The sequence below is a fragment of the Acinetobacter sp. QJM3NY_42 genome (assembly GCF_056173745.1).
The window spans coordinates 2,670,344-3,030,399 of the sequence record NZ_CM149689.1; the positions used below are offsets into that span (position 1 = coordinate 2,670,344).

General features: G+C 43.0%; 308 protein-coding genes, 10 tRNA genes, 6 rRNA genes, 5 pseudogenes and 1 riboswitch (1 of these 330 cut by a window edge). Of the genes and pseudogenes, 139 read left to right on the plus strand and 190 right to left on the minus strand.

The window, feature by feature from the left end; translation table 11 throughout:
- Together AC0VYT_RS12745 and AC0VYT_RS12750 are read right to left on the minus strand one after the other, a co-directional pair.
- A protein-coding gene (locus AC0VYT_RS12745; protein WP_005018321.1) for a dicarboxylate/amino acid:cation symporter crosses the window boundary here: on the minus strand, positions 1 to 174 show its 5' end (the start). Its footprint begins 1,074 nt before the window's first position; only the first 174 of its 1,248 coding nucleotides appear in the window; it begins with the start codon at positions 172 to 174; its stop codon lies off the left edge, out of view.
- A 143-nt stretch (positions 175 to 317) separates the two neighbouring features.
- Positions 318 to 1,190 (minus strand): acyl-CoA thioesterase, encoded by an 873-nt coding sequence (locus AC0VYT_RS12750; RefSeq protein ID WP_005018314.1) that lies wholly within the window; start codon positions 1,188 to 1,190, stop codon positions 318 to 320.
- A gap of 289 nt (positions 1,191 to 1,479) precedes the next feature.
- Here AC0VYT_RS12750 and plsB point away from each other — a divergent pair, with 289 nt between their 5' ends.
- Entirely contained in the window at positions 1,480 to 4,047 is a 2,568-nt protein-coding gene (gene plsB, locus AC0VYT_RS12755; protein WP_005018312.1) for a glycerol-3-phosphate 1-O-acyltransferase PlsB, read from the plus strand.
- Positions 4,048 to 4,086: 39 nt separating this feature from the next.
- Here plsB and AC0VYT_RS12760 read toward each other — a convergent pair whose 3' ends face one another.
- Positions 4,087 to 4,896, minus strand: coding sequence for an NAD-dependent epimerase/dehydratase family protein (locus tag AC0VYT_RS12760; RefSeq protein WP_005018311.1), 810 nt, complete (start codon positions 4,894 to 4,896; stop codon positions 4,087 to 4,089).
- Between the two features lie 23 nt (positions 4,897 to 4,919).
- Here AC0VYT_RS12760 and recG point away from each other — a divergent pair, with 23 nt between their 5' ends.
- Together recG and AC0VYT_RS12770 are read left to right on the plus strand one after the other, a co-directional pair.
- On the plus strand, positions 4,920 to 6,965 hold the full coding sequence (recG, locus tag AC0VYT_RS12765; protein ID WP_005018310.1) for an ATP-dependent DNA helicase RecG: 2,046 nt from the start codon (positions 4,920 to 4,922) through the stop codon (positions 6,963 to 6,965).
- Complete coding sequence (locus AC0VYT_RS12770; protein ID WP_005018309.1) at positions 6,952 to 7,587, plus strand: ComF family protein; 636 nt, start codon at positions 6,952 to 6,954, stop codon at positions 7,585 to 7,587. Before recG ends, AC0VYT_RS12770 begins: the two co-directional genes overlap by 14 nt.
- On the opposite strand, the gene AC0VYT_RS12775 is transcribed toward AC0VYT_RS12770, so the two are convergent.
- Entirely contained in the window at positions 7,584 to 7,985 is a 402-nt protein-coding gene (locus tag AC0VYT_RS12775) for an NUDIX hydrolase (protein ID WP_005018308.1), read from the minus strand. The genes AC0VYT_RS12770 and AC0VYT_RS12775 overlap by 4 nt on opposite strands.
- A 9-nt stretch (positions 7,986 to 7,994) precedes the next feature.
- On the minus strand, positions 7,995 to 8,576 hold the full coding sequence (locus tag AC0VYT_RS12780; RefSeq protein WP_005404596.1) for an LOG family protein: 582 nt from the start codon (positions 8,574 to 8,576) through the stop codon (positions 7,995 to 7,997).
- Between the two features lie 164 nt (positions 8,577 to 8,740).
- Between AC0VYT_RS12780 and AC0VYT_RS12785 the strand changes: the two genes are divergently transcribed.
- The gene (locus tag AC0VYT_RS12785; RefSeq protein ID WP_005018301.1) at positions 8,741 to 9,754 is read left to right on the plus strand and encodes a magnesium and cobalt transport protein CorA; all 1,014 of its coding nucleotides are present in this window, start codon (positions 8,741 to 8,743) and stop codon (positions 9,752 to 9,754) included.
- Positions 9,755 to 9,788: 34 nt separating this feature from the next.
- Here AC0VYT_RS12785 and AC0VYT_RS12790 read toward each other — a convergent pair whose 3' ends face one another.
- The 8 genes from AC0VYT_RS12790 to dxs all read right to left on the minus strand — a co-directional run bounded on the left by AC0VYT_RS12790 (position 9,789) and on the right by dxs (position 18,603).
- Positions 9,789 to 10,079 carry an STAS domain-containing protein gene (locus tag AC0VYT_RS12790; RefSeq protein ID WP_005018299.1) on the minus strand — a complete coding sequence of 97 codons (291 nt, stop codon included), beginning with the start codon at positions 10,077 to 10,079 and terminating at the stop codon, positions 9,789 to 9,791.
- Between the two features lie 23 nt (positions 10,080 to 10,102).
- Positions 10,103 to 10,741: an MlaC/ttg2D family ABC transporter substrate-binding protein gene (locus AC0VYT_RS12795; protein ID WP_005018297.1), complete on the minus strand. Its 639-nt coding sequence runs from the start codon at positions 10,739 to 10,741 to the stop codon at positions 10,103 to 10,105.
- Between the two features lie 17 nt (positions 10,742 to 10,758).
- Entirely contained in the window at positions 10,759 to 11,421 is a 663-nt protein-coding gene (gene mlaD, locus AC0VYT_RS12800; protein ID WP_005018295.1) for an outer membrane lipid asymmetry maintenance protein MlaD, read from the minus strand.
- Positions 11,421 to 12,197: a lipid asymmetry maintenance ABC transporter permease subunit MlaE gene (mlaE, locus tag AC0VYT_RS12805; RefSeq protein ID WP_005018292.1), complete on the minus strand. Its 777-nt coding sequence runs from the start codon at positions 12,195 to 12,197 to the stop codon at positions 11,421 to 11,423. The genes mlaD and mlaE overlap by 1 nt, the downstream gene beginning before the upstream one ends.
- Positions 12,194 to 13,012 (minus strand): ABC transporter ATP-binding protein, encoded by an 819-nt coding sequence (locus AC0VYT_RS12810; RefSeq protein ID WP_005018284.1) that lies wholly within the window; start codon positions 13,010 to 13,012, stop codon positions 12,194 to 12,196. The genes mlaE and AC0VYT_RS12810 overlap by 4 nt, the downstream gene beginning before the upstream one ends.
- 347 nt (positions 13,013 to 13,359) lie before the next feature.
- Positions 13,360 to 15,216 carry a DEAD/DEAH box helicase gene (locus AC0VYT_RS12815; protein WP_005018282.1) on the minus strand — a complete coding sequence of 619 codons (1,857 nt, stop codon included), beginning with the start codon at positions 15,214 to 15,216 and terminating at the stop codon, positions 13,360 to 13,362.
- 525 nt (positions 15,217 to 15,741) lie between these two features.
- Entirely contained in the window at positions 15,742 to 16,572 is an 831-nt protein-coding gene (locus AC0VYT_RS12820; protein ID WP_005024392.1) for an inositol monophosphatase family protein, read from the minus strand.
- A gap of 117 nt (positions 16,573 to 16,689) precedes the next feature.
- Positions 16,690 to 18,603 (minus strand): 1-deoxy-D-xylulose-5-phosphate synthase, encoded by a 1,914-nt coding sequence (gene dxs / locus AC0VYT_RS12825; protein ID WP_005018270.1) that lies wholly within the window; start codon positions 18,601 to 18,603, stop codon positions 16,690 to 16,692.
- Between the two features lie 302 nt (positions 18,604 to 18,905).
- Between dxs and ribA the strand changes: the two genes are divergently transcribed.
- The 4 genes from ribA to aroE all read left to right on the plus strand — a co-directional run bounded on the left by ribA (position 18,906) and on the right by aroE (position 22,045).
- Positions 18,906 to 19,508, plus strand: coding sequence for a GTP cyclohydrolase II (ribA, locus tag AC0VYT_RS12830; protein ID WP_005018269.1), 603 nt, complete (start codon positions 18,906 to 18,908; stop codon positions 19,506 to 19,508).
- 134 nt (positions 19,509 to 19,642) lie between these two features.
- Positions 19,643 to 20,584 (plus strand): oxygen-dependent coproporphyrinogen oxidase, encoded by a 942-nt coding sequence (gene hemF, locus AC0VYT_RS12835; protein WP_005018268.1) that lies wholly within the window; start codon positions 19,643 to 19,645, stop codon positions 20,582 to 20,584.
- 339 nt (positions 20,585 to 20,923) lie between these two features.
- Positions 20,924 to 21,130, plus strand: a complete 207-nt coding sequence (locus tag AC0VYT_RS12840; RefSeq protein WP_005018267.1) for a hypothetical protein — start codon at positions 20,924 to 20,926, stop codon at positions 21,128 to 21,130.
- A 123-nt stretch (positions 21,131 to 21,253) separates the two neighbouring features.
- A complete protein-coding gene (gene aroE / locus AC0VYT_RS12845; protein WP_005018266.1) occupies positions 21,254 to 22,045 on the plus strand; it encodes a shikimate dehydrogenase in 792 nt (263 codons plus the stop codon).
- 53 nt (positions 22,046 to 22,098) lie between these two features.
- Here aroE and AC0VYT_RS12850 read toward each other — a convergent pair whose 3' ends face one another.
- Entirely contained in the window at positions 22,099 to 24,489 is a 2,391-nt protein-coding gene (locus AC0VYT_RS12850; protein WP_476496666.1) for a hypothetical protein, read from the minus strand.
- Positions 24,490 to 24,732: 243 nt separating this feature from the next.
- Here AC0VYT_RS12850 and AC0VYT_RS12855 point away from each other — a divergent pair, with 243 nt between their 5' ends.
- A complete protein-coding gene (locus AC0VYT_RS12855) occupies positions 24,733 to 26,556 on the plus strand; it encodes an acyl-CoA dehydrogenase C-terminal domain-containing protein (RefSeq protein WP_005018256.1) in 1,824 nt (607 codons plus the stop codon).
- 93 nt (positions 26,557 to 26,649) lie between these two features.
- Here AC0VYT_RS12855 and AC0VYT_RS12860 read toward each other — a convergent pair whose 3' ends face one another.
- On the minus strand, positions 26,650 to 27,312 hold the full coding sequence (locus AC0VYT_RS12860) for a hypothetical protein (protein WP_227592471.1): 663 nt from the start codon (positions 27,310 to 27,312) through the stop codon (positions 26,650 to 26,652).
- 350 nt (positions 27,313 to 27,662) lie between these two features.
- Between AC0VYT_RS12860 and AC0VYT_RS12865 the strand changes: the two genes are divergently transcribed.
- Entirely contained in the window at positions 27,663 to 27,932 is a 270-nt protein-coding gene (locus AC0VYT_RS12865) for a PspC domain-containing protein (RefSeq protein WP_005018251.1), read from the plus strand.
- 77 nt (positions 27,933 to 28,009) lie between these two features.
- Here AC0VYT_RS12865 and AC0VYT_RS12870 read toward each other — a convergent pair whose 3' ends face one another.
- Positions 28,010 to 29,116, minus strand: a complete 1,107-nt coding sequence (locus AC0VYT_RS12870) for an HPP family protein (protein WP_005018243.1) — start codon at positions 29,114 to 29,116, stop codon at positions 28,010 to 28,012.
- Between the two features lie 208 nt (positions 29,117 to 29,324).
- On the opposite strand from AC0VYT_RS12870, the gene AC0VYT_RS12875 reads away from it, so the two are divergent.
- The 6 genes from AC0VYT_RS12875 to AC0VYT_RS12900 all read left to right on the plus strand — a co-directional run bounded on the left by AC0VYT_RS12875 (position 29,325) and on the right by AC0VYT_RS12900 (position 35,288).
- Positions 29,325 to 29,783 carry a hypothetical protein gene (locus tag AC0VYT_RS12875; RefSeq protein ID WP_005018242.1) on the plus strand — a complete coding sequence of 153 codons (459 nt, stop codon included), beginning with the start codon at positions 29,325 to 29,327 and terminating at the stop codon, positions 29,781 to 29,783.
- Positions 29,784 to 30,044: 261 nt separating this feature from the next.
- The gene (glyQ, locus tag AC0VYT_RS12880) at positions 30,045 to 31,034 is read left to right on the plus strand and encodes a glycine--tRNA ligase subunit alpha (protein ID WP_005018241.1); all 990 of its coding nucleotides are present in this window, start codon (positions 30,045 to 30,047) and stop codon (positions 31,032 to 31,034) included.
- Complete coding sequence (gene glyS / locus AC0VYT_RS12885) at positions 31,034 to 33,103, plus strand: glycine--tRNA ligase subunit beta (protein WP_005018240.1); 2,070 nt, start codon at positions 31,034 to 31,036, stop codon at positions 33,101 to 33,103. The genes glyQ and glyS overlap by 1 nt, the downstream gene beginning before the upstream one ends.
- A 581-nt stretch (positions 33,104 to 33,684) precedes the next feature.
- On the plus strand, positions 33,685 to 34,122 hold the full coding sequence (locus AC0VYT_RS12890) for a hypothetical protein (protein WP_005018239.1): 438 nt from the start codon (positions 33,685 to 33,687) through the stop codon (positions 34,120 to 34,122).
- Between the two features lie 71 nt (positions 34,123 to 34,193).
- On the plus strand, positions 34,194 to 34,583 hold the full coding sequence (locus AC0VYT_RS12895; protein WP_005018238.1) for a hypothetical protein: 390 nt from the start codon (positions 34,194 to 34,196) through the stop codon (positions 34,581 to 34,583).
- Between the two features lie 219 nt (positions 34,584 to 34,802).
- On the plus strand, positions 34,803 to 35,288 hold the full coding sequence (locus tag AC0VYT_RS12900) for a hypothetical protein (RefSeq protein ID WP_248130349.1): 486 nt from the start codon (positions 34,803 to 34,805) through the stop codon (positions 35,286 to 35,288).
- A 149-nt stretch (positions 35,289 to 35,437) separates the two neighbouring features.
- Here AC0VYT_RS12900 and AC0VYT_RS12905 read toward each other — a convergent pair whose 3' ends face one another.
- The 3 genes from AC0VYT_RS12905 to AC0VYT_RS12915 all read right to left on the minus strand — a co-directional run bounded on the left by AC0VYT_RS12905 (position 35,438) and on the right by AC0VYT_RS12915 (position 38,176).
- Positions 35,438 to 36,391, minus strand: a complete 954-nt coding sequence (locus AC0VYT_RS12905) for a 2-hydroxyacid dehydrogenase (protein WP_034669880.1) — start codon at positions 36,389 to 36,391, stop codon at positions 35,438 to 35,440.
- 96 nt (positions 36,392 to 36,487) lie between these two features.
- Positions 36,488 to 36,706 carry a hypothetical protein gene (locus tag AC0VYT_RS12910; protein ID WP_005024353.1) on the minus strand — a complete coding sequence of 73 codons (219 nt, stop codon included), beginning with the start codon at positions 36,704 to 36,706 and terminating at the stop codon, positions 36,488 to 36,490.
- Between the two features lie 201 nt (positions 36,707 to 36,907).
- Positions 36,908 to 38,176: a hypothetical protein gene (locus AC0VYT_RS12915; RefSeq protein ID WP_248130352.1), complete on the minus strand. Its 1,269-nt coding sequence runs from the start codon at positions 38,174 to 38,176 to the stop codon at positions 36,908 to 36,910.
- A 125-nt stretch (positions 38,177 to 38,301) separates the two neighbouring features.
- Between AC0VYT_RS12915 and AC0VYT_RS12920 the strand changes: the two genes are divergently transcribed.
- Positions 38,302 to 39,084 (plus strand): class I SAM-dependent methyltransferase, encoded by a 783-nt coding sequence (locus AC0VYT_RS12920; RefSeq protein ID WP_248130348.1) that lies wholly within the window; start codon positions 38,302 to 38,304, stop codon positions 39,082 to 39,084.
- Between the two features lie 34 nt (positions 39,085 to 39,118).
- On the plus strand, positions 39,119 to 39,700 hold the full coding sequence (locus AC0VYT_RS12925; RefSeq protein ID WP_034671862.1) for a hypothetical protein: 582 nt from the start codon (positions 39,119 to 39,121) through the stop codon (positions 39,698 to 39,700).
- Positions 39,701 to 39,839: 139 nt separating this feature from the next.
- On the opposite strand, the pseudogene AC0VYT_RS12930 reads toward AC0VYT_RS12925, so the two are convergent.
- Positions 39,840 to 40,400, minus strand: a pseudogene (locus AC0VYT_RS12930) (hypothetical protein).
- A 143-nt stretch (positions 40,401 to 40,543) separates the two neighbouring features.
- Positions 40,544 to 41,014: a Holliday junction resolvase-like protein gene (locus tag AC0VYT_RS12935; RefSeq protein ID WP_034671864.1), complete on the minus strand. Its 471-nt coding sequence runs from the start codon at positions 41,012 to 41,014 to the stop codon at positions 40,544 to 40,546.
- 123 nt (positions 41,015 to 41,137) lie between these two features.
- Here AC0VYT_RS12935 and AC0VYT_RS12940 point away from each other — a divergent pair, with 123 nt between their 5' ends.
- The 3 genes from AC0VYT_RS12940 to sodC all read left to right on the plus strand — a co-directional run bounded on the left by AC0VYT_RS12940 (position 41,138) and on the right by sodC (position 43,686).
- Positions 41,138 to 41,782 (plus strand): ParA family protein, encoded by a 645-nt coding sequence (locus AC0VYT_RS12940; protein ID WP_034671866.1) that lies wholly within the window; start codon positions 41,138 to 41,140, stop codon positions 41,780 to 41,782.
- A gap of 127 nt (positions 41,783 to 41,909) precedes the next feature.
- A complete protein-coding gene (locus tag AC0VYT_RS12945; protein WP_005024339.1) occupies positions 41,910 to 43,028 on the plus strand; it encodes an AI-2E family transporter in 1,119 nt (372 codons plus the stop codon).
- Between the two features lie 109 nt (positions 43,029 to 43,137).
- Positions 43,138 to 43,686 carry a superoxide dismutase family protein gene (gene sodC / locus AC0VYT_RS12950; RefSeq protein ID WP_034669868.1) on the plus strand — a complete coding sequence of 183 codons (549 nt, stop codon included), beginning with the start codon at positions 43,138 to 43,140 and terminating at the stop codon, positions 43,684 to 43,686.
- Between the two features lie 72 nt (positions 43,687 to 43,758).
- On the opposite strand, the gene craA is transcribed toward sodC, so the two are convergent.
- The 3 genes from craA to AC0VYT_RS12965 form a co-directional block, all read right to left on the minus strand.
- Complete coding sequence (gene craA, locus AC0VYT_RS12955) at positions 43,759 to 44,988, minus strand: chloramphenicol efflux MFS transporter CraA (protein WP_101159799.1); 1,230 nt, start codon at positions 44,986 to 44,988, stop codon at positions 43,759 to 43,761.
- Positions 44,989 to 45,396: 408 nt separating this feature from the next.
- Entirely contained in the window at positions 45,397 to 45,762 is a 366-nt protein-coding gene (locus AC0VYT_RS12960; RefSeq protein WP_005024332.1) for a hypothetical protein, read from the minus strand.
- 78 nt (positions 45,763 to 45,840) lie between these two features.
- Positions 45,841 to 47,250: an FAD-binding oxidoreductase gene (locus AC0VYT_RS12965; RefSeq protein ID WP_005018206.1), complete on the minus strand. Its 1,410-nt coding sequence runs from the start codon at positions 47,248 to 47,250 to the stop codon at positions 45,841 to 45,843.
- A gap of 400 nt (positions 47,251 to 47,650) precedes the next feature.
- Between AC0VYT_RS12965 and serA the strand changes: the two genes are divergently transcribed.
- The 3 genes from serA to AC0VYT_RS12980 all read left to right on the plus strand — a co-directional run bounded on the left by serA (position 47,651) and on the right by AC0VYT_RS12980 (position 50,874).
- The gene (gene serA / locus AC0VYT_RS12970) at positions 47,651 to 48,883 is read left to right on the plus strand and encodes a phosphoglycerate dehydrogenase (protein ID WP_005018205.1); all 1,233 of its coding nucleotides are present in this window, start codon (positions 47,651 to 47,653) and stop codon (positions 48,881 to 48,883) included.
- Between the two features lie 108 nt (positions 48,884 to 48,991).
- Positions 48,992 to 49,897 carry an EamA family transporter gene (locus tag AC0VYT_RS12975; protein WP_005018203.1) on the plus strand — a complete coding sequence of 302 codons (906 nt, stop codon included), beginning with the start codon at positions 48,992 to 48,994 and terminating at the stop codon, positions 49,895 to 49,897.
- 95 nt (positions 49,898 to 49,992) lie between these two features.
- Positions 49,993 to 50,874 carry an EamA family transporter gene (locus AC0VYT_RS12980; RefSeq protein WP_005404603.1) on the plus strand — a complete coding sequence of 294 codons (882 nt, stop codon included), beginning with the start codon at positions 49,993 to 49,995 and terminating at the stop codon, positions 50,872 to 50,874.
- A 46-nt stretch (positions 50,875 to 50,920) separates the two neighbouring features.
- On the opposite strand, the gene AC0VYT_RS12985 is transcribed toward AC0VYT_RS12980, so the two are convergent.
- From AC0VYT_RS12985 to truB, 3 genes are all read right to left on the minus strand, one after another.
- Positions 50,921 to 51,376, minus strand: coding sequence for a hemerythrin domain-containing protein (locus AC0VYT_RS12985; RefSeq protein WP_005018199.1), 456 nt, complete (start codon positions 51,374 to 51,376; stop codon positions 50,921 to 50,923).
- Between the two features lie 192 nt (positions 51,377 to 51,568).
- Entirely contained in the window at positions 51,569 to 52,345 is a 777-nt protein-coding gene (locus tag AC0VYT_RS12990; protein WP_005018198.1) for a sulfite exporter TauE/SafE family protein, read from the minus strand.
- Between the two features lie 37 nt (positions 52,346 to 52,382).
- On the minus strand, positions 52,383 to 53,288 hold the full coding sequence (truB, locus tag AC0VYT_RS12995) for a tRNA pseudouridine(55) synthase TruB (protein ID WP_005018197.1): 906 nt from the start codon (positions 53,286 to 53,288) through the stop codon (positions 52,383 to 52,385).
- A gap of 149 nt (positions 53,289 to 53,437) precedes the next feature.
- Between truB and AC0VYT_RS13000 the strand changes: the two genes are divergently transcribed.
- The 3 genes from AC0VYT_RS13000 to AC0VYT_RS13010 all read left to right on the plus strand — a co-directional run bounded on the left by AC0VYT_RS13000 (position 53,438) and on the right by AC0VYT_RS13010 (position 56,954).
- A complete protein-coding gene (locus AC0VYT_RS13000; protein ID WP_005405231.1) occupies positions 53,438 to 54,466 on the plus strand; it encodes a lipase secretion chaperone in 1,029 nt (342 codons plus the stop codon).
- A 428-nt stretch (positions 54,467 to 54,894) separates the two neighbouring features.
- On the plus strand, positions 54,895 to 55,881 hold the full coding sequence (locus AC0VYT_RS13005) for an esterase/lipase family protein (RefSeq protein WP_005018195.1): 987 nt from the start codon (positions 54,895 to 54,897) through the stop codon (positions 55,879 to 55,881).
- A gap of 101 nt (positions 55,882 to 55,982) precedes the next feature.
- Positions 55,983 to 56,954, plus strand: coding sequence for a lipase family alpha/beta hydrolase (locus tag AC0VYT_RS13010; protein WP_265776544.1), 972 nt, complete (start codon positions 55,983 to 55,985; stop codon positions 56,952 to 56,954).
- A gap of 59 nt (positions 56,955 to 57,013) precedes the next feature.
- On the opposite strand, the gene rplS is transcribed toward AC0VYT_RS13010, so the two are convergent.
- The 12 genes from rplS to ispH form a co-directional block, all read right to left on the minus strand.
- Positions 57,014 to 57,388 (minus strand): 50S ribosomal protein L19, encoded by a 375-nt coding sequence (gene rplS, locus AC0VYT_RS13015; RefSeq protein ID WP_005018193.1) that lies wholly within the window; start codon positions 57,386 to 57,388, stop codon positions 57,014 to 57,016.
- 174 nt (positions 57,389 to 57,562) lie between these two features.
- Positions 57,563 to 58,312 (minus strand): tRNA (guanosine(37)-N1)-methyltransferase TrmD, encoded by a 750-nt coding sequence (gene trmD, locus AC0VYT_RS13020; RefSeq protein WP_005405233.1) that lies wholly within the window; start codon positions 58,310 to 58,312, stop codon positions 57,563 to 57,565.
- 43 nt (positions 58,313 to 58,355) lie between these two features.
- A complete protein-coding gene (rimM, locus tag AC0VYT_RS13025; RefSeq protein WP_005405234.1) occupies positions 58,356 to 58,904 on the minus strand; it encodes a ribosome maturation factor RimM in 549 nt (182 codons plus the stop codon).
- Positions 58,905 to 58,924: 20 nt separating this feature from the next.
- On the minus strand, positions 58,925 to 59,182 hold the full coding sequence (gene rpsP / locus AC0VYT_RS13030) for a 30S ribosomal protein S16 (protein WP_005018185.1): 258 nt from the start codon (positions 59,180 to 59,182) through the stop codon (positions 58,925 to 58,927).
- A gap of 143 nt (positions 59,183 to 59,325) precedes the next feature.
- Complete coding sequence (locus tag AC0VYT_RS13035) at positions 59,326 to 59,769, minus strand: type IV pilin protein (protein WP_034430461.1); 444 nt, start codon at positions 59,767 to 59,769, stop codon at positions 59,326 to 59,328.
- Positions 59,756 to 60,241 carry a pilin gene (locus AC0VYT_RS13040; protein ID WP_373867495.1) on the minus strand — a complete coding sequence of 162 codons (486 nt, stop codon included), beginning with the start codon at positions 60,239 to 60,241 and terminating at the stop codon, positions 59,756 to 59,758. Before AC0VYT_RS13040 ends, AC0VYT_RS13035 begins: the two co-directional genes overlap by 14 nt.
- 64 nt (positions 60,242 to 60,305) lie before the next feature.
- Complete coding sequence (locus AC0VYT_RS13045) at positions 60,306 to 64,226, minus strand: PilC/PilY family type IV pilus protein (protein ID WP_005405237.1); 3,921 nt, start codon at positions 64,224 to 64,226, stop codon at positions 60,306 to 60,308.
- Between the two features lie 21 nt (positions 64,227 to 64,247).
- Complete coding sequence (locus AC0VYT_RS13050) at positions 64,248 to 65,027, minus strand: PilX N-terminal domain-containing pilus assembly protein (RefSeq protein WP_005405238.1); 780 nt, start codon at positions 65,025 to 65,027, stop codon at positions 64,248 to 64,250.
- Positions 65,027 to 66,076 (minus strand): PilW family protein, encoded by a 1,050-nt coding sequence (locus tag AC0VYT_RS13055; RefSeq protein WP_005405239.1) that lies wholly within the window; start codon positions 66,074 to 66,076, stop codon positions 65,027 to 65,029. The genes AC0VYT_RS13050 and AC0VYT_RS13055 overlap by 1 nt, the downstream gene beginning before the upstream one ends.
- Positions 66,077 to 66,649 (minus strand): type IV pilus modification protein PilV, encoded by a 573-nt coding sequence (gene pilV / locus AC0VYT_RS13060; protein WP_005405240.1) that lies wholly within the window; start codon positions 66,647 to 66,649, stop codon positions 66,077 to 66,079.
- Positions 66,646 to 67,077: a pilus assembly FimT family protein gene (locus tag AC0VYT_RS13065; protein WP_005405241.1), complete on the minus strand. Its 432-nt coding sequence runs from the start codon at positions 67,075 to 67,077 to the stop codon at positions 66,646 to 66,648. Before AC0VYT_RS13065 ends, pilV begins: the two co-directional genes overlap by 4 nt.
- Before the next feature lie 152 nt (positions 67,078 to 67,229).
- Positions 67,230 to 68,180: a 4-hydroxy-3-methylbut-2-enyl diphosphate reductase gene (gene ispH, locus AC0VYT_RS13070; RefSeq protein ID WP_005018168.1), complete on the minus strand. Its 951-nt coding sequence runs from the start codon at positions 68,178 to 68,180 to the stop codon at positions 67,230 to 67,232.
- Between the two features lie 133 nt (positions 68,181 to 68,313).
- Here ispH and gmk point away from each other — a divergent pair, with 133 nt between their 5' ends.
- The 6 genes from gmk to bfr all read left to right on the plus strand — a co-directional run bounded on the left by gmk (position 68,314) and on the right by bfr (position 73,258).
- Complete coding sequence (gene gmk, locus AC0VYT_RS13075; protein ID WP_005018152.1) at positions 68,314 to 68,937, plus strand: guanylate kinase; 624 nt, start codon at positions 68,314 to 68,316, stop codon at positions 68,935 to 68,937.
- Positions 68,938 to 69,013: 76 nt separating this feature from the next.
- Positions 69,014 to 69,295, plus strand: a complete 282-nt coding sequence (rpoZ, locus tag AC0VYT_RS13080) for a DNA-directed RNA polymerase subunit omega (protein WP_005024277.1) — start codon at positions 69,014 to 69,016, stop codon at positions 69,293 to 69,295.
- Positions 69,296 to 69,499: 204 nt separating this feature from the next.
- A complete protein-coding gene (locus AC0VYT_RS13085) occupies positions 69,500 to 71,599 on the plus strand; it encodes a RelA/SpoT family protein (RefSeq protein ID WP_005024275.1) in 2,100 nt (699 codons plus the stop codon).
- Between the two features lie 88 nt (positions 71,600 to 71,687).
- Positions 71,688 to 72,071 carry a RidA family protein gene (locus AC0VYT_RS13090; protein ID WP_005024272.1) on the plus strand — a complete coding sequence of 128 codons (384 nt, stop codon included), beginning with the start codon at positions 71,688 to 71,690 and terminating at the stop codon, positions 72,069 to 72,071.
- Positions 72,072 to 72,292: 221 nt separating this feature from the next.
- Positions 72,293 to 72,487: a bacterioferritin-associated ferredoxin gene (locus tag AC0VYT_RS13095; protein ID WP_005018142.1), complete on the plus strand. Its 195-nt coding sequence runs from the start codon at positions 72,293 to 72,295 to the stop codon at positions 72,485 to 72,487.
- Between the two features lie 306 nt (positions 72,488 to 72,793).
- On the plus strand, positions 72,794 to 73,258 hold the full coding sequence (bfr, locus tag AC0VYT_RS13100) for a heteropolymeric bacterioferritin subunit Bfr (protein WP_248130346.1): 465 nt from the start codon (positions 72,794 to 72,796) through the stop codon (positions 73,256 to 73,258).
- A gap of 64 nt (positions 73,259 to 73,322) precedes the next feature.
- Here bfr and AC0VYT_RS13105 read toward each other — a convergent pair whose 3' ends face one another.
- The 15 genes from AC0VYT_RS13105 to AC0VYT_RS13175 form a co-directional block, all read right to left on the minus strand.
- Positions 73,323 to 73,805, minus strand: coding sequence for a pilin (locus AC0VYT_RS13105; protein WP_248130345.1), 483 nt, complete (start codon positions 73,803 to 73,805; stop codon positions 73,323 to 73,325).
- 200 nt (positions 73,806 to 74,005) lie between these two features.
- Positions 74,006 to 74,566, minus strand: a complete 561-nt coding sequence (locus tag AC0VYT_RS13110; protein ID WP_248130344.1) for a TPM domain-containing protein — start codon at positions 74,564 to 74,566, stop codon at positions 74,006 to 74,008.
- Complete coding sequence (locus AC0VYT_RS13115; RefSeq protein WP_034671891.1) at positions 74,560 to 75,624, minus strand: TPM domain-containing protein; 1,065 nt, start codon at positions 75,622 to 75,624, stop codon at positions 74,560 to 74,562. The genes AC0VYT_RS13110 and AC0VYT_RS13115 overlap by 7 nt, the downstream gene beginning before the upstream one ends.
- A gap of 21 nt (positions 75,625 to 75,645) precedes the next feature.
- Positions 75,646 to 76,236 carry a LemA family protein gene (locus AC0VYT_RS13120; RefSeq protein WP_005018078.1) on the minus strand — a complete coding sequence of 197 codons (591 nt, stop codon included), beginning with the start codon at positions 76,234 to 76,236 and terminating at the stop codon, positions 75,646 to 75,648.
- Positions 76,237 to 76,456: 220 nt separating this feature from the next.
- Complete coding sequence (locus AC0VYT_RS13125; protein ID WP_005405249.1) at positions 76,457 to 77,320, minus strand: metal-dependent hydrolase; 864 nt, start codon at positions 77,318 to 77,320, stop codon at positions 76,457 to 76,459.
- 372 nt (positions 77,321 to 77,692) lie between these two features.
- Positions 77,693 to 79,114 (minus strand): FAD-dependent oxidoreductase, encoded by a 1,422-nt coding sequence (locus AC0VYT_RS13130; protein ID WP_005018072.1) that lies wholly within the window; start codon positions 79,112 to 79,114, stop codon positions 77,693 to 77,695.
- A gap of 72 nt (positions 79,115 to 79,186) precedes the next feature.
- The gene (gene gltB, locus AC0VYT_RS13135) at positions 79,187 to 83,656 is read right to left on the minus strand and encodes a glutamate synthase large subunit (RefSeq protein ID WP_005405250.1); all 4,470 of its coding nucleotides are present in this window, start codon (positions 83,654 to 83,656) and stop codon (positions 79,187 to 79,189) included.
- A gap of 468 nt (positions 83,657 to 84,124) precedes the next feature.
- Positions 84,125 to 84,988: a hypothetical protein gene (locus AC0VYT_RS13140; RefSeq protein WP_005024218.1), complete on the minus strand. Its 864-nt coding sequence runs from the start codon at positions 84,986 to 84,988 to the stop codon at positions 84,125 to 84,127.
- A gap of 7 nt (positions 84,989 to 84,995) precedes the next feature.
- Positions 84,996 to 86,081 (minus strand): 3-dehydroquinate synthase, encoded by a 1,086-nt coding sequence (gene aroB, locus AC0VYT_RS13145; protein WP_005404624.1) that lies wholly within the window; start codon positions 86,079 to 86,081, stop codon positions 84,996 to 84,998.
- A gap of 18 nt (positions 86,082 to 86,099) precedes the next feature.
- Positions 86,100 to 86,651 (minus strand): shikimate kinase AroK, encoded by a 552-nt coding sequence (aroK, locus tag AC0VYT_RS13150; protein ID WP_005024215.1) that lies wholly within the window; start codon positions 86,649 to 86,651, stop codon positions 86,100 to 86,102.
- Positions 86,652 to 86,687: 36 nt separating this feature from the next.
- Entirely contained in the window at positions 86,688 to 88,868 is a 2,181-nt protein-coding gene (locus tag AC0VYT_RS13155; RefSeq protein ID WP_005024212.1) for a type IV pilus secretin PilQ, read from the minus strand.
- 17 nt (positions 88,869 to 88,885) lie between these two features.
- A complete protein-coding gene (locus AC0VYT_RS13160) occupies positions 88,886 to 89,413 on the minus strand; it encodes a pilus assembly protein PilP (protein ID WP_005018049.1) in 528 nt (175 codons plus the stop codon).
- On the minus strand, positions 89,410 to 90,120 hold the full coding sequence (locus AC0VYT_RS13165) for a type IV pilus inner membrane component PilO (RefSeq protein ID WP_005404626.1): 711 nt from the start codon (positions 90,118 to 90,120) through the stop codon (positions 89,410 to 89,412). The genes AC0VYT_RS13160 and AC0VYT_RS13165 overlap by 4 nt, the downstream gene beginning before the upstream one ends.
- Positions 90,117 to 90,776, minus strand: coding sequence for a PilN domain-containing protein (locus AC0VYT_RS13170; RefSeq protein WP_005018044.1), 660 nt, complete (start codon positions 90,774 to 90,776; stop codon positions 90,117 to 90,119). Before AC0VYT_RS13170 ends, AC0VYT_RS13165 begins: the two co-directional genes overlap by 4 nt.
- On the minus strand, positions 90,776 to 91,834 hold the full coding sequence (locus AC0VYT_RS13175; protein WP_005024205.1) for a pilus assembly protein PilM: 1,059 nt from the start codon (positions 91,832 to 91,834) through the stop codon (positions 90,776 to 90,778). The genes AC0VYT_RS13170 and AC0VYT_RS13175 overlap by 1 nt, the downstream gene beginning before the upstream one ends.
- Before the next feature lie 161 nt (positions 91,835 to 91,995).
- On the opposite strand from AC0VYT_RS13175, the gene ponA reads away from it, so the two are divergent.
- Positions 91,996 to 94,542, plus strand: a complete 2,547-nt coding sequence (ponA, locus tag AC0VYT_RS13180; RefSeq protein ID WP_034688125.1) for a penicillin-binding protein PBP1a — start codon at positions 91,996 to 91,998, stop codon at positions 94,540 to 94,542.
- 46 nt (positions 94,543 to 94,588) lie between these two features.
- Here ponA and AC0VYT_RS13185 read toward each other — a convergent pair whose 3' ends face one another.
- The 8 genes from AC0VYT_RS13185 to AC0VYT_RS13220 all read right to left on the minus strand — a co-directional run bounded on the left by AC0VYT_RS13185 (position 94,589) and on the right by AC0VYT_RS13220 (position 103,829).
- A complete protein-coding gene (locus AC0VYT_RS13185; protein ID WP_005018037.1) occupies positions 94,589 to 95,395 on the minus strand; it encodes a putative RNA methyltransferase in 807 nt (268 codons plus the stop codon).
- Between the two features lie 66 nt (positions 95,396 to 95,461).
- Positions 95,462 to 96,580: a phospho-N-acetylmuramoyl-pentapeptide-transferase gene (gene mraY / locus AC0VYT_RS13190; protein WP_005018035.1), complete on the minus strand. Its 1,119-nt coding sequence runs from the start codon at positions 96,578 to 96,580 to the stop codon at positions 95,462 to 95,464.
- Entirely contained in the window at positions 96,580 to 97,986 is a 1,407-nt protein-coding gene (locus tag AC0VYT_RS13195) for a UDP-N-acetylmuramoyl-tripeptide--D-alanyl-D-alanine ligase (RefSeq protein ID WP_005018033.1), read from the minus strand. Before AC0VYT_RS13195 ends, mraY begins: the two co-directional genes overlap by 1 nt.
- An 8-nt stretch (positions 97,987 to 97,994) precedes the next feature.
- On the minus strand, positions 97,995 to 99,494 hold the full coding sequence (locus AC0VYT_RS13200) for a UDP-N-acetylmuramoyl-L-alanyl-D-glutamate--2,6-diaminopimelate ligase (RefSeq protein WP_005018031.1): 1,500 nt from the start codon (positions 99,492 to 99,494) through the stop codon (positions 97,995 to 97,997).
- A 12-nt stretch (positions 99,495 to 99,506) separates the two neighbouring features.
- Positions 99,507 to 101,330 carry a penicillin-binding protein PBP3 gene (gene ftsI, locus AC0VYT_RS13205; protein ID WP_005018029.1) on the minus strand — a complete coding sequence of 608 codons (1,824 nt, stop codon included), beginning with the start codon at positions 101,328 to 101,330 and terminating at the stop codon, positions 99,507 to 99,509.
- A gap of 10 nt (positions 101,331 to 101,340) precedes the next feature.
- Positions 101,341 to 101,688, minus strand: a complete 348-nt coding sequence (gene ftsL / locus AC0VYT_RS13210; protein WP_005018026.1) for a cell division protein FtsL — start codon at positions 101,686 to 101,688, stop codon at positions 101,341 to 101,343.
- A gap of 11 nt (positions 101,689 to 101,699) precedes the next feature.
- On the minus strand, positions 101,700 to 102,611 hold the full coding sequence (gene rsmH, locus AC0VYT_RS13215; RefSeq protein WP_005018024.1) for a 16S rRNA (cytosine(1402)-N(4))-methyltransferase RsmH: 912 nt from the start codon (positions 102,609 to 102,611) through the stop codon (positions 101,700 to 101,702).
- Positions 102,612 to 102,812: 201 nt separating this feature from the next.
- A complete protein-coding gene (locus AC0VYT_RS13220; RefSeq protein WP_005018022.1) occupies positions 102,813 to 103,829 on the minus strand; it encodes a sulfate ABC transporter substrate-binding protein in 1,017 nt (338 codons plus the stop codon).
- A 497-nt stretch (positions 103,830 to 104,326) separates the two neighbouring features.
- On the opposite strand from AC0VYT_RS13220, the gene AC0VYT_RS13225 reads away from it, so the two are divergent.
- From AC0VYT_RS13225 to AC0VYT_RS13245, 5 genes are all read left to right on the plus strand, one after another.
- The gene (locus AC0VYT_RS13225) at positions 104,327 to 104,626 is read left to right on the plus strand and encodes a hypothetical protein (RefSeq protein WP_373865823.1); all 300 of its coding nucleotides are present in this window, start codon (positions 104,327 to 104,329) and stop codon (positions 104,624 to 104,626) included.
- Positions 104,627 to 104,739: 113 nt separating this feature from the next.
- On the plus strand, positions 104,740 to 106,251 hold the full coding sequence (gltX, locus tag AC0VYT_RS13230) for a glutamate--tRNA ligase (protein ID WP_005018016.1): 1,512 nt from the start codon (positions 104,740 to 104,742) through the stop codon (positions 106,249 to 106,251).
- Between the two features lie 56 nt (positions 106,252 to 106,307).
- Positions 106,308 to 106,383: transfer RNA gene (locus AC0VYT_RS13235), tRNA-Ala, on the plus strand.
- A gap of 33 nt (positions 106,384 to 106,416) precedes the next feature.
- Positions 106,417 to 106,492: transfer RNA gene (locus AC0VYT_RS13240), tRNA-Glu, on the plus strand.
- Between the two features lie 106 nt (positions 106,493 to 106,598).
- Positions 106,599 to 106,937: a zinc-ribbon domain-containing protein gene (locus AC0VYT_RS13245; RefSeq protein WP_005018014.1), complete on the plus strand. Its 339-nt coding sequence runs from the start codon at positions 106,599 to 106,601 to the stop codon at positions 106,935 to 106,937.
- A gap of 13 nt (positions 106,938 to 106,950) precedes the next feature.
- Here the strand turns inward: AC0VYT_RS13245 and AC0VYT_RS13250 are convergent, their stop codons facing one another.
- Together AC0VYT_RS13250 and ettA are read right to left on the minus strand one after the other, a co-directional pair.
- Positions 106,951 to 107,877, minus strand: a complete 927-nt coding sequence (locus AC0VYT_RS13250) for a cation diffusion facilitator family transporter (RefSeq protein WP_005018011.1) — start codon at positions 107,875 to 107,877, stop codon at positions 106,951 to 106,953.
- A 232-nt stretch (positions 107,878 to 108,109) separates the two neighbouring features.
- Positions 108,110 to 109,771, minus strand: a complete 1,662-nt coding sequence (gene ettA / locus AC0VYT_RS13255; protein WP_005018007.1) for an energy-dependent translational throttle protein EttA — start codon at positions 109,769 to 109,771, stop codon at positions 108,110 to 108,112.
- A 284-nt stretch (positions 109,772 to 110,055) separates the two neighbouring features.
- Between ettA and AC0VYT_RS13260 the strand changes: the two genes are divergently transcribed.
- Positions 110,056 to 111,333 carry an O-acetylhomoserine aminocarboxypropyltransferase/cysteine synthase family protein gene (locus AC0VYT_RS13260; protein ID WP_005018004.1) on the plus strand — a complete coding sequence of 426 codons (1,278 nt, stop codon included), beginning with the start codon at positions 110,056 to 110,058 and terminating at the stop codon, positions 111,331 to 111,333.
- A gap of 410 nt (positions 111,334 to 111,743) precedes the next feature.
- Positions 111,744 to 112,631, plus strand: coding sequence for an SDR family NAD(P)-dependent oxidoreductase (locus tag AC0VYT_RS13265; RefSeq protein WP_005018003.1), 888 nt, complete (start codon positions 111,744 to 111,746; stop codon positions 112,629 to 112,631).
- A gap of 59 nt (positions 112,632 to 112,690) precedes the next feature.
- On the opposite strand, the gene AC0VYT_RS13270 is transcribed toward AC0VYT_RS13265, so the two are convergent.
- From AC0VYT_RS13270 to AC0VYT_RS13280, 3 genes and pseudogenes are all read right to left on the minus strand, one after another.
- A complete protein-coding gene (locus AC0VYT_RS13270; protein WP_005404630.1) occupies positions 112,691 to 114,877 on the minus strand; it encodes a SulP family inorganic anion transporter in 2,187 nt (728 codons plus the stop codon).
- Between the two features lie 219 nt (positions 114,878 to 115,096).
- Positions 115,097 to 117,073, minus strand: a pseudogene (locus tag AC0VYT_RS13275) (DUF2075 domain-containing protein).
- 84 nt (positions 117,074 to 117,157) lie between these two features.
- The gene (locus AC0VYT_RS13280; protein ID WP_005017993.1) at positions 117,158 to 119,515 is read right to left on the minus strand and encodes a Tex family protein; all 2,358 of its coding nucleotides are present in this window, start codon (positions 119,513 to 119,515) and stop codon (positions 117,158 to 117,160) included.
- Positions 119,516 to 119,851: 336 nt separating this feature from the next.
- On the opposite strand from AC0VYT_RS13280, the gene ompR reads away from it, so the two are divergent.
- From ompR to AC0VYT_RS13295, 3 genes are all read left to right on the plus strand, one after another.
- Positions 119,852 to 120,616, plus strand: coding sequence for an osmolarity response regulator transcription factor OmpR (ompR, locus tag AC0VYT_RS13285; RefSeq protein ID WP_005017991.1), 765 nt, complete (start codon positions 119,852 to 119,854; stop codon positions 120,614 to 120,616).
- Positions 120,617 to 120,826: 210 nt separating this feature from the next.
- On the plus strand, positions 120,827 to 122,284 hold the full coding sequence (locus AC0VYT_RS13290) for an ATP-binding protein (protein ID WP_005017989.1): 1,458 nt from the start codon (positions 120,827 to 120,829) through the stop codon (positions 122,282 to 122,284).
- A gap of 202 nt (positions 122,285 to 122,486) precedes the next feature.
- Positions 122,487 to 124,001: an acetyl-CoA hydrolase/transferase family protein gene (locus tag AC0VYT_RS13295; protein ID WP_005017988.1), complete on the plus strand. Its 1,515-nt coding sequence runs from the start codon at positions 122,487 to 122,489 to the stop codon at positions 123,999 to 124,001.
- 71 nt (positions 124,002 to 124,072) lie between these two features.
- Here the strand turns inward: AC0VYT_RS13295 and AC0VYT_RS13300 are convergent, their stop codons facing one another.
- The 4 genes from AC0VYT_RS13300 to AC0VYT_RS13315 all read right to left on the minus strand — a co-directional run bounded on the left by AC0VYT_RS13300 (position 124,073) and on the right by AC0VYT_RS13315 (position 125,603).
- A complete protein-coding gene (locus AC0VYT_RS13300; RefSeq protein ID WP_228127195.1) occupies positions 124,073 to 124,540 on the minus strand; it encodes a hypothetical protein in 468 nt (155 codons plus the stop codon).
- 244 nt (positions 124,541 to 124,784) lie between these two features.
- Positions 124,785 to 124,860, minus strand: a tRNA-Phe gene (locus AC0VYT_RS13305).
- Positions 124,861 to 124,983: 123 nt separating this feature from the next.
- Positions 124,984 to 125,059: transfer RNA gene (locus AC0VYT_RS13310), tRNA-Phe, on the minus strand.
- 166 nt (positions 125,060 to 125,225) lie between these two features.
- A complete protein-coding gene (locus AC0VYT_RS13315; RefSeq protein WP_005017967.1) occupies positions 125,226 to 125,603 on the minus strand; it encodes a GNAT family N-acetyltransferase in 378 nt (125 codons plus the stop codon).
- Positions 125,604 to 125,707: 104 nt separating this feature from the next.
- Here AC0VYT_RS13315 and hisB point away from each other — a divergent pair, with 104 nt between their 5' ends.
- The 6 genes from hisB (at position 125,708) to AC0VYT_RS13345 (ending at position 130,678) form a co-directional block, all read left to right on the plus strand.
- Positions 125,708 to 126,301, plus strand: a complete 594-nt coding sequence (gene hisB, locus AC0VYT_RS13320) for an imidazoleglycerol-phosphate dehydratase HisB (protein ID WP_005017966.1) — start codon at positions 125,708 to 125,710, stop codon at positions 126,299 to 126,301.
- The gene (gene hisH, locus AC0VYT_RS13325) at positions 126,301 to 126,918 is read left to right on the plus strand and encodes an imidazole glycerol phosphate synthase subunit HisH (RefSeq protein WP_005017963.1); all 618 of its coding nucleotides are present in this window, start codon (positions 126,301 to 126,303) and stop codon (positions 126,916 to 126,918) included. Before hisB ends, hisH begins: the two co-directional genes overlap by 1 nt.
- Before the next feature lie 168 nt (positions 126,919 to 127,086).
- Complete coding sequence (locus AC0VYT_RS13330; RefSeq protein WP_005017961.1) at positions 127,087 to 127,620, plus strand: DUF805 domain-containing protein; 534 nt, start codon at positions 127,087 to 127,089, stop codon at positions 127,618 to 127,620.
- A 73-nt stretch (positions 127,621 to 127,693) separates the two neighbouring features.
- A complete protein-coding gene (locus tag AC0VYT_RS13335) occupies positions 127,694 to 128,350 on the plus strand; it encodes a 3'-5' exonuclease (RefSeq protein ID WP_005017959.1) in 657 nt (218 codons plus the stop codon).
- Between the two features lie 422 nt (positions 128,351 to 128,772).
- Entirely contained in the window at positions 128,773 to 129,513 is a 741-nt protein-coding gene (hisA, locus tag AC0VYT_RS13340) for a 1-(5-phosphoribosyl)-5-[(5-phosphoribosylamino)methylideneamino]imidazole-4-carboxamide isomerase (protein ID WP_005017957.1), read from the plus strand.
- Between the two features lie 217 nt (positions 129,514 to 129,730).
- Positions 129,731 to 130,678, plus strand: a complete 948-nt coding sequence (locus tag AC0VYT_RS13345; protein WP_005017954.1) for a DMT family transporter — start codon at positions 129,731 to 129,733, stop codon at positions 130,676 to 130,678.
- A 29-nt stretch (positions 130,679 to 130,707) separates the two neighbouring features.
- On the opposite strand, the gene AC0VYT_RS13350 is transcribed toward AC0VYT_RS13345, so the two are convergent.
- From AC0VYT_RS13350 to AC0VYT_RS13360, 3 genes are read right to left on the minus strand one after another with little or no spacing between them, the layout of a single operon-like run.
- A complete protein-coding gene (locus AC0VYT_RS13350) occupies positions 130,708 to 131,103 on the minus strand; it encodes a DUF4870 family protein (protein WP_005017951.1) in 396 nt (131 codons plus the stop codon).
- Between the two features lie 31 nt (positions 131,104 to 131,134).
- Complete coding sequence (locus AC0VYT_RS13355) at positions 131,135 to 131,752, minus strand: DUF1294 domain-containing protein (protein ID WP_026443912.1); 618 nt, start codon at positions 131,750 to 131,752, stop codon at positions 131,135 to 131,137.
- Positions 131,753 to 131,760: 8 nt separating this feature from the next.
- Positions 131,761 to 132,711: a homoserine kinase gene (locus AC0VYT_RS13360; protein ID WP_005017941.1), complete on the minus strand. Its 951-nt coding sequence runs from the start codon at positions 132,709 to 132,711 to the stop codon at positions 131,761 to 131,763.
- A 112-nt stretch (positions 132,712 to 132,823) separates the two neighbouring features.
- Here AC0VYT_RS13360 and hisF point away from each other — a divergent pair, with 112 nt between their 5' ends.
- Entirely contained in the window at positions 132,824 to 133,582 is a 759-nt protein-coding gene (gene hisF, locus AC0VYT_RS13365) for an imidazole glycerol phosphate synthase subunit HisF (RefSeq protein WP_005017939.1), read from the plus strand.
- An 87-nt stretch (positions 133,583 to 133,669) separates the two neighbouring features.
- On the opposite strand, the gene AC0VYT_RS13370 is transcribed toward hisF, so the two are convergent.
- Positions 133,670 to 134,314, minus strand: a complete 645-nt coding sequence (locus AC0VYT_RS13370; protein WP_005407181.1) for a sterol desaturase family protein — start codon at positions 134,312 to 134,314, stop codon at positions 133,670 to 133,672.
- Between the two features lie 101 nt (positions 134,315 to 134,415).
- Here AC0VYT_RS13370 and AC0VYT_RS13375 point away from each other — a divergent pair, with 101 nt between their 5' ends.
- Complete coding sequence (locus tag AC0VYT_RS13375) at positions 134,416 to 135,414, plus strand: AraC family transcriptional regulator (RefSeq protein ID WP_005407079.1); 999 nt, start codon at positions 134,416 to 134,418, stop codon at positions 135,412 to 135,414.
- 2 nt (positions 135,415 to 135,416) lie between these two features.
- Here the strand turns inward: AC0VYT_RS13375 and AC0VYT_RS13380 are convergent, their stop codons facing one another.
- Both AC0VYT_RS13380 and AC0VYT_RS13385 read right to left on the minus strand, forming a co-directional pair.
- The gene (locus AC0VYT_RS13380; RefSeq protein WP_005024144.1) at positions 135,417 to 135,662 is read right to left on the minus strand and encodes a hypothetical protein; all 246 of its coding nucleotides are present in this window, start codon (positions 135,660 to 135,662) and stop codon (positions 135,417 to 135,419) included.
- Between the two features lie 81 nt (positions 135,663 to 135,743).
- Complete coding sequence (locus AC0VYT_RS13385) at positions 135,744 to 136,811, minus strand: DNA/RNA non-specific endonuclease (protein WP_005017930.1); 1,068 nt, start codon at positions 136,809 to 136,811, stop codon at positions 135,744 to 135,746.
- A gap of 262 nt (positions 136,812 to 137,073) precedes the next feature.
- Between AC0VYT_RS13385 and AC0VYT_RS13390 the strand changes: the two genes are divergently transcribed.
- Positions 137,074 to 137,724 carry a hypothetical protein gene (locus AC0VYT_RS13390; RefSeq protein WP_005017929.1) on the plus strand — a complete coding sequence of 217 codons (651 nt, stop codon included), beginning with the start codon at positions 137,074 to 137,076 and terminating at the stop codon, positions 137,722 to 137,724.
- Positions 137,725 to 137,846: 122 nt separating this feature from the next.
- Here the strand turns inward: AC0VYT_RS13390 and AC0VYT_RS13395 are convergent, their stop codons facing one another.
- Positions 137,847 to 139,724, minus strand: coding sequence for a potassium transporter Kup (locus AC0VYT_RS13395; RefSeq protein ID WP_005017928.1), 1,878 nt, complete (start codon positions 139,722 to 139,724; stop codon positions 137,847 to 137,849).
- 120 nt (positions 139,725 to 139,844) lie between these two features.
- Between AC0VYT_RS13395 and AC0VYT_RS13400 the strand changes: the two genes are divergently transcribed.
- From AC0VYT_RS13400 to AC0VYT_RS13410, 3 genes are all read left to right on the plus strand, one after another.
- Positions 139,845 to 139,934: transfer RNA gene (locus AC0VYT_RS13400), tRNA-Ser, on the plus strand.
- Between the two features lie 452 nt (positions 139,935 to 140,386).
- Positions 140,387 to 141,445: a type II asparaginase gene (locus AC0VYT_RS13405; RefSeq protein WP_005017926.1), complete on the plus strand. Its 1,059-nt coding sequence runs from the start codon at positions 140,387 to 140,389 to the stop codon at positions 141,443 to 141,445.
- Positions 141,446 to 141,582: 137 nt separating this feature from the next.
- Positions 141,583 to 141,658: transfer RNA gene (locus AC0VYT_RS13410), tRNA-Thr, on the plus strand.
- A 27-nt stretch (positions 141,659 to 141,685) separates the two neighbouring features.
- Here the strand turns inward: AC0VYT_RS13410 and AC0VYT_RS13415 are convergent.
- From AC0VYT_RS13415 to AC0VYT_RS13425, 3 genes are all read right to left on the minus strand, one after another.
- Positions 141,686 to 142,522 (minus strand): SAM-dependent methyltransferase, encoded by an 837-nt coding sequence (locus tag AC0VYT_RS13415; RefSeq protein ID WP_005017924.1) that lies wholly within the window; start codon positions 142,520 to 142,522, stop codon positions 141,686 to 141,688.
- 6 nt (positions 142,523 to 142,528) lie between these two features.
- Entirely contained in the window at positions 142,529 to 143,827 is a 1,299-nt protein-coding gene (locus AC0VYT_RS13420) for an FAD-dependent oxidoreductase (RefSeq protein ID WP_005017923.1), read from the minus strand.
- Between the two features lie 428 nt (positions 143,828 to 144,255).
- A complete protein-coding gene (locus tag AC0VYT_RS13425; protein ID WP_005017922.1) occupies positions 144,256 to 145,674 on the minus strand; it encodes an iron-containing redox enzyme family protein in 1,419 nt (472 codons plus the stop codon).
- A 660-nt stretch (positions 145,675 to 146,334) separates the two neighbouring features.
- Between AC0VYT_RS13425 and AC0VYT_RS13430 the strand changes: the two genes are divergently transcribed.
- The 5 genes from AC0VYT_RS13430 to AC0VYT_RS13450 all read left to right on the plus strand — a co-directional run bounded on the left by AC0VYT_RS13430 (position 146,335) and on the right by AC0VYT_RS13450 (position 151,485).
- Positions 146,335 to 146,805 (plus strand): CinA family protein, encoded by a 471-nt coding sequence (locus AC0VYT_RS13430; protein WP_005017921.1) that lies wholly within the window; start codon positions 146,335 to 146,337, stop codon positions 146,803 to 146,805.
- A 52-nt stretch (positions 146,806 to 146,857) separates the two neighbouring features.
- Positions 146,858 to 148,981, plus strand: a complete 2,124-nt coding sequence (gene katE / locus AC0VYT_RS13435) for a catalase HPII (protein WP_005017920.1) — start codon at positions 146,858 to 146,860, stop codon at positions 148,979 to 148,981.
- Between the two features lie 313 nt (positions 148,982 to 149,294).
- A complete protein-coding gene (locus tag AC0VYT_RS13440; protein ID WP_005017918.1) occupies positions 149,295 to 149,939 on the plus strand; it encodes a hypothetical protein in 645 nt (214 codons plus the stop codon).
- Positions 149,940 to 150,215: 276 nt separating this feature from the next.
- Positions 150,216 to 150,542 (plus strand): hypothetical protein, encoded by a 327-nt coding sequence (locus AC0VYT_RS13445; RefSeq protein WP_005017916.1) that lies wholly within the window; start codon positions 150,216 to 150,218, stop codon positions 150,540 to 150,542.
- Between the two features lie 76 nt (positions 150,543 to 150,618).
- Entirely contained in the window at positions 150,619 to 151,485 is an 867-nt protein-coding gene (locus tag AC0VYT_RS13450) for an SDR family oxidoreductase (RefSeq protein WP_005017912.1), read from the plus strand.
- 145 nt (positions 151,486 to 151,630) lie between these two features.
- Here AC0VYT_RS13450 and ssb read toward each other — a convergent pair whose 3' ends face one another.
- The 3 genes from ssb to AC0VYT_RS13465 form a co-directional block, all read right to left on the minus strand.
- Positions 151,631 to 152,215, minus strand: a complete 585-nt coding sequence (ssb, locus tag AC0VYT_RS13455) for a single-stranded DNA-binding protein (protein WP_005017910.1) — start codon at positions 152,213 to 152,215, stop codon at positions 151,631 to 151,633.
- A 51-nt stretch (positions 152,216 to 152,266) separates the two neighbouring features.
- Complete coding sequence (locus AC0VYT_RS13460) at positions 152,267 to 153,631, minus strand: MFS transporter (protein WP_005017908.1); 1,365 nt, start codon at positions 153,629 to 153,631, stop codon at positions 152,267 to 152,269.
- Positions 153,632 to 153,779: 148 nt separating this feature from the next.
- The gene (locus tag AC0VYT_RS13465) at positions 153,780 to 154,862 is read right to left on the minus strand and encodes a DUF475 domain-containing protein (protein ID WP_005017906.1); all 1,083 of its coding nucleotides are present in this window, start codon (positions 154,860 to 154,862) and stop codon (positions 153,780 to 153,782) included.
- A 240-nt stretch (positions 154,863 to 155,102) separates the two neighbouring features.
- Here AC0VYT_RS13465 and tenA point away from each other — a divergent pair, with 240 nt between their 5' ends.
- Both tenA and uvrA read left to right on the plus strand, forming a co-directional pair.
- A complete protein-coding gene (gene tenA / locus AC0VYT_RS13470) occupies positions 155,103 to 155,777 on the plus strand; it encodes a thiaminase II (RefSeq protein ID WP_005017903.1) in 675 nt (224 codons plus the stop codon).
- A gap of 107 nt (positions 155,778 to 155,884) precedes the next feature.
- Positions 155,885 to 158,716, plus strand: coding sequence for an excinuclease ABC subunit UvrA (gene uvrA, locus AC0VYT_RS13475; protein WP_005017900.1), 2,832 nt, complete (start codon positions 155,885 to 155,887; stop codon positions 158,714 to 158,716).
- 249 nt (positions 158,717 to 158,965) lie between these two features.
- On the opposite strand, the gene AC0VYT_RS13480 is transcribed toward uvrA, so the two are convergent.
- Positions 158,966 to 160,663 (minus strand): GGDEF domain-containing protein, encoded by a 1,698-nt coding sequence (locus tag AC0VYT_RS13480; protein ID WP_005017898.1) that lies wholly within the window; start codon positions 160,661 to 160,663, stop codon positions 158,966 to 158,968.
- Positions 160,664 to 162,047: 1,384 nt separating this feature from the next.
- Between AC0VYT_RS13480 and omp33-36 the strand changes: the two genes are divergently transcribed.
- Complete coding sequence (gene omp33-36 / locus AC0VYT_RS13485) at positions 162,048 to 162,977, plus strand: porin Omp33-36 (protein ID WP_262451551.1); 930 nt, start codon at positions 162,048 to 162,050, stop codon at positions 162,975 to 162,977.
- Positions 162,978 to 163,037: 60 nt separating this feature from the next.
- Here omp33-36 and AC0VYT_RS13490 read toward each other — a convergent pair whose 3' ends face one another.
- Positions 163,038 to 165,005, minus strand: coding sequence for a BCCT family transporter (locus AC0VYT_RS13490; RefSeq protein ID WP_005017893.1), 1,968 nt, complete (start codon positions 165,003 to 165,005; stop codon positions 163,038 to 163,040).
- Between the two features lie 165 nt (positions 165,006 to 165,170).
- Positions 165,171 to 165,866 carry an ion channel gene (locus AC0VYT_RS13495; protein ID WP_005404650.1) on the minus strand — a complete coding sequence of 232 codons (696 nt, stop codon included), beginning with the start codon at positions 165,864 to 165,866 and terminating at the stop codon, positions 165,171 to 165,173.
- A gap of 346 nt (positions 165,867 to 166,212) precedes the next feature.
- On the opposite strand from AC0VYT_RS13495, the gene AC0VYT_RS13500 reads away from it, so the two are divergent.
- Positions 166,213 to 167,253, plus strand: coding sequence for a hypothetical protein (locus AC0VYT_RS13500; protein WP_005017888.1), 1,041 nt, complete (start codon positions 166,213 to 166,215; stop codon positions 167,251 to 167,253).
- A gap of 48 nt (positions 167,254 to 167,301) precedes the next feature.
- Here AC0VYT_RS13500 and AC0VYT_RS13505 read toward each other — a convergent pair whose 3' ends face one another.
- Both AC0VYT_RS13505 and AC0VYT_RS13510 read right to left on the minus strand, forming a co-directional pair.
- Positions 167,302 to 169,017, minus strand: coding sequence for a cation acetate symporter (locus tag AC0VYT_RS13505; RefSeq protein WP_005017886.1), 1,716 nt, complete (start codon positions 169,015 to 169,017; stop codon positions 167,302 to 167,304).
- A 1-nt stretch (position 169,018) separates the two neighbouring features.
- Positions 169,019 to 169,363 carry a DUF485 domain-containing protein gene (locus tag AC0VYT_RS13510; protein ID WP_005017884.1) on the minus strand — a complete coding sequence of 115 codons (345 nt, stop codon included), beginning with the start codon at positions 169,361 to 169,363 and terminating at the stop codon, positions 169,019 to 169,021.
- Positions 169,364 to 169,555: 192 nt separating this feature from the next.
- On the opposite strand from AC0VYT_RS13510, the gene AC0VYT_RS13515 reads away from it, so the two are divergent.
- Together AC0VYT_RS13515 and AC0VYT_RS13520 are read left to right on the plus strand one after the other, a co-directional pair.
- Positions 169,556 to 173,053: a hybrid sensor histidine kinase/response regulator gene (locus AC0VYT_RS13515; RefSeq protein ID WP_005017883.1), complete on the plus strand. Its 3,498-nt coding sequence runs from the start codon at positions 169,556 to 169,558 to the stop codon at positions 173,051 to 173,053.
- 396 nt (positions 173,054 to 173,449) lie between these two features.
- Complete coding sequence (locus AC0VYT_RS13520; protein WP_005017882.1) at positions 173,450 to 174,217, plus strand: hypothetical protein; 768 nt, start codon at positions 173,450 to 173,452, stop codon at positions 174,215 to 174,217.
- Positions 174,218 to 174,277: 60 nt separating this feature from the next.
- Here the strand turns inward: AC0VYT_RS13520 and AC0VYT_RS13525 are convergent, their stop codons facing one another.
- Positions 174,278 to 174,928 carry a response regulator gene (locus tag AC0VYT_RS13525; protein ID WP_005017881.1) on the minus strand — a complete coding sequence of 217 codons (651 nt, stop codon included), beginning with the start codon at positions 174,926 to 174,928 and terminating at the stop codon, positions 174,278 to 174,280.
- Positions 174,929 to 175,295: 367 nt separating this feature from the next.
- On the opposite strand from AC0VYT_RS13525, the gene msuE reads away from it, so the two are divergent.
- Both msuE and sfnG read left to right on the plus strand, forming a co-directional pair.
- The gene (msuE, locus tag AC0VYT_RS13530; RefSeq protein ID WP_005017880.1) at positions 175,296 to 176,033 is read left to right on the plus strand and encodes an FMN reductase; all 738 of its coding nucleotides are present in this window, start codon (positions 175,296 to 175,298) and stop codon (positions 176,031 to 176,033) included.
- A gap of 20 nt (positions 176,034 to 176,053) precedes the next feature.
- The gene (sfnG, locus tag AC0VYT_RS13535; RefSeq protein WP_005017879.1) at positions 176,054 to 177,163 is read left to right on the plus strand and encodes a dimethylsulfone monooxygenase SfnG; all 1,110 of its coding nucleotides are present in this window, start codon (positions 176,054 to 176,056) and stop codon (positions 177,161 to 177,163) included.
- Positions 177,164 to 177,351: 188 nt separating this feature from the next.
- Here the strand turns inward: sfnG and AC0VYT_RS13540 are convergent, their stop codons facing one another.
- On the minus strand, positions 177,352 to 178,536 hold the full coding sequence (locus tag AC0VYT_RS13540) for an acyl-CoA dehydrogenase family protein (RefSeq protein WP_005404652.1): 1,185 nt from the start codon (positions 178,534 to 178,536) through the stop codon (positions 177,352 to 177,354).
- Between the two features lie 118 nt (positions 178,537 to 178,654).
- A complete protein-coding gene (gene acs, locus AC0VYT_RS13545; RefSeq protein WP_005017877.1) occupies positions 178,655 to 180,601 on the minus strand; it encodes an acetate--CoA ligase in 1,947 nt (648 codons plus the stop codon).
- A 299-nt stretch (positions 180,602 to 180,900) separates the two neighbouring features.
- Here acs and AC0VYT_RS13550 point away from each other — a divergent pair, with 299 nt between their 5' ends.
- Together AC0VYT_RS13550 and AC0VYT_RS13555 are read left to right on the plus strand one after the other, a co-directional pair.
- On the plus strand, positions 180,901 to 181,464 hold the full coding sequence (locus AC0VYT_RS13550) for a DUF805 domain-containing protein (RefSeq protein WP_005017876.1): 564 nt from the start codon (positions 180,901 to 180,903) through the stop codon (positions 181,462 to 181,464).
- A gap of 98 nt (positions 181,465 to 181,562) precedes the next feature.
- The gene (locus AC0VYT_RS13555; RefSeq protein ID WP_005017875.1) at positions 181,563 to 182,555 is read left to right on the plus strand and encodes a mechanosensitive ion channel family protein; all 993 of its coding nucleotides are present in this window, start codon (positions 181,563 to 181,565) and stop codon (positions 182,553 to 182,555) included.
- Here AC0VYT_RS13555 and AC0VYT_RS13560 read toward each other — a convergent pair.
- The 4 genes from AC0VYT_RS13560 to AC0VYT_RS13575 form a co-directional block, all read right to left on the minus strand.
- On the minus strand, positions 182,529 to 183,242 hold the full coding sequence (locus tag AC0VYT_RS13560) for a 16S rRNA (uracil(1498)-N(3))-methyltransferase (RefSeq protein ID WP_005017864.1): 714 nt from the start codon (positions 183,240 to 183,242) through the stop codon (positions 182,529 to 182,531). The two genes, AC0VYT_RS13555 and AC0VYT_RS13560, sit on opposite strands and share 27 nt — an antisense overlap.
- 12 nt (positions 183,243 to 183,254) lie before the next feature.
- Positions 183,255 to 184,532: a 3-deoxy-D-manno-octulosonic acid transferase gene (locus AC0VYT_RS13565; protein ID WP_005017863.1), complete on the minus strand. Its 1,278-nt coding sequence runs from the start codon at positions 184,530 to 184,532 to the stop codon at positions 183,255 to 183,257.
- Positions 184,533 to 184,619: 87 nt separating this feature from the next.
- The gene (locus AC0VYT_RS13570) at positions 184,620 to 185,675 is read right to left on the minus strand and encodes an alkene reductase (RefSeq protein ID WP_005017862.1); all 1,056 of its coding nucleotides are present in this window, start codon (positions 185,673 to 185,675) and stop codon (positions 184,620 to 184,622) included.
- Between the two features lie 42 nt (positions 185,676 to 185,717).
- A complete protein-coding gene (locus AC0VYT_RS13575; RefSeq protein ID WP_005017861.1) occupies positions 185,718 to 186,023 on the minus strand; it encodes an ArsR/SmtB family transcription factor in 306 nt (101 codons plus the stop codon).
- Between the two features lie 288 nt (positions 186,024 to 186,311).
- On the opposite strand from AC0VYT_RS13575, the gene AC0VYT_RS13580 reads away from it, so the two are divergent.
- Entirely contained in the window at positions 186,312 to 186,767 is a 456-nt protein-coding gene (locus tag AC0VYT_RS13580; protein ID WP_005017860.1) for a GNAT family N-acetyltransferase, read from the plus strand.
- 305 nt (positions 186,768 to 187,072) lie between these two features.
- Complete coding sequence (locus AC0VYT_RS13585) at positions 187,073 to 187,618, plus strand: VTT domain-containing protein (protein WP_005404655.1); 546 nt, start codon at positions 187,073 to 187,075, stop codon at positions 187,616 to 187,618.
- A gap of 72 nt (positions 187,619 to 187,690) precedes the next feature.
- On the opposite strand, the gene prfB is transcribed toward AC0VYT_RS13585, so the two are convergent.
- Positions 187,691 to 188,786 (minus strand): peptide chain release factor 2 gene (gene prfB, locus AC0VYT_RS13590; RefSeq protein WP_100067877.1). Its coding sequence is split into 2 segments (ribosomal slippage): positions 187,691 to 188,713 and positions 188,715 to 188,786, totalling 1,095 coding nucleotides; the frame shifts between segments, so codons are not numbered across the junction.
- Positions 188,787 to 189,346: 560 nt separating this feature from the next.
- Between prfB and AC0VYT_RS13595 the strand changes: the two genes are divergently transcribed.
- Positions 189,347 to 190,132, plus strand: coding sequence for a putative porin (locus AC0VYT_RS13595; RefSeq protein ID WP_005017857.1), 786 nt, complete (start codon positions 189,347 to 189,349; stop codon positions 190,130 to 190,132).
- 142 nt (positions 190,133 to 190,274) lie between these two features.
- Here AC0VYT_RS13595 and recJ read toward each other — a convergent pair whose 3' ends face one another.
- The 10 genes from recJ to AC0VYT_RS13645 all read right to left on the minus strand — a co-directional run bounded on the left by recJ (position 190,275) and on the right by AC0VYT_RS13645 (position 203,818).
- Positions 190,275 to 191,987 carry a single-stranded-DNA-specific exonuclease RecJ gene (gene recJ / locus AC0VYT_RS13600; RefSeq protein WP_005017856.1) on the minus strand — a complete coding sequence of 571 codons (1,713 nt, stop codon included), beginning with the start codon at positions 191,985 to 191,987 and terminating at the stop codon, positions 190,275 to 190,277.
- Positions 191,988 to 192,641: a pyridoxamine 5'-phosphate oxidase gene (gene pdxH / locus AC0VYT_RS13605; protein WP_005017855.1), complete on the minus strand. Its 654-nt coding sequence runs from the start codon at positions 192,639 to 192,641 to the stop codon at positions 191,988 to 191,990. It lies immediately after the preceding gene.
- Positions 192,642 to 192,644: 3 nt separating this feature from the next.
- On the minus strand, positions 192,645 to 193,991 hold the full coding sequence (gene glmM, locus AC0VYT_RS13610; protein WP_005017854.1) for a phosphoglucosamine mutase: 1,347 nt from the start codon (positions 193,989 to 193,991) through the stop codon (positions 192,645 to 192,647).
- A 140-nt stretch (positions 193,992 to 194,131) separates the two neighbouring features.
- Entirely contained in the window at positions 194,132 to 195,598 is a 1,467-nt protein-coding gene (gene guaB, locus AC0VYT_RS13615) for an IMP dehydrogenase (RefSeq protein WP_005017853.1), read from the minus strand.
- Positions 195,599 to 195,771: 173 nt separating this feature from the next.
- Entirely contained in the window at positions 195,772 to 196,134 is a 363-nt protein-coding gene (locus tag AC0VYT_RS13620; RefSeq protein WP_005017852.1) for a YkgJ family cysteine cluster protein, read from the minus strand.
- Between the two features lie 92 nt (positions 196,135 to 196,226).
- Positions 196,227 to 197,024, minus strand: a complete 798-nt coding sequence (locus AC0VYT_RS13625) for an oxygen-binding di-iron domain-containing protein (protein WP_005017851.1) — start codon at positions 197,022 to 197,024, stop codon at positions 196,227 to 196,229.
- Between the two features lie 179 nt (positions 197,025 to 197,203).
- Complete coding sequence (locus AC0VYT_RS13630; protein ID WP_005404657.1) at positions 197,204 to 197,779, minus strand: TMEM165/GDT1 family protein; 576 nt, start codon at positions 197,777 to 197,779, stop codon at positions 197,204 to 197,206.
- A 90-nt stretch (positions 197,780 to 197,869) separates the two neighbouring features.
- A riboswitch (yybP-ykoY riboswitch) is annotated at positions 197,870 to 198,027 on the minus strand.
- Positions 198,028 to 198,155: 128 nt separating this feature from the next.
- Positions 198,156 to 200,195 carry a 2-oxo acid dehydrogenase subunit E2 gene (locus tag AC0VYT_RS13635; RefSeq protein WP_005017847.1) on the minus strand — a complete coding sequence of 680 codons (2,040 nt, stop codon included), beginning with the start codon at positions 200,193 to 200,195 and terminating at the stop codon, positions 198,156 to 198,158.
- A gap of 5 nt (positions 200,196 to 200,200) precedes the next feature.
- Positions 200,201 to 202,918, minus strand: coding sequence for a pyruvate dehydrogenase (acetyl-transferring), homodimeric type (gene aceE, locus AC0VYT_RS13640; RefSeq protein WP_476496667.1), 2,718 nt, complete (start codon positions 202,916 to 202,918; stop codon positions 200,201 to 200,203).
- 213 nt (positions 202,919 to 203,131) lie between these two features.
- Positions 203,132 to 203,818: a M23 family metallopeptidase gene (locus AC0VYT_RS13645; RefSeq protein WP_005017838.1), complete on the minus strand. Its 687-nt coding sequence runs from the start codon at positions 203,816 to 203,818 to the stop codon at positions 203,132 to 203,134.
- A gap of 106 nt (positions 203,819 to 203,924) precedes the next feature.
- Here AC0VYT_RS13645 and AC0VYT_RS13650 point away from each other — a divergent pair, with 106 nt between their 5' ends.
- On the plus strand, positions 203,925 to 204,365 hold the full coding sequence (locus AC0VYT_RS13650) for a DciA family protein (protein WP_005017837.1): 441 nt from the start codon (positions 203,925 to 203,927) through the stop codon (positions 204,363 to 204,365).
- Positions 204,366 to 204,463: 98 nt separating this feature from the next.
- Here the strand turns inward: AC0VYT_RS13650 and lpxC are convergent, their stop codons facing one another.
- The 7 genes from lpxC to murG all read right to left on the minus strand — a co-directional run bounded on the left by lpxC (position 204,464) and on the right by murG (position 212,585).
- Positions 204,464 to 205,366 (minus strand): UDP-3-O-acyl-N-acetylglucosamine deacetylase, encoded by a 903-nt coding sequence (gene lpxC, locus AC0VYT_RS13655; RefSeq protein WP_005017836.1) that lies wholly within the window; start codon positions 205,364 to 205,366, stop codon positions 204,464 to 204,466.
- 130 nt (positions 205,367 to 205,496) lie between these two features.
- Positions 205,497 to 206,681: a cell division protein FtsZ gene (gene ftsZ, locus AC0VYT_RS13660; protein ID WP_005404658.1), complete on the minus strand. Its 1,185-nt coding sequence runs from the start codon at positions 206,679 to 206,681 to the stop codon at positions 205,497 to 205,499.
- Between the two features lie 165 nt (positions 206,682 to 206,846).
- On the minus strand, positions 206,847 to 208,109 hold the full coding sequence (gene ftsA, locus AC0VYT_RS13665; RefSeq protein WP_005017834.1) for a cell division protein FtsA: 1,263 nt from the start codon (positions 208,107 to 208,109) through the stop codon (positions 206,847 to 206,849).
- Between the two features lie 67 nt (positions 208,110 to 208,176).
- Positions 208,177 to 209,034 carry a cell division protein FtsQ/DivIB gene (locus tag AC0VYT_RS13670; RefSeq protein WP_005017833.1) on the minus strand — a complete coding sequence of 286 codons (858 nt, stop codon included), beginning with the start codon at positions 209,032 to 209,034 and terminating at the stop codon, positions 208,177 to 208,179.
- Between the two features lie 3 nt (positions 209,035 to 209,037).
- A complete protein-coding gene (locus tag AC0VYT_RS13675) occupies positions 209,038 to 209,973 on the minus strand; it encodes a D-alanine--D-alanine ligase (protein WP_005017821.1) in 936 nt (311 codons plus the stop codon).
- Positions 209,974 to 210,025: 52 nt separating this feature from the next.
- The gene (gene murC / locus AC0VYT_RS13680; protein ID WP_005017818.1) at positions 210,026 to 211,474 is read right to left on the minus strand and encodes a UDP-N-acetylmuramate--L-alanine ligase; all 1,449 of its coding nucleotides are present in this window, start codon (positions 211,472 to 211,474) and stop codon (positions 210,026 to 210,028) included.
- Between the two features lie 13 nt (positions 211,475 to 211,487).
- Positions 211,488 to 212,585: an undecaprenyldiphospho-muramoylpentapeptide beta-N-acetylglucosaminyltransferase gene (gene murG, locus AC0VYT_RS13685; RefSeq protein WP_005017811.1), complete on the minus strand. Its 1,098-nt coding sequence runs from the start codon at positions 212,583 to 212,585 to the stop codon at positions 211,488 to 211,490.
- A 410-nt stretch (positions 212,586 to 212,995) separates the two neighbouring features.
- Here murG and AC0VYT_RS13690 point away from each other — a divergent pair.
- A pseudogene (locus tag AC0VYT_RS13690) lies at positions 212,996 to 214,192 on the plus strand (MFS transporter).
- Positions 214,193 to 214,228: 36 nt separating this feature from the next.
- Here the strand turns inward: AC0VYT_RS13690 and gshB are convergent.
- The gene (gene gshB, locus AC0VYT_RS13695; protein ID WP_005017805.1) at positions 214,229 to 215,173 is read right to left on the minus strand and encodes a glutathione synthase; all 945 of its coding nucleotides are present in this window, start codon (positions 215,171 to 215,173) and stop codon (positions 214,229 to 214,231) included.
- 309 nt (positions 215,174 to 215,482) lie between these two features.
- The gene (pyrE, locus tag AC0VYT_RS13700) at positions 215,483 to 216,133 is read right to left on the minus strand and encodes an orotate phosphoribosyltransferase (RefSeq protein ID WP_005017804.1); all 651 of its coding nucleotides are present in this window, start codon (positions 216,131 to 216,133) and stop codon (positions 215,483 to 215,485) included.
- A 39-nt stretch (positions 216,134 to 216,172) separates the two neighbouring features.
- Here pyrE and AC0VYT_RS13705 point away from each other — a divergent pair, with 39 nt between their 5' ends.
- Both AC0VYT_RS13705 and AC0VYT_RS13710 read left to right on the plus strand, forming a co-directional pair.
- Positions 216,173 to 216,994, plus strand: a complete 822-nt coding sequence (locus tag AC0VYT_RS13705; protein WP_005017802.1) for an exodeoxyribonuclease III — start codon at positions 216,173 to 216,175, stop codon at positions 216,992 to 216,994.
- Between the two features lie 447 nt (positions 216,995 to 217,441).
- Positions 217,442 to 217,798, plus strand: a complete 357-nt coding sequence (locus AC0VYT_RS13710) for a Spx/MgsR family RNA polymerase-binding regulatory protein (protein WP_005404660.1) — start codon at positions 217,442 to 217,444, stop codon at positions 217,796 to 217,798.
- 64 nt (positions 217,799 to 217,862) lie between these two features.
- Here AC0VYT_RS13710 and AC0VYT_RS13715 read toward each other — a convergent pair whose 3' ends face one another.
- Positions 217,863 to 218,300 (minus strand): DUF2147 domain-containing protein, encoded by a 438-nt coding sequence (locus AC0VYT_RS13715; RefSeq protein ID WP_005017798.1) that lies wholly within the window; start codon positions 218,298 to 218,300, stop codon positions 217,863 to 217,865.
- Between the two features lie 159 nt (positions 218,301 to 218,459).
- Here AC0VYT_RS13715 and AC0VYT_RS13720 point away from each other — a divergent pair, with 159 nt between their 5' ends.
- On the plus strand, positions 218,460 to 219,371 hold the full coding sequence (locus tag AC0VYT_RS13720; protein ID WP_005017796.1) for an alpha/beta hydrolase: 912 nt from the start codon (positions 218,460 to 218,462) through the stop codon (positions 219,369 to 219,371).
- 159 nt (positions 219,372 to 219,530) lie between these two features.
- Here AC0VYT_RS13720 and AC0VYT_RS13725 read toward each other — a convergent pair whose 3' ends face one another.
- From AC0VYT_RS13725 to AC0VYT_RS13735, 3 genes are all read right to left on the minus strand, one after another.
- Positions 219,531 to 220,298 (minus strand): transporter, encoded by a 768-nt coding sequence (locus tag AC0VYT_RS13725; protein ID WP_005017790.1) that lies wholly within the window; start codon positions 220,296 to 220,298, stop codon positions 219,531 to 219,533.
- Positions 220,299 to 220,312: 14 nt separating this feature from the next.
- A complete protein-coding gene (locus AC0VYT_RS13730; RefSeq protein ID WP_005017789.1) occupies positions 220,313 to 220,855 on the minus strand; it encodes an ankyrin repeat domain-containing protein in 543 nt (180 codons plus the stop codon).
- A 118-nt stretch (positions 220,856 to 220,973) separates the two neighbouring features.
- Complete coding sequence (locus AC0VYT_RS13735; RefSeq protein ID WP_005017781.1) at positions 220,974 to 221,327, minus strand: HPF/RaiA family ribosome-associated protein; 354 nt, start codon at positions 221,325 to 221,327, stop codon at positions 220,974 to 220,976.
- A 694-nt stretch (positions 221,328 to 222,021) separates the two neighbouring features.
- On the opposite strand from AC0VYT_RS13735, the gene AC0VYT_RS13740 reads away from it, so the two are divergent.
- On the plus strand, positions 222,022 to 222,759 hold the full coding sequence (locus tag AC0VYT_RS13740; RefSeq protein ID WP_005017779.1) for an outer membrane protein OmpK: 738 nt from the start codon (positions 222,022 to 222,024) through the stop codon (positions 222,757 to 222,759).
- Between the two features lie 100 nt (positions 222,760 to 222,859).
- Here the strand turns inward: AC0VYT_RS13740 and parE are convergent, their stop codons facing one another.
- Positions 222,860 to 224,740 (minus strand): DNA topoisomerase IV subunit B, encoded by a 1,881-nt coding sequence (gene parE / locus AC0VYT_RS13745; protein ID WP_005017778.1) that lies wholly within the window; start codon positions 224,738 to 224,740, stop codon positions 222,860 to 222,862.
- 15 nt (positions 224,741 to 224,755) lie between these two features.
- Positions 224,756 to 225,343: a YqiA/YcfP family alpha/beta fold hydrolase gene (locus tag AC0VYT_RS13750; protein ID WP_005017776.1), complete on the minus strand. Its 588-nt coding sequence runs from the start codon at positions 225,341 to 225,343 to the stop codon at positions 224,756 to 224,758.
- A 224-nt stretch (positions 225,344 to 225,567) separates the two neighbouring features.
- Between AC0VYT_RS13750 and AC0VYT_RS13755 the strand changes: the two genes are divergently transcribed.
- Positions 225,568 to 226,899, plus strand: a complete 1,332-nt coding sequence (locus AC0VYT_RS13755) for a PGAP1-like alpha/beta domain-containing protein (RefSeq protein WP_005404662.1) — start codon at positions 225,568 to 225,570, stop codon at positions 226,897 to 226,899.
- Positions 226,900 to 227,035: 136 nt separating this feature from the next.
- Here AC0VYT_RS13755 and AC0VYT_RS13760 read toward each other — a convergent pair whose 3' ends face one another.
- Both AC0VYT_RS13760 and gshA read right to left on the minus strand, forming a co-directional pair.
- Entirely contained in the window at positions 227,036 to 227,560 is a 525-nt protein-coding gene (locus AC0VYT_RS13760; RefSeq protein ID WP_005017773.1) for a disulfide bond formation protein B, read from the minus strand.
- A gap of 23 nt (positions 227,561 to 227,583) precedes the next feature.
- Positions 227,584 to 229,161, minus strand: a complete 1,578-nt coding sequence (gene gshA, locus AC0VYT_RS13765) for a glutamate--cysteine ligase (RefSeq protein WP_005017771.1) — start codon at positions 229,159 to 229,161, stop codon at positions 227,584 to 227,586.
- A gap of 206 nt (positions 229,162 to 229,367) precedes the next feature.
- On the opposite strand from gshA, the gene AC0VYT_RS13770 reads away from it, so the two are divergent.
- The 5 genes from AC0VYT_RS13770 (at position 229,368) to AC0VYT_RS13790 (ending at position 234,533) form a co-directional block, all read left to right on the plus strand.
- Entirely contained in the window at positions 229,368 to 229,907 is a 540-nt protein-coding gene (locus tag AC0VYT_RS13770; protein ID WP_005017768.1) for a DUF924 family protein, read from the plus strand.
- Positions 229,908 to 229,959: 52 nt separating this feature from the next.
- Positions 229,960 to 230,526, plus strand: coding sequence for a CC0125/CC1285 family lipoprotein (locus AC0VYT_RS13775; protein WP_005017767.1), 567 nt, complete (start codon positions 229,960 to 229,962; stop codon positions 230,524 to 230,526).
- A 32-nt stretch (positions 230,527 to 230,558) separates the two neighbouring features.
- On the plus strand, positions 230,559 to 231,860 hold the full coding sequence (locus AC0VYT_RS13780; RefSeq protein WP_005017764.1) for a DUF445 domain-containing protein: 1,302 nt from the start codon (positions 230,559 to 230,561) through the stop codon (positions 231,858 to 231,860).
- 33 nt (positions 231,861 to 231,893) lie between these two features.
- A complete protein-coding gene (locus AC0VYT_RS13785; RefSeq protein WP_005017762.1) occupies positions 231,894 to 233,048 on the plus strand; it encodes a methionine aminotransferase in 1,155 nt (384 codons plus the stop codon).
- A gap of 117 nt (positions 233,049 to 233,165) precedes the next feature.
- Complete coding sequence (locus AC0VYT_RS13790; RefSeq protein ID WP_005017760.1) at positions 233,166 to 234,533, plus strand: MATE family efflux transporter; 1,368 nt, start codon at positions 233,166 to 233,168, stop codon at positions 234,531 to 234,533.
- Between the two features lie 86 nt (positions 234,534 to 234,619).
- Here the strand turns inward: AC0VYT_RS13790 and AC0VYT_RS13795 are convergent, their stop codons facing one another.
- Positions 234,620 to 235,471, minus strand: coding sequence for an SDR family NAD(P)-dependent oxidoreductase (locus AC0VYT_RS13795; protein ID WP_005017759.1), 852 nt, complete (start codon positions 235,469 to 235,471; stop codon positions 234,620 to 234,622).
- Between the two features lie 198 nt (positions 235,472 to 235,669).
- On the opposite strand from AC0VYT_RS13795, the gene AC0VYT_RS13800 reads away from it, so the two are divergent.
- The 3 genes from AC0VYT_RS13800 to phoR all read left to right on the plus strand — a co-directional run bounded on the left by AC0VYT_RS13800 (position 235,670) and on the right by phoR (position 238,664).
- A complete protein-coding gene (locus AC0VYT_RS13800; RefSeq protein ID WP_005017757.1) occupies positions 235,670 to 236,347 on the plus strand; it encodes a TetR/AcrR family transcriptional regulator in 678 nt (225 codons plus the stop codon).
- Between the two features lie 238 nt (positions 236,348 to 236,585).
- On the plus strand, positions 236,586 to 237,296 hold the full coding sequence (gene phoB / locus AC0VYT_RS13805; RefSeq protein ID WP_005017756.1) for a phosphate regulon transcriptional regulator PhoB: 711 nt from the start codon (positions 236,586 to 236,588) through the stop codon (positions 237,294 to 237,296).
- Positions 237,297 to 237,305: 9 nt separating this feature from the next.
- A complete protein-coding gene (phoR, locus tag AC0VYT_RS13810; protein ID WP_005017755.1) occupies positions 237,306 to 238,664 on the plus strand; it encodes a phosphate regulon sensor histidine kinase PhoR in 1,359 nt (452 codons plus the stop codon).
- Between the two features lie 46 nt (positions 238,665 to 238,710).
- On the opposite strand, the gene asd is transcribed toward phoR, so the two are convergent.
- The 5 genes from asd to AC0VYT_RS13835 all read right to left on the minus strand — a co-directional run bounded on the left by asd (position 238,711) and on the right by AC0VYT_RS13835 (position 244,047).
- Positions 238,711 to 239,562: an archaetidylserine decarboxylase gene (asd, locus tag AC0VYT_RS13815; protein WP_005017748.1), complete on the minus strand. Its 852-nt coding sequence runs from the start codon at positions 239,560 to 239,562 to the stop codon at positions 238,711 to 238,713.
- Positions 239,559 to 240,404: a sulfurtransferase gene (locus AC0VYT_RS13820; protein ID WP_005017747.1), complete on the minus strand. Its 846-nt coding sequence runs from the start codon at positions 240,402 to 240,404 to the stop codon at positions 239,559 to 239,561. The genes asd and AC0VYT_RS13820 overlap by 4 nt, the downstream gene beginning before the upstream one ends.
- A 115-nt stretch (positions 240,405 to 240,519) precedes the next feature.
- A complete protein-coding gene (gene pncB / locus AC0VYT_RS13825) occupies positions 240,520 to 241,728 on the minus strand; it encodes a nicotinate phosphoribosyltransferase (RefSeq protein ID WP_005017746.1) in 1,209 nt (402 codons plus the stop codon).
- Between the two features lie 172 nt (positions 241,729 to 241,900).
- Entirely contained in the window at positions 241,901 to 242,326 is a 426-nt protein-coding gene (locus AC0VYT_RS13830; protein ID WP_373867497.1) for an ankyrin repeat domain-containing protein, read from the minus strand.
- Between the two features lie 200 nt (positions 242,327 to 242,526).
- On the minus strand, positions 242,527 to 244,047 hold the full coding sequence (locus AC0VYT_RS13835; RefSeq protein WP_005017744.1) for a catalase: 1,521 nt from the start codon (positions 244,045 to 244,047) through the stop codon (positions 242,527 to 242,529).
- Positions 244,048 to 244,247: 200 nt separating this feature from the next.
- Between AC0VYT_RS13835 and dtd the strand changes: the two genes are divergently transcribed.
- Positions 244,248 to 244,688: a D-aminoacyl-tRNA deacylase gene (gene dtd, locus AC0VYT_RS13840; RefSeq protein WP_005017742.1), complete on the plus strand. Its 441-nt coding sequence runs from the start codon at positions 244,248 to 244,250 to the stop codon at positions 244,686 to 244,688.
- A gap of 51 nt (positions 244,689 to 244,739) precedes the next feature.
- Here the strand turns inward: dtd and AC0VYT_RS13845 are convergent, their stop codons facing one another.
- From AC0VYT_RS13845 to serB, 3 genes are all read right to left on the minus strand, one after another.
- Positions 244,740 to 245,219, minus strand: a complete 480-nt coding sequence (locus AC0VYT_RS13845) for an SCP2 sterol-binding domain-containing protein (RefSeq protein ID WP_005017739.1) — start codon at positions 245,217 to 245,219, stop codon at positions 244,740 to 244,742.
- Positions 245,220 to 245,371: 152 nt separating this feature from the next.
- Entirely contained in the window at positions 245,372 to 245,707 is a 336-nt protein-coding gene (gene aciT, locus AC0VYT_RS13850) for a ciprofloxacin tolerance protein AciT (protein ID WP_005017736.1), read from the minus strand.
- A 412-nt stretch (positions 245,708 to 246,119) separates the two neighbouring features.
- A complete protein-coding gene (gene serB, locus AC0VYT_RS13855) occupies positions 246,120 to 247,340 on the minus strand; it encodes a phosphoserine phosphatase SerB (protein ID WP_005017734.1) in 1,221 nt (406 codons plus the stop codon).
- A 59-nt stretch (positions 247,341 to 247,399) separates the two neighbouring features.
- Here serB and AC0VYT_RS13860 point away from each other — a divergent pair, with 59 nt between their 5' ends.
- From AC0VYT_RS13860 to glmS, 8 genes are all read left to right on the plus strand, one after another.
- On the plus strand, positions 247,400 to 248,683 hold the full coding sequence (locus AC0VYT_RS13860) for a hypothetical protein (RefSeq protein ID WP_005404669.1): 1,284 nt from the start codon (positions 247,400 to 247,402) through the stop codon (positions 248,681 to 248,683).
- Between the two features lie 282 nt (positions 248,684 to 248,965).
- On the plus strand, positions 248,966 to 250,087 hold the full coding sequence (gene ribBA / locus AC0VYT_RS13865) for a bifunctional 3,4-dihydroxy-2-butanone-4-phosphate synthase/GTP cyclohydrolase II (RefSeq protein ID WP_005017730.1): 1,122 nt from the start codon (positions 248,966 to 248,968) through the stop codon (positions 250,085 to 250,087).
- Between the two features lie 11 nt (positions 250,088 to 250,098).
- Positions 250,099 to 250,569, plus strand: a complete 471-nt coding sequence (gene ribH / locus AC0VYT_RS13870) for a 6,7-dimethyl-8-ribityllumazine synthase (RefSeq protein ID WP_005017729.1) — start codon at positions 250,099 to 250,101, stop codon at positions 250,567 to 250,569.
- A gap of 3 nt (positions 250,570 to 250,572) precedes the next feature.
- On the plus strand, positions 250,573 to 251,022 hold the full coding sequence (gene nusB, locus AC0VYT_RS13875) for a transcription antitermination factor NusB (protein ID WP_005017726.1): 450 nt from the start codon (positions 250,573 to 250,575) through the stop codon (positions 251,020 to 251,022).
- Between the two features lie 12 nt (positions 251,023 to 251,034).
- On the plus strand, positions 251,035 to 251,952 hold the full coding sequence (gene thiL, locus AC0VYT_RS13880; RefSeq protein WP_005017724.1) for a thiamine-phosphate kinase: 918 nt from the start codon (positions 251,035 to 251,037) through the stop codon (positions 251,950 to 251,952).
- 22 nt (positions 251,953 to 251,974) lie between these two features.
- Positions 251,975 to 252,451 carry a phosphatidylglycerophosphatase A family protein gene (locus AC0VYT_RS13885; RefSeq protein ID WP_005404828.1) on the plus strand — a complete coding sequence of 159 codons (477 nt, stop codon included), beginning with the start codon at positions 251,975 to 251,977 and terminating at the stop codon, positions 252,449 to 252,451.
- A gap of 21 nt (positions 252,452 to 252,472) precedes the next feature.
- Positions 252,473 to 253,837, plus strand: a complete 1,365-nt coding sequence (glmU, locus tag AC0VYT_RS13890) for a bifunctional UDP-N-acetylglucosamine diphosphorylase/glucosamine-1-phosphate N-acetyltransferase GlmU (RefSeq protein WP_005017718.1) — start codon at positions 252,473 to 252,475, stop codon at positions 253,835 to 253,837.
- 11 nt (positions 253,838 to 253,848) lie between these two features.
- The gene (gene glmS / locus AC0VYT_RS13895) at positions 253,849 to 255,687 is read left to right on the plus strand and encodes a glutamine--fructose-6-phosphate transaminase (isomerizing) (protein WP_005017717.1); all 1,839 of its coding nucleotides are present in this window, start codon (positions 253,849 to 253,851) and stop codon (positions 255,685 to 255,687) included.
- 75 nt (positions 255,688 to 255,762) lie between these two features.
- Here glmS and AC0VYT_RS13900 read toward each other — a convergent pair whose 3' ends face one another.
- Complete coding sequence (locus tag AC0VYT_RS13900; protein ID WP_005017716.1) at positions 255,763 to 256,671, minus strand: DMT family transporter; 909 nt, start codon at positions 256,669 to 256,671, stop codon at positions 255,763 to 255,765.
- A 112-nt stretch (positions 256,672 to 256,783) separates the two neighbouring features.
- Here AC0VYT_RS13900 and AC0VYT_RS13905 point away from each other — a divergent pair, with 112 nt between their 5' ends.
- Positions 256,784 to 258,196: an aminotransferase-like domain-containing protein gene (locus AC0VYT_RS13905; RefSeq protein WP_005017715.1), complete on the plus strand. Its 1,413-nt coding sequence runs from the start codon at positions 256,784 to 256,786 to the stop codon at positions 258,194 to 258,196.
- A 356-nt stretch (positions 258,197 to 258,552) separates the two neighbouring features.
- On the opposite strand, the gene AC0VYT_RS13910 is transcribed toward AC0VYT_RS13905, so the two are convergent.
- The 3 genes from AC0VYT_RS13910 to mhpT form a co-directional block, all read right to left on the minus strand.
- The gene (locus AC0VYT_RS13910; RefSeq protein ID WP_005017714.1) at positions 258,553 to 259,515 is read right to left on the minus strand and encodes a bile acid:sodium symporter family protein; all 963 of its coding nucleotides are present in this window, start codon (positions 259,513 to 259,515) and stop codon (positions 258,553 to 258,555) included.
- 118 nt (positions 259,516 to 259,633) lie between these two features.
- Positions 259,634 to 260,278 (minus strand): bifunctional nicotinamidase/pyrazinamidase, encoded by a 645-nt coding sequence (gene pncA / locus AC0VYT_RS13915; protein ID WP_005017712.1) that lies wholly within the window; start codon positions 260,276 to 260,278, stop codon positions 259,634 to 259,636.
- A gap of 145 nt (positions 260,279 to 260,423) precedes the next feature.
- Positions 260,424 to 261,626 (minus strand): 3-(3-hydroxy-phenyl)propionate transporter MhpT, encoded by a 1,203-nt coding sequence (mhpT, locus tag AC0VYT_RS13920; RefSeq protein ID WP_005017710.1) that lies wholly within the window; start codon positions 261,624 to 261,626, stop codon positions 260,424 to 260,426.
- A 708-nt stretch (positions 261,627 to 262,334) separates the two neighbouring features.
- Between mhpT and dapA the strand changes: the two genes are divergently transcribed.
- Genes dapA through purC form a run of 3 tightly spaced genes read left to right on the plus strand, consistent with a single transcriptional unit; the run spans position 262,335 to position 264,609 of the window.
- On the plus strand, positions 262,335 to 263,231 hold the full coding sequence (dapA, locus tag AC0VYT_RS13925) for a 4-hydroxy-tetrahydrodipicolinate synthase (RefSeq protein WP_005017708.1): 897 nt from the start codon (positions 262,335 to 262,337) through the stop codon (positions 263,229 to 263,231).
- A gap of 13 nt (positions 263,232 to 263,244) precedes the next feature.
- Positions 263,245 to 263,853 carry a hypothetical protein gene (locus AC0VYT_RS13930; RefSeq protein ID WP_005023954.1) on the plus strand — a complete coding sequence of 203 codons (609 nt, stop codon included), beginning with the start codon at positions 263,245 to 263,247 and terminating at the stop codon, positions 263,851 to 263,853.
- Positions 263,854 to 263,889: 36 nt separating this feature from the next.
- Entirely contained in the window at positions 263,890 to 264,609 is a 720-nt protein-coding gene (gene purC / locus AC0VYT_RS13935) for a phosphoribosylaminoimidazolesuccinocarboxamide synthase (RefSeq protein WP_005023952.1), read from the plus strand.
- Positions 264,610 to 264,729: 120 nt separating this feature from the next.
- Here purC and AC0VYT_RS13940 read toward each other — a convergent pair whose 3' ends face one another.
- From AC0VYT_RS13940 to AC0VYT_RS13960, 5 genes are all read right to left on the minus strand, one after another.
- Complete coding sequence (locus tag AC0VYT_RS13940) at positions 264,730 to 266,301, minus strand: histidine-type phosphatase (RefSeq protein ID WP_106438837.1); 1,572 nt, start codon at positions 266,299 to 266,301, stop codon at positions 264,730 to 264,732.
- 357 nt (positions 266,302 to 266,658) lie between these two features.
- Positions 266,659 to 266,895: a DUF378 domain-containing protein gene (locus AC0VYT_RS13945; protein ID WP_005023947.1), complete on the minus strand. Its 237-nt coding sequence runs from the start codon at positions 266,893 to 266,895 to the stop codon at positions 266,659 to 266,661.
- Between the two features lie 529 nt (positions 266,896 to 267,424).
- Complete coding sequence (locus AC0VYT_RS13950) at positions 267,425 to 268,696, minus strand: replication-associated recombination protein A (RefSeq protein ID WP_005023946.1); 1,272 nt, start codon at positions 268,694 to 268,696, stop codon at positions 267,425 to 267,427.
- 143 nt (positions 268,697 to 268,839) lie between these two features.
- Complete coding sequence (locus AC0VYT_RS13955; RefSeq protein ID WP_034669716.1) at positions 268,840 to 270,012, minus strand: PQQ-dependent sugar dehydrogenase; 1,173 nt, start codon at positions 270,010 to 270,012, stop codon at positions 268,840 to 268,842.
- Positions 270,013 to 270,142: 130 nt separating this feature from the next.
- The gene (locus tag AC0VYT_RS13960) at positions 270,143 to 270,547 is read right to left on the minus strand and encodes a MerR family transcriptional regulator (RefSeq protein ID WP_005023942.1); all 405 of its coding nucleotides are present in this window, start codon (positions 270,545 to 270,547) and stop codon (positions 270,143 to 270,145) included.
- 72 nt (positions 270,548 to 270,619) lie between these two features.
- Between AC0VYT_RS13960 and AC0VYT_RS13965 the strand changes: the two genes are divergently transcribed.
- Complete coding sequence (locus tag AC0VYT_RS13965) at positions 270,620 to 271,237, plus strand: cation efflux transmembrane domain-containing protein (RefSeq protein ID WP_005023940.1); 618 nt, start codon at positions 270,620 to 270,622, stop codon at positions 271,235 to 271,237.
- 46 nt (positions 271,238 to 271,283) lie between these two features.
- Here the strand turns inward: AC0VYT_RS13965 and AC0VYT_RS13970 are convergent, their stop codons facing one another.
- Complete coding sequence (locus tag AC0VYT_RS13970) at positions 271,284 to 271,736, minus strand: YcgN family cysteine cluster protein (protein WP_005023938.1); 453 nt, start codon at positions 271,734 to 271,736, stop codon at positions 271,284 to 271,286.
- Between the two features lie 189 nt (positions 271,737 to 271,925).
- Here AC0VYT_RS13970 and AC0VYT_RS13975 point away from each other — a divergent pair, with 189 nt between their 5' ends.
- From AC0VYT_RS13975 to ahr, 8 genes are all read left to right on the plus strand, one after another.
- Entirely contained in the window at positions 271,926 to 272,084 is a 159-nt protein-coding gene (locus AC0VYT_RS13975; RefSeq protein ID WP_005017692.1) for a DUF1328 domain-containing protein, read from the plus strand.
- A 179-nt stretch (positions 272,085 to 272,263) separates the two neighbouring features.
- Entirely contained in the window at positions 272,264 to 272,998 is a 735-nt protein-coding gene (locus AC0VYT_RS13980) for a dienelactone hydrolase family protein (RefSeq protein WP_248130419.1), read from the plus strand.
- Between the two features lie 85 nt (positions 272,999 to 273,083).
- On the plus strand, positions 273,084 to 273,449 hold the full coding sequence (locus AC0VYT_RS13985) for an HIT family protein (RefSeq protein WP_005017690.1): 366 nt from the start codon (positions 273,084 to 273,086) through the stop codon (positions 273,447 to 273,449).
- A 211-nt stretch (positions 273,450 to 273,660) separates the two neighbouring features.
- Positions 273,661 to 274,692 carry an A/G-specific adenine glycosylase gene (mutY, locus tag AC0VYT_RS13990; RefSeq protein ID WP_005017689.1) on the plus strand — a complete coding sequence of 344 codons (1,032 nt, stop codon included), beginning with the start codon at positions 273,661 to 273,663 and terminating at the stop codon, positions 274,690 to 274,692.
- 51 nt (positions 274,693 to 274,743) lie between these two features.
- The gene (locus AC0VYT_RS13995) at positions 274,744 to 275,280 is read left to right on the plus strand and encodes a M23 family metallopeptidase (protein ID WP_005017683.1); all 537 of its coding nucleotides are present in this window, start codon (positions 274,744 to 274,746) and stop codon (positions 275,278 to 275,280) included.
- A 9-nt stretch (positions 275,281 to 275,289) separates the two neighbouring features.
- Complete coding sequence (locus AC0VYT_RS14000; protein WP_005017680.1) at positions 275,290 to 275,535, plus strand: hypothetical protein; 246 nt, start codon at positions 275,290 to 275,292, stop codon at positions 275,533 to 275,535.
- A 34-nt stretch (positions 275,536 to 275,569) separates the two neighbouring features.
- A complete protein-coding gene (locus AC0VYT_RS14005; RefSeq protein WP_005017678.1) occupies positions 275,570 to 276,163 on the plus strand; it encodes a DNA-3-methyladenine glycosylase I in 594 nt (197 codons plus the stop codon).
- Positions 276,160 to 277,188 carry an NADPH-dependent aldehyde reductase Ahr gene (gene ahr / locus AC0VYT_RS14010; protein WP_005017676.1) on the plus strand — a complete coding sequence of 343 codons (1,029 nt, stop codon included), beginning with the start codon at positions 276,160 to 276,162 and terminating at the stop codon, positions 277,186 to 277,188. The genes AC0VYT_RS14005 and ahr overlap by 4 nt, the downstream gene beginning before the upstream one ends.
- On the opposite strand, the gene AC0VYT_RS14015 is transcribed toward ahr, so the two are convergent.
- Positions 277,185 to 278,612, minus strand: a complete 1,428-nt coding sequence (locus tag AC0VYT_RS14015) for an aminotransferase-like domain-containing protein (protein ID WP_005017674.1) — start codon at positions 278,610 to 278,612, stop codon at positions 277,185 to 277,187. The genes ahr and AC0VYT_RS14015 overlap by 4 nt on opposite strands.
- Before the next feature lie 89 nt (positions 278,613 to 278,701).
- On the opposite strand from AC0VYT_RS14015, the gene AC0VYT_RS14020 reads away from it, so the two are divergent.
- Entirely contained in the window at positions 278,702 to 279,076 is a 375-nt protein-coding gene (locus AC0VYT_RS14020) for a hypothetical protein (RefSeq protein ID WP_005017672.1), read from the plus strand.
- On the opposite strand, the gene AC0VYT_RS14025 is transcribed toward AC0VYT_RS14020, so the two are convergent.
- Positions 279,055 to 279,963, minus strand: a complete 909-nt coding sequence (locus AC0VYT_RS14025) for a LysR family transcriptional regulator (protein ID WP_005017670.1) — start codon at positions 279,961 to 279,963, stop codon at positions 279,055 to 279,057. The genes AC0VYT_RS14020 and AC0VYT_RS14025 overlap by 22 nt on opposite strands.
- Positions 279,964 to 280,073: 110 nt before the next feature.
- On the opposite strand from AC0VYT_RS14025, the gene dkgB reads away from it, so the two are divergent.
- Positions 280,074 to 280,877, plus strand: a complete 804-nt coding sequence (gene dkgB, locus AC0VYT_RS14030; protein WP_005017667.1) for a 2,5-didehydrogluconate reductase DkgB — start codon at positions 280,074 to 280,076, stop codon at positions 280,875 to 280,877.
- A gap of 6 nt (positions 280,878 to 280,883) precedes the next feature.
- A complete protein-coding gene (locus AC0VYT_RS14035; protein WP_005017665.1) occupies positions 280,884 to 282,050 on the plus strand; it encodes an MFS transporter in 1,167 nt (388 codons plus the stop codon).
- 40 nt (positions 282,051 to 282,090) lie between these two features.
- Here AC0VYT_RS14035 and AC0VYT_RS14040 read toward each other — a convergent pair whose 3' ends face one another.
- Positions 282,091 to 282,744: an START domain-containing protein gene (locus AC0VYT_RS14040; RefSeq protein WP_248065551.1), complete on the minus strand. Its 654-nt coding sequence runs from the start codon at positions 282,742 to 282,744 to the stop codon at positions 282,091 to 282,093.
- 67 nt (positions 282,745 to 282,811) lie between these two features.
- Complete coding sequence (gene dapB / locus AC0VYT_RS14045) at positions 282,812 to 283,633, minus strand: 4-hydroxy-tetrahydrodipicolinate reductase (RefSeq protein ID WP_005017661.1); 822 nt, start codon at positions 283,631 to 283,633, stop codon at positions 282,812 to 282,814.
- Between the two features lie 296 nt (positions 283,634 to 283,929).
- Here dapB and AC0VYT_RS14050 point away from each other — a divergent pair, with 296 nt between their 5' ends.
- The gene (locus tag AC0VYT_RS14050) at positions 283,930 to 284,289 is read left to right on the plus strand and encodes a hypothetical protein (protein ID WP_005017659.1); all 360 of its coding nucleotides are present in this window, start codon (positions 283,930 to 283,932) and stop codon (positions 284,287 to 284,289) included.
- Between the two features lie 111 nt (positions 284,290 to 284,400).
- On the opposite strand, the gene dnaJ is transcribed toward AC0VYT_RS14050, so the two are convergent.
- The 4 genes from dnaJ to AC0VYT_RS14070 all read right to left on the minus strand — a co-directional run bounded on the left by dnaJ (position 284,401) and on the right by AC0VYT_RS14070 (position 290,370).
- Positions 284,401 to 285,513 carry a molecular chaperone DnaJ gene (gene dnaJ / locus AC0VYT_RS14055; RefSeq protein WP_005017657.1) on the minus strand — a complete coding sequence of 371 codons (1,113 nt, stop codon included), beginning with the start codon at positions 285,511 to 285,513 and terminating at the stop codon, positions 284,401 to 284,403.
- Positions 285,514 to 285,616: 103 nt separating this feature from the next.
- Entirely contained in the window at positions 285,617 to 285,994 is a 378-nt protein-coding gene (locus AC0VYT_RS14060; RefSeq protein WP_005017647.1) for a hypothetical protein, read from the minus strand.
- Positions 285,995 to 286,138: 144 nt separating this feature from the next.
- Complete coding sequence (locus AC0VYT_RS14065; RefSeq protein ID WP_005404825.1) at positions 286,139 to 289,267, minus strand: efflux RND transporter permease subunit; 3,129 nt, start codon at positions 289,265 to 289,267, stop codon at positions 286,139 to 286,141.
- Entirely contained in the window at positions 289,264 to 290,370 is a 1,107-nt protein-coding gene (locus AC0VYT_RS14070) for an efflux RND transporter periplasmic adaptor subunit (protein WP_005404824.1), read from the minus strand. The genes AC0VYT_RS14065 and AC0VYT_RS14070 overlap by 4 nt, the downstream gene beginning before the upstream one ends.
- 145 nt (positions 290,371 to 290,515) lie before the next feature.
- Between AC0VYT_RS14070 and AC0VYT_RS14075 the strand changes: the two genes are divergently transcribed.
- The 4 genes from AC0VYT_RS14075 (at position 290,516) to AC0VYT_RS14090 (ending at position 296,637) form a co-directional block, all read left to right on the plus strand.
- Complete coding sequence (locus AC0VYT_RS14075; protein ID WP_005404691.1) at positions 290,516 to 291,148, plus strand: TetR/AcrR family transcriptional regulator; 633 nt, start codon at positions 290,516 to 290,518, stop codon at positions 291,146 to 291,148.
- A 151-nt stretch (positions 291,149 to 291,299) separates the two neighbouring features.
- The gene (gene ppc / locus AC0VYT_RS14080; protein WP_005017643.1) at positions 291,300 to 293,984 is read left to right on the plus strand and encodes a phosphoenolpyruvate carboxylase; all 2,685 of its coding nucleotides are present in this window, start codon (positions 291,300 to 291,302) and stop codon (positions 293,982 to 293,984) included.
- A 363-nt stretch (positions 293,985 to 294,347) separates the two neighbouring features.
- Positions 294,348 to 295,643 (plus strand): solute carrier family 23 protein, encoded by a 1,296-nt coding sequence (locus tag AC0VYT_RS14085; protein WP_005017642.1) that lies wholly within the window; start codon positions 294,348 to 294,350, stop codon positions 295,641 to 295,643.
- Positions 295,644 to 295,731: 88 nt separating this feature from the next.
- Complete coding sequence (locus AC0VYT_RS14090; protein ID WP_005017641.1) at positions 295,732 to 296,637, plus strand: LysR substrate-binding domain-containing protein; 906 nt, start codon at positions 295,732 to 295,734, stop codon at positions 296,635 to 296,637.
- Here AC0VYT_RS14090 and AC0VYT_RS14095 read toward each other — a convergent pair.
- The gene (locus tag AC0VYT_RS14095; RefSeq protein WP_005017640.1) at positions 296,634 to 297,377 is read right to left on the minus strand and encodes a sulfite exporter TauE/SafE family protein; all 744 of its coding nucleotides are present in this window, start codon (positions 297,375 to 297,377) and stop codon (positions 296,634 to 296,636) included. The genes AC0VYT_RS14090 and AC0VYT_RS14095 overlap by 4 nt on opposite strands.
- A 184-nt stretch (positions 297,378 to 297,561) precedes the next feature.
- Here AC0VYT_RS14095 and AC0VYT_RS14100 point away from each other — a divergent pair, with 184 nt between their 5' ends.
- Positions 297,562 to 298,308: an HAD family hydrolase gene (locus tag AC0VYT_RS14100; protein WP_005017638.1), complete on the plus strand. Its 747-nt coding sequence runs from the start codon at positions 297,562 to 297,564 to the stop codon at positions 298,306 to 298,308.
- Positions 298,309 to 298,372: 64 nt separating this feature from the next.
- Here the strand turns inward: AC0VYT_RS14100 and AC0VYT_RS14105 are convergent, their stop codons facing one another.
- Together AC0VYT_RS14105 and ilvD are read right to left on the minus strand one after the other, a co-directional pair.
- Complete coding sequence (locus AC0VYT_RS14105; RefSeq protein WP_005017634.1) at positions 298,373 to 299,677, minus strand: hypothetical protein; 1,305 nt, start codon at positions 299,675 to 299,677, stop codon at positions 298,373 to 298,375.
- Between the two features lie 74 nt (positions 299,678 to 299,751).
- Positions 299,752 to 301,437, minus strand: a complete 1,686-nt coding sequence (ilvD, locus tag AC0VYT_RS14110) for a dihydroxy-acid dehydratase (protein WP_005017626.1) — start codon at positions 301,435 to 301,437, stop codon at positions 299,752 to 299,754.
- A 315-nt stretch (positions 301,438 to 301,752) separates the two neighbouring features.
- On the opposite strand from ilvD, the gene fmt reads away from it, so the two are divergent.
- Both fmt and rsmB read left to right on the plus strand, forming a co-directional pair.
- The gene (gene fmt, locus AC0VYT_RS14115) at positions 301,753 to 302,715 is read left to right on the plus strand and encodes a methionyl-tRNA formyltransferase (protein ID WP_005017623.1); all 963 of its coding nucleotides are present in this window, start codon (positions 301,753 to 301,755) and stop codon (positions 302,713 to 302,715) included.
- Positions 302,712 to 304,019 carry a 16S rRNA (cytosine(967)-C(5))-methyltransferase RsmB gene (gene rsmB, locus AC0VYT_RS14120; RefSeq protein WP_005017620.1) on the plus strand — a complete coding sequence of 436 codons (1,308 nt, stop codon included), beginning with the start codon at positions 302,712 to 302,714 and terminating at the stop codon, positions 304,017 to 304,019. Before fmt ends, rsmB begins: the two co-directional genes overlap by 4 nt.
- A gap of 23 nt (positions 304,020 to 304,042) precedes the next feature.
- Here the strand turns inward: rsmB and zupT are convergent, their stop codons facing one another.
- The 3 genes from zupT to AC0VYT_RS14135 all read right to left on the minus strand — a co-directional run bounded on the left by zupT (position 304,043) and on the right by AC0VYT_RS14135 (position 306,557).
- Positions 304,043 to 304,852 carry a zinc transporter ZupT gene (zupT, locus tag AC0VYT_RS14125; RefSeq protein WP_005017619.1) on the minus strand — a complete coding sequence of 270 codons (810 nt, stop codon included), beginning with the start codon at positions 304,850 to 304,852 and terminating at the stop codon, positions 304,043 to 304,045.
- A gap of 89 nt (positions 304,853 to 304,941) precedes the next feature.
- Positions 304,942 to 305,070: a methionine/alanine import family NSS transporter small subunit gene (locus tag AC0VYT_RS14130; protein ID WP_005017618.1), complete on the minus strand. Its 129-nt coding sequence runs from the start codon at positions 305,068 to 305,070 to the stop codon at positions 304,942 to 304,944.
- Positions 305,071 to 305,078: 8 nt separating this feature from the next.
- Positions 305,079 to 306,557 carry a sodium-dependent transporter gene (locus tag AC0VYT_RS14135; protein ID WP_005017616.1) on the minus strand — a complete coding sequence of 493 codons (1,479 nt, stop codon included), beginning with the start codon at positions 306,555 to 306,557 and terminating at the stop codon, positions 305,079 to 305,081.
- A 537-nt stretch (positions 306,558 to 307,094) separates the two neighbouring features.
- On the opposite strand from AC0VYT_RS14135, the gene AC0VYT_RS14140 reads away from it, so the two are divergent.
- The 3 genes from AC0VYT_RS14140 (at position 307,095) to AC0VYT_RS14150 (ending at position 309,726) form a co-directional block, all read left to right on the plus strand.
- Positions 307,095 to 307,787: a TIGR04219 family outer membrane beta-barrel protein gene (locus tag AC0VYT_RS14140; protein ID WP_005023885.1), complete on the plus strand. Its 693-nt coding sequence runs from the start codon at positions 307,095 to 307,097 to the stop codon at positions 307,785 to 307,787.
- Positions 307,788 to 307,859: 72 nt separating this feature from the next.
- Positions 307,860 to 308,945 (plus strand): zinc-binding metallopeptidase family protein, encoded by a 1,086-nt coding sequence (locus tag AC0VYT_RS14145; protein ID WP_111282697.1) that lies wholly within the window; start codon positions 307,860 to 307,862, stop codon positions 308,943 to 308,945.
- 235 nt (positions 308,946 to 309,180) lie between these two features.
- Positions 309,181 to 309,726 (plus strand): type 1 glutamine amidotransferase domain-containing protein, encoded by a 546-nt coding sequence (locus AC0VYT_RS14150; RefSeq protein WP_248130420.1) that lies wholly within the window; start codon positions 309,181 to 309,183, stop codon positions 309,724 to 309,726.
- Between the two features lie 107 nt (positions 309,727 to 309,833).
- Here AC0VYT_RS14150 and rrf (AC0VYT_RS14155) read toward each other — a convergent pair.
- The 14 genes from rrf (AC0VYT_RS14155) to AC0VYT_RS14220 form a co-directional block, all read right to left on the minus strand.
- Positions 309,834 to 309,948 (minus strand): 5S ribosomal RNA (gene rrf / locus AC0VYT_RS14155).
- A gap of 190 nt (positions 309,949 to 310,138) precedes the next feature.
- A 23S ribosomal RNA gene (locus AC0VYT_RS14160) occupies positions 310,139 to 313,028 on the minus strand.
- 361 nt (positions 313,029 to 313,389) lie between these two features.
- Positions 313,390 to 313,465, minus strand: a tRNA-Ala gene (locus AC0VYT_RS14165).
- A gap of 55 nt (positions 313,466 to 313,520) precedes the next feature.
- Positions 313,521 to 313,597: transfer RNA gene (locus tag AC0VYT_RS14170), tRNA-Ile, on the minus strand.
- A 61-nt stretch (positions 313,598 to 313,658) separates the two neighbouring features.
- Positions 313,659 to 315,195, minus strand: a 16S ribosomal RNA gene (locus AC0VYT_RS14175).
- The 16S, 23S and 5S rRNA genes sit together here with 2 tRNA genes alongside, the layout of an rRNA operon.
- Before the next feature lie 831 nt (positions 315,196 to 316,026).
- On the minus strand, positions 316,027 to 316,878 hold the full coding sequence (locus tag AC0VYT_RS14180; RefSeq protein WP_075041420.1) for an alpha/beta hydrolase family protein: 852 nt from the start codon (positions 316,876 to 316,878) through the stop codon (positions 316,027 to 316,029).
- On the minus strand, positions 316,875 to 317,312 hold the full coding sequence (locus AC0VYT_RS14185) for a MarR family winged helix-turn-helix transcriptional regulator (protein WP_005017607.1): 438 nt from the start codon (positions 317,310 to 317,312) through the stop codon (positions 316,875 to 316,877). The genes AC0VYT_RS14180 and AC0VYT_RS14185 overlap by 4 nt, the downstream gene beginning before the upstream one ends.
- 311 nt (positions 317,313 to 317,623) lie before the next feature.
- Positions 317,624 to 317,938 (minus strand): ankyrin repeat domain-containing protein, encoded by a 315-nt coding sequence (locus AC0VYT_RS14190; protein WP_248130451.1) that lies wholly within the window; start codon positions 317,936 to 317,938, stop codon positions 317,624 to 317,626.
- Between the two features lie 436 nt (positions 317,939 to 318,374).
- Positions 318,375 to 318,489 (minus strand): 5S ribosomal RNA (gene rrf, locus AC0VYT_RS14195).
- A 190-nt stretch (positions 318,490 to 318,679) separates the two neighbouring features.
- Positions 318,680 to 321,569, minus strand: a 23S ribosomal RNA gene (locus tag AC0VYT_RS14200).
- A gap of 363 nt (positions 321,570 to 321,932) precedes the next feature.
- Positions 321,933 to 322,008, minus strand: a tRNA-Ala gene (locus AC0VYT_RS14205).
- A gap of 55 nt (positions 322,009 to 322,063) precedes the next feature.
- Positions 322,064 to 322,140, minus strand: a tRNA-Ile gene (locus AC0VYT_RS14210).
- A gap of 61 nt (positions 322,141 to 322,201) precedes the next feature.
- A 16S ribosomal RNA gene (locus AC0VYT_RS14215) occupies positions 322,202 to 323,738 on the minus strand.
- Between the two features lie 436 nt (positions 323,739 to 324,174).
- On the minus strand, positions 324,175 to 324,744 hold the full coding sequence (locus AC0VYT_RS14220) for a peptidylprolyl isomerase (protein WP_248130402.1): 570 nt from the start codon (positions 324,742 to 324,744) through the stop codon (positions 324,175 to 324,177).
- Between the two features lie 99 nt (positions 324,745 to 324,843).
- Here AC0VYT_RS14220 and AC0VYT_RS14225 point away from each other — a divergent pair, with 99 nt between their 5' ends.
- Positions 324,844 to 325,509 (plus strand): acetoacetate decarboxylase family protein, encoded by a 666-nt coding sequence (locus AC0VYT_RS14225; protein ID WP_046206183.1) that lies wholly within the window; start codon positions 324,844 to 324,846, stop codon positions 325,507 to 325,509.
- 75 nt (positions 325,510 to 325,584) lie between these two features.
- On the opposite strand, the pseudogene AC0VYT_RS14230 reads toward AC0VYT_RS14225, so the two are convergent.
- Both AC0VYT_RS14230 and AC0VYT_RS14235 read right to left on the minus strand, forming a co-directional pair.
- Positions 325,585 to 326,379, minus strand: a pseudogene (locus AC0VYT_RS14230) (alpha/beta hydrolase); the annotation flags it as partial.
- Between the two features lie 80 nt (positions 326,380 to 326,459).
- Positions 326,460 to 326,655, minus strand: a pseudogene (locus AC0VYT_RS14235) (esterase); the annotation flags it as partial.
- Between the two features lie 205 nt (positions 326,656 to 326,860).
- Between AC0VYT_RS14235 and AC0VYT_RS14240 the strand changes: the two are divergent.
- Positions 326,861 to 327,160, plus strand: a complete 300-nt coding sequence (locus AC0VYT_RS14240; protein WP_248130400.1) for a hypothetical protein — start codon at positions 326,861 to 326,863, stop codon at positions 327,158 to 327,160.
- 452 nt (positions 327,161 to 327,612) lie between these two features.
- Here AC0VYT_RS14240 and AC0VYT_RS14245 read toward each other — a convergent pair whose 3' ends face one another.
- On the minus strand, positions 327,613 to 327,897 hold the full coding sequence (locus tag AC0VYT_RS14245) for a molybdenum ABC transporter substrate-binding protein (RefSeq protein ID WP_248130399.1): 285 nt from the start codon (positions 327,895 to 327,897) through the stop codon (positions 327,613 to 327,615).
- A 612-nt stretch (positions 327,898 to 328,509) separates the two neighbouring features.
- Between AC0VYT_RS14245 and grpE the strand changes: the two genes are divergently transcribed.
- The 3 genes from grpE (at position 328,510) to AC0VYT_RS14260 (ending at position 331,690) form a co-directional block, all read left to right on the plus strand.
- Complete coding sequence (grpE, locus tag AC0VYT_RS14250; RefSeq protein WP_248130398.1) at positions 328,510 to 329,064, plus strand: nucleotide exchange factor GrpE; 555 nt, start codon at positions 328,510 to 328,512, stop codon at positions 329,062 to 329,064.
- A gap of 117 nt (positions 329,065 to 329,181) precedes the next feature.
- Positions 329,182 to 331,128 carry a molecular chaperone DnaK gene (gene dnaK, locus AC0VYT_RS14255; protein ID WP_005023873.1) on the plus strand — a complete coding sequence of 649 codons (1,947 nt, stop codon included), beginning with the start codon at positions 329,182 to 329,184 and terminating at the stop codon, positions 331,126 to 331,128.
- Positions 331,129 to 331,294: 166 nt separating this feature from the next.
- Positions 331,295 to 331,690 carry a hypothetical protein gene (locus AC0VYT_RS14260; protein WP_005023870.1) on the plus strand — a complete coding sequence of 132 codons (396 nt, stop codon included), beginning with the start codon at positions 331,295 to 331,297 and terminating at the stop codon, positions 331,688 to 331,690.
- Positions 331,691 to 331,754: 64 nt separating this feature from the next.
- Here the strand turns inward: AC0VYT_RS14260 and AC0VYT_RS14265 are convergent, their stop codons facing one another.
- From AC0VYT_RS14265 to AC0VYT_RS14280, 4 genes are all read right to left on the minus strand, one after another.
- Positions 331,755 to 333,038 (minus strand): lytic murein transglycosylase, encoded by a 1,284-nt coding sequence (locus tag AC0VYT_RS14265; protein ID WP_248130397.1) that lies wholly within the window; start codon positions 333,036 to 333,038, stop codon positions 331,755 to 331,757.
- 662 nt (positions 333,039 to 333,700) lie between these two features.
- The gene (locus AC0VYT_RS14270) at positions 333,701 to 334,822 is read right to left on the minus strand and encodes a 5-(carboxyamino)imidazole ribonucleotide synthase (RefSeq protein ID WP_248130396.1); all 1,122 of its coding nucleotides are present in this window, start codon (positions 334,820 to 334,822) and stop codon (positions 333,701 to 333,703) included.
- Positions 334,823 to 334,837: 15 nt separating this feature from the next.
- A complete protein-coding gene (purE, locus tag AC0VYT_RS14275; protein WP_005017582.1) occupies positions 334,838 to 335,350 on the minus strand; it encodes a 5-(carboxyamino)imidazole ribonucleotide mutase in 513 nt (170 codons plus the stop codon).
- 184 nt (positions 335,351 to 335,534) lie between these two features.
- Entirely contained in the window at positions 335,535 to 335,885 is a 351-nt protein-coding gene (locus AC0VYT_RS14280; RefSeq protein ID WP_005404700.1) for a DMT family protein, read from the minus strand.
- Positions 335,886 to 336,157: 272 nt separating this feature from the next.
- Here AC0VYT_RS14280 and mpl point away from each other — a divergent pair, with 272 nt between their 5' ends.
- Positions 336,158 to 337,522 (plus strand): UDP-N-acetylmuramate:L-alanyl-gamma-D-glutamyl-meso-diaminopimelate ligase, encoded by a 1,365-nt coding sequence (gene mpl, locus AC0VYT_RS14285; RefSeq protein WP_005017578.1) that lies wholly within the window; start codon positions 336,158 to 336,160, stop codon positions 337,520 to 337,522.
- A gap of 39 nt (positions 337,523 to 337,561) precedes the next feature.
- Here the strand turns inward: mpl and AC0VYT_RS14290 are convergent, their stop codons facing one another.
- The 4 genes from AC0VYT_RS14290 to AC0VYT_RS14305 all read right to left on the minus strand — a co-directional run bounded on the left by AC0VYT_RS14290 (position 337,562) and on the right by AC0VYT_RS14305 (position 344,315).
- Positions 337,562 to 339,220: an AMP-binding protein gene (locus AC0VYT_RS14290; protein ID WP_005017575.1), complete on the minus strand. Its 1,659-nt coding sequence runs from the start codon at positions 339,218 to 339,220 to the stop codon at positions 337,562 to 337,564.
- Between the two features lie 177 nt (positions 339,221 to 339,397).
- Entirely contained in the window at positions 339,398 to 341,200 is a 1,803-nt protein-coding gene (locus AC0VYT_RS14295; RefSeq protein WP_005017573.1) for an acyl-CoA dehydrogenase C-terminal domain-containing protein, read from the minus strand.
- A gap of 318 nt (positions 341,201 to 341,518) precedes the next feature.
- The gene (locus tag AC0VYT_RS14300; RefSeq protein WP_005017571.1) at positions 341,519 to 342,892 is read right to left on the minus strand and encodes a hypothetical protein; all 1,374 of its coding nucleotides are present in this window, start codon (positions 342,890 to 342,892) and stop codon (positions 341,519 to 341,521) included.
- Between the two features lie 145 nt (positions 342,893 to 343,037).
- Positions 343,038 to 344,315, minus strand: coding sequence for an MFS transporter (locus AC0VYT_RS14305; protein ID WP_476496668.1), 1,278 nt, complete (start codon positions 344,313 to 344,315; stop codon positions 343,038 to 343,040).
- Between the two features lie 458 nt (positions 344,316 to 344,773).
- Between AC0VYT_RS14305 and AC0VYT_RS14310 the strand changes: the two genes are divergently transcribed.
- The gene (locus AC0VYT_RS14310; RefSeq protein ID WP_005017565.1) at positions 344,774 to 345,547 is read left to right on the plus strand and encodes an enoyl-CoA hydratase; all 774 of its coding nucleotides are present in this window, start codon (positions 344,774 to 344,776) and stop codon (positions 345,545 to 345,547) included.
- Positions 345,548 to 345,562: 15 nt separating this feature from the next.
- On the plus strand, positions 345,563 to 347,080 hold the full coding sequence (locus tag AC0VYT_RS14315) for a 3-hydroxyacyl-CoA dehydrogenase (RefSeq protein ID WP_005017563.1): 1,518 nt from the start codon (positions 345,563 to 345,565) through the stop codon (positions 347,078 to 347,080).
- A 57-nt stretch (positions 347,081 to 347,137) separates the two neighbouring features.
- Here AC0VYT_RS14315 and AC0VYT_RS14320 read toward each other — a convergent pair whose 3' ends face one another.
- A complete protein-coding gene (locus tag AC0VYT_RS14320; protein WP_005017561.1) occupies positions 347,138 to 347,419 on the minus strand; it encodes a GNAT family N-acetyltransferase in 282 nt (93 codons plus the stop codon).
- Between the two features lie 385 nt (positions 347,420 to 347,804).
- Here AC0VYT_RS14320 and AC0VYT_RS14325 point away from each other — a divergent pair, with 385 nt between their 5' ends.
- From AC0VYT_RS14325 to AC0VYT_RS14340, 4 genes are all read left to right on the plus strand, one after another.
- Positions 347,805 to 348,761, plus strand: a complete 957-nt coding sequence (locus AC0VYT_RS14325; protein ID WP_005017558.1) for a TerC family protein — start codon at positions 347,805 to 347,807, stop codon at positions 348,759 to 348,761.
- Positions 348,762 to 348,883: 122 nt separating this feature from the next.
- Positions 348,884 to 350,209 (plus strand): guanine deaminase, encoded by a 1,326-nt coding sequence (gene guaD, locus AC0VYT_RS14330; protein WP_005017555.1) that lies wholly within the window; start codon positions 348,884 to 348,886, stop codon positions 350,207 to 350,209.
- A 216-nt stretch (positions 350,210 to 350,425) separates the two neighbouring features.
- Positions 350,426 to 350,953, plus strand: coding sequence for a hypoxanthine phosphoribosyltransferase (gene hpt, locus AC0VYT_RS14335; RefSeq protein WP_005017552.1), 528 nt, complete (start codon positions 350,426 to 350,428; stop codon positions 350,951 to 350,953).
- Positions 350,954 to 351,159: 206 nt separating this feature from the next.
- Positions 351,160 to 351,429, plus strand: a complete 270-nt coding sequence (locus tag AC0VYT_RS14340; RefSeq protein WP_005017546.1) for a GlsB/YeaQ/YmgE family stress response membrane protein — start codon at positions 351,160 to 351,162, stop codon at positions 351,427 to 351,429.
- Positions 351,430 to 351,520: 91 nt separating this feature from the next.
- On the opposite strand, the gene AC0VYT_RS14345 is transcribed toward AC0VYT_RS14340, so the two are convergent.
- Both AC0VYT_RS14345 and dmeF read right to left on the minus strand, forming a co-directional pair.
- Entirely contained in the window at positions 351,521 to 352,234 is a 714-nt protein-coding gene (locus tag AC0VYT_RS14345) for a DsbC family protein (RefSeq protein ID WP_005017545.1), read from the minus strand.
- 98 nt (positions 352,235 to 352,332) lie between these two features.
- On the minus strand, positions 352,333 to 353,310 hold the full coding sequence (gene dmeF, locus AC0VYT_RS14350; RefSeq protein WP_005017542.1) for a CDF family Co(II)/Ni(II) efflux transporter DmeF: 978 nt from the start codon (positions 353,308 to 353,310) through the stop codon (positions 352,333 to 352,335).
- A 52-nt stretch (positions 353,311 to 353,362) separates the two neighbouring features.
- Between dmeF and AC0VYT_RS14355 the strand changes: the two genes are divergently transcribed.
- Both AC0VYT_RS14355 and AC0VYT_RS14360 read left to right on the plus strand, forming a co-directional pair.
- Positions 353,363 to 353,626, plus strand: a complete 264-nt coding sequence (locus AC0VYT_RS14355) for a metal/formaldehyde-sensitive transcriptional repressor (protein ID WP_005017539.1) — start codon at positions 353,363 to 353,365, stop codon at positions 353,624 to 353,626.
- Between the two features lie 145 nt (positions 353,627 to 353,771).
- Positions 353,772 to 354,944 carry an MFS transporter gene (locus AC0VYT_RS14360; protein ID WP_005404705.1) on the plus strand — a complete coding sequence of 391 codons (1,173 nt, stop codon included), beginning with the start codon at positions 353,772 to 353,774 and terminating at the stop codon, positions 354,942 to 354,944.
- Between the two features lie 347 nt (positions 354,945 to 355,291).
- Here the strand turns inward: AC0VYT_RS14360 and mnmE are convergent, their stop codons facing one another.
- The 5 genes from mnmE to rpmH form a co-directional block, all read right to left on the minus strand.
- A complete protein-coding gene (mnmE, locus tag AC0VYT_RS14365) occupies positions 355,292 to 356,647 on the minus strand; it encodes a tRNA uridine-5-carboxymethylaminomethyl(34) synthesis GTPase MnmE (RefSeq protein ID WP_005017533.1) in 1,356 nt (451 codons plus the stop codon).
- A 102-nt stretch (positions 356,648 to 356,749) separates the two neighbouring features.
- Entirely contained in the window at positions 356,750 to 358,504 is a 1,755-nt protein-coding gene (yidC, locus tag AC0VYT_RS14370; RefSeq protein WP_005017531.1) for a membrane protein insertase YidC, read from the minus strand.
- Between the two features lie 5 nt (positions 358,505 to 358,509).
- Positions 358,510 to 358,830 carry a membrane protein insertion efficiency factor YidD gene (yidD, locus tag AC0VYT_RS14375; protein ID WP_005017530.1) on the minus strand — a complete coding sequence of 107 codons (321 nt, stop codon included), beginning with the start codon at positions 358,828 to 358,830 and terminating at the stop codon, positions 358,510 to 358,512.
- Positions 358,831 to 358,838: 8 nt separating this feature from the next.
- Positions 358,839 to 359,231 (minus strand): ribonuclease P protein component, encoded by a 393-nt coding sequence (gene rnpA, locus AC0VYT_RS14380; protein ID WP_005017526.1) that lies wholly within the window; start codon positions 359,229 to 359,231, stop codon positions 358,839 to 358,841.
- A 31-nt stretch (positions 359,232 to 359,262) separates the two neighbouring features.
- Positions 359,263 to 359,397, minus strand: coding sequence for a 50S ribosomal protein L34 (rpmH, locus tag AC0VYT_RS14385; protein ID WP_000831329.1), 135 nt, complete (start codon positions 359,395 to 359,397; stop codon positions 359,263 to 359,265).
- Positions 359,398 to 360,056: the final 659 nt, after the last annotated feature.

Consider the following 360,056-nt stretch of genomic DNA (forward strand, 5'->3'; position numbering starts at 1 on the left):
GCTGAAAATGAGTGGAATGAGCAACATCTTGAGCAAACCAATAAATATACTGCTGGCAATGCCGAGCAGATAAATACTGCTGTCAAAAAAACTGAGGTCAGGGTTATATTTTAAGAAAAAACCGAAAGCCAGCCCGATAATGGCAGCAAATAGAATCTGTGTATTTAGGCTCATTAGAGTAAGTAGTAGTCAAGTAGTCCCTTTCAGGCACTATGCCATGAGCTTCCACAAGAATCGAGGCTATTTATAGGGACTTTTATTAATATTTAAAAGCCACTCCCTGAGGAGGGCTTTTAGAATGTACATTTTAGCAGATATTACTGGGTTTCAATTTCACGTAAACGCATCAGGCCTTCTTGTACAGTACTGCACACTAGCTGGCCATTTTGCCACATGCGGCCAAAGTTTAAACCGCGTGAGCTGGCACTGACTGTTGCCTCCATGTCATATAACATCCATTCATCCGCGCGCAAAGGGCGATGGAAATAAATTGCATGATCCAGACTGGCACATTGCAGACTTGGTGAAAGATAGCTTAAGCCATGTGGACGTAGCGCTGTGGTCATCAAGGTGAAATCAGAATAGAACGCTACAATGGCCTGATGCAGGGAAATTTCATCGACTTCGGTTGCAATCTGGTCATGGGTCCGTAAATAGTGGGCATAATAAGGCGCTTCAGGTTGGGGCTGAAACGGGTTATCTATATTTACCGGACGGATTTCAATATGACGATTCCGCATAAAGCTGGCACGTACATTTTCAGGGATAAAGCTGATTAAACCTTCTTTTAACTCCTGCTCGGCTTTTAGTGTTTCAGGTGCAGGATAACTTGGTTCCTGATGCTGGTAGTTCAAACCTTCTTCCGGTTCTGCAAAAGACACCATCGCAGAAAAAATGGTACGTCCATGCTGAATGGCTCGCACCTGACGACTGATAAAGCTTTTTCCGTCACGCAGACGTTCAACCTCATAAATGATAGGCGCATTAACATCGCCACCAAACAGGAAATAAGCATGCATGGAGTGTGCGGGACGGTCCGCAGTATAAGATGCTGCACGTAAGGCCTGTCCGAGTACTTGGCCTCCAAACACCCGTTTACCGACCAGGTTGCGGCTTATTCCCCTATAGATATTATCTTCTAGCTTTTCCAGGGTTAAAAGCTCAACAAGTTCTTGAGTTAAAGTATTCATAAGATACCTTTAATGAATGGAAGACCGAAACAGCCCCATGAAATGATGAACGAAAACAAGACAGATAAACTATTTTGCCATATTTTCTGAGTAAAACGCTAAACTTTCCTGAGAGCTGCTGCCATATTTACTTTTGGGTTATAATCCCTAAAAATACGATTTTTAACGATAAAAGCTAGCAATTCTCTTCTGTTTTAGCAGAAAATGGCAGACCCGTTTTTCTGTTTGATTTAATACAAAATCAGTCGATGACCGGATACCGGTTTCAGTCGTCTAGCTAGGAGTTTTTATGTCCAAGAGTGGATTTGGTCAGTTGTATCGGCGGCTTTCAAGCAAGCTGCTTGACCTTGTCGTAACCCCCCATGTTATTGGCGAAGTTCCAGGCAAGTCACCGGCTGAAGAGCAGGAATTGGCTGAAGTTAATAAAAAAATTACCTGTTATGTCCTGCAAAACTATTCTCGCAGTAACGCCTTAATTGTAGATGCAGAAACCCGACGTTTACAGCTTGCTCCGGCATTGGACCCGCTGGTCATTGCCGAGCATAAAGAAAAAGCTTCGGTTCTTTTTCTGCAACATCATGATGAAAAAAATCTTTTAAATCCGCCAGCTCATAATTTTCCACCCCGTTTACTTCGTCTGATTGAGCTTCTCGACCAGTATCCACAGTACGATATTGAACTGGTGCCAGTTACTGTGCTTTGGGGCCGCTCGCCAGATAAAGAAGATTCCTGGTTTAAACTTTTATTTACAGATACCTGGGCGACGCCGGGTAAAGTCAAACAGCTGGTTAATATTGGTTTACATGGCCGTGAAACGTATCTGGAATTTCATGAAGGCCAGTCTTTACGTACACTGGTTGAATACGCCAAAGAAAATTATCCGAACCTCTCAGCAGCGACTTATATTATTAGTACCTTAAATGACTATCTGGATTGCCAGCGCGAAGTCGTACTCGGACCAGATTTATCTGACCGTCGCAATGTGATGCAGTCTTTGATCAAATCGCGTGATGTTCAAGAAGCCATTCGCCGTGAAAGCATTCGTGGCAAAATTAGCATGCTGGAAGCTGAACGCCGTGCAATTGGTTACTTGAATGAGATCGTATCAGATTATTCAGCTTCAGCAGTACGGTTTGCCGATATGGCTCTGACCCGCCTCTGGACACAGCTCTATGATGGTGTAGAAGTACATAACTTTAATACTGTTCGTGAACTGGCAAAAGACTATGAAATTATCTATACACCATGTCACCGTAGTCATATCGACTACCTGCTGCTTTCTTATGTGATCTATAAGCGTGGTTTGATGGTTCCGTATATTGCGGCAGGCGACAACCTGAATATGCCATTCGTGGGCCAGCTGTTACGTGGTGGGGGCGCATTTTTTATTCGCCGCTCTTTTCGTGGCAACGCACTGTATACTTCGGTATTTAAAGAATATCTATATAGCATTCTCTCACGTAATACACCGCTTGAGTACTTTATTGAAGGTGGCCGTTCACGTACCGGCCGTCTGCTGCCACCTAAAACCGGCATGCTGGCAATGACTGTGCATAGCCATCTACGTGGACGTGCTAAACCTATTGCTTTTGTACCCACCTACATTGGCTATGAACGTCTTATGGAAGGCGCAACGTATGTAGGTGAAATGCAGGGCAAACCAAAAGAAGCTGAGTCTATTTTTGGAATCTTGCAGACGCTGCGTAAAATCGAACGGATTTTTGGTAAGGTCCACGTAAATTTCGGTGAACCTGTGTTTCTAGATGACTTGCTGAAACAGCACGGCGCCGAAAATATAGTCATCGAGAAAAATGATGATCCGGTTCCTGCAGCAGTTTCAGAAGCAATTAATAGCTCGGCTGTTGCTATTTTAGAAAATATCAACCGTGCGGTGGTAATTAATCCAGTATCGTTATTATCACTCATCTTACTGGCCACTCCGAAACATACACTTGATGAAGAAGTATGTATTAAACAGCTTGATGCTTACCGACGTCTGGCCTCTGCACTGCCTTATGATGAACGTACTCAGGTTACGCCTTTATCTGGTAAAGAAATAATTGCCTATGGCTTGAAACTAAAACTGATCAAACGGGTTCAGCATGTACTGGGGGATATTATTGCAATTGAAGATAATCAGGCAGTCTTACTGACCTATTTCCGCAATAATATTTTGCATTCGTTTGTTTTGCCTTCTCTGGTTGCATCACTGGTTGAGCACAATGGTAAAATCAGCCGCGGCGATCTGATCAGTGTTATCCGTACTTTGTATCCATTCCTGAAGGCCGAGTTATTCCTGAAATGGAATACTGACGAATTAAAAGAGCAGATTTGCCAAAATGCAGATGCTCTGATTCAAGGTGGCCTGATGAGCCAGGATGAAGAAGGTAATCTGATCAGTTCTGCCCCAAATACTGAAGAACATAATCAGCTGGTTGTATTAGCCGCCCCCGTAAAGCAGAGCCTAGAGCGTTATTACATGACCTTGGCCCTAATTACGCAACGGGGTTCTGGCACTATTTCTGCAAAACAGGTTGAAGATTTAAGCCATCTGCTGGGTCAGCGCCTGTCTGTACTTTATGAATTTAACTCACCAGAATTCTTTGATAAGGCCCTGTTCCAGAGCTTTATTAAAGTCTTAACCCAACAAGAATATATCCGTACCAATGAGAATGGCTTAATTGAATTCGATGCCGGTTTTAGCAATATGGCCGAAGGCGCTAAACTGGTACTGGATGAAGTGACCTTGCAAATGTTGCATCACATTACTGACTTTAGTGATGAAGAACTGCAGGAAGCTTTAAATGCAGTGGCTGCACAACAAGCCAAACGCCGCTTGATGCGCAAGAGAAAGTAATTTAAAAAAAGCCGCTAACAGCGGCTTTTTTTAGACTGGTTAAGCTGACTGACTTAACAGGTCAGCATAGACCTGAAAACAGTCAGGATAATTAAGCTGGAAACCACTGTCCAGCATACGGCTGGCATATACCTGTTTACCACTGGCTTGCTGAGACTCAAGGGCCAGTATAGGTAATCCTAGCTGCTGCTGAAACCACTGAATAATACCAGGCAAAGGCAAAGGCCGGTTATCCGTTACGATATAACTCGGCTGCGGAGTTTCAATACAGATTAGAAGTGCCAAAAAACCTACCAGGTCATCAATATGAATGCGGTTGCTATAATGCAGGTCTGGATAAGTCTTTCGGCTCTGGGCCAACTTTTGCATTCGTGCAACCGATGTACCATAGATTCCGGTCGGCCTCACAACTACCACTTGTTCAGGGCAGGCTGCCTGCCATTTCAGCTCCATTAATTGTAATAGAAAGCCCTGTTCATCACATGGATAAACTGTAGTTTCATCATTAATTTCCTGTCCTGCCTGTTCACCATAGACCCGGGTAGATGACACTACTACAATACGTTTTACCGGATGGCCATTTAAAGCAGCTGCTAACGATTCAATTGGAGATACATAGGTCTGTTGATATGCCTCAGCTGTACTTTGGTCTGGACTTAGTAAAATATACACCCAATCAACAGGGGGAATCTGGCTGAAGTCAGCCTGCTGTACATCCTGAATCAGATGAGTGGCATAAGGATCAAATTTCGGACTTCGGCTGATTGTGGTAATTTGGTGGCCTTGCTCAAATAACTGTTTTGCAAGTCTTTGAGATGTTTTACCATAACCAATAAATAGAATATGCATGGTATGACCTAAGTTAGGGGGACATGGCTACAGTCCATCAATTACAGGGTGTCGGTACAGCGTCAGCTGCATTACTCGAGAAACTGAATATTTTTACTACTGATGATCTGCTATTTCATCTTCCGCGTGATTATGAAGATCGTAGCACTATTATTCCCATGAACCAACTTGTCGTGGGCCGTAGCTATTTGCTTGAAGGAACGGTAAGTTCTATCGATTTTCCGCCCGGCAAACGCAAATCTATGGCGGTATTGCTCGAAGATGATTTTGGTAAGGTTACATTGCGCTTTTATCATATCTACAAGGCCCTGACTGATAAAATGCGTAGTGGCAACCGGCTGCGAGTATTCGGTGAAGTTAGAGTAGGCGCACGCGGACTGGAACTTTACCATCCGGAAATTCAGCAAATCAGTGCACAAACTGCTCTGCCTAAAACCCGCTTAACTGCCATTTATCCTTCTACCGAGGGCCTAACTCAAGCCAAGCTACGTGAATACGTACGCCAAGCTCTCGAGCAGCACAGCGAAAATCTTCCTGAACTTTTACCAGAAAAATTCACCAACGGTTACGCCTTAAAAGAAGCGCTTGAATACATTCATGAGCCACCCATTGATGCCAATATGCAACAGTTAATGCAAGGTTCACATCCCGCACAGCAAAGACTTATTTTTGAAGAACTGGTCGCTCATCAGATCAGCCTGTTAACTCGGCGCGCTTATATCCGTGAAATTGAAGCACCCGCTTTTGAACCCAGCACAATACTGGCTAAAAAATTATTGGCTAATCTGCCTTTTAATATGACGGGCGCTCAAAGAAGAGTATCTAAAGAGATCATGATTGATCTCAAGCAGCATCAACCCATGTTACGGCTGGTCCAAGGTGATGTAGGTGCAGGTAAAACGCTAGTTGCAGCAGTGGCCGCCTGTCATGCCCTAGAAGCCGGCTGGCAGGTCGCACTCATGGCACCTACAGAAATTTTGGCTGAACAGCATTATTTAAATTTCAAACGCTGGTTCGAACCACTGGGCATTCAGGTGGCTTGGCTATCAGGCAAACAAAAAGGTAAAGCCCGGACACAGGCAGAAGCAATTATACGGGGTGGACTAGCTCAATTGGTTGTAGGCACTCATGCCCTGTTTCAGGAAAATGTCGAGTTTGCCCGTTTAGGTCTAGTTATTATCGATGAGCAACACCGCTTTGGTGTCGATCAGCGGTTGGCTTTACGTAACAAAGGGGCTGAACAGATGACTCCACACCAGCTGGTGATGACAGCTACACCAATTCCACGTACTCTAGCCATGAGTGCCTACGGTGACCTCGACACTTCGGTGATTGATGAGCTTCCTCCCGGACGTACACCGATTCAGACTGTGACTATACCACTTGACCGCCGTGAAGAAGTTTTGCAGCGAATTGCTACCAACTGTCAGGAGGGCAAACAGGCTTATTGGGTCTGCACCTTGGTAGAACAGTCCGAAACACTGGATGCCCAGGCTGCTGAAGCGACTTATGCAGAAATTAAGGAACGCTTTCCTAGCCTGAATATTGGACTGGTACACGGCAAAATGAAAGCTGATGAAAAGCAGTCAGTCATGCAAAAATTTAAAAACAATGAACTACAACTTCTGATTGCGACTACAGTAATTGAAGTCGGGGTCGATGTACCTAATGCCTCAATTATGGTGATAGAAAATGCCGAGCGCCTTGGGCTGTCACAACTGCATCAGTTACGAGGCCGAGTTGGGCGGGGAGCAAAAGCCAGCTTTTGTGCCCTACTTTATAAAACTCCTCTTTCACAAAATGGACAGGAGCGGCTTTCTATTTTAAGGGAAAGTAATGATGGCTTTGTGATTGCCGAAAAAGATCTAGAACTGCGGGGTCCGGGGGAACTACTTGGAACCAAGCAGACGGGCGATATGGGCTTTCGCGTGGCTAAACTGGAGCGGGACGATCATTTGCTGACTGAGGCACACTATGTAGCCGAACAAGTCCTCAAGGATTATCCTGTAAATGCAGAAGCTTTACTTAAGCGCTGGTTACCTGAGGCACCACGTTATGCCTATGTTTAACCCATCCTCTTTACTCAGACCTATCTCACGGCTGCTACCCTGCCCGCTTTGTAGCAGCAGTTTACAAATGCAGCATGGAGTTTGTCATGATTGCTGGGAACAGCTGCCTTGGTATCGGCAGACTGTAGAACGACAAGAATTAAACATTCATGTTGCCTGTGGCTATCAGTATCCAATAGATCGCATCATCCAGCAGTTTAAATATGAGCAGCAGTTAAACTATCAGCAGCTACTGACTGCATCGATACTAACCCTCAGGTTACCTAAAGTTCAGGCCATTGTGCCTATGCCCATATCAACCGAACGTTTAATTGAACGCGGCTATAATCAGTCACTGGTCATTGCAAAAATTCTAGCCCGTGAGCTGAATGTTCCGGTCTGGCAACCTGTAATTCGGCTGGCTCAGCATTCGCAAAAAGGCTTATCGCGACTCGAACGTCTGAACCAGATTGAAATGCAATTTCAGCCGATCCTCACCGAACGCCGGCGTTACCGCCGGGTATTAATGCTAGACGATGTAGTGACTACAGGCAGCTCACTTTCGGCCTTGGCTCAAGCCCTGACCCAGCTGGGCTGCCAGCATATTTTTGCTGCGTGTATTGCAGCCGCAGAAACAGCCTAGTTTTTTTCCAGCAATTGCTGCTCGCACCAAGGTATAACAATCTCACGAGTCAGCGGAGCAAGCAAAGTGGTCTGATCATCCAGTCTGACCCACTTCATTTCAGCAATTTCTGCGGCAATCCGGGGTGACTGGGCTATAGCAACCAGATATAGGTAACTGATCAGCTCATGGTCAGGCTCATTAGCTGCCTGTGTTTCAAAACGGCCAATAAACTGCTCTACTTGTGCCTCGCAACCAATTTCTTCCTGAATCTCGCGGATAATTGTCTGCTCTGGTGGCTCATCTATTTCCAGCTTGCCACCAACTTGCATAAAATATTGAGTATTTTGCTTACGTACTACCAGTAATTCATACTCTTTATTTAGAATTACGGCAGCTGCCACAGTAATTTTTTTCATCAATTTGCCTTATGGATTTACGCCAGAAGTTCCCCACTTCGGTGCAGGCGGCTGATACTGGTCAAACTGCTGCAAGATTTGTTCGATATTGTCCGAGGCAATTAATTTTTCAACAAACCGGCTATGGGTAAAACCTTTATCGACTGTAAACTGAATCATTTTAAGCAGATCATTATAAAAGCCATCCAAGTTTAAAAAAGCACAAGGCTTCTGGTGAATCCCTAACTGAGCCCATGTCCATTGTTCAAATATTTCTTCCAAGGTTCCAGCACCACCCGGCAGTGCAATAAAACCGTCTGAAAGTTCTGACATTTTAGTTTTTCGCTCATGCATATTCTGAACGACATGCAATTCAGTCAGGTCTGGATGTGCCAATTCACGGTCAACTAGAGCATGGGGAATCACGCCAATCACTGCTCCCCCTGCCTGTAGGGCGCTATCTGCAATAACACCCATTAAGCCGGAACGTCCTCCACCATAAACCAAAGTCTGCCCACGCTGGGCAATTGCCTGTCCGACTGCTTGGGCCGTTTCTAAAAAAACAGGCTCCGTTCCAATGGCAGAACCACAAAAAACACCAATAGCTTTCATAATATGTTGACCATGTTGTAAATTTTTCATATTTTTCAAGTAAGCTTAAAGCAGAATTGCAAAGGAGACTAAAAAAATCTCTGTTGGGGTGTGTTTTTCCGGCAATCCTTGTCTAAAATACTCACCCATCTTGAACGCCAATACTGCGCAAGGGAGCCAAAGATATGCTTGAAGCCTTTTACGCCACAGAGCGCGGTAGTTTGGAAGATGCCACTATTAATGGTGGCTTTGATTTACATCCAGAACTTGTATGGATTGACCTAATTGCGCCCTCACAGGAGGAACAGCAATGGGTCGTAGATGCCTATAACCAAAATTTACCGACTTTAAAGTCTCTAGAAGACATTTCTTCATCAGCACGATTCTACCGCGATGACGATGGAATTTTGCATATCAGTACCTACTTTTTAACGAAAAATAAAAATTACCAAGTCGATAATGAGACTGAAGATGGAATGAGCCGACTGGCTACCGTACAGACTGTGGCTTTTATTTTACATAAAAATCATCTATTCACATTACGTGGCGAAAAACTGGTGGCATTTCGGGCATTCCGGGCACGTGCGCGCCGTAATGACTATGAAATGGATTATAAAGATCCGACTTGGATTTTATTAGGGTTATTAGAAGCCAAACTGGATGAACTTGCGGATATATTAGAAGATATCCACAGGGATCTGGAAAAATACTCTACTGAGGTCTTAAATAATCATCATCGCGAGCAGATTCTGGATCTGGACGACATGATTACGCGGCTAGCCCAGCAAGAAGATACTCTGGGTAAAGCCCAGCTCTGCCTGATTGACCTGCGTCGAGTACTAACTTTTTTATCGCGTCCGCGTGCTCTGAGCAGTCATATTTATGATGCAGATATTCGTGAATTAAGTGAAGATGTACGTTCTTTGGTTGAACATGATGCCTTCCTCTTTCAAAAGGTTCGCTTCCTGCTGGATACAACTTCAGGATTTATTAATACTGAACAGAGCGATACGATCCGTCGCTTCTCGATTTTGCCTAGTATGCTGGCGCCACCGATGCTGATTGCCAGTGTTTATGGTATGAATACTGATGTGCTTCCATTTGCTAAAGGCACTACTAGTTTCATGGTAGTCATCAGTATATTGATTGCCTTTTTTGTAGGCCCCTTAATTTACTTCCGTTGGAAAAAATGGATATAAAAAAAGCACCTTATGGTGCTTTTCTAATTTCAGTTTAGCTGAGCAGTTGCAAGTCATTTTCCAGATGGCAAGCCTGAATGATTTTCATCATCTTGTCTGGCACACTCTTAAATTGCAAACCCTGAGCCTGTGGAGTTTGCCTTAACCAGCGGATCAGCACCGCTAAGGCCAGCGTACTCCCATGCTCTAGTCCAGCCAAGTTAACTATAAGTGGGTAATGCTGCTGAGACTGAATAAGCTTGAGGCCCTGCTGATAATATTGTTCCGCATTAGCGTAATCAATTTTCCCAGTAACCTTAAGCTCATGCCCAATTAATTCAACCACTCTGCACCTGCCCTAACTAAACCTTATTTTTTTGCCTGACTGACTGCAGCATCTGCATCCGGCTGGAAGTTTGCAATCGCTTTATCCAGATTACCACCATTACGTTTTACCGTAGCTGCAAACTGATTACGGAACTGCAAGCCCAAGTCGATACCAGAGACGTTAATATTACGGATTTTCCATTGCGTACCTTTATCTACCAACTGGAAAGAAACCGGAATTTTCTCGCCCTTATTGTTAAAGTCGACAGTAACTACAGGATTTTTGCTGTTAGTGGCTTTATAAGGACGAATGCTGTAAGACTGGTTACTATATTTTGCAAAAGCACTGCCATAATTTTCAATCAGAGTTTCACGGAAATTTTTCTCAAATTGAGCACGCTGGGCAGCTGAACTGTATTGATTGGTTGCGTAAGTACCCATCACAATACGTGTAAATGCCTGGGAATCAATGTAAGGGTCCAGATTTTCACGTACAATCGTTTTAACTGCAGCCGGATTAGTTTGCAGCTTGTTATGGTCAGCTTTTAAACGGCCAATCAACCCATCTGCTACACGTTTAATGAAAGCCGGAGGAGCTTCAGAAGGTGCAGCAAATGCTGTACCTGCCAATAAGCTGGTTAATACACTTGCTGTCAGGGTTTGTTTAAATAAAGTTTTCACTCAATCACTCCTCTACATTACTCGACAAATGAAGTCTGAGCATTATTTGCTTCAGCCGTTTCAGTTGTCGAACTTTCTGATGATTTACCCGCACCACCTGTAATAAATTTACTGATTAAATCTTCCAGATCCATAGTGCCCTGCGTATTGGCAATTGTTTCACCACGTTTGACATAGTTCAGTCCACCGCCTGGAACAACTTTCAGATATTTCTCGCCTAACAATCCATTGGTAGCCACCATAATATAAGCATCTTCATCAATACTGGTGATGGATTTCATGTTACTGATCAGTTGCTGTTCCATAGCTTTTTGTTGTGCCGGTGCTGAAGCAGCATATTCACTACTGTAGCGTAATTCCTCTATTGCATTTTGCTGTACAGTTTTTAACTGCTCAGGATTAAAACCTGTGAGTTTACCATCGAGCTCAAAATCCACCTTGGCCAGACGCGACACTGGATCTAGTGTAATATCGGTTACACGTCCAATTGTGACGCCACTCATGGTAACCTTAGCTCTGGGTTTCAGTCCGTTTACGTTGTCGAACTGAGCACTCATTTCATAGCTGTCACGCAAGTTGGTACCCGCCAGACCACTGACTTTCATGGCAAGAAAAAATAGAGCGATGCCGAAAAGAATAACGAAAATACCTACGGCCAGCTCACTAATACGTGATTTCATCAAACCCCTCCGAACATGACCGCAGTCAACACAAAATCAAAACCTAAAACACATAATGAAGAAAAAACTACTGTGCGGGTGGTTGAAGTAGCGATGCCTTCTGAAGTCGGTTCACAGGCATAGCCCTGATAAACTGCAATCCAAGTACAGATTAATGCAAATACAGTACTTTTGATGATGCCATTCACTACATCATGCCCGAACTGTACACTGCTTTGCATTCCACTCCAGAAAGAGCCTTCATCTACACCCAGGAAATCTACGCCGACCAGTTTGCCACCCAGTATGCCTACTGCACCAAAAATTACGGTAAGCATGGGAAGACTTACTATACCTGCCCATAAACGTGGTGAAACGATCCGTTTAAGCGGATCTACTCCAATCATTTCCATACTGGAAAGCTGTTCAGTGGCTTTCATGAGACCAATTTCTGCTGTCAGTGCAGAACCAGCCCGACCAGCGAATAGTAGCGCCGCCACCACTGGAGCCAGTTCGCGCAGTAAGGTTAAGGCAACCATGGTACCCAGCATGGCTTCACTACCCACATTTACCAGAATTGAATAGCCCTGCAGTCCTAATACCAGTCCAATAAAGAGTCCAGAGACCGTAATAATCAATAGCGACATCACCCCAACCCGGTACATCTGGTAAATAAATAGTTTTACCCCAAGCCAGGTCGGCAATGAAAATATAATCTGCAGCAACATCAAGGTTGCTACACCAATACCACGCACCCGTTCAATAACAAGTCGGCCCAACCAGGCAACGGCATTCATGAACCAACCTCATTTTTCAGATAAGCCTGATGGCTAAATTGGTAATCCACAGGCCCCTCCACAGCACCAGTTAAAAACTGGCGAACAAAGGGTGAAGCATCAGCCTGTAACTGTTCAGGTGTACCCTCACCCTGAACCTTGCCCTCTGCAATCACATAGATATAATCAGCAATTGAAAGAGTCTCAGCAACGTCATGTGAAACCACAATTGTCGTCAGATCTAGTGCTTCACGTAAAGAACGGATCAGCCGGGTAAGTACCCCCATGACAATCGGGTCCTGTCCTGCAAATGGCTCATCATACATAATCAGTTCAGGATCAAGAGCAATCGCACGCGCCAGTGCAACACGACGGTTCATGCCACCTGAGAGTTCAGAAGGCATCATTTGTTCGGCACCACGCAAACCGACTGACTCGAGTTTAAGTGCAACAAGTTCAGTAATCAGGTGCTCGGGCAACTGCGTGTGAGCACGCAATGGAAATGCGACATTTTCATATACAGTCATATCTGTAAACAATGCACCGCTTTGAAACAGCATCCCCATACGAGCACGGGCTGCAAACAGCTCTGAACGCGACATTTTGGCAATGTTATGGCCATCAAGCAATATCTCGCCCTGATCAGGTGTAAGTTGACCACCAATCAGGCGTAGTAAGGTAGTTTTACCTGTACCGGAAGGACCCATGATTGCAGTAATCTGGCCACGACGGATGCTTAAACTAACATTGTCATAAATGATACGTTCCCCACGTTTAAAACTCAGGTTCCTGATTTCAATCAGGGGCCGAGTATCAAGAGAACTTGGGTAATTCATAACTGAGAATTTCCTGCCTTTTTCAGCCCGCCTACTATAGCATCGAACCATTAAAACTTGGTTGTATTTTAACAATTTGTCTTATGAGAGTGCCAAAGGATTAAGAAAAAATGCCAAGATCATTCTATTTGATTCAAATAGCGAGATTTGAAAAGACTTTAAACTTGAAAGCTATAACTTGATATTCAAGAAGTTTAAAATGACATATACAAAATGAATCGTTTGATACCGCTTCTTTTTATTGGTTCATTATTTTATAAAAATAAGATGTTGGCCCATTAAACTTAATTAAATTAAAAGTATAAAAAAAGCCAGTTCAGGAACTGGCTTTTTTATTTTATTACAGCTTAGTCTTGAAATTTACGGCGACGCTCACCGCCAAAGTCTCGACGTGGACGATCTTCACCACCAAAGCTACGCTCGCCACGCGGTTTGTCATCAAAACTGCGGCGTGGACGGTCTCCACCAGCTGGACGCTCACTACGGTCGCCCGCAGCACGGAATCCACCATTACGTGGTTTATAATCTACGCGGTTTCCACGGTTGTCATCATTTGAGTCAAAGCGTGGTTTGTCATTAAAACCGCCTTCACGACGTGGACGATCGCCACCAAAATTACGCTCGCCACGTGGCTTGTCATCAAAGCTACGACGTGGACGGTCTTCACCACCAAAACTGCGTGATTGCGGACGATCACCAAAGCTACGTTGTGGACGGTCTGAATTAAATTCACGACGTGGGCGTTCAGCACCACCAAAGCTACGCTCACCACGTGGCTTATCATCAAAGCTGCGTTGTGGACGGTCACCAAAATCACGGCGGGCTGGACGGTCACCAAAATCACGTTTAGGACGGTCATCACCAAATGGACGTTCGCCACGCGGTCTATCATCAAAACTGCGACGTGGACGATCATCACGACCGCCTTCACGACGTTTGAAGTTTGATTCACCTTCAAAGCGGCGACCACCACCAAAACCACCACGGCCGCCCGGGCGTTTACCGCCACCACCTTCACGACGCGGACGAGCCGGCGGTGGAGATGGCTCTAGGCCTTCAATTTCTGAAACATTCAGACGAGTTTCCAGGTAATCTTCCAGAGCACGGATCTTGCCACGTTCACGGTAAGTTGCCAGTGTAATGGCTTTACCGGTACGGCCAGCACGACCAGTACGACCAATACGGTGTACATAATCTTCATGCTTCATCGGTAAACCGAAATTGATTACGTGTGAAATGGTTGGTACATCCAGACCACGTGCAGCTACATCAGTTGCCACTAGAATTTTAGCTCGGCCTTCACGAATACTGCGCAGACGACGGTTACGCACGGTTTGTGGCATCGCACCATGTAATGCAACAACAGAGTGACCCGCTTCAGCCAGTTCTTCAGCCAGCATGTCGGTATCTTCTTGAGTGCTTGCAAATACAACAGCCTGATCCAGAGTTTCGTCTTCTAACCAGTGAGTCAGCAGTTTTTTCTTGTGCTCAAAACCATCAGTCCAGTGTAATGTCTGGGTGATGTCAGTATTGGTTGAATGACCTGTTTCAATAGCAATACGCATTGGATCTTTCATCATGCATTCAGCAAGACGAATAATACGATCAGCAAAAGTTGCAGAGAACATTAAAGTCTGCTTGCGGTTTAGAGCAAGTTCGCTGATCGCTTCCAGGTCTTCAGAGAAGCCCAAGTCAAGCATACGGTCAGCTTCATCTACAATTAACGCATCAACTTTATCCAGTTTAATCTGGCGACGGTTTACCAAGTCAAGCAGACGGCCTGGAGTGGCCACTACAACCTGCGCACCTTTTAACTGCTGGATTTGTTTACCAAAAGGCATACCGCCCATGATCGCAGCAATACGTACACCTTTCATGTGACGTACCAGCGCGATTGCATCTTGACAAACCTGCTGGGCTAATTCACGAGTAGGCGAAATCACCAGAATATTTGGTTGAGTCACTGCACGCATACGTTCTTTAAACGGCAGGAAAGTATCTTGATCAGCAAGAGCATTTAATGTTGGCAGTAAGAATGCCGCAGTTTTACCAGAGCCAGTTTGGCTTGAAACAAGAAGGTCTTTACCTTCTAAGGCAGCAGGAATCGCCTGTTCTTGTACAGCAGTTGGCGCTGTAAAGCCCAAGTCTGTCAGTGCTTGGGTAAGAGATTCATGTAAAGAAAATTCAGCAAAAGTTTTGCTCATAGAGAGTGTTCACCCTATTTTGGGTGCTCCATTTAATAAATACAAATATGGACATCGGCACAAAGCGGCACAGCGACTAGAAGCTGAAAAAATATAGAATTCAGCAGCGATCCGAATAACGACGATGTGGATTAAACGCACGCATGATTACGGCCGCAACCTGAAAGAATCGCTTAAGCGATTGGGGCGCGAGGAATAGTCCTCTCTATGGACAGTACGCGCATACACAATGATTAGAAGAGAATGTTCAGGCAATGAACGGAAATTTAAGTGCGTGACAGCATGATACCAGAAACATTTTAAAAAGTAATCATTTTTTTCGATTAAATCTAAAATAAAGAGCGGTTTTAGCAGTAATTGACTCATTTTTAACTTAATTTTGATTAATTTTTATACAATTAATTTTTAAAAAACCTTAATTCAGCATTTGTGGAAACTTGTATAGAGAAACAAACCTTAATATATACATCGTACCAGTAAGTAAAAAGCCCTCAATTGAGGACTTTTTAAACGTTATTGCAGAGTTTATTTAGCTGCATCGCCCCAAGCAGGAACTACAGTTTGCATCAACGGTTTTAACATTTTCATTGAAGATGCCAAGACCTGTCCATTTGACATGGATTCAGAACCACCACGCGCATCCACTACAGTACCACCCGCCTCTTTAACCAAGAGCTCACCTGCTGCAATGTCCCACGGCTTCAGACCAACTTCAAAAAAGCCATCAAAGCGGCCAGCAGCCACATAAGCCAAGTCCAGTGCAGCAGAACCGCCACGGCGAATTTGTGCACCAGCTTTAGTCACAGCCAGCAAAGAAGCAAAATGCTGCTCGGCATAAGATACTACTTCACCAGCACGCTGAGTACGGTAAGGATGACCTACTGCCAGGAAGGTATTGTCCAGGCTGTCCTTAACATTTACACGAATGCGGCGCTGGTTCATCATTGCTCCGCGGCCACGGCTGGCAGAGAATAACTCATCTTTTACCGGATCGTAGATTACGCCATGCTGGGTAATCCCTTTATGCTGAACAGCAAGAGAAATACAGAAATGCGGAAAACCATGAATAAAGTTTAAAGTTCCATCCAGCGGATCAATCACCCAGCACCAGTCGGCATCGTGACCTTTTCCTTCCTGAAGACCAAACTCTTCACCCAAGAAACTATGATTTTTGTAGCTTTTACGAAGTGTATCGATAGTTAACTGTTCCAGATAACGGTCTACACGCGTTACTGGACCATCAATTCCTTTTTCTTCCACTTGTAGATCGAGCTTATGACGATTTTGATGCGCTTTTAAAAGCTCTTGACCAACTGTTTGAGCCGCACGCGCAGCCATCACCACCATAGGTTCCATTGAACACCCACTACAGAATAGAAAAATTTTGACAAAGAATAGTGCATAAAAGCGTATTCATTTTATCAAATGAATGCGCTTTTAGGGAGAAAATGTTGTTAAATTTTAGAGCCTGTTTTACGGATGTAAAGTCAGCTTGGCCCAGCACTGCGCAATCGAGCGCTGAATACCGAGTGCATCGAGGCCGCTTTCCTCTAACATTTGCGCATGAGAAGCCTGTGGCATAAAGCTGTCTGCCAGCCCCAGATTTAACACTGGCTTCACAAGAAGGGCCTTGGCCAGGAACTCATTAACAGCACTACCTGCGCCGCCCATCACTGCATGTTCTTCTACAGTTACAAATAATGTGGTCTGTCCGGCCAGCTGTTGAATAATTTCTTCATCTAGCGGTTTGACGAAACGCATATTGACTACACGAACACCAAGTTTGTGCGCAGCGGCCAGTTCCTGTCCTGCTTCGAGTGCAGCCTGTACCCGGCTTCCAAACGCCAGAATACTGATCTGCTGCTCATGATGCGGATTAAACTCAGCCAGTAATTCAGCACGGCCAAGCTCCAGCAAGCTCATTTCCTGCTGAACATCTACCCCTAAGCCTGAACCCCGTGGATAACGTACCGCAGCAGGTCCTGGATAGACATAGGCTGTATGTAGCATCTGACGGCATTCATTCTCGTCTTTAGGTGCCATAATGATCATGTTTGGAATAGTCCGCATATAAGCATAGTCATAAGCCCCTGCATGGGTTGGACCATCTTCACCTACCAGACCGGCCCGGTCAATTCCAAAAGTAACATCCAGATTCTGTAATGCGACATCGTGAATCAGCTGATCATAACCGCGTTGCAGAAAAGTAGAATAAATGGCCACGACAGGCTTGAGGCCTTCACAAGCCATACCGGCAGCCAGCGTAACGGCATGCTGCTCTGCAATTGCCACATCAAAGAAGCGTTCTGGATAGTCCCGAGCAAAATCAACCATACCCGAACCTTCACACATGGCAGGCGTGATTGCCATGAGACGCTTATCTTGCGCTGCCTGATCGTATAACCACTGCCCAAAAATCTCTGAATATTTAGGTGGGGCCTTTTTAGTCGCCAAGGTTGGCTGGGCAGGCAACTTGCTAATAGCATGATAAGTAATCGGATCAGCTTCGGCAGGTATAAACCCTTTTCCTTTCTTGGTATATATGTGAACCAGACGTGGACCTTTGCGTTTTTTCAGGGCATTAAACACCTGAACCAGCTGGTCGATATTATGACCATCAAAAGGACCAAAATAGTCGAATCCGATAGCTTTGAACAGGTTATCAGCTGCACTGGTCGCTGATTGATGCAGACGTGAATTATAAATCCACTGTGGGTGCGGCTGTACATAAGCCTCACCATTTTCATCAACATTGACAAATTGTCCTTTTTCCCAGATTGCAGCTAGATGTTTGGCAAAACCGCCGGTACTTTGCGAGATTGACATGTCATTGTCATTGAGCACTACGATCAGATCAGCATCATGAGCCACTGCGTCATTCATGGCTTCAAAAGCCATGCCCGCAGTCATGGCACCGTCGCCCACCACACATACCACTTCACACGGATTGTTTTGATAACGACGTGCAAGTGCCATACCCAGGCCGGCAGAAATTGCTGTGGATGAATGTCCCACACCAAAAGTATCGAATTCAGATTCATCTCGTGCAGGAAAGGCTGCCAGACCATCTTTGGCACGAATTGTAGTAATTTGTTCGCGCCGGCCAGTCAGTACTTTATGCGGATAGGCCTGATGACCTACATCCCAGATCAAGCGGTCATCTGGTGTATTAAAGCAGTAATGCAGGGCGACGGTCAGTTCAATTACACCTAGGTTTGCACCAAAGTGCCCGCCACTTTGTCCGGCCGCATATAAAATATATTGACGCAACTCATCTACAACCTGAGCCAGTTGTTCTTGGCGAAGCTCACGTAATTGTTGTGGATGATCAATACCCTCTAACAAGGAGATTACGGGGCGTTGAGTGGGAATTTCGGTATACAGCATATGTGGCAAAGCCTTCTAAAGCCGGGCAAATCTAAGCTAGGTAAACGGGTTAAATCGATAAATTATCGAAAGAAATCACCTTCCATCAGCCACATTTCTAGCGACGTAATTTCGAGCATTATCTCATAGGGCGTTGTTTAGTGCACAGGATTATCCTGAATAATCTTACTATTTATCAACTATTATTGTGTGCTTTCTACAAAAAAGAAAATCTTATCAATAATTTCAGTATCGCAATTCTACCAATAGCCGAGCATTAGGCTATACTTTAGCGATTTTCTATGACAAAGACGAGCTGAGCTGTGCCGATTGAATTTGTTGCCACATCCAAATTACCCACCAAGTTTGGTGAGTTCAAGATCAGTGTATTTCAGGATCCGGAGACCGGTGAGGAACATGTGGCACTTTCCAAAGGGCTGGAAACTCCGCCAGATGGCCCGGTGCTGGTCCGTATTCACTCTGAATGTCTTACTGGAGATGCCTTTGCATCACTTAAATGCGATTGCGGTCCACAATTACAGGCGACCCAGCAGTTAATCAATGAAGCAGGTCAAGGTGTGATCTTGTATTTGCGTCAGGAAGGACGCGGGATTGGCCTGACTAACAAGATCCGTGCCTATGCCCTGCAGGATCAGGGTCATGATACTGTCGATGCCAATTTAATGCTAAATCTTCCCGCAGATGCGCGTCATTATGATATGTGTCCAATTATGCTTAATCATCTTGGAGTTAAACAGGTACGTCTGATCACCAATAATCCATTAAAGATTAAATCGCTGCAGGATCAGGGTATAAACGTGGTAGACCGTATTCCATTAACTGTGGGCTTAAATCCATTTAATGAAGAATATTTAAAAACTAAACATAAGCGCATGTCACATCTTTATAAAAAAGATGACTTCTGATTCACTTTCTTTAAACCAGATAAAATAAAAACTTAAGGGATTTTTTCAATATTATTAGAAAAAATCCCTTACTTTTTCTATGTCTTTATGCTTTGATGTGATTAACCTTTTTTATTTCTCCCTCGAGGGTCATCATGCAGAATCCAACTTCAGCTGATATTCAACGTGTTCGTGAATTTCTTCTTGATCTGCAGGCACGTATCTGTGCCGGGTTAGAGCAGCGGGAACAGGCCGGCGGCGGAACGGCGCAATTTGTAATTGATGACTGGGAGCGTCCTGAAGGTGGTGGTGGGCGCTCGCGCGTATTGCAAAATGGCGAAGTGATTGAAAAAGGTGGAGTGATGTTCTCTCACATCAATATCTCCAGACTTCCAGCATCAGCTACCGAACGTCATCCTCAAATTGCAGGTGCCAAAGCACAGGCTCTAGGCGTATCACTGGTCATTCATCCTAAAAATCCGAATGTCCCAACCTCCCATGCAAATGTCCGTCTGTTTATTGCTGAACCAGAAGGCCAAGATCCGGTTTGGTGGTTTGGTGGAGGATTTGACCTTACTCCTTTTTATCCAGATGATGAAGATGTACGGGCTTGGCACCAGAAAGCCTATGATCTCTGCCAGCCTTTTGGTGAAGAGGTATACACCGAACATAAACAATGGTGCGATGACTACTTTTACCTGAAGCACCGTGACGAACAACGCGGAATAGGAGGTCTGTTTTTTGATGACTTAAACCAGTGGGATTTTGAAACCTGCTTTAAATATATACAAGCTGTAGGTAACGGTTACCTTGAGGCAATTTTACCAATTTTCCAAAAAAACCAAGAAAAACCTTATACTGAAGCACAGCGTGAATTCCAGCTGTACCGTCGTGGCCGCTATGTTGAATATAATCTGGTCTATGACCGTGGCACCCTGTTTGGCCTGCAAACCGGCGGACGAATTGAATCCATTCTGGTCAGTTTGCCAAATCTGGCCGCTTGGTCATATCGCCCTGAATGGGAACAGGATTCGCCAGAAAAACGCCTGACTGATTATTATTTAAAACCTCATAACTGGCTGAATGAACTGCAATAATATTCAGCATTTAAATTATGGGAGCTGCTTTATTTGAAGCAGCTTTTTTATGCAATTTTAAATTACATCTTTGCACTTTGTTAAACAGCTTCACATAGTGTTTCATTCATTAGCATTTAAATACTTATAAATTAAAAAATATCAGGTACACTTTATGTACTTGGTCAGGCTATTGATCCTGATTATAGATCAGTTCTCTTGGTGCATATTTGCATGTTTATGAAGAGAATACATTAGCCTATTTCTTTAGGCCCGGTTGTCGCTCTTACCTATGAAAAGGTAATGATATGTCTGCCGAGTTATACTGCTACTATTAAACAGGTTATCTTGAGCAAAATAATGTTAAGAAAATCAAATAATCATACTGTGATTTTATCATGGTGTATTTTCTCTATTCTTCTATGTTCCATCGCTGTAACAATTGTCTCTGATAATACGATCTCAGATGGCGTATCCATAACAGTCAGTGTGATTGCTGGTATTGCACTGGCTTTAAGTCTGGTTACAGTCCTTATTGATGTTATCCGCTCGATTTGTGATCCTTGAGTCAGCTTAAGGATTTTATTCATTTTCAGCTTTCAGTTTTGATTGAAACCGTTTTTAACTTCAGTGGGCAAAAATTACTGATTGACGTATATTGTCTGCATTTCATTTAATGGATACTGTGAGATGAATCAGCAGTTTGCCGTCATTGGTAATCCGATTGAGCAGTCCCGCTCTCCTGAGCTCCACCAGACTTTTGCCCAGAAAACCGGCATTCACCTAAATTATGTCAAACGACTGGCAGCACCTGATGCATTTAAAACTTCGGTTGAAGCTTTTTTTGCACAAGGCGGCCGAGGCATGAATGTGACGGTTCCTTTTAAGGAAGAAGCATTTGCCTTATGTGATGTACTGACTGAACGTGCCAAGATTGCCAAAGCAGTCAATACGTTATGGCGGGAAAATGATCAGCTATATGGAGACAATACCGATGGGCAGGGCTTAGTGGCCGCCATGACTGCTTTGGGCTGGCCATTAAAAAATAGTCAAATTCTGATTATTGGGGCAGGTGGCGCTACTCGCGGTGTAATATATCCTCTGGCTCAGGCAGGTGCCAGAAAGATTGTTATAGCTAACCGTACCTTAAGTCGTGCTGAACAGCTGGTTCAGGATTTGCAGCAAGCCGTACCACAAACCACGTTGCAGGCCATGGCATTAAACGAACTGAGTGGAAACTTTGACTTAGTGATTAATGCAACTTCAGCCAGTTTAACTGGTGAAGCGCTGGTTCTACCTGAAAGTCTGAGCTTTCACTATGCCTATGAGATGGCTTATGGCAAAGCTTCAAGCTTTCTGGACCAAGCCAAAGCACGCGGAGTAAAGTATGCCGATGGGTATGGCATGCTAGTTGGACAAGCAATTGAATCATTTTCAATCTGGCACGGTGTTAAACCGGAATTGCAGGATTTTCTAGATTAAATATAAAAAGAACCTCAACTGAGGTTCTTTTTAGAATAGAGAATTAAACTGCCTTATTTAACATGCTGCTTTAATTTTTGATAAGTCTCTTGGTATAAATCGAAGTCAATATAATCGGCTTGATCTAAAGTCAGCTGCTGAATACTTTTTACTGAAAGATTATTCTGGGTAGTGTCTTTATATGCACGCGCCAGTACTGTTGCGGCTGCTTTCAGAAAGGGACGGCTAGCTGGCTCAACTTCATATTCCTCATCAAAACGCTGTATATAATATTGAATAAAGAGAGCTTGGGACTGTTTGTACTGGCTTGCCAGCTTGTTCCAGTTTTGACGGTCTTCAGCACCTGCAATCACTTCCGAGACCATTTTGTCTACGCTGTTACCCAAAACCTCATCAAACTGGATACTTTCCTTGAGCTGATGTTTTTCCTGCAAGATTTTAATTTTTGCCAGTTCTTGTGTATCTGGTGTATTTTGGTCAGCGCCCTGATAACGATACGCATAAACCTGAGAAATTTCTTGTAATGCCTGCGGACTGTAATTCTTCAGCAGTTCTGGCTGTTGAACTGCCAGTTCCATCAGGAAAACAGTCTGATAAGTTTGCTGGTAAGAGTGAGTACGTGCGTAAGTCTTTTCTGCCAGCTTATGTACCTGCTGCTCAAAATCAGGTATTTCATTATGAGTATTGGTTCTGGATGACTCGTCTTCACCCATAGTGCGCCCCAGTCCTTTAATCAGGTTTTCAAACATTGAGCCTTTACTGACTTCTTCAATCGACTTGGCATTACGCAACTGGGCACGGTCAATTTTGGTAGCATTACCATAATTTAAAATATCCATGTCAGCTTTTATATTCAGTACACCATATTTTTGTGTTGTGTACTGCAAGCCATATTTAATCTGTACTACCCGGCCCTGCTGGTCTAGTCCAACATCCACCTGTAATGGTGTCTGCCGATGAAGCCCCTTCATTGCCTGCTGTATATTGGATTGGTGATTCTTCCATAAACCGGTAAATTCCTCAGCTGTAGTCAACTGCTGTTTTTCATAAGGGGTAAATACCTTCTGTAAATTCAGCAAAGCTTCATTGAGACTATAAAGTGTTCCCTTATCTTTTACATTTTTTTGAAAAGCATCTAAACCATACTCATTTCGGCAAGCATTCAGCTGCCCCATAGCAACCTGCTGAGGCTGTTGAAGCAATGTTTGACATTCCTCTTTAGTTAGGTAACTGCTTGCTTCCTCTTCAGTCGCTGTATACGTCTGCTCTTTAGCAGTATCTAAACGTCCAGAATCTTCTGCCAGTTGGGCTGCATCTCTACAGTCCTTATGGCTGTCTGCTATGCAACTGGTTTCAACAGCACTGTCTGTTGCCATATCAGGATGTTGTAACTGGTTCAAGTGCTCAGTAACCAACTGGGTTAATAATACACGTGACTGGTAAGCTTCTGTTTCGGCACTACCACCTGTTTCAGAAGATAAAATATCCAGTTCTACCTTGTGTGAAAAGTCATCCTTTTCTCTAGCAGTATCGGTTGCTATTTGATTGTCTTTAGACTGTACTGGCATACCTAAGACGGTATGAGATAAGTACTCTTTGTTGAGCTGACTAAACAGACTTGATTGTAAAGAAATAGCTTCAAGAGTGGTATCTAACCGGACTTTCTCAACCAGGCCTTGTTGACGGTCTTGAGCCGTTAGAGCGAGCGAATGTATCTGTTGCGGCTCTGCTAGCAAGTAAGCGACTGCATTCATCTGCTTAATGTACTCAGCCAGTTCTTGCAGGTTTACTTTATTGATATCACTTTTATATTTGGAAAAGTCAATATAGGCAAAGCTGCTCTGACTGTCTTGATTGACCAGATAAGGCATAAGCGCAAAATAATTGCTATAGAACTTATAATCTTTAAAGTCCACGACCATTGGAATTTTGGCTTGTACCAGCAGAGTCGGTTTTTTATAGGTTGCCGTTAGATTAAGAGACGCCAGTTTCTGGCGATAATGTACCGAACCAGCATAATCAAACTGAATATTACTCAGCAGATTTAACGCCCAAACATCAAACTGGCGCCCGGAAGCTGTACTCGCTGCTCTATAACGATCAGCTTCCTTGTACATTGCCTGATAAAGTTGCTGCTTTTGTTGTGTTGTAAGAGAAATATGCTGTTTCTTTAAAAACTGGTCAATCTGCTTTTGCAATGTGTGGTCGAACCGATCCGATTTCTTCTGTTCCTCCTGAGTGTTAGTTATATCTTGTAACGCAGATGCTTTTACTAAGAACTGGCCACGATAATCATAGCTCGAGGTTTCAAGCATGGAATTAAGACCATGTATCGCGCGCTGTCCAGCACTTTTAGCAGCATCCGGACTGGTTTTAATGACATGCTGTGTACACGCCCCCAGACTTAAACCTAACAGACACAAGGTTAAATATTGTAATTTCATGAGGTTTTTCTAAACACCTTATTTATTTATAATTTAAACTAAAAAAACTGCAAATTAATCTGTACAGATAATCCGGCTTATTTTAACAAGCTCGAGTTCCTTTAAGATTGGCAATTGTGCTTAGATTAGCTTTTCTGACATTTTAATTTTGCTGTCATATCAATGTATTTTTATAGAATTTATGAATAATTGAATACATACACCAGATAATCCAAAACAATTTCTAGATTAGGATTAAGACCCATGCCAGCATATAAAGCTCCCCTTCGTGATACACGCTTCTTGATGAACGAAGTTTTTGATTATCCAGCCCATTATCAGACTTTATCCAATGGTGAACTGGCTGATAGTGATACCGTCGACATGATTCTAGAAGGTGCAGCAGATTACTGTGAAAACGTAATTTCCCCCCTGTATCAAACCGGCGATGATGAAGGCTGTCACTGGAACAACGGTGAAGTCACTACCCCTAAAGGCTATAAAGAAGCATATGACCAGTTTGTACAAAGCGGCTGGCAGGGATTGTCTTATCCGGAGCAGTATGGTGGACAGGGTCTCCCTATGTCACTCAACCTGATCAAGTCGGAAATGATGGGCACGGCCAACTGGGCGTTTACCATGTATCCGGGCTTAAGCATGGGTTGCATGAATACTATTTTGCAATTCGGGACTGAAGAGCAGAAAGATATTTACATGCCACCTCTGGTTGCAGGTACCTGGTCAGGGACCATGTGTTTGACTGAGCCCCAGTGCGGTACAGATCTGGGTCAATTAAAGACTAAAGCTGAACCTCAGGCTGATAGTACCTATAAAATAACCGGTACCAAAATCTTTATTTCTGCGGGTGAGCATGACCTGACTGAAAATATTGTACACATCGTGCTTGCTCGTCTGCCAGATGCACCTGCGGGTACAAAAGGTATTTCACTGTTCATCGTACCGAAGTTCCTCCCAACTGCTGAAGGAAGTGTCGGTGAGCGCAATGCAGTGAACTGCGGTTCAATTGAGCACAAGATGGGTATCAAGGCCTCTGCAACAGCAGTACTCAACTTTGATAATGCTACCGGTTATCTGATTGGTGAACAAAATAAAGGGCTACATGCCATGTTTACCTTTATGAATACTGCCCGGATCGGGACAGCAGTTCAGGGTATTGCACATGCTGAACTTTCATTCCAAGGCGCACTGCCTTATGCCAAAGAACGGATGTCAATGCGTGCCCTGTCCGGTAAAAAAGATCCGGAAAAAGTTGCTGATGCGATTATTCATCATGCTGATGTACGCCGTATGCTACTAACACAAAAAGCTATTGCCGAAGGTGGCCGTGCCATGATTTATCATGCTGCACAGCTTGCCGATAAAATGACAGATGCACTGGCCCGCGGTGACAATGCTGAATATGAAGAATATGATGATAAACTCGGTTTTTATACGCCTATTTTAAAAGGCTTTCTGACCGAACTTGGTCTTGAAGCAGCTAACCACGGTATGCAGGTTTTTGGTGGTCATGGTTATATCAAAGAATGGGGCATGGAGCAGATCGTTCGTGATGCACGGATTGCCACCTTGTATGAAGGTACAACCGGTGTGCAGGCACTGGATTTGATTGGCCGTAAAGTTTTGCTGTCTTCTAAAGGTAAAGTCGTTCGTGATTATACCGCTGAAATTTTAAAATTCAGTGGACGTCATGCACGCAACAAATATATGCGCCGTTTTGCCTGGGACCTGACTAAAATCTGTGCTCAGTGGAATGCTCTTACTGTACGTATCATGCTGGCTGCACGTAAAGACCGGGATATTGTTTCAAGTGCCTCTTTTGATTATCTCATGTTCTCTGGATACGCCATGATGGCTTATTTCTGGGCCCAGCAGGCTGCAGTGGCTTCAGAAAAACTTGAATCGGGTGAAGGTAAAGAAACTCCTGAATTCTATAAAGCTAAAATCAAGGTTGCAGACTTCTATTTCGAACGTATGCTGCCACGTGCACAAGGCCATGCTGAAGCCATGGTGAATCCTTCACGTACTATGACTTCTCTGGCAGCTGAACATTTCAGCTTTGACTACTAAGCTCATCATTTCAACATAAGATATTCTTTAAAAAGAGCGCTTAGGCGCTCTTTTTAACTTCAGACTATTATTGATTCTAAATTATTCCAAGTCTTAAAACTCTACTGCATCTTTGACCAGTTTATAGGGCTGTTCAGGTAATGGATGCTGCTGTATAAAAGTCTGTATTATCCGCTGATCATTAGCATGCAAGGTCTTATAGAGATTCATGACCAGATTCTGCTTGGGATCAACACGATAATAAAAATTAACCCCCTCAGCGAGGTGCACAATAATTTCATTCTTAGCCTGATCAACAGACCAATGATCTCTGCGATAAAAACGGCGTTGCGCTGTATCAGGCCTGTCCACGCCAGGTTGCACCCGACCAAATGTAGCAATCATACGGTGGGCACTGCCGTCAGGCAGTAAATTTAAAATATATTCTGCCCTTCCTTTGCCACAATTTACAAAAGCATCCTGACAGGGAACCTGCGTATAGTAACGTCCTGCATACTGTAAATTTGTACTGCGTACTTCTTCATTCTGCTCATTTTGCAGTACTGGCAAAGACGCACGGCCTGCAACCTCAGTCAGTTTTCGGCCTGTCACCAAACTTTCATCAGTATAATTTATATTATTCAAAGAAGGGAGCTGACCCTGACTTAGAGGTGAGCTTTCCCGTGTTTCTGACTGTGAGAGATCACAGCCACCCATCAATGCGCCTAATAACACAATGGTACAGACTCTGGCTAGAACAGGCATTTTTCTATTCATCACTCACTTGTTGGTCCGACGACATTCGGCTTATGCAGGCCAATAAATGTATTTTCAATACACTTTTATCATTAAAATCAGGCGTTTCAATACCATTGTCGCTCAAGTTAAATTAAATACTCAAAAGAGTAGAGAAGGCATACCAATAAAAATAAAGTCGACTTCCTGAGTTGGAAATAACTTTAAGGGTATTTTAGTGGTCAAATTATAGAAATTTGAACTCCTGCTTACATAACTTAACTAAGTTACTGAACATACGTCTTTAAAAGGTATTCACTCATCACTATATAAATATCGAGGGTAATGATTTTTTCGTTATCAGATTTATTTTTTACAGCGAGGAGACTTCGATGTCAGATTCTGGCTTATATCGTTCTAACCGACAAAACATGATTGCCGGCGTAATGGGCGGTATTGCAGAACGTTTTGGCTGGAATGCCAATCTGCTGCGCATCATTTTTGTCTTGATCTCGATTATGAGTGCAGCTTTTCCTGGAATTCTGGTTTATCTGATTTTATGGCTATTGATGCCTAAACGTGATTATCGTCTGGATGCACCGCCACGAAATTATCAGCAGCCAGTACGTACTGTTTATGATGAACATAAGGTGAAACGCTAAATCGCTCTCCTCTCTAACCGGTTTGGTCGCTACGGTTGTGCCCCTAGACAGCCGTAGCCTTTTTATCTATCTATAAATTATGGTTTCTGGCGCAAATGCAGAATTTCTTGCTGCATGGCTGCAATCATATCTGCCCGGCTAATGATTCCAATTAGCTGTTCTGCTTCAACTACAGGTATATAGTTAAAAGATTTTTCTACAAAATAGGGCGCCAAATCTTGAATTGGCTGTTCAGGGTGAACTGTCACCACCTTACGGTTCATAATCTGTTTTACCAGATACTCCCATGATGCCCGGTAATCTGCACCGCGCTTAAACCACTCGACCACATCATATAACGCAAGTGTACCCACCAAATGCTCTGAGGCATTCACTACGGGCAGACTCATTAAATTGACCTGCTTGAACTTGTCTAAGGCTTTATGAATATCATCGTTTTCATGCAGCACAATGACGTCACGGCTCATAATATCACGACAGTGATAGTGTAAAACTATACGTTCATTTGCCCGTTCTTGGGCTTCTAGAATAATTTTTTCCAAGTCATACTGACTGATATCAAGAAGCTCGGTCTGATGCTCAAGTGCCTGCTGGATATCCTGTGGCTGAATGGTCACCTTCTGGGTAGGCGTCGGGTCTTTGGAACGCTCATTTACCTGCCGTGGATAAGGATAATGCCGCCCTAGCAGACGATTAAAAAAAATAGCAAAACCCAGCAATAAAACCGAATTTAGTAATACGGGATAAAATAAAAATTGATAACCCAGATGATGTACACCCTCGCCACCCAAAACTGCCGTAATTGCTACAGCTCCGCTAGGCGGATGTAATGAATCTGTAGTCATCATCAAGAAAATAGACAGACCAACGGCCAAGCTAAACGCAGAAGTAAGATCAGGAATCCATAAAGCACAACTGACACCAATTAATCCGGCAATGGTATTGCCCACCACCATGTTCCAGGGCTGCGCCAGTGGACTGGCCGGCACTGCAAATAATAAAACCGAGGAAGCACCCATGGGTGCAATATACCAAGCATTGATTCCGCCCAGTGTATACCAGCTAATAATTGATGAAATCGCCAGTCCCAGCAGAGCGCCACAACCACAGAGTAAGCGCTCTTTTAAAGGCAGCGTTTTAAAATTAGGTTTAAGGGTGTCTAGCCAAAACTGTGAATTACTCACTGCACAACCTGTTCTTGTTAGATAAAAAACACGGCGAGTATACGCCTAAGCCTTATTAAGGTGCATTGATTTTATATCTTTACAATATTGGTTTTTTTGTAAAGCAGTCACAACGCTTCTTAGCGTTACTTAACTTTTCTCGGCTTTATACTTACTTGGCTCTGTTATTTACTCATAATTGATCAGGGATTAATCAAGACTGGATGATATGAACAATAAAATCTATAGCAATACAGCTTTAATACGCTCTTTGCTTCTGGCACCGATACCAAGCCTGCTGGTGATTTTAATTTTCTCGGCAGCCGCCAATGGTGCAGGCCAGTTATCCTCTGTAGTCAGTATTCTGTTTGTAGCTGTTATGATTTATGCAGTTTACTGTATTTTAGCATTACCGTTTGCTTACGGCTTATCTCAGCTTATACAGCTCAAATTTCATCTAAATCTGGGAATTATTTTAGTCGGCTCTATAAGTGTATGGTTAATTATGCTGACTTTGTTGCAGCTCATACTCAATCATAATATTTCAATGGGCTGGGAACTTTATTTGAGTGGTGGCTATTATATGATGGCTTTATTGACCGGATTCTTTTACTGGTTGCTGCTTAAATATTTTGATTCACAACCTGCCCCAGCAATTGCACATTTTAACAAGTTAAAAACCTACTGATGAATAGTTGAAGGACAGGAATTTCGCTATAGCTGAATCAGGTTTTATGCTGGTTTATTTTCTAGAATCCAGGTTTAAATACCTGTTTGGTGGAATTTTATCTGTATAAAAAAGCTGAACTGATTTTAATAATAAGCCTGGTCTGGCTTGAAAATTCTGCTTTAACTCATGATTCGCACTCTTAAATAGAATTCTTTGCCACTCCCCTGCAAATTCCCTATACTTAGGGACAATTTTTTCTCATATTCTAGTGGATGCTACATGAGTCGCGCCATATCACATATTGATACATTTCAAGGCTTAATTCTTGCCTTACAAAATTACTGGGCCGAGCAAGGCTGCGTCGTATTACAACCTTACGACATGGAAATGGGTGCAGGTACTTTCCACACTGCGACTTTTCTGCGGGCATTAGGCCCTGAAACCTGGAATGCAGCTTATGTCCAGCCATCACGCCGTCCTAAAGATGGACGTTACGGTGAGAATCCAAACCGTTTACAGCATTATTACCAATTCCAGGTAGTGCTAAAGCCTAATCCGGATAATATCCAGCAGCTTTATCTGGATTCATTAAAGGCTATTGGTATTGATACGCTAACCCATGATATCCGTTTTGTAGAAGACAACTGGGAATCTCCAACACTGGGCGCTTGGGGCTTGGGCTGGGAAGTCTGGCTGAACGGTATGGAAGTAACACAGTTTACCTATTTCCAGCAGGTTGGTGGCGTAGAGTGCTATCCGGTTACAGGTGAAATTACTTATGGTCTTGAGCGTCTGGCCATGTACCTGCAAGGTGTAGACTCGGTTTATGATCTGGTCTGGACCAAAGGCCAGTTTGGTACGGTCACTTACGGCGATGTGTTTCACCAGAATGAAGTAGAACAGTCCACTTATAACTTCGAATATGCGCCAGTTGAAAAACTATTTGAACTATTTGATTTTTATGAAACTGAAGCCAGCCGTTTAATGGAAGCAGAACTTCCACTGCCGGCATACGAACAGGTGATCAAAGCTTCACATAGCTTTAACCTGCTTGATGCACGTGGTGCGATTTCTGTGACTGAACGTCAGCGCTATATTTTGCGTGTACGTACACTGGCCCGTGCCATTGCACAGAGTTATGTACAGGCCCGTGCCAAACTAGGCTTCCCGATGGCCGAACCTCATCTGCGTGATGAAGTCTTGGCCCAGCTTAAAGCTCAAGCGGAAAATGATGCTGCTCAGGCAGAAAAATCAGCGGAGAACAAATAATGTCTAAACATACAGTTTTATTTGAACTTGGCTGTGAAGAACTTCCTCCCAAAAGCCTGAAAACACTACGAGATGCCTTACAGGCAGAAACAGTGAAAGGTTTAAAAGATGCTGGTCTGGCCTTTGATTCAATCGAAGCTTATGCTGCCCCACGTCGTTTAGCCCTTAAAATTGTGAATGTCGATGGTGCGCAAGCAGATACACAGAAGCGTTTTGATGGTCCTGCGGTTCAAGCGGCTTATGATGCTGAAGGTAAACCAACCAAAGCTTTAGAAGGCTTTATGCGTGGTCAGGGTATCAGTATTGATCAAGTATCAACATTCCAGGCAGGTAAAGTTGAAAAGGTCTGCTACTTAAAAGATGTAAAAGGTCAGAGTCTGGATGTATTACTGCCACAAATCCTGCAAACTGCTTTAGATCATCTGCCTGTGGCAAAACGTATGCGCTCAGCAGCCAGCCGTACTGAATTTGTACGGCCAGTGAAATGGGTAGTATTACTAAAAGATGATCAGGTCATTGAGGCTACTATTCAAGACCATACAGCCGCTAATGTAACTTATGGTCACCGATTCCATGCACCAGACGCAATTACACTTGCAAATGCTGATGCCTACCTAGATGCACTGCGTGCAGCTAAAGTCGTAGCTTCATTTGAAGAACGTCAAGCCATTATTGACCAGCAGGTAAAAGCTCTCGCTGATGAAGTTAATGCAATTGCCATTGTACCGGCTGACTTGCGTGATGAAGTAACTTCACTGGTAGAATGGCCGGTGGCTCTGCGTGCCAGCTTTGAAGAGCGTTTTCTTGCCGTTCCACAAGAAGCACTAATCACGACCATGCAGGATAACCAGAAATACTTCTGTCTGGTCAACAGCGACCACAAGCTTCAGCCTTATTTTATTACCGTATCGAATATTGAGTCAAAAGCCCCGAAGCAGATTATTGAAGGTAATGAAAAAGTTGTTCGCCCACGTCTGTCAGATGCCGAGTTCTTCTTTTTGCAGGATCAGAAACAGCCGCTGGCTTCACGTTCAGAAAAACTGGCTAACATGGTATTTCAGGCACAGCTTGGCACCTTATGGGACAAGACTGTACGTATCGCAATGCTGGCTGTGGAACTGACCAAGTTTACAGGTGCACAGGTTGCCGATGCTGAAAGAGCCGCCATGCTGTCTAAATGCGACCTGACTTCCGAGCTGGTAGGTGAATTCCCTGAGCTTCAAGGAATTGCAGGGACATACTATGCCCGACTTGAGGGTGAAAATGATGAAGTCGCTGAAGCGCTTGGCGAGCAGTATCTGCCAAAATTTGCAGGTGATGTTTTACCAAAAACCAAAACAGGCACTACGATTGCACTGGCCGACCGTCTGGATACGCTGGTAGGTATTTTTGGAATTGGGCAGGCTCCTACAGGTTCAAAGGACCCGTTTGCACTTCGCCGTTCGGCAATTGGTATCTTGCGCCTGATTATTGAAAATAATCTCAATGTAACGATTGAAGCACTGGTGAACTCTGCCCTGCATGCCTATGGCGCGCTGATTACTGATCCGAATAAAACCCGTAGTGTTGCAGTTGCCTTCCTTGAAGGCCGTTACCGGGCCAAATATGAAGACCAAGGTGTTCAGGTAGATGTCATTCAGGCAGTCCAGGCGATGTCACCTGCTTCTCCGCTTGACTTTGACAAGCGGGTTAATGCCGTTAACCATTTCCGCAATTTGCCTGAAGCTGCTGCATTGGCTGCTGCAAACAAGCGTGTTGCAAATATTCTGGCGAAAGAAGCTGCACCTGAAGGTTCAGTGGTTGAAGCAAACTTGGTTGAAGATGCTGAAAAAGCATTATTTGCTGAACTTGCGAAAATTACGCCTGTGGTTGAGCCATTATTTGCTGCCAAAGACTACACTGCTGCGTTGTCTGCACTTGCTGCTCTTCGTGTGCCAGTGGACGCGTTCTTTGACGGTGTTATGGTGATGGCAGATGATGCTGAGCTGAAAGCAAACCGTTTACGTATGCTTGCACAGCTTCGTGATTTGTTTACCAAAGTAGCTGATATTTCGGTGTTGCAGCACTAAGCTTTAATTAGTTGAAAAGTCTATAGAACCCCGCTATAAGTTAGTGGGGTTTTTATTTTTTTAAATATAATGAAATTATCACAATCGCAAAAAGTTGTAGAATTTTTAAAATCTTACCCAAATCAAAAATTTACATCACGTGAAATAGCTGAGGCTATTATTCAGCTTTTTCCTGAAGACTAGAACAAAAAAGATTAAACCATCGATTTGAATCAAATTCAGATTTTGTACAACAAATTGTTCGTGAAATTAGTAGTAATGCAAAAACTAGTATTTTAAAGGTATCGCCGCATATTCATATACGTGATCAACCTCGTCCAAGACAATTCTGGTTTGATCCTAATTCAACATATGAATTAACACGGGAAATTAATACTATTTTTAATTCTGAAAATATTGATGCTGAAGTTCACTTACCTATTATTAAATTAGATCATTTATCTGAACATGATCTTTATCCAATTCTTATTGAGTTTTTAAATTCTGAATTTAATCTAAACTGCCTTAGAATTGATGAGAAACGTTCAAAAAATTCCCGTGGTCAGAATGGAAATCAATGGCTACATCCTGACGTTGTTGCTATGCAAGTATTAGATAACCGTTGGAATGAATTAATTAGAACCTGTGTAAAACATAGCTCTGGTCAAAATGTTCGTCTATGGTCTTTTGAAGTCAAGAAGGAACTAAATAGCAGTAATATTCGTAGTAGTTTTTTTCAGGCTGTGAGTAATTCAAGTTGGGCTAATGAAGGATATTTAGTCGCAACATCAATATCTACGAGTGAGGTTGAAGAAGAGCTTCGGATGCTTTCTGCCCTCCACGGTATCGGGGTAATACTTCTAATTCCTGAAAATCCAAGTGAAAGTGAAATTTTATTACCTGCTCGTCGTAGACCAGAGGTTGATTGGCAATCCATTAATCGAATATTAAATGAAAATTCTGATTTTAGAAATTTTATAGAACTTGTTTCTATTTACTATCAAACAGGCCGTATTCGTCCTCAAGACTGGAATAGATAATGTATGACTATAGGCATTTCACTATATATTTCATATACTCAAACTAACAACACTCAACAAGAAAGAATCATATGAAATTTAAAACTCTTATTTTGACGGGTCTTGCGAGTATCGCAGTTACAGCCTGTAGCTCAGCCCCAAAAATTCCTCAGCTTGATCTTGGCGTCTTACAGGAAGTACAAAATCTTGAAGTTGTTCCTGCAACTACCAACAATAAGGCAAAACTGACCAAATTCCTTGATAAATGTGTGATTGAATTTACAGGTGATATTGGTGAAAACCGTGTTGTGGAGCAGTGGTCATTTAAAGGTATGGGATTAATGAATGCCGGTTCGGCCACATTCCAGCGTGATGGCACCAGCAAAGCAGAAAAATTTAACCTGCATGATGCGAATGTTCAAAAGAACTTTGTTACCCTGCGCGATCATTTTGCCAAAGAAGCGCTAGATCAATGTAACTAGCAAACTCGCCCTGTTTTTATAAAAGATAGGGCGTCCTCTATGACGTTGCTGCATAAATCGCTGTATAACCCTCTATATCTTTTTTAAATTAAAATAATTATAAGATACTGCAATATTCTTCTTTAGCGATTCTTCACAGGATATTCATTGTTTTTAAAACATCATCCGCTACACTAAAACATTCAGACCGCTCTTTAACAAATTCGAGGTCGATTCTTAATGAATATTAAAACTCCAATACTTTTGCTCATCGCTCTTATGGGCGCTGTACCACTCCTCGCCCAGGCGAATTCTACTCAGACCTCTTCACAGATTACTAAACCGGTCACACCTTATGGTGAGAACCCAAATCTGCTGCATGTATTTGCCTATAAAGCACAAGAAGGCGTAATCAATACTGCGGAGAAAGTGGGAAAGGTGACTGAAAAAGGCATCGCCAGAATTAAACCAGATGTCGACCGCGCCTGGAACAACACCAAATCTGTTGCCTCAGATACTATTCAAAAGGTGGATCAGGGAACACAGCAGGCAGCTCAACAAGCTAACCAGAGAATCCAGAGCTCCCGAGAAGCATGGGGTGGCACACCGCAACAACCGGCGCCTATTATTCAGCAACCTCTAAGCCAATCATCGACAGCTACCCAAACTACAGCGCCCTCACAACCCCATTCAGGCGCTACCAGCTATGCAATCACAGAACTTTAAACTTACATGGAGTTAAATAAATATATTGAGCTAACACTTTTCTTTAAATGCTTAACAGGCTTACACAATATTTGAGCAAAAATATTAAAAGAAATTAGCAGTATGCAGCGCCCATACTTTGGAATGAGCTGGCTGGTTAAAACTCTTTACTAATTGACCTGCCGGATAGGCTGGCCTCGTTTAAAGGCTTCAGTATTTTCAGCAAGCTGCTCTAGCATACGCTGTCGCGCCTGAACACTTCCCCAAGCAGAATGCGGTGTAATAATCAGATTTGGAATATCCTCATTCAGTAAAATATTGCCCTGTTTAGGTGGCTCAACGGTGAGTACATCGCTGGCAGCTCCGGCGATTTCACCATTTTTTAAGGCTTGGACCAATGCTGTCTCATTCACCAGTCCACCACGTGCACAGTTAATGAGAAAGGCGGTAGGTTTCATCTGTTGCAGCTCTGCTGCTCCAATCAGGTTTTGGGTCTGTTCGGTCAAAGGACAATGCAGACTCAGAAAATCAACTTGCGGCAGCAGCTCCTTTAATGGAATCCGATCAGTTCCCCCCGGACGACACGGTAAAGAGGCAATCTTGACCTGCATGCCAAATGCCTCTGCCAGCCGGGCTACAGCCTGTCCAAGTTCGCCATACCCTACAATTCCTAAAGTCTTTCCAGCCAGTTCAACAATCGGGAAGTCGAGCAAACAGAACTGCTCGGCCTTGTTCCATGCACCGGTCCGTACCGCACGGTCATATTTTAAAAAGGAGGTTGCCAGACTCAGCATAAGCAATAAGGTATGCTGAGCAACAGCCGGTGTGCCATAGCCCTGACAGTTACAGACCACGATGTTATGCTCACGGGCCGCACTCAGATCTACATTATTGGTGCCGGTAGCAGAAATCAGAATCAGTTTTAACTTGGGAAGCTGACGAATCAGTTCGGCATTTACTCTGACTTTATTGGTAATAATGACATCGGCATTCTGTACACGCTCCAGAATTTCATCTGGTGCAGTAACTGCATGTAAAATCAGCTGGTCAAACTGCTGTTGAAGACGACTGATCTCCAGATCATTTTGGTTCAGTGAATTAAAGTCTAGAAATACGGCTTTCATTGGATTCATCTCCTGCGACTCTACTCCATTTAAACAGCTCGTCCATGTTTATTCCAGAGCAGTGCAAGAGATGATCCTTAGCCTACAGTTTTAGTGTTAAATTTCAGGTGACAGCAATTTGCGTTTTTTAATCACTGGTTTGTGCTGATGGCTTTTATAAAATTGCCAGGCCTCTTTTAAGACATACAGCGCGAAAGTCAGCACTACCATGACTCCCAGACCAAAAACCAGATGCGGTGTATGTACTGCACCCGCATGAGCGAAGCCAGGGAATAAAAATATTAAGCTAAACAGCAAAGATGGATAAACATTCACATCTACACTCCTTATCTTTTTTCTTTAAATTTAGGTATTTACAAAAAACCTATTACTGAATCCCGACTATAGCCCACATACAGAATAAAGCAAGTTTGTAAGATCAGGTAACTTTCATATTTAAATTCCAGCTATTTACAGACCTAAAAAAGCCGGGCTAAACCATGAAGGCTTAGCCCGGCTAACAGATTAAGCTGGCCTTTAGATCACCACAAATTTCTCTGTATTTTGAACGTGTTCTACAGAAAAATGGCAATTGCCATATTCATCACAGCTCAGGTTCAGGTTTTTATAACTGAGTACATAAAAATCCGGATATTTTTTTAGAACAATCGGACTCATGTCTGGAGAAAGTGCATCTTGCTCTTTTACCAGCCGCATAATACGGCGGTCATTCATTACCACCATATAGCGCTCATTATTCAGATCAACACTGAGCAGACCAGTTTCTTTCGCCTGTAGAGAGATCAGATACTTGTTATTGAGACTAATTGCATCCTGACTATAGCTTTCCAGCTTCTGTGTAATTAAATTAAATACCAGATAGGCCTGATGGCAGTCCTGCAACAGGCTGCGCTGCTCCTGATCATGGGGCATGTTGACTTTAATACCCAGCTTCAACAGATCCTGCTCATTTACCTGCTTGTTGGTCAGCAAGGTTCGGGTAATCAGCTGCTTTAATTGAGCATCCAGATATTGCCCGTCGAGCTGGAATTCACCATTTTTCAGGATTTTTCCAAGTTTGGCGCTGTGTTTTGGCAGGAACCTGGCAATAACATTACGGTAATAGAATTTACTGTTCTTTTTAACCTCACGTACCTGTTTATAAAAATATTGCTGGTCCCATTCATGTGAAATAAAGTCATTTAGTAGGGTCGAGCTGGCCAGTACAGCCAAGGCATCATGGCCGGTAAACGGTAGATGAATAGTATGCAGTTTCGGAATTAGGGGCTGAATTTTTGAATAATGTTCATGATCAGCTTCAAAATACGGGTCATAAACCAGAATATACTCACTATCTGGCGCAATATCAGAGCGTTCAATCCGCATATTGGCATTCAGTTCAGCATCAAAGAACTCGCTATAACGGCGGTCATTGACTTCATCTGGATTAATGGAGTATTGCGGAACAAAAGCAATGACCCGGTTCATGCCAAGCAAGCGAGAATATTTTATCGCAGCATAACCACCCATTGAGCCGCCATATCCAGCTACATAGTCGAACTGCGCTAAAATAGGCTGTATCTGTTCCAGCATGGCCTGCATACTGGCTGCTGGAAACCATGATTTCCGCTTGGGCATGACACCAATAACGTTGTAGTCATATCTAGAAAGAGATTTCTCGGCATTAATTGACATACCATTAGCTTTGGTAATTAAATCACCAAAGGAAAAAACCAGTTCACGAGAATGTCCTTTTAGAAAAATTACCCGGATATCGTCGTCTTCAAAAACTATCTGCTTGTCCATTCGCCTATGAGGCACCGTAGCGCCTACACTTCTCCTATAAAAATGAAAACAATAAGGCCTTTGCCTGAGCCAATTTGCTCAGTATCTTATTTTATCGAGGTCACTCAAATTAAAAAGCGCAAAATATGACACATTCACTACATCCTGCCGCACAAAAAGGCTTTAGTCAGGCTGCCCGACTTTATCAGGAGGTACGGCCCAGCTATCCTAAACAGGTAATTGATTGGCTAAGGAATGACCTGAATTTAAGTCAATCGTCGTATGTCGTCGATCTGGGCGCAGGTACAGGCAAATTTTTACCATATTTACAGGCTTTAACTTCTCATATTACTGCGGTTGAACCTGTTGCAGACATGCTCGCAGAACTGGAAAAACGTTATCCGGATGTTGTCGCATTACCGGGCACCGCACAGCATTTACCTTTAGGGAATGAGAGTCAGGATGCCGTACTTTGTGCACAATCTTTTCACTGGTTTGCTGATATTCAGAGTCTGAATGAAATTTATGAGGTGCTTAAACCGGCAGGTTATCTGGGACTGGTCTGGAACCAGCGTGATATTGAAATTGAATGGGTGCGTGCGTTGGCTGAGCTGATTGCGCCATTTGAAGGAACTACCCCACGCTATCATAGTGGTCACTGGAAAGAAGTTTTTGATAACCAGTTTCTGTTTCAGCTGGAAAAGGTCAAGGTTCTATCACAAGTACAAAAAGGTACGGTAGAACAGGTGGTATCCAAACGTTTACTATCGACCAGCTTTATTGCAGCCATGCCAGAGTCTCAACAGCGGGCCCTGAAACAGCAGTTTGAAGAAACCGTCCGGCACTATACTAACAAACAACCTCAGGATGAAATTGAATTTCCATATGTAACTTATGCTTATAGCTTTAAAAAAGTCAGTTATAAATAACTGAAAAAATCATGTTTAAAATGAGGGAGTACATATGAATAAAACAGCCCGTCTCGCTTTACCTCTGATGTTCTGTTCAGGCCTCTTACTGGGCGGCTGCCAAAAGGAAAACCCGGAAACTGGTGATCTTTCGCAGCAACAGCAGGAAGATGCAGAAGTTATGAAACAGCTGGAAACGCCTCCAGTTAAACAATTTCCGGCTACTCCGAATGATGCTCACGATATTCAGCTACTGGAAGACTATGAAAGCCGTTTTTTAGCCATGAGTGATGAACTGGAGGAAGAACTTGGTAAAATGCGTCAGGAAGGCTCGCTCACTGAAGAATTTGAGCAGCAGCGCAAACGCGAGCATATTCAGTCAGCACGTAATATGTTGCGTGAACTGGACTTAAAAACTGAGCAGGGTCGCTATATTCAGGGGCTACATGCAGAATACTGGGATAACCAGGCCAAATTACTTGAACAGCAACCTGAACAGAAAGGTAATAACAATCAGGTACAGGGCTTAGGCGATTATTTACATGCGCAAGAGCAGTTGAAGCACTGGAAAAACCAGCAGCAAACTGCCAGCAAACAATCACAGCCACCATTTTCTGAACCTGCAAAACAGCAGTAAATGGCAGAGCTAAAATATATAATTCTTGGTAATTATACCTCTGAAGCCCGAAAACATATACCCGGCTGCATTATTGTGAAGTCGGGTATAGGTTATCTGGATTAAACTTCCTTTATTTAATTTCGTAACAACTTTAAATTTAACTTCTGACTTTCTCGATCCATTGAATCGAGTTTACCCGAAATAATTCACAAGCCCCTTCTCCCAAATCAGTTGGAGTAAGTGATGAGGTCCAGACCAAATCTTTATCCTTTACTTCAACCAACTCGCCATGTAAACGGACCAGATCACCCCGTTTCACTTTCTTAATTTCCTAGGCAATTTTAGGATTGGCTGGAATAATATGCATATTTGATACCATTTGCATGGCCTGTTTCGGTGGTACCGGCAGCTTGTCTATTTTCCAGTTCAGGAAACGGTCATACTGGTTCACACTGATACGCCGGGCAATTTCCGGCTCGGCAAACATTCCCCAACTGACTGCATAATCAATGGGGGAAAATTTGGCTTGTTCATCATGAGTATAAATTTTTGAACCTAATATACGGAAATCACCAGCGAAAGGTTTAAGTACTGCAATAGACTGATCTTTTACAGCAGGTGCCAATCCTTTAGCAATATTATATTCAGCAGAGGTCGATGCACTGGCCTGTCCTACCCATAAGCCCAGTAATACACTACATATTAAGCGTTTTGACATCAATTTCCCCCTGTAATTAGCATGTTTCTTAACTCTATATTAGAAGAAGAAAATATGAAAAGAGTATCAAATTTTAGTAACAATCAGCATGGTTTAGGTTTGATTTTGTCTTGACTTTATTTGGTTAAACGCGGGTCTAAGCGCTATACTTCATCAAAATCAATACGCACGGTCTCAAAACGTACCCGCCCGTCACGGATTGCCTGAGCAATTGCCTGCTGGCCTTTGGTTAAGCGTGCATTTCCACTTTTAATATCAATCAGCACTACTTCAATTTCATCTGCTCGGCCTTCGCCATCACGAAAGTCGGTATAGCCATCAAATACTACATAATCCACCGGGTCCCCTAAAAATTTGGCATCGCTCGGCAAATACTGGAACTCAGGCAGGATTGGAGCCAGCTGTTCGGCCATTTTGCCCTTAAGGACTGCACGGCTAGTGTTTACACTGCGCCTTTGTGCATGAGTCAGTGCCTTCTGGTGTTCACGTTCTAGCTCGGCAATATACTGTTCATATTCCGCCTTGATCCGTCCATTACGTGTATTTGACAAAATGAAAGTGGCAAGTACCACACCGATGCAGGCACCAATCAGCATGGCCATCCAGATTGACATATATATTCCTCATATTTCATGTGCATAGTAATGTATAGAGTCCTACAACTTTTGTCATGTGTCACATTTCTCACATAAAAAGCTGCTAAGCTAGGGTAGAGATAGATCATTGTACTAAAGTGAATGAAAACAATATTGATTGCCAACCAGAAAGGGGGCTGTGGAAAAACCATTGCAGCAATCACTTTAGCCACGGCACTCTCCCAAAAAGGTTATCGGGTCGGGCTGGCAGATGCAGATCACCAGAAGTCAGCCTTACAATGGTTGAAGCTACGACCTGGAACAGCCACGCCAATTATTGCTCTAGACTGGCGAAAAGAAAAACAGATCGGTGAAGCTCCCGCAGACCTGGACTATTTAATTATTGATGCGCCCGGTGCATTACGTGGAGAACATGCTGAACAGCTGATCCGTGAAAGCCAGCATATTATTGTTCCGCTTCAACCTTCTTTTTTTGATATTGACAGTACCCGGCGTTTTTTAAAACATCTCCAAGAGATCAGGCGGATACAAAAAGGCAAGGTAAAAATTCTGCTGCTGGCAAACCGGATCAAGTCACCAAAAAGTAATCAGCAGGATATGCAGAGCTTTTTTCAAAAAGTTGGACAGGAACCTGTAGCCTGGATCGCAGAACGTTCAGCTTATGCCCAACAGGCCATGCAGGGGTTGGCTATATTTGATAAATATCAGAAAAATCTGCTGGTTTTACAAGCTCAGTGGCAACCGGTTCTGGATAGTATTATTGAAGATCCAACCGAGTGGTTCTGATTTTTGAGCTGCTATCCGCTCTTTTTATATCGTGTAATTTATTCACGGGCCTAAACCCGGCATTCATTTCCCCGGTGAGTATTTTCGGTTAATATGATTAATCGGCTATCAAAGATCAGAGAAATCAGTGCAACAATATGCTCCAACCCTACAGCGGGTTTTGTTATTTGGACTGTTTTTTATATTGGTATTTTTGGGCTTCCATGTGCTCAAATACTTTATTGTACCGGTCCTTTGGGCAGCAATTATCGCCTATATGACCTGGCCACTTTATCTGTCTATCCAGCGGATGTGCGGCCAGCGTTCAAGTATCAGTGCGTCTGTCATGATTGTTCTGATTATTTTGGTCATTGGTATTCCCCTGACCTTTGCTATTTTCATTTTGCAGCATGAAGGCCGTAACCTGTATTACGAGCTGCAACGCCAGATTTTTTCCGGACATGTTTCTGTACCTGATTTTATCCGCGAGTTACCTATCATTGGCAAAGAAGTTACCCGGACCTTAAAAGAGCTAAATACTGACCCGCAGTCCATTACCCAAAATGTAGCTGCCTGGATCCAAGGTCATTTAGGTTATGGCCGTTTCGTCCTGAATGAAATTAGCAAAAATATTATTAAACTCTGTTTTGCGATCATGTCCTTATTCTTTTTTTACCGTGACGGACAGACTATTCTAAGACAGGTCAGTACAGCCATGGAAAAAGTGATTGGGCCACGTATCCATCATTATATGGACACTATTTCAGAAACTACCCGTGCCGTAGTTTATGGTGTAGGTCTAACTGCAATTGCTCAGGCAATCCTGGCTGGCTTAAGTTATGTAGTGGCCGGGGTGCCTAATCCAATGGTCCTGACTATTGCAACTTTCTTGCTGGCATTAATTCCATTTGGTACACCGGTCGCCTATGGCTCGGTTGCTCTCTGGCTATTTTCACAGGGGCAGACGGTAGAAGCCATTGGTGTATTTGCATGGGGTGTCTGTATTGTCAGTACATCAGATAATGTTATTCGGCCACTGGTAATCTCTGGTGCGACTCAAATCCCTTTCCTGCTTATCATGTTTGGGGTTCTAGGTGGAGTCGCCAGTTTTGGCCTGGTTGGTCTATTCATTGGTCCGGTAATCTTAGCCGTAATACTGGCAATCTGGCGTGAATGGCTGCATGAAACCACTGAACCCGAACCTGTGCCGGATGCTTCTTTGGCCTATGAAATTTTAAATGATGAAGAGCCGCCGAAATCACCGTAAATGATTAAAGTTAATAAACTTATACAAGACCATACTTAATGCTGATTGTGTATTGAACAGTGCTTTGCTTGAATTGGACTGCACAATAATCACAATCAGGATGCACTGTATGTTTTCCTCCCTATTTAAAGTTAGCGCGCTTTGTGCACTGACTGCGGCGGTATCGGTAGGTTGTACTACCATGGATCATCACAATTCAGCCAAACAGCAGACCGTTACTGTGCATGCTGTTTCTCCCGAAGGTGTGGGTAGTAAAATCGGTACAGTTACCTTCCATGACAGTCCTCAGGGGCTTATAGTCATGACCAACCTGTCTAGTCTGCCTTCAGGTCAGCATGGCTTCCATATCCATGAACGTGGCTCATGCGAACCAGCAATGAAAGACGGAAAAATGACTGCCGCCCAAGCTGCTGGCGGACATTTTAACCCCACAGGTACAGGTCATGGTACTCCAACCACTGGTCATCTGGGGGACCTGCCCGCTCTTACGGTAGATTCCAACGGGAAAGCTAACCAGACCTTGCTAGCACCGCGTCTGACCCTGAGCCAGATCCAGGGACTTTCGGTGATGGTACATGCAGGTGGTGATAACTATTCAGATCATCCTAAACCGCTTGGTGGTGGTGGTGAGCGTATTGCCTGTGGTGTAATTAAATAGAATATAGCTCCTATAAAAAATATGGACATCTCAACAGATGTCCATATTTTTTATTGCCTACTTAATGGGTATTTAATTCAGATCCTGCTGCTGACGCTGCTGCATTACTTTATTTAAAAGCATCCGTGGAAATGTAAACCAGAGCGCAATCAGTACAAGACATGCCAGACTGTATCCCAATAAATGAAACTGCTCGTAAAGCATACGAACCAGCTCAATAATAATGAAGAAGCTGAACATCAATAGCATTGATACTGCGGCTGCAACTGTTCCCTTAGAAACCTGTGATGACATCAGGGCAAACCGGTAAAGGACAGAAAAGCTGAGTCCCTCTCCAAAGCTGATCAAGGTCATTCCAATGATCAGACTCCACAAAAAATATGCTGGCCAGAACACGCCCAGAAGCAGGATAAAAGTACCGAATAGCATAATAGGCAGACCTATAAGTACTGTTTTTCCTAACGCCAGCTTGTCGATCACTTTAATCAGTACAATATTGCCCAGGATCAGACCGCCAAGTACCGGAAACTGTGCCATGCCATATTGCAGACTGCTGAGTCCAAGTTCTTCGACCAGCATGACTGGAGAGAGTGCAATCCATACCATCAGCGGCATGCTGACCATCGGTAAAGCGAGTGTTAAGCCTAAAAAATGCTTATCCTGATAAACCTTTTTGAAATCATAAAGAATATAGCTGATCGGCTGTTTAGGAATACTCTGCTTATACTCCGGCATTTTAGCTTTCAGACCAAACCAGCTTAAAAATCCCAGCAGGGCAATACCGATAAAACCCCAGTGCCAAGAAACATGGTCAATTAAAAAAGCACCCAAAATAGGGCCAAGCAAAGGTGCCAGCAAGGAGATATTGGCCATGAGTGCCATGACCTTAATCGCATCACGCTCTTCAAAAGTTTCTTGAATGGCAGCATAGCCTACTGCGGTAATTACCGTCAGGCCAATGCCCTGTAAAAAACGCAGGGCCAGAAAAGTTTCAATACGTTGCGTCAATAAAATCAGCAGGCAGCACACTACAAAGAATAATACTCCAGAGAGCAGAACTTTTTTGCGGCCAAGACGGTCTGAAAGTGGTCCTAAAAGCCATGCAACACAGGCGCCACCCAATAGATAAAATGACATTGAAGAAGGTGCCCAGCTACTGCTGACTCCGAAGTCTCTAGTAATAGCAAGCATTGCCGGCTGGACCAGATCATTGCCGATATACACTGAAAATTCGAACAGGACCAAAGCCAATGGGAACATGAGCGTAGCGCGGCTCAATGTGGTGGTTTGAATATTTTGCATTGTTATCTACATATCTTTATCGGCTTGTAAGGCTGAGTATCATTTTTAGGGAGATAAACGTCAGCCCAATGACAAGCACTAAGTATTCAAAAATTAAGTTTTAGAAAATGCGCTTGAGAGCAGCGACTTAGAACACTGTATTCACAAAGTGTCTAGCAAGATAAAAATAATGATGTGAGATTTTATGACTTCACCAAGTACACCCACTTGGTCAAGTCAGTATAGTCTAACAGAGAATAATCTTAAATACTGTGAATTTTACAGTCGCAAAATTTATGTGTAGCAGTCTTCTTTTAAGAAAAAAAAATAATTATATTTTTTACAGTGATCCACCCATTCCAGAAAATAAGGCTATATCGAGCAGATCCACTTTTAGCCGAATTATCCCTATACATCAGTTATATATTTTCAGGGACACTGAGCAGCCTGAAAAGACTTGGTATTTTTACCACGCATGCACTGGTATGAGCGTTGGGTATTTACCAGTTCCCAGTTATTTTCAATATGTTTGAAACTATAAATAGTGCGAACTGAACGGACCGAATCATCTTTTAAGCCGGTTTCAGTAACCTTTACCTGAGCTGCTGTCGGACGCTCAATATTATTAAAAAACTGGCGTATTTCTACTGTAGCAAGATCTTTGAGCAGCTCGGGACGCTCCTGTAAAACTTGCTGTATAGGTGTATCAGACTTAAAGTTCATGAGCTTGCTAGTTGTAGCGCAGCCACTCATCACGCCCAGTAACAGCGAAGATAAAATAAAAACTCTTAACATTGCATGTTCCCCTTCAGCAAAAAAAGCGTAGCCATTGTGCTACGCTTTTTTTGTTTACACTATTAAAGCTATGTAGTCTTAAAGATCAAACAGTTTGCCCGGATTCATAATACCATTCGGATCAAATACTTTTTTAAGGGCCTTCATATATTCAATCTCTTCAGCAGAACGGCTATAGTCGAGATAAGGCTTTTTGGTCATTCCAACCCCATGCTCGGCAGAAATTGAACCATCATATTTTTTTACGGTCTCAAATACATATTTGTTAACGACTTGGCATTTGGCAAAGAACTCGTCTTTACTCAGATTTTCAGGTTTTAAAATATTCAGGTGCAGATTGCCATCGCCAATATGCCCAAACCAGCAGATTTCAAAATCTGGATAATTGGCCTGAACAATTGCATCAATTTCCTTAATAAACGCCGGTACATGCGTGATCAATACTGAAATATCATTTTTATAGGGAGTAAATGGGGCAATTGACTCGGAAATATCTTCACGCAGACGCCATAGATTTTGTGCCTGGTCCAGAGTCTGACTCATCACACCATCAAGTACCCAGCCCTGCTCCATGCAATGTTCAAAGATTTCCATTGCCTTATCCATGATTGGCTCATAAGGTGCTTCAAACTCAAGCAGAACATAAAATGGGCACTGGCTTTCAAATGGACGCTGTACATGACCATGGGCTAGCACTTTCTGCATTGCCAGTTCACCAAAGAACTCAAATGCTGTCAGATCGATCTTGCTCTGAAACGCATGCAGAATAGGCATGATCGCGTCAAAATCTGGCACACCCAGTACCATGACCTGTAAGTCTTGTGGTTGACGTTCCAGCTTGATTTCAGCTTCAGTTACCAGCCCCAGTGTACCTTCTCCACCAATAAACAGATGTTGCAAGGCATACCCGGTTGCATTTTTAATCATACCTTTGTTCAGGCGTAAAATATCACCTTTACCAGTTACTACAGTCAGGCCCAACACCCAGTTACGAGTCATGCCATATTTAATAACCTTAATACCGCCTGCATTGGTACCGATATTGCCGCCAATTTGAGATGAACCTGAAGAAGCAAAATCAACCGGATAGTACATCCCCTGTTCTTCTGCATAAGACTGCAACTGCTCGGTTACAATACCCGCCTGTACCCGTACCATCCGGTCTGCCGGAAAAAATTCCAGTACCTGGTTCATTTTATCCAGGCTCACCACGATTTCACCATTGGCTGCTACTGCTCCAGCAGAGAGCCCGGTACGCCCCCCTGAAGGGGTAATCGCAATATTAAACTGGTTGGCCAGCTTGACGACTTGCTGAATCTGCTCTGTACTGGATGGAAAAACGATGACTGACGGGTTAGGTTCAAAATGCTTGGTATAGTCCCTGCCCCAGGCATCCAGACTGGCAGCATCGGTTTTAATACGGTTGTCCCCAACAATTGCAGAAAGTTGGTTCAATAATTCAGGTGCTAAAGTAACTGGAGCATTCATCGTTTTGCGGACCTAGCAAGAAATAGATTAGAAGTGCGGCACTATAGAAGCTTCATTTTCAATAGAATTTAAAGAAAACCAATCTGATCATGAAATAGAAGCACTGCTTTGGACAAGATGAAAAAACCGTGAAATTTTTTCATTCCGGTATTAAAAGCGCTTACATTTTACCCCTAAGTCAGGTTGGGATAAAGCATGCTAAAAATATACTGTCACAACACCATATATATAAATACGGCAGGTTTTCAGGTTATGTTTGGCATGCTGGCGTTTTATAAAACCAGCCTAGCGACCACAAAGCAGGAAAATATCCACTGAGGCAGTCATAAAGCAAATGTCTATAGGGCGACCAATATGTTATCATACTGCCACTAAATTTGGCCTTTGTAGCGGAGCGGTAATGAGCCAACACCTTTCACTTCCTAAAGATAAAATTCGTTTCTTGTTGCTAGAAGGCGTTCACCAAAACGCGATCGACACTTTAAATGCTGCAGGTTATACCAACATTGACTATCGCAAGACTGCGCTTGAAGGCGAAGCGCTCAAGGAAGCGATCAGAGATGCCCACTTCATCGGTATACGTTCTCGCACGCAGTTGACCGAAGAGATTTTCGAAGCAGCCAACAAGCTTATCGCGGTTGGCTGTTTTTGTATCGGTACCAACCAGGTTGACCTAAAAGCAGCAATGGAACGTGGTATTCCGGTATTTAATGCACCTTATTCAAATACCCGTTCTGTAGCAGAGCTGGTACTGGCAGAAACCATTCTGCTACTTCGTGGTGTGCCTGAGAAATCTACTTCCTGTCATCGTGGTGGCTGGAATAAATCTGCCAACGGTTCATTTGAAACACGTGGCAAAACTTTAGGTATTGTGGGTTACGGCTCAATTGGTTCACAGCTGTCTGTCTTGGCTGAAAGCCTGGGCATGCAAGTTATTTATTATGATGTAGTAACTAAACTGCCTATGGGTAATGCCCGTCAGATAGGCTCTTTAGATGAGTTGCTTGCAACTGCTGATGTAGTGTCTCTACATGTACCAGATGTTCCATCTACCCGTAATTTCTTTACAAAAGAACAGTTTGCAAAAATGAAGCCGGGTTCAATCTTTTTAAATGCAGCACGCGGCACCTGTGTGGTGATTGAAGATCTGGCCGATGCTATTAAATCTGGCCATATTGCTGGCGCTGCTGTGGACGTATTCCCGAAAGAGCCAAAAGCAAATGGGGAAGAGTTCGTCTCTCCACTGCGTGGTCTTGATAATGTGATCCTGACACCACATGTTGGTGGCTCTACCATGGAAGCACAGGCAAATATCGGTTTGGAAGTAGCTGAAAAATTTGTGGCCTATTCTGATAAAGGTATGACACTTTCTGCAGTTAATTTCCCGGAAATTGCCTTACCGCTGACCGAAGGCAAACACCGTCTACTACACATTCACAAAAACATGCCTGGCGTACTTTCAAAAATCAATACTTTGTTTGCCGAGCATAATATTAATATCTCGGGCCAGTCATTAATGACTAAAGGTGACGTAGGTTATCTGGTGATGGATGTAGATGCTTCTGCATCTCAAGAAGCACTCGATACTCTGCATCAAGTAGAAGGCACAATCCGCGTTCGTGTACTGTTCTGATCCGTACAAATACTGACAAAGCCACAACCGTGAGGTTGTGGCTTTTTCTTTGTGCCAGTCCTATAGTGAACCTGATATTATCCTTTTGATTACTCCAGTCTTTTTTTCATGCTTAATATAAAACAGGCACCGCATTTACAAGCTCTGTTGCTTCTTATACTGGCGATGCTTTCAGTACAGGGTAGCGGATCATTTGCCAAAGTACTGATCAGTGAGTTTCCGGTCATTACTGTGGCAGCACTGCGTTTAATGTTTAGTGCACTCATTCTGGCTGCAGTGTTTCAAATCTGGAAAATTAATCTCAGGAATATCCGCTGGAAAGCCATCTTGAGTTATGGACTGGCACTAGCTGGCATGAACTTGCTGTTTTATTTATCTATAGCCCGGTTACCATTAGGAATTGCAGTCGCTTTTGAGTTTATTGGCCCTTTGAGTGTAGCTCTGTTTTTTGCCCGTCAGCGCTATGATTTTATCTGGATCGGCCTTGCGGTATTAGGCCTTTTATTACTTCTACCCTTAGATGAAACGCAGCAGTCACTTGATCTGTTAGGTATAGCTTATGCATTAGGGGCCGGCGCCTGTTGGGCTGTCTATATTATTGCAGGGCAAAAACCTTCGGGTATTTCAGGGAATCATACGGTCTGCCTGGGCATGATGGTCGGCACATGCTGTTTGCTTCCAGCCGCTTTACTGTTTACACCCGCCACTCTTAGTGCATTTGAATTACCTCATATAGGTTCTTTTATTGTCCTTGCCATACTGGCCAGTGCCTTGCCTTTTTCTCTAGAAATGATTGCACTACGTAATCTGACTGCACTTAGCTTTGGTACTTTAATGAGTCTGGAACCTGCGATTGCTGCATTTTCAGGTTTTTTATTTCTGGGTGAACAGCTACTCTGGAGCCAGTGGCTCGCATTAGCAACTATTATTGCTGCTTCAATTGGCTGTACAGTAACAACTCAACGCGCGCGCCTGCGCGCCCAAGCTAAAGAGTCCTCGGCTTCTTCAAACTAGGTATTTTTTCCCAGCTCTATTTATCCGGGCTTTGGTTATAATAGACTCTATCTCTTTCTTTACGATCTGGGTAAATGCTCTGATCACGCGCGCCTATGTCAAACTCATCTTTGCTTGCTGTGCTATTCATGGTTTTATCCATGATTTCCTATCAGATCAGTGCATCCTTTGCTAAACAGCTTTTTTCAGTTCTGGATCCGCTGACTGTAACTATTTTAAGGCTGTGCTTTGCCGCTGTGCTCGTAACTCTCATGTTTCGTTCTTGGCGTATCATTTCAAGATTGCCTTATTTACGGTGGCGTGATCTGCTCTGCTATAGCGCATCACTTGGCCTGATGAATATTCTGTTTTATCTGTCACTAGATAAACTTCCTCAAGGTATTGCAGTTGGGCTGGAGTTTGCCGGGCCGCTAGGCTTGGCTTTATTGTCGGTCAAATACCGTAGCGACTACATCTGGGTATTACTGGCTATTATTGGAATTGTACTGATGGTACCTTGGGGCAGTGCCAATGCCGAGAATTTTTCAGTATTTGGAGCTGCCTGTGCACTGGGGGCCGGCTTCTGCTGGGCAATTTATATTTATTTTGGTCAAAAAGTAGTACAGCAAAATATTGGAATGCATGCATTGACGATTGCCATTATTATCTCGGCACTGGCACTCCTGCCTATCGGATTATATCAGGATGCTCCTGCACTAGTGCAAACCCAGCATTGGGGTAAAGTACTTATGGTTGCCTTATTGGCTACCGCTATACCTTATGCACTGGATCTGCTGGCACTGAAAAGCCTGAGTAAACTTAGCTATGGTACCCTCTCCAGTCTCTCACCTGCACTGGCTGCGCTGGCTGGCATGGTCCTGTTAAAAGAACAGATTAATACCTGGCAGTGGATTGCGCTTGGCTGCATTATGCTTGCCTCAGTTGGTGTAACGGTAGGAACCAGCAAACGTTCACGCCAACCGGTCACTGATTTCTAAAAGCCCAATAAACCAAAAAGATGGCTTTGGCCATCTTCTTCTGATACTACAGCATGGTTTTACTGATTTCCTTATAGTGTTCATATTCGTTCAGATATTGTTTGGCCAATACAGTTTTTTGCTGCTCATCCAGAATTTTGCCAGCCTGCTGAAAAAAACGGTGTTCTTCTTCAGTCAGATGGTGATGAACCGTCTCAGTCAGTTTTTTTGCCAGTGCCAGCCAGCCTGTATTACTCATATCCAGCTCGGTGAGTTCTTCAACCATTTCATCCATTTCATGATGTTCAGCCAAAGCATGGCGAGTAATACCCAGACCGGAATCAGTCATCATTAAGGGAATATAAAAAAAGCGGTCTTCAGCCACTTCATGAGCGAACAGCTCGTTTTTAAGTGCTTGAAATACACTACGGCGCTCTGGAGAGTCTCCATGGGTTTTTAAAAGCTGGTCAGCAAGATCGCGCTGGCGTTCATGGCTCTCGCGCAATGCTTCAAATATATTCATACTACTCCCCTTTCACTAAAATATTCATTGGCTAAGGTGATGATGCAACCCGTACAAAATATTTCCAGTTGGATATAATTTTATTAGAGTCTTATCTTTAATGTTTGTTTATATTAGCTTTTTTACAGGCTTCACTTTGTCTTTAAAAAACCGTGTTTTTGTATCAGCTTGTATTCACTATGCTTTTTTATTTTACATGAAGCCTACTGTTACCATCTGATAGGTCAAGCGTATAATCAGAATGCTCACCAGAATTAAAAATAAAATCCGGATAAGGCCACTTCCATACTTTAAAGCCAACCGAACCCCCATTAGAGACCCGAAAATATTGGCCAATGCCATACCTAAACCAATACCAAACAGAACATGACCAGTTGGAATAAAAAAACTTAAAGCTGCCAGATTGGTCATTAAATTACCAATTTTAGACAGTGCAGAAGCATGTAAAAAATCAACGCTTAAAAACCGGATGAAGAAGAAGATAAAGAAGCTACCCGTACCAGGGCCAAAAATACCATCATAGAATCCGATTAAAATACTGCCGAGTGCCGCCATTAACAAGAAACTGGAGTTAACCGGACGTTCAGTATGCACCTGGCCGAACTGCTTTTTCATGAAAGTATATACCGCCATGATGATCAGCATAAGTAGTACCAGTGGACGTAATACAGAAACCGGAATCATCGATACACAGGCGGCCCCGATAAAACTGCTGACAAATGCACAGCTGGCAATGACCACCAGTAACTTCCAGACAAAACGCACCCGTCTGGCGTAGGAAAATGCAGCTGAAGCAGTACCTGCGATTGACGCCAGCTTGTTAGTCCCGAAAATTGTTGCTGGGGGCAAATGCGGGAAAGTTCCCATCAGTGCTGGAATCTGGATCAGGCCACCGCCCCCAACAGCAGCATCAATCAGGCCAGCACAAAAGGCAAAAAAAACCAGACTGATAATAATTTCGATATCCATATCCAGATCTATCCTTAATGTTTAATATTGCAGTAAATCAGAGATTCAGCACCCTTTTTGGTACCAGCCGTTTCTTATCAGTAATTTCTGCCAGACCCAGACATTTTTCACCGTCAAATACCAGCACTTGGGTCTCTGCTATATGCTCGATATTACTTTCCATACCCCGGCTAAAATACTCGCTTCGTCCTTCTGGTACCTGTATTTTAGGAAAATGGTCAACCGGCGCATAAACTGGTAATAATAGTGCCTCACGTTCAGCTTCATTCAGGCTTTCCAAATATTCGATGGTATAGCTGGGAATCAGGTCGAAAGGCCCTGTTTTTATACGGTGCAGATAAGTCAGATGGCCATAACTCCCGAGCGCCTGAGCAACATCTTCCCCCAGGACACGAATATAAGTTCCTTTAGAGCAGGTTATATCCAGCGTAATACTCTGCGCCGTAAATGACAGTAATTCAATCGCATAAATACTCACTGGCCGTGCTTCACGTTCAATTTCAATACCTTTACGTGCCAGCTCATATAAGGGACGACCCTCTTTTTTTAAAGCCGAATACATCGGCGGCACCTGTTCGATATTACCCTTAAACTGGGCCAGTACCTGCCGGATTCTCTCTTCGTCCAGTTCGGGTATCTCGGCCTGTAAAAGTATTTCACCTTCGACATCACCAGTAGTCGTGCTGTGCCCAAGCTGTATAGTGGCCTGATAACGTTTGGTTGAATCAAGCAGGTAATGCGAAAACTTGGTGGCTTCACCCAGACAAATGGGTAACAGGCCTGAAGCCAAAGGGTCGAGTGCCCCAGTGTGCCCGGCTTTTTCAGCACGATACAGCCAACGTACCTTTTGCAATGCTGCATTTGAACTGATCCCCAGCGGTTTATTCAATAAAAAAACCCCGTTAACCGGGCGGCGCTGAATCTTGGATGAGGATCGTTTCATGAGAAAAATCAGATTAGAGTAAGTGCCGTCATGTTATCAATCTGTTCCCACCTTTTACAACTTTTCTATAGGTTCCAGAAAATTTTATGGCATATTGAATCCGATTCTAAAAATTAAAATAAATAGAACAGCATTACAGGTGCATAGGAATGCAGAAATATAAAATATGGATGGTTTTATCTATTGTTATCATTTGTGTAGCAGGCCTGATTCTCTGGCTTATGCCTCAGGATAAAAACATAAAACAGCCAGTTGGACCAGCAGCGGCTTCCGGGCTGTTACCACAACAAACCGCACTAACTCAGGCGCAGGTTAAAGCAGGTATTCCCTACCTGAGTCCAAGCCAAAAGGATACTGAAATAAACTGCCAGCTCCGGCTAGATTCTTCTAATCGCCTCATTATTAATGAACAGACCCGTAACTGTTTTGAATATTTTATTACACAATATGGTGAGAAAAATATTGAGCAGATCAAACTCGATTTTAAGTCCTATATTCAGACAGTTCATAAAGACCCCGCACAGTCACAGATTCTGGACCTGTGGAACCGCTATATTGACTACCGTATTGCTCTAGGTGACTTGCAGGCTTCAAGTACTGACAGAGACAGCACACAATACTATCGCGCTATTTTTAACAAGATGAAAAATTTACGTCAGCAGTTTTTCTCGGCTTATGAAATAGAAGGCCTGTTTGGAACCGAAAATATTTATCATCAATATACACTGGACCGCATGGATATTCTGGATGATAAAAACCTGTCTGAAAGTGAGAAAGCACAGAAACTTAAAGAACTGTTCAAACAGCTTCCACAAGACTGGCAGGATAATCTTGAGCAGCTTAATAAACTCGAAGATTTAAGAAAACTTACCGCAGACATTCAGGCACGCGGTGGTTCAAATGATGAGATACGCCAGATGCGGCTAAATCTGGTGGGACCAGAGGCAACCCAACGTCTGGAAAGACTGGACACTGAACGTGACGACTGGAAAAGCCGGGTGAACCAGTATCTGAGTGCACGCGATCATATTAAGACAGGCAGGATGAGCGAGGCAGCGAAAGACCAGGCAATACAGCAGCTACGCCAGCAATATTTTAATAATGCACAAGAGCAGTTACGGGTTGAAACCTTTGAAACTGTACATGACCAGGGTGGCAAGCTGCCTTTTGCCAACTAATCTAATGTATGGATTACTCATCTATCAGTATAGCTCAACAACAGTTCTGCTTGATGAACAAGGTAAACAGTGAGTTGAGCAATTTAGTCCAGCATTTTATAAACAGGAAAATTTTTATGCGCAACAGGCCAAATACAATGTTCAGGCATAAATATCAGAGTACAAAAATTAACCAAAACTTTTATCCTAAAATTCCAGAAAATGTATATTAATTCAACAGCCATTTAAAGAAGATCAGTAATTACTCGGCACTTTAAATACTCTGCTTATTTGCATGAGATAACTGAAAAATAGAAAAACCAGTTCATCAGGGAGGTAGATAGCTATATCTAAATTGGACTTTATTATTTCATCACATCAGGGAGGAAAAACTAAAACAGGTGTTGCTAAGTCATAAATAAAAAAAGAAACAAAATTAAGGATAGATTATGGATTATACGAGTAAAAAAATAAAAATACTCAGTGCTGCTACGCTATTAACCAGCCTCACGTTCCTGGCCACAATAGCGCATACCAAACCTGCGGTATTGCAAATTCAGGAAAAAGCATTATCAGATTATGCCAAGACCAGATATCCAATTGTGATGACTCATGGCTGGCTAGGCTGGTCTAGAATTGGCAACTCAAGCTTTAATATTGATTACTGGTATCAGATTCTGCCAGATATGGCGCGTAATGGCTCAACTGTATTTGCCGCTCAACTCTCGCCGGCCAACACTACTGAAATACGTGGCGAACAGCTGCTGAGTCAGGTCGAAGACGTATTGGCCATTACTGGCCAGCATAAAGTCAATCTGATTGGTCACTCGCATGGCGGACCTACGGCACGTTATGTAGCCGCCATCAAACCACAATATGTTGCCTCGGTTACTGGCGTAGGTGGAACATTTCGTGGTTCAAAGGTAGCAGATGATATCCAGAATAATACAGCAACCCGGACCGTATTTAATATTGTCGGTGACTATCTAATCGCGCCTCTGATTTCATTGGCACAGTTGCAGTTTGACTTGCCCATTGATTTTGATGGCTCCATGAAATCCCTTACTGAAACAGGATCGGCCGATTTTAACCGGCGCTTCCCAACCTCTGCCTTGGCCTCTGACTGTAACCGGCAAGGTACTAAAGTAGATCGCGGGATTCATTACTATTCCTGGACCGGTACAGCTCAAACAACTAATTTACTGGATATTGACAGCATCCTGATGCAATTAGGACCACTGTCCTATGGCAACAAAGACAATGATGGCATGGTTGCACGCTGTAGCACCCATATTGGCCTTGTAGTTCGGGATAACTACAATCTGAATCATACAGACCTTGCCAATATGATGTTTGGCTTAACAGGCCGCTTTGCTCCTGACCCTGTAGCGCTGTTTCGTCAACATGCCAATCGCTTAAAACTTGAGGGCTTATAAAAGCTGACTGAACAGCACTTTCTCTCTGGTCAGTTACATCATCAGATGGATGACCCATTAAGAATCAAATCAGTATCAAAATAAAAAAATTGAGGATTATTATGAAATACGAACAATTCATTCTTGCTATATTTTTTGCCTCAGTAGCTTTAACAGCAAAAGCGGCAACCAGCGCTGAACAGGCTACGACCAGACTGATCGTTTCAAATTATGCTAAAACTAAATATCCAATCGTATTCAATCATGGTATGGCAGGTTTTATCAGTATTGGTACAGACCAGTTCGGTCTCGACTATTTTTATCAGATTTTGCCAGATCTGGCACGTAATGGAGCAAATACGTGGGCAACCCGGGTGTCACCTTTAAACTCTACTGAAGTACGGGGAGAGCAGCTTACGCAGCAGGTCGAAGAAATTCTGGCTCTGACAGGCGCACAAAAGGTGAATTTGGTCGGACACTCTCATGGTGGTCCTACCATCCGTTATGTTGCCGGAGTTTTACCTGAACGTGTGGCTTCATTGACAGCAGTCGGGGCACCTAATAAAGGTTCACCGGTAGCTGACCTGATTTTAAAGGCTGAAGGTACAGTCGTAGAGGCACCCTTGGTGGGCGTAGTCAATCTGGTTTCAAAAATGATTACCTGGGCTCAAGGACTTGATCCAAATAGTTATCCACATGATGCCTTGGCAGGTGGCAACAGCTTAAGCCTGAAAGGCTCAGCTCAATTTAACAGCAAATTTCCACTTGGTATGCCTACCACGAGTTGTGGTGAAGGTCCGTATCAGCAACAAGGAATCTATTTTTATTCATTTACCGGCGTAGGAGCTATTACCAATGCCCTTGATCCAGACTCGGCATTAAAGGCCACCAGTCTACTGATTGACCAGGGTAAAGATAATGATGGGCTGGTTTCACGCTGTAGCGCCCGCTTTGGTAAAACAATTCGTGATAACTATCACTGGAATCATTTAGATGAAGTGAATCAGGTTTTAGGTTTAAGAGATGTATTTGCACCTGACCCGGTAGATGTTTACCGGCAGCATGCCAATCGCCTAAAACTTCAGGGATTATAATATATTATTAATTATAAAAAATGCGCCAAAAGGCGCATTTTTTAGCTGTATAAAACTGATTAAGCTTCAGTTTTACGAGCTGGAAGTTTTTCACGGATACGTGCAGCTTTACCAGACAGATCGCGCAGGTAGTAAAGTTTAGCACGACGTACAGCACCGCGACGTTTCACATCAATACGAGCAACGACTGGAGAGTGAGTTTGGAATACACGCTCAACACCAACACCGCTAGAAATTTTACGTACTGTGAACGCAGAGTTCAGACCACGGTTTTTCTTAGCAATTACTACGCCTTCGAATGCCTGTAGACGTTCACGGTCGCCCTCTTTTACTTTTACCTGGACAACTACTGTGTCACCTGGTGCAAAAGCCGGGATGTCTTGTTTAAGCTGAGCATTTTCTACAGCTTGTACTAAAGGATGCTTACCGCTCATGGGGTATCTCCAGTATGCGCGAGTCAGAAGAGGTCTGATCATCGCTGGGTATAGAGGCTAAAACGCATAGACCCGATTGACTTTCCCTTTATGCTTGACCGCTTCAATGCATAAAGAGCCTATTGAAATACTTCAGGCAAACTGCCTGTAGCATATATGCTTGGACAATACCTGTTATTTGGTCTGTCTTTGCGAATCTTGTAGCCATTTCTTTTGCTGCTTGGTCAATTCAACTTTTTCTACCAGCTCGGGCCGGCGTTCTAAAGTCCGTTGATAGCGCTGCAAAAACCGCCATTTTTCAATATTGGCATGATGTCCCGATTTTAAAATCTCTGGAACATGCATTCCCTCAAAATGGTCTGGCTTGGTATATTGCGGGCAGTCTAACAGACCATCCACAAAAGAGTCTTGCACATGAGATTGCTCATCAGACATCGCACCCGGAAGCCTCCGGATAATACTGTCTAATAAAACCATCGCCGGCAGTTCACCACCCGATAACACGTAATCACCAATTGACCATTCCTGATCAACATATTTCTGGATCAGACGTTCGTCAACCCCCTCATAACGGCCACACAGTAAAATCAGTCCGTCATATTGAACGAAGTTCTGTACCGCAGCCTCATTTAGGGTTTTTCCCTGTGGCGACATATATACCACAGGAACATGAACTGCACCTGCCTGCACAGCAAGCTCTTTGGCATGATGAATTGCTTTTGCCAGAGGCTCAGCCATCATCACCATACCGGGACCTCCACCAAATGGACGTTCATCCACCCGTTTGTAATTCCCTTCAGCAAATTCGCGTGGATTAATACAATGAATTTGCATTAAATCACGTTTTGCTGCGCGCCCGCTAATCCCAAAACTTGTAATCGCTTCAAACATTTCAGGAAAAAGCGTAATGACTGCAAAAAACATCACAGACTCCTCTATTTTCCTGCTGCGTTAATCCTAAACAGAATTAAAAATCTACGCCCCAATTCACGTAGATACGACCAGTTTCGAGATCAACCTGCTGTACCACATCTTTATGCCATGGAATCATTCGCTCTTCGCCGTCAACACTGTCAGTGGTCGCGCGTACCACCATCACGTCATTGGCACCTGTTTCAAACAGTTCATGAATTTGTCCGAGATTAACTTCCTGCTCTTCTTCATCCAGACCCAGCACAGTGAGTCCTTTTAAATCTGACCAGTAGTACTCATCCACACCTGGTTGTGGCAGTTGCGATTTTGAGATCCAGATATTTGCGCCAACCAGATTGTCTGCTGCAGTACGATCACTCACACCTTTCAAGCTTACAACCAGGCCTTTACCATGTGGTTTCCAACGTTTTACATCAACAATTTGCCAACCTGCTTTGGTTTCAATGTACCAAGGCAGATAGTCAAATATATTACTCATGGGTTCTGTATTGGAATAGACCCAGAGCCACCCATTTAATCCATATGCTGAACGTAACTGTCCAATCTGAATACGATCTTCGGGAACATTCTGTGTTGGTGTCATGGGCTAACTACTACCTGAAATTAAGCAGCAGTTGCAGCTTTTTTAGCTTGAGCAGCCAAAGAAGCAACACGTTCAGAAGGTTGAGCACCTTGAGAAACCCAGTGAGCAAAACGGTCAGCATCTAAACGAAGTTTTTCTGCTTTACCTTGAGCTGTAGGGTTGAAGAAACCGATACGTTCGATGAAACGACCGTCACGTGCATTACGGCTATCAGTCACAATGATTTGATAGAACGGACGTTTTTTAGCACCACCGCGTGCAAGACGAATAACAACCATGATAGAACCTTATAGTTTTTACGGATTATCCCTGTACCGACCATCGATACGTTTCAAACCCCTTTCATAGAGGGCAATATTTTACGCGAAGTTTACCCTGAATGAAAGATTAAAAAGTATTTATCCGCAATTTTGAATTTAAGTTAGCGGCCGTCCCAGTTAGAGGTATTAGATAAAGCACAGGCACTGGCACCTTTGACCCAGAATTTTTGGCCTTGGTGATTCAGACAAATAACCCCATCATTAGCCTGAGATGTGCTGCTAATTGGTGTCGCTATTAATGTCCATTCATTTGCTGTGGTCGGGGAGGGACTAAAAGTTAAGTTATAAAGCGCTGTTCCCTGTTTCGGGATCACGCTGCCTCCATAAACTGTATTTATTGTAGCACCAGCGAACGTATTATTAGCTGCTCTATAGGTTTGCATACGCTGTGCAACTTGCAACATTTCACTTTGTGCATCTGTACGTTTGGTTCTTATAATATATTGGCTATAAGAAGGATAGGCAATCGCTGCTAAAATTCCAATAATAGCTACTACAATCATAACTTCTATAAGCGTAAAACCATTATATTTACCAACTTTCATAACCACTAGCCCCACAATTGGCATAACCAGCAATAGTATTTTTAGTCATACATCGTAGTCCTGCACTATTTAGTAAAATATTATAATTTTGAACCTGTGTACCTGCTGTGCTCTTGGTTGCTTTAATAACCCAACTCTGACCTAGTGCATCACTTGCAGTTAATAGCTTTGGAGAACTTTGACTAATATCTTTAATTTCAATTGTATAATCCACATTAGGGCCACCTAATGGCAATGATAAACTCTGGTCACTGTTCAGATAATTACTAGAAGTACCATTAGCAATATAGTTATATAGATAACTAGCATCAAATCCTTTATAACTAAAGTTTCTACCTTTATATCTTTCTAGCTGCTCAGCAAGTTTAAGCATTTCTTGCTGAGCATTAGAAAGCGCATTTTTACGCTTATATTGCTGATAACTTGGCAATGCAATTGCAGCTAAGATTGCAATAATCATTACTACAACCATCAGCTCTACCAAAGTGTAAGCATGCTGATATTTTTTATAAGCGATAAACCTCTTATCTCTTATATTAACTTGCTTTCGCATACTTTTCATACCAACGCTGAGATACAAGCTTTAGCTTACCTGGATAGTTAGGCAAGACCTTCCCTACGGGTTTAGATACGTTTAGAATTAAGGTCCGGTCTGGAGAAGGTGTCCCTGTCGATCCACCAAAAGCAATACCAATATTACCTTTTCCCAGAGGCACATCTTTTAATCTCGTTCCTATAACTTCTGAACCATTTTTTATTTCAGAGCATTGTCCATACGGTAGGCAAAATTGCTCTACATTACTTTCCCCCCGTACGCCCCCACTGCAACTTAAAGCATCCAGATCCTTTGAAGAATCAAAAACACTTACATATAAATCACCAGCAATAGCGACGGTATCATTTAAAACTCTAAGTTTATTTGCTAGAGGATAGTACCAGCCTGCCCGAGCAAGAGTAGTTTTAGTATTACCATCGGTATTGACTGCTAATGTATTGCCAGAACTACCTATAACTATATTTCGTGTAATTAACTGGTTATCTGTTAACTGATACAAATTGGCTTTAGTAACATCTTTATCAAAAATTACATAGATATTATCTTTACCGCTAGAACTTTCAGCAGACATAGGAGAACTCAAGTCTCCCGACCCTAAAGAAATCGTAGCAAATAAACCAGAAGCTCCGCCATTATGTATGGTAAAACTAGGGGTCGTATAAAAACGTGGGCTACTACCGTTAGTTTTATTTAAATTTAAAATTTTTACTGCTCTCTTGGCGAAAGCATCAGTAAGAGTTTTAGTATTATTTAAGTCAACACGCCAAACCTGCCCCCCTAAATCTCCAAAATATAAATGATCGACTAATCCATCATTATTACGGTCTACCGTTTTGATCTGGCTGACCACACTATATTTCATATCATCTACTTTCAATGCATTAGGAGAATTTTCAGAATTTACATCTGCTGCCAAATTACTACTGGCCCACCATAATAAATCGCCATTGTCAGCATCAAACATGTACACACCAGCCCCAACTCCATTGACCTGATTATATACATCAGCTTCGTACCCCATGTCATAACCGCCTCCGACAAACATAACTAATTTACGTTTGCCTTTCCAGTTTACCCAAGTAATATTAGGCTTAGACCAGCTTTGACCCATATAACTTAAAGGTCCACTACTTGTGGCAGAAGGATTTATACGAAATTTTAATTTTGGTACCGAATTATTATCAGTTGAAGAGATATCCGTTAAGTCTAGTGCGTAATAGCTTCTCCCTCCCATACGTAAACCCCCATATACCCACTGTTTCCCCCCCTTTACAGTAACTACAGGTTCATCCGTTGAATTAGAACCCTTTTGAGTAACGTATTCTGTATATGCTGTCCATTGACCATCTATTCCATATTGTAGTGTACCTGACTGAGATTCCTGATTTAGAAAGGCTTCAGCCTGATTTTCGATCATTTCATTAGGAACAAAAGTAAATAATTCTTTTCCTGCCTCAGTATCTGTTGCAGTTTTCCCAGCTTTTACAATATGTAATAAACCTTGTGTTGTACCAAATAAAATTAAATCATCTCGATCATCATAAGACAGTACCTCATTCTCATATTTCGTAGTCCCTTGCTGGGTTAACAAAATAGGACGAGAATGCATGACCGCCCCCATCTGCCTTAATAATGCAGAGTTAGAAGAAACTAGTCTTTCAAGTTGAGTCTGGTTTGTATCATTTTTAGGTAAGCTGTTAATACTGCTCGCCAGCTCTCTACTTACGTTATATCCTAATAACGATAAAATATATCCTCTTTTTGGATCTTCTTTAAATTGATTAACACTAGAAGAAATAAAATCATTCCTTCCTATTTTTTTAAGGTTACCTGAACTAATACTGCCTATTTGGTTTGTAGTAGAGTCAGTAGAGCTAACTTGAATAGTTCTGTCTGTAAATATACGTCGTTCTATAGGGGTATTATTTGCATTATATCCTACAGGCAATTGACTTAGAGCTCCTCCTACTTTGACCTTAAAGGAAATTTTATTGCCATTTACCTCCTTAGTAATAGTCTTTGTAACAGAAGTATCCGCCCAATAATCATTTAAATCATCTTTTAGCAATCCATTATTATCAGTAATAATTTCATTACCACGATCTAATAAATTATTATTAAGAGTTTTATATTTTTTAACATTACCAATCCAAGTTAATGCACCTGTGCTGCTATTGGTTGGTTTAGGGTCAAACTGGGGAAAATAGGCCCAAGGCTGTACATTCTGTGTATCTAAAGCATCGACTGGTATAGTAGCAGAACCTACAGTAACACCAGGAATATAACGATCTAGCTTATTAATAAAGTCACTTACACTGTCGACAATAGACTGTGCATTATTTCCTTTATAGAAGCCACCTTCTCCAAGCTCTCCCCAAGCTTTAGCATCTGCAATATCATTAGCAACAGATGAAGATGGGCGATCAGCTGACATATCGCTACCAAAACCCACTACAGCTGTAAGGATACTTGTACCTGTTGGATTTAAATCTTTATTTAATATTGCTTTCGTATATTCACCTATACAAGTCCAGTTATTCGTATTATTTGATGAGTTGTAATAAGGAGTTCTCCAGCCTAATGAGTCAGCCTTACAAGAAAAATCACTTCCCGAGGTCCCTAAACTTGTTCTCATAATATCTAGAGATGAATTAGATCTCCCGTACTCAGGTACACCATCTGTTAAGAAATAGATCCCTTGACCATTACAGGTTTTGCTACTATCAATTTGCTCTGGTTTAATATAATTATTAGTATTTCTAATTGCGCCTTCACTAGAGGCAGTAAATCCGCTATTAACAACATTTTTAGTTGTTTGCCCCATCAAATAGGCTGCCACTTCAGCATAGGCAAATGCAGTAGGTGTACCCCCACCTGCTGTCAAAGCATTTACCGCATTAATCATTCTTTCACGATGAGTTATAGTATTTGCCCCACTATAAGTCACTGTTGATGTATAGCTGGCTGTAGCATTCTGAGGTGTTGTTTTAATTTCTGTAGTTGACTGTGTTCTTGACTGTGTTCTTGAACAGTTTGAGCCACTACAACTAGGATTACTATTGGTAATACCACTAGTAACCGGTGAGGATGAACTTATTGGACTTTCACTTCCACTACGAATATTTGAATAACTAAAAGATGTATTAGAAGTAACACTTGTACTCGTATTAAAACTTGATAAGGGTGTACTGGTATTTATCCATAATGTACAGGAAGTATTGTTTGTTGCCCATGCCCTACACTCTTGATTAGTAGTAGCTGTAGCACTAGGGTTACCTGATAATGACCAAGAAGGATTGTCACTGGTCCAAGTGCCAGAACTGGATGACTGGTTAACCCAACCAGTGTTAGAACTATCAGATGGTGTCCAGTTACCTGGTTCATCCCAAGAGCAGAAAATAAACCAGCAGCTTTGTGTACGTGTACCATACTGTGTTCTATTCTGAGAAAAACTTGTAATACGCGAGCTGGTAACAGTACGGTTAGCGTTCTGCTCTATAGTCTGTATAGTCCTATAAACCTCTTTGGCACCACCTATAGAAATTTTCTCTCCTAAAGAACGCGCTTCAAGCTTGATGCGCCCTGTAGTTCCACTAAATTCTGACAGGCCAGTAACCAGATCATCTGGTAATGGCTGTGTGCCATCACTTGAATCACCTTGTAAAAGTTTAAGCATACCGTTTTTTAAACTTTGTAGCCGATTCTCACCATAACTATTGCCACTAGGACTCATACTACCTGACACATCCAGCATAAACATAAGTGTCAATTCTTTATTTTGAGGCGGACGATATAATTCGGTATCACTTGCATAACTTGAAACAGACTGAGTTATACAAATTAAAATTGTCACTATGCCAGATACAGATGCCACTTTTATTTTTTTAATGAGTTTATCCATTATATACACTCCATCTTCTAATCAACTTTTAGTGGCATAGTTGATAACTGCATAATCCATAACCTGTCGATTATAAGGAACACCTAATTTTGCAAAGCAGTCTGCTACTGTGTCATTTGTAGGATAAGCCTCTACATTATCATTGGTATAATTCTTGAAACAATTTTCTACGGCACTGTCGAAATTGCTTACGCCATTTGGTAAATTAGTAGAGACTGCTGCACCAGGAATAACCGAAGTTACAATAATTCTCACAGGCTGAACTTCCTGTAATTGTACTGTTGTATTATCAGTGCCTATAGGAAAAAATTTAAATGGTGTGTCAGAATCTAAACTTCCTTTTTTCACAGCCACTTGTGTAATTACGGCTGCTCTACCACTACTATAATCACTATTTTGTATTTTACAAAAACCACTAATACCGAGCTCGGTATTATTAATTGAGCTTTGACTATTCCAATATACTATGCTGGAGTCGCGTAAATTAAAAAGATTACTTCTATTTTTAGGTCGATAACAAAATACGAGCTCTTTATTAATATATGAATCAGGCTTAACCACACCAAATAAGCCTAATGCACTTATATTTTTCTGTAAATTTGCTAAAACAGCGTTATCACGTTCTATTGTAAAAAATATACTGTCTGCTGTTTGCATTAATAAGGTCTGAGCTTGACTATTGGTAGCGATTGCTAAACTTGTAATACTTTGGCGAATCGCAAGAGTACCAACGATAGTTATAATGACCAATAGGATCAATACAACAATTAATGTAGCGCCTTTCTGTCTTATATAACTCATTATAACTCCTCCGTTAAACCGTAGCCGTTACGAAGAGCTATAGTCTGAGTGATAATCTGACGGAGATATTTACCAGAATTCTGGGCAGCAGGCGTTAAATTTAACTTTTGATCTAACAAATTATATTCTTGGATATTAGTAACCAGACTATCATTCATATTTTCACTACCCCTTACTAATAACCCTATTTGAAGTGACATAATACGCGGTCTAGGCAGTATATTAGTAAGGGTGAGATCATTAGAGTTATTACCCATATATTCGCTTATAGAAACATAACGAAAATCGTCAGTATTATTTTCTTTTATACCCAGTAAAAGATGAAAATGATCTACACGGCGCATGATAATCTCTCCTGCCCCACCGTAACCACTAATTGATGTAGGTAAAGTGGCAACCTTTGTTTTATATCGCCCTGCGTCACAAGCAAGAGCCAAATTATTACTGTCGCTACCATCTCTTCTTAAAAAGTAGCGCTGTACTATATAAGTTCCATCAGTAATATCATTTTGATTTATTATATTACCTTCACAGTCAGTGGTATTTGGTTCTACTGCCTTATATTGAATTACTAACTGATCACTTGCCGATACAATACTACTATCACCTGCTGAACCGATTGCATTACTAGCGCCTGTCCACTGATTACCACTTCCTGTAGACTGACCAGCACCTCGTGTCATTAAGGTTTTAGGAATATTAGCAGAGCTTAAAGTATATGGGAGATTAGCTGTTATTATCTCCTGTTCAGCCGGCGTCAGACTAGCTGGATAGCTCGCCAAACCAGTCAGAACTATACCTCCATATAAATTACGATCATTAATAACGGCCTGAGCCGCGTCAAGATTAGCTTTTCTAATATCCTGAATAAGATAATTGAGCCCAAAATTACCATTATCTTGTATTTCAGCCATTGCCCGCTGTAGATTTAAACTTGTTTGCCCTGTTATAAAAAGCTGAGAGGCTGCAGCTACAATTAATAATCCTAAAACTATAGAGACCATCAGTTCAACTAATGTAAACCCTAACTGATTATTTTTAATATTCATTTAATAGGCCTCTAATACCACACACTGTGAAGTCATCGTATAACTTCCATTGTTAGTACAACTTGTAGAACTACTCCCATCAGTTGGCTGCGAATCTCCCCAAGCTACATAAATGCAGCTTCTTTCGCCTTTTAAAGCACCAGCACAATCACTTAACCCTACTTTCATCCCAATCAAAAAAGCCTTATATAGAATTTGATTAGCATCCTGATTTGCCAACTCTGTACTGCTGCATCTTTTACTTTGATAACAGTTTTGTCCGCTCCAACTATAAGACTCCACATATTGTTTTGAAGCGAAGGCATTCATATAGGCACTAATTTTTTGGTTAGTATCCTTGCCTGTGCTATCTTTTACGACAATACTCTTAGACAATCCAACTTGGTTGGCTCTGATTCTCTCTGCCAGATCACGTGCTAAATTCATTGCCTGGATACGATTATTTGCCTCTGCTGTAGCATCTACTGCCCTTAACTGAAGAGCAGTAAAACCTAAAACCCCTATAGCCAGTAAAGTCAGCGCTACTAATACTTCCACCATACCAACGCCTTGATTCTTTTTTCTATAATTCATGTACATGTTCCTTCTGGCTTTATGTACTGAGTTCCTATCTTAGTTAAAGTAATTGTCTTTGTAGTTTTTGTTTTGGAGTTACACACTATGAAATCAATATCACCCGATGAATTTTTAACTGTTCCGTCCGGATTAAAGGTAATATTACTTGTAGAAGAAATGAGACGATTATAGTCCACCGGATTCCAATAAAAAGTATTCGCAGTATTAGAGTTATCAGTATTCAGAATCACTGTCACCTCTATTCTTAAAAGTGCAGCTTGACTGCGTGCTTTACCTAGAGTATTTGAAAGCTCTCTAATTGCTGAATTAAGTCTTTGCTTTGCTATTAAATTATTCATAGAAGGTGCAGCGATAGTAGCAAGAATTACTATTACCGCAATAGTGACCATCAATTCAACCAACGTAAAACCGCGCTTGAGTTGCATGATCGCCTCCTGTCAAAATTTTGACGTCTTTTAAATAATACAGTTTACATTAACAGAACATATACAGAACAGATAAAGGGTATAAAAAAACAGATAACCGTTATTTAACAACTATCTGTTTTAAAACTTTAAAAGCTAATAAAAATTTATATTTAAGCCTGCGTTACAGGAATTCTTAATTCTTTAGGCAGGCTAAAAGTAATATTTTCTTCACAGCCTGAAAGTTCCTGCGGTGCTTGGGCTCCCCAATCCTGCAGGCGCTGAATTACCTGTTTGATTAAAATTTCTGGCGCAGATGCTCCAGCGGTTACACCAATTTTGGTAGTTTGTCTAAACCAGCCATGTTCCAGCTGATCAGCATTATCTACCAAATAGGCTGTCTTACCCATACGTTCTGCCAATTCACGTAATCGGTTAGAATTAGAAGAATTGGGGGAACCCACTACTAGTACAACATCACATTGCTTCGAGAGATCACGCACTGCATCTTGGCGGTTCTGTGTGGCATAACAAATATCATCTTTGCGTGGTCCCTGAATATGAGGAAATTTCTTACGCAATGCATCAATTACTTTAGCCGTATCATCAATAGATAAGGTCGTCTGGGTAACAAAAGCAACTTTTTCAGGATTACGCACAATTAAGGCCTCAACATCCTGTTCATCTTCAACCAGATAAATATCGCCACCTTGGCTTTTATCGTACTGCCCCATGGTTCCCTCAACTTCCGGATGACCTTGATGCCCGATCAGAATTGCTTCTATACCTTCACGTGCATACTTGGTTACCTCAATATGAACTTTAGTCACCAAGGGGCAAGTTGCATCAAATACTTTCAGACCACGACGTTCAGCTTCTAGCTGGACTGCCTTGGAAACTCCATGAGCACTAAAAATAACAATATTATCGTCTGGTACTTCATCCAGTTCATCAACAAAGATGGCGCCACGCTGCCGCAGATCATCTACTACAAATTTGTTATGTACCACCTCGTGACGAACATAAATGGGCGGGTTAAAGCATTCAAGTGCACGGTTGACGATCGCAATGGCTCGGTCTACACCTGCACAGAACCCGCGTGGATTGGCCAATACAATTTCCATAAGATCCTCAATGTTCACTTAAACGGCTGAATATTTTTGTCAGAACCCGCCAACTATTTCAGCTCAACTATTTAGTTTAGGCGCGCTCTGCTCTAAAATAGAGAAGATATTTTATCATATCAGGAAAAATATCATGTCGGGTCTATTGTTTGTCGTTTCTGCTGCGTCAGGAACAGGCAAAACATCTCTTGTTAAAGCCCTTCTTGAACGTGTCAGCAATTTGCATGTATCTGTTTCCCATACGACTCGTGGTCAGCGTCCCGGCGAGCTGAACGGTGTACACTATCATTTTACCAGTAAAGAAGAATTTCTGGCCCAAGTTGAAGAGGGCGGTTTTGTAGAATATGCAGAAGTTTTTGGTAATTATTATGGGACATCACAGGCCACTGTAAAAGAACAGCTGGCTAAAGGACATGATGTTTTACTTGAGATTGACTGGCAAGGTGCCGAGCAGGTTCGCAAGATTTTTCCTGATTCCAGACAGATTTTTATTCTACCGCCAAGTCAGTTTGACTTGCGTCAGCGTTTATCTAATCGCGGTACTGACAGCGTTGAGGTAATTGAACACCGCCTGAGCTGTGCGGTTGAAGACATGCAGCAGTATGTCAATTTTGATTATTTAATCATTAATGATGATTTCAATAAAGCCTTGCACGATCTTGAGTCTGTAATCAATGCTAACCGCCTTACCATGGTCCAGCAAGCTAATCGTCATCAAGGCCTGATCGAAAAACTCATCAGCCCGGTAAGTGAATAAACTTGAGTCAAGCCTAAAAGCATTTTATACTGTGCAGTCTAGCCCAGATTTTATATTGAAATAAACGAGAACTCTTATGGCACGCGTAACCGTTGAAGATTGTTTAGACCATGTAGACAACCGCTTTGAGCTTGTACTAGTGGCAAGCAAGCGCGCGCGTCAACTTGCACGACAAGGCATTGAGCCTACTGTTGAATGGGACAATGACAAACCGACTGTAGTTGCTTTACGTGAAATTGCAGCTGGTCACGTTTCTAAAGACATCCTGAAACAGCGTGATCAGGATTATCAGACTTCTAGCCTTGATTTGGCCCTGTCTGCGAATAATCTGAATCTTGAAGGTTTCTCTTTTCAATAAGACCAAGCTTCTCTAAAAAGGCCTAGTTCAATACTAGGCCTTTTTATTCCAAGGGAATTGAATGTTTTAAAAATCGGCAAAAACAATAGGTCTGATTGAAAAAAATTGCTATTTTTTGCCTGTAAAAAATTGACAAGTGAAGCAATATGATTTTCATTAGAAGATTGTTAAATTTAACTGAAAACTATCAGTAAAGGGTGATTTATGCCAGGCGAAGAGGTCAGCCAAGCCAGATTACAGCTCAAAATGATTATCGATGCGTATTTAAGTCCAGACGACGTCGAGCGTGTACTTGCGGCCTGTGATTTTGCTGATCTTGCACACACCGGCATTACCCGTAAAAGTGGCGAGCCCTATATACTGCATCCGATTGCTGTGACCTGTATTCTGGCGCATATGCGTCTTGACAGTGAAACACTGATGGCTGCCTTGATGCACGACGTGGTAGAAGATACCGATTTTTCGAAAGAAGATATTAAAGAAAAATTTGGTCCTGTAGTTGCCGAGCTGGTAGATGGTGTTACCAAGCTAACGCATTCCAGTGACAAACAATATAATAAGGCTGCGTCCTTCCGCAAAATTTTGCAGGCCACTTTACAAGATCCGCGTGTCATTATTATTAAACTGGCTGACCGCTACCATAATATGACTACACTGGATGCCTTACGCCCTGACAAGCGTGCGCGTATTGCCCAAGAAACCTTTGATATTTTTGTACCTATGGCGCGTATTGTGGGTATGAACGAGATGGCTGATAACCTCGAGCATTTGTGTTATCAGAATCTTGACCTTGATATGTTTGATAATGTTCAGGAAGCACTCAAACAGACCAAGCCAAAACGTTGCCAGTTTCAGGCAATATGGGAACAGAAGCTTGGAGAGCTGTTAAAAGCTTATCATCTTGAAGGGCGAATTAAGAAGAAAGATAACAATATTGAACTATTACGACATTTTGTTAAAAATGAGATGAATCTGCAAGAGCTAACCCATAGCCATGCATTCGAGATTATTTTGCAAAGTATTGCTGACTGTGATCGCCTGGTTGAGGCTTTAGAGCAGAATTTTCAGGTTTTACAGTTTGAAGACCATATCCGTCGTCCCCTGCCCGGTGGTAATCAATCGCTTCTGATGAAACTTAAGGGCGAACAGACTACCTTGTCTTTAACCATTCAGACTGAACTGATGCGTAAGGCCGCGCGCTTTGGTGTGGTATTAGGTGAAAGTGCACCACAAGCTTGCCGCTCGGCTATTCAGGCTTCTATGCAAAATCTGAATACGCTGATTGATGGCGAATGTGCTAAAACCACTTTTAATGATTTGCTGGATTATCTGCATCAGGAAAAAATCTGGGTTTATACTCCACACGGTCATCTGCATGAACTTCCTCAAGGTGCTACCGTGGTTGATTTTGCCTATGCAGCCAGTCTGTTTTTAGGTAACCATGCCGTTGGTGCCAAAATTAATGGAGAAATACGACCGCTTTCTACGCCTCTGGTCAGTGGACAGGTGGTTGAGATTATTACAGATGTATTGGCAACTCCAAATCCAGACTGGCTCAGCTTTATCAACACACAAAAAGCACGTCGTGCCTTACAGAATATTTTAAAAGATCAGGATATTGATGAGCAGCGTTTAGTAGGTCAGCAAGCTTTGAATCGGGCATTGAAGATGTTCAATCGCTCAATAAAAGATTTGTCTGATGCTGATTGGGTTGATCTTTTGCAATGGCGCCATATTGAACATAAAGAAAGTCTGTTTGAACAAATCGCAGTAGGTGACCTGCTGCCGCAACTGGTTGCTAATCACCTTTATGCTCAGGAACAGGCTGATGAAGAATATAATTCACAACGCCTAATACAAGGCACAGATGGCGTAGATGTGAAATATGCGCACTGTTGCAACCCGGTCTTGGGCGACCCGATTCAGGGCCATCTGTCACGCCGTGGCTTAATTGTACATCGGGCCCGTTGTAATAATTTAATGCATGAACAGCATCTGCATCCGGAAACGATCATGCCGCTACACTGGAATTCAGAAAGTGAGGAAGAAGTCAGTTTCACTGCTTATCTGTGTATCGACATGGCAATGGATGACGAGCAGATTTCTGACTTGATCTATCAATGTCGTAAAGCCAAGACCGGAGTGGAAATGGTTCAATCGCAGGATGACCGGACTTATGTCAACATCGTAGTCAATAACCGTCGTCAGATTGCCCAAATCATTCGCGATTTACGCATGCATTTTGGTTTTCCACGTATTAGCCGTTTGTCTATGCCAGTTGCTTTGGTCCAGAATGCCAGTTAAATCAAGTTGATCAGTTATATCGATTAGTACTTTTGTCACTGCCTGGCATGGTTTATGATCAGACAGGTCAAAAATCAAGGAGAAATCGATGTCCCGCCAAGTGATTCATACTGAAAACGCTCCAGCTGCTATTGGTACCTACTCTCAAGCTATTTTGGTTGGTGAAACACTTTACCTGTCTGGTCAGATTGGTTTAGACCCTTACAGTATGGAGCTGGTCGATGGCATCGAAGCACAGGTTCGCCGCGTCTTTGATAATTTAAAAGCTGTGTGTGAAGCTGCTGGCGGCACATTGGCTGATATTGCCAAACTCAATATTTACCTGACTGATCTTTCCCATTTCCAGCTGGTTAACCAGATTATGGGTGAATATTTTGCTCAGCCCTATCCGGCGCGTGCTGCTTTAGGCGTAGCAAGCCTACCTAAAGGAGCTCTGGTTGAGATGGACGGTATCGTTATTATTAATCAATAACTTATAAAATTCATCAGCACTTTAATCTTAAATAATCAAATCTAAATCATGAATCACTTTGTGCGGCAATCTATGTAATACCCAGATTTCCGCTCAGGTGATATTTTTTATTCAAAAAGCCAATTAAAAAAATAGCCTTTTTAAATGAATTTCATTGACAAACGATAATAATTATCAATAATATCACTTATCCCGTTTATATTACTGTGGTTAGCGCCGATATGTACGTTTGCCTGTGCCGTGGAATTACTGATCAAGATATCAAAGATGCTGTTGCCAATGGTGCAGAAAGCTATCGTGAAATTCGTGATTTACTTGACCTAGGAACCTGCTGTGGTCGTTGTGCCCCAGAAGCACGTAGTATTATCAGTGATGAACTGTCCGAAATTGCAGCACGTATTTCTGTAGCGGCTTAAGCCCCAAAATATAATGACAATAAAGATTCTTCTTGCATAAATTAAGGTTCAGCTTCAAGTTTCTTGTGAAGAGAATTAAAAGATTTATGCAAGAACTCTCTCATGATCAATCGATCATCTTCTCCTCCCCGCTTGTGACTCTAGGCGGGTTTTTATTCTCCACCATAAAAGCTGCTGTGTTTCTGATTGCGATTTTCATTTGCTGTTCTATAAATTACTCGCCATTCATGGATGGGTTCGCTAAGATAACTCTATAGATTGCCTTATATCTTTCATAAGGCAGAAATTGTTTATGGAGAACTTACAATGAAAGGCAATCGTGATGTAATCAATCAGCTCAACCAAGTGCTTTATCATCAACTGACCGCTATTAACCAGTACTTTTTACATTCCCGTATGTTCAATGATTGGGGGATTGGAAAGCTGGGTTCAGCCGAGTACAAAGAGTCTATTCACCAGATGAAGCACGCCGATAAAATTATTGAACGGATTTTATTTTTAGAAGGACTACCGAATTTGCAGCACCTTGGTAAGCTGTATATTGGCCAGCATACTGAAGAGGTTCTCTCTTGTGATGTGCGTAAGGTAAAAGAGAATATTGAAGCCTTACAAAAAGCTGTGTTGTTATCTGAACAGCTTATGGATTATGTAACCCGTGATATGGTACAAGAAATTCTAGAATCTGAAGAAGAGTATTGGGACTGGTTAGAAACCCAGCAGGATTTAATTCAAAGTGTGGGAATTGAGAACTATATTCAGAGTCATATATAAATTTTTATTTTTTATATTATAAAAAAATAGCCTTATTGCAAGGCTATTTTTTATTTTAATTAAATTAATCAGTTGTAGCTGTAGTACGGCAGTTTGCTGGTAAATATTTATTTGGCATTGTTCCAGTACAACCCCATTCGATTGCACCTGTAGGTACAGTACTTGCTGTAGCAGTGCCTGATAAAGCTGTTTGTGTTGTTGCAGTTGGGGTCGCTTTATAAGTCGGCGTTAATACAATAGTATTTTTTCCAGTAGTGGCGCCAGCAGCAGCTGTATAAGTTATAGTAATTGCACCAGTATCTTGTGCAATTTCAATACTGTCTACATTAGCTGTTTTAGCACCGTCATATCCTCGGCCTAAAGGTTGAGCGTTAGATGCATTTTCAGCAACAATAGCTTTTGCCGGGCTGGCTAAGTTTAAACCTTCTGTAACTTTTGCACGTACTGTATAATCTTGATAAGCCGGAATCGCAATTGCTGCCAAAATACCAATGATCGCAACCACGATCATGAGTTCGATTAAGGTAAAACCTTTTTGTGTATTCATAACATTCTCCACCACATGTGTTTTTTATATAGCTGTACAGCTAATTTATATATAGCACTAACTGTGCCAAGGCATATTATAATTATTTTTGCTAAAAGAACAGACACTTATATAAATAAATTTTTTCACTTTAATCTACCTCTAATTTAATTGTCATAAATTGACAAAAATTGTCACTATCAGTCTAAAAATACATCTCATTAATTTAATATAATAGGACGGTTTTCTATTTCATTGTTATCATCAATGACTTGGTTCACATAAAAACTGTTTAAAACCTGTCCAATACTTAATATACCTTCTACCACTGCCTCACGGTACTGCTGCTGTTTTAAACCGGCAGTAATCTGCTGACAGATTTCATTCCAGGTATGCTGCTCAGTAGCCTGCTTTATGCCACGATCAATTACGATCTCAACAGTACGTTCACACAGGTTCAGATATAAAAGAACCCCACTATTATATTCGGTATCCCAGACGCCTAACTCTGCAAAAAGCTGCCGGGCGCGCAAACAGGTATCTTGACTATAAGCCTGTTGACAGGGAATGTGACCTTCAACCACTACCTGAATTTCACCAACATGTCCCTGTTCAGCCTGTTGTACTGCTTGGGCAATCGCATTCTGGTCTTCACGAGTGAAATACCGCTTGCTGGCTGGCATATAAAAGAAGTGTTTAAACCAGCGTTTTAAACTATGAGAAGTTTTCTCTTCTAATTTTGGCTGTGTGACAATCTCTGTCGTATCTGTTTTAGTTACCATGAGCCTGATGCTCCTCCCCCGCCAAAGCCACCGCCTCCACCACTAAAGCCACCTCCACCAAATCCGCCTCTGCCACCACCGCCTCCACCACGTGAAGCAATAAAAAGATGTAGTATGGTCTGGGCAATTGAAGTAATTAGTAAAAAGAAAATCCCAAAACCGAGTAATAAACTGGTAATTATACCTGCACCATTTACCAGACCTGCAGCAACTGCAGCTACACCAGCAGTGGAAGCACTTAAACGATTACCGACAATAAATGAACCGAAAATACCGGCAATTAAAATAAACAGCCCCATGTTAAAGGTGCGCTCTTTGGCTTGCTGCTCATGCAGTGCCTGTTCTTGTTGTAATTTCAACTGCTCGGCCGCCCGCTGTGCAATTTCGGGATCAAGATTTAAAATACGCTCAATCTCATTTAAACCGGCATTAATTCCCTGTACATACTGCCCCTGTTTAAAAAAGGGTGTAATCTGATTACGGATAATCCTACTTAGCACAATATCAGGTAATACGCCCTCAAGGCCATATCCTGAAAGAATTTGAATGCGATGGTCATTTACTGCGATAGCCATTAACAGTCCATTATCCTGTTCGGCTGAACCCAGTTTCCACTGGTTTGCGGCACGCATAGCAAAGTCAAAAATATCTTCTTGTCCTGTAGTGGGTACAATAATTATTCCAACCTGTGCCTTGCCCTGCTGATAGAGATTTAAAATTTTCTGATCAATTGCCTGCTTTTCAGCAGCAGTAAGAAGTCCCGCCTGATCTACTACTGGTTGATTTAAAGTCGGTAACCCACGAATAGACTCACCTTCCGCCATATCATTATTAACTTCAGGTGTTTTAGTTCGTGCAGACGTAGACACGGGGTCTGTCGCGGTATGGCTGGCCTGTTGCTGGTTTTGTAAAACCTTACCTAACACCACAGCTTCAGTTGTGTCATTTTCTACAGGTTCACTCCAAACCGCTTGACCGCTTAGCAGGACTATACTGAGCAAACACAGCCGTATAATACAAAAAGGGATGGTCGCTTGAGCTGCAAATTTATTCTGCATTATCATCCCCCTTTTTTAAGTTTATTCAAAAGATACGGTTGGAGCTTTTTGTGCACCAGCTTCAGCAGTAAAGTTTGGTTTAGGTTCCATACCAATGACTTTTGCTGTCATAACCTGCGGGAACTGACGGGCATAAGAGTTAAAGTCCTGCACGCTGCTAATGTAGCGGTTACGTGCTACAGCAATACGGTTCTCGGTACCTTCAAGCTGGACCTGTAAATCACGAAACTGTTCATTTGCTTTCAGGTCAGGGTAGTTTTCTGAAACTGCAATCAGGCGTGATAATGCACCGGTCAACTGGCTTTGTGCCTGCTGATAGCGTTGAAATAATTCAGGATCTTCCAGTACTTCACGATCTACTTTTAGCCCGGCCACATTGGCACGCGCTTGAGTTACTTCAGTGAGTACCTGTTCTTCGTGTTTGGCATAGCCTTTAACAACATTGACCAGATTCGGTACAAGATCAGCGCGGCGCTGGTACTGGTTTTGTACTTCGGACCAAGCAGCAGTTACTGCCTCATCTTTCACCTGTAAAGTGTTATAACCACAGCCTGAAAGGCTTAATGTACTGGCCAGAATGAGAGCGATTAGGCTTTTACTCAGCATTTTCATGCAGCTATCCTCTAATATTTATTTGTATTTGTTCATTTAAAGTCATTGTAAATATAATTTAAGCTATTTGTGTTGCTTTATTTTAAAGATGAGCAAGGAAATTCAAGGAAGGAACAGGCTGGGAAAGCCTGAAAAAGCTTTAATTTATTAAAATTATTAGTAAAAATTTATAAGAGACGATAGATAAAACCCTACTATTCTTTCAATATTAAACTGAGAGTTAATACTGAAAGTCGGTCATCTGATAATCTTGTGCCAGATGCTTTTTCCAGTATTCGAGTTCAATAGAATAATCATTCTGTTCAGGATGAAAGTCTTTTTTATAATATGACAAATATTCTGGAAACAGCTGAACCAGCATTTTAACCAGCAGATAAGCACCAAATAGATTACCCTTAATTTGAGGGAGGCTTTTCCATTTATCCTGCATGAATAAACGTCCGGTTGAGTAGACTGCGAGACTAAAAAACCCGCCAGTTACCCGTTTCATCACGCGACGACGCAAGCGCTGGTCAGCATATAACTGCTGATAAACATCAAATGCAACAGAGCGGTGTTCAATCTCTTCAATGGCATGCCATACCCAAAGCTTCATGGCATCCTCATCCAGTGTACTTAATACCTCAGGATGTTTGAGGATATATCCACCAAGTAAAGCTGTAAAATGCTCAAAAGCACTGGTAATCGCGAGCTGTACCTTGGGCGGTAAATTGCGCACATGTTTATTCTGGCGTTCCAGCCATGCCTGAAAATTATCCAGCTGATAGTCATCTTTACGCCAAGCCTGATTAAATTCAGTATGGGCCTTGGAGTGCATAGCCTCCTGTCCAATAAAAGCAGCAATCTGTGTTTGTAAAACCGGATCTGTAATCTGATCCCGTACATTCCGGACACTATGTACAAAAAACTGTTCACCTACCGGAAAGGTAGAAGACAACGCTGTGAGAAAATGTGACATCAAAGGTGAGCGAGCAAAATAATAACGCGAAATTTTTTCTGGATTGAAGTCTAACTTACGTACAGTAATTCCTGTTGCCTTTGGCCGATTCCGGTACAGTGGATTTGCTGTCATTAAATCATTCATCACAATGGCTGCCTAACGGAGATACCATTAGTATGAGTTTAGAAAACTATAACGCACATGGCTAAACTGCTTGCTTTAGTTAGCCAAAACTATCAAATTGATAAATTAAATAGATGGCATACAAGACCTTTTATGCATTGAAAAGAATATTTATAATGAAAATATGTAGTACCTATGACTCATAACATAGCGGGCTTGAAAAATTATTAAGACAGTTACCTTAAGACCAAATATTTATTTTAATTATTTAAATACAAATACTTATAATATGATTTATTATAAATATTTCTTCTAGTTTTCCGATTAATCAAAAAACCAGACATATAAAAATCACCCCAAGACTGGCCCGAGGTGATACATTAAAATAATAACTTAAACGTCCAGGTAGTCCAGAATACCCTCAGCAGCTTGGCGGCCTTCCCAGATTGCAGTGACTACCAGATCAGAGCCACGAACCATATCACCACCTGCAAAGATTTTCGGGTTCGATGTCTGGAATTTGTATGTTTGAAGTTCTGGAGCAACTACACGACCTGAACCATCCAGTCCAATATTGACATCCTTAAACCAGTCAGCAGGGCTAGCACGGAAACCAAAAGCAAGCAACACGGCATCTGCGGGTAATATCTCTTCCGAACCCGGTATTGGCTCTGGGCTACGACGACCGCGACTATCAGGTTCACCCAGTTGAGTCGTCACCACTTTAACACCTGTCACCTTACCATTTTCACCTACAATCTCGACAGGCTGGCGGTTAAACAGGAAGTTCACCCCTTCTTCACGGGCATTTTGTACTTCACGACGTGAACCTGGCATGTTGGCTTCATCACGGCGATAAGCACAGGTTACTTCTGCTGCGCCCTGCCGGATTGATGTACGGTTACAGTCCATGGCAGTATCACCACCACCTAGGACAATCACCTTTTTTCCTTCCATACTAATGTATTCAGATGGATCTTTTTCCCAGCCCTGACAACGGTTAACATTGGCGATCAGGAAATCAAGAGCATCATATACACCTTCATATTCCTCACCTGCAAAGCCACCTTTCATGTAGGTATAAGTCCCCATTCCCATGAACACTGCATCAAAATCATTCAGTAGCTGATCGATCGTGATATCTGTACCAATTTCAGTGTTCAAACGGAATTCAATCCCCATACCGGTGAAGATTTCACGGCGGCGTTTCATGACATCTTTTTCCATCTTAAATTCAGGAATACCAAATGTCAGCAGGCCACCGATTTCCGGGCGTTTATCAAAAACTACCGGTTTTACCCCATTACGGACCAGAATATCTGCACAGCCAAGACCCGCCGGCCCAGCACCGATAATGGCAACTTTTTTGCTGGTCCACTGGACATTAGACATATCTGGACGCCAGCCCAGTGCAAAGGCGGTATCATTAATATATTTTTCAGCATTACCAATAGTTACGGCACCAAATCCGTCATTTAGGGTACATGCACCTTCACATAAACGGTCTTGCGGACAAACACGCCCACAGACTTCTGGCAGGGTATTGGTCTGATGGCACAGTTCCGCCGCCTGGAATACGCGACCTTCAGCGATCAGTTTTAACCAGTTTGGAATATAGTTATGTACTGGGCACTTCCATTCACAGTATGGATTACCACAGCCTAAACAGCGATGAGTCTGGTTAGATGCAACATCCTGACTAAACGGTTTATAAATCTCCACAAACTCTGCTTTGCGGACAGCAATATCTTTTTTTTCTGGATCCTGACGTGCTACATCCAGAAATTGAAAGTCATTATTGAGGCGTTCTGCCATGTCTCTCTCCGTAGGTGGGCACAGCTCCGTGTTCAGGAGTCTGTACCTGCCTGTTTATTTGCAGTCGTGGAATTATTGAGGATCAGCCTGAGTCGTTTTTAACAACGTCAACAGATTCGCCGCTTTTGGTTTCACCAGCCAGAATTTACGGCTGTAGTAATCAAACTCATTGCGGATCTTGTAGGCCCAGGCACTACCTGTCTCGGCAATGTGCTCATCAATAATTCGCAGCAGAAACTCTTTATGATCTTCCATCGCTTCAGTCGAAATACGGTTTAGATCAATTAACTCATGGTTATAGTGGTCAACAAAATCATTGTCGAGGTCAAGCACATAAGCAAAACCACCGGTCATGCCCGCGCCAAAGTTATGTCCAACTTTACCCAGGACAGTGACCACGCCACCAGTCATATATTCACAGCAGTGATCACCTGCGCCTTCAATTACTGCAAAGGCACCAGAGTTACGTACCGCAAAACGCTCGCCAGCTGTACCAGCCGCGAACAGTTTACCACCAGTTGCACCATATAGGCAGGTGTTACCAATAATTGCGGTATTCTGAGTCTGGAACGGCGAACCTTTTGGCGGGAAGATCGAAATCCGGCCACCCGCCATGCCTTTACCAACGTAGTCATTGGCATCACCTTCAAGGCGAATATGCAGACCACCCGCATTCCACACCCCTAGTGACTGACCTGCTGTACCATTCAGGTTCATGACTACTGGATGGGCTTCCATACTGAGGTTTCCATAGCGACGGGCAATCTCACCAGAGATACGTGCTCCAATCGAACGGTCACAGTTCACTACTTTATAGTTAAAGGTCCCTGTAGTTCCTGCTTCAATTGCTGGTAGCATCTCTTCAACCATACGTTCAGCCAGCAGACCTTTATCAAATGGCTCATTGCCCTGCACCTCACAGTACTGCGCCTTGCCTTCTGCTGCCGGATGTGAAGTCAGTAATGCACTTAAATCCAGATGGGCATGTTTGTCAGTTTCACCAGGCAATACTTCAAGTAGGTCTACACGGCCAATCAGATCTTTGAGTGAAGCGACCCCAAGCGCAGCCAGCCATTCACGAGTTTCTTCCGCAATAAAATGGAAGAAATTAATTAGCATTTCTGGCTCACCAATGTAGTGCTCATGACGCAGATGGTCCTGCTGAGTTGCAACACCGGTTGCACAGTTATTCAAGTGGCAGATCCGCAGATATTTACAGCCTAATGCAATCATTGGTGTAGAACCAAAACCGAAACTTTCCGCACCCAGAATTGCAGCTTTAATAACATCCAGACCGGTCTTCAGGCCACCATCAGTCTGTACTCGCACCTTGCCACGCAAATCATTTACACGCAGGGCCTGATGCGCTTCTGCCAAGCCCAGCTCCCATGGAGAGCCGGCATGATGAATTGATGATAATGGTGAGGCCGCTGTACCACCATCATATCCAGAGATGGTAATAAAGTCCGCATATGCTTTGGCTACACCTGCTGCAATAGTTCCTACCCCTGGCTCAGACACCAGTTTGACTGAAACCATAGCCTGCGGATTAACCTGTTTCAAATCAAAAATCAGCTGAGACAAATCTTCAATTGAATAAATATCATGATGCGGTGGAGGAGAAATCAGGGTAACGCCTGGTACCGAGTAACGTAAGCGTGCAATCAGACTATTGACCTTACCACCTGGTAGCTGTCCGCCTTCACCCGGTTTCGCCCCTTGAGCTACCTTAATCTGCAAAACTTCTGCCGAGGTCAGATAAGCAGGCGTTACACCAAAACGTCCAGAAGCAATCTGCTTGATTTTTGAGTTACGAATGGTCCCGTAACGTGCCGGATCTTCACCACCTTCACCAGAGTTTGAACGACCACCAATGGTATTCATTGCTACAGCAATCGCTTCATGCGCTTCTGGAGATAACGCACCCAATGACATCCCCGCAGAATCAAAACGTGGAAGAATCGACTCTACAGACTCAACCTGATCCAGTGCGATCGGATTATCTGTTTTCAGCTTAAATAGATCACGAATAGTGGCAATTGGACGCTGATTAACCAGCTGTGCATATTCTTTAAAATCCTGATACTGGCCAGAGCGCACAGCTTTATGCAACGCATTAATCACATCCGGATTAAAGGCATGATATTCCTTACCGAATACGAATTTTAGCATACCACCCTGATCAATCGGCTTACGCGCTTTCCAGGCTAAGTCAGCCAGTTTCTTCTGATCATTTTCAAGGTCAACAAAAGTTGCGCCCTGAATACGGCTTGGTACACCAACAAAGCAGGTATCTACCACTTCACTTGATAAACCCACAGCTTCAAACAGCTGACCGCCACGATAAGATGCAACGGTAGAAATGCCCATTTTTGAGAGGACTTTCAGCAGGCCTTTTTCAATACCTTTACGGAAGTTTGCTTGCGCATGAATCGGATCACCCAGCAGTTCGCCTTTGGCAATCAGATCATTGATGACATCATAAGCAAGATAAGGGTAGATAGCTGTTGCACCAAAACCTAACAGTACTGCAAATTGATGTGGATCACGTGCAAAGCCGCTCTCGACCACAATATTGGCATCGGTACGCAAGCCAGCCTGAATCAGGTAATGATGGACAGCACCTGTCACCATGACCGCATTTGCCGGCAGATAGCCTTCACGAATCTTTTTGTCCGATAAGACCAGAATAGTTTTACCATCACGAATGGCCTGAGCAGACTCGGCACAGATCCGCGCGATTGCAGCCTGTAAACCCTCTTCTGCGACATAGTTCAGGTCAATCTCGGCAATCTCATAACCTGTGCGACCCAATGTACGGATCTGATGCATTTTTGAGTTAGACAATACTGGACTTGAAATGATCAGACGGTCTGCATGTTCTGGTCCCTGCTCAAATACATTCTGTTCACGACCCAGACAGGTTTCCAGTGACATCACGATTGATTCACGCAAAGGATCAATTGGCGGATTGGTCACCTGCGCAAACTGCTGACGGAAATAATCAGATACATGACGAACCTGGTGTGACAAGACGGCCATAGGAGTATCATCACCCATTGAACCGACAGCTTCCTGTCCACTTTCAGCAATCGGACGCAATAGCTGGTCCCGCTCTTCAAAGCTGACCATGAACATTTTTTGTGCAGCTTTTAACTGCTCATTTTTCAGACCTTTTTCACACAGGTGCTCTTCAAGCTCCGGACTGCCTTGCAACCGGATAGCATGGTCACGCAACCAGGCACGATAAGGACGCATATTTTTCAAGTGCTTGTTGACATCCTGAGTGTCTAGCAACTTACCGGTCAGGGTATCGATCACGAGGATCTGTCCAGGACCAACACGACCTTTAGAAATTACATCTTCTGGCTCATAACCCCACACCCCAATTTCTGATGCCAAGGTAATATAGCCATTTTTGGTAATTACCCAACGAGCCGGACGCAGTCCGTTACGGTCTAGCATACAGATCGCATGGCGGCCATCCTGAATAACCAGACCTGCAGGACCATCCCAAGCTTCCATATGCTTAGAATTAAATTCATAAAATGCGCGCAAGTCTGCATCGAGTGTTTCCACATTTTGCCATGCTGGTGGAACCAGCATACGCAAAGCACGGAACAGATCCATACCACCACCCACCAGAATTTCTAGCATATTATCTAAACTTGATGAATCTGAACCGGTACGGTTCACAATTGGCGTCATCTCAGTCAAGCCGGGTAATAGCGGATTTTCAAATTTTGGTGTGCGCGCCATTGCCCAGTTACGGTTAGCTGTAATGGTATTAATTTCACCATTATGTGCGAGATAGCGGAATGGCTGAGCCAGTGGCCAACGCGGCAGCGTATTAGTCGAGAAACGCTGATGGAACACCACGATATGTGAATGTAGGCGCTCATCGGCCAGATCCGTATAAAAATCTGCAATCGCTTCTGGCATCATCAGACCTTTATAGCTAATGACAGTAGTAGCCAGCGTGGTAACATAGAACAGTGGATCATTGACCTGCTGTTCGGCACGACGACGTGCCAAGAAAAGCTTGCGGTTAAATTCGACTTCAGTAACTCCCATCGGGCAGTTCACTAAAATCTGTTCAAAAGCAGGTAGAGAACGCAAAGCAATTTCACCCAACACTTCAGTTTTTGTTGGGACTACGCGCCAAGTTGCAACTTTTAAGCCTTCTGCTTCTATTTCTTTATTTAAAATCTGTTTAGCATGGTGAGCTAAGGCTGGATCAGTATTTAGAAATACGGTTCCGGCAGCAAATATTTCAGTCAGGTTTACGCCAAGTTTTTGTGCTTCTTCACGGAAAAACTGTTTAGGCATCGCCAGTAACAAGCCACAACCATCACCGGTTTTACCATCTGCAGCAATACCGCCACGGTGAGTCATGCAACTTAAACTATGAATTGCAGTCTCGACCAAATGATGGCTGGCTTCACCCTGCATGTGGGCGATCAGGCCAAAACCACAGTTATCTTTAAACTCATCGGGTTGATATAAACCTTGAGCGGGAGCTACAGTATTAGGCGATGGCATGTGCATAGCGTACCCTTCTTAACATGGCCCCTAATGGGCATCGAACAATTTTTCTCTCTATAATTTGCAATTTGCTCTCTTAACCAGCAGCAGATGTAAAAAGCTCAGTCACCGGCCTAAATATACGCTTACTCTGTAAGAAAGGTATATGGTTATGGCTTCTGTTTTTCTTTCTACGAACTCTTTTAAAGCATGCAAGAGAAGTATCTAGCAGTTTAACTGAGCAGTTTTGGTGTCAACCGGATAAATCAGATTCAAATAGCCTTTTAATAAAGCAAAAAAGATGCCAACTTTTAAAAATATTACTAATTACTTAAAAAACATAAATCTAAGCTACTTAAAAGCATAGTAAGTTTATTTTTAAGACCAATTTACGACCCAATATGGTGCAAAATTATTTTAAATATAAAAAATATGCTCTATTTTGCATCATTGCGAAGAGTTTTATACAGGTCCTGAATTTTAATATTAATTAAAAGGATCACTAATTTCATTTTCAACAGGTCTAGAGGCATCAGCTGAGGTACCAGCACGTGATGGCTGCGAAACAGGAATATTAGATTGTGAACGCTGTACATCAACTACATTACCCTCTTGATCTCTTCTGGTAATTGTCGTTTTTACAGTGGAAGGCGCATTATTGGTTTGCGCTGTATTAGCTGCCGGGTTTGGTCGGCTAAGTAAGCTCTCATCAATTTTAGGTAAGGCAGCCGGTTTCAAGACAATTTCACGTACTTTTGCACTTCCGCTCATCTCCTCTGAACCTAAATCATTTACAAAAGCTGCATAATCTTCAAACTTTTGTGTATGTGGCTTAAGCGAAGGTGGGAGTACAAGATTTAATTGATCCAACGCCTGCTCAGCTTCCTGAGCTGTCTTATACTTGCCATAAGCCAGCACATACTGTTCTGTCTGCTCTTCGCCACTGAGTCGGAAATAAATAAAATTATTACGTTGAGGCTGTTTCTTCAGAAAGCTTTTAATAATATCTTCTTCAGAAGAGCGAAATAGTTCATTGGTCCAGAGTTTCTTATTCTCCAGCATAAATTTAGTACCACGGAACTCAGGCTCATGAATGCCTGAAGCCACTATTCGAGTAGTCAGTTCAAGTGGCCGAACTTCTTCCAACAATGCACCAAGATGGGTCATTGATCCAACCTTCTCAGGCTGAATCTGAGTTTGGGCTTCACTCTCAGGCGTTTTTTTCACTTCAACCAATTGCTCTTTATCTGTCATCAGCCAAAAGATAAAAGCAAGTAACAGGCATAGCAATCCGCTCATCAGCCAGATATACCGCTGAATATTGTCCCGTTGCATACGAACTGCTGCCATATTTTGCCTATGCTCCTTGTTGATTTGCAAGAATTGCCTGCTTCATCAGCTTTAAGTCAAATTCTCTGGTAATTATAGCTTGTCCCAACTGTTTCAGCAGGACCAGACGCAGTTGGCCATTCAGAACTTTTTTATCATGTGCCATATATTCCAGAAACTGCTCAAGCGGAATGTGCGGACATACTATCGGTAAATTTGCACGTTGAATAATATTTTTTGTACGTTGCAAGTCGTCTGCTGAAATCCAGCCCATACGTTGAGACAAATCTGCTGCCATGACCATACCGGTGGCAACTGCCTCTCCATGCAACCACACTCCATAGCCCAGATAAGATTCAATCGCATGGCCAAAAGTATGGCCAAGATTTAATAACGCACGGTCGCCGTGCTCTTTTTCATCACGCGCCACAATACGGGCTTTATGCGCACAGGAGCGATACACTGCTTCGGCCAGAAGCTCAGGATCACGAGCAACCAGCTGATCCATATGCTGCTCTAGCCATTCCAGAAAATCACGGTCTCCCAGTAAGGCATATTTGATTACTTCAGCAAGGCCAGCCGATAATTCACGGTCAGGTAAAGTCTTTAACTGTGACATGTCTGCCATAACTACCTGTGGCTGCTGGAAAGCACCAATCATATTTTTACCCAGCGGGTGATTAATTCCTGTTTTCCCCCCGACACTGGAATCCACTTGCGAAAGCAAGGTCGTTGGCACCTGAATAAAATAAACTCCACGCTGAAAGCTGGCAGATGCAAATCCGGCCATATCTCCAATTACACCACCTCCGAGCGCCAGAACGGTACAGTCCCGGTTAAAGCCAGCTTGCAGAAGTGCATCGAAAATCAGATTAAGATGCTGAATATTTTTATACTGTTCACCGTCGGGCAATACACACGTAGCGACTACTTTATCCAGAGATTTAACCGCACTTACATAATGGTTCAAGTAAAGTTTTTCGAGAGTGGTATTGGTTACAATCATAACCTGCTTGCCCAGAATATAAGGTTCAAGCAAAGTCTGAGGACTCAGATCACTACCAATAAAAATAGGATAACGGCGATCGCCTAATTCAACATATAAGGTTTGCATACAGTCTGGAACCCGTAATCATGGTGCGGAGTGTAACTCTTCAGAGCTAATAATCTTCAAGATTTTTTGGGCTAGATCTCGTGCTGCCCCTTGATTGGTCTCGATAATATAATGTGCCACTTCCCGGTAGAGCGGGTCACGGGCAGCCAACAGGTCTCGAAGCTTCTGTTCCGGGTTTTCTACTTGTAATAATGGCCGGTTTTTATCACGATAGGTACGTTGAAGCTGAATTTCTACTGGTGTATAGAGATATACTACGATGCCGCGCTGCTTGAGGAATTCACGGTTAGGCACCTGCGTTACAGCCCCACCACCTGTAGCTAGCACCAGCTTTTGCCGAAGTGTTAGCTGGTCAATAACGGCGGTCTCCCGACTCCGGAAACCAGCTTCTCCCTCTTTTTCAAAAATCCAGGGGATATTTGCTCCTGTTTTACGCTCCAGTTCATGATCACTGTCCAGAAATTCCCGGCCCAGTAACTCTGCCAGATGTCGCCCCACAGTGGTTTTTCCAGCTCCCATCGGCCCTACCAAATAGATATTTGGCAGGGTGTCAAACTCTTTGCTTGGCAAGGAGTCACCTATTGAATTACTTGAATTAAAAATATATTAATGATTTCCAGTCGCACTGTCATTAACAATTCGTGGTGTGACAAAAATCAGTAACTCACGCTTGTTATCACTTTTAGCATCACGGCGGAATAAACGGCCTACACCCGGCAGGTCTCCGAGAACAGGTACTTTCGTTTGCGTATTCCTGGTTTCCTGTTCAAAAATACCGCCAAGGACTACAGTTTCACCATTGTTAACCAGCACATTAGTATTAATTTCATTCTTGTTAATCGCGATCTGGCCAGTTGGTGTCGGGTTCCCCGGAGTATCGCTGGTAATGTTCAGTAACATCTGGATTTTACCATCAGGAGTAATACTTGGTGTTACATTCAGACTTAAAGTAGCATCCACAAATTCAGTGGTAGAAACTGCATTGGCGCCACCGCCCTCTGAAGACTGGTAGGGAATTTGAGTACCAGAAGCAACTCGAGCCTGCTGTTTGTCAGCTGTTAGTACTTTCGGCGTAGAAATGACTTCACCATAACCATCAGCCTGCAAGGCTGACAATTCGAGATCAAGCATAAAATCAGAAAGACTAATTAAACCGAAGGCAATACGGCTTGCACCCGGAGCTGTAACGCCTAAATCCACATTCAGGTTTTGTGGACGCTCTATGGTGTATTTGCCTTCATCATCAGGATCACGCAGATTCCATAAGGTGGTTTCACTGCCGCCGACCAGCAGGCTGTTATTACGGGTAATACCCTGTGAAAGAATTCCCCACTTCACGCCCATTTCTTTGGTGAAGTCAGTACTAGCCCTGACAATACGGGCCTCAACCATTACCTGTTTTACCGCTACATCCAGAAGATCAATCATACGGCGGATCTGGTCAAGTTTCTGAGCCGTATCATTAATGATTAAGGTATTGGTACGTGGGTCTATTGAAATGGTTCCTCTTGGACTTAGCAGGCTTCCCACACTATCACCCAGTGCTTCCGTATTGTTTGAAGCACCGTTAGCACTACCATTACCACTATTTCTGCCTTGGGTAATCAGTTTTTCGATATCGACAGCTTTTGCATAATTCAGCTGGATATATTCAGTTTGTAAAGGCATAAGTCTGGTACTTTGCGCAATTGCCTTAGCCTCTTCCTCTTCTGCTTTAATCAGCTCTGCAACCGGAGCAATCCAGATTACATCACCATTACGACGTTTATCCAGGTTTTTGGTTTTTAAAATAATGTCTAAAGCCTGGTCCCATGGTACATCTTTCAGGCGCAACGTAATATTTCCCTGAACAGAGTCGGCTGCAACCAGGTTGATACCAGTGAAATCTGCTAACAACTGTAATACCCGACGAACCTCAATATCCTGAAAGTCGAGTGAAACCTTTTTACCGCTATAATTAGGTGCAGAACGGGTTTTGACCGTACTCTTTTCTTCCGGGCGCTTTAAACTGACTGTTAAGCGGTTCTCAGTCTGATACGCCATATACTCATAACTGCCAGTTGATTGAATAGTAATAATGCCATTACCGCCTTCATTATAGGCATCAACAGTCGAGACCGGCGTGGCAAAATCATTCATATTCAAACGGCGGATTAGATGGGAAGGGATTTTATTTCCCAGCATCCTGACTATGACTTTACTTCCCTGCTGCTGTACATCAGCAGGAGTATTCGGGTTCAGAAAATCAATTAAAACCTGTCCCTCGCCCTGACTTCCACGCTGGAAACCAATGTTCGAGATACCCTGAGCAGGCTGCTGTGCTACAGCAACTGGCTGTGGCAATACTGTAGGCGCGCCTGTTACCGGATTAATCTTTAAAATAAAAGTATTGCCTTCTACACGGGTAGTAAAGGCACCTGCATCTTTTAAACTTACAATAATTCGGGAACGTTGTTCATCAGAGGCCACATGAATTGCGCTTGCTTCATTGGTAGCAACCGGAATACTAGGCTGTTTAAGATTTTGTTTGGCCTGATCAAAGTCTAAGATCAGTCGCGAAGGCTGTTCAAGCTGATAAGCCTGGGGCTGGGGCGGCAATCCATTAAACATGACTCGAATTTCTGTCCCTTGTCCCGGAATCTGCATAGGTACAATATTGGTAATATTGACCGCTGCACTTGCTACCTGCATCATTGCTACAGCAACTGCTCCCATCGCAAATTGACGATATAAATGAATCATGCTGTTGCCATCCCCCATCAAAAATTCTTGAAAACTCTTTTTCATTTTTATTCCTTTCATCCTTAAGGCTGTGGCCCAATCAGTACTAGACTGCGGGGACGTTCCACATAGCCTTCGCGCCCATCCGGGATGATCTCAACCAGATCAATCTGGGTAGGTGTAATCTGAACAATACGCCCATGATGCATACCCATATAGTTCCCGCGCTGCACTTGTTCAATCTGGCCATCGGGCGTCTGGATTAGTGCAATAATCTGCCCTCTTGAATTACGCATACTGCCTTTCATATTTAAAGATTCAAGGGCATAGCTCTCAAGAGGTTGGGGTTGGCGTGAAAAATTCGGATAAACCCGCTTCCCGGCCATAACTTTTAACTCAGCTGCAAGCGAGCTAGGTAAAAATGGACTTCTGAACTGATGTGCTGCATAAGCAAATGTAGGTACAGGACTGAACACAGGTGCCGGTTCAATCGGTAGAGGTGGTTGGTTACGAATGACTGCCATCTCTTCATTTACTGCATCTATACGTGAATCACAGCCTACCAGAATCATGCCGCAGCACAGGCCTAAAATGATCTTATTCCAAGTCATTGTGGCTGCCCTCCTGCTGGGGTATCCGTAGTATTTGGCTGCTCATTATTACCGACATATCGGTATGTTTTAGCTTTCACCGCATAATTTACTTCTGGAATATCTGAGTTCTGCGCCTGTGTACTGGTAATTTCAAAGTCATGCAGGGTTACAATTCGTGGAAGCGCCGCAATAGTGCTCACAAAAGAACCAAAGGCATGATAATCACCTGTTGCCTGAATATCAATTGGCTGTTCAATAAAGAACTCCTGCCGAATTTCACTTTCTAGACGAATATTTTTAAATTTCAGGCCAGAACTTACTCCTGCAACGTTAATATCTTCAACCAGTCCAGGAATCTCGGTTTCTTTAGGCAACTGTTCCAGTTGCTCATTAAAATTCGCTTCCATTTCCTGTAGTTGTGCTTGGTATTGCTGTAAGTTACGCAGTTTAGAGTCCTTTTCACGAAACTCGTTTAACAGATTCTGTTCTTGTGCCTGCGCATTAGAAATAGCTTCAAGTTTGGGGCGAATTGCTAAAAAATAGCCAATTGCACAAACCAGCAGAAACAGAAATATCCAGCAGGTCAGTTTGACTGAAAAAGGCCAGCTGCCGTAATTATGTGTATCCAGCGTATTAAACTGTTGCAGGAAGGCTTCTAGCGTCATTTTTCTTTTAGCAGGTTTAGCATCTTCCTGGTTTAAATCATCGAATTCTTCACGACTCATTGTGCTGCTCCCGCTGCAGGACCCGTTGCTGCTGTATTGGTTGGTGCATTGGGATCAGCCGATGGCGGACTATCAGCAGCAATCTCACCTGCATCTACAGTTACAACAAAACTGCCATAGTTTTCTTCTGGTCGAGGTATCAGCGAAGTTGGGGTCTGCTCTTTCTTTTCTTCCGCGGCAAGGAATGAGTTCATAAAGGCATTACGATACCAAGGTGAAGCTTCTAGACCACGCAAAAGCTCAGCTACAGTGTTCGGGCTTTCTGCCTTCCCTTCGAGAGTGAATTTATCACCAGTCCGTGCAAATTTGGTCAGATACATATTGGCTGGGATTACACGTGCCAGCTCATCCACCAAACGAACAGTAACCGGACGTTTACCCTGTAAGCCCTGAATCAGGTTCATGCGCTCAATAATGGCATCACGCTGTTCTTGCAGGCCATCTAGAGATTTAAGCTGTATATCCAGGTTCTGGTTAGTACTGATAATCAGTTGATTAGCTTGTTCCTGATCATCCAGCTTGCGGTCATAGTACATCCAAGTCAGTACCACTCCGGCTAAACCTAGTAATGCCACCCCAATACAAATAATAATAAATTGCTTTTTCCGTTGTTCCCTTAGCTCATCACGCCAAGGGAGCAGGTTAATTGTTGTCATTAATCAAAACTCCTCAGCGCTAAACCACAAGCCACCATGAGTGAAGATGCATCTTTTTCAACTTTTTGTACATCAACCTGCGGCGCAAAACCCATCTGTAAAAATGGATTGGCAATTGTTACCCGGTAGCCCAGCTTTTGTTGGAGTAGTTTGGCCAGTCCCGGTATATTGGCATTTCCACCCGCCAATAAAATATGATCAATCTCATTAAACTGTGAAGACGAGAAAAAAAACTGCAAAGAACGAGCAGCCTGTTGCACTAAGGCCTCTAAGAAAGGCTCGAGTATTTCAATATCATAATCATCTGGCAAATTACGCTCTTTTTTGGCCCGGCCAGCTTCTTCATAGGAAAGGCCATAACGATTCTGGATGTCCTGAGTCAGCTGCTTTCCACCAAAAACCTGCTCGCGAGTATAGATAATCTTGCCATGCTGCATGACAGACAAAGTTGTCATGGTGTGGCCGATATCTAGAATACCTACGGTATTCACCCCTATAGGCAATGTATCAGCGAACACTTTAAACGCACGTTCTAGCGCATAACTTTCTACATCAGCAATTTTCGCGGTTAGACCTGCCATTTCCAGCACTTCGACACGTGCATCTACATTTTCAGTACGGGTGGCCACCAGCAGTACATTTACTCGATCAGGATTTGCCAATATATCTGGCAACACTTCGAAATCAAGACTGACTTCGTCTAAAGGAAAAGGAATATATTGCTCTGCATCCATACGGATCTGAACTTCACGTTCATCATCGTTCATGTCTGCATCCATTTCGATGACTTTATTGATCACCGCCGAAGTAGGTACTGCAAAAGCCGCATTAGCCGCCTGAGGGTTAGCAATGTCAATTACGCGCTCTAAAGCATCGGCAACCGCTTCAGGATTCAGAATATTTTTTTCAACGACACTTCCATCGGAAAGCGGATAAAGCCCGTAACTTTCAACCCAGTATCTGCCACCTTTTACAGAGAGCTCTAATAATTTAACCGAAGTAGAACTTACATCTATTCCGACTAATCCTTTATTTGGTTTACGATATAACCTGAGCACAATGCTTTCCTATTATTTTTTTATCCCCAAAAAAAATAACGAACTAATAGTCAGCGTATAATTTTGCACGGATACAATATCTAATCTAACAATCCGTTTATCTAACGGCTATACTGACCATCAATTAGTTTGCCATTAGCTCTTATTAAAACTTACTTGTTATGAAAAAGCTATCCAGTTCAGGCCGTGTTCACCCCTTTTTTTCTATTTTAATTATCATTCTAGTCTCAATACCAATGGGGTTTTATGGTATTTATCTTTATATTGCCCCTTCACTGCCTGAGATGAGTTCGCTCAAAAAAGCACCTTTACTTAAGCCGTTACAGGTCTATACTGCCGATAACGAGCTGGTGGCTGAGTACGGTGGAAAATTGTCTGTACCGGTTGAATATAAACAGATTCCGCCAGCCTTTATTCATGCTTTTCTTGCCGCAGAAGACTCCTCATTTTTTGAGCATAGTGGCATCAGCTTTAAAGGCTTGGGGCGTGCTGTTACAGAGAGTGTTACCGGATCTGACGTGCAGACTGGCGGTTCAACTATTACTATGCAGGTGGCCAAGAACTATTATTTAAGCCCAGAGCGCACCTTAAAACGTAAATTGACAGAGATTTTTCTGGCACGAAAAATCGAGCAAAACCTGAGTAAAGAAGAAATTCTGACCTTATATGTCAATAAGATTTTCTTGGGTAAAAATGCCTATGGTATCGCCGCAGCTGCCAAAATTTATTATAATAAAAGTCTGGATGAGCTAAGTCTAGCACAAATGGCAATGCTGGCCGGCCTGCCTAAAGCTCCATCAAAATATAATCCGGTTGCTAACCCTGAACGGGCATTGGAACGTCGCAACTGGATTCTGGGCCGTATGTTACAGCTTGGATATATCAGCCAGTCACAATATCAGGCTGCCGTGGCTGAGCCGATCAACTTGGACATGCCTGATCGTGGAATCAGTAACCGCTTTCCCTATGTAGGTGAGATGGTTCGCTCTGAACTGGTAGAACGCTTTGGTGATCTGGCCATTGATTCAGGCTATAAAGTGTACACCACCATTGACAGTAAACGTCAGGCCTATGCTGAACAGGCAGTCCAGAATGGTCTGGAAGATTATGACCGTCGCCATGGCTGGCGCGGGGCCGAGGCACATGATGAGCCTTTAAACAAATTTCGGGCATTTGCAAATACTTACCCTGCACAGGTAGTCAAGGTCAATTCCAACTCATTTGAAGCACTGATGCAGGATGGTTCTACAGTGACAGTACCATGGTCTGGCATGTCTTGGGCAAGGCCTTACCGCAATGCTAACAGTGTAGGGGGAGCGCCAAGTCGTGCCTCTCAGATTGTGAAAGTTAAAGATATTATCCGGTTGCGCCCGAATGAAAGTAAAACTTCATGGGCACTGGTCCAGTTACCAAAAGTACAGGGCCAGCTGATCGCAATTAATCCAAATAATGGAGCGATTGAAGCAGTTGTAGGGGGCTACAGTTTTTATCAGTCCAAGTTTAACCGGGCCTTACAAGGCTGGCGTCAACCTGGCTCCACAATTAAACCTTTTATTTATGCTCTGGCTTTAGAGCGTGGAATGACCCCCTATACGATGGTAAATGACAGTCCGATTACGATCGGCAAATGGACACCCAGAAACTCGGATGGTCGATATCTGGGAATGATTCCTTTACGCCGTGCACTCTATTTATCACGTAATACGGTCTCTGTACGTTTACTACAAAATGTAGGAATTGAGCGTGCGCGACAGTTACTTATGGACTTTGGTTTACGTGATGACCAGATTCCACGTAACTATACGATTGCTTTAGGAACACCACAGGTTCTACCTGTACAGATGGCAACCGGTTATGCCACCTTTGCTAATGGGGGCTACCGAATCCAGCCTCATTTTATTAGTCGAATTGAAGATGCCTATGGCAAAGTGATTTTTGAGGCTGACCCGGAATATGCTTGTATTCCTTGCATTAATGCCAAAGATGATACTGAAGAAGACACTCCACAGACGCCTGATGATGAAGTCATTGAAGTGACTAATCAGTCTTTAGAGCAATCAAAGAATAATATTAGCGAGCAGAAAGAACCGGAATCAGATTATCGTCAGGCGCAGCGCATTTTAAAATCGAGCTCAGCTTATGATATGGCCAATATTCTTCGGGATGTGATCCAGCATGGTACAGGACGCGCTGCTTTAAAAATTGGCCGTGGTGATATTGGAGGCAAAACCGGTACTACAAATGATGCTAAAGATGCGTGGTTTGCGGGTTTTAACGGCAAACTAGTGACTGTGGCCTGGGTTGGCTTTGACCAGCCAACAACTTTGGGCCGTCGTGAATATGGCGGGGTAGCAGCTTTACCGATTTGGATTAACTTCATGGGTAATGCGCTCAAGGGTACTCCAGCATCCTGGGTACAGCTAGACAAAAATGCCAAAGCTCCCCGACTACAAGAAACAGCCGGCCAAGTAGAACCTAAGGTTGATCGTGCTTCCCCTCCTCTGGCACGTCCTTTATATCGTCCGGCCCCTCCTCCGGCTGCTGTCACTAATGACTTTGCCGATTTGCCCGGTGAAGAAATCCTGATTCCTTCACGCTCAGCTCCACCTCAAGTTAATACACCGGATCAACCTGCCCGAACACAGCAACCACGTACTGAACCTCAGCAACGTGATGCACTGGAGAATCTGATTCAAGAGGTTCAATGATTTAAATAAAGAAGCCACCATAAAGGTGGCTTCTTTATTCTTAAAGTCAGTCTTTTTTCTTGAACAGATAAACCTGAAAACTGCCTTGAGTCTCAAAATTTTCCAGTGCTTCTAATCTTTGGCGGCGCTCTGGTTTTGCCTTATAAGCATAAGGGGTCATGGCAACCAGATTTTTGAGTTGCGCTTGGTTGAGCAGTAGCCGGGTTTCAATCAGTGGCTGTTCAACCAGCTCAAAATGTTCTGCCAGCTGCTCAACAAACTTGGCCGGTTCATGAGCATTTACTTCTTCAAATAATACTTCACGCATACTGTAGAGATGCTCAGGCCCTGGCGTAACTACCATAAGATAAGCCCCTGGCTTTAAGACCCTCAAGATCTCCTGCTGGGGAATGGGACTAAATAAACTGGTACATAAATCTATTGAATGGTCAATTACAGGTAAAACTGCACCTGTACCAACCACCCAAGTTACCTGCCGATTGGTCTTTGCAGCAACCTGTACCGCATTTTTAGCGATATCAACTCCTACACATTGCAAGACTTCAGACTGCATGGCCTGTGTGTAGTATCCTTCACCACAACCAATGTCCAGCAGGTTTTCAATACGAAGACTGGAAATTATCTTGACCACTGCCTGCTGTAACGGTGCATAAAAACCATCAGCCAAGAATGCTCGTCTTGCCTGAACCGACTCAGGCGTATCACCCGGATTTTTACTGTGTTTATGTTGTACCACATGCAGATTGACATACCCCTGTTTGGCTACATCATAACTGTGGTGATTTACGCAGCGCCATGTCCTGTCTATCAATTTGAGTTGTTCCCGACATACAGGGCACATGAGCAGGTTCATTATTTTCTCCAGAATAAAAAAAGCCGGCAGTTATTAGCAAATGCCGGCTTTTATAAAAAGATTTGCTTAACGTAATTTTAAGGTCATTAGTCCCAAAACCACTAGCATAATTGTAATAATCCAGAAGCGGATTACTACCTGGGTTTCTTTCCAGCCCTGCTTTTCATAATGATGATGCAATGGTGCCATCAGAAAAACTCGTTTGTTACGCATACGTAGCGAGCCAATTTGCAGGAAGACAGAAATTGCTTCCATGACAAATACACCGCCCATAATTGCAAAAACAATCTCCTGACGAACCATGACCGCAATTGTACCGAGCATTGCTCCGAGTGCCAGAGCACCCACATCTCCCATAAACACCTGAGCAGGATGAGCGTTGTACCAGAGGAAAGCCAGACCGGCACCAATCATGGCCGAACAGATAACTACCAGTTCAGAAGAATATTTTACATAAGGAATATGCAGATAATCAGCAAAGCGTACATCACCTGCCAGATAGGCAAATACACCTAGTCCTGCAGCAACCAGTACAATAGGCATAATTGCCAAACCATCCAGACCATCAGTCAGATTAACCGCATTTGAAGCACCATTAATAACCAGATAGGTAAAGACAATAAAGGCGATACCGAATGGGATAACGGATAATGGAATCGTCAGATTTTTAAAAAATGGAATAAGCAGATCCAGCATGTTAGCTGTCTGTACGGCACTAGGTTGCTGGGTTGCAATATAATACAGTGCAATACCGGCGCCTAAAGAGGCAATAGATGTCCAGAAGAATTTCTTGCGCGCAGGTAGTCCGGCATTATCTTTATAACGGATTTTGATCCAGTCATCTGCCCAGCCTACTGCACCAAAAATTACCATCACGCCCAGTACAATCCAGACATAAGGATTAGATAAATCTGCCCAGAGTAGTGTTGAAATACCAATCGATAATAGAATCAATACCCCACCCATAGTAGGTGTACCCATTTTTTTCGCATGATTTTCAGGAGCAAAAGAGCTGACTGCTTGACCATATTTAAGCGCCTGTAACTTGCGAATCATGACTGGTCCCAGAATGAGACCAATACTGAGGGCCGTCAGGACACTCAATAGAGAGCGAAATGTTAAATAACGAACCACCTGAAACGAACTATGATAGCCCGCAAGCTGTTCAAACAACCATAACAGCATTAAATTTTCTCCATCAAATCAGCCATCAACGTCTCCATATGGGTATAACGAGAACCTTTAAACAGGAAACTCATAGACTGTGGTTGATGTGTTTCGACTAGACTCATTAGAAAAGGAAGCGCTTGGGCCTGAGTCAGAAAGGCCTGCATTTTTTTCCCGTATTGGGTGCTACGGGCACCTTCAAGTGCAGCGGGTGCAAACTCGCCAACTGCTATTACAAAATTGATATCCTGGCTCACCAGATCACGCCCCAGACGGTAATGCTCAACAGCTGCAGCGTCACCCAGCTCGCCAATATCGCCAGTGACCATTACTTTGATACCGGATTGCTGTGCCAGAACTTCTCCGGCCGCCCGCATCGATGTAGGATTGGCATTATAAGTATCATCAATAAACAAATGCTGTTTATGGCTAATAAAATTTAATCGCCCTTTAGCCCCTTGCGCCAGCTCGAGACCGACAACTATATCGTCCAGAGAAATACCAATCGCAAGCGCGAAAGCTGTAGCTGCAGTTGCATTCTGTACATTATGTAAACCCGCAAAAGGTAGATTAACTTCACGCACGCCCTGTGGTGTATGTAGCATGAATTGGGCAGACTGAGCCAACAGCGTCATTTCTGTTGCATATATATCGCCGCCTTCACCAAAACTCAGGACTTGCGTTGTCTGAACAGCATGACGGATAGCGTCAGTAAAATCATCAGCCGCCGGAATAACTGAGGTTCCATCTTTTGCTATATGAGCATAGATTTCCGTTTTAGCCCGACAAATGCCTTCACGGCCTCCAAATTCACCTAAATGTGCAGTACCAACATTAATGATACCTGCCACCTGTGGCTGGACCAGCTGTGAAGTATAATCAATTTCACCCTGATGACTGGCGCCCAGTTCCATTACTGCATATTGATGTTCAGCTGTAAGCTCGAGCAACATCATAGGCACGCCCAAGTCGTTGTTCAGATTGCCTCGTGTGACCAAGGTAGGTGCAAGACGGGACAGAATACTGCCCAGCATTTCTTTAGTAGTCGTTTTACCACTACTCCCCGTCAGCGCAATTACTTTAAGCTGTGGATTCTGCTGACGACGATAGGCTCCAAGCCTTCCTAGTGCCTGCCGTGTATCTGTAACAACCAGCTGCATCATGTCAAGGTCAAGAGGACGCTCAACAATTGCAACCTGGCAGCCCTTATTTAAAACTTGAGCCACAAAATTATGTGCATCGAAACGCTCACCTTTTAAGGCAAGAAAAGCATCTCCAGCTTCTGCCTGCCGTGAATCCGTCAGAATCCGCTTGATTGGCTGCTCAGGGCAACGTTCCTGATACCAGTAGCCTTGTGTTGCTTCCATTAATTGTTGGGCTGTCCAAGGCTCCAAAGACCCGGTACTTGTTGTAGAGGTATGCATAAGTTTTCCTAGTCAGCAGAATAGGCTTGAGATAAATTGCAGTGTTGGACTTCAAGTGCGGACTGCACTTCGACCACGTCATCAAACCAGTGACGAACGCCATCAATTTCCTGATAGTTTTCATGACCCTTTCCGGCAATGACTACAATATCGCCAGCTTGTGCCTGTTGCACTGCATATTTGATTGCTTCACGCCGGTCGCGAATTTCCTGCACATGATGGTTACCAAAATCAACCCCATTCTTCATATCAGCAAAAATCTGTTCAGGACTTTCTGTTCGCGGGTTATCTGAGGTGAGAATCACCGGGTCAGCATCATTAAGAGCTGCCTGAGTCATCAACGGACGTTTGCCACGGTCGCGATCACCACCACAACCGAATATGGCCCAAAGCTGATTCTGGACATGGCGTTTCAAGGTAACCAGAACCTGTGTTAAAGCATCAGGTGTATGAGCATAATCCACTACAAATAAACGCTCTACATCACGGATCACCTGCATGCGGCCTGGAGCTCCCTTGAGCTGAGGTACAGTTGCTAAAATATCACTCAGTTTAAAACCGGCCTGCTCTACTGCAATCAGACTAGCCACCAGGTTTTCAATATTAAATTGACCTAAAAGCGGGCTCTGTACCACATATTCACCTGTTGGGGCGATCAGCTTAAACTTCGCTCCTTCCAGACTGTAGTGAATATCAGATACGCGATAATCTGCTTCTGGATGTTGTAATGAGTAGGTCAAAATCTTTGGTCGGGCCGGATTGGCTTGTGCTGTTTCCAGCATCACTGGTGCATAATCATCATCCAGATTGATTACGGCACTACGCAGCGTAGCAAATTTGAACAGCAAAGCCTTGGCATCTGCATAAGCTGCCAAGGTTCCATGATAATCCAGATGGTCTCGACTCAGGTTACTATAAATAGCAATTTCAATCTCGCAGCCATCCAGACGGCCCTGCTCCAGGCCATGTGAGCTGGCTTCGAGAGCAACAAAATTCGCACCCTGAGAGGAAAAATCATGCAGGGCATTTTGTAGCTGTAACGCATCTAGTGTGGTATGTGTTGAAGCGACCAGATGCGGTAAAATACCATTACCAGTTGTTCCCATTACAGCACAGGGCTGCTTCTGGAAGCTGATCAGTTCTGCTATCAGCCGGGAAATAGTGGTTTTACCATTAGTCCCTGTGACAGCTAGAATTCGGGCAGAATTTACCGGCTGGGTAGCCTGTAAATACTGTTTTTGCCACCCACCCATCCATTGTCTGACCTGGGGACAAACCCATGCTGTGGTCACCCCGAGATCAGATTCGGAAATAATACCAAGAGCACCTTGGCTTAATGCATTTTCCGCAAAAATACGAGTTTTATTAGAATGACTTAAGCTATCTAAAGCAATAAAGATCTGTCCTGCCTGTACTTTACGGCTATCCAGACAAAAACCGCTAAATGGCTGATTCGCCCACTCTACGTTGGCGTTACCTGGATATATTTCATTAAATGTAATTGTCATGCATCACCTGATTTACGGTTCCTGTGGAACATCGAGCGGCTTATCTAATGGCACATTCATCAAACGGAGTGATTCCTGCATTACCCTGGCAAATACTGGCGCAGCCACCAGACCGCCATAATATTTTCCTTTCGGATTTTCTACGACCACAAAAATAGCCAGTCGTGGATCACTTACTGGTGCTACACCAGAAAACAGAGCGCGGTACTCATTACTCGAATAACCCTTACGGTCAGCTCGCAGTTTATGGGCCGTACCTGTTTTACCTGCAACACGGTAACCGGGAATATTAGCCTGACGTGCAGTTCCTCCAGGTAATGTTACCTGTTCCATCATCAGGAGTACCTGATCAGCGATTTTAGGTTCAAGAAGCTGCTCACCTTTAGGCGGTTCATCCAGCTTATAAAGGCTAAGAGGCATTTTTACACCATGATTTGCCAGCATGGCATAGGCCTGTACCATTTGTAGTACAGTGGCATTAATACCGTAACCATAAGACATAGTGGCTACTTCTGAAACATTCCATTTACTTGGTGGTAAAATCAGGCCTGTACTCTCACCCGGGAACTTCACAGCTGAACGTTGTCCGAAACCAATTCGCTTAAAAAATGTCGGAAGAGTTGAATAGGGCAAAGATAAAGCCATCTTCGCCACACCAACGTTTGATGACTTGATAATTACACCAGTTACACTAAGCTGGCCATAACTATGCGTATCACGAATAGTATGGTTACCGACCCGCATTGAGCCTGAGCCTAAATTAATAATGGTATTTGGTGTATATTTACCACTTTCTAGCGCCGCAGCCACACTTAATGGCTTCATGGTAGAACCCGGTTCAAACATATCGATTGCACCGCGGTTTCGCATGGCATCTTTATTGGCCAGTCCATTTTTATCATTCGGGTTATAAGAGGGCCAACTGGTCATGGCCAGAATCTCACCGGTTTTAACATCTACTGCAATAGCGCTGGCCGAGCGGGCATTGTTGGCGATGCCTGCAGCTGTAAGTTCACGATAAAGAATATATTGCAAACGTGAGTCAATACTCAGTGTAATATTTTCACCCGGTTCAACTTCTTTAATAACCTCGGTTACCTTCAACCGGTTACCGCGTTTATCACGGATAACTTTCTGCTCACCATCGACACCAGCCAGCCGTTTGTTAAGCTGCATTTCCAGGCCTTCAATACCGGTCCCTTCACTATTGGTCAAACCAATAATCTGAGCATTTGGCTGTGGCTGCGGATAATAGCGTTTATAGTTTTTCTCGGCATATACCCCCTGAAAATCTCGCTTGACGATCAGGTCTGCCTGCTGTGGTGGTACTTCTTTTTTCAGAACCAGATAACGTGATCTTGGCCGCTCCTTTAATTTTCTTTTTAATTCGGCCCGATCGATACCGACTGCATCGGCCAACTCATCCAGATTAAGATTTTTATCAGGTAACTGACGCTTGAGTTTGCGGTTATTCGGATCTTTTTTTAACTCGGCTGTAATCTCGTCGTAGAGCTTTTTATTATCAAAATAATCACGCGGGTCAATTACAATTTTCATAATTGGCGTGCTGATCGCCAGAGGTACACCATGACGATCGCTGATGACTCCACGCATGGCTTTTAAAGACTCAGTTCTTAAAATATTGGCATTGGCCTTGTTTTGCAGAAAGTCCTTATTAATAATTTGTACGTAAAATGCACGCGCAATCAATATGACAAAACACAGTAACACCACGCCCCACATTAAATAGAAGCGCCACATATCAAAGGCAAGAGTAGGTTTTTCCGAAATCGACTGCTGTTTTCTTCGTGTTTGCTTAATTCGCTTGTCTACCATACAGCATGCCTTATTTTTTTTGCTCAGAAGTCATAGGTAAGGAAATCACCACAGTTTGTGAAGCCGGCGGAGAATACATACGCAACTGGGTTACTGCCCGGGTTCCAATCTGGGCAGTGGCACCAAAAGTCTGTTGTTCAATCAGCAGGCGTCCCCATTCTGCGTTCAGGTCATCCCTTTCACGCATATAGGAACTCAGATCTCGGTAATCATGACGATATTGAAAAACCTGAAAAACCACCATGACCGCACTCATAAAAACCAGCAGTACCAGAACTGTGTAAACCACAATTTTCTTGAGAGCCGGTTTCTGCAAGAGAGGTTGTTCAGCTTTTTCTTCAACAACTTTTTTTTTCATTGTGCGCCTTACTATGCTAAGCGTTCTGCTACTCTTAACCAAGCACTACGTGAGCGTGGGTTTTCTTTAACTTCGGCATCACTGGCTTTAATACGTGAAATTTTCTTCAAACGGCGAGTGTCCTGCTGTATTTGCGGCATTCCCCAGCCTGAATCTTCGGCCAAACTTGATTCTTTTTGTATAAACTGTTTGATCAGACGGTCTTCCAGTGAATGGAAACTGATTACCGCCAAGCGTCCATGTGGTTTAAGAATATCGACTGCCTGTGGTAGAAACAGCTCAATATCCTCTAATTCTTTATTGATGGCAATACGAATAGCCTGAAAGGTACGCGTAGCAGGATGCTTGTGTTTTTCCCATTTTGGATGGGCAGCTTTCACGAGTTCAGCCAGCTGGCCAGTGGTTGCAATGTAACCTGCCTGTTTAATTGCGCGGGCTAGGCGGCGACTGTAACGCTCTTCCCCATACTGATAAATAATATTGGCTAATGCCTCTTCTTCAATATTGACCAGCCACTCTGCTGCGGTTTGGCCTTGGGAATTATCCATACGCATATCTAAGGGTCCGTCTTGCATAAAGCTAAAACCGCGTTCAGCCTGGTCAAGTTGTGGCGATGAAACCCCTAAATCTGCCATGATCCCATCGACTTCAGTTATACCAATTTTTTCAAGCTCCTGTTTAAGATCAGCAAAACTGGCATGAATAATTTTAAAGCGAGCGTCCTGCTGCTCGAGCTCGGCAGCAACAGCCAAAGCCTGAGGATCTTTATCGAAGGCATAAACCTGAGCATCTGTATTGAGCTGAGCCAGTAATTCACGGCTATGGCCACCTCGGCCGAAGGTTGCGTCTACATAAATTCCTGTATTGCGCTCTGCCAGTACGGCAGCAACAGTTTCATGGAGTAATACAGAAATATGCGACATAAGATCGGTTCAGACAGCTAAAAATTTAACTGCACATTATTACCCTGTTTTTATAAAGCTCCAAATGGCTTTTTGTAGGGAAATATTATTTTCTATAGAGAAAACCGTTTTGCCGATCTTTTTTAAAGCATCATTAAAAGACCCTGACAGAATTATTCTGCTACAGGGCTTTTCCAGAGGAATTACTTGAACGACGAATGGTTAGCGACGATCATTATAAATCTGGTCAAATGTTGCCCCATTTACAAAATGGGTTTGCTGTGCCTTGCTCCATCCCCCGAATACTTCATCAATGGTGAAAGTTTTCAGCTTGGGAAATTGAGCAGCATATTTCGCCATAACTTTCTGGTTACGTGGCCGATAATAGTATTTTGCTGCCATTTCCTGGCCCAAAGGAGAATACAGATAATTAATATAGCCGGTAGCCAGCCATTTATTACCATTTTTTTCAACTGTCTTGTCAACAATTGCAACCGATGGTTCCGTTAAAATTGAAATTGATGGATAAACAATATCATATTTATCACGGCCTAAAGTTTTAAGCGTGACTAGAGCTTCATTTTCCCAGGTTAGCAGTACATCACCCATGCCACGTTCGGCAAATGTCGTCATAGAGGCACGTGCAGCAGAGTCCATCACCTTGACATTCTTATACATGCTTTTAACAAACTCTCGTGCCTTAGCATCATTACCGCCCGGCTGTTTCAGCGCATAGCCCCAGGCTGACAGATAGATCCAGCGTGGCAAGCCGCCTGTTTTAGGGTTAGGTGTAATAATCTGCACACCCGGTCTGGTTAGATCTTTCCAGTCCTGAATTTTTTTCGGATTACCTTTACGTACCATAAAAACAATGGTTGAAGTATAGGGTGCAGAATTATAAGGAAATTCTTTTTGCCAGCCTGCTTTAATCTGGCCAGATTTTACGATCTCATTAATGTCATTTGCCAAGGCTAAAGTCACTACATCACCTTTTAAACCATCAACTACTGAGCGTGCCTGTTTACCTGAACCGCCATGTGACTGTTTAAATTCAACTGTTTGTCCAGTACGGCTTTTCCAGTAAGCACCATATGACTTATTGAACTCATCATAAAATTCACGTGTCGCATCATATGAGACATTCAAAAATTGACGGTCAGCAGCTTGTGTAACTGAACCACATAGTATTAAGGTGGCTAACATGCCACCTTTTAAACCCCATTGGAAATGCTTTCTCATTTACTTCTCTAGGTCACTTGATAAACAATTTGCAATATACTGAAAATTTTTATAAAACAACAACTCATTATACAGTTGAGTATTGCATTCCCTTCAATTGATTAAGTTCTACAGTCCTTGATTTTTCTATAACGTTGTTTTAGGCACAGTTATCAGGTTTTCTCTAACTGAAACTATCATCTTTTATTGAGCTTCTAGTACAGTCAAAAAATCCAAGTATCTTGAGCACTCTTAAGTTTCCTATTTTCTCTTCACCTTCTCTACACATTTATCTGTTAAAACTACACTTCCAATACAGCTTAGGGTTTATTGTAATTTTTTAACTAGAGTTAGTTTAAAATTTTGTAATGAATTGTGAGTCTATACTATAACTGTTAAGACAAAGCTGTTTTAATTCATGCGATTTTCGGCAAACTTTATAAAAATTAGCCGATTTATAGGGGAACTCTTCTTACATGAACATGAATTTATTTAAGATTTTTTACTTAAGTTTGAGTATGCTTACACTCAGTCAGATGGGGCATAGCGCAGTTATTGTACAAGGCAACAGTCTTAAAAATCAGGATTTATCTAAAATACCTGGTTCTACCCATGCTCCTGCTAAAACAGGCTCTCTTATTGAAAAAGCTTTAAACCAGCGCCAATCTGAGAAAACTACGCCTTCAGTTGACAGATCCGAGCTGGATTTAAAAATGTTGACTTCTATGCGTGCTGCTCCTACCCAGAATTTTCTGGCGGCACAGAACCAGCGCTTCAGCCGTCTGGTACAGATTATTTTTCCACAGCAAACCTCTTAATTTTATAATTTTCATAGTCTTTTCTAGCCTGACCTGCCTGCGGTGAATTAACCCTTAAGCTGTCAGGCTTTTTCGTTATAATAGTCTTAATCTGTTATTGAAAATTAAGAGTTATGAACGTCCGCACCCGTATTGCTCCTTCTCCAACTGGCTTTCCCCATGTTGGTACTGCTTATATCGCCCTGTTCAATATGTGCTTTGCCAAGCAGCATGGAGGCGAATTTATATTGCGTATTGAAGATACCGATCAGCTGCGTTCAACCCCTGAATCAGAAAAAATGATTCTGGACTCATTAAAATGGTTGGGACTGAACTGGTCAGAAGGACCAGATATCGGTGGCCCACATGCACCATATCGCCAGTCCGAGCGTATGCATATCTATAAACAGTATGCATTAGAACTGGTTGAAAAAGGTCATGCTTTTTATTGCTTTGCAACTCCAGAAGAACTCGACCAGATGCGTGCCGAACAGCAGGCCCGTGGTGAAAGTCCACGCTATGACGGCCGGGGTCTGCAGCTCTCTCATGAAGAAGTTGAATGCCGTCTGGCAGCTGGTGAACCTCATGTTATTCGCATGAAAGTGCCTGCTGAAGGCGTATGTAAATTTAATGACATGCTGCGTGGTGAAGTTGAGATTCCCTGGGCTCAGGTAGACATGCAGATTCTGCTAAAAACTGACGGATTGCCTACTTATCATCTGGCCAACGTGGTTGATGACCATCTTATGCAAATTACGCATGTCATCCGTGGCGAAGAATGGATACCATCAGCACCAAAACACCAGTTGCTGTACTCCTACTTTGGCTGGGATATGCCGACAATCTGTCATATGCCACTACTACGTAATCCGGATAAGTCCAAATTATCTAAACGGAAGAACCCAACATCAATCAATTATTACCGTGATATTGGTGTATTGCCAGAGGCCCTACTAAACTATCTGGGTCGTATGGGTTGGTCTATGCCAGATGAAAGTGAAAAGTTTACGCTGGCAGAAATGATCGAACACTTTGACATTAAACGTGTATCACTAGGCGGCCCGATTTTTGATGTTGAAAAGCTTAACTGGTTAAATGGTCAGTGGATTAAGGCATTGTCTCCTGCAGAATTGTTAAATACCCTGCTCAACTGGAAGGCAGACCGTAATAAACTTGAAGAGATTGCTGCAGCCATCCAGCCGCGAATCAACCTGCTTTCTGAGGCAGTAAACTGGGCGGGCTTTTACTTCAATCAGTTCCCGAATATTTCCAAAGAACAGTTTGAAAGTAAAAAACTGACTGAGGAGCAGGTTCGTCAAAGCCTGCAATTTGCCATCTGGCGGCTGGAAAGTCTATTTACCTGGAATAATGATACGGTCAGCCAGACTCTAATGGATCTGTCTAACCAAATGGGCATCAAGCTACGTGATTTCATGCCTGCTTTTTTTATTGCGATTGCCGGTTCAACCTCATCCACGCCTGTCATGCAATCTATGGTGACTTTAGGTCCCGACTTGACCTTTGCCCGTTTGCGTCGTGCACTAGAAATTGTAGGTGGTCCGAGCAAAAAAGAGTTAAAAGCCTGGGAAAAACTTAATGAAAGTCTGAAATTGCCGAAAAATGAAGCAGATGATCAAGGCGAGTAAATATTTGTGTTGACGTATGAGCGCAATGCCCCTAATATTGCGCTCACACAAACGCTGGGGTCATAGCTCAGTTGGTAGAGCGCTACAATGGCATTGTAGAGGTCAGCGGTTCGATCCCGCTTGACTCCACCAGAAGCTGTTCTACTTTGTGTAACTGCCTCATAAGTCCCTATCGTCTAGAGGCCTAGGACATCGCCCTTTCACGGCGGTAACCGGGGTTCGAATCCCCGTAGGGACGCCAAATTCTAAAAGCCACTGACCTATTCAGTGGCTTTTTTTATGCTTACACTTTCGGCTTACCTACACTATTCGGTAAAATAGACCGCAAAAGAGTTTAGGAGTTTTTCATGCAATATCGCTGCCCACAATGCCAGAGTCCCAAGATCATACCAGTCAGTCAAGGAACCAATACCACCCGTCCTGTGGTTCCCAAAAGTCTGGTGTTCCTGATTCCGGCTATTTTTATTCTATTACTACTGGTGGTAATCAGTATCGGCATGTGGATCTTTGGTGATGGTGCCGGCAGTACATTGCAAATGGCGACTATAGCTGTATTTATTATCTGCCTTATAGCCGGATTCCTGTTCTGGCGCGATTTGCCAGACTTTAAACTGTCCATGCAGGCATTTATGCAATCCCAGAAACAATGGAAGTGTCGTGAATGTGGCCATGAGTGGCAGATCTAAACCCTAAAATAACTTAGTGACTGTGTTCATGATCATTCTGATGGTCATGAGCAAGTGTCTGACATGGGTCCTCCTCAATCTGTAACGTCACCTCGGTAATACCATGCTCATGGGTCAACATTTCGAGAGCATTTTGATAAAGTTGGTTCCGGTTTGCATGTGGTGCATACAAATGCACAGTTAGATGCACATTTTTAGAAGTAATAGCCCAGACTTTAAGCTGATGAATGCTCTCGACACCATCGAGTTCCAAGAGGTCATTACGCAGCTTTTCAATATCGATCTCTTCAGGTACACCTTCAAGTAGAATATTGATACTCTGTTTCAGTAATATCCAAGTCCGTGGTAATACCCAGAAACCAATTAGCACTGCGATTAGGGTATCTACCCACATCCAGCCAGTAAAATAAATAATTAAGGCGCCAACAATAACACCAACTGAACCCAAGGCATCACTCAGAACCTCAAGATAAGCCCCTTTCACATTCAGGCTGTCTTTCGAACTCGAAAACAGAATGCGCATGGAGATCAGATTGATCACTAGACCAATAATTGCCACGGAGAGCATGCCAAGGCTCTGAATCTCGGGGGGCTGGCTAAGACGCTGGTAGGCTTCATATAAAATATAGATAGCCACCACAAACAACATACAGGCGTTGAAAAGTGCTGCCAGAATTTCAAAGCGTTGATAGCCAAAGGTACGCTTATCATCAGCGGGACGTTTAGCAATTTTAATGGCAACCAATGCAATAGCTAACGCTGCGGCATCGGTAAACATATGCGCAGCATCTGATAACAGAGCCAAACTTTGGGTTATAAAGCCGGCAACTATTTCAATAATTAAAAAGATCGTGGTTAGTGCCAAAGCAAAACCAAGCTTTTTGGCATTACCTTCAGTGACGACTGCATGACTGTGATCGTGCCCATGATGCGCGCCCATTGACAGTCTCCTTGATTCTTAGTGAATTACTTTACAGCTCTTATCCTCTAAGGTAACAGTATGCTACTGGGATATCCAGTTCACTTCTGACAGTAGAACAATGTTTAATTTACCAATTTGAGAATTCAGTTAACCAATTGTTACTATGGATTTTTCTATTGGTATGGTCTGAGATGCCAAAATCCTAAAAACAAAAAAACCAGCCCTCAGGCTGGTTTTTCAGTTGTGGCTATTATCCACTGATTTTTTTATATTTGGCGCGTTTGGTTACAGCTGCATCGCCTAGGCGTGACTGACGATATGCTTCATATTCAGCATAGTTACCCGTGTAAAATTCAGGCTGCTCATTTTCAAACGACAAAATATGCGTTGCAATACGGTCCAGGAACCAGCGGTCATGCGATACCACCATAACTGTACCCGGAAAGACCAAAATTGCATCTTCAAGTGCACGCAAAGTTTCAATATCAAGATCGTTTGAAGGTTCATCAAGCAGTATTACATTAGCACCCTGCTGTAAGATTTTTGCCAGCTGCAAGCGGTTTCGCTCACCACCAGAAAGTTCACCTACACGTTTCTGCTGGTCTTGGCCTTTAAAGTTAAAACGGCCAATATAAGCGCGAGACGCAATTTCGTAATCACCTACTTTCAAGATGTCCAGACCGCCAGAAACCTCTTCCCATACGGTTTTGTTGTTATCCAAGGTGTCACGAATCTGGCCAACATAGGCCACTTTAACTGAATCACCCAGAGTAACTGTTCCGGTATCTGGCTGCTGTTCCCCAGTCATCATACGGAATAGTGTGGTTTTACCCGCACCGTTTGGACCGACAATACCAACAATTGCTGTTGGTGGTACAGAGAAGGTCAGGTTTTCATAAAGCAGACGTCCATCAAAGGATTTACTGATGCCTTCAACTTCTACTACCTTATTACCTAAACGTGGACCAGGTGGAATATAAATTTCAGAAGTTTCATTGCGCTGCTGGAATTCTTTAGAGTTTAACTCTTCAAAACGCTCCATACGAGCCTTGTTCTTTTTCTGCTGGCCTTTGGCATTTGAACGAACCCATTCCAGTTCTTTTTTCAAGGCTTTAGCAAAAGACTCTTCCTGTTTCTGTTCCTGTTCTAGACGGGCATTTTTCTGTTCCAGCCAAGACGTGTAATTGCCCTGGTAAGGAATACCATGTCCGCGGTCAAGCTCCAGAATCCACTCAGCAACGTTATCAAGGAAATAACGGTCGTGCGTAATAGCAACAATGGTACCAGGAAAGTCTTTTAGGAAACGTTCTAACCAAGACACAGATTCTGCATCCAGGTGGTTAGTCGGTTCGTCAAGAAGGAGCATGTCCGGTTTAGATAGAAGCAGACGGCAAAGTGCAACACGGCGGCGTTCACCCCCTGAAAGCAGAGTCACGTCAGCATCCCAAGCCGGCAAGTTTAATGCAGCAGCAGCCTGTTCCATCTGGTTATTCAGATTATGTGCATCCCAAGTCTGGATGATGGCTTCAAGTTTCTCTTGTTCTTTTGCAAGTGCGTCAAAGTCAGCATCTTCTGCTGCATATTCTGCAAACACTTCATCCAGACGGGCTAATGCATCTAACGGTTCACGCAGACCATCTTCAACATTTCCACGTACATCTTTGTTCGGATCTAGGGGTGGTTCCTGTTCCAGATAGCCGATTTTAATACCTGGTTGCGCACGTGCTTCCCCAGAGAAATCTTTATCTACGCCCGCCATGATACGGAGCAGAGTTGATTTACCTGCACCGTTAAGACCGAGCACACCAATTTTTGCACCCGGAAAAAATGACAAAGAGATGTCTTTCAGGATTTCACGCTTAGGCGGAACCATCTTCGACACACGGTTCATCGTGTAAATATATTGGGCCACGCAGGACTCCTCAATTGAAAATCAGAATATCGCAAACTGCGAAAAAATAACCAGCGTATTATACGATGAATACCATGAAAACATAAGGCGTACTCTGGGTATTCTGCGGGTTATCTCCCAACCTTTTGTGACTAAAAATTAAACTCACACCAAGATTTTGAGTTTGCTTAAACTCATCACTATACTTATGAAATAAATAGATATAGACAAAGAATAGGAAAGCTTTATTTCATATTAAAAAATGCTAGACTCGATCAGGTTTTAACCCACATCGAAGAAATAATATGACATATAAAGATGAAACTTTGGCAATTCATGCCGGTTATAGCCCTGAAGCGACGACGAAAGCTGTAGCGGTACCTATTTACCAGACCACGTCCTACTCTTTCGATAATACTCAACATGGGGCCGACCTGTTCGATTTAAAAGTCCAGGGCAATATTTATACCCGTATTATGAACCCTACAACGGCGGTTCTTGAACAGCGTATCGCAGCTCTAGAGGGTGGAATAGGTGCACTGGCACTTGCTTCGGGCATGGCAGCAATTACCTATGCGATTCAGACTATTGCCGAAGCAGGTGATAATATTGCTTCTGTTTCCACCCTATATGGTGGTACATATAATCTGTTTGCCCATACCTTGCCCAAACAGGGAATTGAAGTGCGCTTCTTCGATTATCAGGATCCAGAAGCATTACACTCTCTGATTGATAATAAAACCAAACTGGTATTTGTCGAGTCAATTGGTAATCCGCTTGGCAATATCATTGATCTGGAAGCCATCAGTAAAATCGCCCATGAATATGGTGTACCGGTGGTAGTTGACAATACGGTAGCGACACCGGTTTTGCTCAAGCCTTTTGAATTTGGTGCTGATATCGTGGTGCACTCGCTAACCAAATATATTGGAGGTCACGGTAACAGTATTGGTGGTGCGATTGTCGATAGCGGTAAATTCCCTTGGGGTAAATATCCGGACCGCTTTAAAGTGTTAAATACGCCCGACCCAAGTTATCATGGAGTTAACTATGTTGAGGCGCTTGGTGAAGCTGCTTATATTGCCCGTGCACGTGTTGTACCTTTACGTAATACTGGCGCCGCCATTAGCCCGATGAATGCTTTCCTGATTTTGCAAGGACTGGAAACCTTAAGCCTGCGCATGGAGTGCCATACCGAAAATGCTCTAAAAATTGCCGAGTATTTGAAAGCCCATCCAAAAGTCAAATGGGTAAATTATGCAGGCCTGACAGACCACCCACAGCATGCACTGGCACAAAAATATGTTCAAGGTAAACCTTCGGCTATCTTATCCTTTGGGGTACAGGATGGACTTGCTGGTGGTACCCGTTTTATTGATGCACTGCAGCTCTTTACCCGCCTGGTCAATATTGGCGATGCGAAAAGTTTGGCTTGTCATCCGGCAACCACTACCCATCGTCAGCTCAATGAACAGGAGTTGAAATCTGCAGGGGTTAGCGAGGATATGGTGCGTTTATCTATCGGCATTGAACATGCTGATGACCTGATTGCCGATCTGGAACAGGCACTTGCCGCAGTTTAAGTTATACACAAGCAGGGTCAACATACATGGCCCTGTTTATATTCCCTCAAATACCAGACAGTGTGACTAAAAAGCTTGAACTCGAATGTTTCTGATAATTAGCCCTACCTGATAGCTTTATTTTAATCTGGCATATGTTTTTACTTTCCATTTATGAACTGCTTTTTCAAAGCTTTATCTTTTCAACTATTTTAACTTGTGTTAAAACACAGTATAAACACATACTTAAATTAGAGTAATTGCTCTAAATATTATTTTTAGATTCAACCACTTAACTCTGGATTTTTCCCGTCATTTCGTTAAGATAAAAACCGACTGAGCCCCTTGGCCTATCGCAGGTCATGGCTATAACATATTTAAAAAAATTATATTTATTTTGCCTCAGCAAATTTTCAGCCAGGAAGATCTACGTGAACAACAAATTAGAGAAACTTTTCAAAGACAAGGTAAATGGCAAAGTAGCACTCATCACCGGTGCTTCCAGTGGAATTGGCCTAACTACAGCCAAGAAACTTGCTCAAGCGGGTGCACATGTGCTGCTGGTTGCCCGTACTGAGTCTACCTTGCAAGAAGTTCAGGCTGAAATTGAAGCAGAGGGTGGAAAAGCAACTATTTTCCCATGTGATTTAAATGATCTGGATGCTATTGATGCATGTTCCCAGAAAATTCTGGCGTCTGTAGACCATATTGATATCCTGATTAATAATGCTGGACGTTCTATTCGCCGTGCCGTCCATGAATCAATTGACCGTTTTCATGACTTTGAGCGTACCATGCAGCTGAATTATTTCGGTGCGATCCGTTTGATTCTGAATATATTGCCGCAAATGATGCAGCGTCGTGACGGACAGATCATTAATATCAGTTCAATTGGTGTGCTGGCCAATGCAACCCGTTTTTCTGCTTATGTGGCCTCTAAAGCCGCACTAGATGCTTTTAGCCGCTGTCTGTCAGCAGAAGTGCATTCACACAAGATTGCAATCACTTCAATTTATATGCCTCTGGTGCGCACTCCCATGATTGCACCAACCAAAATTTATCGTTATGTCCCTACGCTGTCGCCTGAGCAGGCAGCTGATCTGATTGCCTATGCCATTATCAAGCGTCCGAAACGCTTGGCTACGCATCTTGGCCGTTTGGCATCTATTACTTATTCGATTGCTCCTGAAATCAACAATATGTTTATGTCAATTGGCTTTAATCTGTTTCCAAGTTCCAGCGCATCAGTGGGTAAACAGGAAAAACTTAACTGGGTTCAACGCGCTTATGCCCGTATTTTTCCAGGTGAACACTGGTAAATATAATTACTTTATCAATAAAAATGCCTCCTATTCTGGAGGCATTTTGCTAGTTTCTTTTATTCCAGAAAATTGACCCGACCGGTCTGCACATCATAAATTGCTCCCACAATGGCTATTTCTCCACGTTCAAGCATCTCTTTTAAGACAGAGCTGTGGTTAACAATATACTGGATATTGTAATGAACATTCAGGGTAGTTACCTGATCAATAAAAGGCCGGTTCAGCTCACGCGGCTGCATAATATCGTAAGCGCTCTGAACCGAATGCATTAGCGGCCCCAAGATATACTGAATATACGGCATTTCTTTAATGTCAGAAATACTTTTATGCTGTAACCGCAGCTGGCAGGCACTAGTTACTGCTCCGCAGTCAGTATGGCCCAGCACCACAACTACTTTTGAACCCTTAGCCTGACAGGCAAACTCAAGAGAGCCTATGACTTTCTGTCCGGCCACATTTCCTGCAATACGCAGGCTGAATAAATCCCCAATTCCGACATCGAACAGCATCTCTGTAGGAGCTCTTGAGTCCATACAGCCGAGTACGGCAGCAATCGGATGTTGACCCTGATCAGCAGTTACTCGGATCTGCCGGTAAATATCACGTTGTAAACGTTCATTTTTCACAAAACGCTCATTTCCTTCCTTAAGCAAGTTCAGTACTTGGGCAGGTGTCAGTTGCTGCTGCAAATCGCGAGTACTGATATCAATATCTAGTACTGCGTCATCCAGTTCATGGTAATGCTGTTTGAATCCGATTAGTTTTAAATCAATCTTGCGTTTAATGGCAGTTTCATTCTGATACTCCTGAATAACTTGATAAATATCTGGATCGATTGAATCGGACTGAGTCGCATCCAGAATTAACCGCTCACCTTTATGAACATGTTCGAGAGCCGAAATGAGTGCTGAACGGTTTAAAAAAGTAACCTGTGAAGGCAGTTCAATCCGTGTAACAATACCGTGTAAATGCTTTTCCTTATATACACGTACGCCCTTATTCAAATTACCGTATAGGATAAAAGCACTACTGACCAATAATCCAATTAGAATTCCAGTGAGCAGATCTGTGAGTAAAATCGCAACTAATGTAATAATAAAAGGCAGAAACTGTTTCCAGCCCTGCTGATAAAGCTTTTTAAAGAGTTTTGGATGGGTAAGTTTAAAGCCCGTTAAAATTAAAATCGCAGCTAGAGCTGATAAAGGAATCATATTCATCAATGGCACAAAAAACATCACTGCCAGTAGCAGGAAAATGCCATGAATAATGGTCGAACATTTACTGCGTGCGCCAGAATTGGCATTGACGGAGCTACGTACAATTACCGACGTAATTGGCATACCTCCCATTAAACCGGAAACAATATTGCCTGTGCCTTGTGCCCATAACTCGCGGTTCGGTGGTGATGAACGTTTTTGTGGATCAAGTTTGTCTGCTGCTTCGAGATTCAGAAGTGTTTCTAGAGAAGCCACTACCGCAAGGGTAATAGCTCCGGTGTAAATCAGTGGTTCTGCTAAATAGCTAAAATCCGGGAAAATCAGTACATCTCTTGGAGCTTCCAGTAAATTAGGTAACTGAATCAAGTTATGATTCTGAACTGCCAAAGGAGACCCCATCGACATTAAAATAAAATTTAATAGCGCGGCGGCAACCACAGCTAGCAGTGCCGATGGCAAAACCAGTTTTTTAAGAGGACTACTGTCCCAAGTCAGAATCAAAAATAAACTGAGCAGACCAATCAGTGCTGCACCTTTATCAAGGGAGCTAAAATTTGAAAAAAATGTTCCAGACCAAACTGCTGACCATGAGAAATCATTGATACCCAATAAATAAGGTAATTGAGTTGCAATCAGAATTACGCCAATTGCTGCGAGCAGCCCTAAAATAACGTTATTGGGAATAAAATTAGCAAAAAAACCTAGCTTGAATAGACCAAAGCCAATTTGAAGTAAACCGGCAAAAATAATACACAATAAAAAAGCGGCATAATTGCCGCTTAATTGATCCAGTTGTACCAGAATGACTGCCGTGAGCCCGGCTGCCGGGCCTGCCACACTGATGTGTGAGCCACTCAACACCCCGACAACAATTCCGCCTACAATCCCCGCAATAATACCGGAAATAATGGGTGCACCTGAGGCTAAAGCTATGCCTAAACACAAGGGCAATGCGACCAGAAAAACGACAAGTCCAGAGAGTATATCTTTTAAATAAAAGGGTTTTCTCAAATTTAAAACTGACATAAAACAACCGTTTGGAATAAAAATTAGAATCGACTTCGAGGTCAGATGTAACACTAACATCGATGTTTTTATAAAAAGCGAGTTGATATTGTCTGACAATCTTTCTGAATTAAAGCCTGATTATGCTACTATAATGTGTGATTTTTACACTATTTTATTTAACTTTTATCTAACTCTGCCTTATGCTTGCTAGAGTTGGATTTTTTTCATCTTACTTTTTCATTTTAAGGTTTCGAAACCGCAATCCATTAAAAATTGATAAGTAGAATTATAATATTTCGCTGGCCGGGTCCAGTCGGCCTGCTCTATTTCAGGCACATAAATTACCATGCCTTGTCGCGCGCGAGTCAATAAAACCCGATATGCATTTAGCAAGTATTTTTGCTTGACTTCATTTTTAATTTTCTGCCATGTACTACCCTTGAAAGCCTGATACTTCCACTCCTGATCAAAATAAAAATTAATATCCCAAGCAATACAGGTATAGTCAATTTCCAGACCCTGTATATCAAATTCGGTAGCGACCTCTTCTAGGTAATATGAAGAGCGTACATCTGTATCTAGATTCAGAAACCAATGTCCAGGAGTAATTTTACTTTTAATATCTATTCCATCTGCTCTTAAACGCTTTGCTCCAGAGCTTGCTACAATGCCGTAACGCTCCGATCCTTTTGCCCTGGTTTTTAACCATTGTTTAGCTTACTTCAAATTTCTGCTCAATACGACAGGATAATCAGAACTGATCTCTGAATAGAGCTGTTGAGCAGCCTGAGAATTCCCATCTAAAATATATTGAATTAATTGTGATACCCGCTCACTTCTAAATGAACGTACAGAGACAGCTAAATGTAAATCCTGTTCATTAATGCCTGTAGTTTGTAGCCAGTTCCTATGTTCTGTAGAGTCCAAATAAACGCTGTCTTCTAATATCTTTTCGGAATAATAAATTTGCCAATCAGAAAACTTCTGTTTCAAGGCTTCTAACCATTCAGTAACGCCAGCTTCTCCTGTATTAATTTCTTGACCACCACCGATTAAACAGACTACAACACACCAATCTATATGCCGATTCATCACATTGATCAAAAACTCGGGTTCAGACATAGTAAAATTATCAATCCCCTTTTTGAGTTTCATAAAATTAGAAACCTGTTCTTTTTGCCAGGCCCGCTGCGCCTCATCAAAAACCACTACCTGCTCAACAGGTATTTCTGTAGAGCGTAAATAATAATCTCGGAAATGATGAATATTCTGTACAAACGCTTTTGCTGAACGCTCTGCCGCTAGACGACTTTTTGACAGGCCCTGCAATTTAAAATTTTTTACTGTATCGCGCACCAATGCTTCACGTAATACATCGACCAATGGCCCATTACCTGAAAGAAAAACAGCATGCTCTGTCTGGTCCTTTTTCAAGCGCTGATTCGCAATATTTAGACCAGCAAGCGTTTTGCCTGCACCAGGTACCCCGGTTAAAAAGCAGATCGACTTTATTTTATTTTGCTTGGAGTATTCAATGATTTCCTCAATCTTATTAGAGGTAATTTCAAGATTAATCATACCTGCATCACTACGAGAAATTTCTTGGACTTGATGGCCTTTATATAAAGCTTGTGCTGCTTCAATAATTGTCGGTGTCGGTTTGTAGGGAGCTTCCAGCCAAGATTGGGTATTAATGACTGAATTATGAGAAAATTGCTGAATAATTTCAGAAAGTATCTCTCCAAAATTTTCTGCATTACAGCATGCTGCCTCATTTAATGAGGCTATTTCCTCCCAATTCTGCCTAGTTTCTGCTGCCTGTGTAGCCACCAAAACTGGAATTACTTTCTGATTATGACTACCTGCATGAAAATTAAGTAAGTCCAAACAGTAATCAATTACTTGTATTTGTGCTGAGTGACTGTATTGCGTATCTCCTACTTTGAATTCAATGACTAAAATCAAATCTTGAATGATCAAAATATTATCTACACGTTTCCCCATACGTGGAATATGAAATTCAAAAAAGATCTCGCCTTGATCAAGTATACAAAGAGCTCTCTTTAAAATCGTAATTTGCTTAAGCCATGCACTTTTTTGTAATTCATCAAGACTGAACTCATGCTGATAAGCCAGTGAACCTAATATAGCCTCTTCATTTTCATTCCTGAATTCTAAAAAATTATTCTGGTAGTAACTTTGTGCAAGACCCATTCTTTTTAGCCAAACTTTCTTCAATTTATTTTAGATGAAAAAGAAAACCTCCCACTTGGGAGGTTTCCGTTTACTTCGCAGAGATTATTTAGATCCTTTAATACCTGCTTGCAATAATAAAGCGCCTAATCCGCCAATTTTCTGTTCCTGCGGTTTAGCTGCCTGTGGTTTCTTCCCTTGTGGGCGTTCACCTTGCGGACGGGCATGTTGAGGACGTTTACCTTGTGGCTTACGCTCCGGACGCTGCTCCTGATTTTGTTCACGACGCGGACGTGGTGATGTTTTTACCGGCGCAGCAGCACCCTCAGGTCGCATAGAAAGATTAACGCGATTACGCTCTGCATCGACCTGAATCACACGTACCTGTACGATTTGTCCCGGCTTTACAATCTTGTGCGGATCTGAAACAAATTCGTTTGCCAATTCTGAAATATGTACCAGTCCATCTTGGTGGACGCCAATATCAACAAAAGCGCCAAAGTTAGTAACATTGGTTACCACGCCTTCCAGTTGCATACCTTCAGTCAGCTGTTTTACATCAGTAATATCATCACGGAACTTGGCAGTACGGAATTCAGGGCGCGGATCACGACCCGGTTTTTCCAGTTCGGCCAATACATCCTGGATAGTAGGCAGACCAAACTTGTCATCAATAAACTGGTTAGGGTCTACCTGACGAATAATTTCACTATTTCCAATAATATCTTTTACAGTAGTGGCTTTGGCTTCAACAATTTTCTCAACCAGACCATAACTTTCCGGATGAACAGAAGATGCATCTAATGGCTGATTACCTTCTTGAATACGCAAGAAACCAGCTGCCTGTTCAAATGTACGATCGCCCAAACGGGGAACTTTTTTCAAGTCCTGACGGTTGTCAAAACGACCGTTCTCTTTACGGTATTCTACAATTTGTTGGGCAATTGCTTTATTTAAACCAGCAATATAACCTAAAATTGCAGAAGAGGCGGTATTAACGTCTACGCCCACCGCATTTACACAATCTTCAACTACCGCATCTAACGTTTTTGCAAGACCGGCCTGATTTACATCATGCTGATACTGCCCCACGCCGATTGATTTCGGATCAATTTTAACCAGCTCAGCCAGTGGGTCCTGTAATCGACGGGCAATAGATACTGCTCCACGAATAGACACATCCAGTTCAGGCAATTCCTGAGAAGCCAGCTCACTCGCTGAATAGACTGATGCACCAGCTTCACTTACAGTCACACGGGTCAGTTTTAGATCCGGGTTGGCTGCCATCATTTCAGCCACTACAGCTTCAGTCTCACGGCTGGCTGTACCATTACCAATTGCAATCAGTTCAATATTAAATTCACGGCACAAACGCGCAAGTTCGGCCACTGAACCTTCTTTATCTTCTTTTGGAGCAAACGGATAAATCGTACTATGGGCGAGTACATCACCTGACTCATTCACTACTGCCAGTTTTACGCCAGTACGTATACCCGGGTCTACGCCCAATGTACGTCGGCTACCTGCCGGTGCAGACAAGAGTAAATGACGCAGGTTTTCTGCAAAGACCTGCATAGCTTCATTTTCAGCAGCTAAACGCTTTTCGGTCAGTAATGAATGCTCAACCTGTGGACGTACTTTACCCATCCAGAACAGTTTTGCAGTCTGCTTGAGAAAATCCTGACGTGTCTGTGGCTGAATTTGATCCAGCTGATATTCAACCTCAATACGCTGAATCGCCGGATCATTTTCACCATCAACTTTAAGGCCCAGCACATTTTCCTGACGCCCGCGTAACATGGCCAGTAAACGATGCGAAGGGACTTTATTCAAATTTTCTGAAAATTCAAAATAGTCACGGAATTTTTTACCAACTTCTTTCTTCTCTTCACTTGCTACTGCACTTTTCAAAACGGCAGTTTTTGCAAAGTTGGCTTTAAGCTCAGCCGTCAGCGCAATATTCTGTGCCCACTCATCAATAATAATATGCTGAATGGCATCCAGCTGGCTTTCCAGGTCTGGGTACTCTTCATGCGAGAACCCTGCAAGTGCTTCACTCGGGTCAACCTGTTCAGCCAATATTTTCTCAGCAACCGGCCCTAACCCAGCTTCTCTTGCCTTGAAAGATTTGCTGGTCCGTTTTGGACGATAAGGTGCATAAATTTCTTCAAGAGCATTTTTGGTTTCGACGGCCTCGACCCGGGCCAGCAAGTCATCGCTTAATTTATTCTGTTCTTTCAGCGATTCGATGACTTTAGCGCGTCGCTCATTTAAATCACGTAAATAGGATAAACGCGTATCAAGCTGACGTAGCTGCGTATCGTCTAAGCCTTGTGTCACTTCTTTACGGTAACGGGCAATAAAAGGAACACTGGCACCTTCATCTATAAGCTTGATGGCAGCTTCAACCTGATCTGGACGTACGGCAAGCTCGCTTGCCAGCTGCTGAACTAAGTCAGTCATCGTGTTTGATTCCACAAGGATAAATACTAAAAGCTGTGATTATAAAGACCAAGGCCATAAAATCTACTATTGTTTTATCTAAATTACACATCAGCAATAATGCTAATTTAGTGAAGTTCCATGGTTTTTATGCAATTTTACGACAAAATTCCCGTAAATTACCAAGATCTGGCTGTTCCTGTTTATTTTTTACCTGTATATATTTGGTATCTATGTCTTGATTTTTACTGCAATATTTGGTGCTTTAGAGCATAGTAAAACTCATTGTAAGCATCGTATACTCAATACTGTATATGGGTCTGATCACGATGACAATAAACAATAAAGGAGCACATCATGAGTCTAGTTGTACCTGCTGAACATACAGATGCTGTACAAGCCGATACAGATCGCGTTGAACGTATCCTCGTGGTCGATGATGATGTGCGTTTGCGTACTCTGTTACAACGTTTTTTGGAAGATAAAGGCTTCGTTGTTAAAACTGCACATGATGCTACCCAGATGGATCGTCTGCTACAACGTGAACTGTTTTCACTGATTGTACTCGACTTTATGTTGCCGGTTGAAGATGGCTTGAGTATTTGCCGCCGTTTACGACAGTCCAATATTGATATTCCTATTATTATGCTGACCGCGCGTGGCAGTGATTCTGACCGCATTGCCGGTCTTGAAGCAGGTGCAGATGATTATCTGCCTAAACCATTTAATCCAAACGAACTTCTTGCCCGTATCCGGGCAGTTCTGCGTCGCCAGGTCCGTGAAGTACCTGGTGCTCCTAGTCAGCAGGTAGAGGTCGTAAGTTTCGGACCATGGTCTCTAGATTTATCGACCCGTACGCTGACACGTGAAGGTCAGGTGGTCACTTTAACAACTGGTGAGTTTGCCGTGCTCAAGGCATTGGTTCAGCATCCACGTGAGCCCCTAACACGTGATAAGCTGATGAATCTGGCGCGTGGTCGTGAATGGGGTGCCATGGAACGTTCAATTGATGTTCAGGTATCTCGCCTGCGTCGTCTGATTGAAGAAAATCCGGCACGTGCGCGTTATATTCAGACAGTTTGGGGCGTAGGTTACGTTTTTGTGCCAGATGGCGCTGAATAACCCGTTTATTTTATGATCGGAATTATCCTAATGATTTGTACATGCCATTCACTACTGGGAGATTTTATATCTGCCAATAAAGTGAATGGCTAATTCGTATAAGAATGCTTAAAAAATCGCATTGCCTATGGCCTTTGAGCCAAGACAAGCTGCTAAAATTCTGTCATAAAATTACAGTCTGACTATAAAATACACTTATAGGAATCTGGAGTGAAACTCGACCCTATTGATCCACAAGAATTTACTGACTATGTGGCTTATTCAGAGAAAAAACGCACCCGTGGGGAACGTTTCCTGGACAAGATCAAGCCACGCTCCGCAGCAATGCGTACTACAGTTCTGGTCGGTTTTGTGGTGCTGTTCAGTCTGGTCATGTCACTCTGGTTTTTCTGGCGTACTTTATATTTACCTGAAATTCAGCAACATGCCCGTTATCTGGCTGTTGAGCTTGAAATTATCAATAACCCCAAACTGCGTATCTTCCATGACAATGTTGAAATGGATATAGATACCTGGCTCAAAAATCGGGTCGGAATTGAATATGTCACTGACCCTAAAGAGTATCCCAATGTTCGAGAAAAGGTGATCGCCGAATTCTTTACTAACCATATTGAGGAAAAGCTGGCTAGAGAGTTAAAAGTCGATAATGTTACGGTGTATTTCCAGTTTAAGCCAAGCCCAAGAATCTGGATACAGACCCCCGAAATGCACGGAAACTGGGTCCGTGAACCATTAAAAACTTATGCCAACTATAGCCCTGAACTGATTTTTGGTTGGCTGCTCGGTGTTCCGATTATTGCATCTATTATTATTTTGACATTGGTCCGGCAGTTAAATCGCCCCTTACGTCGGCTGCAAAATGCGGCAAACCAGTACAGTAAAACTGGGAAGGCACCTTATCTGGAAACCAATCATGGTCCACTAGAAATCCGTCAGGTAAATCAGGCCTTTAATCATATGGTTTATACGCTAGAGCAGACAGAGCGCGAGCGGATGATCATGCTAGCAGGTATTTCACATGATTTACGTACACCGTTGACCCGAATTCGTCTGACTGCTGAAATGTTACCGGATGAATTCCTGCGTGAAGGGCTGATTTATGACGTTGATGATATGGATGCAATTTTGAATCAGTTCATCTCCTATATGCGTGATGGCTCTGACGAAGAATTGAAAGACACCAATATCAACATCTTGCTACAGGAATTGATTGTTCAGTTCAAACCGCTAGATATTCGTTTTGAAGCACAGGATGTTCCTATCATTCCAGCACGTAGCCTGTCATTGAAACGCCTGATTGGCAACCTGATCAATAATGCCAAGCGTTATGGTGCTGAACCAATCGAACTGTCTGCCTATACAGAAAATGACCGGATTATCATCAAGGTAGCAGATCATGGCGAGGGAATTCCAGAAGACCAGATTCAGGATCTGATGCAACCTTTTGTGCGTGGAGACTCCGCCCGTACCGTGCAAGGTAGTGGTTTGGGCTTAGCAATTGTCAAACGTATTGTTGATATCCATCAAGGCGAACTTAAAATCCATAATCGTCCTGAAGGCGGGTTAGAAGCTATTATCTCACTGCTGATACCTAAAGAGAAAACTGAAGAAAATAGTAGTCATAATCCGCTAGAAAAGATTAAGCAAAGTCTAAGTGACCGTTTTTAATCATGATTAAATTTTGGACATTTGAATTTTACAATTATCTTAGCCTTTAAAAATATTTATTTAAAAAATAGTAGCTTAAAAATCATCAAAAATATTTATACCTTCATTTTCTGAAAAAATTAGACCTTAGCCTAACAGGCATGCACAATTTGTTTTTTGGGCGGTACAATCCGTCTAGTTTCGAGCATATTGAGAGTAAACCATGTCTTTAGATCGTATTCGATTAGCCTCCCTTCATGACAAAGTAATCAGTGCAGATCAAGCTGCCGAGTTCATCCAAGATGGCATGACTATCGGTATGAGTGGCTTTACTCGTGCAGGTGAAGCCAAAGCAATTCCTCAGGCACTGGTAAAACGTGCCAAGCAGCATCCTTTAAAAATCTCCCTAATTACCGGTGCAAGCTTGGGTAACGATCTGGACAAACAGATGACTGAAGCTGGCGTGCTGGCTCGTCGCATGCCATTTCAGGTAGATAACACACTGCGCCGTGCGATCAACAATGGCGAAGTAATGTTTATTGACCAGCATTTGTCTGAAACTGTAGAACAGATGCGTAACCTGCAGCTTAAACGCCCGGATATTGCAGTTATTGAAGCAGTTGCAATTACTGAAGATGGCCATATTGTGCCAACAACTTCTGTAGGTAACTCTGCAAGCTTTGCTATTTTTGCAGAAAAAGTCATTATTGAAATTAACACTTCAGTAAGTGAAGAATTTGAAGGTCTGCATGACATCTATATTCCGACTTACCGCCCAACCCGTACACCAGTACCTTTAACTCAGGTAGATGACCGTATCGGTTCAACTGCGATTCCAATTGATCCTGCAAAAATCGTTGGTATTGTATTTAATGAAACACCAGATTCTCCATCTACAGTAACACCACCAGATGTGGAAACTCAGGCAATTGCCAATCATTTGATTAATTTCTTTGAAAAAGAGGTTGCTGATGGCCGTTTACCGAAAAATTTGGGCCCTTTGCAAGCAGGTATCGGCTCAATTGCCAATGCTGTACTGACCGGCTTTAAAGATTCAAACTTTGAAGATCTGGTGATGTATTCAGAAGTATTACAAGACTGTACTTTTGAGCTAATCGATGCCGGTAAAATGAAATTTGCTTCTGGCTGTTCAATGACATTGTCTACCCAGTGTGGTGAGCGTGTTTTCGGCAACCTGGAAGCATATAAAGACAAGTTTGTATTACGTCCACAAGAAATTTCAAACCACCCTGAGCTGGTACGCCGTTTAGGTATTATTGGTATTAACACTGCGCTTGAGTTTGATATTTACGGTAATGTGAATTCTACCCATGTTTGCGGCACCAAGATGATGAATGGTATTGGTGGTTCAGGTGACTTTGCCCGCAATGCACACTTGGCAATTTTTGTAACTAAATCGATTGCAAAAGGGGGCGATATTTCTTCAATCGTTCCAATGGTATCTCATGTTGACCATACCGAACACGATGTTGATATTCTGGTTACAGAACAGGGTCTAGCTGACCTTCGTGGACTGGCTCCACGTGAGCGTGCCCGTGTAATTATCGAGAACTGTGTACACCCACTTTATAAAGATGCCTTGAACGACTATTTTGACCGTTCAACTGCTAAAGGTGGCCATACACCACATCTGCTTCGTGAAGCGCTGCAATGGCATATTAACTTTGAAGAAAATGGACATATGCTGGCTGTTGAGCCTGCAGTAAAAACTGCTTAATATCAGTTTGTTAAAAAACGCCCATCTGGGCGTTTTTTCTTGTCTGAATTATTGCAATAGCAAGAACTGGATTAATTTATACGAAGACGGGGTATAGTGGTAACTGGCTGACTAAAGTCTATGTCTCTAAGGGCCTGAGTCTCTAGTGTACCTAGCGAAACCTTACCCAAATCCCACTGAATCTGTCCTGATTCATTACGAAATGGCTGTAACATGATCTCCAGCCCACGCATCGGGTTATCTGACTGTAAACCTGCTGCTATTGCCAGTAAATGCTGTTGTAAGGCTAAGGGCAGATGATCCATATTAACCTCTGGCCTGCCCTCACTCGCTTCAATATTCCGCACCGGATGGGCATTAACAGTGATATTCTGCAAGTCATCCTCAATCTGCATCATCCGATGCTGTAAAGCACGCTGCTCGCTTTTCCTCTCCTGATAGGGAATAAACCCAGTTTCCTGGCGCATCTCAGGCTCAGCCATGACTTTTAATACTGGCAGTTCGACACTTTGTGCAAAAACTGCTATCGAAGCATTCATGCTAAAAACTATCAGAATAATGTATTTAAAGAAGTGCATAGCAATGTCACTCCAGAGCTGGTATCAATTCAATATATAAGTCACTTGTTTTATTTTGTATAATAATTAACCATTAATTCTGTTACGCTCAGTTAAATCAGTATCTAAATATTAATAAAGACTCCTGATTTTGCCCTTTAGCTATATTCATTATTTTTAATCAGCATAAAAAAAGCCCCATACAGTATATGGGGCTTTTCAAATATGGTGGCGTGAGGCAGGATCGAACTGCCGACACACGGATTTTCAATCCGTTGCTCTACCGACTGAGCTATCGCGCCGATGAGGTGTATTAAGCCGTATCTGCTGGCAAGAGTCAACAAAAATCAGTTTTTTTTAGTTTAAATGCATATATTTTAAGCAAAAAAAATCCCTGATGGGATCAGGGACTGAAAACACAAATATGGTGGCGTGAGGCAGGATCGAACTGCCGACACACGGATTTTCAATCCGTTGCTCTACCGACTGAGCTATCGCGCCGATGTGGGGCGTATTAAACAATCTAATTAACTGATCGTCAAGTCTTTCCTTTATAAAAATATTTAAAAGATTATTTTTCATGCAAAATTAAAAAGATTGAACAAGCAGTAATAGCGAGACTGATAAACTTAATATCCTCTTAAGCTATATTTGCCTAGTTATATCTTTACAGTTTGCCTAGATGTGCCAAGCAACGATGGATAGCCCCACAGCCTGGCTCAAACCTTTTGACTTCTTTTGCCTCTTCATAGCGGCAGACTTCACTGACCAGACGTTCAGCAACTCCACGACCACGATTTGCTGGATGTACTACGATATATTCCAGAGTTTTGCTCTCCCCTTGTCCCGTACACCAGATTGCACCTATAATTTTGGTATTAAACTCTGCTGTATACAACGTTGTATACTGGGCCAGATGCTGTTCAAGTTGCTCGACCGCATCCTGCCCGTCTCCGAATTCCGGACTGGTGTCATACAATCGCTCAAGCTGACTGCGGACTTCTGCATTTTCTAGAGAAGTATGAGCATGTACGGTAATAGGCATTGATTAACCCTCCTGAGCAATCTAATATGCTGTGGCTTTGACCTTGATCAACACAGCGCAAGTTTTCACATCAAACATTTTTGACGTTTTTGAGGAATGTGTCCATGACGCAACGTATCAGTGAAGTGGTAAGAAATACTAACGAAACCAAGATTCGAGTTCGTCTCAACCTTGATGGTACGGGTCAGGGCACCTTAAATACTGGCATTCCCTTTTTAGATCATATGATTGATCAAATCAAGCGTCATGGTCTTTTTGATATTGATATTCATTGTGATGGTGATCTGGAAATTGATGACCACCATACAGTAGAAGATTGTGGTATTACGTTAGGTCAGGCTTTTGCCCAGGCACTGGGTGATAAAAAGGGATTGCGCCGCTATGGACACTTTTATGCGCCACTGGATGAATCACTGTCACGTGTTGTAGTCGATCTCTCTGGCCGTCCGGGTCTGTTTATGGATATTCCATTTACCCGTGCCCGTATTGGCAGTTTTGATGTAGACCTGTTTTCTGAATTCTTCCAGGGCTTTGTCAATCATTCGTTAATGACCTTACATATCGACAATCTGAAAGGGAAAAATTCACACCACCAGATCGAAAGTGTATTCAAAGCCTTTGCACGTGCCCTGCGTATAGCATGTGAAGTCGATCCACGTGCAGAAAATACTGTGGCTTCAACTAAAGGTAGCCTGTAATGACCCGTATTGCTTTACTTGACTATGGCATGGGCAATCTGCACTCGGCCGCGAAAGCACTAGAGTATGTGGGTGCTACTGTTGATGTCACCAATGACCCTAAACTCATTGCTCAGGCAGATAAAATTGTGTTCCCCGGTGTTGGGGCAATGCGTGACTGTATGCAAGGTATGCATGAAGCCGGAATTGATGATGTTGTTAAAAATGCAGTATTCAATAAACCGGTTCTGGCTATATGTGTCGGCATGCAGGCATTAATGCAATATTCTGAGGAAAATGGTGGCGCCGATGCCTTGGGTATTTTTGCAGGCGCAGTGAAGCGTTTTCCTGAGATTGAAGGTTTAAAAGTTCCCCACATGGGCTGGAACCGGGTTAAGCAGGCTGAACCAAGTCATCCAATGTGGAAAAATATTGCTCAGGATAGCCGTTTTTATTTTGTGCATAGTTTTTATGTCGAACCACAGAACCCTGAACTGGTTGCGGCAACCTGCCATTATGGACTGGACTTCTGTACAGCTATCCAAAAAGATAATCTATTCGCCACCCAATTTCATCCAGAAAAAAGTCATACTGCCGGTCTACAGTTACTTAAAAACTTTGTGGACTGGAAGATTTAAACAGGTCTAAAACCTTTTACCATAGCTCATCATCAGGTGGGCTTTTTTATTGTAATTCAGCTTTAAACCTATAGTTTAGAAGTTTTCACTTTTCCTTTTGTTCAAGCTTGTTTATGATGCCTACTGCTTTAAACAAAAACTTAATAAAAACATTAAGGATTATAAAAAATGACTTCCAGTTTCAGTTCAACTACAGATTCACCTTTAAAAGCACATGGCCGTTTTGGACGCCTGTCCTTTTTAGGATGGAACATGCTGATGAGTTTCGGCGTTATCCTGCTTGTTTTCTTAATAGGACTTTTTGCACCGGGTTTATTTAATACTGCTGAGGGTGCAGAGAACATCTCTATACCTGGTCTGATCATGATGGGGATCTTGTATATTGTCCTGATATACTTTAGCTTTATTTTTACCATTCGGCGTCTGCATGACCGCAATCATACCGGCTGGTTATCACTGCTGATGCTAGTACCGCTGGTGAATCTGTTTTTAATATTATATCTGTTCTTTGCCCGTGGTGATGAAGGCATAAATAACTATGGGCTGCCGCGTGCAACCGCAACTTGGGAAAAGGTGCTAGGCTGGTTATATATACTGATTGTTCCACTCGGAATTTTAACAGCTATTGCTGTTCCAGCTTATCAGGACTATGTACAAAAAGCACAATATAGCCAGCTTGAAATACAGCAACGGGCTGAATAGCAGGCCTATACTCAAGCCATGTATCGGCTGGAGTATTATAAATAACTGATACTTTTACTCGGGAGCTTTTGTTATGCCTGAAAGCACTGAACTTTCTCTGCTCCCGAATAAAGAAGAAATCAATAAGCTTCCTCTCTTTAAAAATTTAGATGCTTCACATATCTATGTGCTTAGCAGTCTGAAAGACTGTCTACCTCTGCAATATGAGTTAGTTACGGCTACTGTACTGGGTTTTGATTCAGAATCTAAACCGACTTTTAGACGTGGCGAGATTTCAACAGGGCCTCATCTTATCCAACTGGCCACTGCAGAAAAGGTGTTCCTGTTTCAGCTTAACCCAGACATCCTCAATTTTCTCAAGCCAATATTGGCAAATCAGAAACAGGTGAAGGTCGGTTTTGGTTTAAAAAATGATGTTCACCTGTTCCGGAAAAAAGGTATAGAACTGCAAAGTACAGTAGAACTCTCAAAATGCTTTTCTGCATTTGGCTTTAAGCAGCCTATAGGTTTAAAAAATGCTGTGGCCCTGCTATTCCAGCAAAATTTTCCCAAATTTAAAAAAATCAGTATATCTGACTGGTCTAATATGCGTTTAAGCTCAACACAAATCGGCTATGCAGCAGCAGATGTTTATGCAGCACTGCTGGTATTTCAGGAACTCAGAAAACGTAGCCTATTGCCTGAGCATACTTTACGGCTGCTTGAACAGGTGAACTGTTTAGACCAGTGACCGCGTAATGGTTATCCAGATTTTCTGTTTTATAAATGATGTGCCTGATCTTATGTAAAGATAGCTACATCTATGAATAGAATTTTAATTGATCAGCAGCGAATCAGATAAGTGATTTGATATTCCCTTTAATTGCGGGACATAGTTACTAGTTCAGACTGATAATAGCAGCTCAATTACCGCACCTTATCATTTGGATACTTAGCCTGAAGTTAATTGCTGAATTCACTTAATAACATGTTTGTTTTTATATAGAATGCCATACTGAATAATACAAAAACATAACTCTAAGCTGACAATATCTAGCCTAATTTAAGTCAGTCTTATTTTATTGATAGATCAAAATATAGCATTTAGAAAATTCAAGTTTATTGTTAAGATTAGACCAATAAAATTCAACAGGTTAAGCAAGGAGCGAAAGCATGCTGATCATCCCGGCAATTGATCTAAAAGATGGTAAATGTGTCCGTTTAAAACAGGGCCGTATGGAAGACGATACGGTGTTTTCTGATGATCCGGTAGCAACTGCACAGCATTGGGTCAATGAAGGGGCACGTCGTTTGCATCTGGTCGATCTGAACGGTGCTTTTGCAGGTACACCCATTCATAAACCTGTAGTTGAAGCTATTGTACGGGCACAACCAGAACTGCCTGTGCAGATTGGTGGCGGAATCCGCTCTCTGGAAACGATTGAACATTATCTTGAAGCCGGGGTGTCTTTCGTTATTATTGGAACTAAAGCAGTTCAAAATCCTGAATTTGTTGAAGAAGCCTGTAAAAAATTTGCTGGACGCATTATTGTGGGTATCGATGCCAAAGATGGTATGGTCGCTACTGATGGCTGGGCTAACGTTACTGATGTTAAAGCGACAGAACTAGCCAAACGATTTGCAGATGCGGGTGTATCCAGTATTGTATATACTGATATTGCACGTGACGGGATGATGCAAGGTGTAAATATTGAGCAGACTGTAGCCTTGGCCCAGTACTCGGGGTTACCTGTTATTGCTTCTGGTGGCGTAACCAATATGGAAGATATCCGTATGCTGAAAGACCAGCCAGGCATCTTGGGTGCAATCACCGGTCGTGCAATCTATGAAGGTACGCTCAGCCTGCGTGAAGCACAATTGCTTCTTGACGAGCAATCGCCTGTAGTGCTGTAAATATATAGCCAGATTTAAAGAGGCCATCTGGCCTCTTTTTTATATTAACTGAAACCTCTTTTTATAGTGTATTGCCGCTTTATAAATGAGCAGCAAGTAAAACAAAGTAAAAATATAATAACTGCTTATGAATAGGGTTTAACTGAAAACTAGCAAAGGTTGTATCTAGTGCAAGCTTGTCGCAATATAGGCGGGCCTTAAAACCAAGCCAGATGTAATGAATACTGCAAATTTATCCAAACTCGCTTCCTCTTCGCTGCTGCCACAATTTGCCCTGATTCTGATAACAGTGATCTGGGGTGGAACTTTCCTGACAGTCCAGTTTGCTCTGAATTATAGTTCACCAATGTTTTTTGTAGGCTGCCGGTTTGCAGCCGCAGCTCTGGCGGTGCTGCTGCTATCCTGGAGAATCATGCGTGGCCTCAATCTGCGAGAGTTGTTAGCAGGCTTTCTAATTGGCTGCACCATTGCGATTGGATATGGCACGCAGACTATTGGTTTACAGACCATCAGTAGCAGTGAGTCAGCATTTCTTACGGCAGTCTATGTTCCGCTTGTTCCATTTTTACTCTGGATTATCTTCCGTAAAATACCACATATCATGACCTGGATAGGTGTCATTCTGGCCTTTAGCGGATTGGTACTCTTGACTGGTAATGGTTTTACACAGATCTCTTTTAGTTTTGGACAGGCGCTCACATTATTTGGTGCTATCGCCATTGCACTGGAAATTATCCTGATCGGCTATTTTGCAGGAAAGGTAGATTTGCGGCGGGTAACAGTTATTCAGCTGGTTTTTACTTCGGTGTTAAGTTTTATGAGCATGCCATTTCTGGGAGAGCACAGTATTCCGGTATTTTCCTGGCAGCTTGCAGTAGCAGCATTTGGTTTAGGAATAAGCAGTGCAATTATTCAACTGGTCATGAACTGGGCACAGCGTTATGTAGAGTCATCCCGTGCGGCAATTATCTATGCAGGAGAACCCATCTGGGCCAGCCTGTTTGGCCGGCTTGCAGGTGAGCGTCTGGCGCCATTAGCTTTAATAGGGGGTGCTCTGGTCGTTCTGAGCATTATGATAAGTGAATGGCGACCTAAATTTTTAGGTTCAAAAGATATAGAGCCTGTTACTGAAGATTTAAATACTTTAAATAATAAAAAAGCCTGATGTTTCAGGCTTTTGAAATTAATTTAAAATTATTCATACATGGCTTTATTTTCATTTAAACGCAATAAACCTTTAATAGCACGGTATACAATCCATAGCCATGCCAACCCGATTACTCCTACACAAAAACCTGAGGCAAGTAGCAGAACTGAGGCAAAAGCATCGGCATTATTATCTGTAAACAGCAAAAAGATAAAAGGTATAAAAGCCACAATATTCCAGATCAGATACCACCAGAATGTCCGAATCTGCCAAGTGAAATGACTTTCATAAATACTGCCGCGCATCTGGTCCTGTTTAATATAATTGATCACCAGCGCCACTACAGCCAGCAAACCAGCTGTGAAAATCGCCAGAATATAAAGAATATACAGACTGAAAGTCAGACTGCGTCTTGAGTCATTCATGACAGAACCAGAATTCATTTATTTTTCCTTTTTTAAATATGAATTTGAATCAATAGGGATTCAAAGGAGAAATCAGCCATAAAACCAACAGGATATTTAGAACTATAGTAATCCAATATATTTTTCGAAAAGGTTGTTTTTGTGTTTTATGTCGCAGTTTCTGTTGGGCTAACCAGGCAGCAGGCCACCCTCCCAGAAAGGATAATATATGTAGAGTCTGCTCAGATATACGGCGCCGTCCGGCCTGTGCTGCTTCTTTATCCTGAGCATAAAACCAGTAAGTTGCTACATTCATGAGCATAGTAAATAATAAAAGCAGTCCATTTATAAGACCACTCGCAGTCACTATACCCAACATTATAAAATAGACTGCGATCAGAAGCTGAAAGGGCTGCAAAGCTTTTTTAGATTGTGAACGTGTCTGCTGCCGGGCTGGTTTTTTACGGGCCTGTGCAGCTGTGAGATAGGTTACCTGCTGAGCACGATAGCGGCCCTGTGCATCTAGAATAACCAGGTATTCCAGTGCACAACCAATAATTGGCCGGGGTCCAGGTCGGGCAAAATCCTTTATATGTAAAAATACCCGTCCTTTATCAGGCTCATTGGGTTGAATAAATCCATAGCCTTTTTCATCAAACCACTCTACCAGTCGCCCCTGATCGCGCATCATTTGCCTTACTTCCCGATAAGTGCCAGACGATTTTGTAGCATATTACGCATTTCTAGTGGGTCTTTTTGCAAGATATCCTCTCCACCTCGCTGTTCCTGCGCATTCTTCTGTGCTACTTGCAGACGCATTAACCAGAAACGGCAGGCTGCCATGGCCAGATAAACCGGCAGACAGGCTCTTTCATCTTCTGTCAGCATACGCACAGTTTGATAGTTTTCCAGATAGGCTTGTACCCGTGTCTGATCAAGTTTCACCGCCGGATAATCGCTACAGAAATCATTAATCGTAATAGCAATATCAAACAGCAATTCATCATGGTTTAGTTCATAAAAGTCTAGAATTCCCTTTAAAGTGTCACCCTCGAATAAGGTATTGTCACGAAACAGATCGGAATGAATGAAGCCAAGCGGGTGCTGCGGGTATTTGGCCTGAAATACTTCAAACTGCTGAAATACACTATCCAGTAAAAGCTGGTCTTGTACATCCATGTCGGGTCTTAGTTCAGCAGCAACCTGACTCCAGTAACTATGATTACGGTAGCTCTGGCGCTCAAAATCAAAATCCTGTAAAGCGACATGCAATTTTGCCTGTGCTCTGGCAACCTCAGCTGTCTGGGCAGTATTGGCCGGTATAGGGTGCTCTCCTACCAGCCGTGGTGCAATCTGGGCAGGCTTTCCGGCAATCTGGCCAATTGCAGCTTCAGTCTGTTTTAAGGGCACCGCAACTGGCAAATGTGCATTGCCCAGATGCTCAAGTACTGGCACCAGTTCACCTGCCTGTGCCGCATTCATCTCTTCAAATACTGTAAGTACAAACTGCGAACCATCCTCGTTCACTAAAAAATAGTTTGTATTCTGAATACCGCCTTGAATTGGAATCAGTTCCTGAACCTTTAGTCCATAAGGTGCTGCGAAGGACTGAACTTCCTTTAAACTCAACGGCGTATAAACCGACATAGAAAACCTGCAAAAAAACATATCGAATTTGATAGAATACCTTCTCCCTCTATCAAGGTGTAGCATCTGCGGAGGTGAGTTTCATAATCGGCTGTTATAATTGGAAAAATTTATGCTCGCAAAACGTATTATCCCCTGCCTGGACGTTGATAATGGCCGAGTGGTAAAAGGCGTACAGTTTCTTGATATCCGCGATGCCGGTGATCCGGTTGAAGTCGCCCGCCGTTATAATGAACAGGGCGCCGATGAAATTACCTTCCTTGATATTACTGCAACCCATCATGGGCGGGATACGACTTATCGTACAGTCGAACGTATGGCCGAAAGTGTATTTGTTCCCCTTACTGTTGGCGGCGGTGTGCGCAAAGTCGAAGATATCCGTTTATTGCTTAATGCCGGTGCAGACAAGGTCAGTATTAATTCTGCTGCCGTATTTAATCCTGAATTTGTTCAGGAAGCATCCCAGCGTTTTGGTGCACAATGTATTGTCGTTGCAATTGATGCCAAAAAAACCGGTGAAAATAAATGGGAAATTTTTACCCATGGAGGCCGTAAACCGACAGGTATTGATGCCATTGAATGGTCTGTCAAAATGGCAGAATACGGCGCAGGCGAGTTATTAATTACCAGTATGGATGCCGATGGGACTAAAGCCGGTTATGACCTGCAACTGATGCGTGCTATTAATAACCGGGTAAATGTACCAACTATCGCATCTGGTGGTGTGGGTAATCTTCAGCATCTGGCGGATGGTATTTTAAAAGGTGGAGCTGATGCAGTACTGGCCGCAAGTATTTTTCATTTTGGCCAGCACACTATTCCTGAAGCAAAACAGTATCTGGCAGAGCAAGGTATTGAAATGCGCCTTTAACCGGCAAAATAAAGAATTTAAAAAAAGAGTGTATCCCCCACACTCTTTTTACTTCGGAAAAAAATCTACTTTCAGGACAGCTTTCTTTTAAGCTCCCTGCTCTGTTTCAGTTAAATATATACTCTTATTTTCAGATTCAGCTATTCCTGCTTGAATATATTGTGCAGGAAAATAACGCCCTGCTATTTTTTGTAATGACTTTGACAAAGGTTCAGGCAATGCTATACCCAAAGGGTTTTTTTCCTGTAGATCCTGAGCAGAAATAATCCGGGTTCCCATAATATAGTCAAACCAGGGTTTGGTTACACACCAGTTAGCATCCTGATTGGCATTCATATGGTGGTCATAATGCCAAGGAATAACCTTTATCGCCCATTCCGGTTCCAGATGAGCCTTGCGGTGTGTATAAAAATAATTGATAGCACTATACCAGGCTGCCAGCGCCATACCCTTAGAAATGGGATAAAACATCAGACTGGTTGCAGTTGCCACTGCTCCTAGTGAAATCAGTTCATTACGGGTTCGCCAGTTTTTCATCCCTTCTATATAACCCTGATCAAAAAATTCAGTTTTACGAACAATTTTATGATGTTCCCAATGTGATTTCATGCTATCTGGCACGGGAGAGTAACGTGGCTTTCCAGCACGGTGTGTACCATGCAAAATATATTTATGCGCTACCCATTCAAATGCATTGGCGACGATCAGACCCGCAACAAAACCTTTCCACATAACTCTTCCTCCCTTTTACTTGAATATAAAAAGCTTTCCATGCTAAATATTGACTTGGCTCAGTCAATTTATTGACAAAATACGACAGGAAGTTTATTTCAATGCAGGGATATAGTGGTTCAGTCTTTGGTGGACTGGCGCAATTACTGCTAGATTACTATCAGGCGCAGGCCCTAACCGTACCGGAACAATTACAGCATATACAGCAACAAGAGCGGTTCGAATACCGCATCTGGCGGGAGCTTTTATTAGGGCTAGAACAACAATTACAAAAACCGGCACTAGGTTTAGATATTGCAGCTTATGTCCAGCCACGACATTTAGGCATTATTGCCTATCTGGCACTGTCCTGTGAAAGTCTGGGAGAGGCATTGCAACGCTACCATGACTTTCACCGCCTGATTTATGACGGCAGCCCCTTATGTGTTACTTCAGATATTAAATATGTTTCCGTGAGCTGGGAAGAACCAGAAGCACAGCCCTGCCAGATTACCGATGAGATTGCTATCGCTTTAATGGTCGAGTTTCTTAAACACTTTATGGTACTGGACCAGATTCATTTATATGAAGTGCATTTCTCCTGTCCGGCTCCAAGAAATATTGCATTATATGAACAGTATTTTCATTGTAAGGTCCGGTTTTCCCAGCCGTTAACCCGACTTTTACTCCCATTTAGTGAACTTTCTAAGCCTATAAAGCATAGTGATCAAACTCTGCAGCATCTCCTGATGCAGCAGGCTCAAGCTCTTTTAGAAAAACTGCCACACAGCACCCAGCTGGATCAACGTCTGCAGCAGGTCATACTCAAGGGTTTACAACGTGACGAGTATCAGATTGAACAGGTAGCAGTAAAACTGGAAATGTCTGTACGTCAGTTACAACGTCATTTACAGCAGCAAGGTAGTACTTATCAGGAGCGTGTGCAACATATCAGGTTCATGCTGGCAAGACAGTATTTAAAAGACCCGTATCTCAGCTTAAAAGAAATCGCTTTGCTATTGGGCTATTCAGAACAAAGTGCTTTTCAACGGGCGTTCAAGCACTGGACTGGACAAACGCCGCGACAATGGCGTCTGTATGAGCAAGATATAAAAACTTGAAGTTAAAGGAAGGGATTTTCAATTTCATGTTCAGGCTGTCGTTCAATCTGCTCGGGTAAAGGCTGAGCCTGTTCAAGCGCCTGAACCAGATCATTCATAAATGCCTGCAATTTTTTGGCTGCCTGCAATCCCTGCTGGTCTTTGGTAATCTGTAAATTACCGTAAATATTGACACAATCTAGCTGGTTTTCCAGGGTCAGGTCATAAATCGCAGAGGATTCTGTGCCATTTTCAAAAGGTTTAAACATCTGCACGCTCCTTATTCTCGATTTTATATCTAATATTTAGGTTACCAAATCAGGAAGTTTTGTTTAGCTCTTTATGACAACTTATTTGAAGAGTTGCAAAATAAATTGGAGCAAGGCAGAAAGCAACTGCTGTATGCCTGAATTAGTTGCTGCACTGCTGACATTACTTATACTGGTGCCTGACTTTTGCTGCTTGAATTCCTGCTGTGCAGTTTCAATCTGCTCCCGGTTTGCATCTACGGCACACTGGCTTTCTGCATCCCAGTGTGAATACTCAAGCGGTTTATTTGCTTTAACTGCCGTACTGGTCAATGGCAGCTTATAGGTATTACGTTTTTGCTCTTCAGTAAGCTGTGGAAACAGATTAATCCCAAGCTGCTCTTCCAGATAGCAGACACTTACAATTTTGACCTGTAAAGAATTATTATTGGGCGCGTAATAAGCTCCTATTGCACCAGTTTTCGGGAGATACACTGCTTTATATACGGCTGTCGGTACAATTACACCCCGGCCAATAGTTTTCAGTTTTTTCCCTGTAAATAACGGACCGGTAACTACGTAAACATTTTGCTTTTGCTTGGTGACAATAGCGCGCGTGGCTTCTTCCAGTTCACGCCAGACTTGCTGATTATTTTTAGGCGCCTGCGGTACCATATTGGCCAGAGAAAAACTGTCATACTGGGAGGAGCTATTGCTCATATCCCCATTAGGCGCCATATGTCCACGGTCATAACCTGAACCTCGATAATCAGAGAGCAAGGCCCGGTGGCGCTCTGCTACGCGACTCTCTTCATGAAAATTGTCTTCACGCTTGATTTTGGTACTGAGGCGCTGTGGATTTAAATATTCTGCAACCCAGAGTGGTGTTTTCGATACTCCTGAATACATGACATTAAACCCGTTAAAACAAAGCGGATAACTATCTTTCTTCAGACTTTCCTTTACCAGATAGGGCGGCACTTCACGATAGAACTGGTTTAGGCAGGCCGCATTTGATGTCCCGGCTGTAAACAGCTGACCGATTTTTTCTTCACCGAAGGCTATGGCAAAACTTCCGGCCGCAAGCACACCTAACAACCCTTTAGACAGGCGGCTATTTAAAAATGGGGTCTTCGATCTACTCTTACTACGTGTCTTACGGGTGGCCATATCTTTGTATCAAAACAACGGTTTCCGGCAGCTTAACAAGCCCTCTATATGAAGTATATTGCATATACCTTTATTTGATTAAAGCATCATCAAAATTGTATGAAAAAGTCCGTAAAAAACGTAACATTTTGTTCGTTTTATTAAAGGGTTTCTGAATACTCTTTTAAGTATTACGTATGTTTGATTGAAAAGAAAAAGTGCTTTATGAGAAGGTAATGATCTCCCGATTAAAACAAACACAAGTGTTCATGAGGAGTTTAATATGCGTTCTAAACTAATCGGCCTAGGCTTCATTACCGGAATGTGTAGTATGACAGCTTTCGCAGAACCTCCAGTACAACCTGGAGATACTCTGGAAAGCCTATCGAAAGTCCGGATTAATACTACAGTGAATGGACAGCCAGGTTCACTCAGTGAAATGATGGGTAATGGTCAATACCGTTCTTCATCCCAGTCTGCTATCTCGGACAGCAATACACTGGCACGTGATTCGTCCAGCACTCGCAGCATGGGTAGCACTGGCAGTACTACAGGTATTAATACTGATAGCCGTACCACTGGTGTTGGTACTACAGGCGGAATGAGTGGCTCGATGGGTATAAACAGCATGGGCACTTATGGCGGCACTCCGAGCACAGGCACCTACAGTGGAACCAGCTCAGGTACTTCTTCCGGTACCACTACCGGCACCAGCTCGGGTTATAGCAACTCAGCTGGCACGAGCTCAGGCTATAGCGGTACAGGTGCGACCAGCAGTACGACCAGTAACGGTACTACAGGTACAAGCCGTATGGGAAGTGCAACTGGCAACAGCAGCATGAGCGGTACAGGCAGTATAGGCGGATCAACTGGTACGGGCAGTGGCACAGGTAGTTCAGGCTCAACCGGTAGTGGCAGTGGCGCAGGTCGTTAAGCCTTGTCTAGTCGTTCTATAAGATACATATTCAAGCTCAAGATTTTAACTACTCCTCCAGAGTAAAAAACCAAGGCCTATGTGCCTTGGTTTTTTTATTATTACTGTTTTATTTAAGAAACTCAGATTTCAATCTGGCTGCCCAGTTCTACTACACGGTTAGTAGGTATTTTATAGAAGTCACTCACCGGGCTAGTATTACGCTGCATGGAAATAAACAGCTTTTCACGCCAAGGTGCCATACCGTCTCCAACTGTACTGATAATCCGTTCACGTGAGACAAAAAAACTAATCTGCATCAGGTTATATTCAAGCTCAAGTGCCTCATAGACTGCTTCCAAGGCATGAGGAATATTCATCTCATCCTTAAAACCATAGTACAGCTCAATCCGATAAAAATGCTGATTTAGTACCTCTACATGAAAGCGCTGTTGGTCAGGCATATAAGGTACATCCTGTATCTTGACTGTCAGAATAATATTTTTCTGATGCAAAACCTTATTATGCTTCATGTTATGCAGCATCGCATGTGGAACTACAGTAGGTGTGCCGGTCAGGAAAACTGCTTCTCCTTCTACCCAGTTAGCCTGATCACCGATACTCTCGACAAATAGCTCCAGAGGCAAAGTATCCTGCTGTAATTTTGCAAAGGTCAGCTCGCGACCCTGTTTCCAGGTAATCAGCAGAAGAAAAGCAACTCCACCGATCAATAATGGCACCCACCCGCCCGAGAATACCTTTAGTGAGGTAGCACTGACCAGTACCAAGTCCAGTATCAGAAATGGAATGATCAGCAGCATCAGCTTTGGCATTTTCCATTTCCAGCTGTAACGGATAAATGCAGCAATCAGCAAAGTGTCACACAGCATGGTTAAAGTTACAGCCAGGCCATAGGCATTAGCGAGGCGCGAGCTGGTCTGGAAAATCAGGATTAAGACAATGATGGAAGCAAGCAGTACCCAATTGAGCAATGGTACATAAATCTGGCCCTGTTCTGAATCCGAGGTATGCTTAACAGTAAGGCGTGGTAAATAACCCAGCTGGATAGCCTGACGCGCCAATGAAAATACGCCTGAAATCACCGCCTGAGAAGCAATTACTGCAGCCATAGTGGCCAGAAAAATCATTGGATACAGCGCCCATTCCGGCACTAGCAGATAAAATGGATTTTCAATAGCACTCGGATTTCTCAGTAATAATGCGCCCTGCCCTGCATAATTAAGCACCAGACATGGCAAGACTACAAAAAACCAGGCCAGACGGATGGGTACTGGCCCAAAGTGTCCCATATCGGCATAGAGTGCCTCACCACCTGTCACAGTAAGTACTACCGCTCCCATAATAAAAAAAGTCATGAGCGGATGGCTTACAATAAACTGAAATGCCCAGTGCGGGCTGAACATTCCTAGTACCACAGGTGTCTGAATAATACTGGAAATACCCAATAAGCCGAGCGAGAAAAACCAGAGCAGGGTTAACGGACCAAAAAATTTGCCAACAAAAGCAGTACCATACTTTTGCATGATGAACAGGGTCGTCACGATGGTAATGGCGATTGGAACAATATACGGATCCAGAGCATCTGTTGCGATAGATAGACCCTCTACGGCAGATAATACTGAAATCGCAGGCGTAATAATGCCATCACCAAAGAATAGTGAAGCACCAATAAAACCAATAGCAATTAACAGTAATTTTTTGCGGTCACTGAAACGGGTATTACGTAAATTCAATGCAAGAAGCGCCATGATGCCGCCCTCACCATTGTTGTCTGCACGCATTACAATAGCGATATATTTAATGGTAATGACCAGCGTCATTGTCCAGAAGATAATCGACAAAATACCTAATACATTAGCTGTACTGATCCCTAAACCATGAGCTGCATGGAATGATTCCTTAAGTGCATAAAGCGGACTGGTCCCAATATCCCCAAATACCACCCCTAATGCTGCCAAGGTAATCGCAGGCAATGCGGCTTTTTTTGCAGAACTTTGCATATTTTGTCTTCATAACAGATGCCATTTTTGCGCCATATTATCACCGAGTTATTTATTTTTCTTCAAATCAATTGTTTCAACTTGGCAGGCGCGGTTTTTTTAGTTATTATCGCACGCCTTGGTGAGGTGTCCGAGTGGCTGAAGGAGCACGCCTGGAAAGTGTGTATACGTTTACGCGTATCGAGGGTTCGAATCCCTCTCTCACCGCCATATTTTATTCTCATGATGATTCATGAGGTCTTAAAAAGCTTAAATCTAAAAGGTTTAGGCTTTTTTTATGTCTAATACAATCCACTTTATCTGTTGCAAGCTTGATATAGTTGGGGGTATAATGATTAATTTATAAATCTAAAGAAGCTTAAATCAGTCAATAAAAAAATTTCTTATCATTGAGCTCAATGCCAAAAATTTATAAATTAAGAATAAAATAATCTCAAGCTTATCTAGTAATTCTTAAATATCATTTAAACCTCCTTAAACTTCTTTTAAAACTGAATTTATATCTCAACGTTCTATTTAAATATCGAAATCCTCATCACTGAATATTTATTAATCTAAAAACAGTATTTTAAATTTATATGACTAAAGTCTGCTGCTTTGTATTAACTTATAAATGGTACAAAAAATACTTGGAATGTATATAAATCTTAAAAGGAAAAATGATGAAAAAAACACTCTCCGCTCTGACTTTAAGCTTGGGCTTACTCTTGCCCTTTTCTGCTTTTGCCAAAAATAATGTTGTGGTTGTAGCAACTGGAGGAACCATTGCCGGTGCTGGTGCCAGCTCCACCAATAGTGCTACCTATACAGCGGCTAAGGTACCCGTTGATGACCTATTAAACGCAGTACCACAAATCCAGAATCTGGCTAATGTTACTGGAGTACAGGCTCTTCAGGTAGCTTCCGAGAGTATTACTGATAAAGAATTACTGACAATTGCCCGTAAAGTTAATGAGCTGGTTAAAAGACCTGATGTTAACGGTGTAGTGATTACGCATGGAACAGATACTCTGGAAGAAACTGCCTACTTTCTAAGCCTGACCGTGCATACTAATAAACCGATTGTAGTGGTAGGTTCTATGCGTCCACCTTCAGCGCTGTCCGCTGATGGGCCTTTAAACCTGTATAGTGCTGTTGCTCTGGCAGCCGCAGACAATGCAAAAAATAAAGGCGTATTCGTGCTCATGAATGATAATATTTTTGCAGCACGTGATGTCAGCAAGACAATTAATATCCATACCGATGCCTTTGCCAGTCAATGGGGACCGTTAGGTACACTGGTTGAAGGGAAACCTTACTGGTTTAGAAGCGTAGCCAAACGATTTAACAATACGTCTGAATTTAATATCGAGAATATTAAGGGCGATGCTCTGCCGCTGGTCCAGATTGTTTACGGTTCTGGCAATATGTTGCCCGATGCCTATACAGCATATGCCCAAGCAGGCGCAAAGGCAATTATTCATGCGGGGACAGGCAATGGCTCGGTAGCCAAAAATATTGTACCTACCCTGACTGAGCTCCAGCAGCGTGGTATACAGATTATTCGTTCATCTCGTGTACCCCAAGGTTTTGTATTAAGAAATGCCGAACAGCCAGATGATAAATATAACTGGGTGGTTGCACATGATTTAAATCCGCAAAAAGCCAAATTGCTGACTGCACTTGCACTCACTCAGACCAGAGATGCTAAAGAAATTCAGCGTATGTTCTGGGAATATTAATTTTTAAATATTAATTAAGGAAGGTATCTTCCGATACCTTCTTGATGCTCGGAAAGCATTAAACTTAGACACAATTCATTTGTTCATTTTTTCGCTTGTGAAAATCAGGTGTTTTTCGGTAGAATCTACGCCACAGTGCCGGCATAGCTCAGTTGGTAGAGCAACTGACTTGTAATCAGTAGGTCCACAGTTCGAATCCGTGTGCCGGCACCATTTCTCTTCTACTTTTCTTTTCTCGATTTATTCAGCTTTTATTGCACTAATCTGTACATAGCGAATTAATCCATCAGCGTAAAGCTGGGCGCAAAGTTTGGCTGTCATCTGGATTTTATAATAATCTGTATTTTTTATGGTGGATTGTCCAGAGTTACGTAGTTTTGCCACGTATTTGGAAAAGCCCTGCAAAACTTCTGAAGATATATCTTGGATCATTATTTGTTCATAACCATAATTTTCTAGCAGATTTACCATTTCAGTTTGAGTTTTTAAGTCTTCAAGTTTGAGATCAGCTGCTTTGACTAATAGCTGGTATTTAATTTTTTGCCAGAGGCTTGCCTGTTGCCAGTCATCTGACAACATCAAATAATGGAGTCCTAGATGACCGTGCTGCTTTAAATGACCAGTTACACTATTCAGAAAATGGCTTAGTGCATGATGGTAAGCAGCATCAATACAAAGAACCACATCAAACTGCTGAGTAAATTGTATTGGTTTTAAGGCAAGAAAAGACTGGTTATAAATCGCTTTTAAAGCTGGCAGATGATATTGACCAATCTTTTTGACACAGTTTTGCTGTAACTCTACAGCTTCTATATATTGAACCTGGTACTGATTTTGCCAATGCAGCAGACTCGCTCCCTGGCCGCAGCCCAGATCTAATACAGCATCCTGAGCCTTAAGCTGTACTGCCTGCGCTAACCTGTCAGCCAGCTGCTGGCAGGCCTGAGGATAATTTTCCTCAGCTTGCCAGTAACCCAGGTTGGTCCAGGCCAACTCTGCCGAGTCACCCAACTGTGCTGCATCAATAGCATATTTATGCTGGGGTAAGTACTGGCAGAGAATCTGGGCCCATTTCATGAGATTTTAATAACCAAGTTGCGGCGCGATCTCCACTTTAGGTTCTAAACCTAAAAATGGCAAAGGTGCATCAAAGATCTTGGCAATATGAATAGCCGAAGTGACAGCAGACTCCAATATCGGCAGACCATCACATGACCATGAACCACAGTAGAATACCTTACGGTTCGGTTGTAAATGCTGTTGCTGGACTTCTTTGTTTAATGCCACAGTTTTGGAATCAACTACTGCCCGAGTCAACGTTACACTAGAAATCACTTTTTTCGGATCAATTTCAGTAACCGGACGCCATGTCTGAAATACCGGAGACTTACCGACCAAACTTGGCTCAACTGCATTAAGCCAGACAGTAAACTGTTGTCGGGTAAAATGACGGTCCATCATATAACTCAGTACACACCAGTCTTTACGGCGCGGCGGCATTACTGAGCTATCTGTATGTATAACCAGTTCTCCCTGTTCAAACTTAAACTGTTTGAGAAGTTCAATATCATCCGCAAATTGTTGCGGGTTCATGAACTCTTCAAGTTTAGTGGTCGGTGTTGCAACTACTACCCGGTCAAAGACCGACTGCTCACCATCCTGTTTTTCCAGCAGAACTTTTTCACCCTGTTCTTCCACCTTACAGATTGGAGAACTACTTTGAATACGAATGCCCTCGATCAATTTATCTACCAAGGCAGGTGTTCCGCCTTGCATACGGATCAGGGCATCTCCATCAGTCAATTGACGCAGAAAAATTAGTAACGGTTTGGCAGGCCAGTCTCCGATTGTTTTCGGATTACAGGTACAGATGGTATAGAGTACCGGCATTACTGCACCATGCCAGAATACTTCTTCAATATCATGCTGGTTAATGAACTCAGCCAGTGTAATGTCCTGATTTTTAGACTTGAAGAACTGATGAATTGCTGTTTTTAGCTGTAGCATACCTTTAACCAGACGCCAGCCATACTGCTTGATGCCCTTGCGGTTATTAATAATAGGAATATTACCAATGCGGGTACGTGAAGTTGTGAGCCAGGTTTCAGTACGATCTTCAAATAGCCAGCTACAGGCCATATAGGTACGTACCGGAAAAGTTTTAATGCCCAGGTAACTGGCCAGACTCAGTGTATTCTTCCATAAATAGGGATTCATAACCCGTAGTGGGGCATCAATCAGCCCCCCCTCAAACTCCAGACTATGACTGTCCATACCTCGGCCCGGGAGTGCCTCGAAAATAGTAATTTCATGTCCTGCATCTTTCAGAATTCTTGCGGTAGCAAGCCCAGCCATGCCACTACCGATTACTGCAATATCCAAAGTTATTATCCGTCAGTTAACCGTTTTCCAGATTATGTACCAACGCTCTCAGAAACGCCGTATTAAAAAATGCCAGAATTCTAAATTGTCTATCTCAAGTATCAGGCAGACTGGAGGGTAAATTCATCTAGCTAAACAATTCCACCCAATAACCATGAAAAATATAACCCTTTAATAAATAAAATTTTTATAAAAAGATTGTGTACTAAAATAGAAGAAATAAGCTTAAAAAATTTCTCTCAGGATTAAAAAAATTAAGTACAAATTTCTGTATATATAATGTTAATTTCAGTATTTACATAAAGGTCAACTGGCTCGATGGTCAGATCTTGCTATAGTTCATTTTCACAAAATAATTCGGGTATAGAATTGCGCTATACCCGATCATGTAAGAACTTTATATCAAGAAAATTCCTGCCTAACTGAACTTAAACAAAAGAAGCTTTCAGAGCTGGAAACAGTGATCGTGTAAACTGATCCGTACTCCATAGCCCTACCGGGGTATGATGCATATGAGGTGCCAGATAAGGAAGTAACATATTCATACGCTTCTGGAAATCAGTTTCAGCCTGATAGGACTTCTTCAAAAAAGTCAGTTCGAAATCGACCATATCTTCTGGACGGTCCTGACTCTGGTTCTTCTGCTCATGCTTTCTTGCCCAACCACGCAAGCTGGTAGTTGAAGTACTTTGTGGACCCTGAATCCAGTCGTAAATCATCTGTTTTTCAGGATAGCTAAATACACCAAACATTTTACCGCGGTCATCATCAATCAATTTCCAGAAACGGCTTTCCTGTACATCTTCCCCCGGCTTGATCCAGTTTTTACGGATCAGGGCATCCAAGAAGGCCACTGTACTCTCATCATCCTGTAACCAGTCATTAATCTGCCGGTTTTCTATACGGCATTTATCACCATGAATAAAACGACCCACTTTGGCTTTCTTGATCAGAATTTTTTCTACATTACTGCGCAGATCAAGATTTTTAACTACCGCAGTGGAACCTATACCTACATCATTCAAGTAATAGCCAATTTTTACACGGCGCAAAAATTCTTCTTTATCTTGATAGCGCTGGGCAACTTTAAGTACACCTTCTAGGGCTTTCTGGGCATGGCCATTATCAAAGTTATCAATCGTGATATGCAGATTAAAATAATGTGAGTCAATACCAAGTTCTTTTAACTCATAATTACTGATGAGTAAATGTAAGGGAAGCTGCTCATATCCCATGTTAAATCCTAACACTTCTGGAATATATTCAGCAGGTGCATAGGCTAAAGCCAGTTGCACCGCAGCCTGGATATAATGTTCATCACTCAAAAGATTTTCAAAATCGTTAAGCTCAAGCTGATCCAGTAATTGCTGATAGAGGCAGACATGGTTGAGTGAAGAAGATCCACCTCCCAGTTCATCCAGGTAAATCGAGATCGCTTCATTGTAAACAGGATTTTGCCAGTATTTGCACAAGCTATAGAGCCAAGAACCATCAACCATTTTGGTCGGGCCAATCTTGACCAGAAATTCTAGAGCTTCACCGACGTTTTTAAAATATTCACGGGCACCATTTTGCCTCCTTCGTTCCAGATAGCTCTGAAAAGATTCACATGCCTGAATATTTTTATTGTTGAGCCATGCCCCTAAATCTTCTAAATTTTGTGGAAACTCCTTTTCTTCAAGTGTAATTGTATCAATAAAACGCTCTAAACAAATTTCGGCGAATTTTTCCTTTTCAGCCGTATCCCGCTCAGGTTCAGAAAAAAATTTTACTGTTTCTTTATGAGATAAGGCCGGGCTTTTCTTCTGGGTCAGCTTTCTCACTGGCTGCGTTGTTGTGGTAACCATATTTCATTATCTCTTTTTTTAATCCACTCCTGTTAGGAAATAGCATTCCCCTCTTCTTTTAAATAAAGTTTGTGTTATCTCTGGTTAAGAACACGTAAAAATAAAGTTGTGTTTTAATAAATTTCTTTTATTTTCAAAAAACTAAAGACTATAAACTCTACTTTTATTTACATTTTAATATTTTGAAACACCTAGAATATTATTGTAGAAGTTTTTATTAAATTTATTAATTCTAATATTCTTAAAAACAAAAAATAAACCCAATATATATATTAATTTATTGATTTATTTAATAAATTTTGGATAAAGAAATTTTATTTCTCTTAATCATTCATGATTATATTTTTAAAGGAATGCCACCTTAAGTTTTAACTTTTGATTTCATGTGTAAGGATTGTGCATGTTGGATATATTTTTATACAACTGTTTATATAGCAATATGTAAACATTATAGAAATACAGAGAAACAATTATACTTAAGTCGTTATTTTTATTTATTTTATATTAAAAACCCCTATTTAACTTTTATATTCAAAAAGTATTAAGTATGTAAGTTGCTAATTCAATTTTGCCCATTTTCTGTTTTTATCTACCGACATCGCAATAAATTTAAAAAGCATTGCTCTAGAACTAAACCTAATAAGACAAGGGAGCTTCTAAATGTTTTATGTCTGTTGCAAGCACTTGGCAGATCTAGGCTTAAAAGTTGCGTTCATCGAAAGTGCAACAGCAGGTTATCTGGCTTATCAGTTTTCACTTAACCCGCATTCGGGTGAGGTTTTAATTGGCAGTTTGGTCTGTTATGACTTAAAAGTTAAAGAAAAAATCTTAAATATTCCTAAAGATCTGATTGAAGAGTATACGCCTGAGTCTCAGGAAGTCACTCATTATCTGGCTGAGCATGGTCATCATTTCTTTGATGCCGACATTATTGTGGCCTGTACAGGTCTGGTGAAACCTGGTGGTTCGGAAACACCGGAAAAACCTGTCGGGACCTTTTTCTATTCTATTTACTATAACGGCAAAGTTCATGATTTCAGATTTTATGCAGAGGGTGCGCCTGAAGAAAAGTTGCATAAAGTCCTGAATCAGGCTTGCCGTGAATTAAATCAGCTGATTCAACCTGAATGAGGGTTGTCTTTGAAGTTTGTAGTACACACACCTAAAACAATAGAGGCATGGTATGACGAATCAACATTATTCTAAAAGTGAGCTGGCAGGCGCCGACACACCAGATAAAGAAAACGATAACCTCAAGACTTTTGACTTAAATAGTGCACGAAGTGATGCTACGGGTCATGCACTGACGACCAATCAGGGTTTAAAAATTGCAGATAACCAGAATACGCTCAGAGCAGGTTCGCGTGGCTCTGCCCTGCTTGAAGATTTTATCATGCGGGAAAAAATTACCCACTTTGACCATGAGCGTATTCCGGAGCGGATTGTACATGCCCGTGGTTTTGGTGCACATGGCGTATTTCAGGCTTATGAAGGGAATGAACGGTTTACCAAGGCCGCCTTCCTGACTAATACGCAAATTACCACACCTATGTTTGTACGCTTCTCGACTGTACAGGGCTCACGCGGTTCACCAGATATTCCACGTGATGTTCGCGGTTTTGCCATGAAATTTTATACCACTGAGGGAAATTACGACCTGGTGGGTAACAATATGCCGGTCTTCTTCATTCAAGACGGGATAAAGTTTCCAGATGTCGTACATGCCGTTAAACCCGAACCACACAATGATATCCCTCAAGCAGCTTCAGCACATGATACTTTCTGGGATTTTGTTTCACTTACACCAGAGACAGCGCATCATGTAATCTGGCTAATGTCTGATCGTGCAATTCCACGAAGTTTCCGCGGCATTCAGGGTTTCGGGGTGAACACTTTCCGCCTGATCAATGCTGAAGGTAAATCTCACTTTGTGAAATTCCACTGGACCCCGATGCAAGGTGTGTTCTCGGTACTCTGGGATGAAGCACAAAAAATCAATGGTAAAGACCTTGATTTTAACCGCCGTGAACTATGGGATGCTATTGAAAGCGGTTTATATCCGGAATGGGAACTCGGTGTTCAGCTCATTCCTGAAGAGGATGAGCATAAGTTTGATTTTGATATTCTGGATGCCACCAAATTAATACCAGAAGAGCTGGTACCTGTAACTCCAATTGGTAAAATTACACTAAACCGTAATGTAGATAATTTCTTTGCAGAAACTGAACAGGTAGCTTTCTGTCCGGCACATGTTGTACCGGGTATTGATTTTAGTAATGACCCGTTACTACAGGCACGACTGTTCTCTTATACAGATACCCAGTTAATACGCCTTGGGGGTCCAAACTTCCATCAGATTCCAATTAACCGTGCCGTTTGTCCTTTCCATAATAATCAGCGTGATGGTTATCATCAGCGGATTGTGCATCAAGGTCAGGCAAACTATGAACCTAATTCGATTGATAACAACTGGCCACGTGAAACTCCACCTGCACCAAGTGGCGGTGGTTTTGAAAGCTACTATGAACGTGTAGATGCACATAAGGTACGTGAGCGCAGTGAGTCTTTTAATGATCACTTTAGTCAGGCACGTCTATTTTATGTTAGCCAGACTCCACATGAGCAACAGCATATTAAAGATGCTTATGTATTTGAGCTTACCAAAGTTAAACGTGCTTATATCCGTGAACGTATCGTCAATGAAATGCTCAGCTATATCGACGATGACTTGGCGAGCTATGTTGCACAGAAGCTTTCACTTCCTATGCCACCAAAACGCGAGCTAGCAACTGTTACTCCGTCAAAACGCCTGAGTCAGGAGGCCTTCCCGCCACTTGATATTCGTGCACGCCGTCTGGCCCTGCTGGTACAAGATGGCTTCAGCATGCAGGAATTTGAAACTATTCAGGACTGGGCAATCAAGGAAGGCGTTATCCTTGAATGTATCAGTGATCATAGCGGTTTCGTGACTTCTGATACAAACGCGACTTTACCGCTCAAAGGAAACTATCAGTCAGAACCTTCGATTTTCTATGATGCAACTGTAGTACTTGGTGGTACCAAGGAAGTTGTACCAGATCAGGAAGGCTATCTGATGCATTATATTATGGAAACCTATAAGCATCTGAAACCACTGGTCTTCCTGAACGGGAATGAAAGATTAATTACTACCATGCCTCTTATTGAACCTGATGAAGGTGTAATTACTATGCCGAACTTTACAGCTGTTCAGGAACAGCTGAAAACTGCACTGCTCAAACATCGCGTCTGGGATCGTGAAATGCAGGCCAAAAAGATTCCGGCATAATTTTCTAAACTGTAATAATAAATAATAATAGGAAAAGCACTAAAGTGCTTTTCCTATTTTTTTTAATAAAGCAAAACTCATCTAGATAATCTTTAAATCTTATTTATATGTAACCAATGTAATATTAAATTAATTTAAAATTAACCTAAAACATAACAACTTCCTATTTTAATTACCTAATTCTATATTCTTATTTATTTTAAATAATTCATTTTAATTATTCAGTAACATGCTTAAACACTTCATAACCTAATTCTATGTTTTAATTATTTTCATGTGATGTATAGATTATTTTAAACACAAGAGGTGAGACATGAATAATATGAACAATCAAAATCAGGAAAATCAACAACATTTGCAAAACCAGCAAGGACAGACTGGCGAACAGAAACAACAGGAAAATAATACCCAGAGCAAACAGGATCAGGGTATTCACCACCAGAACCAACAACTTGGTGTCGGGCAGGACGGCCAGCAGAGTGTTGAGCAACAGCAGCAAAGCCAGCAACATACCCAGCAGTCAGACCAGAAGGGTCAAGGTTTAGGACAGCCAGATCAGCAGAATTATAACCCGCAGGGTCAACAGAATCAGTATAACCAACAAAGCCAGCAAGGTTCATCGCAGAGCCAGCAGGGTCAAAATATGGGCCAGCAGGGTATGAGCCAACAAGGCCAAAGTCTGAACCAGCAAGGTGGTGTTAATAATAACCAGCAAGGAACTAATCGTGGTCAGGAAGGCCAAGGTCTGACAGGTACAGGCATGGGTGCTACCAGTCAGCATAATCAGCAAAGTCATGGCGGCCAGCCACAGCAAGTTAGCCCTGAACAGCAACAGCAGCAACGCACCACTCAGTATGAACAGGGTCAGCAGCATCAGCAAAATAGTAATAATGCAATGCAGCATGAAACTGATGATCAATATCGCTCTCGTCAGGAAGGTCAAAATGAAGATTATTAATCCTAGAAAATTAAGATTATTTTCATCTTTGGCTATTTGTTAATATAGATAGATTTAAATATATTACTTCTTTCTTAAAAATAAAAAATTTAATATCGGATATTTATATAATATCCGATTTTTTATATTTAATTTATTAAATAATATTTCAATGTAAAATTAAAAAACATAAAGCAGCAATCCCTCTATGTTTTAATATATTTTCCCAACATCTTTTTTAGTAAATAGCTTTTATATTTTAACTATAGATTTTTAATATAAAGCAGGAGATGTACAATGGTTGACGTAAATGAAAACCTAACGGATACGACCAGCACTTATAAAGACGATACACATCGTCAATCTCAGGAATATTGGAAGGAGAATTATAATAAGACTCCATATTATAAAGATGCATTAACACACTATCCTGACTTGGAATATGATCGTGATTATTCAGGTGCTTATAACTTGGGTTATACCAGCCGCCGAGAAAATGAAGGCCGTCACTTTGATGAGATGGAAGGCAACTTGCAGCAGAAATGGGAAGAAACTAAACGTGAATCACGTTTAAAGTGGGAACAGGCTAAACATGCCATTAAAGATGCCTGGGACCGTATGTAAGTATTTTAAGTCAAGGATTCAGAATTTCTCTGAATCCTTTTTATTTATTTTTTTATAACAATCATCCGGAGATCTTATGAATCAGTACCCAGCTACACCACCTGCACAGATTCAAACCCATCAACCGGGTAAACAGACCAAAATGAATCCCGAGCCTGAAATTATCAAGGCTTCCCATAAAGGTAGTGATAAATTAAAAGATAAAGTTGCATTGATTACTGGTGGTGACAGTGGAATCGGCCGCTCAGTTGCGGTGTTATTTGCACGTGAAGGTGCAGATATTGTGATTGCTTATCTAGAAGAAAGTCAGGATGCTGAAGATACCAAAGCAATGGTTGAACAGGAAGGCCGGCGTTGCCTTCTGGTAAAATGTGATATCCAGAAAAAAGAAGACGTTGATCAGCTAGTTGAAAAAGCTCTAAATGAATTCCAGAAAATTAATATTCTGGTGAATAATGCCGGGGTACAGTACCCACAGAAATATCTGACTGATATTCCGCAGCAGCAATTATTCAAGACTTTTGAAACCAATATTTTTTCAATCTTCTACCTGACCCAAGCAGTACTGCCTTATTTAAAAGAAGGTGACAGTATTATTAATACGACCAGCATCACCAGTTATCACGGACATGAGCAGCTGATTGATTACTCCAGCACTAAAGGCGCCATTACCTCCTTTACACGTAGTTTATCGACCAATCTCCTTAAAAATAAAACAGGAATTCGTGTAAATGGTGTTGCGCCCGGACCGATCTGGACCCCGCTTATTCCAAGCAGCTTTGATGAAGAACAGGTCAAAGATTTTGGTAAGGAAACGCCAATGGAACGCATGGGCCAACCAAGCGAAGTGGCGCCTGCCTATCTATTTCTGGCTTCCGATGATGCCAGCTATATTTCAGGCCAGGTTATTCATGTAAATGGCGGTTCAATCGTTAATGGCTAATTAAAAATAGATTTGCAGTATTTTTACTTTTGATAGAACTTGCTCAACAACGACTCAGCTCTTTTTTTGAGTCGTTCTTTTTTATTTAAAAAATGAATATAAAAAAGCAGACCCACGGGTCTGCTTTTTGTTTTATTAATACCAGTTAGAATGGCAGATCATCATCCAGGTCAGCCGGAACTTGAGAGGCTGGAGCTGACTGAGGAGCTTTAGGTGCGAAACCGCCCGGGTTATTATTGCCATAACCGCCACCTTGGTTGCTGTTATTATTAAAACCGCTACCCTGCTGGTTGCCGTTACCATAACCGCCCTGGCTACCCTGATTATTGTTAAAACGTGGTTGACCATAGCCTTGATCACCACCAAAACCTGCACCTGCCTGATCGCCCTGCTGTCGGCCTGAGTCTAGCATCTGCATCTGTTCACCACGAATCTCGGTAGTATAACGTTCCTGACCGTTCTGGTCGGTCCATTGACGGGTACGCAATGAACCTTCAATATAAACTTTTGAACCTTTACGTAAATATTGCTGGGCAATTTCACCTAGACGGTTGTGTAGCACAATACGGTGCCATTCTGTCTGTTCTTTACGTTCACCTGTGCTTTTATCTGTCCACGATTCACTCGTTGCGATAGAAAACTGTGTTAAAGAGCCGCCATTTGGGAAAGTTTTTGTCTCTGGATCGCGCCCTAAAGTCCCTACTAAAATAACCTTATTTACACCACGCATCAGCTGTTCTCTTCCTATTCATTTCTATGTTTTACTTTATAAGAGTTATGCTTAAATGGCTACCTCTTTACCCAACAACTGCGTCAAATTATGTCGAGCAGCTGCATCCACCTGCTGTTTATCGACTTTAATATAGGCCAGTTGCTGTTCAGGCATCACCACGACCTCTTCAATACCACGAATCGCCAATAACTTAGAAGTCCATTCATCTGTTTCCTGCATTTCTGGCAAGCTTAAAACCAGTGAAGTTAAATAGCGTGGCTGAGCCAGACCAAAACTGATGAATAACCAGATTATGGCAATTGCTGTCAGGATACTCCAGCCTAGAGAAGTATTATGCAAAGTCAGCAGGAAACCGCCCAGTGTTCCTCCGAAAAAGGCACCCAGAAACTGGCCACTGGCATTGACACCCATGGCGGTAGCCTTAGACTGCAAAGGTGCAGATTTGGACAGCCAGGACGGCAATAATGCTTCCATCACATTAAAAGCAATAAAGAAAAACCCAAGGCCGGTCAGCAGGATATATTTAGACTCAAAGCCAAAAATCATGATCAGCAGGCCTAATATAACTCCAGTAATTGCCGTCAAAAAGATTCCACGCATTTTGCGATATTTTTCCGCCAGGATAATACTGGGAAAAGCAAAAAACAGACTAACTACCAAAAGCGGTAAATAGACCATGCCATGACTGGCAAGCGGAATATGGGCAAATTCAATCAGCTGTGAAGGTATATATACAAACATTGCGGTAAGCAGCAAATGCAGGCTGAATACTGAAAAATGCAGACGGTTCAGATCACCCATTTTCAGGACCTGCTTAAGCTGTTGCAAATAGCCTTGGGAAAAATTCTTATGATGACGAGTGACCTTAGGCACCATGAATAACATTAGAATCGCCAGAAGGCCCATGACTGTGGTTACCCAGAACAGGCCGGAAATACCGACAATTCCTGTAAGCCAAGGACCCAGACTAAAAGCTACTACGAACGACAGGCCGATACTCATGCCCATCACAGCCATTGCTTTAGTACGCTGCTCTTCACGGGTTACATCGGCGAGTAAAGCCATCACTACTGCTGAAACTGCACCACCCCCAGCAATAGCACGGCCAATAATCACGCCATAGATAGTCTCTGACATGGCAGCAATTGCACCGCCCAGAGCAAACAACAACAAGCCAATCACTATAAGAGGTTTACGGCTGAATCGATCTGCCAGCAAGCTGAATGGAATTTGAAGAATCGCTTGGCTCAGACCATAAACACCCACAGCCAGGCCCAACAATGCTGGTGTCGCATACTGATATGACTGCCCTGCTACAGAGAATACAGGAATAATCATGAACAGGCCCAACATGCGTAAAGCAAAGATACTGCTTAAGGCAAAAGTTGAACGGCGTTCTAAGGCATTCATCATAGCAACAGGCTTATTAGAAAATAAGATGAATTATAAGATAAAGCAGCTCAAAGCGCGTAGCTCTGTTATTCGAAATAACGATATTAATGACAATAAAAAAGGGTATATGACTATACCCTTCAACTTATTCTGAGTTTAAAAATATATCCTAACCAAGACGTTCTGTCCGTTTACGATACTGGATTGAAGCCAGTACTGCCCAGACAATAAATGCCACCCCGATCAGGCCGGTTACCACTTCAGGAATATGTACGCCTGTGCCACTTGCCAGCATGATGATGGCCAGTGCGCCAATTGCATAATGCGCACCATGTTCAAGATAGATGTAAGCATCCAGTGTGCCTTTTTCGACCAGATAAATAGTCATAGAGCGGACGAAAATTGCACCAATTGCCAAGCCTAGCATAATAATAACTACATCACTGGTAATTGCGAAAGCTCCAATTACACCGTCAAAGCTAAAAGATGCATCCAGCACTTCAAGATACAGGAAACCGCCGAAACCTGCTTTTACTACACCGGTTGCTGCGCCCGTGCTGTCATGTGTAACAGCGTTGCCTTCTTCATCAATTTCCGGTTCACCGCCTAGCAGATGACTAAGTACCTGTACCCCGATATAAATTACAATTCCCCAGATACCAGCCATAGTTACGACCAGACGTTTTGTCTCGTCTACATTGGCAGCCACTACCAGCAAAGCAATCAGTGCAATAAATACAGACATGGCCGGTACGCTGGCCAAACTGGTTAAGCGTCGCTCCAGCCAGCGAAACCAGTGAGTATCTTTACCTTCATCCAGGAAGAAATTCAGAAAAACCAGAAGCAAGAAAGCTCCACCAAAAGCAGCAATTTCAGCATGATGGTCCATCAACCGCTGCGAATAGGCCGTTGGATCATTAAGTGCCAGTCTTACCACTTCCATTAATCCCATATCAGCAGTGACTGCAACAATCACCACAGGGAAAATCAGACGCATACCGAAAACCGCAATTAAGATACCAACTGTCAGAAAGATCATTTTCCAGAAGTGGTCCCAGTTACGTAGTACTGAGGCATTGACTACAGCATTGTCAAATGACAGGGACACCTCCATTACTGCCAGGATGGCCGTGATGGTCAGAGCCTTGAACATGGTTTCTATGCCTGCTTGAGGCCCATGGGTATAGCCCCAATAAGCTGACAGTGCAAGACACACCACCGTAAAAAAAATGGAAAATCGGAAATGCTTCATGGATAAACCTATTCACAATGAATGTTTTAAAACCTGTTTGAACCGGAGAAGTCTACGGCATCTTGTTCCAGTAATTATGACCTGTTTTTTTTGAAGCCGGTAAAAACTTTTTGATCAGTGAGCAACCTGATGTATTAAGAAGTTTAAGTTATATTCAAGAGCTCATGGTCTTATAGATAACATCCTATAGTGTTGGGATATTTTAAGTATTTTTTAACGCTTACCTTCAGGAGTATAAAATTGCATTTTTCACAATTACTGTGGCGGGATAATCTGGGTTTATATGAACGAATCCTCAAGATGCCTTTCAACCAGGAACTGATGCAGGGAACCTTATGCAAAAAAATCTTCACTCATTATATTATTCAGGATGCACATTATCTGCTTGCCTACGGCCGTGCCCTGGCAGTTTGTGCAGCCAAAGCTGCAAATGCCGAGGAAGTGATTCAGTTTTCTGAAGCTGCACGGGTAGCAATTGTATTTGAACGTAGCCTGCATAAGGATTTCATGCAGAAATTCGGTATTAGCCCAGCCCAATTTGCAGCTACACCATTGACTCAAGCCTGCCATCATTACACATCATTCCTGAGTGCAACTGCCTGGTCAGAAAGCTATCCGGTGGTTCTGGCTGCCCTGTTACCCTGTTTCTGGATATATGCTGAAGTCGGCAGATATATTGTTGAGCATTCAGCGCCCGACAATCCCTATCAGGCCTGGATTGATACCTATGCGGGTGAAGAGTTTCATCATGCGGTAAGGGAAGTGATCATGACATTGGACCAGGTGGCTCAGCAGTGTGATCACGAGACATTAAATAAAATGCAGCAAGTTTATAAACGTGGTGCTGAGCTGGAGTGGATTTTTTGGGACAGTGCCTACCGGCAGCGGGACTGGCCTGAAGGTTTAAGTGAATAGTAAAACAATGTGACATAAACTGACGCTTTAAAATCATAAAAACTACGCTTGAACATTTTTAAAGCGCTACCATATATAGAGTTTTAAACGCTTACTTAGGACGATTCATGAGTCAAAGTCATATCCGTATTCGAGGCGCACGTACCCATAACCTCAAAAATGTGTCACTCGATATTCCACGGGACAAGTTCGTGGTAATTACGGGACTTTCGGGCTCAGGTAAATCTTCTCTTGCTTTTGATACCCTGTATGCCGAAGGTCAGCGCCGTTATGTCGAGTCATTGTCGGCCTATGCGCGTCAGTTTTTATCCCAGATGGAAAAACCGGAAGTTGATGCAATTGAAGGCCTGTCTCCTGCAATCGCAATTGAACAGAAGTCAACCAGTCATAATCCACGTTCTACAGTGGGAACTATTACAGAAATTTATGACTATTTGCGACTACTCTACGCCCGTGTAGGTACACCGTACTGCCCGGAACATGACTTGCCAATGGTGGCGCAGACTGTGTCAGAAATGGTAGATGCTGTAAAAGCCTTGCCCGAAGGAACGGCCTTGATGCTGCTGGCACCGGTAGTACGTGAACGTAAAGGTGAATACTCTACCCTCTTTGAACAGTTGCAAAGTCAGGGTTTTGTCCGTGCACGTGTAGATGGCGAAATTATTGAAATTGATACGCCACCCGAACTGGACAAGAAAAAGAAACATACTATTGAAGTAATTGTGGACCGTTTCAAAGTACGTGATGACCTGGGTAATCGTATCGCTGAATCTTTTGAAACTGCACTACGGCTCGGCGGAGATCTGGCAGTTTTATCCTGGATGAAAGATGAACATCCAGACCGGGTATTTTCGGCCAAACATTCATGTCCGGACTGTGACCGTGCGGTAGGTGATCTGGAACCACGGTTATTTTCATTTAATAATCCGTTTGGTGCCTGTCCAGCTTGTGATGGTCTGGGTACCCGTAGCCACTTCAGTGCCGATAAACTGATCCATAACCCGGAGCTGAGTATTAGCCAAGGTGCAATCCGTGGCTGGGACCGTCAGCGCCCTTATTATTATTCAATGCTACAAAAAGTAGCTGCCCATTATGATTATTCTCTGGAAACCCCGTGGAAAGACTTGGGTAAAGATATTCAGAAGAAGTTTTTATATGGTACAGGGCGTGAGAAAATTGATCTCAGCTATGTGGACGAACGTGGCCGCCGTCATAACCGGGTTATGCCTTTTGAGGGTGTATTGCCACATCTAGAACGGCGCTACCGTGAGACTGAAAGTAATTATGTACGAGATGACCTGTCACAATACTTGTCGAATGCTGCTTGTGATGTTTGCGACGGTTCTCGGCTGAATGAGATTTCACGTAATGTAAAAATTCTGGACCATACCATCAGCCAGATTACCCGCATGTCGATCGGTGATGCCGCACATTATTATGAGCATCTGCATCTGGAAGGTGCCAAAGGTGAAATTGGTGACAAAATCTTCAAGGAGATTCGTGAGCGTCTTCACTTTCTGGTCAGTGTCGGGCTGAATTATCTGAGTCTTGCGCGTTCAGCAGAAACCTTATCTGGTGGTGAAGCACAGCGTATTCGTCTGGCTTCACAAATTGGTGCCGGTCTGATGGGCGTGATGTATGTACTGGATGAGCCTTCGATTGGCTTGCACCAGCGTGATAACGACCGCCTACTGCAAACCCTGATTCGTCTGCGTGATCTGGGCAATACTGTACTGGTGGTTGAACATGATGAAGATGCCATTCGTGCTGCTGACCATATTATTGATATTGGTCCAGGTGCAGGTGTGCATGGCGGTTATGTAATTGCTGAGGGTACAGCCGATGAACTTTGCCAGCACAAAGATTCACTGACTGGCAAATATCTTTCTGGTGAGTTAAAAATCGCGGTACCACAACAGCGTGTTCAGCCGCCAAAACCGGAAAAACAAATTAAGCTGTTAGGGGCATCAGGACATAACCTGAAAAATGTTGATCTTACCATTCCCCTAGGTGTAATGACCTGTGTTACTGGCGTGTCTGGTTCTGGAAAATCCACCCTGATTAACCGGACCTTGTTACCTCTGGCAGCTACTCAGCTCAATGGAGCAACAACCTTAACACCAGAGAAATTTGACAGTATAGATGGTCTGCAATTTCTAGATAAAGTTGTAGATATTGACCAGAGTCCGATTGGACGTACCCCACGCTCCAACCCGGCAACCTACACAGGCGTATTTACACCTATCCGGGAACTGTTTGCCCAAACACAAGAAGCTAAAGCACGCGGCTATAGTGCTGGCCGGTTCTCCTTTAATGTAAAAGGTGGCCGCTGTGAGGCCTGTGAAGGTGACGGCATGATTAAGGTAGCAATGCACTTCCTGCCGGATATGTATGTACCCTGTGATGCCTGTCATGGCAAACGATATAATCGTGAGACTCTGGAAGTTGGCTATAAAGGTAAAAATATTTCCGATGTACTGGAAATGACGGTAGAAGATGCAGCTGCATTCTTCGAGGCTATTCCGGTAATTCATCGCCGTCTGGAAACACTGACTCAGGTAGGTCTCGGTTATATCCGTCTGGGCCAGTCGGCAACCACGCTGTCGGGAGGTGAAGCTCAACGGGTAAAACTGGCCCGTGAATTAGCTAAACGTGATACCGGGAAAACTCTGTATGTACTGGACGAACCTACCACAGGCCTGCATTTCCATGATATTGCCAAGTTATTAGATATCCTGCATGAGCTACGCAACAAGGGTAATACCATTGTAGTGATTGAGCACAATCTGGATGTTATTAAGACTGCAGACTGGGTGGTCGATCTTGGACCGGAAGGAGGCTCTGGTGGTGGCCAGATTATTGCTACCGGCACACCAGAGGAGGTTGCTGAAGTAGCTATTTCACATACAGGCCGTTTCTTGAAACCTTTATTGAAATAGACTCCTCAGCTGTTAAAGCCCTATTGAAAACGGTGATATATTCACCGTTTTTTTATTTTTAAACTTCATAATTTTTTACTGAGACGTTTTATGCAGTCAGATAGTTATAAAGGTTTTTTTAGCAATACCCTGTTGTTTCTATCAATAGCTTTAACAGCCGCTTTATTTATAAAAATATTCATCGAAATACAATAAGAAAAAAATTCCTAGGTTAGCGTATTCTAAAAATTTGGGAATTTAAATCTCCTACTACGCAACACTATTTCGTCCCGCTGCCTTTGCCCGGAATAACGCCTGATCCGCCTTTTCCAGCAGTTCTAACCAGTTTTCTGCGCCTGTCGCGACGCCTATACTCACTGAAACAGAAATTGAGTTACCATTTTCAAGCTTAAGATGGGCCTGCTGGACTTCAGCACGAATTTTTTCTACCACTTTCAAAACTGCACCGAACTCGACATATTCCAAGAATATGATAAATTCGTCTCCGCCATAACGAATAATCAGATCCGAAGAACGTACACTTTTTTTAAGCTGACTGGCAACAAGCTGAATAACTTGATCACCAATAATGTGTCCGTACTGATCATTTACCTGTTTAAAATAATCAATATCTACCAGAATCAGGCAAGTCTGGCTTAATTGTTTAACATGCTTTTCCAGATACTGTATGTGCTCATCCAATGCTAGGCGATTCGATACTCCGGTTAAAATATCGGTATTGGCAATATTACGCAGTTGTAATTCAAGTACATCACGCTCGGCCAGCTGTGCCTGTAGTTTTTGTATGGCTTCAAATAGCGAGAGTGGATAAAGAATATCTGAGGACTGGATACGAGCATTTTGATGACCGGCAAGCTTTAAAATCAGATTGCGTGCCCGGATTAAGGGGGTAAATACTTTATAGCGTGCATAAACCATAGTAAAAATGGCGGTAAACACAGAAATAACAGAAACAGAAAGAGTCAGGATAAATTTTTTCCATGCCTTACTGCGTACCTCTTCAGCTGTTTTAATGCTATGATCCAGCAGAAAATCCTGTAAATTAACCACTGTCAAAAATTTATCAACGATTTGTTCAGTTAACTGGGTTCCTGTCATAGAGTACGGCTGATTTTTTATACTTTCATTGATCAGCGTTTTTACCATTGGAATCGCTTTTTCCAGAAACTCTGTTTTAACTTCACCATGTAGTCTTAAATATTGGGGTGTTCTATATTTATCCTGTTGAATAGAATTAATCAGATCCCATAAGTAATAAGCCTGATACTGGGTCTGCAAAGAGCGTGCAAGATTTTCCTCTGGAATTTTCTCCTGAAAAGTGACCGCTGCAATAATATTGGAGGCCAAACGTCCAGCCTGATCACGCAGGTCAGTCAAAATTAAAATCAGGGTATAATAATCAGAGATAACGGTATTTTTCCCCACTGAATGTGAAATGACATTTTTTAAGACCTGATGAGCGCTATCCCAAGCAGCAAACATTTTCTGAATCGACCGATCAAACTGTATAGAGGTTCTTTTAGAGCGAGGAATAGCAATATAGCCATCTATAGCCTGTCTACCCTGCTCTAGCGAATGCACCACATTCTTAGATACATTTTCAGCATCTGCCGACAAGCCGGCCTTGTTTAAAATATCTACTGTTTCAGCAATATGTTTATCTACTGATTTTCGAAACTCAATTAGTTCCCTGAGATTCTGTGCAAACTCTTCTGTGGTACTCGACATGACTTTATTTGATGGGCCACGTTCTCGTGAAATCATATTTGTCAGCTCGGCCATATTACGTAGTGCAGAAATTTCTGTCAGAGCGAGGTCTGTTTTCTTGTAAGTACGATAACTGTCTATAGTCAGAGGAATACAAATAAAAAGAAGTGAAAAAATAATAACCAACATGGACCAGAATAAACGCCGGGTAATATATTCTGAACGTAGCTGGTTCTTCATCAAACATATCCCATTACAAATTCTAGTATTCAAAAATATATTTTATAAAAACTTAAGATCATAAAAGTTTCGGGCAGAGATGGCTTCTTTAGAATACTTAAACTTTACTGATGTTTTTTTAATAGAAAGTTATTAATAACCTGTTCCCCAAGAGGGGCTATTTTACCTTTTACTCTATTTTTTTCAATAGTTTAAAAATTTATCACTCTAGTTTTAAAGTCTAAGAGCTCTACAGAATACATAGAACTGTGAGTAAAAATATGAATATTTTTAAATACACTATATTTTTCTTTAAACAAAATTTATAAAATTTTATTAAAAAATCAGAACCATAATTTTAATAACTTTTCTGAAAGATAAAAGATAAATATTTTCTGCAACTATCTAATGTTTCATTTAGCTTAAATCCCTTTTCAAGTTAAAGATTAATATTTTTTCTAACTCTATAATTTTTCTATTAATTGGTTTTACCGTTTTTTAAAATATTAATTATCAATTTAACACATTTAAAAAACTGTTGCATACTACATTTAAGAACAATAAGTGAGATTTTCATCACACTTATTTGAATTCCTCAGGATGTATCTCCCAAATATTATGCATCCTTTCTGGCCCAGTTATCTCTTTTAAGCTGGGCCTTTTTTTACTTAAAATTTACTTATTTTTAGTTAAAACTTTTTTAAAATTACGCAAGTCATTTTTTGGTTTTGCATGTACAGCTCAAATTTCTTATTTTAACTGTAATTTAAAATAGCACACTGTCTAAGTATAAAACTCAGGTTAAAAAAAAGCCCAACCTTGGGGAAAGCTGGGCGGATAAACCAGAAATACGGTTTTAAAAATTCTGTGGTGCAGATATAAGTTGTATATATCTGATATAAATATTATGTGATTTTTCATGTATAAAGTAAAGTTGATTAATTTAATAAGGATTAGAAAATCTATCGCTTTTTACAATTTTGTAGAGCTAAGTCTTATCTTAATCTAACTACTAAGATAAATTCTAATTTAAAGTTTTTAGCTTATAGGGTGCTTAAAAAAGCATCTAACCTACCAAAAATTAAATGTAAAATACTTCAATTTGATTCTTCTCTTATTTCTAGAATTATTGATTAATTCTTCTATATTAATCAGTTAAAACAATCATAAAATTCTTATTCAAGACTTATTTTTTCCCAAAATTTATTCATTAATTAAGTATTACTTAACTGTTATATCGAAACTTTTTAAAAGGTTGACAGACTTTATTTCAAATGAGTAAAAAATGTTCTTTATCATATTTAGTATAATTACTCTATAAAATAATATCTTTTTACTTCATTGACTTAATAAATTGTTACAATACAATGCAGGGGTTTAATCCATTTTTAATAAACTGGTAAATATCATGAAAAAACTCGGTTTAGCCACTGCTTTACTATTAGCCATGACCGGTGCGCAAGCATATCAATTTGAGGTTCAGGGACAGTCTGAATATATCGATGCCACACTCAATGATAAAGATTTTACTGGTTCAGTAGCCGGAACTTACTACTATAAAAATGTAGATTCAAGCAAAGGGCCATTAGCTGAAGCCGCATTTTTAAACCAAGCTTCTAACATTTCTCTTGCTTACACCTATGGTAATCTTGACTTGGGTGCAGATCGTACCTTGAGCCTGGATACTGAAGCACACACTTATGGCGTAAAAGGTGAAGCATATATTCCGACTCCAGTTATTCCGTTATATACCAGTGCAGCTTATAGCCACACTAAAACAGATACAGATATATCTGAGTTTGGTACAAAATTAGGTTCTATTGAAAATAATGGCGATCGTTATGCATTAGAGCTTGGTGCACTTCTGGCACCTAATTTCCTGGTAGCAGTAGGCTATGCAAATATTGCTGATCCTTTTGCTCTAGACGCCAACAATATTATGTCTAATGGTATTCTAAAAACTGTAGGTGAAGCTGCAACTGCCGGTTTTACTAATCAGCGTCTTTCTCAAGATATCGTAACTGCCCGCACTAAATATGTAGGCCCAGTTGATGGTACAAATGCATCAGTTGGTTTTGAAGCCGCCATGATGCATGCAGACAGCAACAATGCATATCAGTTAAAAACTGATGTCTACTTTACACCAAAATTTAGTGTAGGCGCTTCTTATGCTGAATCTAATTTTACTGATGTAATGGATTCAGCTTGGGGAGCAAACATTAACTACTTTATTACTCCAGCAGTTGCAGTAGGCGCAAGCTATGTTAATGCAAACGCAGTAGGTATAGATGCAGATACTCAAACTTTAGGAGTTAACGCCAAATTCCGTTTCTAATCTGTTAACAGATTAAGGAACTAAAAAAGGACTCCATTGGAGTCCTTTTTATTATTGCATTTAACTGCGTATGACGTTCAGGAAGTAAAGATGACGTTCATACTGGTCCAGAATATCCTGAAGCAGATCTTCTTGCGTCCATTCCATAACATCATAATTTTGTCCTCCCTCTCTTAAAAACACCTCAGCCTGATAATATTCATGGTCGGTAGCTGATCGGGCTTCAGTCATAAAGCTCGGAGGTGTAGTTTCACGTGAAACCACTTTATAGATAAAATTAATCTCATTCCGATGATCCACCCTTAATAGCAATCCGTCCTCAAGAGTTTCTATGCTCACCTCAAGATTACGACGTTTAAACTCATGCTGAATATGCTGAAATGCCTGAGCAACTGTAGACTTTATATAATGCTCTACTTCATCACGACTATGTGGATAATGCATAATTAGGCCCAGACGCTGTTGCCAGCTGCGCGGGTTATGAATAGCACGCGGTGTAATACGTGCCTCCTGAATAGCCTGCATTTTCAAACTGTCTAATCTTAATGCCTTGAGCAACCCCCAGCAGATGAGCAACATAATAAAGGTAAATGGCAAAGCACTCATAATAGTGGCGGATTGTAATGCACCTAAACCACCAGCCATCAGCAGAATAATAGCCAGCAACGCCATAAGTACTGTCCAGAACAGCCGCTGCCAGGCAGGAGACTGATCCGTTTTAGAGGTGAGATAATCAGTAACCAGGGCGCCTGAATCGGCAGAGGTCACAAAAAACAGCATGACCAGAACAGTTGCTAAAATACTACTTACTCCAGACCAGGGTAACTGGGTCAAGAATTCAAACAGCGCTACAGAAGAATCAGTTTTTACAGCTTCTAGCAGACTGCTATTTCCTTCAAACATCACATTATATAGCGCTGCATTACCTATGAATCCCATCCAGATAATTGTAAAACCTGTAGGGATCAGCAATACGCCTGCAATAAACTCACGAACAGTACGTCCCCTTGAAACTCGGGCAATAAACATACCCACAAATGGTGACCACGAAATCCACCAAGCCCAGTACATGATAGTCCAGCCACCAATCCAGCCATTAGGCTGATAGGCATATAAGTTAAAAGTCATGCTGAACAGGTTAGATACATATTGTCCTGCTGTCTGGATGGTGGTCTGCAATAAATAAATGCTGGCGCCAGTTAAAAATATGAAAGCCAGCAGTAGCAATGCCAGAATGAGGTTGAGTTCAGATAAACGCTTAACGCCCTTATCCAGACCTAAAAAGACCGAGAGTGAAGCAATACTGCTTACCACAACAATTAAAATAATCTGAGTCAGAATACTCTGCTCCCAGCCAAACAGATAATTCAATCCCGAGTTAATCTGTGTTACACCAAAACCCAGAGAAGTGGCAACCCCGAATATGGTCCCAATTGTGGCGAAAGTATCGACTCCATCACCAATTGGTCCATAAATACGCTTACCAATTAAAGGATATAAGGCTGAGCGGACTTTTAATGGAAGCTGATGACGGTATGCAAAATAAGCCAGTGACAACCCAACAACTGCATAAATAGCCCAGGCATGTAAACCCCAATGGAAGAAAGTAACACGCATAGCCTGTTGTGCTGCCAGTACGGTCTCCGGCTGGCCACTTGGCGGACTGACATAATGCATGATGGGCTCAGCAACACCAAAGAACATTAAGCCAATCCCCATACCTGCAGTAAACAGCATGGCAAACCAGGAAGGATAGGTATAATCAGGTTGACTATGATCTGGCCCAAGTTTGATCCGGCCCATGGAAGACACAGCAATACCTGTTAGCAGGATTAAAAATAAGGCAACCGATAAAACATAAAACCAGCTGAAAGAATCAGTAATCCACTGATTTAATTTTTTGGTCAGAAGTTCAAATGCATCGGGAGCAAAAATAACAATAGCTAAAAAGATCAGGATAATCACAACCGTGCTAATAAACACATTAGGATTAACATTGGAAAACCAAGCTTTGGACTTGGAAGACATAGGTGATTTACCCCCATATATTTTTTTAATAAAATGACAGATTCTGCGGTCAACATGCATTCCGCTAAGACATTGTAAAGACAAAGAATACTGAACCAGTATTCAGAGTGATATATTAAATTAACTTACAAATGAAAGCCGTTAACTTCCTGTAAAGGAGAATTTTCAAGATTTGTCTTTATTCGTACGGGGTGAATGTGAAATATATTGCAGCACAATAAGTCTTGAAACGATAAGTGCCAGATACATTACTCCACCAAACATCTGTAACATTGCCAGAACACGTGCCGCCGGACTGACTGGCATCAGATCTGCAAGACCCGTAGCTGACTGGAGGCTAAAGCTTAAAAATAGAAGATCCAGCCAAGTTTGCAATGGCCCTGTCCGATTTGGATTGTGAAAGCTATAAGGAACTACCAGTTGGCAGATGTTATAAAGAAAGGCAAAACCCCAAGCGATCAAGGTAAAGACTGCGGCCGCTGCAAAAAGCTCATCCTTAGTAAGATAACGGTCAGCAAACATATAGCGGATCAGTCCATAAGCCGCACAGAAATAGGCACTTGCTTCAAAAGCATGGGTAGTAATGATCAGACCCACATGTTCATAACCAAAAAGTATGGGCACAGAAAAAATAAAAGCACCACCGACAAAAATGAGACCGAGTGCGGTGTAGGCTGGAGTCTGGCGTATCATTTTTGCCACTAGTAATAGTGCAATCACGCCCAGTAACCAGGTGACAGAACGAGACGGTGTGCTATCATTGCTGAGCAAAGATAAAATCAGTATAAAAAATTGTAATAAAACTAACTGGGCGGAAGGTAATAAACGAAAACCTTTCCAGAATCTAAGAAGTACACGCAAGCTTGCTTTTAACCCAGCCATTTTATGATGTAGCCATTATTATTTATTAATTAAATGGAGTGTGGCGAGACCTTATAAAAAGAAAGTATAAATTTATAAAATCTTATATTAAGAAATGTAACACTAACTCTGTGCCTGTAAACTCTACGTCTACAGCTTTTCTTTCAATTAATCTTTTAAAAACAACAATTTTAAAATTTTATCTAAAAAATATCTCTGAAGCCTATGTCTATTCAATTTTTACAAAACAATGACATTAAAAAGACCCATATCCAGAATTTTAGAGTAAAAATTCTAATTCGTTTTTAAGTCTAAAAAAACAAATAAAATTAAGGAAGTACATTTTATGAAAAAGCAGATTAGCTTACTTGGCTTGGCTTTAAGCTCAACTTTACTGGTAGCCTGTGGAGGAGGCGGAAGTTCCGATGACGCTACTATCAGTACACCACCAAATGTGCCTAATGAAACAATTTCGCCAGAATTATCAGAAGAATTCGTGCCTTTTGAAGACCAGAGTATTCTGGACAAGGTTCGCGATAAAATCACTGGTGATCGCAGCAATGAGACAGACTATAACGTTGCATTAGGCCACATGGTTGGAGAGGTTTTTGCAGACTATCCTTATGGCCGGACTGGCAGACTGGTACAGATTTATAATCTGGGTCTAAATAGCATCAAGTTTCCAAACCGACTTTGTGCAGAAGTAATTACGAATGGCTCAGTAAAGACTTTAAGCCTAAAACAGGATAAGGAAAACTGTATTATTCTCGATAAAACTTATCGTCAGGGCTCAAGTATTACCCAAACCGTAAATGGTGATACCACTACTTTGAAATTTACCAATGTGCGCTATGGTTCAAATGTAGATTTTAGCCTGAAAGATGATTACCTGATTTCAGGCAGTATTTCCTATCGGGAAACAACAACTACAGCAGGTAAAGAAAAGGCTTATCAGGTTGATCAGTTGGAATTTCAGCGGGTCAGCAAGGATGCTAATGCACCAGCTGGCGGAACAAACTATAATGAAACCAGTAAAGAGTACCTGCAAGTCAGAAACTATAACTACCGTTTAGCCGATGAATATGGCAGCGGAAGTAATGGAATACGCACTCTTACCACCAGCGGGACAATTATTGGCCAGCCTTACCAGGCAGATTTCCGTTATAGCTTTAATTTTGAGACCACTACACCCTTTAAAATGGCTGAAACCATATCTAACAATTATAAGCATTTACCTACTGAGGGTAATTTAAAAATACGTGACACCTACAACCAGATGATTGATGTGCGCCAGAACCAGCCTGAATCATTAAAAGCTACTGTTTATTTTAATGGTAGTGAAATTGCTGACCTGTACTGGTCAACTATTATTGGTGACAAGAAATAATGAATTAATAAAAAGCCCCGCAATTGCGGGGCTCTTTATTTGAATTAATTAGTGATCTTGAGCACCGGAAGCTCCGATACCAGTCATAGAACGTACAAACTGGGCATCGAATTCTTTACGTTCACGCTGTGCACGCGCTGATTTATCAGTTACAGAGAACAACCAGCAGCAGAAGAATGAAAGTGGCATAGCAAAGATTGCAGGGCCATTAAAAGGGTTAATTGGCGTATCAGAAATACCGAGTGTATCCACCCAGACTGCTTTAGACAGTACAATCAGAATTACAGCAAGTGACAGACCCACAACACCACCGGCTACTGCACCACGTGTCGTCAGCCCTTTCCAGAACATAGACAGAACAAGTACCGGGAAGTTAGCACACGCAGCAACCGAGAATGCCAGACCTACCATGAAGGCCACGTTCTGCTTCTCAAACAGGATACCTAAAATCATTGCAAAGATCGCAAGGCCCAGAGTGGCAATTTTAGACATGCGAAGTTCAGATTCAGGCGTAGTCTGCCCTTTTTTAAATACGTTTGCATACAGGTCATGCGAGATTGCAGAAGCACCTGACAGGGTTAAACCAGCCACTACGGCAAGAATTGTGGCAAATGCTACCGCTGAAATGAAGCCCATGAACAGGTCGCCACCCACAGCATCAGCCAGATGGACCGCAGCCATATTGTTACCGCCTACAAGCTCTAACTTGCCTGTAACCGCCATTTTCGCTACATCAATGAATTGTGGATTATTCGATACATACAAGATTGCACCGAAACCAATGATGAAGGTCAGCAGATAGAAGTAACCAATGAAACCTGTTGCTACAACCACTGATTTACGTGCTTCTTTTGCATCTTTTACTGTAAAGAAACGCATGAGGATATGTGGAAGACCAGCAGTACCAAACATCAATGCAAGTCCGAGGGAAATCGCATCAATTGGGTTCTCTGCCAGTTTGCCTGGTCCCATGATTTTGCCTGCTTCTGCCAGTGTAATATCATGGACTTTAGCGAAAATCTGGATAGATTGGTCAAACATTGCGGTAAAGCTGAAGCCAACACCTTTCATTACCATAAATGCCATGAAAGTTGCGCCAGAAAGCAGCATTACAGCCTTGATGATCTGTACCCAAGTGGTAGCCAACATGCCGCCGAACATTACGTAAGCCATCATCAGCAGGCCAACAATTACAACCGCAATATTATAGTTCAAGCCAAATAGCAGTTTGATCAGCTGTCCCGCACCGACCATCTGTGCAATGAGGTAAAACGCGACCACGACCAGTGAGCTGATTGCTGCCAAGGTACGAACCGGTTTTTCTTCCAGACGGAATGACACCACGTCTGACAGGTTATATTTACCCAAGTTACGTAGACGCTCTGCAATCAGGAACAGAACAATTGGCCAACCAACCATGAAGCCTAACGAGTACAGCAGACCATCGAATCCTGAACTGAACACCATGGCAGAAATACCCAGGAACGATGCAGCAGACATGAAGTCACCGGCAATCGCCAAACCGTTCTGGAAACCCGAAATACCACCACCTGCAGTGTAGAAGTCTTGAGTTGACTGAGTCTGTTTGGCTGCCCATTTGGTAATGAACAATGTAAGGCCAACAAAAATCACGAACATGATAATTGCATGCCAATTCGTAGCCTGCTGCTCAGCCGCACCCAGATCAGGGCCAGCCATAGCCAGACCAGAAGTTAAAAATGTGGACGCAGCAAATACTTTTGCTTTACATGAATTCCATTTCATATTAGTGCATTCCTTTAGTAGTCGTAGACTCTTGCGCGATTGCCTCGACTTCTTTCAAAGCTTCTCTGTTAAGTTCATCAAGTGTGTTATTGGCGATATATGAATACACTGCACATAATACAAATGACAGGACAATAATGCCGAGGCCTAAAGGAATTCCCCAAGTTGTTACCCCGCCACTAAAAGAACTCATCAGGAATTCTTTGTTATAACCTACCAACAGCATGAAACCAACATAGACAAACAGCATAATTGCAGTTAATGTCCAGCTGAGATTTCTTTTCTTGGCCACCATCTCTTTAAATTTTGGATTTTGTAGAATTCGTTCTACCTTAAGCTCATCCATAACCTTGCTCCTTAATCAGCGGCCAAGCTATTGGTCGCTTTTGTCCAATCTTTAATCTTTTTTTTACGTATACAAAATTAACAATATTGTAGGGTTCCCGTAACTTAGACTTTGGTCTTTAAATACTGATCAGGCATCTGTTTATCCTGCGCTTGAGGTATCATAGAAGCAGCAATAAAGACCGTGAGCAATATGAACAGCTGGCTGATCATCGGGGTACTGGCCCTTTATATTTTTATACTTTTTGTCTGTGCATTTTTTGGTGAAAAGCATGCCAGCCGTTTAAGTACTCGTGGCCGTATGTTGTTATTCAGCCTGACGCTCGGAGTATATTGTTCATCCTGGACATTTTATGGCGCAACTGGTGCTGCAGTACGTGAAGGTATTATTTTTCTGCCGATCTATCTGGGGCCATTGCTATTCGTCGGATTAGGCTATGATATCTGGCGGCGTCTGGGTCGGGTACGCCAGCATCATGCTATTTCTTCTATTGCTGACTTTGTAGCTGCCCGCTATGGTAAAAGCGGTAGTCTTGCCTCTTTAGTGACTATTTTGGCTGTTATTGCCATCATTCCTTACTTGGCTTTACAACTCAGGGCCATTGCACTGAGTGCGTCGGTCATACTAACGCAGAATGAATCCTTACATACCACTACCAACAGTGTGCTTTTACTTACCGGTGTTCTGGCTATACTCGCAATGATGTTCGGTACACGGCAGATCGCCAATACTGAGCAACATGGTGGTCTGATGCTGGCTGTCGCTTTTGAGTCTTTTGTTAAGCTGTTTGCCCTACTTTGTGTAGCACTCTTTTTTCTTTTTGATGCTCCTGAAAATATTGTGCAGGTCTCTGGTGATGTTGCCAAGACATTTTATGAAGTACAGCTATTTGGTGTGCCGGAAACTTTCTGGGTACAGACCTTGCTGGCTGCACTGGCAATCATCTGCCTGCCACGACAGTTCCATGTGGCCGTGGTTGAGCTGCGCGACGAAAAACATATTCGCGGGGCACGTCGCTGGTTTGCCGCTTATCTGATTTTAACGACACTGGCAATTATTCCTATTGCCAGCTGGGCATTGCATGCTGCACCAAACTTTCTTACCGTACCTGATGTGGCAGTGCTTTCCCTTCCACTTAGTTATAATCAGGAATGGCTGACTTTATTAGCATTTTTAGGAGGCTTTTCTGCCTCGACCGGTATGCTATTGGTCTCATCGGTTGCACTTTCCATTATGCTCAGTAATGATCTGATCATGCCAGCATTATGGCGTTTTAATATTATTTCCCGGCATGACAAACGCTTACCGCAAGTTCTTAAATTTACCCGGCGGGTCTGCATTTTGGGTGTCATGCTCCTGGGCTTCCTGTTCTTTCATTTTTTTAACGATATTGACCAGTTATCTGTATTTGGCCTGCTGGCCTTTAGTGCAGTAGCCCAGTTCTCCCCTGCCCTGATTGGTGGACTCTATTGGCGGGGTGGTAGCCGTCAGGGGGTGTATGCCGGACTGATTGTTGGTTTCTTTATGTGGACCTATACCCTGCTGCTACCTACCATCTTGCGCAGTCTGCCAGAAAGCTATACTGAATTTGCCCAACAGTTCCTTACGGCTGGACCACTCGGCCTGCACTGGTTACGCCCGGAGGCCCTGTTAGGCTTTGAATCCTTTGCGCCATTAACGCATGGCGTCATCTGGGCATTAGGTCTCAATATTATTTTATATATCTGGGTATCACGAATTTACCGCCCAAGTATTGCTGAGCAGATTCAGGCTGAAAGTTTCTTTTATTATGAAACTAAACCCTTACCAGCACACAGTGCTTCTACTGACATGAGTTATTTGCACCAGGATGCGGTCCGTTTAAAAGTAGGTGACCTCATGACTCTGGCGCGGCGTATTACTGGAGAAGGGCCAGCGACGCATGCCTTTCAGCAATTTTGTGCCCAGAACAATCTGGTTCTTAATGAAAATAGTGTTGCTAACGGTATGTGGTGGCGCTTTACCGAGCAGTATCTGGCCGGTACTATTGGTGCCGCTTCAGCCCGTACCCTGCTTACTACGGCCATGGTTAATAATGGCCTGGCATTAGGCCAGGTGGCCAATATTCTGGACCAAGCTTCGCAATGGCAGCGTTTCAACCAGAATCTGCTGATGACCATGATTGACCACATGACCCAAGGTGTAAGTGTAGTCGATGAAAATATGTGTCTGGTGGCGTGGAACAACCAATACCTGAAGCTGTTTGACTATCCTAAAGATCTGGTTTATGTCGGCTGTCCGATTTCTGATCTGATCCGTTATAATGCCGAGCGTGGCGAATGTGGTCCCGGGTCTATTGAAGAACATGTCCGTAAGCGGATTCACTGGATGCAGGTCGGCAGCGCACATGAGTTTGAGCGTATCCGTAAGGATGGTAGAGTGATCCAGATGCGCGGCAACCCAATTGAAGGAGGCGGTTTCGTGACTACCTTTGCCGACATTACTGCATTTCGGGAAAATGAAGCCATACTGGAAGCACGCGTTATTGACCGCACCCGCCAGCTGGCAGATGCCCTAGCAGAGCAGCAACTTGCCCGCGAACAGGCAGATAAGGCGAACATGTCGAAAAGCCGTTTTATTGCAGCTGCCAGTCATGATCTATTACAGCCAATGCATGCTGCCCGGCTGTTTAGTACCGCTTTGGAGCAGAGCGTTAACAATGATGAAGATCGTACTACTTTGCAGCAACTGGACCGGGCCCTGCATGGGGCTGAAAGTATGCTTTCAGCTCTTCTGGATATTGCCCGACTAGAAGGGGGCAATATGCAGCCAAACCGGCAGTCTTATCCTCTACATGACCTGCTACGCGATCTGGAGTTGCAGTTCAAGTCGATTGCTTCACAGCGCAATATTCAGTTTCACGTCCACGATGCACCCTTCTGGATAGACACAGATCCGCAGTGGATACGCCGGATTGTACAGAATTTTGTCAGTAATGCCTTACGTTATACCGCTAAAGGCCGGGTGCTTTTAGGTGTATTACGTTCCAGTGAACGACCGGGCCATATCCGAATTGGCGTCTGGGATACCGGGCCCGGGATTGCTGAAGAACAGCGTATTAAACTTTTTCAGGAATTTGAACGGTGTGGGCATACCTCGCCTTGGGGTGAGCAAGGTCTGGGCCTAGGTCTGGCCATTGTTCAGCGGATGACCAGCCTGCTAGATTATCCGGTTCATGTATACTCTACCCAAGGTAAGGGCTCCTGCTTTATTCTGGAAGTTCCAATTGTAGCGCCACCCAAAACAGTAACTGCCCCAGTACAGGTGGCACCACTGAAAACCAAGGCTTATCGCATTCTTTGTCTGGACAATGACGAAACTATCCTTGAAGGTATGTCAACCTTACTAACAAAATGGGGGTATCAGGTCTTTAAAGCCCGTGAACCTCAACAGGCAATTGCTCTTATCGAACAGGAAAATATTCAGGTCTGGCTGATTGACCAACATCTAAATCAGGGACAATTAGGATTAGACTTTATTCTTGAGCATCGTCATCATCCTGTACCCGTAGCGTTGATTACCGCAGATTCAGATCCTGAATTACCTCACCGTTTAAAACAGCACAATATTGTCTTATTGAAAAAACCATTAAAACCAGCAGCATTACGCGCTTGGTTATCGGGTTTAAAAATCATAGGTGATCAGTCTTGATCTATAAATAATTGAACAGTCTCTTTTGCCAGTATAAAGCTGGTGAAAAAGACTGTGAAAAACTATTTTCAGCGTTAACTGACAAAATATAAGGGCAAGACAGGCAGAATAAATCAAAAAACAGCTAATTTAATGATGAAAAACTGGCCAAAAATTTCAACTGTGAATTTTCTATGGCAAAGCTGCTCAATTTTAAAGTGAACACTTGTATACTTAGTTACAATTAAACAAGTTATTGATTTTATAAAAATAAAAAACCCATTTTTAATCTTATACAACTTTAGTCTTATTTCTATTTACCCCCCTCCACCCTCATAAAATAGATATATACATCAGGTTTTCTCATTGTCTGCATTATGAAAAAACCGGTCAGAGAAAAAACCTAAGGATTCTATTATGAATATGTCAGAAATTGTCGGACACGGTGCCCAGCCTTCACAACAGTTTTATCGGGATTATAGTGCCAATGCGCTATTACCTGAAATCCAGTGGCAGCAATTGTTTAAACATAGCAAGCTTGCCCAACCCCAATTACAGGCTCTCGATACCCTTTACCACAGCGCAGTTCCTCTGGCACTTCAGGTATTTGAAGCATTAAGATTTGATGTTTTTGCTCCCGCTGCCTATCAGCCCCAAGGTCTGGGTTTATTTGACAAGCTAGCCCAGCAGGAAGAAAAGCTGATTCAGGTCCTACAGTCAGAATCTGAGTGTCTAGATGATGCTGCACGTCATCAGCTTTGGAGTATGCTGCTGCGTGGTGGAGCGGTACTGGTCTTTAAGGCATGGCTGGGTAAGGTAAAAACCGGACAGGACCAATTGGATATGACCCAGTTTGATGAATTATCCGATCTGCTCTTTATTAAGACTTCACCTTATGATTTGGCCGAGTATTTAAAGGTAGACCCTCAGGCTGATTCGGATCATATTTTCTTAATGTATGAAGGTGATATTTTTCTGGACCGTTTTAACAGTCTGGAAACTGCGGCTTTATTTGTCGAGCTTGGTGTATATGATGCAGCATTCTTGAGCCTGCGTGATGATCGTGTAGCAAATTATTTAAAGGAAAAAGGACAAGTATCACAAGATCAGATTGATGATTTAGAATTTGCCTTGAATCCGCTGTTTTGCACTGATCTGATGGCCAAACAGGACTGCCTGGCTTAAAACATTCGGTACAAAAAATAAGGCCTTATTTATGGGCCTTATTTTTATAGCTATTTTAAATTAGACTCTCTTTTCATCAATATTAAGTGCCTTGATAGCCAATACTGCCTGAGTACGGTTTTGTACTCCCAGCTTACGGAAAATAGCTGTTACATGTGCCTTGATGGTAGCCTCTGAAACATCCAGTTCATAAGCAATCTGCTTGTTGAGCAGACCTTCAGCAACCATCATCAGTACACGGAACTGCTGTGGTGTAAGTGACTGAATTCGCTCTGCAAGTTCGGTCTCATCAGTTGCTCTCGGATCAAAGCTCACGTTGGTAGGCAAATTCGGTGGTAACCAGATTTCCCCTTCTAATACCTGACGAATTGCCTCGCCAATATGACTTGGATGGGCAGATTTAGGAATATAGCCCATTGCTCCGTGTGCAATTGCACGCTGAATAATTGACAGCTCTTCATGAGCAGAGACTACAATAATCGGAATAGAAGGATATTGGGCCCGGACATGAACCAGTGCTGAAAAACCTGAAGCACCGGGCAAGTTTAAATCCAGTAAGACCAAATCTGGTTCTGAACCCTTTTCCAGACGTTCATAAAATTCATTTACTGCAGCTGTTTCAGAGATTTGTGCCTGTGGCAGGCTATAACGCACGGCTTGAATCAGGGCATGCCGGAACAGTGGATGATCATCAACGATTAATATGTTCATAAGCGAAACAGGAGATCTCTTTGCACAGTACAGCTTTATTCTAACTGCACTCATGACATTAAGGATATGCAATTCTTCACTAATTTAGTGTGCAAGCTAGCAAGAACTGATCAATAATAAAGCGCTCTTAATGTATTTGATATTTTTATTCAATTCAAATCAGAATTTCATATAAATTACTATTTTTAGAGCTGCCTAAATCTCAGTTTATATTAAATTTTTATAAAACAATAACTTAAATTTTAATTTTTTTTGATCTAAAAGATATCTTGAAAAACGATAACTTATTTTAATTTCCTTATTTTACAGGCTGGCTGCTTCTGACCGTTAATAAATAGTAACTAGCGAGCTATTTAGGTTTATTTACATGACACATCATTTTTCATCTTCTGTTCAGCCTCTTAATATTGTTGCAGTTTCAGGTGGTCTCAATACACCGTCTAAAACTGAAGCTCTGGTTCAGGCGGTATTAAATGAACTCGGCGAGGCAACACCTATTAATATCCACTTTATTAAATTTAGTGAAATTGGGCCTTTACTGGGAGGCGCAATTTACCGTAACCAGCTTCCACAGCGCGTACAGGATGATCTGGCTGCTGTGGAAGCAGCAGACGCTTTAATTGTCGGGACCCCGGTCTACCGTGCCTCTTTTACTGGCCTATTCAAGCATTTTTTTGACTTTGTCGAACAGACAGCGCTAGTGGATGTACCTGTATTATTGGCTGCCTCTGGTGGTAGCGACCGCCATGCATTGGTATTGGAACACCAATTACGCCCATTGTTTAGCTTTTTTCAGGCACAGACTTTACCAATTGGTGTTTATGCCACAGATCGTGATTTTACTCCAGAATATACTATTCAGAGTCAACAGCTGACAGATCGTATTACACTGGCTGTTGCCCGCGCACTTCCAATTCTAGAGTGGGCGCCAGCCAAAGGGCAACGCGCAGAATTGGTTAAAGTCAAAACTGAGCAGGCTAACCAGAATTTGGGGATCAATAAACAGATTGAGCAGGAAGAGGTCTTGCCATCTGTCGCTGTACCCAGTCTAGATGCAGCAGAGTCGCGTTTGCATCCAAAAAACCTGAAGACTCATGTGGCCTAACAGTTTTTAAGGAAATCACTATGAAGGATGATCAAGCACAGCAGCTGAAGTTTGCTTACTGGGTTCCAAATGTCAGTGGCAGCTTAGTGGTGAGTAAAATTGAGCAGCGTACCGACTGGAGTTATGAATATAACGTCCGTTTAGAGCAGACTGCCGAGCAAAACGGCTTTGAATATGCATTAACCCAGATTCGTTTTACAATAGGCTATGGCGCCGAAAACCAGCATGAGTCTGTCAGCTTTAGCCATGCTCTTCTCGCAAAAACTGAAAAGCTGAAAGTCATTGCTGCCATTTTACCAGGTCCCTGGAAACCGGCTCTGGCTGCCAAACAGCTGGCTACTATTGATCATCTGACTCAAGGTCGTATAGCAGTTAATATTGTAAGTGGATGGTTTCGTGGAGAATTTGATGCCATTGGAGAGATCTGGCCTGAACATGATGAACGTTATGTACGCTCTGAAGAATTTATTCGAGCTTTAAAAGAGATCTGGACTACGGATCAGTATAGTTTTAAAGGTAAATATTATCAGTTTGAGAATTATACCCTTAAACCCAAACCTCTACAGCAGCCTCATATTGAGGTATTTCAGGGTGGAAGTTCCCGAGCCGCACGTGATATGGCTGCACGTGTGTCTGATTGGTATTTTACCAACGGTAATAGCGTTAACGAACTGGTCAAACAGATTAGTGATTTGCGTACCAAAGCAGCTTTAAATGGTCATCAAATTAAGGTCGGGGTAAATGCCTTTATTATTGCCCGTGATACAGAAGAAGAAGCGCAGGCAGTATTACAAGAGATTATCGAGCAGGCCGACATTCAGACAGTACAGGCTTTTGGGAAGGCTACTCGTGAGGGAGGAGCTGCCAGTCGTGAAGGCGAAGGAAACTGGGCAAAATCCACTTTTGAGGATCTGGTGCAATATAATGATGGTTTTAAGACCAATCTGATTGGTACTCCCCAACAAATTGCTGAACGGATTATTGAGCTTAAAAATGCCGGGGTTGATTTGATCCTCTCAGGCTTTTTACATTTTATAGAAGAAATAGAGTATTTCGGCGAAAAAGTTTTGCCATTGGTTCGTGAGTTAGAAGTAGAGCAGCAGCATGTTGTATCTGCCAAGTCTGCCTGATTAATCAGCTAAACCTGGTTGCTCATGAATCAAATAATAATAAGACCCCATGGCAGTTCTCCTCCCTCAAGACTCGGCTTGAGGGTTTTTTATAGCCTGCTCTTTTTCTATAAGCTGTCTCTGAAGATAGTTGTATATTAAATTCTGGACATAAAGATTGAACTGAAAATTATTTCTCTCATACCCGTTCAAGAATAAAAGCTGGGTTCAGGTAGTTTACCGGTTAATATCCATTCCCCAATTTCCTGATATTTATAGTCAACCGGATCATGCAGGGTTTGGGTTCGAACATTGCGCCAGAAGCGGTCCAGATTCAGTTTGGCAGCTGTGGCACGTGCCCCCATGACCTGAAATATATTTTGCGTGATATAAAGTGAGGTATTGGTCGCAGCAATCTTAGCAGTTGCGATTGCAATAGAAACCTCCCCGCGTTGCACTGAACTTAAGTGTTCACCCTGTAACCATGCTGCCTGCAGTTTCTTCACAGCGTCTGCTGCAAGTAGCCTTACCCCTTCAAGCTGCACATAAAACTCGGCAAAATGTTTCTGGATATAAGGGTCATCTACAGCTTGTTCAGCCAGAGACTTTGACCAGGCTTTTTGGCCCTGTACAACAGCTTTAGCAGCCTCAAATGCTCCTTCTGCTACACCTAAAAATAAATGGACAAAAATCAGCTGTGCAATAAGCGGACGAAGACTCGAATAGGGCGTACTCAGTGGGCCGGGGTTAAGTAATAGCTCTTTTTTATAGACATGCACCTGTTCAAAATGGCTGGTGCCACTGTCGGTCTGGCGCTGACCCATATTGTCCCAGTCCCCTAAAAAACTAACGCCGTTGCGCTGCGATGGAATCACACCTATCAGCAATTTGCCCTGTTCATCATAGCCCGAGCACAGCAGCAGGTCTGAGTCTATTGAACCGGAGCAGAAGCTTTTATCCCCCTGAAAAACATATTCATGATCTGTAATTCGGGTTACTGTAGTACGACGGTCGAGGGGGTTGAGCGCATTGCCCCAAAACAGGTTATCTTGAGCAGTCTGCTTGAACCAGCTGGCGTATTGTTGTGGTTGTGCAAACAGTTGTACCGTGGCAATCAACAAGTGATGAAATCCGTAGACATGCGCCAGTGAACTGTCTGCCTGCGCTATAATTCGAATAGTTTCAAAAATTGTCGTCCAGTTTGCTCCTGAACCGCCATATTCAGTAGGAATTGACAGTTTAAGTAGCCCACTTTCCCGAATCAGGTCACGTTCTTTTTTAGGGTTACCGCCCTGCTTATCACGTAAGGCAGCGGTATGTGAAAATAGCCGGGTGAGTTGTTGTGCTGTCTGTATCGCCTGCTCGGCAGAGTAAGAATTTTCTGTTGTATTCATTAAGCTTTTATCTAGGATACTCATTAAAATTTTATGGCTTGTACAGCTGTGTGTATTCTTCAGTTTATTCTTATAGTTAAAAATACCGCCTTAAAGCAAGGCGGTATTCAGAAATATTTTACTTGTGGCCCGGATAGACCGTAACAATCAATTGCTCGACTACAGCTGGTTCTGCCAAGGTCGAAGTATCTCCCAGACTGTCCAGTTCATTGGCAGCAATTTTTCTTAAAATACGGCGCATAATTTTACCGGAACGTGTCTTGGGCAGTGCGGGTGCCCAGTGCAGCGCATCTGGTGTTGCCACTGGGCCAAGTTGCTTGCGTACCCAGCTGACCAGTTCCTGCCTTAACTCTTCAGACTCATTAACGCCTGCCTGTAAGGTTACAAAAGTACAGATCCCCTGTCCTTTAATCTCATGAGGCATTCCCACTACAGCGGCTTCAGCAACATGGTCATGTGCCACCAAGGCACTTTCAATTTCTGCAGTTCCCAGCCGGTGACCTGAAACATTTAACACATCATCAACACGACCTGTGATCCAGTAGTAACCGTCCTCATCACGACGAGCACCGTCACCAGTAAAATAGTTACCCGGGAATGTCGAGAAATAGGCCTCAATAAAACGCTGTGGATCTCCCCATATGGTTCGCATCTGGCCCGGCCAGGAATCTTTAATAATCAGGTTACCCTCTGCTGCACCGTCCAGCTCCTTACCCTCACCATCGACAATAGCAGGTTGCACTCCAAAATAAGGCCGCGTAGCCGAACCGGGTTTAAGGTCAGTCGCACCGGGGAGTGGTGAAATCAGTATGCCGCCCGTTTCAGTCTGCCACCAGGTATCGACAATTGGACAGCGCCCTTCTCCAACTACGTTGTAGTACCATGACCAGGCTTCAGGGTTAATCGGTTCACCAACAGAGCCCAGCAAACGCAGGCTACTGCGGTCACTTTCACGCACGTAAGCATCACCTTCACGCATCATGGCCCGAATTGCAGTGGGTGCAGTATATAAGATGGTTATATTATGTTTGTCGACAATATGGCCTACACGCGCCCAACTTGGATATTGCGGCACACCTTCAAACATTACCGTCGTGGTACCATTAGATAATGGCCCATAAATAATATAGCTGTGACCAGTAATCCAGCCCACATCGGCAGTACACCAGTATATGTCGTCCTGTTTTATATCAAATACTTCTCGAAAGGTGCTGTTGACATAAACCAGATATCCGCCAGTAGTATGCAGTACGCCTTTAGGTTTACCGGTAGAGCCAGAGGTATAAAGAATAAAAAGTGGATCTTCAGCATTCATCGGCTCCGGCGGGCAGATTTCATTCACTTCAGTTATTACTTCGTGATACCACAGATCGCGCTCTGGTTTCATTTCTACCGGATTACCGGTACGGTGTACTACTACTACATGTTCAACTGAGTCTGTTTCTGCATGCTCTAAGGCCTGATTGACACTTTCTTTAAGAGGAATCAGCTTGCCGCCCCGCATACCGGCATCAGCGGTAATTACCATTTTTGCCTGGCTGTCTTCAATACGGCTGGCCAGCGAATCAGGAGAGAATCCCCCAAAGACTACACAATGCACTGCTCCAATACGGGCACATGCCAGCATGGCAATGGCAGCTTCACTGACCATTGGCATGTATAGGACTACCCGGTCGCCTTTAACAATCCCGTATTTTTTCAGGGCATTGGCAAAACGGCATACTTCATCATGCAGTTCTTTAAAAGAAATAATCTTGTGACGTGAAGGATGGTCTCCCTCCCAGATAATTGCAGGCTTGTGCGGATGCTCTTTTAAATGTCGGTCCAGACAGTTGGCACTGACATTAAGCTGGCCATCAGCAAACCATTCGATCTTGAAATTATCAGCAGCAAAACTGCTATTTTTAACTTGTATAAATGGCTTGATCCAGTCAATCCTTTTTGCCTCTTCAGCCCAGAACTCTTCAGGTTGCTCAATCGAATGCTGGTAACGTTTCAGATAATCTTCTTCGACAGTGCGGGCAGTTTTTTTAAATTCTTCAGGTACAGGATAGATCTCACTCATAGTATCACTTCCTTGATATTTTACGTCTCCTCACGAGACTTTTAGCACGGGGTATTATTTATTTTATTGATTGCCTTTTAACCAGTAATAGGACTGTTCAGTACAACTGACAATCATGCTTTGGTCGTAGATAAAACGCTTAACTTTTATTCAACAGAATAACTGCTTTTTAACAAATATGATTGATTTATCACAAACTAATTTAATCTTTATCTTATAATTTTAAACCGGTAAAACTTTAATAATTGCATAAAAGCAACATTTTCTTACCCAATCCAGCCATTAACTGATGAGCGATCATGACTGCTGAATATAATTTTTACCCCACTGAAACCGATCATCCTCTTTCGATGAGAGGGCGCTTTAGCCGTTTAAGCTATATTGGCTGGAATGGCCTTTTAAATTGTATCGCTTTCTTCATACTGGTTATATTCAGTCTGCTCATGGGCAGCTTTAATATGCAAAGCACTCCTCAGAGCTATAGTATTACAGGGATGTGGGATCAGCTGGCCAGTATAGGTTTATTAATACTTACCTTGCTTTATGCCTATTTTAACCTGGTCCTGATAGTACGACGTTTGCATGACCGTAATCATAGCGGCTGGTGGGCACTGCTGCTGTTCTTACCTCTGGTTAATTTCCTGTTCATGATTTACCTGCTTTTTGCCGCGGGTGATGCAGGAATTAACCGTTTTGGGCATCCACGTCGAACCTTGCTCTGGGAAAAAACTGTAGCTTGGCTGTTAATTGCTTTAGTCATTTTAAGCTTCTTTATTAGCCGCAGTACCTGGATTTACCTGAGTGAAAGTCAGCCTATTGAAATACCACGGGAAGTCTTGCAAAAAGCGACGCCGTATTTTTAACTCAGGTACAGCCTATGTATAATTTTGGCAAGTAGCCGATTAAATTCAATATGGTTTTCAGGCAGAATATGGTCTTTGTTTAAGGTGCGGATGAAGCTGTGGCTGAAGAAGCAAAGAAATTGAGTGATGTAACTGAGGGAACTACTCAGTTACTGCACGAAGCAGGTGAAAAAACTGCACAAAAGGTGATTGAACACACCAGCAAATATAATGATGCCTATAGTACCATTGATAAGATCATTGAAGGTTTCTGGGAACGTGTGCCCTACTTCTGTATTGCTCTAGCAGTTTTCCTGATTTTCTGGCTCTTATCAGCCCTGTTTAAATTTTTTATTCGTAAGACCCTGCATAATAAAACCTATACCCGACAGAATTTGGTTCTGGTACTAAACCGGGTAGGAAGTACCTTCATTGTATCTTTTGGTTTGCTGATTGCATTGGTAATCTCAGTGCCCGGCTTTACACCGGGACAACTGATGAGCGCGTTAGGAATCGGCTCGGTCGCAATCGGTTTTGCATTTAAGGATATTTTTCAGAACCTGCTTTCAGGTATCCTGATTTTACTGAGTGAACCTTTCCGGATTGGTGACGATATTATTGTAAATGGACTGGAAGGTACGGTCGAAGATATCCAGATTCGGGCAACTTATTTACGCTCGCCGGATGGTCGCCGTATTCTGATCCCAAATGCGACAGTCTATACCAGCTCAATAACTGTCAACACTGCCTACCCGCGCCGCCGCTGTAACTTTGATGTCGGGATCAGCTATGAAGATGATGCACAAAAAGCCAAAGAACTGATTCTGAATATACTTAATAACCAGCGTACAATTTTAAGCCAGCCGGCTTTTAGTGTGAATGTTTCTGCTTTATCTGACTTTTCTGTCAGGCTCAGCGTGTTCTGGTGGATTGATACAAAAGAAACCAATATTGGTGCTTCAGTCAGTGAAGTTCAGGAACAGGTGATCAAAGCCTTTGATGAGCATGGCATCTCTATTCCTTATCCGGTACAGGAAGTTAAAGTTTACCGCGGCGACAACAGTCTAGTACAGGAAGATAAACCATCAGATGCCACTAAACAGCCGACCTAACACATATGGAATCACGGTTTCAGTACGGATAATACGTTGGCCTAGATGCACGGCCTGACAGCCATTTTGAGTGAGCAATTCTATTTCATAAGGAATAAAGCCACCTTCTGGTCCAATAATTACAGTGCAGGGATGCACTATACTGGACGGCATAGCCTGCTCGCTATAGGGATGTGCCACATAAGCAGGTTGCTGCGCTGAGATTAACCCGGGCAATATATCTTCAACAAAAGGCTTAAAACGCTTATGGATTTCTACAGCTGGTGCAATTGTATCTCCTGCCTGCTCCAGCCCCAGCGTTACATAACTTTCAATCTGTTGTAAAAATGGGGTTTGCCAGTAGCTTTTATCGACCCGGTAGCTGTGCAATAAAATAATCTTTTCAACACCGAGTGTTACACTGTCCATAATCAGGCGGCGTAATACTTTTGGCCGTGGCATAGCCACAATGAGGGTGACAGGAAGTTTATCTGGTAGCTGTTCCTGTTTTAATGGCCGTACCTGTACTGTATTGTCATTCAGAGCAACGATTTCTGTCAGGTAACGCTCACCATTACGGATACCCACTTTTAAAGTATCACCTGTCTTTATATTCAGATGCTGATGTAAATGCTGGACTTGACGTCTGGAACAGATAGTCCATGTTTCGGGCGCTGCTGCCTGCGGCTCAAGTAAAACAATATTCATTTTTATGCTGACTTATAAATACTGATCAATAGCATGGATGTGCCGATTTAAAGAACCCTGATTTTTTTGGAGAATATTATAGGCTTGCTGGCTTAAATGACCTGCGGCCTCCGGGTCATCTATACAGGCCAGCAGCTGGTTTACAGCCTCGTTTGCATCATGTGCAATCAGAATTCCTTGAGCTTCTACGAACTCATCAACAATACTCTGGAAATTAAAGTATCGCATACCGATAACCGTGGGAACATGAAGTGCAATCGGTTCAAGAATATTATGTCCGCCCCCTGGCTCATTTAAAGAGCCACCAACGAAACAGGCTTGACTCAAGGCATACCATAACCATAATTCACCCATACTATCGGCCAGATAGACTTGTGTATCTGGCTGAATCGTCTGGTCAAGGCTACGGCGTCGGGTAAGCAGTGCCAGTTTCTGGCACTGCTCAAATACTTCATTAAAACGCTCCGGATGTCGTGGTACCACAATGCATAAGAGTTCTGGCTGCTTTTGTAAAAAGGGCCGAAGAGCAGTTAACAGCTCTAGTTCTTCAGGCGCATGAGTACTGGCCAGTAGAATAATCTTGCGTGGCTCTAACTGCCAGTCTCTCTTTAATTGGACAGCCCGTTCAGTAAATTTAGGCGGTGCAGAAATATCAAACTTGATATTTCCTACAACCTGAACAGCTTCAGGTGGCATACCCAATTCGATATAACGCTGTCTGGTGGGCTGATCCTGAGCTAGCATTAAATCTAGGCATTCCACCATGGAACGGCTAAGGCCTTTTACTCTGGCATAACCTTTGGCGGACTTTTCAGATAAGCGTGCATTTAACAATAAGATAGGAATATGCCGAAATCGGGTTATCTGCAACAGGTTCGGCCAGAGTTCAGTTTCAACCAGTGCCAACAGTTTGGGCTGGTATTTGTTCAGAAACTCTTCAATTAAGTAACGTTGGTCTACCGGCAGAAATACTGCCTGAAACAGTGCCGGATAACGCTGTGCGAATAAGGATTTGGCACGTGCCTGTCCAGTACGGGTCGTATTGGTCAATAGTACCGGCTGACCTAAACTTAAATAATGTTCAATCAGAGGCTGTGCTGCATTGGTTTCACCGACAGAAACAGCATGGAACCAGAGCGCTTGCATATGTAAAGGAGGCTGAAAAGGCCCAAAGCGTTCCAGCAGCTCATCCTGAAAATCAAGCAAGTGTCCCGAACGTTTATATAAACGCTTCCGATAAAGCGGCTTTATTAACGCCAGTAAGGCGTTGTACCAAAATGGTGTTCCCAAGCAGAACTCTCAGTCAAGAAACAATCGGCAAATATAGCATGACCCAGTCCTCTGGATCATGCCTCTTAAGAATTTTAACCCTGGTGTTTATATAGCCATTGTCGGGTAGTCAGTATAGCCTTCCGGTCCAAAACCATACATGGTAGTGGTATTAAGCTCATTAAGTGGCGCATTGCTCATCAGGCGTTGATATAAGTCCGGATTGGCAATATAAGCCTTGCCAAACGATACGGCGTCTGCCTTACCACTGGCCAGCAGCTCTTTAGCTGTTTCCGCATCTAGGCGCATGTTCGCAATATAGGGTATGCCTGAACGTTCTTTCAGGTAGGCACTAATACTGTCTTCTGCAAGATATTCACGGGTAAATATAAAGGCAATCTGACGTTTACCCAGCTCTTCAGCCACATAGCCAAAGGTTTCTTTCGGGTTATCATCGCCCATATCATGTTCATCACCACGTGGTGCCAGATGGACGCCAACACGTCCTGCTCCCCATACCTCAATCAGAACATCGACAACTTCAAGTAAGAAGCGGGCACGATTTTCAACAGAACCACCATATTCATCTTCACGCTGATTCGTACTGCTTTGCAGGAACTGGTCCAGCAGATAGCCATTTGCAGCATGAACTTCTACCCCATCAAAACCGGCAGCTTTGGCATAGATGGCTGCCTGCTTATACTGCGCTACAATGGCTTTAATTTCAGAAATTTCGAGCGGGCGCGGGGTCACATATTCACGTTTTGGTCGTAGCAGACTAACGGTACCTTTCGGTTTGATGGCACTTGATGAAACTGGTGTTTCACCCTTGAGTAAATCTGGATGTGAAATACGGCCTACATGCCACAGTTGTGAAACAATCAGGCTTCTCTCAGCATGCACTGCATCTGTAATCTTTTTCCATGCAGCGACCTGTTCATCATTATATAAACCTGGGCTACGTTCATATCCGTTTGCTTCTTCTGCAATCACAGTTGCTTCCGCAATAATTAGGCCAGCATTGGCACGTTGCGTATAGTATTCCACCATCAGATCAGTGGGTATACGGTCTTCCGTAGCACGGGTTCGAGTTAATGGGGCCATAACCAGACGGTTCTTGAGCTGAAGTTCGCCAAACTGTGCGGGAGTAGACAGATCAGTCATATTTCATATCCTTGGGAGATCTTTTCTTCACCTGAAAAAGATTTAGAGAGATTGTTGTAGAGTATCTACAAATTCCTGGATCAGTGCTTCATTGCGCGAAAAATAAGACCATTGACCATATTTAGTTGCCTGGATCAGTCCTGCCTGTTGCAACACTGACAGATGGTTGGACATAGTCGACTGAGAGACATTGGCAATTTTTTCAATCTGCCCTGCACAGACTCCCCGGCTAAAATCATATTCACACTCATTTAGCTTAGGAATAAACTGCTCAGGATCTTTCAGGCACTGTAAAATCTGCCTGCGGATCGGATTTGCCAAAGCTTTATAAATCGCTTCTGTGTCCATCACTTTTTCTCGCACTGATGTAAAACACGTCACCCTTGAAATACATTATATCGTTTTTTATCGATATTAATATCGAATTTTTACGATATTTGTTATTCAATTTAGAAATAAACGTGATCTGTTGAACGGGGGATTTTATTTTAACACTCTCAGAAGACTTTCCCCATAACCTTCACTGTACTCATTGATGAGTCAATATTAAAACTCTCTATTTCAAAAAGTTTTATAAAAATAGTGTAGCAGTACTGGTTTGCTGCATTAAAATCAGGCTAATTCATTTATATCGATATGCTACAGGAGCAAGTTTTGTCTTTATTCCAGATTAGACATGGCAGCTGGAACGAACTCCAGTCAGCAGCAAAGTTTATTCGTACTGAAGTATTTATTCAGGAGCAAAAGATTGCAGCAGAAGATGAATGGGATCAGGACGATAAACATGCTGTTCATTTTATTCTATATGATCAGACACGTGCCATTGCAACTGCACGTTTGCTGCCAAACCACTGGATTGGCCGGGTGGCCGTTCTTAAAACTGATCGTGGACGTGGTTTAGGTAAAGCTCTAATGCAGGCTATCATTGAATATGCACAGGAGCAGCAGCTTGATCAGCTGTGTTTATCTTCTCAAGTCCATGCAACATCATTTTATCAGGAACTCGGTTTTGCATGTTTTGGGGAAGTATATGAAGATTGCGGTATACCCCATATTAATATGCATTTAACCCTTTCCTCAACTATGTCTTAAATTCTATTCAGAGCACTTATAAAGCTACTGATCAGACCAGAAAAGCAGTTTTATCGATAAACACCTGAGGTTTACTTTAAGCTAAACCGGGTTATACTGCTGTCAGTTTTGAGAATGAATGAAAGTCATAAATTTTATATCATATTGAATATATTAATTTTTTATTTATATGTTGAAATATGAATTTCTGACTGTGACCAGATCAGGCCAAAGCTGAATGAGTATAACGTTGTATACAGCCTGCTGTATGGAAGTGCCTGTAACTTCTCGTTTTCTATATAAACACGACAAATGGGTAGACGGAATTGATTGATTTTTTGCTTGGTTTCGAACAGCATTTGCCCGGCTTTATTGAAGCCTATGGTATGTGGGTATATGCGCTCCTGTTTATGATTATTTTTGCTGAAACTGCATTTATTGCCATGTTTTTTCTGCCAGGAGACAGCTTGCTCCTGAGTGTAGGAGCATTATGTGCTTCAGTAGATTTTATGCACCTTGACTTTATGATCATGCTACTTTTTGCAGCGGCCACTCTAGGTTATATTGTTAACTATCATACTGGTAAATTCTTTGGGCCACAGATTACCAGTGTAAAATCACGTTTTATCAAACCGGAACATTTAGCCCGTACAAATCGTTATTTTGTGCGTCATGGTGGTAAAACTATCCTGATGGCTCGTTTTATTCCTTTTGTACGTTCAGTGGCTCCATTTGCTGCAGGTGCCAATCAGATGAATTATCCGATGTTTCTGCTTTATAACCTGCTAGGCGGCCTGTTCTGGATTGGGCTATTGCTGGGCTTGGGATATTTTGCTGGCAGTACGATTTTTTTAATTAATGAAATTACCTAATTAATTATTTTATTAATAAAATTAAAAAAAACAGGAGGTCAGCTCCTGTTTTTATATGAGCTATAAATAAAATTAAAGCCCTTGTTTCAAACTTGCTTCAATAAACTTGTCCAGATCGCCATCAAGTACTGCTCCGGTATTTGAATTTTCAACGCCAGTACGCAAATCTTTAATCCGTGAGTCATCAAGTACGTAAGAGCGAATCTGGCTACCCCAGCCAATATCCGACTTGGAATCTTCCAAAGCTTGTGCAGCTTCATTACGCTTACTCATTTCAAGTTCATAAAGCTTGGCACGTAGCTGTTTCCAGGCATGATCACGGTTGGCATGCTGTGATCGTTGATTCTGGCATGCAACCACGATACCTGTTGGCATATGGGTCAAACGTACTGCAGAGTCAGTTTTATTAATATGCTGTCCACCCGCGCCTGATGCACGGTAAGTATCTGTACGTACATCAGATGGATTGATATCGATTTCGATATTATCATCTACTTCAGGTGAAACAAATACAGCAGAAAATGACGTATGACGACGGTTACCCGAGTCGAATGGCGACTTACGTACTAAACGGTGTACACCGGATTCTGTCCGTAGCCAGCCATATGCATACTCGCCTTCTACCCGGATAGTGGCTGATTTGATTCCCGCGACATCACCATCAGACTCTTCCATCAACTCAGCTTTAAAGCCATGACGTTCAATCCAGCGCATATACATCCGCAGTAACATAGAGGCCCAATCTTGTGCCTCTGTACCGCCCGAACCAGCCTGAATTTCGACATAGCAGGGATTTGGATCCATGGGGTTACTGAACATGCGGCGGAACTCAAGTTTTGCCAATGCTTCTTCCGCAGAGCTCAGTTCAGCCTGTACATCCGCAAGCAGGCTTTCATCATCCGCTTCGACTGCAAGGTCTAGCATTGCCTGTGCATCTTCCAGCTGGGTACTTAAACCTTCCAGCACATTAATAACATTTTCAAGCTCACCTTTTTCCTTAGCCATCGCCTGAGCACGACTCTGGTCATTCCAGATACTCGGATCTTCTAACTCACGTAAAACTTCTTCTAACCGTTCTTTTTTAAGATCGTAGTCAAAGATACCCCCGTAGAGTCTGACTACGTTCACTTAAATCTTTTAACTGGTTTAGATACGGATTAATTTCCACGTGATTTACTCTCAAAAAAACCTTTTAATCCTTAAATTGTAGCATAGAGCATCTGTCTCGTTGGGATCATTTCAAATAACAGTAGCGTGATAAAAAATTTGAAAACTGATGTTGGCAGGGATCATTTATGAGTTTATTAAAATTAAATATTTATATTGAAAATGAAATAAATGAGAGTGAATTACAAGTTGTCTGAATGTATGCAACAGATCAACATCATATTTCAAAGCTAACAAAATATGTAAATTCAGCTTGAAAATAAAAAGATAAAAATGAGTAAATTTCGCTCACATTTAAATAAGTTGTAATCAAAATTGAATAATCTATAATCAAACACCTGTACTATTCACAAAATCTCCATGCTTTTAATAAAACTAAACATTTAAGTTTTAATATCATATATCAGATACTTATATCAAAAAAATTACATATTATTACGCGAACAACATTCTCGTTACTTTCCTGTGATTGACCCGAATTTAAAAACACATAAACTGAAGTTGTAACAAAACATTATGTATGCAACTTAGCTAACAAGATTTTAAGAGGGGTGAATAACCATGAAAAAACTAGCAATTGCGTCAGCGCTTTTATCAGCTCTAGCAGTAACGGGCACAGCCAATGCTTATCAAGCCGAAGTAGGTGCATCTGCAAGTTATGTAGACCCCGACAATGGCGATTCAGGTAGTGCTTTTGGTGTAAACGGTACTTATTATTTTAATCCGGTTCAAACACGTAATGCACCGCTTGCAGAAGCTGCTTTCCTTGATCGTGCCAGTAATGTAAGTGCATTCGCAACTTTCGCTGACCGTGGTGATGTTGATGATAACCGTTATGGTGTCGGTGCAGAATACTTTGTACCTAACTCAGATTTTTACTTAAGTGGTAATGTTAGTCGTCAAGATATAGAACGTGATACACCAATTGGTACTGTTGATTATGATACAACTTACTATGGTGCAGAAGTTGGTTACTTACCAGCTCCAGGTCTCTTAATTGCAGCCGGTCTAAAAGGTTATGACAATGACAATGACGACGGTGTAGACCCAACACTTCGTGCTAAATATGTTACGACTCTTAGCAATGGTAAAGATATCAACCTTGAAGCGGGTGCAGCGTTCGGTGATCTTGATGAATACAATCTGGCGGCAGATTACTTCATTGACAAAACTTTCAGTATCGGTGCCGACTATTACAACAATGATTTAACAGACTCTAATGAATTTGGCGTAAATGCCCGTAAGTTCATTAACCAGCAAGTAAGTCTGGAAGGTCGTGTAGGCTTCGGTGAAGCAGGTAATAACGACTACAACAGCTTTGGTGTAGCTGCAAAATACCGCTTCTAATCTGAAGTAATATTTAGACTAATAAAAAACCCATCTCCGGATGGGTTTTTTATTATATTTTACAAGTCATAAAGCAATATATCTATTACGGTCAGTACCCATCCATTCGATCTACTATACTTAAACTGGTTCAAGCGGCCTATTATAAAATTTTCTGCTTAAGATGGATGATACGCAATTGCAGGCCTGTGTTACCATTGAACTCGTTACGTTCCAGTTCATAGACCAGATCGACTTGATCGTTTTCCGGATCATACTCAAATCTGTCTTTTGCGTTAAAGGCAATTGCATCTACTACTTGACCGTTATTTAATGCCAGACGTAATTTGAGATGAGTCTCTTTAAGCCATCTGAAGTCTACAACCTTAAAAATTCCTTCAAATACAGGTGACGGAAATTTTTGTCCCCATGGTCCTAACTTTTCAATCAGATCCACTGTGTCAAGAACCAATGCTTCTACAGGCAGCTCCCCATCTGTCCAAAGTGTAGCAGAGAGCAGCGTTTCATCCATGCCTGCAATTAGCTGGATAAAAACCTGTTTAAATTCTAAAAAATGCTCTTTACGGATCGTGAGTCCGGCAGCGGCAGCGTGACCGCCAAAATAACGTACCAGATGGGGATACTGTTCAGCAATCTGCTCAATACAATCACGAATATGAATTCCCTCAACCGAACGGGCCGATCCCTTAATATGAATACCGTCTTCATCTGCTGCGAATACAATGCTTGGCCGGTGAAACTGCTCTTTTAAGCGTCCAGCGACAATTCCAATCACGCCCTGATGCCAGTGTTCTTCAAACATAATCAGCGCGGGAGGTATATTTTCTTTTGATAACTGTAATTGCTCTAGATAGCGCAAGGCTTCCTGCTTCATCTGTGCTTCAATCTGACGGCGTTCAATATTTAGCTGATTAAGTTGCCGGGCCAGAGGATAAGCATTTTCCAGATCAGGGGCTAACAGACACTCAATTCCGATTTCCATAGTTTCCATACGGCCTGCTGCATTAATACGCGGCCCAAGTACGAAACCTAAATCTTGTGCTTTAAGAGCTGCCGGTTCGCGTCCGGCAATATCAAGTAATGCCAGAATTCCTGGACGGCACTGCTGTTGCTGTATGCGTTTCAAACCGGCATCGACCAGAATACGGTTATTGTAATCAAGGCTCGCAACATCGGCGTAGGTACCTAAGGCAACCAGGTCCAGATATTGGGTTATATTGCTGACAGATTGGTCTGCCCTTTTGCGAAAACTGCACAGATTGGCAAGTACATAAAAGGCAACCCCTACTCCAGCCAAGGCTTTACTCGGAAAATTACAGCCCAGTTGGTTCGGATTAACTACTGCCTCAGCGGCTGGTGTTTCTTTAGTGGTCAGATGGTGATCTGTAATAATAACCTGCATACCATGGTCTTGCGCCTGTTTTACCCCTTCATGACTAGAAATACCATTATCTACAGTAATCAAAAGGTCGGGAGTAAAACGGGTAAAAGCCAGATCTGCAATTGCAGGCGTAAGTCCATAACCATATTTAAACCGGTCAGGAACCAGATAGGCTACATCTGCGCCCATATCTCTTAAAGCAAGAATCATCAGAGCAGTGCTGGTTGCACCATCTGCATCATAATCTCCGACAATAACAATTTTTTTCTGCTGGTCAATGGCCTGATTTATAATCTCAACTGCCTGTTCCAGTCCTTTAAGGCAAGGAGAAAGCAGATATTTTAATCTGAGTTCAAGTTCTTGTTCAGAAGCGACTCCACGTCTGGCCAGAATATGGGCAAGAAAGGGTGACACGTGTTGAAAACTTTCTACACGTGTCAGTAAAGGGCGTTGCTTAACTTGAATATTCGGCATCTATGGCATTAATCGTTGTAATTTCCAATGACCATCGATTCTTTCATAACTGAGGCGGTCGTGTAAACGGTTAGGCCGTCCCTGCCAGAATTCATAATATTCAGGGTGTAGACGATAGCCTCCCCAGAATACAGGTTTTTCAAGAGGCTGGTTCTCTACTTGCTGTTGTAGAGTCTGAAAGCGCTGCTGTAATTCTTCACGGCTAGAAATTACGCCACTCTGTGGCTGACTGATATGGGCAGCAACCTGACTGTCATGTGGCCGCTTATGATAATACTCCGTTGACTCCTGTTCTGAAATTTTCTCAACCCGCCCATGGACACGGATCTGCCGTTCCAATACAGGCCAGTAAAATAGCAGCTCGGCATAAGGATTAACTGCCAGATCCAAGCCTTTTTGACTGTCATAATTGGTATAGAAGTCATAACCTGTTTCAGTGGCGCCGCGCAGCAACACGGTACGCACATGTGGTCGCCCCTGAGCATTTGCGGTAGCTAAGGACATGGCATAAGGTTCATGCAATCCTGCTTGAAGAGCATAATTAAACCAGCTCAAGAACTGCTCATGTGGCTGGGTATCTACTTCTGCTTCATGCAGCTCACCTTTCTGATAAGTCAGGCGTAACTCACTTAAATCTTTAATCACATCACTCATGCTTTAGCCCTCCACAAGTACATCTGCCTGATTTTTTACGGCATTGGCCAGATGTTGAGCCAGTGCTTTTACTTCCTGCTCATTTTCACCCTCTACCATGACACGGATGACTGGTTCAGTACCTGATTTTCTTATTAAAAGCCGTCCTCTCCCTTCAAGCTGTGCTTCAGCTTTTTCAAATTCAGCAACCAATGCAGGAATCGAATAAGGATCAATCATTTTTTCTAAACGAATATTAATAAGCTCTTGTGGAAAAAGCTCAAAGTCTGCAACCAGTTCATCCAGAGCCTTACCCTGCTCAACCATGACAGTTAATACCTGAAGTGCAGCAATAATAGCGTCTCCTGTTGTACTCTTGTCCAAGGTGAGAATATGTCCAGAAGGTTCACCGCCAGTCATCCAGCCATTCTCTTCCAGTGCCTGCAATACATAGCGGTCACCGACTTTGGCCCGAACAAAATCGACACCGGCTTTTTTTAATGCCAGTTCCAGTGACAGGTTACTCATCAGGGTACCGGCAATACCCGCAGGTTTCTGGCTGGTTTGTGTCGCAAGAATATACAGAATATGGTTACCATCAATCAGGTTACCAGCTTTATCTACCATAACGACCCGATCAGCATCGCCATCAAATGCAATACCAAGGTCGGCATGTGACTGTATTACTGCTTTTTGCAGGTTTTCCGGATGAGTTGAACCACATTGCTCGTTAATGTTTAGGCCGTCTGGTTCATTATATAGAGCAATAACTTTTGCCCCTAATTCGCGAAAAACAGCAGGACCTACGTTATAGGCTGCTCCATTGGCACAATCTACTACAATTTTCAGGCCACGGAGATCATGATGGTAAGGAAAGGTGGATTTACAGAATTCAATATAACGGCCAGCTGCATCTTTTACCCGGACACTCTTACCCAGATTAGCTGTATCCTCAATACGAATTTCTTTTTCCAGTTCCGCATTAATTGCTTCTTGAAGCTCGTCTGGCAATTTTTTACCCTGACTGGAAAAGAATTTAATACCATTATCAAAATAAGGATTATGCGAAGCAGAAATGACAATCCCGGCATGGGCATGTAAAGCACGCGTCAAATGGGCAATTGCGGGAGTCGGTAAAGGCCCAAGTAAATGTACATAAACGCCAGCAGCGTTAAGACCAGCCTGTAAGGCTGACTCTAAAATATACCCGGACAAACGGGTATCTTTACCTAGTACGACTAATGTTTTATCAGAAGGATTGATTCTTTTGAGTACCTTACCTGCAGCGAAACCAAGTTTTAAGGCAAATTCAGGGGTGATTGGGAGTTCACCAAATTTACCACGGATACCATCGGTTCCAAAATAGCTCATATTTTACTCACTTCTTATAGTTTATGGTTATTTAACCAAGCTGTTGCAAATTGGATTTACTTTACACCAAAACAAAAAAGCCGTCATAAAACTGACGGCTTTTTCTATAAGGATCAGGTCAAAAATAGCCCAATCATGATTTAACCCACACGGTAGTTAGGTGCTTCTTTAGTAATCGTGACATCATGTACATGAGACTCAGACATACCCGCTGCCGTAATTTTTACAAATTTAGCATTTTGGCGAAGATCATCAATTGTCGCAGATCCGGTATAACCCATGGATGAACGTAAACCACCCATCATCTGGTGCACAATATTACCCATCGGGCCTTTATATGGTACACGGCCTTCAATACCTTCTGGAACCAATTTCTCGGCACCCGCTTTAGAGTCCTGGAAGTAGCGGTCTGCAGACCCGGTCGCTCCAGCCATTGCTCCTAATGAACCCATGCCACGATAGGCCTTATAATAACGTCCCTGAAAGAATTCAACCTCACCTGGTGCTTCTTCAGTTCCTGCTAGCAATGAACCGACCATAATCGTACTGGCACCTGCACCAATTGCTTTGGCCATGTCACCCGAGAAACGGATACCGCCATCTGCAATCAGTGGTATCTGTTCTTTAAGTGCACTGGCCACACTGTCAATTGCAGAGATCTGCGGCATACCAATACCGGCAACAATACGGGTGGTACAGATTGAACCTGGTCCAATACCTACCTTAACTGCATCTGCACCGGCATCAAGTAACGCCAACGCAGCATCCCCTGTGGCAATATTTCCACCAATGACTTGAACCTGCGGGTAGTTATTCTTGACCCAGCGGACACGTTCAATTACACCGGCTGAGTGACCATGAGCAGTATCGACCACAATGACATCTACACCTGCCTCAACCAAGGCTTCAACACGGCTTGGTGTTTCGGCACCAGTTCCTACTGCTGCACCAACACGCAATCGGCCAAGGTCATCTTTACAGCTATTTGGATAAAGTTCAGCTTTACGGAAATCCGTTACCGTAATCAGTCCCTTAAGCGCATGCTGCTCGTCCACGACCAGTACTTTTTCAATACGGTGCTGTTGCAGTAAGGCCTGAATATTTTCTTTGGACTCACCTTCCCGCACAGTCACCAAGCGCTCTTGTGGCGTCATAATATTGCTGACAGGCTGTTCAAGATTAGTTTCAAAACGGGTATCACGGCCAGTAACAATGCCGACCACCTGGCCATCTTTAACCACAGGTACACCACTGATATTATTGGCTTGCGTAATCGCAATCAGTTCACGTACAGTGGTTTCAGGGGTAACTGTAATCGGGTCTTTAACCATACCGGCTTCAAATTTTTTGACACGGCGGACTTCTGCAGCCTGAAGTGCAATATCCATATTCTTATGCAGAATACCGATACCACCGTTCTGAGCCATGGCAATTGCCATACGTGACTCGGTTACAGTATCCATAGCTGCTGAAACAAGAGGAATATTAAGTTGAATACCGCGGGTCAAACGTGTCTTTAAGGAGACATCTTTTGGGAGAACAGTAGAGTAGGCAGGGAGTAACAAGACATCATCGAAGGTTAACGCTTCTTGAACGATGGTCAGCATAACAGTCTCACTGGTAATTTCCGTGAGCTATTATAAACAAATTTCTCCTCAAATTTCATTTTTCTCCCAGAGAATTTTTATTTCAGCGATTTCAGACCAGAGAAATTAGTATCTTCGCAGAAGCATTTTTGCCCATAGTTTTATCTACCTACTCGTTTTATTTTTATTTATGCTTAGCTAACCTGATCGTAGCTTTCATCATTGATTACCTGAGGTTCAATATTAATCAGCGGAATCATCCCATGCGCGCTTCGCGCTTTATTACACTGACTGTCACCAGCCTGAACTTCCTGGCAGCTTGAACTTCGCATACTGTAAATACTACAGCTGACCTGTTCTCCTGGCGTTCCTTCTAGTGCCTGACAACGTGGCTGGGTCTGGTTAGTCCCTTTCATGCATGAGTAAACTGGCGTAATTGACTCTACCAGATGTTCAGGAATCTGCTCGCCTTCTGCCCAATAAAATGATACCCGGTAATAGGCACAGCAGGCACCACAGCTTAAACAGGCATTTTCATAAGTTACTTGAGACAACATTTTCTTATATTCTCGTTAGTCTAGATATTGGCTATTTCCAATAGCAGAATCTTAGAAAATGTTGTTTTTCTACTCAAGTATTTTTTAATATTTTAAACCGGGCAGTGAAAAATACGCTCATCCATCAAATCAACGCCACACTGGAGTGTCTCAATCCAGTCCAGAAACTGTTTCACTTTTTCCTTGCCAATAAATGCACTGCCATGCTGTGGCACAATCATTTCAATATCCATTTTACGAACCATATTCACCCATAAACGGATAACCTTATTCGCACACATATAGCGCTGGTGAAAAGCTTTCATTTTAGGAATATGAGCTTCAAAGTCTTCAAGTGGCTGACTGGCATTCTCTACCATAGAAGCACCCATATCACCTGAAAATAAAATTTTAGAAACCGGATCGTAGAACTGGAAATTACCCACTGAATGTAAAAAGTGAGCCGGAATAGCCAGTATCGCAGCATGTCCCAGCGCAATACTCTGCCCCTGATCTGGGAGCTCAACCAGACGGTCCAGCCAGTTACCTTTCATGCGGTCACTCATGAAGGCAGAGTTCAGATGGGGTAAGAAGCGTGCCCAGAGTTTTGATGCAACCACCTTGGCATCGGTATAAACCAGCCAGCGTGGCATGGAAGTAATAATATCCGGATCTTGGTGTGAGGCCATCACATAATCAAGATTGGCCAGCCGGGTGTAGCGATTTAACTCCATGGTCAGGGGAATATATGTTAAGTCACCACCAGGGTCGAGAACCGCCGCCCGCTCATGATCAATAATCAGAAACTGATTGGCCTGTACACCTTCACCTTTAACCAGACTGGTAAAACTGATGCATTTATGTGTGCCGTTATCAAACAACACCTGTGATGTGGTGCGATCTAAACTCATCCCCTACCCCAAATTGACTTAACAAGTTAAATTTTTAATTCCTTATTAAAATAATGGGATTCATTAAAACTTACAATAAAATAAAAAATTTAGTTTGTACTGCTCAGGCAGATTTTTAAGCAGGCTCAAAATATAGAATACAGCCCGAACGTTATCTGCCGAGCTGTCATAAAGTTGGCCTAGAAAAAGTAGTGCTGCACAATAGTAAAGATACCAATTGCCAAGAAGATAAAGGCACTGATCTTGTGAATTAGAGCTATGGGCAGCTTGTGTGCCAGCTTATCGCCAATAAACACTGCAGGTACATTAGCCAGCAGCATACCTAACGTGGTGCCAGCTGTTACCCAGAAAATACTGTCAAAACGAGCTGCCAAGGCGACTGTAGCGATCTGGGTTTTATCACCAATTTCTGCCAGGAAGAATAATACAAATGTGGCACCAAATACCCCGTAGCGCTGCCATTTATTAATATTTTCAGTTTCATCATCCAGCTCGTCAGGAATCAGCATCCAGATTGCCATGCCAATAAAACCTGCTGCCAAAATCCAAATCATTACAGTCGGGTCAACCATACGGGTAATAAATTGCCCTAATACTGCGGAAAGCCCGTGATTAATCAGCGTAGCAGCGAGAATGGCCAAAATAATAGGTAAAGGCTTACGGAAACGCGCAGCCAACAAAAGGGCCAAAAGCTGAGTTTTATCGCCCATTTCAGCCAAAGCAACAATCGCTGTTGATACAGAAAAAGCCGCCATACTAGTTGGCATATTAGAGATTAAGGAGGTGAAAAAATCTGGCATGATTATTCTCTGGCTAGCGTAGTCCCATGACTTATCTCTCCCGCCAGCCATAATCAAGCAGAAAGATAAATCAAAGGTCTTGCCAACAAAAGAATTAAAGCTCGGGTTCTTTGGCTATGATGACCATGTTCTGTTGAACAATTATGTTGATCATCACCTATTTACTGGAACGTAAATAGCGGCTACTCCCCAATGAAGTAGGCCTAGTGTAAAACGAGCCAGCCAAATTTTCAAACCCCTTTTATTTTAAACCCGGGTTTATACATTAATATTTTTTAATCGGGCTGATAAAAAGCCCCGCAATCGCAGGGCTTTTATCAAGATAAAGAGATTACAGCAATAAACTGCGAATATCCTTTAACAGTTTGGTCAGCTTATTGGTAAAACGTGCTGCATCAGCACCATTGATCACCCGATGATCATAAGACAATGATAATGGCAACATTAGGCGCGGATCAAAAGACTCACCATTCCACACTGGTTGCATGGTTGCCGGAGAAATTCCCAGAATTGCCACTTGTGGCCAGTTAACCAGCGGCGTAAATGCCGTACCACCGATTGAACCCAGACTGGTAATGGTAAAGTTGGCACCTTGCAGGTCTTTTGGAGACAGCTTTTTATCACGCGCCTTCTGGCTCAGCTCCCCCAGCTCCTGTGCAATCTGACGGATAGATTTCTGATCAGGATTACGTAGTACCGGTACAGTCAACCCATCTGGCGTAGCTACTGCAATACCCATATGAATTTCATGACGCAGCATTACTGCTTTCTGGTCATCAGCCAGATGACCTGCAAAATAAGGCTCTTCTTTTAACAGGTGAGCAACCGCCTTGGCGATAAAGGCCAAGATAGTCAGACTGATGCCTTCTTTTTTAAAGTTAGCTTTCAATTCACCACGCCATGCCTCAAGTTCGGTAATATCAGCCAGATCAAACTGGGTTACCTGAGGAATATAATTGTTGAGTGAAAGCTGTGGAACAGACACCTGCTGCAAACGTGTCATGGTTTTCAGTTCACCACCACCAAAAGCAGTAAAATCTGGCAAAGCTGGCAAACCTGAAACCACAGGTGCTGGAGTTGAGCTTGCAGGTTTTTGCACTTCAGTCAGACGAGTTTTGACATATGCAAAAACGTCTTCCTTCATTACACGTTCATGCGGTCCCGATGCCTTAACCTGTGCTAATACTACGCCCAGTTCACGAGCCAGCTTCCGTACTGCAGGCCCAGCATAAACCTTAGCATTTTCAAGTTGCTGTTCTTTACTTAACTTATCAGTGCCCTGCTGTGGAGCTGACAAAGTACCAGTATCATTTTGCGGCTTAGCTACAGTCTGTTGTGTTGCAGCATCCTGCTCTTTAACCACTGCAGCCTGTTTAGTTTTAACCGGTTCAGATGATTTCTCTGTCTCTACTACAGCCAGTAATAGTCCCTGTTTAACGACCTGGTTTAACTCTACATGTAACGCCTTAATGATGCCGGCAGCAGAACTTGGAATCTCAACTGAAGCTTTGTCTGACTCAACCACACACAAGCTTTGCTGAGCCTCTACACGGTCACCGACTTTAACTAAAATTTCAGTGACTGTGGCTTTATCTACCCCAAGGTCCGGTACAGTGACTTCAATTTCTGTACTTTCAGCACTACTACTATTTTCAACTGATGTAGCAGCCTGCTGTTGAGATGCAGATTTTTCTGTAGCAGACTGGACGGAAGGCTTCTCTGATACAGGCTCGGCCGAACCTTCAGCGGTCCGTACAGTAATCAGCACCACACCTTCTTTAACGCTATCACCTTCTTTGACGGTAATACTTTGTACTTTGCCTGCTACAGTACTTGGTACTTCTACGGTGGCTTTGTCTGACTCAACTACTGCAATACTCTGGTCAACCTGAATATCATCACCTACCTGAACCAGCAGCTCACCCACCAGTGCTTTCTCTACCCCAATATCAGGCAATTTAACTTCAACTATAGAAGCTGAAGATGAGCCAGATTCAGACGGTTGAGCAGCCTGGGTCGGAGAATTTGGCTGATGGGATGAAATTTCCTGCTGAATTTCCTGGTCAGGTAATTCAGTTGGAGTATTTTCTGAAGTTTTCTGTGCTGCATCGGCTTCTTGAGCTTCAGTAACGCCGCCAGATGTACCTTCTGCTTCAAGTTCAATCAATGCTGTGCCTTCAGTCACGTCATCGCCCTGATTGACCAGGATACTTTTAACTACTCCGGCTGAAGTGGCAGGCACTTCAACCGTTGCTTTATCGGATTCCAACACGACAATGCTGTCATCTACTTCAATACGGTCGCCTACTTTGACCAGAACTTCTGCAACATTCGCTTGGTCTACGCCGATATCAGGTGTCTTGATTTGCATAGGGCTTAGTTCTCCTCACCTGATACTGGTTCTTGATATTCTGCAACTATCTGGACTTCCGGATGAGCTTGAGGTGCCCAGGCTACCGGACGGTCTGTTTCCAGCTCAAAACTGGAAATAGCATCTTTAACCAGACGGTTTTCAACTTCACCTTCATCTGCCAGTTTTTTCAGAGTGGCAACCACGATATGAGCTGCATCTACACCAAAATAACTGCGAAGATTGGCGCGGGTATCAGAACGGCCGTAGCCATCTGTACCTAATGTAACGTAAGGCCGGTTATCTGGCAGATAAGCGCGGATCTGTTCACTATAAGTACGCATGTGATCCGTTGCTGCAACCACGATACCATCTGTACCACGCAGCTGCTGAGAAACCCAAGATTCTCGGGTTTGTTCATTTAACGGATGCAGGCGGTTATATTCTTCACATGCCATTCCATCACGTGCCAGTTCATTGAAGCTGGTGACGCTCCAGACATTGGCATGAACCTGATATTCCTCACGCAGAATTTTAGCAGCCTTGATCACTTCACGCAGAATGACGCCTGAACCCAGTAACTGGACAGTGGCTTTATCATCTTCTTCAAGCAGGTACATCCCGCGTTTGATGCCCTCTTCTACACCCTGTGGCATTGGTGGATGTTCATAGTTTTCATTCATGAGTGTCAGGTAATAGAACACACGTTCCTGATTTACATACATGCGTTGCAAACCATCATGTACCACAACAGCCAGCTCATAACCAAAGCAAGGGTCATATGAAACACAGTTTGGAATGGTACTGGCCAGAATATGTGAATGACCATCCTGATGCTGCAAACCTTCACCATTCAGGGTAGTGCGGCCTGCAGTTGCACCCAGCAAGAAACCTTGAGCCTGCGCATCTCCTGCAGCCCAGGCAATATCACCGATACGCTGGAAACCGAACATGGAGTAATACATGTACATCGGAATCATCGGCAAATTATTAGTTGAATAGCTACTTCCCAGTGCAGCCCAGGCACTCATGGCTCCAGCTTCGTTGATACCTTCCTGAAGCATATGCCCATCTTTAGCTTCACGGTAATTCATGAGCTGTTCATTATCTTCTGGCGTATACTGTTGACCATGCGCCGCATAGATACCTAGCTGCCGGAACATACCTTCCAGGCCAAAAGTACGTGCCTCATCCGGTACGATCGGAACAACATGATCCTTAATGGCTTTTTCTTTAAGCAATGCTGAGATCAGGCGTACCATTACCATGGTGGTAGATTGCTGTTTACCATTACTGCCACGTAGAACGCTATCAAAAACTGACAGTTCTGGAATATCCAGAGCATAGCTTTCTTTGCGTCGTGCCGGTAGATAACCCCCTAGAGCTTCGCGCCGTGCCTTAAGATATTTTAGCTCGGGAGAATTTTCGCTCGGACGATAGAATGGCAATTCTTCAAGCTGTTCATCATTAAATGGTAGATTGAAGCGGTTACGAACATATTTCAGTGACTCAAGCTGCATTTTCTTGATCTGATGCGTCTTGTTTACCGCTTCAATTTCTTCAGACAGTCCATAACCTTTTACCGTTTTAGCTAAAATAACTGTCGGCTGACCTTTGGCTTTGGTGGCCTCAGCATAGGCAGCAAAGACCTTGTACGGGTCATGACCGCCACGATTCAGATTATCAATATCTTCATCGCTTAAATTCTTTACCAGCTCTTCAGCTTCCGGGTACTTACCGAAGAAGTGAGCACGCGTATAGGCTCCACCTTTAACCTGATAGCGCTGATAGTCACCATCTACTGCTTCTTCCATTGCAGCTTTTAATGCACCAGAGGTATCTTTGGCCAGTAACGGATCCCAGTGGCGACCCCACACTACCTTAATTACTCGCCAGCCTGCCCCACGGAACAGTGATTCTAATTCTTGGATAATTTTACCATTACCACGCACCGGGCCATCCAGACGCTGCAGGTTACAGTTCACCACCCAAATCAGGTTATCGAGCTTTTCGCGACCTGCCAATGAAATCGCACCCAGACTCTCTGGCTCGTCCATCTCGCCATCACCCAAGTACGCCCAGATTTTCCGGTCTTCTTCTTTAATCAGGCCACGGTTCATCAGATATTTCTGAATATGGGCCTGATAAATTGACATGATTGGTCCCAAGCCCATAGATACTGTCGGGAATTGCCAGTAATCTGGCATCAGATAAGGATGTGGATAGCTTGGTAAACCATTTCCGCCTACTTCACGGCGAAAATTGCCGAGCTGCTCTTCAGTGAGTCGGCCTTCCAGAAATGAACGTGCGTAAATGCCCGGTGCACAATGACCTTGATAATAGATCATATCACCGCCGAAATTATCACTAGCAGCACGGAAAAAATGGTTAAAACCTACATCATACAGGGTGGCACTAGATGCAAAACTTGCCAAGTGACCACCAAGATCATCACCAGTCTTGTTAGCACGTAACACCATTGCTAAGGCATTCCAGCGAATCAGAGCGCGAATTCTTCGCTCCATATCCTGATCACCCGGCATAGCAGGCTGTTCATCTACTGAGATTGTATTGAGATATGGCGTATTGAGACGCTGAATAGGAACATGTTTAGCTATCGCCCGCTGATACAATTTTTCAAGCAGAAATGCTGCCCGCTCTGTACCCATATGCTGTAGTACTGAATCAAAAGCATCTTGCCATTCTTGTGTTTCCTGTGCGTCGGTATCACCGTAAAACGCCATAACTCACCTTTCTCTTAATCTTCCTGTCTTATCTCCTATATGTATCATGTTTTCGTGTAGAGCAGGTATCGCCGCAGGTGAATGCCATCATGGAGAATTATTCATAAGATAAATACCAAGTGACGTTTTATTACTCAGAATAACAAAAAATCGCCAATATAGGCGATTTTCCATACAATTCATATTAAAAGCGGTGATACTATAATTTTAATTTTATGGCAGCATAGCAAGGTAAGTTGAAGGATTCTTACGCTGGCCATCTTTGACTACTTCATAATGAAGGTGCGGGCCGGTACAGCGGCCGGTACAGCCAACATTTGCAATATGTTCACCTGCTTCAACACGGTCACCTACACGGGCGACCAAACGTGAAGCATGGGCATAGCGAGTTAAGTAACCATTACCATGATTAATTTCTACATACTGGCCATAGCCTGTACCCCAGCCTGATTTGGTCACAATACCTGGGCCAGTTGCATAGATTGGAGTACCACTAGGTGCAGATAGATCCAGACCTGAATGATTTTCAGCCCGGCCACCCATAACACGGCCACCATAGTTAGAACTGACACGTTTCATATCAGGTAGGGGATGGCTGACTAGCCACGAATAAGGATTACTGGAGTTATAAGATGGGGTCGCTTTAGTTCCGTACTTCTTTGCTAAAGATTCATTATTCAATTCAACAGTCTTCTCACGAAGAGTAATGCTGACGTTCGTGTTTGCTGGAATATTAATATCATCCGGCTGAGAATATGAACCTTGAGCCAAAGTGCGGGTAAGTTCTTCAAGACGATCTGGTGATGATGTGGTACCGTTTAATTCAACCAGATCTGCAAATGCAACTGATGCAGCTGATGCGGCGAGTGAAAACGCTAGTAAAATACGACGCGTGTGCATAAAGACCTCATTTAACTGTTCTTACTCAAGGTTCCTTGTGATCTCTTCCTTGATATCAGCTGAAACAAGCGCATAAGATTAAGACATTACTATGTGGAAAATATGTATGTCAGAACCTTTCAACGTCTTTCAACAGACAAGAAAACACCTAAAAACAGGAAACTTAACGTTTCTTAAAGCGCAAGTTGCTGAATGGCAGAAACTTACGAAACTAATTCAACCGCTATTACCCCAACCGGAACAATGGCAAGTCGTGTGTTATGAATACGGCATTTTGACGGTAACTGGTGAAAATCAAGCCTTGATTAGTCAGCTCGGCTACCTGCAAAAGCAATATATTTCTAAGTTAGCTCAACATGCTGAACTGAAAGATCTGAAACAGATCCGGCCTTATCTCAGGTCTAGACAACCTGATACTCCTGTCAGAACCGCATCTTCTCAATCACTTGCACCAGAAACACAGGAAATGTTACGAAATGCTGCTGGCTTTGTGAGCGACCCCAAGCTTAGCCAAGCCTTGCTACGTTTGGCAAGCAATAAAAAGTAACATGGCAGCAATATACAATTACTTTAGAGAAGATATTTAGAGAATTATTTCACATTTTTACATGTTACGTTATAACATAACCATATAAAGACAATGACTTATGAAAGACTTACATAAGAAATTGGGCAGTCCTCAATGTCATTAAATGTTACAATTTCATAATTACTGGGATCACTCTGCACATTGCGTAGCAGCTGATTATTTAAAGCATGGCCAGACTTATAGCCATCGAATTTGGCAATGATCTGGTGTCCGAGCAGATATAGGTCACCTACTGCATCCAAGATTTTATGGCGTACAAACTCATCTGAAAAACGTAGCCCCTCTTCGTTCACTACGCCGGTATCATCTACACCAATTGCATTTTCAAGACTGGCTCCTAGTGCCAGATTATTTGCTTTCAGATAATCCAGATCTTTCATAAATCCAAAAGTCCGGGCTTCACTAACTTCATATACGAAAGTTTCAGTAGAGAAGTCAATCGTGGCAGATTGGTATTCTTTAGCAAATGCAGGATGATCAAAATCAATTGTAAAATTTAACTGAAAGCCATGATGGGGGGTAAAAATAGCCTGTTTGTCATCAATCAGGGCTTCAACCGGCTTTAAAATTTTAATAAATTTCTTGGGTGCATTTTGTTCAACCAGCTCACCTTGCATGAGTAAATAAATAAATGGACCTGCACTACCATCCATAATCGGCACTTCAGAGGCTGAAACCTCCACAATCAGGTTATCAATTCCCAAGCCGGCAATTGCACTCATGACGTGCTCAATGGTTCCAACCTTGGCATTTTCCTGTACCAGGTTAGAACACATAAATGCTTCCTGGATGAGTAAGGCATCAGCAGGAATATCAACAGGAGGGTTTAGGTCAATACGACGAAATATGATGCCGCCATCAACTGTATGCGGAACAAAGTTAATCATGACTTTCTGACCGCTATGCAGTCCAATGCCACTCGCTTTGACCATACGTCTGAGGGTACGCTGTTTCAACATTCGCTTTTTGTCTTCCACCTAAAAAACCGCTATACGTTAGCATATTTAGCCATTGATAAAAAACAAAAAGGTAGTGTTTGACCACTACCTTTTGTAAAGACATCAGCTTTTGTTCAAACTAGCTGCATTTTTACTTGCGTTGCTGGTTTTTCAGGTAATCCTGAATACTCATTGGTGAGGAACGTGGCGTAGAACTTGGTGTAGAGGCTGCTGGAGCTTCTACAGCCTGACGCTTGCTAATAGCAGGCACATCATCTTCTTCAACAGAAACATGGGTGGTAGCCTGAGTACGTGCTTGAGCTGACTGGGCCTGGCGCTTTGGCTCAACGGCATCAGCAGCATTACGGGTCAAACCGGTAGCAATGACTGTAACACGAATTTCATCACGCGCATCTGGATCAAATACCGTACCAAAGAATACCTCACCATCATCCAGATCCACGATCTGGTTAACGACATCTGTAATAATCTCAGTTTCACGTAAAGTTACGTCAGCACCACCTGTAATATTAATTAGAACACCTTTGGCATTCATGATATTAACATTATCAAGTAACGGACTACGAATAGCCAGACGGGCTGCGTTCTCGGCACGATCCTGTCCACTGCTACGCCCTTCACCCATCATGGCATAGCCACGGGTACTCATTGCAGTTTTCAAGTCAGCAAAGTCAAGGTTAATGTGCCCTGGACGTACAACCAGATCAAAGATTGAACGTACTGCATTAAGCAGTACATCGTCTGCTTTTTTGTATGCATCCTGCATGGAAATATCACCAAACACACTGAGCAGGCGCTGGTTTGGAATGATAATCAGGGAATCGACATGAGCTTCAAGCGCATCAATACCCTTTTCTGCAGAACGCTGACGACGACGGCCTTCAAAGTTAAAAGGCGTGGTCACTACACCGACGGTTAAAATCCCCATCTCTTTAGCAATTTCAGCAACCACAGGTGCGGCACCTGTACCTGTTCCCCCGCCCATTCCAGCAGTCACAAAAACCATATCAGCACCTTCAAGATGCTGACGGATTACTTCGCGACTTTCTTCAGCGGCAATCTGTCCTACTTCCGGATTAGCACCTGCGCCAAGACCACGTGTACTTTGTTCGCCAAGCTGGATTTTAAATGGAGCGTTCATCCGGTCGAGAGCTTGTTTGTCGGTATTAGCACAGACAAACTTTACACCTTTGATATCGGACTGCACCATATGCTGTACAGCATTACCGCCACCACCGCCTACACCAAATACAGTGAAACGGGCCTGACCGTTGCTATCGCTTGGTTCATCTTCTATTAGTTCAAATGAGGACAACATGACCTTTAGATTTCCTAATTAAATTGTGGCAGTCACTTTAGCCCGTATACTGCCTTGATCTGTAAAAAATATTTTTTAGAATGCTGTGCAATGCTCACCTTGTCAAGTACACGGCTTTTCACTTACAACTTCCTAACAATATTCCCAAAAAACCCATACATCCTAGAAGATCGATTTTAGTTTGCTATTCAGGTTAGTCCATCCATTGGCAACCCGACTCCAGAATGGGCGTTTCTCTGTTTCTTCCGGCTCATCAACGGTTGCCTGCATTTCACTTTGGCTAAAAAGTAGCAAGCCTGAAGCAGTGGCATACATGGAGCGACGCAAAGAAGCCTGATGCTGTTCTTCTGCATACACCTGTAAAGGCGGATTACCTAAATGGGCGGATACACCTAGCATACGGCGCGCCAGATTTACCATGCCTTCGATCTGGCATGCGTCCCCTGTAAGCACGACACCGTGATACAAGCCATGAATTGCACCACTTCGTTCTAGTTCTTCTCGAATTTTAGAAAAAATTTCTTCATAGCGTGCAATAATAATTTCTGCAAGTTCAATGCGACTAATCGTTTGCGGACCATCAATCCCTTGTACCTGAATCATATGATCAGGCTTTACTGCATGCAAATCAACACAACCATGTAATATTTTAATACGCTCGGCTTCTTCAGTCGTTGTTTGCAGCACAGCAGCAATATCCCGGGTAACATGCTCCCCTCCTCGCTGCAAGGTATGAACCAGTGCTAAATGACCGTCAAGATAGACCGCCAGATTGGTGGTACCTGCGCCTATATCGACCAGACAGACACCATATTCTTTTTCATCTTTCAACAGGCTGCCTTCCGATGTTGCCAAAGAAGATACCACCATCTTCTCGACCCCAATATTTGCACCTTTCATGGCCCGGTCAAGATTTTGCATAGTGCTGATTGGCATCATCATTAGCTGATAATGTCCGGTCATACTCTGTGCTGACATGTTAATCGGATTTTGTACCCATTCTGGCGTGTCATCCAGTTCAAAACCTAATGGTACAGCACTGGCCAGATAGTAGTCTGCTGTTACATGGCTTGCCTTGGCTAGTTCCAGCGCACGCACCACTTCATTGGTGCTGATAATACGTTCCGGATTGGTAACAGGGGTACGGCCAGCAGCATAGAAACTTTTTAATTCTGTACTCGGTATAGACACCCAGGCCGAGTGGATACGGCATTCCGCCATATTTTCTGCTTCTGCGACAGCATTTTTTATTGCGGCAATGACTTTATCGAGACTGACAATTTTTCCTTTATTCATACCCCGGTTGCGAGCACTCGCCATACCAATGACCTGAATATTATCCGGAGCATGGACCTTACCAATTAAAACTGAAACTTTGTGCGTCCCAATATCAATCGCAACAACCGAGGGAACAGCTTCACTCATTACTCACTACCATTTTATGTTCGTTGTTTATATTTGGCCCAATGCCTCAATCTTATAAAGCCACGTATTATGGCTTTGCCCTTATTCCGCCTGCAATGCTTGTGTCATCAATCGTTACAACAAACTGACTATTTATAATTTTAGGTGGTGCTGCACTTTTCCACTGAATAGCCAGGCCATTACGATAACGCAGGTCTATTGCCGAGATTTTGTTCCACACTGGTTTTAAGTCAGTTTGTGCCAGATGACTCAAACGTTGCAGTTTACTCATAGTCTGATCTTGGTCCACGATGATACGAAGTCCAGAATCAAATTGCATAAACCAAGTCATGCGTTCTGTTAAATAAAGTTCTTTTAAACGCAAATTGACTGGTCGAAATAATTGATTGATCTCATTGTAACGGCGCATCATCACTTTGGACTGACTGGCCGGACCATGGAGTAAGGGCAATTGCTGATGACTGCTATACACCGCCTCAGTAAAAATATCACCACTGTCACTAAGCAGTCGTCCTGTTCCCCAACGGGCAATTGCATGACGTGGCATAACACGTACCCGGATGGCATTTGGCCATGCGCGTGATACGACGACTCTATCTACCCAAGATATTTCCAAGGCTTCGTCCCGGATCTGTTCCAGATCAGAGGTAAAATAGTTAGCCTGAATTACCGGGTCCAGATGTTTGACCAGCTGCTGCTGTTCGGCGTCAGAGCGTGCTCCAACTACCTGAAGTTCAGCCACAGTAGCATCTGTCATAACCCTGTATAAACCATAAACTCCTATAACCAGCATCAAGCAGGCAATTACCAGCATCAGCCACCCACCCAGATTAGTAAGCTTTTCCTTCCGGGTTGGTGGTTTTTCATGAATAGAAGTAATTGCTGCCCGTGGTTTACGGCGCATAGAAGTCGGAAGCTGAGCCATGGCTTACTGATCTACTCCATGATCTTGCAGTGTTTGCTCCAAAATCGTGACACAAAGCTGGTCAAAATCATAACCCACAGCCTTGGCTGCTTTAGGAACCAGTGAATGGCTGGTCATGCCCGGTACAGTATTGACTTCAAGCAGCCAGAAATTACCCTGTTCATCCTGCATGGCATCAATACGGCCCCAGCCTTTACAGCCCACTGCCTGAAATGCACGCAAGGCCAGCTCCTGAAGCATCTTCTCTTCAGCTTCACTTAAGCCGCAAGGAATACCATATTGCACATCATTACGATTATATTTAGCTTCATAATCATAAAACGCGACATCTTTTGGCGGCTCCAGACGGATAACTGGCAGGGCCTGGCCATTTAGCAATACGATCGTGAACTCACGGCCATTAATCCATTTTTCTGCCATGACTACAGCATCATGTTCAGTGGCCTTGGCCAAAGCTTCAGGAAAGTCTTCAGGTTTTTCTACCTTACTCATGCCAATACTTGAACCTTCATGTACCGGTTTAATGATGAATGGCAAACCAAGACTGGCAATTACCTCATCAGCATCGGCATCTTTGCTCACAATACGGTGTGGGGCTGTCGGCAGTTCACTGCCCTGCCAGACCTGCTTGGTTTTGATCTTGTCCATACCAATCGCAGAACCTTGTACCCCTGTGCCGGTATATGGAATATTTAACCACTCCAGTACACCCTGAATCTGTCCATCTTCACCGCCACGACCATGCAATACAATAAAAGCGCGGTCATAATTCACCAGTTCAGTGACACAACGTTCTTGTGGATCAAAGGCCTCGGCTTCCACCCCTGAACGTATCAATGCTTCAAGCACAGCACGACCACTATCTAACGAAACTTCTCGCTCTGCTGATTTCCCGCCAAGCAATACTGCAACTTTGCCGAATTTTAAAGCATTTGACACGTTGATATCCTTAAAGTTTTATCACTAATATTTTTTAAATGACCCAAAAGTCCTATTTCAGATAGAGCTGGTGATGAGCGAGTTCAAGTGAAATAGCCCCCACGTTACCTGCACCTTGGGTTAATAACAAGTCATTCGGTTGTAACACTTTTTGTATAACATTCTGCAGATTACCTTCGACCGGATCGATCAGGATTGGTTCAACCTCGCCACGCAGACGGATGCTGCGTGCTAGCGATCGGCTGTCCGCACCCACTATCGGCTTTTCACCAGCAGGGTAAACTTCAAGTAACAGTAACTGGTCAACCTGTGAAAGTACATCGACAAAGTCATCAAAACAGTCTCGGGTACGACTGAAGCGGTGAGGCTGGAACATCATGACCAGTCGACGGTCAGGGTGGCTCTGCCGTGCAGCCTTGATGGTAGCTTCTACCTCTTTCGGATGATGGCCATAGTCATCGACCAGCTTGACTGTACCCTGTTCCAGCCCAAACTCACCCTGAACCTGGAAACGGCGTCCCACGCCACTGAAACCTTCTAGTGCACGGCCAATTGCGGCATCGGATACACCTTCATCTGTTGCAACACCAATAGCTGCCAGTGCATTTAATACATTATGCAGGCCGGGCTGGTTAATCGTCAGGCGTAATGGCTCACGATCTTTACGTAATACCGTAAAGTGACTGCGCATGCCATCCTGTTCAACATCGACAGCGCGAATGTCATTATCTGGATTGAAGCCATAAGTTAATAATGGACGCGCGATCCGCGGCATGATTTCACGAATATTGGCATCATCACCGCATACAACTGCCAAGCCGTAAAATGGCAGCTTGTGAAGGAACTGGATAAAGGTATCTTTCAGTACATCAAAACTACCGCCATAAGTATCCATATGGTCAGCATCGATATTGGTCACAATGGCTGCCATTGGCTCAAGATGTAAAAAGGATGCATCTGACTCATCGGCTTCAGCTACGATATAACGACTTGCTCCTAATGCAGCATTTACACCAGTACGGTTCAGCAAGCCGCCAATAACATAAGTAGGATCCATACCTTCTTCTGCCAGCATACAGGTCAGGAGACTGGTAGTTGTGGTTTTACCATGAGTCCCTGCTACTGCAATTCCATGACGGTAACGCATCAGCTCGCCCAGCATCTCGGCACGGCGTACCACTGGAATACGCTGTTCGATCGCGGCTTTGACTTCCGGGTTCTCAGGATCAATTGCGGTAGACACTACCAGTACACTAGCACCTTTAATATTATCAGCCGCATGGCCAATAAATACTTCAATACCATTTTCTTCGAGCTGAGCTGTGGTCTTCGAGGCCTTAATATCTGAGCCTGAAACGCAGTAACCCTGATTTTTAAGTACTTCGGCAATACCACACATACCTGCCCCACCAATTCCGACAAAATGAATTTGCTTGATACGGCGCATTTCAGGAATTTTAATTAATTCTTTAACTTGTTCAGCAGGAATAGAAGGAGACATAATAAACTCTATATTACAATTTTTTAATTAAATCAACCACGTGCTGAGTTGCATTCGGTTGTGCCTGTTGCCGCGCTTTGACTGCCATTTCAGTCAGTAACTGGCGGTTAAGTAAGGGCGTTAAAAGTTCTTTTAAATATTCAGGGCTCATGACGGCTTGCTGACAGATTTTGGCAGCACCCAAATCTGCTAGAAACCGGGCATTGGCAGTCTGATGATCATCTACAGCGATAGGTAAAGGTATAAATATGGCAGCCACCCCAGCAGTTGCGACTTCAGTAACAGTAAGTGCGCCAGCACGACAAATAATTAAGTCAGCATCACTATAAGCTTTGGCCATATCGGTAATGAATGGCTGTACTTCAACTTGTAAACTCGCTGGTGCTCCCTGATAGGCAGACTGGGTAAGTTCCAGCTGTTTTTGTCCACACTGATGAAATACCTTTAAAGGCATATCAAACTGTTTTAATACGGCAGGGACTCGCTCATTTAATGCTTGTGCACCTAGTGAGCCTCCCACAATTAAAATATTTAGCGGTGCCTGTGCAGCTGCACGCTGATCATAGCGCCATTTTGGATTTAGAATTTCAGCAATTTCTTTACGAACCGGATTACCGGTTGTGACCACTTTGGACTGTGGCGGAAAAGTTTCTGGAAATGCCTGACAGACTATTTTTGCAATACGAGAAAGCTGTATATTGGTAAAACCGGCTACGGCATTCTGTTCATGAATAATGACAGGTATACCCAATAAACGAGCAGCCAAGCCACCAGGTCCTGCAACATATCCACCAAAACCAGCCACCGCATCAATTTTTAGCTGCTTCATATAACGCATAGCACTAAAAGTTGCCTTTAAAATTTTAAAGGGGGCCATGAGTTTACGAAGTATGCCATTACCACGTATACCCTGAATATCAATCTGGTAAATTGGAATTTTCTGATCTTGAAGCAGGCGGTTCTCCATACCCTGAGGAGTTGCCAACCATGAAACCTGAGCACCTTCTGATTGTAATTGTTTGGCAACAGCAAGCGCAGGAAAAACATGGCCGCCTGTGCCGGCAGCCATAATCATGACATGTTTGGAAATACGTTGTTGTGAGTCAGACACGGCTTAATTCTTCAATACTAAAATAATTCGACTGGGAACCAGTTTTTTGACCGCTAATTGTAATCACAAAGTTTAAGCTTCGAAAAGTTTATTTACTTTTTTTCACCAAGCATGTCATCGTTTTTTTCTTGGAATTTTAAAGTTTAAACTAGTTTTATTATTAACCCTATATAAATTCGTATAATTATCGAGAGTTTAATTTAATTAAAGATAAAAATGTCCCTTCTCGTTCTTTATTATGATTATTCTCTTGAGTAAAGTTTTGTATAAGAGCTTTATTGATTCCAATACAAGATTAATAAAAATTAAAATTATCATATTATGCAAAAATTCTAATTTTTTTATAAAATCTCATTATAAACTATAAAAAAATTCTCTTAATATTCAAAAAAATCCCAATATTTTCATGGATGAAAAACGTGGCTCCAGCTTCTTTAAAGACTAATTTTTGCATCATTTTCGCAGGTTACCTAGCCGCTATTCACGTAGGTAAACTATCTGCGGGTTTACCCATTCTACAGCAGGAAATTGGCCTGAGTTTAACTCAGGCAGGTTTAGCACTTTCACTGGTACAAGCAGCTGGTATGTGTTTTGCTCTAAGCTTGGGCGGGCTTTCACAATATTTTGGTTTAAAAAGATGTCTTATATTGGGTTTAGTCATTCTAGGCTGTGCCAGTATGGGCAGTTTATGGATTAACGATCTTTATAGCCTGTTTATTTTCCGTTTTATTGAAGGTGTTGGCTTCCTTTTTATCACTTTATGTGCTTCAACTTTGCTTAAACAGCTGAGTACGCCTGAATCACTTAACCTGAAAATGGGGCTATGGGGATCCTATATGGGATTAGGTGTGGGTCTCGCCCTGCTGTTTATACCATTCCTGTTAGAGTTCTGGAGCTGGCAGCAGATCTGGAATATGCTTGGCTTATCTTGCCTGCTGCTGGCGGCTGTCGTGTACCTACAGTTACCGCCTATCAACAAAATACAAAATAGCTCCTTCCCTTTATTCATTAAGCTTTTGAGAACAACCTTAAGTCATCCGCCTGTACTGATCTTGGCTCTTATTTTTGCCTGCTATACCAGTCAATAGCTGACAGTAATTGGCTTTTTACCGACATTGTATCTTGATGAGCAAATTAATCTAAAAGTTGCCGGAACACTGACTGCTCTTGTTTCAGTCTCTAATATTTTAGGTACGTTTGCTTCCGGTTTTTTATTACATCGTGGTCTGGCACCTGTACGGCTCATTAGCACAGGTTTTATACTTATGGTCATGATGTGCTGGCTGGCTTTCTCTACTTATTTTAATTTGTCTTTTGGTCTGAAATATCTAGCTATCATGGTATTTTCAATATTGGGAGGTTTTATTCCCACTACTATTTTTGCCATTAGTCTGCATTATGCACCACAGCCAAATGCCACAGCAGCCAGTATCGGGTTAGTCCTGCAAGTCTCTGCTTTTGCACAACTTACTGTTCCCCCACTGACTGCAGCCTTAATTTCTTATACTCAGCTCTGGAGCATGATTGCTTGGGTCAGTACGATTCTCTCTGTGCTTGGTCTGATCTTGACCATACAATTATTTCAGCGCTATCCCTATAGAATATAAAGAAGCCCAGATCTGGGCTTCTTTATATTTCCAGTTTTAAGCTGAGGGGCTATTTTCCAGAACTTCAAACAGATCATCCGCAATTGAAGTACCAAACTGGTTATCAATTTCGCGAATACAGGTTGGACTGGTAACGTTAATTTCAGTCACATAATTACCAATAACATCAAGGCCTACAAAGATCAGGCCCTTCTCCCTCAGGTAAGGTCCAACTTTAGCTGCAATTACTTTATCATTTTCAGTTAAGGGACGGGCCTCGCCCAAACCGCCTGCTGCCAGATTACCGCGTACTTCACCATTTTGTGGAATACGCGCCAAGCAGTATGGTACAGGCTCTCCATTGATCATTAAAATACGTTTATCACCATCAACAATTTCCGGAATATAACGCTGTGCCATAATTGGCTGTTGTCCGAGTTGAGTCAGCATTTCTAGTGTGGAACCAATATTGGCTCCTGTCGCACTTAAGCGGAAAATTCCAGCGCCGCCCATACCATCAAGTGGTTTGACAATCACATCCTGATGTTCTGCAATAAATTCACGAATCAGCTGTTGCTGTGAGGTCACCAGGGTTGGCACCTGCAATTCTGGAAACTGAGTTGCAAACAGTTTTTCGTTACAGTCGCGCAGACTCTGCGGTTTATTGACAATACGTGCACCTTCCTGCTCTGCCTGCTCCAAAATATAAGTTGTATAGACGAAGTTCATGTCAAATGGCGGATCTTTACGCATCAATACCACATCATAGGCTGCGATTGATTCTTTTTGTTTTTCGCCTAACTCGTAGTAATGATTATAGTCTTCAAATACCTTTAAAGGAGAAATCAGGCCCCAGGCTTTACCCTGATCAATGTATAAGTCTTGCTGTAATGCATAACCGAGTTCATGGCCACGACGGCTGGCTGCCCATAGCATAGCCATGGTTGAGTCCTTTTTCAGATTTACATTTTCAATAGGATCCATCACAACAAGTACGCGCATCTGTCTTTGCTCTATCAATTTTTAATCCAGAAAAGTATAGCGGAGATTAACTGTGCTTTTTTCTCAATTTTAGTAAAGCTTTTATTTCATGTTAAATATCTTTATAAAAAGGGTCAGTATATAAAACCCTGTCAGACCTTAATATTATTAATTATTTTTAGTTCCTCTATATGGGCTAATTTTTCCAGGTGATCAAAACGGAATAAAGAACTCAAACTGGTCAGGAGTTATAACTTTATTTGATTGAATAGAAGAATAAAGCCCTATTATAAATAGGGCTTTAAAAAGCTTAAACTTTTCGACTGAATATCAGATCCCATATTTCATTCGATAGGCTTCCATTTTTGAAAGTGCCACCTTATCGCCCTTCGTTTCTAGATAATTCATCAAGTCTTTCATCGTAATCAATACATGTACAGGAATCTCCAGCTCCTTCTGCACTTCCTGAATTGCAGAGAGTTCACCCTGACCTTTTTCTTGGCGATCAAGAGCAACCAGTACGCCGGCAATTGATGCACCCGCATTTTTAAGGATAGTTACTACTTCACGGATGGCTGTGCCAGCAGTAATCACGTCATCAATAATCCAGACTTTTTTTCCTTGTACTGAAGCACCTACCAGTACTCCACCTTCGCCATGATCCTTGGCTTCTTTACGGTTAAAGCCCCATGGCACACTTACACCATGATTTTGTGACAAAGCCACAGCTGTAGCGGCCACAAATGGAATCCCTTTATAGGCTGGCCCGAAAATTACTTCTACCTGATTGTATTCTGTCAGCTTGTCAGCATAACCTGCTGCCAGTAATGACAATGCTTCGCCATCATTAAGTAAACCTGCGTTAAAAAAATAAGGACTCACACGGCCTGATTTTAAAGTAAACTCACCAAATTTAAGCACACCACGTGATAAGGCAAGTTCGATGAAAGCTTGCGGGTTAAATTGCACAGGCGTTGTCATGAGGTGCTCCAAATTTTTAGATTGAGGTAAGACTTGCGCATGATACCAAAGAGTAGCTATCCAGGTGATCAAAAAATTCTACGTGTGGTTTCAATTAACGTAAACGGTTTACGTTCCTCAGTGACTAAAGGCCTGCTGGAATGGTTGGAACAGTCTGATGCTGATGTAATTTGCATGCAGGAGAGCCGGATTACCCATGCGCAGTGGACCGATAAATTTAAACCAGAAGGCTGGTACACGCATCTGTTTCCAGCTGAGCGTCCAGGCTATGCTGGAACTGCGATCTATAGCCGCCTGCCTTTTATTTCAGTTAAAGATGGCCTAGGTTTTGAACTGGCTGACAGCCAAGGCCGCTTTGTTACAGCTGAATTTGATTTAGGATTCGGCTATCCGGTTTATATCTGTTCACTTTACTTACCATCAGGTTCATCTGGTGATGAAGCACAGGCACGTAAAGATTACTTTTTAGAAGAGTATCAAAAAATCCTTAAGCAGTGGCGAGAGGAAGGCAAATCTATCATTATCTGTGGGGATTATAATATCGTACATAAACGTATTGATATTAAAAACTGGTCAGGTAACCAGAAGTCCTCCGGATGTTTACCTCATGAACGGGCCTGGCTGGACCATATCTATGATGAACTGGGTTATGTAGATACATTCCGTGAAGTTCGTCCAGAAGCAGAACTTTATTCGTGGTGGTCCAACCGTGGTCAGGCCCGTGCTAAAAATGTAGGTTGGCGAATTGATTACCAAGCTTGTTCACCAGACTGGAAAAACCGTACAGTCAATGCCTGGGTATATAAAGAACAATGGTTTAGTGATCATGCACCAGTCATAATCGACTATAAAATAAACTAAATTAGTGTACACATGTAAACTCAATGTGAGTTTTTGTCCTACATGATTTGTAGTTATTGTTTCTTTTTATTACAGCTGCTTAAGCGCATTATACCGCTACGGCACAAGGATGGGTCAGGATGACACGAAAAGGATCGGAAGCCGTAGGATGAAGAAAATAATCTAAATGATTTAGCTTATTTTTTAAGGACATGACAATGGACGTTAGCTTGAGACCCGCATGATCAGGATGATTAAATGTGGGTTTTCTCTATTTTAGGACCCTCATTTTATAAAACTCTCTTGATCCATATATTTTTAAATCTTACTTCTTTATTAAATTATTTTAAGTCTTTCATGTGACAGTCCTGTGTCACTTTCATAAAACTTTAATTTTAATCGAATAGCCAATACTAGTAATTTTAGCTAACCTTTAGTCTTGTCGAAAAGGTTAAAAAAGATAGTAATATGCTGAAAATTTATGGAATTAAAAATTGCAGTTCAATGAAAAAAGCGTTTGATCTGCTCAATGAACTAAACTTGCCCTATGAATTTCATGATTATAAAAAACAGGGAATAGATAAAGAGACTCTCAAGGAATGGCTGGAGCAGATGGGAGCTGATGTAATTCTTAATAAAAAAGGAACCACTTGGCGAAAACTTTCGGAAACAGAGCAGCAGAAAGCCCTAGAGAGTGAAGAGCAGCTGCTTCAAACCTTAATCACCCATACCAGCTTGGTCAAACGTCCGGTATTAAAAACACCACAAGGCTATGTGGTAGGTTTTGATGAATTTTCTTATCGAACGCTTGCTGAGAGAAGCTAAGTTTAAAATATAAAACTCCCGGTAATTTGCCGGGAGTTTTATGGAATTTGACTTCAATTCAAGCTTAGTTAGCGCGAACCCAAGTCTGGTTACGGCCTAGAGCTGATACACCGATATAACCACGCAATTTCAGTTTTTTACCACCTTCAGCCAGCTCACCTTTCAGTTTATAGGTTTTACCTGACTGCGGATCAAGAATGGTACCGCCATCATATTTATTGGTACCTACACTTTTCAGGTTATGAACAATGGTTAAACCTTTAAGTGACTTGTTTTTGTATGGACCTTCACATTTCGTACAGGCATTTTCCTCACCTTTGGTGAGTACATTCTGAATAGATGCTGTCAGAGTTCCATTTTTCTGTTCAGTAAACTTGACTAAGGCTTTCGCTTGATTAGTCTGGTCGTCTATCGTTTTCCATACTGTACCATTAAGCGGATCAGCTGCATTTGCCAAAGCAGTCACGCTGAACAGTCCTAACACAATTGCGATTTTTTTCATTTTTCTAGCTTCCCTTGTCCTGCACTAGTCGACCACCCTAGTATTAAAGAAGTCACAACAAGAATTCAACTTTTGAATGTGACCGTTTAGTGTACGCTTGTAAAAACTGTCGGTAAATACACTTCAATAAAAATAGTAAATCACCATAATGGAAAAAGTATGAAGATTGACCCAATTTTTAAACAATTTTTAGCCGAGTCACTGCTGAAATCGCTGGTACGTAAACCCAGCCAATTTGCTCTTCCTCTTCCTGTACTGCGTACTGCGTTTAATCAGTTGGGCCGAGTCTTTCCCAAAAATCCTGAAGTCGAGATCCGGGCACTCCGGTTAGCCGGTGTTCGCGCAGAAGAAATCAAGCCTCAACCTAATGCTACCCAGATGATTCTACATATTCATGGTGGTGCTTTCTTTTTAGGAGGTTTGGCTACTCACCGGTCTTTTATGACTGAGCTTGCTGCCCGAACCCAGATGCAGGTCGTTCATATTGACTATCCTTTGGCACCAGAGCATCCATACCCCGAAGCTCTGGAAGCTGTATATGATATTTACCAGACTCTACTCGACCAAGATATTCAGCCCAAAGATATTATTTTGTCAGGTGATTCTTGTGGAGCTAATCTTGCATTAGCACTGATTTTACGACTCAAGCAGAATGAACAACCATTGCCGAGTGCACTGGTACTTATGTCACCATTTCTGGATCTGACCTTGACCAGTGAATCCTTACGCTACAACCGTAAACTTGATGCATTATTATCAGTCGAATTACTAGAACGGGGTATTGAATACTATGTACCGCCTTCAATAGATACAGCAGATCCACAGGTTTCACCCTTATTTGGTGACTTCAGCGGTTTACCCCCAACTCTGGTTCAAGTCGGTTCTAAAGAAATTCTGCTAGATGATGCACAGCGTTTTAAGGAAAAGGCCGAAGCTGCTGGAGTTGAGGTAGATTTTAAAATTTATACGGGTATGTGGCATAACTTTTCAATGTTCAGCGCCTGGTTTGATGAAAGTAAACAGGCACTCGCTGACCTATCTGAATTTGCACATCGAATTGATCGCAGCTGATTTTTAATAAAATCAGAAAGATAGTGTCATTTTATTATTCAATAGGACAGTCAATATAGTTTTATATTCTGTTTATTAATAATAACTAATATCAAATATCAGCAGAAGCCGGCATTTAAATAAATGCCGGCTTTTCACTAATCTTATCTGTATTACTTCCTAAAACAGGTAAGAAATACCTAAACCACCCTGATAATCCGGTGTGTCTCCTGCAAGGCCGACCCCGACGCTAGCATCCAGCTGGGTACGATTATTAACTTGATACATCAGGCCTGAAGCCAGAGAGGTTTCATCTGACCGGCTTTCTGCCTTACGGTAAACGAATTCAGAAAAACCGGACAACTTGCCAGCAATCTGATATTCAAATGTAGGTACCGCAGTAACTGCCCAGTTACCATCTTGTACTTCATAACGCATTGTGATTGAAGTATTAACCAGATCATTATAAACATAGGCAACAGCAGAACTCAGACTATAAATATCATCTTCATTACTAAAACCACTATTACCGGTTGCCAGAACAGCTTCTGCCAGAATTGCCATCGATAGACGCTCATCACCTAAGTCTATGGCTTTTTTTACACCAATACTGATATCACCCAAACCGTCATCTTCTGTTGTTTTGCCATTATATTTAGTCTGGGTCCAGGCTGGTCCTTGCCAGCCTAGTTGTAATTCCAGGTCAGGCATTAAACCGGTCCGTAAAAGTGTATCGGCATTTAAATTTAATACTCTCTGTTTTTCGCCAGCCTGATAACTTTTATCATAACTTACTGTCGGTAATCCCTGTTCCCATGCAAGCTGGCCTACTGGTGTAATACTGGTACCAAAACCTGTACTTGGGCGGTCAAAAGAAAAATCGGCAGCCATCGTATGTACGGCTACAGTAGAAAGCATAACAAAAGATAAAGTTTTAGATAAATTCATAAGATTACTCAAAATCAGATTAATTCTTTCGACATTTTTGCGCCATTTTGACGTAGCAGTTCCAATGCATTTTTTTCTTCAGGTAGTGACTGTGTCCAGTCTATTTTATCAAAATCGCAGTCAAAGAATAATTCGCTGATCGATGTGAGAATAGTTTGACCTTCCTCATCACGAGTATTTGGATCTACTTTATGGTCAAGTAAACGTTGTATAGCAGGAGTACAGGCAGCACTTGCAGCATCCCAGAGTGGACCATAAAACTCTTCGGCATCCCATAGGTGTAAATTGGCTTTAGCTTCAATTAAAGCATCAAGTATCGCCAAATGTGGTTGTAATTTTTGCTGTTTTTCCTGCTCTGTCAAAGGTTGATCAGAAGCATAAGCTTCTGAAACGTCTTCCCACCATTGAAACAGGCCATCGCATACTACTGAAATAGGAGGACCTTTTTCAGGATCAATAAAATTCGGGTCGAGCCCCTCATTTAAAAGACGCTGTACCTGCTCCAGATCTAATTCTTCTATGGCCTGGATCAAGGCTTGTTGTGGGGCAGTTAACATATCTTGGCACTCTACAGGAAATTTTCTCCTATTATGCCGAAGAATTATTTATTTGTTGAAAGGAAATTGTTGAATAAAAATAATAAGCCATAAAAAAGCCCCTAAGGGGCTTTTTTTCTTACTCAGGTAATTCATCTGGTATTTCGAGAGTACCACCACGCTGAGGTTCATTTTTTTCAATTAAATGCTCGAGACTACGTTTCAATTTGTCTATAGCTCCATGAATGGCTAAATCGACACTCGGTGCTTTATGCTTGACTGCAACAGGTTTTAATCCGGAAGGACGGGCTTCGATCATACAACGGATATCGTCATCTCCACCTTTTAAGCCGTTCTCATCGGTGATATGAACTGAAAAATGAGTAATTCGCTCATTGTGGCGTTCGAATTCTTGGTTTAGTTCTGCACGCACATAGCTAATCAGACGTTCACTGTTTTGAATATTTTTATCTGTACGGATTTCAATGTTCATAATCTCATCCTCTTCTTTCTGGTCGAATCTTACCTGTGCAAAACTTGTTGGAATTGACACATTATTACGGGTGACTTAAACACAATACTTAATGATTTGCCGAGCAGTTTTTTGTGCCTATCCTCCTGTTTTAGCTCAATTCTCGCTAAAATTTTATTCATGCTGTTATCTTCAATATCGGGCTAAGTTTAAAAATATGCAAGTGAATTCTGTAAAAATTTCTAAAGCATACACAACGGTAACAACACATCACGCTTTTCCCTACAAACCTATTTAGATATATGCATAAATCCTGCTTTAATAAGCCATAGTGGTTTTTGAAGAACCTTCTGCTATATTTTCGAACCGGTTAGACATGCTCCCTTTATAAGAAGATTCGTTTTGAGTTCATAGAATACAGAGATTAAGGTTGCAACTTGTTTTATAATCGGTATGATCTAAATATATAATTTTTCAGACCTATTCCAGATAACTAGAGAAGGGCCAGTTTTTTAACCAGAGAGTTTAAGGAAAATTTCAAGAGTTCCGCTTAAAATTCTTGATGCATTCAGTTTCAGCTTTAATTCCTGGTTTATCTTATATTTGTTTTAGCGCGTCCACTTCGGTGGACTTTTTTTCTTTACTGCTTAAATTTTGTCTTTATTTTTAAACAATAGTGTGTATTCTTTATGCCGTCTACGGGGGAGAGACTGACATGAAATTTACACATATCGCACTGGCATGTGCTCTAGCAGCAACTGCGTCCATGGCTCAAGCCAAACCAGTCTGGCAGGATTTTAGTATTACCGGACTGTACGGTGAAAACTATGAACTTACTACAGAGCCGGAACAAACTACTGTAACCTTTGAATATGCAGCCAAATTACAATATGGTGATGTATTTGCTTTTGCAGACCGTACTGAAAGCGGCGGTGATAAAGGTACCTATTTTGAATTTTCTCCACGCTTAAGCCTGGGCGAAGTTTCGGGTAAAAAACTGTCTGCCGGCCCAGTTAAAGATGTACTGATTTCAACCACTTGGGAAGGCAATAGCGGTGATGGAATTGAGAGTTTTAATAACTATCTCTACGGTATCGGTTTTGATTTAGCTATTCCTTATACTCAATATGCCAGCATCAACTTTTATCGCGCAAATAATGAAATCCAGAAAGATGACTGGCAGATGACACTCACTTATGGAGTACCGTTTAAATTAGGCAGCCAAGACTTCCTGTTTGACGGATTTTTAGACTGGTCAACTGCAGAAGATGACGAAGTAGCTCATGCAAGTGAACTGAACTGGACCAGCCAGCTTAAATGGAATGCCGGTAAATATATTTCACCTGAAACCCGTCTTTACCTAGGTATTGAATATTCTCTCTGGAACAATAAATACGGTGTACCAGATGTACGCGAAAATAACGTAAGTGCGTTAGTAAAATACCATTTTTAAACAATGATTAAATGTTTAAAGCAGAGCCAAGGCTCTGCTTTTTAATACTTTGATTTTTTAACTTATATCAAAGTTCTACATTGGACAGATTTTTCTTGGCCTACACTACAATATCAGCCAGATTCCCTTTTTGTTCGAGCCAGTGCTTGCGGTCACTAGAACGCTTCTTGGCCAGTAATTTGTCGAGCAAACCCGCTGTCAGTTGAATATCGTCCAGATCAAGTTGTACCAGACGACGGGTATTTGGATCCATGGTGGTTTCACGAAGCTGGCTGGCATTCATTTCACCCAGACCTTTAAAACGGGTAATCTGTGGAGTCTTGGTTTTGGTCTTTTTCAGGATGGCTTCAAGTTCATCCTCATCCAGAGCGTAATGCACATCCTTACCATCATCAATCCTGAATAAAGGTGGCATTGCTACAAATAAGTGACCCTCTTCAACCAGTGCTGGAAAGTGTTTAACAAATAAGGCACAAAGCAAAGTGGCAATATGCAGGCCATCCGAGTCAGCATCAGCCAAAATACAGACTTTCCCATAACGCAATTCGGACAGATCATCACTGCCTGGATCGACCCCGATAGCAATTGCGATATCATGGACTTCCTGAGAGCCAAGCACTTCATCGGAAGATACTTCCCAGGTGTTCAGAATTTTTCCCCGAATCGGCATGATTGCCTGGAAATTTTTGTCTCGCGCCTGTTTGGCACTACCGCCAGCTGAGTCCCCTTCTACAATAAATAGCTCACTATCTTCACGGGTCAAGCCGGCACAGTCGGCCAGTTTTCCAGGTAAAGCCGGACCCGAAACAATTTTTTTCCGCTCGACTTTTTTAGCCGCCTTCAGGCGCCGGCCAGCTTTAGAGATTGCCATTTCTGCCAGTTGCATGGCAATTTCAGAATTCTGGTTCAACCATAGGGTAAAAGCATCTTTAGCAATATTTTGCACAATCGATGATGCTTCACGGCTTGATAAACGTTCTTTGGTCTGACCAGAGAACTGCGGTTCCTGAAATTTTAAAGACAGGATATAATTTACCCCATCCCATACGTCTTCAGCCGAAAGCTTGAGATTACGGGGCAATAGATTACGCAGCTCACAGAATTCCCGTAATGCATCGGTAATGCCTGAACGCAAGCCATTTACATGCGTTCCTCCCTGAGCTGTTGGAATCAGGTTGACATAACTTTCCTGAATCTGTTCACCACCTTCGGTATTCCAGCAGATTGCAAATTCAGCACTGGCTCGTTCTGCCTCACCTGTTGCTACAAAAGCAGGCTGTGGAACAATCTCCCGCTCCTGCAGTTCATCCATAAGGTAATCGACCAGACCGTTTTCAAACTGCCATTCTATTTTTTCATTATTAATTTCATCAATATAATTAATTTTCAGACCAGCTGCCAATACTGCCTTGGCCTTCAAATTATGTTTGAGCGCCTTCAAGGCAAATTTTGGGCTGTCAAAATATCTGGTTTCTGGCCAAAACCGAACTGTGGTTCCACTGGCGCGCTTAGGTGCTTTACCTTCTAGAACTTCTAAGGGTGCAACCGGCTCTCCATGTTCAAAAGCCATTTTGTAAAGATTGCCCTGCCGTTGTACTTCAACCTCTACCCGGGTTGAAAGAGCATTCACTACAGAAATACCTACACCATGCAGACCACCCGAAAACTGGTAGTTATCGGTACTAAACTTACCTCCGGCATGCAGTTTGGTCAGAATAATTTCAATACCACTCTGACCGTATTCCGGATGAATATCAACCGGCATTCCACGCCCATTGTCCTCAACCGACAATGAACCATCCTTATAGACCTTAACCGCAATCTGGTTAGCATGTCCTGCCAGTGCTTCGTCTACAGCATTATCAATCACTTCCTGTGCCAGATGGTTAGGACGTGTGGTATCGGTATACATCCCTGGACGGCGACGGACCGGATCCAGACCAGAGAGAACTTCAAGTGATTGAGCCGTATATTGAGACACGTTGTACAATTTCCTTTATTTTATGGAATACGATAAAAATTCAAGCACCATGGGAAGTTTTTCTGCAAAATTGTCCATCCCATGGCTGCCATGCGCTTCAGTCATAATTAATGATGAATGTGCAGGCGCACTATAATAACGCTGGGCCTCTCGATAATCCAAAACTTCATCACCTTGTTGCAGTAATACCAAAACTTTTTCGGCATGCCGGGCAAAAGGAATTGCAAGCTGTTCAAGCTGCTGTAACTGGGCATTATCAAGCGTCCAGTGTTCGGTCACTGGATAGGGAACGGATTCTACAGCAAATAGTTTCCGAAAGAGTAACCATGGTCGCATAGCCGGATTAATCAGTACAGCTGGAATATTATGCTTAGCGACCAGTTGTGTCGCATAAAAGCCCCCCAGACTGCTTCCTACCAAAGCCACATCTTCTAAAGCCTCAATCAGCTCAGACATTTGTTTTAATGCCTCGACAGGCGGCATATTCAAGTCAGGCAGATGGATCTTCATGTCTGGTAAATGCTCTGCACAGTACTGTTTAAGCAGCCGCCCTTTAATAGAGTCCGAATTACTTTTAAAGCCATGTAAATAAATGATATTCATTAAAATATTTATTATCTCTTAATGTGTCCGAAATTTTAGACCCGAGTGTCTTCCTAAAAATTGATCATTACAGGAAAAAGCAGATTGTTGGACAAAAAAATGCAGCTCATCTCTCTATTCACAGTATGTTTAGTTCATCAGGGATGCGTAGTTTTTATACTCTTAAATATTTAAAAAATAAAGAGCCGGCTACATGTAACCAACAGGCTATCAGGACTATAAATATGCCAAGTTTGACGCCACTGCATGAAACCTATTGTAGATGGGACCGCACGCCACCCAGTCAGGCAGATCTCTTAGAGGGACTGGCACAGCTGGCATCCACCAGTTTAAGCGGTATACATGAACTGGTGCAGATGATTCACCGTGAATTATTATTAAACACATTAGGCATGAGCGAACAGCAGTCCAGATATTTTCAGGCCCTGCCCCGTGTAGAAAAGATTTACCAGTTTTCTTACCGGGCCCTGCAACGCTATGGCCATTATTTTCTTGCGCCCGGTTTACGTCAAGTTATTGAGCACTTTCCCGGCCTGCATCGCAAAGACCTGACACCGCAATTACATTCTCTAATTGGTATATTGAACGGTGTATTAGGTGATTATCTTTTAGCACAGCAAAATCCGCTCGCACTTCCTATGGTTCTGTATGAACACCATGGTCGGGTACAACAGGGCCGGCTTAAAGGTAAAGTGGTTATTTTTGTACATGGACTCTGCATGAACCACCTGACCTGGGCCAATTCAAATTTTACAGGTATTGGTGCGCATCTGCTGACACAACCGCATCCCGGTACTATGCTTTATTTAAACTATAATACGGGACGGCGAATTTCTGCCAATGGGCGCAGTTTTGCCAATTTACTGAATGACTTGATCCAGCGTAACCCTGACATTAGCCAGATTGACCTGATTGGTCATAGTATGGGAGGATTAGTGTCTCGTAGTGCCTTATTTTATGGCAAGCAAAATATGCAGGGCTGGTTGAGTAAAGTAGGGAATCTGGTTTGTCTGGGGTCGCCGCATCATGGCGCGGTTCTAGAGCGTTTTGGTTTTACCTTGCAGGAAAAGCTCGGACGTTTCCCCCTGATTAATATGATTGGTAACCTGGTAAATATTCGTAGTAATGGAATTATTGACTTGCGCCATGGCAGTGTTCGTGATGACGACTGGGAATATTTAGATGCGCGTATTGGAACAATGGATGACAGCCGTAAACCTGCGCCCCTGCCTTCACATATTCAGGCCTTTTTTGTAGCGGGTACAGTTGAAGCAGAACATATTAACAGCCGCGCTTTAAAGATTATTGGTGATTATTTGGTGAGTATTAAAAGTGCCTTGGGAGAACATCCCAATCCACGTTTCCAGCTCAAGGTACCTGAACACCACAAGGCAGTATTTTTCGGCTTGAACCATTTTGAGATCCAGTATCATACTCAGGTTGCTCAGCAGATTGTACAGTGGTTCTATCCTGATCCTCTGCTTGAAAATACACGTTTAGATTACTACATTCTGCACACAGAAAATATAAAACTTGAAGATATTGCTGAGACATAAAACATTAAAAGTATAAAATAGCCACTGCTACTCTTAAATAATTTATGGCTCATAAATTATTTAATTATCTGAATTTGAAAGGCCAGCTTGATATATTCCAAGCTGGCCTTTCGATATCTTATCAGGTAGAACCAGATTAATATTTTTTCTTGACTGCTTTGCTATAAGGATAATTACGTACCAGCTGCCATAAGCATAGCATTAACAAGATACAGAAAAATACCAGTGACCAAAACGGTAGCGACTGACCTAAAAATGTCCAGTCTACCATGGCACACTCGCCCGAACCGGTCAGAACCTGCTGAAAAACGGTTTTCAATGGCAGGGCATCTACCAGATAGTCCAGTCCCGGCCCACAGCTTGGCACTTGATCTGGTGGTAAATGCTGCAACCAGACGTGTCGCGCAGCAACACCTACAGACCAGATCATGGCTAAGGTCGCCAAAAAAGCGTAAAGACGTTTGACTATATTCGATACCGGATTATGAATTACTGACACCGAGGCAACCAAGCCCATCGCAATCAGGCCAATTCGCTGGAAGACACATAAAGGGCAAGGTTCCAGGCCTTTGACATGTTCCAGATAAAGTGCAAATGCCATCCCTACAATACTGGCAATCAGCAATAAACCATTTACGAAGCGATAACTACCCCATTGCATGGATCAACCTCTTGTTATTTTCACTATTGATAATGGGCAAGATAATCTTCAAAACTGATACGGGTATCGGCTTCAAGCTGCTGTTGCTGCTCTAGCGATGTCTGTGCAAGTTTTGTAAAGTATTCCTGCTTCTCTGGTGTAAGTGCATGCTGTTCATAAAAATTGGCATGTTCTTGTGCAAGGTGGCTACCCAGATTCCAGGTTCCACCCCATTTTATCGTATCGGCAATTACATGGGCTGATAAGGTCTCATCAACCTGTTGAATACGCTGTTGCATCAGTTGCAGGGCATGGCTATACAGCTGGGTGTGATAGCCCTCATCCAGCAATACCGCCAGAGGCTGCATGGCCACAACATGTGCCTGAGCCCATTGCTCCAAAGATTGTTCCTGGCCACGTTCAGTGATGTGACTGTTGGGAGCACGGCCCCGGTTGACCACTTCAGCCTGATTATTTTCAATCTGGTCCTGTTCTTCTGGCAGCAGGTCTGGACTGTCTTTTAGCAGACAATATAAAGCCAGCACTTCAAGGAAACCAGCAGTATTTTCGTCAATACCAATCGGATTATAAGGATTAATATCGACGGCCCGCAGTTCCACATAACCGACACCACGGTTTGCTAAAGCCTCAGATGGTGTTTCTCCATCTCTTGGTACTTGTTTTGGCCGGACCAGACTGTAATATTCATTTTCAATCTGGAGTACATGATCATTAATCTGGAGCGGTTCACCATCTGCGTCTTTTAGTCCCAGACGGCTAAACTGAGCGTAAGGGGTTTTCACAGCTTTTTGTAGACCATCCAGGTAGCCAGACAGATTGTTATAGTGAATACCAAGTTGTTTTTGTGCCGAATTCTGGTAGCCAAAACGCCCCATGCGTAATGCGGTAGCATATGGAAGATATAAAGTTCCTTTAACCAGTGGCAGCAAGTGATGTTCGCGACCTGTTAAGAAGCATTGACATACTGACGGACTAGCGCCCACCAGATACATTACCAGTGGTGTCAGGCGGATGAAATTGCGGATTAGGCCAAAATAACGATGGCTGCGATAATCTTGCAGACTTAGCTGTGTTAAGGCTTTGTCTTGCTCATGCTGCTGTAACTGTTCAAAGAGCTCATCGGGAAATGAAAGATTATAATGGACGCCTGCAATAGTCTGCATACGCCGGCCATAACGCACCCCTAAGCCACGGCGATATAGGGTTTTAAACCGGCCGATATTAGATGAGCCATATTGTGCCAGCTGAATACTGTCTTCTTCACGGTCCAGCATACACGGCATTGAAAGCGGCCAGAGTTTTTCCTGATGTTCAAGATGCTGGTAAACCAGTGCATGAATATCTGTCAGTTCAGCCAGCATGGCCTGAATATCGGGTTGAGGGGCCGTAATGAATTCCATCAAGGCTTCAGAGTAGTCAGTGGTAATATGCGGATGAGTGAGCGCCGCCCCCAGGCTGTGTGGATGCGGACCTTGAGAGATAAACCCATTACTTTGCATGCGCAGGCCTTCCCGTTCTACCCCGCGCAACATGCCTTTGAAGAGCGAAGAATCTACCCATGTTGGTATCAAAACTTGAGAGATTGATTCGGGTTGACTCATACATGGCTCACTTTTAAAAACTATTAATTCAAATCATCTAAGTCATGCAGTATAACGCGATTTACCCGCTCTACTGTGACAGTCAACTGATTTTCCGGCAATTATACTGCGTTTATCCCGGCAAATATTTATCACAATCTTGCTGTATAAGACACGGAAAATTTGTGATTTTATTGAAAAATAAATCTTGATAGGTATTAAAGCTTATGAATTATCAGGAGATCCTCGATTTCTGGTTTAATCCTGAGCACCAGTCACTATGGTTTTCAAAAAGTGATACTTTTGATCAGAAAATACGGCAGAACTTTAGCAAAGTTCATGCACAAGCAGTTCAGGCAGAGCTCTGGTCATGGCGCAAAACAGCCGATGGACGCCTTGCCGAGATTATTGTTCTGGATCAGTTCTCCCGCAACCTTTATCGTGACCAGCCGCTGGCTTTTGCACAGGACGGGTTAGCTCTGGCTCTGGCCCAGGAAGCGATCAGCCTGAATCTGGATGCCCAGCTCAATCCTGAACAACGTTCTTTTTTATACATGCCATTCATGCACAGTGAATCAAAAATGATGCATGAATTTGCATTAAAGCTCTTTCAGCGTCTGGGTAATCCGGTTAATCTGGATTATGAAAAACGTCACAAGAAAATTATTGAACGTTTCGGGCGTTATCCGCATCGCAACAAAATTCTGGGCCGTGAATCAACTCCGGAAGAACTGGAATTCCTAGATCAGCCAGGAAGCAGCTTTTAACCTTCCTGCACTCCCCAGCCATTGTGCTGTCCTTCCTGATAGGAGGTGTATGATGAAAAATTTATCTATAGGTTTTGCTCTCGGTACAGCTCTGCTGCTTGGCGGTTGTGCTACTACCCCGCACAAGCCTTTGACATTTGACCAGTTGGGACAATTCTCAAGTTATGCTTTAAATGCGCAGACCTATCGTATCAGTTACCAGGCTCGTGACAATATCAGTTATGGGACTGCAGAAGAAATTACCCTGGTTAAAGCAGCACAGACCACAGTAGAAAACGGTTTTCGCTACTTTAAAGTACTGGATGATCCGAGCAACCGCACCCAGCAGCCACCCCGTCAGGCAGTCGTCTATCCAAGCCGGCCCTATTATCCTTCCGCTTATTACCGGCGCTATCCCGGCTTCTGGCCAGATCCGTTTTATGATATGCCGCAAGTGGTAAATATTGACCCGGTTCAGGTTTCCTATACTATTGAATGTTACAAGGAGCAGAAAAATGTGCCTCAGGAGGCCTTTGATGCACGTCTTATTCTGTCATCTATTGGACAGAAATATGGAGTCAGTCCAACTGGTCAGGTCCTACAACCCCAGACTGCACCAGCCCAGAACACAACCAAATGATAAAAACAAAAATTAAGGACAAATAAAATTTTATGGCTGAACCTATGACTTCTCCGAGTCTGAACCGTAGTAAACGTTATGCCACAGTCGCTCTAGTTGTGGCGGTTGTAGCCTGGCTCATACTCATTGCCATGGCCAAGTTCGTGCCAGAGTATGCCTGGCTAATCCAGATCCTGATGCTTGCTGCTGAAGCTGGAGTAGTGGGCGGGCTTGCTGACTGGTATGCGATTACAGTTCTGTTCCGGAATCCTTTTGGTCGTATTCCTATTCCAGCATTTTTAAAAGACCATACAGAAATCATTCCACGCAACAAGGATCGGATTGCCGTATCTATGGGCCGCTTTGTACAGGAAAACTTCCTGTCTCCATCAGTGGTAGAACGCAGTCTGCAAGATACTGATCTGGCCATGGCAGCCGGACGGTGGCTGGCTCAGCCAGATAACAATCTGCAAGTGGTACAGATTATTCAACAGACTGTACCCAAAATTTTTGAATTTGTCGGGCAGGAGCAAATTGGCCGTTTTATCCAGAATAATAGTGTGCAGTGGGTACGTAATACCCAGATCAACACTTTGGCCAGTGAAATGTTGCGTGCTGTACTGGAAAATGATTTTCACCAGGATGTATTGCAGCGTGGGCTGGATCTAGCTCAGGACTGGATGAAGTCACATCCGGAAGAGACACGTGAGCTGACCCGTAAGCTGTTTAAGGAACTCGGTGTCTGGAAACTGGCAAGAGGCGCTAGCTGGATTGGTATTGATGTACAGCAGCGGACTGTTGATTCAATGCTTGGCCGGGTCGAGTCCATGCTGGCTGATCCCGAGCATCCGTGGCGGCAGAGTATTGAACAATATGCAAGCCAGCTTATGCTGGAACTGACAGATGAAAATAGCCTGTCGAGTCAACGTCTGAACAGTGCCAAGGATGCCCTGCTCAACAGTCCGCAAGTACTTAACTTTATTAGTGGCGCGGTGGCTATATTGTGTAATGCTGTCAAGGACGATTTAGAAAAACCGGATTCGGGAATTGCTCTGAATTTAAGAGTTGCCATTCAGCAGGTGGGTGAGAACCTGATGCAGAATAGAGAAGTCCGTCACTTGCTGAATCAGCGGATGAGTAGTTTGGCTGTTAGCTTTAGTGACCAGTACAGTGACCGGGTGATTCATTTTATTAGTGAGCGAATTCATGAATGGGATTCGCGGGAAATGATTGACAAAATTGAGAACGAAGTGGGTGGCGACCTGCACATGATCCGCGTCAACGGCGTAGTCGTAGGCGCTTTTATCGGACTGACTCTCGGCATTATTCGCGCGCTGGTGGACTTTGCTTTTTAAGCTTGAGTTAAATTTTAAAAGGAGGTTGACGATATGTTTAAAGTAGAGTCTAAGTTTGCCGCACAGAACGTGACCATATTCAGCGTGATGACAGAAATGGCACAGCGCCTGAGTGCACTGAACTTGTCTCAGGGTTTTCCAGATTTTCCAGCACCTCCCGATCTGGTCGAGGCATTATCTAAAGCCAGTCGTGACGGCCATCATCAATATGCTCCGGGTGATGGCTTACTGACACTTCGTGAACAGCTGGCTGCCCAGTTTTATAAACGGGACCAGATCAATATTGATCCACGGGCTCAGCTTACCATTACACCAGGTGCTACAATTGCTATTTTTTGCGCTATTCAAGCGATGATTCGTCCGGGTGATGAAGTAATTATTTTTGATCCGAGTTATGACAGCTATGTACCCAGTGTACAGATGATGGGAGGAAGCTGTAAGCGTATAGCCCTGCAAGCGCCAGAGTTCAAGGTTGACTGGGAACATTTAAAACAACAGGTCAACTCTAAAACACGAATGATAGTCGTCAATACTCCACATAATCCGAGTGCTACTGTTTGGACACGTGAAGACTGGCAACAGTTGATTAAACTGGTGCAAGACACCAATATCGTGATTCTCAGCGATGAGGTGTATGAGCATCTGGTATTTGATGGCCGTCCGCATTTAAGTGCCCTCAGTTTCCCTGAGCTGGCCGAGCGCAGTTTCGTGATTGGTTCATTTGGTAAAACGTTTCATGTGACAGGTTGGAAAACAGGTTATTGTGCAGCTTCACCGCATCTCATGCGCCTGTTTCGTCAGGTTTATCAGTTTGTAAATTTCTGTGCGAATACTCCCTGCCAGGTAGCCTTGGCCAGCTATATGCAACAGCATCCGGAACATATTGAGCAGCTCGGCAGTTTTTATCAGGCCAAGCGAGACCTGTTTATTGAGGGATTAAAAGGTTCACGCTTCCAGTATGAAGTTTCTCAAGGCACTTATTTTCAGAATCTGGACTACAGCCAGATCTGCCCAGAACTGAATGCTATGGAAATGTGTAAATTTTTGGCTGAACAGCATGGTATTGTGGCTATTCCTGTTTCTGCCTTTTATAAAAAACCGCCCTCTGAACTACGTTTGATCCGGTTCTGCTTTGCTAAACAGGAATCTACATTGCATAAAGCTTGCGAAATTTTACGCGGCTGCTAAACAGATACCACTATATTTGGCAGGAAGTTACTTAATTCATAGCGTTTTTCAGGTCAGCCCTATGTTAAGGTTATTTTAAAGATAATACTAAAAACTGGGAGAGTGCGACGCACTGTTATGGCACCACATCAAACTACTATACAGCAGCAGAAACTCTGGAAAACTTTTTTAGTTTTTCTTTTACCGTTAATTGCAACCAATATTCTGCAAAATCTGTCCGGGACAATTAATACGATCTTTGTTGGGCAGATGATGGGCGTCGAGGCAATTGCTGCCGTTTCCGTGTTTTTTCCAATTTTATTCTGCCTGATGGCATTTGTGATTGGGCTTTCAGCAGGAGCCACCGTACTGGTGGGCCAGGCCTGGGGCGCTCAGAATATTCAGAAGGTGCGCTGCGTAGTTGGTTCTACCTTATTTATGACATTAATCGGCGGGATTATTGTGGCGTTACTGGGGGTTATATTTGCCGAGCATATTCTGCTTGCACTGGGTACAGACCCGGCTGTGATGCATTTATCACTTCCTTATGTCCGCTGGATGCTAGCTGGTAGTCCCCTGCTATTTATTTATATTATTTATACATCTATTTTACGGGGTGTCGGTGACAGTGTAACGCCACTGATTGCATTGGGTATGACCAGCCTGATCGGCTTAATGATCACCCCTATCCTGATCGCCGGTTATTTCGGCTTACCTAAAATGGGGATTATTGCACCGGCTATTGCGACTATTGTGGGCTATCTTGCGGTGCTGGGCTTTCTTGCAGTTTATCTGAATAAAAAACATCATCCTTTACGTCCAGACCGGGAGCTGTTCAGTTATATCCGTCATCAGCCAAAATTAAGTAAAATTATTTTAAGGCTAGGTATTCCTACTGGCATCCAGATGGTAACCACCTCTGTAGCTGGCCTGGTCATTGTGGGGCTGGTTAACCGTTTTGGTGCCCATGCCACAGCAGCTTATGGTGCAGTTAACCAGGTTTTAAACTATATCCAGTTCCCAGCACTCTCTATAGGTATCGCAGCTTCAATTTTTGCAGCCCAAGCGATTGGAGCGGGTAAAAATGATTTACTGTCACGGGTGAGCCGTACTGCGCTCGGCATGAATTTTGTCATCACTGGCATTCTGGTAATATTAGGCTATCTTTTCTCGAAGTATCTGATGGCACTTTTTATTACCGATCCAGAAGTAGTCGAGCTGGGTCAGCAGTTACTGTTTATTGTACTGTGGTCTATTCTGTTTTTTGGAGCCAGTGCCATTTTCGCCTCCATCATGCGGGCCAGTGGCACCGTAACTGTACCGATGCTCATCAATATCTTTGCTATTTTAGCGATTGAACTGCCATGTGCTTACTGGTTTAGTCAAATCTGGGGCCTTAAAGGAATCTGGTATGCCTATGCACTTGCTTTTGTAAGTCTCTGTATTTTACAAGGTTTGTATTACCAGTTCGTATGGAAGAAAAAAACTGTAGAGGTATTAATTTAAAATAACACTCTCTTTTTTTAGGTATTAAAAAGCCCAGAACCGATAATAGGATCTGGGCTTTTTTTATTTAGTATATTAATAAACAGTTATACGATCTGGTTACGTGGTTTTTTATTCATGCCAGTCAGCAGACCAGTAATATATTGGTATTTGGCCGGCATAACGCGCTGCAAGGCATCCAGAAATTTTGCATCATTACCAATCAATAGACGGCGCTTGTCTTTCAGTACCGCATCCAGAATTTGGCGAGCAGCCTCTTCTGGTGGAATACGGAGCAGTTTGTTAAATGAACTGACTGATTTTTCGGGATGCATGCCTAGTGATTTAAGACTTTGATTGACTTTAGCAGCATTGGCAATATTGGTACGAATACCGCCTGGATGCACACATAAGGCACTTACCCCACATTTTTGCAGGTCCAGTTCCTGACGTAACGATTCAGTAAAACCACGCACTGCAAATTTGGTCGCATTATAGGCAGACTGAGTAGGCTGAGCTGTCAGACCAAATAAACTGGAAATATTGACAATATGCCCATCACCACTCTTTTTCAGATAAGGTAGAAATTCTTTAGTGCCATATACTACGCCCCAGAAATTAATTCCGACAATCCATTCCAGCTCATCATAATTGGCACCTTCGACTGTTGAAGCTAAAGCAACGCCGGCATTATTAAAAATCAGATTTACCGACCCATGATTTCTGACGGTTTCTTCAGCCCATGCTTTTACTGCTTCACGATCTGCCACATCCACTATCTGGGTCGTGACTCGTACATTACTGTCTTTTAACAGTTCGACAGTCTTTTGTAGGCCTTGCGCATTAACATCACTTAAAGACAAATGGCAGCCCTGTTTAGCCAGCAAAACTGCCAGCTGTTGGCCAATCCCTGAGCCTGCACCTGTAATGGCAGCAACTTTATTTTTAAAATTCTTCATGCATGTTCCTTTATTTTTCTCTCTGCAGTGGCAGATAGATAGCAAATTTCCTTTTCAATATAATTTTGACAATTCATATTGTCAATATTTCTTTAAAGTTAAAAATGCATAAAAAATAAACGGCAGTATCTGCCAGCACTTTCGTTTAAAAAACTTGTTAAAATGGCTGCCATAAAATTCTATAAATAATAGGTAAAGATGAGTCAGTCAGAATATGCTCAGGAGCCACAGGCAGATACAGCTACCAGTTTGAGGGAACGTCAGTTCAAGGGATTATCTCTGTCAGAACGTAAACTGGCACGTCGCACCAAGCTGATTGAAGCGGGAATTGAGGCTTACGGTACTCAAGGTTTTTTTTCAGTTACGGTTAAAGATATTTGCCGTGAAGCCGGACTGACTGAACGTTATTTTTATGAATCTTTCAAGAAAAGTGAACAGCTGTTCCAGACTATTTTTCTCCAGCTGATTGAAGAGCTACAGCAAAGGGTAATGCAGGCTATTATGCAGGCTTCGCCTAATCCTGATAAAATGATTGAAGCCGGCTTACGGGCTTTACTCAACATGTTAAAAGATGATCCACGGGTTGCACGTATCATTTATGTGGATGCCATGCTGGTTCAGGAATTGCATAACCAGGCCACCATTCAGGAAACCATGCTGCGTTTTGATCGAATGATTCAGGCTTTTGTAATGTTAATGATGCCGCATCTAAGCCGTAGCCAGCATGAAGTTTCACTGATCGCGACTGGCCTGAATGGTTATGTCACACAGCTGGCAATTCGCTGGGTTATGGGCGGTTTTAAACAGAGTCTTGAAGATATACTGGCAGCAGCCCAAGTGGTATTTATGGCATTATTAGAAAAATTTGAGAAATAGTCTTTCTTTAAATTGTGAGCTGATCGCTTATCTTTCTTAATTTAATATTCTGACAATTTCTGAATTATTAATACCATACTTTTGCAGAGCTGCTATTTGAATGTAATATTTGTCACAAATAATTGCTAAAATAGACTTTGTCCCCATTTTTGCAATGATACTGTCATAATTTATCTTTGTAATAAGCCTGTCATAAATAAAAACGGTTCACCGTTAATAACGAATAGGGTATTGCGCTGTGAAAGATGATTATATTTTAATTGTAGATGATGAATTACCGATCCGTGAAATGATTCATACCTCTCTGGACATGGCAGGTTTTCAATGTCTGCAAGCTGAAGATGCTAAGCAGGCTCATCAGATGATTGTTGATCAGCGCCCAGCCCTGATTCTTCTGGACTGGATGATGCCAGGCGGTATCAGTGGTGTTGATCTGTGTCGCCGTCTGAAGCGCGATGAAAATCTTTCTGAAATTCCGGTAATTATGCTCACTGCTCGTGGCGAAGAAGACCATAAAGTACAAGGCCTTGATGCCGGTGCAGATGATTACATGACCAAGCCATTCTCAACTCGTGAACTGGTTTCCCGAATTAAAGCTGTACTGCGCCGTGCCAATGCCTTGAGCGGTGAGAAAACAATTGATGCCAATGGCCTGCTATTAGATCCGGTCAGTCAGCGTGTGAGCTTTGGTGATTCTATTCTGGAAATGGGGCCAACCGAATACCGATTACTGGCGTTCTTCATGACTCATCCAGAGCGTGCTTATACCCGTGCCCAGTTACTTGACCAGGTCTGGGGCGGAAATGTATATATTGAAGATCGTACCATTGATGTACATATCCGACGTTTACGCAAGGTGCTTGAGCCTTATGGTGCCGACCGCTTTGTACAGACTGTACGTGGAACCGGTTACCGCTTCTCGACCCGTGCTGATGTCGCTCTAGGTTAAACTGACTTTATGTATGAACCATATCCGGTCCCTGAGCTGGCCCGGGACTACAAAAAATTCCGATACAGCAGTTTATGGACTTTTGCTAAACAGGACTTACGGCTGCTGGTCTTTCTACTGCTCGTTGCCAGTCTGATCGGTTTCGGAATCGGCTATTTCTGGAGCTGTATTTTCATTGGCTTTGTCGTGTTTTTTGCCTTTCAACTACGGTCCTTATATTTAGTAAATGAATGGATTTCCAACCGGCCTTATGATGCTCCACCTAATTTAAACGGTATCTGGGGAGCGCTCCTGTTTAATGTATACCGGGCCCAGCGTCAGGAACGCATCGTGCAGGCAGAAATGGTCGGACTGATTGACCGGGCGCAGTCTTCATTAGTCGCACTGTCTGAAGCAGTAATGCTGATTGATGATCTGAACCAGATAGAATGGTTTAATCCGGCTACTGAAAAACTGCTTGGTATACAGCCCCTGGATCGTGGTCGTAATCTGCTCACGATATTACGCCAGCCTATTTTTATTGAATATTTTCAAAATATTGATCAGGCGCCAGATGGCATCAAAATGAAGTCGCCCGTGCATGAAGACCACTATGTGCAAATCAAGCTAACCCGTTTTGGTGGCGAAAGTCATTTGCTGGTGGCTTATGATGTTACTCGCATGCAAAACCTGGAACAGATGCGTAAAGATTTTGTCGACAATATTTCGCATGAATTACGTACCCCGCTCACTGTATTAAGTGGCTACATTGAGACTTTTACCGATCAGGAAGATTTGAATCCACGCTGGAAACGGGCATTTGACCAGATGCAGGCACAAACCAAGCGCATGAATTCTCTGGTTAATGACTTGTTGCTGTTATCACGTCTTGAAAATAACAAGAAAATTGCTAAGAACCAGATTGTGGAAATGCCCGGTCTAATGAACCAGCTTTTTGATGATGCTCAGGCCTATAATGTCGATTATGGCCATACACTTAATCTGGATATAGACAGCCATTGTGACCTGATCGGTTCAGATATGGAACTGGCCAGCGCCTTTAGCAACCTGATTACCAATGCCATTAAATATACGCCCAAGGGCGGTACGATTACTATCGGCTGGCATGATGATGGTGAACATGGCTATTTTACCGTACAGGATACAGGCATCGGAATTGACCCACGGCACCTACCAAGACTGACTGAACGTTTCTACCGGGTGGATAGTGCCCGCAGCCGGCAAACCGGCGGTACCGGATTAGGCCTTGCGATCGTCAAGCATGTACTCATGCAGCACAATGCCTATCTGGAAATTGAATCAAAGGAAAATGAAGGCTCGACCTTCAAAGCTGTCTTCCCTAAAGAACGCCTATATCATTTAAACTAGATCTATAAAAAATGCGCCTCAAGGCGCATTTTTTATTATTGGTCTTCTAAAGAGCCTGACCCAGTTTCTGTCCCATAGTCACCACAGAATTGGCCTTAAATTCCGCATCCCAAGCCATTTTATCCTGTTCAAATAAAATTACAGCAGTTGAGCCCAAGTAAAAACGTCCCAGTTCGGCACCCTTTTCCAGTACCACGTTATGCTGGTTCAGCTCAAGACGACCGGACGGTTTTACTTTTCCAGTAACCACTGTTTCAATTCCAGCCACAATCATGGCACCTACCATGACTACCGCCATGCGTCCCAGTTCGGTATCGAACAGACAGACCATACGCTCATTACGTGCAAACAGGCCAGGAATATTCTCGGCAGTAATCTGGTTAACTGAAAACAGCTCACCTGGAATATACAGGGTTTCAGTTAATGTACCCGTTATTGGCATATGGACACGATGATAATCCCGCGGAGAAAGATAAACCGTAGCAAACTGGCCATGTTTAAATGGCTCTGCCAGTTGTGGATCACCGATGAGTTTCTCGACAGAAAAACTTTGTCCTTTCGCCTGAAAAATATCACCGTCATGGATCGTACCCAGCTGTGAGATAGCGCCATCGGCTGGTGAAACGATACTCTTAGGATCAGCATCTACCATACGCACACCTTCGCGTAGGGCACGGGTAAAAAACTCGTTAAAAGATTTATATTTTAAAGCATTAACCTGCTCGGCAATTGACATATCTACGCCATAGCGGGTTTTAAAAGTCTGAATGACTGCCGCACGTACCAGCGGGTTCTCACTGGCAGCAATTTTACCAACTACCCGGCTTAGCTGATGCTGGGGAACTAGGCGCTGGGCCCGAATAAAGATATTTTTTTTCAGACGTGATGTGAGGCTCAAAACGGCAACTCTCCGGTAATAATAGGGCTGTCGAGGCGATTGCCCCATTCACTCCATGCACCATCATAAGCCTGTATTTCCCAGTCGAGAAGTCGGCCCAGTATATAAGCCAGCCCAGAGCGATGATGCGATTGACAATACACCACGACAGGCTGGTCCAGCTGAAAACCTGCATTCTGCAGATTTTGTCGGGTGCGTTCTAGCGGATGCAATTTTAGATGATTTTGTCGGTCAAGGGCAGTACTCCATTCAAAATGGCGAGCACCTGGAATATGTCCACCACGACGGGCTGCAAGACGCAGGCCAGTATACTCATCAAAGGTTCGGCAATCCCATAGCTGGGCGCTATCTTCTTTAATCATTTGACGAAGTAGATCATATTTTACCCGATATTTCTCACTTTGGCCAAGGTCAACCTGTACCAGTGTATCAGCGGCTTTAATAACCGCCTGTTCAGATGAAGTAGGTAAACCGGCAGCCAGCCAGCCATGAATACCACCATTTAGCAGACTGGTCTGTTCAAAACCCAAGCAATGCAGGTTCCAGAGCAAGCGTCCTGCCCATGCCCCGCCTTCATCATCATAAGCAACTACATGATGTTCTGGAGAAATTTGTAAATATTCAATTAGTGCCTGCAGGCCCAGCTCATCTGGGAGCAGGCCAGAGGCTTGCTCTTCATGACGCACCAATAATTTAGGTTTTAAATGTAAGGCGTGCGGAATATGCAGTTGCTGATAAACCGATTCTCGGCTTAAGTCGACAATACGCAGTTTCGGATGACCCAGCTGTGGTAAAAGCTCCTCGGCTTCGATCAGTAAACCAAAGTTAAAATCAGGTGTCATTATTACACTTATTTCAGGTTATTTTTTATCTGAAGCCAATTTTAGCATAGTCTAATTTAAAGCCATTGCGGTTTTTTTATAGCGCCTTTATAAAATAACTGCTATGTAAACCAGCTTAAACTTCAGGTTCCTGAATATCAAAAACCTGTCGTAAATAGGCCAGAAAGGTATCGTTATCGGTCATGGTTTTACCCGGACTGTCTGAAATTTTGGCAACCGATTGTCCATTGCATTCCACCAGTTTTAAAACAATATTTAAGGGTGTCTGACCCATATCATTAGTCAAATTAGTTCCAATACCGAAACTGACCTGAAAGCGGTCTTTAAAGTACTGATGAAGTTTCCATGCTTTTTCCAGATTGAGTCCATCACTGAAGGTCAGCATTTTAGTCCGGCTGTCAATTTTTAGCTTGCGGTAATGCTTATAGGCCTTGTCACCCCATTCATAAGGGTCACCACTATCATGCCGCAGACCATCAAACAATTTAGCAAAATACAGGTCAAAATCACGCAGGAAGGCATCCATACCCACAACATCAGTTAAGGCAATGCCCAGATCACCACGATATTCCTGTACCCAGGTTTCCAGTGCAGCTTTCTGAAAATTGCGCAGCCGTACATCCAGTGCCTGAAAGGCCTGCAAGAATTCATGTGCCATTGTGCCGATAGGAGTAATACCCAGCTCTTTTGCCAATAAGACATTACTGGTACCACGAAAAACACTTGGACTGGCCTTATGGAACTCTTCAATTACATGCTTTTGCCATTCAAAACTGTAGCGACGGCGTGTACCAAAGTCTGACACCAGAAAAGGAGGATCATTTGGCTGCTGTCCACGCTCATAACTCTTGATCAGTTCCAGCTTGGCTTGCAAACGTCGTTCACCTTCATCCAATACTTCTTTACTGCGAATACGGCGAAAATATAGTTCGTTAACCAGTGCCAGTACAAAGATTTCAAACATCATGGCCTGAACCATTGGGCCTTCAATCCAGATATCCAGTCGGCCTTCTGCATCTATACTGGCTTTAATAAAACGACGCTTGAGCTGAAACAGTTCCAGATAGTCGACAAAATCACTCTTGATAAAACGCAGATTGCGCAGATACTGCAACTCATCTTCTTTAAATGTGAGCTGGCATAAATAATCTAGTTGCTGATTGAGCTCATCCAGGATATCTGACAAAGGATATACAGTATCTTCCAGATTCCGGCAACGAAAATGATAGACACTGTCAGTTTGCGGAAACTTATGTAATACCACCTGTAGCATGGTGAATTTATATAAGTCGGTATCAAGAAGGGAGTGAATAATTGCAGACATATGCAGAAAATTTTTGCTTTAATCTTTTAATTAAAACATATTTTGATGAGCTATAAGCCAAGTTTTTCATGTAGATACGTAAAGCAAGACTATGGTCTTATACTGTTCAGAATCCACTTGTAAAGTGTCCGCTAAATTTTTATCTATATTTTAAAAACTTAGCCAGTATATATTATTCGTTCAATAGCTCTTTAAGAGCCTGTTCCTGTCCAATCACTTTAGCAAATTCTGCTACAGTTTTTTGTCCGGGCTGCTGTGTATTCATATCACAGTCGACCTTACGCAGCTGTCTGGCAATTGCCCATTCCATTTTAAAAATAGCACCCATCAAGGCTGTATTACCTTTATTGTCTCTGGCACAGCGGTCAGCCCCGGATGCCAATAATGTGCTGACAATATTTTGCTGGCCATAGTAAGTTGCCATCATCAAGGGAGTAAAACCTGCATGATTTCTGCTATCGACCGGAAATCCATATTTTAGGAATTCATCAATTACTTCTTTATTTCCTGCTTTTGCAGCAGCAAAGAAAAGATCAACCAGTTCCTGCTGGGCTGACAGCTTACTGTCTTGCACAGGAGGCTCAGCTACTTCGGCCATCACGACGGTACTGCTCAGGCAAAATAGTGAAATCAGGAAAGTGCTTTTTAAAAAACTCATCAGGATTCCCTTTAGTCTTCAAAATAATAAAATATCTCTAACATATTGCTGTAATCACTCCACTTTAAAACTAGTGCACCGTATGAGGTAAAGGTGATTAAGTTAACTCACCTTACCTCACTGAAGGGCTGACCTGACACTTAGTCTTGCAGTTGCTCTGCTTTTGCCTTAACAGTAGCCAGGTTACCTTTTACCGCCTGGGTCAGCCGTGTACCATACTCTGCATCTGCCTTATAAAAGTAGGACAGCATGATGTGTTTGGTTTCGGTATCTTTTACTGCACCCAAATCAGCTGCCAAGTTACGGATCAGGTCATTTTTCTCAACCGCTGAATAGGAGCGATAGAGTTCACCGGCCTGTTTGAATGGTTGCTCTTTCTTGATTGCCTGCTGTAATACACTTCCTTCAAGTGGTGTCATGACTGCTTTGGCATGTGTGGTTGGAGGTTTAGGTTCCTTGCGGCTTGGTTCATAGTTCACATCTGAATCACGTTCAGATACATTCATGGAGCCTTCCTGGTTATTGTTATTGACCTTGACCAGAGGACGGTTTACTGGAATCTGCTGATGGTTTGCACCTAAACGGTACATCTGAGTATCTGAATAAGAGAAGATACGGCCCTGTAGCAGACGGTCCTCAGAAGGCTCAATGCCTGGAACCAGATTACCTGGTGCAAATGCCGACTGTTCAGTTTCATTAAAGAAATTCTTCGGCATACGGTTTAGCGTCAAAGTACCTACTTTAACTTCTGGAATCAGATGAGTGGACCAGATTTTAGTGGCATCCAGTGGATTAAAGTCGAATTTGTTCAGATCTTTCGGGTCAAGTACCTGAATATATAAATCCCATTTTGGATAGTTTCCGGCATAAATATTGTTGTACAGGTCATTGGTCAGGTGATTAAAGTCCTTACCTTGCATTTCACGGGTCTGTTCCATGTTCATACCTTTAACACCCTGTTGAGTACGGAAATTGAATTTCACATACTTATACTCGCCTTTAGCATTGTACAGTTTAAAAGCATGCACACCGAAGCCATCCAGGTTGCGGTAGCTGACTGGAGTACCGAGGTTAGAATACACGTAGGTCAGCATATTTACAGCCCAAGGCTGACTTTGCAGGAAGTCAAACACACGGTTTGGATCCTGAACATTTGTCACCGGGCTTGGCTTCATAGCATGAATAAAGTCGGGAAATTTAATAGCATCGCGAATAAAAAATACAGGCAGGTTGTTGCCGACCAGGTCCCAATTGCCTTCCTGAGTATAAAACTTCAGGCCAAAACCGTGCGGGTCACGTAATGTCTCTGGTGAACCTTTAGGATGGATTACAGTAGAGAAACGCAAGAAAACCGGTGTTTTGGTTCCTGCTTTAAATAGTGATGCAACCGTTAAGTCCGATAAGTCTTTTGTCGCAATAAACTCGCCATATGCTCCTGTACCACGTGCGTGTACTACACGCTCAGGAATACGCTCACGACCAAAACGCTGCAATTTTTGAATCAGCTGTACATCCTGAAGCAAAGTTGAGCCATTCTCGCCGGCAGTGATTGAATTCTGGTTATCCCCTACAGGTGCTCCATTGTCTTTGGTCAAAGGCGCTGCGTAACTTGCTGACATGGTAACACCCAGCATGGTGACCAGTAATGAACGCTTAAACATAACATCATCTCTTTAATTTTCTGCAGCGGCACTTTACTAGAGTCTTTAAAATAGTTAAAAATGATAATAAAAATAATCGGTTATTCAAATATTTAAAAATAAGCTATTGTATAATATTAATAAAATATATATTCAAGTTTAGAAAGCGAGTTTTGATACACTATTAACCCAGTCTTTAAGTAAGCAAAAAAGAGAGTGAGATGCGGGCATTATTACAGCGTGTACTTGAGGCCAAAGTCATAGTGGAAGGCAAAATTACCGGTGAAATTGGTCATGGGATTCTGGTATTTTTAGGATTAGGGAAAGAAGACACGCTGGATACAGGTAAGAAATTAATCGATAAAATTTTAAAATATCGGTTTTTTGATGATGAGCAGGGAAAAATGGGTTGGAATGTCAGTCAGGCAGGGGGTGGTATTTTACTGGTTTCCCAGTTTACCCTGATGGCTCAAACCCAAAAAGGGTTACGTCCGGACTTTGGACCAGCGATGCCACCGAGTGAAGCTAAAGTACTTTATGAAGAACTGGTTGCCTACACGAAGTCTCAGTTTGAGAATGTACAAACCGGTATTTTTGCAGCAGATATGAAAGTCCATCTGGTAAATGATGGGCCGGTTACCTTCAATCTTGAAATAGAGTAATTTTAAAAAAAAATATAAAGAAGCCCTCTATTTTAAGAGGGCTGGGTTTTATTATTTACCCGTTTTTTCCTTTAAAAACTGGCGAGCCATTTTAATTTTTTCTTTAACCGGCTTTGGCAGTTTAGGTGGAAGCAGTTTTGCTACCTGGTTAAACCAGACCAGTAAACCAAAATCACCTTCCATTTTAATACTGCCATTTTGCATCCCTGTCATAAAAGCAGTTGGATCACCTTTAAGCAGCGTCTTCACCCCCTGCTCACTATCAGCAAACTGTAAAATAAAGTCAGCTTTTTCAGCAGAACCAGATACAGTTTCTACGTGCCCATGATTAATGACAAACTGACGTGCCATCCCCTGTTCTGTCCCAATCTGGATACGGAACTGGCGATCATGGGTCAGTTCAATAAACTTTGGACTGGTACGGGCCAATTGCTTCATACGTAGAGCTAATCCCATCAGGAGTAAATCGAGAGGATCAGTACTCAGGTCAACCAGAGGCAAGTGAACAACAGGAATTGAAGACAGTTTCATGACATGCGCGCCTATTATATTCTTATAAAAAATAATCTTATGATCGTAGCATAAAAGCTTATTTTTAAATAAAGTCTTTGTATATTAAAAATTATCAAACGTAAAAAAAGGTGTACGGACAGGTACACCTTTTTTGTTAAGTCAGCTCATTTTTAGCGACTTGAACACTGTTGCTGGTCGTCTTCATAAACTGGAGTATGCTCAATATACTGGCGTTTAGCCAGGGCTTTTTGTGCACGGTGGTCTTCACGCAGCAAGAGCATGGTAATCGCCAGCATGGCCAGGCTGAGTGCACATAAATAACTGTAAGTGAGTGGAATAATAAAAACTGACTGAATACCAAAACGTACCATTTCCAGTAGTCCCCAGAACACCATACCGGCAAGCATAAAACTCAGCCAACGACGGTAAGGCGAAAAGAAAACAGCAACAAGTGCAGCAACAATTAAACCAAATCCCATGATGGTTGCATAATTCGCTGTCCACATACCAATCTCCGTCATTAATGATGTCGTTAGGCCCTTTCTTAGACCATCATGTTATTCCCCAAATGCCCTGCAAAATTGATTATTCTGCTTAGCCTGTTTTGTACTTGTTGGCATTATGAAGAGTTTTCTATAGAAAAAAAGCCCTGAATTCCGATTACACGACATACCTTGTCGCAACATTCTTTTGTCATTACATTAAAAAAAAATATAGAAATGTCTTATCCCAAGCTGTATCAATCTTGGCGCGTCATTACAAAAAAATATGTTGCTTTTTTGAGCAAAAAATAATTTTTTTAGTTTAATCTACACATATACAAACCAAGATTATTTTTTATTAACTATCTGTTTATCAGAAGTTTACCAACAAAAAGTGCGACTCCTGAGTCGCACAAGTTGTAACTGTATTTACGCATCAGGCACGATTCAAGTCCTTATCGTGTACACCCAGTAAATAAAGAACACCATCTAGGCCTACACTCGAAATTGCCTGATTAGCATTTTGCCGTACTAGAGGTTTGGCACGAAAAGCCACCCCTAAGCCCGCGATTGAAAGCATAGGCAAGTCATTAGCACCATCTCCAACAGCAATTGCCTGTTCCAGGGAAATACCCATTTTTTCTGCCAGTTCACGCAGTAAGAAGGCTTTGCGGGCACCGTCGACTATATGTCCTTTCACTTCACCAGTGACACGGCCATTTTCTACATCAAGTATATTGGCATGTACTTCGTCAATCCCGAGTTTGGCCTGTAAATATTCTGCGAAATACTGAAAACCACCCGAAAGAATAGCAGTTTTATAACCCAAAGCTTTTAACGTTGAAATCAGACGTTCTGCACCCTCTGTCACTGTCAGTCGTTCGGCGATTTTTGGTAGAACTTCGGCATCTAGCCCTTTAAGCAGAGCAACCCGTGCACGGAAACTCTGCTGGAAATCGAGTTCACCTTGCATGGCACGCTCGGTAATTTCAGCCACCTGCGCACCAACACCAGCTTCTATTGCCAATTCATCAATGACTTCCTGTTCAATCAAGGTGGAATCCATATCAAAACAGACCAGGCGTCGGTTACGCCGGTAAGCATTATCTTCTTGTACAGCAACGTCAACATTAAGCTCAGTTGAGAGCCTTAGACAGGCAGCTCGCATAGCTGCGGCATCAAGCATTTGTCCGCTCAAGCCAAACTGTATGCAACTACGCTTAGGTTCTACCTGTTCATGATTCAGATGAGGCCGTCCCGATAGACGGGTGACTGTTTCGATATTAAAGCCTTGCCCTGAGACAATATTCGTAACAGCTTGTAAATGCGAAGCTGACAGTTCAGGTGCTAAAGCCGTGACAATATAACGGGTTCGGCCACCTTCATTTACCCATTGTTCGTATTCTGTGCTTGAGATTGGTTTAAAGCGCACAGTTAAACCAATATCATGTGCTAAAATCAAAATCTCTTTCATTGCCAGAGCTGTTGCAGTCTGGTCGTTTGACGCGACTACAATGCCTAAGGTGAGCTGATTGTGAATAACGGCCTGCCCCACATCCAGAATTTGCAAGGAATGTACGGACAATACCTGCATTAATCGCGTAAACTGGTTGGGTTGATCAGGTCCTAAAAATGATATAAGAATGATTTCTCGCATGAATTGACTCGGGTCTGAGCTACAACTATTGTAAGAATCATAATCGAAATCAAATATAATTGCCTTGGAAGTTTACGTTGAATGCGCCTAGACAAGGGCTATTTGCTAGCCTGCTGATAATAAGTTTTGCATTGCATACCTTTTTACTGGTTCTTGCAACAACCCATCAACTCAATGAGAATCGGGCCAGCCAAGGCCAGCTGATGACCAGTCAACTGGTCAGTGACTCTCTGGCAGAGCTGGACCCCCCCAACCCGGTTTCGCTGGCATTGGTCGCCAACCGTTATGCGACCAATCCGAGTGTGGCATCTATTCGCATTCTGGATGCCAACAACCAGCTTTTAGCATCAAGTGGCATGGCTAAAACCCGTCAGGGTGAAGTATTTGTGCGTGATGCGCTGCAGAATGAAAAGAAAGTGGGCAGTATTGAAGTCAGTCTGATTAAACCCAGTATTGGTGAAATTTTACGGACCCAATGGCTGGCAATTCTGGCATCACTGTTTATACATATGCTGTTATGGCTGGCTTACCGGGCAGTTGCGCGTCCAAGCCGTAGCGAATATCTGGCACGGATCAACAATGAGTCACGCTTGAAACATGAAATTCAGCAGTTGACCCAGGCCCTTGAACTAGAGAAACATAATTCTGCCTTGATGGTGGCCCAAGTACAGCAGCAGGCTAAAGCCCAGCCATTACCTAAAGCCAGAACTGCCGAAACAACTTCAGATAATGATCAGCGAGTGGCATTAAACATTCAGTTCTATGATCCAAAACAGTTGCTTAGTAGCGTAAACCAGTCCGTTTCTGTGCCTTACTTTAAGCTTTGTCAGATTTTTCTGAATAAAAGTATTGAGCTGTGTGCACAGCATTATCATCTACGCAGTAGCAATATGGAAATTCGACAGGAATTTAACCAGAATGGTGCAGTCGTTTCTGTCTCTGCTGACTCCAAACCAGCAGTTGAGTGCCTACTTATGGTAGGCACGGTATTCCAGTTACTCTCAGATGTACTGTATAAACGTTACCGTGAAGACAAACGCTTTGCCCTGCAAACACGGAGTGCGGTTGCAACCGCGGTTGAGGCAATGCAGCTCAACGCCCAGCAAGCTGCTGAACGTCTGGCCCAGCAGCTCAACGCCAAGGAAACTGCTTTATATCTCAATAATGAACAGCTTAAAGACATCAGCCAGAATTACCAGCTGATGCCAATGCCAAATCCGAGTAATGTCCTTACCCGAAATGCATTTATGCTCAATGGTTTAAATACTGAGTCTGCTGAACTTGCACAGCAAATCCGTACTGAAATCCTGATGGGTAAAAAAGTACGTTCAGAACAAGTCTAGTTTCTCTGAAAACATACACCTGATCTGTATATAGGTCAGGTTTTTTTATTTCAGTCTAAAACCCTTGGCACACTGGCCCAAAATCTTCCAGGTGAGCAAAGATTAAGCATATTCAGCTCTGTTTTAAAATCTTCACTCTTTTCAAAGGGCTATTAGGGTGTGTATAACAGAGAACCGGAACATCCATACTATAAGCATAGGCAAATATAGTTAAAACACGTTAGACTATGGCTTATCAATGCAATTTATTGTCAGCAAGACAAAAAAAGAGGGTCTAGATAGATGCCGCTCAATACTGTAGAAGAGCTCGTTGCAGATATCCGTGCAGGAAAAATGGTCATCCTGATGGATGATGAAGATCGTGAAAATGAAGGCGATTTAGTGATGGCCGCCACGCACGTACGCCCTGAAGATATTAATTTTATGATTACGCATGCGCGTGGTTTGGTTTGTCTGACTTTAAGCCGCGAACGCTGCAAGCAGTTAGATCTGCCACTGATGGTGGATTCTAACGGTGCCCAGCACGGAACAAACTTTACGCTGTCCATTGAAGCGGCAGAGGGTATCACAACCGGTATTTCAGCAGCTGAACGAGCTCATACGATTCGTACTGCCGTAGCTGCCCATGCCAAACCAAGTGATATTGTCCAGCCAGGACATATTTTTCCATTAATGGCTCAACCGGGAGGTGTTTTGCACCGCGCCGGACACACAGAAGCAGGCTGCGATCTGTCAAGACTGGCAGGACTGGAACCGGCTTCAGTCATTTGTGAAATTATTAAAGAAGACGGTACAATGGCACGCCGTCCGGATCTGGAAATTTTTGCTGAAAAACATGGACTGAAAATCGGTACAATTGCAGACCTGATTCATTACCGTATGACCAATGAACAGACTATCGAACGTATTGACCAGCAAAGTATCGACACTGAATATGGAACTTTTGACCTGTATCGTTATCGTGAAATCGGTAACCCGGATATTCATCTGGCGCTAGTAAAAGGTGAGCCTAAAGAAGGGGTCACTACGGTTCGTGTGCATGGTTTTAATCCAGCTCGTGATCTGCTGAAACTGAACAAGCAGGAAGGCGAGCCAGCCTGGAATCTGGACCGTGCCTTAAAAACCATTGCTGATAGCGAACGTGGTGTACTGGTCTGGATCGGACAGCGTCACTTGCAGGACTTGGGCCCTGCGCTTGAAAGCCTGAACAAGCCTAAACCGATCAAATCGAACGCAGCGTTATCGCAGCAGTATCAGACTATTGGGGTAGGGGCACAAATTTTACGGGATCTGGGGGTAGAGAAAATGCAGCTACTTAGCTCGCCATTACGCTTTAATGCCCTGTCCGGCTTTAATCTGGAAGTGGTGGAATATATCACCGCAGATCAAACTTTAGTTAAATAATCGAGGTTGCTATGGCGATTCGCCGTATTGAAGGTTTATTACATCTCGCGAGCGAAGGCCGTTACGCGATTCTGGTCGGCCGTTTTAACAGTTTTGTTGTAGAACATCTGTTAGAAGGTGCGATTGATACACTGAAACGTCATGGTGTATCTGAAGAGAATATTACTGTTGTTCACGCACCGGGTGCTTGGGAACTGCCAGTAGTTGCAAAAAAACTAGCTGCAACAGACAAATTTGATGCCATTATTGCGCTAGGCGCAGTGATTCGCGGCAGTACACCACATTTTGACTTTGTAGCCGGTGAATGTGCCAAGGGCTTGGGCGTAGTTGGGCTAGATACTGGCTTGCCAGTGATCAACGGTGTATTAACTACGGATAGTATTGAACAGGCAATTGAACGCTCTGGTACAAAAGCAGGTAATAAAGGTAGCGAAGCTGCCCTGACTGCTATTGAAATGGTTAACTTGTTAAAGGCAATCTAAAAGATGTCGCAAACTCTTCAAGCAACTTATGCAGCAAAACGCAAAGCACGCCGTTTTGCTGTACAAGGTATATATGAATGGCAAATGAGCCATAATCCAGTGCATGAAATTGAAGCTCGTACCCGTGCTGAAAATGCCATGCATAAGGTCGACCTTGGCTATTATCATGAGCTGCTTACGCAAGTTGTTGCCCAGCATGAAGCACTTGATACCTTATTGGTTCCGGTACTTGACCGTGAGCTTGGTGCACTTGATGGTGTAGAACTGGCTACGTTACGTCTGGGCGCTTACGAGCTACGGGATCATCTTGAAATTCCTTACCGGGTCGTACTGGATGAAGCGATCGAACTAGCCAAGCATTTTGGTGGTGCAGATAGTCATAAATACATTAATGGTGTACTTGACCGTCTGGCACAAAGTCTGCGTGCGGCAGAAAAACAGCAAGCTGAATAAAAGCTGTTGACGATGGCCGAGTTTTCCTTAATTCAGACCTACTTTAACCGTGATCATCATAGTCAGGTTGATTTAGGTATTGGAGATGACTCGGCTCTGGTCTCCCCTCCTCCTGGCCAGCAACTGGTCATTTGTGCTGATACACTCGTGGCCGGCCGTCATTTCCCGCTCTCGACCTCTGCCCATGCCATTGGCTGGAAAAGTGTCGCGGTAAATCTTTCTGATATTGCTGCCATGGGTGCCAAACCACACAGTATTTTACTGGCATTAACTTTGCCACAGGTAGATCACGAGTGGTTACAGGCTTTTAGCCAAGGCCTATTTGACTGCTGCCAGCAGTTTGGTGTCAGCCTGATTGGTGGTGATACCACTCAGGGTCCACATCTAACTATCAGTATTACTGCATTGGGCTGGGTTGAAGCCGGACAAGCCATTACACGTAGCGGAGCCCAGGCAGGTGATTATATCTGTGTAAGTGGGCAGGTTGGAGATGCAGCTTATGGTCTGCAACATCCCGGACATCCTCTGCAAAAACGGCTAGATTATCCAACACCACGCTGTGAACTTGGCCAGCAGCTTAAAGGCATGGCCTCAGCCATGATCGATATTTCAGACGGACTGGCACAGGATTTAGGTCATATTTTACAGGCATCGCATGTAGGCGCACAGATCGAACTCGAGTGTCTGCCACTTGATCCTGTACTACAGCAGCTCTCTTTAAATGAAAAGTTCCAGTATGCCTTAGCTGGTGGCGATGACTATGAGCTTTGCTTTACGCTGAGTCCGACAGCTTATGAAAAACTTTTACAACAACAAAGTCATGTAAAAATTAGCAAAATCGGGCATATTACTGAGCGGCTCGGCTTAACTTTTGAAAAAGATGGCATAGACCATCCGTTTCAGTTTCACGGATATCAACATTTTGCATAAACCTTCCATCAAATTTAAACAGATGACCTGGACACAGCGCTGTATTGTATTTTGTGGCGTAGGTTTCGGTTCAGGTCTAGCACCTAAGGCTCCGGGTACGTTTGGTTCTGCTTTTGCCTTGCTGTTTATACCCGCTTGGCTGGCACTAGGTTTTTTTAACAGTGTCTTGATCATTGTACTGATGTCACTGCTAGGTATTTATCTGTGCGGGCGTACTGCTGAACTCATGGGTGTACATGACGATGGCCGCATTGTCTGGGATGAATTTGCTGGACAGTCTATTTCATTTTTACCACTGGTGTATCTAGGTCAGATGAATTGGCTGTGGGTTCTTATCGGTTTTGCCCTGTTCCGTTTGTTCGATGTCTGGAAGCCTTGGCCAATCCGGGTAGTTGACCGCCGGGTACATGGTGGCTTTGGTATTATGCTTGATGATATTATCGCGGGTATCTGGGCTGCACTCTGTATATTAATTTATTTATATTTTTCCAGGATTTAACCCTATTTTTTAGGATTACTCATGTCTACAAGCGTTATTATTCTTGCGGCAGGTAAAGGAACCCGAATGCGTTCCCATTTACCTAAAGTCTTACAACCTCTGGCAGGGCGTCCATTGCTTGGTCATGTGATTGAGACCGCAAAAAAACTACAAGCTGAAAATATTATTACGATTTATGGCCATGGTGGCCAACTGGTTCAAGATGCATTTGTTGAAGAAAAAATTCAATGGGTAGAACAGGCAGAACAGCTCGGAACCGGACATGCGGTTCAAATGACGCTACCAGTATTACCTAAAGAAGGTATTTCCCTGATTCTATATGGTGATGTGCCGTTAGTGCGCCAGCAGACATTAGAACAGCTGCTGGAGGCATCCAGAGAAACCGGTATTGGCATGATTACTTTAACTGTAGACAAACCAGCAGGTTATGGCCGAATTGTACGTGAAAGTGGCAAAATTCAGGCAATTGTCGAGCACAAAGATGCGTCGGATGAGCAGCGTCTGATTAATGAAATCAATACCGGTATTTATTGTGTTAGTAATGCCAAGCTGCATCAGTGGCTGCCGCAGCTTTCCAATGACAATGTACAGGGTGAATATTACCTGACTGACATTGTAGCGATGGCCGTGGCAGACGGTCTGGAGATTGCATCAATTCAACCAGAACTGGCATTTGAAGTTGAAGGAATAAATGACCGCCTGCAACTTTCTGCACTGGAACGCGATTTTCAGCAGCAGCAGGCGAAAGATCTTATGCAGCAAGGGGTGCATTTGATCGATCCTTCACGCTTTGATTTACGTGGAACATTAAAAGCCGGCCAAGATGTGCGAATTGATATTAATGTCATTATTGAGGGCGACTGTGAACTCGGTGATTTTGTCGAGATTGGCGCAGGCTGTGTTCTCAAAAATACTAAAATTGCGGCTGGAACCAAAGTCCAGCCATATAGCGTATTTGAAAACGCGGTAGTGGGTGAAAATACCCAGATTGGGCCATTTGCCCGCCTTCGTCCGGGCGCAAAACTTGGCAATGATGTACATATTGGTAATTTTGTTGAAGTGAAAAATACCTCTATCGGTACAGGCTCGAAAGCCAATCATTTTACTTATTTAGGGGACGCTGAAGTCGGCGAAAATTCCAATATTGGTGCAGGCACAATTACCTGTAATTATGATGGTGCCAACAAGCATAAAACCATTATTGGTAATGAGGCCTTTGTCGGTTCAAATAGCTCACTGGTTGCCCCGGTCAGAATAGGTAATGGCGCAACAGTTGGTGCAGGCTCAGTCATTACCCGTGATGTTGAAGATTATTCTCTGGCTTTTGAACGTGCCAAACAGCTCTCCAAAGAAAACTATCAGCGTCCACAAAAAATTAAAAAATAGAGGAATAAACTATGTGCGGTATTGTTGGTGGCGTTGCTGAACGTAATATTATTAATATTTTAATTGAAGGCCTAAAACGCCTTGAATACCGGGGTTATGACTCAGCCGGTGTTGCCCTGCTGCATAATGGCCAGATTGTACGCGAACGCCGTGTCGGTAAAGTAGCCATGCTGGAAGAAGCAGTTCGTGATAGCCAGATTAGCGGTTCGGTCGGTATTGCTCACACGCGCTGGGCCACTCATGGTAAACCGACTGAAGATAATGCTCACCCGCATATCTCTGGTAATGTTGCAGTTGTTCATAATGGTATTATTGAGAATTACCAGGAACTCAAAGATGACTTAGAAGCTCTCGGCTATGTTTTCACCTCACAGACCGATACCGAAGTAGTGGCACATCTGGTTAATGATGCCCTTAAATCAACCTCAAATCTGCTGGAAGCAGTTAATCAGGTGGTTCCACAGTTAAAAGGTGCCTATGCACTGGGAATTATCCATACTGATCATCCGGATGAGTTAATTACAGTACGTGAAGGCTCACCTCTTGTGATTGGAGTAGGTATTGGCGAGAACTTTATTAGCTCTGACCAGCTGGCATTGCTTCCGATCACTAACCGTTTTATCTATCTGGAAGAAGGTGATATTGCACGCCTCACCCGTAACAGTATTGAAGTTTATGCTCATGGCCAGCGTATTGACCGTCCGGTAAAAGAGCTGGATGCTACAGTAAGCAATGCATCTAAAGGTGAATATAAGCACTATATGCTCAAAGAAATTTATGAGCAGCCGGAAGCGATTCAGCAGACAATATCTCAGGCTCTAAATAGTGACCACCTGCGTGAAGATTTTCTGGAAAGTGCTGAAAATGATTTCAAGAATATCCAGCAGGTACAGATTATTGCCTGTGGCACCAGCTATCATGCCGGTATGATTGCCAAATACTGGTTTGAACAGATTATCGGGCTGTCCTGCCAAGTCGAAATCGCCAGCGAATTCCGTTATCGTTCGCCGGTAATTATAGCAAATACCCTATATATCTGTATTTCTCAGTCTGGTGAAACTGCCGACACACTTGCTGCCCTGCGTGATACCAAAAAACGGGCTGCCGAGAAAAATATCCCTATTACCACCATGACGATTTGTAATGTTGCAACTTCATCAATGGTACGTGAAACAGATCATTATCTGCTGACTTTGGCAGGGCCAGAAATTGGTGTCGCCTCAACCAAGGCCTTCACTACCCAGCTGGCGGCATTAATGCTGTTAATATTAAAAGTCGGTCAGGTCAAGCAAAGTATTAGTGCTCAGCAGATTGCTGAGATTACGGCAGAGTTATGGCACTGTCCAAAAGTAATACTGGATACCTTGCAACATGACAGTGAGATTTTACGTCTCTCTGAGCTGTTTGTAGAAAAACAGCATTGTCTGTTTTTAGGCCGGGGAATTCATTATCCGATCGCGCTAGAAGGCGCGCTTAAATTGAAAGAAATTTCCTATATCCATGCTGAAGGCTACGCAGCAGGAGAATTAAAACACGGCCCACTGGCATTGGTAGATAACGATATGCCAGTAGTTATTCTCGCGCCACAAGATGACATGCTCGATAAATTAAAATCGAATATGGAAGAAGTACAGGCACGTGGTGGAGAATTATTTGTTTTTGCAGATGAGAACAGCGGTATACAGGAAAAAGAGCGTCAGCATGTGGTCAGCATTCCTACTGTAACTGCCTGCTTGGCACCTATTGTATATAGTGTTCCAGTGCAGCTATTGTCTTACCATGTTGCAGTGTTACGTGGTACTGATGTGGACCAGCCGCGTAATTTAGCCAAGTCCGTTACTGTTGAATAATTTAATACCTGATAATAAAAAAGAGAGTTTATTGCTCTCTTTTTTATTATTTAAAAGAAATGATCATCTTCATAATTAAGATTGTTTTACATTGTTTATAGAATTAGTAGACGAGGGATATACCGAAAATTTTTTAGCTCCTGCTACGCAAATGACAACCATGAGTGAAATCCCCCACATTATCGGGCTTACGGTTTCATTCAACAACCAAGCAGACAAGCCTAAACCTAAAAACGGTTGTAGCAGTTGTAATTGTCCTACTGCCAGTACCCCGCCTTGTGCCAAGCCTTGATACCAGAAAATAAAACCGAAAAACATACTAAAGAAAGCGACATATAACAGCGCCAGCAGCTCAGAAATAGTAATCTGGCTAAAACTTTGTGGTAGATAGACATAACTCAGTATGAGCATAAGCGGTAAAGAAATTACCAAAGCCCAAGAAATTACTTGCCACCCGCCAAGCTGTCTCGACAGTTTTCCTCCTTCAGCATAACCCAGTCCACAAACCGTTATGGCAGCTAGCATCCAAAGGTTTCCAGACATGGTATTTTCACCCTGTACTTTAAGCAGCATAAAACCCATGACACCACTGCTCCCCAGAAGTGCAAATAGCCAAAATAAAGGCTGAGGACATTGTTCACTACGTATTACACCAAAAATAGCTGTAGATAGGGGTAGCAGAGCAATAAAGACAATTGAATATGATGCAGTAATATATTGCAACGCAAGTGCAGTACATAAAGGGAAACCTATAACAACGCCTAAAGATACAATTACCAGAGAGCTCACATGAGTACGTTTAGGCCATTTCTCTTTCAATATTTTTAAGACCAATAAGGCCAGCAATCCGGCAATTGCTGCACGGGCAACAGTTAAAAACTCTGGGGTAAAACCTGCTACAGCGACTCGGGTTGCAGGCAGGGAGCCTGAAAAAATAATTACGCCAATCAGCCCATTTAACCAGCCTCTAGATGACTTATACATACTCTATCTTCCTATAACGGTTGATGTGTTATAAGACATCTTATAGTTGTACTAACAGATACAGCCCCATACAATTTAAACATACTGTATTGCTCTAGAAATTGGCACTGTTATGGAAAATAATGTAAAGAAAACAAAAATAGAAATAGTCATGCAAAGTGTGCGTGAAAAAGTGGCAAACCGCCATCTGGTCTCAGGGGCACGCTTACCTTCAGTACGGGCAATGGCCCAGGAATTTAATTTTTCGGTCTCTACCGTTGTAGAGGCTTATGAACGGCTGGTCACGGAAGAACTTATAGAAGCACGTGCCGGAGCGGGCTATTTTGTTTGCTCGTCGGTCAGGGCTTATCCTTTAAATACGGTTGAACCTTGTTTGACCCGGGAAATAGATCCGCTCTGGATCTCACGGCAATCTCTTGAAGCAAAGCCAAATTCTCTTAAACCAGGATGTGGCTGGATGCCGGCAAACTGGATGCCAGAAGCTGCTTTACGAAAAGCATTGAGAAAAACCTCACGAACTGAACCTGATGGTCTGGTCAGCTATTCTACACCTGCCGGTTATGCACCCTTACGCCATCTGATTGCCAGACGTATGGAGATGACAGGGGTATACAGTCTACCTGAGCAGATAATTTTATCCGATAGCGGTACACAGTCAATCGACCTGATCTGTCGGCTCTTTTTAAATCCAGGTGATGTTGTCCTGATTGATGATCCTTGCTATTTTAACTTTCACGCGTTACTCAAGGTGCATAAAGTCGAAACTATAGCAGTTCCTTTTACAGCTCAGGGTCCAGATATAGCAGCGTTTCAAGCTGCACTGGCTAAACGGCCGCGACTTTATATTACCAATGCCGGTATACATAACCCGACCGGGGCCAGCCTCTCGATTTCTACTGCATACCAGATACTCAAACTGGCCGAGGCAGCTCAACTGATTATCATAGAAGATGATATCTTTGCTGATCTTGAATTAATTCCGGCACCCCGTTATGCAGCATTAAATGGTTTTCATCAGGTAATACAGATTGGCAGCTTTTCTAAAACCCTGTCAGCATCTATTCGCTGCGGTTATATTGCTGCCAAACCGGAATGGGTTGAACGCCTGATCGATCTTAAGATCGCTACCTGTTTTAACAGCAATCATTTAAATACTGAAATTATTTATCATGCCTTAACAGATTCAGCCTACCGCAAGCATCTTGACTGGCTGCGCCTGCATCTGGCAGAGGCTATGAGTAAAACCGCAGGAAACTTAAAAAAACTGGATATTCACCCTTGGTTGTTACCTAAAGCAGGTATGTTTCTCTGGTGCCAGTTACCTGCGGGCTATCAGGCGGATAAAATTTCTAAAGATTCGCTCAAACACGGCGTAATTCTCGCACCAGGCGGAGCATTCAGCTCATCACCAACCGCTAACCAGTTTCTAAGATTTAATGTGGCACAGTCCAATCATAAGAAAATCTACCAGATCCTGGAGAAAGTCTTAAACAAACAATCCAGAGCTGGCAGCACCGACATTTAACTGCAGGATTATTCCTGATTAGTATAGACGTCTTGTATATCCATCCTATAAGCCGATTAGGAAAGTTAGCCTCTAGGTGATCAGTTATAGTTGTACCGCTGACAGCTTTAATAATCATGAATTTTCAAGATTATACGTAATGTCTATTTTCCAATATTATCGCTCGCTATATGGTATGGCCGGGTGAAGACTATAAGTTGTACCTGTTTCATCTGGTGGTTTAAGGCTAGCCAAATTTTATATTATACCGGCTGAAGCGCATTAATATTGCGAACTCTTATTGAACACTACCACTCTAGCACTTTAAATAATCATCTCTGAGAAAAGCTGGGTTCACAGTTTAGATACAACCAGATTTATTCCTCATGCCGCTGTGGCGCTACTTCCTGCCGAGTTCGGCTGGCCCAGTAAGTTGCCAATGCCGGGCCGGAAATATTATGCCAGAGGCTAAAGATGGCACTTGGTACTGCTGTAACTGGTGAAGCAGCAAAATGTACGGCGGCAAGTGCAACACCCAGTCCTGAATTCTGCATACCAACCTCGATTGCCACCGCTTTACTGTCTGCATAAGGTAACTTAAACAGGCGACTGGCCCAGAATCCCAACAAATATCCCAAGGTATTATGCAGCATGACTACTCCTAGAATCATTAACCCGGATTCCAGTATAGAAGCCTTGCTGCCGCCAATGATCGCAGCCACAATGGCCACAATAGCAACCACTGAAACCAGAGGCATGACCTGAATATACTGTTCTACCTTTTGCTTAAGTAAGCTACGGACAATGAGCCCTAGCAGTATTGGAAATAGCACCACCTGCAAAATAGAAACCAGCATTGAAGCAGCATTAATTTCAATCCACTGGCTGGCCAATACATAAAAAATTGCTGGTGTAAAAATAGGTGCCAATAAGGTAGATACCGAGGTACAGGCTACTGATAACGCCGTATTGCCCTTGGCCATATAAGTAATTACATTAGAAGCTGTACCTCCCGGGCAACATCCGACCAGAATGACGCCAATGGCAATTTCAGGCGGTAACTGGAATAATTTACATAAAATAAAAGCCAGGCCCGGCATGACTACGAACTGGGCAGCTACTCCAATGATTACTGCTTTTGGGCTTTGTAATACGCTTTTAAAATCATTTGGTGTCATGGTCATGCCCATGCCAAACATAATAATACCCAGCATCCAGGTAATATAGGCCTTGAGCCAGACAAAAGCCTCAGGCACTAATAAGGCAACCCCTGCAAACAGGACAACCCATAATGCAAAAGTTTTCTGAATAAACTGGGTCAAGCGTAACAAGGCAGCCATAAAATTCATCCATGTATTGACAGAGAAAATCAAACTTTAAAGTTTTACTATAAAAATATTCTTTTTCTGTTGAGGTAAGCGGGTTTGAATACCCATTCTGCCATATTCTTTGAGCACATCACTCATCTTGAACTGTGACTTTAAATAAATCATCTGATTGGATACGCTGTACGCCCCTATCCAGCATCTGCTGCCAAGCTTGTTCAAGTGAACCCTCAAGATCAATTGCCTTGGTGGCATCTTCAATTACAAAAGTATTAAAACCGAATTGACGTGCATCCATTGCTGTCCAGGCCACACAGAAGTCTGTAGCAATCCCTGCAATATATACTGTATCAATTCGGCGTTCTTTTAAATAACCTGCCAGACCGGTTACAGTTTCCTGGTCTGCTTCCAGAAAAGCTGAGTAGCTGTCAATGTCAGGATGAAATCCTTTTCGGATTACTAGCTGTGCAGCTGGAACATTAAGCAAGGGATGTAATTCAGCATCGTCAGTGCCTTGAACACAATGTGCCGGCCACAGTACTTGTGTCCCGTAAGCTAGCTCAATACTGTCATAAGGCTTTTTATTTATATGGTTTTTTGCAAATGAAACATGATTTTCCGGATGCCAGTCCTGAGTCAGAATAATATTTTTAAACTTTTGAGCCAGCCGGTTAATTAGCGGAATAATCTGGTCCGCCCCATTGACTGCCAGATTGCCACCGGGACAAAAACCATTTTGCACATCGACAATAATCAAAGCACTGTTTTGCGGAAGCATGCGGTAGCTCCTCTAAGCTGTATCTAAAAATCAAAATAGTGTAGCGTGGTTTCAGTACAGTTTAACCAGACAAATTAAATTTCTGTGGTTTTCTCGTCACACCAATAAAAAAGCCCGACAGATGCAGGCTTTTAAGTGATCAGATTCAGGTCTGTGCAGGCAAGCGACGTACTAACAACAACATGAGTATTGCTGAAATAATAATACAGGGAATAGCTGCAGAAATGACTCCAACAGCACCAAAACCGGCAGATAGCAACTGACCTGCAATTGCTGGCCCAAGCATAGCTCCAACCCGTCCTACAGCAGATGCCATACCTACTCCACTAGCCCGGATATTAGTCGGATAAACAATACTGCCAAACGCATACAGTACCCCTTGGCAACCAATGACAAAAGCACCAGTTAAAGCAGCTGCCCAGTACATCTGCTGCAAGGAACCCGCTGCACTTAAACTAAACAGCCCGGCAGCAATACCGCCATACATGAGGAGTATGACATAGGCTTTTTTCCAGCGATCTGTCAAAATACCCAGAATAATTGTACCAACGGTAGCTGCGACCATGAAGAAGAACTGTGCAGTGCTGCCTTCTTTACGCGAGAAACCGAGTTCCATAAACAGGGACGGTAACCAGCTTAACATGATATACACCACCATCAGGGTCAAAAAATAACTGCCCCATACCAGCAAAGTCCGTAATAAATTTTCTTGGTTGAACAGTGGTTTAAATGAATTTGGTATTTCGATTCGGGGTTGTAATTGTCGGGATTGCAAAAATTCATGTGATTCTGGCAAAAATTTAACCATGATCGGAATAACAATAATCGGTAGCAATCCACCCAAGTAGAAAATATTTTTCCAGTCAGCTCCAAACTCCAGACTGGCGATATAGGATAGTGCGGCAGCGCCGACCGGCATACCGCAATACATTAAACCTACAGCACGGCCACGCTGGGCAGGACTCACGGCTTCTGAAGCCAGAGTAATCAGATTCGGCATAGCCGCGCCGAGCCCTGCACCTGCCAGCAACCGTACCAATAGCAGGCTATAGAAACTGTTGACCCATACCGTACATAAAGTAAATACCGCAAAGGTTGCAACTGACCAGATCAGAACTTTTTTACGGCCAATCTGGTCCGCATAACGTCCCCCAATTAATGCGCCCGGTAACAGCCCCAGAATACCTGCACTAAAAAATATGCCTAACTGTGAGCTATCTAGCCTAAAATGTTCACGGATACCGGCAGCTGCAATTCCCGCAGCCTGAATATCTAGCCCTTCAATGACAGCAATTAAAAAACAGATAACCACCGTAATAATGGAATGCTTTTTATTTGATCCACCCATCTAGCGTATCCTTAAAGTAGAGGTGATGACTTAGCCTCACATCATCCAGAAGGCCAACATTTAATATAACTAGCCATAAATTCTAGAAATTTCTATTTTTTTTATTAATTACTGGACTTTTCTTCTAATATAAAAATACTGAGATAGTGATAAAAACAATAACTGGCAAATAATACTGACTAAAAAACTCAACAATAGAGCTGTAAATACTATATTTTTTTAATTTTTAGACTAACTTCTACTGATTTTCTGATAGCTGAAACCAATAACTTATTATTTTTTGAGTAGTTTTAGTACATCAGATTTTAAAATTTTTTTATTATATTCCTCTATAAGCTCATCACAATTAGCTCTTAATCAGGTGATTTTTATCTTTCTGGCTCTCCAGACTATTAATTTTAATATTTGATGATTTACCTGGTCATTTCACTGTCCTGAACTACAGGTTTTCTAAATTAAAATAATTCGGTTCAATTCATTATCAGACTGGAAATTAAAAATTTTTGGTCGCCTGAATATGTTTCATCAAAGTTTTTCATCGCTTTGGCGAAAGTATATTGTTCTTCACCAGATGTTCAGTCATAATTTGCATAAGCATTATGCAATGGGCTACGCCTGTTCATATTTTGCTTACACTCAAAATACTGCAACCATCCAGACACTTAATTCTTAAACTATCCGGATGGACAACAAGGATATTTTTTTAAAATGACTCAGCAAGCACAGACCATTCAAGGCTCAATTGTCGCCATTGTCACCCCAATGTTTGAAGATGGTAGCGTAGATTGGAAGGGTCTTGAGAAGCTGGTTGAGTGGCACATAGAACAAGGCACTAACAGCATTGTTGCTGTTGGCACAACAGGTGAAGCATCGACTTTAAGTATGGCTGAACATACACAGGTGATCAAAGAAATCATTCGTGTGGCCAACAAACGTATTCCTATTATTGCCGGCACTGGTGCGAACTCAACACGCGAAGCCATCGAACTGACTAAAGAAGCCAAGGAACTGGGTGCAGATGCTGCCCTGCTGGTGACTCCTTATTATAATAAACCGACACAAGAAGGTCTTTATCAACATTATAAAGCGATTGCTGAAGCTGTCGATTTACCACAGATTTTGTATAATGTACCAGGTCGTACTGGTGTAGACATGCAGAATGAAACTGTAATCCGTCTAGCCGATCTTCCACAGATTGTTGGTATTAAAGATGCTACCGGCGATATTATGCGGGGCTGCAAACTGATCGAAGGGCTGAAAAACAAGATTTCAGTATATTCAGGTGATGATGCTACAGCATGCGAGCTGATTCATGGCGGGGCTCAGGGGAATATTTCTGTAACTGCCAATATTGCACCTAAGATCATGAGTGAAATCTGTGCAGCTGCAATCAAGGGAGATAAGACTTTAGCTCTTGAACTTAACAATAAAGTATCAAATTTACATAACATTCTATTTTGTGAATCGAATCCAATTCCTGTGAAATGGGCTCTTCATGAAATGGGTCTGATTGGCACTGGTATTCGCTTGCCGCTGACCCCACTTGCAGAACAGTATCGCACCCCACTGCGTGATGCCCTCAAAGCAGCGGGTATACTTGAATAAGAGCACAAAGATTATGCAGTTACGTATTGGTTTAGCCCTGACCCTTTCAGCCTTGAGTCTGGCTGGTTGCAGTTCCATGAGCATCAATAATGGTTCTCTTGACTATAAAAATACAACCACACTAGAACCACTTAAATATCCTGAAGGTTCTCTGGTACGACCAGCTACGCCGCTGTATCCGGCACCTACAGTTGAACAGCTCGCCATTGATAATGCGCCTAAACTTGAAAATAAGCGGGGCAACCGTTTTGCCCTGCCTCGTCCAGAATCAGCTCAGCAAGGTACAAATCAGTCTGCTACAGCTCAGAATGTGACTGAAACTGGGCGTCCTCAAGTAGTGATGGATGGTAACCGCAATCCGTTACTTAAAATTGAGGGTAACTCGGCAACGATCTGGCAATATACTCTTGCCACGCTGAGCAGCCTTAACTATAGCGTGGTTGGCCAGAGTAAAAATGGTCATGAAGCCACTATTAAAGCTGATAACCGGACATATGTTTTAAGACTAACCTCCGTAGGTGCAAGTCATACACTTGCTGTGTTTAATGCCGATAATAGTTTTGCAGATCCACAGCAGGCTGCAGAGCTGTTAGCTCAGATTTACCAAAATTGGCCAGCCTAGTCGTACTAGGCATTTTTTTTGTAAAAAGGTTCCTCCATGTTAAAACAAACCTTGCTTTATACGGGTAAAGCGAAATCTGTATATGAAACAGATTCTGCCGACCATCTGATTTTAGTCTTTCGTGATGATGCCTCTGCGTTCAATGGCGAAAAAATCGAACAACTAGATCGTAAGGGCAAGGTGAATAACCGTTTTAACGCCTTTATCATGGAAAAACTTGCTGCTGCCGGGATCGAAACTCATTTCGAGAAGCTGCTTTCACCTACAGAAGTTCTGGTCAAGAAACTGAAAATGATTCCGGTAGAATGTGTGATCCGTAATTATGCTGCAGGTTCATTATGTCGTCGTCTAGGTATCGAAGAAGGTAAGGAACTTAATCCACCTACTTTTGAACTGTTCTTTAAAGATGATGGTTTAGGTGATCCAATGGTAAACGAGTCTCAGGCAATTGCCTTGGGCTGGGCTACTGCGGAGCAGCTGGAACAGATGAAGGTTCTTACCTATAAAGTAAATGAAGTTCTAAAAGACCTGTTTGCTCAGGGCAATATGCTTCTGGTAGATTTCAAGCTTGAATTTGGTGTGTTCCATGACCGTATAGTACTTGGTGACGAGTTCTCTCCAGATGGCTGCCGTCTATGGGATAAGGATACCAAGAAAAAACTCGACAAAGACCGTTTCCGTCAGGGATTAGGAGGTGTTGTTGAGGCCTATGAAGAAGTAGCTGCACGTTTAGGTATTGATCTGTCCGACATCTGAAAATAGCAGTAAATCAAAAAACCGGACATAGAGTCCGGTTTTTTATTTTAATAGTATTATGTTTGGACACTTCAATCATGGATTTATTATTCAGATAAGTATAATTTTTTACCCAGCAATTTAACGGCCCTGATAACACTGTTTTAATTTTTGATAATCATAATAAAAACTTGTGGGTTGGTAACGTGCATAATTGCAAGCTGGTTTAAATAAAGTTTCTTTTTCGTTATAAAGCATTTTTACTAGCGTATGGCCTTGAGGATTTTGATAAATATCCCACTGTATATTGGCGGCCATAGGTGAAACTGTTTCGCCCCGCCATGTGCTGGTAGCATAACTATAAGTCTGATGCAGGGCTAAAGGTTGCATCATACTATGCAGATCAAGACTGGTCACAAGCGGAATAATAATTTCTGCATGGGCAAAACGTAAAACAGCTTTATAAGGTTGTGTTTTCTCGATAACCTGATCAGCTTGTTGAAATAAATCCTGTTTTAGGCCATATGCTATTTTACTTGTTACCTGATTTGATTCTAAAAAGCTTGGTCCTTTTTCATAAAAGTCATGAGCATCATTAAATTCAGCGTAAAACCTGGCAGCATTTAAAGGCATGTATTTAGCAAAGTCTGTTCCTCGTAATTCACTTTGCATTCCACCTGAAATCGAATAAAGCTCATACAGATAAGCTGCAGCATCTACCGTGCTTGCGATTGTATTTTTACCCTTACCCTTTTCTGTAACTTGCTCCCCTGCAGGAGTAGTGACCGTAAATGAGCCTGTATTACTGAAAATATAGTCAGGTAAACCGAGCTTTCGAATAAAATCTGCCTTAAAGATGGGTTCGAGTACAGTTAATGCAACTGCCTCAGCCTGAGTATGGTTAGATAATTCATCAAGTTTCTTGTTCAAGTCATCATTATTTTCTTCAAACTGTTGATAGGTCTGACTCGCCTCATAAATTTCCTGTTGATGAGGGTTAAGTGCTTTAATTAAATCTTCCTCTGCATTTAAGCGGTGAAAATAAAGCTTGAAGCGGTCGACTCCACCTTCTTCAATGGTAGGAGAACTAGTACTGGTCAGACTGGTATAGGAGTCAGGTTCTATTTTATTTTTAAGCTCACTTCGCTGCTGAATTAATTCAGCTGTGAAAAATTTTGCACTATCGACTGCCCGGTCCACTCCAGAACTTTGTATCCAGATTGAAGCATCCTGATTAAACAAGTTTGGTAAACGCTGCAGTAAGCGATCAGCAATTCCACGATGTTCCAAAATGCCTGTCACAGTTTCATTACCATAACCAAACTGGCGAATACCTTCTACCCCATAGCCTAAAAGTATATTAGCTTGCATCATAGTTTCTAGGTCTTTACCCAGTTGTTCCCCTAAAGGAGTTAAGGCATTTTCTGCTTTCGCCTGTTTCCATAAATGATATAAGGCCAGATCATACTTAAGGCTTGATAACCCTCTTGATCCATGACGTGCAACCATCTCTGTAAAGACAGGCTGAAAGCCTGAAGGAACTGGCTCGTAACTTTTTATATCCTGTTGTGGCTGATAAGGGGTTTTAGTTTGATAATATTTTGACTCAGTATGATTTGAAGGTGGTATGACTAAATTTTTACTGGTTTCATCGTTACAGGCAACTATAAATAAATTTAAAGCTAATATGCTGATTTTAAATATTTTATTCATATAATTTAAATAATAGATAAGGAAATGCTGGGTATAATAATTTAATGTTATGTCAATTTTATTACTAATTTTAAAAGAGGATCTCTGCTAGAATATTCTATTAATTGTTTTATAATTGGGTGAATAGTATTGATTAAATATTTTCCATTAAAATAAGAAGTTAATTTTTAAAATAGAAATTTAATATTTAACTGTAAAGCAGCAGTAGGAAATTTATAAAAAATAATAGAAAAGCTATAAGCTAATATTTATAGAGTGGCTTTTAAATATTAAGTAAAAGGTAAAAATAGTGTTTTATAAAAATAAAAATGGAGCCAAGACTCCATTTTTATATAAAATTTAAAATATTAGGCTTACTTAGCGAACAACTTTTGCATGAGGGTCATGGTGCACTGTTTTACCCAGTTTAGTACCCGTATAAATTAGATAAAGTGCAGACAAACCAACCAATACATAAATAATTCGGGATAGAGCACTCATTTCACCAAAAATTGCAGCAACTAGATCAAAATTAAATGCACCAACCAGGCCCCAGTTAATTCCACCAATAATTGTTAAAGCATATGCAATCCAGTCGATTGTATTAAGTCTCATAGGTTACTCTCCAGCCATCTATTTGATATATTAATTATGAGAATTTAATTAAATTTAATATGTTGTTTTGATGCTAAAAAGCTGTTTTCTATGTTGAGCTAGTGTCATTTTATAGAGTTTAAATTTTACCTAGGTTACTTTTATTTGTACAATTAGTGTTCAATGTAAACTTATAAAAATTGAGTTTTTTAGCTATAAAAGAAATACTATTAAATATTTTATATAATTTAAATTCCTTATATAGAGTGCCTAAAGATTAAAAATTTTGGAATTTTCTATTTAAAAAATTTATCTCTAGCCAATTACTAACTTATGATCTTAAAATTAAGAGAATAAATAACTTTAAAATATTTAATGAAATTTTTTATTTTTTATATAACCCATTAAGTAAATATAAATAAATATACCAAAAATAAAAAAGGCTTATCGGAAGACTCAACTTTTCAAAATAATATCTAGAAAAATAGGCTGAATATCATTAACAGACTTTTTAAATCCTAAAAACAAGGGCCCGGGTACGGCCCTTGATTTACTGTTGCTGTTGTTGCTGCCAGCGGCGCTGTTGTAGCTTCTCACCTTCCACTTCCCGCTTATTACGTGCCGACTCATACAATTGAGTACCTTTTAGCTCAGGGGGCAAGTACTCCTGTAATACAAAATGCTCCGGATAATCGTGCGGATATAGATAATTCACTCCATAACCTTGATCTTTCATCATTTTGGTAGGCGCATTTCTTAAATGTAGGGGAACAGGCAGGTTGGCAGTTTTCTCGGCCAAGGCCAAGGCCTTATTAATTGCCAGATAAGTACTATTACTTTTCGCACTGGTAGCCAGATATACTGCTGTCTGACCTAAAATAATCCGTGCTTCAGGCATACCCACTGCCTGAACTGAACGGAAGCATTCTCCAGCCAGTAAAAGTGCATTCGGATTAGAATTGCCAATATCTTCTGATGCTGCAATCAGCATACGGCGTGCAATAAATACCGGATCTTCTCCACCTTTAAGCATCCGGGCCATCCAGTACAAAGTTGCATCCGGATCACTTCCCCGAATTGACTTAATAAATGCTGATACTAAATCATAATGCTGTTCACCGGATTTGTCGTAACGTGCGATATTCTGCTGTGCAACCTTAACCACGATGGCATTATTAATTATATTTTCAAGGCCGGGTTCAAAGGTACTGGCAATCAGATCAAGTAGATTGAGTGCCTTGCGAGCATCTCCAGCAGCAAACTGGATGAGTGCATCATATTCTTCAATCTGGATATGCCGTTCTTTTAAAAATTCATCTGTTTGAAGTGCTTTATCAAGCAAGGTTTGAATAGATTCGCTATCAAGAATATTTAAGGTATAAACCTGGCAGCGTGACAAAAGCGCACCATTTACCTCAAAAGACGGGTTCTCAGTTGTCGCTCCGATTAAGGTGATTTTACCTTTCTCTACCGCATTTAATAGCGCATCCTGCTGAGACTTGTTAAAGCGATGAATTTCGTCAATGAAAACTACAGGTGTCAGCAGATCGCCACTTTCAGCAATAATTTCCCGTAGTTCTTTAACCCCAGTATTGAGCGCTGAAAGGCTAATAAAAGGTCGATCTACAGCCTGTGCCAGAAGCAAGGCAATAGTAGTTTTACCCACACCCGGTGGACCCCAGAAAATAATAGAAGGCAAATGCCCCTGATCAATCATCTGCCGTAAAGGTGCCTGCTCACCGAGCAGATGATCCTGTCCGATAATTTCTGAGAGGTCACGTGGACGCAGACGTTCAGGTAGAGGGATTTGAGTATCTGACATATTCTTTTTGCATTACTGTATAAGCTTTTATAGTAGCGTATTTTCAGGCTGCTGCACGGCAGTTTTTAAGCAGTACTGTATATAAGTGCGGGGCAAAAATAGCAAATATTCTGGCTTAAATATCAGCTTCATACCCCGATGCTTCATGAGCCAGCCGTTAGTTTCAAAAGTTTTGCATTTTTGCCATCCTCAATAACCCAGATCGAACCATCCTGAGCTTCCTGTAATCCCCGAATACGTTCCTTCATATCAATACGCTGAATTTCTTTCACCGGGTTTTGCTCCAGATCTACGATAATCAAAGCCTCTGAAGACAGCCCTCCAATCAGTGCCTTCCCCTGCCACTTGGGAAATTGCCGGCCTTGATAAATCAGCAGACTCGAGGGAGAAATGACAGGTGTCCAGCTTAGCTCGGGTTTTTGAAATTCAGGTCGGGTTGAATGGTCAGGAATCGCTTTACCATCATAATGGTCTCCATTGGAAACGATGGGATAACCATAGTTTTTCCCCTCTCTAATCAGGTTCAGCTCATCCCCACCTTTCGGTCCCATTTCTACGACCCAGAGCTGATTTTTAGCATCAAATGCAATCCCAAGCGGATTTCGATGTCCGAATGACCAGATCTCGGCGGTTACTCTACTCTGCTGTGCAAATGGATTATTACTGGCCGGTGTACCGTCATCGTTTAGATGCAGTACTTTCCCAAGATTAGATTTCATATCCTGTGCCGGCGTAAACTTCTGGCGCTCACCTGAGGCAATCCAGAGTTTTCCTTCATGGTCAAAAGCCAGACGATGACCATAATGGCCTTGCCCCGAAACTTTTGGTATCTGACGCCAGATTACTTCATGGTTTTTTAAAGCTGGCACTGCACTGTTCAGGTCCAGCCGGGCTCTGGCGACAGCTGCTCCCTGTCCTCCAGCACCTTTTTCCGCATAACTATAGTAAACCCACTGGTTTTGATTAAAATTTGGATGCAATACGATATCGCCCAGACCGCCTTGCCCACCGTATGCTACTTCAGGCAGACCTGTGATATTTACTGTACGTTTTGTCAGCGGGTCAAATAGCTTGAGCTGACCTTTTCGTTCAGTGACCAGTAGTCGCTGGTCAGGTAGGATAGCGAGTGCCCAAGGTTCATTAAACTGGGTAATTTGCTGTACTTTAAATATCTGTAATTGCTTAGAAGTTGAAGTCTGGTCAGCCTGTTGATGGCTTTCCGGAGTATTAGTGTGTCCCTGATTTGAATTACAGCCATACAAGGTAAACAGGCTAAAAAATAATATAGATGTTATGCGGAATTTATTGTTATACATTACTTCTCTCTTAAATTCTGACTATATTTTCCATCATACAAATGAATGAATATATCTGTCCGATTTAATCAAAGTATTGCTTTACCAAATATTTCCTTTTGATTTAATTAATTTTCAGGAAAGTTAAAGCTTATGGTTCAGGGTGCTTAAGGCCAGAAATAATTTTGCAGTTCTGAATAGTAAGGTCAGCCCGACAGGTCTGGCGCAGCTGTTGTAACTTTGTACGGAAATTTTCAAGGCGTTGAAGTTTTTGTTCAATATGTCCCAAATGATCTTCTAGCAGTTGATCAACTGTATTGCACTGTTGATACGGCTTTTTCAACAGTTCAGTCAGCTGTCCAATTTCTTTAAGTGACATTCCCAGTTCACGGCAATGCCGGATAAAGATAAGCTGTTCAAGCGCAGTGTCATCATAATAACGATAGTTATTATTACCCCGTAATGGCAGCGAAAGCAGATTTTTCTTTTCATAAAAGCGAATACTGTCTACCGAAATTTTACTTTTCCTAGCCAGTTCACCAATCGAATACAGCATACGTTCCCCTCTTGACTCTGGAGTTACTCCAGACTTTTTAATTATTCTATCTGATCTTTCAGGAGTTGAATAATGGCAGGTTGCTGTAGTTGTCAGGAAACACAGGCCAAAAGCCGTAAATTCAGAAATGCGCTGTGGATAGCCCTATTTTTAAATTTCACTATGTTTATTGTTGAGGTTACAGGTGGAGCACATACAGGTTCCACTTCACTCTGGGCTGATGCACTGGATTTTGCAGGAGATTCTTTCAATTACCTGATTTCTATTTTCGTACTGGGTCTTGGATTATACTGGCGCGCAACAGCTGCCCTGCTAAAAGGACTGATGATGCTGGTTTTTGCTTTCATTGTTCTGGGCAAAGTGGTCTGGTCCTATATACATAGTGTACCGCCAGAAGCAATTACTATGGGTATTATTGGTACACTGGCACTGATCGCGAATATCCTGACTGCCCTGATTCTATATGCTTTTCGGGATGGCGAAGCCAATATGAAGTCTGTGTGGCTGTGCAGTCGTAATGATGCGATTGGTAATATAGCGGTAGTTCTGGCTGCTGTAGGCGTATTTGGAACACAGCAGGTCTGGCCAGATTTAATTGTAGCCTTAATTATGATTTTACTTGGCTTAAGCTCCAGCCTTACTATTATCCGGACCTCATGGAAAGAACGGATTCAGGCCAAGCTCGGATGAGATAGAATAAAAGAGAAGCTTGAGATACTTCTCTTTTATTTTTAATTTAACGTACCCAGCGCACGATATATTCTTCTATCTGGTCTTCCTCAATGTCCAGTTCAGAAATACAGCGGCCGGCTGCTGATTTTTTGGCTTTCATCACACTTTGGCGACTGCCGGTATTCAAATAGTGCCATGAAGGTAAATTTTTACCTTCAGACAGACGGCGATAAGCACAACTCGGAGGTAACCAGTGAATTGTAGCGAGCTTTTCTGGAGTCAGCTGGATACAGTCAGGAACCTGCTGTTTCCGGTTGGTATAATCACTGCACCGCGCTGTCTTGCAGTCCAGTAATTTACAGGCAACTTTGGTATAGGCAACCTCTTGAGTCTCTTCATCTTCAAGTTTGACCAGACAACACAAACCACAGCCATCACAAAGCGCTTCCCACTCTTCCGGGCTAAGTTGTTCAAGTGGATAGACTTTCCAAAACTGTGGACGCAACGGCTTCACCATAATACTTCATACAAATTTACTACCTGAACAGTATATCATTGTGTGTTTTGACTTTTAAAAAATACATCTCTCACAAATCATTTACTTAACGCAATACCTGGTATAATTTTTAAACACAAAGCTCACACTTATATTTTATTTTGCTCTCTATACTAAAAACACATTAATAAAAAATTATGGAGATAAATTATGTTTCGTTGGGCGATTATTTTTGCGGTGATTGCACTAATTGCAAGTCTGTTAGGTTTTGGTGGCGTAGCAGGCTTATCTAAAGACTTTGCAGTGATTCTGCTTGTGATTGCAGTTATTCTGGCAATCGTTGGTTTTATCTCACGCGGCCGAGTATAAATATATATTCATCGTGTTATAAAAAAGAAGGATTTATCCTTCTTTTTTATTTTTTCATCTTATTAAAAACATAAATTTTCACATTTCTTCTTTTATATTCTTTTTCTTTTCAGTCATTTTAAATATTTTTTATGATTTAATCAGGTCATTCTCTTAAGTTTATACAAGGATTGATCAGAATGACTTCAACAATCAAAACCCGCGAAATTCATTATAACGTAGCAGATGGTACCAATTTAGTTGGCTATTTTGCTGCGCCAGAATCTGATGCACCAGTAGCGGGTGTGATTGTAGCGCCAGAATGGTGGGGCAGAACTGAATATACTGAACAACGTGCCCGTGAGCTGGCTGAGCATGGTTATGCTGCACTTGCAATTGATATGTATGGTGACAAAAAGGTAACTATCGACGCGGGCCAAGCCAATGAATGGATGACCCAAACTTTTCAGGATCCGGACACAATAGTGACTCGTGCGTCAGCTGGCCTAAAGGCTCTGGCTGAACAAAATGAAGTAAATCCGGATAAACTGGCAGCAATAGGCTTTTGCTATGGGGGCAAGGTCGTCCTTGATCTGGCACGCTCAGGTGCACCACTTAAAGCCGTTGCTACTTTTCACGGTAATCTCTCTGCAAAAGAGCCGGCACAGCCTGGAAAAATTCAGGCTGAAGTTCTGGTATTGCACGGTGAACTCGACAGCATGGTCACTCTAGATGATGTAGCCAGTTTCAAGCAGGAAATGCAGGCAGCCGGTGTAGAGCATGATGTTATTGTATTTGAAGCAGCAAAACATGGTTTTAGTAATCCATTAGCCGATGAACGTGCCCGGGCCAATGGAGTAGATCTGGGCTATAACGTAGAAGCAGAGCGACAAAGCTTGAAGGCCATGTATGATTTGCTACAACGTCACCTTTAACCTATAAAATATTAAAATCGCAGTAAGGTGCTGATTACCTTACTGCATAGATTCAACCTATAAATAAAACGATGAGGGTATAATCATGAGTGAAAATAATTGTCCATATTGTGACTTTGATGAATATGATGTGATTGATAAAAATGACTTTGGTGCCATTTTGCCTGAGCCAAAACCGTTATCTAAGGGACATTCTGTTATTATTCCCCTGCGCCATATCAGTTCATTTTTCGATGTCACTGATAAAGAACGTAAAAGCCTGATGTCGCTTCTGGAACTGGCGCGTAATGAACTTAAAATTCGTCATCAGCCTGAAGGTTTCCATATCGGCTTTAATGATGGTTCTGTCTTTGGAGAAGCTTCCCAGCATCTCCATATCCATATTATTCCACGCTATGCGGGTCAGGCTTTAAGACTGGACGAGCGCTGGGGAATACTGGACGAAGAGTAAATGAGTAGATGATGCCCAAGGCATCATCTTTTATCCTGGTTACTGGGTTTACTGATTTCTGCCGTTTACTATAACGGTGCTATTTATCTTTAATACTTAATCTTTAAGCTGTTTAAAACACCTAGCATGAAACATGCCTTTTTCCAACTAAAAAATCTATTCTCGCTGTAGTTCAGCTATAATCTCCAAGTAATTCCTGCCTGAAATTTATATGTCCGAATTTTCCTTTTCACATGCTTTACTTGAATGGTTTGATGTTCATGGCCGGCATGATCTGCCTTGGCAAGTCAGTGATGATCCCTATAAAGTCTGGGTTTCAGAAATTATGCTTCAACAAACCCAGGTTAAGACTGTGCTGCAATATTTCGATCGCTTTATCCAGCGGTTTCCTACTGTAAATGACTTGGGACTGGCTAGTTGGGATGAAGTAGCCCCATACTGGGCTGGGCTGGGCTATTATGCACGTGCCCGAAATCTGCATAAAGCAGCTGGAATAGTTAGCCGTGAAGGCAAATTTCCAGACAGTCTTGACGGCTGGATTGCTTTGCCCGGTATAGGCCGCTCGACAGCAGGCGCATTAATGTCACTCGGATTGCGCCAGTATGGTGTCATTATGGATGGCAATGTTAAACGGGTACTGGCACGCTTTTTTGCAATTGAAGAAGATTTGAGCCAGCCGGTACAGGAACGCAGACTCTGGAAACTGGCAGAAGAGCTATGTCCGACTGAACGTAACCATGATTATACGCAAGCTATCATGGATCTGGGTGCTACCATTTGTACCCCCAAAAAACCGTTATGCCTTTACTGCCCGATGCAGGAGCACTGTCTTGCCCATCAGCAGGGGTTAGAAACTGAATTGCCTTATAAAAAACCCAAAAAGCCTGTGCCGCTAAAACAGGGCCATATCTTATTATTACAAAGCCAAGACCAATGGTTATGGCAGCAGCGGCCAGCTAGCGGTCTCTGGGGCGGCTTGTATTGTCTGCCTATAATTGAAGATAAGCAGCAGTTTTCTCAGCTGCTGGCACAATATGGTTTAAAGCAGAAGCAAGCACCTGTTCAGATTACACATGGCTTCACTCATTTTACCTGGCTGCTAGATACCTATCTGTTCCACGTGGAACCAGAACAACGTGAGTTTCTACAGACTGAACTGGGTGGTGAATGGCTGAGTCCTGAACAGGCTCTAATGCGTGGTCTGCCAACGGCTATGAAAAAATTGATTCAGCTTATCGAGTGATGACATACTGGTTACTGTCATTTTATAAACTTATTTAATCAAGGAAGTCGTGTGTCACGTTTTGCCGGTTATATTTTTTTAAGTTTGTGTTTTATCTTGATAGCGGCCTGTACCTCTGCGCCGAAAAAACCTTCTGCCCTACCCGCTGCCCAAGTAAGTAAACTTCATGGTATGCAGCTTGATTCGCGTTTGCCGGTTCCAGTGAAGAGTGTGGAGCGTCAACAACTCAGTGATACCTGGGGAGTGTCACGTAGTAAAGGACGCACTCATGAAGGTATTGATATTATGTCTCCACGCGGTACAAAAGTTTATAGTGCCACAGAGGGGCTGATCGCAGATCTGCGCAATAACAATCTTGGAGGTAAAGTCATCTGGATTCTGGGACCAGGTGGCAGCTGGCACTATTATGCCCATCTTGATGGGCACAAAAGAGGTCTGGAAGTCGGTGATTATATTAAAAAGGGACAGCTCATCGGTTACGTAGGCAATACTGGTAATGCCCGTCATACAGCCCCTCATCTTCATTATGGAATTTATCTGCAAGGCAAAGGTCGTGGTGCAGTGAATCCTTATCTGTATCTGCGTTAGGAAAAAAATATGTCAGAAGCTTTAATTCAACGGCTGGTCGAATTTGCAGAATCTGGAAACCAGCAGAAAATTGTGCTGGCCGGACAGAGTTACCAGGGCTGGATAATGGAAATTACTGAAGATGCGCTGATGATCAGCACAGGTTTTAATGATAAGAATGGTAAAGATTGCTGGTTAAAGTTTGACGATCTTGCTATCGCCGAACTATATTTTTGGAATAATCTTACCAGTGAGTGGATAAGATTTACTATTTAAGAACCTTAAGTTAAACCACTCAGGGAGCACCATGATGACCCCTCAGCGCTGCGGATGGTGCTCGGATGACCCGCTTTATATTGCCTATCATGACCAAGAGTGGGGAAAACCTGAATATGATGAGCAACGCCTATTTGAAATGCTGTGTCTGGAAGGTCAGCAAGCCGGCCTCTCCTGGATTACCGTTTTAAAGAAGCGCGAGGCTTATCGGCAGCATTTTTTTCAATATCCGATTGCTGAGATTGCTGGCTTGAGTGATGAGTCGTTACAGCAAAAAATGCAGGATTCAGGTCTTATCCGTCACTTGGGCAAGTTGAAGGCTATTCGTGACAACGCAGTTGCCTGGCAAAAACTTAAAGCTGAAGTCGGTGATGTAGGCCACTGGTTATGGCAAGTTGTCGATGGTCAACCTTTATATCGGAATGTGACAGATTTTCGTCAGGCTCCTGCCCAGACAGAGACCAGTCTTGCACTTTCAAAAACTTTAAAAAAATATGGTTTCAAATTTGTTGGACCGACGACCTGTTATGCTTTTATGCAGGCAGTCGGTATGGTTGATGATCATGAAAATAGCTGTAAATTTAAGTCTAAGCCAAACATCCGCTTTTCTGCCAAGGAGTTGTTATGAGTCAGAAGAATACTATTCGTGCCTATGCTGCCATGCAGCCAGGTGCAGCACTGGTTCCCTATGAGTTCGATGCCGGTGATTTACAGCCACATCAGGTTGAAGTCAAGGTTGAGTACTGTGGCTTGTGTCACTCTGATGTTTCAGTACTAAATAATGACTGGGGCAGTTCGGTTTATCCGGTTGTGGCTGGTCATGAAATCATCGGTACAATTATTGGCTTAGGCTCAGAAGCCAGAGGCTTGCAACTGGGTCAACGTGTGGGTATCGGCTGGACAGCAGAAAGCTGTCAGCATTGTGATTACTGTATTGCCGGTGATCAGGTAATGTGTAATGGTGGCTCTAAAGCGACTATTGTTGACCATGCTGGCGGTTTTGCTGAAAAAGTACGTGCCGACTGGCAATGGGCGATTCCTCTTCCCGATGATCTGGATCCACAAAGTGCCGGACCCCTGCTCTGTGGCGGTATTACTGTATTTGATCCCTTATTAAAACATCAGATTCAATCTGTACATCATGTCGGTGTTATCGGAATTGGGGGCTTGGGCCATATGGCCATCAAGCTGCTTAAAGCATGGGGCTGCGAAATTACCGCCTTCACTTCCAGTCTGGATAAAACACCCGAGCTGATTGAAATGGGTGCAGATCACGTAGTAAACAGCCGTGATTCTGCGGCACTTAAAAACCAATACGGCAAGTTTGACTTATTGCTCAGTACCGTTAATGTCAGTCTGGACTGGAAATCCTATCTACACACACTGGCACCACATGGTACCGTACATATGTTGGGACTCACCCTTGAACCGATGCAGGTACCGGTAGGAACCCTTATTGGAGGGAACAAATCAGTGACGGGCTCACCCACCGGTTCACCGGCGGCTTTGCGTCAGTTACTCAAGTTTGCAGCACGTAAAAATATTGCTCCACAGATTGAACTGTTTCCAATGTCACAGATTAATGAAGCTATTGAACGCCTGCACTCAGGTCAAGTACGTTACCGGGTGGTTTTAAAAGCAGATTTTGACTAACTGTCTGTGTTATCAAGTTTTTGTTTTACCCATTCTGCCAGTTTATCAATCGACTGGCAGATCTCATGACTTAAGCCATGTCCGGCATTTAAACGGATAAAATGCCGATAGCGCCGGTCTTCTCCAAATACTTCTCCCGGTACAATATTAATGCCATGCTGCTGTGCAAAATGATACATTTCCAGTCCGTCAATCTGCACCGGAAATTCCAGCCACAGGGCATAACCACCCTCAGGCTGACTTAGACCGATTTTAACGCCTTGAAAAACCTTTAAAATATATTCCTGATATTGTCTTACCTGCTGCATAAGACGGGGGCGTAAACTATTTAAATGTTCACGGTAACTACGGCTATATATCAGATCGGCCAGTGCAAGCTGCAATGGTGTATTAACGATGGCATTTCCATTTAATAACCCAATTCTAAAAGACTGTAGCTGCTGGCTGATACATACCCACCCAATGCGGTAAGCAGATGATAAAGACTTGGAAACTGAACCGCAGTAGATGATGTAACCGGCCTGATCCCAGTACTTAATAGGTAATGGTCGTTCCAGATTAAAGCCGCATTCAGCATAAATATCATCTTCAATCACATAACAGCGGTAGCGTTCTGCCAGCTGTGCAATCTGTGCCTTTTCTGTATTGCTCAGACAGTAGCCGAGCGGATTTTGGTAATTCGCAGTCATCAGGCAGGCCTTTACCTGCCCGCTTTGCATCATCTGTTCCAGCCGGTCCAGATCAACGCCTGCATGGCTGGCCGGTATTTCGATAATTTTACGCTTCAGACTGGCCAGTAGCTGTAACTGGCCATTAAAACTTGGGGTTGGTACCAGAATGCTATCACCCACTTCAGTAAGCTGCTGAATAATGAGTGATAACGCAGGCATACAGCCACTGGTAATTAAAATATCTTCTGGCTGAATATACAGGCCATCTTCTGCCCAGTGTTCGCTTAAAGCCTGACGTAACTTTTTATGGCCCTGCCGGTCACTGTATAGAAAGTCTTCCGGCTGGCTATGCTTGAGCGCACGCTGGATCGAACGGCGTAAAGCCTCTACAGGTACCAGTTGTGGTGATAGCTGGATAGCCCCCAGATGTACTAAATTATTCTGAATGGAAGCCTGTTGTATTTCAATTTGCAGTTCAAGATTACTGACATCACGCGGTCTGGACTGGAAATCTAAATGACGGGGTAACGGGTTTTGTAATGACTGCCCTTTCACAAAATAGCCAGATCTGGGCCGTACATAAATTAAGCCTTGAGCTTCTAGTAATTCATAACAGCTTTGTGCAGTGCTGAGGCTCACTTCATGCTGCCGGGCAAAATCCCGAAGAGAACTGAGCCGCTGATCGGCTTTTAAAGCTTGGCTGTGAATTTTTCCGGCCAGCTGACTGGCAAGAAGTTGGTAGTGAAATGCCATATCTGTACTGCTTTTTTAAATTTTTTTGTGTCTGTAATGCTCTATAGCATAGGTTTAAGCTGAAAAAAATTAAAATTGAGCAAAACTTGATGAAAACTTGTACTTTATTATTTATTTGTCTATGGCTAGCAGCTTGCCAGCCACAATATCAGCAGAATACTTCTCAAAATGCACTGTGTCAGTCATTAATTGGAGGTTATTTAAAAATGCAGTCACTGCCTGGCTATCAGCTCTGGAAAATTACAGCACTCCCTTCCAGCACAGAGTGGCATTATCTTTATAAGAAACCTACTGAAAACGGGCTGATTATGACAGGTCTACTCCAGCCTAAAATCGAGTTTGTCTGTTCACAACAGCAGCAGCATTTACGACTCGAATTATTGCAGACATCCAGACAGCTCAGGCTCCCATTATTTGAGCTCCGTTTGCCTGTGCCAGCCTCTCAGGTAAATGGTTCAAAATGAAAACCCGAGCTTAATTCCTGTACCAGATATTCGATCAGTAGCCTGACCCGTTTTGGTAAATGTTCCTGCTGATAATAAACCGCATGAATAGGCTGATAATGTAATTCAATCTGGTCTTCAAACAAGGCAACTAGTCTGTTCTGGGCCAGATCCTGACCCACCAGAAATTCAGACAGGCAGGTAATTCCATGATGCAACAGGGCCAGCTGCCGTACAGTCTCACCATTAGATGCCCGAATTGGTGCAGTTGCGGTAAAGTATTCATTACCCAGTTTGAGAGGCCAAGTGTTCAAATGCTTGGGAGAACTAAACCCGATTAACTGATGCTGCAATAGCTCCCCAGCAGTTTGTGGAGTGCCATACTGTTCCAGATAAGCGGGGCTTGCAACTATATATAAGCGGCTTTGAGTGAGTAAACGAGCATGCAGACTTGAATCATTCAGCTGACCAAAACGGATAGCCACATCGGTCCGATGTTCTAAAAGGTCAATAATCTGGTCATGGCTGTTCAGTTCAATTTCAATATATGGATAGCGCTGCATAAATTTCTGCATGAGTGGAGCAATTACATGTAGCACAAAGGGGGTGGCCGAGTCGATCCGGATTTTACCGGAAACCTCGTGGTCAGATTTAAGCAGCAGCTCTTCAGCATCGTTCAGCTCATTGATAATCTTGCGTGCACGCTCTAGAAACAGCTGGCCTTCCTGTGTCAGCGAGAGCTTGCGGGTAGTACGTTCCAGTAACGTAACGTTTAACTTACTCTCCAGACGCTGCAAAATACGGCTTAAACCAGAAGTTAACTGGCCGAGCTGTTCAGACGCCTTAACAATCGAACCACTATCCACAATACTGACAAAAACCTGCAGCTCTTCAAAAGTAGATTTCATCACATCCAATTAATGACAAATTAACAATAATATTTTGCAGATTATCTACTTTTTTAGCAACAAAGCTTCCGACAAAATAATCTTAACTTTTAAAAATAGTCGAGGTTACGATGATTATTCCTAAAATCGGTGTAGGTACCTTTCGCCTGTCCGGTCAAACCGTCATTGATTCAGTCAGCCAGGCACTCGATGTTGGATACCGGGCGATTGATACAGCCCAGATTTATGGTAATGAAGCAGAAGTTGGTACAGCCATACAGCAAAGTAAGGTCTCCCGACAGGAGCTTTTCTTAACCACCAAGATCTGGACTGAAAATTATGCACCAGAACGGATGATTGCCAGCCTGAAGGACAGCCTGCACAAGTTACAGACAGATGCTGTGAACTTGACACTCATTCATTGGCCAGCCCCCGGTCTGGGCTACTCTGCTGCTGAACTGGTGCAGAGCCTGTATCAAGCCAAAAAGCTGGGACTCACCGAACATATTGGTGTGTCCAATTTCAATATTGCCCAGACAGAAGAGGCGATTGCAGCAGTTGGACCAGACCAGATTGTAACCAACCAGATCGAGCTAAGCCCTTATTTGCAAAACCGTACATTAGTGCAATATCTGCAGAGCCAGAATATACAGGTTACCTCTTATATGACACTGGCTTATGGCAAGGTGCTGCAAGACCCTGTTCTTATGCGTATTGCAGCCTTACATGAAGCGAGTACCGCCCAGATTGCCCTGGCATGGGCTATGCAGCAGGGCTTTTCAGTAATTCCATCTTCTACCAAGCGTGAGCATCTGCTCAGTAACCTAGAAGCCCAGAAAATTCTGCTGAGCCATGAAGAAATGCAGAAAATCGCCGAACTTGAACGTAATGGACGGGAAATCAGTCCGGAGCAGCTAGCACCAGTATGGGATTAAGTACGGATGAAAATTAATTTTCCGCTGCTTGCCCTTGCAGTCGGTGCGTTTGCGATTGGTACAACCGAATTCTCGCCAATGGGACTGTTACCTGATATTGCCGGGGATCTTGATGTTTCTATTCCGAGAGCTGGTATGCTGATTACTGGTTATGCGCTGGGCGTAATGCTTGGCGCACCAGTGATGACTTTATGGTTTAGCAGCTTTAGCCGCCGTAAGGCACTTATTCTGCTTATGGCTATTTTCACTATAGGTAATTTGCTGGCAGCAGTTTCTCCCAGTTATATGAGTCTGATGGGTGCACGTCTTATCACCAGTTTAAACCACGGTGCATTTTTTGGAATCGGGTCTGTAGTAGCCGCCAGTGTCGTTCCGGTCCATAAACAGACCAGCGCAGTAGCAGCTATGTTTATGGGTTTGACTGTTGCCAATATTGGTGGTGTCCCTCTGGCAACCTGGGTTGGACAAAATATTGGCTGGCGAATGTCCTTTCTGGCAATTACCGGTCTTGGTCTGCTAACGATACTATCTTTATGGAAAGCCTTACCTAAAGACCATAAAGGTAGTAGGCCTGATGTAAGAGCTGAGCTGAAAGTATTGACACGCAGACCGGTCATACTAGCAATGCTGACCACAGTATTGGCCTCTGGTGCAATGTTTACCCTGTATACCTATATTGCCCCGAGCCTGGTTGAATTTACCCAGGCATCTCCAGGATTCATCACCTTGATGCTGGTACTGATTGGTATAGGTTTCTCGATCGGCAATCATTTAGGCGGAAAATTTGCTGACCTGTCTCTGGACAAAACCCTAATCGGTTTCTTTGTATTGCTGATCGTCAGTATGCTGCTCTTTCCGTTACTGGCAAAAAGTCCACTGGGGGCAGCAGTCGGACTGGTGATCTGGGGCATAGCTACCTTTGCTCTGGTACCCCCTTTACAGATGCGGGTAATGTCAACCGCTCATGATGCACCAGGACTTGCGTCCTCAGTTAATATCGGGGCATTTAATCTGGGTAATGCGCTTGGCGCTGTAGCGGGTGGTGCCGTACTTAGCATGGGCTGGAGTTATATGGCAGTGCCGGTCAGTGGCGCAGTACTGAGCATAGTAGGCCTGCTTCTGGTATTCATCCAGAGGAAAGGACAACAGCCTTCCATAGCCTGTGAATCATAAGTGCTATCAATTTCAGCCTGTAAGGTAGGCTGAAATGACTTTATTGAATAGCCACAGGAAGTTTGGCATTGATATACATGGGCCGTTCAAGCTCGGATCGCATGATTTTAAGCATTTGGTAAGGCTGCTGTTCCACAAACATGTTCATAAAACTGATGGGTAAACTGCCTTCCGGGTTTACATATCCCATTGTGGTGACTTTAACTTTATTTGCACCTAGACGCTGAAAAGTCCAGTCTCCCTGATAGTCTTGAAGACGTATATAGTCAGGCTGACTAAAACGGGAATCTGCCATACCCCGGTTACGGATATTCACTGTACCATTACGCTCTCTAGTAATTTTACTTTGAATAATAAGGTCACGATCTTTAAGCGGAAAAGGTAAGTCCATTACCACATGCAGCAAAAATTCTCCAGCTTGATCATCTCGGTTTAATATACTGATTTTCCCCATATAGGGGACCCATTGTTGGGCACGCTCAACATCCATAATCAGCGCAACAGCCCGTTCCAAGGGTACATTAAATACTGTCTCTGCCTTATAGGATGCAGCCGGGTTGCGAGACATCTGGTAAGTCCAGACTTTGATATTCTGTTTATTAATTTTTAGTCTGGCCTGCTCTGCCGAGGTAAATTGAGTAATTAACAGACTCAGTAACATCAAGCAAATATTGAATATAGTTTTCTTTCTCATTTTTATTTTTCATACTTTTTATATAAGTGTAATCAGGCCCCTTTCTTCCTGAAAAGGGCCATTAGCGCTACATCTGGATATCATTGAATCCAAGCACATCTTTCATATCATATTTACCTGCTTCACGTCCAACGACCCATGCGGCTGCACGTACTGCACCGGCGGCAAAATTCATCCGGTTGGTTGCCTTATGGGTCACTTCGACACGCTCACCTTCCCCGATAAACATGACAGTATGCTCACCAACAATATCGCCACCACGAATAGTTTCAAAGCCAATGGTCTGACGCTCACGTGGGCCAGTATGGCCTTCGCGGCCATAAACTGCCACTTCTTTTAAATTACGGCCCAAGGTATCCGCAATCGCTTCACCCATCATGAGCGCAGTACCCGATGGAGCATCGACTTTATGACGGTGATGTGCTTCAATCACTTCAATATCAACTGTATCACCAAACACTTTTGCTGCAAGCTCGAGCAGTTTGATCGACACATTGACTCCAACTGAATAATTGGCTGCATAAACTACAGGTGTCTGGCTAGCACTTTCTTCCAGTACGGCTTTTTGTTCATCATTCATGCCAGTGGTTCCAATGACCATTGCTACCCCTGCTTCACGGCAAAGTTTCAAGTGCTGTTCAGTGGCAGCAGGTGCAGTAAAATCAATGATTACATCACAATCATTAAGCACGTCAGCCAGCTGACCAGATACTTTGACTCCCAGCGTACCAATACCTGCCAGCTCACCCGCATCGGCTCCTACCAGTGAGCTCTCTGGACGCTCTACTGCTGCTGCCAGCTGGTAACCTGCCTGCTGGACAGCCTGAACCAGAATCCGGCCCATACGGCCACCTGCACCTAAAACACCAATACGTGGAGTTGCTGACATAACATTTTCCCTGCAGTCATCTTTAAAATTGCTCTACTATAACAAAACTCTTCCCGCTCTCTGAAACTTGTCTGGAAAAATTATGGCTTAAAGTTCCTTTATAAAAATGAACCATTAAGAAAACAAGCAGTTCAAAGAAGAAGCAATATTTTTAGCTCATTCATGACTTTATTTATCCAGTTAACTGCTGAAAAATATTAAAAAATGTTCAGACAATTTCGTATTTTTCACAATTCTTTAAACAAGCAGGCGCAGACTAGCCAGCACCATTGGGTGTCATCAAATAAGGAAAAGATATGCGCTTTCACTTTACGGGTTTGGGAATCGTTTTAATACTGTGTACGGGTGCAGTCTGGGCTGAGCCGGTAGTTCAAGCGGGCGATACACTGGCAAATTTATCTACAGCACGCATCACGACGACTCTGCGCCAGACCTCTTTACCGTCTGGGACAGTACAGGTTCAGAATGAAACAGCTACAAGTATTGCAGTCGAGGAAATTGACACTATTATGCCCGATGAGCAGACAAGTAGAATACAGGAACAGTCTTCTGCGGCACAGGTTACCCAGCAGAGTATACTCCAGGCCTCTACCTCAGCCACTGGGCAGGAAGAACTGGTAAGCTGGAATGATATTGATGCCATACAGCCAGAATAAACCTATGACTAAACAGACAGGTTTGTTAAGTATTCCAGATTATTTTAAATAAGAAAAAGCAGCTATGAAGAAAAGCTCCTCAATAGCTGCCTTTTATCTCAGAGCACCTGCTTAGTCAAACAGGCGATCAAAGAATGACTTTTTCTTCGGTGAAGACGTACTGTCTTCACCATCAAAAGAGGCCTGCAATTCTTTTAGCAGTTCACGTTGATGGCTGGTCAGATTGACCGGAGTTTCAATCACGATACGGCAAAGCAGATCGCCTACCATGCTGCTACGTACCGGACGTACGCCTTTACCCCGTAAACGGAACAGCTTTCCGGTCTGGGTACCTTCAGGAATTTTCAGACTTACACGGCCTTCAAGTGTAGGAATCTGGATTTCCTTGCCAAGCGCTGCATCAGCAATGCTGACAGGCACATCCATATACAGATCAGCCCCATCACGCTGGAAGATTTCATGCTCACGCACTACGACTTCAACATAGAGGTCACCTGACTGGCCATCACGAATAGCTTCGCCCTTGCCACTCAGACGTACCCGGTCACCATTATCCACACCTGCAGGAATCGTAACCTCCAGAGTCTGCTGACGGTCTGCAACACCGGAACCATGACAGGCATGACATGGGTTTTTAATAATTTTACCTTGGCCACGACAAGTGCTACAGGTCTGCTGTACAGAGAAAAAGCCCTGCTGCATCCGTACCTGTCCTGCACCGTGACAGGTTTTACAGGTTTCTACATCATTTGGATTCTTGGAACCCTTTCCATGACAGACTTCACAAGGCGCAGGCGCATTGAAAGTAATAGTTTTCTTGACACCACGTACTGCCTCTTCAAGTGTCAATTCCATCACATAACGCAGGTCGGAACCACGGCGTTGACGCTGCTGACGTCCACCACCACCAAAAGCCCCGCCAAAGATATCACCAAACTGGCTAAAAATATCTTCAGCACTAAAACCGCCAAAGCCGCCGCCTGCGCCGCCAAAGCCGCCTTCAAACGCGCTATGACCCATACGGTCATACATACTACGCTTTTCGCTGTCAGACAGGACTTCATAAGCCTCTGAGGCTTCTTTAAATTTTTCTTCAGCTTCCGGGTTATCAGGATTTCGGTCCGGATGATATTTCATCGCCAACTTTCGGTAGGCTTTTTTAATCTCATCATCACTTGCGGTTTTGGAAACCCCTAAAACCTCATAATAATCACGTTTAGCCATGACTGGCGATGCTCCTCACGGAATTTTAATTTATACAACTGCCGTGTAAAATTGGGGATTAGGTACTGTTTTACAAGGGCAAAGCCGGTTTTTTTAAAAGACTTTAAAAAACTGCCTTGTAATTGAAGAACTTGGAAATACCTTTAATCCAGGCATTTAACAGGAACAGCCAGGCAATCGCAGTAAAGACGACGCCTAGAACTGTACAGGCTGTAACCCAAAGTTCGCTGTCCCAGTAAAAGAAAATCAGCGGAATAAACCATAGCGCTGCAAAAACTGTCATTCCCAAAAACAGCACTATATTTCGCATAATCCATAAGGCATGGGAATTAAGCCAGACTTCTGCATGATCGACACCAGCAACTTTGCGCGCCAGAATATAGGCAATGACTGCGGTAATGACACTAAATAATGCCAGAAACATGAAAACATACGAGATCGCAATATAACGGCGATGCTGTGCGAGTGTATCTTGCCTCATGGATTCTCTGACCTCATTCATTGCATGCATCAGTTATTTTTATGCAATGAAATTTGCTGTGTTATTTTGTGTAAAAGATAAGGTGCTACTATATTGAAGTTTTCAATATTTCGCACCTCATATTCAGCAAAAATTACTGCATATTTACGGTTTTTTCACCTTAAACCATGCTGCATATAAAGCTGGCAAGAAAAATAGTGTTAACAGCGTCGCAATAATCAGTCCACCCATAATCGCTACAGCCATCGGACCGAAAAAAATACTGCGTGATAGGGGGATCATGGCCAGAACCGCCGCCAAGGCCGTCAGAATAATAGGACGGAAACGCCGAACCGTCGCATCAATAATGGCATTCCAGCGATCATGACCGGCCTGTATGTCCTGCTCGATCTGGTCAATCAGGATCAGAGAGTTACGCATAATCATGCCGGACAGGGCAATCGTGCCCAGCATGGCCACAAAACCGAAAGGTTTGTTAAACAGCAACAAAAAGATGACTACACCAATCAGGCCAAGAGGTGCGGTCAGAAATACTATCAATGCCCGCGAGATACTCTTGAGCTGTAACATCAGTAAAGTCATGACCACAGCCAGAAATAGCGGCATTCCTGCATTTACTGAACTTTGGCCACGTGCCGACTCTTCCACTGTCCCGCCAACTTCAATCAGGTAACCAGGCGGTAACTTGTTACGTAACTGCTCGATCTGTCCGGCCATTTCATTCACGACTGTTGCAGGTTGCTGCTGACTGCGTATGTCTGCCCGGACTGTAATGGTCGGTAAACGGTTACGATGCCAGATCAATCCATCTTCAAAGCTGTAATCAATCTGGGCAATCTGGGCCAAAGGAACAGTACTCCCTTGGCTGGTCGGTACGGCCAGGCTGGCCAATGAACCGACATCCACCCGTTCTGCCTGGTCTCCTCTTAGACGGATCTCAATCAGTTCACGTTTTTCCCGGTACTGGTCAATAGCCGCCCCGCTGATGGAACTGTTCAGGAATCTGGCCAGATCAGCACTGCTAATTCCCATCTGGCGAGCGCGGTCCTGATCAATATTTAAAATAATGGTCTTGCTGGGCTCACCCCAATCCAGATGTACATTGGTAGTATTTGGATTTTTACCAATGACCTGCGCTACACGCTCTGCCCATTGACGGACCAAGCTTAAATCCTCACCTGAAACCCGATACTGAATCGGATACCCGACCGGAGGCCCATTTTCCAGTAATGACACCCGGGTACGAACTTCCGGTAAAAGTTTACGGATCTGCTGGTCCAGTGAGCGACGGATTTCATCCCGATCATCCAGAGAAGAAGCCAGTACCACAAACTGGGCAAAGCTGGCTTGAGGTAACTGCTGGTCCAAAGGCAGATAAAATCGTGGTGAACCGGTTCCGACATAGGCTACAAAATTATCAATACCCTCTTGTGTGGAGAGGAATCTCTCGACCTTTTTGACAGCATTTTCAGTAGCAGTAAGCGAAGCACCTTCTTCAAGTTTTAAATCAACCAGAATTTCAGCACGGTTAGATGGTGGAAAGAACTGCTGTGGCACCAGTTTAAACATGAGGATTGACAGTATAAATAATCCCACTGTACTGATGATAACGGTCTTACGATAAGTTACACAGGTATTGACGAGTTTTCTGAACCGTTGATAAAAACCGCTCTGATAGGGATCATGAACTTCATCCAATGCATGTACCGGTCTGACCGGCTCTGGTTCAGGGCGTTTGCGCAGCCGCGCCCATAGACGCTGGTACCACGGTGCCCGAACCGGTAACTGATTAAAATCAGGTAAAAACTTCTCACCTAAGTAAGGAACAAACAGCACTGCTGCGAACCAGGAAACAATCAGGGCAATGGTGACTACCTGAAAAATAGAACGGGTATATTCACCAGTACTTGAAGCAGCTGTGGCAATTGGCAGAAAACCGGCAGCAGTAATCAGTGTTCCGGTCAACATTGGAAAAGCTGTACTGTTCCATGCAAAACCAGCAGCTTTTATACGGCTGTAGCCCTGCTCCATTTTAATAGCCATCATTTCGACAGCAATAATGGCATCATCTACCAGCAGACCTAAAGCCAGAATCAGGGCACCAAGTGAAATCTTGTGGAGTCCGACATCAAACAGGTTCATTCCGGCAAATGTCATCGCCAGCACAAGCGGTATAGAAAAAGCCACCACCAGACCGGTGCGAAAGCCCAGAGAGAAAAAGCTGACCAGTAGAACAATAATAACTGCTTCGGCCAGTACTTTCATAAACTCGTTAACACTACGTTTCACTGCAACTGGCTGGTCAGATACTTTTTGCAGTTGCATACCCAGCGGCAAGGTTTTCTGTAACTTAGCAAAGGTATTTTCCAGATTTTTACCCAGCGCCAGAATATCTCCACCCTTACGCATGGAAACAGCTATTCCAATTCCATTTTCACCCATAAAGCGCATCCGCGGCTGGGCCGGTTCACTAAAGCCGCGGTAAACCTCTGCCACATCAGATAACTGGATGGTCTGCCCGCCGACCAGTAACGGCATCTGTTTTAATTCTTCTACACTTTGAATCTGTCCGCTCACCCGTAGCTGGATACGATCAGTTCCGGTTTCAAAGAATCCGGCATTAGCAACACTATTTTGCTGTTGAAGGGCCTGCTGGATGGCAGTCACCGGGATACCCAGCTGTGCCGCCTTGGTATTAGAAATTTCAACCCAGATTTTCTGGTCCTGCAGTCCGATCAGCTCAACTTTACCGACGTCCTTGACCCGCTGTAACTGTAACTGCAAACGGTCGGCATATTCTTTTAAAATGGCGTAGTCAAAATCTTTTCCGGTCAGTACATAGATATTGCCAAAGGTATCTCCAAACTCGTCATTAAAAAATGGCCCCTGTACACCTTGAGGTAATTGATGGCGAATATCACTGACTTTTTTACGCACGTTGTACCAGACATCGGGAATCTGGTCTGATTTGAGCGAGTCCTTGGCAATAAAGGTAACCATTGACTCGCCCGGCCGGGAATAAGCCATGATGCGTTCATATTGTCCGGTGGTCATCAGCTCTTTTTGAATACGGTCAGTAACCTGCAAGGAAACTTCTCTGGCTGTTGCTCCCGGCCAGTAAGTTTGTACCACCATAACCTTAAAGGTAAATGGCGGGTCTTCACTTTGTGCCAGTTTGGAATAAGAATAAATGCCGACAATACCCAGCAATATCATCAAATAAAGTACTAATCCTTTATGACGCAGTGCCCATTCCGACAGGTTAAACTTCATGGTTGTGCTCCTGCTGCAAGCTTCACCGGACGATTATTACGGTCTACCGGATGAATTCTCTGCTTGTCATGCAACAGGTGTACTCCTCCAATTACTACCCAGTCCCCAGCTTTGAGACCGGAAAGTACGGGCACAGAGTCCCGGCCATAGGCTCCGAGCTGAACTGGTACTTTATGTATACGCTGATCCTGCTGAAGAACCCAAATATAAGGCTGTTTTTCATGGGCAGATACGCTGGATAAAGGCACACTCAGGACATTCGGCTGACTATAATCAAAAAATACCCGTGCGCTTTGCCCGAGTTGAATGGCAGATGGCCCTTCACGTAACGCAACTTTAACCTTGAAGGTACGTGACTCATCTGCTGCAGGTGAGATTTCCCGAACATAAGCGGCTAATCTGGCTTGTGGCTGTGACCAAAGGGTAACCCAGGCAGTCTGACCAACTTTTATAGCGCTGGTAGTCTGTTCGGGTATGCCGATAACTACGTCCCGGTCGCCATCAATTGCCAGCTGATATGCTACCTGCCCGGCTGCTACCACTTGCCCAACCTCAATATTACGTTCGGTAATCACGCCCGCTCGATTAGCCTGTAGCTGGTTATAGCGGGTCTGGTTGGTACTGACCTGATAATTGGACTGGGCCTGACGATAGGCGGACTCAGCCGATTTATACTGGTTTTCAACCGCGTCATACTGGGAACGGCTGACTGCATTCATCGGCAGCAGCTGTCTAAAGCGCTGTAATTCATCGGCCGCTATTTTTAAAGCAGCTTGAGCACTTTCCAGCTGGGCCCTGGCAGCATTACTTTGTAGTTGTGCATCACTCACATCCAGCCGGGCCAAGACCTGACCTGCCCGGACTCGATCCCCTACCTCTGCCAGCCGGGCAGTAACCTGCCCGCCAACCCGAAAAGCCAGTGCTGTCTGCTGGCGGGCTTGAACCTCGCCGGCATAACTTTTCTGTTCATGATGCGTAGTCAAGGGCTGTGCGACCATTACATAAGGAATTTCTTCAGTTTGGGGAGCTTCCCGGCTACACCCCCCTAAAGTCAGGTAACACATAAAAATCAGGCTCACCAGGGCGGATTTGGTTAAACTCATGCAAATTGCTCTTATTTCAGATTTATTTTTAAGGCAGAATAATGATCGCTATACTAAATTGTTTATTTTTTAATTAATATACCGCGCGGTACATAAATTAGAATATTTTTAATTCTTATTTTATTTAAAGTTTCTGGATAATGGTGTGCAAATAACAGCAGGTCGTCCTAAAGATTTGGAAAAACGAGCCCGGATCCTGGCCGCAGCCAAGTGTATGTTTTTAAAACAGGGCTATCACGGCTCCAGTATGAACCAGATTGCATCTGAAGCCGGTGTAACCAAGCTGACGGTCTATAATCATTTTCAGGACAAGGCCACTTTATTTACCTGTGCCATTGAAGAAAGTTGCGAGGAAGCGATACCGGCCCGCCAATTCAGTCTGCATGCACAAAGCCATTTTGCTAAAGAGCTGTATCAGGTCTGTAGCCGAGTATTACATCTAATTTACCTGCCAGAAGCGCTCAAGCTTGAATATATACTGCTGCAGCTGGCAGCCGAGCAGAGTCCTCTGGTAGAACAGTTTTTTAAGGCTTCGCATCAGCGCCTGACCAATAGCCTGACAGATTTCTTCCGCCAGGCTATTGAGTTGAGCTTTATTCAGCCAGCTGCCCCGGTCATGTATACCGAGCTATTACTTTCCCTGTTATTGGGTATCCGACATCAGCATGTATTACTTGGTATGCAGCCGGTCCCAGATCAGCAAGAACGTGACTGTATGATTCAGCAGTCCATTGAGCTGTTTTTATTACGCTATCAGGTTCGCTCATCTCCACCTTGAACCAGACTTCCACTCTATTTTAAAAATTTTAACTGTATTGCCTGTTATTTTTTGCACAAAAGATCAGGAATTCAAATTCTCTGTCTTGGCAAGTCACATAATCGCGGTATAGTCAAAAAGATATAAGGAAAACAGCCTCAGGAGAAAGGTGATGATTCAACAAATTGATGCCCCGTTACGTGAAGATGTCCGTTTGCTCGGTAATCTTCTGGGTGAAACCCTTAAACTGCATGCGGGACAGGATTTGTTTAATCAGATTGAACAGATTCGTGCTTTGGCTAAAGGTGCACGTGACGGACAAAAAGAAGCAGAAAAACAGCTTGAAGAACTATTTTCAACATTAAAAGATGAAGAAATTCTGCCCCTGACCCGGGCTTTTTCCCATTTTCTGAACTTTGCCAATATTGCCGAGCAATATCATCTGGTCCGCAGCCGGAGACAGCATGAATTCGATGAAAATGCTCCTTCTCCAAACCCGCTTGATCACCTGTTTCAGAAATTTAAACAAAAAGATATCAGTGCTGATGCCCTCTACCAGCAAGTTTGTGAACTCAAGATCGAGCTGGTACTGACCGCACATCCTACAGAAGTCAGCCGCCGTACCCTGATTCAGAAATATGATGGAATCAACCAGTGCCTGTCGCGTCTGGACCAGCAAAAACTGACCCCTCATGAACGTCAGAGTGTACTAGATGAAATGAAGCAGCTGATCTGTTCAGCCTGGCAAACCGATGAAATCCGCCAGCATCGTCCAACCCCGATTGATGAGGCAAAATGGGGTTTTACCACTATCGAACAAACCCTGTGGAATGCTGTACCTAAATTTATTCATGAACTGGATCAGCTGGTACTCGAGCATTGTGGCCGACCTCTGCCGCTCGAAGTTGCACCTATTCGCTTTGCTTCATGGATGGGCGGCGACCGGGACGGGAATCCGAATGTAACCCATCAGGTTACACAGGAAGTTTTATGGCTATCACGCTGGCAGGCTGCTGATCTGTATGTACGTGATATTGAAGCCTTGCGCTGGGAACTTTCCATTCAGAACTGCTCCGAGGAAATGAGCGAAGCGTTGGGATATACCCACCCTGAACCCTACCGGGAATATCTGCGTCAAACACGCGAACGTTTACGCGCTACCCGTCACTGGCTTGCACAGAAATTACAGGGGCAAGATGCTGACGCCAGCCTTGTTATTCATAGTAAGGACGAATTACTCCAGCCTTTACTTCTCTGTTATCGCTCACTGATGGCCTGTAATCTGCCAGAAATTGCCAATGGCCGACTGCTGGATTTTATCCGTCGGGTTAACTGTTTTGGTATCGAACTCTTAAAACTGGATGTCCGTCAGGAGTCGGGCCGTCATCGCCAAGCCATCTCGGCCATTACCGAATACCTGGGTCTGGGCAATTTTGACACCTGGACAGAACAGGCACGCCAGAATTTCTTGTTGCAGGAATTACAAAGTAAACGGCCTTTACTACCTAAACACTTCAATGAGCCGGCACAAAGTCTGATCCTGCATCCCGATGTCCAGGAAGTGTTTGCGACCATGCAGACCTTGGCCGAACAGCCATCTGAAAGCCTGGGTGCCTATATTATATCTATGGCAGAGTACCCGAGCGATGTACTGGCCGTACTGCTACTGCAAAAAGAAGCAGGTATACAACGACCATTGCGTGTTGTGCCCCTGTTCGAAACCTTAAAGGATCTGGATGGTGCAGCCGCTACGATGGCGACACTGTTCAATATGCACTGGTACAGACAGCACATTCAGGGTAAGCATGAGGTAATGATCGGATATTCCGACTCCGCAAAAGATGCCGGCTTTATGTCTGCCAACTGGGCACAATACCGTGCTCAGGAAGAGCTAACTGCGGTGGCCCGGCAACATGCTGTTCAGCTGACTTTGTTTCATGGTCGTGGTGGTTCTATTAGCCGTGGTGGAGCACCGACCCAGCAGGCTTTATTCTCCCAGCCGCCCGGTTCAATATCAGGGGCTATTCGGGTAACAGAACAGGGTGAAATGATCCGCTTCAAATTTGGTGTGGAAGGTATTGCCCTGCAAAATCTGGAAATTTATACCGCAGCAACGCTAGAGGCAACTTTATTGCCACCGCCAGAACCTAAAGCCGAATGGCGTGAACTGATGCATTGCATGACTGATCTTTCAGTACAGGTCTATCGCCAGACTGTACGGGAGAATCCACACTTTGTGCAATATCTGCGTACTGTAACTCCTGAGCTGGAACTACAGATGCTGCCGCTAGGCTCACGCCCGGCCAAACGTAAAGTTAGTGGCGGTATCGAATCCCTGCGTGCTATTCCATGGGTATTTGCCTGGACCCAGATTCGGCTGATGCTCCCTGCCTGGCTGGGTACAGGTGCTGCGCTGAATCAGGTACTGGATCAGGGCCAAAAAGAACTGCTGGATGAAATGTTACAGCAATGGCCTTATTTTCAGACACTGATAGACATGCTGGAAATGGTGCTGTCCAAGGCCGATGCCCATGTAGCGCTATATTATGAGGCTCATCTGACTGATGACCCTGAACTCAAAGCACTTGGACAAGAGTTGCGTCAGCGTCTGCAAGATGCAGTTCAGACTTTACTGGCACTCAAGGGCGAATCCAAGCTGCTCAGTCATAATGAAGTACTGGACCAGTCAATGCGGGTGCGTAAACCGTATCTGTTGCCCCTGCACCTGTTACAGGCCAAATTGATGAAACGCCGCCGGATCTATCTGGCTGAACAGCAACTTGAACATACACCGGTTGACCATGCCCTGATGGTCAGTATTGCGGGTATTGCCGCAGGTTTACGTAACACAGGCTAATCCATGCTTTAGCAAATAGGTTTTAAATACTTAAAATCTCTGCCAGTAAATAAGATTTAATTTACTGGCAGATCAATATGTAGCTCTCATCCGTTTTGCCATTCCGATCAGGTTCTATTAAAAAATACTGCTTAAAACATATTATTTTTATCTCATGCAAAAATTATTTTTAAAGTCAATACTCTAAAAAATCATAAATTAATTGATTGATTTCGTAAAATTTAGCTTATTCAACCTTTTTACCGGTTGGTAAAAAAACCAAAAAACTATTGTAATTATCATCATTTAATTTTACTGGAGAGATTAATTCTCCAGAAAAGAAAGAGTATGATGTCGCCAGTTTGAATTTCAAGAGCTCATTTTATGTCCAATTGGTTTCCCAAATGGCGTCCTTATGCCGGTCACATTGACCAGCGACCCGTCTCTACCAATGAATATCTCCCTCCGGCACAAAGTGTAGTTTTAGGTATCCAGCATGCATTCGCCATGTTTGGCGCAACGGTACTTGCACCTTTACTGATGGGCTTTGATCCTAACCTGGCTATTTTGATGTCCGGGATCTGCACCATTTTATTCTTTTTAATTACAGGCGGTCGGTTACCAAGTTATCTGGGTTCAAGCTTTGCTTTCATTGGTGTAGTCGCAGCAGCAAGTGGTCATGCCATTGGTAGCGGTGTCAATCCGAACCTGGCTGTTGCTCTGGGCGGTATAGTGGCCTGTGGGGTATTTTATGCCGTCATCGGTTTCATTGTCATGCTGACTGGTACCCGCTGGATCGAGAAACTGATGCCTCCTGTGGTAACAGGCGCAGTGGTAATGATTATTGGCCTGAACCTTGCGCCAGTGACCGTCAAGAGTGTAGCAGGCAATCAGTTTGATATGTGGATGGCACTACTAACGGTACTTTCTATGGGTATGATCGCAGTCTTTACCCGTGGACTTTTGCAGCGTTTATTATTGCTGGTTGGGCTACTACTGTCTTACCTGCTTTATTTTATCATCAGTAATGTGCTGGGCTATGGTAAACCGATTGATTTTTCAGTCATCTCGAATGCAGCCTGGTTCGGACTGCCAAGTATGACCACGCCCCGGTTTGAAATGAATGCCATGCTGATTATTGCACCTGTTGCACTGATCCTGGTAGCTGAAAACCTGGGACATATCAAGGCAGTTGGGGCGATGACAGGTGAAAATCTGACCCCGCATCTAGGCAAGGCATTTGTTGCAGACGGGATTGCGACTTCACTGTCTGGCAGTGTTGGTGCTCCCGGTATGACGACTTATGGTGAAAATATTGGGGTAATGGCAATTACCCGGGTTTACTCTACCATTATTTTTGTGATTGCCGGTATCTTTGCAATTTTTCTGGGCCTTTCACCAAAATTTGGTGCAGTCATCTCTACTATTCCTACCGCTATCCTGACAGGTGCATCAATTGTAGTATTTGGCCTGATTACCATTGCCGGCGCCAAAATCTGGATTGAAAACAAGGTCAATTTTGCTAATAACAAAAATCTGGTGGTTGCTGCCGTGACTATTATTTTGGGAGCCGGTAATTTTGAGCTGGTCTTTGGCAACTTTAATCTGGGCGGTATTGGTACTGCAACCTTCGCAGCAATTTTATTGAACTGGTTTTTTAGCCTTAAAGATAAAACCTGATTTGATCTGTTGATTTCGGCAGCCTTCGGGCTGCTTTTTTTATGGGGGTTTTAGTAAGATAGTGGTACTTTCCAAGAACAGCTCAGCCATGCGCCTTGACTTATTTGATCTGCAGCTTTTTTTGAATATTGTAGACAGTGGCAGTCTGACCCGGGGTGCTGAGCGCTCAGCCATTTCCTTGCAGGCAGCCAGTGAACGTATCAAAAAACTGGAGCAGCAGTTTACCGTACAGCTGTTTATCCGGCACTCTTCTGGTGTCAGTCTGACCTTGGCCGGACAAGCCTTTGCCGAACAGGCCACATTGATGATCCAGCAAGGGCGGCATTTACAGCACAGTATGCTACCTTTCTCCAGAAATTTAAGCTGTGAAGTCGCACTCTGGTGCAACTCATCTGCACAAAGTGAGTATCTGCCACAGTTGCTACCCCAGTATCTGGTTGAAAATCCTCAGGTCAGAATCGATCTGAAAGAGGCAGAAAGTAACGATATTATTTATGCATTGGATAAGGGAACGGCGCTCCTGGGCCTGATCTCCAGTTTCTTTCAGGCCCATCAGTTACAGACACTGGAGTTCTCTGATGATCCTTTGGTACTGATCTGCCCCCTAAAGCATGAACTGAGTCATTTTAAAGAATTGGTTCTGGCCGATACGCTCACCCAGCCTTTTGTCGGATTAATGCAGCATCATTCTCTACAGCAGTCAATTGAAACCCAAGCCCAGCTTCTTGGCTGCGCTATCCAGTACCGTTTACGCCTGCCAAATTTTGCAGCCATTGCCCAGGTAGTTGCCAATGGCGTAGGAGTGGCAGTTATGCCTAAACGTGCAGCCATGCGACTAAGTGTTCATTACACCTTCCATCAGATCAAGCTGAATGGTGCTTGGGCCAATCGTAAACTCTTATTGGCCGCACGTAGTTTTGACGAGCTGCCTGTGCCATATCAGCATTTCAGCCAGTTTTTGCTGGCAAAGAAAAGTCAGCTCAGTCTGGGCTAGAGCCAGCCTAACTGGTGTAGCATCATATAACTGCCGAATAAAACCAGACCAATGAAAAACACTTTCCGGAATTTCTGCTCGCTTATCTGATAACGGATTTTAGTACCCAACCACATGCCAATAAGTGCCGGAATCAAGGCAATCATCGATAGAGTATAATCAATAGGTGTATTATCAACCGGGTTTTGATGGAGAAAAATAGCCAGACACAGTGTGGAAACGGTAAAAGCTAACCCCAAGGACTGTACCAGATCATCTTTTTTAAGCTGTAAAGACTGCAAATAAGGGACGACCGGGATGACTACCACCCCAGTTGCTACCGTCAGTGCTCCGCCCAGATATCCTATTGCTGGAGAAAGCCATTTCTCATACGGTGCCAGATTCGGCATATTTTTAGCGCACAGGCCATATAGTCCGTAAAGCACCAACATGGCCCCCAGTAAAATTTCGCTATGAAACGCCGTATCTGTTTCACCCAGGGTTGGAAAAATACTCCATATTGTCCCGGTGACGATTCCCACTAACATTGGCCAAAAACGTCGGATCAGCCGTACCACATGGCCTTCGGCAAAAAGCTGCCAAAAGTTGGTGACCATGGAAGGTATAATCAATAAGGTGGCCGCCTGAAATGGACTGATTACCAGACTTAGCAATCCCATTGAAACTGCGGGCAGGCCCAGACCAATAGTTCCCTTGATCATTCCCGCTACTGCAAATACACCTATGACATAACCAAGCATTCAACTCATCCCTTTGGGTAGAGCGATTATTTTAGGTAAAGTCATTAACTTCCAATATCAGGGTTTTATGGAGCAGGCCTCAACAGAAGATTGAGGCCAAATGATATAAGGCACAGAGCAGAAAACTGTTTTAGCTGCCCATGTTATACTTCCATGCGCTTGGGCTGAGTAAAGAATACGTAGCATGTTTAGTAACAAAAAAGTAATCTGTTTTGATCTGGATGGAACATTGATCGATTCAGTTGGTATCTGGAATGATATTGATGCCCATCTGATTAAAAGCTTGAGTGGCCAGAACATCTCACTGTCACAGATTCAACAGCAGCGCGACCAACAACTGAATCTGTTCAGGACTCATGCTGATCCATACCTAGAATATTGTGGTTTTTTAAAAGACAGTTATGGTTCTGCTTTATCAAAACAGGAAATCAAAACATTACGTTATACCATCTCCCAGCATTTTCTTGATCAGGTAATACGTTTAAAACCGTATGCCGAGTATTTCATAAAGGACTTACAACAGCAGAATTTCCTGCTGGCCCTCGCTACCACAACCAGTATTCATAATATTCAGCGTTATCAGCAGAATAATCCCAACATTTACCAGAAGATAGATTTTAATACCCAGTTTTCCCTCATTCTTACCCGCGAAAATGTTACGCGCATTAAACCGGACCCTGAAGTTTACCTTAAGACCTTGGCACATTTTCAGATTACAGCCAGTGAATGCCTGATTATTGAAGACTCGCTGGTCGGTGTAGAGGCAGCACATGCGGCTGGCATACAGGTCGTGGCCATATATGATGGACATTCCCAGCATGAACAGGAGCAAATCCGTCTTAAAGCAGACTATATAGTGCAGGACTATAAAGAGTTGTTGGAGGTTCTGAACCAGCAGGCTGTCAGCCCAGTCTGGTCAAAGAAAATATAACAGTTATATTACTGTTTGGAACTTAAAGCTGTTTTTTTATTCCAGTCGGGTTCAGGTTCTTTGATTAATCCCTCTGCTGATGCTCTGCATCATTTTCAGTTTTATACTTTTCTTCCAATACATTGTTAAAAATACTTTCAATCATCCAGACCCGGTACAGGCTGTTAAAGGTATAGCTCTGCCCATCAATCCGTAATTGCAATACTGGTAAACTAGGTTGGTGCATGTTTTCACAGTGCATATCATTCTTTTCCAGTAATGTCACAACATCCTGTTCACCAAGCTGCTCAATTCCCAGACTATGCTGTAGTTGCATAAAATGCGGTTTATACGACAAATCTTTGCCTTGCGTCCACACTGCTTTGAGTAGAGTGTACATGGTTTCAATACGCTGTTCTTCCGGCACACTATAAAATAATCGTGCCATATTTAAAGTTGCTTCCTGAGTGGGGCGGCAAAATGGCGTAAAAGCAACTTCGGTGCGTTTTGATAGGCGGGTGGCCAGACTCCAGTCAAACCAGTCACGGCCATGGTAACTGAGCGGATAAACCTGCAACTGGATATTATAATAATCTGCCAACTCTTCTTTAATATAAGCCAGCAGTAGCCAGCTAATAGGGTCTTCAAGTGCAATATACAGATCAAGCTCCGGATGCATACTGTGAATATCTGACAGCTCTTCAGCATCACTGAGCAGATGCTCACGCCACTCGATATGATTGATCAGGAAAATCGGATTACCCGTCAGCAGTTTTTGCTGTTTGAGACGGCGGGTTAAACGCAGCAGATCATCAACTGCATGGTATTTTCGTCCACCGAACTCAAAGTAGCTGGACAAGATTGCATTATCTGTAAAGATTCGCTCCGGATAGTCATGCGGCTGTTGATGGCGCTTGGCCATTGCATACAGTGTGCGCAACTTGCCATATTGCTGCTGCCAGAGCATATGAAACACATCCTCAAGCAGATACAGGAAATTACGCCCCTGTAACGGTGTATTACGAAGTATCAGTTCGGCCTGTTGCAAGGCCTCTGCAGTAGGCAGTTCCGGAGTTTCATGAAAGCTAAAACGGTGCTGCTTTGCCAGAATCTGCGCATCATTAACGCAATAGGCCTGCCATTCACTGGCAGTCATGTTATTAGGTGGTTCAGCTGCCCGGCTTGAAATAATAATTTTGAGCGGCTTGATGTCATCACTGAGAATATTGTCGAGCTGGGTCAGCTGCTGTGCAGCCAGATAACTATAGACATCATCCAGCCGCAGATAAATACTCAGCCCCTGATCTGTAGGCAATACCGCCTGCCGGGAAGGTTTTTGATAAAACCAGCTCGATCGGATCGGATCAAACCAACGGCGTAACAGTGACATGTGAGTAGCCTCTAAAAATAAAAAACCCTTGTCTTAATACAAGGGTTTATAACAAGTCAGGACAAAATGTTCAATTACACATCCAGATTTAGATCAGTAACGGCACCCTTGTCTGCGCCTGCTGCCAGTTTAGCAAACTTGGCCAGCGCACCCGAAGTATAATTTGGTTTCGGTTTAACCCAAACGGCTTTACGAGCTGCCATTTCTTCATCTGAAATATGCAGGGTCATCTCACGGGTCTCGGCATTAATCGAAATCCGGTCACCATTTTTGACCAGACCAATCGGTCCACCTTCATAGGCTTCCGGAGTTACATGACCAATTACAAAACCATGACTACCACCCGAGAAGCGGCCATCTGTAATCAGGGCAACTGACTGGCCCAAGCCCTTACCGATAATGGCAGAGGTTGGCTTGAGCATTTCTGGCATACCGGGTCCACCTTTTGGCCCTTCACCACGGATGACCACGACTTCGCCTTCTTGAACTTCGCCATCCAGAATACCGCGCATAGCTCCAATTTCACCTTCAAATACCCGCGCCGGGCCTTCAAAGTAAAGCCCTTCTTTACCGGTAATTTTTGCCACGGCACCCATAGGAGACAAGTTGCCCTTCAACACTACCAGATGTGAATCCTTTTTGATTGGTGCATCAAACGGCATGATAATCTGCTGACCCTCAGGATAATCTTCTACATCAGCCAAGTTTTCAGCCAGAGTTTTACCAGTTACTGTCATGCAAGAACCATCCAGCATGCCACGGTCCAGCATCCGCTTCATCAGGGGCTGGATGCCTCCGATTTTAATCAGTTCCGACATCAGGTATTTACCTGAAGGGCGTACATCAGCAACAACCGGAATATCCTTGCCAATACGTACGAAGTCATCCAGTGTCAGTTCGACACCGGCAGTATGTGCCATCGCAATCAAATGCAATACACCGTTGGTTGAACCGCCCAGAGCAATCAGAACTTTAATTGAGTTTTCAAATGCCGCCTTGGTCATGATATCGCGAGGCTTGATATCCAGACGTAACAGGTTCATTACTGCTTCGCCAGCACGCGCACAGTCGAGCTGTTTGTCACTTGATATAGCTTCTTGCGAAGATGAACCCGGCAAGCTCATGCCAAGCGCCTCAATGGCAGAGGCCATTGAATTTGCGGTATACATTCCACCGCATGATCCTGGACCAGGCAATGCCACTTCTTCGATCTGCTTGACCTGAATTGCACTGATTTCACCTTTGGCATGCTGGCCTACTGCTTCAAAGACCGAAATCATATCGGTGTGACCTTCACCCGGTTGAATCGTACCGCCATAAATAAACAGGCCCGGGCGGTTCAGACGGGCAAGTCCCATAATGCATCCCGGCATATTCTTGTCACAGCCACCAATTGCAATTACGCCATCATAAGCCTGGCAGCCAACAACAGCTTCAATTGAGTCAGCAATAATCTCGCGGGATACCAGTGAGTATTTCATACCTTCAGTACCATTTGAGATACCGTCAGAAATAGTAATGGTATTAAAAATGATTCCTTTACCACCGGCTGTATTCACGCCACTTTCTACTTCACGCGCCAGACCATCAATATGCATATTGCATGGTGTAACATTTGCCCAAGTCGAGGCAATACCAATAAATGGACGGGTAAAATCATCATCATTAAAGCCCACCGCACGCATCATGGAACGTGCCGGCGCATTTTCGATGCCCTCATAAACTGGTGCTGAATGCTCGCGTATATTTTCTTTGCTCATGAAAACTCACTCCGTGGCTTAGGCGATGGCCATAGCTATGATCGCATCATCTGTATTTTTTAATTGTGATCATTCTATAGAAGCCTCTGTATTTCTTAAAGCTGCAAAGGCCTTTATCTCTCGAATAATCCCGAAAACTTGCATGAATAATTTTTTATTTTTATATAAAATAAAATTATCAATAAATAGTTTTAAATAAATTTTTGTTCATGTATAGCAGTCAGTTTGTTCAGGTTACAGCCGGATACGCATCGCTTTTAGGCCTCTAGCCGATTATGCCTTATACTTGAAACAAGTTTATAGCGGATTGCACTTGTGAGAATCATTTTTGCCGGCACCCCTGAATTTGCCGCAGTAGCTTTAAATGCATTATTAAAAACACCTCATGACATTGTGGCGGTTTATACCCAGCCAGACCGCAAGGCAGGTCGCGGCCAGAAATTGACTGCCTCAGCGGTAAAACAGCTGGCACTTGCACATGATCTGCCCGTTTTTCAGCCTCTGCATTTTAAAAGCAGTACTGAAGAAGGGCTGGCCGCACAGCAGCAGCTGGCCGCACTTAATGCAGATGTAATGGTGGTGGCGGCTTATGGTCTAATTTTGCCACAAGCTGTTTTAGATACTCCTAAATATGGCTGCCTGAATATTCACGGTTCGCTGCTGCCACGCTGGCGTGGTGCTGCCCCTATTCAGCGCGCTATCGCTACAGGCGATCAGGTTACTGGTGTCACTATTATGAAAATGGCTGCCGGGCTGGATACAGGCGATATGATGCTTAAAACGCTATGTCCGATTCTGGCCAGTGATACCTCGGCAACCTTGCATGATAAACTCGCAGTACAAGGCGCTGAAGCCATCTGTACAGTGCTCGAATCTGAGCAGACCCTGCAACAGGCACTTGCTGACAGTGAAGTCCAGAATGACAGCTTGGCTGTGTATGCTCATAAGCTGAGCAAGGCTGAAGCAGAAATTGATTGGACTCAGGATGCAGTAGCTCTGGACCGCAATATCCGGGCGTTTAATCCGTGGCCGGTAGCATTTTGTCAACTTGATGACAATATTGCGCTGCGTGTCTGGGAATCACGGCTTTCAGACCAGCCAGATACTGCGGCCCAGCCAGGTGAGATTGTTGCGATCGATAAAAAAGGGGTTCATATAAAGTGCGGTCAGCACACTGTACTTTGCTTGACCAGCCTGCAATGGCCAGGCGGTAAACCGCTGAATGCTGTACAAATTAATCAAACCCAGAAACTGAAGGTTGGGCAAATCCTACAATGAGTTATATTCCCTCTCCCGGTCCAGACCTGAATTTACGTGCACAAGTGGTGCATAGTCTGCTGGCAGTACAACAGGGCCAGTCTCTGTCACTGATCCTGAACCAGCAGCTAAACCAGGTGGCCGACCGTGACCGAGCCTTGTTCCATGAGTTGTTACTAGGTACTTTACGCCAATGGTTCGCCCTCAAGTCACTGGCCCTGCCATTGCTGACCAAGCCCCTGAATAATCCTGTAGTCGAAACCTGCCTGTATTTAGGGTTGTATCAGGTACTTTGCACCCGTATTGCGCCACATGCTGCAATTTCGGAAACGGTCACTGCAACCAAACAGCTGGGCTTTCATCCGCTCAGTGGCGTGGTTAATGCCATTTTAAGACGGGCCACACGGGAAACCGAGCAATTTCAGCACACCCTGAACCAGGCGCATGGTCTGCCAAGCTGGCTGTTTAAACGACTGAATAAAGACTGGCCCGAGCAGATCCAGTCACTCAGCCAGAACCTCAAGCAATCAGCCCCACTGACCCTAAGAGTAAACCAGCGTAAAATCAGTCGTGAAGCCTATCTGGAACAACTGCATAATATACAGATTCAGGCCCATGCCTGCGTTGTATCAGAGGTAGGGATTGTACTGGACCAGAGTATGCCTATACGTGAACTACCAGGTTATGACGAGGGCTGGTTTTCAGTACAGGATGAACATGCCCAGCTAAGTACCAGCCTTTTGCCCAATTTGAATACTAAAACGGTTATTGATGCCTGTGCAGCGCCTGGCGGGAAAACGGCGCATCTTCTAGAAAAGTACCAACCTGCGCTACTGGTTGCATTAGATCAGGACCCACAGCGTTTAAAACGAATTACAGAGAATCTGCAACGGCTTGACCTTGAAGCTGGTCATGTTCAGATTGAAGCAGGCGATGCAACACGCTGGCAGCCTGAACAGCCAGTAGACTGTATTATTTTAGATGCGCCCTGTTCGGCTATTGGGGTTCTGCGCCGGCATCCCGACATCCGGCTGTTGCGTCAGCCCTCAGACATTGCCCAGACTGTCGATCTGCAAAAACGGATTTTGCATCATATGTGGCAACAGCTTAATGTTGGCGGAACTTTGCTTTATATCACCTGCTCGATTTTAAAAGTTGAAAATGAGCAGCAAATGACCCAGTTCTTTATTGAACACAAAGATGCTGTAGAAGACAAGATCCAGGCAGATTGGGGGATTGAGCAGCTCTATGGCCGCCAGCTGCTGCCAGAACCTGGACATGGCGATGGCTTTTATTACTGTAGAATTAAGAAAGTGGCAATTTAAGCCACTTTTTTATTCAGCCACTCTTAACTAATAAATCTGAACAGTACCAGACTTGAAGCCAAAATCGCCATGCCGGATACCAGTCCATATACGGTTTCATGGCCTTGGCTATAACGTTTGGCTGTAGGCAGCAGCTCGTCTAAGGCCAGATAAACCATCACACCACCAATAATTCCAAAGACAATGCCATAAATTGCATCACTCATGAAAGGCTGCAAAATAAAATAGCCAAGTGCTGCACCTACAGGTTCAGCAAGACCGGAAACAAAGCTTGCACCTAAAGCAAGTTTTTTATTCTGAGTGGCTATATAGACGGGTAAAGCAATGGCTACCCCTTCAGGAATATTATGAATAGCAATTGCAACTGCAAGTGGTGCTCCCAAGGTCGGACTTTCCAGTGTGGCAAAAAAAGTTGCCAAACCTTCGGGCAGATTATGGGCAGTAATAGCAAACAGGGTCAGCAGTCCCGTCCGCATCAGCTGCTGCTGATCCAGTCCATGCTCTGTACCTTTTTCTACACTTTCATGCGGGTTAGGAATGAAGTGATCAAGTAGTAATACCAGAATAATACCCAGCAGCAATGAAAAAGTTCCCAAGGCATAACCGGTTTTAGGGTCAAAAGCACCAGAGAAAGAAGCAATAGATTTATTAAGAATTTCAGTAAGCGAAACGTAAACCATCGCACCGGCTGAAAAGGCCAGACCGAATGATAAAAACCGGAAGCTGGGCTGCCTAAAAAACAGGACCAGCGCTCCGCCAATCACTGTGGCCAGTCCGGCCAATAAAGTGACCAGAAAAGCTGTCAGGACTTCTTGCTGCATGAAGTTATCCATGGTTTGTCCCTTAAAAGTAAAAAGTCATTATCTACAAGAGATAATGACTTTTTTTATAGGCTTTCAGTATTGAAGCAATGTATTTTTATTTAGAGTCTATGTTGGTCATTAATATCGATCTCTTCAGGATGTCGCATCAAGTGAAGAATAGATAAAATTAGACCACCCCATAGAAAGACAATGGAAATGACCAGCATAATAATTGCAGATGTATTCATATCACCTCCTAACGCTGACTGAGCTTAGTAAACAGCAATGCGCCTAGCGCACAGAAAATAATACTGCCCCAGCCAAACCAGACCTGAAGGCTTAAGGAGTAATCACCATAGCCTTTTTGCAGTAAGGCATTTAAAGTCAGTGCCAAAGTTGACAGCAGTACCACTGGAGTAACTACAGTTAGTGTAAGTTCCCAAGTACGGCCCAGTTTAACTGTAGAAATCGAGTTGATGTGAATTTCTAGTTCAGTCATCAGTACACGTTTGAACCAGGAAACGATAATAATTGAAACTAAAGCACCCGACACAATTCCAAGGTTATTAATAAAGTGGTCAATAATATCGACCAGCTTGATGGCATTGACACTTGAGAACAGGAAAATAGATACCGCACCTGTACTGAAACCAATCACACTTACAGCTTTCTTGCGGCTCCAGTTTAACTTGTCCTGCATGGCAGCAATTGGCACTTCCAGAATACTGACCATTGAAGTTACACCAGCTACAAACAGTGAACCAAAGAACAGAATACCAAACAGATCAGCCCCGGCTCCCAGACTTGAAATCAGTTTAGGAAATGCAATAAAGGCCAGTCCGATCCCGCCACTTACTACTTCCTGTACGCTAGTACCGGCCGAGTGAGCCATAAAGCCCAGTGCAGCAAATACCCCAATACCAGCTAGAAGCTCAAATGACGAATTGGCAAAACCGACAATAAGACCCGAACCCGTTAAATTGGTTTTTGGCTTTAGATAGGAGGCGTAGGTCACCATAATACCGAAGCCAACAGACAAAGAAAAAAAGATATGACCATAAGCTGCCAGCCAGACCTTATAATCCATCATGGCTTTCCAGTTCGGGGTAAAGAAGGCATTTAAACCATCAGCTGCACCAGGTAAGCGCAATGCCTGAATCACCAGAATAGTAAATAGCACTACCAGTAAAGGCATAAAGATACGGTTAGAAAGCTCAACTCCTTTTTTTACGCCTCCATAGAGAATAGCCAAAACCAGCGCCCAGACACCCACCAGAGGCCAAAAAAGATGGCTAACAAAAGACATATCAAAATTGCTGGCTTCCGAAGTTCTCAGGAAGGTTTTGAAGAAGAAAGCCTCCGGGTCATTCCCCCATATTTGTCCCATAGAGAAAAATATATAACTACCCGCCCAGGTGAGCACTCCAGCATAGTACAAAGCAATAATGATACATACACACACCTGCCACCAGCCCAGTGATTCAGCAGGTTTAAATAGTTTTTTATAAGCCTTAGGCGGTGCACCATTGCTTCGGTGCCCGACGGCATAGTCCAGAAATAGCAGAGGTAATCCTGCTGTTAATAGAGCAATAAGATAGGGAATTAAAAATGCACCACCGCCATTTTCATAGGCAACATAGGGAAAGCGCCAAATATTTCCCAACCCCACGGCTGAACCGATGGCCGCAATAATAAAACCTGATCGCGCGGACCAATTTTCACGAGTATCTGTCATAAAACACCTAAATCTTAGGTTTCTTTTAATGCTGCTTTTTTTTGGGATAATAACGCAAGCAAAAAAAGTATCCTGAATAAATCTTCCTTGTTTGAACTTAGGTCAGCCTTTTGAGCTGTATGTCTAATTCACAAACCTGCAAAGTCAGAAAGGCCTGCTTAAAGCCGAATCTGGAGTTTTGCTTTTTTATGAAGAAACAATACCTGTTTTTGTTTTACTTTGCTGTAATTTCTACAGTCACCTTTTTAAATCTTTCGTCTATTTATCCTTCACTTGTTTTAATTTCAATTATTTAGAAAAATAATTTATAAAGTACAGTCTTATATAGTCCTAAAAATTATAAAAATCTTATTAAAAATTTTCTGTTTTATCCAATATAACCCAATATTTTTCTCTTGCTGACTCTACATTTAAATATAAGTCATCAAATAAAGTTTGCTATATGATGCGCTCTATTACCCGTAGAAATAGTAAAAAAACACCTTTTTACTGCTCCGGTTTTTTAATTTGCTTTTTCATCATTATAAAAGAGACCTTATGAAGTTTTTTCAATATTCAGGTATTGCATTAATGGTCAGCCTAGCCCAGCTTAGCCATGCAGATATCATTGGTGCAAAAGCCGGTATAGATTACTGGTTCTATGATGGCCAGCTCAACCGCAACCAGCAGAACCTTAATGATCAGGACCTTGACCAAAAAGGTAGCCCTCAGCTGTCGCTTTCTATTGAACATCCTGTACCGTTGATACCGAATGCCAAACTTAAATATGTTAATTTAAACAGTCAGACAGAAAATGAGCTTGCCGGTGTACCATTACATGAAGTAGATCTAGATCAGACTGATGCTATTTTATATTACGAGATACTCGACAATATTATCAGTGCTGATGTCGGTGTGGGAGCACGTTTTCTTGATGGTAAAATTTCTTCTGTAGGGCTAAATACCCTCGACATTGATGAGACCTACCCGGTACTTTATGGTCTGGTGCAGGCCAAACTTCCCTTTACTGGTCTAAGTGCTCAGGCAGAAGGTATTTATACTAACGTCAATGATGCCAAAATAACTGATCTACAAGCTGAAATAAAATATAACGTAATTGACAGTCTGCTCGTTGATTTAGGTGCAAAAGTTGGCTACCGTAGTTTGAGTATCGACCTGGATGACTATGAAGATAATGATCTGAAATTCGAGTTCAAAGGTCCATATTTAGGATTAGAAGCACATTTTTAACAAGAACATCCAGACGGCCAGCCAATAAAACTTCATTACTGGTCGTCATCACCTATGCATACTGAGTAAGCAATGAAAATCTTCTATTGCCAACAATGCCAGAACCAAGTTTTCTTTAATAATATCTACTGCGAAAAGTGCCAAGCCGCTCTAGGCTATATTGTCGAAAAGAAAATAATGGGTACTTTCAAGCCAGTTAATGACCAGCTTTGGCAACATGCGGATCCCAAGGATTCCAAGCCAGACTATAAACCCTGTTATAACTACGTTCACCACCAGGTCTGCAACTGGATGATTCCGGTAGATGACCCGAATATGTATTGTCCTTCGTGTCAGTTAACCCATAAGATTCCGGATCTATCCATTCCTGAAAATAAACAGTATTGGGGAGCATTAGAACAGGCCAAACGCAGATTTTTATATCTAACCCAGCAGATGAATATCTTGCCGCGTCCGAAAACAGATGATCATGACCGTTATGGCCTGCGTTTCAATTTCCTGATGCCCCTTCCGCATGAGTCTGTGATGACTGGCCATGCTGATGGTGTGATTACCTTAAATGCTTCAGAAGCGGATGTAGTGCATCGTGAACGGACACGGCTTAACATGGGTGAAAATTATCGCACCCTGCTCGGCCATTTCCGTCACGAAAGCGGCCATTATTATTTTGATCTGCTGACCCATACTTATCCAGAATGGCTGGAAGAATTTCGCCAGCTGTTCGGTGATGAAAGACAGGACTACGCCAAGGCCTTAGAGCATCATTATGAACAGGGTGCACCAGAGAACTGGAGTGAGAGCTATATTAGCCAATATGCCTCTGCACATCCTTGGGAAGATTGGGCGGAAACCTGGGCGCATTACCTACATATGATGGATACGCTCGATACCGCATATCATGCTGGTCTAAGGTTAGAGCCTAACCGTCCATCTGACCCTGCCATGAAGTTTAAAGAATCTCCTATTGGCTCACAGGACTTTGAACAGACCCTGATTAACTGGTTTGCTTTGAGCTATAGCTTAAATGCACTTAATCGCAGTATGGGGCTTGAAGACGCTTATCCGTTTACCTTATCCGATACAGTACTGGATAAACTCCGTTTCATACATAATGGATTACTCAAAGTAGCATTACAGCCAGAAGTACGGGAAGCCTGAATCACTGAAATTGGACAATGATTATTACTTGAATTAGACAATTTCATGCTGAATAAAACACAGTATTTAAAAAGCCCTGCTTTTAGTAGGGCTTTTTATATGAGTCATAAAAATGAATGTAAATAAATTTGAAACTGTATCTGTTTTATACAAAGCTGCTTAAGAACTGCTATAGGGGGTTCTATAAAACTCGACTAATCTAAAGAAATATAAAACCAGTAAGGAGTTCAGGAACATGGCAAAAAAAGCATTAATTATTACTTCAAATGCCGGTGTAGAACATGACGAGCTGATTAAACCGCTTGAATTTTTGAAGAGTAAAGGCATTGAAGCAATTCATGCTGCCGAAAAAAATGAAGAAGTACAGACCATGAAAGGTGATAAAGAACCTGGACCAACCTACACACCTGACAGTACTTTTGAAAAGGTCGATCCGGTCGATTATGACATCCTGATTGTACCAGGCGGTACGGTAAATGCTGATACCCTGCGCATTAATGAACAGGTGCAACAACTCATTCAGCATTTTACAGATAACGGTAAACCCATAGCCATGATCTGTCATGCACCTTGGACATTAATTAATGCCGGGCGAATTGAAGGTAAAACCGTTACTGGCTATCAAAGCCTGGAACTGGACCTGAAAAATGCAGGTGGATTATGGAAAGATGAAGCGGTGGCCTATTGCAAGGCCCATGGGTGGATTTTAATTACTTCACGTAATCCAGGAGATCTGCCTGAATTTAATGAAGCAATCTTAAAAGAACTAGAAGCCGCTTAAACCGGACTATCAGCCATTGCCAGCATTGCTATAGTTAATTCCCTTTGTTTTCTACATCCCAGGCATAAAAAAAGCCCCCTCGATGAGGGGGCTTTTTTGGAATAATGAGCTGGCGATGACTTACTCTCACATGGGTAACCCCACACTACCATCAGCGCTAAGAGGTTTCACTTCTGAGTTCGGGAAGGGATCAGGTGGTTCACTCTTGCTATGGTCGCCAGCACAACTGTTGATGGACTTGTTCGGGTCTGATTTAACTGCGGTGCAGTATATGCCGTACTTTAGTCCAAATGAGTTATTAACAGAGGGCAGATCTGGGTCTGAATTGTATGTTCCAGCATCAGGCTGAATCAAGGGATATTGCATATTTATGAATCGATTGATGCTTTGTATACAACTGTTTGGGTGTTGTATAGTCAAGCCTCACGAGCAATTAGTATTGGTCAGCTTCACATATCACTATGCTTCCACATCCAACCTATCAACGTCCTGGTCTTGAACGGCTCTTTAGGTGACATAAAGTCACGGGGAAATCTTATCTTGAGGTAGGCTTCCCGCTTAGATGCTTTCAGCGGTTATCCCTTCCGAACATAGCTACCCGGCGATGCGACTGGCGTCACAACCGGTACACCAGAGGTTCGTCCACTCTGGTCCTCTCGTACTAGGAGCAGATCCTCTCAAATTTCCAGCGCCCACGGTAGATAGGGACCGAACTGTCTCACGACGTTCTAAACCCAGCTCGCGTACCTCTTTAAATGGCGAACAGCCATACCCTTGGGACCTGCTTCAGCCCCAGGATGAGATGAGCCGACATCGAGGTGCCAAACACCGCCGTCGATATGAACTCTTGGGCGGTATCAGCCTGTTATCCCCAGAGTACCTTTTATCCGTTGAGCGATGGCCCTTCCATACAGAACCACCGGATCACTAAGACCTACTTTCGTACCTGCTCGACTTGTGGGTCTCGCAGTTAAGCGCGCTTTTGCCTTTATACTCTACGCGTGATTTCCGACCACGCTGAGCGCACCTTCGTACTCCTCCGTTACTCTTTAGGAGGAGACCGCCCCAGTCAAACTACCCACCAGACACGGTCCTCGACCCAGATTATGGGTCAGAGTTAGAACCTCAACATTACCAGGGTGGTATTTCAAGGATGGCTCCATAGGAACTGGCGTCCCTACTTCAAAGCCTCCCACCTATCCTACACAAGTAAGGTCAAAGTTCAGTGTCAAGCTGCAGTAAAGGTTCACGGGGTCTTTCCGTCTAGCCGCGGGTACACTGCATCTTCACAGCGATTTCGATTTCACTGAGCCTCTGCTGGAGACAGCGCCGCCATCATTATGCCATTCGTGCAGGTCGGAACTTACCCGACAAGGAATTTCGCTACCTTAGGACCGTTATAGTTACGGCCGCCGTTTACTGGGGCTTCGATCAAGAGCTTCGCTTACGCTAACCCCATCAATTAACCTTCCAGCACCGGGCAGGCATCACACCCTATACGTCCACTTTCGTGTTTGCAGAGTGCTATGTTTTTAATAAACAGTTGCAGCGGCCTGGTTTCTGCGGCTGCCGACAGCTCAAGGAGCAAGTCCTATCACCATCAGCAGCGTACCTTCTCCCGAAGTTACGGTACCATTTTGCCTAGTTCCTTCAGCAGAGTTCTCTCAAGCGCCTTGGTCTACTCGACCTGACCACCTGTGTCGGTTTCGGGTACGATTCCTGTGTAACTGAAGCTTAGAGACTTTTCTTGGAAGTATGGTATCGGCCACTTCGCCAGTAAACTGGCTTGCTATCGACTCTCAGCATAGAGCACCCCGGATTTGCCTAAGATGCATGCCTACTGTCTTCCACCTGGACAACCAACGCCAGGCTGACCTAACCTTCTCCGTCCTCTCATCGCATTACACAGAAGTATTGGAATATTAACCAATTTCCCATCGACTACGCCTTTCGGCCTCGCCTTAGGGGTCGACTCACCCAGCCCCGATTAACGTTGGACTGGAACCCTTGGTCTTTCGGCGAACGGGTTTTTCACCCGTTTTGTCGTTACTCACGTCAGCATTCGCACTTCTGATACCTCCAGCAGACTTCTCAATCCACCTTCATCGGCTTACAGAACGCTCCCCTACCACGCACATAAATGTGCATCCGCAGCTTCGGCACATAGTTTTAGCCCCGTTACATCTTCCGCGCAGGCCGACTCGACTAGTGAGCTATTACGCTTTCTTTAAAGGGTGGCTGCTTCTAAGCCAACCTCCTAGCTGTCTATGCCTTCCCACATCGTTTCCCACTTAACTATGATTTTGGGGCCTTAGCTGGCGGTCTGGATTGTTTTCCTCTTGACTACGGACGTTAGCACCCGCAGTCTGTCTCCCGGATAGTACTCATTGGTATTCGGAGTTTGCATCGGTTTGGTAAGTCGGGATGACCCCCTAGCCGAAACAGTGCTCTACCCCCAATGGTATTCGTCCGAGGCGCTACCTAAATAGCTTTCGGGGAGAACCAGCTATCACCGAGTTTGATTAGCCTTTCACCCCTATCCACAAGTCATCCCCCGGCTTTTCAACGACGGTGGGTTCGGTCCTCCAGTTAGTGTTACCCAACCTTCAACCTGCTCATGGATAGATCACCCGGTTTCGGGTCTATACCCAGCGACTAGACGCCCTATTAAGACTCGATTTCTCTACGGCTCCCCTATTCGGTTAACCTCGCCACTGAATATAAGTCGCTGACCCATTATACAAAAGGTACGCAGTCACACCACGAAGGTGCTCCCACTGCTTGTATGCATGCGGTTTCAGGATCTATTTCACTCCCCTCACAGGGGTTCTTTTCGCCTTTCCCTCACGGTACTGGTTCACTATCGGTCAGTCAGGAGTATTTAGCCTTGGAGGATGGTCCCCCCATATTCAGACAAGGTTTCACGTGCCTCGCCCTACTCGTCATCATTATGTGTGCCCTTTCGTGTACGGGACTATCACCCTCTACGGTTGCACTTCCCAGAGCATTCCTCTAAAACACACATAACTTAATGGGCTGATCCCCGTTCGCTCGCCGCTACTGAGGGAATCTCAATTGATTTCTTTTCCTGAGGGTACTGAGATGTTTCACTTCCCCTCGTTCGCCTTGCATGACTATGTATTCATCATGCAATACCTACCTTATGGTAAGTGGGTTTCCCCATTCAGACATCTCCGGATCACAGGATATTTGCCGCCTCCCCGAAGCTTTTCGCAGGCTATCACGTCTTTCATCGCCTCTGACTGCCAAGGCATCCACCACATGCACTTAATTACTTGACTATACAACCCCAAACAGTCGACGTTACCTACAAGGAGCAACTTCAACATTACAGTTTAGAGCACTGTGCATTTAAGCACTGTACAGCTTCAATCTAAATTCATATACCAAAACGCTTGATTCAGTTAATTTGCTAGTTCTCAGTTCAATCTACGTTAGTCAACAGGTTGCCCTGTAACGTCTATTGAATGAGTTGAACAATTTATTTCAGACTCAAATTTGCCAATCTGTTAATGATTCACTGCATCCTCGTCGGATTGCAGTCAACTGTGATAAATCACAGAAGTTAATAAGATGTGCTTTACGCTAAGTTCTCATTAAATTCTGTAATCTCTAGCTTCGAATCAAATCATGTTTGATTCGTGGTGGAGACTAGGAGAGTCGAACTCCTGACCTCCTGCGTGCAAAGCAGGCGCTCTACCAACTAAGCTAAGTCCCCAGCTTATCAATAAGTCAACATATCTGTTTTTCTGCATTACTGCTTTCGTCAGTAGTGGTGGGTCTGACAAGACTTGAACTTGTGACCCCACGCTTATCAAGCGTGTGCTCTAACCAACTGAGCTACAGACCCTCAGATACATCGTCATGAAGAACAACTTGTTGTGGATTCTTACCAATCGTCAATCTTTCGTTAAGGAGGTGATCCAGCCGCAGGTTCCCCTACGGCTACCTTGTTACGACTTCACCCCAGTCATCGGCCACACCGTGGTAAGCGTCCTCCTTGCGGTTAGACTACCTACTTCTGGTGCAACAAACTCCCATGGTGTGACGGGCGGTGTGTACAAGGCCCGGGAACGTATTCACCGCGGCATTCTGATCCGCGATTACTAGCGATTCCGACTTCATGGAGTCGAGTTGCAGACTCCAATCCGGACTACGATCGGCTTTTTGAGATTAGCATCACATCGCTGTGTAGCAACCCTTTGTACCGACCATTGTAGCACGTGTGTAGCCCTGGCCGTAAGGGCCATGATGACTTGACGTCGTCCCCGCCTTCCTCCAGTTTGTCACTGGCAGTATCCTTAAAGTTCCCACCCGAAGTGCTGGCAAATAAGGAAAAGGGTTGCGCTCGTTGCGGGACTTAACCCAACATCTCACGACACGAGCTGACGACAGCCATGCAGCACCTGTATCAGAGTTCCCGAAGGCACCAATCCATCTCTGGAAAGTTCTCTGTATGTCAAGGCCAGGTAAGGTTCTTCGCGTTGCATCGAATTAAACCACATGCTCCACCGCTTGTGCGGGCCCCCGTCAATTCATTTGAGTTTTAGTCTTGCGACCGTACTCCCCAGGCGGTCTACTTATCGCGTTAGCTGCGCCACTAAAGCCTCAAGGGCCCCAACGGCTAGTAGACATCGTTTACGGCATGGACTACCAGGGTATCTAATCCTGTTTGCTCCCCATGCTTTCGTACCTCAGCGTCAGTATTAGGCCAGATGGCTGCCTTCGCCATCGGTATTCCTCCAGATCTCTACGCATTTCACCGCTACACCTGGAATTCTACCATCCTCTCCCATACTCTAGCCAACCAGTATCGAATGCAATTCCCAAGTTAAGCTCGGGGATTTCACATTTGACTTAATTGGCCGCCTACGCACGCTTTACGCCCAGTAAATCCGATTAACGCTCGCACCCTCTGTATTACCGCGGCTGCTGGCACAGAGTTAGCCGGTGCTTATTCTGCGAGTAACGTCCACTATCCTAAAGTATTAATCCAGGTAGCCTCCTCCTCGCTTAAAGTGCTTTACAACCAAAAGGCCTTCTTCACACACGCGGCATGGCTGGATCAGGGTTCCCCCCATTGTCCAATATTCCCCACTGCTGCCTCCCGTAGGAGTCTGGGCCGTGTCTCAGTCCCAGTGTGGCGGATCATCCTCTCAGACCCGCTACAGATCGTCGCCTTGGTAGGCCTTTACCCTACCAACTAGCTAATCCGACTTAGGCTCATCTATTAGCGCAAGGCCCGAAGGTCCCCTGCTTTCTCCCGTAGGACGTATGCGGTATTAGCGCTCCTTTCGGAACGTTGTCCCCCACTAATAGGCAGATTCCTAAGCATTACTCACCCGTCCGCCGCTGAATCCGGTAGCAAGCTACCTTCATCCGCTCGACTTGCATGTGTTAAGCCTGCCGCCAGCGTTCAATCTGAGCCATGATCAAACTCTTCAGTTAAAATCATTTGTACCTTATTTATAGACAAGGTACCAATTCTGGCTCATTAATCTTCTGACTAAAAATTTACTCAAATAAACTTCGAGAAATTTCTACCATTCAATCAATGAAAATTATTTCGATCGATCAACCAGTAAAAATCCACACAAGTTGTTCTTCATATTCTCTTAATGATCTTTCTAATACCTCGTCAGTACTAGAAGCTGGACTTCGATAAACTCAACAACTTAGCGCCTTGCGCTTGTTTATTTCCGTCTATCTCGTCGGTATGGGGTGCATTCTAGAGGATTTCGGAATCATTGCAACCCCCCATTTAATATATTTTTCACGTATGTACTATTTTTCAGCAAAAATAGGGAAAAAGGCTTTTTATTTCTCATTTTTTAACCATTTTCTTGTATTTTTTCTTACTTTTTTAATTTTTTTAAATCATTATTTCTTATTTTAACTTCGGCTAGACAAGTCAATTTTTATTCTTCACTCATCTATTTCATATGACCTAAATTATTATTTAAACCCTGCTGTATGTTTTATCGCCTCTATTTAAATTAATTTTTAAGAAAGGCTATATAGCTTTCATCGACCTTTAGGCTGGTCATTGCTGGATACTGGCCCGGACCTTTTTATATTCTTTTTCAAAAAATAGTTGAGCGCATTTTTTATATGATAATGAAGAATCACTCACTGCTTGTATTCAGGCAGATTAATATCCCGCTTAGATATAATTAACCCTAGCCTCTTAATGATATTAAAAAATTTTATTTTTAAATTTTCTGTTCTCTACGTATCAAGGAAGAGTAGCTTTATTCACTCTTCCTTAATACTCTAGAATCAGTTTAACTGACCAGCAATAAGTGGCCATAAATTTTGGTGTGAAGGCCTGAACATTAACATATGCCCAATTGATCGATGGCCATAATGTTTTGGTTGTATAATTAATTTCTTTGTAGGGGCTAGCGGATAAAGTTTCAACAAAGCATCAATATTCTGTTCTGTTGCAATTTCATCATCAGCTGCTGCAATAGCAGTAATCGGGCAGCAAACCTGCTCATGATAATGTTTATTGATCGTTTTATCTACCGCATTCATAACATAGCCAGGACGGCTACAGAATTGTGCCCATTGCCGCGCAACGCCTTTCGGTAAGTTTTCGCCCATTCCAATTACTTTAGCGGCTCCATATCCTTTAAAAGCTGAACTTAGGGGAAATAGCAGATTAAACATAAGGGGTGCCAGAAGTTTGGTACGACCTTTTAATCCTTTGATATACCCTGTCGAGCCTGCAATAGAAATAAGCTGTTTAACCTGCTGATGATTTTCAACCAGACCCACTAACTGACCACCCGCACTATGCCCGATAATGTTTACCTGAGAGGCACCCGTCTTTTTTAGCGCCGTATCAATGACCGCTGGCAGGTCCAGTAAACCCCAATCTTGAATAGATGCTTTAGAATCTTTTAGTGCGCCATTAAGTGAAGCACCAATTCCCCTAAAGTCAAAAGTCAGAACATCATAGCCCTGCTGAGTTAACCATACGGCAAAAGGTTGATAGAATTGCTGAACAATACCAGTAGCTGGAGAAATGATTACAGGTTCACTCTTTTTTATAGGGGCAGTACTAGGGTAAAAAATTCCTTTCAGGATATAGCCATCTCGACATTTCACTTCAATATAGTTATTCATAAATCTTTTTCCTTCATTTTATCTAAATTTTTTGTCAAAAAATCTAGCCATTTTTCAATAGTACAAATTTCTTCAATGCTAAATCCCTGCTGCATATACTGATTTAAATAAGTGGCTTTTTGCTTGAGCTCTGGAAGAAGTGATCTGGATAAATCGGTCAAAAATAGACAGGTAGTTCTAGCATCGGTTGGAGAACTTTTTTTAATCACCAGCTTTTGTATTGTCATTCGTTGAATGAGCCCGGTAATTGCAGAGGGAACCAACTGCATCCGTGAAGCCAGTTCCGTAAGCGTTATGCCATCCTGCTGATCAAGATAAAACAGTACCAGCATTTGTGAAGGACTTTGTAATTCTTCTGGAAGACACTGCCTGATCAGGCTTTGTACTTTATGGTCTGCCTGACTCAGCAGATAGATCAATTTAGGTCGAGACACAAAATACTTCATATGTGAAATAATTAATTATTCTGCTTGATTAAAGCAAAAGTGTAAATTTTTCAAATTTACTGAACAGTCAAGAAATATAATATTGTCAGTTTAAACTTACATCTTCTTCTGCTTTTTGCAGCTAGATCAGTTAAGTTATTCAAAGTATTCTGAGATCAACAAGGAACAGACAAGTTCCAGAACATAAAACAACAATAATATGTTTTAGCACCAGGAACGTGAGGTATAACAGGAGTTTTACCTACAAGCGAAATATAAAGGAACCTCATCAGGATGATGAGGTTCCTTTTTTAATATAATTATTTAAATGATTTTAGAAACTCGACAATTTCAGAATGCATAGCCATTTCTGCCAGCTGTAGAGCAGTATATTGTCCTTTACTATGTAGATCAGCTCCTTTGTCTATAAGAAGTTTCACAATACCTAAATAACCATTTTCGACTGCAGCATGCAGTGCACTGTATCCTTCTTCATCAGCCTGATTTGGATCAATGCCAGCATCTAATAACTGTTTAACGTGTTCCATATCACCTAAAGACGCCCAATACACAAGTTCAGGAAGGTGAAGTTCAGATTCATCTTGGGATACAGGAGAGAATGAATTAAATTTCATATGAATAACGCCTACTTTGCCTTGAGTATGGCTAGTTTAAATTGAGAGACAGCTTTTAAATAAGATCCAACCTTAGTTATTTATTTTCTATTTATTTACAGAAAATTAATTTTCTCATTCTAGAAGTATTTTAAATATTTATAAATATTATCTAAAAATAAAGTATAGATTTTTAGCTTATAACTGATTATTTATAAAATAAGCTACTTCATGCTTTTAAAAGAAATTTAAATATTAAAATATTTATAGGCTAGAGCAAGCCTGTTGAATATTCACTAAATTTTATATTGTTTAATCCTTATATAGGACTACTTAACATTAGATGAATTATTGACTATTACTTAAAAGAGTTCAAAAAATATCATTCTAAATATTTTTTCCACTCCCCCACGCATAAAAAAAGCCCCCTCATATGAGGGGGCTTTTTAGAATAATGAGCTGGCGATGACTTACTCTCACATGGGTAACCCCACACTACCATCAGCGCTAAGAGGTTTCACTTCTGAGTTCGGGAAGGGATCAGGTGGTTCACTCTTGCTATGGTCGCCAGCACAACTGTTGATGGACTTGTTCGGGTCTGATTTAACTGCGGTGCAGTATATGCCGTACTTTAGTCCAAATGAGTTATTAACAGAGGGCAGATCTGGGTCTGAATTGTATGTTCCAGCATCAGGCTGAATCAAGGGATATTGCATATTTATGAATCGATTGATGCTTTGTATACAACTGTTTGGGTGTTGTATAGTCAAGCCTCACGAGCAATTAGTATTGGTCAGCTTCACATATCACTATGCTTCCACATCCAACCTATCAACGTCCTGGTCTTGAACGGCTCTTTAGGTGACATAAAGTCACGGGGAAATCTTATCTTGAGGTAGGCTTCCCGCTTAGATGCTTTCAGCGGTTATCCCTTCCGAACATAGCTACCCGGCGATGCGACTGGCGTCACAACCGGTACACCAGAGGTTCGTCCACTCTGGTCCTCTCGTACTAGGAGCAGATCCTCTCAAATTTCCAGCGCCCACGGTAGATAGGGACCGAACTGTCTCACGACGTTCTAAACCCAGCTCGCGTACCTCTTTAAATGGCGAACAGCCATACCCTTGGGACCTGCTTCAGCCCCAGGATGAGATGAGCCGACATCGAGGTGCCAAACACCGCCGTCGATATGAACTCTTGGGCGGTATCAGCCTGTTATCCCCAGAGTACCTTTTATCCGTTGAGCGATGGCCCTTCCATACAGAACCACCGGATCACTAAGACCTACTTTCGTACCTGCTCGACTTGTGGGTCTCGCAGTTAAGCGCGCTTTTGCCTTTATACTCTACGCGTGATTTCCGACCACGCTGAGCGCACCTTCGTACTCCTCCGTTACTCTTTAGGAGGAGACCGCCCCAGTCAAACTACCCACCAGACACGGTCCTCGACCCAGATTATGGGTCAGAGTTAGAACCTCAACATTACCAGGGTGGTATTTCAAGGATGGCTCCATAGGAACTGGCGTCCCTACTTCAAAGCCTCCCACCTATCCTACACAAGTAAGGTCAAAGTTCAGTGTCAAGCTGCAGTAAAGGTTCACGGGGTCTTTCCGTCTAGCCGCGGGTACACTGCATCTTCACAGCGATTTCGATTTCACTGAGCCTCTGCTGGAGACAGCGCCGCCATCATTATGCCATTCGTGCAGGTCGGAACTTACCCGACAAGGAATTTCGCTACCTTAGGACCGTTATAGTTACGGCCGCCGTTTACTGGGGCTTCGATCAAGAGCTTCGCTTACGCTAACCCCATCAATTAACCTTCCAGCACCGGGCAGGCATCACACCCTATACGTCCACTTTCGTGTTTGCAGAGTGCTATGTTTTTAATAAACAGTTGCAGCGGCCTGGTTTCTGCGGCTGCCGACAGCTCAAGGAGCAAGTCCTATCACCATCAGCAGCGTACCTTCTCCCGAAGTTACGGTACCATTTTGCCTAGTTCCTTCAGCAGAGTTCTCTCAAGCGCCTTGGTCTACTCGACCTGACCACCTGTGTCGGTTTCGGGTACGATTCCTGTGTAACTGAAGCTTAGAGACTTTTCTTGGAAGTATGGTATCGGCCACTTCGCCAGTAAACTGGCTTGCTATCGACTCTCAGCATAGAGCACCCCGGATTTGCCTAAGATGCATGCCTACTGTCTTCCACCTGGACAACCAACGCCAGGCTGACCTAACCTTCTCCGTCCTCTCATCGCATTACACAGAAGTATTGGAATATTAACCAATTTCCCATCGACTACGCCTTTCGGCCTCGCCTTAGGGGTCGACTCACCCAGCCCCGATTAACGTTGGACTGGAACCCTTGGTCTTTCGGCGAACGGGTTTTTCACCCGTTTTGTCGTTACTCACGTCAGCATTCGCACTTCTGATACCTCCAGCAGACTTCTCAATCCACCTTCATCGGCTTACAGAACGCTCCCCTACCACGCACATAAATGTGCATCCGCAGCTTCGGCACATAGTTTTAGCCCCGTTACATCTTCCGCGCAGGCCGACTCGACTAGTGAGCTATTACGCTTTCTTTAAAGGGTGGCTGCTTCTAAGCCAACCTCCTAGCTGTCTATGCCTTCCCACATCGTTTCCCACTTAACTATGATTTTGGGGCCTTAGCTGGCGGTCTGGATTGTTTTCCTCTTGACTACGGACGTTAGCACCCGCAGTCTGTCTCCCGGATAGTACTCATTGGTATTCGGAGTTTGCATCGGTTTGGTAAGTCGGGATGACCCCCTAGCCGAAACAGTGCTCTACCCCCAATGGTATTCGTCCGAGGCGCTACCTAAATAGCTTTCGGGGAGAACCAGCTATCACCGAGTTTGATTAGCCTTTCACCCCTATCCACAAGTCATCCCCCGGCTTTTCAACGACGGTGGGTTCGGTCCTCCAGTTAGTGTTACCCAACCTTCAACCTGCTCATGGATAGATCACCCGGTTTCGGGTCTATACCCAGCGACTAGACGCCCTATTAAGACTCGATTTCTCTACGGCTCCCCTATTCGGTTAACCTCGCCACTGAATATAAGTCGCTGACCCATTATACAAAAGGTACGCAGTCACACCACGAAGGTGCTCCCACTGCTTGTATGCATGCGGTTTCAGGATCTATTTCACTCCCCTCACAGGGGTTCTTTTCGCCTTTCCCTCACGGTACTGGTTCACTATCGGTCAGTCAGGAGTATTTAGCCTTGGAGGATGGTCCCCCCATATTCAGACAAGGTTTCACGTGCCTCGCCCTACTCGTCATCATTATGTGTGCCCTTTCGTGTACGGGACTATCACCCTCTACGGTTGCACTTCCCAGAGCATTCCTCTAAAACACACATAACTTAATGGGCTGATCCCCGTTCGCTCGCCGCTACTGAGGGAATCTCAATTGATTTCTTTTCCTGAGGGTACTGAGATGTTTCACTTCCCCTCGTTCGCCTTGCATGACTATGTATTCATCATGCAATACCTACCTTATGGTAAGTGGGTTTCCCCATTCAGACATCTCCGGATCACAGGATATTTGCCGCCTCCCCGAAGCTTTTCGCAGGCTATCACGTCTTTCATCGCCTCTGACTGCCAAGGCATCCACCACATGCACTTAATTACTTGACTATACAACCCCAAACAGTCGACGTTACCTACAAGGAGCAACTTCAACATTACAGTTTAGAGTACTGTGCACTTAAGCACTGTACAGCTTCAATCTAAATTCATATACCAAAACGCTTGATTCAGTTAATTTGCTAGTTCTCAGTTCAATCTACGTTAGTCAACAGGTTGCCCTGTAACGTCTATTGAATGAGTTGAACAATTTATTTCAGACTCAAATTTGCCAATCTGTTAATGATTCACTGCATCCTCGTCGGACTGCAGTCAACTGTGATAAATCACAGAAGTTAATAAACCAGGATTCTTGAACCTTCCATTTACTAAATTCTGTAATCTCTAGCTTCGAATCAAATCATGTTTGATTCGTGGTGGAGACTAGGAGAGTCGAACTCCTGACCTCCTGCGTGCAAAGCAGGCGCTCTACCAACTAAGCTAAGTCCCCAGCTTATCAATAAGTCAACATATCTGTTTTTCTGCATTACTGCTTTCGTCAGTAGTGGTGGGTCTGACAAGACTTGAACTTGTGACCCCACGCTTATCAAGCGTGTGCTCTAACCAACTGAGCTACAGACCCTCAGATACATCGTCATGAAGAACAACTTGTTGTGGATTCTTACCAATCGTCAATCTTTCGTTAAGGAGGTGATCCAGCCGCAGGTTCCCCTACGGCTACCTTGTTACGACTTCACCCCAGTCATCGGCCACACCGTGGTAAGCGTCCTCCTTGCGGTTAGACTACCTACTTCTGGTGCAACAAACTCCCATGGTGTGACGGGCGGTGTGTACAAGGCCCGGGAACGTATTCACCGCGGCATTCTGATCCGCGATTACTAGCGATTCCGACTTCATGGAGTCGAGTTGCAGACTCCAATCCGGACTACGATCGGCTTTTTGAGATTAGCATCACATCGCTGTGTAGCAACCCTTTGTACCGACCATTGTAGCACGTGTGTAGCCCTGGCCGTAAGGGCCATGATGACTTGACGTCGTCCCCGCCTTCCTCCAGTTTGTCACTGGCAGTATCCTTAAAGTTCCCACCCGAAGTGCTGGCAAATAAGGAAAAGGGTTGCGCTCGTTGCGGGACTTAACCCAACATCTCACGACACGAGCTGACGACAGCCATGCAGCACCTGTATCAGAGTTCCCGAAGGCACCAATCCATCTCTGGAAAGTTCTCTGTATGTCAAGGCCAGGTAAGGTTCTTCGCGTTGCATCGAATTAAACCACATGCTCCACCGCTTGTGCGGGCCCCCGTCAATTCATTTGAGTTTTAGTCTTGCGACCGTACTCCCCAGGCGGTCTACTTATCGCGTTAGCTGCGCCACTAAAGCCTCAAGGGCCCCAACGGCTAGTAGACATCGTTTACGGCATGGACTACCAGGGTATCTAATCCTGTTTGCTCCCCATGCTTTCGTACCTCAGCGTCAGTATTAGGCCAGATGGCTGCCTTCGCCATCGGTATTCCTCCAGATCTCTACGCATTTCACCGCTACACCTGGAATTCTACCATCCTCTCCCATACTCTAGCCAACCAGTATCGAATGCAATTCCCAAGTTAAGCTCGGGGATTTCACATTTGACTTAATTGGCCGCCTACGCACGCTTTACGCCCAGTAAATCCGATTAACGCTCGCACCCTCTGTATTACCGCGGCTGCTGGCACAGAGTTAGCCGGTGCTTATTCTGCGAGTAACGTCCACTATCCTAAAGTATTAATCCAGGTAGCCTCCTCCTCGCTTAAAGTGCTTTACAACCAAAAGGCCTTCTTCACACACGCGGCATGGCTGGATCAGGGTTCCCCCCATTGTCCAATATTCCCCACTGCTGCCTCCCGTAGGAGTCTGGGCCGTGTCTCAGTCCCAGTGTGGCGGATCATCCTCTCAGACCCGCTACAGATCGTCGCCTTGGTAGGCCTTTACCCTACCAACTAGCTAATCCGACTTAGGCTCATCTATTAGCGCAAGGCCCGAAGGTCCCCTGCTTTCTCCCGTAGGACGTATGCGGTATTAGCGCTCCTTTCGGAACGTTGTCCCCCACTAATAGGCAGATTCCTAAGCATTACTCACCCGTCCGCCGCTGAATCCGGTAGCAAGCTACCTTCATCCGCTCGACTTGCATGTGTTAAGCCTGCCGCCAGCGTTCAATCTGAGCCATGATCAAACTCTTCAGTTAAAATCATTTGTACCTTATTTATAGACAAGGTACCAATTCTGGCTCATTAATCTTCTGACTAAAAATTTACTCAAATAAACTTCGAGAAATTTCTACCATTCAATCAATGAAAATTATTTCGATCGATCAACCAGTAAAAATCCACACAAGTTGTTCTTCATATTCTCTTAATGATCTTTCTGCTCTTCGTCAGAGGCAGAATTAACGCAAATAAGAACCACCACCTTCACCCTTTAGTGAAGATCTTTGTCTTAATCGCGTCGGGATGAGCTCATTATAGGGCAAAAATGAGCTATGGCAAGCACTTTTAAGCTGCTGTTTTTACAAGTGCTCTAAAAACATACATTTTATTTAACTTTTTATTGGTATAGATACCCTATAACTTATTAATTTTAAAATAGAAATATAAGTTAAATATTCCCACTTAAATGAGTATTTATTTATCAGTTTTGTTTACTTTTGTTTTTATCTCTAAAATTTTAACTGGTTGAACTGGAACATTTTGGTATGGGCCATTGTTACCTGTCGGTACAGCAGCGATTTTATCGACTATTTCCATTCCTTGAGTAACCCGGCCAAATACTGCGTATCCGTCATTCATTATATTTATATTTAAAAAGTCATTATTAGCAATATTTATAAAAAATTGACTGGTAGCTGAGTTTGGATCATTGATACGTGCCATTGCTAAAGTACCCCGGGTATTTTTTAAACCATTATCTGCTTCATTACGTATAGGGGCATTTGTAGGTTTCTGTTTCATATGTGCATCAAACCCTCCACCCTGAATCATGAAGCCAGGAATGACCCGATGGAAAATGGTACCATTGTAGAAATTACTCTTTACATAGCTTTCAAAATTTTTAACTGACACAGGCGCTTTATCGTTAAATAATTCTATTTCGATATTACCCAAAGATGTTTTTATTTGCATGGCACTGTTGGCAGCCCATACCGAGATACTCAAAAAACCTGCGCTCATACCCACGATTATCTGTTTTAACATTTATTTACCCACACTATTTTCTAGAGCTTTTAGATTTAGCTATATTAAGCTTTCATAATTTATTAATCACCAAAAAAGCAATTATTTTGAGTATGTGTTATGACAAGAATAAATCATACTGATCCGCATAACTTACAGTTGCCACCTTGGAACTTGCAAGGAGAAGGCTTTATTTTAAATTACTGGCTTACTCCGCAGTTTCTGAAAAAATTTCGCCATTTTGGTTTGTCCTACTCTTCTACAGGGCGCTTCGTCCAAGTCATATTGGTACGCTATCAGGATACTCCTATACAACCTTATGATGAATTATTGATTCTTGATCATCCTTTAATGACACAACGTATACTTTCTACTATTCCAAAAATTTATGTCTCAACTACAGAGTCTGTAATACACGGCCGTAAGTTATGGGGCATTCCTAAAGAACTGGCACGTTTTGAATGGCGACGACAGCAGAATCAACTCTTTTGCCATATTGCATCTTCTGAACATGAAATGTCTCTGCATATTGGTTTTTCACCTTACTTTAAAGGTGTACCCGTCAACTCTAAATATCTACCTAAACAGTTGATGCAGATTGATCAGTTTGATGGACAACGGCATTACCGTTTCCGTCCTGAATTTAAAGGTTCCTTAAATGTAATATATCAGGCACACTGGAAAAATACTGGCTGCCTGTTTCCGGACTTTTCCCAGGCAATTTTTCTAAAAGGTCTATACGTACCTGCGTTTGACTTAATATTTCCTAAAGCTCAGATCACTTGATATTTTTTGTTTCACGTGGAACCTAAAATACTTCATCTAAATGAGCTTTAGAAATATAAGAAACCTTGATAGTAGTTATGCTGCTTTATTCCAGAATTTACGGAAATCCTTGGCAATTTGAATTGTATATTTTTTGGCTTTTCCAGATACCAAAGTCAGATTAACAAAACCATGAGCCTGGTCTTCAAATTCCTGATAGCGGACCTTTACGCCCTGCTGACGCAGCTTATGGCTATAAATCTTTCCTTCATCGTGTAGAACATCATGCCCGGCAGTTAAAATAAAAGTTGGCGGCAGATGTTTTAACTCACCATAAGTAGGCGAAATCATCGGGTCATCCAATTCGATATGATGACGAATAGCATAAAACTCTGTAACGCGGTCCACGTCATCTTTGGTCAGTACTAATCCTTCATTATAGTTATAAAAAGAAGGGTGACGGCTCTTGAAGTCTACTACCGGGTAAATCAATAACTGGGCAGAAGGTTTATAAGCCTTGTTCACTGTACGCTGTGCAACTACTGCACTGATATTGGCACCGGCACTGTCCCCTGCGACTGCAATACGGTTTTTATAAATCTTAAGCTGTTTACGGTTCTGATAGGCCCATGCGAGCGCATCCTCACAGTACTGAATTATCTGTTTTGGACCAACCTCAGGTGCAAGTGGATAATCTATACTGATCACCTGAGTATTGGCATATTTGGCAATCAGACGACAGACTTCATCATGTGTATTCAAGCTACCAATCACAAACCCTCCTCCATGATAAAACATGATTAAAGGTAATTTTTTCTGTGGATCAGGATGATAATGCCGGGCTGTAATCGTGCCACTCTGTAAAGGTAGCCGGATGTCCTCTACATGTTTGACGGGAGTTTTCTTTGCGGTTAGCTCTGCAATCTGTTTTTCAAAGCCTTCCCGATCTTTTAAAGGCTGATCTGTAATTAAACCAAACTTACCCTGCTTATGTTGTATGGCCATTAAACATTTGACCAGAGGGTCGAGCTGCGGATAGATATAGCTATAGCCCAATGCCTTGGCAATTGATTCTTTGGCAAGATCAGGCAATTTATCGAGTGCACGTGCTGCGGCACCTTGAGTTTTTTTTAATAATTGTTGTATTGCCAAGTTAGAAACTGCCATGCCATTTTCTCCTTATTTATTTCTTCATACTTTCTACATGATTAACTGTCATTTGACTATACTGGTATATAAAACAACTAGTGTGTATACAAATCCAACAAGCTGAATACGCTATTCTTATTTCTATAAACTGTCATTGACATTAAGCAATGGTTTTCAGGATGTTTTTTGCCACTGGACGGCAAGAGTAGAAAGGAACAGCAGCATGTTAAATAAATTATTAGGACTTTCGCTTGCGACAGCAGTATTAGCAAGTGGTTGTGCGGTTTATCCAGATGACTATCAATATGATGGCCGCTATGATCAGGACCGGCGTTATGATCGTGATCATCGGTATGACCGAGATCAACGCTATGACCAGCAGCGTTATGATCAGCGTGAATGGGAACGTAAGCGTATGGAACAGCGTAGAGAAAATAGTAAAGAATGGAAGAAAGATCACAAGGAATGGGAAAAACGTCAGCGTGAACGCGAGCGTGAATATCGGAAATGGGATAGAGACTAAATCTCTTTTTCTTACCTCCTCTAGACTAAGCCTGGTTTTAACCGGGCTTTCTTTTATCTTTTAATTTAGCTATAACCTATGCATAGTTTGACATAGCAGTTATTCTTTAAAATAAACTCAAAATTATAGAGCAGTCTAAGACTTTAACTGTCTTTTCTATTTATATCATGCCAGATATTTCTATCAAACAAGTCAGCCGTCAGCTTAACAACAATATCTCTATGGTTAACTTAAAATATTAAGTCAAACACTTGGATTACTTTCTCATCTATGATTCTAAATCAACAGTTCATCTTTCTTATTGAGTTTTTATATTTTTATTAATAACGACTGTTTAGACAAAAATAGATAACAGATCTCAGGTCTATTATCTATTTCCAATTGTTTCCTCAACAATTAAACAAGCAAGAGATGGCTCCTCTTCATTGTATCCTTTCCTGGAGGATTAGTTCTTACTGTGCTGTAGCATCAGTCATAGCTGCTGGCTGCTCAGCAGGAGCTGCCTGTACTGCTTCGATTTGTTGAGCTGCAGGATCAGCTTGAGCCGCAACTTCACCTTGTGCGCTAATATCTGTAGACGCTTGAGCACTTACTAATGAAGTGTCAGTCTCAGACTGTACAGCAGACTGGCTTTGTGCAGTTTCAGGATGAGTCATACCATCATTGGTCGCACAGCCTACAGCTGCAAAAGAAACACCTGCCAGCACCAGTGAAATTAAACCTAATTTTTTCATCATTTCCTTCCTTAAAAAAACATCAAATACACAAAGCCTAGACACTGCTTTGCGAAAGTCATAATGAACAAAAGCTTTTCATTGTCCTGCATACAATTGGTTGGTGTTTTGAATAAGACAGGTACAGCTTCTGAAATCTTTTATTAAACTGTTACAGAGTAAAATAAATAAGCACATCTTTAGGATTAGAAAATGAGAATTATTTAAATTATTCAGTTTATAAAGATTTTAGTTTACATAAAGGATGAAATTTTCATTTTTAATAATAATTCAGCTATACAACTCTTATACACCGTTATAAAAGCTTTACATTGTAATTGAAGAAGATGATTTAAGAATTATGCCCGTTTTAAGAAAAAATACCTCTATAGCGTCCTGTTATAGGGGGTTTAGCGATTTTATTTTCCGATAATTTTTAGAAAAATGATCTTTTATATATAGAAGGAATAAAAAACCTTATATTTATATGGGTTTCTGCTTGATTTTTTTCATCTAGCCCCGACTTCAACAGTATTAATGAATGAGCAATCATGGCAGTTCAGAAGTAACGCAGTTAGTACTGAGGCCAAATAAGGACTGTACATGTTTAAAAACCCATTTAAACGGAGATCAGCAATGGCGAATGAGCAAAATGAGCAGGCTCAAAATCCTCAAGAAGAGCAATTAGAAGCACATGACCAACAGACCCAGGCTGAAAGCGGTTCAGGGCATTTAGAAACAGATTCTGAAGATTTAAAAGCACAAGTTACCAAGCTTGAAGAAAGCCTGAAACTTGAAAAAGCTCGTGCGGCGAATGCCATTTATGAGAGTGAAAAAGTAAAAGAGCGTCTTGAGCGTGAAGCTGAGACTGCGAAAAAATTTGCTCTAGAGAAATTTGCGAAAAACCTGCTTGAGACAGTAGATAACCTTGAACGTGCGCTGCAAGCCACTGGTGAAGAACAAACTCCCTTATCGGAAGGTGTAGAACTCACATTAAAAGGGTTACTGACTACGCTTGAAAAAGCGGGCGTGGTAGTTGTGGATACGGCAAATGGTTTTAATGCCGATCTGCATCAGGCGGTGGGTATTGATCCAAATGCCAAGTCTGGTGAAATAGGTACAGTTTTGCAAAAAGGCTATACCCTATCCGGTCGTCTGTTACGGCCTGCAATGGTCATGGTAGGGCAATAAGCCTTCTAAATGCGGGAGTTTTTAAAAATTTTTAGCTAATTTACTTGAAAATTTTTGAAAGACTCTCATATCGGATAACAAACATAAGATTGTAAAAATTACTGAGGAATATGTCAGATGGCTAAAATTATTGGTATTGACTTGGGTACAACCAACTCATGTGTTGCTGTACTTGAAGGCGATAAAGTTAAAGTAATCGAAAATGCGGAAGGCGCACGCACTACCCCATCCATTATTGCCTATAAAGATGGCGAAATTCTGGTTGGTCAAAGCGCGAAACGCCAAGCAGTAACCAACCCGAAAAATACATTATTCGCAATCAAGCGTTTGATCGGTCGTCGTTATGAAGATCAAGCGGTACAAAAAGACATCGGCCTTGTACCTTATAAAATCATCAAAGCAGACAATGGCGATGCTTGGGTTGAAGTTAACGACAAAAAATTGGCACCGCAACAGATCTCTGCTGAAATCTTGAAAAAGATGAAGAAAACTGCAGAAGACTATTTAGGTGAAACCGTAACTGAAGCAGTCATTACCGTTCCTGCTTACTTTAACGATGCGCAACGTCAGGCAACCAAAGATGCGGGTAAAATCGCTGGCCTAGACGTTAAACGTATCATTAACGAACCTACTGCTGCTGCACTTGCGTTCGGTATGGATAAAAAAGAAGGCGACCGTAAAGTTGCAGTTTATGACTTAGGTGGTGGTACTTTTGACGTATCAATTATTGAAATCGCAGACCTTGATGGCGACCAGCAAATCGAAGTGTTATCAACAAACGGTGATACTTTCCTTGGTGGTGAAGACTTTGATAACGCATTAATTGAATTCTTAGTTGAAGAATTTAAGAAAGAACAAAGTGTGAACTTGAAAAATGATCCACTTGCGTTACAACGTTTGAAAGAAGCTGCTGAAAAAGCAAAAATCGAGCTTTCTTCATCAAATGCAACTGAAATCAACCTTCCATATATCACCGCCGATGCAACTGGTCCTAAACACTTAGTGATCAATGTAACACGTGCGAAACTTGAAGGTTTGGTTGCTGATTTAGTGGCGCGTACCATTGAGCCTTGCCGTATTGCGCTTAAAGATGCTGGGCTTTCAACTTCTGACATCTCTGACGTCATTTTGGTTGGTGGTCAGTCTCGTATGCCGCTTGTACAACAAAAAGTACAAGAATTCTTTGGTAAAGAGCCACGTAAAGACGTAAACCCGGATGAAGCAGTTGCGATTGGTGCTGCGATTCAAGGTGCTGTATTGTCTGGTGACAAGAACGACGTACTATTGCTGGATGTAACCCCGTTAACACTGGGTATTGAAACTATGGGCGGCGTGTTGACTCCAATTATCGAGAAAAACACGACGATTCCTGCGAAGAAATCACAAGTGTTCTCTACAGCGGCAGATAATCAGCCTGCTGTAGATATTTCGGTTTACCAAGGTGAACGAAAAATGGCTCAACAAAATAAATTGTTGGGTAACTTCCAGTTAGGCGATATCCCACCTGCTCCACGTGGCGTACCGCAAATTGAAGTGTCATTTGACATTAACGCTGACGGTATCCTGAAAGTTTCTGCAAAAGACAAGAGTACTGGTAAAGAGCAATCGATCCAGATTAAAGCAAACTCAGGTTTGTCTGATGCTGAAATTGAAGCAATGATTAAAGATGCGGAAGCGAATGCGGAAGAAGACCGCAAGTTTGAAGAACTGGCAAAAGCACGTAATGAAGCGGATGCACTGATCTCTTCTGCACAAAAAGCAGTAAAAGATCTGGGCGAGCAAGTAACTGCTGATGAGAAAACTGCCGTTGAAACAGCAGTTTCTGAACTTGAAGCTGCAACTAAAGAAAATGATGTTGACGCTATTAAGGCAAAAACTGAAGCATTACAAAACATCATTATGCCAATCACCCAGCGTGCTTATGAAGCCGCTCAAGGTGCTCAGGGTGGTGCGCAAGGCTTTGATCCGAATGCATTTCAAGGTGGTGATGCTGGTCAGCAACAAAAAGCTGATGACGGTGTCGTTGATGCTGAATTTACTGAAGTTAAAGATGATAAAAAATAATTTTTCACTTTAACTTTCAAAAAAACCGCGCTCAGGCGCGGTTTTTTCTTGTTTATAGTTTTAGGGTTTTCCGGTAAAAAGCCTTGCAATATTATGTATGGATATTACCCTGTCTAGTTACAGATCATTTTCATGATATGGTTAAGACAGCTAGAGGGGAACAAAGATGGATATTCAGGTGAGTTACTATCATATTCTGATTGAAGCAAATGATCATATCAGCACTATTGAGCAATCGCGTGATATCGAGCTATTTAATATTACAGACTTAAAGCCCTATCTTTATTCAGTACTGCTCCCCTACTTAAATGATTGTGCGATTGAACTTGAAGATGAAAATATTGAATTTAATGATATTTTACATTTCTCTATCAAGCAGACCTTGTTACCTATTGAACAGCTCATTGAAGAAGAACAAAAACTTTTGCCAAGTGATACTGAAATTACCATCACTGCATCTGAAATTTTAAATGACCATGAAGTTTGCCAAGATGTTACCGCCGTTATTATGGACTTGCTAGAGGCGATGATTACACCAGACGAAGATGATGAAATAATTTAAATTATTTTCCGACTTTTATATTCATGAAAAGCAGCGAAATATTTCGCTGCTTTAATTTTAAATTTTACTGCATAATATATTCAGCACGCAGAGCACGCAGAATTTGCTGCCCCGCCCGTCCGGTTGGATTTAATCCTAAACGCTGCTGTTCCTGACGAATGGCCTGCCGGGTTTTATCACCGATCAGTCCATCTACTGCCCCGATGTCATAACCCTTTCTTAATAAAAACTGTTGAATTTCACGCCGCTCCGCACGTGATGTCCCGGCATCATCGGTTGGCCAAGCCGTCAAAAAAGGTCCCTGTCCTTGTAAACGGTCCGACAAATGGGCAATCGCCAACCCATAACTTTCTGCCGCGTTATAACTATAAATTGCATCAAAATTTTTAAATACTAGAAAAGCCGGTCCATTTTCACCTGCCGGCATCATCAAACCTGCTGGTGTAGAACCTGAAAGATTTCCCTGAACCAGTGCAGTACCATCAGTACGAGTTAATCCGCGATTTACCCAGCTGTTTAAAGCTTTTTTATTACGCCGCCCTTCTCCCTGTGCAGAAAAACCTGAAGGAAGTTTGACTTCAAATCCCCAAGGCATACCGGTTTGCCAGCCGCGTTTTTTTAGAAAGTTTGCTGTAGAAGCCAAGGCATCTGTAGTACTTGAGACTAAATCACGCCGGCCATCTCCATCGAAATCGACCGCCAGTTCCTCATAGGTCGAAGGCATAAATTGGGTATGGCCAAAAGCGCCTGCCCATGAACCTTTTAATTGCTCTTCACGTAAATCTCCACGTTGTAAAATTCGCATGGCTGCAAAAAACTCGCCACGAAAATAACTTTGGCGCCGGCCTTCACAGCTTAATGTTCCAAGCGCTTGCAACAAGGGATAACTTCCTGAAATATCACCGAAGTTGCTCTCTACCCCCCATACTGCTACTACTGTTTCGGCTGGTACACCATAAGCTGCCTCAACACGCTTGAGTACCTCTGCATGCTGTGCCAGTTTCGTTCGGCCTGCCTGTACTCGCTCTTCATCCACCAGACCCGACAGATAATCCCAGATTGGTGTAGAAAACTCTGGCTGATAATTTAGCTTGTCGATTACTGAATAATCAGGTGTTAAAGATTGGGTATAACGGTCATAAGTACTTCCGTTTACTCCAGCAGATATAGCCTGTGAACGCAAGTTGCCCAGACATGCCTGAAAATTATTTTGTGGACTATAGGCATTTGAAATAGCAGATGTTGCTGTTACCGAAGTAGAACTCGATTGACCATTAATAATTAATTCAGCATTAACCTGAGACACGCTCAAAAAAGCGGTAGAAAAAATTAGAGCAAAGTGGCGCATAAGATCCTTATCACTTTGAATTTAAATTATTGTTTTTACCATAGCATTCTGAAGTCAAAATGGAAGTTTTGAAACGTAAATTTAAATTCATAATTCCTTGTTTTAAATTTATTTTAAATTTAAAAATTTTATCCACAACCTTTCAGTATTTAAATTTATAAAAATAGTTTAAATTCAAATTTAAAATCCATCTTTAACTGATTTGAATTCAAATAATTTCTTTTAAATTTATAGATAATTATCAATACGAATACACTGGCTAAAGAATGGTTACGCTCAACAAGATGAATTTTGAATTTATTTTTTAGTTTTAAATTCAGAATTTATTTTTTAAATTTAAATTTTATCCATAAGACAAACAGCATGAAACTTTGAATTCAAACTTAAAATAGAAAATTTAAATTCAATAAAATGAATTCATAAATCTAAATATTATTCCCTAATTTCATAAACTCTATATATAAAGCTACTTTTTTCAGTCGAATATTGAGTTGATAAATTCAGTAACTATTGAAGAATCTGGCGCGATTCAGATATTAAATAAAACTTAAAAAATTAAAGATATTTATAGCTAATAAAAAAGAGGCGCAATCATGCCGTAATGACAGCTATAAAAAAAGCGGTCACTAAAATGACCGCTTTTTTTAGCAACAGTTTAAGGTTTAAATGTTCATATCTTGAGTCAAGGCTAATGGCTCTGGCAATATTTTCGCCAGCTGACGGCATAGCTCTGTCAGCTCTGCATGATTAACCGGCATTAAGGTAATATGACCGAGTTTACGCCCCGGCCGTTCTTCCTTGTTATACATATGCAGATGCGCACCATTTAAAGCCAGTACCTGTGCGGCATCAGGATATCGCCCAATAATATTGACCATCACCGTAGAGCGAAGCACTTCTGTAGAACCGAGCGGTAGGCCTGCAACAGCACGTATATGGTTTTCAAACTGTGAACAGACTGCACCTTCAATTGACCAGTGCCCCGAGTTATGTACCCTTGGCGCCATTTCATTGGCATACAGACCGGCTTCTGTCACAAATAACTCAAGTGTCAGTACACCTACATAGTTCAGATGATTCAGCAGCCGGGTAATATAATCCTGAGCAACCGGCTGTAACTGCTCACTATTCGGTGCAGGTATAATCGAATGTGACAAAATACCATGATGATGATGATTTTCAGCTAATGGCCAGCTCTTAACTTCACCGTTCTGTCCACGTACCGCAATAATTGAAACTTCACGGGAAAATTTTACAAAGCTTTCTGCAATTAAAGATTTGGCCGGACCCAGTTCAGCCCAAGCCTGTTCAATCTGCTCTTGCTCGCGCAGTACAAATTGCCCTTTACCATCATAACCTCCAGTTGCCGTTTTCAGTACAATCGGTAGACCCAACTCGGTTACAGCCTGCTGTAGGCTCGACAAAGAATCTACTGCACGATACGGCGCTACTGGTATATCCAGCTGGTCAAACAGTGCCTTCTCTAGCAGACGGTTCTGAGCAGTAGCCAATGCTTGACGTGGTGGATAAAGCTGTTTGCTCTGCAAGAGAGTATCAACATCCGCGAGAGGCGTATTTTCAAATTCGAGGGAAAATACATCTGCACTTTCAATAAATTTTTCCAGACCCTGCACGTCATGCTCAGAAAAGACCTGACCCAATATTGCTGAAGGGCAGTTATGGTTGGCTTCAAAAAATGTACATTGAATATTGAGTGGTAAGGCAGCTTGGGCCATCATGCGGCCGAGCTGGCCGCCACCAAAAATACCGATAGTCTTATTCATGATATCGATCCTGTCTTAACCCTGACCTGGAATATTATTACCCGCAACTTTTGCAGTTTGCGCTTCACGGAAGCCTGCTACATTTTTTGCAATTTCGGGACGGGTCAAACCCAGAATCTGGGCGGCCATAATAGCGGCATTGGCAGCACCTGCAGGGCCAATGGCCAAGGTACCGACTGCAATACCTGCCGGCATTTGTACAATAGACAACAGGGAATCTACACCATTTAGAATTGAGGACTTAACCGGAACACCCAGTACAGGTAGATCGGTTTTGGCTGCACACATTCCAGGTAAATGTGCAGCTCCACCAGCTCCTGCAATAATAACCTGAATCCCACGATCGCGAGCTGTTTCAGCGTATTCAAACAGACGGTCTGGAGTACGGTGTGCAGAGACGACTTCAGCTTCAAAAGGGACACCAAGCTGCTTGAGCATATTGGCAGTATGTTCGAGGGTAGCCCAATCCGATTGGGAGCCCATGATAATTCCGACTAGGGGTTGAGCGTCAGTTGCGACCGCATTCATTGCTAATGTTCCAGAGACTAGGTAAAAAGAGATCTCGACCAGAGCCAAGCTTTAAATGAATAAGTAGCCCTCTATTATAGACTGATTTTTGCGCTCACGACCATTTAACCTTATAGCTGCTGGCTGTTTTTTATGATTTTTCAGGAAGCAGCCGAGAAACTTTATTAAAATAGTTAAAAAATTCTTACTGGCTGCGAAAGACAAAATAAACACAGCCTAACAGACATAAACCTGCCCATAAATAGTCCAGCTTAAACGGCTGCTTAAACAGAAAAATCATGAAAGGAACAAATACCAGTAAGGTGACCACTTCTTGGGTAATCTTCATTTGGCCCAGGCTCCATCCATACTGGGATAAAAGACGGGTTGCCGGAATCATAAAACTGTATTCAAGCAGTGCAATCAGCCAGCCAAATAAAATAGCCTGCCATAACGGTACACCATGTAAAAATTTTAAATGCCCATACCAGGCCAGAGTCATAAAGCAGTTCGAAATAATCAATAACAGCAGGGGCAGGTACAGGTTTGGATTCATGGGTATTTATACAAGACGGTACAGGAGAGTAAAGACTTTAATCTATTTGAAAAATTCGACAAATATTTTAACCAGATTTTTTATCGTAATAATTTAATAGCGGGGCAACAGTAATCAGATCTGATAAAAAATCTCTGAAAGCCTTATAACGACTACAAGAACAACTATCTTTTCATGAATAGCCTTGCTATCGTTGCTGACAATTTTAATCGATCACGACAACAACACGATAAGATCAAGTGATGTGTCAAAAGTAGTAGAGAGGGTGAGTTATGCATCTGCATATTTTAGGTATTTGCGGCACATTTATGGGATCACTGGCACTTCTGGCACGTGATCTTGGGCATACTGTGACCGGTTCAGACCAGAGTGTCTACCCGCCAATGTCTACCCAGCTTGAGAATGCGGGCATTACCTTAATGCAGGGTTATGATCGCAGCCATTTACAGCCACATCCTGATCTGGTCATTGTGGGCAACGCCATGAAGCGTGGAATTGATGCCATTGAATATATGCTAGATGCCGGTCTGCCTTATATTTCGGGACCACAGTTTCTGGCTGATCATGTATTGCAGGGTAAACATGTACTCGGTGTCGCGGGTACTCATGGTAAAACCACCACCACCACCATGCTGGCCTGGGTACTGGATCAGGCCGGTTTAAATCCCGGTTTTCTAATTGGCGGTGTGCCCCTTGGATTTAGCCAGAGCGCACGGCTGGGCGGGGGCAAGTACTTTGTAGTCGAGGCAGATGAATATGATTCAGCTTTCTTCGATAAACGCTCCAAGTTCGTTCATTATCATCCTAAAACAGCAATCCTGAATAACCTCGAATTTGACCATGCCGATATTTTTGATGATCTGGCTGCCATTCAAAAACAGTTTCATCATCTGGTGCGTACCATTCCAAGCACTGGCCGGATTATTGCGCCTATTACTGAAACCCATATTGATGAAGTACTGGAAATGGGCTGCTGGACACCTGTTATACGTACCGGTTTGGATACCGATACCCAAGCCGAACTCTATGCAGAACTAATTCAAGCAGATGGCAGCCATTTTAAGGTGCTGGAGCAGGGTAAGGTTATTGCTGAAGTTCAATGGTCCATGACAGGCCAGCATAGTGTTGCCAATGCTTTGGCTACCATTGCTGCTGCACAGCATGTGGGTGTCAGTATTGTTCAGGCATGTGAAGCACTGTCCAGTTTTGGGGGTGTCAAACGCCGTATGGAGCTGCTGGGTACGCTCAGGGGTATCGAAGTTTATGATGACTTTGCACATCATCCCACTGCAATTGAAACGACACTGGATGGTGCCCGTAAACGTCTGGGTGAACGGCGCCTTTGGGCAGTTATTGAACCGCGTTCAAATACTATGCGTATGGGTAGCCATAAAGACGGACTGGCCCACTCGGCCCGCCTGGCAGATGAGGTAATCTGGTATCAGCCAGAAGGCTTGGACTGGGATCTTCAACCTGTAGTCGAGGCTGCTCCGAATAAGTCACAGGTGAGCCGTTCTCTGGATGAAATTATCCAGCGTATAGTTCAGGAAGCAGGTGAGGGTGATGCTGTGGTGATTATGTCGAATGGCGGGTTTGGCGGACTGCATCATAAACTGTTGGCAGCATTACAAAGCTAAACTGAAAGAGCGGGTTAACACCCGCTCTTTTATGACTCTTTACTGTAGTGATGCATCCTGCCTGAGGGCCTTACGCAGAATTTTGCCCACCGTTGATTTAGGCAGTTCATGCAGAAATTCGATATAGCGTGGCTGTTTGTAGCCGGTTAAATTTTCTCGGGCATAAGACTGGATTTCCTCTGCTGTTAAAAACTGTTCTTTTTTGACAATAAAAGCTTTTGGTACTTCCCCAGATTTTTCATCTGCTACCCCAATCACTGCAACTTCCAGCACTTTGGGATGCTGTGATAAGACAGCCTCGATTTCATTGGGAAAGACATTAAAACCTGAAACCAGAATCATATCTTTTTTACGGTCAATAATTCGTACATAGCCTTTTGCATCCATGACGCCAATATCGCCACTACGGAAAAACCCGTCTACTGTCATGACTTTTGCTGTTTCTTCAGGCAGATTCCAGTAACCTTTCATTACTTGCGGTCCCCATATGGCGATCTCGCCTTTTTCGCCTTGTACCACTTCCTGCCCTGTATCATCAAGAATTTTGATTTCTGTTGCCGGGAGTGGAATGCCAATTGAACCACTGAATGTAATGGAAGCCGGAGGGTTAAATGTAGCCACTGGTGATGTTTCAGACAGACCATAGCCTTCACGGATCATGCAGCCGGTAATTCTCTGCCAGGCATCGGCAGTAGATTTGAGTACAGTCATGCCGCCGCCTGTAGTGATGCGCAGATGGCTATGGTCGAGTGTTTTAAACTCCTGATGATTAATAAGTGCATTGAACAGGGTATTTACTGCTGGAAAAACTGCAGGCTGATATGTTTTAAAACAATGCACCAGATCAGACAGATCGCGCGGATTGGCTACTAGCACCGTGGCATAGCCTTTATTTAATGTACTGTGTAATAAACACACGGTAAAGGCAAAAATATGATACAGCGGAAGGGCACAAATCGTGACTTCATCTGCATAGGCATCACGGTCACCGAAGTAACTGCAAAACACTGCATTATTTTGCAGTAGATTGGCAATAATATTACGATGTGTCAGCTCTGCACCTTTAGAAACTCCAGTCGTTCCACCTGTATATTGCAGTACTACAGTATCCTCTTGATCAAGCTTGGGACGAAGATAGGTCTCCGGTAAAGTTTCAGAGAGAATATCTTTTAAACTAAATATTTGTGCTTCCTGCTGGCTTTCAGGTTTTTCAGCAGGATCAACCAGCAAATCTGGCGCAGCTGTAATAACCACATACTGTATAGCAAGCTGATCTTTGACCTGCTGGTAGACAGGCATAAACTGGTCGAGCAGTACCAGTACAGAGGCACCTGCGTCATTAAGCTGATGCTGTAGTTCACGTGCGGTATAAAGTGGATTGACATTGACCAGTATATAACCGGCCCGGATGACAGCCAGTGATACAATCGGATACTGAATGATATTCGGCATCATCACTGCTATGCGGCTACCTTGAGGTAGTTGAAGATGTTGTAAAAAGCTGGAAAATTTACGGCTATATTGCTCAATCTCGTCGAAAGAGAATTTTTTATCTTTAAAAATAAATGCAGTACGCGAGCTAAATTTCTGAAAACTATGTTCCCAGAAATCCAGTAAAGTCACATGCCGTGCAGGCAGTTGAATAGTTGGGGCAATATTCCATTGTTTATATTCATTTGACCAGACATTCTCTGTCATTGCTCTATCCTTTATTGTGCGATTTAGATCAAAGCAGTTTTCTATTCAGAATTATTATTTTTCAATCAGGCTATTCTCATGGAGCTAGTTACTGCTCATTGCGAGCAGCTTCAAAATGATCTTTATATTTGAATTTTAAAAACAGGTGTGAATTACACACCTGTCGAGTCAAAGTCATTAATCAAACTTGAACTGTTCCGGATTAAGTTCAAATAGGGTATCCATTCCAGAACGGATCATTGCCGCATGGGTTAAGGTACGGTTTAGAATGCGGCTATAATAAAACTGCGCCGTAGCTACCTTGGCCGGATAGTAAGGATCTGTATCGCCCTGAGCAATTTTATCTTCCGCTACAATCGCCATTTTTGCCCACAAATAGGCAAATACGGTGTATCCGGAGAAATAAAGATAATCGACTGCTGCGGCACCAATTTCTTCTGGTCTCTGCTGCATTTTATCCACCACGTCTCTGGTCAGTTCTAACCATTCCTTGACTAGCTGCTCAAGCTGCTGCACCTGAGCGGAGAACTTATCATGCTGCTGATGCTGCGCCGTAAATTCCTGAATTTCATCGGTCAGGGCTTTGAGCAGGTTACCTTTAGAACCAATTACCTTACGTGCCAGCAGGTCAATTGCCTGAATTTCGGTTGTTCCTTCATAAAGACAGGCGATCCGTGCATCACGAGCAATTTGTTCCATTCCATGTTCAGCGATATAACCATGTCCGCCAAAAATCTGCATTCCATGCTTAGCCGACTCTACCCCCGTTTCGGTCATGAATGCTTTGGCGATTGGGGTTAAAAGGGCAAGTTTGTTTTCTGCTTGTTCCTTTTCATCTTCATTATTTGAAAACTCGGCCATATCAACATAAGTAGATAAGTAATAGGCAAGGGCACGCGAGCCTTCTGCAAAGACTTTTTGAGTTAATAGCATCTGGCGTACTGCCGGGTGCACAATTATTGGGTCAGCCGGCAGTTCTGGGTGCTGGGGCCCAGCCAGAGAGCGCATTGCCAGGCGTTCTCTGGCATATGCCAGTGCACCCTGATAAGAAGCTTCAGAAGCAGCTAGTCCCTGAATTGCAGTGCCGATCCGTGCCGAATTCATAAAGGTAAACATGCAGTTTAGGCCCCGGTTTTCCGGCCCAATCAGAAAGCCTTTAGCCTGATCAAAATTCAGTACACAAGTCGCATTTCCATGAATACCCATTTTATGTTCAAGTGCACTACACACCACGCCATTACGTTCGGCAATATTCCCGTCCGAATCCAAATTAAACTTAGGTACGATAAACAGGGAGATTCCTTTGGTACCCGCAGGAGCATCTGGTAAACGTGCCAGTACAATATGAATAATATTTTCAGCCAGGTCATGTTCCCCAGCAGAAATAAAGATTTTTTCACCACTGATAGCATAACTGCCATCCGTATTGGGGACTGCTTTGGTCCGGATCAGACCCAGATCAGAGCCCGCATGGGATTCGGTCAGGCACATAGTACCTGTCCATTCCCCCGAAATCAGCCGGGTAAGGTAGTGCTGCTTCTGCTGTTCGGAACCATGATGTTCAATAGTTCGCATGGCTCCATGGGAGAGTCCAGGGTACATGCCCCAAGCCCAGTTGGTTGAAGTAATGATTTCTGAAATTGCAATACGGAATAGGGTAGGAAAGCCCTGCCCACCATACTGCTCATCGCCAGTGAGTGAAGTAAAACCCAGCTCGACATATTTTTTATAGGCATCTTTAAAACCGTCTGGCGTGGTTACTACACCATTTTCCAGCTTGCAGCCCTGCTGGTCACCAATACGGTTAAGTGGTAAAAGTTCGTTCTGGCAAAAATCTGCTGCAGCTTCCAAGTACTGCTCTAATATCTCTGCACTAAAATTATCTTGGGCAGCCGGATATTGTTGATAGCTCTGTTCAAAGTTTAAAAAATCATTGAGAACAAATTTCATATCGCGTAGCGGTGCAATGTAATTCGGCATCGGCCATATCCTTATCGGGTTTGTAGTCTGAATTTCTATCTGTATGGCTCAATCTATTTGTAAATAATATTTCGCACTGTGAAATTCAGTTATGTTTTATTCCATCATAATTTAAGAAATCTTGAAAATCCAGTGAAGCATAAGAATAGCTATTACAAAAAATTTCATATTAAGAAATTAAATTTTAGCTAAAATTTTTAAATATACTCAGAAAAGCAGTCATCTTATTTTTACTAATCAAGTGGCTTAGGATTTACTTTAAATAAGCTGTACATCTTATTGGTTCTACTGGATGAGACAGGCTGTGCCATTAGCTGACTAGAAACGATAACCAATCTTTAATCCATAGCCGATAGAATAGTTATCTTTAAATTCGCTGACATAGTATTGACTTCCTGCCTGTGCACCGACTTGCCCCTTGGCGTCTCCAAGCCAAGTATATTTCATTCCTCCAGAAATAAAATATGACGTGGTAGGGCTATATTGAAAGCCCATTCCAATATTGTAATAACCTTTTATTGGACCGCCCGTAGATACATATTCTCCAGCACCGGAATCCCACCCTATAGAAGCAGAACCATTCCATTTCGAGCTAAAACGCTGTCCAATACCTAAATTCGCTGACCACTGATCATGAAAATAGCGCACCAGATTAAATCCCTCCGGCCGGCTCGGTGTAGAAAGCACACCGACTATTTCAGATATTGCGCCAAAGCGGTAAGGTTGAAATGCGAAGTCATCCCAGTTTACCCAGCGCACATTACTAAACAGAAGAGTGCCCGGCCGTAAACCAGTCTGGAACTCAAGATTAAGCGAAGCCGGTGATTCAAATTTGGTGGTCCCAGATTCCCCTGCAGAAGGTAAACGGGCAACGATACTATTAATGGCAGCCTGCTGCTCTGGAGCAATCTGGCCAAGAGCTACCAGCTGTTGCAGATAATTGCCCACATAATCTCGTCCAGACCGGGTACTCAGCATATCAATCAGTGGTGCTTCTTCGCTGGCATTAATCTTGTGGGTGATTGCAGAGCGGTAAGTTAAGGAAGTCCTGATAGCCTTTTCAGGAATCTGGTAGGCGAAGCCGGCAAGCCAGCCCCAATCTCCTGTTTCCTCGGCCTGAAAGTTATAACCGTTATATAAGCTGTAAGTGGCTCCCCGTAGTTGAATATCGCTTTTAAAGGTCTGATAAACCGGCCCTGCATAAACATTCCAGTTTTTATTGGGCTGATAGCCCATGATCCAGCTCAAATTCTGTGTATTTACCTGTGACAGGGTTTGCCCCTCAGGTATCTGACCATCTGTAGCCTCAGCCAGACTGCCAGTTGTAATTCCTGGCAGTACCACCTGATCCTGCGGAGTAGCAGTGAAACTGTTATTTCCTGAGTATTCACTGTCTGAAGCAAAAGGCTGATCATAAATCAGGCCAAATGAAAATTGTGGTGCAAGCTGCAATTTGAATGCAGCCGCCGGCCGATAATCAGTATTGGCAATATCATCAATCATACGGTCAGTATTTGTCGTGCCAGCCTCCTGGCCCTTGAGTGTAGTATCACTGACCGTTAAAGTGGCTTCAAAGTAATTGCCCGGCTGTAAAAAACTGGAGATTGATTGGCCAGTACGGTCAAATGCTGCCGCATGAAGTGTTGGGCTAAATAATGTTCCAATTACTGTAGCGATTACTGTCTTTCTCATTCTTGTGATCCTTTTCTTATATGAAACCTGATCGGTCATTGATCATGGTTTTTATTTATAAAAATTCTTTTTAATCTGTTAATTGGTCTTATATTTTTAATAAAAAATCTAATTAAAAGAAGATTTTTGCTTTGTGAATTCTTTTTTAATCAGCTTTTTGCGGATCATATAAGCGGTCTTTAATAAATAACAGCGGAATCAGGCCACATAGAAAATAAGCAGCCCCCATTACCAGAAGGCCAGTTCCAATAGAGCCATTCTGAGCAAAAATACCAATTGTAACAGGCGCAAAAATTGCTCCAATTCGCCCGACATTAAATGCACCGCCAACCGCTGTTCCACGAATAGATGTTGGAAAACTTTCGGTCATGTAAGTAGCATTAATAGCAAATGGCATACCGTACAGAAAACCGAACAGCAACATCAGCCATAAAATATTGGCAGGTGTATTGAGGTAGACCAGAACAGGAATAAACAGCGCCGTGCCCATAGTTCCAAAAGCAAAAACTGCACGGCGTCCCCAACGGTCGGCGACCATCCCTGCTACAACCTTGGCAAAGATCATGATCAGGAATGTACCGATCATATATATGGTCATCTCTTTAAACTTGATGCCGACTTCGGCCTCAAGATAAGATGGCAACCAGTTACTCATACCGTAATAACCAAACTGTAACGCACCCGCGCTTAATGACCAGAGTAAAAACATCTTGCGGTGTTTTCTCTCTTTAAATATATCTTTATATGGATTGGTGGTTTTTATAGTTTGTGCCAGCTGTTCGGCTTTCTTCAGCTTCAAGGCAATGGATTTTTTCCAGGATTCCGGCTCTGGTACCATAAAATGAATCAGAACCGAGAGAAAGATGGGAACGATAGTAATCCAGTACAGCATTCGCCAGCCATAAGCCGGAATAATCCAGCCGGCTAACAGTGTGGCCACCAGAGATCCCATAGTGAAACCGGTCATTAGCGCCGCAAGTACCGTGGTCCGGTATTTGGTAGGCACATATTCTGACATTAAGGTATTACAGGCAATGTATAATGAACCCAGTCCGACCGCAGCCAGCGTTCTTAAAATAACAAACTGATAATAGGAGTCTGCAAAACCTAATGCACAGGATAGAACAGATGAAATTACCAGATAAATTACAATAATACGTACCCGGCCAAAACGGTCACAGGCCCAGCCGCCAATCAGGCCACCTACTGCACTGCCAATCAATGACCAGCTGCCCAAGGCACCTACTTGAATCGAGGTCAATCCGAATTCGGCTTTAAGACTGGTCAGGCTATAGGCTAAAAATGCAATATCAGCGCCATCGACCAGTAAAACCAGAAATGAAAATATAAATGCGGTCATCCAGAGCTTTTTAGTAGGTGGTACTGAAACCTCTTCTATTATTAAAGGTGAAACCTTTTCCATATTAAATTTTCCTTATTATCTTTATTGCTTACAGCAAATTATTGTTTTGGGTATTAAGCAGCGATTAGAAGTGATGTCATATAGTTAGATCTGCCGGTGATAGAACAGGCTCATCAAATTCCTAATATTTTTTCTAGTTTTCCTCCTGGGCTGTAGAGGCTTATCTTTATGGTTTCTGCTATTGCGTCACTGCAGCAGCTTTTGTCTTGAATTAAGTTTTTATATGAGTCAGATATTAATGAAATAAACTAGCTTTAAATGAATCCAAAATTTCATTTCATAATACGAAATATAAAATCACATTCCCATAAACTGCTCAAGTATTTTTCCTAAAACACTATAAAGAAGCCAAGAATACCTATTAAGCTAAGTTTTTATTAAAAAAGCATTGCATTGGCTATAGAATAAACTTATTTTTAATAAAACATATTTCCGCACAACGAAACAATGGAGATAAAATGGAACAGGTCGTTCAGGTTGAATATTTAAAATCCTATGTAGCTTTAGTTAAAATTCACCGTCCAGAAGCAAAAAATGCCTTAAATACCCAGGTCAGGATTCAGCTGGCACAAATCTTTAATCAACTCAGCGATGACCCGGAAATTCGTGCCATTGTATTGACAGGCGGAGAACAGGACTTTGCAGCAGGCGCAGATTTAAAAGAGTTGGCCAATGCTCATGCAGTTCAGATGATGCAACGTCGCAGTGAGCGTTACTGGCAGGCAATTGCCAGCTGTCCAAAACCGGTCATTGCTGCAGTCAATGGCTATGCTTTGGGTGGAGGCTGTGAGCTGGCCATGCATGCAGATATTATTATTGCCAGCCAGACAGCGGTATTTGGACAACCAGAGGTAAAAGTTGGCGTGATGCCAGGGGCGGGTGGTACCCAGCGTCTGTTCCGTGCGGTAGGCAAATTCCAGGCCATGCGCATGATATTGACTGGCTGTCTGGTTCCAGCTCAAGAAGCCTTACAAATGGGCTTGGTGTCCCAGTTAGTTGAAGAAGACAATGCGATTCCAGCTGCCCTCAAAATGGCTGAATCCATAGCTAAATTGCCTCCTGTCGCGCTGGAACAGATTAAAGAAGTTGCGCTGATGGCCGAAGATGTACCCCTTCATGCAGGCTTGGCGCTAGAGCGTAAATCCTTCCAGTTACTCTTTGATACCGAAGACCAGAAAGAAGGCATGCAGGCTTTTATTGAAAAACGAAAACCAAATTATCAGGGTAAATAATTCAGGGATAGAAACATGAGTATTCAAATTCAGCAGATCGGAATTATTGGCACAGGTACTATGGGCGCAGGTATTGCCCAGATTGCAATCCAATCTGGCCACGATGTAATACTGTTTGATGCCAAGGCGGGGGCTGCAGAGCAAGCTAGAGAAAAACTCGGCAAGACTTTAAATACGCTGGCCAGTAAAGGAAAATTCAGTCAGGAAAAAGCCAATCAGGATTTGAGCCATCTTAGTATAGCGACCGAATTGGAACAGCTCAAAAACTGTGACCTGATTGTTGAAGCAATTGTTGAAAATCTTGAGGTCAAGCAGCAGCTCATGCAGCAGCTGGAAAGCCTAGTGGGTACACAAACCATTCTGGCTTCCAATACCTCTTCTTTATCTATTACTGCAATTGCTGCTGGCTGTAAGCGTCCTGAACAGATCGTGGGTTACCATTTCTTCAACCCTGTACCGCTGATGAAAGTTGTCGAAGTCATTCAGGGCTTCAATACCCGTGAGGATATTGTAGATGCACTCATGCAGCTTTCTGTCAAAATGGGTCATCATCCGGTTAAAGCACAGGATACCCCAGGTTTTATCATTAATCATGCGGGCCGAGCCTTTGGCAGTGAGGCCTATGCCATGCTGATTGAAAATGTGGCTTCAGTGTCTGAGCTTGACCGGATTTACCGTGATGGTATCGGTTTTAAAATGGGTCCATTTGAACTGGTAGACCTGACCGGGATGGATGTCTCCCATCCGGTGAGCGAATCAATTTATCATCAGTACTATGAAGAAGCCCGTTATCGTCCAAGTGTTATTACCCGGCAGCGATATATAGCCAAACAGCTGGGCAGAAAGACCGGTAAAGGTTTTTATGACTATACGACTGGTGAAAAGCAGGGTGAAGACCCGGCAGTTTTTGTAGAAAAGCTGGATCAGTATCCAACCGTCTGGATTGCAGCAGACCTTGAAAAAGACCAGAGTATTTTAAAAGATTATCTGGAACAGCAGGGCATAACGCTAGAAACAGGTCCAGAGCCTTCTGAACAGGCTTTAGTGCTTATTGCCAGCTATGGTGAAGATGCAACGACTGCGGCCTTACGCTATCAGATCAATCCGAAACAGGTAGTGTGTATTGACCTGCTATACGGTTTTAATAAACATCGTACTCTTATGCCAACCCTCATCACTGACTCAAAACATAAGACAGCAGCACATTCCATTTTTAATCTGGATGGCACTTCACTTAGCATGATTCAGGAAAGTACCGGCTTCGTAGCACAGCGTGTACTGGCCATGATCGTCAATCTGGGCTGTGACATTGCCCAGCAGGGTGTGGCCAGTGTTGAGGATATTAACGCTGCAGTACGTCTGGGTCTGGGCTATCCTTATGGCCCGATTGAATGGGGTGACAAGTTGGGAGCAGATAAAATTCTGCTTATTCTGGACCGTATGTCTGCAATTAGCCGTGATCCACGTTATCGTCCGAGTGCATGGTTACGCCGTCGTGTTCAGTTAAAACTGCCATTGGTCACGACTGTATAATCCTTTAAAGTCTCTCAGGTACTGCTTGTAGCAGCAGTACCTGTTCAGATACAAGACTCAGACAGCTACATCAGCAAAACTTTTCTCACGCTGAAACATGGTAGCTACGTAAGAGCAGACTGGAATAATCTTGACCTGTTTCTCACGTGCATAAGCAACTGCAGCATCAAGCAGTTCGCGTGCCACGCCTCGGCCACGTGCTGCCGGACTGACCCAGGTATGATCAATAGCAAATTTGTCCTCACCCTGCCACACATAAGTCAGCTCGCCCAAGCGTTCGCCATTTTCAGGAATAATAAAGGCACCGCGCTGGTCATTTTCATGATGCTGAACTTCCATACTTTTCTCCTTCATGAATCTTGTCAATTTGTTTTAACATGCCACATCCAGACAACAATTACCGTTGATTTGAGTTATTTTTTTAAATTGCACTTTGTTAAAAAATGTGCAACTCTACACATATTCAAATAGAGCATTCTATTTGAGACAGAATTTTAGTTTGACAAGGGGAGTAGCCTCCTCCAAGCGTAGCCGATAGTTTTTTATAACGTTCGGTTGCGTGTCAGATATCGTCAATACACTTTGCAAAAAGTCGGTATCTGAGCATCAGGATGTTCTAACCCTGATGTAGGCAAGACCTTGATCATGTTGACACAGATGAATAAAAACATCTGGCAGCAGGTCAAGGTTTTTTTGTGCCCGTATGCCGGATGAGGAGATAGTGATGGAATCAATCGGCAGTATGGGATTGTATCTGGTATTTTTTGCCATAATTGCAGTCATGCTTTTGGTAGATTTTTTAGGTTTCAGACAGCATCAGGATCAGCCTGTTCCTATGAAGCAGGCTGCGTGGTGGAGTGCAGCCTGGGTAACCGTTTCAGTGATTTTTGGTGCAGGTCTCTGGTTTTATCTGCAACAGAACAGCGGAATTGAAATTGCCAACCAGAAAACCATGGAATACTTTACCGGTTATCTACTGGAAAAATCGCTGGCTATTGATAATGTGTTTGTCTGGCTGATGATTTTCTCGGCATTTGCCATTCCACCTGCTTTGCAGAAACAGGTTCTGCTTTACGGGGTTCTGGGTGCAATTATCCTGCGGACCATTTTTATCTTTATTGGCGCATGGATGGTACAGGAGTTTTCCTGGGTACTTTATATCTTCGGTGCCTTCCTGGTATATACCGGCTATAAATTCCTGAAAGGGCAAGATGATGACCCCAATATTGAAGAGATGGCCTTACTGAAATGGCTGCGTAAGCATTTTCGTATTACCCCGCAGCTCGAAGGTCATAAATTCTGGGTACGTAAACAGGGCCAGTTATGGTTGACGCCGCTCTTTGTAGTACTGATTCTGGTTGAATTCTCTGATGTAATTTTTGCAGTAGATTCTATTCCGGCAATCTTCGCAGTCACCAGTGATCCGTTTATTGTTCTTACAGCAAACCTGATGGCGATTCTCGGTTTACGTGCCATGTTCTTTCTTCTATCTGGTGCTGCAGTAAAAATGCATTACCTTCCTTATGGTTTAGGTGTAATCCTGCTGTTTATTGGCGCAAAAATGCTTCTGCTTGACGTATTCCATATGCCAATCTGGATTTCTCTAGGCTTTATTGCAGTTGTGCTCACCATTACCGGCTGGATGTCATACCGTTATAACCAAAAGCAGCTACCACAATAGTCCACAGATAGCTTAAACGGTTAAGGCTCTGACTTAACCGTTTTACGCATTATAACGGTATACAGTCGCTGAGAGTTACGGTTAAAATCGGTTGAAAAAAGTATAACTTGCAGGTTTTAACCATGTCTTCACTTCCCATTTCCACAGCCATTCGCGGGCGCTTTCTAGATATTCGGCAGATTGTTGTCCAGCCTACCGATCTGGCTCATCAGGTCCGTTATTTAGAAGATGGCCTGCTGATTACAGAACAGGGGAAAATAGTCTGGTTTGGCCCTTGGCAGGAGGGCCAGACCCAATTACCTGCCGGTATTCTGGTAGAACATTATCCTGAACAGTTGATTGTTCCTGGCTTTATTGACACGCATATACATTATCCGCAAAGTGAAATGGTTGGTGCATATGGCGAGCAACTGTTGAGCTGGCTTAATACTTATACGTTTCCGACTGAAATGCAGTTTGAAAATCCTAAACATGCCAGCAAGATTGCCCATTTTTTTGTAGAAGAACTGCTTAGAAATGGAACCACCACTGCATTGGTTTTCTGTACGGTGCATCCACAATCAGTAGATGCATTATTTGAGCAGGCAGCACAGTACCAGATGCGGCTCATTGCAGGTAAGGTCATGATGGACCGTAATGCGCCCGAGGCACTTTGTGACACGGCCCAGAGCAGCTATGAAGATAGCAGGGCACTCATTGAAAAATGGCATGGCAAGGGCCGGGCACTCTATGCTATTACACCACGTTTTGCGCCTACCTCTACACCGGAACAATTGCAGCTGGCGGGAAAATTAAAAACAGAATTTCCGGATGTCTATATACATACCCATTTGAGTGAAAATCTGGATGAAATTGCCTGGGTAAAAGAATTGTTCCCTGAGCAGCAGGGTTACCTGGAGGTTTATCATCATTACGGGCTGACTGGAGAACGCAGTGTATTTGCACATTGTGTTCATCTGCAGGAGCAGGAATGGGACTGTCTGCACCAGAGTAAATCTGCAATCGCATTCTGCCCAACATCGAACCTGTTTTTAGGAAGCGGGCTGTTTCCATTGTCTAAAACCTGGCAAAAACAGGTAAAGGTTGGCCTCGGGACTGATATTGGTGCAGGTACATCATTCAGCCTGTTACAGACAGCCAATGAAGCATATAAAGTCCAGCAGTTACAGGGCAACAAGCTCTCTGCGCTTGAGGCTTTCTACCACGCTACATTGGGGGGCGCACGTGCATTGAACCTAGAGGACAAACTGGGTAATTTCGATTTAGGTAAAGAAGCTGACTTTATAGTACTCGACCTGAAGGCAACAACTTTACAGAAACTGCGTCAGGAACATAGCAAGGGACTAGAAGACAGCCTATTTGCCCTGTTTACATTAGGAGATGATCGTAATGTTGAAGCAACCTATATCTATGGACAAAAGGCCTACAGCAAAGCAGAACCAGTCTAGAGTTCCTGGTAGTAGTCTTTTTAAATGGGGAGTATTGGCTTTAGCCTGTGCAGTTCTGCTCAAGTCTGATCAGCCCTCAACTAACAGATAATTCATATTCTGGCTTCTGAAAAGGATGCACAGAATGAAAAATTGCATTAAAATTTCCCTATTCGAGGTGTTGCAGGTCAACACCTTTTTTATTTTTCCATTTTACTCGTTTTTAGGGATCTGCCCATGACCATTGAAATGAGCGTATTGATTTCTGCTGAAGAGATTCAGGCAAAAGTCAAAGAGCTTGGTGCAAAAATTGATGCTCACTATGCACAAAGTGACCGGGAACTGGTTCTGATCGGACTGTTACGTGGCTCGGTCATTTTCATGGCAGATTTATGCCGTGCCATTCATAAACCACATGAACTGGACTTTATGACCGTCTCCAGTTATGGGGGAGGCACTACTTCAAGTCGTGATGTAAAAATCCTGAAAGATCTGGACGGGGAAATCCGGGGTAAAGATGTTCTGGTAGTCGAGGATATCATCGACTCAGGCAATACCCTGAGTAAAGTTCTGGAAATTCTGCAAACCCGTAATCCTAATTCAATCGAACTCTGCACCCTGGTAAGCAAACCGTCACGCCGTGAAATTGAACTTGAAGTCAAATTTTTAGGCTTTGAAGTAGAAGATAAATTTATTGTTGGCTATGGTCTGGATTATGACCAGAAGTATCGACACATTCCTTTTATTGGGGAAATTGGTCTTTAGTTTTCTAAATTCCTGATACTTAAAAGTGGCCTATGGCCACTTTTTTTATACGTTCTTTAGCAGTTTTATCGTATTGATGCCCTAGCGGCACAAAAACTCAACAGGAAGTAGCATTATGGCACTTTTTAAAATTTGATACATGCTCAATGATAATAAGCGTACATGTTCCAGACATCACATCAGAAAAGATAAGAAGGAGAACGCGTATGTGGTCACTTATTGTTGCTATTATCGTCGGTTTCATTGCAGGGCTAATTGCACGGGCAATTCACCCAGGTAATGACAAGGCAGGCTTTATCGTTACCACTTTATTAGGGATCGCTGGTGCACTGGTGGCTACCTATGGTGGCCGTATGCTCGGCCTTTATGATGAAAACTCGGCTGCAGGCTTTATTGCATCAGTCGTGGGTGCATTGATCATCCTGTTTATTTATAACATGATTACCAAGCGTTCACGTGTAAATCATCATCCTTAAATAATTTAAAAATTAAAATAAAAAAGCACCGTTTCAATTTAAAAATTAAAATAAAAAAGCACCGTTTCCGGTGCTTTTTTATGGCTATAGCTTATAAGCCAAATTCCTGCCAAGCCTGTTCAATCTGTTCCGCCGGATAAGCCCCCATCAGTTTAAAACCGTTTGAGAAAATGATTGCCGGAGTACCTTGCAAGCCCAGTGATTTTCCCAGACTCAAATTCCGCTCGATCGGATTAGTGCAACTGGTATTGGCAGTGGGCTGTATTCCTTTAACTAACAGGCTTTGCCAAGCCACTGTACGGCTATCCGAACACCATACCTGTTTAGCCGGTTTTACCGACTGTGGTTTGATCGGATAAATAAAAGTATAAATCGTTACATTATTAAGTTTGGCAAGCTCAGCCTCAAGCTTTTTGCAATATGGACAATTTGGGTCAGAAAAGACGGCAAGTTGACGCTTGCCGCTGCCCCGTACTGTTTTAAGCGCATCCTGTAAAGGTAGCTTTTTCCAGTCAATACTATTTTGCTTAAGCACCAGATCTTTGGTTAGATTCTGCTGATCCTTAAGACGTATCATGGAACCAACCAGAATATGATTGGCTTCTTCACCCACGTAAACTACTTGGCCATCTAGCACTGCACTATAGATTCCATTCATCTCAGTAGACTGAATCTGCTCAAATTTCAGGTTAGGATAATGCTGCTTTAAATTATTCTGTACTGACTCTACATTGGCAAAGCAGCTACTACTGAGTATTCCAGCTAGCGCTAGCATTAATAATTTTTTCATGCGTGGATGGCTCATTTTAGGTTAATCCTGCCTGATTCTAATCTTTTAGCTCTTTTTAAACATATTTTTAACAAAATATTTTAACTAACTAAGGAAGGTTTCACGTGGAACATCTACAACGGCATATTGATTTCAACCGAAATATGCACCACTTCCTCATGAATACTTAATGCATCACGAACCTGATCAGCATTCAAGTCATCTTGGGTTTCCAAAGCCAAAATACAGGCAAATTTTCCACGGCCTACTTTCCACACATGCAGATCAGTAATTTCTACTTGTACTGGTAAACCGACAATAACCTCACGAATCTCAGCGACTACCGGATGATCCATTTCTGCATCCAGCAAGGTTCGGCCTGTATCTCTTATAAGTCCCCAGGCCCAGCGCGCTACCAATACAGCACCAGCAACTCCCAAGACGGCATCCAGAAAGGCACAGCCGAAATATTTTCCAGCCAGAAGCGCAATAATAGCGAAAACCGATGTCACCGCATCAGCAACCACATGCAAGAAAGCAGCTTTTTGATTTAAATCATGACTATGCTTACGATGTTCATGTTCATGTTCATGTTCATGTTCATGTTCATGTTCATGATGGTGATGGTGATGGTGATGGTGATGGTGATGGTGATGGTCAGTATGATCATGCAAGAGCCAGGCACAAAGCAGATTTACCAATAGGCCGAGTACTGCGATCGGAATTGCTTCATTATAGTGAATAGCAACCGGAAAAATCAGACGTTCAACTGAATGAACCGCCATATATAAAGCTACAACAATCAATAAAATGGCGCTACTGTAACCTGCCAGAATTTCGATTTTCCAGGTTCCAAAACTGAAACGCTGGTCATTTGCATAGTGACGCGCCGCGCGGTAAGCCAGATAAGCGAGCCCCAAAGCCAACATATGTGAACTCATATGCCAGCCATCAGCCAGTAAAGCCATAGAGTTAAATAGCCAGCCACCACTTATTTCGAGTAGCATCATGAAACCGGTTAACAGTGTAGCCCACAGGATTCGTTTCTGGGCGAGCGGATTCCCCTGATCAAACTGGTGTTTATGGTGTCGGGATAGGTTAAAATTTTGCATAACAGTTTATTCCATATACTCCCCCCAGTATAATTATTTTTAGAGGTGATGCATGGGTCATTTACATCAGGACAAGAAAATTTTAAATCGGGTCAAGCGGCTTCAAGGGCAGCTTCAAGCTGTAGAAACTGCGTTGCAGCAAGAAGATAAAAGCTGCATTGAAGTATTACAGCAGGTGGCAGCTATAAAAGGTGCAGTAAATGGCCTGATGAATGAGCTGATTGAATCTCATCTACGTGAACATGTAATCAAACAAAATGATGATAATGAAAAGGAACTGGCCGAGTTTCTCAAGTTACTTAAGCGTTATACCTGATCTGGCCATAGATCCTGGCTATCTAAATAGTAATGTCCCAGATTTATGACAGGCACTAATTCAGGTTACTTATTTACTTTCGATTTTTCGAAGGCTTCAGGCTACTATCAGCTTTATTCCTGCTTACGACCTGATCTTTTCATTTATGAAACAACAATCTTGGCATCCATTTCTTATGGTAAGCCTTGCCTTATGTACTGGTACCATTGGAACAGCGCTCGCTAGCCCGCTTTATCCGATTTACCAGCAAATATGGCATTTACTGCCAAGTCACATTACTTATATTTTCGTCGCCTATATGTTTGGCTGTCTTGCCACTTTACTGTTCTTTGGTCGTACCAGTAATAGTTTGGGTTTTCTCCGTACACTGCAAATCGGTTTAGTCATCGTGATTTGTGGATTGGCACTTTCTGCAGTTGCCGTTGATATTTACTGGTTGATGGCAGGACGATTTGTGATCGGGATTGCTTCTGGACTGATTAGTACCTCAGCCATGCTTGGCCTGATTACGACGATTCCTGATCAACATAAACTTTATGCACCGCAACTCAGTTCAGTGATTACTGTGATTGGTTTCGGGCTTGGGCCCTTTATTGGAGGACTGATTGCCCAGTTTTCTGATCAGCCTCTTATAAGTCCTTATTTGCCGGTGATTGTGGTAGCTTTCCTTTGCCTGTTAGGTTTGGCCCGCCTTGAATCACCTCAATTCGAACGGCAGAATTTTTCTATAGCGCCACATCTGGAAATTCCTGAGTCACATTACAAGACCCTGTTTTTTATTGCCGGCCTGACTGCCTTTAGTGCTTTTGGTGCTTTCAGTCTATTTGCTTCACTGTCACCTTCTTTTGTGAAAGATTTAATTCCATGGCATGGCCCGCTGGTAAGTGGCAGTGCAATTGCCAGTATTTTACTTACCTCTGCTGTTGTACAGTTTTTTGCACGCTCACTATCACCCATTAAAAGCCTGAATCTGGGTGTGGGTACATTAATGTTCAGCCTGATCTTACTGGCCTTGTGTATGATTTCCCAATGGAGCCCGCTATTTTTCATCAGTGACCTTCTGGTCGGCGCAGGGCATGGGTTAGGGTTAATGGGTGCATTTGGTCTGATTCACAGCATGACTCATGAACGTAATCGTGCTGCGGTTATGTCAACTTATCTTTTTATCGGTTATCTGGGCACAATTGTACCAATTATTGCCGTAGGCTATCTGGCTGATCATTTTGGACTGACATTCGGGGTACTGAGTTTCTGTGCGAGCATAGCGCTGCTCTGTCTGGCCTTATTACTCTGGCCTAAAAAAATAGTTTCATCATAATTACCTGAACTTTATGGCTTAGCAGAATGGAGCAGTCATCAAATCCTAAATCAGCTTAATTTATTATATTTTAATCATTTTCACTGAAAATATTATTTAGATATTTGGAATTCCATAAATTTTATCTAAACCTGATTCAGGTAAAATTTTCTATCAAGTCTTGGAGTTACTAATATTAAAATTTAGCTCATTGCTTATGCTTTTTATAAAAATTCTGGCAAATTATTAATAGAAATTAAAAGCCGGCCAACTCTGATAAAGGTAGGGTTTTAATTCTCTATAGAGAGTCCTAAGACCGGCTTAAATAACTTATCAATTTATTGATAATGAGTTCACTTGATTTTGAACTATTTCCCGATACAGAAAGACCCGAAAATTTTCCCAAGCAGGTCATCGGCGCTAAATTCACCAGTAATTTCACTTAAAGCATTTTGGGCCAGCCGTAATGATTCGGCTACCAGCTCACCTGCATGAAAATCTGTAAGCTGCTCACGTGCCTCAGCCAGATATGCCTGTGTACGCTTCATTGCGTCCAGATGCCGTGTTCGGGCAATAAAGGTATCTTCTTCTGGCTGGAAGCCGGCATGGTTTGTAATCGCTTCTATGAGTGTCTGGACGCCGGTTTCCATTTTTGCAGATACACTGATATGACGAAAACCCTGATATTTTCCTGCTTCTGGCTGGACCCCAATGAGGTCACACTTATTTCCAATTAGTATAAGCCGTTTAGGCTCCAGATGTTCAGCAAAATAATTCTGGGCTAATTTTAGAGGATCTTCACCTTGGCTCAAATCATAGACCAGTAACAGTAAGTCAGCCTGTTCAATTTCCTTAATTGCGCGACGTATCCCTTCTTGTTCTACAATATCACCGGTTTCACGTAAACCTGCTGTATCTGTGAGTGTAATGGGTAGACCGTTCAGACTAATCTTTTCATGCAGTACATCACGGGTTGTTCCAGCAATATCAGTAACAATAGCGCGGTCATTACCTGCTAATGCATTTAAGAGCGAAGACTTACCGGCATTTGGTTTTCCGGCAATGACCACCTGTAAGCCTTCTCGCAGTAACTGGCCCTGACGTGCAGATTGCTGTACCAGCGTGACTGAACTGGCAACATCATCCAGCAGCTTGAGAATTTTTCCGTCAGCGAGAAAATCAATTTCTTCTTCAGGAAAATCAATCGCCGCTTCTACATGTAAACGTAAATGAATAAGCTTCTCTAATACAGAATTCACCTTAACAGAAAAAGCACCTTGTAAAGAACGTACTGCAGAGCGTGCAGCTGCCTGTGACGTGGCATCAATCAGATCAGCAATGGCTTCGGCCTGTACCAGATCAAGTTTGCCATTTTCAAAGGCACGCATGGAAAACTCGCCAGCCTTGGCCGCTATGGCACCCAGCTCGAATAGTCGGGAGAGCAGGGCATTTTGAATTACCGGTCCACCATGACCCTGTAGCTCAACAACATCTTCTCCCGTAAATGAATAGGGATTTGGAAAACAGATAACCAATCCCTCATCCATTACCAGCTGCTCTGCATCATAAAACTGCCGAAAAGCTGCCATGCGGGCTTTTGGTAGAGACCGCTGGGTTAACTGTTCGGCAATCATATAGGCTTTCGGACCTGAGAGGCGAATTACCCCAACACCACCACGGCCAGGTGGAGTCGCTATCGCAGCAATTGTGGTGGAGTTGAGCATATTGATCACCTAAAAATTTTAAAAACAGCAAAAGAAAATCCGTCCAAGATTATCATCTTGGACGGATTTATTCAGCATCGATCAAGTGAGCTGAATGGATTATTAAATCACTTCAACACCATTTTCGCGTTCTTTCTTCACACTCCGGTTAATAAACCATTGCTGCAAGATAGTAATACTGTTGTTGACAATCCAGTACAGTACTAGTCCTGCTGGGAAGAACAGCATAAATATAGTGAAAATGATCGGCATGATCTTAAAGACTTTTGCCTGCATTGGATCAGCTGGCTGCGGATTCAGTGATTGCTGAGTAAACATGGTCAGACCCATGACTAACGGCAGAATAAACCACGGATCCATCGCCGACAAATCCTGAATCCAGCCGAACCATGGCGCATGACGCAGTTCTACACTTTCCATCAATACCCAGTATAGGGCAAGGAAAATCGGCATTTGCAGCAAGAGCGGCAAACAGCCTGAGAGAGGATTAACCTGCTCACGCTTGTAGAGTGCCATCATTTCCTGAGAGAAACGCATACGGTCTTCACCGAACTCTTCTTTCATGCGCTGCATTTCTGGTGCAATTACCCGCATTTTCGCCATAGAGCGATAGCTTTTGGACGACAGTGGCCAAAGAATAAGTTTAACCAGTATAGTCAGCAGGATAATTGACCAACCCCAGTTACCGACAATGTTATGGAAGAACTGCAGACCCAGGAACAATAATTTAGCAATTGGCCATAACCAGCCATAATCTACAGTCTGGTTCAAACCTACTGCCAGATCTTTGAGCTCGGACTGAATCTTTGGACCTGAGTAGAAGGTTGCATCTACTTCAGCAACCGTACCGGCTGGCACATTGATAGTTGGCGAAGTAAAACTAATGATATTCATATCATCAGCTGATTTGCGTGATTCGAGCTTGGCAGCATATGGCTGTCCATTGGCTTGAGTCAGTTTAAGCTGACCCGGAATCCAGGCACTCACAAAGTAATGCTGTACTACAGCAATCCAGCCACCCTTTGCATCAACATTCAGCTTTTCATCATTAAAATTATCAAACTTGAGCTTGTTGTAATGCTCTTCTGGTGTGCCCCAGGCACCGCCCAGGAAGGTACCAAGCGTAAAGATCCCTTGATCAGACTTACCAGGATCTTCAGAATTATCACGTTTGATCTGGCCAAACATCTGACCCTGCCAGTTTTGCTGACTACGGTTCACCACTTTATGGTTGACCACGATCGGGTACTCGCCCTGCTTAAAGGTAAAGGTCTTAATGATCTCTACACCATCAGCAGTCTTGTAGACCATTGGTATAGTCAGTACTTTTACTGCTTTACCATTATCTTTACTGACAGTCTGAGCATCTTTAAGCAAGTCATAAGAAGTTTTTTCAACCTCATATACCGGGCGGCCGCTACGGTTACTGTCTGGACCATTGAGTCCAATCAGACCAGATTGTGCGACATAGGTACGCTTGGCATCACTTTCCAGCATGACAAACGGCTGATCGCTGTCTTTATTCTTGTCATGATTCAGTAATTCAATTCGTACAATATCCCCACCTTTTGGATTGATCAAAAGATGATAGAGGTCAGTCTGTACTGAAATCAGCTGCTGATTTACAGGTGCAGTTACATCTGTTGCTTGTGGCGTTGCAATATTTGCTTGCGGTACATCAGAAGAAGCTGATGCCGCTTGGCTATTTGGCAAATCTGCAGATACTTCATGCGAAACGACTGCCTGTTGCTGCGGCGCTGTCTCTGCATGACCATAATCTTTTTGCCACGCCAAAATGAGCAAATATGCGACGACAAACATGGCCCCGAGAATTGCAAACCTGGCCCATTGTTGCATATCTATTACCCCAAGTGGTTAGAGTGATTTTGATTCAAAAAACGATCACGAAAGGGTACAGTAACGTGAAAGGTTTGAGAATCTATTTGCTGAAATGAAATAAAACGAATTGCTTTTGGGGGAACAGGATCATAGCCAGAACCACCCCACGGATGACAGCGACAGATACGTTTACCGGCCAACCACACGCCACGCATCGCGCCATGCGCATGAATGGCTTCTAACGAATATTGAGAACAAGTTGGAATATAACGACAACGAGGTCCAAGCAGCGGACTAATCGCAATTTGATAGAAACGTATCAACCAATGCAATAAACGTCTCATTGGTATCTCTAGTTTTGTGAGGAAGAAACAGCTATTTTTCGGTGTTTTTTAACCTGGCGTTGTAACTTTTGCCAAGCTATCTGTAGTTGCTGGTGCAACTCGGCATTAGAAATATCTTCTATACCTATTTTAGGCATTACTACGATATCTAATAATTCCAGTTGTTGCTGATGCAGGCGAAAACTTTCGCGAGCAAGTCGTTTTATCCGATTTCTTTCATGTGCACGACGCACTTTTTTCTTGGCCACAACAATACCCAAACGGCTATGATGCAATTCGGTCGGTCTGGCAAGAAATAAGAAGTGGGGTTGATGCACTTTAAAAAGCGCACCATCAAACACACTTTTGTAATCTGCAGCACAGCGGATACGTACAGCTGTGCTGAAGCTATAAAGTGTCATGACACCCAAGTCGTTTAAACTTAAACTGAAATTAAACAGTTAAGCTGTGACGACCTTTGGCACGACGGCGAGCTAATACTTGACGACCAGCTTTAGTAGCCATACGAGCACGGAAACCATGAACGCGCTTACGCTTTAATTCAGATGGTTGGAATGTACGTTTCATGTCGAAACTCCAAAATGATCTTTCTATAAAGGTTCGCGATTGTATTGTGCAATCTTTACGCTGTCAATGAAAACCCGTCTTTTGTTCAATTTTGATTGTAATTCCAAGAATAGAGAAATATACAAATATAAAAATGAGAGAGATAAAATTTAAAACTTATACACAATATAAACCATTTATTTTAAAATACATTTATTTAAAAACTAAAAATATCCACAGTTTTATAAACAATATTTTGTATTTCTGAGTTAGGCTGCTGGTTTTGAATTTAAATTCATTGTAAGTTAAGTTATCCACACCAGATTGCATTGTTATTATTAAATTCAAATTTTAAAATTTAAATTTATTATTATTAGAGCGGCTTTTTTCTGTGTAAATGATACTTTTATATTCTAATATCAGATGATTATATTGTGGATAACTATGTTTTTATAATTTATATGAATTGTGGATAACTTTGTGATATATTTTATCCACAGGTTATGGAAAACTTTATCCACATGTGGTTTAAATTCAAATTTAAAACAGAAAGTTTCTTTTTTGGCCAAAACTTTAGAAATGACCCATGACAGATGTGGATAACTTGGTTAGAATGGCCACCCCTCGCAAGGGGTGCTGTAGTTCAATTTAAATTTAAAACATGAAGATAGGGGATTCAC

What these genes read in the sequence shown, in the direction of transcription:
- AC0VYT_RS13595 (WP_005017857.1), top strand. Translation starts at nt 189,347, where the DNA reads ATGAAAAAACTAGCAATTGCGTCAGCGCTTTTATCAGCTCTAGCAGTA.
- AC0VYT_RS12915 (WP_248130352.1), bottom strand. Translation starts at nt 38,176, where the DNA reads ATGGACAAGCAGATAGTTTTTGAAGACGACGATATCCGGGTAATTTTT.
- AC0VYT_RS13200 (WP_005018031.1), bottom strand. Translation starts at nt 99,494, where the DNA reads ATGACAATTACATTTAATGAAATATATCCAGGTAACGCCAACGTAGAG.
- mlaD (WP_005018295.1), bottom strand. Translation starts at nt 11,421, where the DNA reads ATGAAATCACGTATTAGTGAGCTGGCCGTAGGTATTTTCGTTATTCTT.
- AC0VYT_RS13095 (WP_005018142.1), top strand. Translation starts at nt 72,293, where the DNA reads ATGTACGTTTGCCTGTGCCGTGGAATTACTGATCAAGATATCAAAGAT.
- hisB (WP_005017966.1), top strand. Translation starts at nt 125,708, where the DNA reads ATGACGCAACGTATCAGTGAAGTGGTAAGAAATACTAACGAAACCAAG.
- rpoZ (WP_005024277.1), top strand. Translation starts at nt 69,014, where the DNA reads ATGGCACGCGTAACCGTTGAAGATTGTTTAGACCATGTAGACAACCGC.
- AC0VYT_RS13965 (WP_005023940.1), top strand. Translation starts at nt 270,620, where the DNA reads ATGGCAGGTTGCTGTAGTTGTCAGGAAACACAGGCCAAAAGCCGTAAA.
- AC0VYT_RS13385 (WP_005017930.1), bottom strand. Translation starts at nt 136,811, where the DNA reads ATGGCCACCCGTAAGACACGTAGTAAGAGTAGATCGAAGACCCCATTT.
- ispH (WP_005018168.1), bottom strand. Translation starts at nt 68,180, where the DNA reads ATGGAAATTGTATTGGCCAATCCACGCGGGTTCTGTGCAGGTGTAGAC.
- AC0VYT_RS13635 (WP_005017847.1), bottom strand. Translation starts at nt 200,195, where the DNA reads ATGCAAATCAAGACACCTGATATCGGCGTAGACCAAGCGAATGTTGCA.
- AC0VYT_RS14085 (WP_005017642.1), top strand. Translation starts at nt 294,348, where the DNA reads ATGTCCAATTGGTTTCCCAAATGGCGTCCTTATGCCGGTCACATTGAC.
- ftsL (WP_005018026.1), bottom strand. Translation starts at nt 101,688, where the DNA reads ATGAAAAAAAAAGTTGTTGAAGAAAAAGCTGAACAACCTCTCTTGCAG.
- dxs (WP_005018270.1), bottom strand. Translation starts at nt 18,603, where the DNA reads ATGCTGTATACCGAAATTCCCACTCAACGCCCCGTAATCTCCTTGTTA.
- AC0VYT_RS14130 (WP_005017618.1), bottom strand. Translation starts at nt 305,070, where the DNA reads ATGAATACATCTGCAATTATTATGCTGGTCATTTCCATTGTCTTTCTA.
- aciT (WP_005017736.1), bottom strand. Translation starts at nt 245,707, where the DNA reads ATGTGGACAGCGAATTATGCAACCATCATGGGATTTGGTTTAATTGTT.
- mraY (WP_005018035.1), bottom strand. Translation starts at nt 96,580, where the DNA reads ATGCTGTTATGGTTGTTTGAACAGCTTGCGGGCTATCATAGTTCGTTT.
- AC0VYT_RS14050 (WP_005017659.1), top strand. Translation starts at nt 283,930, where the DNA reads ATGCGCTTTCACTTTACGGGTTTGGGAATCGTTTTAATACTGTGTACG.
- gltB (WP_005405250.1), bottom strand. Translation starts at nt 83,656, where the DNA reads ATGCCATCGCCTAATACTGTAGCTCCCGCTCAAGGTTTATATCAACCC.
- yidD (WP_005017530.1), bottom strand. Translation starts at nt 358,830, where the DNA reads ATGAGACGTTTATTGCATTGGTTGATACGTTTCTATCAAATTGCGATT.
- lpxC (WP_005017836.1), bottom strand. Translation starts at nt 205,366, where the DNA reads ATGTTGAAACAGCGTACCCTCAGACGTATGGTCAAAGCGAGTGGCATT.
- AC0VYT_RS12785 (WP_005018301.1), top strand. Translation starts at nt 8,741, where the DNA reads ATGCTTGAAGCCTTTTACGCCACAGAGCGCGGTAGTTTGGAAGATGCC.
- ppc (WP_005017643.1), top strand. Translation starts at nt 291,300, where the DNA reads ATGATTCAACAAATTGATGCCCCGTTACGTGAAGATGTCCGTTTGCTC.
- AC0VYT_RS13465 (WP_005017906.1), bottom strand. Translation starts at nt 154,862, where the DNA reads ATGAAGCATTTCCGATTTTCCATTTTTTTTACGGTGGTGTGTCTTGCA.
- AC0VYT_RS13775 (WP_005017767.1), top strand. Translation starts at nt 229,960, where the DNA reads ATGAAAAATTTATCTATAGGTTTTGCTCTCGGTACAGCTCTGCTGCTT.
- AC0VYT_RS13790 (WP_005017760.1), top strand. Translation starts at nt 233,166, where the DNA reads ATGGCACCACATCAAACTACTATACAGCAGCAGAAACTCTGGAAAACT.
- AC0VYT_RS13960 (WP_005023942.1), bottom strand. Translation starts at nt 270,547, where the DNA reads ATGCTGTATTCGATTGGTGAACTGGCTAGGAAAAGTAAAATTTCGGTA.
- AC0VYT_RS13985 (WP_005017690.1), top strand. Translation starts at nt 273,084, where the DNA reads ATGAGTGAAAATAATTGTCCATATTGTGACTTTGATGAATATGATGTG.
- AC0VYT_RS12940 (WP_034671866.1), top strand. Translation starts at nt 41,138, where the DNA reads ATGAAAACAATATTGATTGCCAACCAGAAAGGGGGCTGTGGAAAAACC.
- AC0VYT_RS13930 (WP_005023954.1), top strand. Translation starts at nt 263,245, where the DNA reads ATGCAGTTACGTATTGGTTTAGCCCTGACCCTTTCAGCCTTGAGTCTG.
- hpt (WP_005017552.1), top strand. Translation starts at nt 350,426, where the DNA reads ATGACCATTGAAATGAGCGTATTGATTTCTGCTGAAGAGATTCAGGCA.
- purC (WP_005023952.1), top strand. Translation starts at nt 263,890, where the DNA reads ATGTTAAAACAAACCTTGCTTTATACGGGTAAAGCGAAATCTGTATAT.
- AC0VYT_RS13140 (WP_005024218.1), bottom strand. Translation starts at nt 84,988, where the DNA reads ATGGCAGCAGTTCGTATGCAACGGGACAATATTCAGCGGTATATCTGG.
- glyS (WP_005018240.1), top strand. Translation starts at nt 31,034, where the DNA reads ATGTCTAAACATACAGTTTTATTTGAACTTGGCTGTGAAGAACTTCCT.
- AC0VYT_RS14190 (WP_248130451.1), bottom strand. Translation starts at nt 317,938, where the DNA reads ATGAAATTTAATTCATTCTCTCCTGTATCCCAAGATGAATCTGAACTT.
- rpsP (WP_005018185.1), bottom strand. Translation starts at nt 59,182, where the DNA reads ATGGTTGTTATTCGTCTTGCACGCGGTGGTGCTAAAAAACGTCCGTTC.
- AC0VYT_RS13000 (WP_005405231.1), top strand. Translation starts at nt 53,438, where the DNA reads ATGCAGAAATATAAAATATGGATGGTTTTATCTATTGTTATCATTTGT.
- ponA (WP_034688125.1), top strand. Translation starts at nt 91,996, where the DNA reads ATGAAAAAGCTATCCAGTTCAGGCCGTGTTCACCCCTTTTTTTCTATT.
- gshA (WP_005017771.1), bottom strand. Translation starts at nt 229,161, where the DNA reads ATGAGTCAACCCGAATCAATCTCTCAAGTTTTGATACCAACATGGGTA.
- AC0VYT_RS13630 (WP_005404657.1), bottom strand. Translation starts at nt 197,779, where the DNA reads ATGGCGGCTTTTTCTGTATCAACAGCGATTGTTGCTTTGGCTGAAATG.
- AC0VYT_RS13335 (WP_005017959.1), top strand. Translation starts at nt 127,694, where the DNA reads ATGCCTGAAAGCACTGAACTTTCTCTGCTCCCGAATAAAGAAGAAATC.
- AC0VYT_RS13480 (WP_005017898.1), bottom strand. Translation starts at nt 160,663, where the DNA reads ATGAAGAACCAGCTACGTTCAGAATATATTACCCGGCGTTTATTCTGG.
- AC0VYT_RS14360 (WP_005404705.1), top strand. Translation starts at nt 353,772, where the DNA reads ATGAAACAACAATCTTGGCATCCATTTCTTATGGTAAGCCTTGCCTTA.
- guaD (WP_005017555.1), top strand. Translation starts at nt 348,884, where the DNA reads ATGTCTTCACTTCCCATTTCCACAGCCATTCGCGGGCGCTTTCTAGAT.
- guaB (WP_005017853.1), bottom strand. Translation starts at nt 195,598, where the DNA reads ATGCTGACCATCGTTCAAGAAGCGTTAACCTTCGATGATGTCTTGTTA.
- mnmE (WP_005017533.1), bottom strand. Translation starts at nt 356,647, where the DNA reads ATGCTCAACTCCACCACAATTGCTGCGATAGCGACTCCACCTGGCCGT.
- rsmB (WP_005017620.1), top strand. Translation starts at nt 302,712, where the DNA reads ATGAGTTATATTCCCTCTCCCGGTCCAGACCTGAATTTACGTGCACAA.
- rimM (WP_005405234.1), bottom strand. Translation starts at nt 58,904, where the DNA reads ATGACACCAACACAGAATGTTCCCGAAGATCGTATTCAGATTGGACAG.
- hemF (WP_005018268.1), top strand. Translation starts at nt 19,643, where the DNA reads ATGCAGAATCCAACTTCAGCTGATATTCAACGTGTTCGTGAATTTCTT.
- AC0VYT_RS13195 (WP_005018033.1), bottom strand. Translation starts at nt 97,986, where the DNA reads ATGCATACCTCTACAACAAGTACCGGGTCTTTGGAGCCTTGGACAGCC.
- AC0VYT_RS13750 (WP_005017776.1), bottom strand. Translation starts at nt 225,343, where the DNA reads ATGAATATCATTTATTTACATGGCTTTAAAAGTAATTCGGACTCTATT.
- AC0VYT_RS13575 (WP_005017861.1), bottom strand. Translation starts at nt 186,023, where the DNA reads ATGGACACAGAAGCGATTTATAAAGCTTTGGCAAATCCGATCCGCAGG.
- AC0VYT_RS13405 (WP_005017926.1), top strand. Translation starts at nt 140,387, where the DNA reads ATGAAAAAAACACTCTCCGCTCTGACTTTAAGCTTGGGCTTACTCTTG.
- AC0VYT_RS12850 (WP_476496666.1), bottom strand. Translation starts at nt 24,489, where the DNA reads ATGAAATTACAATATTTAACCTTGTGTCTGTTAGGTTTAAGTCTGGGG.
- AC0VYT_RS13330 (WP_005017961.1), top strand. Translation starts at nt 127,087, where the DNA reads ATGACTTCCAGTTTCAGTTCAACTACAGATTCACCTTTAAAAGCACAT.
- AC0VYT_RS12895 (WP_005018238.1), top strand. Translation starts at nt 34,194, where the DNA reads ATGAAATTTAAAACTCTTATTTTGACGGGTCTTGCGAGTATCGCAGTT.
- phoR (WP_005017755.1), top strand. Translation starts at nt 237,306, where the DNA reads ATGTATGAACCATATCCGGTCCCTGAGCTGGCCCGGGACTACAAAAAA.
- dnaK (WP_005023873.1), top strand. Translation starts at nt 329,182, where the DNA reads ATGGCTAAAATTATTGGTATTGACTTGGGTACAACCAACTCATGTGTT.
- nusB (WP_005017726.1), top strand. Translation starts at nt 250,573, where the DNA reads ATGTCGCAAACTCTTCAAGCAACTTATGCAGCAAAACGCAAAGCACGC.
- aroB (WP_005404624.1), bottom strand. Translation starts at nt 86,081, where the DNA reads ATGCAAACCTTATATGTTGAATTAGGCGATCGCCGTTATCCTATTTTT.
- AC0VYT_RS13975 (WP_005017692.1), top strand. Translation starts at nt 271,926, where the DNA reads ATGTTTCGTTGGGCGATTATTTTTGCGGTGATTGCACTAATTGCAAGT.
- AC0VYT_RS13900 (WP_005017716.1), bottom strand. Translation starts at nt 256,671, where the DNA reads ATGTATAAGTCATCTAGAGGCTGGTTAAATGGGCTGATTGGCGTAATT.
- AC0VYT_RS13720 (WP_005017796.1), top strand. Translation starts at nt 218,460, where the DNA reads ATGAAGATTGACCCAATTTTTAAACAATTTTTAGCCGAGTCACTGCTG.
- AC0VYT_RS13225 (WP_373865823.1), top strand. Translation starts at nt 104,327, where the DNA reads ATGCTTACACTCAGTCAGATGGGGCATAGCGCAGTTATTGTACAAGGC.
- AC0VYT_RS14090 (WP_005017641.1), top strand. Translation starts at nt 295,732, where the DNA reads ATGCGCCTTGACTTATTTGATCTGCAGCTTTTTTTGAATATTGTAGAC.
- aroE (WP_005018266.1), top strand. Translation starts at nt 21,254, where the DNA reads ATGAATCAGCAGTTTGCCGTCATTGGTAATCCGATTGAGCAGTCCCGC.
- AC0VYT_RS13845 (WP_005017739.1), bottom strand. Translation starts at nt 245,219, where the DNA reads ATGAAACTGTCTTCAATTCCTGTTGTTCACTTGCCTCTGGTTGACCTG.
- AC0VYT_RS13755 (WP_005404662.1), top strand. Translation starts at nt 225,568, where the DNA reads ATGCCAAGTTTGACGCCACTGCATGAAACCTATTGTAGATGGGACCGC.
- AC0VYT_RS13220 (WP_005018022.1), bottom strand. Translation starts at nt 103,829, where the DNA reads ATGAGAAAGCATTTCCAATGGGGTTTAAAAGGTGGCATGTTAGCCACC.
- AC0VYT_RS13725 (WP_005017790.1), bottom strand. Translation starts at nt 220,298, where the DNA reads ATGAATTTATCTAAAACTTTATCTTTTGTTATGCTTTCTACTGTAGCC.
- AC0VYT_RS13395 (WP_005017928.1), bottom strand. Translation starts at nt 139,724, where the DNA reads ATGCAAAGTTCTGCAAAAAAAGCCGCATTGCCTGCGATTACCTTGGCA.
- AC0VYT_RS13670 (WP_005017833.1), bottom strand. Translation starts at nt 209,034, where the DNA reads ATGGCTCAGCTTCCGACTTCTATGCGCCGTAAACCACGGGCAGCAATT.
- AC0VYT_RS14315 (WP_005017563.1), top strand. Translation starts at nt 345,563, where the DNA reads ATGAGTATTCAAATTCAGCAGATCGGAATTATTGGCACAGGTACTATG.
- ssb (WP_005017910.1), bottom strand. Translation starts at nt 152,215, where the DNA reads ATGCGTGGTGTAAATAAGGTTATTTTAGTAGGGACTTTAGGGCGCGAT.
- AC0VYT_RS14095 (WP_005017640.1), bottom strand. Translation starts at nt 297,377, where the DNA reads ATGCTTGGTTATGTCATAGGTGTATTTGCAGTAGCGGGAATGATCAAG.
- AC0VYT_RS13105 (WP_248130345.1), bottom strand. Translation starts at nt 73,805, where the DNA reads ATGAATACACAAAAAGGTTTTACCTTAATCGAACTCATGATCGTGGTT.
- AC0VYT_RS12985 (WP_005018199.1), bottom strand. Translation starts at nt 51,376, where the DNA reads ATGAATATATTTGAAGCATTGCGCGAGAGCCATGAACGCCAGCGCGAT.
- AC0VYT_RS13940 (WP_106438837.1), bottom strand. Translation starts at nt 266,301, where the DNA reads ATGAATAAAATATTTAAAATCAGCATATTAGCTTTAAATTTATTTATA.
- AC0VYT_RS14295 (WP_005017573.1), bottom strand. Translation starts at nt 341,200, where the DNA reads ATGCCGAATTACATTGCACCGCTACGCGATATGAAATTTGTTCTCAAT.
- AC0VYT_RS13390 (WP_005017929.1), top strand. Translation starts at nt 137,074, where the DNA reads ATGCGTTCTAAACTAATCGGCCTAGGCTTCATTACCGGAATGTGTAGT.
- AC0VYT_RS13315 (WP_005017967.1), bottom strand. Translation starts at nt 125,603, where the DNA reads ATGCCTATTACCGTACATGCTCATACTTCTCTAGAAAATGCAGAAGTC.
- AC0VYT_RS12865 (WP_005018251.1), top strand. Translation starts at nt 27,663, where the DNA reads ATGTCAGATTCTGGCTTATATCGTTCTAACCGACAAAACATGATTGCC.
- AC0VYT_RS13980 (WP_248130419.1), top strand. Translation starts at nt 272,264, where the DNA reads ATGACTTCAACAATCAAAACCCGCGAAATTCATTATAACGTAGCAGAT.
- AC0VYT_RS13035 (WP_034430461.1), bottom strand. Translation starts at nt 59,769, where the DNA reads ATGAAAGTTGGTAAATATAATGGTTTTACGCTTATAGAAGTTATGATT.
- grpE (WP_248130398.1), top strand. Translation starts at nt 328,510, where the DNA reads ATGGCGAATGAGCAAAATGAGCAGGCTCAAAATCCTCAAGAAGAGCAA.
- AC0VYT_RS13735 (WP_005017781.1), bottom strand. Translation starts at nt 221,327, where the DNA reads ATGAACATTGAAATCCGTACAGATAAAAATATTCAAAACAGTGAACGT.
- AC0VYT_RS12965 (WP_005018206.1), bottom strand. Translation starts at nt 47,250, where the DNA reads ATGAATGCTCCAGTTACTTTAGCACCTGAATTATTGAACCAACTTTCT.
- AC0VYT_RS12815 (WP_005018282.1), bottom strand. Translation starts at nt 15,216, where the DNA reads ATGAGCAAAACTTTTGCTGAATTTTCTTTACATGAATCTCTTACCCAA.
- AC0VYT_RS13520 (WP_005017882.1), top strand. Translation starts at nt 173,450, where the DNA reads ATGAATATGTCAGAAATTGTCGGACACGGTGCCCAGCCTTCACAACAG.
- yidC (WP_005017531.1), bottom strand. Translation starts at nt 358,504, where the DNA reads ATGCAACAATGGGCCAGGTTTGCAATTCTCGGGGCCATGTTTGTCGTC.
- AC0VYT_RS13730 (WP_005017789.1), bottom strand. Translation starts at nt 220,855, where the DNA reads ATGTTAACTGCCCCACAACAAGCCTTGATCCAGGCCATAGAAGAATTA.
- AC0VYT_RS12905 (WP_034669880.1), bottom strand. Translation starts at nt 36,391, where the DNA reads ATGAAAGCCGTATTTCTAGACTTTAATTCACTGAACCAAAATGATCTG.
- ompR (WP_005017991.1), top strand. Translation starts at nt 119,852, where the DNA reads ATGAGTCTAGTTGTACCTGCTGAACATACAGATGCTGTACAAGCCGAT.
- AC0VYT_RS14270 (WP_248130396.1), bottom strand. Translation starts at nt 334,822, where the DNA reads ATGAATAAGACTATCGGTATTTTTGGTGGCGGCCAGCTCGGCCGCATG.
- AC0VYT_RS14005 (WP_005017678.1), top strand. Translation starts at nt 275,570, where the DNA reads ATGACCCCTCAGCGCTGCGGATGGTGCTCGGATGACCCGCTTTATATT.
- AC0VYT_RS14015 (WP_005017674.1), bottom strand. Translation starts at nt 278,612, where the DNA reads ATGGCATTTCACTACCAACTTCTTGCCAGTCAGCTGGCCGGAAAAATT.
- AC0VYT_RS13500 (WP_005017888.1), top strand. Translation starts at nt 166,213, where the DNA reads ATGAAAAAGCAGATTAGCTTACTTGGCTTGGCTTTAAGCTCAACTTTA.
- AC0VYT_RS14325 (WP_005017558.1), top strand. Translation starts at nt 347,805, where the DNA reads ATGGAATCAATCGGCAGTATGGGATTGTATCTGGTATTTTTTGCCATA.
- AC0VYT_RS12770 (WP_005018309.1), top strand. Translation starts at nt 6,952, where the DNA reads ATGCCTATGTTTAACCCATCCTCTTTACTCAGACCTATCTCACGGCTG.
- AC0VYT_RS14260 (WP_005023870.1), top strand. Translation starts at nt 331,295, where the DNA reads ATGGATATTCAGGTGAGTTACTATCATATTCTGATTGAAGCAAATGAT.
- katE (WP_005017920.1), top strand. Translation starts at nt 146,858, where the DNA reads ATGACGAATCAACATTATTCTAAAAGTGAGCTGGCAGGCGCCGACACA.
- AC0VYT_RS13715 (WP_005017798.1), bottom strand. Translation starts at nt 218,300, where the DNA reads ATGAAAAAAATCGCAATTGTGTTAGGACTGTTCAGCGTGACTGCTTTG.
- AC0VYT_RS12920 (WP_248130348.1), top strand. Translation starts at nt 38,302, where the DNA reads ATGACACATTCACTACATCCTGCCGCACAAAAAGGCTTTAGTCAGGCT.
- AC0VYT_RS13185 (WP_005018037.1), bottom strand. Translation starts at nt 95,395, where the DNA reads ATGAACCTGCTCATGTGCCCTGTATGTCGGGAACAACTCAAATTGATA.
- glyQ (WP_005018241.1), top strand. Translation starts at nt 30,045, where the DNA reads ATGAGTCGCGCCATATCACATATTGATACATTTCAAGGCTTAATTCTT.
- AC0VYT_RS12750 (WP_005018314.1), bottom strand. Translation starts at nt 1,190, where the DNA reads ATGAATACTTTAACTCAAGAACTTGTTGAGCTTTTAACCCTGGAAAAG.
- AC0VYT_RS13090 (WP_005024272.1), top strand. Translation starts at nt 71,688, where the DNA reads ATGTCCCGCCAAGTGATTCATACTGAAAACGCTCCAGCTGCTATTGGT.
- AC0VYT_RS13580 (WP_005017860.1), top strand. Translation starts at nt 186,312, where the DNA reads ATGCTACAGGAGCAAGTTTTGTCTTTATTCCAGATTAGACATGGCAGC.
- glmM (WP_005017854.1), bottom strand. Translation starts at nt 193,991, where the DNA reads ATGAGCTATTTTGGAACCGATGGTATCCGTGGTAAATTTGGTGAACTC.
- AC0VYT_RS13160 (WP_005018049.1), bottom strand. Translation starts at nt 89,413, where the DNA reads ATGACTTGGAATAAGATCATTTTAGGCCTGTGCTGCGGCATGATTCTG.
- AC0VYT_RS14020 (WP_005017672.1), top strand. Translation starts at nt 278,702, where the DNA reads ATGAAAACTTGTACTTTATTATTTATTTGTCTATGGCTAGCAGCTTGC.
- AC0VYT_RS13835 (WP_005017744.1), bottom strand. Translation starts at nt 244,047, where the DNA reads ATGTTTAAGCGTTCATTACTGGTCACCATGCTGGGTGTTACCATGTCA.
- AC0VYT_RS13130 (WP_005018072.1), bottom strand. Translation starts at nt 79,114, where the DNA reads ATGGCAGAACGCCTCAATAATGACTTTCAATTTCTGGATGTAGCACGT.
- pdxH (WP_005017855.1), bottom strand. Translation starts at nt 192,641, where the DNA reads ATGAGTGATGTGATTAAAGATTTAAGTGAGTTACGCCTGACTTATCAG.
- AC0VYT_RS13525 (WP_005017881.1), bottom strand. Translation starts at nt 174,928, where the DNA reads ATGAACATATTAATCGTTGATGATCATCCACTGTTCCGGCATGCCCTG.
- AC0VYT_RS14070 (WP_005404824.1), bottom strand. Translation starts at nt 290,370, where the DNA reads ATGAGTTTAACCAAATCCGCCCTGGTGAGCCTGATTTTTATGTGTTAC.
- mlaE (WP_005018292.1), bottom strand. Translation starts at nt 12,197, where the DNA reads ATGAATGCCGTTGCCTGGTTGGGCCGACTTGTTATTGAACGGGTGCGT.
- dtd (WP_005017742.1), top strand. Translation starts at nt 244,248, where the DNA reads ATGCGGGCATTATTACAGCGTGTACTTGAGGCCAAAGTCATAGTGGAA.
- AC0VYT_RS12975 (WP_005018203.1), top strand. Translation starts at nt 48,992, where the DNA reads ATGCTTAATATAAAACAGGCACCGCATTTACAAGCTCTGTTGCTTCTT.
- AC0VYT_RS13955 (WP_034669716.1), bottom strand. Translation starts at nt 270,012, where the DNA reads ATGTATAACAATAAATTCCGCATAACATCTATATTATTTTTTAGCCTG.
- dapA (WP_005017708.1), top strand. Translation starts at nt 262,335, where the DNA reads ATGACTCAGCAAGCACAGACCATTCAAGGCTCAATTGTCGCCATTGTC.
- hisF (WP_005017939.1), top strand. Translation starts at nt 132,824, where the DNA reads ATGCTCGCAAAACGTATTATCCCCTGCCTGGACGTTGATAATGGCCGA.
- AC0VYT_RS13355 (WP_026443912.1), bottom strand. Translation starts at nt 131,752, where the DNA reads ATGCGCGATCAGGGGCGACTGGTAGAGTGGTTTGATGAAAAAGGCTAT.
- AC0VYT_RS12900 (WP_248130349.1), top strand. Translation starts at nt 34,803, where the DNA reads ATGAATATTAAAACTCCAATACTTTTGCTCATCGCTCTTATGGGCGCT.
- AC0VYT_RS13415 (WP_005017924.1), bottom strand. Translation starts at nt 142,522, where the DNA reads ATGAAATGGGCCCAGATTCTCTGCCAGTACTTACCCCAGCATAAATAT.
- AC0VYT_RS13045 (WP_005405237.1), bottom strand. Translation starts at nt 64,226, where the DNA reads ATGGATAAACTCATTAAAAAAATAAAAGTGGCATCTGTATCTGGCATA.
- AC0VYT_RS12980 (WP_005404603.1), top strand. Translation starts at nt 49,993, where the DNA reads ATGTCAAACTCATCTTTGCTTGCTGTGCTATTCATGGTTTTATCCATG.
- uvrA (WP_005017900.1), top strand. Translation starts at nt 155,885, where the DNA reads ATGAGTCAAAGTCATATCCGTATTCGAGGCGCACGTACCCATAACCTC.
- pilV (WP_005405240.1), bottom strand. Translation starts at nt 66,649, where the DNA reads ATGAATTATAGAAAAAAGAATCAAGGCGTTGGTATGGTGGAAGTATTA.
- zupT (WP_005017619.1), bottom strand. Translation starts at nt 304,852, where the DNA reads ATGGATAACTTCATGCAGCAAGAAGTCCTGACAGCTTTTCTGGTCACT.
- AC0VYT_RS12840 (WP_005018267.1), top strand. Translation starts at nt 20,924, where the DNA reads ATGTTAAGAAAATCAAATAATCATACTGTGATTTTATCATGGTGTATT.
- AC0VYT_RS13645 (WP_005017838.1), bottom strand. Translation starts at nt 203,818, where the DNA reads ATGCACACGCGTCGTATTTTACTAGCGTTTTCACTCGCCGCATCAGCT.
- AC0VYT_RS13950 (WP_005023946.1), bottom strand. Translation starts at nt 268,696, where the DNA reads ATGTCAGATACTCAAATCCCTCTACCTGAACGTCTGCGTCCACGTGAC.
- glmU (WP_005017718.1), top strand. Translation starts at nt 252,473, where the DNA reads ATGTCTACAAGCGTTATTATTCTTGCGGCAGGTAAAGGAACCCGAATG.
- mhpT (WP_005017710.1), bottom strand. Translation starts at nt 261,626, where the DNA reads ATGGGTGGATCAAATAAAAAGCATTCCATTATTACGGTGGTTATCTGT.
- AC0VYT_RS14135 (WP_005017616.1), bottom strand. Translation starts at nt 306,557, where the DNA reads ATGACAGATACTCGTGAAAATTGGTCCGCGCGATCAGGTTTTATTATT.
- acs (WP_005017877.1), bottom strand. Translation starts at nt 180,601, where the DNA reads ATGAGTGAGATCTATCCTGTACCTGAAGAATTTAAAAAAACTGCCCGC.
- pncB (WP_005017746.1), bottom strand. Translation starts at nt 241,728, where the DNA reads ATGTCTGCAATTATTCACTCCCTTCTTGATACCGACTTATATAAATTC.
- AC0VYT_RS13250 (WP_005018011.1), bottom strand. Translation starts at nt 107,877, where the DNA reads ATGGGCGCGCATCATGGGCACGATCACAGTCATGCAGTCGTCACTGAA.
- serB (WP_005017734.1), bottom strand. Translation starts at nt 247,340, where the DNA reads ATGCGAGAAATCATTCTTATATCATTTTTAGGACCTGATCAACCCAAC.
- AC0VYT_RS12890 (WP_005018239.1), top strand. Translation starts at nt 33,685, where the DNA reads ATGCAAGTATTAGATAACCGTTGGAATGAATTAATTAGAACCTGTGTA.
- AC0VYT_RS13120 (WP_005018078.1), bottom strand. Translation starts at nt 76,236, where the DNA reads ATGAAAATGCTGAGTAAAAGCCTAATCGCTCTCATTCTGGCCAGTACA.
- hisH (WP_005017963.1), top strand. Translation starts at nt 126,301, where the DNA reads ATGACCCGTATTGCTTTACTTGACTATGGCATGGGCAATCTGCACTCG.
- truB (WP_005018197.1), bottom strand. Translation starts at nt 53,288, where the DNA reads ATGAAACGATCCTCATCCAAGATTCAGCGCCGCCCGGTTAACGGGGTT.
- AC0VYT_RS13570 (WP_005017862.1), bottom strand. Translation starts at nt 185,675, where the DNA reads ATGACTGATCTGTCTACTCCCGCACAGTTTGGCGAACTTCAGCTCAAG.
- AC0VYT_RS14280 (WP_005404700.1), bottom strand. Translation starts at nt 335,885, where the DNA reads ATGAATCCAAACCTGTACCTGCCCCTGCTGTTATTGATTATTTCGAAC.
- AC0VYT_RS13300 (WP_228127195.1), bottom strand. Translation starts at nt 124,540, where the DNA reads ATGAATGCTTCGATAGCAGTTTTTGCACAAAGTGTCGAACTGCCAGTA.
- AC0VYT_RS14345 (WP_005017545.1), bottom strand. Translation starts at nt 352,234, where the DNA reads ATGAGCCATCCACGCATGAAAAAATTATTAATGCTAGCGCTAGCTGGA.
- AC0VYT_RS14305 (WP_476496668.1), bottom strand. Translation starts at nt 344,315, where the DNA reads ATGGAAAAGGTTTCACCTTTAATAATAGAAGAGGTTTCAGTACCACCT.
- AC0VYT_RS13760 (WP_005017773.1), bottom strand. Translation starts at nt 227,560, where the DNA reads ATGCAATGGGGTAGTTATCGCTTCGTAAATGGTTTATTGCTGATTGCC.
- ribBA (WP_005017730.1), top strand. Translation starts at nt 248,966, where the DNA reads ATGCCGCTCAATACTGTAGAAGAGCTCGTTGCAGATATCCGTGCAGGA.
- AC0VYT_RS13085 (WP_005024275.1), top strand. Translation starts at nt 69,500, where the DNA reads ATGCCAGGCGAAGAGGTCAGCCAAGCCAGATTACAGCTCAAAATGATT.
- AC0VYT_RS14060 (WP_005017647.1), bottom strand. Translation starts at nt 285,994, where the DNA reads ATGAGGCAAGATACACTCGCACAGCATCGCCGTTATATTGCGATCTCG.
- AC0VYT_RS13705 (WP_005017802.1), top strand. Translation starts at nt 216,173, where the DNA reads ATGATACCAAAGAGTAGCTATCCAGGTGATCAAAAAATTCTACGTGTG.
- AC0VYT_RS12925 (WP_034671862.1), top strand. Translation starts at nt 39,119, where the DNA reads ATGAATAAAACAGCCCGTCTCGCTTTACCTCTGATGTTCTGTTCAGGC.
- AC0VYT_RS13005 (WP_005018195.1), top strand. Translation starts at nt 54,895, where the DNA reads ATGGATTATACGAGTAAAAAAATAAAAATACTCAGTGCTGCTACGCTA.
- AC0VYT_RS13770 (WP_005017768.1), top strand. Translation starts at nt 229,368, where the DNA reads ATGAATTATCAGGAGATCCTCGATTTCTGGTTTAATCCTGAGCACCAG.
- AC0VYT_RS13830 (WP_373867497.1), bottom strand. Translation starts at nt 242,326, where the DNA reads ATGGCCGAAGTAGCTGAGCCTCCTGTGCAAGACAGTAAGCTGTCAGCC.
- mpl (WP_005017578.1), top strand. Translation starts at nt 336,158, where the DNA reads ATGCATCTGCATATTTTAGGTATTTGCGGCACATTTATGGGATCACTG.
- glmS (WP_005017717.1), top strand. Translation starts at nt 253,849, where the DNA reads ATGTGCGGTATTGTTGGTGGCGTTGCTGAACGTAATATTATTAATATT.
- AC0VYT_RS13280 (WP_005017993.1), bottom strand. Translation starts at nt 119,515, where the DNA reads ATGACTGACTTAGTTCAGCAGCTGGCAAGCGAGCTTGCCGTACGTCCA.
- AC0VYT_RS13885 (WP_005404828.1), top strand. Translation starts at nt 251,975, where the DNA reads ATGACCTGGACACAGCGCTGTATTGTATTTTGTGGCGTAGGTTTCGGT.
- AC0VYT_RS13425 (WP_005017922.1), bottom strand. Translation starts at nt 145,674, where the DNA reads ATGGTTACCACAACAACGCAGCCAGTGAGAAAGCTGACCCAGAAGAAA.
- AC0VYT_RS13380 (WP_005024144.1), bottom strand. Translation starts at nt 135,662, where the DNA reads ATGTTTAAACCTTTTGAAAATGGCACAGAATCCTCTGCGATTTATGAC.
- AC0VYT_RS13910 (WP_005017714.1), bottom strand. Translation starts at nt 259,515, where the DNA reads ATGGCTGCCTTGTTACGCTTGACCCAGTTTATTCAGAAAACTTTTGCA.
- AC0VYT_RS13125 (WP_005405249.1), bottom strand. Translation starts at nt 77,320, where the DNA reads ATGAATGATTTAATGACAGCAAATCCACTGTACCGGAATCGGCCAAAG.
- AC0VYT_RS13785 (WP_005017762.1), top strand. Translation starts at nt 231,894, where the DNA reads ATGTTTAAAGTAGAGTCTAAGTTTGCCGCACAGAACGTGACCATATTC.
- AC0VYT_RS13010 (WP_265776544.1), top strand. Translation starts at nt 55,983, where the DNA reads ATGAAATACGAACAATTCATTCTTGCTATATTTTTTGCCTCAGTAGCT.
- AC0VYT_RS13245 (WP_005018014.1), top strand. Translation starts at nt 106,599, where the DNA reads ATGCAATATCGCTGCCCACAATGCCAGAGTCCCAAGATCATACCAGTC.
- AC0VYT_RS13370 (WP_005407181.1), bottom strand. Translation starts at nt 134,314, where the DNA reads ATGTGGAAAGGTTTTGTTGCGGGTCTGATCGTCGCCAATGCATTTGAA.
- AC0VYT_RS14035 (WP_005017665.1), top strand. Translation starts at nt 280,884, where the DNA reads ATGAAAATTAATTTTCCGCTGCTTGCCCTTGCAGTCGGTGCGTTTGCG.
- AC0VYT_RS14025 (WP_005017670.1), bottom strand. Translation starts at nt 279,963, where the DNA reads ATGAAATCTACTTTTGAAGAGCTGCAGGTTTTTGTCAGTATTGTGGAT.
- plsB (WP_005018312.1), top strand. Translation starts at nt 1,480, where the DNA reads ATGTCCAAGAGTGGATTTGGTCAGTTGTATCGGCGGCTTTCAAGCAAG.
- ahr (WP_005017676.1), top strand. Translation starts at nt 276,160, where the DNA reads ATGAGTCAGAAGAATACTATTCGTGCCTATGCTGCCATGCAGCCAGGT.
- AC0VYT_RS14340 (WP_005017546.1), top strand. Translation starts at nt 351,160, where the DNA reads ATGTGGTCACTTATTGTTGCTATTATCGTCGGTTTCATTGCAGGGCTA.
- AC0VYT_RS14355 (WP_005017539.1), top strand. Translation starts at nt 353,363, where the DNA reads ATGGGTCATTTACATCAGGACAAGAAAATTTTAAATCGGGTCAAGCGG.
- AC0VYT_RS14320 (WP_005017561.1), bottom strand. Translation starts at nt 347,419, where the DNA reads ATGGAAGTTCAGCATCATGAAAATGACCAGCGCGGTGCCTTTATTATT.
- AC0VYT_RS14245 (WP_248130399.1), bottom strand. Translation starts at nt 327,897, where the DNA reads ATGATGAAAAAATTAGGTTTAATTTCACTGGTGCTGGCAGGTGTTTCT.
- AC0VYT_RS13490 (WP_005017893.1), bottom strand. Translation starts at nt 165,005, where the DNA reads ATGTCTTCCAAGTCCAAAGCTTGGTTTTCCAATGTTAATCCTAATGTG.
- AC0VYT_RS14100 (WP_005017638.1), top strand. Translation starts at nt 297,562, where the DNA reads ATGTTTAGTAACAAAAAAGTAATCTGTTTTGATCTGGATGGAACATTG.
- rplS (WP_005018193.1), bottom strand. Translation starts at nt 57,388, where the DNA reads ATGAGCGGTAAGCATCCTTTAGTACAAGCTGTAGAAAATGCTCAGCTT.
- msuE (WP_005017880.1), top strand. Translation starts at nt 175,296, where the DNA reads ATGACACATCATTTTTCATCTTCTGTTCAGCCTCTTAATATTGTTGCA.
- ftsI (WP_005018029.1), bottom strand. Translation starts at nt 101,330, where the DNA reads ATGGTAGACAAGCGAATTAAGCAAACACGAAGAAAACAGCAGTCGATT.
- AC0VYT_RS13800 (WP_005017757.1), top strand. Translation starts at nt 235,670, where the DNA reads ATGAGTCAGTCAGAATATGCTCAGGAGCCACAGGCAGATACAGCTACC.
- AC0VYT_RS12960 (WP_005024332.1), bottom strand. Translation starts at nt 45,762, where the DNA reads ATGTTAAGAGTTTTTATTTTATCTTCGCTGTTACTGGGCGTGATGAGT.
- AC0VYT_RS14000 (WP_005017680.1), top strand. Translation starts at nt 275,290, where the DNA reads ATGTCAGAAGCTTTAATTCAACGGCTGGTCGAATTTGCAGAATCTGGA.
- AC0VYT_RS14290 (WP_005017575.1), bottom strand. Translation starts at nt 339,220, where the DNA reads ATGACAGAGAATGTCTGGTCAAATGAATATAAACAATGGAATATTGCC.
- AC0VYT_RS13345 (WP_005017954.1), top strand. Translation starts at nt 129,731, where the DNA reads ATGAATACTGCAAATTTATCCAAACTCGCTTCCTCTTCGCTGCTGCCA.
- AC0VYT_RS13620 (WP_005017852.1), bottom strand. Translation starts at nt 196,134, where the DNA reads ATGTTGTCTCAAGTAACTTATGAAAATGCCTGTTTAAGCTGTGGTGCC.
- pncA (WP_005017712.1), bottom strand. Translation starts at nt 260,278, where the DNA reads ATGCTTCCGCAAAACAGTGCTTTGATTATTGTCGATGTGCAAAATGGT.
- AC0VYT_RS14145 (WP_111282697.1), top strand. Translation starts at nt 307,860, where the DNA reads ATGAAAATCTTCTATTGCCAACAATGCCAGAACCAAGTTTTCTTTAAT.
- AC0VYT_RS12875 (WP_005018242.1), top strand. Translation starts at nt 29,325, where the DNA reads ATGAACAATAAAATCTATAGCAATACAGCTTTAATACGCTCTTTGCTT.
- trmD (WP_005405233.1), bottom strand. Translation starts at nt 58,312, where the DNA reads ATGTTTTTTGCAGTCATTACGCTTTTTCCTGAAATGTTTGAAGCGATT.
- AC0VYT_RS13430 (WP_005017921.1), top strand. Translation starts at nt 146,335, where the DNA reads ATGTTTTATGTCTGTTGCAAGCACTTGGCAGATCTAGGCTTAAAAGTT.
- AC0VYT_RS13510 (WP_005017884.1), bottom strand. Translation starts at nt 169,363, where the DNA reads ATGGATGAGCTTAAGGTAGAACGAATTCTACAAAATCCAAAATTTAAA.
- ilvD (WP_005017626.1), bottom strand. Translation starts at nt 301,437, where the DNA reads ATGAGCAAAGAAAATATACGCGAGCATTCAGCACCAGTTTATGAGGGC.
- pyrE (WP_005017804.1), bottom strand. Translation starts at nt 216,133, where the DNA reads ATGACAACGCCTGTGCAATTTAACCCGCAAGCTTTCATCGAACTTGCC.
- AC0VYT_RS13540 (WP_005404652.1), bottom strand. Translation starts at nt 178,536, where the DNA reads ATGAATACAACAGAAAATTCTTACTCTGCCGAGCAGGCGATACAGACA.
- AC0VYT_RS14300 (WP_005017571.1), bottom strand. Translation starts at nt 342,892, where the DNA reads ATGAGAAAGACAGTAATCGCTACAGTAATTGGAACATTATTTAGCCCA.
- AC0VYT_RS13905 (WP_005017715.1), top strand. Translation starts at nt 256,784, where the DNA reads ATGGAAAATAATGTAAAGAAAACAAAAATAGAAATAGTCATGCAAAGT.
- AC0VYT_RS13740 (WP_005017779.1), top strand. Translation starts at nt 222,022, where the DNA reads ATGAAATTTACACATATCGCACTGGCATGTGCTCTAGCAGCAACTGCG.
- AC0VYT_RS12810 (WP_005018284.1), bottom strand. Translation starts at nt 13,012, where the DNA reads ATGAATTACCCAAGTTCTCTTGATACTCGGCCCCTGATTGAAATCAGG.
- sodC (WP_034669868.1), top strand. Translation starts at nt 43,138, where the DNA reads ATGTTTTCCTCCCTATTTAAAGTTAGCGCGCTTTGTGCACTGACTGCG.
- AC0VYT_RS13260 (WP_005018004.1), top strand. Translation starts at nt 110,056, where the DNA reads ATGACATATAAAGATGAAACTTTGGCAATTCATGCCGGTTATAGCCCT.
- mutY (WP_005017689.1), top strand. Translation starts at nt 273,661, where the DNA reads ATGTCCGAATTTTCCTTTTCACATGCTTTACTTGAATGGTTTGATGTT.
- aceE (WP_476496667.1), bottom strand. Translation starts at nt 202,918, where the DNA reads ATGGCGTTTTACGGTGATACCGACGCACAGGAAACACAAGAATGGCAA.
- dapB (WP_005017661.1), bottom strand. Translation starts at nt 283,633, where the DNA reads ATGTCAGCAACTCCACGTATTGGTGTTTTAGGTGCAGGTGGCCGTATG.
- AC0VYT_RS12860 (WP_227592471.1), bottom strand. Translation starts at nt 27,312, where the DNA reads ATGAATAGAAAAATGCCTGTTCTAGCCAGAGTCTGTACCATTGTGTTA.
- dmeF (WP_005017542.1), bottom strand. Translation starts at nt 353,310, where the DNA reads ATGCAAAATTTTAACCTATCCCGACACCATAAACACCAGTTTGATCAG.
- hisA (WP_005017957.1), top strand. Translation starts at nt 128,773, where the DNA reads ATGCTGATCATCCCGGCAATTGATCTAAAAGATGGTAAATGTGTCCGT.
- AC0VYT_RS13970 (WP_005023938.1), bottom strand. Translation starts at nt 271,736, where the DNA reads ATGGTGAAGCCGTTGCGTCCACAGTTTTGGAAAGTCTATCCACTTGAA.
- AC0VYT_RS13445 (WP_005017916.1), top strand. Translation starts at nt 150,216, where the DNA reads ATGGTTGACGTAAATGAAAACCTAACGGATACGACCAGCACTTATAAA.
- gmk (WP_005018152.1), top strand. Translation starts at nt 68,314, where the DNA reads ATGTCGGGTCTATTGTTTGTCGTTTCTGCTGCGTCAGGAACAGGCAAA.
- AC0VYT_RS13505 (WP_005017886.1), bottom strand. Translation starts at nt 169,017, where the DNA reads ATGAAATGGAATTCATGTAAAGCAAAAGTATTTGCTGCGTCCACATTT.
- AC0VYT_RS14140 (WP_005023885.1), top strand. Translation starts at nt 307,095, where the DNA reads ATGAAGTTTTTTCAATATTCAGGTATTGCATTAATGGTCAGCCTAGCC.
- AC0VYT_RS12935 (WP_034671864.1), bottom strand. Translation starts at nt 41,014, where the DNA reads ATGTCAATCTGGATGGCCATGCTGATTGGTGCCTGCATCGGTGTGGTA.
- AC0VYT_RS14225 (WP_046206183.1), top strand. Translation starts at nt 324,844, where the DNA reads ATGACAAGAATAAATCATACTGATCCGCATAACTTACAGTTGCCACCT.
- AC0VYT_RS14180 (WP_075041420.1), bottom strand. Translation starts at nt 316,878, where the DNA reads ATGAATAACTATATTGAAGTGAAATGTCGAGATGGCTATATCCTGAAA.
- AC0VYT_RS13515 (WP_005017883.1), top strand. Translation starts at nt 169,556, where the DNA reads ATGAACAGCTGGCTGATCATCGGGGTACTGGCCCTTTATATTTTTATA.
- murC (WP_005017818.1), bottom strand. Translation starts at nt 211,474, where the DNA reads ATGTCTCCTTCTATTCCTGCTGAACAAGTTAAAGAATTAATTAAAATT.
- AC0VYT_RS13460 (WP_005017908.1), bottom strand. Translation starts at nt 153,631, where the DNA reads ATGATGAATGCCTTAGAACGCCGTTCAACTTTTGCCTTAAGCAGTATC.
- AC0VYT_RS13650 (WP_005017837.1), top strand. Translation starts at nt 203,925, where the DNA reads ATGTCAGAACCTTTCAACGTCTTTCAACAGACAAGAAAACACCTAAAA.
- AC0VYT_RS13110 (WP_248130344.1), bottom strand. Translation starts at nt 74,566, where the DNA reads ATGGTAACTAAAACAGATACGACAGAGATTGTCACACAGCCAAAATTA.
- dkgB (WP_005017667.1), top strand. Translation starts at nt 280,074, where the DNA reads ATGATTATTCCTAAAATCGGTGTAGGTACCTTTCGCCTGTCCGGTCAA.
- AC0VYT_RS13270 (WP_005404630.1), bottom strand. Translation starts at nt 114,877, where the DNA reads ATGTCAGTTTTAAATTTGAGAAAACCCTTTTATTTAAAAGATATACTC.
- AC0VYT_RS13375 (WP_005407079.1), top strand. Translation starts at nt 134,416, where the DNA reads ATGCAGGGATATAGTGGTTCAGTCTTTGGTGGACTGGCGCAATTACTG.
- AC0VYT_RS13710 (WP_005404660.1), top strand. Translation starts at nt 217,442, where the DNA reads ATGCTGAAAATTTATGGAATTAAAAATTGCAGTTCAATGAAAAAAGCG.
- AC0VYT_RS14040 (WP_248065551.1), bottom strand. Translation starts at nt 282,744, where the DNA reads ATGAGAAAGAAAACTATATTCAATATTTGCTTGATGTTACTGAGTCTG.
- bfr (WP_248130346.1), top strand. Translation starts at nt 72,794, where the DNA reads ATGAAAGGCAATCGTGATGTAATCAATCAGCTCAACCAAGTGCTTTAT.
- sfnG (WP_005017879.1), top strand. Translation starts at nt 176,054, where the DNA reads ATGAAGGATGATCAAGCACAGCAGCTGAAGTTTGCTTACTGGGTTCCA.
- AC0VYT_RS14150 (WP_248130420.1), top strand. Translation starts at nt 309,181, where the DNA reads ATGGCAAAAAAAGCATTAATTATTACTTCAAATGCCGGTGTAGAACAT.
- serA (WP_005018205.1), top strand. Translation starts at nt 47,651, where the DNA reads ATGAGCCAACACCTTTCACTTCCTAAAGATAAAATTCGTTTCTTGTTG.
- AC0VYT_RS13560 (WP_005017864.1), bottom strand. Translation starts at nt 183,242, where the DNA reads ATGAATATTGTTTTACTTGAGCCGCAGGCAGCAGCGCCCGAAACATGG.
- AC0VYT_RS12855 (WP_005018256.1), top strand. Translation starts at nt 24,733, where the DNA reads ATGCCAGCATATAAAGCTCCCCTTCGTGATACACGCTTCTTGATGAAC.
- AC0VYT_RS13295 (WP_005017988.1), top strand. Translation starts at nt 122,487, where the DNA reads ATGTCTTTAGATCGTATTCGATTAGCCTCCCTTCATGACAAAGTAATC.
- purE (WP_005017582.1), bottom strand. Translation starts at nt 335,350, where the DNA reads ATGAATGCGGTCGCAACTGACGCTCAACCCCTAGTCGGAATTATCATG.
- rsmH (WP_005018024.1), bottom strand. Translation starts at nt 102,611, where the DNA reads ATGTCGCATATTTCTGTATTACTCCATGAAACTGTTGCTGCCGTACTG.
- AC0VYT_RS13115 (WP_034671891.1), bottom strand. Translation starts at nt 75,624, where the DNA reads ATGCAGAATAAATTTGCAGCTCAAGCGACCATCCCTTTTTGTATTATA.
- AC0VYT_RS14265 (WP_248130397.1), bottom strand. Translation starts at nt 333,038, where the DNA reads ATGCGCCACTTTGCTCTAATTTTTTCTACCGCTTTTTTGAGCGTGTCT.
- AC0VYT_RS13450 (WP_005017912.1), top strand. Translation starts at nt 150,619, where the DNA reads ATGAATCAGTACCCAGCTACACCACCTGCACAGATTCAAACCCATCAA.
- AC0VYT_RS13055 (WP_005405239.1), bottom strand. Translation starts at nt 66,076, where the DNA reads ATGAATATTAAAAATAATCAGTTAGGGTTTACATTAGTTGAACTGATG.
- recG (WP_005018310.1), top strand. Translation starts at nt 4,920, where the DNA reads ATGGCTACAGTCCATCAATTACAGGGTGTCGGTACAGCGTCAGCTGCA.
- AC0VYT_RS13550 (WP_005017876.1), top strand. Translation starts at nt 180,901, where the DNA reads ATGACTGCTGAATATAATTTTTACCCCACTGAAACCGATCATCCTCTT.
- rnpA (WP_005017526.1), bottom strand. Translation starts at nt 359,231, where the DNA reads ATGACACTTTATAGCTTCAGCACAGCTGTACGTATCCGCTGTGCTGCA.
- AC0VYT_RS13360 (WP_005017941.1), bottom strand. Translation starts at nt 132,711, where the DNA reads ATGTCGGTTTATACGCCGTTGAGTTTAAAGGAAGTTCAGTCCTTCGCA.
- AC0VYT_RS13065 (WP_005405241.1), bottom strand. Translation starts at nt 67,077, where the DNA reads ATGCAACTCAAGCGCGGTTTTACGTTGGTTGAATTGATGGTCACTATT.
- AC0VYT_RS13440 (WP_005017918.1), top strand. Translation starts at nt 149,295, where the DNA reads ATGAATAATATGAACAATCAAAATCAGGAAAATCAACAACATTTGCAA.
- AC0VYT_RS13050 (WP_005405238.1), bottom strand. Translation starts at nt 65,027, where the DNA reads ATGAGTTATATAAGACAGAAAGGCGCTACATTAATTGTTGTATTGATC.
- AC0VYT_RS14310 (WP_005017565.1), top strand. Translation starts at nt 344,774, where the DNA reads ATGGAACAGGTCGTTCAGGTTGAATATTTAAAATCCTATGTAGCTTTA.
- AC0VYT_RS13040 (WP_373867495.1), bottom strand. Translation starts at nt 60,241, where the DNA reads ATGGTTGTAGTAATGATTATTGCAATCTTAGCTGCAATTGCATTGCCA.
- AC0VYT_RS12775 (WP_005018308.1), bottom strand. Translation starts at nt 7,985, where the DNA reads ATGAAAAAAATTACTGTGGCAGCTGCCGTAATTCTAAATAAAGAGTAT.
- AC0VYT_RS12780 (WP_005404596.1), bottom strand. Translation starts at nt 8,576, where the DNA reads ATGAAAGCTATTGGTGTTTTTTGTGGTTCTGCCATTGGAACGGAGCCT.
- AC0VYT_RS13170 (WP_005018044.1), bottom strand. Translation starts at nt 90,776, where the DNA reads ATGACAACAATTAACCTGCTCCCTTGGCGTGATGAGCTAAGGGAACAA.
- rpmH (WP_000831329.1), bottom strand. Translation starts at nt 359,397, where the DNA reads ATGAAACGTACATTCCAACCATCTGAATTAAAGCGTAAGCGCGTTCAT.
- AC0VYT_RS13945 (WP_005023947.1), bottom strand. Translation starts at nt 266,895, where the DNA reads ATGAGACTTAATACAATCGACTGGATTGCATATGCTTTAACAATTATT.
- dnaJ (WP_005017657.1), bottom strand. Translation starts at nt 285,513, where the DNA reads ATGGCTAAACGTGATTATTATGAGGTTTTAGGGGTTTCCAAAACCGCA.
- AC0VYT_RS13780 (WP_005017764.1), top strand. Translation starts at nt 230,559, where the DNA reads ATGGCTGAACCTATGACTTCTCCGAGTCTGAACCGTAGTAAACGTTAT.
- ftsA (WP_005017834.1), bottom strand. Translation starts at nt 208,109, where the DNA reads ATGAGTGAAGCTGTTCCCTCGGTTGTTGCGATTGATATTGGGACGCAC.
- AC0VYT_RS12820 (WP_005024392.1), bottom strand. Translation starts at nt 16,572, where the DNA reads ATGGAACCTATGGTGGTGATGGCTGCGCGTGCGGCTCAAACAGTTGGT.
- gltX (WP_005018016.1), top strand. Translation starts at nt 104,740, where the DNA reads ATGAACGTCCGCACCCGTATTGCTCCTTCTCCAACTGGCTTTCCCCAT.
- AC0VYT_RS14105 (WP_005017634.1), bottom strand. Translation starts at nt 299,677, where the DNA reads ATGTCACTGTTACGCCGTTGGTTTGATCCGATCCGATCGAGCTGGTTT.
- AC0VYT_RS14240 (WP_248130400.1), top strand. Translation starts at nt 326,861, where the DNA reads ATGTTAAATAAATTATTAGGACTTTCGCTTGCGACAGCAGTATTAGCA.
- craA (WP_101159799.1), bottom strand. Translation starts at nt 44,988, where the DNA reads ATGCAAAATATTCAAACCACCACATTGAGCCGCGCTACGCTCATGTTC.
- thiL (WP_005017724.1), top strand. Translation starts at nt 251,035, where the DNA reads ATGGCCGAGTTTTCCTTAATTCAGACCTACTTTAACCGTGATCATCAT.
- AC0VYT_RS13155 (WP_005024212.1), bottom strand. Translation starts at nt 88,868, where the DNA reads ATGAAAAAGAGTTTTCAAGAATTTTTGATGGGGGATGGCAACAGCATG.
- AC0VYT_RS13820 (WP_005017747.1), bottom strand. Translation starts at nt 240,404, where the DNA reads ATGACACCTGATTTTAACTTTGGTTTACTGATCGAAGCCGAGGAGCTT.
- AC0VYT_RS13165 (WP_005404626.1), bottom strand. Translation starts at nt 90,120, where the DNA reads ATGAGTCGTGAAGAATTCGATGATTTAAACCAGGAAGATGCTAAACCT.
- AC0VYT_RS13350 (WP_005017951.1), bottom strand. Translation starts at nt 131,103, where the DNA reads ATGAATTCTGGTTCTGTCATGAATGACTCAAGACGCAGTCTGACTTTC.
- AC0VYT_RS12990 (WP_005018198.1), bottom strand. Translation starts at nt 52,345, where the DNA reads ATGGATATCGAAATTATTATCAGTCTGGTTTTTTTTGCCTTTTGTGCT.
- ribH (WP_005017729.1), top strand. Translation starts at nt 250,099, where the DNA reads ATGGCGATTCGCCGTATTGAAGGTTTATTACATCTCGCGAGCGAAGGC.
- gshB (WP_005017805.1), bottom strand. Translation starts at nt 215,173, where the DNA reads ATGCGCGTACTTGTTGTGATGGATCCTATTGAAAATGTAAATCTGAAA.
- AC0VYT_RS13625 (WP_005017851.1), bottom strand. Translation starts at nt 197,024, where the DNA reads ATGAGTTTAGATCGCACCACATCACAGGTGTTGTTTGATAACGGCACA.
- AC0VYT_RS14220 (WP_248130402.1), bottom strand. Translation starts at nt 324,744, where the DNA reads ATGTTAAAACAGATAATCGTGGGTATGAGCGCAGGTTTTTTGAGTATC.
- AC0VYT_RS12760 (WP_005018311.1), bottom strand. Translation starts at nt 4,896, where the DNA reads ATGCATATTCTATTTATTGGTTATGGTAAAACATCTCAAAGACTTGCA.
- recJ (WP_005017856.1), bottom strand. Translation starts at nt 191,987, where the DNA reads ATGCCGAATATTCAAGTTAAGCAACGCCCTTTACTGACACGTGTAGAA.
- AC0VYT_RS14065 (WP_005404825.1), bottom strand. Translation starts at nt 289,267, where the DNA reads ATGAAGTTTAACCTGTCGGAATGGGCACTGCGTCATAAAGGATTAGTA.
- AC0VYT_RS13795 (WP_005017759.1), bottom strand. Translation starts at nt 235,471, where the DNA reads ATGAAGAATTTTAAAAATAAAGTTGCTGCCATTACAGGTGCAGGCTCA.